Raw genomic sequence first — 461,373 nt, 5'->3', positions numbered from 1 at the left:
AGAAGCAGGTGTTCCAGTTATACAGGGCGGAATGGGAGTGGGTATCAGCCTTGGTAATCTCGCCGGAGCAGTTGCGAAAGAGGGCGGCATAGGAGTGATCTCTGCCGCCCAGATTGGTTTTCGGGAGCCGGATTTTGACACGGATACGGAGGCAGCCAACTTAAGGGCGATCGGGAAGGAGTACAGGAAGGCAAGGGAGATTGCGCCGAAGGGGATCATAGGATTCAACCTGATGGTGGCCATGCGGCATTACGAGGAATATGTCAGGGCGGCGATCGACGCGGGCGCGGACATTATTATATCCGGCGCAGGCCTTCCCATGGATCTTCCGAAGATTGCCGTGGATTCTGAGGTGAAGCTTGCGCCCATCGTATCTACGGAGAAATCAGCCAAGGTCATCTTGAGATACTGGGGCAAGAAATATAGTAGGATGCCGGACTTGCTGGTAATCGAGGGACCAAAGGCGGGAGGACATCTGGGATTTACCAGGGAGCAGCTTAAAGAATACCGGGCGGAGGAACACGGCGCGGACTGCAATGCGGTATACGATGCTGAAGTTAGGAAGATCCTGGATACGGTGAAACAGTATGAGGAACAATATCACTGTAAGATTCCTGCGGCGCTTGGCGGCGGTATCGAGAACCGGCAGCAGGCAGAGCATGCATTTGCCCTTGGCGCGGATGCCGTTCAGGTTGCGACCAGATTCGTGACGACCTGGGAATGCGACGCAGATATCCGTTACAAAGAGGCATATCTTATGGCGGGAGAAGAGGATATCGCTATCGTGAAGAGTCCGGTCGGGATGCCGGGACGGGCGATCATGAATCCATTTATGAAGAAGGTGATGGAGGGGGAGCAGATTCCCCACAGCCCATGCCACAGATGCCTGCATAGCTGCAGCCCGGCCGAGATCCCATACTGCATCACGGACGCGCTGATCCATGCGGCGAAGGGCGAGGTGGACGATGCCTTGTTATTCTGCGGGGCGTATGCATATAAAGCGGAACATCTGGAAACCGTAAAAGAAGTTATTGATTCTCTGATGGCAGAAAGAGTATAATAGAGGATGAGTAATACGGCAACGGAGTTAACGGATCAAAGGAGGTGAATGGGAATGGAACAGGCATATATGACGATCAACAATATCCTGGTGAATCTGATCAACGAGATCTGGGAGCTTGAGGAGAAAGCGATCATTACGGATGAATTCAGGGATCTGACGAACAATGATATGCATGTAATAGAGGCGGTCGGTACAGGTGACGGCAGGAATATGTCTTCCATTGCCAGGAAACTGAATATTACAGTCGGTTCTCTCACAACTGCCATGAACAGCCTTGTGAATAAGAAGTATGTAGAGCGCCGCAGAAGCGAGGAGGACCGAAGAGTGGTGTTTGTGAGGCTGACGGCGAAAGGCGTCAGGGCATACAGGCATCATGAGGATTACCACAGGCAGATGACCCAGGCCGTGCTCGATAAGCTGGATGAGGCAGAGGTACCGGTATTGCTTAAGATGTTGGATGCATTGACGGACTTTTTTGCCGGGTACAGTAAGAAGAAGGAGTCATGACTTATGGTGAAGGGTGTAATATTTGATATGGACGGGCTGATGTTCGATACAGAGAGGCTGTCGACCATTTTTTGGAGACAGACGGGAGAGGAGTTCGGAGTAGATGTTCCGGAGGAGTTCACGTACTGTTTCCGCGGGAGGAATCCGGCGGCTATCCGGGAAGCATTTCTTGAGAGATACGGCGCGGATTTCGATTATGAACGGTTCAGAGAGATAAGAACCCGGCTTCAGTATGACTATATCAGGGAGAAGGGAGTTCCTCTTAAGAAGGGACTGATCGAACTGCTGGAGTATCTGCAAAAGAAGGGGATCAGGGCGGCGGTGGCAACATCCACGGACCGGAAACTTGCCGATACCATGATTGAGAGGGCAGGGGTCAGAGGATATTTTGACGCATTTGCCTATGGAGATATGGTGGAAAGAAGCAAGCCGCATCCGGATGTGTTTCTTAGAGCTGCAAAAGAACTGGGGATTCTTGTCGAGGAATGCCTGGTGCTTGAGGACAGTATTGCCGGGGTGGAGGCAGGAAAGGCTGCAGGCGGCTATATCATCCATATCCCGGATCTTATCGTGGTGCCGGAGGAAGTGAAGGAAGGGATCACGGCGCAGTATGACAGTCTGGACGAAGTGATCGGTTGGTTAGAAGGAGGGGGATCTCATGTATGAGGAAGAGGCAAGGAAGCTTCAAGAGATCATTGACGACAGCAGTGATATCGTATTTTTTGGAGGAGCAGGGGTATCTACGGAGAGCAACATCCCGGATTTCAGGAGTGCGGACGGGTTATATCAGCAGGAATACCGTTATTCACCGGAGCAGATCGTAAGCCACAGTTTCTTCATGCAGAACCCGGAAGGCTTCTATGAATTCTACAAGGAGAAGATGATGTTCCTTGACGCAAGGCCGAACCCGGCGCATCAGAAGCTTGCAGAGCTTGAAGCCGCGGGGAAGTTATCTGCGGTGATCACCCAGAATATCGACGGGCTTCATCAAGCGGCCGGCAGCAGGAACGTGCTGGAGCTGCATGGAAGCATTCACCGCAATTACTGCCAGAAGTGCGGCAAGCTCTACGACGCGGCGTATGTGAAGAGCTCGGACGGGATTCCAAAGTGCGGCTGCGGCGGCCGCATCAAGCCGGACGTGGTGCTCTATGAAGAAGGGCTTGATTCTGATGTGATCCAGAACAGCATCCGGGCGATCAGCCGGGCGGATACCCTGATCATCGGGGGTACGTCGCTGGTGGTCTATCCGGCGGCGGGATTCATAGATTATTTCCGCGGGAAGCATCTGGCGGTGGTCAATAAGAGTGCGACGGCAAGGGAGGTCCGGGCGGAACTTACCATTGCGGCGCCGATCGGGGCGGTATTCGCACAGATCCATGTATGAGTATATTTTAAGGTACCTGACCCTGGGGTTGGGTACTTTTTGTCAAAATTTGTCGAATGGTTATATCTTGTGGAAGCGGCAGAATTGTGGTATTATTTGGTCAAATCAATATCTGTCCATCTATGTACAGTAATGTACTCTTCTGACAGTCTTTCGATTTCGTGATAAGTTTCATTATTATTATTTCAAGCTATATTAAAGTTTTCCTGATACAGCATTGCTGTATTGGTATGAATCTAATTCTGGTTTCTATTACCTCTGTATTGGCCTCAAAGCCGTTGGCGGCCGGCAAGGAGAGGTATCATCAGGTGTCTGCACACCGATTATCCCTTAGTTTTAGTGATCTATATGAAGCTGACGACAGGTAAAATGCCTGGTATTCGTAAGTCTTGCAGAAATCAAAAGTTCCTTACGGGCAGAAGTGATTGAAAACCATGTAAACGAAAGGAGCAATGAAAGGTATGAAAAAAACGAAGAGAGGTTTATCGAGTATTCTTGTACTTGTAATGTGTCTGTCTTTTGCGCTGCAGCGTACAGGGGCCGTATCTGCTTCGGAGGTAGCGGCGGACGGGAATGAGGCAGGGAAGGCGGGACATTCCGTGACATTAGAAGAGGCCGCAGGCGGGAAGCTTCGGTTTGGAGAAGAACAGGAGAGGACGAGAGCTTATAATGAAGGGGATCTTGTATCCTTCCAGGCGGAGCCGGAGGAAATGTTTGTATTGGAGAAGTTAATAGTTATGGATGCAGCGACGGAAGAAGAGATGCCCGGACCGGAGCGGACGGAGGAAGGAGTCTGTACCTTCCTTATGCCGGGGCGCGATGTGATCGTCAGGGGGACATTTGTCCGAAGGGAGGAATCGGATAAGAATGGAGCGGCAGATGAGACGGCCGGAGCAGAAGATACAGCAGAAGACGGCGCAGACATAGCGGAACCAGTGCAGATAAATGCTGCAAGGGCTTATGCGGCGGTAAGGGCAGGGGGCACCTCAAGCCAGCTTCGTGCCAAGATCGGGCGGATCCGGGTATATAACGACAACAGCGAACAGATCAAGACGTATAACGAGGGGATGCTGGGAGTAGACGGGAAAGCTGCCTTCTGTCTGAATCCGCTTACGAATTTTGCCGGCGGTAATGTCACTGCAGTGAATCTGCTGGAGTATGGGATCAAGCAGTCGGACATCACGGCGTGCGCGTTGTATATCAAATATGCTTACGAGCATAACGAGCTGACGGAGAACCAGAAGTACCTGGCGGCGCAATGTCTGGTCTGGCGGCACCTCAACGGTCCTTTCAGCTGGAACTGCGGCAATATCCATGTGGACGGCTCGGATTTTGACCTTGAGCTGCAGAACCAGGTATATGCGGATGCCATCAGCAAAGTTGCGGCGAATATGGGTAAATACGTGGGTGGGGGGACTGCTTATCTGAATGGTGCTTCTCAGCCTTTGGCACATTTTACACTCCGCGAGATTCCGGAACAGCCGGATATTCCGGATGTTCCAGAAGTGCCGGAAGAGCCGCCCAAAGGATTCGCAAGATTGGTGAAGGAATCGGCGAATACGGAGATTACGGAGAATAACTCCTGCTATTCCCTGGGCGGCGCCCAGTATGGCGTATATCAGAACAGAGCGTGTACACAGCTTGAGACGACACTGATCACGGATACCAGAGGGCGGTCCGATACCGTGGAGCTTGAGACGGGTACCTATTATGTGAAGGAGAAACAGGCGCCTAAGGGATATATTCTGGATACCCAGGTGCATACCGTGAAGCTCAGCGAAGGAAAGACGTCTGTCATCCGTGTGAGCGATGAGCCGGTTCATGATATGGCGGCCATCGAGTTGTACAAGATCGACCGGGGAACCAGGATGCCGGGAGCAGAAGGGGCGGCGTCCCTTGAAAATGCCAGATTCCGGGTGAATTTCTACCAGGGCTATTATGATAAGGAGCATCTTCCAGGTAAGCCGGCAAGAAGCTGGGTGCTGAAAGCAAGGACCGGAGAGCCGGCAGACCAGGCTGCAAGGAGCGGCAGACTCTTAGAAGAGACTGAGAAGGTATCGGGGGATGAATTCTACAAGGTCGGCAATACCATCACGCTGCCTCTTGGAACTATCAGTGTCGAGGAGGTACAGCCGCCGGCAGGTTACCTTCTGAACCCGTTATATTTGCAGGCGGGAAGCGGGGCAGAGAGAGGCGAGGGTATCTATGTCTCACAGATTCTGCAGAACGGAACACAGGCGTCGCTTAACGGCGGGAATGAGTACAAAGTAGCAGACGGTGTATTTCGGGGAGATTTTGAATTAACCAAGATCGACAAGAATACCCAGGAGCCTATGGAAGGAGTGCAGTTTCGGCTCACATCTAACACGACGGGAGAAGTACATGTATTTACCACGGATGCGAACGGTCATTATTCTTCTAACTCTGCGTATGCGCCGCACAGCCACAATACCAATGGAGGCGGAATCGGGGACGGAATATGGTTCGGACTGAATGCGGACGGACAGACAGCGGCGGTAGACGACACGGTAGGCGCGCTGCCCTATGATACTTATACTCTGGAAGAGTTAAAGTGTGCCGCGAATGAAGGGAAATATCTCTATAAGGGATCTATTTCCATCACGCGGGACAGCTATACGGTGAACCTTGGCAACATTGAGAATGCGGACATCCGTATCGGCACTTCTGCGAAGGATGAAACGACAGGCACCCATTATGCGAAGGCAGACAGTGATACGACCATCATAGATACGGTCGACTATATCGGACTTAGAAAAGGGGAAAGCTTCAGGATGGTCGGAACTCTGATGAACCGGACGACGGGGGATCAGGTAACAGGCGAGGACGGAAATCCGGTTATGGTGACGAAGGAATTTACGCCGAAGGATTCCAACGGTACAGTTGAGATGGAATTCTTCTTTGATGCGTCTGCGCTTCGGGGCATGGATGTGGTCGTATTTGAAGAACTGTACAAAGGCGGCGAGAAGCTGGCGGAGCATAAGGATATCAATGACGCTTCCCAGACCATTCATTTCCCGGATATTGCCACTCAGGCCGTTGACCGGGAGACGGACAGCAACCTCTCCAAAGCGGATGAAGAGATCGTTATCGTGGATACGGTGTCTTATGAGAATCTTCGGGTAGGACGTAAATATACCGTAACGGGAATCCTGATGGACAAAGAAACGAAAAAAGCGGCGTTAGACCAGAAGGGGAATAAGATCGAGGCTCAGACAGAATTCACAGCAGAGACGGCAAACGGTACGGTGGAAGTGATCTTCCGGTTTAACGGCAGGGGGATGGGCGGCAGAACGCTTGTCGCATTTGAAACGCTGGAGCGAGACCACCGGGAGTATGCGGTGCATAAGGATATCGGTGATGAAGCCCAGACTATCTATATCCCGAAGATCGGGACGGTGATCCATGATGATGATACGAAGCAGCATTTGTCTCGTGCAGACGCGGATGTAACACTGGTGGACGTGGTCAAATACGAGAATCTTGTGCCGGGAAGGGGCTATGTCTTAAAGGGGATGCTGATTGATACGAAGACGAAGAAGCCGGCATTGGATGCGGAAGGGAATGAGATCACGGCCCAGGCTTCTTTTACACCGGATCAGAAGAACGGCAGTGTGGAAATGGTATTTAAGTTCGACGGCTCTAAGCTTGCGGGAGAGACCCTGACGGCCTATGAAGAGCTGTTCTATAACGGCAAATCCGCGGCAGAGCACAAGGATGCTGAAGATGCAGACCAGACCGTTTATTTTCCGAAGATCGGGACAGAAGCATCCGATGAGAAGACTGACCTTCGGATGTCCTATGCGGATGAAGAGGTGACCATTAAGGATGTGGTACGTTATGAGAATCTGATCCCGGGGAAGAAGTATACCATGCAGGGTGCGCTGAAGGATAAAGTAAGCGGTCAGCCCTTGAAGGATGCCGACGGTAAGGAGATCACGGCGGAGACGGAATTTACGGCGAAGAAAGCGAACGGCGAAGCAGAAGTGATCTTCCGGTTTGACGGCCGTCTGCTTGCAGGGAAGGTTACGGTCGCTTTCGAGGAATTATTGATAGAGAAGAAAAGTATTGCCGTTCACGCAGACCTGAATGATGAGCCGCAGACTGTTAAGTTCCCGAAGCTTCGAACGACAGCCCTTGATAAGGAGACGGGGGTCAATCTGACGATGGCGGCAGAGGAGATTACCATAACAGATACCGTAGAATATCAGCATCTGGTGACCGATCATCAGTATCGGCTGGAAGGTGTGCTGATGGATCAGGAGACAGGAGAACCGGCCCTGGATGCCGATGGCAAAGAGATCCGCGCGAAGGCAACCTTCGTGCCGGAGGAATCTGACGGAACCGCAGAGATGACCTTCCGTTTCCCGGGAGAAGGACTTGACGGACATTCCTTCGTTGTGTTCGAGGAATTATATCTTAAGAAGTCGTGGTTTCAGAAGGTACTGATTGCGGTACATAAGGACATAGAGGACGAAGCTCAGACTATCCATATTCCGAAGATAGGAACGACGGTGCAGGATGACGAGACCAGGACGCATCAGGCCAAAGCAGACGGAGAGGTCAGACTTACAGACACCGTATCTTATACCAATGTTCTGGCGGGCTGTGAATATACCCTGAGCGGGATCCTGATGGATCGGGAGACCGGGGAGCCGATCAAGGATACCGACGGAAAGAAAGTGACTGGAGAGACGATCTTCACGGCAGAGGAACCGGATGGAGAGGCTGAGGTTGTATTTGAATTCGACGGAAGCGCTCTCGCGGGAAAGACGGCGGTGGTCTTCGAGACACTTACCTATGAGAAGAAACCGGTAGCAAAGCATGAGGATATCGAAGATGAGAAGCAGAGCATCTATTTCCCGTCCATCAGAACAACCGCGAAGGGCAAAGAAGGCGAAAAAGAAATCCTCCTGCAGGATGTGATCACCATTACGGACCAGGTAGAATATAAGAATCTGCTCACCCAAAAAGAATACAAGATCGTCGGAACCGTGATGGATAAGCACAGCGGATCTGCGCTGATCGCGGACGGCCGTCCGGTCACAGCTGAAGCCGTATTTACCGCCGAGAAACCGACAGGAAGTGTGAACGTGGACTTTACCTTCAAGAATCAGGGATTAGGAGAGCTGGAACTGGTAGTCTTCGAGAAGCTCTATATGACAGAGAATGACAAAGAAGCCGCCGTTCACGAAAACTTGGAAGATAAGGACCAGACAGTGAAGCTGACTAAGAAGCCGATTCCTCCGGCATCACCAAAAACCGGGGATTCCGCTATGCGGCAGGCAGGAATCTATCTGTCCGTGCTGCTGCTCAGCGGATGTTTCGCAATACACATGAGCAGACAGAGAGTATTCCGGAAGAGACGCAGAAAAATGCGGAAAAAGTAAAATGTTATACTGGACACAAAGCCGATCTTCAAGTACAATAGTGAATGTGTAAATAAAAACAGAGTTCACTCGGTATTAAGAAAACAAATTAAACAGGGCATGTATGCAGTCCTTTAAAGGGACTGCATACATATCAGAATACGCAGAAAGGATAAAGAGAAGATGAGTAACCTTACAGAGATCAGATGGCACGGCCGCGGCGGCCAGGGTGCCAAGACTGCCGCATTGCTCCTTGCAGACGTGGCATTTCAGACAGGCAAATACGTCCAGGGCTTCCCGGAGTACGGTCCAGAGCGTATGGGAGCGCCGATCACGGCTTATAACAGGATCAGCGATACACAGATCCGAGTACATTCCAATATCTATGATCCGCAGTATGTGGTAGTTGTAGATGAATCCTTATTAGAGGCGGTCGATGTGACCAGCGGGCTTAAGAAGGACGGGGCGATCCTCGTGAATACGCAGCGCGCGAAGGAAGAGATCATTCCTCATCTGAAAGGATACGAAGGAAAGGTCTATACCATTGACGCCCATAAGGTATCTATGGCGGCCATGGGCAGGTATTTCCCCAATACTCCGCTTCTTGCCGCGATCGTGAAGGTGGCGGGGATCATGGATGAGGAGACATTCTTAAGAGAGATGAAGGCGTCGTTTTCCCATAAGTTTGCCAGCAAGCCGGAAGTGATAGAAGGCAATATGGCAGCGCTTAAGATGGCGCTTGAGGAGGTGCGGTAATGGCAGCAGATATCACGAAATTAGGTGTAAAAGCAGCGTGGAAGGACCTGACAGAGGGTATGATCATCGCCGGGGCAGGTACGTCGAAGGAATTCAATACGGGTGAATGGTCTACGGATAAGCCGGTATTTATAGAAGAAAAGTGTAAACAATGCTTACTCTGCACGCCGGTCTGCCCGGACAGCTGTATTCCGGTGAAGGACGGCAAGAGAGGCGAATTCGATTATGATCACTGTAAGGGGTGCGGTATCTGTGTGAAATCATGCCCGTTCGGTGCAATTACGATGGAAGGGGTGTAAGTAAGATGGCAAAAAGAGACCGTTTATCAGGAAATGAAGCGATTGCGATCGCGTTAAGACAGATCAACCCGGATGTATTTCCGGCGTTCCCCATCACCCCGTCCACAGAGATCCCGCAGTATTTTGCGTCCTTTGTTGCAAATGGACAGGTAGATACGGAGTTTATTCCGGTGGAGAGCGAACACAGCTCCATGAGCGCGGCGATCGGGGCGTCCGCGGCAGGCGCGCGGAGCCTTACCGCGACGTCGTCCTGCGGGCTTGCGTATATGTGGGAAGAATTATACATAGCCGCGTCTAACCGTTTGCCGCTGGCGCTGGCGCTTGTGAACCGCGCCTTGTCAGGGCCAATCAACATCAACTGCGACCACTCCGACAGTATGGGCGCAAGGGACGCCGGATGGATCCAGATCTACGCGGAGAATAATCAGGAAGCTTATGATAATATGGTGCAGGCTTACCGTATCGCGGAGCATGAGAGCGTCAGGCTGCCGATCATGATCTGCCAGGACGGATTTATCACCAGCCATGCGGTAGAGAATATGGAATTGTTAGAAGACGAGGAGGTTAAGAAGTTCGTCGGCGAATATCAGCCGGAGAATTATCTGCTGAACCCCGAATGCCCCATGGCAGTGGGTCCGTATTCCATCACAGATTATTATATGGAAGCAAAACGCAGCCAGGCGGAAGGTATGAGGCACGTAGAAGAAGTCGTGTTAAATGTCGCGAAGGAATTTGCCGGGATCTCTGGCAGAGAGTACGGCCTGTTTGAAGCGTATCGCATGGAAGATGCCGAATACGCGGTGGTTATGATCGGATCGGCGGCAGGTACGACAAAAGACGCCATAGATAAGTTAAGAGAGCAGGGAGAGAAGGTGGGTCTCCTTAAGATCCGCCTCTACCGTCCGTTCCCGGCCGAAGCGATCGCCCAGGCTTTGAAAGGAGTCAAGGCAGTTGCGGTCATGGACCGGGCAGAGGGTTATACGAATCACGGAGGCCCTTTGGGCGCGGATGTGATGGCGGCGCTGTACCGGGCGAGATCACAGGCTCTTGCTGTGAATTATATCTATGGACTCGGCGGGCGAGATGTGCGCGTAGAGGACATGGAAGGTATATTTGCAACCCTGAAACAGATAGCAGCCGACGGCGATGCAGGCGAGACGTATCGTTATCTGGGAATCAGAGAATAAGGGGGGACAAAAGATGAGTTATAATTTCAAAGAGACTATGAGCAAACCGGAACGTCTGGCGCCGGGACACAGAATGTGCGCAGGCTGCGGCGGAACCATAGCGGTAAGGAATGTGCTGCGCGGACTCCATGAGGGAGATAAGGCAGTCATCGGCAACGCCACGGGATGTCTGGAGGTGTCTACCTTTACTTACCCATATACGGCATGGGAGGACAGCTACATCCACAATGCCTTTGAGAATGCGGGAGCAACCTTAAGCGGCGTGGAAGGTGCGTACAGGGCGCTTAAGAGAAAAGGGAAATTAGACGAGACCTATAAGTTCATCACATTCGGCGGCGACGGCGGAACCTATGATATCGGGTTCCAGTCATTGTCCGGTGCAATGGAGAGGAACACGGATATGGTATATGTCTGCTATGACAACGGCGCATATATGAACACGGGTATCCAACGGTCTTCCGCGACTCCCATGTATGCGGACACGACGACGACTCCGGTAGGGAGTGCGAGCAACGGGAAACCGCAGAACAGAAAGGACTTGGCGGCGATCATAGCGGCGCATGACGTTCCTTATGTGGCACAGACCACATTTATCGGCAACTTCAAGGACCTGCATGTGAAGTCTGAGAAGGCGATCTATACGCCGGGCGCGGCCTTTTTAAATATTATGGCTCCGTGCCCGAGAGGATGGAGATACAATACGCCGGATATCATGGAGATCTGCAAGTTGGGTGTGGAGACCTGCTATTGGCCGTTATTTGAAGTGGAGGAAGGCAAGTGGATCCTGAATTATGAGCCGAAGAAGAAGCTGCCGATCGAAGATTTCCTGAAGCCGCAGGGAAGATTCAAACATTTATTCAAGAAAGGGAACGAATATCTGATCGAAGAATTCCAGAAGGAAGTAGACCGAAGATGGGAAGAGCTGCAGTTCAGATGTTCCAGGGGATAGAGTAGAGTGAAGAGAGAAAAGTTTGGTTCGCGTCTGGGATTTATTCTGGTATCTGCCGGATGCGCGATAGGAATCGGGAATGTATGGAAGTTCCCTTATATGTGCGGAGAGTTTGGAGGAGCGGCGTTTATCCTCATCTATCTGATATTTCTTCTGATCCTGGGTATTCCGGTTATGATCTGTGAGTTTGCGGTAGGAAGAGGAAGCCGGCTAAGCGTTGCGGCAAGTTTTGAAAAGTTAGAACCGGAGGGGACTCGGTGGCATGTGATGAAGTGGATCGGTGTGATCGGATGTTATCTGCTTATGATGTTCTATACAACCGTCGGCGGCTGGATGATGTATTACTGTTACCGCAGTATCAAGGGAGAATTCGTCGGCGCATCGTCGGATACGGTGGCGGAAGGATTCACGGATATGTTAGGCAATGTTCCGGTTATGACATTCTGGACGGTGCTGATCTGTGTTGTAGGCTTTGCCGTCTGCTATTTTGGAATTCAGAAGGGGATCGAGCGTGTATCTAAGGTCATGATGTCCGCGCTTCTGCTGATCATGGTGGTGTTGGTGATCCATTCCATATTTCTGGAGGGAGCAGAAGACGGTATCCGCTTCTATTTGGTGCCGGATTTTGCCAGGATGAAGGAGATTGGAATCGGGAACGTGATCTTCGGGGCAATGAGCCAGGCATTCTTTACCTTGTCCATCGGAATCGGTGCGATGCTGATCTTCGGAAGCTATATCGGACAGGAAAGAAGCCTTTCAGGCGAGGCGGCCAGTATTACGCTGCTGGATACCTTTGTTGCGCTGATGGCCGGCTTCATTATCATTCCATCCTGCTTCGCGTTTGGCATTGAACCGGGGGCAGGACCGAGCCTGATCTTCATTACGATACCGAATATATTTGCTCAGATGCCGGGCGGCCGGATCTGGGGAGCGCTGTTCTTCCTGTTCCTGACCTTTGCTGCGTTTACGACCATCGTGGCGGTGTTTGAGAATATTATCTCGTTTGCGATCGATCTGCTTGGATGGTCCAGGAAGAAGAGTGTTCTGGTGAATGTGGTGATGCTTGTTATCTTAAGTATGCCTTGCGTGCTTGGGTTTAATGTTCTTGCCGGATTTGAACCGTTGGGAGCGGGGACGAATATCATGGATCTGGAGGATTTCATCGTGTCCAATAACCTGCTCCCCCTTGGAAGTCTGGGGTATGTGCTGTTCTGTATCAGGAAGAACGGATGGGGATGGGAGAATTTCCTCAGTGAAGTTAATGCCGGGGAGGGCGTTCATTTCCCGCGCGGGCTTAAGGGATATGTATCTTATGTGCTTCCGCTGATCATTATCGTTATCTATCTGAAAGGGTATTATGATATGTTTGCGGGACGCGGGACGGCGGTGCTTGTTGGATGGATGGCAGCGGCGGTGCTGTTCATGGGATTCGTGCTGTTCTGTGCGGCAGGAGCCGGGAAGAGTAAGGATAAGCAGAATACTTAAGAGAATATAGGGGCATGGGATGACGTCAGGTTCATTCCATGCCTCATATCTTTTTCAGGAATTGATGATCCTAAACCATGGCAGAATGATAAATTCGCTTGTAACAATGTATGAGGTCTTATATAATGGAGAAAAGATGCTTAGGGGTGAATCGGGATTATGGGATTATTTTTAAATAGTATTGCTCCATATGATAAATACAAGATGATTTCACAGGATCCATATTTTGTGGATAAGTCAGCGATGATAGAGGAATTGATTCCGGCTCTTGGACGAGAACAGCGTTTCTTCTGTATTGTCAGGCCGCGGCGTTTTGGAAAGACTGTGGCGGCGAATATGATCGGTGCTTTTTTCGGGAAGGCGAGAGACAGCAAGGATGTGTTTGAACATTTGGCAATTGCCGAATCGAAGAAATGTCTGGAGCATTTGAACAGGCATGAAGTAATCTATCTGGACTGCAGTGAGATTCCGAAAGAATGCCGTGATTACAGGAGCTATATTTCAAGAATCGAGGATGGGATTTATCAGGATCTTGTACAGGCTTATCCAGATCTCAAATTAGATCAGAGCAAGGCGGTATGGGATCTGCTGTCCCTTATATTCGAGGAAAAGGAGCAGAAGTTTCTCTTTGTGATTGATGAGTGGGATGCATTGTTCCATATGACATTTATAACAGAAGAGAATAAACGGGAATATCTTTTGTTTTTAAAATCATTGCTTAAGGGGAAGAGTTATGTTGAATTTGCCTATATGACAGGCGTCCTTCCGATTGCAAAATATTCAGAAGGTTCGGAGCTGAATATGTTTTTGGAGTATGATATGGCTACAAAGATTCGATTTGGAGAGTATTTTGGTTTCTTGAATTCGGAGGTTGATCATCTCTATGAGGTGTATAAGGCAGAGACCATAGACCGGCGTATCACCAGAGCGGAATTAGATGAGTGGTATGACGGTTATCATACAGCGGGGGGAGAACATCTGTATAATCCGCGTTCAGTGGTCAGTGCGCTGGCTAATAATCAATTGGCGAATTACTGGACCAGTTCGGGGACATATGATTCTGTGTTTTATTATGTCAGAAATAATGTAGAAGAGGTCAGAGATGATATTGCATTGATGGTAGCGGGAGAGCATGTAGAAGCAAGGATGCAGGAATATGCGGCAACCGCCAGGGAATTAGTTACGAAGGATCAGATTTATTCAGCGATGGTAATATATGGATTGCTTACCTATGAAGATGGGGAGGTATTTGTGCCTAATAAAGAACTGATGCTGAAATATGAAGAATTGTTGTTGAACAAAGAGTTTTTCTCTGGCAGTAGGAATTGGATATGACAGGAAGACAAAGAAGCATTCTTGTAAAGTGGAAATACTTAGATAATAATGATAGGAATGTTGTATCAGCAAAAAAGGAATAAGATTGGGAGGAACGAATGATGTTACTGTTATCAAAAGAAGATATTAGAAAAGTATTTACGATGAAGGATGCTATTGAGGCGGACAAGCGGGCTTTCCGATTATTGGCGGAGGGGAAATCACAGGAGATATCGGGAATGTGGTCAAGGGTGAATTAGCCGGGAGAGAGAACGATGATGAGATCATCGTGTTCAAGTCGGTAGGAGTTGCCGCGCAGGATTTGGTTACAGCGAAGGTGATCTATGACAGGGCAGTCGCGGCCGGAGCCGGGATGGAATGGAATTAAAGCTTTACACCCTAAATTCGTATTGATATAATGAAGGTATCGAAGAACAAGATAGGCAGGAGGTATATAACTATGAGATATGAGATTCTAGGCGAGACTCTTCCGGTAGTGATTTGTCAGCTTGAAGGCGGAGAGAAGATGATCACAGAGGGCGGCGGCATGTCATGGATGTCACCGAATATGCTGATGGAGACGACAACGAACGGCGGTCTTGGGAAAGCATTCGGAAGGATGTTCTCAGGAGAGAAGATGTTCCAGAACGTCTATACTGCGCAGGGCGGCAATGGTATGATCGCATTTGCATCCAGTTTCCCTGGATCGATCAAGGCGTATGAGATCGCTCCGGGGCAGGAGATGGTATTCCAGAAGAGTGCGTTCCTTGCAGGAGAGGCAGGAGTAGAGCTGTCCGTATTCTTCAATAAGAAGTTCAGCTCAGGCCTGTTCGGCGGAGAGGGCTTTATCATGCAGAAGATCAGCGGGCATGGAACCGTATTCGCGGAATTTGACGGGCATGTAGTGGAGTATGAGCTGCAGCCGGGACAGCAGATCGTGGTGGATACCGGACATCTTGCGGCGATGACAGCTACCTGTCAGATGGAAATCAAGAGTGTGCCTGGAGTGAAGAATATGCTGTTTGGCGGAGAAGGGCTGTTTAACACTGTGATCAGCGGACCGGGGAAGGTGTGGCTGCAGACGATGCCGATCAGTAATGTGGCGGGAATATTGAGGCCTTATATGCCGTCAGGTTCATAAGATTAGATAGAGACAGCCTTCAAAGGAGGTGCGAGCATATGTCAGTCAGGCTGCCGATCGGAATCGAGTGGTTCAGGGAGATCAGGGAAAAAGGAAGTTACTATGTGGATAAAACAGGAATGATCAAGGAACTCTTTGATGAGGATTTTAAGATCAGCCTTATTACCCGTCCCCGCCGTTTTGGAAAGACGCTGTTCATGGACACGCTGAGAGAATTTTTTGATATACGGAGGGACAGCAGGGAACTGTTCGAGGGATTGGAGATCTCGAAGTATCAAGAGCTATGTGATAAATGGATGAACCAATATCCGGTTCTGTTCCTGACGTTGAAGGATGTCGCAGGGGGAGATTTTCCCAGTGCTTATGAGATGCTGCAGTTCGTGATATCTTCGCTATGCAGAGACCATACTTATTTAATGGAAAGTGAGCAGGTGCTAAGAGGAGATAAAGAGATTTTTGAACGTTTGTCTTATCAAAAAGGAACGAGAGGAGATATACAAGGTGCACTGGTTACGCTGATGCGGATGATGGCGGCGCATTTTGGAAAACCGGTCATTCTTCTGATGGACGAGTATGACGTGCCTCTGGCCAAGGCCAGCGACCGAGGATATTACAGGGAGATGTTGGATGTGATCCGGGGATTTCTGGGAATGTCGTGGAAGAGTAATCCCTGTATGGAATTTGCTGTGGTTACGGGATGTCTGCGTATTGCGAAGGAGAGTATCTTTACCGGTGCGAATAACTTCGTATCTAACTCTGTATCGAACAGGCGGTTCGACCGTTATTTTGGATTTACAGAAGAAGAGGTTAAGGGATTGTTGGAAGCGACAGGATTGACAGAGCATCTTGCAAAGATGAAGCACTGGTATGACGGGTATCTGTTTGGGGAAATTGAAGTTTATTGTCCCTGGGATGTGGTGAATCATGTAAGTATGCTGAAACTTGATCCGCAGTCGAAACCGGCAAATTATTGGAAGGATACCAGTCATAATGAGATTATCCGAAGCTTCATTGACCTGCCGGGTATGGATGTAAGAGGCAAATTCGAGACACTTCTGGCAGGGGGCGTGATTCAGGAGAGAATCGTAGAAGATATGACTTATGACCTTGCGAATTCCTCTGAGGAGAATCTGTGGAGTATCCTGTATCTGACAGGATATTTGACTCGGGTAAGAGAGGGGAAGTACCCGGAAGGATTTCAGAGGGAGGAGGGAACAACTGTTCTTCGCATCCCGAATGAGGAGGTCAAGACCATATTTGAGGATACTATCGCGAAGTGGTTCCGGGATACGGTCACCGGGATGGATAGAAGAGAACTGCTGGAAGCATGGTGGAGCGGAGACGATCGGAAGCTGACAGAATTGGTGACGGATATCTTGTTTGATACGATCAGTTATTATGATTATAAGGAAGATTATTACCATGCGTTTACAGCGGGATTATTCGTAGGGGCGGGATATGCCGTGTCGTCTAATAAGGAACAGGGAACCGGACGCGCGGACATTGTGGTCAAAGACAGGAGTAACCGCCGGGCGCTGATCATAGAAGCCAAGCACTCTAAGAAAGAGAGCGATATGGAGCGGGATTGTCAGGAAGCAATAGAACAGATCAGCCGAAAGGGATATGTGCGGACAGATCTGAAGGGATATCGGACGATCCTGTGTTATGGAGCGGCATTTTTTGAGAAGGATTGCCTGGTCAGGAAATGTTGATCTGGCAGGGCGGCGATTAAGAGAGTCTACACTTCGCCCATATGCTCCCTCCGATACTTGCTGGGCGAGCATCCCATATACCGCTTAAAGATCTGCCCATAGTAGGCCGGGGTGGAGAACCCGGTCATGCTTGCGATCTTCGTGACGCTCTCTCCTTCCCTCAGAAGCGGCAGACTGTTCTGAACCCGCAGAAACAGGATGTACTCGAAGATGGTCATCTTCATATATTTCTTGAAGAACCTGCAGCATTCGCTCTTGCAGATATTCACATGCTCGGCGATCTCATCCAGCGTAAGCTCCTGGGCATAGTGCTCCTGAACGAAGGAGAGGATATCCTTCAGCCGTGCCAGATGCTTCTTGGGCCGGTATCCGCTGACGGGAAGGGAGATATAGTACAGGTAGAGCCTCTGCCAGATTCCGGCCAGGATAAGATGTACCTTGAGCTCGTAGTCCGGCGGCGGCGTCTTTGACATCTGGTAAATGTTCTGAATCTGTCCGATGATATCCTGATGCCAGGCAGTTTCGGTTTCAAGCATCAGAGAGTGCCAGGATTCATTGGAAGTGATAAAGTCAACATATTTCGTCTGGAGAAGGCTGTTCTCGTATCCATATATGAACCTGGGATGGAAGGTGACGGACAGATAATTGCAGTCTCTTCCGTCCTTCATATATCCAGAGTGAAGAGCGTTGCTGTTGCAGAACAATCCTTCGCCCTCTTTTAACAGATACTTCTTATCATTCACAAAATATTCGATCTGTCCAGACATGATCCAGGTCAGTTCGATCTCCGGGTGCCAGTGCCAGGGAAATGAATCCTGCTCGTAGGATTGTATTTTCTCAAGGCTTAAATGGACGGGGAATTCATAGTTACCGTGTTTCTTGATCTCTTTTTGGTCTTTTTCAATGTGAAGCTGCATAGCTGATCTCCATTTCCTCAATATACTGATAATATTATCGAATATTCTTATTGTATCCTCTGCTCAATCTCATTATAATTATAAATCAGATAAGGTAAATGCGCAAGAGAAGCGCCAGGAAGATTAAGAAAAATAAAGAATGCCGCAGGGAAGCTTAGCTGAACTGCCGCGGAAAGAATGGAGGACATAAGTATGAAGGAGAAATTAATTCAGCAATTTCAAGAACTGTACAAAGGCGAAGGGGAGATCCGTTCTTATTTTGCGCCGGGCCGTGTGAATCTGATCGGGGAACATACGGATTATAACGGCGGCCACGTATTCCCGTGTGCATTGACTCTTGGAACCTATGGAATCGTAAGGAGCAGATCAGACAGGAAGCTTCGGTTCTATTCTGCCAATTTTGAGAGGCTGGGAGTGATCGAGACAAGCCTGGATGAACTGGTTCCAGACCCGAAGGCGAACTGGACGAACTATCCGAAGGGCGTGATGTGGGCGTTTGAGAAGAGAGGATATAAGCTGACTCACGGTCTTGATATTCTGATCTACGGCAATATCCCGAATGGCTCAGGGCTGTCATCTTCCGCATCGCTGGAAGTTCTGACAGGTGTGATCCTGAAGGATACATATGGATTCGATGTATCTATGGTGGATATCGCGCTGATCGGCCAGGATTCGGAGAATAATTTCAACGGCTGCAACTGTGGAATCATGGATCAGTTTGCAAGCGCGATGGGCAAGAAGGATCATGCGATCTTCCTTGATACCAATACGCTGCATTATGAGTATGCTCCGGTCGTATTAGAGGATGCGAAGATCGTGATCACCAACAGTAAGGTGAAACACAGTCTCGTAGATTCTGCTTACAATGACAGGAGGAATGAATGCGAGACTGCGCTTAAGGAGCTTAAGACTGCGGTTAAGATCGAATCGCTGGGAGAATTGACAGAGGAAGAATACGAGGCGCATAAGGATGTCATTAAGGATGCCGTAAGGCAAAAACGCGCGAAGCATGCCGTATACGAGAACCAGAGAACGATCCGTGCAGTAGAGGCTTTGAAGAACCAGGATGTTGAACTGTTCGGGAAGCTGATGAACGCATCTCATGAATCCTTAAGGTATGATTATGAAGTTTCCTGCGAAGAGATCGATATTCTGGTTGATCTTGCACAGGCGATGCCGGGTGTGTTAGGCTCCCGTATCACCGGCGGCGGATTCGGCGGGTGCACGGTCAGCATCGTGAAGAATGACGCGGTAGATACATTTATCAGCGAGATCGGCAAGACCTATCAGGAGAAGGTCGGACATGAGGCTGAATTCTATGTAGTAGATATCGGCGACGGCGCCGGTGTTATATAAGAGGCTGTTTTTCGGATGGGGAAGGAGAATGAGAAGATGTTAAATGAGAATATCAAGAAATTAGTAGAATACGGTATTCAGACTGGTTTGATTCCTGAGACGGAGCGTGTCTATACGACAAACCTTCTGTTAGATATGTTCCGCGAAGATGATTATGAGGATGTTCCGGTCGATGCGGATGACATTGAATTGGAATCAGTTTTAAAAGAACTGCTTGACGAAGCGGTGAAGCGCGGCATCATCGAGGACAGTATCGGTTACAGAGACTTATTCGACACGAAGCTGATGAACTGCCTGGTTCCAAGACCGGCCCAGGTGCAGGAGACATTTGCGAAGAAATACGAGAATTCTCCGAAGGAAGCAACCGATTATTACTACAAGCTCAGTCAGGACAGCGACTATATCCGCCGTTACCGCGTGAAGAAGGATATGAAGTGGAAGGTGGATTCTCCTTACGGTGAGATTGATATTACGATCAATCTGTCTAAGCCGGAGAAGGATCCTAAGGCGATCGCGGCGGCGAAGAATGCGAAGGCAAGCAGTTATCCCAAGTGCCTGCTCTGTATGGAGAATGAAGGATACGCGGGACGTCTGAACCATCCGGCAAGGGAGAACCACAGGATCATCCCGATCACTATTAATGACAGCAATTGGGGATTCCAGTATTCTCCGTATGTATATTACAATGAGCACTGTATTGTATTCAACGGACAGCATGTTCCGATGAAGATCGAGAAGGCTGCATTTATCAAGTTATTCGACTTTATCAAGCTGTTCCCGCACTATTTCCTGGGATCCAACGCGGATCTTCCGATCGTTGGCGGATCTATCCTGAGCCATGACCATTTCCAGGGCGGCAACTATACATTTGCCATGGCAAAAGCGCCGATTGAAAAGTCCGTGACGATACCGGGGTATGAGGACGTGGAAGCGGGAATTGTCAAATGGCCTCTGTCTGTTCTCCGTATCAGGCATAAGGATGAGAAGCGCCTGATTGAACTGGCAGATCATGTTCTGGCTGCGTGGAGAGGATATACGGATGAAGCTGCATTTATCTATGCAGAGACAGACGGAGAACCGCACAATACGATCACGCCGATCGCAAGGAAGGTGGGAGACGTCTTCGAGCTGGATCTGACCTTGAGGAACAATATCACTACAGAGGAGCATCCGCTTGGAGTTTATCATCCGCATGCGCAGTATCATAACATCAAGAAGGAGAATATCGGACTGATCGAGGTTATGGGACTTGCTGTGCTGCCGTCCAGATTGAAAGATGAGATGGAGACTCTTGCGGATTATCTGGCAGAGGGCAAGGATATCCGAAGCAATGAGAAGCTTGTGAAGCACGCCCAGTGGGTGGAAGCATTCCTGCCGAAGTATGACAGCATCACCAGGGAGAATGTGATGGATGTACTGAAGGAAGAGATCGGCATCACATTCACGCATGTGCTGGAGGATGCGGGTGTGTATAAGTGTACGGAAGAAGGACGCGAAGCCTTTATGAGATTTATCCGTACATTATAAAATGGAACAACTATTTAGGGTTGCCGGGAAACATTTCCGACAGCCCTTTTTACATCAGATACGGAGCAGCCATCTCACAGACGAATACGACGGCGCAGCATAACGCGGCGATCCCCATCATATTAAGACCCTTCCAGGCGGCGGCAACGCCTGCGGTAAGGGCCAGAATGCCTGCAAGAGGAAGCGTGGGCGCAGTGATAATCGCGGGAAATGTCATTACCGACAGCGTCACATATGGAACGTAGTAGAGGAATGACCGTATAAAAGGATTCTTGATCTTTCTTCGTATGAGAGTCAGCGGGAGGACACGGATCAGGAAGGATACGGCTGCGGCCACAAGTATGTACAGGTAGATATTGTGCGTCATATTCTGCTGCCTCCTTCCTCTCTGTTATCAGTATCAAAGCCGCCGTCGTCCTTTGACGGGAATAAGGCGGCGGCAGCTCCAGCGATGATCACGGTGAGAAGGCTGATCTTCATACTGTCAGACATCCGGTCGAGCTGCGGGATCTTAGATACGGCGAAGCTTGCAAGAAAGCTTGCGATCACCACGCCTCCTACGATCTTATCCGTTCTGGATGCAGGGATGATGATGGCGATAAACATACCGTATAGCGCTACGCTTAAGGCGCTGACGATAGATGCGGGCAGGATGTTGCCTGCGACGATCCCCAAAGCGGTGCCGAGCGACCAGCCAGGGAGGGCGATCGCCATCGCACCGTAGTTGTAATAGGGGTTCAGTGCGCCGATCCTTCCGATGCTGATCCCGAAGATCTCGTCTGTGATTCCGAAGCCTACCAGCAATCGGTGTACGTTAGAGGTGCCCGGGTCAAACCGCTGGCTCAGCGCACAGCTCATCAGCATATAGCGAATATTGGTGATCAGAATGACAAATGCCATCTCGATATAAGGTGCATTTGCCATGATAACGGTAAATTCAGCATATTCTCCGGCGGATGCATGGTTTAACAGGCTGGATAAGAATCCCTGAACAGGATTCAGTCCGGCCTTTTTTGCTACGATTCCCAGAGAAAATGCTACGGCAAAGTAGCCAAGGGCAATCGGAATCCCGTCTCGGATTCCATTGATAAATGCGTTCTTATTTTTATTCATATATTACTCCATTTGATAATTTTATCGTATGCTTACAGTGAATGAAGATGATGTGAAGGATTCATGTGAAAATGTCTGTAAACATCTCCGTCCAGAGTCTTCCATGTGAAAAGCCCGTCCTCTAACATCATATAGCCGTGAGAGCTGTTCTCCTTTGGAATGGAGACGGAGCCTGGATTTAAGTAATATCTGCCGTCAAAATCTTCGGCTGCCGGGATGTGCGTATGTCCGTGAAGCAGGATATCGCCGGACTTAAGCATAGGAGGATTAGACGTATTGCAGTGATGTCCGTGTGTTGCGAAGATCATATGTCCCTGCTCGTACAGAATGCAGTAATCCGCAAGAATAGGGAACTTAAGTACCATCTGGTCAACCTCCGTATCACAGTTGCCGCGGACACAGAGAATCTCTTCTTTTATATTGTTGAGAAGTTCTATGGCTTCTTTGGGTGCATAGCCTTTGGGAAGATCGTTTCTCGGACCATGGTAGAGAAGATCTCCAAGGAGAAGCAGCTTGTCGGGCTGCTCTGCAGTATAGCGTTCCAGAAGCCTTTTCAGGTAAAAAGAACTTCCGTGTATATCAGATGCGATCATTATCCTCATAATAAAACCCTCTTTATATCTAAAATAATATACGGATATTAGTATAACTTGTCTGACGGATAGATTCAAGCGTTAGACGTTTTTTTGAGTTTTTTGTATAATTCTATTGACATTTTTCAATATGTATGGTTATATACTTATATAGTTAATTACTCGAGTAACTAACTATATAAGTAACCAGTACACCGAAAGATAATATTATCCGATGCACTGGAAGAAGGAGGAACGATATGAAACTTGACCTTGATCAGGAAAAGCCTATTTTTATCCAGATCGCCGAGGGCATTGAAGACGGGATATTAACAGGCGCTTTTCCCGAAGAAAGCCAGATTCCTTCGATTACAGAATTTTCTGTTAATTATAAGATCAATCCTGCCACGGCGCTTAAGGGTATTAATCTGCTGGTGGATGAAGAGATCGTATTTAAGAAGAGGGGGGTCGGCATGTTTGTAGCGAAGGGAGCCGTAAGCAAGCTTCAGAAGAAGAGACAGAATCAGTTCTATGACAATTATGTGAGCAGGCTGGTGGAGGAAGCGAAGAGACTGGGAATTACCAGCGATGAGATCATTGCTATGATAGAAAGGGGATTTGTACAATGAGCAGAATTGAAGTAAGAGATGTATCCAAAGAATTCAAGGATACGAAGGCCTTGTCCCATGTGAATCTTCTGATTGAAGAGAATACCATCTATGGGCTGTTGGGAAGGAACGGAGCCGGGAAGTCCACGCTTTTGAATATTATTAATAACCGTCTGTTCCCGGGCGGAGGTACGGTACTGATGGGGGATGAGACACTGACGGAGAATACTGCGCTGTTATCGAAGTGCTTTCTTGCAAATGAGACAAATCTGTACCCGGAAGGTATGAAGGTGAAGGACGCGTTCCGGTGGACCCGAGAGTTCTACCCGGATTTTGATGCGGATTATGCAGGGGAGCTTAGCAGGCTTTTTGAGCTTCCGGTGAAGAAGAAGATCAAGAGTTTGTCGACAGGGTATCAATCCATTTTCAGGAATATTACGGCTCTATCGGTGAATGTTCCGTTTGTATTCTTAGACGAGCCGGTTCTCGGGCTTGACGCCTGTCACCGCGAGCTGTTTTATAAGCTTTTGATTGAGAAATATGCCAGAGATCCGTTTACAGCCGTTGTATCGACACATCTGATCGAAGAAGCGGCCAACATTATAGAACAGGTTATCGTGATCGACAAGGGGCAGATCATTCGGAATGAACCGACGGAGAGTCTTCTTAACAGCGGTTACTGTATCAGCGGACCGGCCGGGACGGTGGATGCCTATATTAAGGCAAGGGAAGTGATCGGTACGGATATACTGGGAGGGCTGAAGAGCGCTTATGTCATAGGAGAACCGGAATATCCGCTTCCGTCAGGGCTTTCGGTATCTAAGATGGATCTGCAGAAGCTGTTTATTAAGCTGACAGATAATCTTCACAGCAGATAGAAAAGGAGTGGTATTATATGAAGAAGATATTAAGGTTTCAGTTAAAAGATTTGACTTACTCGTGTTTGGCATACGCATTGGTGATGCTGCTGCTCTATTGTGTTCCGCTTGTGATCAGCATTACATTCGGCGATATAGATGTTGGTATTAATGGAAATGGCTTGCCGGGCGCTGTTTTTTGTCTTGTATTTGGGATCGCTGTATATAAGGAGCATTTACTGATGGCGGTTCAGAATGGTATATCAAGAAAGTGTTATTTCCAGAGTGTTCTGTGTGTGTTGGTCATTGCAGGCTGTGCATGCGCATTGATCGATTTGCTTACCCTCTTCCTTGGTGTCCGGTTGGGAGCAGGCTTTTCAGGAAACAGCAATTTTAGAGCTATTGATGTTTGGAAAATGTGTTACCCAGGGTTTTATGACAGGGCAGGAAGCGTGTCAGGCGCGGCCGTAAGCTTTGTGCTGTCGGCGTTCGTTAATTTTCTTCTATTTGCTTCCGGGCTTGTGACCGCAGGAGTATACTGCCGGATGGCGAAGAAGTTCCGTACTTTTTATTGTGTGGGGCTTCCGCTCTTCATGTTTGGCGTGCTGCCTGTGATCGGGGCATATTTTCATAGAGAAGTATTCAAATTGGTGAATGGATTCATGAATATTATGGGATTCAGAAGCAATAATCCATTCCTGGGAGTTCTGACAATGACAGTGCTCATCCTGGCTATCCTGTTCATTTGTTACAGGCTTTTAAGGAGGACGGAGATCAGTTAAGACTTGATATCTTCATGGGCGGTCCGTATAATGAATGTCAGAAGCATATAGAGTAGTCATGGAGAAGAACAATGGTGGAATCTAAGATATTATTGATAGAGGATGACCAGGCGATCGTTGAGAACCTGTCGGCATTCTTGAAGGAAGAGGGATTCGAGGTCACGGCCGCGGACGGACAGACAAAAGCGATGGAGATTCTGGAGTCAGGACGGCCGGATCTGATCCTTCTGGATGTGACGCTGGCGGAGGGGAACGGATACAGCGCATGCACGGCGATCAAGATGAAGTATGATATCCCGGTAATATTTCTGACTGCACTGGGAGACGAATTCTCTGTAGTCACAGGACTTGATATGGGGGCGGACGACTATATCAGCAAGCCGTTCAGGCCCAGAGAGCTGGTCTCCCGGATGCGTTCCGTGTTAAGAAGGGCGGGAAGAAGCGGGGGCGCGGTGTATGTCGGCGATCTTAAGGTAGATACGGAGAAGGGCGCCGTGATGCGCGGGGGAGAGGAATTATTCCTCTCAGCCCTGGAGTACCGCCTGTTCCTTGTCTTCTTGAACCACCGCGGCAAGGTTCTGTCACGGGGGCATCTGTTAGAAGAGATATGGGACGTTGCGGGCGAGTATGTCAACGACAATACGCTGACCGTCTACATCAAAAGGCTTCGGGATAAGATCGAGCGTGATCCGCAGAATCCAGAGATCATCAAGACTGTCCGGGGGCTTGGATACCGGCTGGAAGCGTAACCGGATGGAAAGGAAGCTATGGGATTATGTGGAGATTTCGCAATAGGGATTTTACGATGCAGACCGTCATATCTGCTGCGGGAACGGCGCTGGCCGTATTGGCTGCGAGGCTGGTATGGGGGCGGGAGGCTGCGCTTGCGGCGTTATTGTGCAGTATATTCTGGTGTGTCTTCTATTTTATCTGGGCGAGCAGGCGGTATCGGGAAATACGGACGCTTGCGGGACAGATCGACGAACTCCTGCATGGGAGCGAGGTGCCGGAATTCAAGCATTTCCGGGAAGGAGATCTGGAGATCCTCCGGGACGAGATCAATAAGCTGACGATACGGCTGCGGGAACAGGCGGCGCTGTTACAGAAGGACAAATCTTCTCTTGCAGACGCGCTTGCGGACATTTCCCATCAGATACGGACGCCGCTTACGTCTCTTAACATTTTGCTGGAGCGTATGAAGAGCCGGGAGATCGACTCAGATACAGGGCGGTATCTGCTGCGGGAGTCAGGGAGGATGCTTTCGAAGATCGAATGGCTGGTAACGGCGCTTCTTAAGATGTCCAAGCTGGAAGCCGGGAGCATCGTGCTGCAAAAGGAGACCATCTGTATGGACAGGTTCTTAAGAGAGGCGATCCTGCCCTTCGAGATCGCCATGGAGGTGCATGACAAGAGATTGTATGTCACCGGAGCAGAAGGCAAGAGATTCACTGGAGACTATGCATGGACGCTGGAGGCAGTCCAGAATGTGATCAAGAACGGGTTAGAGTATACGCCGGACGGAGGAAGCCTGTCTATTGGCTGTGATGAGAATCCGCTCTATACGGAGATAGTGATCACGGACTCGGGACCGGGGATCCCCAAGGAAGACCTGCCTCATCTGTTCGAGCGGTTCTATCGGGGAGAGAATGCCGGAACAGACAGCTTCGGAATCGGGCTTGCGCTGGCTCAGATGATACTTGCGCGGGAGAATGCGGTGATCCAGGCACAGAATGCGGCAAAAGGCGGCGGGCAGTTTCGGATACGCTTTTATAAGACATAGGATGATCTGACTGCCTGAGATATTTCATAAAATATAATAAAATATTTTAACAAAAATCTGTCTTGACAAAGTTTGATAAATGCGGTAGGATTCTATTCAAACATATATCGCATATGTGAAAAGGCTTTGAAAAGAAAAAGTAGTGATCTATACACCCATACAGAAAGCCGCCGGCTGATGAGAGGCGCATGAAGGAATGGATCATGAATACATCTTGGAGCTGCACACCGAAAGCGTGCGCCGGGGATTAGAAGACGGAAGCAAGCGAGTAGGCTGTGACGTAGGGCATACGTTAACATGCAGGGCCGTGATCTGCGGCTTACTAAGACCGGTGATGCGAGTGACCGGTGAATCAAGGTGGTACCACGGGAATGATCCGTCCTTATCTTATGATAAGGGCGTTTTTTTTATTCCCGCGAGCAACGAGCCAAGCGGGCATGCTTGCATGCGCATTTGGCGACTGCCGCGGGGTCTTTGACTCCAATTCGGCTCGTTGTTACGTGAAAGTAAAAGAGAGGAGATACATGGATTATGGGAATTTATGAAGAATTACAGGCAAGAGGTCTGATCGCGCAGGTGACAGACGAGGAGGAGATCAGAGAGCTGATCAATAACGGCAAGGCAACCTTCTACATCGGATTTGATCCGACGGCAGACAGCCTTCATGTGGGGCACTTTATGGCATTGTGCCTGATGAAGCGTCTTCAGGAGGCGGGGAATAAACCGATCGCCCTGATCGGAGGCGGGACGGCGATGATCGGGGATCCTTCCGGCAGAACGGATATGCGCCAGATGATGACGGAGGAGACGATACAGCATAACTGCGACTGCTTCAAGAAGCAGATGAGCCGTTTTATTGATTTGTCAGAAGGAAAAGCGCTGATGGTCAACAATGCGGACTGGCTTAAGGATCTGAATTACATCGAGGTGCTGCGGGAGGTAGGCGCGCATTTCAGCGTGAACAGGATGCTGACGGCAGAGTGCTACAAGCAGAGAATGGAGAAGGGACTTAGCTTCCTTGAATTCAATTACATGATCATGCAGAGCTACGACTTCTATGCATTGTTCCAGAAATACGGCTGTAACCTGCAGTTTGGCGGCGACGATCAGTGGAGCAATATGTTAGGGGGAACAGAGCTGATCCGCCGTAAGCTTGGCAAGAACGCAAGCGCAATGACGATCACGCTGCTGCTGAATTCCGAAGGGAAGAAGATGGGGAAGACCCAGAAGGGCGCGGTATGGCTTGATCCGGAGAAGACGACTCCGTTCGAGTTCTATCAGTATTGGAGAAATGTTGCAGATGCAGACGTACTGAAATGTATCCGTATGCTGACATTCCTTCCGCTTGAGGAGATCGATAAGATGGATTCTTGGGAAGGGGCGCAGCTCAACACAGCCAAAGAGATCCTTGCATTCGAGTTGACCAAGATGGTTCACGGCGAGGAAGAGGCCAAGAAAGCGCTCGCTGCAGCGAAGGCGCTGTTCAGCCAGGGGGCGGCGGTGGATATGCCTTGCGTTGAACTGACGGCAGCGGACCTTACGGACGGTAAGATCGATATCCTGACGATGCTGGTGAAGGCGGGCTTAGTTCCAAGCAAATCCGAGGCGCGTCGTGCGGTCACCCAGGGAGGCGTATCGGCAGACGGGGAGAAGCTTACGGATATCTATACAGAATTCACAGGCGACAGGCTTGGCGGCGAAGGAATCGTGCTGAAGAAGGGAAAGAAGAATTTTAAGAAAATAGTCATGAAATAATAAAAGGGGCTGCCGAATGACGATATCATCGTTAAATCGGCGGCCCTATTGATAACCGTTACATTACTTTTAAGTATTGTACGCTGTAGGCAGGCAGTTCCAGACTTCCGTTCATGGTTACTTTCTCTTCGGTCAGCAGATCCAGCGCATTGCCGTTAAGATCCTGATGGCGCGCCGTGTAAGGAGAATCTGACGCGTTGATCGCGATCATGACGCATTCATCGTTAGAGCGGCGTTCAAATACCAACTGATGGTTCTGGATCACCACATTCCTGTATGAACCGTTGCAGATGGCGTCGCTCTTCTGACGGACGGTGATCAGAAGCCTGATATAGTCGGTAAGTTCATTAGGCTTGGGTTCCTCGAAGCACGGCCTTAAGGCGTAATCGTTGTCCGGCGCCTTCTCGCCGGTCTCACCCCATTCGCTTCCATAATATAAGCACGGGATACCGGGCATACCAAGCAAGAGACCATATGCCAGCGGGATGTGCTTCTTATTGGTCAGGATACTTGCAAGCCTGGTAACGTCATGGTTATCGACGAAGGTCATCAGATGCTTGCCCCGGTAAATGCACCACTGGTCCGCGCCAAACTGACGATGCAGGGAGTGGGCGATCTCAAACAGATTCATAGAATTAAAGCTGGAATAGATGCCCTTGTAGCATTCGTAGTTAGTGCAGCTATGCAGCATCTCATCATTGACGATCAGATTATAATCCCCGAACAAGACCTCGCCGATCAATACGAAATCACTCTTTAGCTCCTGTACATAGGAACGCAGTCTCTTCATGAAATGATGGTCAAGGCTGTAGGCGACATCCAGACGCAGTCCGTCGATGTCAAATGTATCTACCCAGAATTTCACACATTCCAGAAGGTAATCGGTGACAGCGGGATTATGAAGGTTCAGCTTGACCAGTTCAAAATGTCCCTCCCAGCCCTCGTACCAGAAGCCGTCGTTGTAGCTGTTGTTGCCGTCGAAGTTGATATGGAACCAGTCTTTGTAAGGGGAGTCATACTTCTTCTCCTGTACATCCTTAAACGCCCAGAATCCGCGTCCCACATGGTTGAATACACCGTCCAGCACGATCTTCACACCGTGCTTGTGGAGACTCTTGCAGACGTCGGCAAAGTCTTCGTTGGTACCGAGACGGCAGTCGATCTGCTTGAAATCCCGCGTGTCATAGCCGTGGTTGTCCGATTCGAAGATCGGGTTGAGCAGGATGGAATCGACGCCAAGATTCCCCAGATATTCTGACCAGTCTAATAATTTGCGGATTCTAGGGACGCATTCGCCGTCGTTGTGTACGGGCGCCCCGCAGAATCCGATCGGATATATTTGGTAAAATACTCCATTGTAAGCCCACATGATAATACCTCTCTTTCCACGCCGGGCCGTCCCCAGAGCGGCTCTGGAACAGTGCGGCGAACTTGATTGAAGTTGTGCAGTGAGTGCACTTCGGAATTATTATAGCAAAAACAGCGATAATATGCTATAGTCAATGAAACAAATTGTGAATGAGGTATTGGATTTATGGAAAGATATTTGTTGAGAAAAACGATGGATTATGAGTCAATGGTAGATCTGTTCGTTCGGTCCGGGCTTGAGATCAGTCCGGAAGATCCAAGGCCGGAAGGCTTGATCACTTGTTTTGAACTGGTAGATGTACAGGAGAATAAGAGGATCGGGGCATCCGGCTTATGTTGTGCTGCGAATGAATATATCCTTCGCTGTGTTGCCGTGGAGGAGGAGTTCCAGGGAATGGGATATGGACGGAAACTTGTGGAAGCGGTGACGGCGGAAGCCGGACGGCTTGGAGCAAAGCGGATTTGGCTTACGGCGAAGGTGCCGGAATTCTATAAGAAGTTCCAGTTTCAGGTGGCGCCAAGGGAGGAGGCCCCGTTCGTGAGCAAATGCGGAGAATGTCCGCAATATCACAATGGATGTGAGTCGGAGGTCATGGTATACTATTTCTGAAAAATGTGGTGAAAAAGTAGCCAAAAGTAGAAGAAAATGGTTGACACACACGGATGCGTATAATATAATTTAACAGTATGACAAAAAGAGAAATGATAAGGAACCAAAGCCCCGGAGCCTTGTTGTTTTCAATACAACCCTATACGGAGGGCCTGTAAGTATCAGGATTTCCGTATATAATTATCATGAATATGTTAATGACTCATTGCAGGAGGTAAACCGATGAAAACTTATATGGCGAATCCAGATAAGATTGAGAGAAAGTGGTATGTAGTTGATGCTGCGGGATGTACATTAGGCCGTTTGACATCAGAAGTAGCTAAGATCTTAAGAGGTAAGAATAAGCCGGAATTCACACCGCATGTTGATACCGGTGATTATGTGATTATTGTGAATGCCGAGAAGGTGAAAGTCACAGGCAAGAAGATGGAGCAGAAGATTTATTATCATCATTCAGACTATGTAGGCGGTATGAAAGAGACCACGTTGGCAGAGATGATGGACAAGAAGCCTGAGAAGGTAATTGAACTTGCTGTCAAGGGTATGCTTCCGAAGGGACCTTTGGGAAGATCCATGATCAAGAAATTGCACGTATATGCTGGACCAGAGCATCAGCAGCAGGCTCAGAAGCCAGTTGAACTGAAGTTTTAGGAAAGTCTGAAAGGAGGATATTAAGATGGCTAATGCAAGATTCTACGGAACAGGAAGAAGAAAAAAATCAATCGCAAGAGTATATTTAGTACCAGGAACAGGTAAAGTTACAATAAATAAAAGAGATATCGACGAGTATCTCGGTCTGGAGACATTGAAGGTTGTTGTTCGTCAGCCGTTGGTGGCGACTGAGACAGAAGGCAAGTTCGATGTGATCGTCAATGTAAAAGGCGGCGGATACACAGGACAGGCAGGAGCGATCCGTCACGGCATCGCAAGAGCGCTTCTTCAGGCAGACGAGGAGTACAGACCTGTGCTTAAGAAAGCAGGTTTCCTGACACGTGATCCACGTATGAAAGAACGTAAGAAGTACGGCCTCAAGGCGGCCCGCCGCGCTCCGCAGTTCAGCAAGCGTTAAGGAATTGTTTATATGCAATGTAAAACCCCAGAAAATTTGTTTTTCAGGGGTTTTATTATATTTTTATTGATTTTATATCATAATTGCATATAATAAAAACAGATAGGAGACTGTCTTTGGAGAGTTCCTGCCAGATAGTGGGAGATATTAAACTTATAGGGAGCAGCAATGCTCCCTCTTTTTTTACTTTATAGGGTGCGCCCAGCTAAGGGCTTGGAATTCGGTGGGTGAAAGTCCTACAAGTCTGCTTTCAATACAAAACAGACGCAGAGATGTTCTATGAATATTTAAAGCGCAGAATGATGCACTTTGGACTGGAAATGGAGGAGGAAAAGACGAGGCTGATAGAATTCGGCCGATTTGCAGAAAGGAACCGGAAAGAACGTGGAGACGGGAAACCGGAGACCTTTACATTCCTCGGATTCACGCATTACTGTTCGCATGGAAGAACGGGAAAGCTGCACGTCCGGTTCTGAGAGGGGTAAGCCCCGTAAGGGACTTACCTACTTACCAACTTGTTTGCTATGTTTGTTCCTGCCATTTTAATATTTGTACGAACTGGCATATCAGTAAAAAGATCATTGGAAATGATACAGTTTTGGGGAATGGCAGCATCAGTATGCAAATGTCAATTATGGCTTGTTGGGCGAGACTATAGAAGCAGTCAGTGGAGTTAGTTATTCTGAGTATATGAATAAAAAAATTTATCTGCCGCTACATATGGAACACACGGCGGCGACACTTGAACAAGGAAGTGAATGTTTTGAAGAAGATTCTAATTGTAGAGGACGATCAGCTTTTGAATCGGACATTGGCATATAATCTGACCTCTGATGGATATGAGGTCATTTCAGTTTTTAATTTTGACACCGCGGTAAGAAAATTGCGGGAGAGTGAATTTGATGTGGCACTGTTGGACATTAACCTGCCCGATGGCAGCGGACTGGATCTGTGTGAAGAAATCCGGAATCGCGGTCAGCATACCTATATCATCTTTATCACAGCCAATGATAAGGAGAGTGATATGCTCAAGGGTTATGAAGTTGGCGGAGCGGATTATGTGACCAAGCCATTTTCTGTGACGGTGCTTTGCAAAAAAGTGGCGGCGGTTTTTGCGAATCTGGAGCTGCGGACACCTCAGCATGATCTGTTTGATGATGGTTTCCTGAAAATCGACTTCTCCGAACAAAGTGCGTCCCTTGCTGGAGAATCCCTGGACTTTACACCGAAGGAATACCGCACCCTGTTTCTATTCGTAAAGAATCCCCGTATCATTCTGACCAAGCGGCAGATTTTAGAGAAGCTGTGGGACGTTGATGGAGATTTTGTGGACGATCATACTCTGACGACGCTCATCAGCCGTATCCGTAAAAAAATCGAGACAGACGAGCGGAAATATATTAAGACAGCTTACGGTATTGGCTATCAGTGGATCGGCGGTGAGTCTCGATGAAGCTGCAAAATTTATCCGTCAGGGCATTTTTGAGAAAAATTATAGCGGGGACTCTGCTCACTGCCGCTTTGCTGCTGTTGATTTTTTCCCTGGTGACGAAAGATGTGTGTGTTGTCATCTGCTGCATTATTTTGACAGTTGCGTTTTATATTTGGGGCATAGTTTTCCTGCACTACTTTCAAAAGAAACTTTCTCTGTTCACCGATGATTTGTGCCAGACATTGGATCACATGATGGATAGTACAGACCGGCCCCAGGTAGATTATGAAGCGGAAACGCTGCTGTCCCGGATCAGCCACCGTCTGGAACGGCTCTACAATGTGATGCAGAAAACCAGACATATGGCGGAGGGAGAAAAGGAAGAGCTGCAATCCCTGGTATCGGATATTTCCCACCAGACTAAAACCCCCATCGCAAATTTGAAGCTAATCAACGATACGATGCTGACACGGCCATTGACAGAAGAAAAGCGCAAGGAGCTTTTGCAGGCCACAGGCACGCAGATGGATAAATTGGATTTCCTCATTCAGGGAATGGTGAAAACCTCCCGTCTGGAAACGGGTGTCATTACGCTGGAGAAACTGGATGCTGTGATCGGGGATACGTTGGTGAGCGCCATCAATGGTGTTTTGGCACCGATGGAACAAAAAGAGATCAGCTTGTCGGTGGACTGCCCATCTGATCTGACAATATCCCATGACGGCCGATGGACTTCCGAAGCATTGTTTAACATTCTGGATAATGCGGTAAAGTACACCTCTGCCGGCGGCAGCATCCAGGTGAAGGTACAGGATTGGGAAATGTATTTGAGGATAGATGTGACGGATACAGGCAGAGGCATCCCGGAGCATTCTCAGGGCACGATCTTCAAACGCTTCTATCGGGATGAAGCGGTGCGTGATATAGATGGGGTCGGAATCGGCTTATACCTTGCCCGTGAGATCATTACCATGCAGGGGGGCTATATTACCGTCGAGTCTAAAGTTGGGAAAGGATCAACTTTTTCCGTGTTCCTGCCCATAAAATAATTCTGAGGCAGCCTGTTTTGGCAGGCTGCCTTTTTTGAAAAATTTTTAGAGGACAATGGATTTTAGGACAATTCTGCAACATTTGCCCTTTATCCTATACTCGACAAATCAAGAAAGGCAGGTAATTGTTATGAAAATTTTGCAGACAACTGATCTTAAAAAATACTACGGCACAGAGCCGAATATTACCCGCGCCCTGGATGGCGTGAGTTTCTCTGTGGAGGAGGGGGAATTTGTGGCGGTGGTCGGTACTTCCGGCTCCGGTAAGTCCACCCTGCTTCACATGATGGGCGGCCTGGATACCCCCACCTCCGGCAGCGTGATGGTGCGGGATAAGGAACCGGCGGAGATGAACGACGAGCAGCTTACCATATTCCGCCGCCGCAATATCGGCTTTATCTTTCAGAACTACAATCTGGTGCCGATCCTGAATGTGTATGAGAACATCGTCTTGCCCGTGGAACTGGACGGGGATACGGTGGATCAGAAATTCATGGCGGATGTGGTGTCCATGCTGGGACTGGAGGATAAGCTGAAGAATATGCCAAACAACCTCTCCGGCGGTCAGCAGCAGCGTGTGGCTATCGCCCGCGCTCTGGTGTCAAAGCCCGCTATCGTCCTGGCCGATGAACCCACCGGAAACCTGGACAGCAGGACCAGCGCCGATGTGCTGGGGCTTTTGCAGAGAACGAGCCGTGAATTTAACCAGACGCTGGTGATGATTACACATAACGATGCCATTGCCCAGCTTGCAGACCGTATTGTGCGGATCGAGGATGGTAAAATCGTTGGATAAAGAAGGAAAGGAGATAATCAAAATGACAGTACCATTTGAGAATGATACAGGAAATATTGTCAGGAAGCTGGCAAGAAAAAGCTTGAAAAGTGAGAAACGCCGGAATCTGATGGTGGTGATCGCCGTGGCGCTGGCAGCCTGCCTGATCTGTTTTTCAATCGTGATGGCTTTGTCTACCCGGCAGATAGAGAAAAATCATGTGGAGGATACCTATGAGGCGGTCTATACCAAGATTACCGAGGAAGATGTGTCCACCCTGAAGGAGCTTGATGACTTCTCAAGGGTAGGAGAGTATTATATGCTGGCTGTGGAACCTGCGGAGCAGGGGTACAACGCCTCTTACATTTATTGTGATGAGGAAACGATGTATATTGCCCGTGACCAGATGAAGCTGCTGGAGGGATGCCTGCCCCAGAAGGAGGATGAAGTGGCGGTGAGCCGTTATTTCCTTTCAAACTACGGTGCAGACGCCGGGATTGGCGAAAAGGTTGTACTAAGCAGCGAGTGTTTTCACGGAGAATATACGGTGACGGGCATTCTGGAAGGCTATAAGGAAAAAGAGGTAAATGGATCTTCCATCCTTCTTTCAAAAGAAGCCCTGAAAGGATGGAGCGGCTACGACCCTTCTGATTATCGCGTCTATGTGCATTTTAAGAATGAGCAGCAAATGGATGAAACCCAGCTGACTTCCCGCAGCCGGGAGATCGCCAAGGAATATCAGCTGGAAATGCCAATCATGAACCTCAGCTATATGAAGTTCTATAAAGAACCGGTGGATGTCAGTATGTTGGCGCTGGTTGCCGGAATTGCAGTTCTGGTCGTTCTCGGAGGGTATGTTGTGATACAAAGTATCTTCCGAATCTCTATCAATGACAAAATCCAAAGCTACGGACAACTGCGGACCATCGGCACAACGGCAAAGCAGATCCGCCGTATTGTAAAAAAGGAAGGCCGCTGCTTAGGATGGGCCGGCATTGGAATCGGTATTTTGATGGGATGTGCTGCTGGGTTTGCTCTGTTTTCCCGTGGGTTTAATCTGCCGTTTTATGCAGCTGCGATTGTTTTGACTGCACTGCTTGGCTGGTTTATGGTATCCATTGCGATCCGCAGACCGGTAAAGATTGCGGCAGGTATCTCTCCTATTGAAGCAGTCCGCTTTACTGGCAGTCAGAGCGGAAAGTCCCGCACGCATAAGAAGAATATGCGGCTAAATCCGCTCTCCATGGGAATTGCAAATTTCAGGCGTGACCGTAAAAAGACTGTCAGCATCGTGGCTTCCCTGAGTCTGGGCGGGGTGCTCCTTTTGGTGACGGCCTCTATTCTTTTGGTTCGTTCGCCGGATCGGATCGCAAGACAGTTTTTCACGGATGGGGATTATAAAATCTATATACATTCTGAAAAAACAGAATATGAGGTGATGTCGGAAGGAAATCCTTTGAGTGAAGCGCTTCGGCAGGAAGTGCTGGCCGTAGACGGCGTAACAGATGTGATAGAGAATCGTCAGGCGGTTCATGTGCGGTTTGAAAATGAGGAAAGTTCTTCCGGTGGAATGTGCGATCTGTTGAGTGACCGAAACAGGGATAAGATGAAAGCGGCGCTTGTGTCGGGGACTTTACCTCAAGATTCCCATAGTATTGCGCTTGATATGAAATATGCAGAAGACATGATCAGTGTAGATGTGGGATCGGTTATAGAACTTACCATAGGGGATCGGGTGATGCCTGTCACTGTTTCAGGTCTGATTACGAACGATAAGCTGCAAAATGGTCACGGCGCTCTGGCCTTGGACAGCACCTGCATGATCGCAGCAAAAGAGTTGTTTCAGGAAGCAATGCCTATGATCGATTGTTTTGATTATTCCTGGAGCATTGTCGGCGATCCTAAAAAGGCGGAGCAGATTGAAAACAGTCTGAGTGCAATCATTTCTCCCGATCCGGACCTTGAATTGGATACCATTGAGATACATAGGGATTATGAGGAAATGGAAAACCGGGTTATTTTTGGAGGGTTTCAGGCGCTATCGTGGCTGGTATTCCTCTTTGGCGTGGTCAACCTCATCAATACCACCCTCTCCAACCAGATGTCCAGACAGAGGGAAAACAGTGTCTTTCGCGCTGTTGGTCTGACCAGAAAACAGCTTTGCCAAATGACCATCTATGAGGGAATTTGCTATGCGTTTTCTGCTGCGCTGGCAACTCTGGCAGTCGGACTTCCGATTGCAGTGATAGCTGCCCGAAAATTAAGCGAACTGACTTTCCATGGAGCAATTATGCCATATTCCTTCCCTTTCCTGCAAATGGGGCTGTTCGTTCTGGCACTGTTTGGTCTGGAGGTTATTCTGTCCTTCTGGACAATGCGCAGACAGAAAAATCAATCTCTTGTGGAAAAAATGCGGGCGATGGAATAACCGTATAGGAAGATAGTACAAAAGTAAAAGAAATTTTCATAAATCCCCGCCTGTTCCGGCTTGTGCGGTTTTGTAAGGAATGGTCACAAGATCTCAAAGTGCTTCTGGCACAGGGCATTGCGTCCCATTTCCGCACTTGTATTCGCCGAGCAAATGAAATATAATAAGGTGGATTGTCGGAGGTGTGGATATGGATTATATAACGCTCGGAGAGGCAAGTGAAAAATGGGGTATTTCCACCCGTAGAAGCGAGAAGGTGATAAGCAATGAGGATTTTAGTCATAGAAGATGATCTGGCCTTAAGTGCCGGACTGTGTTTTGAATTGGATAGTAACGGCTATCTGACGGTGGCAGCATATAACTGCCGGAAAGCCAGACAGCTTTTGCAGGAGGACCAATTTGACCTTGCGATCATGGATGTGAATTTGCCGGATGGCAATGGTTTTGATCTCTGTAGAGAAGTGAAAGCGATCAAACCGGAACTCCCTGTGATTTTTTTGACAGCAAATGATTTAGAACAGGATGTACTGAACGGATTCAATCTGGGCGCAGAGGATTATATTACAAAGCCTTTCAATATGCAGATTTTTCTGCGGCGGGTAGAGGTAGCCGTCAGGAGAGGAAATAAAGTTACTGCGGCCTCTGCAGACCGCTGGACTGACGGATTTCTCTTGCTTGATTTTGGCGCACTGACTGCCGTGCGGAGCGGTGAAAAGCTGTCGATCACGCCTAACGAATATAAGCTGCTGAAAGCACTGACAGAGAATGCGGGTAACATCATTACCCGACAGCTTTTGCTGGAACGGTTGTGGGATTGTGACGGGAATTTCGTTGATGACCACACACTTACTGTGACGATGAACCGGCTTCGGGCGAAGATTGAGAATGACGATCATACCTATATCAAGACCATCCGGGGTATGGGGTATATCTGGACGGGAGGCAAACAATGAAGAAGCACGCAAAAGTTTTGAGGATTTTGATGGTTTTGGCAGCTGCGGTGCTTTTTTCTTTGCTGTGCTGGCTGTTGTGGGCATTTGTTCCCCGTTCCAGTGTTCGTTACAGCCTGTTGGCTGTGACAGGTGGTATTTTTGTATTAGCCGGCCTGTGGATATGGTTTCAGCAGAGACAGATCTTTCACTTTGCAGACGAAATATGTGATACACTGGATGCCTTGATTTCCGGGAGACAGCCGGAGGTGGAGCGGCCTTATGAGGATAGCATAACAGCCAAGGTACAGGGAAAGCTCCTGCAATACTATGACATCATGAACGAGGGCAAATTGCAGAGCCAGCGGGATAAACAGACCATTCAGGAGCTGGTCAGTGATATATCTCATCAAGTGAAAACTCCGATTGCTAATATTCAGATGTTTACCGGCATCCTCCGGCAGCATCAGCTGACGGAGGAAAAGCGGGCCGAGTTTCTGGAAACTATGGCGTCGCAGATCAATAAATTGGATTTTCTGATGCAGTCTTTAATTAAAATGTCTCGGCTGGAAACAGGAACCTTTGTCCTGCACATGGAAGAAGCGCCTCTTGATAAGACCATTGCTCAGGCGATCAGCAGCGTATGGGCGAAAGCGGATCAAAAAAATATCCAGTTGTCGGCGGACTGCGCGCCATCAGTTACTGTGCAGCATGACTCCAAGTGGACAGCGGAGGCCCTGGGCAATATCCTGGACAACGGGGTTAAATACACCCCGGAAGGCGGCAGCATTTCTGTATCTGTTCGCCCATGGCAATTCTATACGCGAATTGATATTTCTGATACTGGTATAGGCATCCATGAGGAGCATTATCACGATGTTTTTCAGCGTTTTTATCGGGCTCAGGAAACAGCTGCCGAAGAAGGCGTTGGCTTGGGGCTGTATCTTGCCAACGGGATCATTACGCGGCAAAAAGGCTATATCAGCGTAAAATCAAATTACGGAGAAGGAACCACCTTCTCTGTCTATTTGCTGAGTTGAGCAAATAGCTTATATGAAAAAGAGAGAGAGGAAGTTTGAAACTATGGAAAGCGTATCTGTACACCAATTAAAGAAATATTTTGGAAAGGGAGAGACGCAAGTCAAAGCCTTGGATGGCATCGACCTTTCCATTGAAAAAGGCAAGTTTACCGCCATTATTGGTGCATCCGGCTCCGGCAAAACCACTTTGTTGAACATGATTGGCGGGCTGGATATCCCTGATGAGGGGGAAGTGATCGTAGATGGTGTAAATCTGTCCGGCTTGAAGGAAAAAGAGCTGGCTGTGTTTCGCCGCAACAAAGTGGGTTTTGTGTATCAGAATTTTAATCTGGTTCCAACACTGACCATAAAAGAAAATATTCTGTTCCCCCTTAGTCTGGCTGGCAGTACGCCTGATCAGCGTTTTTTTGTAGATGTCGTGCAGCAGCTTCGGTTGGAGGAACGGCTGAATGCCTATCCCCATGAGCTTTCCGGCGGCGGGCAGCAGCGGGCAGCTATTGCCAGGGCGCTGATTGCAAAGCCAGCCATTATTCTTGCCGACGAACCTACCGGAAATTTGGATGTAAAAAGTGGGCAAAATGTGCTGGGACTTTTGAAAATGTCCGTTGAGACCTATCACCAGACGCTCATTATGATCACTCACAACCTTGAGATCGCACAGATGGCTGACCGTGTGCTTCGCATGGAAGATGGCCGCCTGAAGGCGTAAGGAGGTTGTCATGCTTGCAAATAATAATCTAAAAATATGTCACACACTTGCATGGCGGGATTTCAAATTTCATAAAGCAAAAAATTTACTGTTGGCTTTTGCTGTGGTTTTGATCACAGGACTGTATGCCTTCACTTTTCTTCTGGGAAGCTCAGTAGAAAATGCGTTTCTGCTCAATTATGAGTATCGATACGGTTCAACCAGTCACATCCTCTACCATGGATTGACTGCACATCAGGCGGATAAATTGGCGCAGCATCCCAATGTAAAAAGTACGGTCCGGATCAGCGCTTTGGGGCAGCTCTCTGATGAGATGATAGGTGTTCGCAGTGTTGAGCTGGCGGTAATCAATCAGGACTATGCCGAGAGCATCCTATCTGTTCCTACAACGGGGCGCTTGCCGGAGAAACCGGGAGAAATCGCTCTGGATGAATTTACTATGGACTCTCTGGGAGTTCTTCATGAGCTGGGCGCCCCGGTGTCTGTTCAATGGACAGATAGCAAGGGAGAACAGCACAATACTGACTTTACCCTCTGTGGATGGTGGGCAAGCCCCACAAACTTCACAGAAGCCTGTGCCTGGGTAACAGCGGAGTGTGCTGTCAGACTTCTGAGCGGATACCCGGATACGGTATCCGTTACGTTGGGGGTTGATCTCCATCAGCCAAAGGAATTGGAACAGCAGGCGCAGCAGATCATGACAGATCAGGGCGTAAATCAGGTTGCCTACACCACCAATCTGGCCTATAACGAAGCCAGGATGGAAATGGCAAGTAAACAGGCAACACCGTTTTACATTCCTGCATTGGTTGTGCTTTTGTGCGGTTTTTTGATGATTTACAGCATCATTCATGTGGCTATGGATCAGGATTCCCACTTTTTTGCGGGGCTGAAAACATTGGGCATGACACCGCGGCAGATCAGATGGGTCCTGTTGGAAAAGGCCGTGATGCTCTCTCTTTTTGGGCTGTTCCCCGGCTGGATGATGGGATTTGGTATCCACTATTTGGTTACACCTCGGATCGTGACTGGTATGGAGCAAAACCCGGCGATCTATTTCCTGTCCTGGGAGCCGTTCGCTCTGGCAGCGCTCAGCACCTTCGGAACAGTTTTTCTGGCGTACTTTCTGCCTGCTGCCCGGACAGGCGAAATGATGCCGACGCAGATGCTGCGGAATTTGGATGAACGGATGCCAAAAGGACAGGGGCGCAGCAGTACAGGGCAAGTCAGTATTTTTCGTCTGGCCCTTCGCTCCCTCTGGAGAAATAAAAGGCGTACAATTCTTTCATTGCTGTCTTTACTGTTCTCCCTTCTGCTGCTCTGTTCTACCTGGATTCGTTACACCAGCTACGACGAAGAACTGTACTTAAACGGGATGTCTCCGTGGGACTACACCATTGAAGACGGCTCTGCGGTTTCCGACGTACAGCGGTATAACCCCAATAACCGGGCTATCACGGAACAGATCGTCAGTGATCTGCGTGGACGCAGTGAGGTTTTGGAAGTAAGCATCCTGAAATCCAAGGAGGTGAAACTGACGGCTTCTGACGAGCTTCGCCAGAGGATCGTGGACTTTTACAACGAACCTTATGATGAAACCATGACCCGCAGAGAAAGTCAGGCGGCCTATCCTGATTGGTGTGCCGGTTTGGACCGCTTGGAACGGACGGGTAACTATTATGGTATAGTTATTGCGCTGGAGGACGCCTACCTGCGGTATGTGTTGGATAACTGTCCGGTTACCAGCGGTGATTTTGATGCAGAACAGTTTGCTGATGGACAGTATGTTGTGGCCGCAGGCGCTTATGCTGAGGGCGTGTCCTCGCCTGCCGCCGGAGAAACGGTGGAGCTTGGCGGAGAGCAGATTCCTGTGCTGGCTTCAGTTATGGAGGATACATCATTTTTAAGTGGAAGTAACAGTTCGGAATCCAGCTTTCATCTGGCTTATTTTGTACCAATGTCCTTATTTGAGCAGCTGTTCCCTGATGAGGGTATCCGTCAGCTGGCAGTCAACATTGACCATAATGGACAGGCGGAATTTGAACGCTATCTCAGCTCGTATAAGCAGGGACTGAATCGCGGGATCGGTGTTTGGATGCGCAGCGACTGTCAAGAAGCTTTTCAAAACGCCAGGCTGAATGAATGCCTGCCGCGGCTGATCGTCGGGATCGTATTGATGATCATTGGTCTGCTGAATTTTGCCAATATGTTGATTACAAAAACGATGGTCCGAAAAAAAGAATTTGCGGTCTATCAGAGCCTTGGTATGACAAGCAGACAGCTACAATGGCTTTTGCTGACAGAGGGCTTGCTTCATGCGGCTCTTTTGACAGTGGTTTTGCTGCCGGTAACCTTCCTGGTAACCTGGTTTGGGATGCCGGCAGTTTTTTCACAGCTTAACACTTGGTGTATGACCTATCACTATACGCTGGCTCCCCTATGGGCAGCCTTGCCGCTCATGCTGTTGCTGGCAATGGCAGTTCCTCTGATGTGCTGCAGCTTTATTGAGAAAGGAAGCATTACAGAGCGTTTGCGGATTGTTCCCTAGAAACAACATAGTAAGGCGGCTTCGCTTGCAAAGGCGGAGCCGCCTTTTTTTAAAAGGTACAAAACTGTACCTTTGCTGTACCTTTCCTGTGACATTGAACTGGTAAAATATAGTCAGAAAAGGGAAACGGATTCCCGGTCACAAGGAGGAGATACTTATGGAAGCAATTTTGAAGGTTACCGGCCTTAGAAAATATTACGGTAAGGGTGAAGCTTTGGTCAAGGCATTGGATGGTATAGATCTGGAGATCGAGCGTGGTAAGTTTACTGCGATCATTGGCACCTCTGGATCTGGAAAATCTACGCTGCTGAATATGCTGGGTGGACTGGATACTCCCAGCGAGGGCAGTATTCAAATTGGAAATATGGAACTGGCAAAGCTGAATAGCGAACAGGCTACCATTTTCCGGCGCAATCATATCGGCTTTATTTTTCAGAATTATAACCTGGTGCCGGTACTCAGTGTTTGGGAAAATATTGTTTTCCCTATCTCTCTGGATGGCCATAAGCCTGATGAGAAGTTTATCATGGAAATCGTTTGTTTGCTTGGTTTGGAGAAGAAACTGGATAGTCTGCCGAACAATCTTTCCGGCGGGCAGCAGCAGAGGGTGGCGATTGCCCGTGCGCTGGCTTCTAAGCCTGCGATTATATTGGCTGACGAACCCACCGGTAATCTGGATTCAAAAACCAGTGATGATGTAATTGGTTTGCTGAAATTGACCAGCAAAGAATTTAACCAGACAATTGTGATGATTACTCATAACCCGGACATTGCACAGATGGCGGATCGTATTGTCCGAATTGAGGACGGCCGCATCGTGTCTCAGAGAGGGAGGGATGCGCGATGAAAACAGTATTCAAACCAATTCAAACGCTGAATCAGCGTACTTTCAAGAAAAATAAAGGCCGGAATCTGGTGGCGGTCATTGCCATTTTAATGACTACGATCATGTTCACCACCTTGTTTACCTTGACACAGAGTATGAGCAAAAACATGGTGGAAATGACCTTCCGGCAGACTGGTTATGATGGTCAGGCATCTTTTAAGAGCATCACCGCAGAGCAGTTTTCTTTGATCGCTAATCACCCTGATGTTGCAGAAGCCGGAGAAAGCCTTATTCTTGGTCTCGCACAAAACAAAAAGCTGGGTGGCAAACAGGTTGAGATCCGTTGGAGCAGTGACATCAACGCCGAGCATTCCTTTGCTATGCCTACCACTGGAACAATGCCAACGGCAGCAGATGAGATTGCTCTGGACACCCTGATCCTTGATCGGCTGGGTATTCCACATCAACTGGGAGAGAATGTAACGCTGGAATGGCGCAAGGATCTCGCAAAGGATGAGGTGACCACTTCCACTTTTACCCTCTGTGGTTTCTGGGAGGGCAACGAATCTGTCTATGCAAGTATGGCTTGGGTAAGCCGGGAATTTGCGGATGAGATGATCGGTGACCATATTGCTGATGGGAAAACAAGTATTTTAGGCCTGCATACCGCGCAAGTGATCCTGCATAGTGACCGCAATATTGAGGCCGCCATGGAGAATATTTTGGCGGACACCGGGCTGACGGAGTTGGAATTTGGCGTAAATCTGGCATATTCACCGGAGATGAACGCTACCGCAGCGCAGGAAAGCCTTCCTATGTATTTGGGTATGGCGCTGGTGTTCCTCGCCGGCTATCTGATTATTTATAATATCTTTCAGATCAGCGTTACTGCCGACATTCAGTTCTATGGCAAGTTGAAAACACTGGGCACTACCACAAAGCAGATCAAGAAACTCATTTATGGTCAGGCAAACCGGCTGTGCGTGATCGGTATCCCGCTGGGCCTTCTTCTGGGCTGGCTGTTGGGCATGGTGCTGGTTCCTGTATTGATGGGGCAGTTGGAGGGCAATGCTGTGGTTTCCGCAAATCCCATGATTTTCCTTGGATCTGCCCTTTTTGCATGGCTGACGGTTACCATCTCCTGCCTGCGTCCGGCAAGGCTGGCTGGAAAGGTTTCTCCTATTGAAGCTCTGCGGATGAGTGATGCCGCCATCACAAGCAAGAAGAAAAGCAAACGCACCCGGAATGGCGCTTCCATTACTGGTATGGCCTGGGCGAATCTGGGGCGGAACAAAAAACGGACAGTAACGGTCATCTGCTCTCTGACCTTGGGACTGGTCCTGCTCAGCTGTTTCTACGCTAAGAATGCTGCTTTTGATATGGAGAAGTATCTATCTGAGCTGGCAATCAGTGACTTCCAGTTGGATGATGCCAGCAGTGAGAACTATATCGGAGGTTATGATCCCAGGGGAACCACACTGAACGCTGATTTGGTCACAGCGGTTGAGGAATTAGACGGATTGGAGTCCACTGGTCATCAATATTCTCATCAATTTGAACTAACACTGAATGATGAGACTGTGCAAAATATCGACGCCTTCTATACGCAGGAAATGTTGGATTATTGGGCAACTTACGATCCGTCTGGTCCGGCTCAGATAAAAAACGCCATGGAAACCCGTAAAGCAATCGGTGTACTGTACGGAATGGATGGTATCCCTCTGGATGCGGTCGCACAGGAACAGCATTTGTTCTCCGGCAGCTATGATGCAGAGAAATTTGCCAGCGGCAACTATGTGCTGGTCATCGGTCCTGCCTTAGACTTAGCAGACACAGATAGCTATGCTGCATTGCCTGTGCCTTCTGTTGGAAGCAATATTACGATTGAAAATCGCACCTATCAGGTGATGGCTGTTGTAGATCCGCTTCTGGCAGTGGATGAAGGCTCTTATGAAGGCGGTGTACAGGATCAGCTTTGTATGAGTTTTATTATTCCTACTGTGGCATTCCAGCAGCAGTGGCCGGAGAATACACTGCGGAGACTGTTCTTCAATGTGGCCGATGAGCATATTCCCGCAGCACAAGAGATGATCGATGCGTATACCAAAACCGTTGACACCAGCCTGCCTGTGACATCCCGCAAAACTATGGCGGAGCAGTATGAGGCAGAAACACGGGCGTCGGCAGTCATAGGAAATACCATCAGCGTTATCATAGCCCTGGTGGGTGTGCTTAACTTTATCAATTCTATGGTTACGGCTATTGTTTCCCGCAAAAAAGAGTTTGCCATGATCCAGTCTGTGGGCATGACCAAGCGCCAGCTGCGGAAGATGCTGATTTGTGAAGGACTGGATTATGCGGCTGTCACGCTGATTGTTTCTTATATTGTCAGCGCTCTAGTTGTTGGAATCGGTGTCCGTGCCATGACAGCCAATGAGTTCAGCACTTTCCATTTTACTCTGATGCCACTGATGATTTGTACTCCTATCCTCTTGGCTTTTGCGGTGCTTATCCCGTTTTTCTGTTTCAAGAATTTAGAAAAGCAGAGCATTGTTGAGCGATTGAGAACAGAATAAATAGAATGATCTGCCGGACGACGGCAAGCTCCCATTGGCTGCATTTTATAGACAAAGGGGCAGTAGCACTTAGGCTATTGCCCCTTGATTATCTAGCAAATGAAAATCAGTTGTTCTGTCTATTAGTAAAACTCTTTGCCCAAATAACTATAACGATTGCGGTTGCAACAAAAAACTCTGCAAAAATTATAGGTTTCCCCCACACTTCCCATTCTAAGGAGAAATAGAAGTAATGTCCTACAAAGAATGCCGCAAGGAATATTAAATAAATTGCAGCCGAATATAGAATGTTTTTGAAAATTTTTGTGCGTGTCTGTTCCCTGTTTAACAGTTGCTTTTGCCGCTGTTCCAACATATCTGTCTTAACTGATAATTCGTCTATTTCTGACGGTTTCAACAGATAATCCAGAGTAACATTAAATGCTTTGCTCAATTCAATAATCTTCTCCACTTCTGGTATAACTTGCCCGCTTTCCCATTTGGAGATAGACTGTCTGGAAACATTTAACTGCTCGGCTAATTGTTCCTGCGTCAAATCTCTGCCTTTACGCAACGTTATAAGTTTTTCTGAAAATTCCATGTGTGTTCCTCCTTTTGATTTTGTAACTCAATCATATCAAAAATCGCATTTGCACGCTATCAATCTCGCTTTACATTTACAAAACAAACTGTGGAATTGCGATACAGCGATAGGAGTATATCCCCCGTGATCTCTGCCGGTGCTCCGGGCTGTACGGGAGGGGCGGAAGTTGGGCTATATATCCATGCTTGACTATTATCTGAGAGTTGCGTGAAAACTATTGAACCGCTGTATACCGAACAGTACGTACAGTGGTGTTATTCCGAATTCGGAATAATTATTGTTTTACTTTAAGCAGTAGAGCCTCCTACCCGATATAAACTAAGCTTGGCTTTCTTATTAACATTTTCGGATATTTGGGTTATAATAATAAGCAAGTAGATGAAAGGAAACTCTTTCGGTTATTTTCCTGACGGCTTCCGGGGACGAAGCAAGTGTCGTTACCGGACTGAATATGGGTGCGGACGATTATATCACCAAGCCGTTCTGCCCGATCATTACCCGTCAGAGCGGAACGGTCAGCGCAGGGAATCATCCGCAGGGCGGCGCAATGTTTTATATACGTTTTCCCAAGTGACGGACTTATTACTTATTCGAAGAGCAAAAAGGAGATGACAGTATGGTGAAGAGGAGGCGTCCGATCAGAAATATCATATGCGTTCTGCTGATCGTGCTGCTGTACGCGGCGGCGGCATCCGTTATTGTAATCGGGGTAAAGGGTTACCGGATGTATGAGGATGCCATATCGCAGATGCCGATTCAGGAACGAGTCGAGTTGATTCGTGAGGGAGAAGACTTTACGCATTACTCGGAACTGACGGAATTCTATATTAAGGCGGTCGTCTCAGTGGAAGACCACCGTTTTATGAATCATTCCGGTCTCGATCCGATTGCGATCTGCCGTGCTGCATTGAGAGATATCATGGCGGGATCTTTCAAAGAAGGAGGCAGCACCATAACGCAGCAGCTTGCCAAGAACCTGCTGTTTACGCAGGAGAAGAAGATGGAACGGAAGGTAGCGGAGATCTTCGCGGTGTTTGATATTGAAGAGGAATACAGCAAGGAAGAGATCTTTGAGCTATATGTGAATACGTCTAATTTCGGCAGCGGTTACAACGGGGTTTATGCAGCTTCTAAGGGATATTTTGATAAATTGCCTTCTGAGCTTACGGATTATGAATCAGCCTTGTTAGCGGGGGTTCCCAATGCTCCTTCGCTGTATTCGCCGGATGTAAACCTTAAGCTTGCTTCGCAGCGTGTCGGAGAGGTGCTGCAGAGTATGGTCAGGGAGAGTGTTCTGACACAGGAAGAGGCGGAAGATATACAGGGGAATATTGAGATACAGAGAGCGGATGAGTAGGGATTTCATCCGCTCATATATTGTTCAAATGTTGTGATAAAATGTTGTATAGAAAAATGTTGACAACTATGGATTAGTTCACTATAATACCTCTGCCCAAGTTCAGAACAGAACGGATTAACCAAAAAGAAAATCGGGAGGGCCTTGCAATGATTATAGACAAGATCGAGGAAAATGGTATCGAGGTCATGTTCTCTTATTTCCCGGCCTGGGAAATGTTTTTCTCTATGCATGTGCTTGCACAGCCGGATCATCATATGGGCAGGAGAAAATGGAGTCGGGCGGTGGAGGAGAAGAACCCGCGGCTGACAGAAGAGATCAGGGATCTGCAGGATCTTACAGGCGGCTGGACGATTCTGATCGATATACCTGCCTGGGATACGTTTCGCCAGATGGAGATTCCAGAATTGCTTGTATGTCTGCGCAGGAAGAACATTTACGAATGGAACGAGATGATCCTGCCGTTTGGCAGGAAGATGGATATCAGGGAGAGAGACAGGATCCTTGACGCGGCAAGAGAATACTATCAGCTTGTTTTTGAGAGGGAGGAGATGCTCTTAAGGCCCTATATCAGGCGTATTCTTAAGGAAGAGAGAGAATATTGCGCCGGGAAGGGGCTCTGGAACTGGTGCCGCAGGATTCATCCAAGACTGGTCGTTAGAGAGGATTATTTGACGTATCTTAAGAACAGGGAGTATACCTTCAGGAAGAAAGAGATACAGAGGATCTATGCGTCGGTCAGCACCTTTGTTGTGCCGCATCTGTGGCTGTATAAAGAAGGACAGGCGCTTGATATTGTAAAAGGTATTCAGGTGGAACAGCCGGAAGATGGGATACCGGAAGATATGGTGAGGATTTTTAAGGCGCTGGCGAACCCGACCAGGCTTAAGGTTGTGAAATTATTGCTTAAGGACGTCCATACGATACAGGAATTGTCAGGTTATCTGTCCATCAGTGAGGCGGGAGTATTTAAGCATCTGAAAGCTCTTGACGACGCGGGATTGGTTAAGAAGAAGAGACGGGGCGCTTATGTGGAATATCATTTCCAGACAGAGATCATTGACTTTATACCGTATACATTCTATGAGATCATGGGGTAGGATTATGTGGAGAGTTATTATTTCAACGTACAGGAAGAACAGAATAGGAATTTTAAGAGCTGTACCGTGGTCATTTATGGTCTCAAGAATCGTTACAGGGGTGACTCAGATTGTATTTCCGTATTTTATGTATCACTATTATATACATGGGAATCTGAACAGTGAGTTTCACGAATATGCCAACGGAGCAGATTATATGACATATGTTGTGCTGGGTTCTGCGCTGAATGTACTGGCGGTGTCTACGCTTATGAATATCGGAAGGGCGCTGATTACGGAATTAAGAGAGGGAACGCTTGAAACACTTTTGATGACGCCGATGCCAAGGTATGCATATTTTTGCGGGTGTCTGCTGGAACAGACGGCAAGGGCCCTGCTGGAATTCGGTGCAGTGACGGCGGTTGGAGCATTGGTTGGAGCGGATTTGGGATATTTGTTCTCGGTTCGGGCGGCTGCCGTGATCTTATTGGCAGTTTTTAGCTTTTTCTGCATGGGAATCGCGCTGTCGTCGCTGATGCTGTATACCAGGGACACCTATCTGACGCAGAATACATTATTCATAACTATGAATCTGGTATGCGGTATCATGTATCCGATCCAATATCTTCCGGCAGGGCTTCAATATGCGGCACAGATATTCCCGCTGACACCGGCTGTCAGTCTGTTTCGGAATGTAATGATAGAGAATCAAAGCCTGTCGGGGAATCAGCTTCTGATTTGGCAGATAGTATTGCTGTCCGGGGTGTATCTGCTGATCGGTACGGTCTGGTATAAGAAGATGGAGCTTAAGCTGGTGGAAAGTATATTCGGGTAAAGGAGAGCGTGTGATGTACGGTGCAGTCAAGGGACGTCCAGAGGATCAGAATGCAAGAAAAATTATTGCTCAGCATTTGGTAAAAGATTATATTCTAAAAGAAAAAATAAAGGAAAAGAGCGGATTATTCGGCCGTAAGCAAAAAAGAGTCATACATGCGGTAAAAGACATATCGTTAGAAATCCCACAAGAGAAAATCATCGGAGTCCTGGGGATTAATGGAGCGGGAAAGACGACGACTATCCGTATGCTGGCGTCCATCATAGCCCCGACGTCGGGCAGTCTGACTATGAATGGAGTTGACGCTGTGAAAAATCATCTGTGGATAAAAGAAAGGATTAATGTAATCTCGGGCGGAGAGAGAAATCTCTATTGGCGATTGACTGCTAAGGAGAATCTCAGATATTTCGGAAGCCTGTACGGATTGAGCGGAGATGATCTGGATAAAAGGATTGCATACTTATTAAGAACAGTTGGATTAGAAGAGGCGGCAAACGTTCCTGTCGAGAGATATTCGAAGGGGATGAAGCAGCGCTTACAGATCGCGCGGGGACTTATCAATGATCCGATATACCTTTTTATGGATGAACCTACGCTCGGACTTGATATCGTGATAGCAAAGGAGATAAGAAATCTGGTATCTGATCTGGCACACAAAGAAGGAAGGGGAATTCTGCTGACGACTCACTATATCAGTGAGGCAGAGGAATTGTGTGATTATATCTATATATTAGATAAAGGCAGGATTATTGCGGAGGGAACGAAGGAGCAGCTTAAGGGGCTTTTGGCCTATGAACCGAAAGTCGTCACCAGCGTACAGGAGCCAAGTCTGGAGGAAGCCCTTATTGAGATCATCAACCGCTGCAATTCATAATCAGTCTGGTAAATGAGTACGCATACAGGAGGGGCGCATGAAGAAATTTTTAATCGTAATGAAGGCTGAGATCACGAAGCAGCAGCAACATGATTATCACTCGGCATATGTATATTTTTCACTTTTAATCTGGCCGATTCTTGGTTTTTTTGAGGTATACTATGCGTACAAGCCGTTTGAGCTTACAGACTATATGGGGATTGAGGATGGCAAGACTTTGCTGGCCTTCCTTGGAACCGGATTCATGGCATATACCTGCTTTTGGTCTATGGTTCAGAATGCCTGGTCCATGGCGAATCAGGAGCGGAGAGGGGGAACACTGGAGATCGCCTTCCTGACGCCGGCAAGCCGCCTTGCTATGAGCTATGGAAGAGCGCTGGGGGCGCTGATTCAGGAAGTGTGGATGTTCGTCTGTTTCTGCGGGTTCCTTTTGATGTATACTAAGACAATTCGGTGGGATAATCTGTTCCTGCTTCCGGCGGTGTTGCTGCTGCTCATTATTTCTTCAACTGTCTGGGGCGGGATGCTGAACGCGGTGTTTCTGTTCTCCAGAGATGCATCGATCGTGATGGATGTGTTCGATATGCCTATGACCTTATTTTCCGGGACGAGGGTGCCGGTGGACAGTTTCCCGTGCTGGGCGAAAATTGTATCCATGGTATTTCCGTTGACATACTGTATTAATATCATACGCTTTGCATTGCACATACAAAAAAGCAGCCGCGGGTGGCGGGCAGAAATTCTGGGACTGCTGATCTGCCTGGGCGTAATGACAGCGGTCACGGTGTTCCTGATCGGCAGGGCAGAGCGCCATAACAGGGAGACCGGGGAGCTGCAGTTTTATTAAATCAAAAATCAGAAGTATTAATGCTGAAAGACAGGGCTGCCTGGCTGAACTTGCTTACATACCGGAGGTCGAAACCAACGGCGCTGGTGCAGTAATTGTATCCAAGATTGAAGCATACCTGGATCATATCCAGCGCTTCCTGAAAAGGGGTGTTGTTGCGTTCGCCGTGTCAAACTAGTACAGCATTGCATTAATTTTCGAGTAATATGCACCTGCCTTTTGCGCCATCGCTTCGTTGTTGTCAGTCAACAATGCCACCGCATTGCCTCCTTCCTCCGCCTTGCGCTGACACAAAATTCAGTCACCTATTACTTCGAAATTAATGCAATGCTGTACTAGCAATAAAAGCAAGAAATTGTTGACAAATGTATATCCAAGTGCTAATATGAAATAAATTTCATGTGAAGTTTATTTCATGCAAAGGAAGCAAAATTTGAAAAGAGAAGTTCCTACACTACTATCGAATAATGTAAGAGAATACCGAATGGAGAAACAGCTTACCCAACAGCAACTTGCTGATTTAGTAAAAGTTTCTTCAAGAACTATCATTTCACTGGAAAAAGGGCAATATAATCCGTCTGTTTTGCTGGCACATGAGTTAGCTAAAATATTTGGATTGAAGATTGAAGAATTATTTAATTTTGAGGAGGATTGACATGAGAAAGAGTAAGAAAATTTTTGCGTGTTTATTTATTGGTATTGGTATTTTGCTCTTACCTTTTGGTCTTATAAAGGGATTTCCTGCTGCTTTTATTGTCTCTGCTGGCTGCGCACTAATAGCTTATGGCATTGTAGATTTTCTATTTGAACATTTTATCCATAAGATTGGACGTGCTAAAATCATGGATGAGGACGAAAGAAACGTGCTTATTAACGGCAAAGCATACACCCTTGTATCTGAATTTGCAAATACTGGTTTTATTGTCTTTGCTTTGTATTCCGCTATCTGCAAGGCAGATATGGTAGGTTGCATGATTGCTGTAGGTATCTTTTTATTAAGCCATATAGTTTATGCAGTGTGTTTTAAATATTTTGATTTCTATGCGGAGAAACACACGAAGCAGATGAAGCAAAGTTAGTATCTTTAAAATGGGTTTTTGATTTAGATAACTCTGTTAGTACCTTAAAGGATATGCCTTGCGGTTACTATGCAGAACGGAAAACCCAAGATGACGAGTGGATTATCAGAAAGCGATAACTTCCAGTTTCGCGGAAAGTCAAGTATAAAAAGAACTCGGAATTTCATGATTTTTATTCCCGCGAGCAACGAGCCAAGCGGGCATGCTTGCATGCACATTTGACTTGAAATTAAATAGGTAAGCGATGAATAATCTAACGTTTTTTCAAGTCCTGAAATCTGTGCGGTAATCTCTTTGACTAGTACAGCGAATATTAAGTAATTGGCAGTTTGACTTGCCTGTTTTCTTGATAGCGCTAATCCCCAAGCCTCGACGTAGCCACCGCTACGCCTGCGTTTGTGAAGCAGCGCTATCAGAAAAACATTCGCGTCAAACTATCCAAAACTTAATTTTCACTATACTAGCCAAAAAGATTATCCCACAGATTTTAGAATATGTAAAACCGGCAGGTTATTCATCGCTTACTTTTTTGATACGGGTATCCATACCTCATATTGTGCGTTCTGTGGGTCTGGATTTAAGTAAACTTCAATATCCGGGGCGTTGGCATACTCATATCCAGAGGTCGGAAGCCACTCGGTTATAATCCGCTGCTCCAATTCCTGTATGGACTGGTTTGTACCTGTTCCAGAAAAGATTGCCCAAGTAGACGCAGGCACGGTATATTCTTCAAACTCATCGCTTGCTTTTGTACTGGAAACGGCAATAAAATATTTCCATTGTTCTTGATCATTGCAGGCACTCACGCCAAAAAGTCCCATTGGCGGCGTATCCATCATTCCTGCCAATTTCTGTATTGTTCCATTTTCGGCGGCGTCCTGCCACATCTTAGGCACAACCATAAAGTTATTTTCGATTTCCTTGTCAAGCGGTGCGGATATGCCGATAATGCGGAAGGCTTCTTTTGTTTCAATTCTATAATTCATTTCTGTTGCTCCTTTTACAGCAATTCTAAACATAATGGGGGAAAAAGATTTCACGGATACTCCCGCGTCTTTCACGGACGATGGGGCTATCCCGTGAAAAGACTGGAACGCTCTGTTAAATGCAGTCGGAGAACGGTAGCCGTACTTCTCCGCTATATCAATAATCTTTGCATTCCCACCCTGCAAGTCCACCGCCGCTAACGACATTTTTCTTCTTCGGATATACTCTGCCAGAGTGATACCCGCCATATAGGTAAACATTCTCTGATAATGATATGTGGAGCAGCAGGCAATCCGCCCAAGCTGCTCATAGTCAATTTCATCTGTCAAATGTTCCTCAATATAATTCATACTTTGGTTTAATTTTTCAGCCCATTCCATGAGATACCTCCTTATCCGCACATATTGTGCTTTATGGACATAAATTCGCCTTTATTATTATAAGGCTTATTCTTTTATTTTTCCTCTCTATCCTTGCACAAAAAAGAGAGATGGTTATTCAATAATTGATATTTGCTTTTCGAGCTTGGCTACATAAATCATGGGTAGATAAAGTATAGATTTTTCCATCCTTGATAAAATATGTCCCACACTGACGAAACTCAAAATGTACTTTGCGGGCGATACATTGCTCCCGTATGGAAAGCACCCACGCATAGTCAAGTGGTCTGGCATTTCTGTCTGATTCGCCGCCGACTACGACTAATTCAACATTATCAAGATAGTCTGTAAGGTTTATTTCCTCAATCAACGGCTGGCAGATAATATTTTTATGTTTAACAGGTAATTTATTGAAAATGGAAAGCCTGTAATCAGCCCTGTCTTGATTTTCTACCGTACAACCAACCGTAATATTCTCGTATCCATCGTTCCAGTCCTCTGGGATGCAATCCATAAAACGTTCAATACGCTTTGTTAAAAAAAGAAAGTGCAGGTCTGAACGCTCCCGTATCATCTGCCAACATTCAGAACGCCATTCATCGGCGTCCTCAACCAGAAAATCCGTAGAAAAACAAAGATAAACGGTCTGCCCCGATTTAATTTTGTATGCTCCCGATTTATTTTTAGCGATAGGGGCGTAGAAATTATCCGTTTTTACAATTTTGTTTGTATCAATCCCACGCTTGAAATCGCCCTTATGAATGTAACAATACCTACACCCTTCACTATGTTTGTGGCAGCCACGCCACGGATTCCACATTGCCATGTTTATAACCTCACATTCCCGCTGACAGGACAGCGTATCCAGATTTGAATAGCCATAAAAATCTATCACCCTTTGTGTTTCAATTTTTCTTGTCGTATAGCGTATTGCCGTTCTTTTTCGACTTTGAGTATGGTCTCAGTGTTGACATCTTCTATCTCTTGGAGTTCCTGAACTGTAGCGGTGTGGTATAAGAGGATAGAGCCAAGGCTGCTTGAGAGCGTGTCTGGGTAGAAAGGGCGTAAACTTATTGAGATCTGCCAGAAGCTTTACATCCTTATTAGTGAGCTATTCTTTTATCTTGTCTATTTCTTGCAGATTAACACCTGCAGCTGTCAGAATAACTTTTAATTCTTTATAGCGGTAATCGTGAAAGTTTCACCTCACTTTTTAAGCAGCGTTTACTTGGTGATTTCATTATATCAATAGTTGATTTAGTGTAAAGCTTAAAAGATGATAATAGATTTTTTAATAGACTGCTTTAAAATACTCTTATCAAAACATCTCTTTAAGCCGGATTACCATCCTAATTCTGAACTTAAGTTAGGATTGATGAAAAAAGAGTAGACAAAGGACAGGGTAATTGCATCCCTGCATTCTACTCTGTCCTTTACAAATATCACAAATCTCCTCTTTTTCACTCTCCCTGAGTTCTTCCATAATCGCCGGATATTTCTTATCCAGCTCGTACAGGCTCAGCGTTATGATCAGCATACTTCCCAGATTCACGGATCCCATAGATCTCTTCCACACTATATGGCAGATTGGGCAAAGCCTTATAGCTAAGAGCGTCACCATTCAGGCTGGCATACCGGACGATCCGTATCTCCCCCTGTGCTTCTCTTGCGAGGGCCTGCCTGTAACCATCATCCGTCAGAAAGCTTCTGTGGTATCTGCTCTTCCTTGCCGGACTGTTTTTCTCTTCCAAAGAAGAAAATTCGATCATGTGGGCAGTCTGTTCATCATATCTTTTGCCGCACATGATCCCGTCGCCGTCTACATAATCGATCCCTTGGATCTCTCTGGCCGCTGCCAAAAGTTCAAATACGCTTACTTCCATCTCTGTCACCCCCAATCACTGAGTCTGCTAACAACATCCTATCCAATATATCCTGATTCAGATGCCGTTATACCTTTGATAGTATTTTTCGGTAAAATATGCAAAAACATAAGATATTTTTTCTGAATTTTTTATTAAAGTATTCTTCAGCGCTACACATGGTTATACATCAGCAGAATATCGAAAACCGGATAGAGAGTCATATACAAATATTGCTGATGAAATATCAATAGAAACATTGAAAGAAAATATCCGATTAGTTTTTGTAGGTTTTATGAGGATTTCACGTAACAGTTCAGACAGGTCTGCGCATTCACTGCGCTGACCGTACCACAGAGTAGAGCCTGAGAGCATCCGGCCCATCGCGAAGCGATTTTTAATGGCCGGATGCCTGTAACAGTGAAGGTATCTGAACTGTTACGATTTCACAGAGTTGTGTAAGAATGTTTCAAGAATCTGCTCTTGACATATGGTGAAATGTGGAATATACTAATACCAACCTAAATGGTAGGTATTGGAAAGTGAAAGGAGACACCATTATGCCTGATTACAGATTTGAAACTTTACAACTCCATGTAGGCCAGGAGAATCCTGACCCGGCAACTGACGCCCGCGCAGTGCCGATTTACGCGACTACTTCCTATGTATTCAAAGACTCGGCACATGCGGCGGCCCGTTTTGGCCTTGCCGATGCCGGCAATATCTACGGAAGACTGACAAACTCCACGCAGGATGTGCTGGAACAGCGTGTGGCGGCTCTGGAAGGCGGAGCGGCGGCTCTGGCTCTTGCCTCCGGAGCGGCGGCGATTACATATACGCTGGAAGCCCTGGGGCAGAGCGGCGGTCATTTTGTTGCACAGAAGACCATATACGGAGGCAGCTACAATCTGCTGGCGCACACGCTTCCGGTGTTCGGAATTACAGCCAGCTTCGTTAACATTCATGATCTTGATGAGGTGGAAGCAGCCATTCAGGATCACACAAGAGCGATTTACATAGAGACGCTTGGCAATCCGAACAGTGATATTCCGGATATTGACGCGCTTGCAGAGCTTGCGCATAAGCATGGCCTGCCTTTGGTCGTAGACAATACTTTTGGTACGCCTTATTTGATCCGTCCTATTGAGCATGGTGCAGATATCGTCGTACATTCGGCAACGAAGTTCCTTGGAGGCCACGGTACGACTCTTGGGGGTATCATCGTTGATTCGGGCAGGTTTGACTGGAGCGCTTCGGGAAGATATCCGGCGATTGCCGAACCCAATCCGAGCTATCACGGTGTATCCTTTGTGAAAGCGGCGGGGCCGGCGGCATTTGTGACCTATATCCGTGCGATTCTGCTCCGTGATACCGGCGCGGCGATTTCTCCCTTCGCGGCATTCCTGCTTCTGCAGGGGATAGAGACATTATCCCTGCGGTTGGAACGGCATGCGGCTAATACGGCGAAGGTTGTGGAATTTCTTGCGGCGCATCCGCAGGTCGAGAAGGTGAATCATCCCTCTCTTAAGGATCATCCGGATCATGAGCTGTATCAGAGATATTTCCCTGATGGAGGCGGCTCGATCTTTACATTTGAGATCGTGGGCGGCGTGGAGGAAGCTCACAAGTTTATTGACAGTCTGAAGATCTTCTCGCTGCTTGCTAATGTTGCCGATGTGAAGAGCCTGGTTATCCACCCGGCGACCACGACTCACAGTCAGCTTACGAAGGAAGAACTTGCGGATCAGGGGATTAAGCCGAATACGATCCGGCTGTCTGTCGGTACGGAGCACATAGATGATATCATAGCCGATCTGCAGGGCGGTTTCGATGCAGTAAAGTAATAAGGATTCGTTGAATAGGAGGGAATGTTATGTCCAATATATATACATCCGTCGATCAGCTGATCGGCAGAACGCCGCTTCTGGAACTGACTCGCATAGAAGAAGCCTATCATCTGAAGGCAAGAATTCTTGCGAAGCTTGAATACCTGAATCCGGCGGGCTCCGTCAAGGACCGTGTGGCGAAGATGATGATCGAGGAAGCGGAAAGAACAGGGAGATTAGGGCCGGGTTCGGTCATTATCGAACCGACCTCCGGCAATACGGGGATTGGCCTTGCCGCCGTTGCCGCCGCGCGGGGGTACAGGATCATCATTGTCATGCCTGAGACGATGTCCGTGGAACGGCGTCAGCTTATGAAAGCCTACGGCGCCGAACTGGTACTGACCGAAGGCTCGGGGGGGATGAAGGGCGCCATTGCTAAAGCGGAGGAACTGGCTGCTGAGATCCCAAGAAGCTTTCTTCCCGGGCAGTTCGTGAATCCTGCCAATCCAAAAGCGCACAGGACGGGCACAGGTCCGGAGATCTACGAGGATACGGACGGGGAAGTGGATATCTTTGTCGCGGGTGCGGGAACCGGCGGAACCATAACCGGCGTCGGCGAGTATCTCAAATCAAAGAAGCCTTCTGTCAGGATTGTTGCTGTAGAGCCGGCTTCCTCTGCCGTACTCTCCGGCGGGGAGGCGGGACCTCATAAGATTCAGGGGATTGGCGCGGGATTTGTTCCCGAAGTCCTGAATACGGCGGTCTATGACGAGATCATGCCGGTCTCCGATGAAGACGCATTTGCGGCAGGAAGGCTTGTCGGCAGGAGAGAAGGCGTGCTTGTAGGCATCTCTTCCGGCGCGGCGGTTTTCGCGGCAGTGGAGCAGGCGAAGCGTCCTGAGAATGAGGGGAAAACAATCGTTGTGCTTCTGCCTGATACAGGGGACAGATATCTGTCAACGCCTCTGTTCGCAGAGTAAGAGCAGCGGCAGTGCCTGTAGTTTGCAGGAATAGTCTTTTAGGAGAGGTGATCGGGATGATGATTTCAACGAAAGGCAGATATGCGCTTCGAGTGATGATCGATCTGGCAGAGAATTATGGAAAAGGTTATGCCCCCATGAAAGAGGTAGCAAAAAGGCAGGAGATTTCTTTGAAATATCTGGAGCGCATTCTTCCTGTACTGACGAAGAATAAGATGATTGAAGGACTTCAGGGGAAGGGCGGCGGTTACCGCCTGGCGGTCCGGCCGTCAGACATCCGTGTCGGGGACATCTTACGCCTTACGGAAGGGGATCTTGCGCCGGTGGCATGTCTTGGCTGTGAGGCAGATATCTGTGAGCGTGCCGAGGGCTGCAGGACATTACCGATGTGGACGGAGTTCTACAGGCTTACCAATGCCTATTTTGATGGAATTACATTGGCGGATCTGATGAAGCCTGTATGTTGATCCGAAAAAGTATCTTTATAAAGGGCTGCGTCGTATGGCAGCCCTTTTCCTGCGGCGATTTATTTCAAAAACAGATGTATCAATCGCTCATTCCATTTCTTATAAGGCTGATACCGCATCGGCAGATCCAGCCAGGTCTTTTTATCTACAATACTCTTATAATGTGTAAATGTGTCAAAACCATCCTTCCCGTGATAAGAACCCATACCGCTTGGGCCAAATCCGCCGAAGCCCATCTCGCTGGTAGCAAGGTGTATGATGGTATCGTTGATGCATCCCCCGCCGTAACCGCACTGGGAGGTCAATTTCCCTGCCGCCGCCTTGTCACTGGTAAAGATATAGAGGGCGAGCGGATGGGGCATGGAATTGATATTGCGGATCGCTTCATCTAGGGAATCATAGGTAAGGACCGGCATCACAGGCCCGAAGATCTCTTCCTGCATTACGGCGTCTCCGAAGGTAACCTTGTCCAGGACAGTCGGTTCAATCTGGAGGGCGCTTCGGTTCGCCTTGCCGCCCCAGACTACCTTATTCTCATCGATCAGGTTAAAGATCCGGTCGAAATGCTTCTGATTAATGATCTTGCCGTAATCGTTCCGCTCAAGAGGCTGCTTGCCGTACTGCTTCTGGATCTGTTTCTTGATCTCCTTTACCAGACGTTCCTTAACAGAACGGTCACAGTAGACATAATCCGGCGCGACGCAGGTCTGGCCGCAGTTCAGGTATTTGCCGAAGACGATCCGTCTGGCGGCAAGTTTTAGGTTGGCGGTCTTCTCAACGATGCAGGGGCTCTTCCCTCCTAACTCCAGAGTGACAGGGGTAAGATGTACGGAGGCATGTCTCATGACTTCCCTGCCGACAGCCTGGCTTCCGGTAAAGAAGATATAATCAAAATGCTCATTCAGCAGGCAGGTGTTCTCTGACCGTCCGCCGGTAACGACGGTGACAAAGCGCTCGTCAAAACAGTCGCAGATAATCCTTCTTACGATCTCACTGGTATAAGGAGAATATGCGCTGGGCTTAAGGACAGCCGTATTCCCGGCGGCAATCGCGTCGACAAGAGGATCGAGAGTCAGCAGGAACGGATAATTCCACGGGCTCATGATCAGTACGACGCCGTAAGGGGACGGCTTCTTATAGCTTCTGGAATGGAACTGGGCAAGAGGCGTCCTGACAGTCTTCTCCCTGGCAAAGGAATGGATGTGCTTCAGCATATAACTGATCTCACTGAGCACAAGCCCGGTCTCGCACATGTAGCTCTCGAAATTGCTCTTTCCAAGATCCTGCTTCAGCGCCTCGTTGATCTCCGGCTCATGCTTGATGATGCTGTCTTTTAGCTTCTTCAGCGCGCTGACCCTTGCATTGATATCAAGAGTAGCGCCTGAAAGGAAATATTTTCGTTGATTAGATACAATATTTTTGATTTCGTATTCGTTCATGAGGAATTGCTCCTTTTCCGGTATCCAACAATATATGAAAGAGTTATATAGTTACAGATTCATCAGAATCCATCAGAGTTACATAGAATTGTTCCAGATCTTCTGCATCCATAAGGACGGGTACCGGGTACAATGGATTGGCTTCCTTATCCGCATAGTGGGAGAGCTTCGGGATGTCTGCTTCCTGGATTTCCTTTACCGTATCCCCGATATCAAACCGTTTCTTCATAGCCTTAATGGCTTCGATGAATTCGCCTGCCGCCGCATCGTAAGGGGTATCCTTTGCGGAAATGCCCGCCGCTACGGCCAGATGGTGCAGTTTCTTATGGATACATGGTCCGTACGCTTCTAATACGAAGGGGAGCAGTATGGCGTTGGCAAGCCCATGTGGTACATTATACTCTCCGCCCAGGGAATGTGCAACCGCATGTATATAGCCTACATAGGATTTGGTAAATGCACATCCGGCATAGAAAGAGGCGTGCAGCATATTCCTCCGCGCGTCGATATCGCTGCCGTTCGTATATGCTTTGTCTATATTTTCAAAAATGAGCTTGACTGCCAGAAGCGCATCTTTTCTGGTGCCATAAGTGGTGGATTTTCCGATATATGCCTCTACCGCATGGGTCAGGGCGTCCATTCCGGTCGTAGCCGTGATGAACGGCGGGAGACTTAAGGTGACCTTGGGATCCAGCACTGCATATCTTGGGATCAGCGGGAAATCATTGATGGCATATTTGTGCCTGGTCTCGGCATCCGTGATTACTGCCGCAAGGGTAGTCTCGCTTCCGGTTCCGGCCGTGGTGGGAATGGCGATCAGAAGAGGAAGTTTCTTATGGATTTTAAGGATGCCCTTCATCTTGGCCAGGGATTGCTTCGGCTTCGCGATGCGGGCTCCGACTGCCTTGGCACAGTCCATACTGGAGCCGCCTCCGAAGCCGATGATGGCGTCGCAGCCGTTGGACAGATACATTTCCAGAGCTTCTGCCACGTTGGCCGTGGTGGGATTGGCAACCGTCTTGTCGTAGATACAGAAGGGGATACCGTCCTTGGTCAGGACGTTTTCCAGGCGTTTCGTGAGTCCAAGATTCCGGATGCCTGTATCGGTGATGATCAGTGCATGGCTGCACTTGCGTTTCTTAAGAATGTCGGGAATGGTCTTTACACTGCCTATGACTTCCGGTTTACGGTACGGGAGAAATGGGAGCGCTATTTTTAATCCCGTCTGGAAAGTACGGCAGTAGAGTTTTTTCGCTTTGTTCATGGCAGATCTTATCCTTTCTGACTAAATTTTGTGGCGGTCTATGCCCTGTTCCTGGGAATGTTCCAGTTCCTCGCAGAAATGTTCCAGGTTATCTGATATCAGGAATAATACACGGTAGAAAATATCTCGCTCCCCGGCAGTAATATCCTTCCCTCCCTCTAAGGTTGCACGAAGGATCAGACGGTTGACCTTCTTGGCCTGCTGCATCCCCGTATCGGTGAGAACGGCTTTGGAACGGTACTTCTTCTTCTCCTGAGGATGCGCATATTGGATGAAACCGCGGTTCTCCAGATCCGACAGGATTCGTGAGATGCCCGCCTTGTTCTCCTTGCACAGGTTACAGAGGTCGGCTGCAGTAAGCCCCTCTGAATGTGAATACAGGAAATACAGACACATAACATGTGTGCCCTTTAAGCCGAGAGAGCGCATTTCCAGCTTCTTGATCCTCTGGATATTCTTGTAGATCTGCGATACACCGGTTGTAAGCTGTTCAAATCTGTGGATCATATATAACTCACTTTCTTATATGAATGAAAATATACCTTATCGGACGAAGTCCGCCCGCCAGGGGCATGCATATTAAAGTTGAGAAATCAACTTCTTGGTCATATAGACTATACCAATAAGAAGTTGAGATGTCAACAATTTTATAAGGAAAACGAAAGGGTTTTCAGACAGCGTGATTTCTGGTGAAGTGTTAACATATGGAGTGAAAAAGTTGACAATTATGAGGCGCTTGATATATAGTAGTCATATCGATGTAAATGCTTTAAGTACAGCACACTGGAAGGAGTAAGGATATGGGATTAGCAGAGCAGTTGAAGCAGAAGATTTTAGAGGGATACCAGATGACAAAGGAGGAAGCTCTGGAGCTGTATGATGAGCCGTTAGTGGAAATATGCCGGGCGGCGGATGAGATCCGGCAGTTTTTCTGCGGAAACCGGTTTGACATCTGCACGATCGTCAATGGTAAGAGCGGAAAATGCTCGGAGAATTGTAAGTATTGTGCGCAGTCGGCGTATTATCATACTTCGGCAGAGGAATACCCGCTGTTAGATACGGAGGAGATCGTCCGGCAGGCAAGATACAATGCGGACTGTGGAGTGCTGAGGTATTCCATCGTGACTTCCGGGCGATGCCTGAATGATGACGAGATCCGGCAGATGTGTGAAGCGATCCGGGAGATCAAGGAGAAGGTTGATATAGAAGTGTGCGTATCCTTCGGGCTTCTGACAGAAGAACAGTTTCGCAGGATCAAAGAAGCGGGAGCGTCCCGGGTACATAATAATCTGGAGACATCCAGGCGCAATTTCCCCAATGTCTGTACGACCCATACATTTGACGATAAGGTCCGTGCGATCCGTGCGGCGATGGCGGCCGGTTTGGAGGTCTGCAGCGGCGGTATCATGGGGCTTGGAGAGTCTGCAGAGGATCGGATCGATATGGCGCTTACCTTGCGGGAGCTTGGAATAAAGAGCGTTCCGGTGAATATGCTGAATCCGATTCCGGGAACTCCCTATGAGAAGAATGAGAGGCTGGGAGTTAACGATATGAGAAGGATAGTGGCAGTCTGCCGTTATCTCCTTCCGGACGCGGCGATCCGGCTCGCGGGCGGCCGGGGGCTGATGGAGGATAAGGGGGAAGGGTGCTTCTGTTCCGGCGCCAATGCCGCCATATCCGGCGATATGCTGACAACCGCCGGATATACGGTAGAGACGGATCTTAAGATGATAGACAGGCTTGGATACAAGGTATATCTGTCATAAGATGGCGGAATTGTGAAGCAGCTCGTCTCGTTTCCTTATAATCTCATGAAAGTCTGCTTTCGTAAGTTCGAGCTTAGACGGATCCCGCAGGATTGCCGAAGGATGATATACGGCGGTCAGTGCGCAGTCCTTGCGGTGGGTCCATGTTCCGTGCTGCCGGGTGATCTTAAAATCCGGAGAAATGATACGCTGTGCGGCGACGCGGCCAAGACAGACGATGATCTTAGGCTTCAGCAGGAAGGTCTCGTATTTCAGATAGGGGAAGCAGGCTTCTTTTTCTTCATCCCTGGGATCACGGTTTCCCGGAGGATGGCATTTCAGAATATTGGTAATATAGATCTCTACTCTCGTCAGTGAACAGTCAGTCAACAGCTCATCCAGTATTTTCCCGGAACGTCCGACAAAGGGAAGCCCTTCAAGGTCTTCCTGACTGCCGGGAGCTTCCGCGATCAGCATGATATCGGCGTTATGGCTTCCCCGTCCCATGACGGGCAGATGCCGGGTCTGGCTTAACGGGCAGTGGGTACAGGCGTTGATATGCTGTTCGATTTCATCCCATGTATGCATATGTTTCTCCTTTGAGGCAGTCTTTTTCGCTCTTGTATTATATTATAACGATATAAAACAAAAAGTAAAGTATCCTGCCCATTCAAACTGCTGTTTACTGACGAGGGTCTGAATTACGATATAAGAATAATATTTAATGATTATCATTAAATATTATTGCGGTAAATTTGTAGGTGTGATAAAATATTGGCAAACGAAAGTGGAGATACGGCACAAAGAGGGTTACTGCGGGCGTCGTAGGTGTGAACGGTAAAGAAAAGGGAGGACAGGTATGGAGACATACAGGAGTTATGAAAAGAAGGGATTATCATATAGCCGTATATGCCGGTTATTTCTGGCTGGTGCGTTGCTGGTGTGGCTGATCAGGTTCGCGGTGGCGGCTGTAACAATCATATGGTTATGCGGTCAGCCGGAATCGGCAATTCAATTGACAGAGACAGAAAATGCGTACCGTTTTGATATGATTTTGGGATATGCTCAATGCGGATGGGAGCATCTTCCGGGTGGAGCAGAGATTGTAAGCAGCAAAAGATTCTGTATTGTCTTTGTGTTTTTTTCTTCGATAACGAGAGAATTGCCTGTATTACTGTTGTTAGGATATCTGAGGAGAATCTTGAATGTTATAAGGGACTCTCATTCGCCGTTTGTCAGCCAGACGGCGGAATATACCGGGAAGATCGGATGGCTCCTGGTTTTGACGGGAGTCTTTGGGAAATGGATCTTCCAGATGGGAATGGGGCTTCTGGTATATCATCAGCCGTATTTTGTTAATCCGCTGGAATTCTCCTGGATATTTGCAGGAGTGATCGTATTGCTGACGAGCGATATATTAAGATGGGGATGTGAGCTTCAGGAATTCTCGGATGAGACGTTGTAGCGGCGGCATCCGGTCATTGCGGCAGGCAGCCAAAAATAATGGGAGGTGTGACAATATATGGCGATCATATTAAGGCTTGACAGGGTGATGGCGGATCGCAAGATGTCCTTGAATGAGTTATCGGAGAAGGTGGGGATATCGAATGTAAACCTGTCCAATCTGAAGACCGGGAAGGTAAGGGCAGTTCGCTTCTCTACATTGAATGCGATCTGTGAAGTGCTGGATTGTCAGCCCGGGGATATCCTGGAGTATCGGCGTGAGGACGGGAAAGCCTTGTAAACAGGAGGATGCAACTGCTGGTTGACAAATTTCCAAGTGCCGTTTTCTTGTGTTTTTACGGGATGAGAGGTAAAGTGTCAGTATACAGCAGACTCTTAGAAAGCGGTTTTCCAACAGTCTGCAGGACAGGAATCAGAAAGGCAGGTATGGAGAATGAATCTGGCAGAAAAACTTACAATACAGAGAAAGAAATCAGGGATGTCCCAGGAGCAGCTTGCAGAGAGGCTTGGGATTACCCGCCAGTCGGTCAGTAAATGGGAAGCCGGGAGCAGCATTCCTGAGATATCGAAACTGGTCGCAATGTCGGAAATATTCCGGGTCAGTCTGGATTATCTTCTGAAGGATTATCTGGATGAGGAGAAGAATAGCGGAATAGCGGCGGGCGGCTGTCGGAACGAACCGTATGGAGAGAAGCGATCAGAGGCAAATCAGCAGATGGATGAGGATAATTCAAGACTCGAGAAGAAAGTGGACGACCTTGCAAGATATATCAAGGGATATCAGTATACCAGTAAGACGAAGATCGCGGGGATCCCGCTGGTATCCATCCGTTTTTCCAGACAATTGGGCAGAGACGGTATTGCCAAGGGAATTATTGCGATCGGGAATGTCGCGATCGGCGTGATCAGCCTGGGCGCCTGTTCGTTTGGTATTATCAGTTTTGGTTCGATCGCGGTAGGATTATTGGCGATCGGTGCGCTTGCTTTCGGGCTTGCCGCATGGGGAGCGGTGGCAATCGGAGTCGTTGCGTTCGGTGCGTCAGCGATGGGGATCTATAGCGCCGGCGCGTCAGCATGGGGGCAAGAGGTGGCAGTGGGTGTGTCCGCCATGGGCAAGACGGCGATCGGAGAGACAGTGAAGGGAACCCATTGTCTGACTATTGAACAAGGGGTGACTACAGGAGCACAGATCGAGCATTTCCTCGAAGATACGAATCCGAATCTGTGGAAACCACTCAGGGATATGTTGACGGCATTTGCGGCGCATTTATAAAAACTATTCCATCTGGAAAGGCATTGCGGTATAATGGAGTCATGAGTCATTGACAAATCGGTGGTTGTAGTGCAGAAGTCATTGGAAGAATGGAGTGTGACAAGATGAATAAGAACTCTTTTTCATTCGTTATTTATATGATTCATGCGTGTGCCAATGCATGGAATAAGAGACCGTCAGAAGTTTATCATATACTTCAAAGTAAGGGGTGCATTGATGGCTTTTTAGTGCCAAATTACGATGTTTTACACACGCAGGGCACAATGTATATAGTTGAAGATATACAAGAATATCTTAAGGTTAGGGGGAGTATGGTATTAGAGTATATCAAGGTGGCAAATGACAAAGCATTTAGGGTGGTGGATATGTATCATTCCGGAATATGGGATAAAGAACGTGCTATTAATGAAATCAGAGTTTATAAGACATATGATCAGATTGCATTTATTACACAAAGGGCGATAGACCAATTGCTGAGGATGGAATTCTTTTATGAGGTATAATTATGGATGGAAATAAATTGGAAAGTGTTTATAAGGAGAATCTTGAAGAGGGAATCATGTTGTATTTGACCGAAACTGAAGATATTTCTTATGAGGAATCAATGGAAATATATTATGGAAGCAAGTTGGCTGAGAAGATTCAAGAGCGGAGAGAAGGAATACAATATTTGGATTACAAGGTGCTTGCAGATATTTTAAAAGAAACGGAACAGGAGTTGTTCCGATAAAAATGCACCGAAAATAGGCGAGGAGGCAGAATTGTGGGAGAACAGTTGACACAGAGCGATGTACAGAAGATAAAGGAAGAGATTGAGTATAGGAAATTAGTGGTACGCAAAAGGGAATTGGAGGCGGTCAAGGAGGCCCGGGCGCAGGGAGACTTAAGCGAGAATTTCGAGTATAAGGCGGCAAAGCAGGATAAGAACCGCAATGAGAGCCGTATCCGGTATCTGGAGAAGATGCTTAAAAATGCACGGATCGTATCGGATATTTCTCGGGACGACGAGGTGGGAATCAATAATACGGTCGAAATTTATTATGAGGAGGATGATGAGACAGAGGTCTATCGGCTGGTGACGAGTGTACGCGGGAATTCCCTGCAGGGGCTTATCAGTATAGAATCACCGCTTGGGAAAGCAATCAGAGGACATAAAGTGGGAGACCGCGTCAAGGTGAAGACGAACGGTGAGGATGGATATTTTGTTGAAATCAGGAAGATCGATAAGACTACGGACGATTCTAATGATACGCTGCGGAAGTATTGATGGAGGGGTTGTCGTTACTGACTGGATGCGTTACAGTTGGCGGGCGGCCAGACTGTGAATTATAACGGTTTGTCAAAACGTGTCGAAAAGTTTCGATTGTATTCGACAGATATTTGTGATAATCTATTAGTGACAAAAAGAGATGCCCCTTCATAAGAGCGGGTGGATTTCATTGCACAGTGGAGGTGTAGCGATATGGAACATGTAGAATTATTATCGGCTATATCTGTGATGTTGGATGAAAAGCTTGAACCGGTTAAGAATGATACGGCCGGGATAAAAGCTGAAGTGAAAGAACTTAAAGAGGAAACGAGTGCTGTAAGAGACGAGGTAAGAGAGGTCAAAGAAGACGTGAAGGTCTTGAAGACTGAGATGAAAGAAGTCAAAGAAGATGTGAGCATCTTAAAGACCGAGATGAAAGAAGTCAAAGAAGATGTGAAGATCTTGAAGACTGATGTGAGCGTCTTAAAGACCGAGATGAAAGAAGTCAAAGAAGATGTGAGCATCTTAAAGACCGAGATGAAAGAAGTCAAAGAAGATGTGAAGATCTTGAAGACTGATGTGAGCGTCTTAAAGACCGAGATGAAAGAAGTCAAAGAAGATGTGAGCATCTTAAAGACTGAGATGAAAGAAGTCAAAGAAGACGTGAAGATCTTGAAGACTGATGTGAGCGTCTTAAAGACCGAGATGAAAGAGGTCAGAGAAGATGTGAGCATTCTGAAGACTGAGGTAAAAGAACTCAAAGACAATGTAGATGTTTTGAATATTGAGGTAAAAGATCTGAAAGACAATGTAACTGTCTTGAATACTGAGGTAAAGGATTTGAAAGATAATGTAATTGTCTTGAATACTGAGGTAAAAGATCTGAAAGACAATGTAACTGTCTTGAATACTGAGGTAAAGGATTTGAAAGATAATGTAATTGTCTTGAATACTGAGGTAAAAGATCTGAAAGACAATGTAACTGTCTTGAATACTGAGGTAAAAGATCTGAAAGACAATGTAATCGTCTTAAATACCGAGGTAAAGAATTTGAAAGATAATGTCAAGCTTACGAATATTCAAATGGAGAATGACATTTTACCGCGGATTCAGACGATTGAAAGTTGTTATTTGTCTACATATAAGAGATATCAGACAGGCGGTGATCGGATGGATGAGATGCGGATCGATATTGACGTTTTAAAGCTGGCGGTTGCGGATCATACCAAGCAGATACAACGTTTGCAGAAGCTACAGCAGTTAGCATAAGCTGGGAGGTGAAAAGATGAAGAGATTTTCTTGCTAATTACAGATGTAACTGCATAACAAGAGTTAACAGGATTCCCCTGTCTTTTTGTTGTGCCGATAGCAGGAAAGTCTTTTGATTCATCATCCGGGAATAGTGCAGGCAATATCTCTTTGATCTGGGGGACGATTGTGTGTATTTCATGAGGCTGTAAGGAGACTTTCTTGCAGTCTTTTTGTTTTAGGAGGTACACATATGTCAATGATAGATGTCGTGAATTTAAGTTTTTCTTATGAGGGTAATTATGAAGAGATCTTCCAGAATGTATCATTTCGGATCGATACGGATTGGAAATTAGGATTTGTAGGAAGGAACGGACGCGGCAAGACTACGTTTTTGAATCTTCTGCTGGGCAGATATAAATACCAGGGAAGTATATCATCCAATGTGGAATTCGCTTATTTTCCCTATGAAGTGACGGATGTGAGCAGGATGGTGTATGAGATTCTGGAAGAACTGAATCCGCAGACAGAAGAATGGGAGATCTTCCGGGAATTGAATCTTCTGGATGTAGATGCGGAAGTTTTATATCGGCCGTTCTCAACCTTGAGCTGCGGGGAACGGACAAAGGTGCTGCTTGCGATGCTGTTCCTCGGGGAGAATCGTTTCCTTCTGATCGATGAGCCGACGAATCATCTGGATACGGAGGCCAGGCAGCGGATTGCCGGGTATTTGTCCCGGAAGAAGGGATTTATACTGGTATCTCACGACCGGCATTTTCTGGATTCCTGTGTGGATCATATACTTTCCATTAATAAGATGGATATTGAAGTGCGGAAGGGGAATTTTAGTTCCTGGTACGCCGACAAAGAGGCACGGGACAGACTTGAGGAGGCGCAGAACCAGAAGCTTGAGACGGAGGTTAAGCGGCTTAGGAAGGCGGCAAGACAGTCCTCGGACTGGTCGGCGAAGGTGGAGAAGAGTAAGAAGGGGCAGAGAGTGGCGGGCTTACGGCCGGACAGAGGGCATATCGGCCGTCAGGCGGCCAAGATGATGAAGCGTGCGAAGGTGCTGGAGAGCCGGCAGCAGCATGCGATCAAGGAGAAGTCAAAGCTTCTGAAGAACGTTGAGACGATGGATGTCCTCCAGATCCATCCGCTGACATATCACACGGATAAACTGGCAGAGATTCAGGATATTACAGTCTGTTATGACGGCAGGCCGGTATGCTCCGGGATCAGCTTCGATATCCGCAGAGGAGAACGAGTCTGCCTCTCCGGGAAGAACGGATGCGGCAAATCCAGTATTCTGAAACTGTTGAACGGCGAAGATCTGGAATATAAAGGGAAGCTTTTGATAAGCGCCGGGCTTAAGATCTCGTATGTGTCCCAGGATACCTCTTATCTTCGGGGGGATCTGAGAGAGCTGTCCGAGGAGTATGGTCTGGATGAAAGTCTTTTTAAGGCGGTGCTCCGTAAGCTTGATCTGGAGAGGGGGCAGTTTGAGAAGGACGTAAGCCAGTACAGCGCCGGACAGAAGAAGAAGGTGTTGCTGGCGAAGAGTTTGTGCGAGCAGGCGCATCTGTATATATGGGATGAACCGTTGAACTACATTGATGTGCTGTCGAGAGTCCAGATCGAGGAGCTGCTGCTTAAGTATAAGCCTGCGGTTATTTTCGTGGAGCATGACAGGGCTTTTCGGGAGAATGTGGCGACGAAAGTAGTAGAGATGTAGGCGATATCATTTAAGATACACGAGGAGAGATAGTATGGAGCAGATGACGTTATTTGACGACAGAAAGCAGACGGCGCCCCTGGCAAGCCGTCTGCGTCCTGCAACGCTTAAGGATTTCGCGGGGCAGGAGCATTTGTTGGGAGAAGGGAAGATGCTTCGGCAGTTGATTGAGCGGGACCAGATATCCTCGATGATATTCTGGGGACCGCCGGGAGTGGGGAAGACGACTCTTGCCAGTATCATTGCCAGCCGGACGAAGGCGGATTTCATTAATTTCAGCGCAGTCACCAGCGGGATCAAGGAGATCAAGGAAGTGATGAACCAGGCGGAGAACAGCCGCAGGATGGGGATTCGGACGGTCTTGTTCGTGGATGAGATCCACCGGTTCAACAAGGCGCAGCAGGATGCGTTTCTGCCTTTTGTGGAGAAGGGCAGCATCGTGCTGATCGGTGCGACGACGGAGAACCCCTCCTTCGAGGTCAATGCGGCGCTTCTGTCCAGATGCCGGGTGTTCGTGCTGAAGGCGCTTGAAGAGGCAGACCTTGTCAAGGTTATCTGGCATGCATTGACAAGCCCGGCCGGGTTTGGCCCGCAGAATGTACAGATCACGGACAGGCAGGTGGCGGCGATCGCGGCATTTGCCAACGGGGATGCGAGGACTGCGCTCAATACTCTGGAGATGGCAGTGACGAACGGAGAGATCAGCGCTGATGGGCTGCTGGTAACGGATGAGGGCCTGGAACAGTGTATCAGCAGGAAATCCCTTCTCTACGATAAGAGCGGGGAGGAGCATTACAATCTGATCTCTGCGCTTCACAAATCCATGCGCAACAGTGACCCGGACGCGGCGATCTACTGGATGTGCAGGATGTTGGAGGGCGGCGAGAATCCGCTGTATATCGCCAGAAGGCTGATCCGGTTTGCCAGCGAAGATGTGGGTATGGCGGACAGCCATGCGCTGCAGGTAGCAGTGGCGGCGTACCAGGCGTGTCATTTCCTGGGGATGCCGGAATGCGACGTGCATCTGACCCATGCGGTCACCTATCTTGCCATGGCGCCGAAGTCCAACGCCCTCTACACCGCGTGTGAGATGTGCAAGCAGGATGTGAAGAATATGCGGGCGGAGCCGGTTCCGCTTAATCTACGCAACGCGCCTACGAAGCTTATGAAAGATCTGGAATATGGCAAAGGATATGAATATGCTCACGATACGGTGGAGAAACTGACTCATATGCAGTGCATGCCGGAATCCTTAAGCGGCCGGGTGTATTATCATCCTACCGTTCAGGGAGAGGAGAGAGCGGTTAAGGACAGGCTTGATGAGATAAAAGCATGGAAGTCGGACAGGAGATGATAGTTATGGAGGAAAAGAATTCTTTTGAGAAGATCTATGATGTGATCCGCCAGATTCCAAAAGGGCAGGTGGCTTCTTATGGACAGATCGCGGCGCTTGCGGGCAACCGCCGCTGGGCGAGAGTGGTCGGCTATGCGCTCCATGCGGTTCCGTGTAACAGTGATCTGCCGTGCCATCGTGTGGTGACCAAGGACGGCCGGATGTCCTGTGCGTTCGGAAGCGGAAGATGCAATCGGCAGACAGAGCTTCTGCGAGCAGAAGGGGTGGAATTCCAGGATGACAAGGTAGATATGAAGAGATATCAATGGAAGAAGATGATCATCTGAATTCTCCGGATGCACAGGTCAAAAAACGCAGCCCGCTGCGCCTGCGTTTTTTGACCTGCTCATTTGAAGCGGCATCCTGCGCAATCTGTATCAGTTATTTTGCTTCAATTCTTTAAGGTATCATAAGGATCGTTGTTGCCAGAGCGGTCAATTCGGAGTTCTCATTACCCGCGTCGAGCAGTGAGGAGGCATTGATGGAGACGGTTACCGTCGTTTCCTCGTCAAATGTAGGGGCAGCGGCGTATTTCTCCATAGCCGTTATAAGTCCGGCAGAGACCTCCTCGATGGAGTAATAGGTTCCGCCCTCGAACTCGTTGTAGGCATTAAGGAAGCTGGTGTTCGGTGAGGTCTTGATCTCAACCACATAGCTGTAGACGCCGTCTTCCTTCTTCGGAATGCCGACAGAATATTTGCACTGCTTCATCATGGACTCAAGAGCCGCCTGATATCTGGGAATGTAAGCCTGAGTCAGATCGGAAGGCGGGTCGAATACATCCTCCTTGTACCAGGCAAGCGATTCTTCTTCCGTGCGGTCTGTATGCAGCGCGAAACGGGCTACGTCGCCTTTGAAGGATGCGTCCAGGTAAGCTTTGACGAAGTCATAGCAGTCTAAGACATCGCAGACCATATTGTATGGCTCCATATATCCATGAAGTGTCTGGGCGAGGAAGGAGTTAAGGCTTTCCTCGGAGATAGCATAGGACTCTCCTTCTTTGGATACTTCAAGTGTAGAGATGATCTCCGCGTCGAAGGAGGGAGACACCTTTAATGCGTCGGTATCTGTCTCAAGGATGGAAGAGACGGCTTCGGTAAGGTCCGTACTCTCCAGAGAATCCATGAATTCAGAGTTGGCTTTCTCCAGAGTATTCTTAATATTGATCGGAGTGTAGGTAACTTGGACGGAGAGGGTTCCGTCTTTCATCTTGGATGGTTTGGCAACCTCGAACTGGATCGTCTTGAAGGAGTCCTTCATGAATTCCAGATAAGGCGTCTTTAGTTCTTCGGGGAACTGCAGAACGTAGGATTCATTGCTCTCTGTAATCCCTTCCTCTAAAAGTTCGGTAAATTTTTCAGAGCCGTTCTCCTTGATGGAAGTAATCTGTTCCCCGACATACTTGTCCGCATTCTCCTTGCTGCAGCCTGTCATCAGGGCAAGGGCGAACAGGCAGGGAATAAGAAATGTTCGTTTGCGCATGAAACATGTCCTCCTGTCTCTTTTTCTATTTCTTCATTGTAACATCCCAAAAACCTGTCTTCAATAGTAAATACTACTGGAAAAAGAGAAGCATTTTATATATAATAAACTAACAGGACAAAATTCAACAAAAAAGGAGAATTTTTATGGAAATGATATCAATTGAGAAGGAATTAAGGGAGAACTCGTATCCGGGACGCGGCATCATTATCGGGAAGAGCGCGGATGGAACGAAGGCGGTGACGGCGTATTTTATCATGGGGAGAAGTGTGAACAGCCGCAACCGCATTTTCGTGGAAGAAGGAGATGGAATCAGGACGCAGGCGTTTGATCCGGCGCTGCTTACCGATCCAAGCCTGGTGATCTATGCGCCGGTGCGGGTGCTGGGGAACAAGACCATCGTGACCAACGGCGACCAGACCGATACCATCTATGAGGGAATGGACAGCCAGATGACGTTCGAGCAGTCTTTGCGAAGCCGTGAGTTTGAGCCGGACGGCCCGAACTACACGCCCAGGATCTCAGGGATCATGCATATCGAGAATGGAAGCTATAATTACGCGATGTCCATCCTTAAGAGCAACAACGGCAGCCCGGACAGTTGTAACCGTTATACCTTCGCGTATGAGAATCCGGCGGCAGGGGAGGGACATTTCATCCATACTTACCGCTGCGACGGCAATCCGCTGCCGAGCTTTGAGGGAGAGCCGAAACTGATCGGGATCCCGGATGATATGGAAGCGTTTACCGATATGCTGTGGAGCAGCTTGAACGAGGAGAACAAGGTGTCTCTGTTCGTGCGGTACATTGACATTGCAACAGGAACTTACGAGACGAAGATCGTGAACAAGAATCAGTAAATGTAACAGGATACGAGGAGGAACGAACATGAAGGAATTAGAATTAAAATATGGCTGCAATCCCAATCAGAAGCCATCCAGGATCTATATGGCGGACGGCGGCGAACTTCCGATCCAGGTGTTGAACGGCAGGCCGGGATACATTAATTTCCTGGATGCATTTAACGGGTGGCAGTTGGTGAGTGAACTTAAGAAGGCGACCGGACTTCCGGCGGCGACGTCCTTCAAGCATGTGTCCCCGGCGGGGGCTGCAGTAGGGATGCCGCTTACAGAGACTCTTGCGAAGATCTACTGGGTGGATGATCTGGGAGAGCTGTCGCCGTTAGCGTCTGCCTATGCCCGGGCAAGAGGGGCGGACCGGATGTCTTCTTTCGGAGACTTTATCTCTCTGTCGGATGTCTGTGACGTGGATACGGCAAGGCTTATCAAGCGTGAAGTATCAGACGGTGTGATTGCGCCGGGATATGAGCCGGAGGCGCTTGACATCCTGAAGGCGAAGAAGAACGGCAATTATAATGTGATACAGATCGATCCGGAGTATGTACCGGAGCCGCTTGAGCACAAGGATGTGTTCGGGATCACGTTCGAACAGGGAAGGAATGAGTTGAAGATCGACGACGAGTTCTTTGCCAATGTGGTAACGGAGAATAAGGAGCTGACAGAGCAGGCGAAGATCGATCTTGCCATCTCCATGATCACCCTGAAATACACGCAGTCCAATTCCGTGTGCTTCGTGAAGGACGGACAGGCTATCGGTATCGGCGCGGGGCAGCAGTCCAGGATCCACTGCACCAGGCTTGCGGGCCAGAAGGCGGACAACTGGTGGTTAAGACAGTCTCCCCAGGTGATGAATCTTCCGTTCGTTGATTCGATCCGCCGCGCGGACAGGGATAACGCGATCGACCTGTACATCGGCGAGGATTATATGGATGTGCTTGCGGACGGAGCATGGCAGGCAATCTTCAAGGAGAAGCCGGAGGTATTCACAAGAGAAGCCAAGAGGGAATGGCTTGACAAGCTTGAGAATGTTGCGCTTGGGTCAGACGCGTTCTTCCCGTTCGGGGATAATATCGAGCGTGCACACAGAAGCGGAGTGAAGTATATCGCGCAGCCGGGCGGGTCTGTGAGAGACGACAATGTGATCGATACCTGCAATAAGTATGGTATGGCGATGGCATTTACCGGGCTCCGGCTGTTCCATCATTAGAAATAATAGTTGTATATTTGCTCAAAACCTTATATAATAGTAAAGATGTTTGCGATGATCGTGCAAAGAATGCGGTAAATATGGCAAATGAAGCGAATGAAATGAAGGAGCTGACAGTTATGGGTAAATATTTTGGAACAGATGGTTTCCGTGGTGAAGCGAATGAGGTACTGACGGTGGAACATGCATTCAAGGTAGGGCGGTTCCTGGGCTGGTACTACGGACAGGATCACAAGGCGAAGGTTGTGATCGGTAAGGATACAAGAAGAAGCAGTTATATGTTCGAGTATGCGCTGGCGGCAGGTATCACGGCGTCGGGTGCGAATGCATATCTTCTACACGTAACGACGACGCCGAGTGTTTCCTATGTGACAAGGACAGATAATTTTGACTGCGGGATCATGATTTCAGCAAGTCATAATCCTTACTATGACAACGGGATCAAGGTGATCAGCGGGAAGGGACATAAGCTGGAAGCCGAGGTCGAGGAGAAGATCGAGGCTTATATCGACGGAGAGATGGGCGAACTGCCGCTGGCGAAGAAGGAAGACATCGGACGTACCGTCGATTATGCGGCAGGAAGGAATCGGTATATCGGTTATCTGATCTCACTGGCTACCCGTTCCTTCGAGGATATCAGGGTAGGGCTTGACTGTTCCAACGGAAGCGCATTTGCCATCGCAAAGAGCGTGTATGACGCGCTGGGCGCCAAGACCTATGTGATCAACTGTGAACCGGATGGAACGAATATCAATACCAACTGCGGTTCCACGCATATCGAAGTGCTTCAGAATTACGTGAAGGAGAAGAAGCTTGACGTGGGCTTCGCGTATGACGGCGACGCGGACAGATGTATCGCGGTGGATGAACACGGCAACGTGGTAGACGGAGATCTGATCCTCTATATCTGCGGCAAATATATGAAGGAGAACGGACGCCTGAACGGAGATACCATCGTGACGACGATCATGTCCAACCTGGGGCTTTACAAGGCCTGTGACAAGGCGGGGCTTAAGTATGAGAAGACTGCCGTGGGCGATAAGTATGTATATGAGAATATGGTGCGCAATAATTTCTCCCTTGGCGGGGAGCAGTCCGGCCATATTATTTTCAGCAAGCACGCGACAACAGGAGACGGAATACTTACGTCTCTGATGGTGATGGAGGTCATGCTGGAGAAGAAGATGAGCCTGGCGAAGCTTGCAGAGCCGGTGAAGATCTACCCGCAGCTTCTTAAGAATGTCCGTGTGGCAGACAAGAAGACGGCGAGAGAGAATGCGGCGGTTACGAAGGCGGTAGACGCAGTTGCCGAGGCGCTTGGCGACGACGGACGCATCCTGGTAAGGGAGAGCGGTACGGAGCCTGTGATCCGCGTAATGGTGGAGGCAGCTACGGATGAACTGTGCGAGAAATACGTGAACCAGGTGATTGATGTGATCAAGAAAGAAGGCCTTATGGTCGGTTAGAGTTATAGAATGTTAAGAAAAAGGTCCCCAGGCGGGGGCCTTTTTGTATGGTAATATGTCTGCGGTTATACAGAGTGGAATCCCTTACCGATGATTTCGCTGGTATTCGAGATCAGCAGGAAGGCGTCGGGAGAATTCTCCTTAATATAGTTCCTGAGGCGTATCGCTTCTATACGGTTCAGTACCGTGAAGATGATATATTTGTCTTCACCACTGAATGCACCTTTGGCCAGAACGATGGTGGCGCTTCGGTGCAGGTCTTCCTTGATATAAGAGCATATAGGCTGCGGATTGCTGCATACAACGTTAAAGTATTTGGACAGATTCAGACTCTCGATGAATCCGTCGATCATGAAAGAGCGAAGCGCAAGACCAAGGAAGGAATACAATCCGGTCTCAATGTCGAATACGAAGCATCCGGCAAGTGTAATGAAGAAATCCGTGACCAGCAAGGCGTTGCCGATGTTGAAGCTGGTATATTTCTTCATGATCATGGCAACCACGTCGGTGCCGCCGCTTGATGCGCCGATATTGAACAGCACTGCGGAGCCGATGGAGGGCAGCGCAATGGCGAATGCCAGCTCAAGCATGGGCTGGTCTGTCAGGGGATGGCTCATAGGATAGATTCGTTCCAGCGCCGATAAGGTGACAGACAGAAGGATGCTGCTGTAAGCGGTCTTGGCGGCGAATTTCTTCCCCAGTACAAAGAAACCGATCACGAGCAGGATCATGTTGGCGACGAAGGAAAAATCACTGGCGGAGATGACGCCAGACTTGGCGACAAGGACGGCAAGGCCTGTGATCCCTCCAAAGGTAAAGTTGTTGGTAAACTTGAAGAAGTAGATACCGGCAGCCATAATAAGCGTACTGACCGTAAGGTAAGTAAAGTTTTTAAATTGTGATTTCATGACAATTTCCTCTGCAAAATGTAATATTTAAAAAAGTGTTCATCGACACCACACCGATTGTAACGCCGGAACAGAGAAAAGTCAATGATATTTTACATCTGTATTAGAATAGGAAAATCAGTACATAATACCTTCTATAAAGGAGGAAATGAGATGCATAAGTATTTACCGATTACGGATGTATACGCAAGAGAAATCTTAGATTCCCGCGGGAATCCTACCATAGAAGTAGAAGTGCTGGCAGGAGAGACTCATCTTGGAAGGGCAAGTGTTCCGTCGGGTGCGTCTACCGGCCAGTATGAAGCACTGGAATTGCGGGATAAGGAGGCGCGGTACGGCGGTCTTGGAGTGGAACTTGCGGTTGATCATGTGAATGCGAAGATCGCGCCGGCGATTATAGGGGTCAATGTGTTCGATCAGCCCATGATAGACCGGATCATGCAGAAGCTTGACGGAACGGGGAACAAATCGAATCTCGGAGCCAATGCCATGTTGGGCGTCTCCATGGCCGCCGCCCGTGCTGCCGCCCGCGCACTTCGTATTCCTCTGTACTCTTATCTCGGGGGAACGAATGCGAAGCGCCTGCCGGTGCCGATGATGAACATCATGAACGGAGGCAGACATGCGGACAACACCATAGATATCCAGGAATTTATGATCATGCCGGTGGGAGCGTGCTGCTTCAAAGAAGGTCTTCGGATGTGTGCGGAGATCTACCATGAGCTGAAGCGCCTGCTGAAGAAGCACGGATATAGCACAGCCGTAGGTGACGAAGGAGGATTTGCCCCGAATCTCTCGGATGCGAAGGAGGCGCTGCGCTTCATCATGGAGGCGGTGCAGGGCGCGGGCTACAGGCCGGGAAAGGATATCCGGGCTGCCTTGGATGTGGCTGCGACGGAATTGTACGATCATAAATCCAGGAAATATATTTTCGAGGGTGAGAGCAGGATGCATGGTCATCAGGTGGTACGCTCGGCGGAAGAATTGATCGATTATTATGAAGAACTGGCAGAGGAATTCCCGATTGCATCCATTGAGGATCCGCTGGATGAGGAGGACTGGGAAGGCTGGGAGATCCTGACAACACGGCTTGGAGTGAATCATCAACTGGTGGGAGACGATCTCTTTGTCACCAACGCAGAGAGGCTGAAAAAGGGAATTGAGAGGGGAGTAGCGAATGCGATCCTTATCAAAGTCAATCAGATCGGAACCCTGACGGAAGCATTTAACGCAATCGAGATGGCTAAGAATGCCGGGTATCGGACGATTGTATCCCATCGTTCCGGGGAGACGGCAGATCCCATAATTGCGGATATCGCGGTGGCATTCAATTCCGGTCAGATCAAGACCGGGGCGCCGTGCCGTTCCGAACGGGTAGAAAAGTATAACCAGCTTCTGAGGATCGAAGAGAAACTAGGGGATGTGGCGGAGTATGGCAATCCATTCTTATGATGGGGGATATCACATTTCTCAATTCGGGACGCAGTAAAATTGAAAAATACTGCGTCCCCCTTCTTGCTATTTTGGGTATCTTGTGCTAGAATGATAGAGGTTCAGTTGCAGGAGGTGTAGAAGGTGGAGATTTTAAAAATTGTTTTAATGATCATATTTGCAATAGACTGTATTGCACTTACAGCTATCGTTCTGATGCAGGAGGGTAAGTCTGCAGGACTTGGCACGATCAGCGGTATGGCAGACACTTACTGGGGACAGAACAAGGGCCGTTCCATGGAGGGTGCGCTTGTGAAGTCTACGAAGTTCCTTGCAGTCCTGTTTATTGTATTGGCAGCAGTGTTGAATTTGAAGGTGTTTGCATAAGATTAGGTATATTTTTGTGAGACGATGGGACACTCCTGTGTAGGAGTGTCTATTTGTATATAGGGGATTTGTGAGGAGAGGTATAGAAGATGGAGCAGGGTTTTGAGAAGCGAAGGAAGGTAGTCTATGATCTGATGTGTGACAGCCTGTATGTGCCTATGAAGTTTAAGGAGCTGGCGATGCTCCTGCAGGTTCCAAAGGAGCAGAGGGATGAGCTTAAGAAAGTGCTGGAGTCATTGGAGGCGGACGGTAAGATATATCTGTCGAAGAGAGGGAAATACTGCCGCGGCGAGGCGAAGCGCCTGACAGGCGTTTTCCGTGCCAATGTAAGAGGATTTGGGTTTGTCATCACTGAGGATGAGAACGCGGATGTATATATCAGAGAAGAAGATACGAACGGTGCGTTTGACGGAGATCAGGTGGAGTTCGTACTTACACGGGAAGCGAAGGGAAGAAGCCGTGAAGGCAAGATCGTGAGGATCATCGCCAGGGGAGTGACCCGGATAGTCGGCCTGTATCAGCGCAGAGATCCGCAGAATTATGGATTCGTGATACCGGATAATCAGAAGTTCGCCCGGGATGTTTTTATCCCCATTGAGAAGTCGAAGGGTGCGGTGGACGGCCACAAGGTTGTAGCGGAACTTACTTCTTACGGGGAGGAAGGTAAGAAGCCGGAAGGCAGGGTGACGGAGATTATCGGACATATCAATGATCCGGGCACGGATATCATGTCGATCGTCAAGGGTTATGGACTTCCGGTGGAATTCTCAGAGAAGATCCTGAATCAGGCGGAGCGGGCGGCCAAGGATGTCAGTGAGGCAGATATGGCCGGAAGGAAGGATCTGAGAGGCTGGCAGATGGTGACCATCGACGGGGAGGATGCCAAGGATCTGGATGATGCAGTCTCGGTGACCAGAGAAGGGGACAACTATATCCTGGGAGTTCACATTGCGGATGTGACCAATTATGTTCAGGAGAACAGCGCGATCGACCGGGAAGCCAGGGAGAGGGGGACGAGCGTCTACCTTGTGGACCGGGTTATCCCGATGTTACCCCATAAGCTGTCTAACGGGATTTGTTCTCTGAATGCCGGGACAGACCGTCTGGCGTTAAGCTGCATTATGACGGTGAATCCCAAAGGGGTCGTGATCGGGCATGAGATCGCGGAGACGGTGATACATGTAGATGAGAGGATGACTTATACCAGTGTGAAGAAGATCCTGGAAGATAGGGATCCGGAAGAGACGGCAAGATACCGGGAGTTGGTCCCTATGTTCGAACGAATGTATGAGCTGTCTCGGATCGTCCGCGGGCGCAGACAGCGGCGGGGCTCCATTGATTTTGATTTCCCGGAGTCGAAGCTTGTGCTCGATGAGGATGGGAGACCGCTGGAGATCAGGCCTTATGACCGCAATACTGCGACGAAGATTATTGAGGATTTCATGCTTCTGGCCAATGAGACGGTAGCGGAAGATTATTATTGGCAGGAGCTTCCGTTTGTATATCGTACCCATGAGGTGCCGGACGAGGAGAAGATACGGGCGCTTGCGACATTTATCAATAATTTCGGTTATTCCATGCATATCGGAGTCAATGAGATCCGGCCCAAGGAGATCCAGAAGCTTCTTGCCAGGGTGGAGAATACTCCGGAGGAAGCGCTGATCTGCCGTTTGGCGCTTCGCTCTATGAAGCAGGCGAGATATATGCCGGAGAATATCGGGCATTTCGGACTGGCGGCCAATTACTATACTCATTTTACCTCACCGATCCGAAGATATCCGGATCTTCAGATCCACAGGATCATCAAGGATAATTTAAGAGGGCGGATGGATGAGAAGAAGATCGCGCATTATCAGGGAATCCTTCAGGAGATAACGAAGCATTCCAGTGAGATGGAACGTAGAGCCGACGAAGCGGAACGAGAGACGGTCAAGCTTAAGAAGGCAGAATACATGCGGCAGCATATCGGGGAAGAATTTGACGGAGTGATCTCCGGTATGACCAAATGGGGCATGTATGTGGAGCTGCCGAATACGGTAGAAGGTCTGGTGCATGTGACGAATATGACGGATGATCATTACGATTACTATGAAGACAGATATGAGATGGCGGGGAGCCATACCCGCAGATCATACAAATTAGGTCAGCAGATACGCGTGAGGGTCCTTGGTGTGGACCGGCTGATGCGCACGATAGACTTTGAAGTGGTGGGAAATGCACCGGGGAGGGGGAAGACAGATGGCGAAGACGAATGGCAAGATGATCGCGAACAATAAGAAGGCGTATCATGATTATTTTATACTGGATACCTACGAAGCGGGGATCGCTCTTCACGGAACGGAAGTGAAATCCCTCAGAATGGGCAAATGCAGCATCAAAGAATCATTTATCCGGGTGGAGAACGGCGAGGTCTACATCTACGGCATGCATATCAGCCCGTATGAGAAGGGGAATATATTCAATAAGGATCCGTTAAGGATCCGCAAGCTCCTTCTTCACAAGTCGGAGATCAATAAATTGTTGGGCAAGACGAAGGAAAAGGGGGTGGCGGTCGTCCCCCTTAAGGTATATTTTAAAGGCAGTCTGGTGAAGATCGAGATCGGTCTTGCGAAGGGGAAGAAGCTGTATGACAAGCGTCAGGACATAGCGAAGAAGGACCAGCAGAGAGAGGCACAGAGAGACTTTAAGATACGGAATTTCAGTTGAGTTTTGTTAAGGAGGCAAAAGAAGATGGTACCGACGAAGAAAGATGATCTGAGGAAGCTGGTGACGCAGACGACGATAGAGACCTATGAAGAACTGACGCCGCAGCTCGTCAGGCTGATCGAGCAGACGAAGCAGGATCATTCGCTTAGCGAGGCGCAGAAGCAGGATGAGATATCCCTGCATATGCTTGGGTATGTGAAATCCTGTACCAATGAGATCATTGTCGAAGTGTTGGCGGAGATCCTGGGGCTTGACGACTGAGGAATAGATGAAAAAATGATTGCGTTAACGGCGGATTAGGAATACAATAGTATCAGAACATACAGTGAAAGGAAGAAGAGATATGGCATATTGTGTAAAATGTGGTGCAAAGGTGGACGACGGAACCATGTCATGCCCGCAGTGCGGCGCGCCGATACCGGAGCTTGCCGGGGGACGTTCGGACAGCCGGACAGCCGGGAGTACGGCTGATTACAGTCAGTCGGGCGGACAGGAATATACGTATGGGCAAGGATATACATATAACCAGAGCAATGGTTCAGGGACGGCAGGGTATGCACAGGAGCCGTATGGTTCATATGGATATGGTTCATATGGATATGGTTCGCAGGCGTATTTTGACCGGAGCGAAGTGAGCCGCAACAAAGCGATGGGCGTACTGTCTTACATCGGGATATTGGTGCTGATACCGCTGATCGCGGGAGATAAGCAGTCGCAGTATGTCAAACAGCATGTGAACCAGGGGTTGATACTATATATTCTATCCAAGATCATTGATTTTATAGAGGGCGACTGGTTCTGGGGAATACATTCGTTCTTCCATTTTGGTGGGAACCTATTCTCCTGGGCGTTTGATATCATAGACCTTGCCCTGCTGATCCTCCTGATCATGGGGATTGTAACGGCGTGCAGAGGTGAGAGAAGAGGGCTGCCGTTTATTGGTAAGATTAAGTTATTCAAATAAGAAGTTATTAAAGACAAGGCATCGTGCCTGCGGATCATCCGTAGGTACGATGCCTTTCTCATATGTCTTCTCGAAGCCCGACCGGCGCTGTGCCTGCCGCTTACTCGATTGTGATCAGTCTCGGCTGTTCTTCCTGCTTCTGGATCTCCTTAGGGAAAGTCAGGTGAAGAACACCGTCCTTGAACGCTGCTCTGATGTCATCCTGAGTCAGCGCGTCGCCCACATAGAAGCTTCTGTTGCAGGTGCCGGTGTAGCGTTCCTTGTGGATACAGTTGCCCTTGGCATCCTTCTCCTCCTTCGTCATATCCTTATGGGCGGAGATTGTGAGGTATCCGTCCTTAAGATCAGCCTTGATGTCTTCCTTGGTATATCCCGGAAGCTCCATCTCTACCATATAATTGCCGTCCTTCTCATGAATATCCGTCTTCATGATCTGGGCAGATGTATGATCGTAGGAACGGCTAAAGAACGGATCGTTGAACATATCATCGAATAAATTGTTGAAACTTCTGTTTGCTAATAACATAAATCATTCCTCCTTGAAAATCTTCTTATGGTTTATTATATCCCATAAGATATGAAAATTATTTATTGTTTTGTTTGCTATATATATTATATAACACATATTGTTAGCAGAGTCAATAGGTGAGTGCTAAAAAGTTGAAAAAAATAACAATGAGATCAGGAGGCAGGTGAATGATTCACATGCCTCCTGCGCGTGTCTAATTATTCAGTTCTTCGTCTTGTAGTTCCAGTAAGTGAAGATGTTTGAGCAGATCTTCCTGGGAGCGTGTAGACAGACGGTAATATCTTACCAGCAGATTTTGTGCGTCAATGGAATCTGCGCGGGATTCATCCAGAGATATGGAATCGGAATGCGTACCATCCAGAAGATAATCAACAGGTACATGAAAGAGGTTGGAGAATGCTACCAGCTTCTCATGGGAGGGCTGCCGGTTCTTCGTCTCATAACCGGCAATGGTAGAACGTGCAACATTGATGCGTTGTGCAACAAACTCCTGTGACATGTTATTTTTCTGACGCAGAGCTTTTAGTTTTTCGGCGAATGCCATGGTAAGAATTCCTCCTTTGTACATTATGGAATATTTTACCAATTGTGGCAGAAAAGAACATACAATGTGCCGTAAGTAAACTGAAAGTGCCGAAAAGCAACATATATGCGCCCAGAGGACGGCAGACAGATGCTTGCGATACCGCTGACAGCCTTTGACGGAAGAGACGGGAAGATTGTAATGGATTGACAGAACAAGCTTGAATTCCGATATTAAATCATATATACTAAAAAAATAAAACTAATTAAAGAAAGAGAAATATGGATGATGTCAGCAAAAGATAAGCAGAGATCGGCGATTAATTTCTTATTCACCCCGGAGGGATTTACTCCGGACATATCGTCGCTCGAATCAGAAAAGGACCAGCAGGAAGCTGTAAAGTGGATAGCAGAAGGCGGATATGCCGCCCTCTATCAGTTTGGACTGGGGGGAAGACCTGCAGAACCTACACCTTCGGAAAGTTTTTTGTATCAGGTGGCGGATACATTTTTTAAACAGCTTACGGATCTGCCGGAGCTTGAACTGGTGCGCCAGAAAGCGAAGGTAACGTTAGGGGAAGAGACGGCCGAGGAGCTTCTCTGGGCGGTTCCGTTTGTGATCGGCGCCGAGTATATCTCGAAGAAGTGGCTTAAGAATGCATTCAAGAAGCTCCAGGCGATCTTCGCCAGAGAGATTGCGGCTTATGACGGCACGGTGGAGATGTATCTGACGGAGAAGAACCAGGAACTTCGGGTGCCGGAGAGGGTATTCTTCCATCTGGTAGAGAACCCTAAGGATGATTGTCCGTTCGCGTTCCTGGCTACCTATGCGACGAAGGGAACGGACGGGAAGGTGAAGCATGTTCCTCTGAAATATGCGCTGACAGAGTTCAGCAGCGACAGGGGGAAGCTGCTTTCTCTGTTGGCGTGCCTGAACCGTGCGGCAGAGGTATCGGAGCTGATCGCCGGTTTTATGGACAGCGGCGAACTATTTCATCCGCTGAAGCTGACAGCGGATGAAGCATATACGATACTGAAGCAGGTAGAAGAGATCGAGAAGACCGGGATCCTGTGCCGGATTCCCAACTGGTGGAAGAAGAAAGCAGCGTCAGTGTCCATGGCTGTGAAGCTGGGCGACGAGAAGCCGTCCATGCTCGGTTTTGACGCGCTGGTATCCATGAAGCCGCAGTTGATGGTAGACGGCGTGGAACTGACGGAAGAAGATGTGCAGATTCTTCTTGCGCAGACGGAAGGGCTTGCCCTCCTGAAAGGCAAATGGATCGAGGTAGACCATGCCCGGTTAAAGCAGCTCCTGGAAGAGATGGAAGGGCAGACGAGAGAGGTCACCCTGATGGACGCATTGAAGATGGAGATGGGGACGAAGAGGAGTGAAGAGGCGCCGGATGTAGGGCCGCTGATCACCAATGGGAAATGGCTGTCATCTCTCCTTGCGAATCTGCGCAAGCCGGAGAAGATCCGTAAGACAGCGGTTCCGGGGACGGTACAGGCAACGCTGCGTCCGTATCAGAGGAACGGGTATGCATGGCTTAGCTATATGGATCAGCTTGGATTTGGCGCATGTCTGGCAGATGATATGGGACTTGGCAAGACCCTGCAGGTGTTGACTTATTTGGAGAGATTACGGAAGCAGGAGAGGAATGCCCGGGTGCTGTTGGTGGTACCGGCGTCTTTGCTTGGGAACTGGCAGAAGGAAGCAGAGAAATTCGTACCAGAGATGGATCTGTCCGTTCTCCATGGGGGAGGAGCTGCAACTCTTGGAAAGAAGGTTAAGGCAGAGCCGGTATTTTTGAATATCACAACCTATGGAATGGCGTCAAGGATCAAGGAACTGCGGGAGATTGAATGGTCCTGCATCATATTAGATGAAGCGCAGGCGATCAAGAATCCCGGTACGAAGCAGACCAAAGAGATTAAGCAGCTGAATGGGCGGATGAAGATTGCTATGACGGGTACGCCGATCGAGAATGATCTGACGAATCTCTGGTCATTATTTGATTTCCTGAATAAGGGGCTTATGGGTACGTCCATGGAGTTCAGGGAATTCTGCAGACGTCTTAAGGATAACCCGGAGGACTACGGGAAATTGAAGTCCATGGTAGCGCCGTTCATGCTGCGGAGACTTAAGACGGACAAGCGCATTATCAAGGATCTGCCAGAGAAGCTGGAGACCATTGATTATGCCGGATTATCGAAGAAACAGGTGGTATTGTACCGGGAAGTCGTGGATGATATGGAGAAGCGTGTCGAGGATGCCGATGGTATTGAGCGGTGCGGGATCGTGCTGTCAACTATCGTGAAGTTGAAGCAGATCTGCAATCATCCGGATCAGTATTTGGGACAGAGTACATTTTCAGAGGAAGACAGCGGCAAATTCGCGATGCTCCGTGAGATCTGTGAAACCATCTACGAGAAGAGGGAACGTGTACTGGTGTTTACCCAGTTCAGGGAGATCATCGATCAGTTGGCAGCGTTCTTGCGGGAGATATTCCATGCGGACGGATATGTGCTCCATGGCGGTACGCCGGTGGCAAGCCGGGGACAGATTGTGGAGGCATTCCAGGGTGAGGCGTATGTTCCGTTTATCGTATTATCTGTTAAGGCAGGAGGGACAGGACTGAATCTGACGAAGGCGAACCATGTGATCCATTTCGACCGCTGGTGGAATCCGGCGGTGGAGAACCAGGCAACGGACCGTGCATTCCGCATCGGGCAGAAGAAGAATGTGATGGTGCACAAGCTGGTATGCCAGAAGACCGTGGAAGAGAGGATCGACCGTATTATCGAATCGAAGAAGGAACTGGCGGCGAATGTGATCGGCTCCGGCGGTGAGAGCTGGATCACGGAACTTGGCAACGATGAGCTGATGTCCTTGCTGAGGCTGGGATAATATCTGTTAATTAAGGAGATGTGAGCATATGAGCAGTAAATATTGGACCGATATCCCGCAGTACAGTCAGCCGAACGCGTCAGAGCTGCGTCAGAAATCGGCGGCGAGCAGGAAGAAGGAGAAAGCAAAGGGCAAGATATTAGAGCCGGTCACCGCCAAAGGGAGAATGATTGTCAATGAGTGGTGGGGCAAGGCATGGTGCGATAACCTGGAGAGATATGCGGACTATGAGAGCCGCTTAGACCGCGGGAAGCGCTATATCCGTACCGGCGCGGTGATCGATCTTAAGATCCAGAAGGGGAAGATCCTTGCCAGGGTACAGGGAACGCGCAAGACACCCTATAAGGTAGAGATCAGGATCAGTCCGCTGTCGGAGGAGAAGTGTCAGGCGATCATCCAGAGATGCGGCAGGAAATTAGAGAATCTGGAAGCGCTTCTTGCAGGTGATTTTCCGGAAGAGATGAAAGAACTGTTCCAGAGTAAGGAGGGGCTGTTCCCGTCACCCAATGAGATCAGCTTTAGCTGCAGCTGCCCGGACTGGGCGCTGTTGTGTAAGCACGTGGCTGCGGCTCTCTATGGAGTAGGCGTGCGTCTGGACGAGAATCCGCTGTTGTTCTTTGAGCTCAGGGGAATCGAAGTGGGAAGGTTCATCGACGTGACTCTTGCGAACAGGGTGGAGGCAATGCTTGCCAATGCCGGGAATAAGACCGGAAGGATGTTGGATGAGGGAGAGATAGGCGGGTTGTTTGGAGTGATCTGAGATTGATATAGAATAAGGGGGACGCGGTACGATCCGATTGTACTGCGTCCCCCTTTATCTTAGGTTACTCTTACCGATAATCCTTCATATAATCACCGTGTGCCTCGATCAGTTCGTCGCACATGGCCTTAATATCCTTGATACTCAGCTCTGCGGCGGTATGCGGATCCATCATGGCCGCCTGGTAGATCTTCTTGCGGTCCTTGGTTACAGCGGCCTCGATCGTTAGAAGCTGTGCGCTGATGTTAGCGGAATTCATTGCTGCCAATTGTGTCGGAAGCTTGCCTACGGTTGTCGGATGTACGCCGGTTTTGTCAATGTAGCATGGTACCTCCACGCAGGCGTCCGCCGGAAGATTCGTGATATACCCGTTATTGATCACATTACCGCCGATCTTGTACGGCTGATCGGTTACGACAGCTTCCATGATGTAGGAGGCATATTCGCGGCTTCTCTCATGGGTGATCTTACCGTCATTCAGGATATCCTCTTTTTCTTTGTTCCATTTCTCGATCTGTTCGATACAGCGTCTTGGATATTCATCCAGAGGAATGTTGAATTCATCGATCAGCTCAGGATATCTGGATTTAATGTAGAATGGATTATATTCTGCATTGTGCTCGCTGGACTCTGTACAGTAATATCCAAGATCGCGGATATATTCCAGACGAACCATATCGTTGTGCTTCTCGCCGGAGGTATTCTTCTCCTCCGCGCGTCTTCGGATCTCAGGATACAGGTCGTTGCCGTCCTTATCCCGGATATCCAGGAGCCATCCCATATGGTTGATTCCGGCGATCAGCTCCGTTCTGCCCTCAAGCTTATCCTCCATTCCCAATTCTTCGAGAAGAGTCTTCGAGCAGATCTGTACGCTGTGGCAGAGACCGACCGTACGAACCTTCGTAAACCGCTGTAAATACCCGGTCAGCATCGCCATCGGGTTAGAATAATTCAAGAATAAAGCATTTGGACACACTTCCTCGATATCCCTTGCGAATTCCTCAAGAACAGGGATTGTGCGCAGGGCGCGCATGATTCCGCCGATTCCAAGAGTATCTGCGATAGTCTGTCTCAGGCCGTATTTCTTCGGAATCTCAAAATCAGCGATGGTACAAGGATCATAACCGCCTACCTGGATCGCGTTTACTACAAAATCCGCGTCCTTTAATGCAGCCTTGCGGTTCTCTACGCCCAGATAGGACTTGATACAGGCTCTATCCTGATTGACATTATGATTGATGGCGCTTAAGATAATCTGAGAATCTTCAAGACGCTGTGCATCAATATCATACAGTGCGATCTCGCTGCTGCATAACGCCGGGGAACACATACAATCCCCCAGTACGTTCCGTGCAAATACTGTGCTTCCTGCTCCCATAAATGTAATTTTAGCCATAATTCATTACCTCCTTAAGTATGGAAATTATCTAATTAGCCTTTTTGATGACAAATATCAGCGATGCAAAATCCATGCTCTTTCTCTTCAAAGTATCCCGGTCGATCGGGATTCCGGCATACATAAGCTCTGTCCCATATGCCTGATAGGTCTTTACCGGGTTCTTGTCCGATCTGATGCCATAAGCCGCTTCCAGTCTGGAATCCACAGGGGTGTCGGGCGTCGTATCGTAGCTGACCTCATACAGTGTATCCTCGCACAATCCCTGAAGCTTCAGGCGGCACCAGGAGCCATTCACTCTGTTCAGACATTGGTAATATCCGGCAATAGCAGTCTGCTTATCCTGAGAAACGACCATCCATGCGGTCTCATTCCCGGCAAACGGGCTTAACAGACGATAGAAATCACCGTCCATCTGGATCAGTTCGCGGTATTCCTTCATGAATCGGATCTGCTCCTTTACCTGCGCAATCTCGCGGTCTTCCAACAGGTTCAGGTCCAGCTCATAGCCAAAGGTTCCGAAGTAAGCCACATTGGCACGGGTAGCCAGAGAAGTATCTCTGTGAAGCTGATGATTCGGAACGGCAGAAACATGAGAGCCCATGCTGACGATCGGGTATACCATGGAAGTGCCGTACTGGATCTTCGTTCTCTCATTGGCGTCGGTATCATCGCTTGTCCAGGTCTGCGGAGCAAAATACAGCATACCCGGGTCAAACCTGGCTCCGCCGCTTGCACAGGATTCAAACAGGATGTCCGGGAACTCGGTTGTGAGACGCGTATACAGGTCATATACACCCAGCATATATCTGTGCATCACCATTCCCTGCTCAGAAGGAGCGGCGCCTCTGCTGTATGGTTCCGTCATATACCGGTTCATATCCCACTTGATATAGGAAATAGAAGATTCCCGGATCACCTTCGAGATCATCTCATGGATATAATCTACAACCTCTTTCCTCGAGAAATCAAGAACATGCTGGTGGCGCGCATGACTTTCAAATCTATCCGGAACGCCGATCAGCCAGTCAGGATGAGCACGGTAAAGATCGCTGTCCTTGTTCACCATCTCAAGCTCTACCCACAGACCGAACTTCAATCCCAGTTCTTCCACCTTCCGGGACAATCCAGAGATCCCGTCAGGTAATTTATCAAGGTTCACATACCAGTCGCCCAGACCCCTGTAATCATCGTTGCGCGCCCCAAACCATCCGTCGTCCAGAACGAACAGCTCTACGCCGACTTCCTTCGCTTTTCGGGCGATGTTCAGTATCTTTTCCTCGTTAAAGTCAAAATAAGTCGCCTCCCAGTTATTGAGAAGGATCGGGCGCGCCAGATCTCTCCATTTGCCGCGCATCAGACGTGTACGATAGAGTCTGTGATATACCTGGCTCATCTTATTAAGGCCCTGGTCGCTGTACACCATTACCACTTCCGGCGTCTGGAAAGATTCGCCCTGCTTTAATTCCCAGGCAAATCCTTCGGGATTGATACCCATGAGGATCCTTGTCATATCGAAGGTAGTTACCTCGGCCTGTGCAAGGAAATTGCCGCTGTATACGAAGCTGAATCCATACACTTCTCCCTGGAATTCTGTCGTATCAGGACGCTTGAGGGCAAGGAACGGATTGAACTCTGCGCCGCAGCAGGTTCCGTTAAGGCCCTGGACTCCCTGAATGCCCGTCTCCAGCTTCTTAGTCTTAACATAACGCTCTCTTGACCATGCCCCGGAAAGATGCATCAGTTCGTAGTCCATATCGATGAATTCTACGCTGGCGCTTAACGCGCGTTCCAGAACGATCTTCTCAGACCCCTTCTGTAAGAAACGGGCGCTTCTGGTAATTACCGGATGGTTCTCATAGATTGTATAAGAGAGTATAAGGTCCGTATTTGTAACCTGATCATGCAGAGTGATCTCCAGAGTAGAGGCTTCTTCGTCACTCTCAACGTAGGTTGCCGGAAGAGGTTCTAAGCTCTTCTTGCCTGCAAATACACTGTGTGCAGCGTAAACATAGTTCGAGATCCGGCTGCCGTTCTCCTGAAGAACGGTAAATGCAGGACTCCGATAGTCGCCTGTTCCGTATGAAGGGTATTCCTGTCTGGTATAATGCATGGACAGAAGACCTGGTTCCGGCACATTAATGGACATCTGGGAACGCATTCCCTCCTCGTGCATGTAAGAGAAGTCTTCCCGGTCCTTCAGTGCTTTCCCGTAATACAGATTCTCTAATTGACCGTTTTCCATGATTCTGATCAGGTAACTTACATCCTTATTAGTCAAATGAAATATGTTTGTCTTTTCGTGAAATACGATTGCCATCTTATGCCTCCTGATTTTAATGTTGAAAATCCCCTTGTTATCGCGTATAATAGTATTATATGTCTGTATGTGCAAATGTCAATACGCATATATGTAAATAAAAAGGGGGCTGTTATATGGAATTTGAAGTAGGTTTTACTAATTCCGTACGATACAAATGCCTGGAAGATCTTCAGAGACGCGCTGTAGATCTTTACCTGAGCTATTGTGGTATGGAAGATGTGGAATGCGGTCACCATTTTGGCCCACATGTCCGCACAGAATATGTGATTCATCTGGTTACCAAGGGCAAAGGTACATTCCGTTGTGAGGATAGTCACTACGAACTGAAAGAGAACATGGCATTTCTGATCTATCCCGGTATGGACACGGAATATGAAGCTGATCTTGAATGCCCATGGTCTTATGCCTGGGTCGGGTTTAACGGCGGAAAAGCACATACATGTGTGACCAACGCCGGATTCATGCCCGAGAAACCGGTCATACCTATCCGCAATATGGACGTGCTCCTGAGCTGTATCCAGCATATGCTGGAAGCCCATCAGCTTACATATGCCAATGAATTGAAGCGGAGCAGCGAACTGATGCGTTTCTTCAGCACATTGTTAGAGGATTATTCCGAAGAGAATCCGTCTCCCGGCCGAAGCGGCTACGACTATCCTTGTGCCGTATACGTCGAACAGGCAATTGATTATATGCAGAAGAATTACGACCAGAAGATCAAGGTTAACGATCTGGCGGATTATATCGGAATCAACCGCAGTTATCTCACCAATTCCTTTCGGAAGATCATGAACATGTCTCCGCAGAAGTTTCTGATCACTCTCAGGCTTGACAAAGCTATATCATTGCTCAGGGAGACGGCTCTTCCGATCCATACGATCTCTGCACAGGTCGGGTATGATGACCCGCTTGCTTTCTCGAAGATGTTCAAGCAGAATTACGGTATCAGTCCGACAAGCTTCCGGGAAGCGCCGGAGAAACTGATCAAGTATGAGAACAAGAACGAGTATATGAGATCTCTGTCTATTTAAAATTCAGGAGTAGTCTTTAAAAGGCTACCCCGTTATTTTGCGCTGGTATACGAAAAACGATCGAAACATGTTTTTCGTTATTTATTCATTTTATATCGTAGTTTTTATAATTTTCCGCCGCTTGTAGCGATACCTTCGATAAACTGTTTCTGGAAGATAACGTAGATCACGATCATCGGAATACATGCGATCAGTGATGCAGCCATCAGTTCCGGGAACTTGGATACATACTGTCCCTGCATCTTTGCCAGAGCAGAAGAGAGAACCAGCATATCTTTGTCTGTGTTAACGATCATTGGCCACATCAGGTCTTTGAATGCGAACACTGCGGTGAAGATACCAAGTGCTACCATACTGGACCTTGTCAGCGGAGCCATGATGTAGAGGAAGGTCTGGCCGATATTACAGCCATCCAGTCTCGCAGCTTCCTCCAGATCGTTCGGGAGTCCCATATAACCCTGACGAAGAAGGAAGGTACCAAAAGCGGTAACCATACCTGGGAATACCAGAGCGAAGATCGTATTCAGCATTCCGACTTTACTGATCATTAAGTACTGAGGAATGATGAAGATCTGTGCCGGTACCATCATCTGGAACAGAACCAGTGAGAAACAGGCGTCTCTTCCTTTGAAATGAAGACGTCCAAAAGCATAACCTGCCATTGTTGCTGTCAATACCGCACATACTACACGGAAGAAGATCAGAAGCAGCGTGTTCTTATACAGCATCAGGAAATTCATGTTCTGCATTACGGCAGTGAAGGAATCCTTTCTCCATACTGTAGGGAAGATTACAAACGGGTCAACCGATGTTGCTTCTGTTACTGACTTGAACGCGGTAAGGATCATCCAGATAAAAGGAATCAGCATCGTGATCGATACAAGGATCAATACAATATGTATAACGGCAGTAACGATTTTTCTATTTCTTTCCATACTATCCATTCTGATTGCCCTCCTTTAGTTGTAGAATACCCATTTCTTCTGGCTGATCATCTGGAATACCGTAACGATCATGGTGATGATAAGCAGGAGAACTACGATAGTTGAACCGTAACCCATGTTCTTGTTGATGAACGCGTACTTATAGAATAAGTAAACTAAGGACTGTGTCTTGTCCAGAGCCGGGTTTGATTTGTCCATTACCATGTACATCAGGTCGAATACCTGAAGGGCGCCGATTACACGTGTTACCAATACGAAGAAGATCGTAGGGGACAAGAGCGGAATCGTGATGTGGAAGAAGCTCTTGATACCGGTCGCGCCGTCGATGGATGCCGCCTCATAATAGTCTCCCGGAATCTCCTGAAGACCGGATAAGAACAGTACCATGTTGTATCCAAGAATGGACCATACACCGATTACTGCAACGGCGAAAACAGCGATCTTAGGATCGGATACCCATTTCACATGTACGTGGAATACGTTGTTGATCAGACCGAAATCTGAGTTGAATAACCATCTCCAAACCATGGCAACTGCCGCAGGAGCCGCAACCATAGGAAGGAAGATAATCGTTCTGTATACGGAACGTCCCTTCATCTTTCTGTTCAGCAGAACTGCCAGAACAAGGGCGATCGCGATGGAAAACGGAACTTCAACAACTGCATATTTCAATGTGTTGATCAGAGACTGCCATACTTCAGAGTCTCCGAAAACCTTAGAATAATTTTCAAAACCTACGAAAATATTTCCCTTTCCGAAATCACCGGTCTTAAAAAAGCTCTGATAGATTGTCTGGAAAATAGGGATGATATTCAATATGATCAAACCGATGACTGTTGGAAGTATAAACAGCCAACCCCAAAGAAACTCACTCTTTTCCCTGCCTGTTTTTGCAGGTTTTCCGCTATTAGTCATTTGACTCACTCCTTTTTTATACGGGCAGATGCGAAGATCTGCCCGCGGTGTCTGTGTCATAATATTTTAGAAAAGCTATCAATGACAGTTTTGGATGCTATTGCATCAATATCCCCCAATATATGTGACTATTCCTCTGCTAATTTCTCATTCATCTGGTCAGCCATCTCCTTGCAGGCGTCAGCCATACTCTTGTCGCCTGTGTAGACTTCCTTCAGAATCTCATTGTCTTCATTCTCCCATGTTACTGTAGACTTGGAGTATGGACGGATTACCATGTCGTCCATCATGTTCAGGTATGCTTCCAGATTGAAGTCTGCGGAATCAGCCCATGCATCAGATGTTCCTGTGTATGCGGACATCGTAACGCCAAGCTCTGCCTGCTTCTTCTGAGCTGCCTCTGAACCTAAGTACTCGATCAGCTTCCATGCGTTCTCGGTGTTGCTTCCGCTTGCAGATGCAGCCCATCCAAGACCGTTGTAGATGGAAACTCTTCTGTCTGTTGTAGCACTCTTAGGAAGCTCTACACAATCACAGTTCTCAGCAGTATATTCGTTGTCTCTGTAAGCTGCCAGCATCCAGGATCCCTGAAGAACCATTGCAACCTTGCCTGACTGGAAGAGTACGTCTTCACCGTTCTCAGACATTGTCTCCATAGAAGGCATAACTCCTGCTTTGATGAATTCTTCAACCTGCTCCATAGCTTCGATCGTCTTAGGATCATCCCATCCGGACTCTGTCTTGTCGTCGTTGATAACGAATCCGCCGTTATCATAGATCATGTTGTAGTAACCAGCCTGGTTGTTGTCGTTCCTGAGTGCAAGTCCGTACTGGCTTCCGTCATCCTTCGTCAGCTTCTTAGCTGCTTCGAACATGTCGTCCCAGGTCCAGTCTGCAGTCGGATATTCCATCTCTGCCTCGTCGAACATGGTCTTGTTGTACCACAGAGCGATCGTATCTACGTCCTTAGGTACTGCATAATACTTATCTTCGTGTGTGTAAAGTCCCCAGATATCTTCTGGATAATTCGCAGGATCGATAACATCGCTCTCAGCGATCTTATCTGTTAAGTCAAGAAGCATGTCGTTGGACATATATCTTTCACTTTCGTTGGAGTGCATCCAGAATACATCCGGAAGGGAACCGCCCTGTGCGCCTGCTTCCAACATCGTCCAATACTCGTCCCACTTAACAACAGTAAGTTTTGTCTTGATTCCGGTCTCTTCTGTAAAATCTGCAAGGATCTCATTGATACCAGGCTCCTGGTTCGTATCCCAAATAGATATAGAAAGCTCGCCGCCCTCAGAACTGCCAGAGTCTCCGTCTCCGCCTGAGCTGCCGGAGTCTCCGCTCCCGCCTCCGCACGCTGCTGTAGAAAGTACCATTGCTCCAGCCAAACATAATGCTGTTAACTTCTTTAACTTCATAATTTCTCCTCCTTTAAATTGGTTTCGTCAATTTGACATGTTTTTTACCAGCGCTGTCATGCTATTTATTATATATGTACATGGAATAATGTTAAATGGTATCATGTTTTGAATATATGGAAAAATGTTATTTATTTGTATGGTTTTGTTATTTTTTTAACCTTTTTTGGGGATAATATACGAATTTCGCACAAAAGAATCAATGAAAATATAAGAAAACATATTGCACTTTGTATGTTTCTTTCGACATTTTCTGTCTTTCATCCAACGTTATTCTATTTCGCCCGAACATTTTTCCATGTTTCGACAATATATTTATCTATTCGCAATACGCTCCATTTTCCTTTACAAGGCAGCGCTTTCAATGCTACAATAGCTTTCAGTGATATTTATACATAAGGAGGAGTAGCTTTATGAATTTGCTGAACCAAGATAATATTGTCCACGAATTTCTGAATAATGTCGGGGATATTGTGATTGCTAACATTCTGTTTATCTTCTGTTCCATCCCCTTAGTTACCATCGGTCCGTCCCTGACAGCCCTCTATCACTGTTCGTTAAGGTCTGTGAAGGGGAACAGTTACGGGACGGTCAAGACCTTTTTCCGTGCGTTCAAAGAGAATTTTGTCCAGTCGCTCGTGATCTGGCTTGGAATTGCGGCGGCAGGTTTTATCCTGATCACCAACATCCGTTTCCTGGGGACAGAGACAGGGCAGACGGGGCATATGCTTATGATATTATCAGAAGGGCTTCTGGTGCTCCTGGTGATCTTCGCGCTGTATGTGTTCCCTGTGATCGCGGCATTTACCAGCAGTACCGCGGGACAGATCAAGAATGCGGTGATCTTCGCGTTCATGCGCTTCCCATATACGATACTGATCGTGATCATCTCGGTATTTCCGATGTATATGACTTATCAGGATTATAAACTAATGCCGCTTTGGGCCTGCTGTTGGTTCTTCTTTGGATTCGGGCTTACGGCTTACCTGAATTCACTGATGCTGTACAGGCTGTTCAGGCCTTATCTTGAGAAGGAGGAAGACCGCAGCCAGGAAGAGGCTTGTATAACGGATGAGAAGGAGGAATAGATGCACTACACGAATATCCGCCGGGGAACGTTCATAGACCGCCCCAACCGGTTTATTGCGCATATTAATATAAAAGGAAGCGCTGAGACAGTCCATGTTAAGAATACGGGCCGCTGTGCGGAGCTGCTGGTGCCGGGCGCTGTGGTCTATGTCCAGGAATCAGACAAGCCGGACCGGAAGACGAAGTGGGATCTGATCGCGGTTAAGAAGGGCAGCCGTATGGTGAATATGGATTCTCAGATTCCCAATCATCTGGTGAAAGAGTGGTTAGAAGAGGGAAACCTTTTTAAAGACATAACCCGGATACGCCCGGAATACACTTATGGCAGTTCTCGTTTTGACCTGTATGTGGAAGCGGACGGCAAGAAGATATTCATTGAGGTAAAGGGCGTTACCCTTGAGGAGGACGGGGTGGTGCGATTTCCCGATGCGCCGAGCGACCGTGCGGTTAAGCACGTGGAGGAGCTTAAGTTGGCTGTGAAGGAAGGCTATGAGGCATATGTGTTTTTCGTGGTACAGATGAAAGACGTCCGGTATTTTACGCCGAACATGGACACGCATCCGGCATTTGGCGAGGCGCTTATGGATGCGGCGAGAGCTGGCGTCCACATTCTTTCGTATGACTGTGACGTGAGGAAGGATGATATTCATATTGCGGATGAGGTACCGGTTGTATTCGATCAATTCGATCAGCGGGCGGACAACGAGGCATGTGCGGATGAAGCTGTTAAGCGCTCTGATTCGGATCTTGCAGATGTTGTGGAACCTGTCATAGCCTGGTATCGGGAGCACAAAAGGGATCTTCCTTGGCGCAGAGAAGCTGACGCCTACCGGGTCTGGGTATCGGAGATCATGCTGCAGCAGACCAGGGTAGAGGCGGTGAAGCCGTATTATGAGCGTTTCCTAAGAGAACTGCCTACGGTAAAGAAACTGGCAGAGGCGCAGGAAGATATGCTGCTTAAACTATGGGAAGGCTTGGGATACTACAACCGCGTGCGGAATATGCAGAAGGCGGCGCAGCAGATTATGGCAGACTACAATGGGGAGTTTCCGAATACCTATGAGGAGATTCGCTTGCTGAAAGGAATCGGCAATTATACGGCGGGCGCGATCAGTGCGTTTGCCTACGGGATTCCCAAGCCTGCGGTGGACGGCAATGTATTACGAGTCATATCCAGGATCACAGGGAGCCGTGAGGATATCGGGAAGCAGAGCGTGCGTAAGAAGATAGAGGAATTGTTAGAGCCGGTGATTCCGCGGGATGCGGCCGGTGATTTCAATCAGGGATTGATCGAGCTTGGAGCCCTTGTCTGTGTACCCAATGGGGAGCCTAAGTGCGGCGAATGTCCGGCCGCTGGTTTTTGCGCGGCAAGGGAGCAGGGAGCGGCAGCAGAGATTCCGGTGAAGAGCAAGGGCAAGGCGAGGAGGATAGAGGATCGGACCGTATTCCTGTTCAGGGACGGGAGAAAGCTTGCGATCCGCAAGCGTCCTTCTAAGGGGCTGCTTGCAGGCCTGTACGAGTTCCCGGGCGTATCCGGGCATCTGTCTCTTAATGAAGCGGCGGTTTACAGTAAGAAGATCGGTCTGATGCCGGTCAGGATCAAAGCGTTGGGGGAGGCAAAGCACATTTTCAGCCATATCGAATGGCATATGGCAGGATATGAGATCCTTGTGGATGAATTGGAGAGAACGAACGAGAAGGGATTCCTCTTCATTTCCCCGGAGAAGCTAGAGAAGGAATATCCCATTCCGTCGGCATATGAATACTATACAAGATATGCAGGGATCAGAGAGTAGCTTGAAGACGAAAGTAAATAGGGATGCCGTGAAACAGTAATTGCTTCGCGGTATCCCTATTAATTATGTAACCATATGACAATGGTTACAGTCTTTCGTTGTTCTCTTTCATGAACTTGTATTCGGCAACAGATCTGTCAAAGCCTTCGATATGTGTATAGAACCACTTGATCACGTTCTCCTGGACCTTCTCTACGAAAGCATTGGACGGACCTTCTTCTTCTACCAACATCTCTTCAAGCTCTTTGATGGTGTTCTTGAAGGCTTCATGCTGAGCCTTGTGCTGTTCGTATCCCGGATAGTCGATATCCTTCTGAAGCTGCTCTTCTGCGGAGAAATGGAAATCCGTGTAATCTGCAAGATAGTCCATCATCTTGATCGCGGCGGTCTTCTCATTGCTCTGTTCGCAACTGTCTAATAATTTGTTGATACGGTCGATCAGCTCCTTGTGGTGAGAATCGATCATCTCGTTGCCTGTTACCAGGTTGTCACTAAATTCTGCATACATAGTCTGCATCCTCCTCTTATGATAAATATTTTAAATTGGCTGGTGTGAAAGCTTAGGCGCTTTCTTCGCCTGAGCGGCATATACAAATGGATAGATCACACATGCCAAAGCAAATGCTGCGATCACGTCTGTCACGGAATGCTGTTTCAGGAACATGGTGGACAGAATGATCAAGACCGCCAGCAGATAAGAAGCATACTGGATCTTCCTGTGTTTCTTCAAGGCGTCGCTGTGCCAGATGGCGATACAGACTCCGATGGAGTTGAATACGTGGATGCTCGGCAGCACGTTCGTCGGCGTATCGGTTCTGTAAATGTGTCTTACCAGGTCTACGAATACATTCTCCCGTTCAAATGTAACCGGGCGCAGATTCAGCCCGTTTGGGAAAACCGTGCACAAAAGCAGAAAGAATGTCATCCCGGCGATAAGGAACGCACATAAGCGGTAATAGCCTCTCTTGTCGGTGAAGAAAAAATATCCGGCCGCTGCGGCGACAAATACAAACCACAGCAGATAAGGTACGATGAAATATTCGACAAAGGGGATATAGTCGTCGATCGGGGAATGAATCAGAAAATAATGGACATCTGTCCGTCTTTCCAGATAAACAAACCATGGCATATAAATCAGGCCATACAATAATACCCATGCATGGCGGTAGTCTTTGATAAATTTCTTAACCCTCTCGATGGCTTTCATAATAATTACCCCTTCATAAGCCTGAAAATCAATATATAATACAGCATATTCACAGTTCAGCTTAAATTATAACATGAAAAAAAGGAATCAACAACAATGTTCACCGTTTGTTAATAATTTTCATGTTGTCTTTCGAATATCTGCATATCATAATGCTGTCTTCCTCTTTCTAGCATATCCGGAGTATTGAGTGTCCATACAGCGACCGGCACATGTAATATATGTTTGAGTATCCATACATTTACAATCGGAAGGTCATTTAAGCCATATGAGATAAAATCAGGCCTTCCCAGGAAATTTGAGAATAAATGCTTGACCATAAAACGGAGGATCCAGGCTTCCTTATGGTCTTCACGCGTCAGGTCAGACGAGAGCTGGCCTCTCAGAATATGCGGCGCATGGAGCCGGAACCACCGGATACCAATGGTATTAAAGGACTGAATCAGGAAAGGACCCTGATAATGGTCAAGCTGCGCCAGCGTTTCCCGGCAGATCTGTTCGGAGGAATCAGGGATCTTAAGCTCGATCAGCAGCGGAACCTTGCCGTTTACCAGAGATAATACGTCATGAAAAGAGGGAATTATCTCAGAGGTGCCGCTAAGACGGCAGGTCTTTAATTCCTCGAAGGTCATATCTTCTATTGTATCCGGCTGTCCGCAGATACGTTCCAGTGTATCGTCGTGGAAGACTGCGAGCTGTCCGTCCCTGGTCAGGTGCAGATCGATCTCTATACCATAGCCTTTTTCTATGGCGGCGCGGAATGCAGCCATTGAATTCTCCGGTATGCCCCGCTCGATACAATGATAGCCCCGGTGGGCGAACATAGTCTGCCGGTAGACGAACATCTCCTTTCTCCTGGAGAACCGGGGGAGGATTGCGAATACATATAATATAACGATGGTTATGAACAAGTTAAGTATAAGGATCATCTTGATGGACCTCTTTCTTTTGGAAGATAAGGGAGGCTGCGGCGGATGTCTACGGCATGGCGATGACGCGTAATTTCTCCTGTTCCAGGGACAGGGTGAGTTGTGTCTGCTTATAGATGGGTTCCCCGTCTGTGTGGACAGGAAGGGGAGCGGCGCTTATGAATTCCGCCTTTCTACAGGTGTAGGTATAGACTCCCTTAAAACGTGTATGCCATCCCTTGTAGGCAGTTGGCAGCAGGGTAAGGATCTTGAGCTTAGACAGGTTGGAGATAACGATGATGTCCAAGAGTCCGTCGCAGCAGTCTGCATCTGGACAGAACTTGAATCCGCCCCCTTCGTATTTGAAATTCATGGCAGTCGCGAAATATGCCCTGTCAAAGCTTATCCTGCGGCTGTCATCCAGGGTCACAGTGACCCGGCAGGGAGTAAGCGTAAGGAGCTGGCGGAGCGCGATCCCCACATAGGTAAGCTTTCCAAGGCGGAGCTTGTTGAGCAGAACTTTCACGTGCGAGATCATAGCCTCATGGCAGATACCGGCGTCGAAGCCCATCCCCGTGCTAACGGCAAAACGTCGTTTCTTAACACCGTTCTTATTGTTATATGTAAGAATACCAATATTGACAGACAGATAACGGGACGGCCGGAGGATGTTGTCAAGAGCCGTCAGCGGATCAGTGGGCATGCAAAGGCTGCGTGCGAAATCGTTGCTTGACCCTGTGGGAATGTAACCGAGCGTGGTCTTAGACAGGTCTGCGATGCCGTTGACCACTTCGTTGACCGTTCCGTCCCCGCCAAGTACGATAATGGTATGTGCCTGACCGTCGGAAGTGATCTCGCGGACGAGTTTAACAGCATGGCGCTGATATTTCGTGAAAAATACGCGGTATCGGATATTGCGTTCGTTTAAAACGGGTTCTACGGTGTTCCATATCCGCGATCCCATCCCGGAACGGGAATTGGGATTGACAATAAAAATATACATAGAGCCTCCTCATAGATAATATCTATAAATAGAAAAGTTATATTATAATTAGTGATTGGATTTATTTGCAGGTCAGAGTTATAATACAGTTACAAGATATTATTGTTAAATGGTTTCACTACCATATTCCCTTCTAGAAATCCTTTGAGTCCGCTTGCTCGAAGGATTTTTCGCATTAGCGCTCCTTGGAACCGCCGGCGGCTGTTCCAAGGAGCTTCCATTAAAAACACCCATCCAAATAGATCTCCAAAGAACGCCGCATATTTCCTTCAAAGTCAGCCTCGCCGTTCTTAAGGCACCATTCAAAGACATTACCGATCACGATCATGCGGATATCCGTTGTGATGTCCTCAAGGTCAGCAGACAAGGATACGATACCGGCATCAATTGCTTTCCTGAGATAATCAGCTACAGTAACGATGGGATAGGGGCGTTCTGTACGGGTCAGCGGATTCAGCGATTGGTTCTTGGGGGTATAATAGTTTGCCATGAATTCGACCCCAAGCTTCTGGCAATAATGTACATAATTCAGGTATACATAGATGATGGCCTGCTTCGCTTCCTTGGGATTCTTCGGCATGTCCAGAAGATCGGGATTGATGTTGGGCTGCTCTTCTATGTAGTAAGAGAGAAGATCGTCCTTGGTCTTAAAATGGTGATAAAAGCTCCCGTTAGAGACGCCGGCTTCTTCGCAGATATTCTTGATGGAGAGCTGCTCGTAGCCCTTTTTCTGCAGGATGCTCTTGGCGGCGCGGAAGATCTTCCCTTTTGTCTCCTGAGATTTTAATTGCTGCTTGGATAATTCCTGTGTTTCCTGATTCATTATGATAAAACTCCTTGAGTGATTTTGTCCAAAGACGATTATAGCATAGCGGCCTTTGATTTTCAATAAACAGAGTGAACTCGGTATTAAGTATTCCATTGCACAATCCATGGAATTCCGATATAATAAAAACCGGAATGTTTTTAGCATAGAAAGGAATATTTTATGGACATTAATCAGAAGATCACAGAAGAACTTGGTGTGAAGAAGTGGCAGGTGGATGCGGCGGTCAAGCTGATCGACGAGGGCAATACCATACCGTTTATCGCTCGATATAGAAAAGAAGCAACGGGAACCCTGGATGACGAGCAGCTTCGTAAGCTGCATGAGAGACTGACGTACCTGCGCAATCTGGAGGACAAGAAGGAGCAGGTACTGACCAGTATAGAGGAACAGGGGAAGCTTACGGAAGAGCTTAAGAAGCAGATTCTTGCGGCGGAGACGTTAGTTGTGGTAGAAGATCTGTACCGTCCATATCGGCCGAAGAGGAGGACCAGGGCGACCATTGCGAAGGAGAAGGGATTAGAACCATTAGCAGCGGTTATCATGCTGCAGAAGACGAAGCAGCCGGTAGAAGAACTGGCGGCAGAATATTTGAATCCGGAGAAAGAGGTCAATACAGTAGAAGATGCGATCGCAGGGGCGAAGGATATCATCGCAGAGAGCATATCCGACGAAGCGGATTACCGTAGCTGGATCAGGAAGATCACGGCGCAGAAAGGGCGCGTCATCTCGGCTGCGAAGGATGAGAAGGCAGAGTCCGTATACGAGATGTATTATGATTTTGAAGAACCGGTGAACCGTCTTGCGGGACACAGGGTTCTGGCGCTCAACCGAGGGGAGAAGGAGAAGTTCCTGACGGTCAAGATCGAGGCGCCGGAAGAAGATATCATCCGTTATCTGGAGAAGAAGACGCTCCATGGCGATAACCCGTATACGACACCGATATTGAAGGCTGTGGCGGAAGACAGCTACAAGCGTCTGATCGCGCCGGCAATCGAGAGGGAGATCCGCAATGACCTGACGGAGAAGGCGGAGGACGGAGCCATCGAGGTATTCAAGAAGAACCTGGAGCAGCTTCTGATGCAGCCTCCGATTGTGGGACAGACGGTCCTTGGATGGGACCCGGCGTTCCGTACAGGATGTAAGCTGGCGGTTGTCGATCCCACCGGCAAGGTGATCGGAACGACGGTCATCTACCCGACGGCGCCGACTACGCCGCAGAAGATTAAGGCTTCGAAGGATGTGCTTAAGAAGATTATCGCGAAGTATAATATCACGCTGATTTCCGTGGGGAATGGTACGGCATCCCGGGAGTCGGAGATGTTTATCGTAGAACTGCTTAAGGAGATTCCCCAGAAGGTGCAGTATGTGATCGTCAATGAAGCGGGCGCTTCCGTGTATTCAGCGAGCAAGCTGGCATCAGAGGAATTCCCGAAGTTTGATGTAGGACAGCGAAGTGCGACCTCTATCGCCAGGCGTCTCCAGGATCCGCTGGCAGAGCTTGTTAAGATCGACCCGAAGTCCATCGGAGTAGGACAGTATCAGCATGATATGAATCAGAAGAAATTAAGCGGGGCATTGTCAGGAGTCGTTGAGGACTGCGTGAACCGGGTCGGTGTGGACCTCAATACTGCGTCGGCGCCGCTGCTTTCCTATATATCCGGTATCTCAGGGACGATTGCGAAGAATATCGTGTCATACCGTGAAGAGAACGGTAGATTCGTGAGCCGCAAGCAGCTTCTCAAGGTCGCCAAGCTTGGCCCCAAGGCCTTCGAGCAGTGCGCTGGATTCATGCGGATCCAGGGCGGGGATAATCCGTTAGACGGGACGAGCGTGCATCCGGAGACCTATGAGGCGGCAGAGAAGCTTCTTAAGAAGCAGGGCTTCTCCGTGGAAGATCTAAGCGGCGGGAAACTTGTGGGATTGTCTCTTACGGTCAAGGATTATAAGAAGCTGGCAGAAGAGCTGGGAATCGGTGAGATTACTTTGAGGGATATCGTCAAAGAGCTGGAGAAGCCGGCAAGAGATCCGCGTGATGAGATGCCCAAGCCAATCCTGCGCACGGATGTGTTGGAGATGAAGGACCTGACAGAAGGCATGATCCTCAAAGGCACGGTGAGAAATGTGATTGACTTCGGGGTATTCGTGGATATCGGAGTTCATCAGGACGGACTGGTACATATCTCGGAGATCACAGACAAGAAATTCATCAAGCATCCGCTGGAGGTCGTGAGCGTAGGGGATATCGTCGATGTCAAAGTATTGAGCGTGGATATGAAGAAGAAGCGTATTGCGCTGACTATGAAAGGAATCTCATAAAAGTCAGGGAATATTGGTGGAGAGAGGTCGTAGGATAAGATGAAGAAGAACTGGAAGAAGAGTATGGAGACATTGGTCTGTGTTCTGCTTGGGAACGCCGTCCTGGCATTTACCGTTGCGGCGTTTCTCGTGCCGCAGGGGATCATCATGGGCGGCGCGACGGGGATCGGTCTTACGATCGGACATTTTATTGCATTAGACCTGTCAGCCATTATATTTTTGGTAAATATTGTTCTGTTCGTGTTGGGTACGATCGTATTGGGCAAAAAATTCGCATTGACGACATTGATCAGTACATTTGTGTATCCGGTCTTTCTGTCGGTCATGAGGAGTATCCCGGGGATCACGGAGCTTACGGATAACATCATGCTTGCAGCACTGTACGGCGGCGCTCTGCTGGGATTGGGGATCGGCCTGGTGGTGCGTGTAGGCGCGTCTACGGGCGGAACAGATATCCTTGCGCTGGTGCTGCACAAATGGTTCCATATATCTCTGGCAGTGTTCGTATATGTCGTAGATTTTACCGTACTGCTGTGCCAGGCTCTTTTCTCGAATTCAGAGCAGATCTTGTACGGTATCCTGGTGCTGATCGTGTCTACGATGGCGCTGAACCGGGTGATGCTGATGGGACAGGCACAGATCCAGCTATTTATCATTACCGAGAAATATGAAGAAGTGAAGGAGAAGGTGTTAAAGGAGATGGATGCGGGGGTTACCATGGTCCATATTGAGACCGGGTACGGCGCGAAGCAGCAGAAAGGCGTGCTGTGTGTGATACCGAACCGGAAGCTGTATTCTATCAACCAGATGGTTCAGATGATCGATCCCCAGGCATTTATTACGATCACGCAGATCAATGAGGTGCGGGGGAGAGGATTTACGATAGAGAGAGGGCAGTAGCGTTTAAAGCATAATAATAGACTCATGAGTAGGTAACTTATGAGTCTATTATTTTTTTACGAGGTATTTGGCTCAGATTATAGAGAATCCTTCCCATCCCACACGATAGATTTATATCTGCCCGGATCGGTATCTCCTTCTGTGGAGAATAATAATACCTTGGAATTTTCGTTAAGCTTCAACTGGTCGCGCAGTTCCTTATACTCTTCATTCTTCATCAGATTATAGAGCAGTCCCATGGTCACCGCGCCGGATTCGCCGGCAGTCACCGGAGTATCGCCCTTTATCGGAGCGGACAGAAGACGCATTCCCTTTGCTGTTACCCAGTCAGGGCAGGAGACGAAGGTATCTACGTGGTTGCGCAGGATATCCCAGGAAATGGTACTTGGTTCTCCGCATGCCAGACCATTCATCAGTGTCAGCATATCACCGTCCACAATATGCGGTTTACCGTCGCATGCAACCGCGCTCTTATAGAGGCATGCGGCAACGTCAGCTTCTACGATAACGACCGTAGGCTCGTTACCGGCATATCGGTTTGCAAAATATCCCTGTACGGCTCCGGCGAGAGATCCCACGCCTGCCTGGATGAAGATATGTGTCGGGCGGTCGCAGCCGTATTCGCCCAACTGTTCGTCTGCCTCATAAGCCATGGTCCCGTATCCCTGCATGATCCAGGTCGGAATCTCCTCATAGCCTTCCCAGGCAGTATCCTGGATGATCACTCCGTTTGGAGTTTCATCTGCTTCGGCGGCAGCCTTACGGACACAGTCGTCGTAGTTCAGATTCTCGATGGTTGCCTTGGCATTCTCATTCAATATGTGGTTCAAGCGGGTCTGGGTGGTTCCAATCGGCATGTAGATGACACATTTCTGGTTTAATTTGTTTGCAGCCCATGCAACCCCGCGGCCGTGATTGCCGTCGGTGGCAGTGAAGAAGGTTGCCTGTCCGAATTCCTCTCTGAGTTTCTCGGAGGTCAGAACGGAGTAAGGAACTTCGCTGACATCGCGGCCTAATTTCTGTGCGATATATTTGGCGATCGCGTAAGAGCCTCCTAATACCTTGAATGCATTCAGGTCGAAGCGGTAAGATTCGTCCTTGATGAATATGTTCCCAAGTCCCAGATGTTTAGCCATTTGATCCAGCTTCACAAGAGGTGTCTTGGTGTACTGCGGGAAGCTCTCGTGAAAAGCACGGACCTTTTTAGATTCCTCGGGAGACAGATATTTGAGGTTCTGATCCTCTGTTTTCGGAAGTGAATTTTTGATCCATTTGATTTGATTCATGTTGTTCTCCTTTCTTTTGTATCCTGCCGGGATAGAATATATACGATATTCAGTGTAAAAAATAAGAGCTTATCGGCCTTTTCAAAAAAGGTCGACAAACTCTCTTATGCTATTATTAATGTACACAAGAATCTTTTTTTTGTCAATAGTTATTTTCATTCCAAAGTATGGTGCAAAACAAGAAAGTTTTGAATAGAATTGATATTTAGATTAAAGTTGGGTATAATAGATTCAGAACTTGGGTGAAATGCATCGTATTTCTGAATGAATAGCGAGGAGGGTGAATATGGGAAATAATTCTGCATTTAAACCATATGGCAGTTATGGGAGATCTGGTGACTGTATTAAGAGGGACAGTTATCTGGAGCAGCTTATTAACCGGAGAGAGAATGGGCTAATTAAAGTTATTACGGGTATTCGTCGATGCGGTAAGAGTTTTCTGCTGTTTAACCTGTTCTACGATTACCTGTTGGGAGATGGGATTCCAAGAGACCATATCATAACTATTGCTCTGGATGATGATCTGAATATAACTTATCGTGACCCGGCGAAATTATCCGAATACATCCGCTCTCAGATTACAGGACAGGAAGGCATATTTTATATCTTTATCGACGAAGTGCAGTATGCGATTTCTCGAGAGGAGCTTAAGGATCCGGAAAGTATCCGTCTTTACAATGTTCTGAATGGATTGCTGCGGCTTCGCAATGTAGATATATATGTAACTGGAAGCAATTCTAAAATGCTATCCAAAGATGTGATGACTGCTTTTCGAGGCCGCGGCGATTCTGTTGAAGTCCACCCGCTTTCTTTCAAAGAGTATTTTGACTATGTAGGCGGAGACAGAGCTGAGGCTTATGAGGAATATGCTTTGTATGGCGGCATGCCTCTGGTGCTGTTCAGGAAGACAGAGGAAGATAAATTCAAATATCTGTTCTCCCTTTTCGAGGAAGTATATTTTAAAGACATCATTGAACGGTATCAGATTGGCCTTCCAGAAGTTTTGAGTGAGTTGACAGATGATCTGTGTTCATCTGTAGGATCTCTGACGAATGCCAGAAAAATTGCGAATACGTTACAGACGGTAAAAGGAATCAAAGTGGATAGCGGTACGATTGCCAGCTATCTGACATATCTGTCCGAGGCCTTTTTGTTCCGTCAGGCAAAACGGTATGATATAAAGGGGAAGAAGTATTTTTCTTATCCATCAAAGTATTATTGCAGTGATATAGGACTCAGGAATGTTCGGCTGAATATGAGACAGCAGGAGGAGACGCACATTATGGAGAATATCATGTACAATGAACTGATTGGCAGAGGATATTCGGTTGATGTAGGTGTTGTTGAGATTTTTGAGACGGATGCGGCAGGAAAAAGGAAGAAGGTTAGCTGTGAAATTGATTTTGTCATCAATAAAGGAGCCAAAAAATATTACATCCAATCTGCATTGACCACAAGTGACGCACAGAAGGAAAAGACGGAGCTTCGGCCGCTTTTGGGAGTCAAAGATTTCTTCCGAAAGATTATTGTCGTGAAGAGTGGGATGAAGCCGTGGATTGACGAAGATGGGATCCTTCATCTGGGACTCTATGAATTCCTGCTGAATCCTTCCGCGCTGGATTTGTAATGGGTTTTTTATTATTGGCAAAGCAAACGTAATATATTATAATATGATCGGTAGACTATATTTACTAAGAAAGGGAAGCATGATGGAAGACAACATTTTTTTGAAGAACAGAAAGGAACTTTCTCTTGCAGATTACATGAAGGCGCAGGAAAACGGCAGAGAGAATTTGGGGACGGAGCTTCCGGTTGCGGTATACAGGCTCTTGGAGTATTCTCTCCGCGAAGAATTGAGTGCGAGGTTTGGAAAGGAAGAGCAGATAGATATATTTCGGAGCGCCGGGTTCCGTGCCGGAACGTATTTTGCAGAAAAGTATCTGGATTCATCTCTGGAACTGTCAGAATTTACGTCACAGCTTCAGAAGCGTCTGGAAGAATTTAAGATGGGGGTCCTCCGGATTGAGAAGTTTGATGAAGAGACGGGTAAGATGGTACTTACGGTATCCGAGGATGCCGATTGTTCCGGACTGCCTCTTCTTGGGGAAACAGTATGCAACTATGACGAGGGCTTTTTGGCAGGAATTCTTACTTCGTATACAGGTAGAGTTTATAATGCGACGGAGGTGAATTGTTGGGCGACCGGAGACAGGGTATGCCGGTTCCGGGCGGATATAGAGGAATAAGGAGGATGTGGAATGGGAACAGATGCGAATAAGAATTGTGAGCTTTTGTTTGAATATTTGAGAGGGATATTATACGATTCGTGGATAGAACAGCTTGAAGTCGGTGAACTCAGCGAACCTTACCGGGATCTGGGACGCGGACTGCAGTACATGCAGAATGCAGTAAATGAGTTGGTCACATATTCTGCGGAACTTTCAAAAGGGAATCTGTCGGTAGAATTTCCGAAAGAATATAATTTCTTGTGTGAGAATCTTAAGAACCTGCATGCGAACCTGAATCATCTCACATGGCAGGCGCAGCAGGTCACGAAGGGAGATTATTCTCAGCACGTAGCTTTCCTGGGAGAATTCTCCGATGCGTTTAACGAGATGACGAGGCAGCTTAAGGATCGGGAGGAACAGCTTAAGGAAGCGGCGGAGAAGGCGGAGCGCCGGGCGGAGATGATCGAGGGTTACAACGAACTCCTGGTGGAGATGCTGAGCAAACGCAAGGAATGGCTGCTTGTTGTGGACAGAGATACCAGCGAGATCATATACTGCAATAAGAAAAAGCAGGTGGGAGTCATAGAAGATACCTTCTGTCAGACCTGCAAGAGGCGTCTTTCTTTCCAGTCGGAGCTTCTGAATTGGAGAAGCCATGAGCAGTATCAGGTGTGGGAGATGGAAGGTGAAGCGGATACATTTTACCGTGTGACGTCTTTCCAGATGGAGTGGAAGGAACGGTCTTCCTACGTGCATGTTGTGGTAGATATCACGGATGAGAAGCGCAACGCCCGTAATATGACCAGCAAGGCTTACCATGATCCGCTGACGGGGACAAAGAACCGTCTGTTCTTTGAAGAATATATGGGGATCGTTCTGCGTGACGAGTTGGAGGCGACGCTCTGCTATCTGCAGTTAGACGGGTTGGAATATGTGAATGAGACGTTCGGCCATGATGTGGGAGATGAATATATCCAGAAGTTCGTGGAGATCGTCAAGAAGAATTTCCGAGGCGGCGATACATTTACACGAATTGACGGAGATGAATTCTGCGTGATTCTTTCCGGTAATATGGCTGAGCTGATTAACCGTAAGCTTGCCGAGATCATGAGGGAATTCCAGGAGGAGGTCTACGCGAAATATCAGTGCAGCTTCAGCTATGGCGTCCTGGAGGTTAAGGGCAAGGAGAATAAGATGACGGTGGCAGATATCCTTGAGATGGCGGATGATGTGCTATATGAGTGCCGGAATAAGAATCGTGTCAAGTATCCTGCCATATTCTCTGAACATTAGGAGGGATTGCAGGAAGCGCAGATACAGCGGATGTGCCAATTGCCCGTCGGATATTTTCGGCAATATTTCCTGAGAAGTTATAAAGTAAAAGATAATATTATAAAAATTTTACAAAAATATATTGACAAATATAAAACAATGATATAATATATAGAAAAAGTTAATAAAGAACGAACTCACAGAGAAGTTTGCCGACCTTTCACAAAGGCCGGAAGCCTTCTCTTTTTTTCATCAATTTTTGACAAGAAAAGTCAGAGCTATAAAGTCAGGCACTCGAAGAAGAGTTTGGCAACCTTTCACAAAGGTTGCTGGGCTCTTTTTTTTTCAAAGAAAAAGCTAACAGAAAGATCTATTTGTTAAGAAAGGAGAAAGAAGATGTCTGCAACAGTGATCAAAGGTGCATTTTTAATGACCCAAGAAGGGCTTAAGAAGGACTATGGATTGAGAATGGAGGAGGGCAGGATCGTACAGATCGCCGAGAGTGGCAGGCTTCTGGTAAATGAAGCGGATGAATTGATAGATTTACCGGACCAGATCATCCTGCCGGGGTTCGTCAACGGACACAACCACATGTACGGCTTCCTCTCCCATGGGATCACGGCGGAAGCGATGGTAACAGAGTTTGAAAGCTTCCTGGATGATTTCTGGTGGCCTTATGTAGAGGACCGGCTGAACCACGAGTTAGTGGAAGCGACGTCCAGGTGGGCGTGTGCGGAAATGATCGACAGCGGCGTGACTTCATTTGTGGATATCCTGGAAGGACCCAATGCGATCCCGGGAGCGTTGGAGGTAGAGAAGAAGGTCGTGGAAGAAGCCGGGCTTCGGGGGCGCTTATCCTTTGAGGCATGTGAGAGAAAAAGCAAAGAAAACGGACAGGAAGGCTTGCGTGAGAATATAGAATTTGTGAAGAAGTATAACCGGGAGGGCGGACTGGTACAGGGAATCAACAGTATACATACTCTGTTTACCTGCTCCAAGGAATTTGTAAAGCAGGCGAAGGAATTATCGCAGGAGAACCACTGTATGATCCATATGCACTTAAGCGAGAGCGTATTCGAACCGGAGTGGTGCCGGAAAGAATACGGCAAGACGCCGGTTGAGATCTATGAGGAACTCGGATATCTGGATGAGAATGTTCTGGCCTCCCAGGTAGTGCAGGCAACAGACGCGGAGCTCGATATTCTGGCGAAGCATCAGGTAAAAGCAGTGTCCATGCCGCTGTCCAACTGCGAGGTCGGAGGAGGGTTCGCACCGGTAACGAAGATGCTTGACAGAGGAATGACGGTAGGGCTTGGTACGGACGGTTACGTTAATAACTTCTTCGAAGTCATGCGGGGCGCGTTCCTGATGCACAAGGCGAACCAGCAGGATCCCCAGGTGATGCCGGCGAAGACAGTGTACGAGATGGCGACGTCCATGGGTGCGCAGGCGATCGGCCTTACAGACGCGGGAGTATTGAAGGAAGGCAATCTTGCGGATGTGATCACCGTTAGTCTGGAACAGCCGACTCCGGTAAATGAGAAGAATGTGTACGACCAGTTGGTGTTATTTACCAATCCGCAGAATGTGAAGAATGTATTCGTCGGCGGAAGGCAGCTTAAGAAAGACGGTATGATGCTGACGGTCGACGCGGCTGCGGCAAAAGAAAAACTGAGGGAAGTGACCCGGCAATTTTGGCAGGTGAATGAAAGGAAATAGTCATGAATCAGGTGAAGGAAGAGAATTATAATGTGATCCGCAGATCCAAGCCAAGGATCGACGGTGTGGAAAAGGTATCAGGAAGAGCGCTCTATGCGGCTGATCTGTATATGGAAGGGATGCTCTATGCGGGAGTGTTAAGAAGCCCATATTCCAGTGCGAGGGTGACAAGGATCAATACAGATAAGGCGAAGGCGATAGAAGGCGTCGAGGCGGTGGTGACATTCGCCGATCTTCGCAAGACAAAGAGCTGGGCAGGGTACATGTACCTGACAGACCGTATCCGCTATGCCGGAGACTGTGTGGCAATGGTGGCGGCAAAGAGCAAATCGCTGGTAGAGGATGCTCTGGAAGCGATCGAAGTAGAATACGAGGAACTCCCGGGAGTGTATACCATCGACGACGCATTGGAAGAGGGAGCGCCGCTGGTGCACGAGGAGTATGAGAAGAACATCTTCAAGGATTCTCTGTTTCACATCCGCAAGGGTGATATAGAGAAAGGCTTTGAACAGGCGGACGTGATACTCGAGCGGGAATACAGGACCCAGTATATCGAGCATTCTTACATAGAGCCGGAAGCGGTGCTTGCATACATGGATCCCAACAGCGGGCTGATGACGGTGCAGGCGTCGGCGCAGAATCCGTTCTTTACCAGACGGTATGTGTCTGACATTCTTGGGATCCCGCTGAATAAGGTCCGTATGATACAGGCAATCTTAGGAGGGACCTTCGGAGGCAAGGAGGAAGGAATCGGTCTTGTGACGGCAAGGGCGGCATATCTCGCCTATCAGACGAAGAGACCGGTCAAGTTCGTATTTTCAAGAGAGGATTCGTTCCTGGAGAGCTCCAAGCGGCATCCGTTCCGTCTGCGCTATAAGATCGGAGCTACCAAAGAGGGCAGGATCGTGGCGTTTGAAGGAGAGCAGGTAGACAACTGCGGCGCATATAATAATCAGACACAGTTCATGAACTGGCGTGCCAATGTACATTCCTCAGGCCCTTACGAGATCGAGAATATCAAGACGGATACATACGGTGTATTTACGAATAACATCCACTCCGGCGCCATGAGAGGGTACAGCTCTCCGTCGCTGATCTTCGGACAGGAGCAGCTGATCGAAGAGCTTGCCGAGGAGCTTGGCATGGATGAAGTGGAGCTTAGAAGGATCAACTGCTTAAAGGACGGTTCCGTAACGGCTACGGGTATTCCGGTAGAGTATGTCATCCTCCAGGACGTGATGGACGATACGGTAGAGCGGACAGATTATATCAGGAAGCATGCGGAATATAAGCAGCAGCCGGATACCAGGTTCCGCAAGGGAATCGGACTTGCAATCTGCTACCGCGGCTGCGGGCTTGGTGCAGAGTCCCCGGATGCGTCGGGCTGTATGATGATCGTCAACGAGGACGGCAGCGTCAGCATCGCCTCCGGTCTTGCGGAGAACGGACAGGGGCTTAAGACGGCGTATGCTCAGATCGCAGCGGAGGCGCTGGGAGTTCATTACGAGGATATCCAGTTCCCGCAGCTTGATTCTTTCGCGATCGCGGACAGCGGTATGACGGTTGCGTCGAGAGGGACGGTCATGGGCGCTCAGTCTGTGCGGAAGGCAGGGGAGAAGCTTAAGAAGGTCATGATAAAGAATGCATTGGAGCTTCGGTCATTCTCTCTGGAAGGCACGGATCTTACCTATGAGCAGCTCACAGAGGAAGATATAGATCTGAAGGACGCGGTGTTCTTCCTGAAAGATCATCCCGAGATCACGGTTCCGTTCACGTCTGTGACGGGCGCATGTATCTGGACGGGCAAGCAGATGGCGGCTTATGAGTGGTTTATGCCGGAAGATCTGCCGCAGGATCACGAGACCGGGCAGGGTAAGGCGTTCCCGACCTTCGCATACGGATGTGTGATCGCAGAGGTCGAAGTGGATATGAGGACCGGATATGTGGATCTTAAGAAGGTGACGGCAAGCCATGATGTAGGCAGAGCCATCAATCCTGCGCTGATCAAGGGACAGATCTACGGCGGTATCGTGATGGGCCAGGGCTACGGAATCATGGAGGATGTTGCTCCGAAGAACGGCCGGGTGAAGAACCGGAACTTTGATTCCTATATCCTGCCTACATCAATGGATGCGCCCGAGATGGATGTACAGATCTTCGAGTCAGGCGATCCGGCAGGAACTTACGGGGCGAAGAGTATCGGAGAGCCGGCGACGGAAGCGGTTGCGGCAGCGATCGCCAACGCGGTTTACAATGCGACGGGCAGACGGATCCGGGAGAATCCCTGTGATCTGGAGACGGTACTGTTAGGGAAGAAGCTTAGATAGAAAGGAAAACGCATATGTTTAAATATGATTATTATAGAGCGGAAACGCCAGATGAGGTGTGTGAGGTGCTTGCCAGATATCAGGGAAAAGCGCGTATTGTAGCCGGCGGTACGGATATCATGGTACAGATTCGAGAGAAAGATAAGCGATGGAAAGAATTGGAATGTCTCCTGGATCTGTCTTTTCTCGAAGATGAGCTTCGGTATATCAGGGAAGAGGGAGATCAGATCCATATCGGGGCGCTTACGACCCATACGGACCTGGAGCGGTCAGAAGTGATAAAAAGATGGATCCCATTTCTCGGGAAAGCGGCGTCTACCGTAGGTTCTCCGCAGATTCGGAACCGCGGAACCATCGGAGGAAGTATCTGCAATGCGTCCCCGGCGGCGGATCCGCTGACGCCTCTGATCGCACTGGACGCTTGGACGGTGATCAGAGGAAGAGACGGGGAGCGTGTGGTCACGCTTAAGGATTTCTACACAGGACAGGGCAAGGTCGGCCTCAAAGAAGATGAGTTCGTGAAAGAATTTACCATCAGGAAGCTTCCTGAGGGTACGGTCACAGGATTCGCCAAGCTTGGAAGAAGGAAGGCTCTCGCGATATCCAGACTGAATGTTTCAGCGGCGTTAAGGCTTGACGAAGAGGGAAGGATAGACTTCGCACGGATCGCTCCGGGCTGTATATTCAGCACGCCGGACCGGGTAGAGACGGCAGAGAATATATTAATAGGAAGAAAACCGTCAGAAGAACTGTGGAGGGAAGCAGGGAAGGCGGTATCGGAAGAGATGATCAGGCGCACCGGAATCCGCTGGTCTACGGAATACAAGCAGCCGGCGGTGGAGGCCATCGTAGAGGACGCGCTTACAGAGTGTTGCGGCAGCCAATTTGCATAAGAAACTTGCATAAGAAACTGACCATATAATCGGAGGATCAAGATGAAGAAAATAGAAGTGAATTTCATCATAAATAAAAAACCGGTAACGGTAGAGGCATATCCGAACGAAAGGCTTCTGGATGTGCTCAGGGATACTCTTAAGCTTACAGGAACCAAGGAAGGCTGCGCCGTTGGAGAATGCGGGGCCTGTACGGTCATCCTGGACGGGAAGGCAGTAACTTCCTGTCTGGTGCCGATCGGTTCCGTGGAAGGAAGAGAAGTCATAACGATTGAAGGCGTGGGAGCAGACGGGAAGCTGGATCCGATCCAGGAAGCGATCCTTGAAAATCATGCGCTGCAATGCGGATTCTGCACACCGGGATTCGTGATGAGCGCCAAGGCGTTGTTAGACGAGAACCCGGATGCCACCAAAGAAGAGATCCGAAGGGCGATCTCAGGGAATCTGTGCCGGTGTACGGGCTATGAGCAGCTTACCGTTGCGATCTATGAGGCGGCGCAGCAGTTGAAGGAAGCACACAGAGAACAGATTTAAAATATAAGCAGATTACATGCAGAGAATAGAAAGGAGAAACGAGCATGTTTGAGAAAGAGAAAGTGACAGGGGCAGATATCGGAATAGAATTCTGCGGTTATAAGCTTCAGAGTCCATATATCCTGTCATCAGGACCGCTTACTTACGGAGCGGAGGGTATGATCAAGGGCTTCAAGGCAGGCTGCGGAGCGGTGGTTACGAAGACCATCCGCAAGTCAGCGGCGATCAATCCGGTCCATCACATGGGAACGGTAAATAATGACTCCCTGATCAACTGTGAGAAATGGGCGGACAGCGACAGGCAGCAGTGGTATGAGAAGGAGATCCCGGAGACGGTGAAGGCGGGAGCAATCGTGATCGCAAGCGTCGGCCATACGCTTGAAGAGGCGCAGGAGATCGTCGGCGAGGTAGAGAAGGCGGGAGCGCACATCATTGAGCTAGTATCCTATACGGAGGATACGCTGATCCCTATGCTGGATTACACGAAGGCGCATGTGAAGATCCCGGTGATCTGCAAGCTGAGCGGCAACTGGCCTGACCCGGTGGGAACGGCGAAGAAGTGCCTGGAGCACGGAGCAGACGGCTTATGTGCCATCGACTCCATCGGGCCGACGCTTAAGATCGACATCGAGAAGGCACGCCCGGAGATGATGAGCGCAGACGGCTACGGCTGGATGACGGGAGCGGCTATGAGGCCCATCTCCATGCGCATCAATGCCGAGATCGCCCGCAATCATCCAGAGCTTAAGAACCTGTACGCATCCGGCGGCGTGATGAGCGCGGACAATGCCATTGAATACATGATGGCGGGAGCCATGGGCGCGGGCATCTGTACGGTAGGAATCCTTAAGGGAGTCGAGTATGTGGAGAAGCTGTGCTATGACCTCTCGAAGAGACTGGCAGAGCTTGGCTATCACTCCATCGAAGAAGTGAACCGTGCGGCGCTTCCGAATTTCCCGAAGAAGGAGTATGTGAGCAAGTTAGATTTTGCATTTGAGCCATATAAAGAGGATGGGAAGAAGAAATGTATCTCCTGCGGCAAATGTGTGGCTGCATGCTGTTATGATGCCAGAACCTTATCCTTCCCTGAGATGCATGTGGATCTTGAGAAATGCCGTTTCTGCGGATTGTGTCTGGATGTCTGTCCGACAGGAGCGCTCACGGGGAAACGTGCCGCGCAGACAGAGGAAGATCTGGAGCTTGAGAGGAAATCAATCGAATTCTACAATTCATTTAACTAATGATACATAAAGTAAGGAGGAAATCAATATGCTTAGCAAGGAAAGAGAAGAGAAGCTGGTCGCATTTTGCCAAAAGATGATCCAGGCAAAGAGCTACAGCGGCCACGAAAACAAGGTGGTAGAGGAGATGAAGCAGTTCTGTGACCAGGAAGGCTTCACAGACGTACATGTGGATAAGTATGGGAACTGTATCTGCCATATCAAGGGCAAACAGCCCGGACCGAAGATCCTGTTCGACGGACACATGGACACCGTTCCGGTACCGGATGAGAGTGCATGGGAGCACGATCCGTTCGGGGCAGAGATCATAGACGGGAAGATGTACGGAAGAGGAACTTCTGATATGAAGGGAGCTCTGTCCTCCATGATGGCAGCGGCAATCTACTATGCGAAGGACTGTGATTATAATTTCCCCGGTGATATCTATGTGGCAGGCGTTGTACACGAGGAGTGCTTCGAGGGAGTTGCGGCAAGAGAGATCAGCGCTTATGTGAAGCCGGATTACGTGGTAATTGGAGAGGCTTCTCAGTTAAATATCAAGATCGGCCAGAGAGGCCGCGGGGAGCTTAAGGTTGAGACCTTCGGCGTGCCGGCGCATTCTGCCAACCCGGAGAAGGGCGTGAATGCCGTATACAAGATGTGCAAGGTGATCGAGGCGATCCAGGGGCTTAAGCCGACCAATCATCCGGTACTTGGAGACGGGATCTTAGAGCTTGTGGATATCAAGTCCTCACCGTATCCGGGGGCTTCCGTAGTGCCGGATTACTGCCGGGCAACCTATGACAGACGCCTTCTGGTAGGAGAGACGAAGGAGAGCGTGCTTGCACCGATCCAGGAGCTGCTGGATCAGATGATGAAGGAAGATTCCGCGCTAAAGGCGAAGGTGTCCTTCGTGGAGATGGAAGAAGAGTGCTATACCGGCAATAAGATCAGCAGCGAGAGATTCTTCCCGGGCTGGTTGTATGATGAGAACGAGCCGTTTGTGCAGGATGTGTATAAGGAGATGAAAGCGCTTGGGCTGAATCCGACGATCACGAATTATAACTTCTGTACGAACGGAAGCCACTATGCGGGCGAGGCAGGAATCAAGACGCTTGGTATCGGGCCTTCTAAGGAGAATCTTGCGCATACCATCAATGAATATATTGAGATTGAGCAGCTTGTGAAGGTGACAGAGAGCTATTACGGAGTGATGAAGGCGCTGCTTAAGTAGGTATATTTGGGCGTTCGGGTGGAAGAGGGTTGCAATGGGGACGGCCGTTCGGAGATGTCCGTCCTCACGCGGACTGGGCAACGCTTCGCTGAACTAACAGCTAACTTCGACTAAGGCATTCAGGAAAGCCTTCATGCCTAAGTCTCCGTAAGCCGTGGATTTCATCTGCGCTAAAGACGCCCTGGAATGTCCGCTTAGAGGACGGACATCTCCGAACGGCCTGTATATTACAAATGGATTCCAGCCGAACGGGCATAAATGTTTATATTATTGAAAAGGGGTGGTAGTTTGCAGCTTTTTGATTTGCATTGTGATTCGATCGTTAACTATAAGAAAGAACAATCTGATTTCTTGTGTGAGAAAACGCAGTTTTCGCTGAAGGAGCTTGATAAGTTTAGGAGGCTGTGTCAGACGATGGCGGTTTTCATTCCTGATGATGTCAGGGGTGAAGAGGCGGTTCAGTATTTCCGTGATCATAAGGAATATCTGGATATGCTTCTTAGGAAGCAGAGTGAGATGGCGGAGTTGGTATGTACGCCGGGGGATATTGAACGGATCACTGCGGAAGGCAGATGTGCGGTGATACTGGCGGTTGAGAGCGGCGCGGCTCTTGCGGGATCTCTTGATAATGTGGACTATCTTGCGGCAAACGGCGTTAAGATGATGACGCTTGTGTGGAACGGGCCGAATGAGCTTGGCAGCGGGCAGAAGACCGATCAGGGGCTTACTCCTTTTGGGCGGCAGGCTGTGAAGCGGATGGAAGAGGCGGGGATCATCGTAGATGTCTCCCACCTGAATGACAGAGGGTTCGGGGAACTGTGCGAAATCGCCGGGAAGCCGTTTATCGCGACCCACTCCAATCTTCGTTCCGTATGTTCTCATAAGAGGAATCTGACGGAGGAGCAGTTCAAGGAGATGATTAACCGCAAGGGACTGGTAGGCGTGAATCTGTATGAGCAGTTCTTGGCGGACGACCATAAGGGAGACTTAGACAGCATATACCGGCATGTAAGCCGGATGCTGGAGCTTGGCGGCGAAGATATTATCGCCTGCGGAAGTGATTTTGACGGTGCGGATATAGACGAGACACTGGATACCCCGGTCAAATTCGCCCGCTCTGCAGAGTATCTTCTCACAAGGGGAATCTCTGAGAGAATCATAGATAAGATGTTTTTTGAGAATGCATTGGATTTCTTTAAAAAGAACTTGAGGTAGCAAAATGCTGATTAAGAATGGGATCATTGTAACAGAAGACGGACGCTTTGAAGGCGGCTTGCGTATAAGAGACGGGAAGATCACGGCAGTCGGGACAGAATTAGAACCGGAAGGAGAAGAAGAAGTCCTGGATGCAGAAGGGGCCTATATCCTGCCGGGAGGCGTGGATGTGCATACGCATATTGATATGCCTGCCGGAGAATGTATGACGTCGGATGATTATCTGACCGGGACGCGGGCTGCTGTTATGGGAGGAACCACGACCGTTATGGACTTTCCGGAGTATGACGAGGGGGAGACTCTAATGGACGGCCTGAATTGCTGGCGTAAGAAATCAGAAGGACGGGCATACTGTGATTATGGGTTCCATATGACCGTGTCAGGATGGGACGAAGGCATGAAGGAGCAGCTTGTCCGCATGAAGGAGCAGGGTATTACTTCTTTCAAAGCCTATACGGCATATCAGGACGGTATCGGAGTGTATGACGAACAGCTCTTTGGGATTCTTCAGGAGATGAAGGAACTGGATACATTGCTGTGCGTGCACTGTGAGAACGGTGATGTGTTAAGGCGCCTGCAGCGGCAGTTAAGAGAAGAGAACGCATCCGATATCAGGAATCATCCCAAGTCCCGGCCGAATCTGACGGAGAAGGAAGCAGTATCGAGGGTGATCGACTTCGCAGCTATGGCGGACGTACCGGTCTATATCGTGCATGTCAGCACGAAGGAAGCGGCTGAGGTCATTAGGCAGGCCAAACAAAGAGGTCAGAGAGTTTATGCCGAGACCTGTCCGCAATATCTGCTCCTGGACGAGAGCCTATACGATCTGCCCGGATTCGAGAGCGCCAAATATGTGCTCTCACCGCCGCTTCGGACGAAAGCCGATCAGGAGGCGCTCTGGAAGGCGCTTGCGGATGGTACGATCGACGCAGTCTCCACGGATCATTGTTCCTTCCGGTTTCATGGGCAGAAGGACCTGGGGAAAGAGGATTTCACAAGGATTCCAAACGGAACCCCGGGAATAGAGACACGTATGGAACTGATGCTGGAATACGGAAGCAGGAGAGGGATACCTCTGGAGAAATTAGTAAGTCTTCTGTGTACAGAACCGGCAAGGCTCTTCGGTCTTCATCCTGTAAAAGGGACGATAAGGGCGGGAGGCGATGCGGATCTGGTCATCGTGAGGGGAGATGCACCTCACAGGATCAGTGCCGGAACGCTGTGTCAGGATGTAGATTATACGCCGTTTGAAGGATTTGAGGTTACTTATCAGATACAGGATGTATTTGTGAAGGGTATACAGGCTAAGAGAAAAGGAGAGTGGGTAATGGAGAAGCCGGAGGGAAGATTCTTATTCTGCCGGTAAGAGACGAAAAAGACGAAAAGAGAAGATATGAAGAGTTCGGCATGAGGGCATGGCCCCTTGTGAGGCGGTTGGCTTTCACTGACTTTAGTCAACCACTTAAGCATGTGTTCCGAACGGGAGGGAAGATGCATTCTCTACATGTACGCAGGATATTAATATTTGTATTGTGACATTAGAAGATATTAGAACCGGATGCCGTGCGGGTATCCTGCGGGGCACTACGAAGTCAGTCGTTGGAGACTGTCCGAAAGCAGTTTCGAGCAGTCTTAAGAACGGGAAGAAGCCCCCGTTCGGACAAAATGGAAGGGTAAAAATGAAAACGAATACTTCAGAAAGTACTTCAAGAAGCACCGCTATTTATGAATTGGATGGCAGACCGCCTATTACGCAGGCATTTCCGCTGGGATTGCAGCAATTGCTTGCGATGTTTGTGGGAAATATCGTTCCCATGCTACTGGTATCAGGGACAGCAGGACTTTCAACGGCCGAATCAACCCTGTTGTTGCAATGTTCACTTTTAGGTGCGGGTGTAGCAACCCTGATCCAGGCATTTCCGATCAAATTCGGGAAGGTTCAGATCGGTTCGGGTCTGCCGGTTATGATGGGATTAACGTATACGTTTCTTCCTATCTGTATTTCAGTATCGGTCAATTACGGGCTGGCAGCTCTGTTCGGAGCACAGTTGATCGGAGGATTGGTGTCGATCATCATAGGATTCGCGCTTCCGAAGGTGCGCAGGTTCTTCCCGCCGATCGTGACGGGTACGATCATCGTATCCATCGGTGTCTCCTGTTTCCCGACAGCGGCGTATAATCTGGCGGGAGGCCAGGGATCGCCGGATACGGGTCTGGCATATAACTGGATCATCGGCGGGATCGTTATCGTGGCGATCATGCTTTGCTCTGGATTCGGTAAAGGCCTTGTAAACGCGGCGGCGATCCTGATCGGTATGGTGGCAGGTTATCTGGTCTCTGTTGTGTGGGGGATCGTGGATTTTACTCCTGTGGCGGAGGCGGCATGGTTCTCTCTTCCGAAGCCGATGGCGTTCGGATTGGAATTCCATATGGATTTCGCTGTTGTATTCATACTGCTGTTCTTCATCAACGCGGTAGAGATGACGGGAGATTTTACAGTATCGGCGACAGGCGGACTGAACAGACAGCCTAAGAATTCCGAGCTGCAGGGAGGTATCATAGGGAATTCGGTTGCCTGCATCTTCTCATCTTTCTTCAATTGTTTTGCAACCGGAACCTACAGCCAGTGCTCAGGAATCGTGGCTCTGACCAAGGTGTGCAGCAGATTCGTCATGGGATGCGCGGCGGTGACCCTTGTGGTTGCGGCATTCTGCCCGAAGCTGTCGGCGCTGTTGTCTACCATACCAAACTGCGTGATCGGCGGAGCGACGATCGTGGTATTCTCTATGATCGCACTGTCCGGCATGAGCCTTGTATCAAGGAGCAGATTCACAAGCCGCAGCATGCTGCTGTGCGGAACATCACTGGCGCTTGGCCTTGGGATCTCCTTTGCAAAGGATACATTGGCAGGCGCGGGAGAATATGTGCAGATGTTCTTCGGTGAGTCCAGTATCATCCTGGTAGCCGGAACAGCGCTTATATTGAACATTCTGCTTCCGAAGGACGGAGTGGATAAAGTAGTAGAAGAGGAGATGCTTGCGGAGATCAGGCAGGCAGCAGATTAAGAAATAGATAATAAAAACGGAGGATATACGAATGATTGATCATTTACTGAAAAACGGAATTATTGTAACTGTAAATAAGGAAAGAGAGATCTTATATCATGGAGCGATCGCGATCCAGGGAAATAAGATCGTAGATATCGGAGACAGCGACGCGCTGGAGAAGAAATACACGGATGTGGCAGAGGTTACAGATCTTGACGGCAAGGTAGTGTTCCCGGGATTCATCAATACGCACAACCATCTGTTCCAGACACTCCTTAAGGGGCTTGGAGATGATATGGTATTGAAGGACTGGCTGGCAACTATGACCTTCCCGGCAGCGACAAATCTCACAAGAGAGGATTGTTATCTCGGCGCAATGCTTGGTTGTATGGAAGGGCTTCACAGCGGTATCACCACAATGGTAGATTACATGTATCCGCATAACCGTGCAGGACTGTGCGACGGTATCATCGATGCATACAAGGAACTTGGAATCCGCGGTATCCTGGGAAGAGGATGTATGGATTCAGCAGAGAACTTCGGCGTGCATCCGGGAATCATGCAGCAGAAGGATGTTGTGGAGGAGGATGTAAGAAGGTTGTTCGAGACCTACCACAATTCCGAGGACGGAAGGATCAAGATCTGGGTGGCTCCGGCCGCTATGTGGTCCAATTCCAGGGAAATGCTTGAGATGCTGTGGAAGGTGACGAATGAATACAAGTCCGGTTTCACAGTACATATCTCAGAGACAGAGTTCGACAGAGAGGCTACCAAGGCGCTCCATGGATTATACGACGCACCGCTCTTAGAGGAGCTTGGCATCGTAGGTCCGAACGTACTGATGGTACATTGCTGTTATCTGACCGACGAAGATATGGATATGGCGCAGAAATACGACATCAAGGTTTCTCACAACGTATGCTCCAATCAGTATTTGTCTTCCGGAGTAGCGCGGGTACCGGAGATGCTGGAGAGAGGCATCAATGTGAGCCTTGGCGTAGACGGCGCGGCGAGCAACAACGCTCAGGATATGGTAGAGCTGATGAAGTTCACAGCGCTGCAGCATAAGGTTGCGACGAAGAATCCGCTGGCGATCTCCGCAGAGAAGGTCCTGGAGCTTGCAACCATCGACGGAGCGCGTGCAGTAGGCCTTGAAAATGAGATCGGCTCTCTGGAGACAGGCAAGAAGGCAGACCTGGTGATCTTCGATCCGTTGGAATGCCCGAAGGCGATCCCGATGCACAATCCGGTATCTACGCTGGTATATTCTTCTTCGCTTAAGAACATTACAGGCGTGATGGTAGACGGACAGGTGATCGTAAAAGACGGAATCATCGTCCGCGTGAAGGATGAGAAGGAAGTATACCGTTCCGTACAGAGATGCGCGGAAGACCTGTGCGTGCGCGGCAATATCACGAACCGCAGAGAAGGACATAAGTGGAACAGCGTATATTAATATGATACATCTGTGCAGCGGTAATTTTGAGCAGCCCTTTTAGCCGCTGCACATTCAGAGAGGAATACTCCCGCAGTCTGAGTACGGAGACTGACAGGTGCATGGCAGCAAAGATCTGCGGGAGAAAAGAGGAGAAATAATATGGCAAATAATATAAATACAGATAATTCCTTATTTACATATGAAGGAAAGCCGTCTGTTGCGAGAATCATCCCAATCTCGCTTCAGCATGTTATGGCAATGTTCGTCGGTACGGTCACAGTGCCGATGGTGGTGGCAAATGCATGCGGAGTTTCAGATGCCGAGCGTCAGCTTCTTATTCAGTTCGCGCTCTTAATGGCGGGGATCAGTACCTTGATTCAATTGTATCCGATCAAGATGTTTGGTGCAAGAGTACCCACCGTATTCAGCGTAGGCTTCACGTTCGTGCCTACCCTTACAGCCATCGGTGCGCAGTACGGATTATCCGGTGTGTTCGGGGCACAGATCATAGCGGGGATCGTGACCTTGATCATGGGATTCGGAATCAAGTATATCAGGAAGTTCTTCCCGCCGTTTGTGACAGGGACGATCATCCTTGCGATCGGACTGTCCCTCTACCCGATCGCCATTAAGTATATGGCAGGCGGGGAAGGAAGCGAAGGCTTTGGTTCACTCCAGAACTGGATCATTGCAGGCGTAACGTTGATAACGGTTATTATCTGTAATATGTGCTGTACAGGATATGTTCAGCTTGCGGGAATCGTGATCGGTGTAGTGGTAGGATATGCGGTATCTCTGTTTATGGGAAATATTGATTTCAGCGGTATTGTGGACGCCGGCTGGCTTACCATTCCGGTACCGTTCCGGTTCGGGATCAGCTTCTCGCCGACAGCGGTAGTCGCAATTGTCCTTCTTACGGTGGTCAATGTCATGCAGACCGTAGGCGATATCACAGGAACGACTGTGGGAGGCTATGGCCGCGAGCCTAAGAGCGAGGAACTCTCAGGCGGTATCCTGGCATCCGGCGTGGTTACTCTGTTGGGGGCCTGCTTCGGAGGACTGCCGGTATCTACATACAGCCAGAATGTGGGAATCGTATCTATGACGAAGGTGGTAAACCGCAGAGTGATCGGAGCAGCAGCAGGATTCATGCTGATCCTTGGACTGGTTCCGAAGTTCAGCGCGCTGATGTCTACAATGCCAAAGGCAGTGATCGGAGGAGCGACGGTTATCGTATTCGGTATGATCACCATTACCGGAGTCCGTCTTATGAAGGAGGACCTGTCATTCCGGAACGGAACCATCGCCGGCTTGTCCCTTGCCCTTGGACTTGGGGCTTCTATGGCGCCGGCGGCGATAAGCGGATTCCCGGAGGGAATGCACATGTTCCTGACAGAGCCGATCCTGGTATCAGGACTTATGGCTCTTGTATTGAATCTTGTGGTTCCTAAGGATCCAGAGGATGAAGCGCAGGCAGATATGGAAGCACAGACTGAATAAATATTGAGAAGTTAAAGGATAGAAGCGATGAAAAATATAAAATTTGAAATAAATGGAGAATGGAAACAACTGGAAATCCAGGAATCATGGTCGCTGCTATATATTATTCGTGAGGTGCTGGGGCTTACAGGGACCAAATGCGGCTGCCAGGACAGTTGTCTGGACGGCGGCTGCGGCGCCTGTGTCGTGATCGTAGACGGCGAGGCGAAGCGTTCCTGCAGGATCAAGGGATGTACGCTTGAAGGAGCCAGGGTTTTGACGATCGAGGGTGTGGCGGACGGAGAGAGGCTGCACCCGATACAGCAGGCATTTATTGATGCGGGAGCCGTGCAGTGCGGCTTCTGCACCCCCGGAATGGTCATGAGGGCGAAGGCGCTCCTGGATAAGAATTTATCGCCGACCGAAGAAGAGGTACGCCAGGCGCTTTCCGGGCATATCTGCCGGTGCGGAGGTTTTCAGAAGATCGTGGACGCGATTATTTTAGCGGCGGAAAGAATGCGGGGTGAATCAGATGAAAGGTAATGAGTTCAGAGAGATCGGGAAGAGAGTTCCCATCCGTGACGCTGCATCGAAGGTTACCGGAAGGAAAATATATGTGGGTGATATGAAGCTTCCGGGCATGCTGTATGCGAAAGTCTTGTTCAGTCCCAAGGCACATGCGCGAATCAAGAGTATCGATACCAGCCGGGCAGAGAGTCTGCCGGGCGTACGTGCAGTTGCGACCTATAAGAATACGCCGCAGACCAGGTTCAACAGCGCGCTGCGGTTTATTGAGCATAAGATTCCGAATACGGAGAGAATCTTCGACGATACGGTTCGTTTTGTCGGGGACCGTGTGGCGGCGGTAGCGGCGGATACCCTGGAGATCGCCCAGGAAGCGGTGAAGCTGATCCAGGTGGAATACGAAGAGCTTCCGGTCATGATGACGGTGGAGGAGGCGATCAAGGAGGATGCATATCCGATCCACGAGGGCGGCAACATCGTAGGACAGGCACATGTAGAAACCGGGGATGTGGATAAGGCATTGGAGGAGTGCGACTATGTATTTGAGGATCGTTTTACCACACAGCCGATCCACCACGCGGCGGTCGAGCCTCATGTGGCGATCGCAGACTGGAGCTATGACGACAAGCTGACGATCTACAGCCCGTCCCAGAATACATTCGGATTCCGGGTGATCTTAAGCCAGATATTCAATCTCCCGTATAACCGGATCCGTATGTCGGCGCCTGCCATCGGAGGCGCATTCGGGGGCAAGCTTGAGATGACGGTGGAACCGGTGGCGGCAGTGCTCTCTAAGATGACGCGCCGTCCGGTAAAGCTTGAATATACCCGAAGGGAGTGTATCTTCGGAACCCGTGTACGCCACGGTTCTATTGCCTGCATTAAGACAGGATTCATGAAAGACGGCAGAATCCATGCGGTAGATATGAAGTTCTACAATGATACCGGCGCTTACGCCACCAGTGCGCTGAACGTATCCGGCGCAATGTCCCATAAGGTATTCAAGGCCTATAAGATTGAAAATATGCGTTTTCATGTGAATCCGGTGTATACCAATACGATTGTAGCGGGAGCGATGCGGGGATATGGTTCGCCTCAGGCGTATTTCGGCCTGGAGCGTCAGATCAACAAGATCGCGAACTTCCTTCATATGGATCCGGCATGGCTTCAGGAGATCAATATGGTAGATCCAGACAGTCTGGATCCCTGCTTCCATAAGCCGCACGGCAACCCGAGACCGAAGGATTGCTTAAGAAGAGCCAAAGAGCTTATCCATTATGAGGATATCTGTAAGGAACAGGAAGAATCCAGGGACGGACGCTATCGGATCGGCGTAGGGGTAGCGCTGGGTGTCCACGGCAATAACTGCTTCGGCGCGCACCGCGACGTCACGACACTGATGCTGAAGATGAACGAAGACGGAACCTGTATCCTGTACAGCGGTTCCCATGATATGGGAAATGATAACGTGGGGATGCAGAAACAGGTGGTGTCCGAAGTGCTGGGAATCCCGCTTGATAAGATCGATACGGTAGAGGCAGATACGGACGCCTGTCTGTGGCATCTGGGCGACTATGCCAGCCGCGGTACATACGTGGTCGGAATGGCTGCCAAGAAGGCAGCGGAATCCATGAAGAAGGAGCTTCAGAAGGAAGCTTCAGACCTTCTTGAGATAGACCCTGAGCAGGTAGAACTGTATGACGACAGGGCGTGGGACAGCACGCAGGAAGGAAGATCTGTATCCATCGCTGAGGTGATGCTTCACTGTCAGAGAGACAGTATGCGGGAACTGTGCTGCTCGGAGACTCATCCGGCGCCGAGAGGCCCAAGCTCTTACGGAGTCCATATCGCGAAGGTGCAGGTGGACACAGAGACGGGCAAGACCAAAGTCTTAGAATACTCTGCGGTACAGGATGTGGGAAGAGTGATCAATCCCCTGGCGTTGGAAGGACAGCTTGCAGGAGCGATCCATATGGGGCTTGGTTATGGTCTGTCAGAGAACATCACCTATGATGCAGAAGGGAATCCGCAGGAGACATGCTTTAAGCAGTATCATCTTTTGAACGCATGCGATATGCCGAAGCTCTATATGGACTTTGTTGCGGAAGGCGAAGGAGAGCCGGGAGGTCCGTACGGGGCCAAGAGCCTTGGCGAGTGTCCGGTAGTACCGTGCGCTCCGGCAGTTGTCAATGCCATCTGCAATGCGATCGGCGCTGAGATCGACTCTCTGCCGGCGGACCCGGAGGCAGTGTTGCATGCTCTGGGTAGGACAACCGACTGATTAGCGAAGTGCAGATTGAGAACCGGTTCTCCGAGTGGGAGACATTGACATATGAAGAAAATATACATATGAACAAAATGGAGGAATAACCATGGTTAAGATATTAGGAATATGCGGAAGTCCCAGAAGAAAATCTTCTTATACAGCCCTTAGTGCAGCGCTTAAGGAGGCGGAAGCCCAGGGTGATGTGCAGACAGAACTGGTGGAGCTTCGTGCCAGAAAGATGCAGCCCTGTGTTCACTGCAACAAATGTCTGCGTGACGAATCAGACCGCTGTACGGTATTTACAGATGACATGACAGAGTTATATGACAAATTCTACGAGGCGGACGGTATCATTATTGCCTCACCGGTATATGAGATGAGCGTTACCGCACAGTTATCCACATTCTTCAGCAGATTCCGCTCCGCATGGATGATCAGTGTGAAGGATCCGTATTTCTTTACGAAGAAGGTGGGAGCTGCTATCGCGGTAGGCGGAACCAGGAACGGAGGACAGGAATTCACACTCCAGACGATCGTTAATTTCTATAACACGCAGGGAATGACGATCTGCAACGGCGGTTCCGGTGTCTATTCCGGCGCGGCTCTGTGGAGCCCGGGGGACGGGTCTCAGACGATGGAAGATGAGATCGGTATGGAAAATGCGGGAAACCTTGGCAAGAAGATGGCGGTCATGACGAAGATCATGAAATATACGGATGTGATCTGATATAACGGAAATAAAAGCTTTACACCACATTTGCCGGTTGATATAATGAAAGCATCAAAGTAAACGGCACTTATAAAAAGGTGGTGAAGTTATGACTGAAAAAGAGATGATGAAAATATCAGTAGAAGAATTTGCAAGAGTCCAAAAATATATGCTTTTAATTGATAATAAGGATTCAGCAGTTTATAAAGAAATCCGGGGACGCTATATTGAGTTAAAAGTTATTCTGACGGCGTCAGGAATTAATCTTGCTGAACTTGATGTGATTAAAGAATAATGATTATAAGGTGCAAAGTCTCTATCTCAGTATGGGCTTTACACCTTTTCTTTTTGCCGTGAGAGCTGCTGTAAAAACTGAAAAATATAATTAAAATAATAAATATACATACAACAAAAGAAAAATTGACAAAATTACAAAAAATATATTGACAAATAAAGACAAGTGTGATATTTTATATTTAACAAATAACAAAACTGCATTACAAGACAGACGCGAGCTGTAAGTAATGAATTGTTATTTACCATCAGCACAAGTGTTGAGAGAAGATTCCTGAGAGAAGGCGCTGAATATCAGGAGTCGAAGAGTTTATGAAAAGGAGGTACGGACCGCCAAGAACTTAAACTTTTTCACAAAATACCAGTATCGGGCAGTGAATTGGTAGAGCATCAAGGAACTGGAACCGAAGAAGAAAGAGGTAAAAAAAGAATGATTGAAGGATCAGAGTAAAGGCGGATATCAATGAAGAGATTGGTATCCGTCTTTACATGTTGTTTATAGATAATTCATAGTTTTAACATAGCGTTCAAGAAGTTCGTCTGTGTCTGTAATTCCTTGTTCCAGTACGGCGCGGTAAACGTAACAGTTCAGATACCTTCACTGTTACAGGCATCCGGCCATTAAAAATCGCTTCGCGATGGGCCGTATGCTTTCAGGCTCTACTCTATGACACGGTCAGCGCAGTGAATGCGCAGACCTGTCTGAACTGTTACCGGTAAACATCCATACTGGAATATTGATAGAAGCCATACAGCCCGCGTTTTAAGAGCTCCTGTTTTATACCTATGATAAATCTGCCGATTGACATAGCATGGTTTTCGATATCAATGTCGAGATCATTCCATGCCATCATATCCATAGAATAACTGCCAATAATGTAAGGTGTGCCTATCTGGTATAGCTGTGCCATAGTCCCATCCCGTATAATATTTTACAAATAGACTTGTGATTTCTTTTTGCCTATCGGTAAATAATATGGTATAATTTTTTTGTTGCTCACCGACACCCGCAACAGGGAGGAGGTGTCAATGTTGGAATTTCTTACATCTTTTTTACTCGCCGTTCTGGGCGGTGTAGCTTGCCACTACATCATCAAATGGTTAGACGGTGACGACAAGGGCAACAGTTAGCCTAGTGGGTGCTTTGCCACTATAAAAGAAAAGAAGAATCCTTCGACTGTATTGCAGTACGGTCGAGGGATTCATTTCTTCGTCAACGTGGACTTCTTACATCTTTTTGCCTATAGGCATTATAGCATATGCAGAAATCTTTTTCAATATACTTTTGATGCTCTAAAAATTTATCATTATCTGGCATCAAACAAGATACATATTCTTATCTGATATCAATCAATATCGACAAAAACATAAGATATATTAAGCACTGATCGCATTCCCGGTATACAATTGATAATATTTCCCTTTCTCTTCGATCAACTGTTCATGCGTTCCCCTCTCAATGATCCGTCCCTGTTCCAGCACCATGATACAATCTGAATTGCGCACTGTCGACAGCCTATGGGCGATCACAAAGGTAGTCCTGCCATTCATCAGCTTATCCATACCGTCCTGTACGATCCGTTCGGTTCTGGTATCGATAGAGCTTGTCGCTTCATCCAGGATCAGCACCGGTGGATCAGCTACCGCGGCGCGGGCGATCGCAAGAAGCTGTCTCTGTCCCTGGCTTAGGTTTGCTCCGTCACCGGTCAGCATGGTGTCATACCCATTGGGAAGCCTTCGGATGAATCCGTCCGCATTGGCAAGCTTTGCCGCTGCGATCACTTCCTCGTCCGTCGCATCTAATTTGCCGAAACGGATATTTTCCATCACGGTTCCGGTGAACAGATGGGTATCCTGGAGTACGATACCAAGAGAACGGCGCAGGTCGGATTTTCTGATCTTGTTGATGTTGATGCCGTCGTAGCGGATCTTCCCGTCTTGAATATCGTAGAATCGGTTGATCAGGTTCGTGATCGTTGTCTTGCCGGCGCCGGTAGAGCCGACGAATGCGATCTTCTGTCCCGGTTCGGCGAAGAGTTTCACGTCATGGAGTACGATCTTGTCGTTGTTATAACCAAAATCTACTCCGTTGAATACCACATCACCCCGTACTTCTACATAGTCGATACTGCCGTCCGCCTGGTGGGTATGCTTCCAAGCCCATCTTCCGGTTCGCGTGTCGCTCTCTGTCAAATGTCCGTTCTCCTCAACAGCATTGACCAGCGTCACATATCCCTGATCCTGCTCTGCCTCCTCATCCAACATCTCAAAGACACGCTGCGCCCCGGCCATCGCCATCACCACCGCATTCAACTGCTGGCTTACCTGATTGATCGGCATGCTGAAGCTCTTATTGAAGGTCAGGAAGCTTGCAAGCCCGCCAAGGGTGAATCCGCCCACATGGTTCAGGGCAAGCGCTCCGCCTACGATCGCACAGACTACATAGCTGATATTGCCGAGCTGTGCGGTGATCGGCCCTAAGAGATTGGCATAGGTATTGGCGCGGTCTGCACTGACATACAGACGGTCGTTCAGTTCCTTGAAGGATTTCTTGTTCTCTTCTTCGTGGCAGAATACCTTCACCACCTTCTGGCCGTTCATCATCTCTTCGATATATCCATTGACTGCTCCTAAGTTCGCCTGCTGTTCTAAGAAGTATTTGCCGCTTCGTCCGGCGGCAGCCTTGGAGCTTAAGATCATAACGGCAACCATCAGAAGTGTTACTGCTGTCAGCGGTATATTTAAGATCAGCATACTGATGAACACGCTGACGATAGTGATGGCGCTGCTGACTACCTGCGGAATACTCTGGCTGATCATCTGGCGCAGGGTATCTATATCGTTGGTATAGACAGACATAATATCCCCATGGGCATGGGTGTCAAAATACTTGATGGGAAGCCGTTCCATATGCGCAAACAGATCATCCCGAAGGGATCTTAATGTCCCCTGAGTCACATTTACCATGATCCGGTTGTACGCATAAGTAGCGATGATCCCTACACCGTAGAATGCTGCGACCCTTGCGATCGCACGGGTCAGCGGTGTGAAATCCGGCGTATCCGTCAGAAGAAACGGTGTAATATAATCGTCGATCAGATTCTTCATAAACATAGTGCCCTGTACACTTGCGATCACGCTTATGAATATCAGCGCGATCACAGCTATGTAATGAAGCTTATAATACTGGAACACATAGCCCATCAGTCTTTTAAATATCTTCATGGGGTTTTTCACCTGAGGCTTTACTCCTCTCGGCCCCCTGTTCATTGGTCCCGGCATATCTATTCACCTGCCTTCTCATCAAAATCTCCGCCGCCGTTGGTCTGCGATTCATAGACCTCGCGGTAAATGGCATTTTCCGCAAGTAGCTCTTCATGGGTTCCGAAACCGTCCACACAGCCTTCTTCCATCACGATAATGCGGTCGGCATCCTTGACGCTTGTGATCCGCTGGGCAATAATAAGCTTTGTCGTGTCCGGGATCTCTTCGCAAAAGGCCTTGCGGATCTTTGCGTCCGTAGCCGTATCCACCGCGCTGGTACTGTCGTCTAAGATCAGGATCTTCGGCTTTTTAAGGAGCGCTCTTGCAATACAGAGCCGTTGTCTCTGGCCGCCGGATACATTGCTTCCGCCCTGTTCGATGTAGGTTTCATACCCGTTTGGAAGCTGCCGGATGAATTCATCCGCACACGCCTGGCGGCATGCTTCCCGGCACATTTCCTCCGTGGCATTTTCGTCGCCCCATCTGAGATTATCAAGAATAGAGCCGGAGAACAGTACATTGTTCTGAAGCACTACAGACACCTGATTTCGCAAAGCCTCCATGTCATATTCCTTTACATTGCGTCCTCCGACAAGAATCTCTCCGTCCGTCACATCGTAGAGACGGCTGATCAGGTTCACAAGACTGGTCTTGGCGCTTCCGGTCCCGCCGATGATTCCGATCACTTCCCCGGAGCAGATCTTAAGATTGATATCCTTAAGGACCGGCCGCTCACTGTCCTTGCGGTATGCAAAATCCACGTGGCGAAATTCGATACTTCCGTCTGTCACTTCATAGATCGGTTCGGACGGATTCTTAATATCACTGGTCTCGCCGAGTACCTCTGAGATACGCCTGATACTCGCCGTACTCATGGATATCATAACGAACACCATAGACAGCATCATCAGACTCATGAGGATGTTCATACAGTAGGCAAGCAGGCTCATCAGCTCTCCCGTGGTCAGCGAAGAGGATACGATCATCTTCGCTCCGATCCAACTGATCAGAAGGATACAGCTATAGACTGTGAACTGCATAAGCGGCGCGTTATATACCAGATTGCATTCTGCCTTCATGAATATCCGGTAAATGTTCTCGCTTGCCTTCTTGAACTTGCCGGTCTCCTGTTCTTCACGGACATATGCCTTGACTACGCGGATCGCAGAGACATTCTCCTGGACAGATGCGTTCAGGTCGTCGTATTTGGGAAATGCCTGCTGAAAATACTGAGTCGCATGGCGCATGATCAGCATCAGCAGAATTCCAAGGATCACTACGGCTGCAAGATAGATATTGGACAGCCGTGCGTTGATGCGGAACGCCATGATCATGGCGCACAGAAGGCTTGCCGGCGCCCGGGTAAACATGCGCAGGGTCATCTGGTAAGCATTCTGTACATTGGTCACATCCGTTGTGAGACGCGTTACCAGGCCTGCCGTGCTGTACTTATCGATGTTGGCAAATGAAAATGTCTGGATGTGGTTGAACATCGTCTCGCGAAGGTTCTTCGCCAGTCCGGCGGAAGCCTTCGCGCCGTATCGCCCTCCCGCGATTCCGGCAAGCAGCCCGATAGCAGCCGCCGCAACCATGATGCCGCCGACCTTGTAGATATGTCCAAGGTCCCCTGCGTTAACGCCGTCGTCTATGATCGAAGCCATCAGAAAAGGGATCGTCATCTCCATCAGTACCTCCAGTATCATGAACAGCGGCGTCGCAATCGAAGCTCTCTTATATTCTTTTACTTCACTCAATAAAGTTCGGATCATCAAATTCCTCCTTTCTGCCGTCAGAGCATATCTGTTTCGTAAGATTCCTCTTTAATTTCTCAATCACAGAGTAGAATACGTATAACTCCTCGTCTGTGATCCCGTCCACCAGCCTGGTATCAAGACTCTCGACCAGATCTTCAAGCATCTCCTGATTGCGGATTCCCTTTTCCGTCAATACCACTTTCTTAAGCCTGGCGTCGTGTTCTACGGATTCCCGGGCGATATATCCCTTTCGCTCCATCAACTGTATAATGTTCGTGACGGTAGACCTGCCAATGGAAAAATACTGCTCGATATCCTTCTGAAATACATCCTTGTCTTGATTGGTATACAGGTAACGGATGATCCATCCGTGCATCAGCGTGACCTCGTCGATTCCCGCCGCCCTTACATGGGCCTGCATATTCCTGCCCAGCATGTGGTCAAGTCTCCGTATCTCAAAACCTATCTTTTCTTCCCGCCTTTTCATATGGCCTCCTAATGTTCGAATGCGAATTGTTCTCTGTAAAACTGTTCGATACAAAACATATTTTAGCGGAATAAAATGGAAGTGTCAAGAGTGATTTGAAAAAAGGGGAACATGTATTTTTGCAAAGAGATAGCTATGGCTATTTTTAGTGCCTAAGAGAGAAAAGTCAAAATTGGTAGCTTTTAATTATTTTGAAATGTAGATTGTAAACAGTTGAAAATTTTTTTGAATTTTCATATAATAAAGAAAAATGTCGAAAAGGCCAGAGGAGGAGCATTGTGCAAAAATCAGATGAAAAGTACCAGGCGTATGTTCAGATTTTAGAGGAGGAGCTGGTTCCGGCCATGGGGTGTACGGAGCCGATCGCCCTGGCTTATGCGGCGGCGAAGGCCAGGGAAGTCTTAGGATGCATTCCGGATAAGGTGAGTATCGGGGCGAGCGGAAGCATCATTAAGAATGTCAAGAGCGTGATCGTTCCTAATACCAACCATCTGAAAGGGATACCGGCGGCAGCGGCGGCGGGGATCATTGCCGGGAAACCGGAGCGGGAGCTGGAAGTGATCGCAGAAGTTTCCCAGGAACAGACCAGACAGATGGTGGAATTCCTTGAGAAGGTACCGGTCAGTGTGGATCATATTGATAACAGTATCACATTTGACATTATCGTGATCGTATTCAAGGGAGACTCTTATGTGAAGGTGCGCATCGCCAACTATCATACGAATATCGTACTGATCGAAAAGGACGGCGAGAAGCTTATGTCGGTTCCTGTAGAGGGCGAGAGTGAGGAAGGGCTGACAGACAGGAGTCTCCTGGATATGGAGAGTATCTGGGATTTTGCCAATACCGTGGATATTCAGGATGTAAAGGAAGTGATCGACCGTCAGATCGAGTATAATACGGCCATTGCCAAGGAAGGTCTGCGCGGCGATTACGGTGCGAACATCGGAAGTGTGCTGCTGGATACTTATGGGACGGATGTAAGGACGAGGGCCAAGGCTATGGCGGCAGCGGGATCGGATGCCCGTATGAACGGCTGCGAGCTTCCGGTTATCATCAACGCGGGAAGCGGGAACCAGGGGATGACCTGTTCACTGCCGGTCCTGGAATATGCGAAGGAGAAGGAATGTGGGCAGGAGAAGGCATACCGTGCGCTGGTACTGTCGAATCTTGTAGCGATTCACCAGAAGACCGGGATCGGGAGGCTGTCTGCGTACTGCGGAGCCGTCAGCGCGGGAGCTGCGGCAGGAGCCGGAATTGCTTATCTGTGCGGAGGAGGTTATGAAGAGGCGGTACATACGGTGGTCAATGCACTGGCGATCGTATCCGGTATGGTGTGCGACGGGGCGAAGGCGTCCTGTGCAGCCAAGATCGCCGCGTCTGTAGATGCCGGGATCTTAGGGTACAATATGTACTTAAGAGGGCAGCAGTTCTACGCGGGAGACGGGATCGTGACAGACGGTGTGGAGGCTACGATTACGAATATCGGACGTCTCGGGAAGGAAGGCATGAGGGAGACCAATGAAGAGATCATTAAGATGATGATCGGAGAATAAGATTCCGGGCAGAATAAATATCATGTTGGAGGTTAGAGATGTATCATTTTGATGAAGGTATTGAGCGAAGAGGAACGAATTGTGTGAAATGGGATGTGCCGTTTGTAACATCGGATGTAACGCCGATGTGGATCGCCGATATGGATTTTGAAGTTGCCCCGGCAATCACGGAGAGCCTGCAGAGAATAGCCGGACAGGGAGCCTTCGGATATCAGTTTTTATCAGATCGGTATTATGAATCGATCATAAACTGGATGAAGAGGAGACACGGATTGGAGTTAAAGAAAGAGGAAATCTGCTATGTGCCTAATGTTGTGATGGGATTGTCCTTCGCGGTGCAGGCGGTCTCGGAAGCAGGTGACGAGATTATCATCATGACGCCGGTATACGGTCCGTTCTTTAAGGTCGTAAATGATAATGACCGCGTTCTGGTAGAAAGCCCGATGAAAAATGATGACGGTTATTATACCATGGACTTGGATGATTTTGAGAGCCGGATCACCGGGAAGACGAAGGCCGTGATCTTCTGCAATCCGCACAATCCGTCGGGACGTGTATGGAGAAGAGAAGAATTACAGGCATTTGCAGATATTTGCATAAAACATGATCTGTACATAATCTCAGACGATATCCACAGTGAATTGATCTCGGAAGGGTATGAGCATACATTTATCTCTTCCTTGTCAGAAGAGATTCGGAACAGGTGTATTGTCTGCACATCTCCGTCCAAGGCATTTAATCTGGCAAGTATCCATGTGGCCAACTGCTTTATTTTCAATGAAGCATTGAGGGAGAAGTATCAGGCGATCGCAGAGCGGTCCCATGCGGCCGAGAATAATGCGTTCGCAGAGGCGGCTCTTGTGGCGGCGTACAATGATTCCGAGGAATGGCTGACAGAGCTGAACTGCTATATTGACGGGAATCTGGAGTATTTTACAGACTATGTGAAACGCGAGATTCCTTCTCTGACTGTGTGCAAGCCGGAAGGGACCTATCTGGTGTGGGTGGATTTCCGTAAGACAGGGATGCCTTCGGAGAAGCTTCACGATTATCTGCTGAAGGAATGCCATATCGCGTCAAATGACGGGAACTTCTTCGGGAAGCTTGGAGACGGGTTCGCAAGGTTCAATCTGGCTTGTCCGAGGTCAACGGTTGTGAAAGCGCTGGAAGAGTTGAAAGCAAAATTTGCATAATCATAAAAAGAGCGGAAAAATTCAACATTTTCTGCTCTTTTTTTGCATTCCGTGCGGTAAATGTGATATGATTAAAGAAAACATAAGCTGTAATCAGGGTTGAATGAGCCTGATTTATGCGGCAACGCGCAAAAGAGCAGGAGGACTATGGAACAATATACATATTTTGATATCGTTAAGATCAGGGAATCTCTGCATTTTAAAATGGATGCAGTGAAAAGAGGAAAAGAGCTTCTGGCACAGAAGCAAGTTGTGCTTAAGAGCATAGATACCGGCTATATCAACGGTTATGAGGAGACGATGGGAGTTATAGAATGCGAAGTTAAGGACAGGGAGAAGGGGGCGGGTAAGAGATTCAAGGTTCACATTATTTTTTCCAGGGATCAGGCGATATCTGCAGAATGCAGCTGCAGCATGTTTGGAGGGAATTTTTACAGATATTATACGCAGATGGATAATTGCGAGCATGTGGCTGCAGCGCTGCAGATGTTGTCGGCATATTTAGAGCAGAACCGCCTTGGAGATGCGACGGACATATGGGGGAGTGAGATTCTCTTCTTATTCCAGAAGGATCACGCCAACCAGACGATCTCAGGGGCTATGGGGGATGATGAGAGTATTCGGCTTGTACCGCGTCTGGTTCAGAAAGACGGCAAGCTGATGGTTTCATTTAAGATCGGGCAGAAGAAGATGCTGCTCGTGAAAGATCTGTTTAAATTAGATGAAGATGTAAGAAATTCCGCGATGGGGAGCTATGGTACCAGCCTGGAGCTTAATCACCGGCTGGAGAATTTTACTGAGAAGGGGAGACAGTGGATTGCCTTTATAAGAAATCTTGTGCTGGAAGAAGGAGAGTTTGAAAATCGTCTGATGGAATCCGGGCCGTATTTCAGGAAGGTGGCAGCCAAGAAGAATGAAATGCATCTCTTTGGATGGCGCCTGGATCAATTCTATGAGATCGCGTCGGGGGAACCGGTAGCCTATGAGAATCGGGATGCGGACAGCCGGGAGCGCTGTGAACTGACCTGCCGGGAGAGGAATCCCAGGGTTTTTATGTCAATTAATAAGAATCTATTAGGTAAAAGCAAGACATTTCACGGAATCAATGTGGAGTGTGAATTTCCTGATATGTTTTACGGAGTGAAGACGGCTTATTATATTGAGGGAGACGGCTTATACAGGATGGAGGAAGGCTTCTTGCAGCGTATCCGGCCATTGACAGAGCAGTGTGACGGCGGAAGCCTGTCATTTCAGATCGGGAGAAATAACCTGGGTGAGTTCTATTATTCCGTACTGCCGCAGATTCGGGATATTGTAGATATCGCGGAAGAAAATGAGGAAGAGATCGAAGAGTATCTGCCGCCGGAAGCGGAATTCATATTCTATCTGGATGCAGAGGATCATAATATTGCCTGCAAACCGGGCGTGCGTTACGGAGATACAGAATTTCCGCTTATTAAACCTGAGAGCGAAGGGGTTAAGTGGAACGGGAATATCGTGCGGGAAGAACACAGGGAACGGGAGATCCTCTTCCTGGCAAGGCAGTGGTTCCCTCAGTTGGATAGGGAGAAGCAGGAGCTTCACTGCGGAAAAGATGAGGAATGCATGTACCAGGTGTTGGCGAAGGGGTTAGACGCATTGTTCGGCCTGGGGGAGGTTCAGTGTACCAAGCGTTTTTCAAACCTTAAGGTAACGAAGAAGATGAAAATGTCCGTGGGAGTATCGATCAAGAGCGGACTTCTGAATCTGGATATTGCGACGGAAGATCTTCCGGCGGAGGAACTCTTGGATATTCTTAACAGTTACCGCAGCAAGAAGAAGTATCACCGTTTGAAAAGCGGAGATTTTGTGGATCTTACAGACAATTCCTATGAGATGCTTGACGAGATGATGAATTCGCTCCATCTGTCGGTGAAAGATTTCCTCAAAGGGAATATTGAGCTTCCCATGTACCGGACCTTGTATCTTGATAAGATGCTGGAAGAAAATGAAAATGTCTACAGCGAGCGCGACAGCCATTTCCGCAATCTGGTCAGAGATTTTAAGACGGTAAATGATTCTGATTTTCAACTGCCTAAGGAGCTTGAAAGGGTGCTCCGAAACTATCAAAAGAACGGATACCGATGGCTGCGTACCCTGGAAGCCTTCAAGTTTGGAGGAATCCTGGCGGACGATATGGGGCTGGGGAAGACATTACAGGTGATCGCAGTGCTTCTTGCGGCAAAACAGGAAGGAAGAGAAGGGGTATCCTTGGTGGTAGCTCCGGCATCCCTGGTCTTCAACTGGGGCGAGGAGCTTCGCAGGTTTGCACCGGAGCTTAAGTTTGTCCTGGTTACAGGCACACAGGGAGAGCGCAGGAACAAATTAGAAGCTTACCGGGAGGCCGACGTGCTGGTAACGTCTTATGATCTGCTGAAACGTGATACAGAGTTATACGAGGGCAAAGAGTTCTTGTATCAGATCATAGATGAGGCGCAGTATATTAAGAACCATCAGACGGTGGCGGCGAAGGCGGTGAAGGTGATCAACAGCCAGATCAGATATGCATTGACAGGCACGCCTATCGAGAACAGGCTCAGTGAGATCTGGAGTATCTTTGATTATCTGATGCCGGGCTTTCTATACAAATACGAAGTGTTCAGGCGGGATTTTGAGGCTCCGATCATCAAGAATCAGGATGAAGCGGCGATGGAGAGGCTTAAGAAGATGACGTCCCCATTTATCCTGCGGCGTTTGAAACGGGACGTATTGAAGGACCTTCCAGATAAGATCGAGAAGATCCATTATGTCAAATTCGAGAAAAAGCAGCAGGAGTTATATGATGCGCAGGTCGTTCATATGCGCCAGCAGATCGCCGGGCAGGATAAAGCGGAATTCCAGAAGAATAAGATTCAGATCTTGGCGGAGCTGACAAGACTAAGACAGGTCTGCTGCGACCCGTCGCTGTGTTTTGAGAATTATAAAGGAGGATCCGCTAAGCTGGAAGCGTGTATTGAACTGGTTGAGCGGGCGGCAGAGGGCGGACATAAGATCCTGTTGTTCTCTCAGTTTGTCTCTATGCTGGAGATCATCAGGCAGGAGCTTGCAAAGAGAGAACTGTCATTCTACATGATCTCCGGGGAGACATCCAAGGAGAAGCGGCTGAAGCTGGTGAAGAAGTTCAATGAGGATGATACAAGAGTATTTCTGATATCCCTGAAGGCCGGAGGCGTGGGGTTGAACCTGACCGGGGCGGACGTCGTGATCCATTATGATCCATGGTGGAATCTTGCAGTACAGAATCAGGCAACCGATCGTGCACACCGGATCGGACAGGATAAGAAGGTCACGGTCTATCAGCTTATTGCTAAGGGATCGGTGGAGGAGAAGATCCGTAAGATCCAGGAATCGAAGAAGGAGCTGTTAGAAGAGATAGTCGGAGGCGCCGCGGGTCAGTTGGGCAATATGAGCAGAGAGGATTTCCTGGAGTTATTAGAGTGAAAAATCTCATTGCAAAGCGATTTTAAATGGATTATTGTATGCAGCAGGGAGGCTTGTCTGAACGGTTACAAAAGCGGTTACAAAAAAATACGAATAAAATACGAATAATAGCGAAAAACATGAAAAAAAGTGTTGCAAATTGATGTGAATTGTGGTAATATAAATCTCGGTCACCACAAGAGAAGTGTGTGGCCGAGGTTATGGCTCCATGGTCAAGCGGTTAAGACATCGCCCTTTCACGGCGGTAACACGGGTTCGATTCCCGTTGGAGTCATTGATGGATTACCGGGGAGGTATATTCATTATTGATGCCGATGTGGCTCAATTGGCAGAGCAGCTGATTTGTAATCAGCAGGTTATCGGTTCGAGTCCGATCATCGGCTTAGTCCTATAAGGGACTTATATTTTATGGACCTTTAGCTCAGTTGGTTAGAGCAATCGGCTCATAACCGATCGGTCCTGGGTTCGAGTCCCCGAAGGTCCATTTTATCTCACCTGGTAAGCTCGTGAAAAACCTCGCTAACGGCGGTGAGATGTATCGCACGTAAGCGTCTAAAGGACAGACGCTAAGTGCTCATAACGAGGCCCAGTGGCTCAGTTGGTTAGAGCGCCGCCCTGTCACGGCGGAGGTCGAGAGTTCGAGTCTCTTCTGGGTCGTTAACATTGTATACCGGTATAGGGGCAATGTTATACGCAATTTAATAAGCGGGATCTTAGCTCAGCTGGGAGAGCATCTGCCTTACAAGCAGAGGGTCATAGGTTCGAGCCCTATAGGTCCCATTTATGATGTGAGAACATCATAAGGAATGCCGCAGTGGCGGAACTGGCAGACGCACAGGACTTAAAATCCTGCGGGACTAATCTCCCGTACCGGTTCGATTCCGGTCTGCGGCATATTTAAACCGACGTATTTACGTCGGTTTTTCTATTCTATGTGATATTTCGTGCTGCATAGTTCAGAGAAAAGTTCATTTGCTTTCTGATTCATTTTCTTCATTGAATAATGCCCGAGTTCGTGGAAGCGTATCAGCTTTAGATTATTCTTTGTCAGGACGATCCTAAAATGCTGACTGACGTATCTTGGTTTTATTCGGTTTCTCATCTTAGCTCTAAGAATATACTCCAAACAATTTTTCCAGACCCCTTTGTCCTTATAACTTAATATCATATGGTAAATGCCATTACAGAGATGAAATGCTGGAATTACGTTATAGAAAAGAAGTGATGCTTCGCGAGGTTGAAAGGTGTTTCATTTCCCAACAATTGGGGCAGTGGGATGAGAGATAAAAGACACTATGAACGAAATCGGGGACAGAATAGGATAACCTTCTTGTTAAACTGCTGATTTTGTTGTAAAAATAAAGTAATCTAATTGTAAAATTTTTATAAAAGGAGATTGATGAGATGGGAACAAAAAAGATGAAGAAGACTGCGGCAGTTATCATTGCAACAGCAACCGTATGTGGAATGACGGCGGGATGTACGCCGAAAGAAGAAAAAATTGAAGTGAATGCCTCCACTTCTCCATACGAAGATATGGTGGATTATTTTGAGCAGGAAGGATTCATTTTGGAGGACTGCGAACCGGTTGATATCAATGAAACAACAGGATATCTCACAGACAATACAAATGGAGAGTTTACTGAGACGAAAGTGGCGGATAAAGCATATGATTATGATGGACTCTGGCTGTTCTGGTGGGATCAGGAAAACAAGACGGATTTATATGGCAACTATGAGTCTATGGCTGCTAACAAGGGAACGATAGTCCTTGCCGGAGGCGCCGCGGTTCTTGAGACGGAAGCGGCAAACGGAGCTTATGCGATTGCATTTTCAGAGGACTATGAAAAGAAACAGGACGCGGCCAAAGCGTTCGAAACGCTGGAAAACGAATAGCAGCTTCAATATAACTGTGAAAGTACAAAAGCAGATGCTCTGAAATTAAGAAAAGGCAGGGAAACAATATGGAACGGGTTTTTGGAAAAGACAGGGGCAGCATGGGAAGCTTTTTTCGCATGCTGCAGAAGGCAAGACTTCCTTATCTGTGGATTCTTGCATATATTGCCATTACAGCTCTTCTTACCAACGTAGGAATCAGCGTAACGGAATACACGGCCGAACTGTTTGCCGGAAATGTGAATTTTGGCACCGTGGTTCTTCCGTTTTTGGCTTTTACATTACTATCCCAGCTGATCAGTTCGGTCAGTAAGATTATGAGTAACTTGTGTGTTGCTCGAATTGACCGTAATATCAGGAAAATGATCTGGAGTAAGACCGTCAGGCTGCCGCTCCGATATTACGAAAAAAATAAGCCCAAAGAAATGATTTCCCGTATTACAACGGATATCACGGCTATCAGTCAGCTAATCATGCAAGTATTTGTTGCTATTCTCACTTCCGCGTACACGCTGGTCATTACGCTTGGAAAAATCGGCTCCTACGACCAGAAGCTGATGATTGCTCTGATCGCGGTACTTCCGCTGAATTTAGTCATTGCATTTGTTATGGGAAAGATGAAGTTCGGAGTGTTGGATCTGGTAAATCAAAAAAATGCAGAGCTGACACAGACGATTGCAGAAAAAACCAATAATCTTCTTCTCATCAAATCTTACGGAAAAGAAGAAAAGGAGCTTCAGACAGGGCAGGAGAAGATGAAAGGGTTCTATAAGAGTTCGATTCTGAATGCGTGGCTGGGATTCGCAACTCCGATGTATGCATTGGTGGGCGCTATGCAGTTTATTGTGATCGTGATGGTAGGCCGAAGCTTTTATTCATCCGGCGCGTTAACCCTCACCCAATGGATCGCCTATTATGGATTCGCGGTGAACATCGTTAATCAGCTCAGCGCGTACTGTGTATATTGGACAACCTTCAAGGGTTCCCAGGGAGCAACCAGAAGGGTAGCCCAGATTATGGAAGAAATGGAAGAAGATATAGAGAACGGCGAGCATGTGGAGCATCTTTGCGGCGATATTGAATTAAGAGAGGTTGATTTCTCTTATGAGGATAAACTCCTGTTCGACAAACTCAATCTGAAGATTCCGGCAGGACGCGTGACGGCGCTTATCGGACCGTCAGGGAGCGGAAAGACGACGCTTCTGAACCTGGTGGAGCGTATGTATCCGGTTTCGGGAGGTAAGATTTTATTTGGGGGCGAAGATACCGCGCGGTATTCGCTCAAGAGCTTCCGAAGCGAGATCTCATACGTAACGCAGGAAAGTACATTGTTTGCAGGAACGATCCGCGACAATATCCTGTTCGGAATTAAGAGAGAAGTCACGGATGAAGAACTGGAAAAAGTATGTACGGACGCGGAAATTATGGATTTTATCAGGGAACAGCCGGAGGGATTCCTGGCGGATGTAGGCGAGCAGGGAGAGAAGCTTTCCGGCGGACAGAAACAGCGGATTGCTTTTGCGAGGGCGCTTCTAAAACAATCGGATTATCTGTTTATGGATGAGGCGACCGCGGCTATGGACATCCGGGGAAAAGATCAGGTATGGAAGAGTGTGAAACGGCATATGGAAGGTAAAACCGTGCTTATGGTTGCCCACGACAGACAGACCGTACAGAAAGCAGATTATATCATAGTAATGCATAACGGAAAGATTATCTGTCAGGGAGAACCGGCGGAAGTATATGCCGAGAATACATATTACCGAGAATTAATAGGAAGTGAGGGACAGGGCAGATGAAAAACAACAAACATGTAATATCGTTTTTTCTGAGCTTTTACAGAAGGCTTTCAATTCCCTGGTGGCTCTACCTGATCGCATTCGGAAGCGGCGTGGTTTATGCCGAGGTCGGAATGAGAGTATCGGAGTATCTGGTCCGTGTGAACAAGGGGGAACTATATAATTCTGTTATTTTAGGTTATGTCTTTTTTACGATTTTTAATGCATTGCTGGGATTTTTGCGGCCGCTTGTGGAAGAGTATGCCAATCAAAAAGTGATCCTGCGGGTAAGGTTTTCGATGTGGAGGAAGATCCTGCATCTTCCGATGGATCAGTTCGGAAAGGAACAGCCGTCTTCGCTGGTGTCGGCCGTTACGAACGACGTAACTCAGGCGACTCTGGTGATCAGCGGAATATTCTCAGGAGCTGCGTCGCTGTTCGGATTTGTCCGCGCCTGTATGATCTTGTATCAATACAATTCGCCTCTCGCAGCATACCTTTTGCTCTGCATACCGGTTGCGGTGGCAATGTTTGTCATCGTCGGCAAGCTGCAGTTTACCATAATGAAAAAGCGCTATGCGGCGTTGAATGAAATGACCACCTTTTTCTCCGAACACCTGTCGGCCGGGAAATATGTAAAAGCGCAGGTAATGGAAGAGAAAGAGCTGGAAAGCGGATATGCGGCAATCGATTCACGGTATAAGGCAGATATATACTATGCTTTCATGGAGCAGATTCAGGTTCTGACCAATTCCCTCTACTCCCTTCTTACGACTGTCGTAATGGCAGTGGGCGGTTCCAGATTGATTAACGCCGGGAAAATGGAAGCGACAGGGATTAATATGTTCAGCACCTATATGACGCAGGTGAATCTCTATATGGCGGAGCTTTTGACGGTGTGGCAGAATGTGATGGGCTCGAAAGGCGCGCTTGTCCATGTCGGGGATATTCTTGATATGGAAGAGGAGCATACGGAAAAAGGCAATTCCTGGACAGAATCCGAGAACAGAGACATTGTGTTCAAAAACGTGAACTTTGGATATGGGAGCGAAAAAGAAATCCTTCATGACTTTTCCGTTTGCATTCCGGGAGGAAAGACGACGGCGGTGATCGGTGATAACGGTTCCGGAAAATCTACGGTCATGAAACTGATACAGGGATTCTACCAGCCTGATTCGGGAGAAATATGGGTTGGAGGAAACAAGATAAGCGAAACGAGTCCCCGGGAATGTCATAAAAAATTTGGCTATGTACTTCAGAACAATCCGCTGATGTCAGGTACGATCCGGGATAATATTCTGTATGGCACAGAAGGAGAGACACCGGAGGAAGAGATGAAAAAAGCGGCAGGAGAAGCCAGGGCGGATTCTTTTATAGATGCGCTTCCCAACGGATATGATACGACTCTTGGAGAGGCGGGGAATCGTTTGTCAAGCGGTCAGAAACAGAGGATAGCCATTGCCAGGGCATTGATTGCGAAGCCGGATTATCTGATACTCGACGAGGCGGGGGCGAGTCTGGACCATGACACATATATGAAGATCTATCATGGTATCAGGAAGAAGATGGAAGGCAATACTATTGTTTTCATCGCCCATGATATGCGCGAGATTGCAGAAGCAGACTATCTGGTCGTTATGCATCACGGACGTCTTGAAGCCTGCGGAACCCATGAAGAAGTATTTGCCGTAAGCAGGACTTATCAAGAATATCTGCAGTCCACTGAGGCGTCTTAAAAGAAAGAAGGAATGATTATGAAGAAATTTACGATTGTGTCTTCCCTGCTTTTCGTGTTACTGTTTTGTGGGATGGTGGGATATGTGGCGTCGTCCGAAGACTTTACGCCTCCAAAGGAGGAGGAAGAAGCGGCCGTGCCTGAAGAAGAAGACAGGGAAGCGCCTGTCTGGAATAAGACGGTGGATGAACTCGTCTCATTTCTGGAGGAGAAGGGGCTGATCCATGCAGACAGTAAAGTGACGCTCAGTGCGGAAGGTCTGTGTACGCTTGCGCTAAAGTATGACGGAGCCGAAATATACTGGTGGGATCTGGAGAATCTGGATCCGGAATCTGGCGAGTATCAGGCATATGAGAGTCTCAGGACGAAAGGCGAGATTGATTTATATGGAGCCGGTACGATTATTATGCCGAAGAAAAACGGTCCTTTTGCACTTTTATTAACCTATTATGAAGGCGATGTGCAGGCGTTAGAAAAAGCGTTTGGAGAATTTGGTCAGGAGAATTGATTGATGAAAATGAAGCTTGTTCTGGTAGAAAAAGATGAAACATTGTGTACAGAGCTGAAAGAATTACTGGCGTTTTATAATGTATTTGACATTGTGCATACCTTTGACGGAATCAATGAAGCCAATAAATATATCTGCCTGAACGAGGTGGACGCGGTATTTATCAATATCAAAACAGGGAATCCAAGATACAGCGGGGACGGCTCCTTTCTGGCATACAATCTGTCCCAGATAAAGCCGGACGTCTTGGTGGCGCTGTATTCGGAAGAAAAGTTAGAGGCGGGGCTGGTATTTGACTGCTGCTGCGATGAATACTTTCGGCTTCCGTTTGATAACCGTGTGCTTCAGCGGGTGGTTAAGCGGCTGCAGTATTTGTTTGAGCTGCTCCAATACAAACGGTTATCCGTGAACCGTTCTATGATGATCAAGACGAGAAACGGATATCAGCTTGTGGATATTGATAAGGTTCTCTTTATCGAACGGGCGGACCGCAAGAACAAGATGGTGATGGTGGACGGAAAGGAAATGCTCCTTTCCGGATATTCTATGAACGAATTGGAACAGATTCTGGAAGGTTATAATTTTTACCGGTGCTACCAGTCTTTTATCGTGAATCTTTCCAAAGTATCTTATGTCCGGGCGGATAACGAAGCGAAAAATTTTGCTCTGATTTTCGACGGATATGCGGGGGAAGTCATGGTGAGCCGCGAGAAATATACGGAAGTGCTCCAGCTTTTAAAAAGTAAATATGCGAAGCTTACGCTTTAGGAGGAGAAAGATGAAGTCAAAAGTTTTATCGTTTGCCGAGTATGATCAGGTGGATATCAGTATGTACAAGAAAGTATTCAAGCTTGACGAGAAGGCGTACAAGAAAGAAATAGATTTTATAAAGAACAAGAACAGCACATGGGAAGAAGCGGGGGAAGTTACGGACGGAGCGCTTATTGTATGCGACATGGAATCGGCAAATCCGTTTTTTAGCAGAGAGGACCTGAAAATCATGGTAGGACAGGGGTTCTTTCACAAGAAGCTGGAAGCGATGTGCGTCGGGCTGAAAAAAGGGCCGGCCGGCGTGTTGGACGTCGACGGGGAGAAAGTGACCGTAACGGTTCGTTCCATTCGGCAAAAAAAGATTCCTGTGATCACGGACGAGATGATAGAAGCTCTTGGAATTGAAGGGGTGAGCGATGTAGAACAATATGAGGATCATTTGATTCGGGAGCAGAAAAAAAAGATTGCGGAGAACGAGGGATACGAAGCCGTTCAGTATGTGATGGACAAAGTATTTGAGGCCAGTACGTTCGATCTTAAGAAGGCTGACTGGAAAGAAATGACAGATCATGAAATTAAGAGATTGAAGGCAATCGCCAGAGAACAGGGGTTGAATCTGGAAACCATGACGCCAGAGGACTTTGAAGGGAAGATGCCGTTCTCAAGCTATCATGAATTATTCTCAAGCGTGCAGAACGATTCATGGGACAGGCTCTGCGGCTATCTTCTGGGGCGGGAATACGCAGAAAAAGACGGCGTCGGATATACGATGGAGCAATACCGGGACGATATGGAAGAGTACGTGAAATTCTGGCATGAAACGAAAGAAAATGCAGAAAAGATCAATACTTATGAATATTCGGAAATTATGTTTTATGTAAATTATTATTACAATAAGGTAAAAGAATACGTGACAGAGAATTTTTTTAAGGAGGAAAAGTAGATGGCAATTCAATATGCGGATGATGAGAGTTTTAAGGAGCAGATTAAGGAAGGGTTTGTGATCGTGGATTTCTTTTCCGCAACATGCGTACCGTGTAAAGCCTTTTCCCGTATTTTGGAAGAGCTAGACGCGGAGCTTCCGTTTATCAATATCGTGAAAGTGAACACCACAGATTATCCGAAGCTTGGCAAAGAGAATCGTATTTTTGCGGTTCCAACCGTTCAATTCTACAAAGACGGTGAAAAGAAGTTTGAGAACGTAGGCGTGATGGAAGTTGAGGAAATAAAAGAGAAGATTACAGAATTCATGTATTAAGAGGGAACGGATATGGAAATCGGGGAAAAAATCTATGGATTTGAAGTTAAAGAAAAGAAGTATGTGCGGGAGGTCGAAGGAGATATTATTCAGATGGAGCACCTGTCAACCGGAGCGCAGGTCGTCGTCATAGACAATCAGGACGTTAAAAAGAGCTTTCTGGTTGGATTTCGGACCATACCAAAGGACAGCACGGGAGTTTTCCATATTCTGGAGCATTCTGTGCTGAACGGTTCCCGCAGATATCCGGATAAAACGATGTTCGTCAATCTGATGAAACATTCCATGGCAGAATTTGTCAATGCAATTACATATCCGGATCATACGGTATATCCCTTTTGTACAGAGAATGAGAAGGATTTTATGAATCTGACGGACGTTTACCTAAACGCGGTATTTTGTCCGAATGTTCTTACGGATAAAGAGATCTTCGAACAGGAGGGCTGGCATTTTCAGTACGAAGACGGAAAAGCTCCGGAGATTAACGGCGTTGTCTATAATGAGATGAAGGGAGTTTTCTCGTCCCTGGACAGTATATTAGAGGATGAAATGTCTAAGGCAATGTTTCCGGAAACGGCTTATCGTTTTGTTTCAGGAGGATTCCCGGATACGATTCCCGCGCTATCTTATGAGGAATTTCTGGAATATTACAGGACATTTTATAATGCTTCCAACTGCTGTATTGTTCTATATGGGAAAATGAATACGGAACAACTGTTTGAGTATATTGACAAAGTTTATCTGGGAAAAATGAAACGCTCAGAACCTGCGAAGCCGGTTATGCTGCAGAAACCCGTAAAGGGAATCCGAAATAAGCTGTATGATAAGGAGAAGTTCGGCGATCAGGGTGTGTTTGCGTCATGCACCTATAGTCTGGGTGATTTTGACAACCGGGAACGTATGAATGCAGTCTATATCCTTATGCAGGCGATTATGGGGGAAGACGAGGCGCCGATGAAGAAGGGGCTTATTCAGAGCCTGGGAATCCCGGAGATTCAGTATTTTATCATGGATGGTATCAGACAGCCCTATCTTGCCGTTAAAATAAAGAATACGGACAAAGAAACTGCCGGCCGGTTGAAAACGGTTATCACAGAACAGGCGGACAGACTTTGCAGAGAAGGAATCGGAGAAGAGCTATTGGTTTCGGCGATCAACCGTCTGGAATTTTGGATGAGGGAAAAAGGCGGGGGCCAGCCGGAGGGAATTGAATATGTACTGGATATTGCCGGCGGATGGGCGCAAGGGACCGGACCTTGCGAAATGATAGAATTTGAAGAAACATATAGGAAAATGAGAACCCTTGTAAAGGAAGGATACTTTGAATCACTTCTGAGGGAAATCCTCCTGGAAAATGATCATGAGGCAGAGGTTTCCCTGGAACCTCTTGAAAAGGCTGAAGAGAAGAGGCGGACAGAAGAAGAGACAGAAGACCTGCCGGGTCTGTCTGCGGATGATCTGCTTCCTAAGAAGGAGGAGCCGCTCACAAGGGCGGAGGAAGAATCCGGTATTACATATTTGAAACAAGAGATCCCTTCAAAAGGAGTGGCATATCAAAGCTGCTATTTTGATATCAGTGATCTGGAGCCGGAGAAAGTTCCTTATGCGAAGCTGTTTTCCGAACTTCTGGGAAGTCTTCCTACGAGAACGCACAGCCTGGAAGAATTAGTGATTGAGAAGAATATGTGGCTTGGAAATATAAGGGCTTATCTGGAAGCGTACACCAATACAGATGATATCCGGCATGTCAGGCTTAAATTTGTGATGGATATCAGCTGTCTGGAACAGAATCTTATGAGAGCGGTAAAACTGGGGGAAGAGCTGCTGTATGATACCATTCTGGAGCATCCGGAGATTATTCTGAAAAGGATCAGGCAGAGCCGGATGGAACTGGAAAGGGGATTTGTTACCAGTGGGAACAGCTATGCGTCCGGACGTGCGGCCGCACACTATATGCCGGAAGGAGCGGCAAGAGAACGCTATAACGGAATTCACTATTATCAGTTCTTAGGAAAGCTCCTGAAGAACTTTGACGCGGACCAGGGGCAGATGATCCGGGAACTTAAGGAAATTCAGGAGAAGCTTTGCCGTAAATCTAATCTGGTGATGAGTTTTACAGGCACAGAGAAAGCTTACGGCGATTTCCGCCAGTTGATCGCAGCTTCCGGGTTCTGCGGCAGTGCAAGGGAAAGGGAACCCGGATGGTATCAGGATAAATTGCTTCCCGGGAAATCAGAGGCATTTATCATTCCGTCGGAGGTATCCTATGTTGCGCTTGGAGGAATCGGGGAATATACCGGTGAGGATTATCTTCTTGGCAGAATGGTGAGCTTCGATTATCTGTGGGCAAAGATCCGCGCTGAAGGAGGGGCTTACGGCTGCCAGATGTCTGTACTCCCAAATCAAAGCTGGGCCATGAGCTCCTATCGAGATCCGAACGTAAAAAGGACGATAGAAGCCTTCCGCAGCGCTTCAAGTTGGCTGAAAGATCTTGAATTAGGAGAGCAGGAGCTTCTGAATTATAAGATTGGCGCAGTTGCCGGATATGACCGGACTCCCAAAACATATGTACAGGCAAAACGAATGGATTCCTGGTATCTGCGGCAGGAAGAACCGCAGGTCAGGGCAAAGGTCAGAGAAGGGTTGTTAAAGGCGTCGGAAGAAGACTTGAAAAACAGGCGTCAGGCGATGGAGAGCTTTGCAGGAGAGGGAACCGTCTGCGTTCTTGGAAACAGAGCGAAGATCGAAGAGGCGGCCGGCCAATTCGACAATGTAACGGTACTGATGGAGTAAATATACGGAGATGTGAGAATGAAAAGAGAGGATAATATTTATCAGATATATGTGCAGATTCTGAAAGAAGAACTGGTTACAGCCATGGGATGCACGGAACCCATCGCGATTTCTTATGCGGCCGCAAGAGCAAGGGCGGTATTAGGGGAATTGCCGGAAAAGATTGTAGTGAAGGCAAGCGGAAGCATTATTAAAAACGTAAAAAGCGTTGTTGTTCCCAATACCGGCGGTTTAAGAGGAATAGAGGCCGCAGCCGCGGCCGGCGTTGTCTGTGGAAATGAGAACAAAAAACTGGAAGTTCTTTCGGAGATAGAGTCGGAGGACATAGAGCGTATTAAAGGTTATTTGGGACAGGCAGATATCAAAGTTGAATATCAGGAGACAGGGCGTACATTTGATTTGTCCGTATGTGTTTATAAGGAACATTCCCAGGCAAGCGTCAGGATTACAGATTATCATACCAATATTGTTCAGATAGAAAAAAACTGGGAATTCATCCGTGACGATTTGAAAGATGAGAAAATAGAAAAAGCGAACAGGGACGTTCTTTCCATGGAGAATATATGGGAATTTGTCCGATGTGCAGATATTGAAGATGTGAAAGAAACCCTGGATAAACAGATAGAATGCAATATGAAGATTGCCAGAGAAGGTATACGCGGAAATTATGGGGCAAATATCGGAAGTATATTGCTTAAAATGGAAGGCGATGCTGTGCAGGTACGCGCAAAAGCGATGGCTGCAGCCGGTTCTGATGCAAGGATGAACGGCTGCGGACTGCCGGTCGTGATCAATTCAGGAAGCGGCAATCAAGGCATTACCTGTTCTGTTCCGATATTGGTTTATGGAGAAAGTCTGAATTGTGATATCGAGAAGATTTATCGGGCATTATTGTTGTCTAATCTTACGGCTATTTATATAAAAGCAGGAATCGGGACATTATCTGCATATTGCGGGGCGGTCAGCGCAGGCGCCGCCGCAGGAGCGGGAATCGCTTATCTGCATGGAGGCGGGTATGAGGAAATCAAGCATACGGTCGTGAATGCGCTTGCAATCGTATCCGGCATAGTCTGTGACGGCGCAAAAGCGTCTTGCGCAGCGAAAATCGCATCATCTGTAGAAGCAGGAATTGTCGGGTATTATATGTATCTGAATGAACAGGAATTCTGCGCGGGGGAAGGGATTGTGGCGGAAGGAATTGATCGGACGATTGAAAATATAGGAATACTCGGCAAGGAAGGAATGAAAGAAACGAATAAGAAGATTATAGAGATGATGATAAAATGAAAAAGAGCACCAGCGAAAAATTAATGAATTTATTGGGCGTTGCAGCCGGGAATGCAATATTGGCGCTTGCCGTGGTTGCTTTTATTGTTCCGGCAGGGATTCCTATGGGAGGAGCTACCGGCTTGGGAATTGCCGGGAATCATTTTTGGGGAATTCGGACTTCAATCATCGTCTTTAGCTTGAACAGTATATTGCTTATCATAGCATGGTTTATTCTGGGAAAAGGATTCGTTAAGAAAACTCTATTGAGTACATTTATCTATCCCTTATTTCTTGAACTGTTACAGAAAATTCCAGGAATCACAACTATGACAGACAATATACTGTTGTCTGCCATTTTTGGAGGACTTCTTGTAGGCGTTAGCATGGGGATTGTGGTAAGAGTCGGAGGATCGACGGGGGGAACGGATATTATTGCCCTGATAGCAAACAAAAAAACTTCCCTTTCAGTCGGCGTCACGGTGTATATGGTAGATTTTGTGGTTTTAGGCATACAGGCTTCTTTCTCTGATATGGAGCAAATACTTTATGGGATTATACTGACTCTTCTGGCAACGGTTGTGATTGATAAAGTTGTTCCGAATGGAAAGGTTTCTATGCAGGTGATGATTATTTCAAGAGAGTATAAAAAGATTCAGGGAAAAATATTGCAGGACATAGAAGCCGGAGTGACGCTTTTTCACATACAGACGGGATATAGCGGTGAAGAACAGAAAGGAGTTATGTGTGTGATTCCAAGACACAAACTATTTGCTTTGAAAGAGATGGTCTGTGAAACAGATCCGTTTGCGTTTCTTACCATTAATCAGATTAACGAGGTGAATGGTCAGGGATTTACCAGAGAACGTATTGCATATGAAGAACTCAAAAAGGAAAGAATATAAACTATTTATTGCGCCTGCCTTTTTCAAAAATATAATGTGGCCGCTTACGGTTTTGTATGGTGTTTTATACGGGAGGCGGCAGAATGGCTGCATATTGTTATCATCGGACGAGTACACGGGATCAACGATGAATGGTATCTGGCATGACTGCCCCGGATGAATCTTGACGGACTGATTGTGCGGATGTAAGAAAGGTGGCCAGGTATTTGTGAGCTGGACGCTCAGGGATGAAGGATGTTATGTACCGCTGCATTGGCATAAGGATATTGAATTGAACCTGATTTTGCTTGGAAATGCTGAATTCACTGTGAATGGAAAGAAGAACCGTGTAATGGCCGGAGAGTTGATGGTAATCAACAGTGGTGATATTCATATGGGGGCACCGCCGGCGGGAGTACCGGGATTTAAACCCAAAGTGGAGCTTATTACGATTGCTTCGGTTTGATCTGGGTTGTGATTCATAGATCAGAAAGGAACTCAGGGATAAGATTATTCAGATCGGGATATGCTTGAAACTGTGTTTGCTAAAAAAGGAATATGAAAATAAACCTCTGCATACATTGTAAAAACAATGAGTGCAGGGGTTTATAAATGAAGGATTATATCGAGGAAAGGGCAGTAGAGATTGCATATTATATCATTGAGAATAAGGCAACGGTGAGGCAGACGGCGAAAGCGTTTGGGGTTAGCAAGAGTACCATAGATATGGTTATAACAAAATAGAACGGTTGATATGGGGAATCAAATAGATATCATGAGCCAGCTCTGGGAATACGGAAGGTATTCTCAGAGCTGGCTTTGCTTATGAGCAATGGAAACGGATTGTGAAACAGCAAGAGATAGGGTATAATATGGAAAACAGCATTATAACGGAGGGATGATGAAGAAGAAACCATTACCGATAGGTGTTGATAACTTTGAAAAAGTAATAAAAGATGGTTATTGCTATATAGATAAGACTATGTTTATCAAAGAGTTGCTGGATTTAAAGGGAGAAGTAAATTTGTTTACTCGTCCAAGAAGATTTGGAAAGACACTGAATCTAAGTATGCTCCGTTATTTTTTGAGGATACAGGGGATGCGAAGAAAAATGAGGAGAATCAATCGCTCTTTCAAGGCTTAAAGATTATGGAACAAGGTGAAGAATATGTGGAACATATGGGAGAGTATCCGGTCATTAATCTGACGCTTAAATCAGCAAAGTAACCAACTTTTGAATCAGCATATGGTAAGATGAGGAATGCAATCGCAGACGAGTTCCAGAGACATCAGTATATATTGACGAGCGAGAAAATTAGTGGAGAGGATAAGAAACTGTTTGAGAAAATTGCCGACCGGAAGGCAGAATATGATGATTATTCCGGAGCGTTAGTATTTTTATGTAAATGTCTTTATCTGGCGACGGATAAAAAAACAGTTGTCTTGATAGATGAATATGATGTTCCGCTTGAGAACGCTTATTTTCGAGGATTCTATGAAGAAATGGTAAATTTTATCCGCTCATTGTTTGAGTCTGCGTTAAAGACAAACCAGCATTTTGGGTTTACGGAGGAAGAAGTTCACCGGATGATGTTTTATTATGAAGTGGAAAGCCGTTTTTCGACAATGAAAGAATGGTATGATGGATATTTATTTGGTGATATGGAAGTTTATAACCCGTGGAGCGTGATTAAGTTTTTATACGATCTATATTCAGATGTAGGAGCATTTCCACATCCGTATTGGATTAATACCAGTTCTAACGACATTATAAAAGAGTTGATAATCAGAGCTGACCGTGAAACAAAAGGGCAGATTGAAAGGCTCTTAGAAGGAGGAACTTTAGACATCCGGGTTCATGAAGAAGTTACCTATGAGGATATGTATAGTAACGGAGAGAACTTGTGGAATTTTCTCTATTTTACAGGGTATCTTACAAAAGAGAGTGAGTATTTTAAAGAATCTTCTATCTTTTTACGGGCGCGTATACCGAATATAGAAGTAAAAACGATTTATCAGAATACGATTCTGAATTGGCTGAAAGCTGTTATAAAGAAAGAAGATTTTCATGATCTGTATCTGGCAATGGAAGAGGGGGACGCCCAGAAGATGACGGATATATTAAATGGTCAGCTCTTTCATACCATTAGTTTTTATGATAGTGTGGAAAACTTGCCCACAGGGAAAGCGACCACTAAGAGTTCTAAAAGACAGAACTCAAGTGTCTGCTTTTATCATGATTTCCTGACAGGAATATTGAGCCAGAGTGAGAATTATCTGGTGAAATCGTATCGTGAATCGGGGAATGGGCGTTCTGATATTATGGTGAAAAGCCCGTCTCTTAGAGGGAGATCATTCGTTTTAGAATTGAAAGTATCTGGTTCGATCGCTGATTTGGAAAATGACGCAGAAAAGGCGCTGCAGCAAATATATGATAAAAGATATGTGGAAGAACTGCGTGCGGAAGGATATCGGATGATTGATTGTTATGGGATATCATTTTTCCGAAAGGATTGCGAGGTACGGTTTGGGAAAGGACAAGATTAGAACAAAATAGCAGACGAGCACTCTCGGAAACTCAATAGAGAATAAGCAGGAAAGGGTTGATTTTCAGAAATGAGAGGGATAAGGGATGGATGATTATGGGGCTTGAGCAGTCCAGAGAGCATAAAGAATAAAAATGTGCATGACTTTAAAACCTGTCGGAAAACAGGCCTGAAAGAATCCAGAAGCAGGAAACTTGGTTTATGCCGCTGCCTGCACCTGCTGTTTATAGCGGGCATCCAGATGGATGCAGATTCCAATCATGGTCGTCATGAAAGAATAATGCTCCTTTGTGTGTATGAACATACGGTGCAGTCCGTAATCATTGAGGATGCGGTTGTTGATACGTTCCGTGGCGGTGCGTTGATTATAAATCTTCTTATAAGCATCTGTGCCGCGGGGGACGTCGGTGTAAAGCCGGATATCCCATTCGGGCCGGGTCTTGACGACTCTCCCATATTTGGAATCGGTGCAGGAGTTTTTACATTTGGAACAGTGATCTTTCCCATAGGGGCAGCGCCACATGAGGTAACCGCTGGATTTGTCATAACCGTTAGGCTTCATGCGCAGTTTTTCCTGACATAAGGGCGTTCCATCTTTGTCAATGGTGATGGTATCAGGAATTGTTTTTGGCCGGCCGCATTTGTCGTTCAGGTCGATGAAGGCCCGTATTCCCCTGTTTTTAAGGATCCGGTAGGTGGGGTAATTGTCCATTGCAGAATCCAGGCACATATTCGAGGTGGAAACAGCCGGCATATGTTTTTCTAGTTCATGGAAAGCGACAAGGAAATTGACCGAATCATGACGCTTTGCACTGGTAAAACGCAGAAGCAGGGGGAGATCTGTCCTGAGTTCACTGTTATAGCAGGATAATTGGAACAAAGTGTAGCCGAAGTAATATTTTTCCAGGTCGCTGTCCCAGCCCCAGGAAGCATCGGGGTCGGGGAAATGCCGCAGGTTTTCCGGTGCGCCAACCCTGTGGTGCCCGCGTGGGCAGGCATGGGTATGCACGGCGGTGCCGTCTCCGGAAACCGTAAGGTGTTCCCTTGGTATGAGACCGGATTCCATGGAAGGCAGGACAGCCACGTGATAGAAGAAGTGCTGCAGCCGCCCTTCAAAGTTAAAAGGGATATCCATCCCGCTCATGAGCCGTTTTTCGATAGATTCTGTGATTTTGGGCTTTGCCTCCTGTGCTTTCTGTTTTTTACCTTTGGGCTTATCCGGCTTTTTGGTGTTCCAGGAAGCCGGAAGCAGTTTGTCCCGCGTATATAAGTCCGTTGTCGGTGCAGTCCAGAGCCTGTCCATGAAGTCAAAATAAGAACCGAGGGGCGGCAGGGAATCCGTAGTGCAGCCGATGAGAGCGGCAAGGAGGCGGTCATGTTTGAGCCTGTCGACCCAAAGGGTAAGGGATAGCTTGGCCAAACCTTCTGAAAATAGAAGAAAGAAAAGGATAAAAGACCTTAAGATTTGCGGCTGGTTCTTAGCGGGCCTGCCAGTGTTGGAGTAAAAGGGCAGAAGGAACTCCATGGCCTTATCGGTATCGAAAAGGCGGAGTTTCTGCCATGGTTTCCAAAGCTCCGTATGGAGCCGGACTCTTTCAGAGGAATCGAAATGGACTTTGGATTCGTTGAGAAAGTACTTGTAATCTTGCATGGACTGCCAGTACTTGATCATAAAGTGCACCTCCTAGTAGTTTAGTTTAATGCTGTGCGTGTGGCACAGACGCTTCTTAACTACAAGGGGCGCGTTTGGTGACTGGCGTATATGGTCACCAAACGCGCCGCACATTTTGACTTATATGTCAATACTTTTTTGAAAATTTAACAAAAATGTTTTCCGGGATATGGAGGAAAGCAAAAAAGAAGAACATGAAAAAAGAGCGGAAATTCGGGCTTAAAGAGTTTCCGAGACCGCTCTAGACGAGCACTCTCGGAAACTCAATAGAGAATAAGCAGGAAAGGGTTGATTTTCAGAAATGAGAGGGATAAGGGATGGATGATTATGGGGCTTGAGCAGTCCAGAGGGCATAAAGAATAAAAATGTGCATGACTTTAAAACCTGTCGGAAAACAGGCCTGAAAGAATCCAGAAGCAGGAAACTTGGTTTATGCCACTGCCTGCACCTGCTGTTTATAGCGGGCATCCAGATGGATGCAGATTCCAATCATGGTTGTCATGAAAGAATAATGCTCCTTTGTGTGTATGAACATACGGTGCAGTCCGTAATCATTGAGGATGCGGTTGTTGATACGTTCCGTGGCGGTGCGTTGATTATAAATCTTCTTATAAGCATCTGTGCCGCGGGGGACGTCGGTGTAAAGCCGGATATCCCATTCGGGCCGGGTTTTGACGACTCTCCCATATTTGGAATCGGTGCAGGAGTTTTTACATTTGGAACAGTGATCTTTCCCATAGGGGCAGCGCCACATGAGGTAACCGCTGGATTTGTCATAACCGTTAGGCTTCATGCGCAGTTTTTCCTGACATAAGGGCGTTCCATCTTTGTCAATGGTGATGGTATCAGGAATTGTTTTTGGCCGGCCGCATTTGTCGTTCAGGTCGATGAAGGCCCGTATTCCCCTGTTTTTAAGGATCCGGTAGGTGGGGTAATTGTCCATTGCAGAATCCAGGCACATATTCGAGGTGGAAACAGCCGGCATATGTTTTTCTAGTTCATGGAAAGCGACAAGGAAATTGACCGAATCATGACGCTTTGCACTGGTAAAACGCAGAAGCAGGGGGAGATCTGTCCTGAGTTCACTGTTATAGCAGGATAATTGGAACAAAGTGTAGCCGAAGTAATATTTTTCCAGGTCGCTGTCCCAGCCCCAGGAAGCATCGGGGTCGGGGAAATGCCGCAGGTTTTCCGGTGCGCCAACCCTGTGGTGCCCGCGTGGGCAGGCATGGGTATGCACGGCGGTGCCGTCTCCGGAAACCGTAAGGTGTTCCCTTGGTATGAGACCGGATTCCATGGAAGGCAGGACAGCCACGTGATAGAAGAAGCGCTGCAGCCGCCCTTCAAAGTTAAAAGGGATATCCTTCCCGCTCATGAGCCGTTTTTCGATAGATTCTGTGATTTTGGGCTTTGCCTCCTGTGCTTTCTGTTTTTTGCCTTTGGGCTTATCCGGCTTTTTGGTGTTCCAGGAAGCCGGAAGCAGTTTGTCCCGCGCATATAAGTCCGTTGGCGGTGCAGTCCAGAGCCTGTCCATGAAGTCAAAATAAGAACCGAGGGGCGGCAGGGAATCCGTAGTGCAGCCGATGAGAGCGGCAAGGAGGCGGTCATGTTTGAGCCTGTCGACCCAAAGGGTAAGGGATAGCTTGGCCAAACCTTCTGAAAATAGAAGAAAGAAAAGGATAAAAGACCTTAAGATTTGTGGCTGGTTCTTAGCGGGCCTGCCAGTGTTGGAGTAAAAGGGCAGAAGGAACTCCATGGCCTTATCGGTATCGAAAAGGCGGAGTTTCTGCCAAGGTTTCCAAAGCTCCGTATGGAGCCGGACTCTTTCAGAGGAATCGAAATGGACTTTGGATTCGTTGAGAAAGTACTTGTAATCTTGCATGGACTGCCAGTACTTGATCATAAAGTGCACCTCCTAGTAGTTTAGTTTAATGCTGTGCGTGTGGCACAGACGCTTCTTAACTACAAGGGGCGCGTTTGGTGACTGGCGTATATGGTCACCAAACGCGCCGCACATTTTGACTTATATGTCAATACTTTTTTGAAAATTTAACAAAAATGTTTTCCGGGATATGGAGGAAAGCAAAAAAGAAGAACATGAAAAAAGAGCGGAAATTCGGGCTTAAAGAGTTTCCGAGACTGCTCTAGACATAGTATGGAGGATAATAGAATGGCGGAGCAGGAAAACAGTAAAGATTTGATTAGCGTATTATGGAGCGGAGCAGATATATTACGTTCAAAAATGGATGCAAATGAATATAAAGACTATCTTTTAGGGATTGTTTTTTATAAGTATTTATCAGATTCTTTTTTAATAAAGGTCTATGATTTGATTTGTGATGAAAAACCAGAAACATTGAAAATTGCTTTGAATGTATATATTGATGCTTTAGAAGATGAAAGTGCAGAAGAATTGAAGGATGAAATAAAATCATCTTGCCATTATGTGATTGAGCCGGAATTAACTTACACAAATTTTGCGGAGGCAGCGCGGAATAATTCTTTTAACCGTGAGCAATTACAGAAGGCATTTAATAATATCGAACAAAGTGATCCATTGTTTGCGGATCTATTTACAGATATTGATTTGTATTCTAATCGCTTGGGAACGGGTGATCAAAAGCAAAGTGACACAATTGCCAGTCTGTTGAAAGAAATTGACAAAGCAGATTTATTGAATACAGATACAGATGTTTTAGGAAATGCTTATGAGTATTTGATTGGCCAATTTGCGTCTGAAACTGGAAAAAAAGCTGGGGAATTCTACACACCGCAGGCTGTTTCCAAAATATTGACCAGAATTGCTATTTCCGGACAGGAGAACAAAAAAGGTCTGTCCGTTTATGATCCGTGTATGGGTTCGGGTTCTCTTCTATTGAATGCTAAAAAATATGCAAAAGAGTCAATTTATATTAAATATTACGGACAAGAATTGATGACATCTACATATAATCTGGCACGCATGAACATGTTTTTGCATGGTATAGCACCGGAAAATCAAAGGCTGAGAAATGGTGATACTTTAGACAGTGACTGGCCAACGGAAGAAGAAACGGATTTTAATATGGTATTGATGAATCCGCCATATTCAGCAAAATGGAGTGCAGCCGCTGGTTTTCTGCAAGATGAACGCTTTAGTGATTATGGAGTTCTGGCGCCGAAGTCAAAAGCTGATTATGCTTTCCTGTTACATGGTCTGTATCATCTGAAAAATAATGGAACAATGTCAATTGTATTACCGCATGGTGTGTTATTCAGAGGAGCGGCAGAAGGAAAAATTCGAGAAAAATTATTACGTTCTGGAAATATTTATGCGATAATTGGATTGCCGGCAAATTTATTTTATAATACATCAATTCCAACTTGTATCGTTGTTTTAAAGAAACACAGAGATGGAAGAGATGTCCTGTTTATAGACGCTTCGAAAAAATTTGATAAGGGTAAAAAACAAAATACAATGACTGACGAGCATATAGATGCCATTGTAGATTTGTATCACAAACGAGAAACAATAGACAAGGAATCATATCTTGCCAGCTTTGAAGATATTGAGAAGAACGATTTCAACCTTAATATTCCAAGGTATGTGGATAATTTTGAAAAAGAAGAAGAGATTAATTTAAATGAACTTTTGACAGAAATGAAACAGACGGATGATGAGATAAAAAAGACACAGAATGAAGTGTTATCTTGCTTAAAGGATTTAACATCTTCTGATCAGGATATTATGTTGTCTATAAACTGTCTTGTGGAAATGATTGAGGGGTGATAAATATGGGAAAACCAAAAATTCGCTTTAAAGGATTTACTGAAGAGTGGGAACAGCGTAAGTTAGGAGATTATTCTGAATTGATTACTAAGGGAACAACTCCCTCCTGTTTTTGTGAGGATGGAGATGTAACTTTTGTAAAGATAGAAGCATTAAGAGAAAAAAGAGTTGTAAAAGAATTATGTTCTGCCATTTCTGAGGAAATTCACAAGAGAGAATTAGCTCGATCTATTCTTAAAGAAGATGATATTGTATTTGCAATTGCAGGAGCAACGGTGGGTAAATGTGCCGTAATTACTGGAAATATCTTGCCTGCAAACACTAACCAGGCATTGGCGATAATTAGATTGAAAACAAATATAAATAGAGATTTTGTTTATTTTTCATTAACATCCAAGCAAATGGAAATATATATAAATCAAAGCAAAAGTATTGGGGCACAACCTAATCTTAGCCTTGCACAGATGAATGCCTTTGAATTTTTATGTCCATGTCAAAAAGAGGAGCAACAGAAAATAGGCGATTATTTCTCGGCCTTAGATCATCTCATCACCCTTCACCAGCGTAAGTGTGATGAGACTAAAAAATTAAAAAAATATATGCTTCAAAAAATGTTTCCACAAAATGGGATGAAAGTTCCAGAAATTCGATTTGAAGGATTTACTGGCGATTGGGAACAGCGTAAGCTGGGGGAAACACTTTATAGTTTGCGGAATAATACCCTATCAAGAGCGGAGCTATCTTTGGAAAATGGTGTTGCGAAGAATGTTCATTACGGAGATATTTTGGTTAAATTTGGTGAAATTTTAGATGTGAAGAAGGAACTTCTCCCCATGATAGTAGACGAGTTGGTCTTGGCAAAGTACAGAGACTCATTTTTACAAAATGGAGATATCGTTATTGCAGACACCGCCGAGGACGAAACAGTCGGAAAATGCAGTGAAATAGCGGGGGTGAGTGATGAAAAAATTATCGCTGGGCTGCATACTATCCCCTGCCGACCGCTGTTTAACTTTGCCTCTGGATATCTCGGATACTATCTGAACTCGGATGATTATCACAGACAGCTTCTGCCACTTATGCAGGGTATAAAGGTGACTTCGATTTCAAAATCAGCCTTACAGGATACGAAAATTCAGTACCCTAAATCATTGGAGGAGCAGGAGCAAATCGGCACCTACTTACGTTGGCTCGGCCACCTCATCACCCTTCACCAACGTAAGCGTGATGAATTAGTGAAAATTAAGAAATATATGTTGCAAAATATGTTTGTTTAAATTATCAACAAGATTTTGAAGAAAAATTAGACTGGCAAAAGAATAAATTATACGCAGTGTGATGATATAAAAATGGTTTGGCTTACGATGTGTTTCAGTATACTTTAAATGGATGTGAATAGCAACAAAGAATAGAAAGCGGGAGGTTTTGAATGAGTGAACAGAAAAAAAAGATTGGTTTTACCGTTGCGTGTGTAAATGAATTTGCTCAACAGCATAATCTCAGTATACAAGAATCATTCCGTTATCTTTTTCAATTTAAAGGCATTGCTTTTATAAAAGAAAATTATGAAGTGGAACACACATTAGATTTTGGAACAATAGTGGAAGATTTGGGAATATTATGCCGTAAAAACGGAGGTGTGATATGAGATTATACCATGGAAGTAATGTTGTGATAGAAAGTATCAATTTAGCAATGTGCAGACCTTATAAAGATTTTGGAAAAGGCTTTTATTTAACAGATATAGAAGAACAAGCAAAACAGATGGCGAAAAGAGTGGCTAGAATTTATGGAGGTTCTCCAGTCGTAAATACGTTTGAAATACAAGATGACTTCAGAAAAATGTCAGATATCAAAATTAAGGATTTTGGAATACAAACAACAGAAGAATGGGCAAAATTTGTGATGAGTAATAGGAATAGAGCATTTACAGATGAAGTTAACACTCTGTGTAACAGAGATAATAAATACGATATTGTTATCGGTCCTGTCGCAGATGATAATATGGCATTACTATTTCGTCAGTATGAAAATGAAATTATTGATTTTGAGACATTACTGAGAGGAATGATATATAAGAAAACATCTTCACAATATTCTTTTCACACGGAAAAGGGGATTAGGCTTTTGCGAAAGGCGGATGATTAGTATGAGTAAACAAGACCAATTAATAGAATATATAGTTCAGGATATTGTTGATATGCTTGCCACAGATCAGAATATTGAATACGATGAAGCAATGAATAAATTTTATAATTCGGAAGTATTTGAAAAGTTGCAAGATAAGGAAACAGGTTTGTATTCGGAAAGTTCAGAATATATATATGATCTTTTCAAAGATGAGATGAATTTTGGGCATATTATTCAGGCAGAGATATAGTGTAAGGGGTTATAGCTCCTTATCAAAAGATGTTTGTTTAGAAATATTTATATCATCTGATGTATTTTCTGACAAAAGACTGTGAATTTATCATAAGCGGGAGGTCAGTAACATGACGATTGAAGAAATTGTCCATGGAGAGTCTAAAAATGTAGAATTTAAGGTAACGATTCCAAAAGATTCGGAAAAATATACAAAGTCTATTGTTGCATTTGCCAATACGCAAGGCGGCAAGCTGATTTTTGGTGTAGATGATGAGACGAGAAAAGTTGTCGGAATAGATGAAGACGAGCTTTTTAGAATGATGGATAGTATTTCTAATGCCGTATCGGATTCCTGTGTGCCGCAGATCGTTCCGAATATTGAGCCCCAGACGGTAGATGGGAAAACGGTAATTGTAGTGACTGTCACTCCGGGGGCGAATAGACCATATTATCTGGGGGCAAAAGGGAAAGACGCAGGCACATTTATCCGGGTTGCCGGAACATCCAGACCTGCTCATCCGGAGAAGATCAAAGAATTGGAGATGGAGGGTGCAAGGATTTGCTGGGATGAGTTGACTTGTGTAGGATATGAGGTTACAGAAGAAGCTGTGAAGAAGCTGTGCAGTGATATTGTAAAGTTCAGAGAAGAGGTGGGACTGCCTAAGCAGGATGTGGCAATTACTCAGCTTATTAGCTGGAAGCTTTTAAAAAGAGAAAATGATTCTCTGATGGCATCCAATGCTTTTGTGCTATTGACATCAGATTATTTTCCATTTTCCAAAACACAGTGTGCCGTATTTAAGGGAACAGAACGAACAGTATTTCTTGATAAGCGGGAATATTCAGGTCCGATTTATGAGCAGATTGTACAGGCAACAGATTTTGTACTGCGAAATATTCGTCTTGGTGTGACGATTGATGGATTGGTTAGGAAGGAGTCTTATGAACTTCCATTGGAGGCTATCCGCGAAATGATTATAAATGCCCATTGTCATCGTAATCTGATAGACGATTCCTGTGTTCAGGTAGCGATTTATGATGATAGATTGGAAGTGTCCTCGCCGGGAGGACTTTACAATGGTCTTACTTATGAAGAACTTATGAATGGACACTCCAAGATTCGTAATAAGACGATTGCCAATGTATTTAGCAAGATGGGATTTGTGGAATCCTGGGGAACCGGTGTAAAAAGGATTCTTAGTGCAGCCAAAAGTTATGGACTTTCCGTGCCGAGTTTCCAAGTATTTGATGATATGTTTCGAGTGAATCTTTTTCGAAGTGTTTCTCCGATGGAAGAACAAGAATACATCGGAGAAGCATCGGAGAAGCATCGGAGAAGCATCGGAGAAGCATCGGAGAAGTATCGGGTGAATATCAGAGAAACATCGGGGAAGCGCCGAAATAATTTAGAAAATAATTTGAACAGTACACAGACCCAGATACTTGAATTGTTGTCACGGAATGCACAGCTTTCGGCAAAGAAAATGGCAGAAACAATAGGTATTTCCAGTAGGAATGTTGAAGCTAATATTAAAAAGCTTAAAAAATGCGGCATTCTGATTCGGCATGGTTCTCCGAAGAGCGGATATTGGGAGATAAAGTGATTTGGGAGATGTGTAAATCCGACTATTTGTGGTAAAATCCGGCTATTCATAAAGCAAAATCAACTATTTAAAGCAAAAAGTTAGTTGTGACATTGGAGGAACGCTTGGGAACAGCGTAAGCTGGGGGAGATTGTTGAGAGGATAACTAGGAAAAATCAAGATTTAGTATCTACATTACCTCTAACAATTTCAGCACAATATGGGCTGATTGATCAAAATGAATTTTTTGATAAGCGAGTAGCCAGTAAAGATGTGAGTGGTTATTATCTAGTGAAAAAGGGTGAGTTTGCATACAACAAGAGCACATCGTCAGATGCGCCGTGGGGTGCAGTAAAGAGGCTTGACAGATACGAAAATGGCGTTTTATCAACACTTTATATCGTGTTTGCTATAAATGAAAATGCAGAGATTGATTCAGATTATTTGGTGACATACTATGATACAGATTTGTGGCACAGGGGTATTCGAGAGATTGCATCAGAGGGAGCGAGAAATCATGGATTACTCAATATAGCTCCGGCAGATTTTTTTGAAACAAGTTTATCAGTGCCACAAGATATTGAGGAGCAAAAAGCCATTGGAAAATACTTTACCGAACTAAATGCCCTCATCACCCTTCACCAGCGGAAGCTATTTTATGGAAAAAATACAGTATATCATATGAAATTTCACTAATTGAAACAAAGGAGGAAAATATTATGCCAGAATTAGAGGCGATAATAGAGCAAAAATTGATTGAGGAGTTGGTTTATGGAGATTCTCAATGGATATATAGAGAAGATTTGAAAACAGAAGAAGATTTATGGGGAAATTTCAGGTATATTTTGGAGCAAAATAATAAAGAACGTTTAAATGGAGAAAATTTATCTGATGCAGAATTTGAACAGGTAAAAAACCAGTTGCAGTTTTCATCATTTTATAAAGCGGGGGAATGGCTGGTTGGAGAAAATGGAAAGGTTCAGGTTCATGTACAGCGTGATACTGAGCGGCTGCATCTTGTAGTAATGAATCATGAACATATTGCCGGCGGCAGTAGTGTTTATGAAGTAATCAATCAATATAGCGCATTGAAGTCAGATGATGACAAAGCAATTCCGAGAAGGGATAGACGATTCGATGTGACATTGCTGATCAATGGTCTTCCGATGATTCATATAGAATTGAAAAATAAGCAGCACTCATATATGGATGGGTTCTGGCAGATTAAAAAATATATTGGAGAAGGTAAATTTACCGGAATTTTTTCATCGGTGCAGATGTTTGTAATCAGCAATGGTGTGGACACAAAATATTTTTCAGCCGCTGGTGATACAGAATTAAATTCCAAGTTCATTAGTGGATGGCTGGACCGTGAGAATAAACCAGTTTCGAATTATCTTGATTTTGCAAAGAGTGTACTCCGTATTCCAGAAGCACATGAGATGATTTCGAGATATACAGTATTAGACGAAGATGCAAAGCGTTTAATATTGCTGCGCCCATATCAGATTCATGCAATCGAGGCAATCAGAGAAGCATCTAAACAGGGAAAATCAGGATACGTATGGCATACGACAGGCTCTGGGAAAACATTGACATCTTATAAATCAACCAGAAATCTGCTGATGGATATTCCGTCCATTGACAAAGCGATTTTCCTGATAGACCGCAAAGATTTGGACACGCAGACGACCATGGCATTTCGGGCTTATGCAAATAATGATTTGATAGTTGTAGACGAAACGGATAATGTAAATGATTTAAAGAAAAAATTAAAATCTGATGACAGACAGGTGATCGTTACTACCATTCAGAAACTACATATTCTAATTACGAAGAAATTAAAAGAGGATACACCAGAATATCGAAAAATTAAGAATCTCAGAATTGCATTTGTTGTGGATGAGTGCCATCGTGCGGTTAGTCCGGGAACAAAAAGAGAGTTGGAGCGGTTTTTTAACCGGTCTTTATGGTATGGATTTACGGGTACACCAAGATTTGCAGAAAATCCATATCCGCAAAAGGGAGACCTGCCAAGAACGACAGACGATTTGTATGGGGAACGTCTGCACAAATATACGATTCAAAATGCAATTCATGATAAGGCAGTGCTGGGATTTCAGGTAGAGCATAATGGACCGAAAGATGTGGAAGATGAAACGGACAGCAGTGTATATGACAGCGAAACACATATGTTAAAAGTATTGGATATCATTTTGAATAAGTCTTATCACAAACTAGGTTTTCAAAATGGAAAAGGACAGACTTACGAGGGATTGCTTACCACAAGTTCGATTCAGAGAGCACAGCAGTATTACGAATTATTGACGAGGGTAAAAAATGGAGAAACATCTCTTACAATTGATGAGCGAATCAAGCAGGTCCTGCCGGATTTCCCGAAGTTTGCAATTACCTATTCTGTAACAGAAAATGAAGAAGGTTCTCTGGTTAATCAGGAGAAAATGCAAAACTCTTTGGATGACTATAATGGAATGTTTGGCATGACATATGAATTGTCTCAGATACAGGGATATAATGGAAACTTAAATAAGCGTCTTGCAAGAAAAGAGTCCAAATATAAAAGCAGAAATGAACAGTTGGATTTAGTGATCGTGGTAGATCGCTTACTGACAGGATTCGATGCTCCGTGTATGTCTGCGATTTTTATGGACAGACAGCCGATGGGCCCGCATGACCTGATCCAGGCATTTTCAAGAACAAATCGAATCTTTGATAAGAATAAAACATATGGACAGATCGTTACATTTCAGGCGCCGGTTCTTTTTAAGGAAGCGGTTGATAATGCAGTTAAATTATATTCTGCCGGAGGAACAAAAGAGGCGCTTATGGCAGAATGGAATGAAGTGGAACCCGCTTTCAGGAAAGCGCTTGCAGCGCTTCGTGTCTCTGCTGAAAAACCGGAAGTAATTCCAACCCTGTCTTTGAATGAGAAGAAAATATTTGCAAAAATGTTTCAGGAGTTTGACTCTTTGTTTGCACAGTTAAAGTCGTTTACTACATATGATGACAGCATGTTAAAAGAATATGGAGTTTCTGAAGAAGAATATGATGACTATGTAGGACATTATAAAAATGTTGTACAGGAAATCAAAGATGCAAAGGGAGAAGAACCTGATGGTCTGGATGGGAAAGATGGCGGAGATGATATAGAAATTGATCAAGACTACGAGCTGATGGCATACAGCACTACAAAGATTGATTATGAGTATATTATTAACCTGATTCAGAATATCGTTACATCTTATGATGAAATGGAAGAAGTTACGCCAAAAGAACGTCAGAAAAAAATTGATGAAGTGAAACAATATGTAGGGGATTTGCGAAAAGAGAATCCAAAAGTCGCAGATATTATGTCGAATCTGATTGCAGAAATTGAAATGGATGATACAAAATACAGGGGTCAGTCCATTCTTCATATTGTGGAGAATATGAAACAGGATTGTATCGAGCGTGTGATTTCTGATTTTTGTATTACCTGGTGTGCATCTAAGGATGATGTGATGTATGCGGCAACACACTATCAAAACGGAGAAATTCCAAACGAAAGCGCAATTAAAATGACTGTGGATTATACAAGCTATAAATCATCTCAGGAAAAAGCACTTCCAAAGTTTAAATATTATGCAAAAATGATGGCGGAGTTAAGAAAACTTCTGGATGAAGAAATAAAACCGCTTTTAATGGTTGTATAATTTGAAAGTTGCTTGAAGGACTGCTTTCAAGAGATCCGACCAGAAAGGCAATTATTAAGGGAAAAACACCAAAAACAAAGAAAATCAAATATCTAAATCAGTTCGAATTACATACATTGATTGCGGATCTTGACATTAAAGATACACCAAATTGGGATTGGTTCATTCTTTTGGTTGCAAAAACAGGGATGCGTTTCTCGGAGGCATTGGCAATTACTCCGGAAGATTTCGATTTTGCCAGGCAGACTTTGTCTATCAGTAAAACATGGGATTATAAAGGAGACGGGGGTTTTTTGCCGACAAAAAATAAATCATCGGTTAGGAAAATTCAAATTGACTGGCAGATTGTAGTAAAATTTTCAGTTTTGACCAGGGATCTTGCGCCGGATAGGCCCATTTTTGTTGGTGAATCAAAAATATACAATTCAACAGTAAATGATGTGCTTACCAGACATTGCAAAGCATGTGGAATTTCTGAAATTTCAATTCATGGTTTACGGCACACGTATGTCAAGCCCACGACAAAAAATTTATAACTTTTTTTGAAGTTTTTCGGGCAGCTTCATAGCTGCCCATAGCTGTTTCAAATGGGTGTTCACGGTTATACCTCCTTTTCGGATTCCTTAGTTTCTAAGAAATCCTGTGTTGCATATTCAATCTCAATCCGATCTCCTGGAAAGACGTAAACTTTGTTGATAAGCCGGTCAATCAGAGCTTTCGTCAGCATGTTGGCGTTTCCGACTTCCTGCACAATTTCCTGTTGTTTCAGCTTAATCTCATAATCACTTTTCCTATAAATTCACAGCTGATTAGGAAAAAAGAGTCGATAACACAAGGGGTCTTGTGTGCTATCGGCTCTGCGTCTGTGCGTCTGGCTCTTTGATAACAGTAACTTCTAAATGTTTGATATTTACAAGAAATTCCTTTTTGCATTTCGGGCAAAACAATGGAAAATTCTCTAAAACTGAATCTGTTCTGATTTTTGTACGGGTTTTACTCTGACATATTGGACACAGCACCCAATGTTCAAGCTGCATGGCATATCTCTTTTCCATAGGCAGTTACTTTGTAACAATGGGTTTTCCATCTTTATCAATTAAAGGACAGATACCAGCACCCGCACCAAACTTTGCAACAAGATAATTGACACCGGTTTCTTTATCTACCACCACATAAAACCCCTTTACACTTCCAGCGGTTTCGGTAATTTCAAATCTCTTATTTTCCATATAGATACCTCCTAACTATTCAAAAAAATCAAATTTCTTGCTTTGCAAAAATACGATAACTGATTTGATACATCACATAGCACCACGCTAATGCCAAAAGCGGAGAGCAACAGAGAAGAATAAACACAAGCTGATCGGTCAGCGTAACTCCTAATGTAGCAAGAAGCTGATATACTCCAAAACAAATCCCTGCCGGAATAAGGAAAGATACCAACAGCAGGACGCGGCCTCTTTCTGCTCCAAACTTGAATACAAGAGGAATTGACATACTACCAAAAATCAGAGCAATTACCCATGAAATCAAGGTCAAAAATAAAAGTTCTCCAATCCCTATAAGGTCAAGCGTGATTTTATTTGAGATAAGGCCGCCGATAGAACCAACAACCAGTCCAAAGAGGCTGCCAACAGCGCAGAAGATAGCCAGTACAATAAATTTTCCGCCCACCAATTCTTTCTTGGAAACTGGCATAATCATGGCATATCGTGTCCACTTAGAATTATCGTCAAAAGAGAAAGTTGTTACAATCATCATGCTACACAGAATGGCGCACACAAAGATATAACCTTCAACACCAGAAAACGGGATAAGGGCAATAGCAAAAACCAAAAGGATGAACAACATAGATTTGGCATTATGACCGATATTCAATAAATCTTTCAAAACAAGGCTTTTCATTTAGCTTGATCTCCTTTCACATACAGCAGCAGAATATCATCAATCGTTGCATCATCCACTACGGCATTTTTATATTTTCTTTTGGCCTTTTCCTTATCAGCTACCAGAACATTCCATTGGTAATCGTCTTTACGGTAGGCCAGAATTTCGTCTTTGTCCAACTGATCGAACAGAGCTGCCCCACAGCGAATAATACCGTAGTTATAACGGAGTTCATCTTTCGTTTTGCAGAAAAGGACTTTTCCTTGATGAATAAAAGTAATATAGTCTGCAACTTTTTCTAAATCCGTTGTGATATGCGAGGACATCAAAATAGAATGTGTTTCATCCTGCACAAAGTCGAGGAACACCTCAAGAATATCATCCCGCATTACAGGATCAAGTCCACTGGTGGCTTCATCTAAAATAAGCATCTTCGGTTTATGTGAGAGTGCGAAGGCAATGCACAGCTTCATTTTCATACCTTTGGATAAAGTTTTGATTTCTTTATCCAAAGGGAGCTGAAAGCGTTTCAGATATTCCTGATATAAATGTGCATCCCACTGTTTGTAGGCCGTTCTACCGATTTTTCCGACTTTGGCAGGGGTGAGAGTTTCATAGAAGTTAATTCCATCGAACACCACTCCAATATCCTCTTTGAGCTGTTTCGATCCCGATAACTCCTGCCCCCAAAAAGTGACAGTTCCCTCGTCCTTATGGATTAAATCAAGAATGGCATTGATAGTCGTACTTTTTCCAGCTCCATTTTCACCAATCAACCCCATAATTGCTCCTTTTGGAACCGAAAACGAAACATGATCTAATTTGAAGCCATCGTATTGTTTTGTTAGGTTATTAACCTGCAAAATAGAGTCCATAGTTAATCCTCCTCTTGATAAAACATCGTCAGTAATTCAACCAATTTTTCTAACGATATTCCACTTGTTCGGCCAATATCAGCCGCTTCCTGCAAATGTTCTTCAGCCAATCTCTGCTGTTCTTCTTGATAAAAGTCTTTGTTCTGTGCCGACACAAAACTGCCTCGACCAACTGTTGTTTCTATAAACCCGTCCCGCTGCAAATCTTCATACGCCTTTTGGACGGTAATGACACTCACATGAATGGATTTTGCCAGTGCCCGCATAGAGGGAATCGGGTCGCCAGTTTTCAGTTCACCACTCATAATCATGGCTTTTATCTGCGAAGTTATTTGCTCATAGATTGGCTTGCTGGTATTGCTACTTATTATAATTTCCACTACGCCCCTCCTTTGTTTTATAGTGTGCTTATTGAATAAGTACATTATACACAAGTTGGGTGGCGTTGTCAACAAAAGTATGTCAATAAATGAGGATAAACTACTGGCAAGCAATGCAATCTTCCGTAAGATTGCGTATTTTGGCAGGAATCCCTTTCCGGTATTCCTGCCAAAATGCTTGTTGGTGACATATCCCCAAACCCCTGAGATCATCACCTGCGGTAATGGCTGCGCGTTCCGTTAGAACGCTGAAAAACAAAAGAGAGCTGTTTTAAGTTGAACACCTTCGCCCAGCGTTCATACCCCGGACCTTTGCCGGAACGGATCGCCGCCTCAATATCCACCAGCAGCCCGACTTTGGAAACCGGCTTTTGTGGGGAGGTACGGCGGGGCTCCGCCGTCCGCGTGCCGGCGATCCGTTCTTTCAGCACCCCAGGCTCATGGAACTGCAGGTAAGCAAACAGGTCCGCCTCCCTCGCCGCCTGAATCTGCTCTTTGCTTACGCCGGGCATAGTGCCGGCACAGAATTTCTTTTCATCGTGCCCCGCCTCCTTTCTGTGATGAAAAAAGACGCCCGAAGGCGCCTAACAGCCGTATAGGTCGTGATTGACCTCGGCACGGTAATAACTGTCCATTGTTGCCGGGGCATTATACAGCGCTGCCAGCAGGTATGCCTTGATATTTCCGACTTTTGTGGTGTTCTTGTCAATACAGTCAAAGACATACTCCAGGTGGCCGGAATTGATCTTCAGGAAACGGCCCTTTACCACCTCCCTGGGAAAATCATCCCCGGCAATACGGATATATGGCCGCTTGGACAAAACAACTTCAAGCATAAACTCCATAGTCTCGTCTAAGCGTTCTTTCCCATAACGGGAAACCATACAGTCATACTCAATATTTTCTTTAATGATCTCGCGGTAGGCGTCTGTCAGCTCTATCCGATCCATCCTATCCGGGCGGCCTGCCGCCTCCGGCTCTGCCGGATAGATTGATTGATGGGTCCTTGATATATCCGTTTTTGATTTTTTAGTCCTTAGTGGATTAGTATTTAATTGTGTGGGATTTTCCTGTCCAGGTTCGGCCTGTTCAGGTTTTGCCTGTCCTGGATTTACCTGTCTTGGATTTTCCCGTTTAGGTGAATACTCCCGTTTTTCAGCATTTACAGGCTTTTCATGGATCGTATACTCAATGTCTCCGAGCTGTCCGTTCCCATAGCGGAGGCGCTGCCTGGTGAGATACCCGTGCCGCTCCAGCTCTTTCAGGGCGGTAGTGATCGAATCCACGCCATCCTTACAGATATGGGCGAGCCCCTTTGTGGTATAATCCCAATCTTCCGGCAGCGACAGCATGAGCGAGAGGAGCCCCTTTGCCTTTAAGGACAGTTCCGTATTGCGCAGGTGGTGGTTGCACATGATCGTGAAGTCCTTTGTTTTTTCTACCCGGAATACAGCCATAACAAAAACCTCCTTCCTTTTCCTCCGGGTTACAAGGCGCGGTCCCTGCGGTCATAGTGCAGATGGCCGCCCGGTGCAACCTTCGCATGGTTTTTCAGTCTGACCTCGCCCCGTTCCTGGCTGTCTAAAAATTTCTGGTAGCCGGCATCCGTAAGGAACAGGCGCATCTTGTCGCCTTTATCCCCGACAGGGGCATTACCTGAAAGCACGTCAAAGACAATCATGTGCTTTACTTCCGGGTCAAAGCGCTCCAGAGCCATGATGTCATGCCCCTTCAATTTCTCCGCGCCGGATTTCTGCCTGGCCTCTGCCAGTAGTTCCCCCATCGTCTTAGGTCCTGCCGGAATCCGGTAGTTTTTCCGAATATCCTGAATGAGCGCCAGACAGTCTTTTTCCGGCATGGCGTCCAGCTTTCGCATAAGCTCCTCCGCCGTTTTCCTCTTTACCGGGTCCGGTATATAGGGGAGGCACATGCGCAGCTCATAAGTGACATCTGATTTCCCATAGCTTTCCGTCTGGAAGATCAGGCGCTTTTCCATTTCGTTCAGTTCCATGTGAATCTCCTTTCTCCTGAAAATGGATATGAAAAAAGGGCGTCCACCTATAAAAGTGAAACGCCCACGGCAATCAGCGACCAGGCAATACACCGGACCGCTGGCGTTATTAAATTTTGTCGTTAATGAAACAGCCTCCTTTTTTCGATATTTTTCTCGTCAGATTTCAACTTGGAAAAGGAATTGAATAAATGACGGCAAACGCTCAAACCCCTTGAAAATAAAGGCTTTTTCCGTTTGTCGTTATTATACCGTAATGGCATACACATGCTTCATTGCTATTGTTTGCAGGAGTATCGATTGCAAGCGTGGCCAGAAGGCTTGGACATGCGAGTATGACAACCACGCAGAAAACATATTTGCATATTATCCAGGAACTTGAAAATAAAGATGTAGATCTGGTCATGAGAACATTGTCAGGATTATAGAAATTAAAGTGTAATAGAAATACTTACGTTGATTATGGTTTCATGAGGACAAGATTCACTTTTCATGCTGGTATCGGTGAGAGCTTACTGAACGATGTGCTTTTTAATATGTAATCGATGTTTGAGCTGGTTTAGTGAAAAAAGGAATTTGAAAAAGTACCTCTGCATACATTGTAAAAACAATGAGTGCAGGGGTTCATATATGAAGATTATATTGAGGAGCGGGCAGTAGAGATCGCATATTATATCATTGAAAATAAGGCGACATGCCCTGGATCCATCAAAGCTCCAGCTGCTTCAGCTCTTGCTTTGCTGCTTCGTACAAATAGACCTTGTTAGACAGGGTTTCTGACGGATCAAAGGTTTTGTTCATCTGCTTGATCCGCATAAGTATATTCCGTGGTTGTATCGTGCCTTTTTTATGGAGCCTTGCCTCGCTGGTGCCTGTGAAGGCTATATAATAATCGTCTCCGAAAAGCTCGGCTATACGCTTCATTACTCCGGGATAGAACATGGCAATCGCGCCGTTTATCTGCGCTGTCGTTGTCACAGTCGGAACTGCAAGCGGTGAAAGTGAAGTTATATCACTGTTCAACGCCATAAACGCACCTTTGTGATAAGGTGGATTTGCTAAGTCCGCCGGATTTAAGTATATACGCGGCGGCGCCATAATGTATGTATTGCTCATCGCATTCTCCCACACTTCTTCTTCATCTATCTCCCATGCCTGCATGGAGGATCTAGGTACCTTAACAGACAATACGTCATGCCTTTTGCCGTCATTTTCATCACTTGCAAGAATATAGAGAACCAGCACCATATCACCGATGCATTTGTAAATATGGTTTTTCAGTTCATATCGGTGGTCTTTGAAATTCAGAGGGCGGATGAAAAGCTTGTCTTTTAGCAGATCATACTCATTTTTTTCAATCAGATCTATGATACCCAGTTCCATGAATTTTCTGCTGGAGTCGATCGAAGAAAGAATCGGTTCCCACACAGCCGCCCAACTGCCTTTTTCATATTCCTGGTACAACTGCATGCAGTTAAATCTGCACATCTGTTCTCGCTTGTCCTTATACTGGTACAGGATGATATAATCGCCAATTAGTACATCTGACTCCTTTTTTTGATACTTGATGTTTGTTTCACGTATAATAGAAAGCTCTTTCGCATCAGTCGATGTGGATCCATCTTCGAAGAAGGCAATTTTGCCATAGCTCAGTTCCTGTTTCTTTTCCTCAAGCTTTTTTTGCAGTTCGTTGATAAATTCCTTATATTCCATTTTCATACCTCCGTTTATTATAAGTTGCTCAGTTAAAACAGTTCTACATCATGAAGCAGGAAGACGATCAGATTGCAGTGGAAAAATCCGTTATCGCCATAATAGTTGTGCGGAATATCCATACGGATCACGATTTTCTTAAAGAAGTCTCCTGTGAGTTTGAGAGACCGGAGTTCCGCATCTTTCTTTTCATTATAGATAATGTTCTTCATGATGTGACCGGGATCATATTGTCTGTAATTAAGACGTGCATTACGCAGCCCAAGATCTGTGTAGTAATATTTGTTCGGATAGTTAAAATAGGTTTTGCCCTTTACATCGTACCGTCTGGCACGTTCGATCAGAAAAGCGTCCAAAATATGTGTGAGATATGCCGAAACAAGTGGATTATTAATAGTGAAGTGCTATAATATCGTATGTCAAACAGTAAGACGGGTTTCCCGCAGCGGCAGATTCCGGTGATCACTTTTATTTCTTCATTCCACATATAGTGGATCAGGCGATTCAGGTAATAATCTCGCTTGATCATAATTCTCACCTCCAACTTTTGCCGTATGCGTCATAAGATTTAGATAAGTATAGCACAATGCGTTTGGGACTTCAATGGGATATCTCTAACTTATGCCGTGGGTGGCTTAACTTTATTTGGCGTATATTAGGTCATGTTAAGTATCTGAGGGTGGTTCTTTTGTCTTTATGATTTTGAGAATAATTGATGAGAGAAGAACTGATTGTGGAATAAAAAAAGATAGGGTATAATATGAAAAACAGAGTCAGATGGAGGTGGCATGATGAAAAAAGCATTGCCAGTTGGCGTGGAAAATTTTGAAGATCTGGTAAAATCGGAATATTACTATGTAGATAAAACAATGTTTATAAAAGAAATGCTGGATTTGAAGGGAAAGGTGAACTTATTCACCAGACCCAGGCGTTTCGGAAAAACACTGAATTTAAGTATGCTTCGGTACTTTTTTGAGGATACAGGAGACAAAGTAAAAAATGAGCAGAATAAAGAACTCTTCCAGGGGATGAAGATTATGGATGCCGGAGAAAAATATACAGGACAGATAGGAATGTACCCTGTAATAAATCTGACATTAAAATCAGCCAAACAGGAAGATTTTGAAAATGCTTATTATACGCTGCAGGTTGAAATAGCATCTGAGTTTGACAGACATAGAAGTGTGGTTGAAACAGGCAGAGAAAAACTTACTCAAAAAGAATATGAACAGTATATACGAATTGCAGACGAAGAAGCGGATGAAAAACAGGTCAGAGGTTCGTTAAAATTATTTAGCAGATGTATGTATAAAATTACAGGCAGGAATACGGTCATTCTAATTGACGAGTATGATGTGCCTTTGGAGAATGCTTATTTCCGGGGCTTTTATGATGAGATGGTGGATTTTATCCGGTCGTTATTTGAAGCTGCGTTAAAGACGAATGACTATCTGCAGTTTGCCGTTATTACCGGGTGTCTGAGGATTTCAAAGGAGAGCATATTTACCGGGCTGAATCATCTGAAAATTATATCTATACTTGACCAGAGATATAGTGAACATTTTGGTTTCACAGAAGCGGAAGTGCGGCAGATGATGGCTTACTATGGCGCAGAGAGTCGTTTCCCGACGATGAAAGAATGGTATGATGGATACGCATTTGGCGGCACAGAGGTCTATAATCCATGGAGTGTAATCAATTTTATGTATGATTTATATGCGGATGTCAATGCATTTCCCCATCCATATTGGATTAACACCAGTTCCAATGACATTATAAAGGATTTGATAGCTAGGGCAGACAGGGAAACGAAAGGACAGATAGAAACACTTTTAGTTGGCGGCATTTTAGATATTCAGGTTCATGAAGAAGTTACCTATGGGGATATGCACAGTAATGGGGAGAACTTATGGAATTTTCTTTATTTTACAGGGTATCTTACAAAAGAGAGTGAGTATTTTAAGGAATCCGCTATCTTTTTACGGGCGCGTATACCGAATATAGAAGTAAAGACAATTTATCAGAATACGATTTTGAACTGGATGAAAGCCGCTATAAAGAAAGAAGATTTTCAAGATTTGTACCGTGCAATGGAGGAGGGAAATGCCCAGAGGATGACGGATATATTAAATGGTCAGCTTTTCCGAACCATTAGTTTTTATGACAGTGCAGAAAACTTCTATCATGGTTTTCTGACAGGTATATTGAGCCAGAGCGAGAATTATCTGGTGCAATCTAACCGTGAAACCGGGAATGGGCGTTCAGACATAATGGTGAAAAGCCCGTCGCTGCGGGGAAGGTCGTTTATTGTGGAAGTGAAGGTTTCGGATTCTGTGGACGATTTGGAAAATGACGCAAAAAAGGCTCTGCAGCAAATATACGATAAAAGATATATGGAAGAACTGCGTACAGAAGGGTATCGTAAGATTGATTGTTATGGAATAGCGTTCTATCGGAAGGATAGTGAGGTTCGGTTTGGGAAGGGCAGAGACAAAATCTTATAAATGCTATGGGTAATCTGGAAAATGAGGTATAGCTCCGGTCAGGTAGTAAGATGAGACTATGAAGCAGTGAAAAAAGGAATATGAAAATAAACTTCTGCATACATTGTAAAAACAATGAGTGCAGGGGTTTATAAATGAAGGATTATATCGAGGAAAGGGCAGTAGAGATTGCATATTATATCATTGAGAATAAGGCAACGGTGAGGCAGACGGCGAAAGCGTTTGGAGTTAGCAAGAGTACCATACATATGGTTGTAACAAAATAGAACGGTTGATATGGAGAATCAAATAGATATCATAAGCCATCTCTGGGAATACGGAAGGTATTCTTAGAGGTGGCTTTGCTGCTGTTCAATGGAAATTAATTGTGAAACAGAGGGAGATAGGGTATAATATGTGAAACAGTATCGGAAGGAGGCAGAGCAATGAAAAAAGCGTTACCGATTGGGGTAGAAAACTTTAAGGATATCATGGAATCTGGTTATTACTATATAGATAAATCATTGTTTATAAAAGAATTATTGGATATGAAAGGAAAAGTGAACTTATTTATCCGTCCAAGGCGTTTTGGAAAGACGCTAAATCTTAGTATGCTTAGATACTTTTATGAGGATACGGGAGATATGAAGAAAAATGAAGAGCACAAATCACTTTTCCATGGCTTGAAGATTATGGAACAAGGTGAAACATATACGGAACATATGGGAAACTATCCGGTTATTAACCTGACACTGAAATCAGCGAAGCAGCCTAGTTTTGAATCCGCATATAGTAAGCTTAGGAAAGCAATCGCAGACGAATTCCAAAGACATCAATATATACTGGCGAACGGAAAAATAAATGAAGAAGATAAGAAGCTATATCAAAAGATTGCTGACCGGAAGGCGGAATATGATGATTATTCAGGGGCGTTGGAGTTTTTGAGTAAATGTCTTTATCAGGCGACGGAGAAAAAGACGGTTATCTTGATAGACGAGTATGACGTGCCGCTGGAAAGCTCTTATTTTCGAGGATTTTATGAGGAGATGGTAGATTTCATCCGGTCATTATTTGAATCTGCGTTAAAGACGAATGATTATCTGCAGTTTGCAGTTATTACAGGATGTCTGAGGATTTCAAAGGAGAGTATATTTACCGGGCTGAATCATCTGAAAATTGTATCTATACTTGACCAGAGATATAGCGAACATTTTGGTTTCACAGAAGCGGAAGTGCGGCAGATGATGGCTTACTATGGCGTAGAGAGTCGTTTCCCGACGATGAAAGAATGGTATGATGGGTATGCATTTGGCGACACAGAGGTTTATAATCCATGGAGTGTCATTAATTTTATGTATGATTTATATGCGGATGTCAATGCTTTCCCACACCCATATTGGATTAACACCAGTTCCAATGACATTATAAAGGATTTAATAGCCAGAGCAGACAGGGAAACGAAAAGACAGATTGAAACATTGTTAGACGGTGGGACTTTAGACATTCAGGTTCATGAAGAAGTTACCTATGGGGATATGCACAGTAATGGGGAGAATCTGTGGAATTTTCTTTATTTTACGGGATATCTGACGAAAGAGAGTGAATATTTTAAAGGAAAGTATATATTTTTAAAGGTTCGTATTCCCAATATAGAAGTAATGACTATCTATGAGAGCACAATTTTAAATTGGCTGAAAGATATGATAAAGAAAGAGGATTTTCATGATTTGTACCGTGCAATGGAGGATGGAAATGCCCAGAGGATGACGGATATATTAAATGGCCAACTTTTCCGGACGATTAGTTTTTATGACAGTGCAGAAAACTTCTATCATGGTTTTTTGACAGGAATCTTGAGCCAGAGTGAGAATTATCTGGTGAAATCGAATCGTGAATCAGGGAATGGGCGTTCCGACATAATGGTGAAAAGCCCATCGCTGCGGGGCAGGTCATTTATCGTGGAAGTGAAGGTTTCGGATTCGATAGATGATTTGGAAAATGACGCCCAAAAGGCGTTGCAGCAAATATATGATAAAAGATATATGGAAGAACTGCGTACAGAAGGGTATCGGAAGATTGATTGTTATGGGATATCATTTTTCCGTAAGGATTGCGAGGTTCGGTTTGGGGAAGGGCAGAAGTAAAGAGTTCTGAATTAGATGGAGGGATGATAATGAAGAAACCATTGCCAATCGGTGTTGATAATTTTGAAAAAATAATAAAAGAAGGTTACTGCTATATAGATAAGACTATGTTTATCAAGGAACTGCTGGATTTGAAAGGAGAAGTAAATCTGTTTCTTCGTCCAAGAAGATTTGGAAAGACATTGAATTTGAGTATGCTCCGATATTTTTTTGAAGATACTGGGCATGAAAAAAGAAATGAACAGAATAAAAGTCTGTTTCAGGGAATGAAGATTATAGAAGCAGGAGAAAATTATACAAGTCAGATGGGAATGTATCCTGTATTTGAACTGACATTGAAGTCAGCAAAGCAGGAAGACTATGATATGGCATATTATATGATTGAGAATGCGGTTATCATGGAATTTGAACGGCACAGAGACACGATAGAAAGGGGAAAAGAACGTCTGACATCCAGAGAATATGAATGGTATACTGCTATTGCAGATGGAAAGGCAGAGGAAAAAAATATAAGAAATTCGCTGCAGCTTTTCTGTCAATGTATGTATAAGATTACAGGAAAGAATACAGTTATTTTAATTGATGAGTATGATGTGCCTTTAGAAAATGCATATTTTAGAGGTTTTTATGAAAAGATGGTGGGATTTATCCGTTCATTGTTTGAGGCTGCGCTGAAAACGAATGATTATCTGCAGTTTGCAGTAATTACGGGGTGTCTGAGGATTTCAAAGGAGAGTATATTTACCGGATTGAATCATCTCAATATTATATCTGTACTTGACCAGAGATATAGTGAACATTTTGGTTTTACAGAAGCGGAAGTGCGGCAAATGATGGCTTACTATGGTGTAGAGAGCCGTTTCCCGGTTATGAAAGAATGGTATGACGGATACACATTTGGCGGCACGGCGGTCTATAACCCGTGGAGTGTCATTAATTTTCTGTATGATTTATATGCAGATGTCAATGCCTTCCCACACTCATATTGGATTAATACTAGTTCTAATGATATTATAAAGGATTTAATTGCCAGGGCAGACCGGGAAACAAAAGGGCAGATTGAAACACTTTTAGGCGGTGGAACTTTAGACGTTCAGGTTCATGAAGAAGTTACCTATGGGGATATGTACAGTAATGGGGAGAACCTGTGGAATTTTCTCTATTTTACAGGGTATCTGACGAAAGATAGTGAATACTTTAGAGGGAAGTATATATTTTTAAAGGTGCGTATCCCTAACACAGAAGTTATGACCATCTATGAAAATACGATTCTGAACTGGATGAAAGCCGCTATAAAGAAGGAGGATTTTCATGACTTGTACCGTGCAATGGAGGAGGGGGACGCCCAGAGGATGACGGATATATTAAACGGCCAGCTTTTCCGGACCATTAGTTTTTATGACAGCGCGGAAAACTTTTATCATGGTTTTCTGACAGGGATATTGAGCCAGAGTGAGAATTATCTGGTGAAATCGAATCGTGAATCGGGGAATGGGCGTTTAGACATAATGGTGAAAAGCCCGTCGCTGCGGGGCAGGTCGTTTATTGTGGAAGTGAAGGTTTCGGATTCTGTGGACGAGTTGGAAAATGACGCCCAAAAGGCGTTGCAGCAAATATATGATAAAAGATATATGGAAGAATTGCGTACAGAAGGGTATCGGAAGATTGATTGTTACGGAATAGCGTTCTATCGGAAGGATTGTGAGGTTCGGTTTGGGAAGGGCAGAGACAAAACCTACTAAATGCTATTGGTAATTTGGAAAATGAAGTATAGATTTGGTCAGGTAGTAAGATGAGGCTATGAAGCAGTGAAAAAAGGAATATGAAAATAGACCTCTGCATACATTGTAAAAACAATGAGTGCAGGGGTTTATAAATGAAGGATTATATTGAGGAAAGGGCAGTAGAGATTGCGTATTATATTATTGAAAATAAGGCGACGGTGAGGCAGACGGCGAAGGCGTTTGGAGTTAGTAAGAGTACTATACATATGGTAGTAACAAAATAGAACGGTTAATATGGAGAATCAAATAGATATCATGAGCCAGCTCTGGGAATACGGAAGGTATTCTTAGAGCTGGCTTTATTGCTGTTCAATGAAACGGATTGTGAAATGTAAAGGGATAGGTTATAATATGAAAAATAGTATCAGATGGGGGTGGCAGTGATGAAGAAGGCATTACCTGTTGGCGTTGAAAATTTTGAAGATATAGTAAAATCAGAATATTACTATGTAGATAAGACAATGTTTATAAAAGACTTACTGGACTTAAAGGGGAAAGTAAATTTGTTTACGCGTCCAAGAAGATTTGGAAAGACATTGAACCTAAGTATGCTTCGATATTTTTTTGAAGATACCGGGCATGAAAAAATAAATGAGAAGAATAAAAGTCTGTTTCAGGGAATGAAGATTATAGAAGCAGGAGAAAACTATACAAATCATATGGGTTTGTACCCTGTGCTTGAACTGACATTGAAGTCAGCAAAGCAGGAAGATTACGATACGGCTTATTACATGATACAAAATGCAGTCAGCATGGAATTTGAACGGCACAGAGGTATTGTAGAAAGCAAGAAAGAAATGCTTTCGTTCAAAGAATATAAACAGTATACCGCTATTGCGGAAGGAGAGGCAGAGGATAAAATTGTAAGAAATTCGCTGCAGCTTTTCTGCCAATGTATGTATAAGATTACAGGAAAGAATACAGTTATTTTAATTGATGAGTATGATGTGCCTTTAGAAAATGCATATTTTAGAGGTTTTTATGAAAAGATGGTTGGATTTATCCGTTCATTGTTTGAAGCGGCGTTAAAGACGAACCAGTATCTACAATTTGCGGTTATTACGGGGTGTCTGAGGATTTCAAAGGAGAGCATATTTACCGGATTGAATCATCTCAATATTATATCGGTGCTTGATAAAAAATACAGTGAGCATTTTGGCTTTACAGAGCAAGAAGTTCTTCAGATGATGTCTTACTATGAAGTGGAAAGTCGTTTTTCGACAATGAAAGAATGGTATGACGGGTATTTGTTTGGAGATACGGAAGTTTATAACCCTTGGAGTGTGATTAAATTTTTATATGATTTATATTCAGATGTAGAAGCATATCCGCACCCATATTGGATTAACACCAGTTCCAATGACATTATAAAGGATTTGATAGCCAGGGCAGACAGGGAAACGAAAGGACAGATAGAAACACTTTTAGTTGGCGGCATTTTAGATATTCAGGTTCATGAAGAAGTTACCTATGGGGATATGCATAGTAATGGTGAGAACTTATGGAATTTTCTTTATTTTACAGGGTATCTTACAAAAGAGAGTGAGTATTTTAAGGAATCTTCTATCTTTTTACGAGCGCGTATACCGAATATAGAAGTAAAAACAATTTATCAGAATACGATTCTGAATTGGACGAAAGCTGTTATAAAGAAAGAAGATTTTCATGATCTGTATCTGGCAATGGAAGAGGGGGATGCCCAGAAGATGGCGGATATATTAAATGGTCAGCTCTTTCGTACCATTAGTTTTTATGATAGTGCGGAAAATTTTTATCATGGATTTCTGACAGGAATATTAAGCCAGAGCGAGAATTATCTGGTGAAATCGAATCGTGAATCGGGGAATGGGCGTTCTGATATTATGGTGAAAAGCCCGTCTCTTAGAGGAAGATCATTCGTTTTAGAATTGAAAGTATCTGGTTCGATCGCTGATTTGGAAAATAATGCAGAAAAGGCGTTGCAGCAAATATATGATAAAAGATATATGGAAGAACTGCGTGCGGAAGGATATCGTAAGATTGATTGTTATGGGATATCATTTTTCCGAAAGGATTGCGAGGTGCGGTTTGGGAAAGGACAAGATTAGAACAAAATAGTAGACATAGTATGGAGGATAATAGAATGGCGGAGCAGGAAAACAGTAAAGATTTGATTAGCGTATTATGGAGCGGAGCAGATATATTACGTATAAAGACTATCTTTTAGGGATTGTTTTTTATAAGTATTTATCAGATTCTTTTTTAATAAAGGTCAATGATTTGATTTATGATGAAAAACCAGAAACATTAAAAATTGCTTTAAAACCGCTTTTAATGGTTGTATAATTTGAAAGTTGCTTTTTAATCTGTTATCGCTGTTTGGGCTGTTTTAGTGAAAAAAGGAATATGAAAATCAACCTCTGCATACATTGTAAAAACAATGAGTGCAGGGGTAAATAAATGAAGGATTATATCGAGGAAAGGGCAGTAGAGATTGCGTATTATATCATTGAAAATAAGGCGACGGTGAGACAGACTGCGAAGGCGTTTGGGGTAAGTAAGAGTATGATACATACGGTTGTAACAAAATAGAACGGTTAATATGGAGAATCAAATAGATATCATAAGCCATCTCTGGGGATACAGCAGTATTCAGGAGATGGCTTTGTTGCTGTTCAATGGAAACGGATTGTGAAACAGAGGGAGATAGGGTATAATGTGGAAAAGGGCATATGATGTTGGAGGGATGATGATGAAGAAACCATTGCCGGTGGGTGTAGATAACTTTGAGAAGATTGTAAAAGAGAATTATTACTATATAGATAAGACTATGCTTGTCAAGGAGTTATTGGATTTAAAAGGGGAGGTGAATCTGTTCACCAGACCCAGGCGTTTTGGAAAAACACTGAATTTAAGCATGCTCCGATATTTTTTTGAGGATACAGGAGACAAAGTAAAAAATGAGCAGAATAAAGAACTCTTCCAGGGGATGAAGATTATGGATGCCGGAGAAAAATATACAGGACAGATAGGAATGTACCCTGTAATAAATCTGACATTAAAATCGGCCAAACAGGAAGATTTTGAAAATGCTTATTATACGCTGCAGGTTGAAATAGCATCTGAGTTTGACAGACATAGAAGTGTGGTTGAAACAGGAAAAGATAAGCTTACTCAAAAGGAATATGAACAATATATACGAATTGCAGACGAAGAAGCGGATGAAAAACAGGTCAGAGGTTCGTTAAAATTATTTAGCAGATGTATGTATAAAATTACAGGCAGGAATACCGTCATTCTAATTGACGAGTATGATGTGCCTTTAGAAAATGCATATTTTAGAGGTTTTTATGAAAAGATGGTTGGATTTATCCGTTCATTGTTTGAAGCGGCGTTAAAGACGAACCAGTATCTACAATTTGCGGTTATTACGGGGTGTCTGAGGATTTCAAAGGAGAGCATATTTACCGGATTGAATCATCTCAATATTATATCGGTGCTTGATAAAAAATACAGTGAGCATTTTGGCTTTACAGAGCAAGAAGTTCTTCAGATGATGTCTTACTATGAAGTGGAAAGTCGTTTTTCGACAATGAAAGAATGGTATGACGGGTATTTGTTTGGAGATACGGAAGTTTATAACCCTTGGAGTGTGATTAAATTTTTATATGATTTATATTCAGATGTAGAAGCATATCCGCACCCATATTGGATTAACACCAGTTCCAATGACATTATAAAGGATTTGATAGCCAGGGCAGACAGGGAAACGAAAGGACAGATAGAAACACTTTTAGTTGGCGGCATTTTAGATATTCAGGTTCATGAAGAAGTTACCTATGGGGATATGCATAGTAATGGTGAGAACTTATGGAATTTTCTTTATTTTACAGGGTATCTTACAAAAGAGAGTGAGTATTTTAAGGAATCTTCTATCTTTTTACGAGCGCGTATACCGAATATAGAAGTAAAAACAATTTATCAGAATACGATTTTGAACTGGATGAAAGCCGCTATAAAGAAAGAGGATTTTCATGATCTGTATCTGGCAATGGAGGAGGGAAATGCCCAGAGGATGACAGATATATTAAATGGTCAGCTTTTCCGAACCATTAGTTTTTATGACAGTGCAGAAAACTTCTATCATGGTTTTCTGACAGGTATATTGAGCCAGAGCGAGAATTATCTGGTGCAATCTAACCGTGAAACCGGGAATGGGCGTTCAGACATAATGGTGAAAAGCCCGTCCCTGCGGGGGAGGTCATTTATTGTGGAAGTGAAGGTTTCGGATTCTGTGGACGATTTGGAAAATGACGCAAAAAAGGCGCTGCAGCAAATATACGATAAAAGATATATGGAAGAACTGCGTACAGAAGGGTATCGTAAGATTGATTGTTATGGGATATCATTTTTCCGTAAGGATTGCGAGGTTCGGTTTGGGGAAAGGTAAGATTTATCAAGTATTACCATATGATTTATACGGAGTAATATCAGTTTGTCTACGCATGAAGATGGGAATTGGATGTTTATATATGTTTATGAAGAATTCTCGATTTTCACAGAAGAAAGCAGAAAAGTTAGCAGATAAATATAATAAAAAGTGCAGTAGATAATTGATTGTGAAATGGATGGGTATTTTTTTGAGCAAAACTAAGTTGGAATAGTTTGATAACTTTTCCCGACGATGAAAACCATTGAGAAATAATATGCCGTTTTTATGCGGTTTAGAGTGTTTTTTAAGTGGAAAAAAGTGTACCATTGTACCAATTTTGTACCATTTAGAGACAAAAATATGAAGAAAAATGTAGAGTTATGTAAAAGGAATCCTCAGAAGCGGTATGTCTCTGAGGATTTTTGATTCAATTTGATTGGGTATATAAAGGTATGTCAGATTATTTTTATTGACTAATACCTTGTCATTAAATAAGTCCAGACTGTTCATAAATAAACTGCTCTACGGCAACCTTGCTTATTTTCCAGATTGAGCCAATCCGGAAACCTTTGATAGCCCCGGTATTCAAGAGTTCATATGCTCTGTTCCTTCCTATACCTAAATATTCCGCCAATTCATTAACGGTCATTAATGCCGGTTCTGCTTCATTATCTGTAGAGAAATATGGTTTTAAGATACCTGTCATTGTTAAAGTCTCCTTCTTGATTAGATATTTTATTATGATGTTCCAATGGACTATTTTTATAGCTTTGAATTGATGATGTGTAGAGTTGAGAGTTCATTATAGTCAGGGAAAGTTCGAGGTAGTTAGGGATAGTTTAAGAATGGGAATATTATTTTAATCAGAAATAAAAAAAAATAAAAGAGATAACAATTAAATAAAGGGTTACCACGGTAACGGACAATAACAGACAAAAATGTCTGACAGTCCGTTACCTGGTCAAAGATGTCAGATAACGAAGGAGGAAACAGAACAATGGCCAGAGGGACAGGAACAAAGGGCAAAAAAGTGACAGTCAGATTAACAGAAGATGAGTACGACAGACTTAACAGTGAAGCAAACAATAATCATATAAGTATCAGTGAGCATATCAGGAAAAAATTAGAAAATAAAATTCAAAATACAGAGCTATTAGTACAACTGTGCAATTATTCGACATCATTAAACAAGATTCTTAATAAATATGATATTGCACAAGAAGATAAAGATTTTTTGAATCAGGAGGCACGCTTGGTATGGCAGCATTTGAAATAGGGATTCCCAAAGGTGATTATAAAAATAAAGATGCGGTAAGTAGGGTAATTGACTATATCTGTAGGCTGGATAAGCCTGAACAGGTAGGAGGCATGGGAGTATTTCCGCTGTATGTGGAAGATATGGTAAACCAGTTTTTGGCCGTAAAGCGGATATACCATAAAGAAGAAGGAAAGCAGGTATTCCACATTTTTATATCCTTTGAAAAAAGCCTGGGCTTTACGGTTGATGAAGTAATGGAAATGGGGTATGAGATAGCAGCATATTGGGGATATGACAGGCAGGTCATGTTTGCCGTACATGATGATACGCAAAATATACATATCCATATGGCGATTAACACAGTTGCATATACGAATGGTGAATACAAGGCTTATTATCCTATCGAAGATATCACAGAGTATGTAAAGCCTATTGTAAAGAGGAAAATCTCAAGTAAATGGTTTGGGAAATAGCCGATACTAAAGAGAAGGTAGGGTAATGTGTGATTGTAATGATTGGGAATATCCCGGTTGGCGGGATATTCCTTGCTTTATGCGGCATATTGTAATTGTTATGGTTGGGGACTTTAATTGCATATTATTCTAATGATATCAATAAAAGGGCTGGACTGGGATGTCCAGTATTTTTGTGCTTATCGTAGTAACTTTATTATTCTATTTTAAATTTATTATCGGAGGTAGAAAAGATGGCGAAAAACCAAGAAAGGATGAATCGGGCACAAGATAGGGCGTTAGAGAGGCTGGATTATGTCATGGATTGCTATGAGGCGCCGGATTTTGTGGAAGTGACAGGCAGTATGGGTGGAGACGTGATTACATACAGAATCTTTGATGATGGCAGGATGTATGTGAAATAGGAGAATGATATTAGAAAAAAGTTAGGGCAGAGAATGTTCTGGCTTTTTGTCTATGTGCCGCCAGAAAAGATAGAGAGGGAGGAATTCAGATTATGAAAAAGCCTATGACAACGGAAGAATTATTCCGTAAGATTCTTGATATTTTAAAAGACAAGGGCAGGCTGCCGGAGATTCTGGATTACAGCCTTGCGGATGGGAACCCGGTTCCAATCACAACTTATGAATTTGAGTTGAGAAGCAATCTGAATTATGGAGGCAGTGAGGGGATTTATCTGAATTTATGGATTGAGTATTTTAACAAAGGGGAAAAATGCCAGCATGGTCTCGGTACATTTAAGACGTTATATGAGGATGAAAAAGCCATGCACAAGATGGCTGGGCTTCTGGCGGATTTTGTGGTGGAAGAACATGCTTACGTCAATGGGAATCTGGATGATTTCACATGGGAAGGGGCGGATGTTTATGTGTTAGATGATGAAGGCAAGAGGCTTCCCTGGGGATATTCCTGCGGCAGTATGGAGAGAGCCTTGAAAAGAAAAGACAAAATGCTGGAAAAGTATCATCAGGTAGTGGTAAGGGACAATGTGACACGGAAGGAGAAGCGGTTTCAAAAACCGAAGAAAAAGCCAAGGTGCAAGGATGAATGACAGATATCTATGGATTAGGGTGTCCGAATCGGACACAATTTTTTAGTAGGAAGGATAAAAATATTACAATTGGATTTCTATCAGAATGTTGATAGATGGATTTGGAACATAGGATATTGAATAATAGATATTTTAGGGGAATTGTGAGTACATTCCCTCTTGATGTTGTTTTAGAATCTTTGAGAGTTGATTCCAAATGCCTATGTCATAGTATCATGCACAAAATCAGTCAAAGTATTGGATTGTAATGGTATATGATTCGTCCATAAAGATATGAAAACCGATAATTGAAACCCCAAATAAAGTATGGTAGTATAAAGAGAAAGGAAAGGCAGGTGCAGGACAATGGAGAAGGAGAACCGGGAACACAAGGACAGTGTTTTTGTTGACCTCTTTTACCAGGATGAAACGGCAAAGAAGAATCTGCTGAGTTTATATAATGCGTTGCATGATACAAATTATGAGGATGAAACGATCATTCGGAAGGTAAAGATTGATGATGTCTTATATAAGAACTTCAAGAATGACATTTCTTGTGAGGTGAATGGGCAGGTGCTTGTTTTCGGAGAACATATGAGTACAATCAATAGAAACATGCCCTTGCGCTGCCTGATGTATGTGGGAAGGGCATATGAGCAGTTGGTAGACAGCAAGGCACGCTACAGGATGACATTGGTGAAGATACCGACCCCAGAGTTTTATGTATTTTACAATGGCGAGAAGGAACAGCCGTTAGAACGGGTATTATCTTTGTCAGACGCATTTATGAATCCGGCAAGAGAAAATTCCGTAGAATTAAAGGTCAAGGTCATTAACATCAATTCCGATAAAGCGCATGAGATTCTGGATAAATGTGGGATACTAAAGGAATATAGCCAGTTTATCAGTACCGTAAGAAAGTATTCGTATGAAGAAAGCGCCATTAAAAAGGCAATCAAGGAATGTATTGAACAGGGGATTCTGGCAGATTATTTAAAGAGGAAAGGAAGCGAGGTGGAAAATATGTTGATTGCGGAGTATAGCTATGAGGAAGATATACAGGTGAAGCAAGAAGAAGCAATGCAACAAGGAATGATTTTATCGGGAGAGATTTTCCAGAAAGTAAAAAAGAATCCAAAGTTTACCAATAGGCAGATTGCTGAGGAAGTCGGCTGTAGCGAGAAGGATGTTAGAAATGTGAAGAAGATATTTGGCATATAATTTTATATTTACTTTTAACGCTATCGGAGTAAGTCTGATAGCGTTTTTTAATGTGCAGATTTTCTAAAAGTAAAATTTAAGCAAAATAAATCAAGGATGGTGAGAAATGGTATGAAAACAATCAGTTTGCTAAATTTAAAGGGAGGGGTTGCGAAAAGCTTTACTTCAGTAAATATGGCTTATGAATTGTGGCGTAGGGGAAACCGGGTCTTATTGTGGGATAACGACAAGCAGGGGAACCTGAGCAAGGCATTTGAACAGTATGAGGCAGAACAGGCCGCACCTGCCGCAAGGATACTCAGTGGTGATTGGCAGAATCCGGAGGAAATGATACAGGCGACAGATTATGAAGGGATAGATATTATCACGTCGAATTTGTCATTGTTTGGCGCTGCCTGGAATCTGGTGCGAGATGGCGGGGGTGATATGACAGGGAGATACCGGAGCTTTGTAAAAGCCAGTATCAACAATCAGACAGAAGATTGCATTTGTGAAAGATATGATTACTGTATCATAGATAATCCTCCAGATATCGGGATCAATGTGGTCAATGCCCTTGGGATGACGGATGAGGTGATTGTTCCTGTGAAGATTGATGAAAACTCCTTAGAAGGGCTGGATATTGTAGCAGGTCAGATTGAGGACGCAAAGGCTCTGAATCCATCTTTGACATTAAAAGGTGTGCTGATAACGATTTACCAGAATACGGACGGGGAAGCGGCAGGGTTAGAATGGCTCAGGCAGGAATGGGATAATGCAGAAAGCAGGCATTACAGGCAGTATAAGGTTCTTGGCAGGATTCGGTATTCTGCAAAGGTGGCAGAAAATTCTTTTGTGAAGAAACCAATCTACGAGTACAGCCCATGCTGTGGTGCGGCGCAGGATTATAAGCATTTTGTAACCAGTTATACGGGGATAGGGAGATGATGGGGTATGGCGAAATTTGGGATTAACGATTTGATAGACATTATAAAAAAGGAGTCCGGTTCAGAGACAGTGAATGCGTACAAGGAGATATGGCTGAACCCCAGGGATGTGAAGCCTTCGGAGAGTAATTTTTATTCGCAGGAAAATATAGAAGAGCTTGCAGACAGCTTTCTTGCGGTGGGCCAGCAGCAGCCGACGGTCTTGGCGAGAGTGAATGGGGAGTTCCGTATCGTGAGTGGACACAGGCGGAACCTTGCGAATATCAAGAACCTTGAACGGGGCTATCAGGAGTATGGGAAGGTGAGATATCTGTACCGGGATATGACGCCGGCTATGTTGGAATTGTCCCTTCTGATGGGAAATGCGTACAACAGGGAACTCACCGGATGGGAGAAAAGCCAACAGGCGAAGCGGCTCAAGGAGGCTCTGATACGGGCGAAGAAGGAAGATGGCTTGAAGATACCCGGAAAGCTGCGGGATGTGGTGGCGGAACTGATGAATGAGAGCAGTACGAATATTGCGAGGATGGAATGTATCAGCAACCATGCGGCTTCGGAGATTGACGAGGAATTTAAGAAGGGAAATATAGGGATTTCTGCCGCATATGAGGCGGCAAAACTGCCGCTGGATGAACAGAGGGAGATTGCAAGGCAGGCGTCAGAAAAAGGCGGTATTCAGGCGAAGGAGGTAACGGAGAGGGTAATGAAGAAACAGAATGGAAAGGATAATCGAAAAGAGAAAGGATTTTCGGTGGTGGAAAAGCAGGAAATGAAATCTCTGCCGCAGGATGGGAAACAAATTCCAGAGGATGATTTGATAAGTAAAAGGGAGACAAAGGAAACGAAACAGGCTGTAGGAGGCGGAAACATAAGGCAGTTCAAGAAATTAAACCGCCATCAGGAGATACTGCGTGAGTGGGGCAGGGAAAGGGTAAGCCTGACAGTCATTCCGCAAACGGTGGCGGACGCAAAGCAAAAGGTGTCCGAATCGGACACCTCGAAAGAAGAATGGACGGATGTTGAATGGGCGGTGTTTCTTACAAGGGCGATTATGAATCAGGCGGATTGTGTAAGTGAGGAAGATTTGTATCTGCTTCACGATATTATGATACGCTGCCAGGGAGAAGAGTAATTTACGCATGGATGTATGCCGGATCGTGTGTGGATGTTATAAAAGAAGCATACTTAATGTGCGGTGTTTCGTTAGAATATCGGATAGAACTGGAAATTGTAAGAAGATTCATAGTATTGGTGTCTGATTCGGACACCTTATAATATTAGGAAGAAACAGATAGTGAGATTAAGAAATGGCAAAGCCGGGGCAGAAATGTCCCGGTTTTTGCTGTTTGGGAAGGGAGAAGGAAATACAGATGAAAAATATGCGTACATTGACAGAGAAACAGAAGATATTTGCAGAACAGCACCATATGCTGGTGGAACGGTTTCTATGGAAGAATCATTTGGAACGGGCTGAGTTTTACGACGTGGTAATCTTTGGATATCTGGAAGCAGTCCAGGAGTATCTGGAAAATCCGGAACTGTCCAAATACAAATTTTCATCCATTGCGTGGAGAAAGATGAAATATTGTATGATTAATGAATATATTTACCGGAACTGCCCGAAGCGAAATGCCCCTATGGGAACCTATCATGAAGATTATGACCATGTGTTTTCAAGAGAGCAGGTTTCAGAGCAGATGAATTGCGTTGCGAGGGATTTGGAACATCGGGTGCAGTTACAGCAGTTGATGTCCCATATGACGGCAAAGGAGAAGGAGGTTGTCTGCATGAGGGCGGCAGGATATACTTATCGGGAGATTGCAGAGCATTGCAACATTACCATGCGGGGAGTTTCTGCAAGGCTGATTCGGATGAGAAAAAGGTTTCGGGCATTGGCGTTGATTTAGATGGAATTGTGTGAGATAGGAGGAAACAAAAATGAGATATCAAGCAGATGAACTTCGCTATGAACAGGTTACAGTATTGGGGAGGGAGGCTATTTCACAGACCTGAGAGTTTCAAGGGATTCCGTACCGAAAGGGTTTTCCTGTTATGAGGTTAGGCATGACGATGAGGGCTGGGGAAATCCGGTAGAGATTGCTAAGGGAATCCTGGTTAATTTTTATGGAACCTTACTGGTCCAGGGGAATCTGGAACAAGTGGAGAAGGAGGGGTACTGTTTTCTTGAAGAAAATGACTGGAACTATAGCGGAGAAAGAAATTTTACGTTAGAAGAATATATGGAGGTCAGGGGGATTGGATAGTGGGAAAAGCAGAAGTGAAAAATTACGTGCCGTTTGTAAGGGTAAGGATGGTTCGGGAAAGAGAGCTTCCGTATGCGATGGAAGAAATTAACGGGCCGGAGAAAGTTGCGGCATTTACAAGGAAGTTTCTGGCAGAGGCAGACAGGGAGTATTTGCTGGTGCTGTCTATGGATAACGCAGGAAAGCTGACGGCAATCGAGGTGGTGTCCATTGGGACGGTGAATGCGGCGCTGGCAGAGCCGAGGGAAATCTTCAAACATGCGATTCTGGCAAATGCAGCGGGGATTGTGATGGTGCATAACCATACGTCGGGAAGATGTGTGCCAAGTAGTGAAGATATGGAGATATCGAAAAGGATAGAAAAGGCGGGAAAAATCCTTGGGATACCGTTGATGGACCATATCATTGTAGGGGACGGATATTTTAGTTTTCAGACAGAGGGATTGCTGGCAGAGGGAAAAGAGGTATGAGTCATATTGTGCCGGATGATTCCATATTATATCTTTTTGACGAAAAGTTACTATCTTTGTCGTTTTTCGTCGGATATGCCGTAATTACTTTATAATGTGTTTAGCAGAACATAAAAGAGCTTTTGGTACGAGGAGGAGATAGCGTGAAGGAACAGGAAGAATGGATAGGAAATTTAGAACATGATATGTATCAAGAAATCGTGAGGGTGACGCAATCCTTTCCGGTAAAAGAACAGCGGGCAATTCAAAAGGCATTGGCGGATATGATAGCCAAGGCGCAGGATAAGGCGTTTATGAGGGGATATGAGTATGCCATAGAAGTGTTGGAAAATGGGCGTGCGAAAAAATAACCGCTTATATCCCCTTGATATCATCAATAATCTGGCGAACATGGGCTAACTGTACATCGGTAAGGCCGGTCACTTCAATGTAACTCCGGCTGTCCAGTTCCAGCAGGTAGTCGGTACTTACGGAAAAGAACTGTGAAATCTTGACCAGCATTTCTATGGAAGGGAGAATATTATTATTCTCCCAGTTGGAAACCGTCTGTTTTGAGACGTTGAGCGAAACCGCAAGCTGGACTTGGTTGAGGCTTCGGGACTGCCGTAAATTTTTAATCATATCACCAAACATAAGAAAGCTCCTTTTTCATAGGCTACTCTAAAGGAAGTATATTTACAAAATACTAAAGTATTGATATAATGGACAATGCAAGATGTCAAAATATGTAAAAAATTGGCAGTCAAGTGGAAGGGGAGATGTGAAAAGGTGGGAAGGGTGTGAGAAACGGAAGGAAAAGAGAAGAGAAGTAGTGCAGGTATTAACTACAGGGAAAGAATGTATCATGATGGAAATGAAAAGGAGCAGATAGCGAATGAAAAGGAAATTAATAAAAGGAGTTCTAACTTTTACGCTGTTGTTAGCTATGTTGGCTACAATGGCGAATCCTGTTTCTGTCTATGCAGAAGAATTGACGACGGACGATAAAAAGACAGAAGTTGTCGAAAGTACAGATACTAATCAGGATTTAGATGAGGAAAAAGGGACACAAGAGTCAGAAGAAGCAACAGGAACAGCAGGTAATGAGCAGTATGATACGACGAAGCCTGTCATTGAAAAAGTTGAGTTTCCTCAGCAGGGAACAACTGTAAAGGCGGATGAAACCATTCGGCTTTATGTGTATGCATATGATACGGAGACAGAAGAAGGAGAATTGAAAGTATCTGCGAGCATCGTATCTGAAAGTTTTTTAGGTAATATTGTGCCCATGGAAAGTTCGTATGATGCAGAAAAAGGATGCTATGTATGTGAATATGCGCTACCAAATACGAGTGCACAAGAAATAAGAATATTTTCTATCGGCGTGACAGATAAAGCAGGCAATTATACAGATTATTCATGTTATGAGGAGGGGGATTATAAATATTGGGTTTCTGTAGAACAGCAAGAATCACAGGAAATTCATATAAAAAAGTTTGAGTTAAAGCAAAATGGACAAACGCTTGACGAAAATGGTGTACTAGAGATGACATTGGAAACGGAAGAGGAGATAGAAGGGTCTATATATGCAAGTTTCCAATGTAAAAATACTACATATACAAGCACCAGAGAGTTTTATTTCTCTTCGGTTAATCCGAATAATAAAAAAGGGTTCAAAAGCAACAATACTGTTGGATCTAATTACAGTGACGGAACATGGACTCTACAGGGTATTTATGTAAAGAAAGATTCGTTAGGGAAGAAAGAATCCCTTAATATAGATGATATAGGAGAGTGCAAGTATATCGTAAAAAAGACCGAATCTAATGTAACAAAGTCAAAACCTGTCATTACGTCAGTTTCGTTAGACAAAAACGGGGAAATGCTTTCTGCTGGAGATAAAGTAAATATTACAATAGGGGCTGTTAGCGACGAAGGTAAGTTGAATGAATATGGATATGTGAATTTCCAGGCTGTTTCACATATTGCAAATTCATCAAAAAAGGTAGATGTGCATTATGATGAGGAGAAAGGGGTTTATGAAGGCGTTCTTGAAGTTACAAAGGATACATATCCATGTGAATGGTATGTAGAAAGCATTTGGATTAAGGATACGGAAAATAACAGTGCAGATAGCTATGCATTTACCAGAGAAGCAGATTATCCGTATTATATTCAAGTGACGAATGGTAATACGTTTGTAAATCCAACCTATGATATTAACATTAGCTTTAGAGCATTAAATGAGAGTGGAGAGTGGGAAACTGTACAGGAGGTTCAAAAAAAAGTTGAACGTCGTCAGACATTGAAGGAGATTGGCATAACATTCCCAGAAATGAAATCAAAATATCCAGGATTTACGCAGATTGGATGGACAGAGTATAATGGCGATCCTATCACAGAAGATACACAGATTTTGGGAAATTCCAGTCACATGTCTATTCGGGCAAAATATGATAAAAGACTTGTTCCTGTATATTACCAATACCGCAAAGCAGATGGGAATGTGTCCTATCAGAAGCAGAAAATAGAAGTTACAGAAGATATGACATGTGGAGAAGTAAGAGAAATGGTTGAAGGTGTAGCTGCGCCGAAAGAATCATATAAAGGGATGGTGTTCCAAAAGTGGCAAATGCGCTGGCGCTGTAATTGTACGGATGAAAGTCTTTTCAATACAAATCATAATTCAGATTATGTTTTTATAGATGCTGTTTATGATAAGGCTTGTATGACAGTAGAATATACCTATGCTGATACCGAGGGTAATTGGAGCAGGAAAGCTGTGCCATTAGTTTTTGGAAAAGAAGAAAATGATGACACTATAATGAAAAGGGCACAAGAATATATCCCTGAAGATATTACAAAGGAATATAAGTTTGAACAATGGGAGAAAATTTCATTTGGCAGTATTGCTGATTACGCTGACCTCAATCTTCGTGCAAAATTTTCAGGCAAGATAGTATTGGAAGTAGAGTATAGAGATTGCTTTGACAAAAAAGGTAATGAATATCCACTAAGAGGTTTGTTTGTAGATGAAGGAACAACTGGCAAAGATGTGATTAAAACTCTCAACGAGAATAAATTACCAGAATTTTACCCAGGGTTAATTTTTAAAGAATGGGAAATTACAGGTATTAGGGATAATGCTATAGTGACCCAAGGGAAACATATTGATGTGAAAGCAATATATGAAAATTGCTTAGTGCGTTATATAATAGACCCAGCCATGAGTCTCCCCGCATGGGATGGGGATGAGTATTATGAATATGAAACCATTATCTGCCAAGTGGTGGAAAAAGGCGAGACAGTTACATGTAGGAAGTCCTTTGATGGTTATGAAAACGTGGTATGGACTGCCTCTGCTCCGCCGGGTGATACGTTTACGGTAGAAGAGTGTATGACGTTCTGTGGATATGGAACGAAGGCTTCCGAAGAACCAGATCAGCCGACACAGCCAAGCCAGCCGGAGAATCCGAGTCAGCCAGAGAATCCGAGCCAGCCAGAGAATCCAAGTCAGCCAGAGAATCCGAGCCAGCCGAGCAATCCGTCAATTTCGATGCCGGGAGTAACCATTTCGCAAGATACGATTGATGATACTATAAAGATTATTAAATCAATAGAATCCGGCGGTTCTGTCAGCATAGATATGGATGGTGCGACCGTGATTTCAAAAGAGATACTGGAAGCCGCTAAAGGAAGGGATGTAGATATCCAGTTAAATATGGGCGGATATACCTGGACGATTAACGGTAAGGATATTCAAGCAAATAGTTTGAAAGATATTAATCTTCAAGTAATAGTGGATACCAAGAATATCCCAAGCAAGACATTACAGGCACTTGCAGGAGACAACCCGGTCAGACAGCTTTCCTTAGCGCATGAGGGAGACTTTGGATTTAAGGCTTCATTGACTCTGAACATGGGGAATGAACATTCAGGACAGTTCGGCAATCTGTATTACCATGACAGCGACGGAAAGATGGTATTTATCAACGCCGGAAAGATTCAGCCGGATGGAAATGTAAGTCTGGAATTTTCCCATGCTTCCGATTACGTGATTGTGATGTCAGATAAAGAGATGTCCCAGTCAGATGTTCCGGCAGAGATTTCACCGACACAGAAGAAAGAGCAGAGCGTGAGTCCGAAACAGAGTCCAAAGACAGGAGATGGGGCAAATATCGCATATTGGATGGTACTTGGGATGATTGCGTTAGGTGTATGCGGATTATTTGGCAGGAAGAAATTTTATAGAGGATAATACGAATCTGTGAAGTATCAAATGAGTTTAGGTTTATGAAGAACGGCAGGGAGATTATCTTCCTGCCATTTCTTTCCTGGTATTTTAGAAATGTTTGTATTTGATGGGGAATCATAGTATAATAAATCCAGAAATGAAAAGCAAGCAAATTCGGAAGGAGTGCATTTGAAATGACCCAGATTAGGCAGGAGGCAGTAAAATTATTAGAACAGATTCCAGAAGATAAGGTTATTTTTATTATACAGATTATGCAGGGATTGAAAGGTCTTTATGCGGATGATGATATGGGACAGAGTGAGGACGCATTTTTACAGTTAGAGAAAATGCGAAAAAAAGTGCCGGATTTGGATTATGAGAACGAATTGGCGGAGTATCGGGAGGAGAGATATGGGAGTGCGAATCTTGGTTGATACGAATATTATTCTGGATTATTTGTTAGAACGTGAGCCGTATGGAGAGCAGGCAAGGACAATTATAAAATCATGCCAGCAAAGGATAATCGCCGGTTGTATTGCAGCTCATTCAGTCACAAATATTTTTTATATATTGCGGAAGGATTTCACCATAAAAGAACGCAGAGAGATTTTGTTGAATATTTGTAAAATATTTTATGTGGAAGGAATTGATAACCATAAATTACGAAATGCCCTTATAAATGATAATTTTGCAGATTTTGAGGATTGCCTGCAAATGGAATGTGCAAAGAATTTTCATGCAGATTATATTGTGAGTAGAAATTTGTCGGATTTTAAGAATAGCGATATCCCATGTATTGGGCCGGAGAAATTATGTAGAATGATAGAAAACGGTGAAAAAGATTGAAGGTATATTGAAAGGGTTACCAAATTGGACACCCTATTTCTGTTAGTGGTAGTTTTCAGAAGTATCAGTAAAAGTAGCAAGGTTCAGTTATATATTATTATCATGAAACCATTCAGAGAAGTGGCAGGAGGAAATCATCTTCCTGCCATTTGTTATGCCCAGACAGGAGGAATGGCATATCTGGGAGATTATCATTATAGTAAAGAACATTGGCAGGGGCAATCGTTAGGATGGTTCTGCGGTGTTGGGGAAAGGAGGCAGAAGGATGAAAGGCATTGAGATTGCATTATTTATTATTGGGTGCGGCGTCAAGCTGGCAGAGATTATAGCGGAAGAAGATTAATGAGAAGCACAGTCTGAAAGTTGCCGGAAACTGGCGACAGTCAAATTTAATGGGACTGGACTACTGCCAGAACCGGCAAGAGGTAGAAAAGAATACAAAAAACAAAGGTTGATTGAGAAAGGAGATTCCGATTATGGCGGCAAATATTGAGAGTATGTTTTATGTAAGGGAAACCCCATGGCATGGGTTAGGGACGAAGGTATTAGAAGCCCCTGCTTCCAAGGACGCATTGCAGTTGGCAGGACTTAACTGGCGTGTTATGCAGGAACCGATTTATACAGCTATGGAAGAACTGGTTGACGGCTACAAGGCGAATGTGCGGGATTCTGACCGCAAGGTGCTTGGCGTTGTCACAGACCGTTACCGGGTGATTCAGAATGACGAAGCCTTTGCGTTTACGGACGAATTATTAGGGGCGGGCGTGAAATACGAGACAGCCGGGAGCTTGCAGGGTGGCAGGAAAGTATGGCTGCTTGCCCATATGCCCCATGAGTACATCATATCCGGCGAGAGAATCAGCCCCTATCTTTTGTTTTCCAACACTCACGATGGCTCTGGTGCGATTAAGGTTGCGCTGACACCGATTCGGGTGGTGTGCCAGAACACTTTAAATCTGGCGTTGGCAAGAGCGAAACGTTCATGGTCTATGATCCACACCGGGGATATCAGGGAGAAAATGCAGGAGGCAAAGGATACCCTTTTCCTGGCAGAAAAATATATGGACGAACTGGGGAAAGAGTTTGAAGCGCTCCGCATGAGGAAGCTGACGGACAAGCAGGTCATGGAATATATTGAGATCTTACTGCCGATTGAGGATGGTTCCACGCCTCAGCAGGAGAAGAATATGAAGCGTTTACGGGAGGATATGAAAATCCGCTATTTTGATGCCCCGGATTTACAGGAGGTAGGGAAAAATGCCTACCGCTTTGTCAATGCGGTATCTGATTTTGCTACCCATGCGGAACCGCTGCGCAGGACGGCGAATTATAAGGAGAACCTGTTTTCCCGCACCGTAGATGGGAATCCGATGATTGACAAGGCGTACCAGATGGTAAGCGCGGCGTAACAGGATTGGGAGAAGCAGAGAAAGATATGTACAGGAAACAGTTGGAACAAGCCTTCTGCTTGAAACTTAGCGGGGAATTAGCAATCTTCCGGTATGAGATTCTTAAGAAGGAAAAGGAAGCCATCTATGAAGCGGCTTATCAGATTGACAGCATTATCAGCATTTATGAGCTGTTGGCAGAAATGAGCGGCAGGTTATCAGCCGAAACATTAGAGGCGGCGTTGATGATTCCGGATATCCTGACCTTCCTTTACGGGGAGTGGCTGAAGTATGAGGATTCCTACACCGCCGATATCCGATATTGCTTAGATAAGGAACTGGCAAAACTCAGGAGAGATTACAGGGATATGAAGGAGGAGAACATCGTATGAAGAAATTAGTATCCACATTGAATATGGAGAAAACGGAATGGTTAAAGTACCGGAAACAGGGGATTGGAGGTTCTGACGCAGGGGCGGTATGCGGGTTCAACCCCTACCGCACAGCCCTCCAGGTGTATCAGGATAAGACCACGGATGAAACCGAAGAAATCGACAATGAAGCAATGCGCCAAGGGCGGGAATTTGAGGATTATGTAGCAAGGAGATTCACAGAGGCAACGGGAAAGAAGGTACGCAGAGCCAACGCAATGTTTTACGATGAAGAAAATCCCTTTATGCTTGCGGATGTAGACCGGATGGTGGTTGGGGAGAACGCAGGGCTGGAATGTAAGACGGCAAGCCCGTATATGGAGGATAAATGGAAGGATGGCAGGATTCCGCTGTCTTACCAGATTCAGTGTTGTCACTATATGTCCGTTTGCAATGCTAAGGCTTGGTATATCGCTGTCCTGATATATGGAAGGGATTTTAAGTTTTACCGTTTGGAGAGGGATGAAAAAATGCTTGCCGATTTGGTAAAGATTGAGAAGGACTTCTGGGAGAACCATGTATTGAAGCGAGTATTACCCAGTCCTGATGGTTCTAAACTGGCAGACAGCGTGATTGCGGAATACTTCAAGAGATCCATAGATAAGACTATCCCGTTAAACGGCTTCAATGAGAAATTAGAACGCCGGCAGGAATTAGCGGAAATCATGGCAGAGATGGAGACGGAGAAGAAGCGGATCGAGCAGGAATTGAAGCTATATCTTGGGGAGGCGGAATTAGCGGAGAACGAGAAGTACCGGGTATCATGGAAGGCGGTAGACAGCCAGAGGATCGACGAGAAGCGTCTGAAAGCAGAGAAGCCGGAGGTCTATGCAGAGTACCAGAAAACGATTCATAGCCGGAGGCTTACGGTGAAGGCGGCATAATCAGCCAGATAGGAATGATTATACGTGGCGTAAAGAGGAGAAAGCTGTCAATATTTTGGAAACGAATATAGAGAATACCGAGAAAGGCAATATACAAGGAATAAAAAATAGGTTATAATCATATTACAGCGATAAACGGAACTATAAAGGCAGAGGTGAAAATCATGTTGGCAGTAAAGGGAACGATACAAGGCAATACTGTAGTTATCAAAGATGAAGATATAAAAAAATATGATGGAAAAGACGTGATTGTAACGATTCTTGATTTCCAGTTTGAACAGCAGAAGAAACAGGTTGACTTAAAGAAATACATGGGGAGGGGAGAAAAACTTTTCCAGTCAGACGCACAGGAAGCGATAAGGGAGTTACGGGATTATGACAGGTTATAGAAAAGTATTTTTAGATACAGCACCAATCATTTATTTCCTCGATAATGATGTGAATTTTGGAGAAAAAGCCAAAAGCATTCTGGAAGAAATATTAGGGAATGGAAAAGGGCTGGCAACCTCTGTCATTACTTGTATGGAATATCTTACCTTCCCATATAGGAATAACAACTATGAAAAGGCAGAGGCTTTTTTTGAATTTGTGTCGGATTGTGATATCCCGTTGTATTCCGTCAATATGGAAATTGCGAAAAAGGCTTCCATGATTAGGGCTGAGTATGGATATTTTAAAGCGATGGACGCATTACAGCTTGCAAGTGCATGTATCCAAGGGTGTGATATCTTCTTGACGAATGATAAGCAGTTAAAGCAGTTCAAAGAAATACGCTGCGTGACGGTGGAAGAATGGAGATTATAAAAATTTATTGCAGACTGTGCAGATGTGCAGGGGTTAGCCTGTGAAGATACTTATGTTAGAAGAATGTGGCAAGTAAACATTTTTTGAATACAGCATGTTAGGGAGAGGATGAAAATGCCTCTCCTTTTTGAATGTCAGAATACCATAGGGAAGATGCTGCAGTTGTGGAGGTAAGAAATGTCAGATATTAAGGAAGAATTAGCAAAGAGAGCGTCAAGTCTCAGAAAGAAGGAGTCTGGGAATGAGATGGGACAGAAAGAAGCAGTTGACAAGTTAGGCTGTGAGAAAGCCTTTGTCCGTTTACTAAGGGCGGATGAGATTGAATGTCGGGTATCAACCATCAATGAGAGGGGCTTGAGCCTTCTCTTATTTAAGGACGCCCGTGTAGACCAGAAGATTCTGGATGAGACGTTTACGCCCTTTGGATGGAAACGGACTCATCAGATCATAGACGGGAACCTATACTGCACCGTGGAAATCTGGGACAGTGAGAAATGCCAGTGGATCTCCAAGCAGGACGTAGGAACCACCAGTTATTCGGAGAAGGAGAAAGGGCAGGCTTCGGATTCCTTTAAACGTGCCTGCTTTAACTGGGGCGTGGGAAGGGAATTATATACTGCGCCGTTTATCTGGATTGGGGCGGGACATGCTACGATTCAGAAGAAAGACAACAAGTTTACAACGAGCGACCGATTTTCGGTGCAGTCTATTTCTTACAATGAGCAGAGGGAAATCAACGCCCTTGTGATTGTAAATGGAAAAGGCTTCAAAGTGTTTGAAATGAAGCCGAAACAGAAAAACAGGCAGGATACAGGAAACCAGCAGAATACCGGAGGTAAGCCAGATGAAGGACAAGAAGCGGAATACAAGGAGAAGCCCAGCCGGGAGACGGGAAGTTCGAAGAAATTCGGTCAGGAATTGGGGAGCCTGCAGAAAGCTGGTCAGAAGTCAGAGGAAAACAGGATTACGGATATGCAGAAAGCTATTTTAGAGCAGGAGTTAAAACGCACAGGAGTTCCGATTGAGAATGTATTAGCCAGATATAAGATCCATAAGCTGGAACAGATGACGCCGGAGATTTATACGAAGGCGTTAAGCGGGCTGAAAAAATCAAAAACCAAAGAAGCAGCATAACCTGACAGCAGAAATAGGGAGACAAGTATTCACAGAGGAAAGGAGTAAGCAATGCTGATCGGAGATATCTATAATAAAATATTTGCGGAAACAAAAGAGATGGAGAAGAACGATCATGAGATAAGCAGTGAACTGACGACCTTGTTCAAGGATGTGGATTTCCAAAAGGTTACATATGAGGAATTTACGAATCTGATGTGTCAGGCATGTGCCATCGGGGAGCGTCAGGGATTTGTATCAGGATTCCGCGTTTTTGCAAAAATTATGTGCGAAGCGTTAACTTAGGGACTACAGAAATGATTATGGATGATGGAGTGAAAAGAATGGAGAAAAAACAGATGGAGTATATGCAGTTTAAAGAGAGATTAAAAGAGGCTCTGCAGGAGCATTTCCTTGGAAGGGGAGAGGTATATTATGACAAAGGGAAAAAAACGAATGACACAGACAAAGAGGCGGTTATTGTGCGGCCGTTCAGGACAATGGTACAAGCGACGATTTATACGGAGGATATGTATGAAGGATATAAATATACGAGAGATTTTGAAAAATGCATGAAAGAAGTAATCCGGGCATGTGAGACGGTTCCATTCGTTGATGAGCGTTATATCCCGAAAACCTGGGAATCTGCAAAGGGCAGGCTTCATATGCGGGTAATCAATAAGAACTGGAATAAGGAAGGATTGAAGCGGATGCCTTATAGGGAATATTTGGACTTGGCAATCGTATTTTATGTTTTTATAAAAGAGGAAAGAGGACTGATGGCGACGCTGCCAGTCAGCAGGGAATGTATGAAATTGTGGGGCGTAGATGTAAAGACTTTGTGGGAAGCATCCAGGAAGAATCTGGAAGAAGAAATATTTCGGATAGAGACGATAGAGGCTGCCATAGAAAATACGCTGGCGGAAATGAAGGATGCTGAGATTGAAGAGATGTTCCATAATGATATGAAAGGGATGGAAATGGAAGGAATCGGGAAGATATATGTCGTTACAAATCCGTGCCGGAATTACGGGGCAAGGGCAATCCTGCGGAAGGATTTATTGCAGAGATTGGCGAAAGAGCAGGGCGGAGGTTTTTATATCCTGCCCTGTTCCGTTCATGAAATTTTAATACTAAAGGGAAATGATATGGTTACGGCAGAAAATTTAAAAAGTATGGTTTACGAGATCAATCATTGCTCTGGTACGATAGAGCCGGAAGAATGTCTGTCGGATTCAGTTTATTATTATAATAAGGATAAAGATAGAGTTGAGGTTGCAGCATAGCAGGATAGCAGCTAAAAAGAATAAGAGTAATAGGAAGGGAAAAGTTATGCAGAGAGTATTTGGATATGCCAGGGTCAGTTCAAAAGAACAGAATCTTGACCGTCAGATTGACCGTTTGAAGCAGTTTGTTTTACCGGAGAATATCTTGATGGACAAGGCAAGCGGAAGGGACTTGGAACGTTCGGCATATCAGGCGTTGAAAGGAACATTGGGATTACGTGCAGGAGATACGCTTATTATTACATCTTTAGACCGCCTGAGCAGAAGCAAGGCGGATATACGGAGAGAATTACAGTGGTTTCAAGATCATGGGATACGGTTAAAGGTTTTGGATTTGCCCACGTCACTGGTGGAAGTGCCGGAAGGGCAGGAGTGGATTGTGGAGATGATAAATCATATACTCATCGAAGTGCTTGCGTCTATGGCAGAACAGGAAAGGCTTTTGATTAAAAAGAGACAGCGTGAGGGAATCGAGGCGGCGCAGAAAAAGGGGAAACATCTTGGAAGACCAAGACTGCAGGTGCCGGAGGAGTTCCCGGAGGTCTATGCCAGATGGAGAGCGGGGCAGATTAGCGCGAAATCTGCCATGAAAATGCTTCGGATGGCAAAAACCAGTTTTTATCGGCTGGTGAACCAGTATGAAGAATGTGCTGTTCCAAAAGGTGTAGAATGACAGGGATATGTTCCAAAAATAGAAATGGACTTTTAGGGAGGTCAATCCGAGGCTGGGTTGACCAGTCCCTAAAGGTAGAGGTTTTGGGATGGATATTTTAGTTTTATACCCTTCTATTTTTCCAAAATTTATGATAATCTAAGATATAATTAGAATCAGTTGCATTAGAAATATAGACTCGGCATTATCGTAATGGAAGAAGCAATTCAATGTGAAAAGGATAGATTATAAGGGAGAGTGAATGAAGTGATAAGAGATGATAATCCATTCTATATATTGGCAAAAAGTTTGATGAAGAAGGATGTATTGCATATAAATGTAAAAATATGAATGAAGCAAGAAATATCCCGAATACATTGGAAGCCCTCAGAGAATTTATGAATCAGGCTGGAAATTTGAATCTGGTAGTATAGTCGGTTATATTGACAGAGGTTTAAGTAGTTAGATGAAGTATATTTTGGAAAAATACTCCAATAAAAAAAATTAGCGTGGATAAGCTTTAAAATAGCTGTTATAATTGATAGGTGATAGATGATTTTTTTAAAAGTGGAGTATTTGGTATTTACGAAAGAAGGCTAATGAAATGGAACGGTATTGTATTGTAGAGAAAGAATTGAGCGATAGTAAACCAAACTTCTGCCCATATATTAGAATATTTCCATTTAAGGCACTTGAGTATGCAGAGAATCATGTGTTATCTGATTCCGTAAAAAATGAAGAAACAGAGGATGACAAGTCTCCGGAAGATTTAAAATGTAGTGTGGGTATAAATTATGAACCCACAGAGCAAAGTTTATATAATGGTTTTGTAGAAGGTAAAGAATCAGAGAAAGAAATGTTATTTACATTTCCAGAATGTGAAGCTGAAATTCAGAAGTTGCTTTTTAATGTAGATAATAGAGAGTATGCAGAATTAGAGAGTGACATGTATTTTGATATTTTGGATCATAGTTTTTCATCAAAATTAGTAAACTTAGATATATATTTACATATTTATTATTCATTGCTATATAAACAGAATAAGGAGAGTTATATAGCGTTGACGGAAAAGGAGTGGACATCAGAGCAGAAAGTTGAAATACGTGAAAAAAGAAAAGAATGCAAAAAATATCTTAAAGGAAAACCAGACAAGGTTAAACCTTTTGTGATTAGAGAAAAGATAAATGAGAAAAAAATAGTGAAGGGAAAGCATATTATGATGTGACAGGAATACAAAATTTTGCTCCCAATGTTTCAAGATTATATTATTTATCCCGTGAAGTTCGGCAAATTTTTACAAAGGTAAAAAAAATTAATACTGAAAAATATAGTTACAACAAAATGAAATCACTTTTTGATTCAGATTATGTTTCGATTAATAGAATAGAAGAAATTTGGTTATGTGAATATTTATTTGGACTAAATCTTGCAATAATGTTTTATTCTTTTTTTGAACCAATTTTGAAAGATATATGTTTTGAGGATATCAAGAGGGAGTATTATGAAATAATAAAAAAAATCATTTTGGAAGTTATGAAAGTAAAGGGCATATATACTCGCTGTTTATTGATTCAGAAAATGAAAATGATATATGAGTTAAAATTTGCGAACAGTAAATTGGGGTGTGGAGAACGATTATATTATTTATACAGAGAAATATTGAATAAGAGAATGCCTGTATATGTGGAGACGATGGGATGGTTAAAGAAGAATGTGTTGGAGCAAGGAGATGATGAGAAAAGGAAGAAAATTTTTATAAAGGAGGTTGAAGAAAACTGTAAAGTATTGATAGCAGAGTATTTGTTTTGTTCGGAAGGATATTATTTATTGAAAGATTTACCCCAGAATATTGAAAATGATAATATCTATGAGTTAATTCAAAAGATTATTTTATGTGAAAGAGAAGAAGGGGTGCCGTCCTGTTAGGACGGCACTTTTCCTATGTTCAGACAAATAATATTTGATACGAAAGACTGAATAAATGATGTTATCTAACTCTTATAGGACGGGCTGTTTATTTGGGGCAGACTGGGGGAGGGGGAAAAAATAATTTGTCATATCAAAAGCTCCTCATTTTCGTCATTTTTTATCTGCGGTATAATACGTACATAAAATGAAGGAGGAAATAAGCATATGAAATCATGTTTTGACGGATTAGCGAATCAGAATGATATGGCAATGATTGCGCAGGGGATTCAAGAGGGAAACATGCTGGTGGCAAATTCATTACAAGCGTTGAATGTGCGTATTGACCAAGAAATTGGCAAGAATAGAAAGCGGCGTCGAAAAGTGTTGAATTCGTTTATCGTTGCTCAAAATGACCGGTTTGGAGTCGTAAAGAATTTTGATGATGGTACACAAGAGATTGTGGATTTGACATTGAATCTATTTCCGGATTTTGTTGTAAATAAAATTAAGTTTCGAGGTCTGGATGAAAAACCCAAGCACATCGGAATTTATTTTAAAACCGACGATTTCTGGATTATTGGAAGAAAGGGAAAGGTAAATGGTTCCGTCATCTTTGATGGAATGCTCAAAAATGGCGTAGTGTTCAACACCAAATTTAGGAGTGCCAGGGTTAAGGAATTATTGAATGATTTTTTTACGCCGTTAATTGCACAAAGCAAAAAAACGATGGAAATTCCTGCATTGGGGGGATGGTGGAACGGAAGGTTTTTGTCGGCGGAAAGATTTATGTTTCGAGAGGAAGAAGGGATTCCAGAACTGCCGGTACAGAAAAAAATTTATTGGAATATGCAAGCGAGGATTTTGACACCAGCTTATATTTTGCAAAAATTCGGCAAATTAAGGATTGGAGGTATCGTCTGCTATTCATGCTTTATCCGATTCATGGAATCTTGAGCAGTATAATGAAAAAGAATGGATGCACTCAAGAATATTATTTGTCTGTCGTCTTTTTAGATGATATCAAATCGAGGGATTTATGTGATTTTTTGCAAGTATTTGGGCGTAATAAGCTTAAAGCCTATGAACCAAGAGAGGAAGAAATCCTTACGGCGAAGGATGAAGTGTTGATTCTTGACGCACGTTCAGATGGAGTTCGTTCAGATTATATGCAAAAAAATCTTGAACGAAAATGCCGTAGCTTTGCTGAACGCATTGTGAAGCGGGAAATTATCACGGAAGATGGTTTTGAAGTTAGTGTTCCGGTAGTTGTTTTTTCCGGACAGTTATCACGGAGCCGCTATGCCGTTAATTTATTTTTGGACAAGAATTCGCTGAAATTATCTGCACTAGATCCTGAGGTGGATATCATTGGCGCTATGATTTATATTTTTGTGAAATATTGTGAGCGAAATCTTGAGCGTGTAAAAGAGATATTGGATATGGTTAAGCAGACTGGTGCGGAGTACACATGGCTTCAAGGTGCTTTCGAAGTTTTTGAGGATTTTTGGTCCTCATATGGCGTTGATTTGAAATCATCAGCAGATATCCCCAAAGAAATAGATTGGGAAAAGCTTTTACAGGAAATGTTGATATTGAACGACGATATTATTGACGATTTTGTGACAGTAATACGGCAGGGAATCTCAGATTTTCCGGTTAAAGAAAAACGTCGGGGGGAGAATTTTGAGGGGTTCATTGGCTACACGGATGAGGATATATGGATACCGACCAAGATATTTGACCAGATTCTAAACAGATATGGTTTGCAGAAGGAGAGGAATCGATTGCTTGCAGATTTACGCAGGAAAGAATTTTTGATTACAGACGATAACCGAAGTTATTCACGGCAAATTAAAAGTGGCGAGAAGCGTATGGAAGTGTTACAAATCAAACGCAAAATCTTCGAGCGACAAGGGATGGCAGATATCATTGACTTAGGAAAGGAGGAAAAAGGCGATGATTAAGGATAAGGAGGGGCATGAGGTTCATTTGATAGGGGAAGCGAATGGCCACAAATTGGTTTATGGTAATTCTGGTCAAGGGAAGACCTTCTTCCTTATGCGGGAGTTGGAAGGCTATTGTGAACAAGAGAAGAAAATCTTGATTCTGGATTATTCCGGAAGTTTTACGGAGAAAGAATTGGTGGAGAAGAAATTTTTATATCCCGCTAAGGTCAAACGCTTGAACTTAGCCGAGGAACTGTTTCAATGGACATTTTGCGCCGACAGCATAGAATTGTGCATAAAAAATGTCGCAGACGCTTTGGGGGAAGTTTTGAATTGCGGCAGTTATTATCAGAAAAAGTTACTGGAAGAAGCTGTTAGGCGTACTTTGGAATCTGAAAACGATATTTGTATTTCGCGTTTGCTGAGGATTATCGAGGAAATGCTTCTGGAAGAACAAATAAATGAAAACACTGGCAGAATAGCGGAGAATCTACAGCATTTGTTGACGAGATTGTTTCCCTATGAAGATATCGACAACTTTGTAATAAGAAATCAAGAGGCGCAAATAGATATGGATGAACCCCTTACTATCATTGATATTAGTTGTTATCCTGAAGGTCAGAGACGGTTTTTGACAAGATTAATAGTATCGCTGTTATGGAGAGAAGCATATCGCCCCAAAGCAAAAAGTCGGTATGAGATTCTGGTGCTTGATGAAATGCAGTTTTTATCTGTGAAAGAAGGCAGCACACTGAATTCCATGCTGCATGAAGGCAGGAAAAAAGGATTGTCCCTTGTTCTCAGCACACAATATATCAGCCATTATGGTGAGGATGAGAAAAGTGCGCTTCATCAGGCAGGTACGAAGATTATCTTCCGTCCGACTCCGGAGGACCGCAGATATTCGGCAAGGCTGATTGCTCCAATGAATCCTCGGATATGGGAAAGGGAGCTGGCGGGATTAAAAAAAGGAGAGGCGCTATTAAAGGGGCATTACCGCTTGGATAACCGAAACAGGGTTCTGGATACACCGCTCATAATTAAGGCATTTCCATAAAACAGTGCTAAAAAGCCATGAGATGGCATAGGTTAGAGAAACCAGTTGAAAGAGATAGCAAGGGAGGCGGAGACAATCAGTAAAAAAAATAAATTAAATTTTAGATTCCACAATCCAAACACCCCAGAGGCGACGGCAGATTACATAGTGCAGATTTTCGTTGCTGCTAACACGGGGAGAGTGGAGCAGGTTTTAAATCAAAGTGCCTCCAAGGGAGACAAGGAAAAAGAAGAAGGAGAAGGAGAGAACCGCTGCGTAAGCTAGCGGTTCTCTTGCTTGCATGGAAAAAGCAAAGGTATCAGAAAATAGCTTGTCTTTTTTTTCGCTACATTATATAATGGGGTCGTAACAGAACGCTATTATTTAATTGGAAAGGTCTGAGTTATGAATATTGCTGCTTATTGCCGTGTTTCTACAGATAAATCCGACCAGCTTAATAGCTTGGAAGCACAAAAGAAATTTTTCACTGAATATACGCAGAAAAATGGTCATGACCTTGTAAAACTATATGCAGATGAAGGAATTTCCGGTACAAAGATTAAAAACCGCAAAGAATTTCTCCAGCTTATGAGGGATGCAAAACAGGGATTGTTTGATATGGTGGTTGTAAAAGACATATCCCGTTTTGCGCGTAATACGGTAGACCTTTTACAGAGTATCAGGACTTTGAAAGCGTTGGGTATTGAAACCACGTTCCTGACGGCGAATATGACTGTCTTAGGACAATCGGAGTTCGTTCTGACAATCTTTGGCGCACTTGCACAGGAAGAAAGTGCGAATACTTCTAAACGTGTGAAGTTCGGAAAAAAGATGAATGCAGAGAAAGGGCGGGTACCGAATATTGTATACGGCTATGATAAGACAAACGGCGACTATTTTAATTTGGGAATTAATAAAGAAGAAGCAAAAATTATCCGTCAGATATTTACATGGTATATTGAGGAAGGATATGGAGCGGCTAAGATTGCGAATATGCTTAATGAAAGAGGCTGTAAGACGAAGCGGGGCTATAGCTTTAGCCAGAATGCAATCTGCCGCATCTTAACGAATGAACTGTATACCGGAAAGATTATTAATGGGAAAGAAGAAGTAACGGATTTCCTGACTGGCACAAGGGCAGAAAAAGACCAGTCTGAATGGCTGGTAACAGACCGTCCGGATTTGAGGATTATTGAGCCGGAGCAATTTGATCAAGCACAGGAAGTATTGGCGGGACGCCATGGAGCATTTAATATGAAGCGAGAGAGACAAAGCAATAAATATCTTTTTAGTACACTGATAAAATGTAAGGAGTGCGGATGGTCGTTCCGAAGGACAGTCCGTACTTATAAGAACACATATATCCGTTGGGTATGTTCCGGGCATAATGGAAAAGGGGCGGATAATTGTCCGAATGCAGTTACGGTTGATGAAGAAGAATTAATTCAGGCATTGGAAGAATATTTTGCAGAAATGCTGAAATCAAAAAAGAATGTCATTGCCCATGTGGTAAAAGAATTTGTTAAGATTTACAAAGCAAAAGACGAAAATGAGAATTATGAGAAGGAATTAAATGATAGCCTTGCGAGAATGAAAAAGACCCGGCAAAAATATATGGATATGTATACGGATGATTTGATCAGCAGAGAGGAACTGAATGAGAAGATTGGAGGGATGAAGGCAGAGATTGAGAAGTTGGAAAATAATCTGAAACTGGTCCAGTATAATCTGAACAAAGGCGACCAGTTAGAAGATGTGATAAGAATGACCTTCAAGCGTATAGAGGATATCGTGTCTGTCAGGGATATGACGAATGAGCAGTTGAAACAGATTATCCAAAAGATAGAAGTAGACAAAGAAGGAAATGTAGATATTTACCTGCGTTTGTTCGGGGATTTAGGATTGAATGAAACCGTTCTAATTTGCGACAACCATACATAAAGACGTAACAGAACGTCTCCTCCAAGTCAACCCGTCTCTTGCAGCAGAGGCAAGAAAGATATTAGATCTCAATAAGTCAGAGCGCCACATACGCGGTGGACTTGCTACCCGGGAGAAATATCTTCATCAACATGCATAATCGCACAAGAGGATGACTATCGATGAGAGCAGATAAGGCATGCAGGGAATGCAGCAGGAAGATAATAGGAGTGTACACAGAGCTTTATCAGGCGTCAGCGGAAAAGAAGGAAGAGATCATCGGACGGGCGGAAAGGTATCTGGACGAGACTCCAATGAATCTGTCTGCCCCGCGTATCGTGGCAGGGGTGTTGGATGTCTTGAAAGAAGAAACAGGGTTCACAGATCCATATGAGAAGATCAAGAAGGACTATGAACTGCTTCCGCTTGGTATGGAGAAGCAGATATACGAGAATATCCGAAGCTCGAAGGATTCGTTTATAGTTGCTTTTCAACCTCGATTCAGAGAAGACGGCGAATCTGCAGGGAGGTCTGGTTCTGAATGATGCAACTGGAGGGGATGCGAGACTGTTCGGCCTTGATCGGATTACTTCAATCGTACCGAATGGAACAAGCATCCCCAGAACAGAGTATGATCAGATATTGGAGGAAGCCAGAGCGTGTATAGATAGAGCGGTTTCAGGCAGGCAGGCAGACTGTCTGTCCCCGGCATTGACGAATGAACAGCGCTAATGGCAAAGCTTCCGCTTCCCAAACTTCACAGAGAATGTAGTTCCCCCGCCCTTCGTATCCTCCACATGAAGATCGAGGTTCTGTATCCCGGCAAGGGCGGCGGCGATCGACAGGCCAAGGCCGAAGTGTTCTTTCTTACTTCTGGAGCGGTCATTTCGGTAGAACCGGTCGAAGATCCTGGTCTTCTCTTCGTCAGGAATCCCCGGGCCGTGATCGATCACACGGACAATGAGGCAGCCGGAGGAGACTTCCGCCTGCAGGATGATCTGGCGTTTATTCTGCGTGCAGGCGCAAGCGTCCTCATTGGCATGACTCTCGTCCGTCAAAGCATAAGCGATGGCATTATCTAATAAAATAGTAAATATCTGTTGGCACAAATCAGGATCCGCAGATACCGGGGGAAGAGGAGCATCCGGCAGCAGAAGCGACAGTGTCCCACCCTTGGAGAATAAAATCGGCTCATACATTTCCAGCAGATTCAACAGCAGTTCATCAATCTCGAATTTCCGTTCCCTTACGGCCCACTCCTTCTGGTCTGTCATTACCAGCAGCAGGAGATTCTTGATCAGGGCGCTTCCGCGGTGGCATTCCTTCTGAATGACGGACAAGCCATGGCTGTATTCCAGAGGGTTAGAGATGGAGGCATCGGCAGTTGTCTGGATCACCGCGAAGGGGGAACGCAGCTCGTGGGAGACAGCGGCGACGAATTCTTGCTGCTTCTGATAAGTCTCTTCCAAAGGCTTAAGAGAGCGGCCGACGAACCATCGTCCGGACAGGAAGAGCAGCAGGATCCCGCCCAAGTTTATCAGCAGATAGACACAGCCTGTCTCCAGAAGTTTCTTCTGACTGTCGGAAATATCCTGAAGCAGAATTAGTTTCTTATATCCGGAGGTGGTCTGAAGAATCAGGACATTTCCAAGATAAGTGTCCCGTTCTTCTCCGTCGATCCGAAATACAGAGGATTGCAGCAGATTCGAGGAAATGGGGTGGGAATCGTCGTAAATGTTCTCTTTTCTCGCGGCGTCTTCCGCACGGGAGAAGAGAATGTCGCGTTTGGTACGGGATTTATAGGCTCCGGGGAAGAAAAAGGGAGTATCATTTTCTTCTATATAAATGAGGAGCCGGTTGTTCTTCTCCATTTGTACCAGGAAGGAATCAGCAAATCGGGAATCTGTCTGAAGCTGGGCCGTCAGCGTGAAGAGTAATTCCTGGAAGGCCGATTGATGCCGGTTCTCCTGGGAAGAGACATAGAATAAAAAGGCAGCGGACAGGACGATAGTCATGATCAGTCCGGTGCTCAGAGTATACAGAATGACGAATTTTCTTCGAAGTCTAGGAAACATGATTTCCCTCCAGCCGATATCCCATGCCGTGCACAGTCTGAATACATGCCCGGCTCTTCAGTGTCAACAGATGCTTTCTCAGGAAATAGATATAGGTATCCAGATTCCCATCTTCCACAGTTCCGTCAGGTCCCCAGACCCGGGAGTAGATCTGCTCTCTTGTCAGGGTCTTGTCCGGATTGCGCATGAAGAATTCCATAAGAAGAGCTTTTCTCTTAGAGAGAAGCTCTTCCTTATCCCGGCATGTTATAGTCCGGGTATCCGGGTCAAATCGGATATCCAGATAAGAAAGGCAGGTATGGTCTGAGAAATCCTTGGGACGCCGTGACAGCGCGCGGATACGCGCCAGCAGTTCTTCAATGGCGTAGGGCTTTACCAGATAATCGTCGGCGCCGCAGTCCAGTCCCTTGATGCGGTCGTCCAGGGAACCAAGGGCGGTGGTCAGGATCACAGGGGCGCTGATATGATTCTGGCGGATGGAGCGCAGGATGGACAGCCCGTCGATCTCCGGCAGCATACGATCCAGGAGAATCAGGTCATAAGCTCCGGACATAGCGTGATAGAGCGCTTCGCTTCCGGTGTGGCAGCAGTCTGCAGTGTGATTCCTTGAGAGAAGCTGTGATTTCAGGGCATCGCATAAATCCCGGTCGTCTTCAATGATCAAAATGTGCATCTTCTATATGAAACCTCCTTTCCCTCAAGAATTATAGCATGAAATCTCAAAATAATCTTTAAAAATTTATGATGATTTTCAAAGATTTTTTGAGATAAAATGTGTATAGTATCAGATAGTACGAAGAAAGGAGACGAATTTCAATGAAGAGATTCAACCATGTGAAACGTCTGGCTGCAATCCTCTTAGCGGCAGTGCTTACCATCGGAGTATTGTCAGGCTGCGGCAGGGGAGAGGCTGGCAAAGGCAAGGAGGATTCTGTAAAAGGGCGTTATATAGAGGAGGATGTAGAGCTTCCATTACAGGGAGAGGAGAAGATTTTAAACATATCGAAGTCAGAAGATGGGAATCTGATATTGTATTCACAAGCGGGAGGAGCGCAGGTATATCGGTATGAGTACAGGGACGGCGAATGGGTACAGACAGCGCTTGACTGGATCGCCCCGCTTTTTGAAGGGAAGAACATATACTTGCAGGAGATATGGGAATCCGGAGACGGAATCCAGGTAGCGTTAGGTATGGGGGAAGACATGGCTGCGTACATCGTGAGGAGCAAAGATGGACAGACAGGGGAAGAACTGGAGCTTCCGTATCTGAGGCAGGAGGGAGAGTATGGATATCCTGCGATTACCAATCTGCAGATCGACAGTGAGGGGAATTACTGGATGAATGATTTCTATCAGGCTAAAGTGATAGCAGTCGACCCGGATTCATTGGAGATCTTGCAGGAGTTTGGCACTGCCAGGGGATTCTCTAATGGACAGCGAATGGTCATCGGCACTTCGGAGGGAGATATGGCGGTGAATACGGAGGAAGGTGTCTTCACCGTCTATGGATCGGACCTGAAGGAGAAGGAGAGCTTCAAGATTAATCAGGAGGAACTGCCCTGGATATGTGATGACGGAGAAAACTGGTATCTGCTTGCAGAAAATGGGATTACACGTGTGAAACCAGGCAATGAGACCAGCGAGGTGATCGTGGACGGCAGCATGGGTGAGATGAGTTCATCATTGAATTATACGGCGGGATTTGTCGCAGGGCAGAAGGATGACTTTTATGCGCTCTATCGTCAGGAGAAAGCAGGTACCTTCAGCCTGGTTCACTATGCATATGATGCCGAAGCTCTGGCAGTGCCGGAGAATATCCTGAGAGTATTCGGGTTGTCGGAGAATACGACGATTCAAGATGCGATCCTTAGTTTCCAGAAATCACATCCTGACGTGAAGGTAGAATATACGGCTTCAGGAAAGGAAGACGGGATCACCATGGATGATATCCGCACGCTGAACACGGAGCTTCTCAGTGGAAACGGCGCAGATATACTCCTGCTTGACGGGCTGTCGGCAAAGACCTATATCGAGAAGGGGATTCTGTCTGACTTGTCCGGGATTGCCGAGGAGCTTCTGTCACAGGGATCCTACCTGGAGCCGATCATGAAAAATGTGGCGCAGCAAGAGGGCAAGGTCTATGCTATGCCGGTGAGATTCAGCGTGCCGATCATTTTCGGAGACGAGAATGCGAAAGAAGCAATCCTCTCCCTTGATAAGCTGACCGCATACGTGGATGCACATCCGGACGAGAGTATTCTGGGTATTGCGGAGAAGAGTTATATTAGAGATTTTCTGTTCCAGATGTACCAGGACGAGATTATCGGGCCGGATGGAAGAGTCGATCAGGAGAAGCTTGCGGCATTGCTTGAGACAGAGACGAAGCTCGCAGTCAGTTCGAAGTCGGAAGTATTTGAAGAGGCCAAGATGAATGAGGTGGGGATGGATACGATGACAAGGGTTTTCCGGCAGGGAATGTTCAGCGGAGCAGGAAGCGAGGCGATCCTGAACCATCCCAATAGTATTTCCACGGATCGGATCATTGGCATAACGAATATGATGATTCCGTATACGGTCATGCGGCAGTTGAATCTGTCGCCGGATACATTGAAAGAGTTCTATGTACCGACAGGGATCGTGGGGATCAATAAGAATACACAGCAGAAAGAACTGGCGGAAGAATTTGTCAAATATCTGTTCTCCCAGGAGATACAGGAGAAACAGTCAGACGACGGGCTGCCGGTACTGGAGACGGCGCTGGATAAGATAAAGGATGAGGTCAATACGGAACATGCGCAGAATTATACGATAATGTCAAGCTGGAATATCGACGGGGAAGAGCCGATCGAGATCGAAGCAGGATATCCTACACTGGAAGAAGTGGAAGATCTGATCGCGAAATGCCATACGCTTAGCAGGCCGGCCGTGCAGGACTATGTGATCTGGAATATCTATCAGACGGAGGCGGACGCCTGCATTGGAGGAAGTACAGATGCGAAGACGGCGGCGAAGAATATCGCACAGAAGGTGGACACCTATCTTGCTGAGTAAGAGAAGAACGCGGATGCGGGGATATATGTTCCTGCTTCCAAGTCTAATAGGAACGGGAGGATTCGTTCTGATTCCGTTCCTGGATGTAGTAAGGAGATCTTTTCTGCAGGCGGTGGGAAATGGCTTCGTAGGATTAGAGAATTACCGGACGGTGCTTGAGAACAAGGCATTTCGGCTTGCGGCGGGAAATACGGTCAGATTCATGTTCACCTGTCTTCCGCTTCTGATGATATTGTCTCTGTTCCTGGCAGTCCTGGTAAGGAGAGCAGTCAGGTTTCAGAGATGGATGAAGACAGGATTCCTGCTTCCAATGGCGATCCCGGCAGCATCCGTTGTGATATTTTTCAAACTGGTCTTTGACGAGAAGGGCTGGCTTGGGCGGCTGACAGGGGCATTGGGGATGGAAGCTGTGGACTGGCTGGCGTCGGACTGGGCGTTCCTGGTGTTGGTCGCCTGTTATATCTGGAAGAACCTTGGTTATGATATAATCCTCTGGCTTGCAGGGCTTGGGGCAATTCCCGGAGAGCAGTATGAGGCGGCAAGGGTACAGGGAGCAGGTGAATGGGCGTGTTTCTGGTATATCACACTGCCGCAGCTAAAAGAAACGGTATTTGTGACAGGGCTCTTGTCATTCGTCAATGCATTCCGGGTATTCCGGGAGGCGTATCTGTTGGCAGGGGATTACCCGCATGAGAGCATCTATATGCTGCAGCATTTGTTCAATAACTGGTTCGTGAATCTGGATATCCAGAAGATGACGGCTGCGGCGGTTATGCTGGTGATTGTTACGGGAGCGGCGATCGTGCCCTTAAGCATAAGAAAAGGAGAGATGGATGAGAAATCATAGCTTTCGCCAGTGGGTGATTAGGGGGATCCTGTTGGCAGTATTTAGCATTATGGTATTTCCGTTGCTCATGCTGTTTGCCAATTCACTGATGGGGAAGCAGGAGCTTCTGGAAACCTTCGGTGCGGTACTGGCGGATTCAGGAGAATATGCCGGGATGCGTATCTTCCCGGCATACCCTACACTGCGGGCTTACGTCAGGCTGCTGTTGGATTCGCCGGAATATTTCACGGCATTCTGGAATTCTATGATTCAGACGGTCGGTGTGGTATTCGGCCAGATTTTGGCGGCGGTGCCGGCAGCATGGGCGTTCGCACAATTTCATTTCCCGGGGAAACGTATACTTTGGCTTGTATATATGATCTTGATGATACTGCCCTTTCAGGTTACGATGGTCTCAGGGTATCTGGTTTTAAATGCGGCGGGGCTTATGGATACCCGCGCGGCAGTGATCTTGCCCGGAATCTTTTCTACGCTGCCGGTATTCATCCTGCGGAAAACATTTGCAGGAATCCCGGGAGAGATTCTGGAGGCTGCGAGGATCGACGGAGCAGGGGATCTGCGCATTTTCTTTGGAATCGGGATTCCCCTTGGAGTTCCGGGGATCTTCTCTGTTATGATCCTGAGCTTCCTGGAATACTGGAATGCAATCGAACAGCCAATGACATACCTGAAAACCAAGTCCTTATGGCCGCTGTCGTTGTATCTGCCGCAGATGGTAGGCTCAGAGGCAGCGGCGGCATTTGCGGCATCCATCGTAACATTGCTGCCTGCAGTCCTTCTGTTCTTCTGGGGGCAGGATTATCTGGAACAGGGGATTGTGGCATCCGGAAGACTGTAGTAAGGAGGTACTGAGTAATGAATCAGAATCGAAAATGGATACTTCGGATCTTCGGCGGGTTTCTGGCGGTCATGGCATTAGGAACGGTGATTTCCCGGGCCGCTGCGTCGGCGCTGGTAGCACAGGTGGAAACGGAGAAGGCAAAGCGGGGAAAATTATCTTATTCTTACGAGGGAGAGGGAACCGTGGTCCCGGTTCAGGAGGAACAGATCTTCCTCTGGCCGGAGCAGCAGGTGGAATGGACGGCGAAACAGGGCAGTACAGTCAAGGCGGGCGAATGTCTGGTGCAATTCCGTATGGAATACTTAAATCAATCGGTGGAGAAAAAACAGGCGGAGTTGACGCAGTTAGAGCTTCAGGCATCACAGCAGCAGATATCGGCAAGAGAGCAGGCAAGAGTGCCTGCGACCACGGGGGCAGGGCAGACCCTTGCACAGGCACAGCAGCAATTGGAGCTTGCGACACAGAAAGAGGCGGCGGCACAGGCGGCTTACGAGCAGTTTCTTCAGTCGGCAGCTGCAGAAGAGACGGATCCATGGATGGAGCAAAAGCAGGAATTGGAAGCGGCGGTTCAGGAGGCGCAGACCGGTGTGGAAGCGGCATCGCAGGCCCTTGCACAGGCGGAGAATGGATATGAGCTTGCCAGACAGGAGGATGCAGCCTGGGACATCAATGCGGCAAATGCGTCCAGGGCGGCGATGCTTGGGGCAGAGGCGGCAAGTGTCCAGATTGAAGCGGAGAGAAAAGAGCTTCAGAGACTTCAGTCGTATCAGGCAGCGGGAGGGAAGATCTGCGCAGAACGGGATTGTACGGTGCTGCAGGCAGGAGTGCAGGCGGGAGCGGTCACCAGCGGGAGCGAGGTATTCGTGACGGGCAGCGGCGGATTCAGACTGAAGGGCTGGGCGAAGCCAACGGATAGAGAGAAACTGAGAACAGGTCTGGAAACAGAGATTCAGCTTGGAGCCGGGAAGAAGAAAACCGTGAAGATCGAATCCATAGAAACGGATACGGGAGGCACCGGCACCGGCAGCGGAGCCGGAGAAAATGCAGGAGATCCGGCATCCCAATCTCAGATCTATTGGACCTCACCGCTGCCGGAGAATGTGAAGGTGCAAAATGGAGACAGCTTCACCTGGAGCATTGAGGCTCCGTCAGAGAAGGAATATGAACAGATCATTCCGCTTGAGGCGCTCAGAGAGGATATGAATGAGGCTTATTGTCTGGTTCTTGCAGAAGAAGAGCAGATGCTTGGCACCGTACAGGTTGCCAGGAGGGTTCCGGTTACAGTACTGGAGAAGGATGCCAGGAGTGCGGCGGTCACTTCGGCGTTGACGTCAGACGATCAAGTGATCGCGTCATCGGAGAAATATGTGTCGGAGGGCGATCGGGTGCGATTAAGAGAATAATGACAAAGGAGACAGGAATTGAGAAAAATGCTGGTGAAACGCCAAAAGGTCTGGATGATATGCTTTGCTTTTCTGTATCTTGGAATAAATATCTGGATTCTGTGCAGGCTGAGGCTGCTGGAAGAATATACCGATCTCATCGCTTTATCCTGTCCGGCGGGAAGTATCACCGAATCAGCATTTGATCAGTGGAGGGAACATGCGGACAGCGGGAGATATTCTGAGGCGGCTGTGTGGAGGAAGACGGAAGAGCTTGAGGTCGTGGCGGAGGATACCGGGCGCAGCCGGAAGATGTTCTGTTACAGGATCAAAGGACAGCCGGGCGCGGTGTTCGGAAGAGGACTTACGGAAGGAAGATATTTTATAGAAGGAGAGACAGGCATATGTCTGTTGGAACAGGGAACGGCACGGCAGTTATTCGGAGCGGATCAGGTGTCAGGATTGACGGTGCAGATAGATGGAAATGATTACCGTATTGCAGGTATTTTACAGGGAAATGAGCCGATCTGTATAATCCCGGCAGAAGAAGGAGAGACATTTGACGGGATAGCGGTACGAAAGAAAGATGCAGGTCAGTCTTCGAACAAGGCAGTCAGCTCCTTAGAGTCGGCGCTGGGATGTACCGGAGGACAAGAGATTGACGGGAAGCTCTTCTATGTAACGGCCTGGCTTCTATATGCAGGGCTTGCAGCGGCTGCACTGTTTCTTATGGGAAATGCAGCGGTGTCTCAGGCCGGGAGCCGCCTGGCAGACCGGATACCGCCTGAGCAAATGAAAACGGCGGCCAGAACTGTCATCATGATTCTGGCAATTGGAGTTCTGGTATCAGGAGTAATGACAGCAGATCCGGGCAGTGATTATCTCCCCACGTACTGGTCGGATTTTGAATTCTTTGCACGGCTGTTTCATGATAAAGAAGAGCAGATAAGAAGTCTGTCTATGCATCTGGAATTCGCTTCTTGGATAAGTATGATCAAGGCCTGGAGACAGGCGGCAGCGGCAGGATTGTTGGCGGGCAGCATGGCTTTGGCGCTGTTTTTATCTGCAAGATGGAGGCAGAATATACATTCGACCTATGAATTGGAAGATATGGAATAAATTTCTTGTTCAGATTGTATATTTCTATTTTTGGAAAATTATGATATTATCATTCCGAAAAGGAGAGGTTGTTATGAGCAAAATAATTGTAGTATTTCAGAGTCCAGATGACATCCTGGAGTTTGTCCAGAAGGTCGAAAAGTATCCGTACAACATGGATATGAAACGCGGCAAGTATGTGGTAGATGCGAAATCTCTGCTGGGGCTGATGAATCTTGGCTTCCATCGTGAGATCGAGCTTGAAGTCCACGAGGAAGAATGTGAAGATCTTCGGAAGGATATTGAAGAATTTATAGCTGCGTAAAATGATACTTGTATAATGAGACTCCTCGTCGTATAATAAATGCGGTGAGGAGTCTTTCGTATGAATAAAAGAATAAAAATAGACAGGAGCGGTTATTTATTTGATAACAAGGCTCTTGTAACACTGATCATTCCGCTCATCGTCGAGCAGCTTCTTGCAGTGCTGGTCGGTATGGCGGATTCTATTATGATCGCAAGCGTCGGCGAGGCGGCGGTATCCGGCGTGTCGTTGGTAGATCAGGTCATGGTCCTGCTCATCAATATCTTTGCGGCTCTTGCGACAGGGGGAGCGGTTGTAGCCGGACAATATCTAGGGCACAGGAGAAGGGAAGCTGCGTGCGAATCGGCAACACAGCTTGTCTGGTTTATCACGGTCTGTGCGGTCGTGATCACCGTGGTTGTCTACGCAGGGAAATCCGTGATCCTTCATGGGGTGTTCGGGAAGATTGAGCCGGATGTTATGCGTCATGCAGACATTTACCTGATGATCGTAACCATGGCGATCCCGTTCATGGCGTTGTATAATTCGGGGGCGGCTATATTCCGTGCAATGGGGAATTCCAAGATCTCTATGCAGGTATCTATTATTATGAATATCATCAATGTGGCCGGCAACGCGATCCTGATTTACGGTTTCCACAGAGGAACAGAAGGTGTGGCGATTCCAACACTGGTGTCAAGGATTGTAGCTGCGGTGATCATCATTGTACTTCTATGTGATGAGAAGCAGACCTTACATATCAGGCGTACCTGGCGGTATCGTGTGGACTGGTCTCATGTGAAGAAGATACTGAGCGTGGGTGTTCCAAACGGTCTGGAGAACAGCATGTTTCAGCTTGGGAAGATATTGGTGCTGAGTCTGGTATCTACCTTTGGTACGTACGCAATCGCGGCAAATGCGGTCAGCAATGCGATCGCATTGTTCCAGATCCTTCCGGGAATGGCAATCAATCTTGCGGTTACAACGGTGATTGCAAGGTGTGTTGGCGCCGGAGATTACGATCAGGTAAGATACTATAATAAGAGGCTTCTGATCATCACGCACATTGGTGTGGCAGTCATGGTGTTCGGTGTGTTTGCCATACTTCCGCTGATACTTAAGGCATATCATCTGTCGGATGTCACGGCGGAGGTGACACGCCAGATCATATATTTCCATGGGCTTAGTGCGATCGTGATATGGCCGGCGTCATTTACCCTTCCATCGACCTTCCGGGCTTCGGGAGACGCGAAAGCGTGTATGATCATATCCATGGTATCTATGTGGATATTCCGGATCGTATTCAGTTATATCCTTGGGAAATATCTGGGCCTGGGAGTGTTCGGTATCTGGGTGGCGATGGTTGTCGACTGGGCGTTTCGCGCGTTGTGTTTTATTATACGGTATTTCAGAGGCGGATGGAAGAAACAGGCGTTGGTATAACGTTGGAGGGACCATTGGAAGAAGCAGATATTGGTATGAGGGCAGAAAGGAAGGCTTATGAAGAGAGAATTAGTGATTGTATTGGATTTTGGCGGGCAGTATAACCAGCTCGTGGCAAGGCGCGTCCGTGAATGTAATGTATATTGTGAGATTTATTCATATAAGACGGATATCGAGAAGATTAAGGAAATGAATCCCAAGGGGATCATCCTGACCGGCGGACCGAACAGTTGTTATGCGCCGGACGCACCGATATACTCCAGAGAGTTGTTCGGGCTTGGGATACCGGTGTTGGGGCTCTGCTACGGCGCACAGCTCATGATGTTCGTGCTTGGCGGCAGTGTGGCTCGTGCAGAGGTCGGAGAGTACGGCAAGACAGTGGTATTGGTTGATAAGAGGGATTCTAAGATATTCGAGAATATTTCTGCTGAGACGGTCTGTTGGATGAGTCATGCTGATTCTATCGTAAAGGCGGCTCCTGGATTCGAGATTACCGCACATACGGTGGATTGCCCGGTGGCAGCGGCGGAGAATGCGGATGCCGGACTGTATGCGGTCCAATACCATCCGGAGGTGCTTCACACAGAAGAAGGTGCGAAGCTGTTGTCGAATTTCGTCCGGAATGTGTGCGGATGTGCCGGCGATTGGAGGATGGATTCTTTTGTAGAGGAATCCATTAGACAGATTAGAGAGAAAGTGGGAAACGGCAGAGTGTTGTGTGCGTTGTCCGGCGGAGTGGATTCTTCCGTGGCAGCAGTCTTACTCTCGAAAGCTGTCGGCGGCCAGCTCACCTGCGTGTTTGTAGATCACGGTCTTCTGCGCAAGGATGAAGGGGATGAAGTCGAGGCGGTATTCGGCCCCGACGGCTCATATGACCTTAATTTCATCCGGGTGAATGCTCAGCAGAGATTCTATGATAGGTTGGCGGGGGTGTCTGAGCCTGAGAAGAAGCGCAAGATTATCGGAGAAGAGTTTATCCGTGTATTCGAGGAAGAGGCGAAGAAGATCGGCGCCGTAGACTTTCTGGTACAGGGAACTATTTATCCGGATGTGGTGGAGAGCGGTCTTGGCGGGGAGTCTGCCGTGATCAAATCCCATCATAATGTGGGCGGTCTGCCGGATTATGTGGACTTTAAAGAGATTATTGAGCCGCTCCGGGATTTGTTTAAGGATGAAGTCAGAAGAGCCGGACTGGAACTTGGGATACCGGAGTATCTGGTATTCCGTCAGCCGTTCCCGGGACCGGGGCTTGGTGTAAGAATTGTCGGTGAGGTTACGGAGGAGAAGGTGCGGATTGTGCAGGACGCGGATGCGATTTATCGGGAGGAGATTGAGAATGCGGGGATTGCACAGGAGATTGGACAGTATTTTGCGGCGCTTACGAATATGCAGAGTGTTGGGGTGATGGGGGATGAACGGACCTATGATTATGCGGTGGCGCTTCGGGCTGTGAATACGATAGACTTTATGACGGCGGAAACGGCGGAGATACCATATGAGGTGCTTAAGAAGGTTATGGGGAGGATAATTAATGAGGTTAAGGGGGTTAATCGGGTGATGTATGATCTGACAAGTAAGCCACCGGGGACGATTGAGTTCGAATAGTCGGAGCTAAGCCGCAAAGCCCGTAAACACTAGGGTTTGGCGGCTTTTTCTCTTTCTCATTGCATTATGATTGCATTTTTCTATTCAACCTCTCTGTGATAGATTGCGGTGTGCTGATTGCTTGTGTAATCTGCAATGCTGTGTGAAGCGGGTGTGTATGTCAGCACGCCCGTTAATTTATTGGCAACTTCAAGATTGCTGTTAGGGTACAAATGCCCGTATGTTCCTAAAGTGGTCTGTATCTTCTCATGCCCTAGACGCTCTTTAATCAAAAGCGGGTTTTCTCCCATGCTGATTAAGAGGGAAGCGTGGGAATGTCGTAACGCATGGATTTTGATACGGTGTACGCCTGCAAGCCCGGCAAGTTTCTCTAAGGCTCTTGGAAGCGTGTGCTTACTGGTCGGAATACTGTTGTAGCTCAACACCAGATTGCAGCCTTTCAGTACCTTTTGCTGAACCTCACGCCACGCCTGCAACTCTCTTATGGTGTCCGTGTCGATATAGATTGTGCGGACGCTTGCCTGCGTCTTTGGCTCAACAAACTTGTAATCGTCCATTGATTTATAGTACAGGGTTTTTGTAATGCTTAAAAGCCCCGTTTCAAAATCAATGTCAGACCATTGCAGGGCGGCGGCTTCGCCTATCCTCATGCCCGTCATAAACAGCAGCCAAAAGGAAATGAAAAGGTAGTGTTCGTAATAATCGCCTTTGTAGAGCAGGGAAATCACTTTCTGAAATTCCTCCAACGTCCAGAAGTCAACCTTTGTCTTTTTGCTCTTGATGTTCCCTATCATGCGTGACGGGTTTTTCTTTGCAATCCCTAAAACGATAGCCCGGTCAAATGCGATAGAGAGCATACCCTGTACGATACGGATATAGTTAGGGCTGAACTCCTTTGCAAGTTCCAGTTGCCAGTTCTGCACGTTGATAGGCTCTATCTCGTCCGTTGCCATTTTGTAGAAGTATGCAAAATGTTTCTGAATGGTGGAACGGCGGTTTAAGTAGGTGCTTTCCTTTACCTGCGTTTTATACCACGGCAGGTAGGTTTCTTCAATGAACGTCTGAAAAGAAATCGTTTCTTTTTTGGCAGTCAGTTCTTCGGTGGAAGTGAGGACAAGTTTTGAATATTCCTCCCGTGCTTCCTTTTTTGTCTTAAAGCCGCTTCGGTATTTCTGGATTTGTTTACCTGTTATCGGATTGTAGCCTAAGTTTGCTCTAAAATAATAAGTTCCGTTATCTGCTTTCTTGATTGGGTCTTTCGCCATAATCTCACTCCTTACATAGATGTGCAAGAAGTACATTCAGCCTGCCCGTCTTGAAATCTGATACCCAACAATTCCTCCACGGCTTCCCTCGGTACACGGTCTAATTTCCGGGACTGGTAGTATGTATGCCCTTTGGAAATCATAAGTTTCTTCGCTTCCCTTATAATGTCAGCCGCAAAAGAAGTACCATAACCCAGAGCAATTAAATCTTTTTTGGTTACGGTTATCATAGCCCTCCTTTCCTAGACCAGATAATGAAACCTCAATATCTTGTCTACCATGATAACAGATTTTTGGCAAAAATGCTCGTTAAATTTTATTATTTTTCAAAAAAGTTGAGTAAAATGGGCGAAACGGACGGCTTGGCAGCTCCACGGGACTTGCACCCCTCTCATTCCTATGAGTAGCCGTGTCATACGGGTGTATCATTATGCCAATGTGCGGGTCATGGCGGCGGCAGTTTCCACTTTGCCGCCTGCGGTTCACTGATAGTATCGCTCGCCTCTTGCCGGGGGTCTTGGCGTATCAGTCCGCAGGCTCGCCGCACATTGAACGTGTCCGTTTGCCCTATGCTGCGCCTTGCGCTTTCTTTGTCAAAGTTCCGGGGGCTTGTCAGCCCGCAAAGACACACCATGCAGATGCGCTTTTGCGGAATGGCAAGAAGCGGCGGGCGGTCAGCCCGCCCGTGCTTTCATGCTTCCAGTGGGAAAGGGGGTTTCGGTTACGCTACTTTAAAGGTCGGGATTTTTGCTATCAGCTTGGTTTCCAGTCGGCGGCGTAATTCTTCGTCAATGTAGACAACGGGCTTTCCCTGCTCGTCATACATGGTTCTGGTTGACAGTGCGGAGATAAAGCCTGCAAAGTGTTCCAGTACCACGTTGATAGCGTCCACGTTGCCGGAAACAGCCGACACAATGACGGGATAGGGCAGCAAGCCGCCCGGCGTTTTTTTCCTGCTCTTATTCATCAGCAAAGCCCTCCATGATTTTTTTCAGTTTCCGCAGGGCGTTTTTCCTGCGGTGTGTTACCGTCCTGCGGATAAGGTTCAAATGCCCCGCTATCTCCTTGTCGGTCATATCCGCAAAATAAGATAACAGGATAATTTCAAGCCTGTCCTGCGGCAAGGCTTTCAGTGCTTCGGCTAACAGTTCATCAGCAACGGCAATCTCAAAGCCCATAATCTCAAAAAGGTATGTATCTTGGAAATATTTATCCCACATGGCGAACCGTTCTACGGTGTGCGGCGGCAGTTCGCAAAATAAAACTTCACGCTCCCCCTGTTGGTTCAGCTCCCTGTGGTAGTCGTTCTTTTCATTCTTCAATATCTGCTTGCAGAAATATTCAAATGTTTGCTGCTTGTGTTCGTCCTGTGAATGGGGCTTCATGTTTCCACCTCCCTCTTGCCCTTGCCAGAGCCGGGAAATTTTACCCCTCTATTACTAACTACGGGAAAAATGAAAATTTTGGCAATGTTTTTGAAAAAAACTTTAAAAAATTTTTTCAAGGCATAAAAAAGCCCGGCTGTGGTCTGTGTTCAGTCGGGTGTGCATTGGGTTCTTTTTTCGTTGGTGTTCTGCGTGTTCTCCCGCCGTGGCGGTCGGCGTATTGGGCGGGAAAAATCTTTCTGTGGCTTGTCCCTTTCCAGTAAAAAATGTTACAGTTGCAATATCACGTTTCTATCAGCTTTCTATCACGATTGCATTAAGGATTTCTGCAAAGAAAGACATTTTCCGCATAGAGGAAATGGAAAAACTGTTGTCATGGGGAAGCTGTCAGACGGCAGCGTGTAGCAGAAACAGGCGGCAGCCGCAAGGGTAAAATGTACGGGCAGAAAACGCCCGCCCTTGCACCCGCCGCCCGTTCCTGCTTATGGGTCAGTCAAGAGGGAAAGCCATAAAAAATCGGCTTCCCTCTTTTATTTTGATTATTTTCAAAAACTTTCCTAAAAGGTTGCCATTTTTTGATTTTTTCCCGTAGTAAGTTATAGGGGGAAGAATAGCAAGCATAGGGATTGAGTACCCAATCCCGTAAAATTCCCACTTGCCGCCCTGCGGGACTTGTGGGGATTTTGCTTGTTGGGAAGTGTCCCAAACCCTCTTGATTGTAGAGGGTTTTGCCCTCTGAAAAAACGGAAAGGAAGCGGAGCTATGGCAGAGAGAAAGCGGGCTATCCAGTTAAAATTTTATGTGACGGAACAGGAGCGCACATTGATTGAGGAAAAAATGAAGCTGCTGCAAACGGACAACTTGGGGGCGTACCTGCGGAAAATGGCGATTGACGGCTATATTATCCAGTTGGACTATACGGCGGTCAAGGAGCAGACGGCAGAAATACAGAAAGTCGGCGTAAACGTCAACCAGATAGCAAGGCGGGTCAACTCCACCGGGAACGCCTACAAAGAGGACTTAGAGGAAATCAAGGGGGCATTGGAAAAGATATGGCAGTTACAAAGATACACCCTATCAAAACTACGCTGAATAAGGCGATAGATTATATCTGCAATCCCGACAAGACGGACAATCAGATTTTGATTTCCTCCTATGGCTGCTCGTATCAGACGGCAGATATAGAGTTTGGCTTTACGCTGTCAAAAGCAAGGGACAAAGGGGACAATCTCGGACACCATTTGATACAGTCCTTTGCGCCGGGGGAAGTGGGCTATGAGGAAGCCCACCGCATAGGAAAGGAGCTTGCGGACAAGGTTCTTGGCGGCAGATATGAATATGTGTTGACTACCCACATAGACAAGGGGCATATCCATAACCACATCATATTTTGTGCGGTGGATTTCACGACACACCGCAAGTATATTTCCAACAAGAAAAGCTATTACCAGATACGGAATGAGAGTGACAGGCTGTGCAAGGAACACGGGCTGTCAGTCGTCACGCCGGGGCAGGACAAGGGAAAGAAGTATGCGGAATGGGACGCTGAACGCAGGGGGACAAGTTGGAAAGCAAAGCTGAAAGCCGTGATTGACGATACAATCCCCAAAGCAAAAGATTTTGATGATTTCCTGCGGCTCATGGAAGCGGCAGGCTATGAGATAAAGCGGGGGAAATTCGTTTCGTTCCGTGCGCCGGGGCAGGAACGCTTCACACGCTCTAAGACGCTTGGGGAAGCTTACACCGTGGAAGGCATAACGGAGAGGATTGCCGGGACATACCGGGCGAAGCCGAAAGCGTTAAGGCAGGAAAAAGCGGGCGTTTCCATGCTCATAGACATTCAGAACAGTATCAAGGCAGCGGAAAGCAAAGGCTATGAACAGTGGGCGAAGATACACAACTTGAAGCAGGCGGCAAAGACTTTGAATTTCCTTACGGAGCATGATATTTCAGAGTATGAGCAGTTGCAGGCGGTTCTTGATGAAGTGCATACGGAAAGCGAAAATACCGCCGCTACGCTGAAAGGCTTGGAAAAGAGATTGTCCGACATATCCCTTTTGATGAAAAACATATCCGCATACCAACAGACAAAGGCGGTCTATATGCAGTACAAAAAGGCAAAGGACAAAGAAAAGTTCCTGCGGGGCAATGAGAGCAGCATTATCATTCACGAAGCCGCCGCTAAGACGTTGCAGGCGGCGAAGAACGGCGGGAAGCTGCCCGATTTCAAAAAGCTGCATACGGAGTATAAGGAGCTAACGGAGAAAAAAGACAAGTTATATCAAGAGTACGGGAAGTTGAAAAAGAAAGTAAAGCAGTATGACACAATCAAGCATAATGTAGACAGTATTTTGCGGCAGGCGAAGCAGCCAGAACGGGAGAAACAGACAGAGAGGTAATGCGGACAGTTAGGGCAGGCGTGTAAGACGTTTTAAGGGCGTTTCCGGGGCGTTATGGAGCATAGCAGGGAAATACCCATTAACGCCCGGAAAAGGGCTTCTAAGCGTCCACAAGGGCAGAAAAAGACACCGGGGAATGACAGTCTTTCAATCATCATTCCCCGGCATTTACCCATTGAATTTATAGCCGACACCTAAAACGGTTTTAATATAGACCGGGTTCTTGCTGTCCGGCTCTATCTTTTTCCGCAGGTTGCAAATCACGTTGACAACGCTTGAATGGCAGCTATCGCTATCCATGTTCCAAACAGCTTCAAAAATCTGTGTCTGTGTAAGGACAATGCCGGGATTGGAAGCAAGGAATACAAGGGTGCTGTATTCAAGGCGGGTAAGGTTGACTTCTTTCCCGTCTTGAATTACTCTGTGTTGGCTTTGCCTTATTTCCAGTCCCGGAAAAAACATTCCCGAAACAGGAACAGGAATAGTCTGTACGGTTTCAAGTGAAATATGGTCAGCTATTGCCGATATGATTTTGTCAATCGCTTTTTCTTCCTGTTCATCTAGTGTCAGCACTAGTATTTTCCCATAGGATCACCTCGGTTTAATAAAATAATATGTATTTTTAAAAATCACTTTTTTGATGTAAGTTTAATAACAAAGATTAAAATAAATCGAAATTGTTAATATATTATTTTTGTAACTAATTTCCTCTATACCACCATCTATTTTGTTTAATAACTCTTTTACAATGTATAACCCTAAACCTGTATTTCCATTTGAACGTGATGTATCTACTGTATAAAATTTTTGAAAGAGCATATTAATATCAATATTATTTAATTCTGATGTAGTATTTTTCACTGTAAAAATACCATTTGCGTCTATCACAATTTCTACATAATCATTTGAATATCGTATTGCGTTTGTGATTAGATTTTCAATAATTCTTTTGCAGGCAACCGTGTTTCCAGTTATCCATACAGGGGCATTTTCTGTTTTAACAGTAGGTGTCAGTTTTTTCAGTTCACTATATTTATCAATTAGACAGTCAGTTACAATTCTATTTATATCCAATTTTTCAACTTCTAAAATATAATCCTCACTATCTATCAATGACAAATCATAAAATATTTGTAATAGTTCGGTTAAATAGTCTGCCTTTGCTTGAATGATAGAAAAATAGTGTTCTTGTTCTTCTTTATTTTCACAACTTTTTAAAAGTACTAAATATCCCTGTATTGATGTTAAAGGTGTTCTTAAATCATGGCTGATATTTGCAATAGATTGTTTTAACTGTTCTTTTTCCTGCAAAATCTGTAATTTTGCTCTCCGTTCCAAATAGTTTTTTTCGTTGATTATACCTGCTAATTTCTCTATATGCTTATTTGACAAGGAAATTCGTAGTTTTCTGTTTTCGCTAATCTGTTTTGTTATTTCACAAATTTGGCGTTTCCATGAAAAAAGAGAAAACATCAATATTATATTTAATAAAACCAATAATAAATAAATCATTAATATTCTCTCCTTCGGTAAATTTTAAAATATTTCCAATAAGTTAGCAGTTTCAGAATAATTATTTAAACTCCTGTTTTTTAATAAATATAACAGACAGGGGTAGCAAAAATAGTAAACCGAAAACAAAATATACAATTATTTCATTGACTAGTCCATATTCAAGTCGAAAAGTTCCCATATTCATCCAATAGTATAATGGATTGAGCCAGACTAAATATTTTAGTATTATGTGGCTGTGAAAATTCTGCCATATTCCAGTATAAATTACTGCACCACCTAAAGTGAATAAACACATGACCGTTGCGATGATACCAGTATTTTTCAAACAGATACATATATTAATGCAAAGTAAAATGAAGGAAATCATTACTAAAAAATTCAATCCGATATAACCTAAATATTGTGTCAGTTCAGTTATATTGGGGGTATATCCAATCTGTATGCAAGTAAAACATAGCGTAATAACATTGAATAGAAAATAGCAGATTGCATTATATAAAACTATAACAATAACTTTCGCAAAGTAAACTTTTACTCTGCTTATTCCATGAGCAATGGGCAGCTTAATTGTGCCAACAGAGTAATCATAACAGAAAAATTGTATGGTTAAAATGAGGGCAACAATCCAGAGAAACACATTGCAGGATAGACAGGATTGCATAATTTCGCAAAATTTAGGAGTATCAATGTTTTCAAATGTAAATGCAAAAAAACCAATAATGCCTTGTATGGCAGCATTTGTTTCTTCATCGCCCTCTGAAACAAATAGCTGTGTTCCCCCTGCGGACAGGCTAAAACTTCCGTATAAAATCAATCCTGCAAAAAGAAGAAGCGGGACTGCTATAAACAACTTGGAATATTTCAATTTGAGAAATTCAGACTTTAACTGGTTAAACATATTTTTTACCTCCTATTAGATTTTCAAAATACGTTTCTAATTCTTCTCCCTGTACAGATATTTCTTCAACTACAATCCCATTAGAAGAAAGTGCTTTTGAAATCGTATGTGTTTCGTCCAGTTTCTCATATACCCTTATAAAATTGTCTGGATATATAGAAAAGGTTTTGATTTTTAGTTGTTCTTCCAAGACAGTGACGGTTTTTTTTGTATCATCTGTTTTCAGCTTGATATGCCGCTTGCATTCCTCGCTTAACTCAGTTGCCGTAATTTGTTTGAGCAGTTTTCCATGATGTAAAAAACCATAGCAAGTTGCCAGTTGGTTTAACTCACTCAAAATATGGCTTGAAATTAAAATTGTCACATGATTTTCTTTTGCTAATTTTTTGAGCAATTCCCTAAGCTCAATAATTCCTGTTGGATCTAAGCCATTGACAGGTTCATCTAATATTAAAAATTCCGGCTCGCCCAATAGGGCAATAGCTAATGCTAATCGCTGTTTCATTCCCAAAGAAAAGTCATTTACTTTCTTCTTTTTTGTATTGTTGAGTCCCACAAGTTCTAATGTCTTGGAAATACATTTTTTTTCTGGTATTCCTCGCTGTACCCGCTGTATTTCTAAATTTTGCTTCGCAGTCATATCTTTGTACAATGCAGGCATTTCAACAGTGCAACCAATTTTGGCACGTTCATATCGTAGATTCTCTGTTTTTCCGAACAAAGAAACCACACCACTGCTTTGAAAAGCTAATCCTGTTAATATACGAATTAGGGTAGATTTTCCCGCCCCGTTTTCACCAATCAGTCCGTATATTTCGCCACGGTTGATAGAGAGGTTTACATTTTGCAATACATGGAAATTTTTGTAATTTTTACAAAGTTCTGTTGTCTGACATATAATTTCTGACATTTTATCAACTCCTTTCCATGTTAGTTTATATTACAAATCTAAAAAAAATCTAAAGGAATGAAAATTAATTCAATTTATATCCAATTCCCCACACTGTTTCTATATAATCTGTATCAGTAAACTTTTTTATTTTTTTACGGATATTACTAATATGCGTGTTAATTGTATCATTATCATAGGCATATTCTTCCTGCCAGATAGATTCATAAAGATTTTGCTTTGAAAAAATCTTTTGTGAGTGCTGTAACAAAAGTATTAAAATTGCTAATTCTGTTGATGTAAATTGCACAATAGTTCCTTTTATATATACAGTACAGTTTTCAATTTCAATCTCCTTGTATTTTAAATGAATATCTTCTTTTGAGGAAGCAGGTACACTTCTTTTTAAATTAGCCTCAATTCTTGCAAGTAACTCAAAGAGGTTAAAAGGTTTTGTCATATAGTCATCTGCACCTAAACGTAGCAACTCTATTTTGGATTGTACCATCGTTTTTGCAGACACAACAATGATAGGAATATCTGTGAATGTTCTTAATTGTTTTATTACATTATCGCCGCTTAAAATTGGAAGCATTAAGTCTAAAATGATAAGGTCTGGAAAAAAATTTTGGCATAAGTCTACTCCCTCTTTGCCATTAGTGGCAGAACATACTTCGTAACTGTGGTCTGACAGAAATTTTGTTATCATATTACAAATATCTGTATCATCTTCTATAATTACTATTTTTTTCAATTTTTGTATCCTCCAATAAAACATAATTTATTTAAAATTTGGTTACTTATTAGTACATTTTTGATTATACGGCATAATAGAAATGACCTCAAGTTACAAATATGGTATATCAAAAAATTTGTTTTCAAGATTGATTAGGAAAATATAAAAGTGCCGGGGAATAGCACTGTATAAGCTGCCATTCCCCGGCGTTCCATTATTCCATATCTTCAGCAGGCAAAAACACAAGCCCGGCAAATTCGTCCTCGGTCAGTTTCTTCAGCTTTTCCGCTGTGCGTCCTACAAGCTCCTGTATCTCCGTTTCCATGTAGGGAAGGGCGGCGGTCATTGCCGCCACCGTATCAGCCCTTGTTTTCCTCCTGTAACAGCAGATAAGGTTAGTTTCCTCAAAGTTGAATTGTCCCATGCTCCTATACCTCCAATCCCTTGTTTTTGCTTCTTGCCGCCTGCTTTTTCGGGGCGGCGTTTACGGTTTTTTTGTCCTGTGCAAGCTGCGCCCGCAAGGACGGCTTTTTCTCTTTCCCCTTGCCGGACAGTTTTTCGATATGTTCTTTAATGTTACCACAAGCGGAGTGTTCCCGGCTATCCTTTTCGTCCCGGAGAACGCTTTGCAGGGCGGCGGGGTCTTTGGGCTGTTCCTCAAAGGTTAGGAATTTCCCTAAGTCCGGGTCAGCGTCCCCGGTAATGCGCTTCCCGGCTTCCTGCGTCCGTTCCCCGTTCTCGTAAATCAGCTTGGTATCTCCGGCAGGTACGGAAGCGTCCTTGACGTGTTTGTAGTGCTTCTGGTAGTCCAGTTCGTAAAGGCTGCCTGTTACCCTGCCTTTTTCAATCCCGGTCAGCTCCACGGCATAGGCAAGTATTTTGTCCCGTGTCTGCTCGGCGTAGAAACAGAACGTGTTATGCTCCCGTGTGTCCTTGATGAATGTGTCACGCTCCCGCAAGCACCATGTTCCGGCAGGGCGGCATATCCATAAATATTTTTTGTCCTCCGGGTTCGGGCTTTTTGCCGCCTGCTTCAAAATCTTTATGTCTATGTCAAAATCAGACTGAAAGTGTTCCGTGTGGGTCTGCATGACTGCTTTGAGGGATTTTAATATATCCACGTTTTCAAATTTCTGCATGGTTCAGCTCCTTTCTAAATCCTGCTTTTTGGTCTTTTCCGCTGCTTTTTTCGGGGCGTTTTTCAACGCTTCCTTGTCCTGTGCAAGCTGCGCCCGGATAGAGGGTTTTTTCTCGGTCTTGGCGGCTGTGCGGGCTTCTTTCTGTATCTCCACGGGGCTTTTCCCGGATAAAGGTTTTATGCAGGATAGACGGTCAGCGGCATAGATAGCGTTGTCGTTGAGCTGCCTTTGCCACGCCCCGGCTTTGGGCGACCAACGGAAGCCGCTTTCCTTTAAGGTTTCACGGGTTTGTTCGTCCGGCTTTTCTTCAAAGAAGATTTGCAGGCGGTTGTTCTCCCGGTTCATTTCCACTGTGCCGCCGTCAAACTCCCACCCGGCGTAGGCGGTTTCCTGTTTTTTTGTCAGCTCCGCAATGCGCCCTTTTACCCGGCGTATCTCTGCGCTGTTGTTGGATAAAGCCCATGAGGGGTAGGGCTTATCCTGTATGTGCCACTGTGAGGACATTTCCGCTTTCATGGCTTCGATACGTTCAGCGGAGAGGGCAGGGCAGCCGTCAAGGGTCTTGTGCTTGCGGTAGTAGGCGTTTACCGCTTTCATGGTGTCCTGCGCCGATTGCAGCTTTTCCAGTTTGGCTTCCAATTTCTGTATTGCCTGCGGGTCGTCTGCGCTGATACCGCCCATGCCAGTGCTGCGTATCTTGTCAAGCAAGCCCTGTATCTCGTTCCAGTCCTCCATATTTCTGTCACGGGCGGCGTTCTGCTTTTCCTTTTTGCGTACCGGGAAATTAGAGCCGCCCGCAATGAGGATAGAGGGTACACGGGCTTCAATGGAAAAACTGCTGTTCATGTTCTCGGCAAGTTTCCGGGCGTAGGTGTCAACAAGGCTGTCAATCTTTTCATGGTACATGGGGTCTACCCGCTTTTTCTGGTGTTCCCCAATCTCCACGGCTTTATCTACCATTTGCCTGTATTCTGCGGTTGCGCTGCCGGGCTTGTAGTCGTAAAAGCTGTTTGCGTCATTGGCACGGCGGGCAGCCCCCTCATTGATTGTGTAATAAATGGTCTTGGCTTCCGGGGCTGCCTGCTCCGGCGTATCTGCTTGCAGGGAAAAAGGCTTCCCGTCAAAACAGAACTCTTTTTCCGGGGTAAATCCTGCCTGCGCCAAAAAGTCCGTTATGCGTGAAAATTCCTCGTAGTCCTCTTTTGTGTAAATGCCCTGTTTCAATGCTTCGTCCTGTGAATGTATGCAGCCCTCGCTTGTAAGGAATGTAAAGGCGGCTTGGCAGTCGGAAACGTAGAGTAGGGAATTGTCGGCGTTGTCATAATGCCCCTTGTTGTCGTAGTTTTCGCTTTTCCCGATATGGATTTTGTCGTCCATAGTAAAGAGGGCAACCATGCCGTCATAGCGGCTTTTTGAAGCGGCTGTGATACGGGCGGTGTCCGGCTCTGCGGGCTTTTGGGCTTCGTCCTGCTTTAGCGTTTCGGCGTACTGTTCAAGAGAAATCTGCTCCCCGGCGGTGGCTTCCAGTCCGTCAGCGGCGGGGGTGTTGTTGATGATACCGTCAATCATGTTTGCGTTCTGCTCGGTGGACTGTTCGGCGGCTTTCAAGTGGTTTTCGGGCTGTTCCGCTGCAATGGCAAACGCCCTTGTCCCGTTCCCCATAATCAGATATTTTTCGTTGTCTGATTGATGATGAAAGCCATATCCGGCTGCTTCCATTTGCTCCCGGCTCATGGCGGTTACAGAAAAGCTCCCCCTCGGCGTTGTGATTTTCTCGCCAGTCGTCAGCTCGTCCGGGGTAAGCTGTTTCTGTTCCCGTAAAAACTCTGGTACTTGCGTGAAACCGATACTGTCAACATAATGCGCCGTGTTCTCCCCGTTCTGATGAAACACCACTATATCCGACACGGAAAGGCTGTGTCCCTTAAAATCTTCGGGGCGGTCGATGTTGAAGCGGGTATAAATATCTTCAAGGGAAGTACCCGGCGTAAGCTCTGCGGTATAGACAAGGTTATAGTTCGTTGCTTCCACGGAAAGCCCCGCCGCTTGCAGGCGGTCATAAGGCTCAAAATGGTAGTTCTGCATACCCGCCCCGTCCTTTAGCTGATAAATGCCGAAAGCGTCCCCTTTCCCGTAGAGCAGGCGCATTTCTTTTTCCGGCGCACTTGCCGCCAGTTCCTCTTTCATGGTACGGTACTCCGTGAGGGCGTTCCAGTCCTCCTTGTGTACGCCGAAAATGCCGCCTTTCTCTGCATGGGTTTTTATATCCTCCGCATTGCCGGGTATGCTCTCGCTTCCGTCCGCATGGAGTAGGAAAATCTGCATATCCTCTTTTTCGTAAAGGTGCAGGGCGGCTTCTTCCTTTAGGGGCAGCATACCGTCCCATGAGTAGCCGTATTCCTGCATATCTTTTACACTGATAGACGGGTCGGGCAGTTCTGTATTGTATGGCTCGTAGCCATTGGCGGCGTATTCCTCCACGGTCATTCCTGCGGCTGCGGCTTCCTGTGCGATTTCCTCCTTGACGTGTTCCTTGTAGGCTTCAAGCTCCGTGTCAAAGTCTTTAAGCTGCGGGACGGGTGGCAGGCTGTAATCTCCGCTGTTTACCATTGCCCGGCATTTGGAAACATACTCTTTCATGGCGGTGTGGTAGGCGGTTTCGGTGGCGGTCATGCCGCTGTTTTCTTCCAGTGCCTTTGTTGCAGCCTGTTCCATTTTGGAGAGGTTATTGTGCAGTTTCAGATAGGGGACAAACTCATGCAAGAGCATTTCCCGCTGTGCCTTGTCTGCTTCCAGTGCTTCCGTGCCGCCGTATTTCAAAACGTGGTTATCCCATTGCTCGTTATTCTCATAATAGGCATGGTAGCTTTCGATATGGTCTATGAGTGTGCCGTCCCCGTCCCCTAAGTCCTGCCGCCCAACGTAATAGTCGGGCTGTCCGTCCATTACAAAGTCAATGCGGAACTTGGTTTTATAGTAGCCGTCCTCGGAAACGGTGGCTTCGTCAAGGCTTCCGATAAGGGCGTTTGCTTCGGAAAGGCTCATGGTTTCGCCGTCATGGAAGCGGCTGTGTTCGCTCCAAAGGATTGTTACAACCGGCTCTGCGTTGGGTTCGGGCGTGGGGAAAGTATCTTCGGTCTGCTCCGTCTGTGCGTCCTCTTTTGCGGGTTCTTCCGTGGCTGCCTTTTCCTCCTGCGGCGGCTCTGCCGTGGGTTCTGTTTTTTCCTCCTGCGGTGTGTCCTGCTCCGGCTGTGTTTGCTCCGGCGTGGGTTCTTCTGCCTGCGCTTCCTGTGCCTGCGTCTGCTCCTTATCCTTTGTCAGCTCTGCAAAGTTTTTATCTATGTCCTTAATCAGCTCGGAAGCGGTGTTTCGGATTGTTTCAAGGGACGCTTTCAGCTCGGCAAGTTCCCGCCCGCTGCTCCATTGTGCCACATAGGAAAAGGAATAGTCGGAAGTGTCAAGCCCGTAGTGTTGGCACACGGCGTAGGCAATGCTTTCCGCCTGTACCTCACGGGTGCGGCGGTCTGGTCGGTCTGCCTGTTCTTCTGCGGGTGCGTTAAGGTCTATGTCGTGCAGCTTGGCGTGTGCAATCTCATGTATCAGCGTTTTAAGGTTCTGCAACTCGCTCATGCCCTCGTTAATGGCAATGCGTTTTTCGGTCTGTGAGTAGTAGCCCTTTGCGCCGCTTTCTATCTTTTCAAAACCAACAGGGGCGGGGCTTGCCTGCTCGGTTGCTTTGAAGAAATCGGCGTACTGTGCCACGTCCCCGGTCAGCTCGTCAACGCCGATAGAGGGAAGCTCCTTTCCCTCGGTCTGGGACACGTCAAAGACGGAAACAACTTTAAACGCCGGGACGGTTACTTCCGTTTCCTCTTTGACGGGCTTCCCGTTCTTGTCGGTCACGGGTTTTTGGGTCTTGGGGTCGATTTTGTCAACTTCCTTTTTCACTTTGTACGGGGACGGGGCAATCACTTTGATACCCTTTGCGCCCCTTGATACCTGCCGCCCGAACAGGTTTTTCCATGAATTGTAGCCTGCTATCAAGGTTGCGTCCGGCTTCTGCATGGCGATTAAGAGGGTGTTGTTAAAGCTGTAATTATGGAACTTTGACATTACCTGCAAATACTCTTTGAAACGGTCGCTCTCAAATAAATCCTGTATGCCCTGTTCCAGTCTGTCCGTAATCTCTTTCATCTTCTCGGCGGGCTTCTGCGCCGTCAGTTCGATAGGGCGTGAGGGGTTGGCGGCGGCTATGTCGGGCGGTGCTACGTCCGCTTCCGGGGCGGCTTCCTTTTCGCCCTGCTCCGGGGCGGTGCGCCCCGCTTCGGGGTAACTCATAATGCGGTATCTGTCCGGCGTTTCCTGCCCGGTGTAAAGCTCTTTCCATTCCGTCCCGCTTCTTGCGATATAGCCGTAGTCGGTCAGCTTGCCGTCCTCATGGAGTGCGGCGTTAAAGCCGAAATCCTCCTTGTCAATCCCGGCTTTCCATTCCTCCGGCATTTGCACTTTGCCGCTGTCATTGAGGAAATAGTCGCCCAATTCCTTATAGCTGAAAATGCCCGGAATATAAGAATAAAAATCTGAATTGTAGGTGTGGTCTATCAGCTTGTCAAGGCTTTCCGGCTTGAAATCGCTGTGCATAACTGCGTCCAGTTTTTCAAGCTGCTCTGTTGTCATTTCTTCAAGCCTTGAAGCAAGGAAATTTATCTTGTCAAGGTCGCCGTCCCTTATCCAGTCAAAGGGTATCTCAATGCGCCTGTTCTCGTCCGTGGAATAGCCGTTCAAGAAAAAGTCCTGCGGGTTGCCCGCCGTGATGTTCAGTGCTTTCATGGCTTCGTGGAGTTCTTCTTTTGTGGCGGGCAGGGAGAGGAACACGCCCGCCGGGTTGCCCTTTTCAAACTCGGTGCGGTTCTGTATCAGCACGGAAAAATCGTCTTTCATTGGCATAGCTCCTTTCATTGTTTTTGTTTTTTTCAGAGGGTTTGGGACACTTCCCAACAAGCAAAATCCCCACAAGTCCGCAGGACGGAAAAGTGGGGGTTTTACGGGATTGGGTACTCAATCCCTATGCTTGCTATTCTTCTGTGAGTTACTTCTTGGGTTTTGGCTTCTTGGTCTTTTTCAGCTCAATCTTGTAATTAACGTACTTGCCGCCCGTGTCCGCAAGCAGCACGTCAGCGTCATAGGTCTTGCCCGTTTTTTCGGAATACAAGCCTTTCATGGCTGCCCTGCCTTTGCTAAGTAAAGCGGCGGCAACGGTGGCTGTCAGCTCCTTTTTCTTGCCCGTGAAAAATCGGTCATTCTTCCACATGGAAAATTGGCAGTCCCGGTTGTCGCAATAAAAATTTTTCTTCCCCTCATAGACGGGAGAGCCGCAGCGGGGACACTTGCCGATTTCCTTTTTTTCCGGGGCAAACAGCTTTTTCTTTTCCTCCGGGACGGCGGCATATTCTTTCACAAGCCCCGCCGCCATTGCTTCAATGCCACGCATGAAGCTGTCCGGGTCGGCGTTCCCTTTGGCAATCTCCGTCAATGCGTTTTCCCATTCGGCGGTCAGCTTCGGGCTTGTGAGGGTGTCGGGCAGGACGGCGACAAGGTTCTTGCCGCCTTTGGTGGGGATAAGCTGCTTTTTCTTCCGTTCCACAAAGCCCGCCTGCACAAGTTTTTCCAGTACCGCCGCACGGGTGGCGGGAGTGCCTAACCCTTTTCGCTCTGCGTCCTCGGAAATGTCCCTGCTTCCCGCCCGTTCCATAGCGGATAATAAAGTATCTTCCGTATAGGCTTTCGGGGGCGTTGTGTCATGCTCGGTCATGGCTGCCTTTACCGTGATTTCCTGTCCCTCGGTCAGCTCCGGCAGCGGGGTTTCTTTCGTGGCGTTCCCGTCCTCCGGCTTGGTTTTCAAGGTGGCACGGAAGCGGCGTTCCAGTTCCTTAAAGCCCTCGCATTTGACGGTCTTTCCCTTTGCCGTAAAGGTCACGCCGCCGCAGGAGAGGGAAGCGGTCACGGCTTCGTATCGGCGGGGCTGCGCCGTTGCGGATAACAGTTTCATGGAGAGTAAAAGCAGAATATTTCTTTCACTTTCGGGCAGGCTGCTCTTATCTGTTTTTACTGCTTCGGCGGTGGGAATGATTGCGTGGTGGTCGGTTACTTTTTTGCTGTTCAGTATGCGGGAGTAGTCCGGGGAGAGGCGGGCGTCTTTTGCAAAGTCCAGTGTGCCGAAAAGCCCGGACACGATAGTTTCAGCGGTGGGGAGCATATCGTTTGTGAGATATTGGCTGTCCGTCCGGGGGTAGGTGCATAGCTTCTTTTCATAAAGCGACTGGGTGTAGTCAAGGGTCTGTTTGGCGGTGTAGCCGTAAAGCCTGTTTACTTCCCGCTGCAAAGTTGTTAAGTCGTAAAGGCGGGGCGGGTTCTCGGTCTTTTCCTCCCGGACAAGCAAAGTGCAGACGGCGGCTTTCCCGTCACAATCTTTGCGGAGTTTTTCGGCTTCGTCTTTCTCTGTGTAGGGCGGGCTTGCCGCTTCAAAAGTGCCGTTCCCGATATGAACCACATAATATTTTTTCTTCTGGAAATTCTGGATTGCGCTGTCCCGTTCCACAAGCAGGGAGAGGGTCGGTGTCTGTACCCGCCCCACGTTCAAGGTGTGGTTGTAGAGGACGGAGAAAAGGCGGGTCGCATTGATACCGATTAGCCAGTCAGCCTTTGCCCGGCATAGTGCGGAATGATATAACGGGTCGTAGTCGTGTCCGTCCCGCAAATCGTCAAAGCCTTTCTTGATTGCGCTTTCCTCCATGCTGCTTATCCACAAGCGGTAGAACGGTTTTTTACACCCGGCTTTCTCATAGACAAAGCGGAAAATGAGTTCCCCCTCACGCCCTGCGTCCGTGGCGCATATAAGGGTTTCCACGTCTTTTCTGTGCATGAGGTTTTTTAAGGTTTCAAACTGTTCTTCCTTATCCGGGGATATGACGGTTTCCCACGTCTGGGGCAGGATTGGTAAATCTTCATAACGCCATTTTTTATAGTCCCCGTAATGGGTAGCGTCTGCCAGTCCCGCAAGGTGTCCCACACACCAACTAACAAGGTAGCCGCCGCCCTCCATGTAGCCGTCTTTTCTTTCGCCTGCGCCGATTACGGCGGCGATTGCCATTGCAACGCTTGGTTTTTCTGCGATTACAAGTTTATGCTGCATAAAAATTTCTCCTTTCAGCGTTCCGGCTCGGTGCATTTCTTTGCCTGCAACTTCTTGATACAGTACCCAATACAAGGGGATAGCCCCTTGTGATAAGGGCAGCCAGTACAAGCCGGGGAACGGGGGACGGGCGGCGTGTCGTCCCCGTGCCGCCCGTGTCCCGGTTTCTGTGTCATCATCTTTTCAAAAGGGCTGTCTGTGAACCACGTCATAAGCCGCCCTCCGTATCATCTTCAAGCTCTGTTTCGCCGTCCGTTTCGGTGTCGTCTGCGCCGTCCTCTGCGTCCTCCGTGCCGTCCCCGTAGCCGTCAAGGTCGGTGTCGTCCTCGTAGCCGCTTTCTTCGTCCTCGTCAAACTCAAAATCGGAAAAATCCGGGCTGCCCTTTGCGGTGTCCTTTGGCTTGATATACTTGAAATAATAGAACGCCCCGCCGCCTGCAAATAGCGTCAGCAGAAAGAGCAGGAGCAGGCTTTTTGTGCCTTTATTGTCCTTTGGCTGTTCCGGCTCGGCTTCGGCTTCCGGCTCGGTTTCTTTCTCTGTGCCAGTGCAGGAATTACGGTTGTTTAGGCACACGGGGCAGCCCTCGTTGACCGCCCCGGCTTCGCATTTCTCCTTGCAGGTGCAGGTCTGCGGCATGACGGTTGTTTCCTCTTTCTCCCCGTCCTCAATCAGTGCCATAAGGTCGGCTTCGTCCACCATGTTAAGGAAATGCACGGTGTTTTCCCCCTCGGCGGCTCGGTCTATGAGGATATAAAAATAATTGCCGTTCTTGGTGGTTACTGTGATGAGCTGCTTGTTCTCGCCCCAAATATCATCAACAAGGGTTGCGTTCCCCTCCGGGGTCAGCGGGTCGCTTGGGGTCGCTGTTTCCTCCGGCTCTGGTGCGGGCGTGGGTTCTTCCGTTTCGTATTCCTCCCCGCCGCCTGCGTAGGCGGTCATGGAAAAGCCGCCCGTAAGGATAAGGGCGGCGGCAAGTGCAAATAAGGTATGTAAGATTTTTTTACTCATTTTCGGTGTCCTCCTGTCTTGAAAAAAGGCTGCTGTTTGCGGCTGCTGTGGTAGTGGCTGCGGCGTTGTCCGGCTTGCCGTGTAAAAAGGTGGAAAGCTCTGCCGGGGTCATGCGTAACGCCCTTACCATTTGTACGATTTGCAGGTTTTCAACCTCGGTTTTCTGCGCTTCCAGTTCCCTAAGTTTTGCCTGCTGTTTGGAGATTGTGTCTTTTGTTTTCTCAATCTCCGCAATGATACGTTCCAGTTTCATCATAGAAAAATATCCCTCCTGTTTGCAGAATTATCAAACTTAATTGTCACTAAATATTTTTTTATGGAAGTCTGCCGTAGGAATAAAAATGCGACTGCCAGTAAGGGGTGTTGACGGAAGCGTAGGAGATAGGGTTGCCGCAATGTATCATCATGCCGTTTCCTGCATAAATCCCCACATGGCTAACCGCCGAACCGCTGTCATACGTCCCCGTGAAAAAGATAATGTCCCCCGGCTTGGCTTCGCCCGGTGCGATTGGCGTTGTGTAATTAAATATGCCCTGCGCCGTTGTCCTGCCGACACTCCCAACGCCGGATTGGTTGATTACCCAACACACAAAGCCCGAACAGTCAAAGGACGTTGACGGGGAGCTGCCGCCCCATACATAGGGATAGCCTAAGTATTTTTCCGCTTCCGCAATCATGGCGGCAAAGCGTTCATCAGAGAGGGCTTCCGGGGGTATTTCGTAGTCGGTGTATTCCCCGCTGCCCGGCGTTCCTGTTGCGTAGTCCTCCCCGAACACGTCCGGCTTGTTGCCTTTAGTTTCCATGTAAACGTCAAACATTTCTTTCTGCTCAGGGGTAAGGAGTTCCCCGGCAAGGGTTTCAATGTTCTTGTTTGTCAGCGTCACATGGAGAATGTAATAGTCATAGGGGATTTCCTCGGTGGTGGTTTCCCCGGTTTCCGGGTCGGTGGTGGTTTCCGTGCGGTAGCGTGTCTGTATTTCTTCCCGCAGGGTAAGGGTGTACTGTTTTTCAAACAATGCCTGTATCTCTGCCCTCGCTTCCTCCCTTGTGTAGTCGTAGAGCTTGGCGGTAAGGTAGGACGCAAGGGCAAAGGGGTTATGCCCGATTTCGTCTAAATGGTACTGGTATTCGTCATAGTCCGGGCAGTCCGTTTCTATGTCTGCGATTTCCTCACGCAAGCCCCTTTCCAGTTCCTTGTAGTCGGCTTCCACTTCCCGGATTGCTTCGTCCTCGGCGGTGTAGGAAGTGCCAACGATTGAGGAAACGCCGCCCTGTATGATTGCGGCGCAGGAAGATAGCCCGGTAAATATCATCACGATTAAGAGCAGGAACACGCCCACGGTCAGTATGCCTTTCCAGTGGCGGGCGATAAAGTCCGTTGTCTTTTTCGTGGCTTCCCCTGCCTTGCCTGCGGCTTTGCGGGCGTTCTTGGCTGCGCCTGCTGTTTTTCCTGCTGTTTTCCCGGCTTTCTGCGCCGCCCTTAAATCTTTTGCGTACTGCCGTTTTATCTGCTGTTTCTGGTGGAAACGGGAGAGGGGATTGCTTGCAAGCTCCGGGTTCTCCTTTAGCGTTTTATGGTACAGATAATTGGTGTCCGCTTTCTTTGACGCTGCTTCCGCTTTGGCGGCTTTTCGGTAGGGCTTTAGCTTGTGGCTTCGGTAGCCCTCTTTCAGCTTCCGGCTTGCGTAGCCGCCCGCCCTTTCCGCAAGTTTCTCCGATTTGTGCGCCCCCTCAACGCCGGAATTGTCTTTCTCAACCTCGCCCACTTTCCCATGCACATAATTCTTGATTTCCCGCACGGGGCGGTCAGCCGGGTTGTGGTGCAGCTTCCCGTTTGGCGGCTTGTCGGTCTTTTCAAAGTAAAGGCGGGTCTTTGCCCGCCCGGTGGCTTCGTCAAATTCCCTCGCCGCCTTAATGCGTTTCTGCTTGGGTATCTTTTCCCTTGCCGCTTCCAGTTTATCAGCGGCTTTTTCGGATTTCTTCACATACTTTGCAAGCTCCGGGTCGGTGCGTTCTTCCTCCTTGAATTGCAGGCGGGAAGCCTGCGGCTGTTCTGCCGTCTTTGCCGCCTGCTTTGCGTCTTTTTTTGCCTTTCTGCGGCGTTTCTTTGCCTTGTGACGTTGCCTTTCGGTGGCGGCACGGTTTAGGGCTTTCCCGGTCACATTTTCCGCTGTGTCGCCGGAAAAATCGTCTGTTTCCCGGTTGCTTTTGCGGGTCTGCTCCCCGGTTGCCTTATTGGTTTCCACAACGCCGTCACGGGTCATTTTCTGCGTGGTCTTTGCCTTTGCCTTAAATTCCTGCAAGCCCTGTTACCTCCTTTCTGCCTGCCCATATTTTTACGGTAGTCGTAATGGTGTCGCCCAGCAAACTAAAGTTCCTATCTCCCGCACAAAAACATCGAATTAAAATCTCATCTTCTTAATACTGTCTATCAGAGCGCGCTGTAGGAAACGGCGCATTTTCCTCTTGACCATTCCTGCCTGTTCCGATATAGTTTTTTTGGAACAAAAAAAAGAGAAAGAACACCAACCTCCTACAGTTTGTTCTTTCTCTCACACCAGCGTGCCTGCCATATACGGGATCATGTCCCACTCGTGAGGCTTTGGCACTACCGACATATACTATGATAAGAGAAAACTCCCTATTTTGCAAGCTGATCCGTATAAAAACTTCATCAAAAGCACTATTTGAGTCTTTCATGGTTGGATTCCGTCCCCAGCTGCAGACCTGTCCCTTCTGCGGGGCAGCAGGCAGCTGCAAGATCCATGCCTATTATGACCGTTCCCTGGTGGATTTCATAGATGGCGCCCCTGTCCGACACAGCCTCTGCATCCTTCGCCTCATCTGCACCTGCGGCCATACCCATGCCATCCTCCCGGATTTCATCATCCCCTATTCCGGCTACGGCCTGTTCTTCATCCTCCGTGTCCTGGCAGAGTATTTCCTGCACCTCTCTACTATAGAGGGCCTCTGCAGGCGTTTCTCCATCACCCTTTCCCAACTGCACCGTTTTCTGGAACTCTTCCTGGTGCAGAAGGAAGAATGGCTCGGGGCACTTTCCTCTATGGAAGTCTCTTCCCTCTCCTTCCTGAAGACACTGTTCTCCCAGCCCTCCTATTCTGATTTTGCTTCCGCCTTTGTCCGCCGTTTTGCAAAATCCTTCCTCCAGTCCCATAAAAATCCGGCGTCTTACTGCCAACAAGTGTTCGGTCCCTGAACTGCTTTTCCACGACCACACGACCAGGCATGGTCTCCCTGAGGGAACTCCTTTATAATGGCAGAAAACCATTTAAGGAGGATATTTTTATGGACAACAAACAAAAGAACCTTTCGGACGCTGCCGCCATGGCACAGTTCCGGCTTGCCCTCATCGCACCGGTCATCCATGGCCTTTATCCTGATGCGTCCAGAAATGCCTATTACCAACGCATCACCGAGAACCCGCTCACCCTGCCTGATGGTTCCGCCTTCCGCTACAGCCCCAAGACTATCAGCAAGTGGGTGTCTCTCTACCAGAACGGCGGCATCGATGCACTTATGCCCCGGGAACGCTCCGACAAGGGCGGCACACGGGTCCTGACGGATACAGCCATCGAGGAGATCTACCGGCTTAAGGAAGCTTTCCCAAGGCTTAACTCCACGCAGATCCACCGCCACCTTGTGGAAGAGGCGTTCATCCCTGCCTCTGTCAGCGTGTGTGCTGTCCAGCGTTTTGTAAAGAAACATGACCTGAAATCGGCACGTAACCCGAACATGCGGGACAGGAAGGCTTTTGAAGAGGACGCCTTTGGGAAAATGTGGCAGGCTGATACCTGTTACCTTCCATATATCACAGAAGACGGCCTGCGCAGGCGGGTCTACTGCATCCTGATCATCGATGACCATTCCCGGTTCCTGGTGGGCGGCGGGCTCTTCTATAACGACTCAGCTTATAACTTCCAGAAAGTGCTTAAGGATGCTGTGGCTGCACATGGAATCCCTTCTAAGCTCTATGTCGATAACGGTTCCAGCTACTCGAACGGGCAGCTTTCCCTCATCTGCGGCTCCATCGGAACGGTCCTTTTACATACAAAAATCCGGGATGGCGCATCCAAGGCTAAGATAGAACGCCAGTTCCGGACACTCAAGGAAACCTGGCTCTATACCCTGGATCTGGATTCCTTAAGCTCCCTGGCACAGTTCAATGGACTCCTTAAGGATTACATGCGCTCCTATAATACTTCCCTCCATTCCGGCATCGGCACTACACCCCTTTCCCGTTACCAGCAGACCCGCGCTTCCATACGGACACCTGCGTCCAGGGAATGGCTGGAGGAATGTTTCCTGAACCGCATTACAAGGAAAGTGAATAAGGATTCTACCGTCTCCATCGACAAGGTATCCTATGACGTCCCTATGCAGTTTATCTCATCAAAAGTGGAGATCCGCTTCCTCCCGGATGACATGTCCTCCGCCTTCATCCTTTACGAAGGGGTGCATTATCCCATCCGCCCTACGGATAAGAATGAGAACTGCAGGACGAAGCGCAACAATACACCTGGCATCGACTACTCAAAGTTAGGGGGTGGCTGTTGATGTTCCGTTCTTACTATGGATTGTCTTTCAATCCTTTTGACAAACAGATGGCCCGGGAAAAAGACCGTTTCCTTTCCAGGGACATCTCTGAGATGCTCTCCCGGCTGGATTACCTCAAGGATACCAGGGGCATTGGTCTGTTCACGGCACGCCCGGGCATGGGGAAGTCTTTTGGACTCCGCTGTTTTGCAAAGGGGCTCAACCCGAACCTTTACCATATGGAGTACATCTGTCTTTCCACCGTAAGCGTCATGGAGTTCTACCGCCAGCTCTGCTCTGTACTGGGAGTAGAGCCTAGAGGCGGCAAACCCGGGATGTTCCGGGCCATACAGGAGCAGATCCTCTACCTTTACCGGGAAAAGAAGCAGCCCCTTCTTCTGGCCGTTGACGAGGCCCAGTACCTCTCCACAGGCATCCTGGAGGACATTAAGATGCTCATGAACTACGGCTATGACTCCCTGAACTGCTTTACGCTCATCCTGTGCGGGGAACCGCACCTGAACAATACCCTGCGCAAGCCTGTCCACGAAGCCCTGCGCCAGAGGATCACCGTGCATTACAACTTTACCGGGCTCACAGATTCAGAAGTGGCGCAGTATGTACTCCACAAGATCTCCTGTGCGGGAGGCTCTGCCTCCATCATAGAGCAGGCCGCCCTTTCCGCTGTCCACAGCCATTCCCAGGGGAATCCGCGTCTGGTGGATAACCTGATGACAAATGCCCTTACCCTTGGCGCACAGATGGAGAAGAAAGCAATTGACACGGAAGTCATACTTGCCTCCGTCAGCAGCCAGAATCTTGGATAGGGGGTGTTGTTTTTGGAATACAGATGTTTTTTCAGGGATGGTTCCCGCATAGAAACCTGGACAGGGGAGATTATCCTGCTGCGATGGCGGCCTGGATGGTATGAAGCTGAGATGAATGGACGGGGGACATACTTCCACATCCTGGCCGGAGTGCATAAATACGGAAACTACCTGTGCATCCCGAACCATGATGTGGGATGTGAACTATCCGATTTTTCTGATATTTTCTGGAATGAGGGGCGGATCAGCAATCTAATGCGGAAGGTAGATGCCGTAACTGTTGCTGCCGGTTTGGCTTATCTGCCGACTCTGGCTGACAAACAATAAAAAATCCAAATACATCATGTGGCTATGGATCTCATAATGGGATTCATGGCCTTTCGATTTCGAAAGAAAAGCTATACCAACAGCGTGCTGCATTTTCGGCGGTATTATGCATTTGTAGACAGCACTGCGCAGTCAATGCGAAAAAGGTTGGAAAAATAATTTGCCGTTTATGTCTCCCTCAATTCGCCGTCCAACAGTAATGGAACGTTTACCAATCATGTTTTTGAACATAAAAAGACCACCATGAATGGTGGTCTTTATGTATCATTATTCATTTGTTGCATGAGCATTTAATTCACAAAAATCCATAATAGATAGATTAGTACCGTTTTTTTTGTTATATGTATCCAATTTGTTAGTTAATATATCGTTAAATTCGATATTAGATTCAACGAAAAACTGTAATTGTTGGATAAATTGCTGCGAAATGTTATAGAAGTAATCAGCAACAGGATCAATGAAAAATCGTTCTACTCTTGGCATTTTGATAAATTTATCCTCCAATATGCCTTTTTTAATTAGAAAATTTTCTGCTTTTTTATATCCTCCCCAAAAATTTTCTTCAAAAGTATTATTATTCCAATATGCGCTTACTTCATAAGAACTTATTTCTTTGGCATGAGCTAAAACATTTCTTAATTGAAATAAAACTTGTATAGATTCTAATAAAGGCTTAAATGAATCTTGTTGTTTAAATGATTTACCTAATAGTAAGTTAAATAATTTATCGTAGTTATCTATTCCCGTTCCTTGCGATATTCTCTGGTAAATATCAGCTTCAATTCGTGTAAAATATTTATTCATTGGTTTTCTAAGTTCAAATTCAGGTATGTTTACAGCATTATATACAAGTCTGAAATATCCCAAAGCACATTTGGCTGTTTTTTCCATATACCCCTCAACATAACATGCTGATGATAATATTATGTTTAGATTAAGGGCATTTTTAATGTGTGTATTTTCGGTATTACTGCGAGATGTCAAAGAAAATTCCACCAGCTCTTTATAGTATTCTAAAACTTGTTCTCTATAAAAAATATAAGTTGCCATTTTAAAATCCTCCTTTCTCCATATTATATCAAGAAATCGTACCTTTTTCTATTACAAGTTCCTCCGGGCGGGTCGTCATTATGCGGTAAAGCTCGGTGTCTGCCGGGAAGCGGTCTACAAAGGGGAGTATCACGTTGCCGTAGAAGATAAGCCCCTGCCCGGCTTCGGAGTGGGTCACATAGGAAAGCTGCTTATTGGAAATGCCTAACTGCTTCGCCAAAATCTGCCTGTCGCCGCCTGCTTGGTTCAGCATATAAATAAAATCGCTGTTTTCAAAAATGTTTTCGATTTCCCGGCTTGCAAGCAAATCTTTGACGTTCTGTGTTATGCCCGTGGGTATGCCGCCCCATTTTCTGAAACGCTTCCAGATTTCCACGCTGTAAGCCGCTGTCTGTTCCTCTTTCAGCAGCAAGTGAAATTCATCTGAATAGTACCATGTGTTAGCGTGGCGTTCCCGGTTCTCGGTCACACGCCCCCAAACTTGGTCTTGTATGATAAGCATACCTAACTTTTTGAGCTGCTTCCCCAACTCCTTAATGTCAAAGCAGACAAGGCGGTTATGTATGTCTATGTTGGTGCGGTGGTTGAACACGTTAAGGCTTCCATGCACATAGAGTTCAAGGGCTGCGGCTACCCGTGCGGCTTCCGCTTCCGGCTGCGCCTTTAGTGCGTTGTATAAATCTTCCAGTATCGGCATTTTCGCCGGGTCGGGGTCGGCAAGGTATTCCCGGTAAACCTCCCGCACGGCTCGGTCAATCACGGTCTTTTCGATAGGCTCTAAGCCGCTTTTGCCGCCTACGACAAGCTCGCAAAGGGAAAGGATAAAATCGCTTTTCAGCGATAAGGGGCTTTCGTCCTCGGAATAATTGAGGTTCAAGTCCATAGGGTTCACAAAATCCCGGCTTGTGGGAGAGATTTTCACTACCTGCCCGCCTAACCGGTTGACAAGGGGTGCGTACTCTGCTTCGGGGTCGCATATCAAGATACAGTCCTTTTTGTCCGCAACAAGGAATACGTTTGTGATTTCACGCTTTGCGGAAAAACTCTTGCCGCTGCCCGGTGTCCCTAAAATCAAGCCGTTAGGGTTTTTGAGCTTCTTCCTGTCCGCAAGTATCATGTTGTTAGAAAGTGCGTTCAAGCCGTAGTAGAGGGCTTCCCCGTTCTGAAAAAGCTCCTGCGTGGTAAACGGCACGAAAATAGCCGTGCTTGACGTGGTAAGCCCCCGCTGTATGGGGATTTCGTTCAGTCCCAAAGGCAGGGACGACACAAGCCCGGCTTCCTGCTGATAGTCAAGGCGCACAAGGGAGCAGTTCGCTTTCTGCGCCACGCCCGCCGTCTGGAATATCTGGTTGTCAAGCTGCTGCTTATTGTCCGCAAGGTTTACCACAAGCAGGGTAAGGAGAAACATTCGCTCGTTGCGGCTCTGCAAGTCCCGTAACAGGTCTTTTGCGTCCCCGCCGTAGGTGGCAAGGTCGGACGGTATTATATCCATGTCATACCCGCTGCGTACCGCCTTTTTCTGCTCGGCTATCTTCATAGCGTCTAAATCTGTTATCTTGCGTTTTATGGTCTTTATGGCTTCGCTCTGGTCGATACTGCGGATATGCAGGTTTACCAATAAATGCCCGTCTACGTTCAAAAGGTCGGCAAGCAGGCGGTCATTCAGTTCCGGCGCAAGTATCTGTAAGAACGATACCGCCCCGGTCTTGTCGCCCATGCTGAAAAGCCGCCCGTTCTTGAAAGCGAATGAGGGCGGCGCAATGAAATCTTTCGTGGAAAGCCCGGACGGTACAAGCTATTTCCAGTTGAATAAAAATTTTCTGTCCCCGTCCGGGTGGAAAATGCCGTGCAGCACTTCAAGCCGTTCTTTCCCGTCAAGGGGTCGGTTCGCCGCCCCTAAGATTTTGAGGTGGTTTAATATGTCCGTTTCCAGTCGGGAAAGCCGGGACTTTGCATTTTTAAGGCTGTCGGCTTCCAGTGTGAATGTGAGGTATTTGTGCTTCACAAGCCCGTTATTGCCCTTTGCAAGCTGTTCTTTCAGCATGGCGGCGTATTCCTCCCGCACATCATCGAAGCCGTCCTGCTGCGGCGGTATGGCGATACTCTTTGAGAAGTCCCCCTGCCCGGCTATGCGGTTCACAAAGGTAAGCTGCAAGCCTACGGAGCTGTCAAGGGAGTTGTAGAAGTCGCAAAGGGCTTCAAAGGTGGCTGTCTTGTCGTCCGGCTGTGCAAGCTGATAGTTGATGTCGGAAAACTCAACGCTCTTTGAGAAAAGATTGTCCTTTACCCGGCATATCCCGTCCGGGTACATCTGCAAGTAGGGGATTGTCTGCTGTGCGGTGCGCTTTTTCCCGTCCCCCTTTGCCTGCCGCATGAGGGCGGCTATCTGCTTTTTTTCTGCCCGTGTGAGCCGGATTTTCTCTTTTGCCTGCTGATTTTGCGGTCTGTCTTTGATAGCTTTTTTTCGCAATGGCTGTTACCTCCTTGTTAAGTTTCCGTTGCTTCGCTAAGACGGCGTAATAGTTTTCCGTCTGGTAGGGTCGTTCCTTTGGCGTGAGGAAAAACACTTTTATGATGTTGCCTAACACTTTTTCAAGGGGCTGTCCGTGCTTTTCGTACATGGCGAACAGGAAAAACGGGAGCATGGCAAGAACCATGAGAAAGGTCGCTGCTGTCTGCGGGACGCTGCCTTTTAGGAGAAAGAACAGGGGAACGCCCACGGCTGCCGCCATGCTGAAACACACAAGCTGCCGCTTGGTAAGGTTCAGCGCAACTTTGGTCTTGACTTTCGTAAGGTCTTTGGGTACTGTGACATACGCCATTTGTTACCTCCTTTCTGCCCGCATGGGGCGTTGTCTGAAATCTAATGTGCGTGGAAAATGCTCTTTGCAAGGCTTCCCGTCTTAAAGAGGGAAAAGCAGAGTATCACGGTGTAGGCGGCTATGCTGAAAATGGCACTGTGCAGGTTGGAAGCGATAACCATTTCATTCACAAGCACGGCATAAATCCCAACGCATACCATGATAAAAAAGCCCTGTACGCCCAATGCGAACAAGCCTTTGAGGTAGTTGTTCCCAATGCTTCCCCATTCCCTGTTAGTCATGGTGGCAAAGGGGATAGGGGCAACGGAGCAGGTCAAATATATCTCAATCATTCTTCCGTAAAGGATAACCGTAATCAGTACGGACATAATCTTCATGCACATACTAACAAGGGCGGTTTCCATTACAAGCAAAAGCAGTTCGGGGACTTCCATTGTTTCCATGTTGGCGGTCATGGCGGCAAGGGTGCTTTCCACGTCAATAGCGGTGTCGGAGCTTATCACGCCCGCCGCACTGTTGACTAAATGCTGCCCCACGTCAAAGACCGCCATAGTAATGTCAAAGACGTGGGTAACAAGGTAGACGGCTACCCACGCTTTGAACACATATTTGAAGAACATGAAAGTGTCAATGTCATGCAGGCTGTTCTTGTCCGTAACCATGCTGATTAGTTCCACGCATAGCACATAAGTAATGACAAGCCCCGCAATGGGGAGAATGACGGTCTGTGAAAGGTTCTGTATCATGGAAAACACGCCGCCATTCCACCCCTGCGGGGTCTGCCCTGCCTGCGCCGCTATCGTGCCGACTTTCTCGTTCACGTCCCCGAACATATTTGACAGGTTTCCGTTAATCGCCCCGATTAAAAGCTCCTTTAGCCATTCGTTAATGGCTTCAAATATGCTCTCCATAAGCGGCTACCTCCCCGGATTATCCGAACAGCCCGGAAAGCAGCGGGATTAAGGTTGTGCCGATAAGCGCAACGCCGCCGCCCGCCATAAGCTGCTTCATGCCTTGACTTTTCGCCCCCGGATTGTCGTTGCCGTAACCCTCTAAGAGATTGATAACGCCCCATACGCCCAGACCTGCGCCCAATGCGATAACAAGTGTCTGCAATACGTTTACTGCGCTGTTAAAAAATGCCATATAGCCCTCGCTTTCTGCCGCTTCCTGCGGCTTGGAAAAATAATTGTTTTGGTTTTTGGGTATGAAAAAAGCCGCCCTTTTCTTGGCGGCTGTCCCCACGCTGCGTAGGTGCTGCGGCGTGGCGGTATTCAGTTGTAAAGGGGTGGTGCGCCCCTCTGGTGGGCGCACGAACCATGTACCCGGTGTTTACGTTTTTGATGATATGTACCTCCGTTTTTATAAATAAATGAATGGGGGAGAGGGGGAGTTTCAGCAGCCGCCCGGCGTTGTGGGAATGTGTATAACTGCCTTGCTCATGGAGTTGTGGGAAACGCTGTTTGCAGGACGTGGGAAAGCTGCACTTTGCTTTTCCATGTGCTGTGAATGGCGTTTTCCATGACGGAATAGGCTGTTATGCACATTTCCATGACGCAAAGCCCTTTTCCCTGCGCCTTTTCCCCTGCCCCCATATCCTCCCGGCTGCTATGCAAAAGGGCGGCTTATCTGCCGTCACTGTTGCGGGATAAGCCCCCGGCGTGTGACATATTCCGTTGCATAAATGCGGTTCTCTGCGTCCCGTTCCTCCCAGTATTCCCGCAATGCGTTTTCTGCGGTTTCCGCAACATTCATCAGAAATCTTTCAATGTCATTTTCTTTTGTCTTTGTGTTACGTCTGCTCATGGTCTGTTTCCTCCTGCAAATCTGCCCCGTCAATCTCGTAGAGGTCAAAGGGTTCTTCCGGCTTGATAACTGCCGGGCGGCGTTTTAGATACTTCTCAATGTCAAATTCATTCTTCTTGTCAAAATCGGAGAGGAATTTATATCTTGGGTGCTTGGTTATATCGAACTTGTCACTGAAAAAGGGTCGTGCGCCCCTTACCTGCAAGATACATTTGCCGCCGTCCATGACGGCTATTTCATCTTGGCTCATAAGCTCCTTTCCCAATTTCTGATAGTTCAGCCCGTAGGTCTTTTCCTTTCCCCGGTTCTCGGAAGTGTTGTATAAATCTATGGTTTCCCGTCCCAAAAGCTCCGACATTTCCTTGAGCGTGGTTTTCTCCTTGCCGCCTAAGAAAAGGGTCGTGTCGCAATTCCCTGTGATTGTGTCGGCGTTGTCCTTGTAAATGGCTTTTAACTGGCTCTGCGCCTGCAAGATAAGGCAGGCGGATATTTCCCGGCTTCGTATGGTGGCAATCAGTTTTTCCAGTTTGGGTATCTGCCCGATATTCGCCACTTCATCAAGCAGGCAGCGGACGTGTACGGGAAGCCTGCCGCCGTACACATCATCTGCCTTGTCGCACAAGAGGTTGAAAAGCTGCGTATACATCATGGCGACAATGAAATTGAATGTGTCGTCCGTGTCGGAGATAATGACAAAGAGGGCGGTTTTCCTGTCCCCCAACGTGTCAAGCTCCAAATCGTCCGTTTCCATAAGCTCCCGCAGCTCCTTAATGTCAAAGGGGGAAAGCCTTGCGCCGCAGCTAATTAAAATCGACTTCGCTGTTTTGCCCGCCGCTAATTTATATTTGCGGTACTGCTTTACGGCAAAGTGTTCCGGGTCTTTTTCTTCCAGACGGTCAAACATCAAATCCACGGGGTTCTTAAAGTCCTCGTCGTCCTCCCTCGCTTCACTTGCGTTTATCATGTCAAGCAGGGTCGTAAAGTTCTTTTCTTCCTCCGGGGCTTCGTAGTAGATGTAGCCGATTAGTGCGGTGTAATAGAGCTTTTCCGCTTTCGTCCAGAAGTCCTCGGACGACTTTTCGCCCTCGCCTTTGGTGTTTACCATGATTGTGTTGACAAGTTTCAATATGTCTTTCTCGCTGTGCAGGTACGCAAAGGGGTTGTAGTGCATGGACTTCTTGAAATTGATAGTATTTAGCACTTTTATCTTATAGCCGCCCTTGTATAGCAGCTTCCCGCACTCTATGAGGATTGTGCCTTTTGGGTCAGTGACGCAATATGAACTGTGCATTTGCATTAAGTTCGGCTTGACGAAAAAGCGGGTCTTGCCGCTGCCCGAACCGCCTATCACAAGCACGTTTTTATTCCTTGCGTACTTGGGGCTTTTGGGGCGGCTGTTCATGGTAAGCCGTTCCGTCTGCGTCAGCAGGACGTTGTTGTAAAAGTCCGGGTCAATGTAGGGTTCAATGTCCTTTGCGTTCCCCCAACGTGCAGAGCCGTACTCAACGCCCTTGCGGTACTTCTTGGCGTTTTTGCCTTTCATGTAGACGGCAATCCGCAGGATAACCGCCCCGGCAACGCCGATTAGAAAATCCTGCCCGTTAAGGCTTGGCAATGGCTTTTCAAAAGCGGCTGCCACGCCCTCCATGATGTGTAACAGCTTCCCGGAGAGGTCAGCCCCCGGAGAGAGCCGGAACGCTTCGCCCGCTTTCATAAAGAGCCATACAAAGAGCAGGTACGGCACATTGAGGATAAGCAGCTTTTTGATGTTCGGTTTCATAATTCCCGCCCCCTGTCCTTGTTTTTTACTTTCTCCCTGTTCTGGTTTATCTGTTTTGCCTTTTCCTTAAAGGCGGCTAACGCCTTGCGGATAGACGGCTTTTTCTCCCGGTTTAGCTTCTTGGCGGCAAACTCCTTAAAGGCTTCCGTCATAACGTCCACGTCCCGCCCCTTGAAAAAGACAAGATACCGGGGCGGTTCTTCGCCCTTGACTTTCTTTAGGCTGTAATCAATCCCGTATTTCTTGGCAACAGGTTCAAACGCCTTAATATTAGCGTCCGTGATTTCCATACTGGAAACGCCTGTGTTCTGCTTCATAAGGTGCTTTAGGGTCTGCTTGCCCCTGTATTCCTTTGGTGCTTTGTGCTTCCTTGCGTCAAGCAGCTTTTTGACGGCTTTCTGCAAGACTTCGGCGGTCAGCTTCGCCGTCTTGATTGAGATAGCAACGGTCTTTTCGTTGATTTGTTCCTGCATGGGCGGTCAATCCCTCCTTTCTTGGGTTGGTGTGGTGCGGCATGGGAAAAGGGCAGCCGCCCTTTACCTGTGGAGCTTGCTCCTTACCTGCAATCCGTCCAGTACGTCCGTCTTGATACCGACTAAGTACCATTTCTGGTGCAGGTTCATTTCAATGCGGGTCGCCCGCCACTGTTCCCCGTCAAAGACTTCAAAGGTCTGCCCGCAATGCAAGCCCCCGTAATATTCATCAAGCCCGGAGCGAATGTCATAGCGTCCGCTTGCCTTGTCGTAAACAAGTGCGCCCTGTTTCATGCTCATAATGTGTCGTCCTCCTTGTCCTGTGATAAAAATACGCCGCCTGCCATATCGTGTGCGACAAGGGCGGTGTAATAGCTGTCAATGGTGTTTGGTGCGTTGAAAAGAACCGCAAGCAGGTACTTCTTGATGTTGCGTATCTTGGTAGTGTTCTGGTGCATACAGTCAATCACAAACTGGATATGGCTGCTGTTCAGTTTCATAAACTTAGACTTCACAAGCTCTGCCGGGTAGTCGTCCCCGGCAATCCGTACCACTTTGCGGCGGGTGCAGACGGTTTCAAGCATGAGTGCCACGATTTCATCAAGCATACCCCTGTCTATGTTTTTGTCCTGTATCAGATAGGCGTACTCGATATTGTCCTTTATGACTTCCTCATAAGCCCGTACTGCGTCCATGTTTGTATATCCGTTTCCTTTCCGTTCCGGCGCAGCCGTCCCCTCTGGTAAGGGAGTGGAAAGGATAGGAATGGAATGGGTATTTAATAAATCCGTATTTGATAATTCTTTACTTGATAGTTCTTTATTTAATTGCGTTGGATTTTCCTGCATAGGGTTTTCCAATGTTGGATTTTCCGATACAGGCTTATCCAGTGTTGGATTTTTCAATATAGGTTTAGGCGGCACTGGAAATTCATGTATCACATAATCAGCCGCCCCTAGCTGCCCTTTTTCGTTCCGCACTCTGGTACGGGTCACATAGCCCGCCCGTTCCAGTTCCCGCACGGCTTCCCGGATAGCGTCTATTCCCTCACGGTTGATTTGTGAAAGCCCTTTTAGGGTGTAGTCCCATTCTTCGGGCAGGGATAACATTTGTGAAAGAAGCCCCTTTGATTTTAGGGACAGGTCAGCATTGCGTAGGTGGTGGTTTGACATAACCGTGTAATTCTGGTTTTTCTCTACCCGGAATACTGCCACGTTATCAGCCCCTTTCGTCTGAATTTAAGGTAAAAAAATAGACGCTCATGTTTGAACGTCTATCTAAAAATGATATTGAGGTCTTAGGTATTTGGGGTTGTTATTTGAACAAATCTGAATGTACTCCATTGCATTTTTATTGCATTATTTTTCTTTTTTATAGTGGTTTATAGGTTCTAATCTTTTTTGAAAATGCCTTAAAATCAACGATTTTTGCTTATAACCGTTACTGTCGGTCTGGAGTTCGAATAAACAAAAATGCTTAGTAAACCCAGTGTTTATGCTGGTTTGCGGGCTTTGGAAAGGTCTTTTGATAACAAATTGATAACAGTCGTTTGAGTGCGATTATTCTTACTGTCAAGTGGTTTGTTGGTGGGGAATGATTGAGAAGTGGCTTGGATGGCTGGTATAAATCCATATTAGAAACGCCCTTAGCTGTGGGTAGAAACTCATGGCTAAGGGCGTTTTTTGTCGTGCTTGTCAATCGGTTTTTAGTTTGTCCTTGAACGCTTCGACTAATGTATCCTAAAATCCCGTTCAAATTATACACATGTTTAAGGTGTCAGCCCATATAACTCATATATGTCTTTTTGAAATGGCGTAAGTTCCGTTGTGTATTTTTTTCGTGTTCCATTTATACTGACACTACGGACAGTTTTCATTTCACTTATTACTTTTTGAAGATCATGATTTTTATACCATCCGGCTTCATTCATCACCTGCTTTAGACGAGTTGTGATCAGAAGTGCAATAAACTGTATGAAGATTCTGCCTTCCATAGCTGCCGCTGAATGGATACGCAAACGTTTCATATCAAGATCATTTTTGAGATCATCGAAACATTTCTCAACAGCATCCTTGCTCCGGTACACCTCAAGAGCTTTTGTCGTATCCTTAATGTGATTACTTACAAGCACGAACCAGCCGATATGGTTCCTTTTATGCTTGCTAATGGCTTCCTCATTGTAATCCACCCTGATGCCTCTTATAGGAGTTTTATGGATCAAGAAGAACTTATCATAATAAGAGGCATGCTCCTTTACATGCCTGCCGGCCATAAGTTCTTCATAACAGCAGTGCAGGGTATGGTCAAAATTCCGTTCGTCTGACGCCGCCTTGAAAATATCGTGGTAGATGTGGATATAGAACCGATGCCCTTTCCAATTGGAAGATTCCGTGACCGCATACAGTCCATCCCCAAAGACTGTACAGTAATTATGATGGGAACGGATGCTGTCTCTGTGGTGTTCCACTGCCTTGCAGGCAAAACCGACAGTAAAAGGTACTCCAATCAGGAACTTTTTATGGCTGGCATACATTGCGTCAAGGTTCGGTTCACTATAAAAGCCTTTGTCCATGACAAAATGGCATGTTGGGCTCTCCAGAACGGATATATTAGCTATGCTGTCTTCCAGAGCGTTCACATCTTTAATGCTGCCGGGAATGATCCTGTAATACAGCGGCATATGGGAAGTGACACCAGTGAGCATAAGGAGGTTGATCTGTGGCAGTTTTTCCCCGTCACGGTTGTATCCCCAGCGGATAAAGTCGATCAGTTCGCTATAGGAAGATACACTGGTGATATCCATTGCATAGACTGTCGCCCAGCAAACTAAAGTTCCTATCTCCCGCACAAAAACATCGAATTAAAATCTCATCTTCTTAATACTGTCTATCAGAGCGTGCTGTAGGAAACGGCGCATTTTCCTCTTGACCATTCCTGCCTGTTCCGATATAGTTTTTTTGGAACAAAAAAAAGAGAAAGAACACCAACCTCCTACAGTTTGTTCTTTCTCTCACACCAGCGTGCCTGCCATATACGGGATCATGTCCCACTCGTGAGGCTTTGGCACTACCGACATATACTATGATAAGAGAAAACTCCCTATTTTGCAAGCTGATCCATATAAAAACTTCATCAAAAGCACTATTTGAGTCTTTCATGGTTGGATTCCGTCCCCAGCTGCAGACCTGTCCCTTCTGTGGGGCAGCAGGCAGCTGCAAGATCCATGCCTATTATGACCGTTCCCTGGTGGATTTCATAGATGGCGCCCCTGTCCGACACAGCCTCTGCATCCTTCGCCTCATCTGCACCTGCGGCCATACCCATGCCATCCTCCCGGATTTCATCATCCCCTATTCCGGCTACGGCCTGTTCTTCATCCTCCGTGTCCTGGCAGAGTATTTCCTGCACCTCTCTACTATAGAGGGCCTCTGCAGGCGTTTCTCCATCACCCTTTCCCAACTGCACCGTTTTCTGGAACTCTTCCTGGTGCAGAAGGAAGAATGGCTCGGGGCACTTTCCTCTATGGAAGTCTCTTCCCTCTCCTTCCTGAAGACACTGTTCTCCCAGCCCTCCTATTCTGATTTTGCTTCCGCCTTTGTCCGCCGTTTTGCAAAATCCTTCCTCCAGTCCCATAAAAATCCGGCGTCTTACTGCCAACAAGTGTTCGGTCCCTGAACTGCTTTTCCACGACCACACGACCAGGCATGGTCTCCCTGAGGGAACTCCTTTATAATGGCAGAAAACCATTTAAGGAGGATATTTTTATGGACAACAAACAAAAGAACCTTTCGGACGCTGCCGCCATGGCACAGTTCCGGCTTGCCCTCATCGCACCGGTCATCCATGGCCTTTATCCTGATGCGTCCAGAAATGCCTATTACCAACGCATCACCGAGAACCCGCTCACCCTGCCTGATGGTTCCGCCTTCCGCTACAGCCCCAAGACTATCAGCAAGTGGGTGTCTCTCTACCAGAACGGCGGCATCGATGCACTTATGCCCCGGGAACGCTCCGACAAGGGCGGCACACGGGTCCTGACGGATACAGCCATCGAGGAGATCTACCGGCTTAAGGAAGCTTTCCCAAGGCTTAACTCCACGCAGATCCACCGCCACCTTGTGGAAGAGGCGTTCATCCCTGCCTCTGTCAGCGTGTGTGCTGTCCAGCGTTTTGTAAAGAAACATGACCTGAAATCGGCACGTAACCCGAACATGCGGGACAGGAAGGCTTTTGAAGAGGACGCCTTTGGGAAAATGTGGCAGGCTGATACCTGTTACCTTCCATATATCACAGAAGACGGCCTGCGCAGGCGGGTCTACTGCATCCTGATCATCGATGACCATTCCCGGTTCCTGGTGGGCGGCGGGCTCTTCTATAACGACTCAGCTTATAACTTCCAGAAAGTGCTTAAGGATGCTGTGGCTGCACATGGAATCCCTTCTAAGCTCTATGTCGATAACGGTTCCAGCTACTCGAACGGGCAGCTTTCCCTCATCTGCGGCTCCATCGGAACGGTCCTTTTACATACAAAAATCCGGGATGGCGCATCCAAGGCTAAGATAGAACGCCAGTTCCGGACACTCAAGGAAACCTGGCTCTATACCCTGGATCTGGATTCCTTAAGCTCCCTGGCACAGTTCAATGGACTCCTTAAGGATTACATGCGCTCCTATAATACTTCCCTCCATTCCGGCATCGGCACTACACCCCTTTCCCGTTACCAGCAGACCCGCGCTTCCATACGGACACCTGCGTCCAGGGAATGGCTGGAGGAATGTTTCCTGAACCGCATTACAAGGAAAGTGAATAAGGATTCTACCGTCTCCATCGACAAGGTATCCTATGACGTCCCTATGCAGTTTATCTCATCAAAAGTGGAGATCCGCTTCCTCCCGGATGACATGTCCTCCGCCTTCATCCTTTACGAAGGGGTGCATTATCCCATCCGCCCTACGGATAAGAATGAGAACTGCAGGACGAAGCGCAACAATACACCTGGCATCGACTACTCAAAGTTAGGGGGTGGCTGTTGATGTTCCGTTCTTACTATGGATTGTCTTTCAATCCTTTTGACAAACAGATGGCCCGGGAAAAAGACCGTTTCCTTTCCAGGGACATCTCTGAGATGCTCTCCCGGCTGGATTACCTCAAGGATACCAGGGGCATTGGTCTGTTCACGGCACGCCCGGGCATGGGGAAGTCTTTTGGACTCCGCTGTTTTGCAAAGGGGCTCAACCCGAACCTTTACCATATGGAGTACATCTGTCTTTCCACCGTAAGCGTCATGGAGTTCTACCGCCAGCTCTGCTCTGTACTGGGAGTAGAGCCTAGAGGCGGCAAACCCGGGATGTTCCGGGCCATACAGGAGCAGATCCTCTACCTTTACCGGGAAAAGAAGCAGCCCCTTCTTCTGGCCGTTGACGAGGCCCAGTACCTCTCCACAGGCATCCTGGAGGACATTAAGATGCTCATGAACTACGGCTATGACTCCCTGAACTGCTTTACGCTCATCCTGTGCGGGGAACCGCACCTGAACAATACCCTGCGCAAGCCTGTCCACGAAGCCCTGCGCCAGAGGATCACCGTGCATTACAACTTTACCGGGCTCACAGATTCAGAAGTGGCGCAGTATGTACTCCACAAGATCTCCTGTGCGGGAGGCTCTGCCTCCATCATAGAGCAGGCCGCCCTTTCCGCTGTCCACAGCCATTCCCAGGGGAATCCGCGTCTGGTGGATAACCTGATGACAAATGCCCTTACCCTTGGCGCACAGATGGAGAAGAAAGCAATTGACACGGAAGTCATACTTGCCTCCGTCAGCAGCCAGAATCTTGGATAGGGGGTGTTGTTTTTGGAATACAGATGTTTTTTCAGGGATGGTTCCCGCATAGAAACCTGGACAGGGGAGATTATCCTGCTGCGATGGCGGCCTGGATGGTATGAAGCTGAGATGAATGGACGGGGGACATACTTCCACATCCTGGCCGGAGTGCATAAATACGGAAACTACCTGTGCATCCCGAACCATGATGTGGGATGTGAACTATCCGATTTTTCTGATATTTTCTGGAATGAGGGGCGGATCAGCAATCTAATGCGGAAGGTAGATGCCGTAACTGTTGCTGCCGGTTTGGCTTATCTGCCGACTCTGGCTGACAAACAATAAAAAATCCAACTACATCATGTGGCTATGGATCTCATAATGGGATTCATGGCCTTTCGATTTCGAAAGAAAAGCTATACCAACAGCGTGCTGCATTTTCGGCGGTATTATGCATTTGTAGACAGCACTGCGCAGTCAATGCGAAAAAGGTTGGAAAAATAATTTGCCGTTTATGTCTCCCTCAATTCGCCGTCCAACAATAGACATCCTTCTGGCTGTTTACATCAATCCACCTGCTGAAAAAGTCCTGTTGCAGTGTGGGCGTAATCCTTACAAGGAGTTCGCTCACCCGCTGGCTTGCAAGCAGGGAACGGCACGGTGATGGATACATCCGCTGCCACTGGTCAACGTGGCGCAATGCCCCGCCTTCGCTGACAAGGTAATACGCACATGTCAGTATGCATCTCCAGTCATCCGGAAAGACTGTACTGAGCGGTTCCATCAGCCCTATGTCTGAAACAGCTTTATCCAAAAGGGACTGTATGCCGGTATTTTTCACAACACAGCGGCCAGCAGGTTCTTCCGTTTGAGCCCTTTTACGGGCAGCATCGCCTTTCCTGCGGTTGGGAACCACTTCACCTGTTACTGGATCCAGATGCCCAATGCTCTTGCGGATATGTTTGACTTTTTTAGTTTCCTTATCATAAATTGAAGTGTTGCTGTAAACATAGGTTTTACCATTTGGATTTTTGACGTAAACAAGTGATGACATGCCGTTGCTCCTTTAAATATGTGTATAATATTTTCACTTATATTATAAAACTTATACACATATTTGTAAAGAGGGAGCGCCTAAAAACCCCGTATTTTCAATGGATTCATACTATCATACAGTCAATCTGTGTATAATTTTTTCGGGAGATTAGGATGTATTGCTCAATTCATCAGAGGGAGATTTCGCCCAATGCTGCGTGGTGTCAAACTTCGGATAATTGTACCGCCACTGGTCGTAATCTTCCCTGCTGATTTCCTCTACAGAGAGTTTGTCCGCCTGCTCTTTCCAAGCGCAGAGCATTTTCAGCAGTTCGGCGGCATCCTTATTTTTGTCTTTGCTGACTTTTAAGCAGATTTCACCGTCTGATTCACTGACGGTAAGACCGTAAATGTCCTCAAGGGTAAATAAGGTGTGCATAAGCCCGATGTAGCTGTCAATGTCGGGTATGTCCAAAGCCTGCGGCGCAACGCCCAGAGCCTGTGCCAGTGCAGCCGTTAAGTCTGCCTTTGGCTTGCGTGAGCCAGTTTCGTACTGTGCCAGACGCACATCTGCCGATTTTTCGGGAAATCCGACAAGCATACCAAGATATTTCTGTGTCATGCCCCGCATGATACGGAAAAAATGTATTCTTTCGCCAATCGCCATAATGTTTCACTCCTTGTTCGTATGTTTATAAGGAGTATAGCATATATGTTTAGAACAAGTCAATAAAAATAAAACAAAAAAGTTTAATATTTTTTGCAAACCTATTGACAGTAGCAAAAATGTTTAGTATTATGAGTTAAGCAAAAATGCTTAGAAAGAGAAAGGAGAGGTTGTATGGACAACAAATTTATACGTGTGGACGAGGTGGCGCAAGAGCTTTCCGTATCGAAGCCTTACGCTTACAAGCTCATCAAGAAATTGAATGACGAGCTGAAGGAGCAGGGATTTATCACGATTGCAGGGAGAGTAAACCGCCAGTATTTTCAAGAAAGGCTCTATGGGGCAGGAAAGGGGATGGAGTAAATGCCAGTATTTAAGAATGAGGGCAACGGCACATGGTATGTGATGGCTCGGTATGTGAACTGGAAAGGGGAACGGAAACAGAAGTGTAAGCGTGGATTTGCCACAAAGCGTGAAGCGCAGGAGTGGGAGCGCAAGTTCCAGCTACAAAATTCTGCTGACCTTGACATGGACTTTGAAGCCTTTACGGAGCTTTATGCGAATGATGTCAAGAACCGACTGAAAGAAAACACTTGGCTGACAAAGGAGCATATCATTCGGACGAAGATTCTTCCTTACTTTGGTAAGATGAAGATTAGCGAGATTGGCACAAAGGAAATTATTGCATGGCAAAATGAACTGCTTGCCTACCGTGATGAAAAACGCAATCCCTATTCGCAAACGTATCTGAAAACAGTTCACAACCAGCTTTCAGCAATATTTAACCATGCAGTGCGCTATTATGACCTCCGCTCCAACCCTGCGGCAAAGGCGGGGAACATGGGGAGCGAGGAACACAAAGAAATGCTGTTCTGGACAAAAGAGGAATATAAGAGGTTTGCGGATGAAATGATGGACAAGCCAGTTTCCTTTTACGCCTTTGAAATGCTCTACTGGTGCGGGATCCGAGAGGGAGAATTATTAGCCTTGACCGCCGCTGATTTCAATTTTGATAAGGAAACGGTCACGATTAACAAATCTTACCAACGCCTGCATGGGGAGGACGTGATTACCTCTCCGAAAACGAAAAAGAGCAACCGCACAATCAAGATGCCAAAGTTTCTCTGCGAGGAAATGCAGGAGTATGTCGGTATGCTGTATGGCTTAAAGAAGAAAGACCGCATTTTCACGGTAACAAAGAGCTATCTCCATCACGAGATGGACAGGGGCGCAAAAGCCGCAGGGGTAAAGCGCATACGGATTCACGATTTGCGCCACAGCCACATCAGCTTATTGATTGACATGGGATTCTCGGCGGTGGCGATTGCTGACCGAGTAGGGCATGAGAGCATTGAAATCACTTACCGTTATGCACATTTATTTCCGTCAAAGCAGGCGGAAATGGCGGACAGGCTTGATGATTTGGGAAAGGGGGATTTTTGATATGTCGGCAAAGAATTTAGACAACTGCAACCGTTGGAGGAACAAGACCGTCGCCTTTCGGGTATCTCCCGAAGAAAATGAGCAGATTGACAAAGTGGTGCGGCTTTCGGGGCTTACCAAGCAGGACTATATCACAAGGCGGCTTTTGTGCCAAGACGTGGTGGTGCAGGGCAATCCGAGGGTATATAAGGCACTCCGCAATGAACTTGCCGCCGTCCTTGCAGAATTACAGAGGATTGAAGCGGGCGGGGGCGTAAATGAAGAACTGCTTGACACAATCGAACTGATTGCTGTTATTCTCGGCGGTCTGAAAGGAGAAAGTGAAGATGGCGAATAAAAAAGAAACGGCTGCCCCGAATGTATCTGTTGGCGCAGATACGGAACAACCGCCTAATGTAAACAATAACAGTATAACCAATTACCCGCCGAAAAACAATAGCGAAGCTCTTGAAACTGTATCTATGGCTGAATTGTATGATTCTGTATATCCGAGCAAGCCGCCTTTGATTGACGGTCTGCTCTACCCTGGCACTTATCTTTTCGCAGGCGCGCCAAAAGTCGGCAAGAGCTTTCTTATAGCGCAGATTGCGTACCATACCAGTATGGGAGTGCCGCTGTGGGAATATCCCGTCCGAAAAGGAACGGTCTTGTACCTTGCCCTTGAAGATGATTACCGCCGCCTGCAGGAAAGGCTGTACCGTATGTTTGGCACGGACGGGGCAGACAATTTATTCTTTTCTGTTTCGGCGGGGAATCTTGGCAATGGTTTGGATGAACAGTTGCAGGAATTTATGAAACAGCATACAGACACAAGACTGATTATCATTGACACCCTCCAAAAGGTGCGTGAAGTCGGCGGGGACAATTACAGTTACGCAAATGACTATGAGGTTATTACAAGGCTGAAACAGTTTGCAGACAGCTATGGCATCTGTATCTTGATTGTCCATCATACCAGAAAGCAGGGTTCTGATGATAAGTTCGATATGATTTCGGGAACTACTGGCTTGCTCGGTGCGGCTGACGGTGCGTTCCTGCTGCAGAAAGAAAAACGCATCGGCAACGCCGCCACGCTTGAAGTGTCGGGCAGAGACCAGCAAGAGCAGAAACTCTATCTTCTCCGCAATCCCGAAACATTGTTATGGGATTTTCAAAAGGCAGAAACAGAACCTTGGAAAGAGCCGCCAGAGCCTTTACTTGAGGAAATAGATAAAAGAATTACTGTCGATTGCTCCTTGTGGAAGGGGACGGCGACGGAGCTTGCGGCTTGGCTGGAAACAGGGTTACAGCCGAATAGCCTTGCACGGAAACTGAATGTCCTGTCGGGACGTTTACTCAACGAATACGGCATCTTCTATAAACGTGAACGGTGTCACGAGGGGCGTATGATAAAGCTGTACCGTGGGGAGCGTGACGATATGTGACGGTGTGACGGTATTTTTAGGAGTGGGGTGCGGTACGGAAATAACCGTCACATCGACGCAAACCGTCACGGATAAAGTTTTTGCGGGGTGCAGGGGGCTTTTTACAAAAAGCCGCCCTGTCTCGTCTGCCGACTCGGTCGGTTCGCAGCTTGTGTGCCACTGGCACACGCTCACCCCTCGGAGAGCGCAAAACCTGCTTGCAGGTTGCATTTTTGTTGGCGAAGCCGACAAAAGTGCTTTTGCGTTACTTTCGGGAAAGTAACAAAGCCTACCAGCCGAAAAGAAAGGGTGTGATTTTATAAGACGGACGATTAGCGCAATGGTGGGGAAAGGCTCGGTCAACCATAACAGCCGTAAATTCAAGGCTGAAAATGTGGATGCTGAACGCTCCCACCTCAATGTAGATTACTGTAATGAGAATATCAAGAAAGTATATCATAAGCTATTTGATGAAGCATTACAGAGATATAACGAGAAACAGACAAGGGCAGACCGCCGCATTGCCGATTATTACGAGAAGATACGGAACTCAAAGCAGGAAAAGCCGTTCCATGAGCTGATTTTGCAGATTGGGGATAAGGAAAATATGGGCGCAGGAAGTGAAAACGGACAGCTTGCAAGGCAGATTTTAGATGAATATTATCATGGATTCCAAGAGCGAAACCCTAATCTTTATGTATTTTCCGCTCATATCCATATGGATGAAGCAACGCCGCATTTACACATTGACTTTGTTCCGTTCACGACTGGCAGTAAGCGTGGGCTTGATACAAGGGTATCTTTGAAACAGGCGTTGGCGGCGCAGGGATTCAAAGGCGGTTCCCGTGGCGATACGGAGTGGAGCCAGTGGGTACAGTCCGAAAAAGAGAGCCTTGCCGCTGTGATGGGGCGGCATGGCATTGAATGGGAGCATAAAGGGACACATGAGAAACATTTGTCTGTCCTTGATTATAAAAAGCAGGAGCGGGAAAAAGAGGTCGTCCAGCTTGAGGGGCAGATTTCGGAGAAAAAAGAGGAATTCCAAGTATTGTCGGACAGGGTGGCGAATTACGACAAAGGAATGGAAAACCTAAAAACTCTGGAACAGGCGCTTGACACTTCTCCAGAGTACCAGTTGGCAGAGCCGCAGGGATTCATGTCTGCGAAGTCATATAGAAACAAAGTGGCAGAGCCTTTGGTGCAAAAGCTGAAATCACTTGTTAGAACGGCTCTTATAAGGTGCTTTGAAGCGTGGGACGGCTACTATCGGCTGAATGCCACAAATAGCAATCTCCACCGTGAAAATGAAGGGTTAAGGAAAACCAATGAGAAACTGGCAGGGGAAAATGAAAACCTCCGTGCGGAAAACAAAGATTATAAGCTGCTCCGTAAGACATTTGGGAGTAAGCAGATAGACAGCCTTTTAGAGCAGGCAAAAGCAGCACAAAAATCAAAACAGCGTGAAAAACGCTTTAAAAACAGCAAAGAAGAAAGGTAGGAAACACTATGGAAAATAGGATTTATGACGAAAATAACGGTCTCTGGTATGCAAGGCAAGACGACTATTACCTCCCAGAGCTTGCATTACCTCCCGAAGAAGAAAAGCTGATTGGTATTTGGGGACAGCGGCATTTACGGTATCTTAAAGAGCATAAACAGTTCGTTTATCTCAATCTGCTGACAAGCGGCAGGCTGAATGAATACCTTGCAAGCATAGATGAACAGGCAGAGGATATGTTTTTTCGGCTGGTAAAGGAGTATGCCGGCAAGCATGGAGTAACGGAGCAATTAAAGGCAGAAAACCAGCTTTTATGGGTTCAAAAAATGAATAATATTCGGGTTTGTGTGAGGGAAGTTGTGGAGAGCGAGTTTATCTATTCGTAGTGATAAGCGGCACTCCTGCAATATGTGGGAGTGCCGTTCAATTAAGCAAAAATAGTTCGGGGAATTGAAAAATCTTACAAATTCGTGTATACTTAAAATAATTAGAATGAGAAATTAGAATTTGCGAGGAAAAAGTAATGATACTAAAATATAGAAACGCAACTCCAAATGATATTGAAGAAATATACAGTATAATTCGCACTGCTATAGATGCTATGGAGCGAGATAATATTTTTCAATGGGATGATTTGTATCCTACTAAAGAAGATTTTCAGGAAGATGTTGATAAAAGTCAACTCTATGTTGGTTCAGTGAATGGTCAAATAGCGGTTGTATATACCTTAAACCAAAAATGTGATAAAGAATATGAAAACGGCAAGTGGAAATATAAAGATAAGCCATTTTATATCGTACATAGACTTTGTGTGAATCCGACTTTTCAGAATAGAGGAATTGCTAAATCTACGCTATTATATATTGAAAAGCAATTAACGGAAATGGGTATTCATGTTATTCGATTAGATGTATTCTCTAATAATCCATTTGCATTAAGGCTATATAATTCTTTAGGTTATTCGGAAGTTGGCTATGTTGACTGGCGAAAAGGAAAATTCTTTTTGATGGAAAAGTGTTTTTAGCTACAAGTTACGTTTTTTCATACTGGGAAACCGGGAATTATGGAGGAAAAGAAAATAGTATTTAAGTTAGATGGCGTTGTACCTTGGGGCAGAAATATGGAAGAATACAAATTGATGTTCCGTTTAGATGATAATGATATGTCAAAAAAAATTGCAGGGTTTGGCGATGGTCCAGCCTGTTTTAATTATGAGATGACTGAAAGAAATGGAAGTGTTATTTCGTTTGATTTGATATATCAGTTTTCGAAAGAAGATATAGAAAAACGTATTGGGGAAGTCCGAACTACAATAATGCAGCAAATGCGGGAAAATATGGATAACTATGTGTGGAAGAACATTAAAAGTTTAGAAGAACTTGAAAGTACCCGTATGTCTGCTATGAGAAAATTTTTGTCTGATTATGAGAAGGGAAAAGCAGAGAGACGTTATGTATTCCATGAACTGCCTGATAAATTACCCTATGGAGCAGATTACTTTGATATTGGGTTGAGTTCTCACTTCCTGCTAATGTATACATCATTAGGATATAATTTTCATATAGCATCAATGACAGAAATGCTTAGAGTATGCAAAGAAATTAGAATTTTCCCGATTGTAGATTTGGATGCAAATAAGACAGACTTAATTAAAAACGTAATAGATTACTTCCAAAGGGATTATAATGTGGAAATTGTTAAGACAGAATATGAGTTCCAAAAGGGAGATAATAAATTATTGATTATAAGAAATAGAGATGTGATTTAGGAATAATGAGGTTTTAAAAAGATATGGATTATAAAATTCGGGAAATTAGAAAAAATGAATATCCAATATTATCTGATTTTTTGTATGAAGCAATTTTTATTCCAGAGGGCATGGATAAGCCGCTAAAATCTATTATCAAACAGCCAGAGTTACAAGCATATATTAAAGATTTTGGAAAAGCAGACGATTGGTGCTTGGTTGTGGAAACAAAAGAGCAGATTGTGGGTGCAGTATGGGTGCGTATTATGAACGATTACGGGCATATTGATGACAAAACGCCCTCATTTGCCATATCACTGTATGAGGAATACAGAAATTTGGGTATTGGTACAGCACTTATGGGAGCTATGTTGCAACTTCTAAAAGTGAAAGGATATAAGCAGACATCTCTATCTGTGCAGAAAGCGAATTATGCAGTCAAAATGTATAGAAAAGCAGGATTTGAAGTGGTTGACGAGAACAAAGAAGAATACATAATGATTTGCAAATTATGATAAAGTAGTGGTTTTTGACTATTGCATTTCTTAACAAAATCGCTTATAATCTAAGCCATAGCATATAGCTATTATCCGCAGTTACAGAGTTGGTGTTATCAACACCGATAACAAAATGATAACATTAGCTCATATAGGCAGGATAATATGGACATATCAAATAATCAAAAGATTTACATACTCGACAGAGAATAAATCCTAAGCAAAATTAGTTAGGAAAAGTCGAGTTCGAGTAGCGGATAAAATCCCGGAAATGCTGATAAAATGGGCGTTTCCGGGATTGCTTTTTACTTGTTGGCTCTAAAATGGCTCTAATTATTTGATGAATACTGGATTTCGGGCGGGTATCGTGATACCTGCAAACAAATTTAAAGAACTAATTGCCATTCATATATCTTCGTGTTACAATACATCTACGGAAAGTACCCATGACAGGGTGGTAGCCTCCCGAGTTTATGAAAACCGGCGTGCCGGAATACATAGGAAGGGAGGTGGCGCCGATGACAGCTTTTGAAATCATTTCGATTTTCATTGGAATATTAGCATTGCTGATGTCCTTTGGTAGCTTAATTGTTGCGTTGCTTGCCTTTCTCGATAAGAGAAACAACAAGCGAAAATAAAAATGCCTACCCTGTCTGATCCACAGGATAGGCGGTGTCCGTAAGGACAATCATTAACCTAAACTCGGAGCATCCACTTTGGAGTGGGTGCTTTCCCTTTGTATTGTTATAATACCATTGAATGTGAAATGTTTCAAGGGATTTCTGCTAAAATCTGTAGATATTGTTCAGTAAATTTTGATTTCCCCCTCATAATTATCGGCTCTTTCCAATAGAGGACCGGTTGCACCCATTGTAAAAGCTATATCACTGCTTCGGATAGACAATAGTTCCATTCCAATCTTTAGATTAAGGAAGTCCAATATTTGCTGATTAAGCTGAATGATACCATTCTCGGAGATCCGCTGTTCTCATCCGTAAGATATACCCACATCCAATTCTGCGTCGTACCTTTCTGCCCCGGTTCGTCTATGACCTGGATCCGTGTCTCATCGCTATGGACATACCTACTGCAAAGGAATTCCTCCTTCATCAGGTCATAGACCGGCTGGAGATACCGCCCGGCACACAGGATGATCCAGTTTGCCATCGTTTTGGTTGACAGATTCAGATCATACCGCGCGAATTCCCGCTCCTGGCGTGCAAGCGGCATCCCATTTACATATTTGGCATTCATGATACCTGCAACCAGGGATGGTGTGGCGACACTCCCTTTCATAAGTGCCTGGGCCTTCTCTGGCCGCTGCATTTTTCCGCATTTTGGACAGCTGTAAATATATGTGACCTCTTCTACGACTTCGAAACGGGCCGGTATAAATTTCAGATATTTTACTTTCTCTGTCGTCACTACTTTGTATTTCGTCCCGCATTCCGGGCAGAACCGTTCTTGCCCTTCCAGCTTATGTTCGATCACCTCTGTCGTCTCAAAAGAAGAAAGATCTTCTTCCTTTTTTCCAGCAGGTTTTTTGCGTTTGTAAGATTTCGGATGGATCTCTTCCATTTCCGGTTCCGCTGCATTCGGATCCGCTTCCTGCTCTGCTTCATTGAACAGATCCATCTGCGTATATCCATCCGCGTACTTTTCACTGGAGGCACCAAACTGTTTCCGCTGGGCAAGCGCCAGCCTGTCAGAAAGCAGCGCATTCATGAACTCCAGCTCCTTCATTCCCGCGAGCAACGAGCCAAGCGGGCATGCTTGCATGCACATTTGGCGACTGCAGCGGGGTCTTTGACTTTTTCCGTCAGGAGCTGGATCTTAGTTTCCTGCTTTTGCTGATGCGCCTGCATGGTTGTAAGCAATGTGATCATATTTTCTTTACTCATTTCCTGTAATTGTTTCTTAGAAAAAAGTGGTTCCATAGTCCGGTGCTCCTGATTGTTTTAAGCTAAGAAAAGAATACCATAAAACCGTGCTGTTTTCGAGGGGAAATGCGTCAGAAAAACAGAGGAAAATTGCTGAAAATCCTAAGATTTTCAGCTTTTTGCGAATTGACAGACTCCGTTTTTGGCTAGATGACAATCTTGGGATGGTGCTCCTTAAAAGCTCCCTTGGGCTCCAGGGATAATCCGTCACACAGCCAGTGTATTTCTTTTAACGTAACTTTTTTCAACTCATCTGGCAACATTTTGGCAACAGAAAATCAGCAAGCCATAATAAATGATGTAATTGATGTAAAAACAGGTGTGTATTTGCATAAATATTAAACAAATACAGTTAATAGCAGGGCTTTGCGGAAAAAACAGGTACATTTTACAGGTGGGATATATCAGAAAACTGCCGCATAGACGAAGATGGAAAATACTGTGTGGACAAAAGCGGAGTATTCTTTCTTTTCTGTGGAAGGACTGCTGGAAAACTGATTGCGTTTCGGCTGCCATATGGGTATAATATGAATAAGGAAAGGAAGATGCATATGCAGAAAAAGACACCGGATTATGACAATGTATTTAAGACGATGAAGATGAAACACAAAAGATTGTTCGTCTCCGTCATCAATGATGTGTTCGGTAGGAATTACCCCAAAGATGTAAAAGTGGAGATTTTACCCTCGGAGGGTTATTTGACGGAAAACGAAACGGTGGACGGCAGCAAGGAAATAGAGGAACAGGTTTCAGATTTCCTAATCAGAATAGGTAGCGAAATTTATCTTCTGGAATGCCAAAGCTATGATGACGGCTCTATGGCGATCAGGATTGCGGAGTATGCTTTTATCGTAGCCAGACAGTTTGCAACATGGGATATTGGTCATGCAACAATTCCAATGCCGAGATTTTCAGTTATTTATGTCAAGAGGACGGACAGGACGCCGAAAACAACAACGATTACCTTTACCTTTCCAGACGGGCAGACAGTGGACTATCAAACAGACAATGTAATCTTAGAGGATTTTACAAAAGAAAAGATTGTTGAAAAGCGGTTGTTTCCTTACATCCCATTTTACATTGCGAGATATGAGAAAGAAATTGCATCAGAAGGTGACATTGAAAAAGTGGTAGAGGAGCTGACATATTTCAGGGATGAAATGGTGAGTCTGCATCAGGCGGGGGAATTATCAGATGATGAACTGATAGACCTGAAAGGATTTGTAAACACTATCATTACACATATCACGAATGGCAATAAAAATGAAGAAAGGCTGGTGAATATTATGGGTGGAACCATTATTGAAACGGAATCTGATAAGATTAAGATAAGGACGATTATTGAAATGGGGCAGGAAGTTGGTCTTGATGATTCAGAAATTTTGAAAAAGCTGCAAGAAAAAATCATTGGGCTGCCTTTAAAGCGGGCACAGGCGTATTTGGAACAGTATGGAAAGCAGCTTGTATAAGTTAATGAATTTGATGTAACAATAAAAAGTTTTTAAGCAGAGGGAAGTATTTCCGTAAAAGATGGAGATACTTCCCTTTTTGCGTGGAAAATTTTATCTAAAAGGAGAATTTCAATGTTGAAAAAACCAATGACAACGAAAGAACTGTTTGACAAGATTAAGGGTATCCTGAAAGAAAAAGGCAAGTTGCCGGATATTTTAGATTATGGATTGGGAGCCTACCGCCCGGTTCCGATTAAAACCTATGAATTGACCTGAAAAGTAATCTTGCCTATGGAGGCAGCGAGGGGATTCATCTGGATCTGTGGATAGAATATTTTGAGGATGATAAAAAGCGTACAAGCAGTATCGGCACATTTAAAACGCTTCACGAAAACGAGGAAGCTATGCACATTATGGCTGCTTTGCTGGCAGATTTCATCCTTGAAGAAAGAGCTTATGTCAATGCAAATCTTGATGATTTTACTTGGGAGGGTGCAGACGTTTATCCGCTTGATGAATCGGGGAACAGGCTGAAATGGGGGTATTCCTGCAGCAATATGTAAGCGATGAATAATCTAGTACATCATTGCATTAATTCTTGAGTAATAAGCGCTTGCTATCCATGCCATCTGCACGCCTACGAACCTAGATGTAGCCCGCTACACCGTCGGTTCGTAGACGCACAGCTGACACGAATATCAAGCACTATTACTTCAAGATTAATGCAATGATGTACTAGCGTTTTTACAAGTCTCGAAATCTGTGCGATAATCTCTTTAACTGGAGAAGCATTTCCCCATTTCCCGGTTTTTGCATCAGGGCATGTTGACTATCAAATCATTCGATTGCTCTATGCACGCTTACTCCAAATAGATTAGGAAGAGGTGAGCTTTCATGGCTCAGAAATGTATCAAACGTACAGATCAGGAATGCTATTCTTTGAAATTCAGTATATAGAAAAGTCTTGGCACTTGTGTTAAGATAGTGATATTAAATCAAGAGTAATGGAGACTGTTTCTATGAAGATACGGATAGGCTGATGCCTGCCCGGTTATTCCGATTGTGGAGCATTTGGCAGAGAAATATGGAATACGTCAAGGTGATTGGAACCGGTGCAGATGCCGCGGATTTTGCACTGGTTGGCCTATGTCAGAAGGGAGATCTGGCGGTGACGCAGGATTATAGGGTGGCTGCCATGACTTTGGGAAAAGGTGCATATGGAATCCATCAGAGCGGAAAATGGTACACGGATGGGAATATCGACCGCATGCTGATGGAACGGAAGATGAAAAGACACAAGGAATTTGATGATTGATTAAATGGAAGGAATTCTTTGCAGACGGCTGTTGAAAACGGTATCCGGACGATTGCATTTCCGTCCATTTCCACAGGCATTTACAGCTATCCCGTAGACCAGGCGGCAGCGATAGCTGTAAAGACGGTGAAAGAGTTCTGTATCCGGCATCCGGATGATATGGATATTGTACGTTTCGTACTGTTTGACGCGGATACGCACCGTGCCTATGACCACGTAATTTACGAAGCCAAAGCCTCCACAGCAAACTGACGAGGCTTTGGTCTACACTCCGTTCCGGTCGTTGCTGAACAAGTGCCGCTGGCACTTAGCAACTCTCGCGGCAGTCGCCAAATGTGCATACAAGCATGCCCGCTTGGCTCGTTGCCCGCGGAAGTAAATCAGGAATAAGGCCTTTTCTATATGGATGACAGCCTAAACTAAAGGAGAACACTATGGAACACCTGCGATGCGTAGTTGAAAGGATTACTTATACGAATACAGAAAATGGTTACACCGTATTAAAGGTGGCGGCTAAGAATTATAACGACCTGGTCACTGTTGTCGGAATCATGCCAGATACACATGTTGGCTCCGTTCTTTCTCTGGAGGGGTTCTGGAAGATGGATGCCAAATACGGCAGGCAGTTTTCCGTAGAGAAGTTTGAAGAGACTCTCCCAGCGACGGTCTATGGAATTGAGAAATACTTAGGTTCCGGATTAATTAAAGGCGTCGGACCGAAGTTTGCAAAGCGGATCGTCCAGAAGTTCGGAAAGGATACGCTGGATGTGATTGAGGATACGCCGGATGAACTCATTACGGTGGAAGGGATAGGGAAGATCCGCGTAGAACGGATTAAGAAGAGCTGGCAGGAGCAGAAGGAGATCAAGAATATCATGCTCTTTCTGCAGAGCCATGAGGTGAATACTACCCATGCCACAAAGATTTTTAAAACCTACGGAAGCGACAGTATCAGCGTGGTACAGGAGAATCCTTACCGCCTGGCAGACGACATCTGGGGAATCGGATTTAAGACTGCGGATATGATCGCCGAAAAACTGGGGATTGAAAAGGGACGCTTTATCCGGTTGCGGAGCGGACTGTTCTATACATTAAACAAGCTGGCAGAAGACGGGCACTGTTATGGGGACAGGGAACAGCTGATTAAAAAGGCGGTGGAACTTTTGGAAGTGGATCCCCCGGAGCTTACGATCACACTGGATGAAATGCTCCGCACCGAGGATGTGATCAGGGATGAAGAAGCCATTTATCTGCCGCCCTTTTTCTTTTCTGAGACCGGGTGTGCCAAGAGGCTGGTCAAACTGTTGATTTCCGAACGCAGGATGAAAATGGATGTGCAGGCAGTTATATCCGAGGTTCGCAGGCAATCGGATATTACATATGATGAGATCCAGCTGGAAGCGATCCGTACAGCGGTTTCATCAAAAGTAATGGTTCTGACCGGCGGTCCGGGAACCGGGAAGACGACGACAACTATGGGGATTATTTCCGCCTACCGGATGGCCGGATGCAGGATCATTCTGGCGGCGCCTACCGGAAGAGCGGCGAAACGGATGTCTGAAACAACCGGGATGGAAGCGAAAACGATTCACCGGCTGTTGGAATATAAACCTCCGGAAGGATATCAGAAGAATGAAGAAAATCCTCTGGAGGGTGATGTCCTGATACTGGACGAGTGTTCTATGATTGATGTGATGCTTATGTACAATCTCCTTAAAGCGCTTCCGGAACATATGACATTGATTATGGTGGGCGATACGGACCAGCTTCCAAGCGTGGGGGCGGGAAATGTCCTGAAGGATATCATCGCCTCGGACCGGATTCCGGTTGTACGGCTGGCCAGGATATTCAGGCAGGCGCAGGGAAGCAGGATCATCATGAATGCCCATCGGATCAACAGGGGTGAACCCATTGATATGCGCGGCGGAAAGGATTCGGATTTCTTTTTTGCCGGGAGAGAGACCAATGAGGAAGTGGTGGATACGCTGATTAAGTTCTGTACGGAGAATCTGCCACGCTATTATCATGTGGACGCCTTTCGGGATATCCAGGTGCTTACGCCGATGCAGAGGGGGATCTGCGGGGCGGCTAATTTAAACCAGGTGCTGCAGGAAACCATGAATCCGTCCAAAATCTTCCTCCGCAGGGGCGGCACGCAGTACCGGCTCCATGATAAGGTCATGCAGATCCGTAACAATTACGATAAAGAAGTTTTTAACGGCGATATCGGAACCATTTGTAAAGTTGACATGGAGGAACGGGAGCTGACGGTAGATTATGAAGGCCGGGAGGTTCTCTATGATGTCAGCGAGCTGGATGAACTGGTACTGGCCTATGCGACCACGATCCATAAGGCGCAGGGAAGCGAGTATCCGATTGTGGTGATGCCTTTTACCATGAGCCATTTTGTGATGCTGCAGAGAAATCTGCTGTACACAGGGGTCACTAGGGCAAAGAAGATCCTGGTGCTGATCGGGGAGAAAAAGGCGGTCAGCTACGCCATAAAAAATGAGACTACCGCCGCAAGAAATACGAAGCTTGCCAAACGTCTGATGGATGGAAGCACAGAGTCAAAGACTGCAGAGGCAGATATTTTGAGGCGGCAGTTAAATGGTGAAAATGAAAGTCAGCTGGAAAAGAAACCAAAGACGATGATCTATAAGAACCATGTGCAGCCAATGAGAATTGCGGAGGAACCAGCCGGTTATGGGGGCGATCTATTCGAACGGCTGGCATGTTCCAGGTTTCGGAGCAGTTTTTCCTTAAATGCCAATGACAGGGCATATATTGCTGACAAGGGAATGGATACCATACGTCGCCATGCACACGATTTCGTAGAAAAGCGGCTGGCTCCTTCTGAACCGCAGAATGATGGAAAGCAGACGCCGATGAGAGGACATCCGGTGTTTGTTGCCCAGCATGCGACAGCTACCTGTTGCAGAGGATGTCTGGAGAAATGGCACAATATCCCTAAAGGCAGGGAATTGACCGCACAGGAGCAGGATTATGTAGTAGATGTTATTTTACAGTGGATAGACAGGCAGAGGGCGCAATAAAAATATTTGTCGATCTGATGCCCTCAGTAAGAGTATAATGTCAATATATACTGCATCTATTTTATGGCGTAAACGAGATGTTTATCGGTATAAACGGAATGAGGCAACACCTTGCGGCTGTCAAAAAATTGTTAACATGCTCCATCAATGTAAATTGGACGCAGCAACATATGGTCAGCTTCAAGGCGATAATAATCCAAGCGTTGTTATTTCCCTCTATACTTTTGGCCGGAAGTTCGGTCAGGCAGTCAGTTCTGTTGTCGCTTCCGGACTGCTTGCTTTGTTTCATTATACTGGAGGGCAGGAACCAACTCCGGCTGTATTGAAGCTCTTTTATGCAGAGAGCGTCCTTTTCCCTGCCGTAGTTGCATTGGCAGTGCTTTTTGTGTCCTTCATCCTTTCCCGCATGGAAAAAGAGTTAGTGAATAAACTCACTGTAGCGAATACAGCACGCGCTTAAGCCTACATTTCGGTAGCCTATATTTGGGGGCACAGTGAAAAACAGGTGGAAATGCAAAATAGTTTACAAGTTACACAAGCTATCCCCTATTGTGGCAGAGGATAGCTTTTTCCTGCCTATTTACGGTTGTTGTGATTATCTATGTAAGTCGTTCATAACCTGTCCAGATATTTTAAAAATTCTTTTGTGGCTGCAGAAATTCTCTTTTTGTCCAACATGGCAAGACCAATTTTCCGATATGTTGGTATTTCCAGTCTTTTAATCTCGATATGGTAAGGAATCCTTTGGAGAACAAGATTTGGAAGAATACTGATACCAAGCCCCGCTTCAACCATGGACATAATGGCATAATCATCCCATGTTGTAAATCTTATATCTGGTTCCAGATGATTATTTCTGAAAATGTCGGAGACAACAATATTCTTATCCTTTTCTATAAAGCCCTGGCGCAGCTTAAGATTCCCTATGAGCGGGTAGAGACAGATGAAGCAGTTACTATGGATGACTGCGTATTGATTGACCAGAAACTAAATATGAAGATGGTAAAAACTTTATTTTTATGCAACCGTAAGAAAACGATTTTCTATCTATTTATTACTGCAGGGAGAAAGGTCTTTGACACTAAGTATTTCAGCAGTGCACTGGGGATTTCCAGAGTATCATTTGCTCCTGCAGAAATGATGGAGGAGATGCTGGGGAATAAGATTGGTGCGGCAACGGTATTTGGAACATTGCTGGATCAGGATAGGGATGTGCAGGTAATTATAGATAAAGAGGCGGCAGATGAAGAATTCTATGGATGCAGTGATGGAACAACAACCTGTTACATGAAAATTAGGACTGAGGATATCATTGAGAGATTTCTGTCGTTTGCAAAACATAAGCCGGTAATTGTTGATATATAATGATATTATTTATAAATAGGGTGCAAAAGGTATATTGTGAAAAAGCCATGCAGAATTTAGAGATCTGGCTTCATACCGGAAGTCTGACAATAAAAATACATCCTTTTTTGGCCTGGCTCTGTACAGAGACTTCTCCTCTGTGTAATTCTAATATTTTCTTTACAAGGGGCAGGCCAAGTCCGTTGCCTTCTATATTGTGTGATGTGTCGCCTTGATAGAATTTATCAAAGATAAATTTTATCGTCTTATCATCTATGCCTTCCCCCTGATCCTTTACAGTGAAAACTGCGTTTCCGATATTTAAACGCAGAGTTATAGTGATGCGTCCCTCGGCAGGGGAGAACTTGACTGCGTTGTCCAGCAGATTCATCCAGACTTGTTTCAGGAGCGGTTCGTTAGCCGTGATCATGACTTCTTCCATATCAATGTCAAAATTAATCTGTTTTTTCGACCATTTACTCTCCAGAAGCAGGATGGATTCCCGGATCTGTTCGCTTAAGGAATAGACGGTCTTGTCGGTCAGAAGGGTAAGGCTTTCCACCTTTGAGAGATTTAACACAGTTGCGGACAGATCGGAGAGCCGCCGGGATTCCTCTATGATAATGTCCAGATATTCCCGGCTCTGGCAACCGTCCGGCACCTGGCTTCGAAGCAGCCTTGCGAAGCCAAGGATAGAGACGATCGGCGTCTTAAATTCATGGGAAAAATTATTAATAAAATCAGAGCGGAACATCTCTGTTCCGGCCAGCTCAGCCGTCATCTGGTTAAAACATTCTGAAAGCTCCTGGAATTCCCTCGGATGCTCCAGATGGATCTTCACGTCATAATTCCCAACAGAAACTTCATGTATTGCCTGAATCAGCGTATGAAGAGGGCGCAGGGGAAGGCGGCTCATAAAAAGGGAAATGGCTGTGCCGATAATAATGCTGATGATTCCGCTCTGGAACAGGAAAGGTATTATGGACTGCTCTGGTCTGGCCGTGATCCATCCATGTTTTATGGCAAAGATTATAATAGCGTTGCTGGCAAACATGGTCAGAACCAGTAAGATAAAAACGAAACCTGTCGTTAATAAAGTGATCTTGATACGGACGCCCGCACGTTTTTTCATACCAATTCCTCCTCTACCTGCGCTTTATATCCAAGCCCCCTGATCGTGACGATCGAGAAATCAGTACAGGCTTCAAAGCGTTTTCTAAGACGGTTAATGTGGACGCTGACCGTAGCGTCCGTGGAATCGGAGGCAGGGCCCCAGATATCCTCCATAAGCTGTATTCGGGTAAATATTTTATTCGGATAGGACAGAAGCTTGTATAAGAGCTGAAATTCTTTCTGGGGAAGCAGTTGACAGATCTCTTTGTTTTTAACCGTCAGCGTATCATAATCTAAAATGGTTGAACCGACCGTAAGTCTGCGGTCGGAGATAATCTTAGCCCTTCTGAGCAAAGCTCTGATTCGTAGAAGCATAACGTCTTCGTCTACAGGCTTGGTCATATAGTCGTCGGTTCCTGACAGGAATCCCTTCTTTATATCTTCTGGAAGCTGCTTTGCAGAGAGCATCAGGATAGGGATATCATTGTTACAGTCCCGCAGAAGTTCTGTAAAAGCGCAGCCGTCCATATCCGGCATCATGATATCCAGTACAATCAGGTCAATCCTAGTATTCTCCATAATATCCAACGCTTGTTGGGCGCAGTCCGCACTGGAAATGGAATATCCGGCATCTGATAAAACAGCCCCCAGATAACGGCGTATATTCTTATCATCATCTACGATTAAGATCTGCAGCATAGAAATTCTCCTTCATTTTCTATTCGGGACATCACCGATTGTCCAGTAGAGAAATTGTAGCATAGAAAGTTAAACTGGAATTAAAAAATCAGGTTATTTCACATATTTTTCACATTTTGAAGCGGGGAGTTTAGATATAGTTTAACATGTGTTTTTAAAATGAAGACCGGAAAAAGGTATTTAATTGGAGATTGAAAGGAGAATTATAGATGGGAAATGATCAAATTGCAAGTCCTTCGCTGGATATCAGGAAGACAAAATTTACAATGCTGAAAGATCAGCAATGTTCCCTTAATATGCAGATCCGTCTGGCAATGCAGCTCCATGATATGCAGACGCAGGCGGATCTGGAGAAGAATGGGAAAGGAGAATTTGCTATGCGTATTTTAATTGCAGAGGATGAAGTACAGCTTGCCGAGGGACTGAAATATTTACTGGATACTATGATGCTGGGGGTTAACGGCATAAAGGTATTGGAGACGATCCGATCAGAGAGATCAGGCATTCCGGTCATGATGCTTACCGCGAAGGCTGAGATTGAAGAACGGGTGGCGGGCTTGGGGGCAGGAGCGGACGAGTGCCTGCCGAAGCCTTTTTCTACGAGAGAATTCATTGAAAGGGTGCGGGCCCTTGTCCGCAGAAATGACAATTATACGGACCGCATACTTTCCTTTGGAAATATACGTCTTGACTGAAAACCGAAATTATTTATGCAGGAGGGTTGCTATGATAACAGTTGAGCATCTGACGAAGTGCTACGGCGATTTTACGGCGGTGAGCGATCTGTCTTTTGAAATTGACGAGGGGCATGTATACGGATTTCTGGGGCCTAACGGAGCCGGGAAATCTACCACGATGAATATTATGACGGGCTGCCTGTCGGCGACGGAAGGCTGTGTACGGATCAACGGGCATGATATCTTTGAGGAGCCGGAGCAGGCGAAAAGAGCGATCGGATATCTGCCGGAACAGCCGCCGCTCTATATGAATGAAACGCCTGCGGAATATCTGAGATTTGTAGGCGAGGCGAAAGGTCTTAAGGGCCGGGAGCTTCAAAGACAGATTGAAGAGGTATTGAGGCAGGCTAAGATCGGGCATGTGAAGGACAGACTGATTTCTGCCTTGTCAAAAGGATACCGGCAGAGAGTGGGGATCGCGCAGGCGTTGCTTGGGAACCCTGAGGTGATTATACTTGATGAGCCTACAGTTGGGCTTGATCCGATTCAGATCATAGAGATCCGTGACCTGATCAGGCAGCTTGGAGAAAATCATACGGTGATATTAAGCTCCCATATCTTATCGGAGGTTCAGGCGATCTGCAAGAAGGTCCTGATTATCTCGCAGGGGAAGCTGGTTGCCTTTGACAGGCCGGAGAATTTGGAGAAGCTTCTGCTGGCATCGAACGGTATTTCCTTTATGGCGGAAGCTTCGGAGGAAGAGATCGGCAAAGTGCTCGGCGGTATCAGCCATATAGCGGAATGGGAGATTCAGGTACAGGAAGACGGAGGAACTAAGGTATTTGCAAGGACGGAGTCTGAGAATGTAAAAGATATCTGCAGAGAGCTCTTTTTTGCTTTTGCGGACAGGAAAAAGGCTATTTTAGAGATATCTTCCAGAAAGGCAAATTTAGAAGACGTATTTATTGAATTGACTGAAGGGGAAAGCGGGGTGACTGAAGAATGATCGCAGTACTTAAGCATGAACTGTCCGGGTATTTCCATTCGCTGACAGCGTATATTTTCTCGGCGTTTCTGTTGGCATTCGTGGGAATCGGGGCATTGATCTATAATATACAGTCGGCGGTAGCCAATTTTGAGTATGTATTAGGCTATGTATGCCTTGGCTTCGCGGTTATCATACCCATATTAACGATGCGTGTGATCGCGGAAGAGCGGAAACAGAAAACGGACCAGCTTCTATACTCGCTCCCCATACGGACGTCGCAGATCGTGATGGGGAAATACTTCGCGCTTCTTACCGTCTATCTGGTTCCGTTGTGCATAGTCGCCGTCTATCCGCTTATATTTGCGCAGTTCGGCGAGGTGTATCTGCCCACGTCCTATGGTTCGCTGTTTGCGTTTTTTATGATGGGAGCGGCAATGATCGCTGCGGGGACGTTTATTTCTTCTCTGACGGAGAATCAGGGATTTGCTGCCGGAATTGCCGTCCCTGTTATCCTGCTTAACTATTACAGTGTTACGCTGGCGGAATATGTATCGGCGACTGCATCCGGTTCTGCAGCCGCGCTTATTGTGACCGCGGTCTTGCTTGGATTTGTCATCCGTCATCTGACGAAGAACCAGAATCTTGCGTATGGGATCAGTATTTTGATCATGCTTGCCGTTGTGATCATATATTTCGCGGACAGTTCCAGGTTTGAAGGGCTGGTGCCGGATATCATGACAAAATTATCTCTGTTCGAGAGGTTCTATACATTTGTAAACGGTGTATTTGACCTGACGGCGATCATCTATTACATAACTGTGATCATATTCTTTTTATTCCTTTCCGTACAGTCCCTTGAAAAAAGGAGGTACAACTAATGAAGCAAAAATATAATCAGATTGCGCTTAAGGGCGGTTCGTATTCTCTGGCAATGACAGGAATCGTATTGGCTATCCTTGTGGTCGTGAATATATTTGCATCCATACTTCCGGCTGCAATGACGCAGTATGACATCAGCTCTGCGAAGCTCTATTCAATTACAAGCAATACGAAGGCCGTCGTAAATGCACTCAAAAAGGATGTGACGATCTACTGGATCGTTCAGGCTGACAAGGAAGATGATGTGATTGAGAATCTTCTGGAAAAATATGAAAGCCTGTCAGAGCATATTAAGATCGTGAAAAAGAATCCGGATGTGTATCCGACCTTTGCAGACCAGTATACTTCCGAGGAAGTGCCGAACAACAGCCTGATCGTGGAATGCGGCGAACGCAGCCGTTATATCAGTTACAGTGACATTTATCTGACAGAGGAAAATATGTCTTCATATTCTTATGATACATCCTTTGACGGAGAAGGTGCGATCACCTCGGCCATCGACTATGCGGTGAGCGAAGAACTGCCGAAGCTCTATATACTGGAAGGTCATGGAGAAGCGGAGCTGTCTTTGGTGTTCAGCGAGCAGATAGAAAGGGAGAATATAGAAACGGCTGCATTTTCACTTCTGAATGAAGACTCCGTACCGGAAGAGGCGGACTGTGTTCTGATCTATGGGCCTGCCAGTGATATTTCCGCGGAAGAAAAAGATATATTATCGGAGTATGTGAAGGGCGGCGGTAAGCTTATGGTTCTGGCGGGGCCGTCAAAAGAAGGACAGCTTGAGAATCTTGGCAGTCTTCTGGAGGACTATAACGTGGAAGCGGCGGATGGGGTCGTGGTAGAGTCCGACCGTGAGCACTATGCATTCCAGGCGCCGTATATTCTGCTTCCTGATATTTGTGAAAGCGAGATTACCAGGCCGTTGATCGATGAGAATTATTACGCCGTCATGCCGATCGCACAGGGGTTAAAGGTGTCGGATACTTCCGGCGCGGTGACAGAGCTTCTGACGGCGTCGGAGACGTCATACAGCAAGAAGGCGGGTTATGACATTTCTACCTATGAAAAGGAAGAGGGAGATATTGATGGCCCCTTTGCGTTGGCTGTATCTGTAGACTGCGGAAATGAAGGACAGATCGTATGGTTTGCATCCTCGAATCTGTTTGACGATACCTACAATTCCTATTCATCGGGGGCTAATCTGGATCTGGGAATGAATGCCCTGTCATCTCTTATGGGAGAACGGGAGGCGGTATCGGTCCGCAGCAAATCGTTAAGTTATAATTATCTTACCATCAGCGAATCGACAGCCTCATTGCTCAAAGTGCTCATGATCGGAGGATTCCCTCTGGCATTTCTCGGAACAGGGATTTGTATAATGATAAGCAGAAGGAGGCGGCAGAATGAACAGGACTAAAAGATTATACGTGCTTCTTGGAGTATTGATGATTTGCTGTGTGCTGACACTGGGAGTCAGTAAATACGAAGAACGCAAGGAGAAGATCAGAAACAGCGATGAGATCATCATGGAACTTAAGAGCGAAGACGTAACCTCTGTTTCGTGGGAATGCGGATCGGGAACATTTGCTTTCCATAAGGATGAGACATGGCTGTATGATGATGACGAGAATTTTCCGGTAAATGAGGAGAAGATCGGCGGGCTGTTGGAGAATTTTGAGTCTCTCGGCGTCTCGTTTATCATTGAAGATGCCGAAAACTTAAGCCAGTATGGTCTTGATGATCCTCTGTGCAAGATCAAGATCGCTGCGGGAGAGGAGAACTATGAGATATCTCTGGGCAATTACAGCGAAATGGATGAGGAACGGTATGTATCTGTGGGAGACGGCAATGTGTACCTGGTACAGGAGGATCCGCTGAATGCATTTGATATTGAGCTTAGCGAGATGATACAGCATGATGAGATACCAAAGTTTGATTCTGTTACAGAGATAGAGTTTGCTGGCAGCGAGAATTATAAAGCCGTATATAAAGAAGACAATAAGATTACTTATAGTGAGGAAGACGTATTTTTTGCGGAGGAAGACGGAGAAGAAATTCCGCTTGATACGGAAAATGTTGACAGATATATGGAGGTTATCAGCGAACTGAATCTGACCGATTATGTGTCCTATAATGTAACGGATGATGAACTTAAAGCTTACGGACTGGATAAACCGGATCTGGATGTGTCCTTTAAATACCGCGTGTCGGATGATGAGGGCGGGGAAGAGCAAGAAGGGACGGCCACGCTTCATATTTCCCGCGGCCCAAAAGAGAAAGAGGAAGATACAGACCAGGAAGAAGAGATAACTGCATATGCCCGGATCGGTGAATCGAAGATCATATATAAGATCAGTGGATTGGATTATGAAGACCTGATGGAAGCATCCTGCAGCGATCTGCGTCACCAGGAGGTGATATGGGCGGATTTCGATGATATCATTAAGGCGGAGATAACCCTGGAAGACAAAGAGTACGAGCTGACAGTAAAAGAAGAGGGGAAGGAGAACGTCTGGTATTATCAGGAGAAAGAAATCAACACGGATGAACTGCGGGACGCCCTTAATTCTTTATCCGCGGCTGAATTTACAGAGAAGGAGCCGGCAGGGAAGGAGGAGATCAGTCTGACCCTGCAGATCGATAATGAGAATCAGCCGGAAGTTCGGATCGAACTGTACCGGTATGATGGGAATAACTGTCTTGCGGTCGTTGACGGGAATCCGCTGTCGCTGGTGAACAGAAGCTATGCCGTCGATCTTATCGAAGCTGTCAACGCGATTGTGCTGAATTAATATTATAGGTATAACGATCGGCGTTGTTGGAAATGAGAGGGGCATTTTTTGTTGACAAATACTGATCCTTTCGTGATAATGATATCAGACAGGAAATGTCCCCGGTACAGCCGGAAGTCTTTGGTTTGCTTAGGTAAGGCGGCAGCCGTAAGGAGCGCAGTATGTTAAAGATATATATTTGTGAAGATATAGAAGTGCAAAGAAATAAAATACAGCAGGTTATCGAAAATATAGTTCTTATGGAAGAACTTGATATGGAACTTTGGTGTGTTTCTGAAGATCCGCATGTGATCCTCGAAAAAGTGAAGGAAACAGAAGATGTTGGAATATATTTTCTGGATATTGCCCTGGGTGCGGATATGACAGGATTGACCCTGGCGCAGGAAATCAGGAAATATGATCCAAGAGGATTTATTGTTTTTGTTACAACCCACTCGGAGATGAGTTACATGACGTTCATATACAAATTAGAGGCGTTGGACTTCATCTTGAAGGATGTACCGGAGGATCTTGAGAAAAGAATATACGAGTGTATTCTTGAGGCGAATCAACGATTCGCGTCCGCTAATAATAAAGTGCATGCGAATTTTTCTGTGAAAATAAATGAGAAGGTATTTACGGTAGATTATGACGATATTCTCTTTTTTGAGACGTCTCCGAATGTACACAAGATTATACTTCATTGCAGAAACCGTCAGATGGAATTTTTAGGGAAGATCAAAGAGATCGAAAGACAGGTGGACGGGCGTTTTTACCGCTGTCATCGCTCGTTTTTGGTGAACAAAGATAATATCAAGGAGATTGATTTTCAGAACCGGGTCATTCATATGGTCAATGGAGATGAATGCCTGATCTCTTCCCGCATGATGAGAGGATTAAAATAATACGCGGGGATGGATACAGGCATGCTTTCCTGAAGTGCATGTGTAAAAGCCTCAGCGCAGTCTATTGCCAGTCTTTGGCGCCTTCCCATAAGAACACGTGGCCTTTGACAAGGCGGTTATTGCAGTCAAGCGCTGCTATAGCAGCCATCTCTTCTTGTGTCAGAAAATGTGTGAAGAAGCTGAAAAAATAATGACAGAGCGATTTGGAAAAGATATGGTAATCGCGCTGGCGACAGCGGAAAAGGGAGTTCCTTATGTACGGTATGTAAATGCCTGTTATGAGAATGGAGCGTTTTATGTTATTACCTATGCGCTTTCAAATAAAATAAAACATTTAGAAAACAATCCTGTGATTGCAATAGCTGGTGAGTGGTTTACCGCACATGGCAGGGGGATAAATTTAGGTTATTTTGGAAAGGAAGAAAACCATAGGATTGCAAAGAGATTGAAAGAAGTGTTCTCTGAATGGATTGATAACGGGCATACTGATTTTGGGGATGAGAACACGGTTATTTTATGTGTGGAATTGACAGATGGGCTGCTGATTTCACATGGGACAAGGTACGAGTTTTAGGCTTTCAATTTCCGGAGGGATTTTATATATGAAATTTCAAAGAACAGATGGCAAAAATAAAGATTTTATAGAAAACTGCAGGCTTCTTGATATGGAGCTGGACAGACGTGTCGGGAAAAAGATAGAAAGAGACAAATACAAAAAATATAACCAGTTGGATGAAATTAAGGAAGCAATCGTTGTGTATGAAGGGAACCGGGTAATTGGCGGTGGGGCTATCAGAAGATATGATGATGAAACGATAGAATTGAAGCGGGTGTTTGTACATACGGAATATCAGGGACAGGGCATAGGCAGTAGGCTTGTTTCCCTGTTGATGGAATGGGCCGTAGAACTGGGATATAAGAAAATGGTTCTGGAAACCGGGGAGTTATTGGCTGAATCCTGTGCCGTATATAAAAAGCTGGGTTTTCAGGTGATTCCGAATTATGGCCCGTATGAGGATATGCCGGAATCATTGTGTATGGCAAAGGATTTGAAAAGCTGGAGGCAGGCAGATGCAGGATAAAGATTTTGGTATGCGGCTAAAGCGGGCGGAATGTCCGGTGAAGGTGGCGGAGATTGTGGAGAAGACAATAAGGGCCGTCTATCCCCATTATTATCCTTCTGGGGCAGTACAGTTTTTTCTGGACCTGCATAACGAACGGAGGATAAGGGAAGCACTTGCCAGGGAAGATATTTATTTTGCGGAGGTGCAGGGGGAAATTGTGGGAACCGGGAGCATCCGGGGGAATGAGATCTGCAGGCTGTTTATCTTACCGGAACACCAGGCAAAGGGTTATGGAAACAGGCTGATGGATTTCCTGGAAGATATGGTTTTCAGAAAATATCAGGCAGTACATATTGATGCGTCTTTTCCGGCGGAAAATATGTATTTGAAACGGGGATACTGGATAAAAACCTATGAGAAAATTGAGACAGGGGGCGGGGATTATCTCTGTTACCATACAATGGAAAAGGCGGCAGATGGAAAGGGATAAAGATTTTCAGGAGGGAACAGATGGATAAATGGTTTACGGTTGACAGGATAGACGAGGATACTTATATCATCAGCGAATACCGGCATTGGGAGGAAACACATTGTTATCTGCTGAATGGTTCCGGGCGGAGCCTGCTGATCGATACGGGGCTTGGGATCTGTAATATTTATGACGAGGTGGTGAAGCTGACAGACCAGCCAGTTACGGCTGTTGCCACGCATATCCATTGGGATCATATCGGAGGGCATAAATATTTTCCAGATTTCTATGCCCATGAGGAGGAACTGGGGTGGCTGTCGGGCGGATTTCCTTTGCCTATGGAAACGGTCAGGGGCATGGTAGTTGATCGTTGTGAACTGCCGGAAGGTTATGATGTGGGCTGCTATGAGATGTTCCAGGGGAGGCCGTCCATGATTCTGCACGGCGGGGAAGAGATCGACATTGGCGGGAGGATGATAAAGGTGTTTCATACGCCGGGACATTCACCGGGGCATATGTGCTTTTGGGAACCGGAGCGAGGATATCTTTTTACAGGGGATCTGATCTACAAGGATACCTTGTTTGCGTATTATCCATCTACAGATCCGGGAGCTTATCTTTCCTCACTGGAAAAGATGGCGCTTCTTCCTGTGGAAAGGGTGTTTCCGGCGCACCATTCCCTGGATATCCAGCCGGAGATCATCGGTCGTATGAGGGATGCTTTCCAGGGATTGAAGGAGAGCGGGAAACTGCGTCATGGGAGCGGAACTTTTGATTACGGAGACTGGGCGGTCTGGCTATGATGGGGGTGTTTATGAGGGATGAAGGCAGGATGGAGACAGAAGATATTATTCTAGGAAAGGCAAAATATGAGGATTGGAGATCGATATACCGGAATGTGTGGTCAAGGCCGGAAACAGCAGAATATATGGTATGGAAAGTGACGGCTGATGAGGATGGGGCCAGGGAGAGGATACAGAGGACGATCGCGTGGCAGGAAACCCATGATGCGTGGCTGGTCTATGAGAGGGGCAGCGGGCAGGCCATTGGTTTTGCCGGAGTGGAGGAAACAGAGCCTCATATTTTTCATGAGACTGGTATTGCCCTGGGGCCAGAGTATGTGGGAAGGGGATATGGGAAACAGATATTGCGTTTATTGATGGAATACTGTATTTCTTTAGACGGGCAGGAATTTTATTATTCTACACGGGCAGGGAATCTTGCTTCGAGGGCACTGGCCTTATCCTGTGGATTGACTTATCAGTATTCGGAGCGGAGGACAGACCAGCGCAGTGGGAAAACTTATGAATTGGAGATTTATAAAAAGAATCTGGAAAGTATAGGGGTGGGATATGAAGTCGGATGAGATATTGAAGTATTGCCTGGAGAATCTGGAGGGCAGCGTCCTTGTGGAGAGTTGGGGAGAAAAGGGGATTTTTTATAATCCCGGACGTGTGCTGAAAAGGGGCGTGTACATATTGACGGTCAAGGAGAAGGACGGGGATAATGATAAAGGCTCAAGGCTTAACAGGCCGGGGGTTTACCGGGTGAACCTGGGTGTCCGTAAGGATACGTTTGTGAAGCTGTTCGGGGCTGTGCCAAAACGTCCGGGGGCAGGCGGGGTTGTGGAAATGGATTATGATTTTTCTGCGGCTGACTGTTTTTTGCCACATCCGGTCTATGCGTGGATGGGGTGGATGTGTGTGCTGAACCCATCGGAAGAGACTTTTGAAGATTTAAAGCCATACATCCGGGAATCCTATGAATACGCAAAAGAGAAATTTGCCAAAAGAAAATGAAATGTGTGGGGAAACAAAAAGGGAGGAGCTGGGGTTTCACTTCCCACATCGATTCCGATAATCAAAGTTTTTTCAGTTATGGATGCAATTTTTGCGTTTTGTGTGTTACAATTCATTTTCAATGTCATTTACTTAACTTCTAATAATAATGTGATCTGTTGTTTTCGACCAGATTTTCTATCAACTTAAGAAAAAGAGGGGGGATTTCTATTCCCAAATGCAGATGGAATGCTGTAAAATGGGGAGTACTCCCGATTTTGTGGTGCAATGTATGGATTTATGGCAATAGAAAGACATAACAACAAGACGAATTTATGAAATTAAAAAAATCATTTTCATTCGTCTCATTTTGAGGTATATTTAGTATGTTTAGCTCTGTTTTTGTTAGTTTCGATAACAGAAGCTGATTGGAAGTTTGAACCTTGCTTGGCGTGCGAAGGTTCGCCCGGGCCTGACCGGTAGGATATTCTGAGCGATCAGGCCCTCCACGTCTAATGTTGTTGTCCCATCATGTATTCTCAAAAAGTCCCGGCATGTTTTGATTGCTTCCGAATAGTTAACCTGATATACATGTTTCGTCTTTTTTTCAGGGAGCTCTACTGCCATAGCTATTTCCGAGCAAAAATTATACAGGATTGCCCTTGCCCATACTTCCTGTACAATGTATTCATATTTTTTGGAATGAAATGCTTTGAGACACAATGGGTATTTCAGGTCACGGAAAGAAGTTTCCTCATTCCATCTTAGGTGGTACAAGTCCTTGAAATCATCGATATCGAAATCAAGATCCGGAAGATTTGTGATCAGATTTTCGTAACAGCCCTCCGATAATTCAATCCTGATGATGCGCAGGGACAGTCTGTATTCGGGATGGTCCTGTGTAATATAATCCATAGGGACATCCTGGCACACAAACCGGTATTGTTCTTCCAGTTCAGGATGAAGCCGTTTTTTCTTAGAATGTGATCTGGATAAAATACGGTCCACATGATAATCAAGCTGCCTGACGCCATTTAAAGGAACCCCCAGAATTTTTTCCGTCTTGGCATCGGTACAGCGTATGAGAAAGAACTGCCCATTTTCAATTACATGTGCAAAAGCGTTATAAGAGGCATAGCCTCTGTCACACAAATAAATGACAGGGGTATCTGCTTCGGAACGGTCAACCATCTGGCAGAATGCGCTGTATTCATTGCGTTTCCGGGAAGGCTGGATGAAGAGATCCGTAAACTTTTTGTCCAGAACAGAAAAGAAAGCATTGATATGGATTTGGTTAAATCCTCTGGTGGACTTTCCATTTGGTTCAAAGAAAGTATCCGGATCATCCGGATTCCTGAAAATATCGGCCGCAGAACCATCACAAGCGACTAAGGAATATTTGCCTTTAAACAACTTCTTTTTACACTTTTGAGTAAAAGAAACGAGAAGGCTTCTAAAGGCATCATTTTTAATCTTTTTGCGTTGTTTATAAAAGGCAGCTTTTGAAGGAGCATCCGTAGAACGTCCAAAAAAGCGGTAAAGTTCTTCCTTAATACAGTCAGCTTCCATAGTCAGGAGCATAAGGAGAAGATGTTTGAATCCCAGTTTTCGATTACGCGAAAAGTCTTTACCGGGATGAAGAGCATAATTTTGGGGATTGGCAGCAAGCTCATGGATGGAAGCGAGCAGCATTGCTTTGACAACATCAGCGTATTTCATAAAAGTACCTCCTTAATCAGGTGAAAGTAAATAATGAATAAACAGTTCCTGATTAATTGGCCTTTTTCTGAGTAATCAGAAAAAGGCCGCACATTTTGAGGTACTTGTCAAGTAATAATTAAAAAATTTGGGTTACTGGTAGAAAAAAAGAATTCGGACATAATATCCGAATTCTCGTTAAGTAAATGACATTGATTCATTTTAGATACCTCTCTGTTTAATAAGATTTTTACAAACCTCCAAAGTCAGTAATCTTATTTTACTCTGAGGTATTTTTTTCTCAACCCTCTTTCTTGGAATTCCCAATATTTGAATTATACAGGAAGCTCCTTTGTATGATTAAAATATAATTTGAATACCTCTCCTTTCTGCAAGCTGTACTATAACTTTGCATTATTTTAGAAATAAAGTCAAGAATTTATTCCCGCGAGTAACGAGCCAAGCGGGCATGCTTGCATGCACATTTGGCGACTGCTGCGAGGATGCGAGAGATTAAGAAGGATTGCGCAGGCCGCGTATGCGGAAGGGAGGATGCCTTAATCTTGCGATCAGCAGAGGAGTACCGGGAGACTTCCCGGATTCGGGAGCATCTGGAGAGGAGAAGGGGATGGGAAAAGGGTGATGGGATCTTTGAGTGAGAGAGAAGGTGAAGACGATGGGTGAGGACAGGCTGGAAGCGGTCTGGAAATTCGGGGACGTTTATGAAAAGATTTTGGGTGAAACGCAGTGAGGATATGATATAATTAGGATGTATGCTTAGCTTTGCTGATGTGGATTAGAGATATGAATGAAATAATGATATGGGGAGGGTAAAGAAACATGAGAAAAATCAGTTTATTTATTGCGATGAGCCTTGACGGATATATTGCAGATAGCACGGGAAGCGTGGATTGGCTGCAGGGGCAGGGAGATGGGGAGGATATTGATACCTATTCGGAGTTTATAAGAGATGTTGATACTATTTTGATGGGATGGAATACTTATCATCAAATCGTTACCGAGCTTTCCCCGGATGAGTGGATATACCGTGATTTTATATCTTATGTTATTACACATAACGAGCGTACTTCCTCTGAAAAAATTCGTTTCGTTAACAGGGATCCTGTCGATTTGTTGAAATCTTTAAAAAAGGAAAATGGCAGGAACATTTGGATATGCGGAGGGGCTAACCTTGTTCGGCAGCTAGTAAATCAGGATTTTATTGACTGCTATCACATTACAGTTGTTCCTACGCTTTTAGGTTCCGGTGTTCGGCTCTTTGAAAATGCAAAACAAGAGATTAAGCTGAAATTACTTAATATACGTTCATATAACGGAATGACAGAGTTAAATTATGTGCGGAGATAATAAATAGTAGGGAGAAGAATATATGATCGTATTGATAACGGGCGCCTCGCACACGGGTAAAACGGCCCTTGCTCAAAAATTGCTTGAAAAATATAAATACCCATATCTATCAATAGACCATTTGAAAATGGGTTTGATCCGAAGCGGTTATACGAAGCTTACACCCGAAGACGATAACGAACTTACAGGGTATTTGTGGCCTATTATTCGTGAAATGATTAAAACCGCCGTAGAAAATAAGCAGAATCTCATAATTGAAGGGTGCTATATTCCTTTTGAATGGTCAAAGGGATTTGAAAAGGAATACCTTGAACATATAAAGTATTACTGCCTTGTAATGAGCAGAGATTATATAAAAAAACATTTTACAAGCATAAAAAGATATGCAAGCGTTATAGAAAAGCGTCTGGATGATGAAGGATGTACAATGGAAAGTGTTTTAGAAGATAATGCATTGTTTTTAGAACTTGCTCAGAAGTATGGCGTAAATTATGTGCTGATTGATGATAAGTACGAAATAGATATTGATTTGGAGAAGCCGTGATCAGTTCAATAATTAAATCGGCGAAGGCCGTTACATAAAATATGTATAGAAAGCGGAGGGTTAAATGATTACAGGTGAATTAAAAAATAAAATTGATAGTTTAAATTGAGCAGATTACATATCTGATGTTTATTCATGATTTGGATGATTCGGACAATACAAGAGCAAAAGAAAGTGCAATGCTTGGGCTTCCATATCAGAGTATTTTTTCAGACGAAGTGAAGATTGGAGAAAGAGCGATTGATGGTTCACAGCTTAAATGGTCTGTCTTTCATGATTTTCCTGCCGATAGAATGTATTCTGCAATACAGGAGTGGGTATTTCCATTTATAAAAACATTACACAGTGATAAGAATAGCGCTTATTCAAAATATATGGATGATGCAATTTTCAAATTACCCACACCGCTTGTTCTATCAAAGGTAGTAGATTCATTAGATGAAATATATAAGATGATGAATGAAATTCAGACTGCGGATGTACGAGGAGACGTGTATGAGTACCTTTTGTCAAAGATTGCACAATCCGGGCGTAATGGTCAGTTTAGAACCCCGAGGCACATTATTCATATGATGGTGGAAATGATGGAACCTTCCAGTGATGAGGTGATCTGTGATCCGGCTTGCGGAACGTCGGGATTCTTGGTTGCGGCAGGAGAATACTTGAAAGAAAAGAAGAAAGAAGAAATTTTCTTTGATAATCAGAAGAAAGATCATTATATGAATCACATGTTTCATGGATATGATATGGATAGAACTATGCTCCGTATTGGGGCAATGAACATGATGACTCATGGAATTGACAATCCATTTATTGAATATAGAGATAGCTTGTCTGATCAGAATCCAGATAAGGATAAGTATTCATTAGTACTTGCAAATCCGCCATTTAAGGGAAGTCTTGATGCGGAGTCCGTATCAGGGGATTTCGTATGCTAAAGATAGGCGGAAGATGTGCCTGTATCGTTCCCGACGGTGTATTGTTTGGCTCATCAAAGGCACATAAAGACATCAGAAGAGAACTTGTTGAGAATCAAAGATTAGAGGCGGTTATCTCCATGCCTTCCGGTGTGTTTAAACCATATGCAGGAGTATCAACAGCTATTCTTGTATTCACAAAAACGGAATATGGCGGAACGGATCGTGTGTGGTTTTATGATATGACGGCAGATGGTTTTAGCTTAGACGATAAGAGAACTCCGAGTGCAGAAAATGATATTTCGGATATTATTGAACGATTTAAGAATTTAGATAAAGAAGCAGAAAGAAAACGTACAGATAAATCCTTTATGGTGCCTAAGCAGGATATTGTTGACAATGGATATGATCTCAGCATTAATAAATACAAAGAGGTTGAATATGTAGCTGTTGAATATCCTCCGACGTCTGAAATTATGGCTGAAATTCGTGAAATTGAGATGGAGATTGGTAAGGAAATGGATGAGTTGGAAAAGTTGTTGAATTTGTAAGGAAGGGTATACAAAGTTGATAAATTCGGATTTGTGGGGATGATTAAATGAAAGTGTTATTGGGAGATGTTTGTGAACGTGGTTCGTCGAACTTAAAACAGTCAGATGTTATTAGTTGTATAGGTGATTATCCTATTTATGGAGCAGCAGGCTATATAGGAAATGTTGATTTTTATCAACAAGATAAAGAGTATATTGCTGTTGTTAAAGATGGAGCAGGAATTGGGCGTGTTATGTTACTTCCAGAAAATTCTTCGGTCATAGGCACAATGCAATACTTGTTACCTAAAGAAAATGTGTTGCCCAAATATTTGTATTATGTTGTTCGGCATATGCATTTGGAAAAATATTATACAGGAGCAACGATTCCGCACATTTATTTTAAAGATTATAAAAATGAAGAATTTAATCTTTCATCTATGGAAGAGCAAAAAAGGATTGTTGCGATTCTTCAATTGATTGAGAATATAATTGATGCAAGAAAGCAACAGTTAATCAAATTAGAAGACTTAATCAAAGCCCGATTTGTCGAGATGTTTGGAGATATATTATGTAATGACAAAGGATGGCCTATATATGCATTAGATGCCATAAGTTCATCAAGACTTGGAAAAATGCTTGATGCAAAACGGAATACTGAAAAAAATTCATTTCCGTATTTGGCAAATTTTAATGTTCAGTGGTTTGAATTTGATTTATCTGCACTACATGAAATGGATTTCACTGACGCTGAACGTGAAGAATTTTCTTTAAAAGACGGTGATTTGCTAATTACAGAGGGCGGTGAAGTTGGCAGATGCGCGAGGCGTTGCTAAAGGTTTATAACTCATTTATCAGCAGTAAAATTGATGATTATAACAGCAGTATGTATTATGAAAATCCATCGTATTTGTTAGAATGTTATTTGGAAAATAAGTGATATAATAGATTGAAGGTACGACCTCAGAAAAGAGAGTGCATTAATGCAGATAGATTGTAAGGATTATTTGTGGGGAGGTGTTCTATGATAACTAATTTTGACTACTTAAAACATGAATCAAAATTTTCTAGCTTTGCAGATGTTGCTATATCGGCGGAGAAGATTATTCTTATGGATCCGGAGGCTAGTATTATCAATAGCCGCCGAGCGATGGAGTTTGCAATTAAATGGATGTATTCTGTGGATGCTGAACTTGAAAAACCGTATCAAGATAATCTGCAAAGTCTTATGAATGCAGAGGAATACAGGCAGATTGTGGGACTGGATTTGTGGAAACGCATGGATTATATAAGGAGAAGTGGGAACAATGCAACTCACAATAATAAGAAACTGGGAAGAGACGAGGCAATGCTTTGTCTTGAGAATCTGTTTATATATCTGGACTTCATTTCGTATTGCTATTCGGATCAGTATGAAGAACATTCATTTGATAAAACAATAATTACTTCTCGAATTGAGAAAGCGAAGGAATCGAAAGAGGCGGCTAATGCTGCAAAAGCAGAATTAGCAAGAGAACAGGAGAAGTCTGCAAAACAAGAGCTTGATTTACAGAAATTGATTGCAGAAAATGCTTCATTGAAGGAGGAATTGTCTGCCCGCAGGCAGGAACAACAGCAGACTTATGTTCCCAAGCCGCTTGATTTATCTGAATATAAAACCAGAAAACTATATATCGATTCTATGCTTATGGACGCGGGTTGGATGGAAGGGAAGGACTGGATGAATGAAGTAGAACTTCCTGGAATGCCCAATAAATCAGAATTTGCAGATGAAATATTTGAACTTTCCTTATTTTTCAAGGCTTTTAGAACCTCATATAGTGAAATGATATCTATTTTCCCTTGTTTTTGCCCTTATGGGCAGTTTACAAGGGAAAGTTTTTTCTGAATGTATCTAATCGTTGCCTGTCACCTTATCCAAGAGCCTTGCGGAAGTCCGCTTTGCCTCCCTTGTGGCATGGGCATACACATTCATTGTGGTACTTACGTCAGAGTGTCCCAAGAGTTCCTGCACGTCTTTTGGCGCTGCACCGTTTGACAGCAGATTGCTTGTGTAAGTATGCCGGAGCTGGTGGAAGTGAAAGCCCTCAAACCCGTCCAGTTTCTTTGCAAGCGTCCTGCATACGATACTCAATGTACTCGGCGTTTCAAGGCAGCCGTCCGGTCTTAAACATACAAATGAGATTTCGTTGTAATAAAACTTTCCCAATTTACCGGACTATAGAATAGCCCCGCAAACTCACCCAAAACTATATAATACATTCAAAAACTAGTTGATTAAAAGCAATAATCCCTAAAAATGGCCATTTTTAACCGCGCTACACCTGTTAATCCATTTAGATTTTTGTAAAATTGTGTATAAAACTCTATTATATATAGTCCCAATGTGTTATAACAGGACTATATAAAGGAGTGATTTTTATGCCCGTACCTGCTGATATCAGAGCAGTTCCAAGACCGGTTAATACCATAGTGGATGACAACGGCCGGGATGGCCCCAAACGTTATGCTGTCAGGCAACGTTCCTCTTCTAAATATGTTCCCGGTGGCAATCCCCAGCCGCGAAACGGCAAGGTGGTCGGTCACATCATTGATCATAAATATGTTCCAATCCACGAGTCGAAAGCAGGAACTTCTGCAGAACCGGATATGCTGTCCTATGGCGCTTCCGCACTTGTTAAGTCTGTCACGAAAGACCTTGTGTCAGATCTCCTTGCTGTGTACGATCCATCGGATGCTTATGCAATGATGTCTATTGCGACCCTTAAAGTGATCAAGCCGGCTGTTACCGCAAACCGGATGGCAACACATTACCATAGGACATTCGTCTGCAAAGATTATCCCGGAGCAGCAATGTCCCCGAATTCTATTGGAAACCTTCTGCAAAGGATTGGGATGGAGGGTTCCAGGCGCAAACAGTTCTACCAGTTACGTATTCAATCGACTTCCGCCGACCATCATGTGGCGATTGATGGCACGCTGAAACAGGATAACAGCAAGGTCAATGATCTTTCTGCCTATTCCCGTAAGGCAAGAGTAAGGGGCTGCAGTGAAGTATCTGTCTTATACGCTTATGACATCGAGCGGATGGAACCGGTTTGTGCCGAAGTATTTCCGGGAAACAGTATTGATGCCAGTTCCTATCCGGCGTTTATCCGTGATAATGACATTCGCAAAGGGATCATTGTTGCTGACAAAGGATTCCCTCCAAGCAAAATCAAAGCAGAATTGCAGGAGCGTCCGGATCTTCATTTCCTTACGCCGATCAAACGGAATGATGCCCGCATATCGGATAATGATATGCTTTCCTTCGAAGGAGTACTGACTGGCATTGCCGCTCATATAGTTTATAAGAAGAAACAGATCAAGGGCGGCCGATACCTATATGCATTCAAGGATACGAAAAAAGCATCAGCTGAAGAAGCAGCCTATCTTGCGAACGCTCAGAAGAAAAATACCTTTCTCCCAGAGAAATACGCAAAGAAACAAGCTGTTTTTGGTGTAATCGTTCTTGAATCCGACCAGGACTTAGATGCGAAAACGGCATACTTTTGTTATGAGGACCGCTGGCTTCTGGAACTGGTATTTAATCGGTATAAAAGCGATGAATGCCTGGATCATACCGATGTACAGAATGATTATTCCGTCATCGGCGGTGAGTTTGTCAACTTCCTGTCTACAGTTGCCACCTGCCGTATCATACGAAAGGCGCGGACGGCAGGATTATTTGACCATATGTCCTATGGAGAACTGATGGATGACCTATCATCAGCCTGGCGTAGAACAGATGCCCCGGAAGAACCGGCAACAGATGATGGATACTGGGTTCACACACTGCAGATTGTATTTGAGGAACTTGAGACCTTGGGTCTGTCAAAACCGATACCAAAGCCAGCACCCAAGAAACGTGGCCGTAAACCCAAGCTCAAAGATCAGTATGAGCAGAAGCCAAAGCGCCCACGTGGCCGCCCTAGAAAGAATTCATCCCAGTCTGTCAGTACTCTATAGTCCGGCAGATTGGGAAAGTATTATTGTAATCTGCCGGAATATCCTGCGTATTTTCCAAACGATAATACTCATAGTATACCCTGTTTTTGTCCTGCACTTCCTTGTAGTAATTGCGGTGGTACAGTTCCCCATACTGCATTTGGTTTTTAAGCTGTTCTTTCCTTGCTTTTTTCAGTATAGTGGTAAGCGTGTCCCCAAAATCAACCGTCCGCACTTTCTTACGTTTTGTCGGTCCGATAATCGTTTTGTGCTTTGCACCGTCATAGCGGACACTCCGTTTTACCGTTAAATACTGTTCCTCAAGGTTAATGTCCTGCCAGGTCAGCCCGCATACTTCGCCAATCCTAAGACCTGCATAGTAAGCTATCTGTATCGGCAGAACCGCAGGGGGATTTTTCTTTTCAAGATAAGCGATAAGTTTCTCATAGTCATCATGGGAAATTGGCTGTGTGCCTGACTGTCCCATATCTTCCTCTGAAAACAAATCCACTTCCTCTGCCTTTCGTTTCAGTTTGATGTACTGCATTGGATTGAACGTAATCAGTTGCTTCGGGAATACCGCAAAACGGAACGACTGCTGTAAAACTGCCGAGAACGAGTGGATATAGTCTTTGCTCAATCCCTTCTTCACTTTTCCATCGGGATAAGTCCCTCCGAAAGTAAGCAGGTCAAGGAATGTCTGCAAATGTTCCGCCGTTACGGTTCTTAACTTGCGGTCAGCAACAGGGTGTTTCTTAATGCACCGTATCGCACCGAGATAATTTTCCACCGTACCATTGCTAAGAGTGCCGACCGTTAATTCCTCCTCCGCCCAAATATCGAGCAGTTCCCCAAGCGTGATGTTGTCAGCCTTTGCAATGAATTTCTTTTCCTCGTAATCCTCCATTGCCAGCCTTAACAGCTTTTCCGTCTCGCTCTTGCTTTCCGTTCCCGTAAACTCTTTCTGTACCAAATTGCCGCTTGCGTCCTCCACATAGAAGCGGTAGTACCATTTCTTTCCTTTTTTTCTTACAGAACCTTTTGCCATAATCCGTTCTCCTTTCGATAACGAGCAATCGGAACTGATGAAATGCTTTCTGCGTGTAAGTATATCATAACTCCGATTGTTCCGCTATACCGATTCGGATTCTTCCCCCGATACCATAGAAAGAAGATTTGCAAGCCTTGTCGTGGCTGTTTCGGGATTTTTGGAATAGAGTCTCACAATGTCGCCCATATCATTAAACATATTTACGGTGTGGGTAATTTCCCGAAGGAACATAATCTCGTTATATTCCTTATTCGATTTAAACCCCATTGTTTGTGCGAGCGCGGCATTTTCCGCATTGTCCTTGAAATTCTTACAGGCAAACTGAAACGAATCCACGAACAATTCATATTCCCTTAACATCAGCAGCAGTAAATCCTTTGTAAAGTCTGACTCTGCCTGTTCCATGTCAAAAGGTAACTTTGAGAGAATGGAGGACATCACATCACGAATGTATAATTCCCTTTTATCCGTAATGTCCGTTTCATACTCCTCTGTTTCCCCTTTCAGCCACTCCACTGACACATGAAGTGTTTCTGACAGACCTTCCAAGACCAGCTTCTTTGTGTTGTCGATTGTCCCTGCCTCATAACGCACGATTGTGGAAGTGGCTACTCCCATCTTCTCTGCGACATAAGGCTGGTTTAATCCCAACTCAACCCTCCGCTGTTTTGCCCTGCTACCGATCAGCTTGCGCAATTCTTTGTCTTTCATGTTGATACGCCTCCTTTGTCGGTATGTTCATACTATACCACACAAAAAGTAATAATGCAATATGCAATATAAAAATAATTTTTGCATTATCATAATGCTTGACAAGGAAATATAAAAGCGGTATAGTATCAGTATACGCAAAATTGCGTAATGCAATTCAAAAGGAGGGAAGTTGATGACAGAAACGAAGATTGCAATGACAATCGAGGAAGCGTCTGAGTATACGGGAATCGGCAGGAACACCATGAGAAACCTTGTGGAATGGGGAAAACTGCCAGTCTTAAAAGTCGGGCGAAAGATACTTATCAAAAGCGATATTCTTGAAAAGTTCATGGAAGTGAACGAGGGAAAGAACCTGCGGGATAAGGGCGATGTAAAAGCGGTAACACGAAAATCAGCAGTATAAAAGGCGGCTTCTTACGAAACCGCCTCAGGTATGTATCAGACCGAAGCCATGATATACCTACACGCAAATAGATTATATCATGTGCTTCCTTTTGGTACAAGCGGAAATTTGGGGGAATGGCAAAAACAAGTTGAAAAAATAAGTTCATTTTGGAAAACCAACTTAAAAAATCAACTGATTTTGGTATGTTCAGTTGAAAAAGTCAACTGATGTTTCGGGAGGTATTTTCAATGTGATGTAAGATGGCTGCAAAAAGTCAACTGATATTTCTGATTGCACTTTCTACTATCATGGTTGTACTTTTTACTATCATAAGCGACAGCACTTTTTGCTATCATAGTGACATCATTTTGGGCATGATGATAGTATTTTTTTGCTATCATAGAGGCTGATTTTACCGGCATAATCCGAACAGTTTCAAGGGAGATTCTCTTCTCTTAAAGCCCTCGGCGTTTGAGAGCGAAATACACCCATTGCACAAACTGCGTTTATGCAATGGGGATTTCGCCCTTGCAGGGGGCAAATTCACGCTAGCGTGAATTACAAATGCTGACGCATTTGTGATTACCGCTATAAGGCGGATATGTTCGCAAATGTGCCGCCTATGCTGCCGCTCACAATCTGTCATGCCGACACTGCTGCTATCCCCGTTGCCATTTGCAGGAGGGAGGACAAAGCACAATACAGAGACATTCATTTATCCGCATGAGCAAGCTGCCCGATGTCAGGGGCAGGATCACTTATATATCCAGCCATGCAAAGCAGGAAAACCTGTATGCGGTCTATGAAACGACAGACCGACGCTACTGGACGGAGCTTGCAAAATGCAATCAGCAGGAATTTCTAAAAAGCGGCACAGAGGGAAAATGTATAGAGGCGAGGGAATTTATCATTGCCCTGCCCGAATCATTTCCAAACCTTTATGAGCCGGATAAGCTGTTACAGATTTTCACAGACCGTTTTAAAGAAAAGTATGGCGTGGAGTGTGTATCAGCACTGCACCATAACAAGCGAAAGACGAATTATCATATCCACCTTATTTTTTCGGAACGGGAACTGTTATCCGAACCCATAGAAAAAACTGCTACACGCAATATGTTCTATGACGAAAACAGGAAACACGTCCGCACGAAAAAAGAGATACTTGACGAAAACGGAGACGTCCGCAAAGGCTGTAAGATTGTGAAAAAAGGCGAAGTCTGTGAGCGCATTCTCTTTACCGCCAAAAATAAACTGTTCAAGCATAAGGATTTTGTTGACGGGGTAAAGCATTTCTATACTGACCTTATCAATCTTCTTGTAAAAGATGACAAAGAAAAACTCCATGTATTTGACAGCAGCGGATTATATCTTACCACCAAAAAAATAGGGAAGAATAACCCGAAAGCGGAACAGATACAGACCGATAACGAAATGCGTATGCGCTGGAATTGTGAAGTAGACAGGGCGATTGTCAGCGGTGTTTCTGAAATGGAGATACAACAGATAAAGAAAAAATATATCACTGACCGCATCAGAGAATCCGTTGATATATTTGGCAGCCAGCCGGAACGTCTGGAAAGTATTATTATGACTGCTGTTATGGTACTGGCGTTGCTGATTTCTAAAGTATTGGATAAGGCGAGGGAATTGTCTGCAAAGCTTTTTGAGAAAGAATCGTTACAGCTGATTGCCAAACCAAGCGAGGAAAGAACAACACAAATAATACCGCAAACGGATAAAACACCAAAGCAGGAAAAAATCACCCATAAAGAATCGACTGACGATTTATCAATACAACAACGAGTGTTGAAGTCCAAAACACAGACAGCACAGCCGGAAACACCACAGATACCGCTCAAGCCTGTTATGTCCGCTGAAGCTGCAGAATATCCAAGACTGCTAAAGATTTATAAGGAACTAAACCGCCAAAACGGGATTATTTTTAACGCAGAGAGGGAACGCAATGAGTTGGAACTGGAGCGTGACAGCCTAAAAGGACTCGCAAAACTGACAAAGAAAGGGGAACTGCAAAGCAGGATTGACCGCAAAAACGAGGAAATAGACCTTCTGAAAGTCGGTTTGTCGGGGATAGTCAAACGATATGGATTCCAAACGGTGCATGATTTCTACAAAGTTTTTGCAGTTTCTAAAACAGCTAATGCCGATTATCGGGTCAAAGCGGATCAATGGGAAGAACAATACGGGGAAAAAGCACAAAATCAGGAAGAAAGCATATCCAAACGGTTACAGAATTATCAAAGGGAAAATGCAGACACACAAACAAAACAGATTTCAAAAAGTAGAAACAGAGGGGCAATATGACATGCCCCTCTAAAATTTTATTAAGACATTTTTGGCTTGTAAAAACTTTACATCAATTTTACAATGCCGCGATATTGGATTTGATTTTTGTCCTGTATGGTATAGCTGTAAACTTCAAGAAAAACAAAAAGCAAAGGAGATTCAAAAAATGAAAACATCAAAAAAATACTTGGCATTTGCCCTTATGAGTGTTCTAATGCTGTCTGCATTAACGGGGTGCAGTAATAAGAACGAGGGCGATTCAGCCAAATTTGACACAGCAAGAGAGATCAATGTACTTACCCGCGAAGATGGCTCGGGGACACGCGGCGCGTTCATAGAGCTGTTTGGAATCGAGCAGAAAAATGAAGCGGGAGAAAAAATCGACTATACAGCAGACACCGCCGCCGTTACAAATTCTACGTCTGTTATGATGACAACGGTTGCCGGGGATTTATACTCTATCGGATATATTTCTCTTGGCTCCATGAATGATACTGTAAAGGCGATTCAGATCGACGGCTGCGAAGCAACGATTGAAAATATCAAAAATGGTACATATAAGATTGCGCGTCCCTTTAACATTGCGACAAAGGACGGTTTAAGTGACACAGCGCAGGATTTTATCGACTTCATTATGAGTGCGGACGGTCAAGCAGTGATTGAAGAAAATGGATATATTTCTGTATCTGACGCGGGAAGTTACAGCGGGGAAATGGATTCGGGCAAAATTATTGTAGCGGGTTCCAGCTCTGTCACCCCGGTTATGGAAAAACTCAAAGAAGCCTATCTTGAGAGAAATCCGGGCGTTACGATTGAGATACAGCAAAGTGATTCTTCTACTGGTATGTCTGACACAATAGACGGAACCTGCGATATAGGCATGGCTTCCCGTGAGCTGAAAGATTCCGAAATGGAAAAAGGACTGACCGCTACCGTAATTGCAATGGACGGTATTACAGTGATTGTTAATAATGACTGTCCCATAAATAACCTTACAAGTGAACAGGTAAAAGATATTTTTATGGGTAATGCGGTTCGTTGGAGTGAAATATCACAGTAGGATTTTAAGGGGCTGCGGTAAGAAAGCCGCCGCCCCTTTTCAATAAGGAGCATGATTATGAAGAATATAAAAGAAAAAGTGATGAAACTGCTTTTTTTCTTGACAGCCCTTGTTTCCATAGCAGCGGTAATTCTAATCTGCATATTCCTGTTTGCAAGCGGTATCCCTGCAATAAAAGAAATAGGCGTTTTCAAATTTTTGCTGGGTACAAGCTGGAAACCCGCAAATAATCTCTATGGGATTCTCCCTATGATCGTCGGCTCTTTCTATGTAACTGCCGGAGCATTGATTATTGGCGTACCGATTGGAATATTGACAGCGGTATTCATGGCAAGATTTGCTCCGAGAAGTATCTATGCGCCTTTGAAAGCTGCTGTTAATCTAATGGCGGGGATTCCGTCGGTTGTGTACGGTTTTTTTGGATTGGTAGTCTTAGTGCCTTTTATTCGGGAAGCCTTTGGCGGGCGCGGTATGAGTGTACTTACTGCTTCTGTCCTGCTGGGGCTGATGATTTTACCTACCATTATCAGCGTTTCGGAAACTTCAATCCGGGCTGTCCCGGAAAGTTACTATGAGGGAGGGCTTGCTCTTGGAGCTTCCCATGAAAGAAGTGTATTTTTTACGGTTCTTCCCGCAGCAAAGAGCGGTATTTTTGCAGGGGTTGTATTAGGGTTTGGGCGGGCAGTCGGTGAAACAATGGCGGTTATGATGGTTGCCGGAAATCAAGCGGTTATCCCGGACAGTATGCTTTCCGGCGTTCGGACACTGACCACAAACATTGTATTGGAAATGGGATATTCTACGGATTTACACCGTGAAGCGTTAATTGGTACGGCTGTTGTCCTGTTTGTTTTCATTCTCATTATCAATCTGTCCCTCTCCCTGTTCAAAAGGAGGGTGAAATAAATGGTTGGAAAATTGAAACGGAAATGGTGCGCATACAGACGCGACCCTAAATCTTTTGTTCTCTTTCTTTCTGTATGCCTTGCAGCATTGATTACAATGCTTGCGCTTATTTTTATTATTGCATACATATTGATAAAAGGGATTCCAAATTTAACGCTGGATTTATTTGACAGCAAATATACAACAGAAAATGTGTCCCTGCTTCCAGCACTTATCAATACACTGTTCATTATGCTGCTTTCCCTGCTGTTTGCGGTTCCCGTAGGAATTGGTGCTGCAATTTATCTGACAGAATACGCAAGACGGGGAAATAAGCTGGTTCATATCGTAGGTATTACCGCTGAAACATTGTCCGGGATTCCGTCAATCGTTTATGGGCTGTTCGGTTCCCTTTTCTTCGTGAAATATCTTGGGCTGGGGTTGTCTTTGCTGTCCGGGGCTTTGACATTAAGCATTATGATTTTGCCGCTTATTATGCGGACAACAGAAGAAGCCTTGCGAAGCGTTCCCGACAGTTACCGCGAGGGCAGCTTCGGGCTTGGAGCCGGAAAGCTACGAACCGTATTCTCTATTGTCCTGCCCTGCGCCGTTCCGGGTATCTTGTCCGGCGTTATTCTTGGAATCGGGCGTATCGTCGGGGAATCGGCGGCACTGATCTTTACTTCCGGAACCGTTGCAGAAATAGCAACAAGTATTTTTTCGTCGGCAAGAACTTTATCCGTCCATATGTATTCTATTTCGGGTGAGGGACTGTATATCAAGCAGACTTACGCAACTGCGGTTGTATTATTGGTTGTTGTCATTCTGATAAATGCACTTTCTGGGTTTGTGGCAAAAAAGATAGGAGGTAAAAACACAGATGGATAAAATCGTGGTTGAGGATTTGGATTTATTCTACGGAAACTTTCAAGCCTTGAAAAAAATAAATGTGGCGTTTAAGGAACACGAAATTACCGCGCTGATCGGACCGTCGGGCTGCGGTAAATCGACATTATTAAAAACATTGAACCGAATGAATGACTTGGTGGAGGGCTGTCACATCAAAGGGACTATCCGTTTAGACGGTGAAGATATTTATGGAAATATGGATATTAACCTACTGCGTAAACGTGTGGGAATGGTATTTCAAAAACCGAATCCGTTCCCTATGAGCATTTATGACAATGTTGCCTTTGGAGCAAGGACGCATGGTATCCGTTCTAAAGCTGCGCTGGACGAAATTGTAGAGCGTTCCTTAAAAGGGGCGGCAATTTGGGACGAGGTAAAAGACAGGCTGAAAAAATCTGCGCTTGGTATGTCGGGCGGTCAACAGCAGCGTCTTTGCATTGCCCGCGCTTTGGCAGTGGAGCCGGAAGTTTTGTTGATGGACGAACCGACCAGCGCACTTGACCCTATTTCTACGGCAAAGGTAGAGGAACTTGCCGCAGAATTAAAAAAGGACTATACCATTGTCATTGTGACACATAATATGCAGCAAGCACTCCGAATTTCCGACAGGACAGCGTTTTTCCTGCTCGGGGAAATGGTGGAGTTTGGAGAAACAGAAAAATTATTCTCCATGCCGCAGGACAAGCGGACAGAGGATTATATTACGGGGAGGTTTGGATAATGCGCCTAAAATTTGATGAACAGTTAGATTTATTAAATAAAGAGTTGATTACAATGGGGGCTTTTTGTGAAAATGCGATTGCTATGTCCGCAAAAGCTCTGACAGAGGGGAATCCCGCGCTTGCAAAGGCTGTTCCCGATCTCTCTGTTCAGATAGACCACAAGGAGCGCGAAATTGAAACTATGTGTCTAAAGCTACTCTTACAGCAGCAGCCCGTGGCAAAAGATTTGAGGGTTGTATCGTCCGCGCTGAAAATGGTGACAGATATGGCAAGAATCGGAGATCAATCCGCAGACATAGCGGAAATTATCACATTAGCCAATATCCACGCCACCGACGACACACAAGTTATCCATGATATGTCGGTTGCTGTCATTAAAATGGTAACGGACAGTATTGACGCTTTTGTGAAAAAGGATATGCAGATGGCGAAAGCCGTGATAGATTATGATGATGTGGTGGATTCCTTTTTCGATAAGGTGAAGAAAATGCTGATTGAACTTTTCAGCAAGCCCGAAACAGACGGTGAGTATGCCATAGACCTGTTAATGATTGCAAAATATTTTGAACGTATCGGAGATCATGCGGTCAATATTGCAAAATGGGTTCTGTTCTCAATCACAGGGAACAAAGAGGGGTGAACATACCGCCATTGATGAAATATAGGTAATATGGTATGATTGAGTTCGGAATATTGCCACAGGAAAGAAAGGAGCAGATTTACATGATTTATTGTGTTGAGGACGACAGCTCTATCCGTGATCTGATGATATACACATTAAATTCTGCCGGATTTGAAGCAAAAGGTTTTGACGGCGCGGACACCCTTTTTGACGCTTTGCAGACAGAAAAACCCCAGCTTATTATGCTTGATATAATGCTTCCCGGCGAAGATGGCATTTCCATATTGAAAAAGCTGCGTATGCAGGGGACGACAGAGGATATTCCTGTTATTATGGAGACAGCCAAAGGAACCGAATACGACAAAGTAACCGGGCTTGATTTGGGAGCTGATGATTACCTTGCAAAGCCGTTTGGCATGATGGAAATGATTTCCCGTGTGAAAGCGGTATTGCGCCGTACAAGTCCGAAAGAAGAAACTAAAAAGCTAAAATTTGGTAATTTAGAATTGAATTTGGAAACATATATTGTACTTGTAAACAACGAACGGGTTCAGTTGACACTGAAAGAACATAAGCTGCTCCATACTTTTATGGAAAACCCCGGACGGGTGTTTACACGCGATCAGCTTCTTGAAATGATATGGGGCATTGACTACATAGGAGAAACCCGAACCGTAGATGTTCACATTGGAACACTCCGAACAAAATTAGGCGAATGTGGGAGCTATATTGAAACGGTACGGGGAGTTGGGTATCGAATGGAGGGGGAAGTATGACGAAACGAATTTTTCGTTCAATCTGCCTTGTCGCATTGACTGTTTTTCTTGCGTCTGTTGTCCTGTTCATGGGTGTTCTGTATGAATACTTTTCAAATGTTGAACAGACACAGCTAAAAATGCAGACAATCCTTGCCGCACAGGGCGTTACAAATGAGGGCATTGATTATTTCCATGATTTGAAAGTGAAAAATTATCGTATATCATGGATTGATACAGAGGGAAATGTTATTTTTGATAGTGCGTCTGATACTGCGGAAATGGAAAATCATTTAGAGCGGGAAGAAGTGCGGGAAGCCCTTTCTTCGGGCTATGGTGAAAGTAAACGGTATTCTGCTACTTTGATGGAGCGTTCGTTTTATTCCGCGCAGAAACTTGATGATGGCACTGTATTACGGCTTTCCATATCTCAAAATTCTATTTTGACGCTCCTTTTAGGTATGACACAGCCGATTTGCATTATATTTGTGATCGCGCTGATTCTTTCCATTGTTTTAGCTATTCAAGTTTCAAAAAAAATAGTAAAGCCATTAAATGAAATTGATCTTGATAATCCGTTGTCAAATGAGGGCTATGATGAGCTTTCCCCTTTTTTACGGCGTATTGACAGCCAGCAAAGACAGCTACGGGGGCAGAAAGCCGAGCTTCTCCAAAAAGAGAATGAATTAAATACGATTATCGGCAGCATGAATGAGGGCATGATTCTCCTAAATCAAAAAGGGAAAATTATCAGTATAAACCCTGCGGCAAGAAAACTGTTGGACGCTGGCACAGACTGTATCGGTTCTGATATGCTGTCCTTATGCCGTAATCTTGAATTGCAGGAAATCCTTACGAAAGCCTTGCACGGAGAACGGGGCGAAAACATTATCCGGCTACATGGAGAAAGCTATCAAATTGACGCTGACCCGATCACTTCTGAAAACATTGTGAAAGGAGCCGCGCTTTTCTTTTTCAATGTGACAGAAAAAGAAAAAGCGGAACAGATACGGCGCGAATTTACCGCTAATGTGTCCCATGAATTAAAAACCCCGCTTCACTCCATTTCCGGGTATGCGGAGCTTTTGAAAAACGATATGGTAAAGGAGAATGATAAAATACCCTTTGCCGGAAAGATTTATGATGAAGCCGGACGAATGATACGGCTTGTGGAGGACATTATCAGTCTTTCGCACCTTGACGAAGGTGCGGACGATATGCAGAGAGAAAATATCGACCTATACACATTGGCAGAAAAGGCGGTACAGAGCTTAGAGCCAGAGGCAGATACCGTATGTGTTGCATTGGAGCTTTCCGGCGTTCCGGCTCCCCTTAACGGTATACCCCAGCTTTTATACAGTGTGATTTATAATCTTTGTGACAATGCGATTAAGTATAATCACGAAAACGGAAAAGTAATGGTGAACATACAGAATGAAAACGGCATGGTAGTTTTATCAGTGGAGGATACAGGGATAGGAATTGCCCCCGAACATCAAGAGCGGATTTTTGAGCGTTTCTATCGTGTTGATAAGAGCCATTCTAAGGCAGTAGGGGGAACCGGGCTTGGGCTTTCTATTGTGAAACACGCTGCTAAAATCCATAATGCCAAAGTTGATGTAAAAAGCCATGCTGGAAAAGGCACGACGGTTATTGTAACATTTCCCCAATAAAAAATTTGAACTGTTTTTACTATCTTTTGTCATAAGAATGTATTAGAAAAAGCTGAACCGATAACATGCATAATCAGCAGTTATCGGTTCGGTTAATCCGCTTCAAATTGTTAATTAAACAGCTACACTATACAAATATTGAGCATATCAAAACAATTATTATAGACATTACCATAATTCCAATGAATCCTCCGCATCCATCCACATTTGCATATTCCCTTCAAGATACAGTCTTGCGTATTCAAGCGGCTCATCTATTGCCAGAGCATTTAAGGCACATTTAGAGCAGGGAGTAGTTTTCAATCCTTCTTCCGCTTTATTACAGTCTATCCGCAAGAAATAACCTGCATAAGTGTATACGTCAATGCTGTTATGGAGGATATTGTATGTTGCACAAATCATATTCATATTTAATCTGTCCTCTTTTCATTGATTTTTTGAATGCATTTCAATCAGTTTACCAATTCCCGTATATTTTGTGTTATAATGTTTTATGTGATTTTGTTTCCCTTATTTTTTCCCTTATCAGGGTTCGTAATGCCCTGTGGGAAGATATAATACAAGGGAAACAATAAGGGAAAGCTCATCTGCGATAAACTTAGTATTTTCAAGGGTTAGCCGAGATTTTAATAACAAAATATAACAGCTAATATTTCCCTTAAAAAACATCAAATCACAATCAGGAGTTGGTTTTGCTGATTATGTCCTTTATGATGATATGCATCGTCCATTGGCGGTTATTGAAGCTAAGAGAACCTGTGTGGATGTTTCGAAGGGAAGACAGCAGGCGAAGCTTTATGCGGATTTACTGGAACAAAAATATAAAAGAAGACCAGTCATTTTCCTTACAAATGGATTTGAAACACATATTATTGACGGGCAATATCCTGAGAGAAAATGTTCGGTTATTTATTCAAAAAGAGACTTGGAGAAATGGTTCAATTTATTGACTATGAGGACAAGTCTTAAGCATGTTGCTGTGGATAAGAACATTGCCGGACGATATTATCAGGAATCTGCTGTAAAAGCGGTATGTGATAGTTTAGATGAGAAGAACCGCAGGAAAGCCCTGCTTGTTATGGTAACCGGCTCTGGAAAGACAAGAACGGTGATCGCATTGTGCGATTGCTTGTTGAAAGCCGGCTGGATAAAGAATATTCTGTTTCTTGCCGATCGGAATTCACTTGTCACACAGGCGAAAAGAAGTTTTGTGAATATGCTGCCGAATTTATCGTGTACAAATCTTGTTGAAGAAAAGGATCACTATAATGCACACTGTGTTTTCTCGACTTATCAGACGATGATGAATTGTATTGATACGGTAAGCGATAGTGAAGGAAAACTATTTACATGCGGACATTTTGACCTTGTGATATGCGACGAGGCGCATAGATCTATTTATAACAAGTACAAAGATATTTTTTCCTATTTTGATGCGCCGTTGATTGGTCTTACCGCTACGCCGAAGGATGAAATCGACAAGAATACATATGAGATCTTTGAATTAGAGAACGGTGTTCCCACATTTGGATATGATTTGGCGCAGGCTGTGAAAGACGGATATCTTGTTGACTATGTTTCTGTTGAATCGAAGCTTAAGTTTATAGAGCAGGGAATTGTGTATGATGAATTATCAGAAGAAGATAAGAGGGCATATGAGGAAACTTTTGAGGATGAACATGGGGACTTGCCCGATTCTATAGGTTCGTCTGCTCTTAACACGTGGATATTCAATGAGGACACGATAAAACAAGTTTTAAATATATTGATGACCGAGGGCATTAAGATTGATTATGGACAGAAGCTTGGTAAGACAATTATTTTTGCAAAGAATCATGATCATGCTGAGAAGATACTGGAAGTTTACAACAAAGAGTATCCTCGTCTCCCGGATTATGCGAAAGTAATAGATAATTATATGACTTACGCGCAGAGCGCCATTGATGAGTTTTCTGATCCAAAGAAGATGCCTCAGATTGCAATTTCTGTAGACATGTTAGATACGGGTATTGATGTGCCGGAAGTTTTGAACTTAGTATTTTTTAAAAAGGTGATGAGTAAAGCAAAATTCTGGCAGATGATTGGACGGGGTACAAGGCTTTGTTCTGGTTTGCTTGACGGCGAAGATAAGCAGAGATTTTATATTTTTGATTTCTACGGAAACTTTGAATTTTTCCGAATGAATAAAGGAAAGGCTGCAGCTAACAGGATTGCACTTCAAGGGGCTATTTTTAATTTGAAATTGAATTACAAGGCGAAGGCAGAATATTATATCAAGCAACATCAGGATAATATTGCAATTGCCAAATTAAAGACAAATCAACCTCTGACGCCGGCAGATGTTGCGGCGTTAGAAGAAGTTCTATGATGTGAAGTAGGCACGAAGCAGGATTATGAACAGGAATTTGGCACTAAACCGCTTGGTGAGTTTGTCCGTGAGATTGTGGGATTGGACATGAATGCTGCCAAGGAAGCATTCTCGGAGTATCTGACAAATACAAGTCTTGACAGCAGACAGATTTATTTTGTGAATCAGATCGTGGAATATATTGTTCATAATGGAATGATGAAAGATTTTACTGTTCTCCAGGAACCGCCATTTACGGATCGGGGAAGTGTGGTTGAGATATTCACTGATTTGAACGTGTGGATGGGAATTCGGAAGGTTATAGATACAATAAATGCCAATGCGGCAGCGTAGAAGGAAATATGAACTTAACGAATGTATGTGCTCGAAGATGATTACATGGTTTGATCAAAAAAGAGGTAGTGATAGAACATGGCATATAAAAAGCAATTAAGTGGGGAGAGCTAAATAAATTATTTCTAAAAATACTTCAATAGAATCTGAATTTCTTGATTCGGGAAGACTCAAATTAATGTAATTAGCAGCAAAGTTATACTTTTTCGTTATGTCAGCGTATAATGGAGTTAGTGTACTGATATTCGTGAAATCGAGAGGAAGACTGGTAAGGAAATAGATGAGTTGGAAAAGTTGTTGAATTTGTAAAGAAGGGTATACAAAGTTGATAAATTCAGAGTTGTAGTATAGAGGAGATAATGATAATGAATGGAAAAAAAGTGCGTGTAGGTGTGAGTTTACTGGTTGGTAACATAGATAACATGGTCCGGTTTTATAGAGATATACTGGGCTTTCAAACTCAATGGAATGGCGGTTCGTTTGCAGATTTTGAAACGGCAAGCGGTGACTTTTGAGATTGCCCTCTAGCTGCCTAGTTTCTCTGATGTGGATCCGGAATATGAACGCCTGTTGAAGTTGAATGTGCAATTTCCGACAGGAGAGCCCATCACTTACCCTTTCGGGGTTCGTAATTTTTATGTATCAGATCCAGAGGGAAATCTGCCGGTGAGCTACATATAAGATAAATCAGTTTTTCAGCGTTAATGTAAATGCCTATGATTTGATTACAGCTTACTGTGCGGATGATTCTTATTTTGATTACGCAGAGACATTCCTTAACGATGGTATTTCTGTAGAACAGCTTGCTTTATTGACATTGTGGATTCAAAAATAAAGGAGTATTTTTCTGAAACCAATTTAAAACGTATTCGCACAGCATACGGAGTCACTCAGGCAGAGTTATCGGAACGTTCCGGTGTCAGCCTTCGTTCGATTCAAATGTATGAACAGCGAAACAAAAACATCAACAAAGCAAGTGTAGATAAAGTATATAGCCTTGCTAAGGTTTTAGGCTGCACAATGGAAGATTTGATTGAGCATGTTGTACTATAATGAAGCCATCCCGCACCAGAGAGCAGAAAATATCGGGAAAGTTTTAGTATTCAGTTGTACAATATAATCACAGCGGAACGGGAAGGAGAATACTGCTCATGAACAGTTGGAATGACGGTATACGCAATGCAATTTGTTACATTGAAGATCATCTGACCGAGGATATTGATGTAAATGAAATCGCAAGCAAAGCATTTGTGTCAAGCTTTTACTTTCAAAAAATATTTCATGTATTATGTGGATTTACAGTTGGGGAGTACATTAAAAATCGCCGTCTGACACTGGCTGCTCAGGAACTTTGTTCAACCGATATCAGGGTACTTGATGCTGCACTGAAGTATGGGTACAGTTCGCCTGACAGCTTTGCAAAAGCATTCACTAAGTTTCATGGGGTAACGCCTTCACAGGCAAGAGAAAAGAACCGCAGTCTGAATTCTGTTGCTCCGCTGAAAATAAAACTTACATTGGAGGGTGGTACTATGTTAGAGTACAAAATTGCGGAAAAAGAACAGTTCACGGTTATGGGAGTTTCCCGTAAATTCAATTCAGAGACTTCATATCAAAAAATACCTGAGTTTTGGCAGGAGCATATGAAAAGCGAGAATGGGAAGATCATATGCGGAAGGTATGGAATCTGCATGGACAGTGAGGGGCAGAACTTTGAGTATCTGATAGCTGATAATTACAGTCCAGAAAGCGAAGTTCCTGAGGGATTAGAAATAAGAGTAATTCCAGCCGGGACATGGGCAGTATTTCCTTGTCATGGAACATTGCCGAAATCTTTACAGGATGTGAACACAAGAATATGGAGCGAGTGGCTGCCATCCTGTAAGACATACAGGCTTGCAGGTAATTATAATATTGAGATGTATACGAAAGATATGAATTACAGCGAAATCTGGATACCTATAGAAAAGAATTGATAAATTGAGTGTTGATTCCCCTTAGAAATTAAAGGCAAATAGTAATATGGCCGGGAACTTCCTCTGCTTTGATCGGCGCAGAGGAAGCTCCCCTTTCCCCTGCGCAGCTGTCATCTACCCCTTTGTGGGCTTGACGGTTATCTGTTTTATAGATTATACCGTAATATCTAAAGATGGCCTCGGGCTTAATGAAAATTCGCTGTTGCCTTTTACAATGCGATTTTCTACATCTTCGCGGGTAATGTTGCGCACAATGCTTGTATCAAATGGCTGCCCAAGCTGCCAGTTTGGGTCTGCTTCTCTTACAGCTTCGAAAAATGCTTTTGTATACATTCGCTCATATTGCCCAAGCGTCCATGTACCGCTTAACCGATCGGATTTTTCAACGCTTAACTGATAGCGCGTAAAAACTTCAGTACGTTTTGTTGTATCGCCATTGGCGATTCCTTTTTCTAGTATGAAATGGCGCTTTGTCTCATCAAACATGTCTTGCCGGGCAGTTTCGGAAACATCTATTATTTTGTGGAATTCGGACGGATCTTTACCTGTAATGTCCATTCCCGCTACACCATAAGGATTTACGAAATCACCGTCCTCATCAAAAAGTCCCATATAATTACGAATAAATGTTTCTTCGTCTGCTTCAAGTGGATTTTTAAATTTAAAATCAAGATCATCATCCTTTAGTCCAAGCATCTGCTTAAGCATTTTCAGGTCTTGCAGATCTTTTTCAGCCTTAACTTTCGCAGCAGATTTAGGTGCTTCTCCGTTGGGATTCCCTTCGTCATACATTGCTTTGGCACGTTTGTATCGCACGCTGTTTGTATTAATTGCACCTGTGTAAGGCTTATAACCTACAACCATTGACATAACGCAATCCTCCTTAAATATAAATTCTTTTTGTCTATGCACTTTATTATTACATCGGCAATTTAGCAGAATATTTTAAGAAAATTTTGGGAAATTGATCCATTTCTATCTCATCCAACGACAGGCATATATTTGTCGAGATATTCCTCTATTGTTTTCATGTTGTAAAAAAGCATAATATATTTATATCTTGAAAACAAGAAAGATTGATATTTACACCGATTTTATGTATTTCTTTAGTGGAAATCTGGTTGACTTTGCGCTATACTTTTGTATGTAAAATCAAAAGTTATGGAGGTAAATATGAAAAAGGGATTTGTATTTTTTGTTGCAGCAATAATGGCTTTCGGATTGGCTGCTTGTGGTAAAGATACGAAAGATACGAAAAATGTCGCTATTGACTATGGCAAATCTGACATCTACTCAAAGTCAGATATGGATGCGGCAATAGAACTTATTGAAAAAGAGTTTTCCACTTGGGAAGGATGTGAACTACATAGTATCAGCTATACGGCAGATGAATGTAATAGTGAAAAAAATATAGAATGGATGAACAACCTTGGAGATGAAAACATTGAATTTACTCAGTGTATAGAGTTTGTCAGTGATTTTCATTCGCCAAAAGACGGTGGTGATGCATGGGACGCAGATTCAGAATATACGAATTGGGAGTGGTGGCTTGCCCGTGCTGACAGCGGGGAGTGGAATCTAATGACCTGGGGCTACTGATGCTGTATTTCAAGATTGTTGGGAAACGTGGACCTGATACCCGCCGTTAGGGAGTAGTTAATGACAATAATAGAAAATAATCTGTTCATAAATGGATACTCCTTGGTTTTTTATATCTATTATGCGTATCCAGCTATGAAATGCCGATTACTTTATTCTTCGGGGGAAAATTCGTTTAGTATCTCAGTATCATTATCCAACTGGCCGTTTCGATCAAGTTTTGATGTAAATAATGGATGATTTTTTATGGGTTGTCTTGTATAATGAAAAGAAAGTCCTCTGTCAATTGAAGAATGGAGATATTATAAGAGATGAAGAGAATGATACGAGAATTATTTGTAATGACAATTGCTACTTTGATTATTGCGGCAGCAGTATTTTTCTTCCTGATCCCAAGTCACGCGGCGGTCAGTTCGGTGTCGGGTTTGGCGATCGTATTGTCGAATTTTATACCGTTGACCGTATCAGCGATCACGATGATCTTGAATGTAGTCTTGCTGATAGCCGGTTTCTTACTTTGCGGGCATGAATTTGGATTCAAGACAGTATACACATCCATTCTGCTTCCTGTGTTTATCGGTATTTTTGAGATTCTGTTACCGAATAATGGATCACTGTCCGGGGATGCTGTGCTTGATGTGGCCTGCTATATCTTTACGGTGAGTATCGGTCTTAGTATTCTGTTTAACATGAATGCTTCCTCTGGGGGATTGGATATCGTGGCAAAGATCTTGAACAGATATCTGCATATAGATCTTGGTAAGGCGATGAGTTTAAGCGGTATGCTGGTGGCGCTTAGTTCAGCGTTGGTGTATGATTCGAAGACGGTGGTGCTGAGTGTTCTGGGAACATATCTGAATGGTATGGTGCTGGATCATTTTATATTCGGGCAGAATATTAAGAGAAGAGTCTGTATTATTTCTAAGGATAAGGAGAAGCAGATCCGTGATTGGATATTGTATACCTTGAAGAGCGGGGCGACGATCTATCAGGCAGAGGGGGCATATGGCGGAACAACCCAGACGGAGATCATCACAATCGTTGATAAGAATGAATACCAGAAATTGATGCAGTATGTGATCAAGGAGGATCCGTCGGCATTCATTACGGTCTATAATGTAAGTGATATGCGTTATATTCCTAAGAATAGCAGAAGTTAAAACGAAGGCATTAGCGGAGGGACACGGAATGGGAAGAGGAATATTAGAGCATGCTTACAAGGAAATATTTCCTTTCTGGGATAGAATACCGGAAGCAGACAGAGAATATATCTGCCAGAATTCTTACATGGTTACATATCCCAAAGGGAAGAATATTCATGACGGCAGTGAATGTTCCGGTGTGATCATTGTCCGGTCAGGAAGCATCAGACTTTACATGATGTCGGATGAGGGGAAGGAGATCACGCTTTACCGGCTGCACAGCGGGGATATGTGTATGTTGTCTGCTTCTTGTGTATTAGAGGCGATTACTTTTGAAGTGTTCCTGGATGTTGAAGAGGACAGTGAATGTTATGTGATCAGCGGGCCTGCGTTTGCGGCGGTTGCGAAGCGCAATCCGGATATTAAGATATTTGCCCTGGAGACTGCTGTCGGGCGGTTCTCGGATGTGATGTGGGTGATGCAGCAGATCCTTTTTATGAGTATGGATAAAAGGCTTGCTATTTTCCTTTCTGATGAATCCTCAAGGACGGGTTCAGATACGATCAGGTTGACTCACGGGCAGATCGCCCTCTATATGGGATCTGCCCGTGAAGTCGTGTCAAGAATGCTGAAATATTTCGCCAATGAAGGGATTGTAGAGGTTTCCCGGGGCGGTATCAGGATTCTTGATAAGAAGCGTCTGCGTAAATTGACGTTCTGATGAGGAAACCACGACGCCGTTAAAAATTTATGGCGGCATGCTGAATGAGATGTAAGGGAGAAAAATGGGTGATGAATGTAATGCCGATTTCAGATTTGATTGTTAAGGTTGAGACGATATGTAAGGCAAATGGAGTGAAGAGACTGGATTTGTTTGGTTCCTTTGCAACAGGAACAGCGACACCGACGAGTGATATTGATTTCGTTGTTTACGGGTGCAAGGATATATTTCATTTGGAGAAAGATATATTGCAGATTGATACACTCCGAAAGATAGATATCTTTGATTATGATAGTATTAACAATGAATTTTTGTTGGAGGATATAAAAAAATATGGAAAACAGATATATTAATCGGTACAATACATTTTGTAAAAGTCTAAAAAATTTGGAGAAAAGTCTGAATGCTGATCCGAAAGCGGATTTTGTATTGGAAGGAACCGTTTTAAACTATAACCTTACTTTTGATATATCCTGGAAAGTGATGAAGGATATATTGATAAAAAAACTGGAGATTCTTGGTTTCGCAATTGGATCACCGCGTGAGACATTGCAGCAGGCTTTTACGAATGGTATTATTGATAATGATCAGTGGATGCAGATGCTTCGGGTAAGAAATCAGTTGGCGCATGATTATGACGGAACTTTTGCTGCGGAGAAGTTTCAGGATATTATTCAAGTATATTATCCGTTATTTGTAAGATTGAAGGGCAATGTAGAGAAATATTATTCCTGATACTTCGCATTTCATGATTCCGATCATTTTTATGATAATATTGATTAAGTTAATAAAAAGTGCTATCATCATATATAAAAATGAGGAGGATCGAAACGGATGAAGATTTATATTTCTGTAGACATGGAGGGGATGGCAGGCATATGCAGTACGAGACAGGAGACGGATGATAATGTACGTTTTCGCAAAGCCTATGAACAACAAGTAGAATGGGTGATCGAGGGAATTCAGCAAAGTGGGCGCAATGGGGAGATTGAAGAGATCACCATCTCAGATTCACATGGATATGGAAGGAATCTAAGCTATGATCTCACTGAGATGGATGAGAGGATCACGCTTATCAGCGGTTCGCCGCGTCCGCATTATATGATGTGCGGATTGGATGAGAGTTATGACATTGTATTTTTGGTAGGGTATCATTGCGGGATTGGGGATCCGGCCGGGAATATGGAGCATACGGTGAATGGGTATACTTATTATAATGTAACGATCAATGATGTTTACATGAATGAGAGTACATTGAGTGCGGCATATGCGGGATATTATCATGTGCCGGTGGGACTTGTGATCGGAGATACCGGTTTGAAAAAGCAGTTGCATGGAGATAAGATGCTGCCGCACGTGGAGTATGTGACGACAAAAGAATCAATCAGCAGAATGGCGGCAAAATATAAAGCTAAGTCGTTGGTAAGAAGAGAAACGATCGAGGGAGTTAAGAAGGTACTGGAGAAGGATATCTCAAAGATACCGGTATATTGTATTCAAGGACCCTATCGTCTGGAAGTTGATTTTACATATCGGCCGATGGCAGATGCTTCGGCAGGAATGCCGGGTGTAACACAGCAGGGCAGGAATGTAGTGATGGAATTGGATAATTATGTAGAAGTTTATGATGCGCTCTTTTCTATAGGAACGATTGCGATGGCGCAGTATCCGTTTGACAAGTGCTAAAAATGTATTTAAATAGTTGGAAAATAAAACAGGCAGAGGTTAGCTGCCTGTTTTATTAGTTGTTCTATGTAATACTCCTCTTTTGGCCATGATCTGGCGTCCGCAGTTAATGTATGAAGGCATTACCCGGAAAAAGATATCCAGCTCTTCTTTGGAATGCAGCGCAGAAAGACTGTCTATCAGAGTCGAATAGTATTTCCTGTCGAATTCCTGGTGTAAACGGTCACATTCCAATCCTAACTCTGTAGGAATCAAATATAGATTTTTCAGATTCCCATCTTCCTTTTCCTTTTTAATCAATCCCTTTACATGAAGGTTTGAGACGATCTTCGAGGCGGCACAAAGTGTGAATCCCCAGTAATCTGCAATATCTGAGACAATAAGACCAGGATGTTCGATAATATATTGAAGTGTGTGTGCTTCGGTAAAATTCATTACGTGTCCATTTCCGTAGTCGTGCTGTCCTTTATTCCATGGAGAGCATGTAATAGTGTAATCATCTAACATACGGTATGCTTTGATGTAATCAGTATAATCTTCAGGATTGTTCATGTTTTCTCCTATTTAGACGTTACAAATGAGATGATATATATTGTACTATAAAGAATATAAAGTATCAATAAGCCTATATAGAAAATTCTTATATAAGTTCAGATATATATAAAAAAACTATTAACTTAATTAACAATAAAATGTTGATTAAGTTAATAAAATAGAGTATCCTATTTAAAAGATATATGTACGAGGAGGAAATGAAAGTAATGAAACGAAAAATTGCAGCAGTAATCTGTATGCTGGCAATGACGGGCAGTATGCTTGCCGGATGCGGGGGGAACAGTACAGACGAGAGCAAAGGTACAGATGGAGTTATAGGAACAGAGACGGCTGGGGAGACAACTTATAAAGATACGATCGTGTATTCACTCGATGCAACACCGACCGGTAATTTTGTACCGGTGCTGTCTGAGAGTGATTATAATACATCAGTAATGGATGTTGTTCATGCATCATTATTGATTCCAGATGCAGAGGGGAATCTGGAGGATTATCTGGCAGAGAGTCATGAAGTATCAGAGGATGGTACGGTGATTACATTCCATCTGCATGACAATGCCTATTTTAGTGACGGGGAGAAGGTTACGGCAGATGATGTTGCGTTTACGTTTACATATATGAGCGATCCGACGGATGAGAGATGGACAGACCAGACCACGATGATCAAGGGCGCGGATGAGTATCGGGAAGGGAAAGCAGATTCGATTGAAGGTGTCAAGGTCATTGATGAGAACACGATCGAATTCACATTAACAAAGTATTTCCCTAAAGCATTATCTTTTATCGGAGAGACAGGGATTGCTCCGGAACATATCTGGAAAGATGTTCCTTATGCGGAAATAGAGAACACGAGAGAACTTTTGGGTGAGAATACGGTAGGATGCGGTCCATATCATGTGATTGAACTTGTAGAAGATCAATATGTGAAGCTGGAAGCAAGTGATAATTTCTTCTTGGGCGATGTGGCAACCAAGTATTTCATTTTCCGTGTTACGAATGCAGATTCCATTACAACGGAGCTTAAGACGGGCAATGTTGATATTGCAGCAGTTACCAATCTTCTGCAGGCAGAATTAGATCAGATTGATAATGAGGGTTTTGATATCAAATATTTCCCATATGATCTCGTTCAGGCGATTGTCTTCAGTGCATCAGAGGATGGCGGGACACCGGAAGCTGTAAAACAGGCAATCCGCTATGGAATGGATGTGAAGGGATTCATTGAGAATTATATGGAAGGAAGAGCGGATCCGGCTCCGATTCTGATCAGTTCAGGAAGTTGGGCATTCCCAAAGGATGTAGAATATCCGGATGCAGATATCGATGCAGCGAAAAAAGCATTGGAAGACGGCGGATATAAGGATGTGAATGATGATGGATTCGTGGAGGATCCGGATGGGAATCCATATACATTCCGGTTGGTCTATCCGACGGGTCTTACATGTAGAGAACAGTTTGCGGTAGTATTACAGGAAGAAGCGAAAGAATTCGGACTTAATATTGAACTGACGGGTACAGATTTCCCAAGTTTGATGAAGATCATGAAGGATCCGGCTGCTTATGAGGCGTATTTGATGGGAAATGGTGTTGACAGTGTTGATCCGGATTTGTATGCGTTTGGATATATCGATTCATTTGCGGAGTCACAGGAAGCCTATGATCTGATTGCCGAAGCAGCGGAAGAGCTTGATCAGGACAAACGGTGTGAGTTATATAAGGAGGCGGCAGAATATTTGGTGACAGCTCCGACAACGCGCATGTCTCTGTTTTGTCAGGAGAAAGCATATGCATACAGAGATACAATAGAAAATTATGGAGCAGGATCCTTTAACAATTTCTACCATATTCATGAGTGGAAGATGGCAGAATAGATAATCGGATATTTGGGAAGGTGATGTGGGAATAAAGCATCACCTTCTTTTTCCATATCAGCTTTCATGACAAAGGAGAACGGACAAAACATATGAGACGTTATATATGTAAGAGATTAGGCGTATACGCTGCGATCTTTGTAGGGGTTACGATATTGATATTTGGGATGATGATGGCGATGCCGGGCGATCCGTTTTCCGGTCTGATGCTGGATCCCAGCATTCCGCCGGAGTATATTGAACAGCAGCAGGAGAAGCTGGGCCTTAATGATCCGGTACCGATCCAGTATATTAAGTGGGTATCCCGGATCTTAAGGGGAGATATGGGATTCACCTCGGACGGCAGACCGGCGGCGCCTCAAGTATGGGCAGCGATGAAGAATACATTTCTGATCACGATCCCTTCTTTTTTATTCAGTACATTGATCGCGGTACTGTTTGGAATTTATTCAGCGATCCATGTGAATCGTTTTTTTGATAAGGCTGTAACACTTTTGACTTTTTTAGAAGTATCGATTCCCACGTTTTTTCTTGCTCTGACCTGTGTGAAATTCTTTGGGTATGATCTTCAGCTGCTTCCGGTTTCGGGACTGCATTCCCTGACCGGCAATCTGACAGGATGGGCATGTATCCAAGATTCTATTCTGCATATGATACTTCCGGTCTCTATTCTGACGCTGACTCAGACATCCAGTATGCTGCGTTACACAAGATCGTCCTTGCTGGAAGTCATAGGCCAGGATTATGTGCGGACGGCAAGGGCAAAAGGGCTTACCAGGAAACAGGCAATACTGCGGCACGGGGTTAAGAATGCGCTTCTTCCGATGATCACGATATTCTGCATGAGGCTTCCGGTGATTGTATCTGGTGCGTTGTTTACAGAGACCGTATTCGTGTGGCCGGGAATCGGGATGCTGAATTACAACTCTATTATGGGAAGAGAATATTCCATTATTATTGCCATCGCAGCTATGCTGGCTATTATTATTCTGATGACGAACCTGCTGGCAGATATCTTATATATGGTTGCTGACCCGCGGATTCGTTTGGGAGGTGTAAAACAGTCATGAAAAAGTTATGGATGCGTTTGTGCCAAATGCACGGCCGCAAAGAGCTATCAGCGGAGCATCTGTCATTTGGCCAATTGACTATAAAGAGATTTTGCAGGGATAGATGGGCGGTGTTTGGGTGTATTGTCATTCTGGCAGTCCTATGTATTGTCTTGGCGGCGCCTGTTATCTGTGAGTATAAGCCGGAAACGATTGATAAAAGTATGATCCGCAAGGCGCCCGGAGAAGGGCATATCCTGGGAACTGACGATTATGGCAGGGATGTGTTCAGCAGGCTGGTATACGGTGGGCGTGTTTCGATGGCGGTTGCGGTCTGTGCAACGGCGTTGCAGTTGTTTTTCGGAATTGTACTGGGGTCTTTTGCAGGGTATTTTGGGAAATGGGTTGATTCATTTATTATGCGTGTCGCGGATGTATTCATGTGTTTTCCATTTTATATTATAGCGGTATGTCTGGCAGCGATTTTAGGTCCCGGGCTTCGCAATACGATCATTATACTTGGGTTTCTTGGATGGCCAAGCCTGTGCCGGATGGTGCGTGCAGAGATTCTGTCTATTAAGGAAAATGATTTTATTATGGCGGCAAAGTCACTTGGGCTTAGTTCTGGTGAGATTATGTTTCGGCATATTCTGCCGAATGTCATCTCGCCGATCATCGTCTCGGCAACACTGTCTGTGGCAGGGGCGATTATGTCAGAGGCATCCTTAAGCTTCCTGAATCTGGGAGTGAAGATTCCGCAGCCAAGCTGGGGCAATATGCTCTCGTCAGCTCAGAGTATGAATACTCTTATCAACGAATGGTGGAGATGGGTTCCGCCGGGACTTTGTATCATTATCGTGATCCTATCTATCAATTATATAGGCGAAGGCCTTCGCAAAGCAATGACTCCAAAGGCAGGTGAATAGAAGATGGGAAAGATATTAGAAGTAAATCATTTGACCGTAGAATTTCAGACGGTGCAGGGGATTGCATCTGCCGTAAGAGACTTGAGTTTTGATATAAATGAAGGGGAGATCATCGGTATCGTAGGGGAATCCGGGAGCGGGAAGAGTGTTACGTCTCTTGCGGTCATGGGGCTTCTAGATGAGAATACTGCGCGTATTCCCAATGGGGAGATTCTGTTCCGGGGGAAAGATCTGCTGAAATTATCAGAGAAAGAACTTTGTAAGCTTCGTGGTGCAGAGATTACGATGGTATTTCAGGAGCCGGCTATGGCGCTGAATCCTGTTATGAGAGTAGAGAAGCAGCTTCAAGAGGTATATCGGATACATGCGCGTTCCCGAGCTAAGAACTGCCGTGGAGAGCTTACTGCGCTGTTAGAGGAGCTTCGAGTTCCGGATGCCGGACAGGTTTTGAAAAAATATCCATTTGAATTGAGCGGCGGAATGAAACAGCGGATCATGATCGCGATGGCAATGCTCAGTAAACCGCAGCTTATGATTGCAGACGAACCGACAACGGCTCTAGATGTTACAACACAGGCGGAAATTCTGGAGCTTATAAAGATGATGCAGAAGGAGACGGGATGTGCGGTAATTCTGATCACCCATGATCTTGGTGTTATCGCGGAGATGGCAGACAGAGTTCTGGTCATGTATCGCGGACAGTTGGTGGAACAAAGAGAGATCGGAGAATTCTACCGCGGGGCGCGTCATCCTTATTCCAAAGACCTTTTAAGATCCAGGCCGGAGGGATTTGACAGAAGATTCTGGTCGATCCCCGGAACGATTCCAAATGCGTATACACCTCTTACGGGATGCGGATATTGCGGCAGATGCCGCCAGGCGGAAGAAAGATGTCAGGACACCCCGCCGCAACTTACTATTTTCCCGGACGGGAGTCAGGTACGGTGTCACAAATGTCGGGGAGGGATGGAAAATGAGCAATGAAAATCCGCTAATTGAGATAAATCATCTGAAAAAATATTATTCAGTTTCTAATGGGATTTTTACCAATAAGAAAGCTTCTCTGAAAGCAGTCGATGACGTCAGCCTCACTGTCTGGAAGAAACACAGCTTAGGGATCGTAGGGGAATCCGGATGCGGGAAATCGACGATGGGGAAGACGATACTGCGGTTGATCGAACCAAGTGGCGGCAGTGTCGTATTCGGCGGGAAAGAGTTATTTCATGTAGAAGAGAAACGATTTATGGATCAGAAACAGCTTCGTTCTCTTAGGAAGGAGATGGCAATGGTGTTTCAGGATCCATACGGTTCCCTAAATCCGCACATGACAATAGGAGATGCCGTTAAGGCGGGGGTGCTGCGGCATAAGATCGTGCCCAGGGAAGAGGTTGTGGAGTATTGCATTGAGATGCTTTGTGCCTGTGGTTTGGAAAAAGAAGCATATGCTTCTTATCCCAACGAGTTCAGCGGCGGGCAGAGACAGAGAGCAGTTATTGCGAGGGCATTGGCGCTAAGACCAAGGTTTGTAGTTTGTGATGAACCGACTGCGGCGCTGGACGTGTCGATTCAGTCCCAGGTGTTGAACATGATGTTGGACATGCAGGAACAGATGGAGTTTACCTATCTTTTTATTTCACATAATCTGCAGGTGACAAGGGCGTTCTGCGATGAAATAGCGGTTATGTATCTTGGGAAGATTGTTGAGAAAGGAAAAGCGGACGAGGTATATTATCACAGTATCCATCCATATACAAAGGCATTGATCGCATCGCTTCCGGTCAGTGAGCCAGGCCGGAAAAAGGGAGAACGTAAGATTATAAACAGTATTCCGAGTATGATGGACGTACCGCAAGGGTGTCGTTTTCATACAAGATGTCCCTATGCAGATGAGAAATGCAGGACAGAGGAGCCAGAGCTTAGGCAGATCGAGGACGGTCATGCTGCGGCATGCCATAGGGCATAGCATAGAGAGAATAGGAGAGAAGAATAGGAGAGAAGAATATGAACCAGGATATTTCAAGAGATGATTTAAAGCAATGGGAAGATAATTTCAGATCAGGGAAGTCAAATACGTTCTTGCAGAATTCTCTGGTACGGCATGATTTAAAAGAAGTATATGCGGACAGGCATTTGATGCAGGCAGCTCAGATGTGTTTTCCGGAGGAACCCAAGATTGGAGATGTGATGGCACAGAAGCAGTCTGGGCGGTGTTGGATATTTGCCGCACTTAATGTCCTGAGAAGCCGTGTGATTGATCATAAGGGAATGGATTCCAGTTTCCGTTTTTCGGTTCCGTATCTGTATTTTTATGACAAATTGGAACGGGCTAATTTTTTCCTGGAGAGGATTCTGCGGGACAGAGGAATGGATAAGGAAGGGAAGATAGATCGTTCATTATTCTATTATCCGGTCGGTGAAGGCGGGCAGTGGTATATGGTAAAGGATCTGGTTGAGAAATATGGTCTTGTGCCGGAAATAAGTATGCCGGAGACATACCATAGTGAGAATACACAGCAGTTTTGCTCTGTGATTAATAAAATTGTCCGCAACGGTGCCGTTCAGCTGATTCATATGATGGATGAAGAAAAAGCCGAAAAAGAACTGAACGAAAAGAAAGCAGAGATCATGTATTCTGTTTATAAATTATTGTGCAGCTGTCTTGGAACCCCGCCCTCTGAATTTACCTATGAATATAAGGATGCAAAGGGAGAATATCATGTATTAAGAATGACACCCAGGCAATTTGCCGACGAATTCTGCGAGTGTCGGCTGGGTGATTATGTTTATGTGGTTGATACACCCGGGAAAAACAGACCATACCATACCGCAGCCTACGGCTGCAATCAAACCAAAAAGCAAAAAGAATCATCCTATTCGTAGATGCACGTGCTATAATGCACATATACGGTATCTTGTACCAAATCCATCGGGAACTAAATTCCCCTGCAAGCATTCATACGAAAGGATGATCCTATGAACACTATATTAGAACAATTCCAGAAAAAAATCAATGGTACTTTTGCGTTTTTTGACCGCATGATTATAAAAGGTTACCTTTTCCCCTTCTTTTCCGTATCGGGTAGAATGTATTTTTTGTCACAGATGAACCTCCTTCTCAAAGACTTTTCTGCCTATGCAAACCAAATGACCAATGACCTTGTCTCTTATGTTGAGAAAATGGCCGCCAAAGAAGGCCGGCCTTTGGTCTACCTCTCTTCCTCACAAATATCAAAAGAGGAAAACGCTCGAAAAATCCTTCTCGAAAATCCTGTTGAGCAAGGACTGATCTGTATCTTATCTGTTGTGGAAGGATGCCAGACGCTCCAACCAGTAAAGAACTCCTCCGGGCTCCTGGAACTGCGCAGCGTTACCCGCAAATGTAAATACTATTACTTCTATTACCTCGATAAAGAGTTTGGATTCATGCATGTAAAACTCCAAACATGGTTCCCATTTCTGATCCAGGTGTACATCAACGGCAGGGAGATGATGAAGCATGTGTTTGATAAAAACGGGATCACCTACCGTATGTATGATAATTCTTTTTCAGAAATCAGTGACATTCCAAAAGCACAGGAACTGGCAGATCAATTTGACTCAAAAAAACTCTGCCGCCAGCTCGATTTCTTTGCGCATAAAGTAAACCCTTATCTTGATATGCTGGAAACCATCTTCCATCAGGGTTACCACTGGTCTGTTGACCAATGCGAGTTCGCAACCGATGTGATGTTTGAGAGCCGTGAAGCTCTGGAGGATCTTTATCCCTCCCTGGTTGGGCACGCATTCTATGACTTCAAATGCACAGATGTATTTTCCTTTCTGGGACGTAAACTAAATGCAAAGTTTCTGGGAGAAGCAGTCTCCGATTACCGAAAACGCCCAGTAGGCTGGAGGATTAAATTCAAGCTGAAGTCCAACAGTATCAAGATGTATGATAAATTTAACTGCCTGCGGATAGAAATGACGATCAATGACCCAAAGGAATTTAAGGTTTATAAGGAGGTCCATCATAAGGACGGAACGGCTTCCAGGCAGTGGGTTCCCATGGGGAAATCCATTGCTAACCTCTATCGGTACGCAGAGATTTCAAAAACCGCAAACAAACGGTTTTTAGATTCCATGTGCCATGTGATTCCTCAAAAAAGCGTGGAAGAGGAAATCAATCATGTCTGCCAGAAAAAGAAAGTAAAGGGAAAAACTTACAGTGGATATAATGTATGGTCCCCTGAAACCTTCCATCTTTTCGAAACGATTTGTGATGGCAGCTATCTGATCCGTGGATTTACCAACCGCGATATCCGACAAAGTCTCTATAAAAAAGGGGCTGAATCTGCAAAAAGTCGTGGGAAAATGAGCCGGGAGTTTTCAAAACTCAGGGGCCATGGATTGATCCGGAAAATCCCACACTCCAGAAGATATCTGGTCAGCGATAAAGGGAGGCGGGTTATGGGAGCCCTGATTGAAACCAAACGGAAAATCTATCCGGAACTAGCAGCACAATAAACATCCAGCCTGTTAATACTTTTTCTCAAGTCTGCCAAATCGTCAGGCTCAATGTTTATGCCCAAAATCAAAATACATCGTTCTATTTTTATGTTTTGAGAAAGCAATAACATAGAATGTTCACGTTGAAAGATTGCGGAAGTGTGTGGGGGAAAAGAGGAACTTATTATAATCTGCCGATGGAGGAGATCAAACCGCTGCTTCGTGCCCAACTGGCTGCAGGAGAAACAATCTGGTTTGGCTGTGATTGTGCAAATGACATGGATCGTGCTTCAGGCATTATGATGGACAGGCTATATGATTATCAAGGACTTTTTGAAGTAGACTATGAGTTGTCGAAGGAGGAGATGCTGGATTATTGTGAGAGCGGATCGAATCATGATATGGTAATCGCGGCTGTAAAAGAGACAGAGCCGGGACATTATGTATGGAAGGTCGAGAATAGCTGGGGCACCGAGGTCGGCATGCAGGGACGATATTTGATGGATGACAGTTACCTTGAGCGATATGCTTTCCAGTTCGTCATTCATAAAAAATATCTGAACGAAAAACAGCTTAGTGAACTTGAACAGGACCCGGTCGCTTTGCCGGCAAACGATCCGATGGGAATCTGATGAAAAATAAGGTCAGGCTCTGCGAATCCAGAGCCTTGACCTTATTATCATATAAATGCATCGCAGTATCTATTTACGCCGCAGATCATAGGTAAGACATTCCTTAAGGAGCAAGCCCCTTGCACTCGTACAATGAGATACAACCGACTCTTTTGAATGTATACGGTCAAAGGGCAGTATCTATTCTGTCACGCAGCCGACTCCGGCGATAGAAATAATAGATTATGAGCAAGACCGCAGTGGCTATCCATGACATAGGATAGCTTACAAGTATTGTGGACAGTTCATGGTGTCTTGGAACCACCAGAAGGATCCAGGGAAGGCGCACGAAGCATACGCCGCCCAGCGTAATCAGGGTGGGAAACAACACGTCCCCGATACCGCGCAGAGCGCCGGAGAGTATCTCAATAAATACGAAGACGATATAGCTGGGCGTGATATAGCGCAGCATATAGACTCCGATCTTAACGACATTGATATCTGTCGTAAAGATGTGATACAGAGGGCGGCAGAAGACCATGAGGAAGACCAGAAGTGTTCCGCATATGCCGAGAGACATAGCGAGACAGATTCGGACACTTCTGAATATACGGTCGTACCGCCTTGCGCCGTAATTCTGGCCGGAAAATGTTGTGATCGCGATGCCGAATGCCCCGCATACGGTCCAGAATATAGCGTCCAGCTTGCCGTATGCCGCCCATGCTGCGGCAGGGTCCGTGCCGAAGCCGTTCACGGCCGCCTGTATGATGATATTGGTAATCCCGTACATGCAGGATTGAAGCCCGCTTGGGAAACCGATGCGAAGCTCTGCCCTCAGCATAGCCGGCGCGATGCGGATGGAGGCAGGTATCAGTTTCAGCAGATCATAGCTTCGCATCAGCGCCCGTATGACCAGAATCGCGCTGACGGACTGTGAGATGACGGTTGCGACCGCAACGCCTGCAATGCCCAGATGGAAGACCAGTACCATTATGATATCCAGCACGATATTCAGAAGGCAGCAGACGATCAGATAGTATAGGGGACGTCTGGAGTCCCCTATGGCGCGCATGACTCCGGATCCCATGTTGAAGATAAGGACTGATATCATGCCAAGGAAATAGATCCTCAGATACAGGATGGAATCCGTCAGTACGTCTGCCGGGGTCTTCATAGCGGTAAGAAGCCAGGGAGTCAGGAACCATCCGAGAACTGCGATCACTATGCTTGCGATGATGGAAAATGCATAGGCCGTGTGAAGGCTCTCATGAAGGCGTCTTGTGTTCCTCGCACCATAATGCTGTGAGATGATCACTGTGGCTCCGGCAGAAAGCCCGGTAAAGAATCCAATAATAAGGTTGGACAATACGGCTGCCGAGCCGCCGACGCTTGCGAGAGCCTGTTTTCCTACGAATCGGCCCACGATGACGGCGTCTACCGTGTTATAAAGCTGCTGAAACAAAGTACCGATCATGATCGGGAAGAAGAAGATTAATAGCTGGCGCCAGATCACGCCCTCGGTAATCTGGTTCTGAGTTACGTTCTCTTTGGTCATGACATACCTATTCCTTTCTTGTTTTTGCCGTACTAAAAAGGACGATGATTCCCATCGAATCATCATCCCTTCGTAGAACCGCGTGTTATAGCTTAGAAGAAGATATTCCCGCCCACATTGATTCCGGATACTCCGGTGGACGCGGAGCGGAACTGATAGCAGTTAAGGACCGCAGAATGTCTTGCTCCGCCCAAAGCAGCCTGTGCGACGGAATAAGCGGTGGAAGAAGGCCCTCTTGACAGAACCTTCTCGAGGCTTCCGTTCCATGTAGGGGAGAACTGTCCGGATTGATAGACAACTCCGCTTATGGTATTGGGATAGCTGGGGCTTGCAACCCTGTTCATGATGACGGTCGCAACTGCAAGCATAGGATCGTATCCTCCGGCTTCACATTCCAGGATCGCAGCAAACAGTGCCGTATCGCTTACCGTAGCGGGAGTAGAGCCTACATTCGTCGTACCGGAGGGCGTTATGGTCGGGTTATCGTTCGCCGGCGGGGTATTAGGCTGGGCAGCCTGTCCGTTATTAGCCTGCTGATTGTTCGCAGTCTGTCCGTTCGGCGGTGTCACAGGACCTGACACTTCATTGTTCTGAGCATTCCTCAGAGCTTCTTCCGCGGCACGCGCACGTTCCAACTGTGCGGAATAATCCTCCAACCGGCTGGAAGTGGAAGTGATCTTTGAATTCAAGGCCTCCCTCTTCGTGGTAAGGTCGCTGTGCATCGCGGTCAGTTCGTTCTGCTTGTCCTCGAGCTCTTTTTGCTTTTCTTCTACGCTGACGCGGACGTTGCTTAATTCTTCCAGCATTGCCCGGTCATATGTACTTATGGTTGTAACATATTCAGCTTTGTTAAGGAAATCAGCCATGTTCTCCGACGAGAATAGAATCTGGAGCAGGGAGAGATTCCCTCCCTCATACATGAACTTGATCCTGTCTTTCATGGCGTCATATTGCGCCGCTTCATTCAACTGCGCTGCCGCCAGGTCGAGCTTGGCCTTTTCTACTTCGGCGGATAATTCTTCAATCTGGGCCGAAGCGGCATCTAAATCAGCACTCAAAGATGACAACTGGCTATTCAGGTCATTCAAGTCATTCCTCAGGCCGGAAGTGGTGATCTCCAGTTCCTTCGCTGAGGGTGCACAATAAGCCGGAATAGTCACAGAAGCAATTGTTACGGCAGAGACGGCAACAGCCAGAATTGACCGTAATATACGTTTCTTTTCTTGGGTTATCATATAAGTATCCTTTCTATCATTATCGTGTGCTCAATATATTATACAACAAATTGCTTTATAAAGCAAACTTTGTTATTATAGATTTAAAATAAAGATTGCGAGGAACGGCCGAATATGAGAAAATATGAAGAAAACCGGTATATTCTGGAGGAAATAAAGGATCAGATCTACCCATGGGTGAAGGGGGAGCTTGCGGATACCAAGGCGTTGAACGGAAAATATATTTCAGAAAAAGATACCCCTGTTGTGTCATTTATCAGTGGTCTTCGGATTATATTTGTTATAAAGTGGGGCGAGGATGTGTATGAGGTGCTGAAGGATAACATGCTCCCGCCGGATTGTGATGTGGAGGCGCTGTACTATACGGCCTGCGAGAATCTGGTCAGAGACGTGGAATTCGTGATTGCCAATACCTGGTATGGAGGATTTGCGATCCTGGCGGACGGATGGCACGAGGCAAGCTCGCTCTGTTTCAAGCATATCTGGCAGGTATGTGTGGATAAGCTGAAGGACGATCTGGTGATCATGGCGCCGACCAGGGAGACGGTCTTATTTGCCCCGGCATCGAATGAGAAGGCTGTTGCGAAGCTTAAAGAGCATGGGGAACAGACCTTTGAGCAGACGAAGGACCGGATCAGCACAAGGCTTATGTTATTTACAAAAGACAGAAAGGAACTGACAGAATATGAAGATTAAGGTGAGGCTGATCGGAGTAGATCTGGACGGGACATTGCTGACGGAGCAGAAGAAGCTGACGCCATATACAAGGAGCGTCCTTCGGCGGGCAGTAGAAGCGGGTATTATTGTTTTGCCTGCAACAGGCAGGCCGTTTAGCGGCTTGCCGAAGGAATTGGCAGATTTCCCGGGAATCCGGTATGCGGTTACAGCTAATGGCGGAAGGATCGTGGAGGTGAAGACGGGCAGAGCGCTCTATGAGTCCCTTGTGCCGTTTGAGACGGCGGGAATGGTTCTTGATGTGTTCGAGCGCTATGATACCCTGCGGGAGATCTATTATAACGGGATCGGTTATGCCCAGGAGGACGAACTCCGGTCGGTCGGCCGTTATATCAGTTCACCGCAGATGGCAGATTATATTACGGCAACCCGCATCCCTGTGCCGGATGTCAGGGCGAAGTTCGAGGCCGAGCGTCGAAGCCTGGATAAGGTACAGGGATTGTTTGCAACGGTTGCGGACCGGGATGCGGCGCGGGAAGAATTAAAAGCGGTTGCAGGGATTGAGGTTACCGGCGCCCTGGATAAGAATATAGAAGTGAATGCAGAAGGCGTCGACAAGGGCAAGGCGCTCATATGGCTTGGTAAGCATCTGGGAATCAGGAAGGAAGAGATCATGGCATTCGGCGACAGCTCGAACGATCTGAAGATGATGAAAGGAGTCGGGATCGGGGTTGCCATGGCGAATGCACGGGAAGATGTAAAAGAGGCGGCAGACTATATCACTGCTTCCAATGATGAGGATGGAGTAGCGCATTTTATTGAAGAATGTGTATTATAATGAAGGAAGGAGAAAGAGATGTTAGACGTATTGAAGGTAATTATACTGGGAATTGTGGAGGGAATCACAGAGTGGCTCCCAGTCAGCAGCACGGGGCATTTGATCCTCGTAGGGGATATACTGAAGCCGGGGCTCAGCGACGAGTTCATGGAGATGTTCAATGTGGTGATCCAGTTGGGGGCGATCATGGCGGTGGTTGTGCTGTATTTCCATAAGCTGAATCCGTTCTCCCCAACGAAGACGAAGAAACAGAAGATGCTGACCTGGCAGATGTGGGTCAAGGTAGTGATCGCCTCGGTGCCGGCGGCGCTCATTGGACTTCCATTCAACGATATCCTGGATGAATTGTTCTATAAGCCGCTGCCTGTGGCGGTGATGCTGATCGTCTACGGGGTGCTCTTTATAATAGTAGAGAACCGGAATGCGGGTAGCAGGCCGTCGGTCAAGAGAATCTCGGAACTGACCGTTCCGATGCTTCTGATCATCGGGGCCTTCCAGATGCTTGCGCTGATCCCCGGCACCTCCAGATCGGGAGCGACCATTGTAGGCGCGCTTTTGATCGGTATATCAAGAGAAGTAGCGGCAGAATTCACCTTCTTTCTTGCAATCCCGGCGATGTGCGGGGCAAGCCTTATTAAGCTTGTGAAGTTCGGGTTTCATTTTACCGGCAAGGAGTTCGGGCTTCTGATGCTTGGATGCGCGGTATCCTTTGCGCTGTCTATCGCTGCGATCCGTTTCCTGATGGGATATATCAAGAAGAATGACTTTAAGGTATTCGGGTATTACCGCATCATTCTGGGAGGAATTATAGTCATTACTGCGGTAGCTCAGATGCTTCTTGCATAAAGAATAAGAACGTGGTAGAATATCTACTAGCTTGTATTTTTATGCAAAATAATTAATAAATTCAATATGGAGGTTATGGAAAATGAAATTTAAAAAGTTAATAAGTGTACTGCTGACCGCGGCTTGTGTGTTCGCACTTGCCGCATGCGGATCCAAGGATGATTCAGGAAGCAGCTCAGACAGCTCTTCTGACGAAGGGAATGGCAGTGATTCAGCGGCGGTGACGGCGAAAGTCATTGACATCGACCTGACTGATGAAGAGTATGCATTCGGTGTGGACAAGACCCAGCCGGAGCTTTTGGACCAGGTGAATGCATTTGTAGGCAAGATCAAGGAAGACGGTACATTAGAGGCGATCTGTGACAAATATTTCGGCGACGGCGAGCCGGAGGCAGTTGAGTCTGCTGAGCTTGATGATTCCAAGGATCAGCTTGTGGTAGCCACCAATGCCGCGTTTGAGCCGTTTGAGTATACGAAGGGTGAGAGCTATTACGGGATCGATATGGAGATCGCATCCCTGCTTGCCAAGGAGCTTAACAAGGAACTGGTGATCCAGAACATGGATTTTGACGCGGTATGTCTGTCCGTCAGCCAGCAGAAATGTGATGTCGCGATGGCGGGCCTTACCATCAACGAGGAGAGAGAAGAATATGTAACATTTACAGATGCTTACTATGAGGCGTCACAGAGGCTGATCGTTCCAAGCAGCGATACGTCATATGACGACTGTGCAGATGCGGATGCAGTGGCGGCTGCTCTTGGAGAGTTAAGCGATGCAGATTCTATCGGCGTACAGGCGGGAACCACAGGCCAGTATTATGTAGAAGGCGATGCAGACTGGGGATTTGACGGTCTTCCGGCCAAATGTGTTACCTGAATCCGTGAACTTCGTTTAAAGTAATACTTTGGCATGCTTCTAAAATTCAATATCTTGATATATATCGGCCAAGATATGGTGCTCACCGAATAGGTGGATAATTATTGCCTTTTTTCCGCTGTCGGTGTATAATGATATCATCATCTTATACACACGGAGGCCAACTAAAATGAGCATGAAAGAACATGTTATGTTTGCATATAACACCATAAAGTATACATTCAGCAATTCCAGGATTACACCCTATGGCGGTCTGCTGATTCCAGGACAGATGTTAAAAGCTGTTGATTTTGACACGAAAATTGACAAATATTCTTCGCCATCCAAGGAATATAAGAACAGTGATGTACTAAAGGCCATGCTTATCGGTATACTCTGTGGGAACGCTGACTTCGAATCCATCCATGAAACCGATGATGACCCTGAGTTTTTCTGCAATGCTTTCCATATGCGCCATATCCCATCGGAGCCAACCATGCGGCAGCGTATGGACGAAATCGGCGCCAGTATGCAGGGTGCGCTGCGTCAGATCAATGTGGATCTGTTCAAAAAGTTTGGCGTGGAACCGTCTGCATTGGAAAATGGCTATATACCAATCGACATCGACGTGAGCCCTTTCCTTGATGAGAAATGCAATAAGGAAGGCATTTCGAGAACTTATAAAAAGAAGGATGGCTATGCGCCTATCTTCGCCTACATTGGGACAGAAGGATACCTTATTGCATGCGAACTACGGGAGGGAAAACAGCACTGCCAGAAAGGGACACCAAACTTTCTGGTCGAAGTATTAAAACTTGCCCGTCAGATTACGGACAAACCACTCTTGATTCGTCTCGACTCCGGAAACGATTCTGCGGATAATATCGGCATTTTCATGGAAGAGTGTTTCCGGGGGGACAGGGTGCATTTCATCATTAAGCGCAACATCCGCAAGGAGAATCCGCAGGAGTGGCTGGACAAAGTAGGCGGTGTATGCACAAATGTAAAGTCTTCACGGGAAGGGAAAAAGGAATACATTGGGCAGACATTCCGGGACGTATCTTATAATGTACCTGATGCCAGTTCAAAATCCGGCCATAGCAGGAAGACCGTTGGAATCCGAACCATTTACGATATAACAGAGCGTGCCTGTGACCATGATGGGCAGTACTATATCAGCCCTAAAATTGACTGTGATATGTACTCCGTCAATGTAGATTTTTCGGACGAAGACATCATAGAGCTTTACCATAAACATGGAGAAATGGAACAGTACCACAGTGAAATCAAGACGGACTTATGTGCAGAGCAGTTTCCATCTGGAAAGTTCGAAACAAACGAACTTGTCCTGGAACTGATCCAGCTGGCCTACAATCTCCTGCGGATGATTGGACAGGCATCACTTAGGATCAGCGATATCCCCATGAAAAGACCCGTAAACCGCCGGAGGCTACGCACGGTAGTTGAACGGATCATCATGACCCCCGGGGTTGTGACAAAGCATGCAAGGCAGGTGAGACTTGATCTGGGGCGGAGTAATCCCTGGAGGAACGCAGCTTCACAAATAAGCAGGATATTCCAAGCTGCAAAATAAACGAAAGATATCCTACATTTTCCTTGCCATTGGAATGGTTCGATGAGCCTTAGTTAAGGTATGGCAATTTTAGAGAAATTTTACCTAAGTGGCTGGATAGTAGTTTGATTCAAAGTGTATGATTATCGAAAACAATATTTTATTGGCATGAAATTGGTACAAAGAGTGCCTCATATTTCTTATTTACCGATTTCATTTTATTTTTAGGTTAGGTTCACGGATTCAGGTGTTACTTATAAGAGCGGGTCTCTTGCCGTACAGGATATGCTCAATGGCAATATCAAATACGTGATCATTGACGCGGCGCCGGCGGCAGCTATCACAGAAGCGATCAACGAGATGCAGTAGAAGGAAAGCTATGGGTAATTTTGAGCAGAAAGTAAATAAATTTATAGAGATATTCCTGGAACAGGGCGGCTATGTCAAGGTGATAGAAGGCTTAAGGAATACGCTTACGATCGCCGTGGCAGGTCTGATCATCGGTATTCTGATCGGAACCGTTATCGCCACAGTGCGCGTGCTTCCCAAGTACAAGGTCCTGCCGCGTGTGATGAATGGGATATGCAGCTTCTATGTTGCGCTGTTTAGGGGAACGCCGATGGTGGTTCAGCTGCTGGTATTCTATTATGTATTGTTGCCGATCATCGGATGGAGGATTACCGGAGTTCAGGTTGCCATGTTAGTATTCGGGCTGAACAGCGGAGCATACATATCTGAGATTATGCGAAGCGGGATCCAGTCTGTGGATTCCGGACAGATGGAGGCTGGGCGTGCGGTAGGGCTTAGTTTCGGCGTAAGTATGGTTAAGATCGTGATTCCGCAGGCTGTCAAGAACATCCTTCCGACTCTGGGCAACGAGTTCATCTCGCTGATCAAGGAGACTTCGGTTGTAAGCTTCGTGGGAGCGGCGGACTTGTATGTGGCGTTTAACTATATCGGAAGCAACAGCTATGAGTTCATGGTTCCTTATCTGGTGATGGCGCTGATCTACATCGTTCTCGTGCTGTTGATCTCACTGCTTGTGAAACTGATGGAAAGGAGCCTGAAGAAGAGTGATAGACGTAATTAATCTCAGGAAGAGCTTCGGAGATACGGAGGTCTTAAAAGGAATTGACATAACCATCAACAAAGGCGACATCGTAGCAGTGATCGGTCCGTCCGGATCGGGGAAGAGTACCTTCCTCAGGTGTCTGAACTGTATGGAGGATCCAAGCGGGGGGAATATCATATTCAACGGCGTCGATATCGCGGATATGAGTGTGGATATCAATGTGCACCGCCGTCATATGGGAATGGTGTTCCAGCATTTTAACCTCTTCAACAATAAGACGGTGCTGCAGAATATCATGATGGCGCCGGTATATCTAAGGTGTCAGGATCTTAAGAAGGCGAAGAGGAAGAACAGCAGGACCCGGTTTGGGAATCTGTTTCGCGGCGGCAATGCCAAAGAACTGCTTCCGGTTACCCAGACCAACGAGCAGATCAAGAGTGAGGTAAGGGAACAGGCGATGGAGCTTCTGAGAAGGATCGGCCTGGAAGATAAGGCGGATGTCTATCCGTCTACCCTGTCCGGCGGGCAGAAGCAGAGGATTGCGATCGTACGGTCCCTTGCTATGGATCCGGACGTGATACTCTTCGATGAGCCGACTTCGGCGCTGGACCCGGAGATGGTAGGCGAGGTGTTGGAGCTGATGAAGCAGCTTGCCGGAGACGGAATGACGATGGTGGTCGTAACCCATGAGATGGGATTCGCCAGAGAGGTGGCGAACCGGGTTGTGTTCATGGATGAAGGGCAGATCAAGGAGGAAGGAGATCCGGAGGAGTTCTTCGGGAATCCCAGGGAGCCAAGACTTAGAGAGTTCTTGTCGAAGATCCTTTGATAATGAATATAGCTTGAATACAGAAGGGTATCTCTGATAATGGGATGCCCTTTTTGATATCTATAATATCTATAAATATCATAGAAATTATCAATTAGGCTATGCGTTGTGTTTGTGGTACGATTAAGAAAACAGGTATAGGAGAGATTATATCTGCTTGAGATTGGAAGAAATGCGAAAGAGAGGAAACAAAAGATGAAGATAGAAGAATTAATGGAACGGATCCGCCTGCCCGGGGAAGCAAGAGAGCCGGTGCAAAAGGAGCGGATCGCCGAGGAGGAATACGAGGTCTGGAAGGATAAGTTTTACCAGGATATCCGGCAGTTTATCGGAGAATGGAAGAAAATGGACGGCAAGTATGTGTGGGCGCTGGAATTCTATCTGAAGCTGGCAATGGATACCTACGAGGAATATCAGGAGAGGGGATACACGGACCAGGTGTTTGATGAGACCTTCTATGACATTACGATCTGGTGCCGGGAATGTTATCGGAAGCATGGCGTCTATGGCCTGGATGAGTTATGGTGGCTCGGACAGTCGGTGAAGCTTAAGCTGTTCCGGCTTGGGCGGCTGCAGTTTGAACCGATCCTTGTTAAGAAGGATATGAAGGGCAGGGAACAGACCATCCAGGCGGGGACGAAGGCGCTGAACGTACACATTCCTGAGGGAGAACCTTTGAAAATGGAAGCGTGCCGGGAGTCATTTGGGCGTGCAGAGGAATTCTTTGGGCGGGAGTATCAGGTGTACGTCTGTGATTCCTGGCTGCTGTCGCCCCATCTTGAGGAGGTGCTTCCCAATACCAGTAATATCATCCGCTTCCAGAAGCTTTTTGAAGTGACGGATGTAGGGTACCAATACCCACAGGCAGAACAGAGGATATTCGGAGAGATACTGGAGGATAAGCGGCAGTACCCGGAGAATACGACGCTTCAGAAGCGTGCCAAAGAATACGTTCTCTCAGGGAGGGATCTGGGGATCGGAGTGGGATTCTTTACAGCTTCGGCTGCTATAGAATATAGATAAATCCTATAAATAGAAATATATATAATCTCTTTCTATGATTATAACCCGGCAAATTCCCAGAATCCATTTATAGGTTTGGAGAATTACAGACGTCTGATCCATGATGAAGTATTCTGGCTGGCTGTTAAGAATACTATTGTCTATTGTCTGGCGGCAGTGACGGCGAATATTGTGATTACGCTGTTTTTGGCAGAGCTCATCTCTGTACTTCCGTCGAAGTGGATGAAGACTATGTTTCGGACGATCCTTTTTATTCCCTGTATCGCGCCTATGGTAGGGACCTCTACGGTGTGGAAATATGGTATATTAGGTACGGACGGAGGATTATTGAACAAGATCGCCGGGATATTCGGGATTGCGCCGAAGAATTGGTTCCTGACTACATGGCAAATGCTGCTGCTGATCATCATATTTACTTTGTGGGCGGATATCGGGTACAATGTGGTGCTCTTTACGGCAGGGCTTGAAGGAGTTCCCAGGGAATTTGACGAGGCGGCGGCGATTGACGGAGCGGGGCCGGTGAAGAGATTCCTGTGGATCAAGCTGCCTCTGATCGGGCGGACATTCGCATTTGTGGCAATCATGACGATGGCGAATTATTTCCAGATGTTTGCGTAGTTCAGAGTATTCGCGGCTAATGGGGGAAGGAATAATACAGCGATGGTTTTGACGAACTATGTGTTTAAGATGAGTTTTGACAGCTTCGATATGGGTTATGCGTCTGCGGTTGCGGCGGCATTGTTCGTGCTTGTATTCATGGTTGCGATGGTTCAAAATAAGCTTATGCGTTCAGATTGGAGTTATGAATGATGAAGAAGAGGTCGAAATATAAGAAATATCACTATGTAATTATCGCCTTTCTGGCGGTTTTATCGGCGATCATGATGTATCCCATGGTATGGATGTTCCTGACATCTTTTAAGAGCAATGCAGAGATCCGTACTTACCGGACCAAAGTCCTGCCGGTCGAGTGGACGCTCGAAAGGTACCGAAGTGCGTTCGAGAGGGCGCCGGTGGCAGGCTGGTTTGCGAACAGTATGTTTATTACCATCTGTGTGACAGCGGCGGTGATCCTGACGAGTACGCTGATCGGCTATGTATTTGCCAAGTACGAATTCCGGGGGAAGAAGCTTCTGTTCGTGCTTCTTCTGGCAACGATGATGGTTCCGCCTCAGGTCACGATGATTCCCAGGTATCTGATGATTCAGAAGATGCATCTTTTTAATACGCGGTGGGCGCTGATCGTGCCGGGGCTTGTCAGTGCATTTTCCATCTATCTGGCGAGGCAGTTTATCGGTGATATTCCAGACAGTCTGTGTGAGGCGGCTAAGATCGACGGAGCGGGACCGATTCGGATCTACTGGCATGTGATCCTTCCAAATATTAAGCCGGCTATCGGTTCCATCGGCATATTTACGGCTATGATGCACTGGAATGACTATCTGAATCCATTGCTGATGCTGAATGATATGGAGAAGATGACACTGCCTCTCGGCCTTGTGATCTTCGACAGCCAGAGAACTTCGGATCTGTCTGCGACGATGGCGGCGGCGTCTATGATCATGATTCCGATGATCGTGATCTTCCTGGTCTTCCAGAAGCAGTTCATCAAGGGAATGACAATGAGCGGGATCAAGTGATGGGTTGCGCCTTGCAGACTGAAAATTTATCCTGCGCTAGAGTGTATCGGTAATTACGCAATGCTGTACTAGTACACCGAATAATAAGTAACCAGCCATATAACTTGCTTGATTTTCCATCTGCGTCGTTGTTGTCAATCGGCGTAGCGCCCACTACGCCTCATTCCTCCGCCTTGCATATGAAAAATCATTCTGCGTTATATGGCTAGTACATCATTGCATTAATCTTGAAGTAATAGTGCTTGATATTCGTGTCAGCTGTGCGTCTACGAACCGACGGTGTAGCGGGCTACATCTAGGTTCGAAGGCGTGCAGATGGCATGGGTAGCAAGTGCTTATTACTCAAGAATTAATACAATGATGTACTAGGAACTTATTTTTCGGTGTACTAGAAGGATAAGAGAAAAATGAGAAAGGTAGTGCAATATGTTTGAACAAAAAGAGATTAAGTATGAGATGAAGCTTTTAAGTTCCCTGGCGAAGGTATTCCAGGATGAAACGCCGGTCTATCAGCCGGAGTGCTTAAAACTCAGCGCTCTGTGGGGGGAGACGGTGTCTTTCCAGGCGGCATATACCGGGGACTTCTTCATGCGCGAGCGTCTGGATGTCAGGGTAGTATCGCCGATCGAAAGCCGGGTCCGGGTTAGGACAGTCGAGCAGGTGCCGGTGGGGCGTGCGACGAACCGTATCGTGGATGATAATTATCTGAAGACCACCTCCGGCCTGTATCCGGATCTTCTGCGGGAGTTGAAGGACGGGAAAGCGATCGTGTGTTCCAACCAGTGGCGGAGTCTCTGGATCGATGTGGATGTGACGGATGAGATCGAGGCCGGGGATTATGAGATCGAGATCCAGTTGGTGAAGGAGGGCGGGCCGGTATGCTCTGCGGTGATGAAGCTTACGGTGATCGGTGCAGCATTGCCGAAGCTTTCGATCATGCATACGGAGTGGATGCATGCGGACTGTCTGGCGGATTATTACCAGGTGGAGGTATTTTCTGAAGAGCACTGGAATCTTCTTGAGAATTATTTCCATGAATATGTGGAGAGAGGCTGTAATATGATGCTGACCCCGCTCTTTACCTCACCGCTTGATACGGCGGTGGGTCTGGAACGGACGACGACACAGTTGATCGATGTGGAAGTGAAGGACGGAGCGTACAGCTTTGGGTTCGACAAGCTGAAACGCTGGGTCGACCTGTGCAGATCCTGCGGTATCGAGTATTTTGAGATGTCGCATCTGTTCTCCCAGTGGGGGGCGAAGTATGCGCCGAAGGTGGTGGCGACGGTAGACGGCAGGGAAGAGAAGATCTTCGGGTGGCACACGCCTGCGGTGGGAGAGTACACGAAGTTCCTTCACAGCTTCCTGCCGCAGCTTACCGGGAAGCTGCGTGAGTGGGGGATCGCAGAGGTGACCTACTTCCATATCTCTGACGAGCCAAGGGAGGAGCACCTGGAGAGCTTCAGAGCGGCGAAAGAATCGTTAGGGGATCTGTTAGAAGGCTTCCATACCTTTGATGCGCTCTCAAGCTATGAGTTCTACCGGCACGGACTGATCGACAAGCCGATCCCGGGAAATAATGAGATCGAAGAGTTCCTTGCGCATGGACTCACGGATATGTGGACTTATTATTGTACAGGGCAATTCTATGAGGTGAGCAACCGGTTCATGTCTATGCCGTCGGCGCGGAACCGTATCTATGGGGTACAGCTGTTCAAATATGATATCGCGGGGATCCTGCACTGGGGGTATAATTTCTACAACAGCCAGTTCTCGATCGAGCATATCAATCCTTACGAGGTGACGGACGCGGACAATGCATTCCCGTCCGGCGACCCGTTCCTGGTGTATCCGGGAGCGGACGGGCATCCGGAAGAGTCGATCCGTATGATGGTACACTATGAGGCGCTTACGGATCTGAGGGCGCTTAGGCTGCTGGAATCACTGACGGACAAGGAGTATGTGATGGAGTTAGTTGAGGGAGAGCTTGCCGAGCCGTTGACATTTAAGCGATATCCGAAGTCGGATATGTACCTGATCACGCTCAGGAACCGGGTGAACCGGGAGATCGCACGGAGGATGAGCGGGACGGATGAAAGTTGAAACGCCTGATCGCCGCATTGCGGGGGTAGGAATGATATGATGAAGGAGAAGGATATGTCTGAGACGAAGATTGTGAAAACTACATGCTCCACTTGCGGGCCGTGCTGTGAAGTGGATGCGTATGTGAAGGACGGAAAGCTCATTTCCGTAGAAGGATCGCGCAATACGCCCATGCAGTCCGGCGGACTGTGTGCCAAGGGAGTTGCAGCGACACAGTATGTATATAATAAAGAACGGATCTTATATCCGATGAAACGAGCCGGCAGGAAAGGTGAAGGGAAGTTTGAGCGGATCTCGTGGGATGAGGCTTATGCGATGATTGCCGAAGAGCTTCTTAGGATCCGAGGCGAGTATGGGGCGAGATCGACAGTGTTCTATGCAGGTTATGCCAAATGGTACCGTCCTGCTCTTTTGCGGCTTGCCAATGCTTATGGATCGCCGAATTTCTGTACGGAGTCCAGTACCTGTTTCCAGGCGGCCGCCCTTGCCTGGCGTTCGGTATACGGGAACAGGATCTGCGGGCCGGATCTTAAGAACGCGAAGACACTGATGCTCTGGAGTTCTAACCTGTATCATAGCAACACACCTATGAGTAAGGCGTTTCAGGGGTTTAAGAAGCGAGGCGGCAAGGTTATAGATGTGGATCCGCGCCGTTCGGTGACGGCCCATGACGCGGACATTCATCTGCAGTTGATCCCGGGAACGGACGGCGCTCTGGCGCTGTCCATGGCGCAGGTGATCATAGAGGAGGATCTGTACGACAAGGAATTCGTGGAGCAATATGTCTATGGATTTGAGGAGTACCGGGAGTATGTACAGCAATTCACACCCGAGAAGGCAGAGAGGATCACGGGTGTTCCAAAAGAACTGATCCGGGAAGCGGCGCGGACCTATGCCGGAAACGGTCCGGCAGGCCTGATGTTCTCTGCTTCGCCTGTGGTACACCACATCAACGGAGTACAGAATTACCGCGCGGTCTTCTCATTGATCGCCCTCACCGGCAATTATGATGTGGAGGGCGGCAACCGGACGCAGCCGGGACCATTTTCCACGGCAAATGAATTCGGACAGATCAGGCGTTTTGACGGGGAGGAAGCCATCGGTCAGAAGGAATTCCCGGTATGGTTCGACCTGTCCTGCGATGAGGCGCAGTGCACCCTGCTTGCGGATTACATATCCAACGAGAAGCCGTATCCCATCAAGGCATTATTTGCCATGGGACTGAACCATCGTATGTGGCCGCAGCCGGAATATCTTAAGAAGTCGCTTGAAAAGTTGGAATTCTATGTCAATGCAGAGCTGTTCATGTCAGAATCATCCAGGGCGGCAGACCTGATCCTCCCGGCATGTACGTCCTATGAGAGGGAGCAGGTACACGCCGGAATGGGCGGCAGGTTCTTCTTCTCGAATCAGGCGATCGAGCCGGTAGGAGAGAGCCGCAATGACATCGAGATCATTATGGAAGTGTTCCGCAGAATGAAGCTTAAGGATCCAGCGATCTGCGATGAAGTATTAGGAGACGGATATCAGGCTTATATGGAGCATATCTTAAGACCGTCCGGGCTTACGCTTGAGGAATTAAAGAGCCGTCCGGAAGGGATGATGGGTAAGAACCTGTTCCCGCCGGCGGTGAAGACCTATGAGAATGAAAAGTTCCATACGCCGTCCGGCAAGGTAGAGTTTAAATCTCTTGTGTTGGAGCGTTATAAGGACAGCCATGGGTATGAAGGGCTGCCGGTGTATCATGATTTCCGTGAGAATGGGGCGGTAGACAGACAGAAGTTTCCGCTGATCCTGAATACCGGGAGCCGGAAGCCGCAGTTATTCCATTCCAGGCTGTATCGGATGTCGTGGCTTAATAATATAGAAGCCGTGCCTATGGTGGAGATCCACCCGGAGGATGGCAGGGTCTTTGGTGTGGGTGACGGAGACTTCGTCCAGGTGACTTCGCCGTCTGGCAGGATTACGGGAACGGCTGTATACAATGTCCAGGGGAATCCTGGAGTTGTGTATATCTATCATGGTAATTCCAAGGGAGATGCCAATGAGCTGATCGGAAAGGATTATGTAGATCCGATCTCCGGATTCCCGGGATTCAAAGGATATTTCTGCAGGGTGGAGAAGACAGAAGATAAGGGGTGTATAATAGGATGAAATTAAGGTTTGACGAAGATAAATGCATAGGATGCTATGCATGTTATACGGCATGTATTGCGGCGCATCATTCTCCGGAAGAGGAGGATGCGAACAGCCACAGAGTCATACGGACGGTGAAGGAAGAGGATTTTCAGAAGAATATCTGCGTAGGATGCGTGCATTGCGGGCTGTGCATGAAACAGTGCCCCAAAGGCGCCATTTACCGAGAGGAAGAGTATGGCCTGATCCTGGCAGACTGGGAGAAGTGTACCGGGTGCAGAACATGTGCGTCTGTCTGTCCGAAGGGTGTGATTCATTATGATGCGGACGGGAAGATGGAGAAATGCGATGGCTGTATCGATCGTCTGCGTGAAGGCAGAGAGCCGGCATGCGTGCGGGTGTGCTGTGTGGGGGCGGTGTACTAGTACATCATTGCATTAATTCTTGAGTAATAAGCACTTGCTATCCATGCCATCTGCATGCCTTCGAACCTAGATGTAGCCCGCTACACCGTCGGTTCGTAGACGCACAGCTGACACGAATATCAAGCACTATTACTTCAAGATTAACGCAATGATGTACTAGATAGATTGCCTTACGGCTTAAGTAAGAATTATTTATCGAAGTTCCTGAGAAAATAGGCTCTTGACTTTTGGTGAATATGGAATTATCCTGTATATGTAACAGGGGCGCTTGAATGGCTGAGATGTATGTATAGCATACAGACCCTCAAAACTTGATCCGGGTAATGCCGGCGTAAGGAAAGGAGAATTTCATAATGTCACAGACCAATTCTATCACAGGCAGGAGTGCGTCTTCTGCCGTCAAAAGGCTTGTTTTTTCTGCCATGGGAATCGCACTGGCAATAGTTACCTCTTACATAAAAGTGTGGGAGATGCCGATGGGCGGTTCGGTCACGTTGTTATCCATGTTATTTATTTGTTTGATCGGGTACTGGTTCGGAGCGGGGTACGGGATTCTTGCCGGAGCTGCATATGGGATCCTGCAATTTATTATTGATCCATATATGGTGTCTGTTCTGCAGGTATTATTCGATTATCCCTTAGCATTTGGAGCACTTGGGCTGTCAGGTTTTTTTCATAACCGGAGGTACGGCCTGCAGATGGGATATGTTGCTGGCGTGTTGGGAAGATTCGTTTTCTCTACGTTATCCGGAGTGGTCTTTTTTGCGGCGTACGCACCGGAAGGGATGAATCCGTGGGTATATTCTGCCTTATATCAGGGAAGCTATCTTGGAGCGGAAGGAATCGTTACGTTGGTGATCATCTCGATTCCGCCGGTAGCGAAGGCGCTGGAAACAGTGAAGAGACAGGCGGCGGTCTGATCGTATCATTTTCGGATTTTTTCGGATTTTGAATGTGGAACGCCAACGGCGTTGAGAGGACAATATGCAGTTAATTTATCTGGCGGCTGGAAACAGCCGCCGTTTCGGTGGAAATAAACTATTATATGAATTGGACGGAAAGCCGCTCTATCGGCATCTTCTGGATCGGCTGATCCGGATATGCAGGCGCCATGAGTCCTGGGAGATTCTGGTGGTAACACAGTATGATGAGATCTATGATGTGGTTGGAAGGATGGGAGCGTCCGGGATGCCAGTGCATCCGGTGTTCTCGCCGGACAGCAGGAAAGGAGCGTCTTATTCTGTCCGTGCAGGCATTGAGGCGGCGTCCGGGGAGACGGAAGGGTATGCTTTCTTTGTGGGGGATCAGCCTTTTTTGACGGAGAGGAGTGCGGAAAGATTCCTGGAAGAGATGCAAAGAAAGCAGGCTGAGCTTGGAAGTGTCAGGTGCAAAGATCTGGTTGGGAATCCAACATGGTTCTCACGGGAGTACCGCAGAGAGCTTCTTGCCCTTGAAGGGGACAGAGGGGGCAGAAAGCTCCTTAAGAAATACTCGGATAGGGTAGTATATTACGAGATTGAGAATGCAGGGGAACTTGAGGATATGGATGAGTTGCCGGTGTAGCTATCCGATCAAAACCTTTTTTCCTTAAAGTATACTTGTATCTTATTTATCATATAATCCTTTACAGCTTTTCTTATGGCAGGCGATTCCAAACTTGTGAATTACCTGCATCCCTTCCTGGTGCAAAGCAGAAACATACCCGCTATCCTCAATCTGCGTCATTGCCTTCTTACATGCAGTATCAAACGAACCGCCCGCTGCATACTTCACTTCCATGATACATCCAATCTTTTCAGAAGGAACCTTAATCATAATGTCTGTATATCCAATACCGGAAGGTAAGTATTTGCTGTAAAATTAGACATAAGGAATCTCCTTCTTTTTTGTTTAGTAAGATCTTTGTCTGGTAGCTTAATTTTACATCAAAAAGGGAATGAGATTCCTTATATTTTAGGTATTTTTGAAAATTTTTTATAATAAGGCTGAAGAAATTAGGGTTAAAATGTCTTGACAAAAGCAGTCTTAGTCCATATAATAAAGTAACATACCAACAAAGGAAGACAGTCTGCAGCCAGTGTTACAGCATAAACTCAGGGCTTGTACTGGTTTCGACGGGGGTCTGGAAGTTGGAGAAGCCATCCGTAGCGGGACACTACGTTAAAAGTTCCAATTAAATATAAACGCAGACAATAGAGAATTAGCGTACGCTGCTTAATTTAAGCGGCAGTCGGCCTTAAGTCATCCGCTGCTTAAGTCACCGGCTTCAACGAGGCGGAGCACTTCGTTTCCGAAGCTTTGAGGGAATGGAAGAACTTATGAAGCTACTGAAACCAAAAGCCTGTCATTAGGCGTCTGGCGGAGGGAATGATAAAGTAATGACTGTGATGGGAGATGCTCTGGTGGATGGGCTTTCGGACGCGGGTTCAACTCCCGCCAGGTCCACTTGTAAAACGCCGTGTTTACGGCGTTTTTTCTATTCGTGTTGTATTTTGTGTTGCATACTTTCAAAATGAGAATTAATTTGATCCGTAAATTTCTTCTGCTCATCGGATATTATATTTCTATACACTGCCTTCAGAACCTTATCACTTTTCCAACCACCCCTTTCCATAATATATTGATCCGGAATGCCGATAGCGTGCATGATGGATGCCGAGTAGTGTCTCAGATCGTGGAAGCGAAAATGTGGGAGTCCGGCATCTTTTAGTATTTTGCCAAAGTTTTTTGAGATGTCTTCAGGATACATATTTACAAGACGCCCTTCGATGCCTTCAAATTTCTTTATTACAAAGTCCGGATACACAATCTCACGATAACTGGAGGTTGTCTTTGGCGTTTTAATGACAAATCCCCCGTTATTGGATCGTACCATTGATTTGTTTATTATAATTGTGTTGCCGGAGATATCTTTGTCAGTCAGCGCGCAAATTTCCCCACGACGCAGGGTACCGAAAGCAGACAGAAGAACCGCCTTTTCCAATTCAGTACCTTTAATGTGTTTCAAGAGCGTTGTAATATCGTTATCTGAGGGAGTGTAAATATCTCTTTGTTTTGCCTGTGGCAATTTGGTTCTTAAGCGTAGGGATGGCTCATATACGGATAGGACAGACACGAGAAGGCCGTGCGCATTACTTACCGTTTTGGGAGAATGATTCAGTGTGTATTCATTCGCCCACTTCTGTACCATTTCTTGATTGATCCGTTTTGTTTTAATATCTAGTAGGGAAGGATATGCATTGCGGAGCAACGTTTCATATCCACGGATTGAAGTGGGAGATAGGATATTCCTCTTGGAATCTATGTATTTTTCTAAGGCCTCCTTGAAAGTTAGATCACTACGTTCGATTCTATCTTTATTAAGCGCAAATTCAGCGGCCATCGCTTCAGCTTTCTTTTTACCACTTTTTGAGGGATCATCACTGGTAAAGGATTCATAAATTCGCTTTTTCTTAATAGTTCCGTCTGTTTTTTTCTCATATTCATAATGGCTGAATACCTGGCATCTCCAAGATCCGGAAGGTAATTTCTTTGCTGTTGGCATAATAGTCCTCCTAAAAAAGGGTATAAAAAATAACCCTCGTAAATTGTGGAGGATTATGGTATAATCTACTTGCTGAAGGTAGATGATATACCGTAATCCTCTGGTTTGCGAGTTACATCTATGTGAAACCGTCTCTGTTGGTGCAGGGGCGGTTTTTCTATAATAAGTCAGAGATCGTGATAGTTAGGCCGTCAAAAAGATAAACCGGGATTTCATCTTCGAAGAGATATACATCCGATTCTTCTATACCTTCAAAAACATATGTCTGTACAACCTTTTTCATCGGGTTTACTATCCAGTATTCCCGGACGCCCGCAGTACGGTATTTGAATAATTTGATAGTATAGTCATTCTTAGGATTAGCGGGAGAAACAATCTCTATGATCCAGTCTGGGGCACCTTCACATCCGCGGTCTGACAACTTGTTTTTATCACAGATAACGGAGATATCCGGTTCTACCCATACCCTATCATTTGCCGCAAGATTTACAGCAAACGGGGCAGGGTAAACTTCGCAAGAACCAGATTTATTCTTTATGTGGTTATGGATTACGGATGTCAGTTCCATGATAAGTTTTTGGTGTATCCGGTTCGGCGGAGCCATAGCATACAGCTTCCCGTCGATCAGCTCCGCGCGCTGTCCTTCCGGGAGGTTCCAGTAGTCTTCTGATGTGTAAGTGCGTTCCTGTGGTATTGGCATGTTGTCACGTCCTTTCTTAAGGTTGATTATTACTAATAATTATGCTAATATTAATCTTAGAAATTATACCAATCGTCTTATTGCGGAGACAATGGAGGAAGTATTCCAACGAACCATTTCAGTTGCATTAGAAGTGACATATTGAGGGGCATTTGTTTGTCCCCAGGGATATATACCAATAATAGGTTTTCCCATGCGGACAGATTCGTCAATTTCATATTGCATCCAATTACTATAAGCTCCATACATCCCCGATAAAACCAAAGTGATTTGAGCGGGCCGTATTTTTGCAGTGATTTTGTCTGCAATTTCAATACTTGTGTAAGGTGTTCCAGGTGGAAAAAGTGGTTTTTCCTTTGGCGCAGAGTAATCATAATAAGAAAAAAGAGGGGCTGCATTAAGTAATTGAATTAAACCACTGTAGGTACTATCATATTTCCATGCATGGCTAATAAATAAGCGATAATCTTTCAAATATGGCATAATATTTCCTTTCTCTCATAGGAGGTTAAAATGAATAAGGTTAAAAAGTTTCGTAAAAAACCAGTAGTAATAGAGGCATATCAGACAGACAAGGTAATGGTGATTCACACCCTGGAAGGCGATATGACTGCACAAATCGGAGATTGGATCATCACCGGATTAAGGGGTGAACAGTATCCTTGTAAGCCCGATATCTTTGAAAAAAGCTATGAATTGGTGGAGGATTGATTTTCTGATTTATGACTTTCCTCATTTGCAACATTTATAGCTTTCCACTGATTATTTTCGGATGAGATAATATCTTCAATATTTTGTACAAAAATATTTTCAACAGTTTCTTCGGAATCATTGTATGGATGGGTATGTGTTAAATACAAGTGTTTATGATATTTAAGTAGTTCACATGTAGTTCTATACTGAATCCAGTTTTCATGATATTTATTTAGTTTTGTTATGGATTCTATAATTGCTATAGCGACACCAAGAAGCCCGATTACAAAAGGGATAATTGTACATTTTGTAACATAACCAGATAGTAACGGTATTAGTGAGGCCATGACAATCTCAGCTGTTTGAAAGTTTTTGTAATTCTTTTGTGCACGCTGAGATTTTTCACTATACCATTTTATCTGCCCGTCCACCCTGTTTTCTATATATTCTCTGATTTCCAAATAATTTATCTACCTCTCTTTCTCTTTATTACATTTGAGAAACCTATATAAACGCCGAAGCGGTTATATCATTTTTATCACCGCGAGATTGGGGATAAAGTAAATTATATAGTTGTCAGTACTTTTCATTTCTCCATATATATCCCGATAGCATTCTATACATTCCAACAGATATTCTTCTGTTACATTTAAAAATTCTGCAATTTTATGCTGATCTTGGCATCCAGCTTCGTATGCCCTAACAATACCAATCAGACCGATCATGCGATTGTATCCGTTCAGCCTTGCCTGGCGTTCCTGCTTCCGGTTCCATGGGTCGGACATATCAATGATATCGCCAACCGTAGTTTCATAATGACCGAGTTCCTCTGCCAAGACACAGGCTTTTTCTGTAGTAGTCATGTCTTTGCGGACGGCAATTCGATTCCCCATTATTCGTCCATTATTTCTTGCTAAACTCTTTTCTTTTACCAAAAGTCCATTTTTATTAGCAGTATCTAACAGTTCGTCGTATGTCAATGAAATCACTCCCATTCACTATCATCGTTCATAATTGCATCGTCATGAGCCTGATCTTCATCGGTAGGTTCAATGTCCGTACGGGCATGTGCGGCGTTTACTCTGAGATAATCTTCTTCATTTTTCTTTGTGTACTGTGGAATATATGTAAGTTCCTCGACACGCTTTGTTGCTTCATGTTTTCCTATGTCATTGAGAGTTTCATAGTATTGAAGGATTTTGGGAATCTTCTGTGACGGGAGTTCCATATCGTCAGATTTTCCAACAATCCATGCTGGATTAACATTTAATGCTATTGCAATTGCATCAACTACCGGAATTTTTATAGCAGAAATCTTTCCGGCTTCATAACGTTGTATCGTGGATTTTGTAACTCCTACTTTTTTAGCGATATCTTCCAACGTAGCGTCTTTTAAGTCACGAGCATATTTTATTCTACTTCCTATTTCTGCATTTGTCATATTCAATCACCTCTCTATGAGTAGCATTATAATACATAATATTGCACAATGCAATAGAAAAGGAAAAATAATTAAAAAAAAGTTGCATAGAGCTATTGACATATTAGTTGCACAGTGCTACTATTGAGAAGACGAAAGGAGGAAATTAATTTGATTAACACAAACAAAATCAAAGGTAGAATGGCAGAATTGCAGATAACCCAGAAAGACGTTGCTAATTCATTAGGACTTGCACAACCCACTGTTAATCAGAAAATAAACAATATTCGTCCTATGGATTTGAATGAGGCCGAAAAGCTTTCAGATTTATTACATATTAAACCTGAGGATTTTGCTGTTTATTTTTTTTATAGGGGAAGTTGCGTAGTGCAAAACATCGAGAAGGATGTGGTGTGAGGAAGTGATAGCATATACAGTATCGATATTATTTCTGGCATTAAGTGCATTTCTATTAGCAATTAGCCAGATGATGATTATCAAGAGACAAAAGGAATTATACAAACAATTGCAGAGATTACAGCGGCGATTGCAGCAACTAGAGTGATGAAAAAATTAATCCAATAGCGTCTTTTATTGATTTTTGACTCTTTTTCAGAATCTTCCTGCATTTTACGGAGGGCGTCGTGAGTTTCAAAAATACAGTTTTCAAGCTGTCCTTTGTATTCCTGCTCAGTAATGATTTTGGATGCGGTTCGGTCGTGCATTTCATCAACGGTGTCATTGATTCTATCCGCGATTTGTGAGCAGTCAAGATCGTTAAGATTCATAGCTTTCTTCCTTTCATTATTTGATAGGAAAATTATACCAGATATTGGAAATGAGGACAAGAAGAGAGGGATGTGGTGTGCGGAATGGCATTGAAGAGTAAACCATTTGAATCTTTGCATATCGACGTAAAAAAGGGTGAGTATATAGCATTTTGTGATGATATTACAGTTGAACTGATAACATCGCAATGGGATAAATAACGGAAGTAGAAATGAAGAAGAAAATTTTAGCAGTATTGCTGTCGGTACCATTAGTGTTTATGCTGTCTGGATGCAGCGAAGCTTCTAAGGTTTCTCATAATCTTTCATTAGAAGCAGATAACTTTAATGATGTCCGCCAAGTTACAGTAATTAATTGTCTACAAGGAGATGTACTTTTCCAGATGACAGGAAAGATGTCCATTACGGCAGATACATCTGATAATCAACTGGAAGTTGTTGTGGAAGATGAAAAAGGAGAGTATAAAAAGCATTTTATTGGTCTTAGTGACGACGTAACTTATGTTGTTGAGGATATTACCGCTGGAGATGTCAGTAAGTATAAATGTACTTTGAATTTCAATCCTGAAATGTGGATTCCTGTGGAAACAGATGTAATTGATTAGTAAAACATTTGCCAATGAGAGGAGGTGAGATAGATGCCCAAGATCACATTAAGTACTCAAAAATTAGATGATAATTTCCGTAAGATCATGAAGCATATAATGATTGATACCCCGCGGGACAAGTTATGCAAGGTGCTTGGCGTCAGCGAAAGCTGTTTGTACAAGCACATAAGACAGCCAGAGCTTGTTAAGCTTGGAGAACTTCGGGCTTTGAGGAAAACTGGGAGAATCACAGATGAGCAGATCTTAGCAATGGTAAGAGAAGAGCGATAGAAGCAAGTGAAAGCAGGAGTAGAGATATGAAGCTGAAGAATTTCAAGAGAAGGAGGAAATTATGCCCAATCTTGCAGAGGAGGGCGAAAGACCTCATCCGGATTGGGATGCTCTGGGCAGTATGGATGTCCTTAAGTATCTTGTTTGGGATGTCTCCGGCCCGGCATGCGGGATGGGTACTGGCAGGCGTAGTCACTGTAACGATAGGCTATGTGCTCGGGCGTACTGTCAGATATCTGGAGAAGCGGGGCATGTTTTTTCGCAGGATAACAAAAAAGAGCGCTTGTAAAAGGCGGCAACCTTAAGCGCTCCAATGAGTAACTACCGCTATTATAGCGGATAAAATGGAGGTTGTAAATGATAAAAGTAAAAGATTTTGGAATGTCCTTCGAGATTGATGGAATCCCAGAACAGATAGCTATGGAGCTTACAGTTGCCGCAAGGGCAGTAAGAGAGTCTTTTTGTGAGAGCCTGGGGGAAGAGCAGGGGAATGAGTATTATGAATTCATCCTCGACACTGCAAAGAAAACAGATTCGGAGGTGAATGAGGCAGTTGAATGTTTAATGAGGGAAAATCCAGAGCTTGTGGAGGAAATTGAACATTCGCCAGTGGCGCAATGGTTAAGGAATTGTTTAGGTGAAGCATAGAAGATGATGAAGGAGGAGAACAGAAAATGGAAGATGCAAAGATTTTGCAGATGCAGCAGGAAATAGAGCAGCTAAAGGAAATGAATCAGTTGTTACGGGATAAGAATCAACGGTTAGAAGAATCTGTGAAGTTTGATGAGCAACACATGGATATGGCTGTAAAGCTGAAAGCGGTCGAATATATCATCAAGACGGAAAGCTATTCGGTTAAGACAGATGCTCTTGCGTCTGTTTTGGGGATTCCGATGCCGAAGGAGGATGACGATTGATGTACGGATATATCTGTCCTGACTGCGGTGACCATCTGGATCCCGGTGAGCGGTGTGGATGCAGGGATGAAGAAAAAGAGTGTAAGGGTATCAAAGAAGAAGCGCCCAGGCATTGTGATCGGTGTGGATGTGACTTGTATATGGATAGCCGTCTTGTAACCATGGAGGGTGAAGTCATATGCAAGGACTGTCTGAATGCCGAGATGGGAGGGCATCATGACATCTGAGGAACGGGAATATTTTTCATCCAGGAAGAGCCTTCGTGAGAGGCTGAAAGATAATTATAGAGAATACGAGGAGGAATTGATACATGAACAATACAGTAGCAGTAATCACACAGGAAAGTGCGAAGATATCCTGTAACTTCGATCAGGTGGAGCAGGCGATCAAGGGAACGCTTGCAGAGTTTGAGGGTGTTGTTTTTACTGAAGACAGTAAGACATATGCAAAGAAGCAGGTAGCAAGCCTTCGGAAACAGAAAAAGGAGTTTCAAGAGAATCTTCGAGATGCAAAGAATGAGTATATGGCGCCATGGAACGAGTTTGAGACACAGGCTAAAAACCTGATTGCTTTGTATGATAAGCCGATTAACTCTATCAATGGCCAGGTGCAGGCATTTGAAGAGAAGCGTGTAAGGGAGAAGAAAGCAGAGATTGAAGCCGCGTACAATGAACTGGTACCGGATGACCTGCAGGACTACATACCTCTTGAATGCATCTATGGCGCGAAATGGGACAACGCCACGACGAATATGAAGACAGTCAGGAAAGAGATTTCTGAGGCTGTAACCAAGACGCAGAGCGAGATTTCTGTCATTTCTTCTATGGGATCTGATAAGGTACAGGAAGCGCTTGACTTGTATATGGCGAATCGTAATCTTGCCGCTGCTGTGAAATATATCAGTGACTATGAAGCAAGAAAGAAGGAGATCCTAGCGCAGCAGGAAATGCGAGAGGCTGAGAGGGCGGAAGCGCTGCGAAGAGAAGAGATTGAAAAGATCCGAAGGGAAGAAAGAGCCCGTATTGCAGAGGAAGAGCGGATCAGGAATGAAGCAAAAAGAGAGGCCGTAGAGGAGATCAAGACAGTGGATGAAGCTGCTGCAGCATCGCTTACTGAGAAACATTCTATGAAGGTTTTATATGTGGTTGTTGGAACGATGGAAGAACTTCAGGAGGTCGAAATGGCATTCAATAGTTGGGGACTCTATTATGAAAGGAAAGATGTTTGATGGCGGTACATGAGAAGCTTTTGAAGATCCAGTCATCCATAAGTGTACCGAAGAACCAGCACAATAAGTTTGGTAATTATGATTACCGGAGCTGTGAGGATATCTTATCTGCATTGAAACCGATTTTACAGACGCATAAATGTACAGTGACAGTCAATGACGATCTGATATTTATTGGTAACCGGTATTATATCAAAGCTACCGCAACACTGGTTGATTGTGAGAGCGGTGAATCTGTCTCGAACCAATCTTTTGCAAGGGAAGAGGACTCCAAGAAAGGTATGGACTCCTCACAGATCACAGGGACCGCCTCCTCTTATGCCCGGAAGTATGCGTTGAATGGGCTGCTTCTTCTGGATGATGTGAAGGACGCGGATACCAATGAGAATCAGCAGCAGAGTCAGAATGCAAAGGCTGATAAGAATCAACAGCGGAGTCGAAATGCAGGCGCAAATAAGAATCAACAGCAGAGCCAGAATGCAGCGGGTTCAAACAGGGATCCCCAAAGCAGCACTCAGAAGAAATTGATTGATAAAAAGACATTGGAGGCTCTAAGAAAACGTTTCAAGGACAATGGGGTTGATGAAGCGAAGGTATGCAACGCGTACAAGGTTTCAGATTTATCCCAATTGTCGGTGTCACAGCATGAAAATATCACTCAGCATTTTGAACAGGTAAAGGAGAAGTGTGCAGCCTAATGAAGTTTACCGGGAAACTGAAACAGCCGATCATTGATTTTATGACGCACCGCCTGACGATTCTGTTTGAGCCGAATGAAGATTTCGGACAGGCGTATGAAGAGTTGAAGGACTGCGATAAGCTGAGTCTGGAGATTAAGCCGTATAAGCGCAAGAGAAGCCTGGATGCCAATGCGTATTACTGGGTGCTTCTGACGAAGCTGGCGAAGATCTTAAGGATCTCCAATGCGGAACTTCACAACGTTCTTCTATCTAAGTATGGATTTATGGATATCGTTGATGGAAGGACAATTAAGGTTGTTCTTCCTGATACAGATGAAGCGAATAAGAAGGTTATGGAATCTCAGGTGTATCATTTACGGCCTACATCGGATGCAAGGATGGGAAATGATGGGATGATGTACAGGACCTATGTCATGATCCGTGGAAGCAGTACCTATGATACGGCGGAAATGTCCCGGTTGATTGATGGACTTGTGAGCGATTGCAGGGATGTGGGGATGGCGGATGCAGAAATCGCATCGCCGGAAGAACGAAGGATTCTGAAGGAGAAGTATGGGATAGATTTTTAAGCAGTTAAGTGGAAATTTTGGTTGGTCAGAGCGTAGGGAAGAATGCTTTTATCAATAGTATGGAAGAAAGGAAGGATAGGATATGAGACACGTGAATCTTGAAACACTGGCAAATGGCGCGTTCAGTGCACAAGTAAACCGGGCATTTAAGGAAGTGACGGAGAACATCCAGGATCCCAATACGGATGCCCTGGCAAAGCGGAAAGTTACGGTGACGATTACGTTTAAGCCAAACAAAGACAGGAATTTTGCTCCAATAGACATTCAGACTAAGACAGCCTTAGCGCCGGCTGCTGGAACGGATACTGCCCTTAGTATGGGAAAGGACCTCCGTACTGGAGAGGTGGATGTTGCAGAGGTTACGACGGGTCAGATTCCTGGGCAGATGTCTATAGAGGATGCACAGGCAGCACAGGTATCTGCAGATGGCCGGCCGTTTGATGCGGATACGGGCGAGATCCTGGAGCCTGCAGGAGAGAAGCCTTCAGGAGAGAGAATTGTTGATATGAGAAGAAAAGCATAGCATAGGAGGAGAAGAAAGATGATGGAAGGATTAAGGGAAGCATTACAGTACGTTGTAGGATTGAAGGTTGATGGGATGGATCCCAAGATCGTAGAGATCGATGGGAAGACATATTGTGATAAGGATCTGAGACGCTACCATTCTTTTGATATGGCGGATGAGATCAGGGCGAATACATTGACGGCAGTCGTGGACTATATCAAAGGGAAGTCAGAGGAACTGAGGGAGACCATGCTCCTGCATGTGGTGAGCCCGACGGAGGTGAGATTGTATTCTGGCCTGATCGACGAAAGGGACCGGGAATATCTGTTGAAGTCTTCTGCAATTGTGAATGAATTCCAGTTTGATCATTACTATGACCAGGAAAGATTCTTGATCGAGCTGCAGTCGAATTTTATTCCAACGGAAGATCTGGAGAGCATTATGAAGGTTGCCGGGACTATCCAGGCAGGGACTACGACAAATTATAAGGATGACGGGATCAGCCAGAAGACGACGATTAAGAGCGGTATCGCGAATAATACGGATGTGATCGTTCCGAACCCTGTAAGGCTCAGACCATACAGGACATTTGGAGAGATCGAGCAACCTGAGAGCGCTTATGTATTCCGGATCAAGGACAGTGAGAGGGGCCCGGCGTTTAAATTGGTGGAAGCGGATGGCGGACTTTGGAAGAATGCGGCCATGAAGCGGATCAAGGGATATCTGGAATCTGGGCTTGCTGAAGAACTGGAGAAATATCATATTACAGTGATCGCATAATTATAGGCATTCTCCCTTTTGGGGATTGTATCACGAGGAAACTATTAAATTAGGATTCATCCGCACAAATGTAACTGTACAATATGTAGCGTTTGTCGGCTTGCTGGCAGAGTGCGGACTGCCAGCGGAAAGGAGATACCGTGGAATATTTGCTGACGATCCCCGGTACGCTCAACAATCTGAACGACTATATCTTAGCAGATCGTACGAACCGCCACAAAGGCGCGAAGATGAAAGCAAACAACGGAGATATCGTTGCCATAGCAATCAAGCAGTGCATGAGGGGTGTGAGGATTGAGAAACCGGTATTCATGGAATATCTGTGGGTGGAGCCGAATAAGCGCCGGGATAAGGACAATATAAGCTCTTTTGGGCGTAAAGTGATCCAGGATGCGCTTGTGCAGTGCGGCGTGCTGAAGGATGACGGATGGAAGTATGTTGTCGGGTTTTCTGACAAGTTTGATGTGGATAAAAAGAATCCACGGATTGAAGTTTTGATAAGAGAGGCGGACGGATAGTATGGCACGTCCTAAACAGGACGGATTGCTCTATTTTTCATTTGATACGGATTTCTTTTATGCGGATAAGCGGATCAAACGGCTTCATTCCAGATATGGAAATGACGGAATAATATTTTACATCTATCTGCTGACAGAGATCTATCGTAACGGATATTACATAAGGTGGGATGCTGAGAGTATGGATGATGCCATGGATGATCTGCATCTTACGGAAGGGTTTATTGAACAGGTAATGACATTCTTGGTTAGCCGGTCACTACTCGTAAAGAGAACACTTACTAATCCGGACACTATCATTACCATACAAAAAGAAGGGGATAACAGACCACAATGCGAGTTAGCCGATGGCGGCAACGGACAGGAGAGGGCAGAGGTTATCACCTCACCGGGAATACAGAAACGTTATCAGGAGGCAGTTAAAGGACGTAAAAGGCAGTTTGAAGTGAATGCTGAAATCTGGCTTTTAGATGAAGAGGAAACTGCATCTTGTATTAAAGTCGCGAATAACAAGAGTTTTTCCAAGAAAAACCCGGATAATTCCGAGAAAAATATGAGTAAATCCAAGAAAAACACCGCAAAGGAAAGTAAAGTAAATAAAAGTAAAGGAAAGGAAATTCCGCGGATAACGCGCTTTGATGATTTTTGGTCTGTCTTTCCCAATAAGCAGAGACGATATCTGGCAGAGATGGCTTACAGTGAGTTGGTTCTGTCTGGAAGTGTTACGGAAGATCAATTGATCTTATCTGCGACGAATTATGCAGAGTATATCAAAGATTCCGGTGACAAGATGTTCCTGCCGAACAATTTCCTGGAAAAATGTGTGTTTGAGGACTATTTGGAAGTGAAACATCCAGAAGCGCCGAAGGCAGAAGAGACGGATCCGAATCCAGATCCAGAAGAGGAGCTGATCGGTGAAGACGAAGAATGGTGGAAGTACGGTCCTAATGGCTGGGAGGAATAGGCATGTATGAGTTCAAAGAACAGGATGCGTATGATTTTGCAAGACATATTCATGCGCAGACAAGGGAACACAATGGAGAGCTGTTCTTCCGGCTATGCCCTTATTGTAATCCGAAGCCTTCCAGAGGTGATCTCAACACCTTCTCAATCAATCTGAAGACTGGCCAGTTTAAATGTTTTCGTTCAACCTGCGGAGTATCTGGAAACATGCTGACGCTTTCCAGGGATTTTGATTTTTCTCTTGGAAATGAGGTGGATGAGTATTACCGTCCAAGGCGGCAGTTCCGAAAGATGAAGACGCCGAAAGAGCCGATCAGGCCGAAGCCGGAGGCAGTAAAGTACCTGACTGAAAGAGGGATTTCGGAGGAGGTCATAAAGAGATATCAGATCACTGTGCAGACGGAGCACCCGAACATTCTGGTTTTCCCGTTTTTAGATGCTGCCGGGCGGATGCAGTTTGTGAAGTACCGGAAGACGGATTTTGACCGGGAGAAGGATAAGAACAAAGAATGGTGTGAGGCGAACTGTAAGCCGATCCTGTTTGGAATGGCACAGTGCAATGACAAATTTGACAGGCTGATTATCACAGAAGGACAGATCGACAGTCTTTCAGTAGCAGCGGCCGGGATTGAGAATGCCGTGTCGGTGCCGACAGGAGCCAGGGGATTTACCTGGGTTCCGTATTGCTGGGACTGGATTAACCGGTTTGAGGAAGTGATTGTTTTTGGAGACCATGAGAAAGACAGGATCACGCTGCTTGACGAATTGTCGAAGCGTTTGAGATGTACCGTGAAGCATGTGCGGGAAGAAGATTACAAGGAATGCAAGGACGCTAATGAGATCCTGCAGAAATATGGGACAGATCAGGTCAGGAAATGTGTGGAGAATGCGGTAATAGTTCCGATTAAGAGTGTGATCGACCTGGCGGAGGTGGAGAATGTTGATATATTTAAGCTTCCGAAGCTTCAGACAGGGATCCGGCAGTTAGACCGGCTGCTCTATGGTGGAATTCCCTTCGGTGGAGTAGCGCTGATATCGGGGAAACCTGGTGAAGGGAAGTCTACGCTTGCAAGCCAGATCCTGGTAAATGCGATTTATCAGGGACACAAAGGTTTCGCCTACAGCGGAGAGCTGCCGAATTACCTTTTCCGGTCATGGATTGATTTCCAGCTTGCCGGAGGGGACCATATCACGGAATATCGAAATAAGTGGGGGGATAGGAATTACAAAGTATCGGATACAAACCGACAGCTTATTGCGGACTGGTACCGCGGGAAATGTTTCCTGTATGATAACCGGATCGTGGAGGGTGATGAAAAAGAGAGCCTTCTGGCTATTACGGAAAATGTGATCCTGCAGTATGGCGTGGATGTGATTCTTTTGGACAACCTCATGACGGCGTTGGATCTGGAGCAGGGGACCGCTTTTGATAAATATGACAGGCAAAGTCTTTTTGTAAAGAAGCTGTCTAGGATAGCGCTGAAATATAATGTGCTGATCCTTCTGGTGGCGCATAAGAGGAAAAATAATTTTACTGCGAATGAGAACGATGAGATCAGTGGAAGCGGGGATATCTCGAATCTTGCGACGATCACGATTGCTTATGAAAAGGGGAAGGACCTGCATCCGGGACAGAGGTTGCTGAAGGTATCGAAGAACCGTTTGTTTGGAAAGACGGAGACGAAAGGCTTTGTGTTGGATTACGATGAAAAGTCTAAGCGGATCTATGGTGATGGTGATGAGCTGGGAGTTGATTATGGATGGGATAAGAATAACGATAGTTGGGTTGAATGGGAGTTCGAGACGCCATTTACATAGTACCCGGGCATCGCGGGCAGAAGGTTCGTTGGGGAGGTTGGTGTGCAGGATAAAATTAAACGGGTGAAAGATATGTATAATGCATGTGCGAAGAATTTCAGCCAGTATCTTACGGATCACAATATGGATGAATATAATAACCGGTCAATGAAGATCGAGTCAGAATATGGAAATAGGGCGGACATTGTTGATCTTCTCTTGTGGTTCGCTCCGCAGGTGCAGACGATACATGATTTATGGGAGAAGGAAAAAGGTGAGGATTAGACGTAATGATAGAAAAAGTGAGGATTGATTATGGAAGGTTATGCGCTGAGATCGCGAGGAATGGAAAGACGAAGGAGGGGTTCAGCCTGGAACTTGGAAGGAGCAGGTCTTATATCAGCAATCTGGCCAAGACGCGGGAGCAGCCGAAAAGCGTGGAGCAGGTGATGTGTATCCTTCTGGGATTGGAACCGGGAAGCCTTATAGAAGCGGATTCTACCATATCGCCGGCAGAGGTCAAGGTAATCGAAAATATTTTTCATAAGCTTGGTGCGATCGAAGAGCTGTTGGATATGCTGGCGGGGAGTACCGAGAAATTACTTGCGAAGGCGAATGCAAACACGGTACAGATAGAGAAGATAAAGGACTGTCTAAAGGATCTGGGGAGATCGGATCACGAGAAAGCCTGTGAATTTTTGAAAAGTATGCTTGCCGGAGGCCGTATGAATTCTGAAGAGGTGATCCTAAAGAGTGAAGCGAATGGGATTAAGCGTGCGGATCTGATGAAGGCGAAGAGGGATCTGCAGGTAGATCAATCAACGACAGGATATGGGAAGAATCAGAAAACCTGGTGGTTTATTCCGAGCTGAGTGAATCGATGGGAGCGGAGGAAATGCTATCGGTATGGATGCGGGTATTAATAAATGAGTGATATTAGAACAGGACGCAGCGTATTTGACCCTTACTACTCACGGATCCAGGAGCTTTTATTTTCTGGTATGTCTATAAAAGCAACGTATGATTATGTGGAGAAGTATTTCAGGGTGTACAGCAGCTACAAAGTGTTTTGGGGATATGTGAAACGGCGGAAGCTAGATTGGTTTATGCCGGGGAAGGTGTGAAGAAGGTGGATGATTGAATCGTGTTTTGAAATATCCGGGGAGTAAATGGAGGATTGCAGATAAGCTTGTGGAACTGATACCGGATCATCATACCTACTTGGAACCGTATTTCGGCAGCGGGGCAATGTTCTTCAGAAAAGCCCCGTCAGACATAGAGACGGTCAATGATCTGGACTGGGATGTGGTGAATCTCTTCCAGTGCATTCAAACGGATCCGGAGAAGCTGGCGCGGCTGGTGATGACAACGCCGTACAGCCGGCAGATGTATGATGATGCGTTTAAGAGTGATCCGATTATGGAAGTGTTGTCGGAAGGAAATAGATTTCTCAAGGCTTGTCAGTTCCTTGTCCGGTGCTGGCAGGGGCATGGATTTCGATCGAATGGCTATAAGGTCGGTTGGAAGAATGACGTGCAGGGACGGGAGCGGATGTATGCGCTGTGGAACTGGTACCGTCTGCCGGAATGGGTGATCGAGATCGCGGAGCGGCTGCGAAGGGTGCAGATCGAATGTTCCCCGGCGTTGGAGCTGATCGTAAGATATGATTATGAAAATGTGTTTATGTATCTGGATCCGCCGTATCTTCTGGGGACCAGATGCGGGAAACAGAAGCAGTATAAGCATGAAATGTCGGACGATGAACATGAGGAGATGCTTCAGAAAGCGCTCATCAGCAAAGCGAAGATCATGATCTCGGGATATGCATCAGAGATGTATGACGATATGCTTGCTGGATGGAGAAGGAAAGAATTCAGGTCTCATGCGGAGATGGGGAGTAGGCGGACGGAAGTTGTTTGGATGAATTATGAATCTGGCCAGATAGAGTTGAGGTTGGATTGACTGAAAGTTAATGGCGAGGAGTGAAATTAAATATGTATTATGATGATTATTATGACGAGGACTATGAGCCTACGTCGGAAGAAATGGAGGAACAGGACGGCATGAATAATACGGAAGTAAAGATGGAGAGAGAAAATCTGAAAATAGAGTTCAACACGGAAAATTTTGCGGCTGGAATAATGCGGGCTGTAGCGTTAGAGGTCAAGGAGAATCTCTATGGTGAAATTGTGAGTGAGATCAAAAGCGAGGTTCTGGAGGATATTAAGAAGAAGATTCAGTGTGCAACCGGCGATATCATTAAGGACATTGTGCAGGATTTCATGGTTAATGAGAAAATCTGTATTGGTGGCTCCAATGTCTGGGATGATGAACCGAAAGAAGAGCTTACATTGCTCCAGTATGCGAAGCGCTGCGTAAAGGATTGTATCGAAAATAACAGGTTCCGGATTATCAAGAGCTTTGAGAAGGACAGGTACAATAAGGGACGATACAGAGCAGAAACGAAGGAATATACGTTTGAAGAGTATCTTCTGCAGCATCTTGGCATTGATGATGAAGTAAAAAGCTATCTGGATAAGCAGGTGGATGAAGTTCGCCAACAAGTAAATCGTGATGTGAAGACGGCGTTTGACGAAAGTACGAAGACGATGCTGTCCAATACAGTATTGCAAGTTCTTATGGCGAATGATACTTATAAAAAGATTGAAGGTAATATTTCCTGCATAGCGGACAGGCCACAAGGGTAAGGAGAAAATATGGCAAATGTATGTTGTACAAGTAATGTTTCTTTTTCTGTTAATGAAGATGAAAAAGAGGTATTACAGAGGGCACATGACATCATAGAAGAAATTAGGCATGATTGGTTTGTTAAAGACGATGATGCATGGGATAATGAAGATTATTGGGGAATTGATAATGCTGTCAAAATATTAGAAACACTATTTGAGTGTAAAAAAATGTGAACGTTAAATTGGTAAGCGTATGGGCGATGGAATATATGCCGATGGCGGAATATGTAGACGCAAAATATACATGCCTGAATCCCGGAGCAGTTAAGACATGTAAGATTTGGAAAAGCGGTGGCAACCTGGGCAGTAATGTCATTTATCGACGTCGGATCAACAGACGGCAAACCCTGCATATAAAGGTTGGAATACCTCATGTGTGGTGAAAATCCACACTCGGCATAAAAATAGTATAAACAGTCTGGAGTTGTAGAGACGGCTTTAGAAGAGTAAGACATAGAAAGGAGCCAGCCTCCGGCCGGGGTGACGTGTACACGGGCTTCTTTGGAAAAATGAAAGAAACTTATAAAAGTAAAGTTTATACGGAAAGACCTGATTATGCAGATTTTGATGCACCGGCAAAATTCCAGGCAATTGAAAGTATTATTGCTAAACGTCTGCGGGAACATCCGAAGGCAATATGTTCATATTCCGGTGGATCTGACAGCGATATCTTAATTGATCTCATTGAAAGAGTCAGGATGATATTTAGCCTTCCGTCTGTCGAATATGCGTTTTTCAACACAGGTTTGGAGATGAGGGCTACAAAGAACCATGTAAAAGAGATAGCAAAGAAATACGGGGTAAAAATTGAAGCACATCGGCCAAAGACAGGTATTGTGACAGCATCCAGAAAATACGGGATACCATTTGTTTCAAAGATTATGTCTGCAGGATTAGAGGAGTGGCAGAAGAAAGGGATTCCGTTATCCATTTCAAAGGAGTATGAAGAGGCGAAGGACAAAGCGGCAAAGAGGCAGGAGTTAAAAGAGCGATATCCGAAGTGTGAAAGCGTGATCAATTTCTTATGCTGCTGTAATTCCGAAGGAGAGCCAAGACCCAATATTCAACTCGTGATCAACAGTTCTAAGTACATGCGTGATTTTATTGATGAGTATCCGCCGGATTTTCAGATCAGCGCGAAATGCTGTGATTATTGCAAAAAGCAGGTTGCGCACGATGTACAAAAAGACTTTGATATGATCATTACTGGAGAACGCAGAGATGAGGGAGGCATGAGGTCTGTGCCGCGTAAGGATAACACAGCGCTATGCTTCACAGAAACCAGTGAAGGACAATACCGTTTGCGCCCGCTGTATTATGTATCGGACGCAGACAAGGCTTGGTATAAAGAATACTACGGGATCAGGTATTCTGACGCATATGAAGTATACGGACTTACAAGGACTGGGTGCTGTGGTTGCCCGATATCATATAAGGCGGTAGGGGATCTGGAAATGATACGTCCGCATGAACCGAACCTTGTAAAAGCTGCATGGAACATATTTGGAAAAAGCTATGAATATCGTGCGAAATATAACAGGTATAAGGCTGATCGTTTTATGGCTGAGCGAGAAAGAAAGAGGAATGTAGATGGACAGATGTCTTTTGCGGATTTCCCGGAGGTGTTACCATAAAAGAAGATTTGCATAGAGAAAGGAGAACGGTATGAAAGCAGAGAAAATGATTGTTGAAATTGAGAGGACAGGAAACCAGCGGCAGGGAAGCAGATTGAGCGCTTATCGGGATAAGTTAAGAGAAGCGTGCAAAGATGCTGCACCCGAAGAGGGAAAGACAGGTGATATAGATGAGCAAGGGAGAGAATAAGGAGTACAGTGACCGGGTGATCAATGAAGTTTTGGAGCGTTGGGACAGGGATGTGTGCAAAACGACGAATCAGGAAGGAGACAGGGAAGATGAGGTTGATTAATGCAGAGAAGCTGATAGAAGATATGCGAAAAAATATGGGGATCCTTGAAGAGGTGGAAGAAGTGATCAATGCGCAGCCGACAGCCTATGATCTGGACAAGGTAATAGAAGAGCTGGACAAATTTGCCCACAGTGATATCTGCCACCGAAACCACTGCAGATATATTAATGCAGATGATATCGACTGTGAGAATTGCGGCGCTCTTTGCGCACTGGAGATCGTAAAGCGGGGAGTGACAGCGTGAGGAAGCAGCATAAGGACCGTCATACTCTCAGCCTGGAACACAGGAACCGTCTGGCAGAGATGGCAGCAACAAAGCCGGATGCCAAGGCGGCGAAGGCTTTCATCAGAAAAGCATACGAGTGCTGTGACGTGTTGGGATACATGGCTAAAAAGTACGACATAAAAGGGGAGATCGGGATTGGACAGGAAAGCATCGGATCAGATAAAGGCATTCCTTGATTTTGCGGAGGAATGCCGGGAGCTTAACGCTATGGCGCGTAGCGGAGTAGCGGAAGAGGACAAACGGCATCAGGATCTTATTCATGCGATTGAATTTGAGGAAAACCCGGATAGGATCGCGCAGATCGGTATGAGGATCCACCAGAACAGGGTGGAGCGCCGGGTGTACAAGGATCTGTTTGAGGTTACGGATCCGGTCGTGCAGTTTACCCAGGATTCCCAGAATAAGAAAGCCTTAGACCAGATGCGGCAGCTTCTCGGGAAGGTGCGCAAGGTGGAAAAGTATCATGAAAACCGGGTGTACATCCCGAGGATTAAGGAGGGGAACAGCCATGGACAAGAAGATTCTGTATGATTACATAGATGCCTGCAGGCTGATCAAGGAGACGGAAGCGGATATCTGCTGGTTGAAAAAGAAACGGAAGACCGTGATCCAGACCAATGTGAAGGGCAGCAACCCGCGGTTCCCCTATCAAGAGCAGCATTTCAAAGTCCAGGGCACGGCTTTTACTTATCAGGATGACGGGAATCTCCGCCTGGAAGAGATGCTTCTGGAACAGCGTAGGGAGAATGCGGAGAAGATCAAGAGACAGGTGGAGGAATGGATGCTGACGATCCCGATCAGGATGCAGAGGATCATCAGATATAAGATCTTTGAAGAGATGACGTGGGAGCAGACGGCGGCGAAGATCGGGCGGAAAGCTACGGGTGATAGTGTCAGGATGGAATTTGAGCGTTTTATGAGGGATTTATAAAGTTTGTTCGTTTTGTTCACATTGTTCGGTTTTAAAATGTTATAGTATATGCTGAGATCAGTGGATGAGTGCTATCTGATTCCTCCCACACATAGAAAGGGCGCTTTGCTTCGGCGGGGCGTTCTTTTTCGTGCATTAAACCGGGATCCATAGCTCAGCAGGCAGAGCATCCGGCTCATAACCGGAAAGTTACTGGTTCGACCCCAGCAGGATCCATTCATAACTACAGAGAATTGAGAGGTGGTGGTATGCCAAGAGCCAGAAGCCCGAAGCGGGACGAGGCATATAAGATATGGCTTGACTCGGGCGGAAAGAAGAAGTTAAAAGACATCGCTTCTGATCTCGGAGTATCAGAGACCCAGATCAGGAAGTGGAAGAATTTAGATCAATGGAATGGTAACGTTACTAATCAGTCGAAAGGTAACGTTACCAAACGGAAAAGGGGCGGACAGCCGGGTAATCACAATGCCACAGGTCCGCCTGGGAATAAGAATGCAGAAAAATACGGTTTCTTCTCGAAGTATCTTCCAGAAGAGACCGTTTCTATTATCCAGGAGATGCCGACAGATCCGTTGGATATCCTATGGCATGAGATACAGATCGCTTATGCCGCTATTATCCGGGCGCAGCAGATCATGTATGTCAAGGATAAAAGCGATAAGACCATTGAGAAGGTGGAGAAAAAGGATGGCAATGTAATTGGGGAGAAGTGGGAAGTACAGCAGGCCTGGGATAAGCATGCGAACTTCCTGAAAGCTCAGGCAAGGGCAATGTCGGACCTGCGCGGGAGTATCCGGCAGTATGATGAACTGCTGCACAAGCGTTGGGATCTTGCCACAGATGAACAGAAGGCGCGGATCGAGCAGATGAAAGCCAACACAGATCGTCTTAAGAGGGACTCTTCTGAGGCTGAGGAGGATGGAGTTGAGATCATTAATGACGCAGCGGAAAAAGAAGCAGGTGAGAATATCGGAGATCATCATCCCGAAGTACCTGGGGATCTTTAACAATAAATCATATAAGCATATCATTCTGACTTCCGGCCGTGCTGGTACGAAGTCCAGTTATGCGGCAATCCGGGCGGATTATCAGATTGTGTCGGATGCCCATGGATCTGTGGTGGTTCTCAGGAAGCATCATAACAAGCTTCGGAAGACGGTGTATAAGGAGATGCTTAGAGGGATCAACCGGCTTAAGATCCCGAAGAATAGATTCAACATTACGAAATCACCGATGGAGATCACATATAAGAAGTATGGAACCACAATCTATTTTTCAGGTTCGGATGGCATTGACGATACCAAAGGTATCATTGACGAGGATAAGCCAATCAAGCTGGTTATCCTGGATGAGCTGACAGAATTTTTCGATGATGGTGAGGGAGAGGATGAGCTGACCAATATCGAGGCTACCTTCGTCCGCGGGAATAGCAGCGGGTTTCAAATGATCTATCTGTACAACCCGCCGAAGAATCCGAATGCACCGATTAACCAGTGGTGTAAGAAGATGGAAAAGCGTTCTGACTGCATCCATATCCATACGGATTACCGAGATGTGCCGGTGGGATGGCTTGGACGGGATCTGATCGACACTGCTGAAGAAATGATGCAGGCGGATCCGAAGATGTATCGTTGGGTGTGGCTTGGGGAAAGTACCGGTATTGATGACGCGGTCTACTACATGTTCAGCCAGAGCCATATCAGGGAACCGGAAGAGGGGCAGCGATTTTCGATTATCGGGATCGGCGGTGATTATGGACAGCAGAATGCGACCACGTTTCAGGCTGCGGGGCTGGATATGGCGAATAGGCGGTTGAAGGGACTGGCGGAGTATTATCACAGCGGACGGGAATCGGGACATCAGAAGAGCCCGTCGGAGTATGCGGGGGATTTTGTTGATTTTGCAATGGGATTGGGAGAAAAGTACGGAGGGGGAAATGTCCGTTTCTATTTGTTCCTGGATCCTTCGGCGCAGGGGCTCCAGGAAGAGATCAAGCGTGCCTGCAGGGGTGCGAATGTCCCTGTGGTCATCCGTAATGCGGAAAATGATGTGAAACTGGGGATCAGCCGTGTTCAAAAGCTGCTGACGTTCCATCTGCTGGATGTATCAGCCGGGCAGAACAGAGCCATAAATGAGTTCCAGACGTATGAGTATGACAAGGACTCCATAGAGAAGGGGAAGGAAGAGCCGGTCAAGATTGGGGATCATTGTATGGATGCAATCCGTTATCTGGTGATGGGAATGTGGACGAAGGTGAAGCATTGGCTGCCGGTATCTGAAAGAGAGGATTGAGGATGGATATATTTGCTTATTTTAAGGAGAAGGGGATTGACACGGTTGATCGGACGTTTTACAGGCAGATCGAGGTGTGGCGTAGTTGGTACAATTCCAATGTGCGGAAGTTCCATAAGTATAAGGTATACAGAGGGAATGGCACTTCTGTCAATTGTACCCGTTATGCGCTTGGGATGGCGAAAAAGGTGTGTGAAGATATGGCTGATCTGCTGCTGAATGAACGTGTCACGATTACGATCGCAGATGAAACTACGGATGCATTTGTGAAAGAAGTTCTTGCCGATAACACCTGGGAAGAGCTGGGAAATGAGTATCAGGAATGGAAATCTGCGCTTGGAACGGTTGCTTATGTGGTGTATGTCAAGGATGCGGTGGTGGATGAAGCCGGGAATATGAAGGGTGGGAACGTCGGGATCAACTATGTGGAAGCTGCCAATATTTATCCGACTTCCTGGAAGAATAAGATTGTTACGGAATGTATCTTTACATTCCCGACAACCTGTAAGCGGAAGAAGTATATCCAGTTCCAGTATCATAAGCTGGAGGATGTACCAGGGGAGAACCGGAAGCAGTATGTGATCGAGAATTGTGTGGTGGAGAATACGACCGGAGCAGGGAAGGAGCTGACGCCGGAGCAGTGGGAGGAGATTCCTGCATTCAGCGGACTGGCAGCCCGGATTGAAACAGGTTCTGCCCAGCCTCTTTTTGTGATCGACCGTCTGAATCTGGTCAATAACGCGGATGAGGACACCACGAATCCCATGGGTGTTTCCTTGTTTGCGAATGCGGTTGATACGGTCAGGAAACTGGATCTGGAGTACGACAGCTATGCGAATGAGTTCTCGCTGGGGCGTAAGCGTATCTTTGTAGCGCCGGAGCTGCTTACTGCGCAGAATGGAGAGGCGGTCTTTGATCCGGATGATACAGTGTTCTATGAATTGCCGGAGGATTATTTTAAGGATACGAAGGAAGCGATGCACGAGGTTAATATGGATCTTAGGATTGAGGAGCACAGCAGAGCCATTAATGATGATCTGAACTGGCTGTCTTTGAAATGCGGCTTTGGAACGGACCGTTATAAGTTTGAGGACGGCGGGGTGAAGACGGCTACGGAGGTGATCAGTGAGAATTCGGATATGTACCGGTCATTGGTGAAGCATGAGCTTGTGCTTGACCGGGTTCTGACTCAGTTGATCCAGACGATCATCCGTGCCGGTGTCAGTATTGGGATTCCAGGATTGCAGGAAAATGCAACGGTCACGATTGCCTTTGATGATTCGATTATTGAGGATAAAACAACGGAGCGGCAGAGCGACCGGCAGGATGTGTCTATGGGGGTGATGCCCTTGTGGGAGTACCGGGCAAAATGGTATGGAGAGACACCGGAAGAGGCGCAGAGGAATCTTCCGGAACAAGCTAATGTGATAGTGGAGTAGAGAGGTGTGGATTATGAAAAAGAAGAAAGTTCCCTGGCATTTTGATCTCATACCTGTTGGTAAAGAAGAGTCAGATAGAATAAGAGAACAGATAAAGAATGGAATTCCTTCTAATATGTTTGTTATAAGGGAAAATAAAATCTACTGCGGAGGTGATTGAATCATGATGCAGGGCGGACTGGAGGGAATACCGATCCCGTTAGAGAGAACGATGTCTGAGCTGGAGATGCGTATCATGGCTGACATTGTCCGTTCGATTCGGGTTAACGGGTTTTCTACGGCGAAGGCTGACTGGCAGATGCAGCGTATGATTCAGCTTGGCGAGTCTGAGGAGAATATTAAGCAATGGATCCGGGAGGCGCTTGAAGCTACGGATGAGGAGATTGACCATATTTTCTCGGATACGGTGTATGAGCAGTATTATGGGTATCAGAGGGCTTATGGGGAAGTTGGAAGGAAGCAGATCCCGTTCGCGGAGAATCTGGAGCTTCAGGTTCTTCTGGAATCGGTGAAGGTGCAGACGAAGGCGGAATTCAGGAATCTCACGAATTCGTTAGGGTTCGTGATACGCAATCCGGGTACGGGGAAGATCTGTTATCATCCGTTGATGCAGTTTTACCGGGAGACGCTGGATGGTGCGGTGATGGACATCGTGTCTGGTGCGGTGAGTTATGATGTTGCAATCGGCCGTGCGATCAATGCCATGACAAACAGCGGGCTTCGGACGGTGTATTATGATTCGGGGCATAGTAACCGGGTGGAGGTCGCGGCAAGGAGGGCTGTTATGACTGGATTCCGGCAGGTTCAGGGGAAGATCAATGAGCAGGCGGCGAGGAATCTGGGAACGGATGTCTATGAGGTTACGTATCATGTGGGTGCAAGGCCGGAGCATCAGGTATGGCAGGGGAAGGTGTATACTTATGAGCAGTTGCAGAGTGTATGTGGTCTTGGTTCGGTAACGGGGCTTCATGGGGCGAACTGTTATCATGATTATCATCCGTTTATACCGGGGGTATCTGTCAGGAACTATACCGATGAAGAGCTTGATGAAATGATGGAAGAGGAGAATACGCCTAAGGAGTACCAGGGGAAGGAGTATACGGCATATCAGGCGTTGCAGAAGCAACGCCTGATGGAGAGGGGGATGCGTAAGACCCGGCAGGATATCAAACTGCTTTTGGAAGGGGATGCGGATGAGGATAGTATAATTCTTAAGAAGGCGCGGTATCAGGGGGAGATGCAGAAGTACAAGGCATTCTCCAAAGCGATGAAGCTTCCGGAACAGATGCCCAGGGTGTACCAAGACGGGCTGGGGCAGGTATCGGCAGGCGGTATACATATGAAACTCAGCGATACCACGGATAAGTGGGCAAAAGCAGCAAGAGAAGAAATTCTTAAATCTGAAAAAAGTATCAGAAATAGAAAGCATGAAACAATGGAAGTATATAGTGCATCCGGAAAATATATTATGACAAAACGAGGAGATTCAAATAGTGTTAGGATGTCAATTCTTGATTACAAGAAGTTAAAAGATGCAGTTGTGACACATAATCATCCGTCTGGAGGATCATTTTCAAGTGATGATATAAAGTTCCTTAAGACTATGCCTATATCTGAATTGAGAGTTTCTACGGATGAAGGTACTTACTTTATTAGAAAACCTAAAAATTGGCCAAAGGAGATTAATACTAGAAAGAAAATAGAAGAAGTTATATCAGATATAAAAAACGAATTGAAACCTAAATACCAAAAGATGTATAATAGAGGAGAAATTAATAGAAGGCAACGTCATCAGATGCTTATTAACGAGGTGAATCAAGTGTTTGCAGAAAGGTATGGTTTGGAGTATGGACGAGAAACTTATGGATAGAATCTTGAAGGAAAGAAAAGTAAAATTTGATGAAATACCGGAAGGGTTTGATATTGAAAGTTTGCCGGAAGATATTGAGATTATTTTTGAAGAACATTTTCCGGAATTAGAAGACAGTTTTTGGGAAGATGAGGATTAAGTACCGCGCGTTCTACGGAGTGCGTGGTATTTTTATACCCATTTTTAGGAGGTGAGACAGTTGATTGATGTTGCGGTAAACTTGAATGGGATCCATGTATCAGGTCATGCGGATATCGCGCCGAGAGGGTTTGATATTGTATGTGCCGCGGTTTCTGCCCTGACACTGACTTTGATCCGGGGACTTAGGGAGATTGCCCTTGTGGAGATCACGGAGGAGGTAGGGCAGGGGAATATCTGTATTGAGTGGCAGAAGATGAATGATACAGGCAAGGCGTTGGTTGATACGTGGTTTCTGGGTATCTGTGGAGTGGCTGCGGAATACCGGGGTATTAATTTTATAAGTAATGAGTGATGCATCCTATAGCGGAGTGCTTTTTTCACGCCTGACGGGGCGGTAAATACGGGATTATCACAGGAAAGTGAGGAGAGAAGATGAGAAGATATTATTTTGATCTGCAGATCTTCGCGGACGGCGGCGGAGATGGTGCCGGCAGCGGCGGTACAGGTGCGGGAACGGCCGGGAATGGAACAGGCAACGGCAGCCAGGGGAATGCCGGGGGAGCGCCTGGAAGGGCGACGTATAGTTATGAGCAGGCGGAGCAGATCGCGGAGGCGAGGGCGGACCGGGCAACGAAGGCGGCTCTTGCGGATTATTTCAAGCGACAGGGCATGAGTGAAGAGGAGGTCACGGCAGCGATCGCGGATTACAGGACGAAGAAGGCTGCCAGCCAGCCGAATGTGTCAGCCGTGGAGAAGGAGCGGGATGACGCGCTTGCGCAGGTGGAGGAGATGAAGAATACGAATTACCTGCGGGATAAGGGTGTGAAGTCTGATGATCTGGACTATGTTTTGTTTAAAGTCGGCAAGCAGGTGGATGACAAGACGGATTTTAAGAAGGCGGCAGACGCGTTCTTGAAAGAGAACCCGCGTTTTACGGGGCAGGGTTATAAGGTGGTTTCCACGGGGAAACCGGACGGCGGATCTGGCACAAGCCAGACGACACATGATTCAATCAATGCTTCCATCCGGTCGGCGTTTGGAAGGTAAGGGAAGGAGAATGAGATATGAACAGGAACAGAAAGATTTTTGATTTGCAGTTATTTGCCGGTGAAGGTTCTTCTATCACTAGGTCGGATGCGGAAGCGCTGATCCCGGTGCAGGAGAGCCATGAGATCGTCCAGGGCGTGGTAGAGCAGTCGGCCGCACTGCAGCGCGGCAAAAGGCTTGCGAATATGACGGCTGCGCAGTACAAGATGCCGGTGCTTGATTTGCTGCCGGTGGCGTATTTTGTGAATGGCGAAGGCGGTTCGGCGAAGAAGAAGATGACGAACATGGCATGGGATAAGAAAGTGATCTACGCGGAAGAGATTGCTGTCATTGTGCCGATTTCTGAGGCGGTCCTGGATGATGCGGACTATGATATCTGGGGCGAGGTAAGGCCGAGGCTGGTGGAGGCGTTCGGGCAGAAGATTGACGGCGCTATTTTATTTGATGTTGATAAGCCGCAGACTTGGCGCGACGGTGTTGTGACTACGGCCACGAAGGCGGGCGCGGTTACGACGCTTGGATCGGATCTGTATGATTCTATTTTGGGTGAGAATGGTGTGATCGCAAAGGTTGAGGAGAGCGGCTATTTTGTCAACGGGCATATGGCGGACATTACGATGCGGGCGAAGCTCAGGGGATTGAAGGATTCTACCGGGCAGCCGGTGTTTAAGTCTGATATGCAGACCGGGACGGCTTATTCCTTGGATGGTTCTCCGATGAACTTCCCGCGTAACGGTGCGTTTGACCGGAGCAAGGCGCTGATGATCTCCGGTGATTTCTCTCAGTTGGCTTATAGTATCCGGCAGGATATTACTTTTAAGCTGTTTGACCAGGGTATTATCCAGGATCCGGCAACGGGGGATATCATGTACAACCTGATGCAGAATGATATGGTTGCCCTTCGTGCCGTGATGCGTCTTGGCTGGGAGATCCCGAATCCGATTAATGCGATGGCGAAGGATAAGGCGAAGCGCTGTCCGTTTGCCATCATGAAGAATAGTGCATCTGCAGGGGCGTAAAATGGGGTGAGACAGGATGTTGGTTTATGTGGATTTGGAATTCTATAAGAACCAGTATCTTCTTGGCCGTGCACCGAAGATCCCGGATGCGGATTTCCCTTATTGGGCGATGCTTGCATCCGGGGAGATCCGGCAGCGGACGTTTCAGCGGGTGGAGGCCTTAGAAGTGATTCCCGAGGAAGTGAGGATGTGCTGCTGTGAGCTGGCAGAGAAGCTGTATTCGGTGGATGCCGCAAAGGATGAGAATGGGATGATCCTGCAGAGCTACGGCAATGACGGGGAGACGGGTACTTATAAGACGGATGAATTGTCGGAAGCGGGGATCCGCCGCAGTGTAGCGGGGATTGTCCGGAAGTGGCTTGTGAATACTGGGCTGATGTATTGCGGGGTGAGGAGATGAATCCGAATTATAACCAGACGGTCACGGTCTATAACTGTCTCAGGGCAGCTGATCATCCTGATGGGAAAAAGGATGTCTGGCAGAGGACGGTGATTCATAACTGTTTCTACAAGAACGTGATCGGGCGCTTGGAGTATGCGGAGAAGGAGCCGAGGATGGACAGTGTTTATACGGTCCGGATCCCTGTCTCTGGGAAATATAAACCTTACCATGAATGGATTCGGCTTCCGGATAAGGAGCGTAGGGAGTATTTCACTTGCAGGCAGAAGGATATCGTGGTCAAGGGGGAATGCGGGGATGAGATCACGGGTGTTTCTCCGGATACGGCGTCTCAGGTATTGGCCAGGTATAAGCCGGATGCGTTCGTGGTTACTGCGTTTTCTGACAATACGTCGCATCGGATGGCGAAGCATTACCGGTTAGGAGGTTAGACGGATGGACGTTGATTTCAGATGGAACAAGCCGATCCCGCAGATCGCGAAGGAAGCTCTGGGCGGCGACCGGACATTGTTGTTCATGGCGAATGAGGCGAAACGGTTGATGGATCCTTATGTCCCACAGCTTAACAGGGGGCTGGCGGAGGAGGTGGAAACTTATGTGGAAGGTGACCATGGTGTTGTGCACTATATTTCTACTTATGCGAATTATCAGCATAAAGGGATCCTGATGGTGTCCAGGATCACGGGGAGTGCATGGGCGCGGATGGGCGAGAGTAAGGTCACGACGGGCAGGAAGTTAAAGTATAACAAGTCCCGGCATCCGTTGGCCACGTCTGAATGGGATAAGGCGATGAAGGCGGCAAGGATGGGGGATCTTACGGGCGCGGTGCAGCGGTTTGTGAATGGAGGGGGAGCATGACAAAGCATGAGATCATGAAGGCGTATGTGGAAGAGAAGGTTTCGGAGCTTATGGGTTCGTTGACTTCTTTTAATTTTGCTAATGATTCTCCGGATTCGGTGTCGTTTTTGACGAATTATTCCGGTAAGACCGTGAAGAAGTTCCTGCGTGCTGCGGATAAGGAGTATGCATTTTCTATTGTGCTCACCTGGCATTATTCTACGGAGACGGATGACCTGAATATGCAGGCTATGAATCTTGCGCAGAATTTTATGGACTGGATCGAGGAGCAGAACCGAAAGAGGAATTTTCCGGATTTTGGGAGGAGATGCCAGGTTAAGAAGATTGAAAACTTACAGAACATGCCGAACCTTGCAACGGTGGATTGGGAGAATATGACTGCCCAGTATGTGATCCCGTGCAGGGTTCTTTATTTTGAGAAGGAGTGAAAGATTATGAAGGTTAGTGAATTGATGAAGGGTTATACTATCAATCCGGATTATGAAGGATGGGTAACGAATGATGATTATGTGTTTGCGATCGATGTTGCGCCTGGCGGGGATGCGGTTACGCCGGACGGGGATTTTGAGGTTGTGGAGATGGGGATCGCGGGTCTTGACTCTCAGATGAATCCGGTCACGCAGGATAAGCAGTATATCCGTTCCGGGCAGAATACGATGAAGACGGGGACACAGCGGTCTTTTGCGGTTACCGGCGACAGGTATGTGGGGGATCCGGCGCAGGATTACTGTCTGTCTCACAAGATGAAGTATGGCACTGGGAATAGTGTTGTGACGAACTATGTTTATTTCAATATCCTGAATGGAAAGGGCGAGAAGGGGAAGGTTTCTATTATCGTGAATTCGGATGGTTCCGGGAATGCGGGGGAATCTTCTGCGGTAGATATTGAGTTTAAGAAGATTGGGTCTAACCCGACGGAGTATACCTATGCGGCGAGTGGTGTACAGCCAACGAATAATATGCAGGATGACGCGGGGATGGAGTAGGAGTGCGGCAGATTGAAGCAAGGAGGATGAGTGACTATGAGATTAATAGAGATTGAGGTCTTGGGGGTGAAGCTTCAGGCGGGGCTTCTGAATCCAAAGGTTGCAAGGAAGTATGAAGAGGGCCTGGAGAAGGTCCTTAGGACGGTTGAGGATGCGCAAAGCTGTGGCAATGGGGCAGAGGGCATTGAGATGATGTGCGGCGCTGTGGTTGATTTTGTTGATGAGGTCTTTGGTGCGGGGAGTGCTGAGATGGTGCTGGGGGAGGAAACAGATCTTCTGACTTGCCTGGATGCGTGGGAGGAGCTGACGGAATTGTATGAGAAGCAGGTGCATCCGATCTTGGAGGAGCGTAACAGGATTGCCATGGAGAAGGCTTGGAAGAAGATGGTGGTATAGGGTGAAGGAGGATTTTATTACCGGGAAGCTTCCTGAGACTGTGACGATTGACGGGGCTGCATATCCGATCCGGAGTGATTTCCGGGTCGGGATGCAGTTTGACCGGATCTGGGGGAGTGGGATGGATGAGAGGGATAAGGTCATTCAGTTGCTTGGGATGTATTATCCGAGGATTCCGGCGAATGTCCCGGAGGCGGTCAGCCGGATGTTATGGTTCTACCGGTGCGGGGAACCAGAAAAGAGGGAAGAGGATGGAAACGGCGGGAGGCAAAGATACCAGCGCAGGACTTCTAAGGAGCCTGCGTATTCTTTTGCCCAGGATGCGCCGTATATCTATGCTGCTTTTAAGGAGCAGTATGGGATTGACCTGACGGATGCAAGGATGCATTGGTGGAAGTTCATGGCTTTGTTTGAGTCTTTGAATGAGGATACGAAGATGAGCAGGATCATGTATTACCGAAAGGTGAGCACGGCGGGTCTGCCAAGGGAGAAGCGGGCGTTCCTGAATGAGATGAAGAAGCTCTACCGGATCACGGATGCTTCGGCTGCCGGGCATAAGTTGTCTCTGGAAGCCCGTAACAGGAAATGGAGAGCGTATGTGTGCGGAAGACAGAAGGAAGTTCATTCTGCAATGCAGTGCTAGGGTGGTGAGATAATGGCGAAAGACGGTACGATCAAGATCAATACGGAATTGGACAGCTCAAAGGCTCAGAGCGCCATGGCGAAGTTCTCCGGTACGGCGAAGAGTGCGCTGAAAGGGATCACGGTTGCAGCGGGGGCTGCCGGTACGGCGATCACGGCGATGGCAGGCTATGCGGTCAAGGTGGGTTCTGATTTTGAAGCGGGGATGTCGAAGGTGTCGGCGATCTCGGGCGCAGCGGGGGCGGACTTTGAGAAGCTGTCGGATAAGGCGAAGGAGATGGGGGCGAAGACGAAGTTCAGCGCCACGGAAGCCGCCAGTGCGTTTGAGTATATGGCGATGGCCGGCTGGAAGACGGAGGATATGCTTTCTGGCATTGAGGGCGTTATGGATCTGGCTGCGGCGTCTGGCGAGAGTTTGGCGGTCACTTCGGATATCGTGACGGATGCGTTGACGGCATTTGGGATGTCGGCAAAGGAGTCGGGGCATTTTGCGGATGTTCTGGCTGCGGCTTCTTCGAATGCCAATACGAATGTAAGCATGATGGGGGAGACGTTTAAGTATGTGGCTCCTGTGGCGGGCGCGCTTGGTTTTTCGGCGGAGGATACGGCGGTAGCGATCGGGCTGATGGCGAATTCCGGGATCAAGGCCGGGCAGGCAGGGACGTCTCTTCGGTCTATTATGACGAGGCTTGCCAAGCCAACGGATGAAGTGGCAATTGCGATGGATGAGCTAGGGATTTCGATCACGAACAGTGACGGCTCCATGAAATCTTTAAATGAGATCATGGGGGATCTGCGCAGTGGTTTTGCGGGCTTGAGTGAAGCGGAAAAAACGAATATGGCGGCTACGATCGGCGGGCAGGAGGCGATGTCTGGGCTGCTTGCCATTGTGAATGCATCGGACGGGGATTTTCGTAAACTGCAGACGTCAATCTATAGTTGTGACGGTGCGGCGAAGGGTATGGCGGAAACCATGCAGAATAATCTGAAGGGGAGTCTTACGATCCTTGGATCTGCGGCGGAAGGTTTTGGGATCAAGGTCTATGAGAAGATGCAGGTTCCGCTTAGGAAGGCTGTCGACGCCGGAACGGAAGGTGTCAACCGGCTGTCAAAAGCGTTTGATTCGGGTGGTTTGAAGGGTGTGGTATCGGAAGCGGGGAAGGTGTTCCATGAATTCGCGGATGAGATAGAGGGGAGCAGTAAGTCAGCAGGTAAGATTGTCCCTCCGCTCAGGAATATCGCAAACGTAGGATTGAGTCTTGGAAAGACAGTGATCCCTCCGGCTGCTAAGGCTTTTAAACTTCTGGCGGAAAACTTGGATAAGGCAGTTCCGCTGCTTGTAACTGGTGTCACAGCGGTCAAGGCTTATACTGTCGCAACATCGGCAGCGAGCGTAGTTAAAAAATTGTCAACCGCATATACGGCCAGTGCCATGGCATTAGATTTGTTTATTGCGGCTAACGGGACGTCCGCAGTTGCTACAGCAGCATCTACGGGAGCGGTCACTCTGAAACAGATTGCAGTGGGAGTATTGAGTAAGCAGTTGGGCATTGCAACGGCGGCACATGCAGCATTTAACGCCATAATAGCCACCAATCCAATTGGGCTGGCGGTGACAGCGGTCGCGGCGCTTACTGCGGGGTTGGTGGCGTATACAGTTATCTCTGATGATGCAAAGAGAAAATCGTATGAGTTGTCTGACAGTGAGAAAAAGCTTTTGGATACCTGTAATGAGCTGACGGATTCTTTGAACAGCCAGAGGACGGCGAGGGAGAAGTCGGTACAGGCGATTGATATGGAGTATGACGGTTATCGGTCCTTGCTATCGGAGTTACAGTCCATCACGGATGAAAACGGCAGGGTTAAGGCTGGTTATGAGGAGCGGGCGAGGGTGATCACCGGGGAGTTGTCGGATGCTTTGGGAACGGAGATCGCACTGACGGACGGTGTGATCCAGAATTATCAGGAGACGGTAGCTGCCCTGGATGAGGTGATCGCAAAGAAGAAGGCGGAGGCATTGTGTTCGGCTCTTCAGGAGGAAATGGCAGTTGCGTATAAGAACAGCCAGGAGGCGTTGCTTGCTTATAAGGATGCAGTGGCAGTTGCAAAGGAGAAAGAGGATGCCCTTGCAGAAGCGCAGCGCAATCTGAATGAGGTAACGGACCAATACGGTAATGATACCAGTCCGAAGGCTATGGCGGCTATGATAGAGGCAAAGAATGCGGTAAAAGAAGCGCAGACTGCGTTTGATGAAGCATCAGAATCCGTGGACGGTGCAAGAACATCTTTGAATGAACTGTCTGCTGAGGTCAATAATTATGATGCTCTTGTGGAAGCGATGCAGAGTGGAACTGTGGAAGAGATTGAATCTGCAATGAATTCTCTGGTAAGCGGGTATCAGGAGTATACGAAGGAAATGCTGGCTTCTTCTCAGACAGCGCGAGATGAAATGATAGCCCAGGCACAAGAGACAACCAGCGCCCTGTCTGTATTGGTGGAAGAGGGCGGTCAGATGTACCAGGCTTTTGGAGATGATGCTGCAGATGCGGCTGCTAAAGCGGTATCTGAGTTTCAGAAGTTGCCTGGGGGAATTAAAACTGCGGTCAAAGAGATTGGCACGGATGGCGCTGCGGCTATGGTGGCCGCTCTTGCGCAGGCTGATTTTGATGGGAAATTGAGTGAGGAATCGATTGCTTCCTATGAGGCATTTTTGTCAGGGCTTGCCAATCTTCCGGAAGGAACGCGGCAGGCTCTTTCGGATGCGGTCGAAGGCGCTATGATAGGAATGGATGGTTTTGACCGGATATCGAAGAAGGCAGAGGAAGAGGGGATCTCTTTTCTGGATGCTCTTAGGGCGGCGTTGGATGAGCATTCGCCGTCTAAGGCTACGGAAGAGATCTTCCGTCTGGCGATGGAGGGCGCGGCGCTTGGAGTGGATGCCGGGAAGGAAGGCGTGTTGTCGAGGGCCGGAGAGTTTATCGCGGCTTTCCTGGGTGTATTTACGGAATCTGATCTGGGTACAACGCTGCAGAATCTGGGGTCTCGGTTTATGTCTTTCTTTGGGATCGGCCTGTCTTCTCAGCAAGGTGCGTCAAGAAATGCCGGCAAGGTAAATGCGGATGCCGCGAATGCCGGGGCGGGGTCTGTGAATCCGAACGCTACGGGATCGCGGTTTGGTATGATGCTGGGGACCGGAGTGGCGGGAATGGCAGGTGCATTGTTCCAGAAGGGGAAAGGGATCGCTGACCGGGCGAAGTCTGGGGCGGGTACGGTGAACCCGACGGACACGGGCGGGAGATTTGGCTCTCAGTATGCTTCGGGTGTGGGCAGTAAGGCCGGTGAAGCGAATGCAAAAGGACGTGCATTGGCCAGTAATGCGGATTCTGGCGCAGGATCGAAAACGGGTTATCATTCTGGTTCTAACTTTGGAGCTGGTTTTGTCAGTGGGATCGGTGCGTGGCTTGGGCGTGCTGCTTCGGCGGCAGCCAATCTTGCGATGTCGGCGTACAATGCGCTGCGCGGCGCCCTGGCGGAGCGGTCTCCATCCAGGAAGGCGAAGAAGTCTGGTAAGAATTTTGACCTTGGGTTTGGGATCGGTATTGAGGAGAATGCAAAGGCTGCAGTTGATTCTGCCAAGGAAATGGCGGAAGGTGCGTTGGATGCCATTGATGTAGATGCGCTTTCTGAGAAGATGAGGAGTATGGATGTGCCGGATCTGATCGCGCGGATGGATCTGGCTGTGGAGGATAGGCAGTCCAAGGTAGTGGATAAAGTAGTTGGTGCTGTTATTGCGAAGGAGAAGAGCGGACTTGTGGATGAGGGTCGCGGCGGTAAGCTGGAGATTGATTATAAGCGTCTTGGACGGGAGCTTTCGAAGCGTCCGGTCATTGTGTCTGTGGAAATGGATAAAAGGGAGTTTATTCGGGTTACGGCTGCGGAGATGGAGCGGCAGATCGAGGAGAATATTTTCCTGAAGGAGATGCTGAAGGGGAAGAGGTGACGGTGTATATGGGGTTGTCGGTTAAATTTAACGGGTATGAGTTGAATCAATATATTGATGTGTTGATCGGGTTCACTCCGTTCTCTGGTGCTGAATGGTCTCCGGAGCTTCTGGGGGATGCCGGATTAAAGCGGGGTGCAGATTTCTCTTATACGACTTATAAGCAGAAGCAGATCCCGATGCCTTATACGGTGCTGGAGGATCTGGGGGAGAAGCATGATGAGCTTGCCCGTATCCTGAATGTTGACGAGCCGAAGGAGCTGGTGTTTGGAAATGCCCCGGACAGGGTGTTCTATGCGGTTCCGATGGGGGATCTTGATTTTGATGATTATGAATGTCTGGGGGAAGGTGTGATCACCTGGCTGGTCCCGGACGGCCTGGCTCATTCTACGGTGGAAAAGACGTTCCCGGCTTCGCTTAATGCAGACGGGATCCTGGAAGCTACGATTGTGAACCGGGGCACGGAGTCTGTCCCGGTGAGCTATGAGATCGTTCATAAGCATGAGAACGGGTATCTGGGTATTGTGTCGCAGTATGGCGTGATGCAGTATGGATGTGTGGAGGAGACGGACTGGGAGAATTATAAGCAGAATGAGAAGCTTGTGAGGCTGTCGGATCTGTCTGCCCTGCCGGATGATCCTGGAACGAACTATATGCATCCGAATCATGTGATGGGCGGTTCCCTGGTGACGGAGACTATCGGCGGGAAACCCTGCCTGCGGCTTCGGTCGACGGGGGCGGTCAGTGCGGGGAAGTGGATCGGGGCCATGAAGACGCTGACGGTCCCGGCGGACTCGGAGGGGCATGCGGGGGCAAAGAACTTCTATTGTTATCTGAATCATTGGTTTGAGACGGGCCTGATGGGGCAGACGGCGGAGCAGTCCATTGCGTTCCTGACGGGGGATAATAAGGTGATCTGCGGGTACAGCCTGTTTAAGTCGGATATGACGGGGAATACAGCGTGTCTGGAGTTCTGGCTGAATGGGAAGATCGTGCGGTCAATCTCGTTTGCTCCTTCTAGTTCGGACAATGCAAACCCGTTCAATAACGGTAGGGGGCACAATGACATCCGTAAGGAAGGGGATAAGGTGACCTTCTATTGGTTCGGGAATTATCCGAGTTACCGGTCTTCTGCCATCCGGAACATGGAGTGTAAGAAGATCCAGGTTGCGTTTACCCAGTTTGATTCCCGGGGGCTTGGGAATAAGTATGTGACCCGGAATTATCTGCGGTCTCTGGAGTTCCAGAAGATGGGCGTGGAGAAGTGGAGGGATGTGCCGAACCGTTACCAGGAGGGGGATGTGGTGAGTATCGACGGGGAGGCGGCGCGGGTCTATGTGAATGGGATGGCGAATACGGGGGATGAGATGATAGGGACCAAGTATTTTCATGTGCCGCCTGGGGAGACGAAGGTGCAGTTTTATTATTCGAGTTTCTGTAACCCGGCTCCGGTGGTGACGGCGAGGATTAAGGAGGCGTTTTTGTAATGGAGAATGTAAGGATCGCGGTGTTGAGCGCGTATGATAAGGTGTGTGCGTTTCTGGATAACGGGGCGCCGTCTGCGCTGCATTATTATGGGGATGAGCTGCATTCCTATAGGGAGGGTTCTGCCTGTACTTATGGGTTTAAGGCTTCGGCCAGGCATGGGGATGCCCAGTATCTTGTAGAGGGGAATAAGCTGGCGTTCCGGTATGGGGGCAGGGATTATTATTTTAATATCATGAAGGTGGTGAAGACGGAGTATGTGGTGGAGGTTGTTGCGTATTCTATGATGTTTGAGCTGCTGAATGAGGATGCGGGGGAATATAAGTCGCCGAAGGCTATGAGTTTTCAGGAGTATCTGGATGTGTTTGATCCGGAGCATACGTTGGAACTTGGGGTGAATGAGGTGGAGGATAAGACGGTCAGCCATGAGTGGACGGGATCGTCGACGATCCTTGCGAGGATCTTTTCTCTTGCGAATGTGTTTGGCGCGGAGGCGGAGTTTGTGCCGGTGCTTGCGGATGATTACTCTTTGGAACGGCTTGTGATGAATGTGTACCGGGAGCATGACGGGGAGAATCAGGGGATCGGTAAGGACAGGCGGGATATGACGCTCCGGTATGGGGTGAATGTGAAGGGGATCCGGAAGTCTTCGGACATCACGGGGCTGTATACGGCGATCCTGCCGGTGGGGACGGATAATCTGATGATCTCGGCGCTTGATAAGACGGAGCTTGACGCGGACGGAAGGGTGGAATACCGGTCTGCGCCTGGGGATGGGTGTATCCGTGCGGTGCAGGCGATGGAGCGTTTTCCGTCGAATCTTAAGACGGATGACCGGTATATATTGAAGCGGTGGTCTTATGATACGGCCAATGTGAATGTGCTGTATGGGCAGGCTCTTGCTGAGCTTAAGAAGGTGTGTGTGCCGCAGGTGAGTTATGAGGTGGACGGCTTTTTTGATACGGAGATGGGGGACACGGTGGTGGTGACGGATGAGGAGTTTGTACCGGCGCTGTATCTGGAGGCGCGGGTGACGGAGCAGGTCAGGAGTCTTACGGATCCGGCGCAGAATAAGACGACGTTTGATAATTTCCATGAGTTGAAGTCTCAGGTGGATACATCGCTTCTGGATAAGATGAATCAGCTGATCCGGGAGTATAAGGTCTATGCCTGTATGATCTCTACGGATAACGGTGTGGTGTTCCGGAATGGGGAGGGGTCTACGACGCTTACGGCGAATGTGAGGGATGCCGGGGCGGATGTGGCGGATATGTTTACGATCGTGTGGATGAAGGACGGTGTGGAGCTTGCGGTCGGGAAGAGTATTGTGGTGAATGCGGGAGATGTTTCTGGGAAGGCGGTCTATGGGTTTGAAGCCAGGGATGCCGGCGGGGGTGTCCGGGGATCGTATGAGGTTACGGTGAGTAATGTAGTGGATGGTGCTGCCGGGGAGAAGGGCGATCCGGGTGATAAAGGAGATAAGGGAGACAAAGGGGATAAGGGGGACCAGGGAGCTACCGGTGCGACAGGTCCGCAGGGGCCAACGGGTGCAACGGGTCCGCAGGGTCCGGTTGGTCCGACAGGGCCTAAAGGTCCGGCCGGACCCAATGGAGCGGATGGTCAGATGTTGTATGCGACCTGCGGCACGGCTGCAGGTACGGCTGCGAAGGCGGCGACGCTGAAAGCGGGGACACTGGTGCTGAAAGCGGGCGCTACGGTTTCGGTGCAGTTTACTTATGCGAATACGGCGGCGTCTCCGACGCTGAATATCAACGGTACGGGGGCGAAGGCGGTCTATACGCAGGGTGTGAGGTATGCGTATTGGGCTGCGGGTGCTACGGTGGTGTTTACTTATGACGGGGCGAACTGGAGGGTTGCTTCGGAGCCGGTGTATGCCAGTACGGCTACGATTGGCAATCCGGCTGGTAAGAATGTGTATATTGATGGTGATGGGGTAAATATTAGAAATATATCTGAGATATTGACTTCGTTTAAAGCGAATCTGATTAATCTGGGCAGATCAATAAAAAGTGCCGGCGCTGGGGCGACTGCATCTATTAGTTTATTTGGCGGTGCAGGAATCATAAAGACGACAATAGGCAGTACGAGGGATACTATGGAGTTACGTGCAGGAGAGCTTTTATTGCAAGGGTATGATTCTAATATTCTATTAGGTAATATAGTGAATATGATTGCATCGGATTTGGTTCTTTCGGCGGGAGGCAGAAATGTCAGTCTGGCGAAGCTTAACAGTGGTTTTGTCTCAAAAACTTTCTCTAACGTATCACTTGCTTCTGGAAGTTACCGATATGAGACTGTGACTACGGTTAGTCAGAGCGGAGTTTATCTGATCTGCTGCAGCTCGGTTACGCAATCGACGTCTACGAAGGGTACTGCAAAAGTTGGCGTCCGGATCAATGGCTCGGCTTCCCATACGGTTGGGGCAAGCCCGATCAGGGGAGATTACCCGGAGATTTATGGGGTGAAGATTCTTTCTCTAAGTGCGGGAAGTTCAGTGCAGTATTGGAATTACCAGAACGGAGGGTACGGGGAGACGATATCTTCCAGGGCGATCCAGATGATTATGCTGTGTCAAGCGTAGAACGGAGGGCGAGATGATAGAAATCAGGGCGAGACCGTAGAGCGGTCTTATTTTGTTTGTGAAAACGATATAGTGAGGTGTTATGTTATGCAGGATACGATTGTGGTTGCTATCCTGTCCCTGATCGGGACGCTGGCGGGGAGCTTCGGCGGTACGCAGTTGATCAAGTACAGGATAGAGCAGTTGGAAAAGAAGGTTGAGAAGCATAATTCGGTGGTGGAAAGGACCTTTCTTTTGGAAGAGAAGATGAAGGTGGCGAACCATCGGATTGAGGATCTGGAAGGGAAGGTGGAATAATATGGATCTTACATACTTATTTGAATATGTGAACCTGTTGACCTTGGGAATCTGCCTGTGCGTAGGCTACGCCCTTAAGACGGCGTTTGTCTGGTTCCCGAACAAGTATATCCCGTTGGCGGCGTTAACGATGGGACTCATTGTCAATGTCCTGATCAATTTGGAGACCGGGATCAATGCAATGGTCGTACTTGGCGGTATGATCTCTGGTCTGGCCAGTACGGGATTGTATGAGATGCTGCGGAATCTGTTGGATAAGGATGGGAGTTTACCGGGAAAGAAATGATGTTGAGGACGTGTAACGGCGTCCTCTTTTTGCGCCGGCGCAAGAGCCCGGCAGGAAGGAGTAGAATATGAACATTCAGAAACCAAGTTTACAATTTAGAAATTCGTTGTCAGTAAGGAAGAGTACCAGATGTATTGTCCTGCATCATGCGGATGCGGAGAAATTCAGTGTATATCAATGTCATGCATGCCACTTAAATAATGGGTGGGCCGGTATCGGATACCATTATTACATTACAAAGGATGGTACGATCTGGGAAGGCCGGCCGGATAACACTGTCGGGGCTCATGCATCTGGCGGAAATTCGGATTCTATAGGAATCTGTTTTGAGGGTGATTATGATGTGGAGCGGACGATGCCGGATGCCCAGAAGAAAGCAGGTAAGGAACTGGTCGCGCATCTGAAAGCCAAGTACGGCATATCGACCGTAAAGAAACACAAGGACGTCACGCCGACCACCTGTCCCGGCAGTTTTTTCCCATTTGATGAGATCGCTGGTGTTAAAGCGAACGGCGTAATACATGTGACGGCGGTCAGCGATAAAGTACCAGTCCAGGCTCCTGGATCTATCGCAGAGCTTCAGGCGGAATGCAATCGCCAGGGATTTAGTGCACAGAAGGTCGATAATATTGCAGGGCCGATCACGCTGGCAGGATGCCCGATGATCAAGAAGGGAGCTTCTGGAAATATCACCAGATGGCTGCAGCGCAAATTGAACTCTCTTGGTTTTGACTGCGGGAATGTTGACGGTGATTTTGGAGTTAAGACTAAGGCGGCAGTTATGGCATACCAGAAGGCAAAAGGTCTTGTTGCAGACGGCATTGTGGGTCCGAAGACGTGGAGTAAACTGCTCGGGTTGTCATAGAAAGAGAGAAGCGGCTGTTATGCCAGTCCGGGAGAGCATAACGGTCGTTTCTTCTGTTCAGAACCCCACTTACATAGTATAGGAGATGTCCTGTGGAGATGCTAAGAATATTGAACATCAAATTTCGATATCGACAATTTGAAGTATTTATAGTAAAATATCCGTGTTGCATTTCGTGTTGCATAGTTCTGTTTTTGGATGCAAAAATGTGTGTGAAGTTGTGATTTATTGTACATAGAAACAATGAAAAAGCCTGGATTTAAGCCGTTTTCGAATATTCATTGAAAATACGCCGTTTCCGTAAAATTATGTTTATCTGGTTCAACTCCCGCCAGGTCCACTTATAAAACGCCGTGTTTACGGCGTTTTTTCTATTACGGCGCATTTATAAATCTAAGTCGGTTGTCACAATTCCGAATGATTCAAGTTTTGCTTTCAATATCTTTAGTTGATAATCAATTTCTTTTTCGGCATCATCTGAGTTTTTTATGCGCTGTAAACTGGTATAACTATCAATTAAGTGATTGATCATCTCTTTATCACTTGGCATATGCTCACCTGCTTTCTGGAAATGAAGTTGATGTTTATGTGATGTCTTTATTATATCAACTGGTAATTTAGATGTAAAGAACGGACCCACATATTTTTTATCGTTAAAGCATACATTAAGAAAAGGTTAGTGGACAAGAGGGTACAAGTCAATTGAAAGGATATATTAAAAAGAAATTGTATAAAAGACAAAGTTATATGGGATATCATGCCAGATATGAGAAATATTTCTTCTATGGAATGCTGATCCTTATCTGTCTTCTGATCATAGGCGGGCTTCTGGCGGCGCTTACACACCGGGAAGAAGGGCTGATCGGAAGGATGCGCCGGGAGGAGGAGCAGAAGAACGCAGATGAGGGGGAGAAAGCCCCCGAGGAGGAAAAAGCTCCTGAGATCGTGATCAATAATCCGAACATCCGAGTATTGATCATGACGAATGGGTATGCTAATATTGTCCATCCGTCTGTGGAAATGTCATCGGCCAGTGGATTCTGTATTACATTCGGCGATCAGACCCAAGAAGCAGGGCCGGAGCAGCCATTGACATTCGCTCCGGATGACCCCAGATTCCAGAGCGGGCAGATCAGGGTCAGCGCCAAGGACGGAGGAGAGATCGCCCTTAACAGCATCCAGAGAGGCTGCGGGACGCCTTCTTATGCCGGAGTGATAGAGCTTCGGACAACTGCCGAAGGGATCGCAGTCATCAATGAACTTCCGGTGGAAACGTATCTGTGCAGGGTAGTTCCAAGCGAGATGCCCTATACCTATGAGCTTGAGGCGCTGAAAGCGCAGGCGGTATGCGCCAGAAGCTATGCCTATCAGCAGATGCAGAGCTTCGCTTACCCGGAGTACGAGGCGCATGTGAACGACAGTACGGATTATCAGGTGTACGGCAATTCTCTGCCCCAGGAGGCGACTAATCAGGCAGTGGCGGAGACGGGAGGGCAGGTGGTCCGCTACCAGGACCGGCTTGTTACGACCTATTATTATTCGACCTCCTGCGGCAAGACGGCAGGCGTGGAGGCTTGGGGCACGGCTCCCAATGCGGAGAATCAATATCTGCAGTCTGTGGAAGTCAAGGACGAACAGGGGGACTACGAAGCGGGACTGCCCTGGTATCGGTGGGAGGCGAAGATACCGGCAGGAACATTGTCCGCCCTGATCAGCCAGAATACAGGAACGAATGTGGGAACACTGCAGAGCGTCGAGGTTACAAAATCAGGAGCCGGGGGCGTGGCGCTTCAGATCTGTGCGACGGGAGATGCCGGTTCGGTGACGGTAGATACGGAGAATAAGATCCGAAGGGCTCTTGGCGGCAGCGGTTATGAGATTGTCAATCAGGCTGGGACAGCGGCGGCGAGTACGGCGCTGCTCCCAAGCGCATTTTTTACGATCCGGAGAGAGGGGGATGTATTTATCATATCCGGCGGCGGGTTCGGGCACGGTATCGGAATGAGTCAAAACGGAGCCAATGAGATGGCGAAAAAGGGGAAGAATTACATAGACATACTGACCATGTTTTTCCGAGAGGTATCGGTAGGCGGATAAGTTAAGATAGACAAATCTGGAAAAATCGGGTAAAATAAAGGGCAAATATGTGGGAGAATGTTATGAAGAGAATAAAGGATATCTATCAGAAGATTATGAACATTACTGCAGATATCGCTGCAGACCATGTAGGAGCCTATGCCGCACAGTCGGCGTATTTTTTCATGCTGTGTCTGATTCCGATCATTTTGCTTCTGATCACCATGGTGCAGTATACGCCAGTGACGAAGGCAGATGTGATGACAGCCGTGATCCAGGTGTTTCCGGCGTCGGTAGAGAATCTGATCACGTCCATTGTGAACCAGGTCTATAATCAATCCATGGGGATCATTCCGGTTACTATCATCGTTGCCATGTGGTCTGCGGGAAAAGGTGTTCTTGCGATGGCGTCGGGGCTGAACTGCATCTATAGCTGCAGGGAGACCCGCAATTACATTGTCCTTCGGATCAGATCGACGGTCTATACGCTGTTGTTTATTGTGGTGATCATCCTTCTGCTAGTGCTGTCTGTATTCGGTAATACGCTGAACCTGTTTATAGCAAGGCATATACCTTTTCTTAAGAGAATAGCGGACTGGCTGATCGAGACGAGGGCGGTCATCACGCCGACGGTGCTGGTAATATTTTCCCTGATGCTTTATAAATTCCTCCCCAACAGGAGAGGGCGGTTTCGGGATCAGCTTCCGGGCGCTATGTTTGCCGCTGTGGGATGGATGGTCATATCCTGGGTATTTTCTATTTATCTGGACGTATTCAAGGGATTTTCGAGTATGTACGGCAGCCTGACGACCATAGTTCTGATCATGCTGTGGATGTATTTCTGCATGTACTGTATCTTGCTTGGCGGAGAGATGAATGTGCTCATGGAGGGAAAGATATTTGAAAAGAAATAAATAAGCGCGGAATAATGTCTTGACATCATCCGCACTTATGCTATAATTTTAGAGAATATAGTAAGTAAAAGCTATGACCGTGTAGTAGAGATCCATTTTCCGACAGAGAGGGAAGATCGATGGGCTGGAAGTTTTCCCGGGTTCAGATGGTGATTGAATTTCCCACGCGAGCTGCATTTTTGAAATCCTAACATGTTGTTATATTAGTAATTGTTACATTAGTGATAGTAGGAGATGCCGTTAGGAGCTGCGCAGATATGTCGGCCGGTTCCAGGATGCACGTTACGCATGATTGAGTGCCCGCAGATTGAGGATTATGAAGGATCCGAAGCGGGAATCAGGGTGGTACCACGGGTAATTGCTCGTCCCTTTTTCGGGGATGAGTTTTTTTATGTCAAAAATCTTGTAAAAGAGCAGGAAAGGAAGAGAAGCGATGAAAGAAAAGCTGCAGAGCATCAAGGATGAAGCGTTAAAAGCAATTGAAGCCGCTGATATGCCGGAGAAGTTAAATGACGTGCGTGTAAAATTCCTTGGCAAGAAGGGAGAACTTACCGCAGTATTAAAAGGAATGAAGGATGTTGCGCCCGAAGACCGGCCCAAGGTCGGTCAGTTGGTCAATGAGACGAGGACGGCGATCGAGAACATCTTAGAAGAGAGCAAAGCGAAGATGGAGCGGATTATCCGCGAGGAGAAGATGAAGCAGGAAGTGATTGATGTCACTCTCCCGTCTAAGAAGAACATGGTCGGACACCGTCATCCTAATACGATCGCCTTAGAGGAAGTCGAGAGGATATTTATCGGGATGGGTTATGAAGTGGTAGAAGGCCCTGAGGTTGAGTATGATCTGTATAACTTCGAGAAACTGAATATTCCGGACGGGCATCCGGCGAAGGATGAGCAGGATACCTTCTACATTAATAAAGAGATCGTCCTGCGTACCCAGACCTCTCCGGTGCAGGCGCGTGTGATGGAGCAGGGAAAGCTTCCGATCCGAATGATCGCGCCGGGACGTGTATTCCGTTCCGACGAAGTGGATGCGACCCATTCACCGTCCTTCCATCAGATTGAAGGGCTGGTAATCGACAAGAATATTTCCTTTGCAGACCTGAAAGGAACATTGGAAGTATTTGCCAAGGAGCTGTTCGGACCGGAGACGAAGACGAAGTTTAGGCCCCATCATTTCCCATTTACCGAACCGAGCGCGGAGGTGGATGTAACATGTTTCAAATGCGGAGGGAAAGGCTGCCGTTTCTGCAAAGGCTCAGGCTGGATCGAGATTCTTGGATGCGGTATGGTGCATCCGCATGTATTGGAGATGTGCGGGATCGACCCCAATGAATATACGGGATTTGCGTTTGGCGTTGGATTGGAGCGTATCGCACTGTTGAAGTATGAGATTGATGATATGAGATTGTTGTATGAGAATGATATCAGATTTTTGAAACAGTTTTAGAGAGGAGTTAAGGGATGAATACATCATTATCATGGATAAAAGCGTATGTTCCGGAGCTTGATGTCACCGCGCAGGAATACACAGACGCAATGACATTATCCGGAACGAAGGTAGAAGGATATGAGGTTTTGGATGCGGATCTTGACAAGATCGTGATCGGTCAGATCGATAAGATCGAGAAGCATCCGGACGCAGACAAATTGATCGTCTGCCAGGTGAATGTTGGAAGTGAGTCCGTACAGATCGTGACAGGAGCCAATAATGTGCATGAAGGCGACAAGGTTCCGGTGGTGCTTGACGGCGGACGCGTGGCAGGAGGGCACGAACCGGGAAGCCGTGTGGCCGGCGGAATCAAGATCAAGAAGGGTAAGCTTCGCGGGATCGAGAGCCGGGGTATGATGTGCTCGATAGAGGAATTGGGTTCTAACAGGGATATGTATCCGGAGGCGCCGGAGGAAGGAATCTATATCTTCCCTGCGGACGCAGAGGTGGGAACCAGCGCGGTAGAGGCATTGGGATTGAATGATGTGGTATTCGAGTACGAGATCACATCGAACCGTGTCGACTGCTTCAGTGTGGTTGGAATCGCAAGAGAGGCTGCCGCGACCTTCCGGAAGGAATTCCGTCCGCCGGTTGTGACGGAGACCGGCAATGACGAGGACGTCAATAATTATATCAAGGTAACGGTGCAAGACAATGACCTGTGCCCAAGGTATTGTGCCAGGGTAGTTAAGAATATTAAGATCGGCCCGTCCCCGAAATGGATGCAGAGACGCCTGGCATCAGTGGGTATCCGCCCGATCAACAATCTGGTGGATATCACGAACTATGTGATGGAAGAGTATGGGCAGCCGATGCATGCCTACGACCTGGATACGATAGCGGAGCGTGAGATCATCGTGCGCACGGCGGCGAAGGGAGAGAAGTTCACAACCCTCGACGGTCAGGAGCGCGAGATGGATGAATCTGTACTGATGATCTGTGACGGCAGGAAATCCATCGGTATCGCTGGAATCATGGGCGGTGAAAATTCCATGATCACGGATGATGTAAGTACCATGCTCTTTGAGGCGGCTTGCTTTGACGGAACCAATATCCGCAGATCCAGCAAGAAGATCGGGCTTCGTACAGATGCTTCCGGGAAGTTTGAGAAAGGTCTGGATCCAAACAATGCTCAGGCTGCGATCGATCGTGCCTGCCAGTTGGTAGAGGAATTGGGAGCCGGTGAAGTAGTAGGCGGTATGGCAGATGTGTACGGCAAGAAGAAGGAGCCGGTAAGAGTTCCGTTTGACGCAGATGAGATCAACAGCCTTCTTGGAACCAATATTTCCAAAGAAGAGATGTTAGGATATTTTGAGATGATCGGCCTTTCCTACGACGAGGCGGCCAATGAGGTGATCGCGCCGACTTTCCGTCATGATCTGTTCCGTATTGCCGATCTGGCGGAAGAGGTGGCAAGATTCTATGGCTATGACAATATCCCGACTACGCTTCCAAGGGGCGAGGCCACAACTGGCAAATTATCCTTCAAGCTCCGTGTGGAGGAGGTTGCCCGTGATATTGCGGAATTCTGCGGATTCAGCCAGGGCATGACTTATTCCTTCGAGAGCCCGAAGGTGTTCGATAAGCTTAAGCTTCCCGAGGATTCACCGCTTCGAAGGACCGTGGAGATCATGAATCCGTTAGGTGAGGATTACAGTATAATGCGTACCACATCCCTGAATGGTATGCTGACTTCACTGGCAACTAATTATAATAGAAGAAATAAGAACGTAAGGCTGTATGAGCTGGGAAATATTTATCTTCCAGGGACGCTGCCGCTTACCGAGCTTCCAGAGGAGAGGATGCAGTTCACGCTTGGAATGTATGGAGAAGGAGATTTCTTCAGCATGAAAGGTGTGATAGAAGAATTCTTTGAGAAGATCGGAATGCATAAGAAAGAAACTTACGATCCAAATGCCGGGAAACCATATCTTCATCCGGGCCGTCAGGCGAATATCATCTATGATGGAACGGTTGTCGGATACTTAGGAGAGGTGCACCCGGACGTTGCAGATATCTATGGGATCGGGACTAAGGCCTATGTGGCAGTGCTTGATATGCCTGAGATCACAGAGAGAGCGTCATTTGACAGGAAATACACTGGAATCGCAAGATTCCCGGCAGTAACACGCGATATCAGTATGGTGATGCCCAAAGAGATTCTGGCGGGCCAGGTAGAAGAGGTGATTGAGAAGAAGGGCGGCGCATATCTGGAGAGTTATGCACTATTTGACATCTATGAAGGCTCTCAGATCAAGGACGGATATAAGTCTGTGGCGTATTCTATCGTGTTCCGCGCGAAGGATAAGACACTTGAGGATGCCGAGGTAACAGAGGCCATGGGCCGGATATTGAAGGCATTAGAGGGCATGGGTATTGAACTGCGTAAATAGGTCTATAAGAAATGGAGATAGGTCATGAATAAAAAACAGATAGGCGGGCTGATCATAGCTGCCGTGTTATTTATTGCCGTAGGAGTGTCCAGTGTACTGACGAATACATTTTCGGAAAGGATGCTGGCAGACAGTATGGAGCAGATCCTGACAGACAGTGTTGGGTTCGACCCTCCGAGTGATGATTATATCGCGGTCGTAAGGGTGGAAGGAACGATTCAGGAACAGACGGCGGCGGGAATGTTCGATGTGCCGGTGGGATATCAGCACATTACGACGCTGGATTATATTGATAATCTCATGGGCGACGGTAATAACCGGGGAATCCTGCTGTATGTGGATTCTCCCGGCGGAACAGTGTATGAATCAGAAGAATTGTATCTGAAGCTTAAGGAATATAAGGAGCAGACCGGCCGTCCGGTCTGGGATTATATGGCGCATTATGCGGCGTCCGGCGGATATTTGATCTCCATGGCGGCAGATAAGATCTATGCAAATCCGAATACCACGACCGGTTCCATCGGCGTTATCATGTCGGGATTTGATATGACCGGCTTGTATGAGAAGCTGGGTATTCGTTATGTCAGCATCACCAGCGGAGATTTCAAAGACAGTTCTAAGATGACGGATGAGCAGATTGCGGTCTATCAGGAACAGGTGGATGAGTATTATAACAAATTTGTCGGAATCGTGGCAGAAGGACGCGGTATGGCCGAGGAAGATGTGAAGACTCTTGCGGATGGGCGTGTCTACACAGCGAATCAGGCTTTGGAAAATGGATTGGTGGACGAGATCAGCCTGTACGAGGATATGACGGCGGCTATGAGCAGCGAGCTTGGGGCTTATGAATTCTATGAGCCGGAAAGTGAGATTTCCTTTTTCTCATCTTTGTTTGCGAAGGTGGAGAGCGTGATTCCAAAGTCAGAGGCTCAGATCTTGACAGAGACCGCGGCAGATATGGAAAGCGGGGTGCCGATGTACTATGCAGAACAATTTCGTTAACCGCGGCAGGCAGGAGATCGAATATGCAGGCTTCTGGGTGCGTCTTGCGGCATACTGTATCGACAGCGCGATTGTCTGGGCAGGTCTGTTGTTTGTAAAGCTTGCAATGGGGATATTCTCCGTATCGGGCGTCGGTATACTTGAAGCGCATCTGCTTTTCCGGTATTCCGCAAGGGATATCATCTTGTATGTGTTTGAGGTGTTGTATTTTATCCTGCTTACCTATGGAACAGGGACGACTCCGGGGAAGAGGCTTCTGAATCTCCGTGTGGTCAATGCGGATCTAAGTCCCGGGCTGTCCCTGGTCGATGTAGTGTACCGGGAGACGGTGGGAAGATTCTTATGTGGCCTGTCTGTCGGGATCGGATATATCATGGCGGGCGTTGACCGTGAGAAAAGAGGGCTTCATGATATGATCTGTGATACGAGGGTCGTCTATGCGAAGAAGATCAAGGTGGTGCCGAAGTATGAGCCGCCAAGATATGTGCCGCCGGTTCCGGGGCCGGGACCAGGACCGGTACCGATGCCTCCGTACGGCAGACCGCCGCAGGGCGGAGCGCCGGGGCCGGAGGGAAGGTATGCAGTCCCGCCGCAGGGCGGAGCTCTGGACTCGGACGGAAGGTATGCAGGTCCCCCGCAGGCAGGCCCTCAGGAGAAGGCCGGAATGCAGGATCAGAGCGGCGTCTGGGAGGACAAATCAGAATTGAAAGATTAGAGAAGGGATTCATATAATGAGACGACAGGATTTTTATTATGAATTGCCGGAAGAACTGATCGCACAGGATCCGTTAGAGGATCGTTCCAGCTCCAGACTTCTTGTACTTGACAAGGAGTCTGGAGTTGTTTCACATCATGTGTTCAGGGAGATTACCGGGTATCTGACGGAAGGCGACTGTCTGGTCATCAATGATACGAAGGTTCTGCCGGCAAGACTGATTGGGGCCAAAGAAGGAACCAATGCGAAGATAGAGATACTTTTGCTGAAACGCAGAGAGAATAGTATATGGGAGACATTAGTAAAACCGGGGAAAAAGGCGAAGATCGGAACGAAGATCCATTTCGGGGACGGCATTCTCACAGGAGAAGTTGTTGACGTTGTAGAAGAGGGGAATCGTCTGATTCAATTTACGTATGAGGGAATTTTTGAGGAAATATTGGATCAGCTTGGCCAGATGCCGCTGCCGCCGTATATTACACATCAATTGGAGGACAAGAACCGTTATCAGACCGTCTATGCGGCGCATACAGGTTCGGCGGCGGCGCCGACGGCGGGGCTTCATTTTACACCGGAATTACTTAAGAATATTGAAGAGCGGGGAGTAGATATTGCGAAGGTGACGCTCCATGTGGGGCTTGGGACGTTTCGGCCGGTCAAGGTAGATGAGATCACGGATCATCATATGCACTCGGAATTCTATCAGATAGATGAAGAGGCAGCAGTTAAGATCAACCGTGCGAAAGAGAATGGGAAACGGGTGATCTGTGTCGGGACGACGAGCTGCCGGACGGTTGAATCTGCGGCGGATGAGAAGGGGAGACTTCGGGCATGCAGCGGGTGGACGGAGATCTTCATCTATCCAGGATATCGGTTCAAGGTATTAGATTGCCTGATTACTAATTTTCATCTGCCGGAATCGACGCTGATCATGCTGGTATCCGCGCTGGCAGGCCGTGAGAATGTACTGGCGGCTTACGAGGAAGCGGTGAAGGAACGGTATCGGTTCTTCTCGTTTGGGGATGCGATGCTTGTGATTTAATACCGTTAAAAGAAAGGAAAAGAATTAAAAAGTATTGTCAACGGGAATCAAGTAGTGTATAATTTAACGGATTAGCAAATAAACGATTATTTTTGAGAGAAGTGATCGCTATTGGATGACACAAGAATGAGAATTATTTCGGCAGCGATGAAGGCCGTGCGGCAGTACGGCTTGGAAGGTGTGCGGATTCAGAACATAAGTAAGTTGGCAGGAGTGTCTCCAGGGGCGTTGTATCGCTACTTCGACAGTAAAGAACAGTTGATGATGGAATGCTTCACCTATGTAGACAAGCAGGCGGCCGGGATTTTTGACTGCATGAAGTTTGATCCCCGGAATATGCTTACAGATCCGATGGAAGCAGTGAGGAGCCTGTGGGTGCCATATTTTCGTTTTTGGCTGGCAAGACCGGATGAGACGGTCTTTTATCATCGGTTCCGGGACAGCGCTTTTTTTCCGGCATACGATAAGAGCCGGGATGCCAGTTATTTTGATAGATTCGTTGGAATGGTACAGGTATTTTGGGAGGCATTTCCTAATTTGAGACAGATTAACCAGGATTTACTGTGGCTTCATGTGCTTACCAGTACGGTGATGTATGCCAAGTATGTGGTGGAAGGAGTGCTTCCGGATAATCAGGAGACTGAGGACACGATCTTCCGATTTTTGACAGAGGGGCTGAGCGGCTACCTGATTTCCGACAAGGATAAGAACAGGAAATTACAGTCCCGGAATACAGAGTAACATTGTTTTGGCCCTTTGCCATTATGGCGGAGGGCTTTTTGATGTATTTATACATTGATTATTGAAGTGTTTCTGGTTAAAATATAAGGAAATGGGAGGGGATAAGATGAAGTACATAAGTAAGAAATGGGCGCTTTTGCTGGTTTGGCTCTGCTGCCTGTATTGTACGGCGTGCGCAGGATTTTTGCCTGTCACAGATCTGCAGGACGTATCGGATCGGCAGGAGACGGTATCGCTTGCAGAGATACCGGAGTATGCAGGGGAGCCTTATGTTATAATCAACGGGAATGAGCCGGATTTTACAGAGGAGGAATGGTCTGAAGACTCGTTTGAGATGTACAGCGAACAGGATTCTCTTGGAAGATGCGGTACGGCGTACGCCTGTGTGGGGAGAGACCTGATGCCAACAGAAGAACGCGGGAGCATCGGACAGGTGAAGCCGACAGGATGGCATACCATCAAATATGACAGCGTGGACGGGAAATATCTGTACAACCGCTGCCATCTGATCGGCTACCAGTTATCCGGAGAAAATGACAATGAACAGAACCTGATTACCGGTACCCGGTATATGAATGTGGAGGGTATGCTTCCCTTCGAGAACATGGTGGCGGACTATGTGGAGGAGACCGGCAATCATGTGCTGTACCGGGTGACACCGATCTTCGAAGGGGAGAATCTGTTGGCAAGCGGTGTGCAGATGGAAGCATTCTCTGTAGAGGATGAAGGAGAAGGGATCTTGTTTCATGTATTCGTCTACAATGCCCAACCGGGGATCTCTATTGATTATGCGACGGGGGAGAGCGCCTTATCTGGGGAGGAAAAGGTGCCTGCGAAGGCGCAGGCGGGCGAGATACGCGGCAATTCCAGGTCTAAGATCTACCACTGCCCGGGGCAGGCGGCTTATGAGGAGATGGCGGGTTCTAAGAACCTGGTGATATTTGAGACGGAACAGGAGGCAGAAGCAGCAGGCTACCGCAAGGCGAAGCGGTAAGCGGGATCAGGTTATCAGGCAGCAGAAGCGGCCGCCGCGTCTATTTTGCTTTCAATAGTATTGCTGCCTTGAAGAGCTGATTCTGATATTCGAATTTTGATACTCCATTATATTGTTCAATAATATTAAGGACTGAGGAGATTCCGATCCCCTTACGTCCTTTTTTCTTTGAAGAAATGAAGACATTCCCGGATCTCAGGATCTCTCCCTCATAGCTGTTTTCGATAATAATGGTCAGTAGGAAATTAGTGGTTGCTGATATTTTTACATTGATAAATCGGTCTTGTGACTTCATCCGTGTGCAGGCTTCGACGGCATTTTCCAGAAGGTTGGAGATGACGGCGCACAAGTCTATTTCGGGGAGGAGCGGTTCTTTTGGGAGCGATATGGAGACGTTGAAGGCAGAGTCCCGATCCTCTGCAAGCTCCTTATAATACCCGATCAGGGAGTTCAGGGCGAGGTTATCGCAGAATATATCTGCCGGAGAAGCTAGGGAGGAGAGATATTCTTTTACATAATCATTCAATCCCTGAATATCTTCTGCCTTAATATAGCTGCTGATCACCAGAAGGTGGTGGCGCATATCGTGGCGCTGTCTGCCGGTCTGTTCAATCTGGCGCTGGAGAGTCTCTGCCTGCTTGTGCTGAGAGTCAGAGACAGTCTCGGAGATATGCAGCTTCTCAGAAAGATTCGCATTTTCACTGATGACAATGACCATCCGCATGATCAGGACATAGGTGGCGAAGGTAAGGATCACCCAGAGCGGCGGGATGAAGTAGAAGAATCTGTCCGGCACAGACCCCGGGGCAGAGATATTCTGAGAAAATAGAAGATTATAGAGGAGGTTGTTGCAGATCGGGATGATCCATACCTGATTCCATATGGAAAAGGAGGCAGTATAGTCCAGGGCAGGGCGTAAGAATTTCCGGAAAAAACGGTAAATGAGAGGGAATGTGATAACCGTCAGAGCAATCCTGATTACGAACGAATCAAAGGTGTTGAAGGAGGGAAGGTGGCCGTTCAGCAGGAAAAAGGTATACATGGAAAGGAGTGTGACATGTTCAGCATAGCATTTTGCGACAGCAACGATAAAGATACCATGACCGAAACGGTAGTCGGCAGCCATGTCGAAGATGACCGCGCCAAGGATAATGGTGGACAGACCGATGACAAGGTATTTAAGCGGAAGCGAGGCGTAGCTTGCATATGTGCCGGAGCCGTAAAAGGTAACCACAAGGTACGAAAGGATAGCTCCGGCTAAATGCAGAAACACAGGGGTGTGCAGGCGGTTTCTGAATGTGAGGAGCAAGAGGGCGAAGCAGGGAAAGATAAAGCAAAGTGTATTGATGATATGTGCGGCTGTCATAATATCATACCTCCATTTACATAATCAAAAATATAGTTGGCATATGCCTGGATGATCTCTCTTTTCTTGGATTTGGATATGGGCAGGTGCTCACCGTTTTTCAGGATAAAATCATCGCCCTCCCAGGTGTCTATATAGTCCATATTGACCATACAGTTTCGGTAACACCACAGAAATTGCCTGTATGGGGTGAGCATCGGGGAAAAGTCGCCGAAGAACATGTAAGAACGGACGACCTTTGAGGGGGTGTGTACCTGAATATAATGGTTGTGATAGTCCACATACATGATATCAGTGACCAGGATCCGCGTCATTAGGTATCCTTCTTTCAACTCTATATAATGGGCGAATTTTTGTATGGTATTTTCAAAACGATTCAGGGCGTCTTCGAGCCGTGCGTAAGTGTACGGTTTCAGAAGGTAATCCAGGGCATGGAGCTGGAACGCTTTGACGGCGTGTTCTTTGCTGGAGGTTGAGAAGATGATCTGGCACTTGGGATTGATTCTCTTAAGCCTCTTCGCAATCAACATACCATTTGAATTCTGCATGAAAATATCGAGAAAAACAAGGTCGCAGCGCTCCTTGTCCAGTGTGTTCTCGAAATCTTTTTCGTGAATGAATTGTCTGATCGATACATGGATCTTGTGTTCATTGCAGTAGCGGCAGATATATTCAGATAAAAGCGCAAGGTCCTGCGGGCAGTCGTCAATAAGTGCGATAGTCATAACATCCTCCGTAATAGCATAATCAAGGCAAAACCTTTTGCCAGAGCGTATCTGAGCCAGATTCGCTCTGGCGCATTCATATTAACATATTGTAGGGTTTATTAGAACTAAAAAAATGGTAAAGTTTTATTTAATACGGTAAAAGATTTGTTTTATGTAGCAATAGGATGTATAAAGATGTGAGCGATACTAAAGTAAAGGGGGGAACAAACGAATGAGAAAGATGTTAAAAAAATTATTGATACTGTAGATCATACTTGGTATTTTATGTGCTGTTGTCGGGATTGCCGCTCTGATAGTGGGAAACCTTATGGACAGCCTTGCAGAGCTTCTGGAGATGATTTCTGTCTTCGTGTTCAGGAGCAGGAGACGAGCAGATAATTGCCATGATCTGAATAATAGCCAGGGTGACCGGCGCAAAATGCGGTAATAGGAGGATTTGGGAGTGAGAGCATTGAAGAAATTAATGATTAAGATGTTTTTATGTATGGCGCTTCTTAGTATGTTCATCACAGGGTGTGAGAAGAAGGCAGGAGATGAGAAGGAAGCAGAAAAACCGGAAGTAAAAACCGGCGAAGTGGAAGGCGTTCTGTTGGAATTCACCGGAGGTGAGATTGCACTGGAGAACGCCAAAGGAAAATATATTTTTGATGTGTCGCAGGCATTGATCAAGACAACGAATATGCGTTCCGGCGATGAATTGATCGTTTCTTACGAGGGAGAGCTTACGGGAACGGACACCTCCGGGGTAAAAGTGACGGCTGTGCAGGACTTGGGCAATAATAATGCGGATAAAGAAGAAAAAGAAGCGGTAGGGACACTGGTAGAGGCCTCGATGAATACGATCACGATCAAGCAGAATGACGGAACGCTGCTGACATTCCTCTCCAATAATTGTGAGCATGATATAAGGAATGGGCTTCGTGAAGGGAACTGGATCGTAGTTACATATGTCGGTGAGATCAAAGGGGATAATACGCAAAATGTTGCTGTGGTGAAGATAACGGATCATGATGAGAATAAAATCGAGCAGACACAAAAGAGTATGAATATCAAGGCGGTTGACGAGACTGTATATGCAACGGCGGGCGTTCATATCCGTGCTTCGTATTCTACTGTATCTGAGACAGTAGGTTCGTTGGCCAAAGGCGGATCCATCAGGCGTACCGGGATCTGTGACAATGGATGGTCGCGTGTTATTTATAACAACCATGACGCGTACATTTATGGAGATTATCTGACAACGGCCGCGCCTGCACCGGAAGCAAAGCCCGCGAAGACAGACGGTTCGGCACCGGCGACTTTGCAGCAGGGAACACAGCCGGCGCCGGCGAGGACACCGGGCAGCTATCAGCCGAAACAGCAGCAGACGGCAAGCGGTACAGTGGTCGATGCAACCATGAATACGCTGACCGTGGATGTAGGCGGGCAGGTCTATACGGTCAATATTATGGATGCCGCACATGAGTATGCGAACGGGATACAGACGGGAAATATTGTGACGATCACATATGAGGGTAATCTGGCGGACCCGAATGTGATGGTGTTCAAAGTACAGGATCAGGATCCGAATACAGCGGCAGAAAATTCGCTCTATACAGGGGCGATTCAGGACGCAACTATGAATACGGTCACGATATTGACGGATGACGGCGCGGTGCTTACATTTGACAAAAGCAATGCCAATGAGCAGGCGGAAGATATTCAGATTGGAATGAAGGTGGATATTACTGTTGATATGACGGCATCTGCACCGCAGGAGAATATATTGGTCGCTAAAGAAATCAAGCTGCACGCCTGAGATATGAAGAGCCTGCCTCTGGCAATGATTTTCCAAAATATAATGAGGGTAGGGGTATTTGAAAAATATACATGAAAACATATGAGAAAAAATACAAGAGACAAAAGCAATATGTAACAGGTATTGATGGATTAAGAGCAATTGCAGTTCTGATGGTATTTGCTTACCATCTCAGGCTGCCGTTTGCCAGAGGCGGGCTTCTGGGCGTTACTGTATTTTTTGTTATATCGGGATTCCTGATCACGCGGATCCTTGTATCGGAACTGGAGAGTACCGGTACGATTGATATGAAGAAGTTCTGGATCAGGCGGATCAGGAGGCTGCTTCCGGCAGTTTTGGCGATGGAGGCGGTGTTGATATTCGTAAGCGCTGTATTTAACAGGGTGTTGTTTACGAAGGCGTGTGAAGATCTGCTGTCCGTGATTTTCTGTTATAATAACTGGCGGCAGATATTCAACCAGATTTCTTATTTTGAGAACGCAGGCGTGCCGTCGCCTCTGACACATTGCTGGTCTTTGGCGATTGAAACGCAGTTTTATATGATATATCCGCTGCTGCTTATATTCATTAAGAAATATAAGAACTGGAAGAAGGCGGCTTCCCGGGTAACGGCGCTTCTGGCGGTCGTTTCCATGGGAGTTATGTGGATCCTGTTCGATCCTTCCAAGGATCCCAGCAGGGTATATTACGGAACGGATACGAGGTTTTTTTCGTTGTTGTTTGGGGCATTTTTGGTATTTAAGACAACGGGCGGCAGGGTGAGGAAGGTGATATCCCCGGTAACGAGCCGTGTAATAGGGGGAGTGGCATTTGCGGGGCTTATCTGTATGATGGCCAGGGTTGACGGATACAGCAGTTTCCTGTACAGAGGCGGTCAGGGAATTGCTTCTGCCTGTACCGTTTTGGTGATCTTTTCGCTTCTGAATGGAGACAGTATCTTAAACAGGCTGCTGAGTATACGGTTCTTGAAATGGATCGGGGACCGTTCTTATGGAATCTATCTATGGCATTATCCGGTTATCATCCTGTTGAGCAAGGGCCAACAAACTTCCTGGTGGGTTAACATCGTTGAGTTCTTGCTGGTTATTATCATATCAGATCTGTCATACCGTTATATAGAAATGCCCATACGCAGCGGGGCTATAGGAAGAAGCATCGCTGTCATCAGAAAAAGGCCCGGAACGAGGCAGGAACGAAAGAGACAGCTTAAAACGATCAGAAGGAGTATCAGGGCGGGAGCGCTGACACTTGCCGCAGCATTGGGTGTGTTGCTGTGCGTTGCGTTCGTGCCGCGGGAAAATACACTGGCCAATGCCGGGGATATGGAGAAGAAGGCTGAAAAAGCGCAGAAGATCGCGAACCAGAAAGCAATGCGGCTCAATGAGACGATCGGACAGGATGCCTGGCAGGACAGCCGCAAGAAGCTTCAGTCGAATGAAGAAATGCTGAGCAGCCTGAATCTCTTGCTGATCGGTGATTCTATCGCATTGGGGGCGATAGATCAGTTCTATGCAGAGTTCCCGGCAAGTATCAGTGATACGGCCGTCAGCAGGCAGACAACGGCAGGCGTCGGAGTCTACAATTCCTACGTCAGTGAAAAAGGATGGAACGGAGACGGTGTGATCTTCGCCCTTGGTGCAAACGGACTGCTTCATGATTCTCTTGAGAAGATGAAGGGGCTGATCGGGGAGGATAAGCCGTTATTCGTGATCACAGTCAGGGCGCCTTATGTAAACTGGGAAGGAACGAACAACCAGAAGATCTATGAGTTCACGGAGGATGTAGACAATGCTTATCTGATCGACTGGTATACGATCAGCGAGGGGCATGGAGAGTTCTTCGTGGAGGACGGGACACATTTGTCATCGGAAGGAATCCGGGCTTATGTGGAAGGAATCAAAGAGGCAGTTCTTAAGGTATACAGTGAACAGATTTGACCCTTTGCCGTTATGGCGGAGGGTTTTTTCAGGTTTTTCAGTGTATTTTTACGTTGATTATTGCGGTGTTTGTGGTTAAAATAGATAAGAAATGGGGAATAGCGAAAAGGAGATTGGTATGATAGAATACTATGAACAACTGACCCAGGAGGAGCAGGAGGCAGTTACGGAAGTGATCCGGACACTGTACCGCCAGACTTATCTGTTGGAGCGCAAATACGACCGCCGCACCGGGCGGATGCAGTATATGAAGGAATACCGTGTGTGCAGCAAGCATCTGGAGTTCCTTAAGGAATATTTCACTGTTGCGGGGATGACCTTACAGGAGAATGTACATATGGGTGTGATTTACATTCAGGGCGGACCTAACTGGGGCGAGAAGCTTCCGAGACTTGCGACTGTCTATCTTCTTGTGCTGAAGCTCATTTACGACGAACAGATGGCATCGGTGTCGTCAAGCAGCCATATCGTGACGACTATGGGGGCGGTTAACGGCAAAGCCGGTGAATTCCGGGTTCTAAAGAGCCTGCCGTCTGTCACGGAGATGCGGCGTACCATCGCCCTTCTGAAGAAATACCAGATCATAGAGCCGCTTGAGGTGTTGGAGGAGATGAACGAGGAGACGAGGATGATTATCTATCCGTGTATCCAGGCGGTACTGATGGGGGAAGGGATCAAGGAACTGTTGGCAGAATTCGGGGAGGAGGACAATCTTGGAGACGAGACAGCCATTCAAAGCACTATCGAGGATATGTCTGAATAACTGGCATTACATAGATAAGAAGGTACTGACCTTAAGCGAAGGGATCAATTTTTTCACCGGACATTCAGGGAGCGGGAAGTCTACTGTGATCGATGCGCTCCAGATCGTGCTGTACGCAAGCACGGACGGAAGAGGGTTCTTCAATAAAGCGGCGGCGGACGATTCGGACCGTTCGCTGATCGAGTACCTGAGAGGCATGGTGAATATCAGCGAGAACAATGAGGCGCAATATCTGAGGAATCAGAATTTCTCAAGTACGATTGTATTGGAGCTTACGCAGACGAATACGGGGGAGAAGCAGTGCGTGGGCGTAGTGTTTGATGTGGAGACGGCGTCGAACGAGATTGGCAGGCTGTTTTTCTGGCATGCGGGTGAGTTCCTTGAGGGAAATTACCGGATCGGGAAGCGAACCATGACGACGCTGGAACTTAGGGAATATATGCAGAGGACATTTCCGGCGGAGAGATTCTACTGCGGACCAAGTAATGAGCGGTTTCGGCGGCAGCTCTATGACATCTACCTCGGCGGGCTGGATATGGAGAAGTTTCCGAGGCTTTTTAAGCGGGCGATTCCGTTTCGCATGAATATCAAGCTTGAGGAATTTGTGAAGGAATACATCTGTATGGAGCAGGACATCCATATTGAAGATCTGCAGGAGAGTGTGATGCAGTATGGAAGGATGCGGGGAAAGATCGAGGAGACCTTAGAAGAGATTCGAAGATTGGAACAGATCGGGGAATGCTACCGGGATTATGACGGGAAACGGGAGACGGCGAAGCTGTGCGCTTATCAGATTGAACGTCTGGAGATGTTAAGGCTTGAATCTCAGGTGCAGGAATGCCGGGATAAGATCGAGGACCGTAAGGAAGAGATCGCTTCCGGCAAGCAGAGGCAGACAAGGCTTGAAGAAGAGCAGAGCGGGCTTATGAAGGAATATGAAGAGATCATTCTTCAGATCGCGGACAGTGGATATTCCGGGATGGAGGCGGAGCTTGGGGCTGTAAGCGAGACTCTTACACGCCTTGAGGACAGCCGGACCCGATGGCAGCAGACGGCAGAGCGCCTCAGGGAATGGAAGGAGAAGGATATCACACCGAACCAGGTAATCTGGGATATCGATCAGTTTGCCAAGGAGATGATATCAGAGGAGGAACTTCAGAGGCTAAAGGACAGCCTTGGAGATATTCAGGAGGAATTAGAAGGCCAGCGGCAGGAGGCAGACGCGAAGCTTCGCCAGATCAAGAAGGAGGAACGAGAGGCGAGAGAGGAATTGAAGGCCTTGAAGCAGGGGAAGAAAGCTTATCCGCGGGAGCTTGAGGAGGCGAAGTTCGAGCTTAGGGGACGTCTGCATGAGCGCTGCGGCAAGTTCATCAACGTACAGATATTGGCGGATCTTCTGGATCTTAAGGACGAACGCTGGCAGAATGCGGTGGAAGGATATATGGGGAATAATAAGCTGCTCCTGATCGTGGAGCCGGCTTATGCGAAGACTGCCATGGACATTTACCAGGAGATGGATAAGAAGAAGTTCTTCCGTGCGTCGGTGCTGGATACGGAGAGGGTGATGCAGGAAGCGCATCCGGTCCGCAAGGGCGCTCTGGCGGAAGAGGTCAGGGCGAAGGAGCCGTATGTGCAGGCGTATATTGATTTCTTCCTGGGAAATGTAATGAAATGTGAGACGGTAGAGGAGTTAAGGGACTGCAGGATCGGTATTACACCGGACTGTGTATTGTATCATAGCTTCCGCCTGCAGCATATTAAGCCGGAGAACTATACCAGATGTGCGTATATCGGTGAGGTCAGTATGCGTCAGCGGATCCTACGGTTGGAGGAGCAATGTCAGAGCCTGCAGGAAGAGCGTCTCCCCTGCCAGGAGGAGTTAGAGGCGATCCGCCGGATGATGCAGATGGAGCTGTTAAACCAACCGGCAGAGGACTATCTTGGATGGCTTACGGATATACGGGAGATATCCGGGAAGAAGCGCAGGAAAAATCAGCTTGAAGAGAAGATGAGCAAGCTTAAAAGTGAGTCAGTAGATGCCTGGGAAGCACAGAAAAAGGAGCTGCAGAACCGTCAGGATGAGAAGAAGGCTCAGATCGCCAGGGTTCAGGAGACGATCTGGAATGATCAGAAGGAGATTGAGAAGCTGCGGGAAGATCTGTTGGAGGCAGAATCCGGGATCGCGGAGCAGAGACGGAAGCTTGCGAGGGAGTTCAGCAGAGCGGAGACAGAGTCAAAAGACGGCGGCGGGGAGCAGAGCGAGGACGGGATCGCGGCTGCCGAAAGAGTCGGCGTCATAGAGACGTCAGTCAGATATGAAGAAGAATTTCAGCGGTATCTGTCGGGTAGGAAGTCAGTGAATTATGATTATCTCAAGCGCCAGCGATTGTCTGACCTTTATCCCCTGCGGGAAGCGGAAGAGGTGAGTTATCAGAAGCTTGTGGAGGAGAGGAGCAGCTATGTTAGAAGCTATCCGAACCGGACATTTTCTACGGCAATTAAGGAGAATACCTGTTATGATGAACTGTTAGAATCTCTTTCCTGCGACGACTTGGAAGCGTTCCGGGAGTCGGCAAAGGAGCAGGCGCGCTCTGCGGTGGAGCATTTCAAGGACGACTTTATCTTCAAGATCCGAAGCGCGATCCGGGAGGCCTATCAGCGGAAGGATGAATTGAATCGGATTATCAGCGGGCTGGATTTCGGGAAGGATAAGTATCAGTTTGTCATCACGAAGAATAAGGGAGCCGATGGGAGATTCTATAAGATGTTCATGGACGATGCGCTGCAGATCCATCCGTCCCAGTTGACGGATTCCATGGAGAATCAGCTCAATATGTTTACCATAGAGCATGAGGATCAGTATGCAGAGTTGATGAATGAACTGATCAATATATTCATTCCACCGGAGAATGCGACGCAGGAGGAACTGAACGAGGCGAAGAAGAATATGGACAAATATGCGGATTACCGGACATACCTGTCCTTCGATATGCAGCAGATCGTCCATGGAAGGAAGGATATGGCAATCGGTCTTGGCAGGATGATCAAGAAGAATTCCGGCGGTGAGGGGCAGAATCCGCTGTATGTGGCGCTGCTTGCAAGCTTCGCCCAGGTATATAAGATCAATACCCCGGCGAAGCTTAGGCGCAATCCGACTATACGCCTGGTCATACTGGATGAAGCATTCTCCAAGATGGATGCGGAGAAGGTGGCAAGCTGTATCTCCTTGATCCGGGGGCTTGGATTTCAGGCAGTTATCAGCGCCACCAACGATAAGATCCAGAATTATCTGGAGAATGTGGATAAGACCTTCGTGTACGCGAACCCGGATAAGCGGCATATCTCAATACAGGAGTTCGAGAAGAAGGATTTTGGGGAATTAATATTAGTTTGACAGGGGTAACAGTATATCCGCCCCGAATCCCCCATTCGTATTCTGGTATATCCTTACGCTGCCTCCGTGGGATGCAGCGATCTGGCGGACAATCAGAAGCCCTAAGCCGTGTCGTTGCCGGATATTACTGTCGCACATCATATAATGAGGCGTGCCGTTTAGCTTCTCAAGCTGTTCCGGCGATATGCCAAGTCCGTCATCCTCTACCCGGATGATGCAGCGCCCGCCGTCTGCCTGTACGGAGAGATATATGGTACATCCGTCGGCATTGTGGTTGATGCAGTTCTGGATCAGGTTGGATACGGCGCGCTTCAGAAGATCCCGGTCCGCGTCGATCAGGCAGGCAGTAAGCTTCGGATCGGTCTGCCATTCGATGGGATACTTCCCGTCGATATCCATATTGATATAATCTACGGCAGTCTGTCTTACTATGGCGACTGCATTTTCTTTGGTTCTATGGAGCGGCTGCATGTCATATTCAAGCTTTGAGGCGAGATTCAGATCGCCTATGAGGCTGCGTATCCGTTCGCACTGTCTTACAATGACGGCTGCCTGCTTGTGTTCGTCTTCCGTGAGACGGGGATTGCAGGAAAGTTGTCCGGCGTATCCCATCGCCATGGACAAAGGCGTGCGGATATCGTGAGAGATGCCGGCGATCCAGTTTGCCCGTGCAGTCTCTTTTTTCTTAAGCTGATAATTCTGCGACCGGAGAAGCTCGGCAGTCTGGTTGATGCTTGCGGCAAGTTCGGACAGTAATCCCCTTTCTTTCACATAGACAGGCTCTTTGGCGGGTAATGCCTGTATTCCTTCTACAATCGGCTTTACTGACCGGAGAAGCTTCATGTTGGCAGTAAAGTAGATCAGAAATATGAATATGGCGTTCACAAGCAGTGTGTTCAGCATATATCGGGGCAGGTTCTCGATAAAATGATAGTCCCAGTTTGGATACATATGTTTCCAGTAGCGGTTCTTAGGATAGCCAAGGACAACCAGCCCGTCTGCGGCCCCTCCGGTAAAGGTGGGATAATCCATGAGATATCCGCGGGTAAGAGAAGCGATCTCTGCCAGTGAATAGCTAAGGGGGATCTCGGCGGGCAGATCATTCGTGTGCCAGACAACCTGATGAGTGGTGTTATCGATCAGGATGCCCCAGGCATGTTCTCGTGCCAGTTCTGCTGAGACTTCTTCCGGCAGAATGTATTCGCTGCCCTTGCCCGTCTTCTGTAATGCCGCGCCGGTTTCCAGAGCAGTGGTCCAGGGCGACGCCCCGGGAGTCTGCCTGGAAGCCAGGATGAAGAGCACAAGGATATTCAGGGCGAAGAGCAGGATTGTGCCAAGTAATAAGATGATAAGGAAACGCCGGATTAATTTGGGAACGCTTTTCATGCTGTTTTCCTCCGTCGGATTATTATTGTACGATCAATTTATAGCCTAAACCCTTTACCGTGATCAGAGATTCCGGTTTGGACGGATTCTCTTCGATCTTCTCCCGGATCCGGCGGATATGCGCCATCAGGGAATTCTCATATCCGTAGGGGTTATCGCCCCAGGCGGCTTCGCACAGAGCATCTATGGTCACGATGCGCCCGGCGTTGCGGCAGAGAGTAAGAAGGATCGCATGCTCCTTGGCTGTCAGGGGGATGGGTTCCTTAGGCTCAGTTTCTCTCAGCGCTTCGGCGCGCTCGAAATCAATCTTGCAATATTTCAAGGATACCACCGGAGCTTCGCTTTTGTAGGTCCTGCGAAGGATCGCCGTGATGCGGAAGATCAGCTCTTTTGGGAGAAAGGGTTTGACCATGTAATCGTCTGCACCAAGTCCAAAGCCTTTGAATTTGTCTTCCTCTTCACCGCGGGCGGTCAGGAACAGGACCGGATAGTCTCCGTCTTTTCGAAGTACTTCCATCAGGGAGAATCCGTCGCCGTCGGGAAGCATCACGTCAAGGATTGCCAGTTCTGGGCGGAATGTACCGGCAGCGGTCAGGGCCTCCCGGACACTTCCGGCGGTTCTTACTTGTGTGAAGCCTTCGTTTTGCAGGATGGAGGCGACCATATCCTGCAGACCGGGTTCATCGTCTACGAGCAGTATTCGTTTATTCTTCAGATATTCTAAGTTCATGAATCATTTTCCTTTCTGCGGTACGGTATATGGATTGTTACTGTTACTATCATATCACAGATAGAGTGTTTTTTAATGTATTTGTGGCAAATGTAAGGTAGATGTAAGGTTAAGAGAATGTGGATGTAAGGATGTTCGTTTAGAATATAAGCATACCAACAGCAAAGGAGTAATGAAGGATGAATATTATCGAGACAAAGAATCTGACCAAATCATATGCAGGCTTCACGGCAGTTTCCGGTGTGAACCTCCACATTCCAAAGGGAATGGTCTATGGCTTCCTTGGCCCCAACGGCGCAGGCAAATCCACAACGATGAAGATGTTCTTAGGGCTGACAAAGCCTACGGACGGAGATTTTGTGATAGACGGGAAACGATATCCGGCGGATCGGATTCCGATCCTCAAGGAGGTTGGTTCCTTCATAGAGGCGCCTGCGTTCTATGGGAATCTTACCGGTGAAGAGAATCTGGATATTGTCAGGAGGATCTTAGGACTTCCGAAATCTGCGGTGGATGATGCGCTGAGATTAACAGGGCTTTCACAGTGGAGGAAGCGTCAGGCAAGAAAATATTCTCTTGGTATGAAGCAGAGGCTTGGACTTGCAAGCGCCCTGATCGGACGGCCGCCCATCCTGATCCTCGACGAACCGACCAATGGGCTGGATCCGGTGGGAATCCATGAGATCCGCTCCCTGATCCGTTCCCTTCCGGAGAAACTGGGCTGTACGGTTCTGGTATCTTCGCATTTGTTGTCGGAGATAGAGTTGATGGCTGACCAGGTGGGAATTCTGAATCATGGACGGCTCTTATTCGAAGGAACGCTTGAGGAATTGAAGCGGGGAGCGCAGGAGCGGGGATATCCGACGGATAACCTGGAAGAGACCTTTCTCGCGATGATCGAGGAGGATAACCTTCGAAGAGGCAGCAGGGCGTATACCGCATGACGGAAGGAGGGATGAAACATGGGTATAGCATTAGAGTATAAGAAAATAAAAAGGACAGGAATCATACCGGGATGCCTTGCAGGCGGGTTCCTGGCGGCTCTTATCCCGGTCCTGGAGCTTGCGGTACGGTCCGAACAATATACCGGGCTTATGCAGCCGCCGCTTCGGACGATCTTCCAGGCAGACTGGCAGATGATGTCGATGCTGAATATGCTGATCGTCATCACGGCAGCATGCATGATGTACCACACGGAGTATGCGGATAATGCAATCCAGCGGATCATAACATTGCCCATGAGGGAAGAGACAGTATATTTCCTGAAAGCCCTCCTGCTATCCGGGATGTGCCTGGGTTTCTTGGCAATGGAGATGCTATCTGTAAGTGTGTGTATTCTTCACTGGTTTGGCGGAGAGGGCGGGGCGTTCTCGGCGTACTATGGCGCGTCTTTTCCCGAAGCATATCTGGAATTGATCCAAGATCTGCTTTGGAATCTTGGGTATTGCTTCTGTATGCTGCTCCCGGTAGTATTCCTGTCTCTTCTGATCGCGTCTGCATGTAAGAACATGTGGATTTCCCTTGGGGTTGACGTGGTCTGCGTATTTATGGCGACCATGATCCCGGTAAAATACTTTGCATTGGCAATTTTCCCGTTCGCACTGCCGTTTCAGATATCAGAAGGGGCAGGAACGGGGCAGACAGCAGGTTTTCTGGCAGCCGGGATCATAGAGGTGCTTGTGATCGGGGCGGCGGAAATCCTGTTCTTGAGAGTAAGGAGGTCGTTGGCATGAATTTCTTATCGTTACTTGCAGTGGAATGGAAGAAGCTGCGTCGTTCCAGGATTCTGCTGATCCTGGGGACCGCAACGGTGATGTTATGGATCCCGTCGGTTTTGAATGCGGATCTGAACTTCGGAATGCAGGCAGAAGGAATCTCGCCGGAGCATAATTTCCTGATACAGGGATTTATGGGGATGGCATGGTTCATGTTTCCGGCAAGCATGGTAGTGGGCACGGTATTGCTTGCGCAGACAGAGCGGACGAACCATGGAATCTTGAGGATGCTTGCCCTTCCTATAAGCGCGGGGAAGCTGTGCCTGGCAAAATACATGATCTTGCTGGGGCTTGCGGCGATCCAGGTCTTGATGATGACGGGAATGTATTATATAAGCGCTGCAATTGCGTCACAGATGCAGGATTATGAATTCTTACTGCCGCCGTTGTTCGTACTTGCGCAGGCGGGAAAGCTGTATGTCTCGTCATTGCCGATGATCGCGTTCTTCTGGATGCTGTCTGTATGCATTCAGACGCCCATCTTCTCGGTGGGGATCGGGCTTGCATCTATCGTGCCGTCGGTCCTGATGATCAACACGAAGGCGTGGTTCCTGTATCCGATGGATTATCCGTTCTATGTCATTACGGCCGAATATGGGGAGCTGGCTTTGAATCTGTCTGAGACGGAGATAGAGTTGCTTCCCTGGATTCCGGCGGCGGTCGTATTTACAGGGATCTGTCTGGCGGTTTCCTGTATGTGCTTTGGGAAAAACGAGAGAAAGTAGAAGGAAGGAGATTGAGAAAATGAAACAGAGTATGAGAGGTGTATTAACTGCTATTTCAAGTGTAATGATGTTCTTGCCGTGGACGATATTCATTGTGAGGGAGAATGCATGGGCGCTGGAATCCCCGGCGGCAGAGATTGTGATTGGAAGTTATGCGGCATATATGATATTTGCGGGTGTATTTACATTTGGCGTCTACATGAAGGGAAGGGTGCAGAATTCTCTTATGAAGATCTGCCTGGTGGTCAATGAGCTCTATGCCGTTGCGGGAGTGATGGCGCTGGTGATGATGACGGTCGGGAAGGTTATGTAACGGATGTAACGGTCTTTTGTAAATAGCATTTGACGGAAAATATATTTACTGCTAGAATAATTAAAAAGTGTGTGGTCAAGGTGATTGGTATGCAAAAAAAGTTTAATGTAAACGGAGTCTGTTATCCGGACCGGCATTATATGGTAGATCTGAATGGACGGCTTAAGAAGATCAGGCGGCTGGTAGATAACGGAGATTATTTTGTGATCAACCGTGCCAGACAGTATGGGAAAACGACAATACTGCGGGCATTAAAAGATTTTCTTCAGCAGGATTATATCGTCATTCTCATGAGTTTTCAGAAAATGAGTTCTGCCAAATTCAAAGATGAAGCTTCATTTGCACGGGCATTTGCGCGTGATTTTATCAAGAAGGCAGCTGCAGATACAGAGAATGGGAGGATGGATGAGGCTTCTATCCTGGAATTAGAGGAGCGGTGCCGGGATGATTTTGATCTGGTAGAGCTATTCGAGATGCTCAGCAGTATATGTGCATCGGCATCTGAGCGGATCGTCCTGATGATCGATGAGGTGGATCAGGTTTCCAATCACCAGGTGTTTCTGGATTTCCTGGGGCAGATGCGGGAGTACTATATGAACAGGGAAGAGACGATGACTTTCCATTCGGTTATTCTGGCCGGAGTTTATGATATCAAGAATCTCCGACTGAAGATCAGACCAGATGAGGTTCACCGATATAATAGCCCATGGAATATTACGGCTGATTTTGATGTGGATATGAGCTTCTCGCCAGAGGATATCGTAACGATGCTGCGGACATATGAGGCAGATCATCATACGGGTATGAATATCGGGAGAATGGCAGAAGAACTCTATGGCTACACAGGAGGCTATCCATACCTGGTAAGCTGTCTTTGCCGGAAAATAGATGAAAAGTGTATGGGTTGGGATACGGCAGACCTTCGGATGGCAGTCCGGGATCTGCTCAAAGAACGAAACACACTGTTTGAGGATGTGATCAAAAATATCAGGAGTAATCAGGAGTTTTCCAATCTGGCAGAACAGCTTCTGCTCAACGGGGCGAATGTGGTTTTCGAGCGCAGTAATCCGATTATTGACTTGGGGGAAATGTTCGGGATATTGGCAGAGAAGGACGGAAAGGCAGCTATTTCTAATGTGATATTTGAGACACTGATCTTGAATTATTTTACATCTGTGCGTGCGACCAAAGCATTGATCAATTCAGAATATATTGAGAAATCACGGTATATACGTGAGGGCAGACTGGATATGGAAAAGGTGATCAGAAAGTTTGCCGTTTTCCTGAAATCAGAATATCGCCGGGAGGACGGAGCGTTCATCGAGCAGCAGGGAAGGCTTTTGTTTCTTGGATTCTTACGTCCGATTATCAATGGAACAGGACATTATGCGGTGGAACCGCAGACCAGGAAAAATGCAAGGATGGATATTCAGATTTTCTATGGAAACGAGGAATTTATCGTAGAGTTAAAGTGTTGGAGAGGAGAGGCCTATGAACGGAAAGGGTATGACCAGCTTGCTGAGTATCTGGAAGCAAGAGGTCAGCAGCAGGGATATCTGATCAGTTTCAGCAGAAATAAAAAGAAGCCGAAGGAAGATCAGTGGATCAGGCACAAAGGGCATGATATTTTTGAAGTGATCGTGGAGTGTTGATTTAACGCTGTAATATTATAAAGGGAGGGATCAGTATTGATGCGGTATTTTAATACTGAGGGGGGTGTGCAGGCCGGATGAGCATTACATGGTACGGCTGGATGACAGACTGGATAAGATAAAAGACTGTATGTAGACCGCAGGAAATATTTTGTTATCAATAGGGGCAGGCAGTATGGTAAGACGACGACGCTCAGGGCATTAAAAGAATATTTGAAAGACGAGTATTTTGTTGTGTCTATGGACTTTCAGGGAATCGGTACAGAAGAGTTTACGTGAGTTATTTGTCCGTTTGAGCCAGATATGTGCAGCGGCGGACAGACCGATCGTATTATTGATTGATGAAGTAGACAGTGCATCGAATAATCGGGTTTTGTGCGGCCCAATATTACGGCGATCTCCATGGGAATCAGATGCTTCTTGGGGAATGTATCAGGCGTATCTCTTTTACGGAGATGTTATAGTTGGACAGAACATGGTTCGGGCAATGATCTGTGAAATTAGGAGCTGTAGAAAGATAACTACGCAAGCTGCATCAGTTATTTTCTACAGCTCCTTACTATCGTATCTCGTATGTCAATATATAGTCGTCCATCACGAATCCATTCCCGATATCTGCTACCTGTTCATCAGTGATCACGAATCCCAGGTGGTCATAGACTTTAAGTGTGTGTGCATTGTATTTATTGCAGGTGAGCCAGATCTTCTTAAGTCCGCGCTCTTCGCATAACCGAATCAGGAAATTCAGAGCTTCTGTCGCGAGATGCTGTCCGCGGCAGTCCTTTTTAATATAGAGCTTGCTTAAGAACAGGGCGTCTTCCTCCTGGTGGATACCGATGTACCCGGCGAAGGTGTGGGAGATGTGGATCTGATAGTATTCATAGCCGTCCTGCTTGATCTGTGATCTGAGAGCCGGATAGGACTGGAATTTGTCTACCATATAGTTGACTTGTGCTTCCCCGATGATGGGGGTAAAATGCTGATGCCAGATCTCATCGGCAAGAGCAGCGATCTCGTGGATTTCTGCATCTGTTTTTGCAGGCAGTATGTTTACAGTATTCATATGATGCCTCCGTCTTTAGAATAGTTTAATAATTATAGATTTCTCTTATAGCATTATACGTGATATAATAGCTTCGTACAAGAAGAAAATTTAATTGGATCTGATTGTAGAGAAAGAAGGTGTATTTTTGAAGAAATTTAATAATTACGATCTGCACTTTCGTTTTGAGACGAAAGAAGGCGTTCACTTTGAGAATGCACAATATATCCATCCATTGAAGCAGAAGCTTGTGCAGAGTTATGTCGGCTGTTTTGACCAGGATTATAATGTAAAAGCTGCGATTATATTCGGAAGCAGTGTGGAATTTGGCTGTCATAGCTTTAGCGATTTAGATATCTGTATCGAACGATATGATTATGAAAGAGGATTCCGAAACTATCCGGAAGAATATGTGGAAGAAACAGATCTTGTATATTATGACGCGATTGGACCGCGTCTGAAGAGTGAGATTGAGAAGAAGGGAATCGTTGTGTTTGACAGGGAGGGGCTTTATGTGTGATATTCGTTTGTTTAGATCTGCTTATACAGAGTTTGAACTTGCCAGAGAGATTTTTCAAATTCCCCGGAATGATGAAGCGTTCCTGAATGGGATTGCATATCATTTGCAACAGTCAGTGGAGAAGCTTTTAAAGGCATTTCTTGAATGTAAGGGAGTGACTGTGCCTAATACCCACGATATATACAAATTAGTCCGAATGTCCCGGCAGAATGGTTCGAATATTGTTCTGACTTCCTGGCTTGAAGACCGGGCAGATACGCTGACACGCTGGGAGACGGACACACGGTATAATATGGATTATTCCGTTGAGGCTCAAAAGGTGCAGGAGGGGCTTGAGGAGATTCGGAATCTTTTTGAGATGAATGGAATCAAAGAAGAACTTTGCACGGAACTTAAGGATGAAGGCGTCAAAAGGAGACTTTGTTCTTTTTTTCCGAAGGATTTCAGTCCGGCAGATGATTTTGAATGGAATTGTTATTATCAGATCTACAGAAAGCAGTTGGAAAAAGAATAAAATGATCTACGATACGGAGGAACTATATGGACGGATTTGTCACACTTAAGGACGTTAAGAAGAGATACCGCATGGGCGAAGTGGAGATCATGGCGGCTGACGGGATCGATTTCCGGATCAGCAAGGGTGAGTTCGCAGTTGTAGTAGGCCCAAGCGGCGCGGGCAAGACGACGGTTCTTAATATCCTTGGCGGTATGGATACGGCGTCAGAGGGGAAGGTGATCGTGGACGGACAGGACATCACGTCTTATTCCCAGAAGCAGCTTACCGCCTACCGGAGAGATGATATCGGCTTCGTATTCCAGTTCTATAACCTGATCCCCAACCTGACCGCGCTTGAGAACGTGGAGCTGGCGCTTCAGATCTGCAAGGATCCCATGGATGCAAGGGAAGTGATGGAAGAGGTGGGCTTAGGGGCGCGTCTTGATAACTTCCCGGCGCAGCTATCCGGCGGGGAACAGCAGCGGGTATCCATAGCCAGGGCGCTGGCGAAGAATCCGAAGATTTTGTTATGCGACGAGCCGACGGGGGCGCTTGACTACAACACGGGTAAGGCGATCCTGAGGCTCCTGCAGGATACCTGCAGGGTCAAGGGCATGACGGTCATCCTGATCACGCATAACTCGGCGATAGCGCCCATGGCGGACCGCGTGATCAAGATCAAGAACGGGCGGGTGGCAGAAGTGGCAAGGAATCCGTATCCGGTGCCGGTTGAGACGATAGAGTGGTAGGATTGGCAGATGAAGAGGACGAAGAAAGCTACTAGGAAAGATTTCTATATGGAGATTAGGAAGAGTCGGGGGAGATTCCTGTCGATTCTTTTTATCGTGACGCTGGGAGTGGCATTTTTCTCCGGCATCCGTGCATCTGAGCCGGATATGAGGCTGACCGGAGACGCGTATTTTGATGAGGCTGAGTTAATGGATATCAAGGCGATCTGTACTTATGGAGTCACAGAGGATGACGTAGAGGCCATGGAAGCGGAAGAAGGAGTGGCGTGTGCAGAAGGGGCGTACAGCGCGGATTTTCTCTACAGCACAAAGGATGCACAGCAGGTGCTCCATGTGATGTCGCTGCAGGAGAAGATGAACCAGATCACGGTAAGTAAGGGCAGAATGCCGGAGAGTGCGGGAGAGTGTCTTGCGGATGATAATTCTTCGTTTGCAGTCGGGGATCAAATCAGGCTTGAGTCTGGAACGGAGGATGAAGTGACGGATACCCTCAAGACGGATACCCTTGAGGTCGTAGGGCTTGGCAACAGTCCTTGTTATCTGTCCTACGGGAGAGGAAGCTCGACGGTAGGCGACGGAAGTATTCGGGCGTTTCTGATAGTGCCGGAGGATACCTTCGATATGGAGGTCTACTCGGAGGTCTACATGCAGGTGACAGGCGCGAAGGAACTGCTGGCATTTACCGATGCGTATGATGGCCGGGTCGAAGAAGTGCTTAAGCGGATCGAGGCGCTGGCGGACGACCGGGCGGTAGTTCGTAAGGACAGCCTTAAGGACGAGGCGAACGAGAAGCTTGAAGAAGCCAGAGAGGAGTTAGAAGACGGCAGAAAAGAAGCTAAGAAGAAGCTTGATAATGCGGCAAAAGAGATCGCAGACGCGGAGAAGAAGCTTGCGGACGCGAGAAAACAGATCGAAGACGGAAGGGCGCAGATCGCAGATGCGAAGATGACCTTAAGTTCTAAGCAAAAGGAGTTGGATGCGGCGCGGGTCCAGTATCAGGACGGGGTAGCGCAGCTGAATGACGGGAAAGCGGCGTATGAGGAAGGGCTTTTGCAGTATGAGGAGGCAAGAGCTGAGGCAGATGTGCAGCTTCAGACCGGCCGGCAGCTTTTGGACGGGCTGCAGGCACAGATCAATGCGGACGAGGAGCGTTATTATGCCCTGCTTGCGCAGATTGAAGACCTGCGGGAACAGGCGGACGTATCAGAGGACAGCTTGGATGATACCGGAGAATCTGCGGGAGAGCCGGATACGGGACCAGACCAGCAGATCGCCGCGCTTGAAGCGCAGGCGCAGGCTGTTGCGGCAAGGCTTGAGGGAGAGCGGCAGGCATACACGTTAGGTCAGGCCGGGATAGAAGTGGTGCACCGGGAGATGGATAGCGTCCAGGCGGAGCTTACGGCGGCAAAGAGCCAGATCGACGCGGCAGAGGCGGAGCTTGCGGCGGCGCCGGCGAAGCTTTCCTCTGGACAGGCGCAGATCAACAGCGGTTGGAATGAGTTAAGGTCGCAGGAGCAGAAGCTCGTGGACGGTGAGGCAGAGATCGTTTCGAATGAGGCGAAGCTTGTGGATGCGAAGAAGGAATACGAGGAAGGCAAGGCCGAAGCCGAGGCCGAGATCGCTGACGGCGAGAAGAAGATAGCCGAAGCCGAGGCTGATATCGAGGATATCGAGTTGCCCAAATGGTATGTCTATGACCGGAGCACGCTCATCGAGTACAGCGGATTCGGGGAGAATGCCCAGAGGCTGGGAGCCATCGGCCGGGTTTTCCCGGTATTATTCTTCCTTGTGGCAGCGCTGATCAGCCTGACAAGCATGACGCGTATGGTAGAGGAACAGAGGACATCCATCGGCACGATGAAAGCTCTGGGATACAGTAAGGGTGCGATTGCTTCCAAATATATCGAATATGCGCTTCTTGCCACGGCGGGCGGAAGCGTGATCGGGGTCTTGATCGGAGAGAAGATCCTCCCGTATATTATCGTGTATGCCTATGGAATCCTGTATCAGCATTTGCCCAAGATCCTGGTACCCTATGATTGGGGATATGCGGCTATGGCGTCCGGCGCGGCAGTATTCTGTACGCTGTTCGCCACCGTCATGGCATGTTATAAGGAATTGGAGGCCCAGCCTGCCGTACTGATGAGGCCGCCGGCGCCCAAGAATGGCCGCAGAGTATTCCTGGAGAGGATCGGCGTCGTCTGGAGACATCTGAATTTTACCTGGAAATCTACTATTCGGAATCTGATGCGTTATAAGAAACGTTTCTTCATGACCATATTTGGGATCGGCGGCTGTATGGCGCTGATGCTGGTCGGATTCGGCTTGAAGGATTCCTGTTATGAGATTGCCAAGCTTCAGTTCGCCGAGATTCAATTCTACGACGGAAGCATCTATCTGGAAGAAGATATTACAGAAGAGCAGCAGGACGAGTTAGAAGCGGCGCTTAAGAGTGAAGAGCAGATCAGCCGGTATATGAAGGCGAACATGCAGAATATCACCTTGGTCAACGGCAAGAAGGAGTGCGCGGCTTACGAATGTGTATTTGGTTCGGTTGAGGATATCCCGTGGTTCGTGGATTTCCATGACAGGAGATCTAAGGAGCGGTATGAGCTTACGGACGACGGGGGCATCATTAGTGAGAAGACGGCGAAGCTTCTGGATGTAAAGCAGGGCGATACGATAGAGATCAAGGATGAGGAGAAGGGGAACAAGCAGGTGAAGGTCACACAGATCTGTGAGAACTACATGGGGCATTACATCTATTTTACTCCTGCCTGTTATGAGGAGGTATACGGAGAAGAACCAGAATACAACAGCATTCTGTTCGAGGTGGAAGATTCGGATGTGAATGCGGATTTGGAGAAGATCGGAAGGAATCTGCTGAAACAGGATGGGGCGCTTAGCGTAAGCTATACGCATGATATCGAGAAGCAGCTTGACGATATGCTTCGCAGTTTGAATCTGGTCATTGTGGTCCTGATCATCTCGGCAGGTATGCTTGCGTTCGTGGTGCTCTATAACCTGAATACGGTGAATATCGCGGAACGTAAAAGAGAGCTGGCGACACTTAAGGTGCTGGGCTTCTATAATATGGAAGTGGCGGAATATGTGTACCGGGAGAATATTCTCCTGACATTTTTGGGGGCGGTTGTAGGAGCCGTACTTGGAAGATTCCTACATTTGTTCATTATCGAGACAGTGGAAGTGGATTCAGCTATGTTTGGAAGGAATATCAATATGCCGAGTTACATATACAGCTTGATTCTTACGGTGACATTTTCTATGCTGATCAATGGAGTGATGTATTTTAAACTTAAGAAGATAGATATGGTAGAGTCGCTTAAGAGTATTGAGTAGACGGTCAGGAAGACTTGATTTTATTTCTGTCATGTTTTAAAATAGGTATTAAAATAAGTTAGGTAATCTTAGAGTGTAAAATAGGAGGCGGCAATATGCAGAAACGTATTTTAGTGGTGGATGATGACTCAATGAATCTGGTAAGGACGAAGATGATCTTAGGGAAGCAGTATGACGTGGTTCTTGCGGAGTCGGGCGAGGCAGCGCTTAATAAGCTTAAGACTGAGAATATAGATCTTGTACTTCTCGATATTGAGATGCCAGATATGAATGGTATAGAGACCTTTGAGCGGATGAAAGAGCTGCCGGTCAAGGTTCCGGTGATCTTCCTGACTGCATCGGGCTATGAGGATGACGTGATGAGCGCGATCAGGCTTGGAGCGGTGAATTACCTGAAGAAGCCTTTTTATCCGGAGGAGCTGATGAAACGGGTAGCAAAGGAGTTTGAGAAATAATGGGAACGGATGGACAGACAGGCAGACATTTGCTTCTGGCCGGCATCATCACTGCGTTCAGTGTGATATTGATAATGATCACGATGGTGATGTCGTGGGAGCTATGGATGGTTCCGCTGTTTATGATGAGCAATTTGAGTGTGTGGTTTCTACATATTGCAAGGCTTGGCTCAGGAGGGTTTTATGAGAACCTGTGCGCCGGACTGCTGATGACAGAGTTCTTCTTTTTCGGAGTGCATGAAAGCAGCCTTTTTGATATGCCGGGGGTGGCATGTATCATGGTCCTTGCTTTATTTATGCTGGATAAAAAGTGGATGCTGTATATGATAGAGACTCTTTATGGATTTGCGGTGCTGTATCATTTCCTGATTCTGCATACGATCTCTCATAATATGGAGATTTGGGAGATAATCCGTCTGGGGCTTGGTATTGTAGTGACAACAGGCGCGGTATTGCTCGCAAAGTTCTGGATCAACAGACGGAGGGAGCAGCGGAAGTACTACGACATTGCTTTTGCCAAGATGGAGACGGCCGGACGGCAGAACGCCGATTTTCTCTCGAATGTCTCCCATGAGCTCCGAACTCCGATCAACATGGTGATCGGACTCAGCGAGGTTACGCTGGGGAAGGATATTTCCCCGGAGATTCGGACAGATATGCAGTCCATACAGTTGGCAGGTAAGCGTCTCTCCAACCAGATTAACGATATGCTTGACTATACGGAGATCGTGGAAGGTACGCTGACTCCGGTGAAGGAAAAATATATGATCACTTCGGTGCTGAATGATGTGATCACCATGACGGGGATGCAGAGCGGAAGGCACCAGTTTGAGTTGGTGTTTGATATCAATCCGAAGGTGCCGGCGGTTCTGGTGGGAGATGCCGAGAAGATCTCCCATGTACTTAAGATCCTGGTGGAGAATGCGATCAAGTTCACTGAACAAGGCGGTATCAACGTCTGTATTGACTATCGGCAGGAGAGCTATGGAATCAATCTGATCATAGACATTTATGATACAGGAATCGGCATGACAGAATCCCAGCTTACGCAGATGTATGATGCATTTTACCAGGCAGATACAGGAAGCAGCCGTTTCGCAGGAGGATTAGGGCTAGGTCTTCCCATTGCGAGAGGGATTCTGAATGCGATGGGAGGCTTTGTCCATTTTGACAGTGAACGGCAGCACGGACTGCATGCTCATATAGCTGTCCCGCAGGGAGTGGCGGACGTGTCTCCGTGCATCGTGCTTCCCAATGCGGATCAGTTCTGTATTGGCTGCTATTTCAGACCGGAAAAATATTCCTGCGATGATGTCAAAGGCTATTATGATAGATTGATTCTGCATATGGTGGAGGGGCTTGGTGTCGAGGGATATCAGGTTCATAATTTTGAAGGACTGAAAAAATTGCAGCGCAGCTATAAGCTGACTCATGTATTTATTGCACAGGCCGAATATGAAGAGTATCAGGATTATTATGAGAAGCTGGCGGATACGCTTCGGGTGGTCGTGATCTCGGAACGGGGATATACCTTAAGCAGGGGAAGCAGGCTGTCAGTGATCCACAAGCCGTTTTCGGCGCTGTCGGTTGTGAACCTGTTAAGCGGAGCCGGAAGAGGGGATGGATTCGAAGATGCGCAGGCTGTGGGCAGAATGCCGTTTACTTGTGAGGGAGTCCGGGCGCTGGCTGTGGATGATGAGGAGATGAATCTGGTGGTTGCCAAAGGTGTCTTAGGCAGTTATGAGATGGAGGTAGATATCTGCCAGAGTGGAAGAGAAGCAATCGAACGCTGCAGCAGGATTCCTTATGAAGTCGTCTTTCTGGATCATATGATGCCGGGCTTTGACGGTGTAGAGACATTGAAACAGCTTCGTGAGATCAATAACGGAATGTATCAGGATGTGCCAGTGATCGCATTGACTGCCAATACCGTCAGCGGCGCGCGGGAGATGTTCCGAAATGAGGGATTTACAGAATTTATCCCCAAGCCGATCGAACGTTCCGTTCTGGAACGGGTGTTGCGCCGGGTGCTGCCTGAGGAATGTATACAATATAAGACCGAGAATAGTTTTAAGGATACGTCCGCCGAAGAAATAAGCCAGGATATCAAGGCTGATTCTTTGGAAGACATCTCTGCAGATGAAGAGACAGAACAGGCAGGCGATGCGGCGGATACTGCTGCAGAGGAAGCGGAGACACTGGTATCCTCCCTTCCGAAAGAGCAGCTTGTGCAGGCTGGAGTCAATGTGAAGATGGGACTTGGCTACTGTTGTGGAGAGGAAGAATTCTATCTGGAGATGCTGCGGATGTTCTGCGCTCAGAGTGAAGAGAAGAGAGAAGAGCTGATTGCACTGTATGAATCCGAGAACTGGGCGGATTATGCGGTCAAAGCTCACGCGTTGAAGAGTACGTCTCTGACGATTGGGGCAGAGACGCTGTCTGCGCATGCGAAGACATTGGAACTTGCAGGCAAAAGCGGGGATATAGAATATATTCGGGAGAATCACTCCATATTGCTGCGTATGTATGAAGAAGTCTGCGGGAATATCCATGACTACATAACACTATGATATCAGGAGGAAGCATTGCGTGATAAAAAAATGGTTTGAAATCATCTTCGACCACAGGGTCAGTCTGCAGGAACGTATGTTTCGTATTGTCACAGGCATTTCTATGTTGGCGTTGATGTTCATACTGCTCATGGGCAGGAGTGTTGTGAATCTGTTAATACTGGCGGTAAGCCTTGTGGTCATGTCGCTGATTGTGAAGATGAGTATCCGTAAGGACCGCATCCATACAGGAGCAACGGCCATATCGGTGCTGCTGCTTCTTCTGTTCCCAGTCAGCTTCTTTTCGGCGGGCGGATTCTTCAGCGGGATGCCGGAATGGTTCGTACTGTGTTTTATCTATATCTGCATAACTCTGGAAGGAAGGCGAATGATCACATTTTTCATTCTGTGCTTGTCAGAGATACTGGGTTGCTATTATACGGCTTTTAATTTCCCGGAGTTTGTTGCCAGGAATACACAGGAGAGGTCCTTTTTTGATTCCTCGTTGTCTGTTATACTGGTGGGAATGCTGACAAGCGTGCTGCTGATGTTTCTGAACAGGCTCTATGTGAAAGAGAATGAGCTTGCTTTACAGCAGAAGAAAGAGATCGAAGAGCTAAATGAGGCGGAGAATCATTTCTTCTCCAGCATGAGTCATGAGATCCGTACGCCGATCAATACGATCATCGGATTGAACGAGATTATCCTGCGCGGAGATATTTCGGAAGATGTTGCGGAAAACGCAAGAAATATCCAGGGTGCAAGCAAGATGCTGCTCACATTGATCAATGATATACTGGATCTGTCCAAGATCAAATCAGGGAAGATGGAGATTGTGAATGTTTCCTATGAGACAGGGAAGCTCTTCTCGGAGATCGTCAATATGATATGGATAAAGGCGAAGGAGAAAGGACTGGAATTCAAGCTCCATGTGGATCCGTCGATTCCCAGCATGCTCTGCGGAGATGAGGTGCGGATTAAGCAGGTCCTGATCAATCTGCTCAACAATGCCGTAAAATATACCAGCGAGGGTTCCGTTACGCTTTCTATTCGGTGTGAGCGTCTGACGCTCAACCGGGTGCGTGTCTGGTATTCTGTGGAGGATACTGGGCAGGGAGTCAAGAAGGAGAATATTCCTTATATCTTCAATGCATTCCGCAGGGTGGATGAGGAGAAGAACCGCCATATTGAAGGAACGGGGCTGGGACTTAGTATCGTCCAGCAGCTAGTGGAACTGATGGGCGGCGAGATCAGCGTCAACAGCGTATATACCAAGGGGTCGACATTTATCATCATGCTGGAGCAGGATATTATAGATGATAAGGAGCTGGGAACATTTACCCTTACTTCCCGGTCCCATGCCCATGAGGGGGAACGTTACAGACAGAGCTTCGAGGCGCCGGATGCACATATTCTTGTGGTAGATGACAACGATATGAACCTGGAGGTTGTGCGTAAGCTGCTTGCGGCGACAAAGATCCATATAGATACGGCTTCAAGCGGCGCCGAATGCCTGAAGCTGACACAGAATCAGTATTATGACGGTATTCTGATGGACCATATGATGCCCGAGATGGACGGAATAGAATGTTTCCATGCGCTGCGTACACAGCCGGGAGGGCTGTGTCAGACTGTGCCGGTAATCGCCCTGACAGCCAATGCGGGAAGCGATAATCAGCTTCTCTACCGCAAGGAAGGCTTCAGCGGGTACCTGGCCAAGCCGGTCAGCGGTGCACTGCTTGAGGCAGGCGTCTTAAGCATCCTTCCTAAGGAACTGGTACACTTGAACGAAGAGACGAAACAGGTAGATATTGAGAAGGATGTTCTGATCTTTGAGCATGCCAAAAGGCTTTCTGTAATGGTTACGACAGATAGTGTATGTGATCTTCCTGAATCGTTCAAGAAGAAATACCGGATCTCTGTGTGCCCTTACTATGTGCGAACAGACGAGGGACGTTTTCTGGATGAGATAGAGATTAAGGCGGATGAATTGCTGATGCATATGTCGAAAGGGCATAACGGCAGTTCGGAGCCTCCGGAGGTGGAAGACTATGAGAGATTCTTTGCGGAGAAGCTGACGGAAGCGCAGAATATCATCCATATCACTATGGCAAGTCATGTCAGCGAAGGGTATCGGAATGCGGTGGAAGCTGCGAAGTCTTTCGAGAATGTTACAGTGTTGGATTGCGGGCATCTTTCCAGCAGTATGGGACTTGCAGTATTATGTGCAGTTTCCATGGCGGAGAATCATGCATCAAAGAATGAGATCGTGGACGCGGTAAGGAGACTCAGATATTATATTTCTTCTGATTTCATCATCGACAGCACGCATATGATGTGCCGGTCGGGGCGGATCTCCAAGCGGATACAGGTTCTCTGCGACGCGCTGCTTCTGCATCCGGTTATTGTGCTCAGGAAGAGCAAGATGTCCGTCGGCAGTATGGAGATGGGGAATTTTGAACATGTGGCGAAACGCTATATCAGGAAGGTACTCCGGGATACAAGGAATATCGACAGGCGTATTTTATTTATCACATATGCCGGAATGGATGAGAAAAGGCTCGACTATATCCAATATCTGGTACGGCAGTACTGTCCGTTTGAAAGGGTGTATCTGCAAAAAGCTTCCTCTGCGATTGCAAGCAATTGCGGTCCAGGTTCCTTTGGTCTGCTGTTCATGAGCAATGTCATTTACTTAACGAGAATTCGGATATTATGTCCGAATTCTTTTTTTCTACCAGTAACCCAAATTTTTTAATTATTACTTGACAAGTACCTCAAAATGTGCGGCCTTTTTCTGATTACTCAGAAAAAGGCCAATTAATCAGGAACTGTTTATTCATTATTTACTTTCACCTGATTAAGGAGGTACTTTTATGAAATACGCTGATGTTGTCAAAGCAATGCTGCTCGCTTCCATCCATGAGCTTGCTGCCAATCCCCAAAATTATGCTCTTCATCCCGGTAAAGACTTTTCGCGTAATCGAAAACTGGGATTCAAACATCTTCTCCTTATGCTCCTGACTATGGAAGCTGACTGTATTAAGGAAGAACTTTACCGCTTTTTTGGACGTTCTACGGATGCTCCTTCAAAAGCTGCCTTTTATAAACAACGCAAAAAGATTAAAAATGATGCCTTTAGAAGCCTTCTCGTTTCTTTTACTCAAAAGTGTAAAAAGAAGTTGTTTAAAGGCAAATATTCCTTAGTCGCTTGTGATGGTTCTGCGGCCGATATTTTCAGGAATCCGGATGATCCGGATACTTTCTTTGAACCAAATGGAAAGTCCACCAGAGGATTTAACCAAATCCATATCAATGCTTTCTTTTCTGTTCTGGACAAAAAGTTTACGGATCTCTTCATCCAGCCTTCCCGGAAACGCAATGAATACAGCGCATTCTGCCAGATGGTTGACCGTTCCGAAGCAGATACCCCTGTCATTTATTTGTGTGACAGAGGCTATGCCTCTTATAACGCTTTTGCACATGTAATTGAAAATGGGCAGTTCTTTCTCATACGCTGTACCGATGCCAAGACGGAAAAAATTCTGGGGGTTCCTTTAAATGGCGTCAGGCAGCTTGATTATCATGTGGACCGTATTTTATCCAGATCACATTCTAAGAAAAAACGGCTTCATCCTGAACTGGAAGAACAATACCGGTTTGTGTGCCAGGATGTCCCTATGGATTATATTACACAGGACCATCCCGAATACAGACTGTCCCTGCGCATCATCAGGATTGAATTATCGGAGGGCTGTTACGAAAATCTGATCACAAATCTTCCGGATCTTGATTTCGATATCGATGATTTCAAGGACTTGTACCACCTAAGATGGAATGAGGAAACTTCTTTCCGTGACCTGAAATACCCATTGTGTCTCAAAGCATTTCATTCCAAAAAATATGAATACATTGTACAGGAAGTATGGGCAAGGGCAATCCTGTATAATTTTTGCTCGGAAATAGCTATGGCAGTAGAGCTCCCTGAAAAAAAGACGAAACATGTATATCAGGTTAACTATTCGGAAGCAATCAAAACATGCCGGGACTTTTTGAGAATACATGATGGGACAACAACATTAGACGTGGAGGGCCTGATCGCTCAGAATATCCTACCGGTCAGGCCCGGGCGAACCTTCGCACGCCAAGCAAGGTTCAAACTTCCAATCAGCTTCTGTTATCGAAACTAACAAAAACAGAGCTAAACATACTAAATATACCTCAAAATGAGACGAATGAAAATGATTTTTTTAATTTCATAAATTCGTCTTGTTGTTATGTCTTTCTATTGCCATAAATCCATACATTGCACCACAAAATCGGGAGTACTCCCCATTTTACAGCATTCCATCTGCATTTGGGAATAGAAATCCCCCCTCTTTTTCTTAAGTTGATAGAAAATCTGGTCGAAAACAACAGATCACATTATTATTAGAAGTTAAGTAAATGACATTGGTTCATGAGAAAAAATGATATCATATAGCATGTATTTAATATAAATTTTATATTTTTAAGAAATTTGTTAGCACTCACTAAAAAAGAGTGCTAATTTTCTATTGACTTTTAAAACCTGCCGTATTATCATATCTGTTAGGTTATTGAAGAATATTTATAAAATGAGGTAGGAGTGATAAAGATGGCAGCAAAAAAAGGTAATTTATCAATCAGCAGTGAGAATATATTCCCGATCATCAAGAAGTGGGTATATTCCGACCATGATATTTTCGCACGTGAAATGGTATCTAACGGATGCGATGCGATCACGAAGTTAAAGAAACTGGATATGATGGGAGAATATCAGTTGCCGGATGATTACAAACCGTCTATCAAGATAGAAGTGAATCCGGAAGAGAAGACGTTGAAGTTCACCGACAACGGACTTGGTATGACGGCCGAAGAGGTGGAAGAGTATATCACGCAGATCGCATTCTCCGGTGCGACAGAGTTTCTTGAGAAATACAAAGACAAGACGACAGAAGACGACATGATCGGTCATTTCGGACTTGGTTTCTATTCTGCGTTCATGGTGGCAGATGAGGTCCATATCGATACGCTTTCTTATAGAGAAGGAGCGAAGCCGGTACACTGGGTAAGCGACGGCGGCACCGAGTATGAGATGGATGAAGGCAATAAGGAAGGCGTGGGAACAGAGATCACCCTGTTCCTGAACGACGACAGTTTGGAGTTCTCTAACGAATACCGCGTTAGAGAGGTCATTGAGAAATACTGTTCATTCATGCCGGTAGAGATTTTCCTCTCCAAGGCGAATGCAGAGCAGGAGTATGAGACCATCGACGAGGCAGACTTGAAGGATGATGATGTGGTTGTCGAGCATATCCATGAGGAAGCCAAGATGGAGGAGAAGGAGAATGAAGACGGCGAAAAAGAGATGGTTGAGGTAGAACCTGCCAAAGAGAAGGTGAAGATCAATAAGCGTCCGGTCTCCTTAAGTGATATCCATCCGCTGTGGACCAAGCACCCCAACGACTGTTCTGACGAGGATTATCAGGAGTTCTACCGCAAGGTATTCTTAGATTACAAGGAGCCGTTGTTCTGGATCCATCTGAACATGGATTATCCGTTTAATTTGAAGGGAATTTTATATTTCCCGAGAATCAATACGGAGTATGATTCGATCGAAGGAACCATTAAGCTATACAACAACCAGGTATTTATCGCCGATAATATCAAGGAAGTCATTCCGGAATTCCTGATGGTGTTAAAGGGTGTGATCGATTGTCCGGACTTGCCGCTGAATGTATCGAGAAGTGCGCTGCAGAATGACGGATTCGTCAATAAGATCGCCGATTACATTTCCAAGAAGGTGGCTGACAAGCTTTCCGGAATGTGCAAGACGAAGAGAGAGGATTACGAAAAATACTGGGATGATATCAGCCCATTTATCAAGTTTGGCTGCTTGAAGGATGAGAAGTTCTGTGACAAGATGAAGGATGCGATCCTGTTCAAGAATATTGACAGCAAGTATCTGACGCTTAAGGACTGCATTGAGGAGAACGGCGGCGAGGTCGTTGAGCCGAACGATAAGAAGGATGAAGCCGAAGGCAGCGGTGATGAGAATACAGATGAGAACAAAGTAGAAGAGATCAAGACGACCATCTACTATGTGACGGATGAGATCCAGCAGAGCCAGTATATCAACATGTTCAGGAATCAGGGACAGGATGCGGTGATCTTAAGCCACAATATTGATTCTCCGTTTATCACACAGTTAGAACAGAAGAATCCGACCATCCGTTTCCAGAGGATTGATGCGGATGTGACGGAGAATGTGAAGGAAGAGGTTGCAGAAGAGGATAAAGAAGCCTTCAAGGCGACGGCTGACAGCCTGATCGGGATCTTCCGCAAAGAGCTTGGCAATGACAAGTTAGATGTGAAAATAGAGAAGCTCAAAGACGAGAAGGTGGCGTCCATGATCACTCTGTCCGAGCAGAGCCGCCGTATGCAAGAGATGATGAAGATGTACGGCATGGGTAATATGGGCGGCATGGATATGGGAGGCGACTGTACCTTGATTCTGAATGCGAACCATCCTCTGGTAAAGTTTGTAGTTGACAACAAGGAACATGAGAATGTATCCATTATCTGCAAGCAGTTGTACGATCTGGCGATGCTGGCGCATAAGCCGCTGAACCCGGAGGAGATGACGGCGTTCGTTCAGAGAAGTAATGAAGTTATGATGCTCCTGACAAAATAAATAATGCAAAATGAAATGGCGGGGAACGCGAACCGGAGTGAATCCAGGGTGTTGTGCTCCCCGCTTCTATATGCTTGTTTTTAAGGGTATATTGGTCCAGGTACCGTCTGTTGCTATGTAGTAATAATCATCCCCGGTGGAAGGATTCATGTTCTTACCGTGAAGCTGGCGGTAGGCGCGCGGGCTGATCCCGTAATATTTCTCGAAGGTGCTTCCGAAATGCTGACGGCTGTTGTAACCGGATTGGAACGCCACATCCGTGATGGAGAGCGAGCTGTTGACCAGGAGGAAGACGGAATGCTCCAACCGTTTGCGGTTAATGTAATCTGTGATAGTACAGTCCATATACTTGGTGAACAAGGACTGCAGGTATGATTTGTTGATACCGGCGTGTTCTGCAAGCGCGGGGATCCGTATCTCCTCTGTCAAGTGAGAGGCGATGTAATCACGGGCTTTTTTCAGGTAGAGCATACCGGTATTCTTGCTGTGGTCCAGCACACATTTGGAGAGCTCCAGCATCATTCGGAAGAACAGTAGCCGGATCAGGCATTTCTGGTCGGGACTGTAGTGATCCGACAGATCCTGCACATCATTCTTGAAAGGGGTGTTAGTTCTCAATTGATTGATCAGGTCTTTCAGAGAATATCCCAGATGGCCTGTATCATTTCCGGCGAAATATTCTCCGGGGCGGCTAATGAACCTTGAAAAGGAAGGACTCTCGTCGGCTAATCCGGTTAAGCAGATGTCTGTCTCTGAACGAAGGCAAGAGAATTCCAGGTTCAGGATCGAACAGGGCCGGCCCTTAGGGATGGACAATTGGTGCAGGACATCGGCATTCAGGAAGATGAACTGCCGCTCCCTCAGACAGAATTCCTGTCCGTCTGCATAGATCAGGCAGCTTCCCTTCGTTACATACATGATCTCGCAGCGGTGATGGCTGTGTGGGTACATACTGTACTCGGGCAGGTTCAGTGCGTAGAAAGCGGTGACGGTGATATATGGATTGCGGATGTCAAATAAGCTCATGGCAGACCCTCCTTTATCTGATCTCTTATCAGTATAACATACCGCAGCCTACGGCTGCAATCAAACCAAAAAGCAAAAAGAATCATCCTATTCGTAGATGCACGTGCTATAATGCACATATACGGTATCTTGTACCAAATCCATCGGGAACTAAATTCCCCTGCAAGCATTCATACGAAAGGATGATCCTATGAACACTATATTAGAACAATTCCAGAAAAAAATCAATGGTACTTTTGCGTTTTTTGACCGCATGATTATAAAAGGTTACCTTTTCCCCTTCTTTTCCGTATCGGGTAGAATGTATTTTTTGTCACAGATGAACCTCCTTCTCAAAGACTTTTCTGCCTATGCAAACCAAATGACCAATGACCTTGTCTCTTATGTTGAGAAAATGGCCGCCAAAGAAGGCCGGCCTTTGGTCTACCTCTCTTCCTCACAAATATCAAAAGAGGAAAACGCTCGAAAAATCCTTCTCGAAAATCCTGTTGAGCAAGGACTGATCTGTATCTTATCTGTTGTGGAAGGATGCCAGACGCTCCAACCAGTAAAGAACTCCTCCGGGCTCCTGGAACTGCGCAGCGTTACCCGCAAATGTAAATACTATTACTTCTATTACCTCGATAAAGAGTTTGGATTCATGCATGTAAAACTCCAAACATGGTTCCCATTTCTGATCCAGGTGTACATCAACGGCAGGGAGATGATGAAGCATGTGTTTGATAAAAACGGGATCACCTACCGTATGTATGATAATTCTTTTTCAGAAATCAGTGACATTCCAAAAGCACAGGAACTGGCAGATCAATTTGACTCAAAAAAACTCTGCCGCCAGCTCGATTTCTTTGCGCATAAAGTAAACCCTTATCTTGATATGCTGGAAACCATCTTCCATCAGGGTTACCACTGGTCTGTTGACCAATGCGAGTTCGCAACCGATGTGATGTTTGAGAGCCGTGAAGCTCTGGAGGATCTTTATCCCTCCCTGGTTGGGCACGCATTCTATGACTTCAAATGCACAGATGTATTTTCCTTTCTGGGACGTAAACTAAATGCAAAGTTTCTGGGAGAAGCAGTCTCCGATTACCGAAAACGCCCAGTAGGCTGGAGGATTAAATTCAAGCTGAAGTCCAACAGTATCAAGATGTATGATAAATTTAACTGCCTGCGGATAGAAATGACGATCAATGACCCAAAGGAATTTAAGGTTTATAAGGAGGTCCATCATAAGGACGGAACGGCTTCCAGGCAGTGGGTTCCCATGGGGAAATCCATTGCTAACCTCTATCGGTACGCAGAGATTTCAAAAACCGCAAACAAACGGTTTTTAGATTCCATGTGCCATGTGATTCCTCAAAAAAGCGTGGAAGAGGAAATCAATCATGTCTGCCAGAAAAAGAAAGTAAAGGGAAAAACTTACAGTGGATATAATGTATGGTCCCCTGAAACCTTCCATCTTTTCGAAACGATTTGTGATGGCAGCTATCTGATCCGTGGATTTACCAACCGCGATATCCGACAAAGTCTCTATAAAAAAGGGGCTGAATCTGCAAAAAGTCGTGGGAAAATGAGCCGGGAGTTTTCAAAACTCAGGGGCCATGGATTGATCCGGAAAATCCCACACTCCAGAAGATATCTGGTCAGCGATAAAGGGAGGCGGGTTATGGGAGCCCTGATTGAAACCAAACGGAAAATCTATCCGGAACTAGCAGCACAATAAACATCCAGCCTGTTAATACTTTTTCTCAAGTCTGCCAAATCGTCAGGCTCAATGTTTATGCCCAAAATCAAAATACATCGTTCTATTTTTATGTTTTGAGAAAGCAATAACATATTCGGCGCCTGCATAGCTTACAATTTACCTTGTAAGCTTTCTGTAATTATGTTATAGTATGCCTATAACATAGAAATAGAGTGAATGCTTGATAAATAGGCACTCACTCTATTTTTTGATACTCTTTTGATACTATAATTTGACAGTTTCCAATTTTTCAATAATTTCTTTCTCATGAGACTTGAAAAGATGTGAATATGTATTCATGGTCATTTTCACGTCTTCGTGTCCCAGGCGTTCGGCGATCATCAGAGGATTCGCGCCCAGATCAATCAGCATGCTTGCGTGGGAGTGCCGTTACGGTATAATAACGACAAACGGAAAAAGCCTTGATTTTCAAGGGGTTTGAGCGTTTGCCGTCATTTATTCAATTCCTTTTCCAAGTTGAAATCTGACGAGAAAAATATCGAAAAAAGGAGGCTGTTTCATTAACGACAAAATTTAATAGCGCCAGCGGTCCGGTGTATTGCCTGGCCGCTGATTGCCGTGGGCGTTTCACTTTTATAGGTGGGCGTCCTTTTTTTGTACTCATTTTCAGGAGAAAGGAGATTCACATGGAACTGAACGAAATGGAAAAGCGCCTGATATTCCAGACGGAGGGCTATGGGAAATCAGATGTCACATATGAGCTGCGCATGTGCCTCCCCTATATACCGGACCCGGTAAGGAGGAAAACGGCGGCGGAGCTTGTGCGAAAGCTGGATGCCATGCCGGAAAAAGACTGCCTGGCTCTTATTCAGGATATTCGGAAAAACTACCGGATTCCGGCAGGGCCTAAGACGATGGGGGAACTACTGGCGGAGGCCAGGCAGAAATCCGGTGCGGAGAAATTGAAGGGGCATGACATCATGGCCCTGGAACGCTTCGACCCGGAAGTAAAGCACATGATCGTCTTTGACGTGCTTTCAGGTAATGCCCCTGTCGGGGATAAAGGAGATAAGATGCGCCTGTTCCTTACGGATGCCGGCTACCAGAAATTCATAGACAGCCAGGAACGGGGCGAAGTCAAATTGAAAAACCATGCGAAGGTTGCGCCGGGCGGCCATCTGCACTATGACCGCAAGGACCGCGCCTTGTAGCCCGGAGGGAAAGGAAGGAGGTTTTTGTTATGGCTGTATTCCGGGTAGAAAAAACAAAGGACTTCACGATCATGTGCAACCACCACCTGCGCAATACGGAACTGTCCTTAAAGGCAAAGGGGCTTCTCTCGCTCATGCTGTCGCTTCCGGAAGATTGGGACTATACCACAAAGGGGCTCGCCCATATCTGCAAGGACGGCGTGGATTCAATCACTACCGCCCTGAAAGAGCTGGAGCGGCACGGGTACCTCACCAGGCAGCGCCTCCGCTATGAGAACGGGCAGCTCGGAGACATCGAGTATACGATCCATGAAAAGCCTGTAAATGCTGAAAAACAGGGGGATTCACCTAAACGGGAAAATCCAAGACAGGCAAATCCAGGACAGGCAAAACCTGAACAGGGGGAACCTGGACAGGGAAATCCCGCACAATTAAATACTAATCCATTAAAAACTAAAAAATCAAAAACGGATATATCAAGGACCCATCCATCAATCTATCCGTCAGGGCCGGAGGCGGCAGGCCGTTCGGATGGGATGGATCGGATAGAGCTGGCAGACGCTTACCGTGAAATCCTGAAAGAAAATATTGAGTATGGCTGTATGGTTTCCCGGTATGGGAAAGAACGCTTAGACGAGACGGTGGAGCTTATGCTTGAAGTGGTTTTATCCAAACGTCCATATATCCGTATCGCCGGGGATGATTTTCCCAGGGAGGTGGTAAAGGGCCGCTTCCTGAAAATCAATTCCGGCCACCTGGAGTATGTCTTTGACTGCATTGACAGGAACACCACGAAAGTCGGGAACATCAAGGCATACCTGCTGGCGGCGCTCTATAATGCCCCGGCAACAATGGACAGCTATTACCGCGCCGAGGTCAACCATGACCTGTACGGCTGTTAGGCGCCTTATGGCGTCTTTTTTCATCACAGAAAGGAGGCGGGGCACGATGAAAAGAATCCCTGTGCCGGTGTCATGCCCGGCGTAACAAAGGAGCAGATTCAGGCGGCGCGTGAGGCGGACCTGTTTGCCTACCTGCAGTTCCATGAGCCTGGGGTGCTGAAACGGGACGGCCCGAATTACCGCCACAAGGAGCATGACAGCCTGGTCTATGTGACCGGGAAAAGGTACTGGTACTGGAACAGCCGGGGCCGGAGTATCAACGCCCTGGATTACCTGATCCAGATACGGGGCTACGGGCTGGTGGATGCGGTCCATACGCTGGTCGGCGGGGAAATCCAGCAGACGCCGGCCTATCGGAGCATGGCAGCGGCAGGGCGTGTGCATAAGGAACCGGAGAAGAAAGCATTTTCCCTCCCCTGGGCCAGACGGTGCGCCACTTCTGCCGTTTCTTATTTGCAGCGGCGCGGGATCAGCCCGGATGTGATCAGCCGGTGTTTCCGGGACGGGCTGTTCTATGAGGCGCGGCATCATGGCGAGCCGGTCTGTGTGTTTGTGGGAAAGGATGAAGCCGGCAAAGCAAAGTTTGCCTGTATGCGGAGCATTGCCGGCAGCCTTAGGAAAGATGTCTACGGCAGCGACAAGGAATACAGCTTCTGCTATCCACCCAGGAATCCGGACAGCCGGCATGTGGCGGTATTTGAGGCGCCCATTGACGCCCTCTCCCATGCCACGCTGCAGGAATTAAAAGGCTGGAAATGGGACGGCTACCGTCTGTCTTTGGGCGGCACTTCCCATGTGGCGCTGACCGCATTTCTGAAACGACACCCGGAAATCCGGCGCGTCAGCCTCTACATGGACAACGACCTCGGCGGCCTTAAAAATGCCAGGAGGATCAAGGCAATGCTCCATGAAGATCAGCGGTTCCGGCATATCCGTGTGGGCGTCAACCCACCCCGTACAGGAAAGGACTACAACGAAATGCTGCTCCACGTTATAGGGCAGATGAAAGACCAACAACGGCAATGCCGCCAAAAACAGGCGGCTATTTCAATTTGACAGGAGGATTTCAGAAATGACGAACACAGAGAACACGGCTTTACAGATGATTGCCGAAGCTGCCCGGTGCCCGGACTACGGCCCCGATATGGTTAAGGCCCTGATGAAAAAGCTGGATATGAACGAGAAAGGCTTTGCGCTTCTGATGAATGTCGCCCCTTCCACGGTCCGGCTCTGGACCAGCGGCGCCGCTCAGCCAAGCGGAACGGCCAGGCGGCTCATGCAGATTTACGAGACCGGTCCGGAGATTGTCGGCAAGATTGCCGGGGAGCCCTCCGCAGACAGGAGGGATTCATAGATGGCAGATATGGAACTTCTGGCAGCGGAACCAGTTGCGCTGCAGGCAGCCCAGGACGTGCTTGCAGACGAAAATGAGCAGGTGAAGGCGCTGATCGTCCTGCTGATGGGGAATGACCCCGCGGGCGGCAGGGAGCTTGAAGAACTGGCCGGCCAGGTGGCGTCCATGGAGCGGAGGCTTGATGCTGCACTGGAGGAACTGGGGGAGATGCGCCAGAAGATACAGGAGGTGCAGGACCGCTCCCTGAAAGCCTTGCTGCAGAAGAACAGTAAGGCTCTGGAGGGGAATGTGGACGCCATGCGCCAGCGCATCCTGGAGCTGAAAGGGCAGGTCGTGGAAGGATGCAAGAATATCCTTAAGGATTTCGCCGACCGCGGCGCCGTGGCCCTGAACGGCGTCTCCCGGTTCCTGCGCCTTGGGCCAGCGCTGGAGGCGGTGCAGGCAGCGGCGGAAAGGATCGTGCAGTCCAGTGACCGTGCGGTCTCCAGGATCGATGCGTTCAGCACGGAATTCCATGAGGCAGGCCGGCACCTGAAGAACATGGGGCGCTCCATCCAGGGGAAACCCGCACAGGCGGAGGCGAAGGAAAACGGCAGGGTCGCAGATGCCTTCAAGGGGGCTTTCAGGATAGAGCGCGCTTTTGCGTCTGCCATCGGCGAGAATGTAGGGCTTTCCCTGAATGCCCTTGCAAGGCTGGAACAGCGGGCACAGCGCCGGCCCTCCGTCCTGGAGGCCATGCGGGAGCAGGCGGCGAAGGCAGCGCCGGCAAAGCACCAGCCGGAGGCGTCCCATGACAGGGGCAGCCGGTGATAAAAACAGAACGAAGGGAGGAAATGAACTTGAAACAGGAACCACTTCCGCAGATTCACTTAGTCCGCGATACGGATTTAGGCGTATTTGCCTATGAGCTCCATATCCTGGCCGGGGATTTCCTGCGGGACAGCGAATATAACCTGCGCACGCTTGCCACGAATACCGGGGCGGATTCCATTGCCGTCATGGGGAAGAATCACATGTGGCTTTCGGACGCGCTGCTTGCCTACTGCCCTTCGGCGGAGCTTTACCGGACAGCTGCCATGACGGAATATCCCGGCGCAAGGGCCTTCCTGTTCCACACGGAGCGCAAAGAGGACGGACGGCTGTACGGGGATGTCCTGATGATGGGCCTTGACACGCTGTGGCAGGATATAGAAAGGAATACCCTCTACCCTTACGGCGTCAGCATGGAATACCGGGACGGCACGAAGGCGGAGGCAGCTATTGAAAAATGGGAGTCAATGGAGCTGTGCGAAAAGGACGCCCTGAAAACCTGGCGCTACCTCTATGCGCCGGAGCAGGTGACGGAATGGCAGTACCGCTATTCTAACCGGTTCAGCCAGTGGAAGGAGCAGGCATTTTCCTATATGCCCCAGGATTTGGAGGAACGGCTGAATGTGGAGTATATGGAGGAGGCGCAGAACCCGGACACAGATATGTACCGCATACCCCTGGGGACAGCGAAGCAGATGCTCCTTGACGGCGGTCCGGTCTACCGCCTTTTTCCCGGAGGGCCGGAAAAGCTACTGCCGATTGCGGCGGTCACGGGGCTCTGGTATGAGAATTACCGGGAGTTTGCCGTTACCCCGGAGGATTTGGGTGCGCTTGACCGGCTGGTCCGCAGGGAGACGGACCGGATCATGGGAATACGCCCGCAGCATGATAAATTACAGGAACGCCGCCCTTCCCCGGAGCGGTGATTTTTTATGACAGACTGGAGGTGATAATGATTGGCGGATAACATGCAGCATGAAGATTTCGGGGAAAAGATCGGCGGCGCAAAAAAAGATCTATGGAAGGACCGGGGGCTCTATGTGAATGACCTGGATGCCATGAATGAGCGCGAGGCCGAGAAATTCGTAAAAAAGGATAATATCTGGAAGAAACCGGACTATGGGGCCATGCTGGAGGACGGGGTTCCCCTCGGCGTGGTCTATTTCATCAAAAAGGCGCGGGACGGGTTAAATGCCTCCCCGCAGTATTACCGCAAGGACGACACGCCGGAGAAGCGCCTTGCAAGACAGAAAGAATATATCCAGACGGTACGGGAGCTGCAGAGCGTGGTCTCGGAAGTCCGCACCGTGGAGGATGCCATGAAAGCCTATGACCGTTTCTTTGTGAAAAACGGGTATCTGGAACAGGTGCAGGGCTGGGGCGGCGGCATCCATTACCAGGCGACGGAGAAGGGCCGGGAGAACCCGGCCATTACAAACAAGCTGTCCAATGCCCTGATGGTCCACTCTGCCGCGCATTTTGAGCGGAACTTCACACAGAAAGCGCAGAAGGAACAGTTTGGCGTTTCCAAAGACCAGAAGGTGCCGAAGGGCTATGCGATCCATTTCAACGACGGGAAGAATACTTATTCCAAAAATAATGACTGGAAACCTGACACCTATTATGTGACGAAGGGCTATTCCATCTTGCAGACAAACTTTGAATCGCGGGAGGCCGCCCTGAAATGGGTGCAGGCGTTGGCAAAAGGGCGCAGCAAAAGCGGAAAGACGCGGTTTGTGCCTCCCCAGCTCTCCCATGTGCGGCGCACCGGGCCGGATTACAGAAACGGCATGGAGATCACCGGGCAGCACTACCTTGACGCCTTCGGGTTCCGCGGCGGTGAATTTGGGAACTGGATGAACCAGAATGACCGGCAGGCTTCCCTCAACATGGGATTTGAGGCGCTGAAGGATCTGGCGTCGGCCTTGCAGATCAGTGATAAAGATATTGCCTATCAGGGAACGCTTGCCATTGCTTTCGGCGCCAGGGGCAGCGGCAACGCGGCGGCCCATTATGAACCGCTGCGGAAGGTCATCAACCTTACGAAGATGCACGGGGCCGGCTCTTTAGCCCATGAATGGTGGCACGGGTTTGACGATTACCTGGGTACGAAGATGGGCGCGAATGGGATGCTCTCGGAACAGCCCCGCCTCTATGCGCCGTTCCAGAAGCTGATTGATACCATGAAATATAAGCCGGAGACGCCGGAGCAGGCTGCGGCCCGCACCGAAGCGCAGACAGAACGAACCCGGAAAAATGCGGCAGGATGGCTGGATTCGGCGGTGCTCGGTTCCCTGAAACGGCATGGCAATGAGGAACAGATGAAAACCTACGCGGTTCTTAAAGAGTCGTTTCTATCCGGCGAGGCCGGTTCCGTGGAGCAGATCAGCGCTTTCAAGAAGTCTGTCACCGGGCGGGTGATCCCCAAAAGTGAGCGGGAACGGCTGGAAATATTCGAGCACATGCTGTCCGGGATGCAGGCACAGGAGGCGCCGCAGATCGGGCGGGTGGAAACCGATTTTTACCGGAATTCCGTGCGCATGGGTAAGGAGTGCGAAAAGGACGGCGGCTATTGGGACAGCAACACGGAGATGACCGCCAGGGCCTTTGCCTGTTACATCAAGGATAAGCTGCCTTACAGCTCTGATTATCTGGCGGGACATGCGGATTGTGCCGTTACTTTCGCGACAGATAAAAGCGGGGAAATGGCAGTCCTGAAAGCCTTCCCGGAGGGTGCGGAACGGAAAGCCATCAATGCGGTATTTGACGAGATCGTGGCAGACCTGAAACGGGAGCAGATACTGACCCATTCGGACGAAACGCTGCCCCTTCCGGCGCAGCCGCTGGCGGAGAATGAACAGATTTCCATATTTACGTCGGACCGGCCTTCGGTCATGGCGCAGCTTGCAGCGGTGAAACCGGCAGAAAAAACCACCCCGGCACAGGCGGCACCGAAAAAGAGCCATGCGCCGGAGATATAGGAGGTGTTGGACATATTAGAAGAAAATAAAGACTATAAGGTCTACCGTTTTGATTATCTGACGGAAGGCAGCAATCTTAAATTTGAGCATAGCGTATATTGTGAGGATGTGGATATTTCTTCTTTCATTGCGCAGGGTGAGGAAAAAATACAGGCCATGCGCCAGGACAGCATGGATGGAGAAAAGAAAGCCTTTGATATTGTACTTGCGGCAACGAAGCAATGGGAGCAGCAGGCAGCGGTCACACAGAAACTAAATCGGGCGCTGGAATACCTTCATACGCAGGAAGTAAAGCATACCGCAAATGAATGGCGCAAAACCGACAACTGGAAGAACGACGAGGAAATCAGCAACCGCGTCTACCGTATGACCGGCGGTATTTGGGAAGATACCAAATATGACCGGGAGACCAAACAGAGCGTGCCGGTTGCCTGGTATGTGACCTGGGATGTCTATGTGAACTCCCCAAAGGAGGGCTATGGCGAAAAGATTGCCGGGCAGAATCAGAAACGCTACACAGATAAAGCCGCTGCGGAAAAGTACCTGGAAGGACGGAAAAAAGCCTATTCCCATTTATTCACGGAAATTTCCCCGCAGATACCCAAACAGTATGAACACCATTTTACCGTGTATGGAGCTCTCCTGCCGGGGTACACAGTGGAGGGCCAGGAGCCGGTAAAAACAGACCATACCGCCGCCGATGTTTCGGAGGGCGGCATTTCTATGCCTGAAAAGCCGGAAAAACCTTCTGTGCTGGGAAAGCTGTCTGCGGCGAAGGAACGGGAAAAGGCTGCGGCAGAACCGAAGGCGCCAATTAAAAAGAAGGAGGATATGCAGATTTGAAAGTGTTGATGATAGAGCCGGGGAAAGCGCCTTATGAGGCCGAGCTGGACGGGAGCCTTGAATCCATGCAGGAGGCAGTCGGGGGAGGCATAGAGGGCTACTACCCTTATGCGGAGCCTGTCGCGATTGTCTGCAATGATGAAGGAAAAATAAACGGGCTGCCCCTGAACCGGGCGATCTACAACCAGGACGGCGAGATGATTGAGATCATGGCAGGCACCTTTTTCATAGCCGGTCTCGGTGAGGAAAGTTTTGCCGACCTTCCCGATTATTTCATGGAGCAGTATAAGGAACAGTTCAGATACCCGGAAAAATTTGTCCGGCTGGCGGGTGAGATCGTTGCGGTGAAGCAGCCCCTCCCGCCAGAGGAAAAACAGCAGCCGGCACCTGCCATGGAGGAACCGGGCGGGGATGATATAAGGCTTGACGAATCCACGGACCTGGCTTTCGACCTGGATGAATTTTTCAGGCAGAACAGCGGGGCCTATGCAGACCTGTACCCGGATTTCCATGCAGAAAAGGAGCGCATGGCGGACGAGCTGCTTTCAGGAGATACCGGGAAAATCCGCATGAGGCTGGCGGCATTTGAACATGAGGAACACATGGAGGGAGAAACGGCGCCGCTTCTGGAGCGTATTTCTTCCTATGAAAAAGAGTATGGGATCAGCGCTTATTCCATTTACCAGCTTGACTTATCGGACAATACAGACAACCTCCGTTTTATGTCCCTGGACTGGCTGGAAAGCAAGGGGCTCTCCGTGAGCCGGGACAATTACCGGATGGTCTATGCCATGCAGCGGGAACCGGGCGAAACGCTGGAGGATATTTACAGGCGCTTCAATATCGACCACCCGGAAGATTTCAAGGGCCATTCCCTTTCCGTTTCTGATGTGGTAGTCCTGCATGGGAATGGCGCAGACACCGCTTATTATGTGGACAGTATCGGCTTTCAGGAGCTGCCGGGCTTCTTCGGCGCAGGGGCGCCGGAGGCGAAGCGGGATGTTTCCGTGCGGGAACAGCTTGACAATGCAAGGAAACAGGCGGCGCAGGCAGAGCCGAAAGCGCCGGATAAAAAGCCCAGGGAACCGGAAAGGAGTTGATGGCTTATGCTGATGGCAGTTGACGGTCCATATGCGCTGATGGTGCAGCCGGACGACATTTTAATCTCTCCCCGTGAGGTAGACGAACATTTTGGGACGATGGCCTGTTTCCATTCCCGCTATGCGCTGGGCGACAGCCACAATTACATGGATAAAGACGATTTCCTGCGGGAGATGTATTTAGATACCGTGGGGCATGATGAAGCGGGTCTGAAACGCTATGAACACATGGTAAACATTGTGAGCAGCCGGTTCCGGCACGGGCCAAAGACGGAGGAACGGGCGGTTGATGACGCCATGCTGAAGGTGATCTCCGAAAAATACATTACGCTGCCCCTCTATCTGATGGACCACAGCGGCCTTGCCATGCAGACCACAAGTTTCAATGACCCCTGGGACAGCGGGCAGGTCGGATGGATTTATGTTGCCAAAGAGGATGCGCTAAAGGAGTTTGGCGGGGAAAAAATGACCGGCGCCGTCCGGAAAAAGGCGGAGGACCTGATGCGCAGCGAAGTGGCCGCTTATGATTCCTACCTGCGGGGCGAGTGCTACGGCTTTGAGCTTTACAAAAACGGCGAGCTGTCGGATAGCTGCTGGGGATTCATGGGCGGCCTGGAGGATGTCTGTAAGGATATGGCTGCATATCTCCCGGAGGGCTGCAGGGATATGGTGGCGCATTTAGAGGAACAGGACCACCCGGCGACTATCATTAAGACGCTCCTGAAACATGCGAAAATCCAGGCAGACCAGGCGGCAAAAGCCTTTGAGCACGCACCCCGCCAGCAGGTGATCGGGGACGCCCGGTAAGGCAGTTGTTTCCCATTTATAATTACAGATTTTATCAGGAAGGAGGATGCTTATGCAGGAAGATTTGGAACAGCGGACCGTATCAGTTTCCATCCAGGCAGCGAAGCTGTCCGGGCGGGTGCTGCGCTCTGCCATTGCCGCCGTGCTCCAGAAGATGGAGCAGGAACGCACGACCCCGAAAGTCGGCAGGAACAGCATGAAACGGCTGACCTGTAAGGACCCAGGAGCCAACACTATTGAAGTGTCCGGCAGAATCCGCTCCTTTGAGCGGTACGCCAGGAAACACCAGGTCCGCTACCATATTGAAAAAGAGCTGGGGACTGACCCGCCTAAATGGACGGTCTATTTCAAAGCGAACCAGGCGGACGCGCTGACGGCAGCTTTTAAGGAATATACCCAGAAAGACCTTGCCCGGAGCGCCAGGCCGTCGCTGCTCTCCCAGCTCCATAAATTCAAGGAGCTGGCGCAGGCTCTTGGCCGTGACCGGGTGAAGAACAAGGAACACGGAGGGCCGGAACGATGAAGATAGACACGGATGCCTTAAAAAAGCAGGTGATCCTCCACCTGCCCTATCTTTTGTTCCTTCTGGTATTTGCGAAGCTGGGCGAGGCGGTGCGCCTTGCCCCCGGAACGGACGCCTCACAGAAATTGTTAGGATTGTCCGAAGGTTTCTCGCTGGCATTTCAAAGCATGTGGCCGGGTGCGGCACTGGACTGGCTGGCGGGATTATGCGGGGCGGCTATCGTGCGGCTGGCGGTATATGTGAAGGGAAAAAATGCAAAAAAGTACCGCAAAGATGTGGAGTACGGCTCTGCACGGTGGGGGAACAAAACAGACATTGCCCCTTTTATGGACCCGAAACCGGAAAACAACATTATCCTGACGCAGACCGAGGGGCTTATGATGTCCGGCAGGCCGAAGAATCCGGCCCATGCCCGCAATAAAAATGTGCTGGTAGTCGGCGGTTCCGGTTCCGGCAAGACGAGATTTTTTATAAAACCCAACCTCATGCAGCTCCATAGTTCGTATGTCGTCACCGATCCGAAAGGTACGGTCCTGATCGAAGTGGGAAAGCTGCTAAGCCGCGGCATGCCGAAACTGGACAAGGATGGAAAACCGGTCAAGGGAAAGAATGGAAAAACTGTGTATGAGCCTTATAAGATTAAGGTATTCAATACGATCAATTTTTCAAAAAGTATGCACTACAACCCTTTTGCCTACATTCACAATGAGAAAGACATTCTGAAACTGGTAACGGTGCTGATTGCCAATACCAAAGGGGAAGGAAAATCCGGCGACGATTTTTGGGTCAAGGCCGAGACCCTGCTGTATACGGCGCTGATCGGCTATATCTATTATGAGGCCCCGACAAACGAGCAGAATTTTTCCACTCTGGTAGAAATGATAAACGCTATGGAGGTCCGGGAAGATGACGAAAGTTTCAAAAATGCCGTTGACCTTCTCTTTGACGCGCTGGAGCAGAAAGACCCGGACCACTTCGCCCTCCGCCAGTATAAGAAATATAAATTAGCGGCGGGCAAGACCGCCAAAAGCATACTTATTAGCTGCGGCGCCAGACTGGCGCCATTCGATATTAAGGAGGTCCGGGAGATCACCATGTATGACGAGCTGGAGCTTGACCTGGTCGGGGACAGGAAAACAGCGCTGTTCTTTATCATCAGTGATACGGATGCGACGTTCAATTTCCTTGTCAGCATGGCCTATACGCAGCTGTTCAATCTGCTGTGCGAGCGTGCCGATGACAAGTATGGCGGCAGGCTGCCGGTACATGTGCGGTGCCTGATCGACGAGGCCGCCAATATCGGGCAGATTCCGAACCTGGAAAAGCTGATGGCGACGATCCGTTCCAGGGAGATTTCAGCCTGCCTGGTATTGCAGGCGCAGAGCCAGCTAAAGGCGCTCTATAAGGACAACATGGACACCATCATCGGGAATTGTGACGCTTCCCTTTTCCTGGGAGGCAAGGAGGAAACCACGCTGAAAAGCTGGAATTCCCTGCTGGGAAAAGAGACCATCGACATGTATAACACCAGCGTCACCAAAGGCAGCCAGGAATCCCACGGACAGAATTTTCAGAAATTGGGAAAGGATTTGATGTCGGTGGACGAGCTGGCCGTGATGGACGGCGGGAAATGCCTCCTGCAGATTAGGGGCGTCCGGCCCTTCCTCTCCCGCAAGTACGATATTACGAAACACCCGAACTATAAATACCTGTCGGATTATGCCCCTAAAAATGCGTTTGACATTGAAAGATTCCTCTCAACCAGGTTGCCCGTCAGCCCTGGGGAGCTGTACCGCAATTATGAGGTCACGGCGGAGGATTTGGAGGCGCCGGCTGTATGATGATGTAGCTGCCTGTTAAAGTCTCTGGCTTTGGCGGGCTTTTTCTTTTCACCGGAAGGAGGTTCTATTGAGGATTCGCGCCCCTCCCTGACAACTGTATACCTTTCCAGGATGATCCTGGACTATGCCGCCCCTGTGCTTTATGCAGATTTTCTTAAAGCACAGGGGCGTTTTTTCGTTTCCGGCCAGATACGGCCATACCACAAAACCAATATATTTCAAATTAAAGGAGGACTTCTTTATGGCTTTTTTTGCAAGTGCGATTGATACCCTGAAAATTCTGGTGATTGCTCTGGGTGCCGGCCTCGGCGCATGGGGTGTCATCAACCTTCTGGAGGGTTATGGCAATGACAATCCCGGAGCCAAGTCGCAGGGGTAAGCTACGCCCTCCACGGACAAGTAATTGCCGTGCAGCGTATGGTGGAAGTCCATACGGCAACAGGCTGAATTGCTGGGAACCCCTAAAGCCGTGCGTACCAAAACATGGGGATGAAACATGCCCGGATGTGACGGTGGCGAAAGCGGAAAAAAACGCACGGATGGCGCAGGGTGCGAACCTAAACGCCGGGACAATGGGCGATCAGCAGCCAAGCCCCGAACAGGGGAAGGTTCAACGACTATCCTTTGCAGGAGTAGGGCCGAGCGGCCCGAAGCAGCCTGCCCCGCTCCATGCGGGTGAAGATATAGTCTGCGCCCATGTGAAAGCATGGGGTGTCCGCTTCTTTTGAAGTGGGGCCGCACCGGGGCAGCGACCCGGTGTGAACAAAAACGGATGAAACAGCTTATGGCTGGCGGAGGTATTGCGCTGGTGGGTGCCACGCTGATCCCGCTGCTCTCCGGCCTGTTCGGTTAATAGCCGATGGGCAGTCTGTTTGAATGGATAACAGACTGGATTAAAGAGGGCTTGATTGAAGCGATCACAGGACAATACACCGGTATCTTTGAGTCCGTCAACAGCCAGGTCTCGGATGTGGCCTCACAGGTAGGCCAGACACCGCAGGGATGGAATGGCGGCGTGTTCAGCATGATCCAGAATCTTTCTGAAACCGTCGTCATTCCCATTGCGGGAATCATCCTGACTTTTGTTCTTGTCTATGAACTGATCCAGATGATCCTGGAAAAGAACAACATGCACGATTTTGATACGTTCAACATCTTCAAGTGGATTTTCAAAACCTTTGTTGCCACATACCTGCTCACCAACTGTTTTACCATCGTCATGGCGGTGTTTGACGTCGCCCAGCATGTGGTGAATCAAAGTTCCGGCGTGATAAACGGGAGCATGGATGTTACCGCCGCGCTGGCCGACCTGGAAACGCAGCTTGAAGCAATGGGGATGTGGGAACTGATCGGCCTGTGGCTGGAGACCAACATTATCAACCTGTGCATGTGGGTGTTGTCCATCGTGATCTTTGTCATTGTGTATGGCCGCATGATTGAAATATATCTCACGGTCAGCCTGGCACCCATACCGTTTTCCACAATGGCAAACCGTGAATGGGGGCAGATGGGGACGAATTACCTGCGTTCCCTGTTTGCTTTAGGTTTCCAGGGGTTTTTGATTATGGTCTGCGTCGCGATCTATGCGGCGCTGGTCCAGTCAATCCCTTCTTCCGGCGACATCCACGGCGCGATCTGGGGCACGGCAGGCTATACGGTCCTGCTGGCCTTTGCCCTGTTTAAGACAGGCTCGCTATCCAAAAGTATTTTTAACTCGCATTAGTGTGTAACCGACCTATTTTAACAAGAAGGAGGATTTTTCTATATGAGTAAGACCAACCATGAAACCATGCAGCCGGAGGCCCAGGCGGGCGAGGGCTTGAAGCTGGATGTAACGGTACGCCCGATTGCCCCGATGGGGAACCTTCTGGCTTTCGCCAATGTGACGATTGGGGACTGTTTCAAGATCGACGGCTTCCGTATCTGCTCCGGCGAGAACGGCCTGTACGTCAATATGCCCTCCACCCAGGATAAGCAGGGAAAATGGAGGGATGTCTGCTGGCCGGTGACGGCGGATTTCCGCAGGCAGCTTAATGACGCCCTGATCGGAGGGTACGGCCAGGCGATTGAAAACCTGCAGGCCACCCTTGAAGCGACAAAGGGAGCGGCGGAGAAGCCTTCCCTGGCCGGCGCCCTGAAAGAAAATGCCGGCAAGGTCAAGACGCCCCCGGCAAAATCCGCCCCGGCCAAGAATGAGCAGGCCCGGTAATGGCGGAGGCCGGAAAATATGGCATCGTGTACGCGGACCCGCCCTGGCGCTATGATATGAAACGCGGAAATGGGGTGGCCGAAAAGCACTACCCCACCATGAGCATGGAAGAAATATGCGCGCTGCCGGTTGCAGACCTTGCGGCCAAAGACAGTGCGCTTTTCCTATGGGCCACCTTCCCACAGCTTAATGAGGCGTTCCGGGTGATCGAAGCATGGGGGTTCAAATATAAGACGCTGGCCTTCCTCTGGCTCAAACAGAACCGGAAAGCAGATTCCTGGTTTTACGGGATGGGGTTCTGGACCCGCTCTAATGCGGAGGTATGCCTTCTGGCGACACGCGGGCGCCCGAAACGCCAGTGCGCGGGAATCCACCAGTTTGTAATCTCCCATATTGAGCAGCACAGCAAGAAGCCGGACGAGGTACGGGATAAGATTGTGAAGCTCATGGGCGACCAGCCCAGGATAGAGCTTTTTGCAAGGCAGCAGACCCCCGGCTGGGATGTGTGGGGCAATGAGGTGGAATCCACGGTCACGATGCAGGAACAAAACCAGTGAGATACAGCATGAATGGAGGTGAATTTACATGCCTTATGTACCCGTACCCAAAGACTTAACGAAAGTCAAGACCAAGCTGGCGTTCAACCTGACGAAGCGCCAGCTTATCTGTTTCAGCCTGGCCGCATTGGTCGGGCTGCCGGTATACTTCCTTACCCGCGGCGCTGTCGGTAACTCGGCGGCGGTGCTAATGATGATCGGGCTTATGATGCCCTTTTTCTTTTTCGCCATGTATGAGCGGGATGGGCAGTCGGCGGAGAAACTTCTGAAAAACAGGCTCCGCTATAAGCTCTGGCCGAAGAAACGGCCATACCGGACGGAAAATTTGTATAAATCCATGTCAGAGAAGGAGGTTATGAGGATTGCCAAAAACCAGACAGCAGGAGGCCCAGGAAAAGCGCCTGCAAAGAAACATCAGGCAGGCAAAAAAGGCCAGGGCAGACGCAAAAACAGGCGGGCGTAATGCTTCCCGCATAAAGCCGTCCAGGAAAGGCGGCTTTTTCAGTGGGCTTAAATCGGACGCCCCGCAGACGGTCCAGCAGAGCATTCCCTATAAGGAAATGTACCGGGATGGGATCTGCCGGCTGACGGATAAGCTCTACACCAAGACGGTGCAGTTTTTTGACATTAACTACCAGCTCGCACAGGCGGATGACAAGGCGCAGATTTTTGAGGGCTACTGTGATTTCCTCAATTATTTTGACGCTTCGATCCATGTGCAGCTTACCTTCATCAACCAGCGTGCAAATATGCAGGATTTCGCCCGCAGTATCGACATCCCCATCCGCGGCGACGAATATGACGGAATCCGCAGGGAGTATGGGGATATGTTAAAGGGCCAGCTCCAAAAAGGCAACAACGGCCTTACCAAGCGGAAATATATCACTTTCGGCATTGAGGCCGACGACCTTCGCACCGCGAAGATGCGCCTGGAGCGGATCGAGGCCGATGTGCTGGCGAATTTCAAAGCCCTGGGAGCGCATGCAAAGCCACTTAATGGGCTGGAACGCCTGGAGGTTCTTCACAGCCAGCTCCACCCGGACGGGCAGGAAAAGTTTCATTTTGTCTGGGCGGACCTGCCGAAAACCGGGCTTTCCACAAAGGATTTTATTTCGCCCTCCGGCCTGTCGTTCTCAAATGACGGAAAGACTTTCCGGGTAGCCGACCATTCCGGGGCGGTGTCTTTTTTGCAGATTTTAGCGCCGGAGCTGACGGACCGACTGCTGGCGGAGCTCCTTGACCTGGACGACGCCGTGACGGTGAACCTGCATATCCAGTCCATCGACCAGGCCCAGGCGATCAAGAACATCAAGCGCAAAATGTCCGATTTGCAGAAAATGACCATTGAGGAACAGAAGAAAGCGGTCCGCGCCGGGTATGACATGGACATCATACCTACCGACCTTGCCACCTATGGCGAAGAAGCAAAAAATCTCTTACAGGATTTGCAGAGCCGGAATGAGCGGATGTTTTTAGTCACGGTACTGGTGGAGAACATCGCGCCGAAACGCCAGAAGCTGCTGAACGATATTCTGTCTGCCTCCGGCATTGCGCAGAAATATAACTGTGCCCTGAAACGTCTGGACTTCCAGCAGGAGCAGGGCCTTATGTCCTCCCTTGCATTAGGGCTGAACCAGGTTGAGATTGAGCGGGGGCTTACGACCAGCAGCACCGCCATTTTCGTGCCGTTCACGACCTGCGAGCTGTTCCAGGAGGGCGAGGCGCTTTATTATGGCCTGAACGCTTTAAGCAACAACCTGATCATGGCGAACCGCAAGAACTTAAAGAACCCCAACGGCCTGTTCTTAGGCACGCCGGGCAGCGGCAAGTCTTTCTCGGCAAAGCGTGAGATCGTCAATGTGTTCCTTTTAACGGAGGATGACATCATCATTGCAGACCCGGAAAATGAGTACGGGCCTTTAGTACAGCAGTTCGGCGCCCAGGGGCAGGTCATTGATATTTCCCCGACTTCCACCAACTACATCAACCCGATGGACATTAACCTGGACTATTCGGACGATGAAAACCCCATTACGCTGAAAAGCGATTTTATCCTGTCGCTGTGTGACCTTATTATCGGCGGCAAGGAAGGGCTTTCCCCGATTGAGAGGACCATTATTGACCGCTGCACGAGGCTGGTGTACCGGGATTACCTGCAGGACCCCCGCCCGGAGAATATGCCGATCCTGGGAGACCTGTATGAGCTGCTTTTGAAGCAGGCTGAACCGGAGGCACAGAATATCGCTACGGCTTTGGAAATCTATGTCAATGGTTCCCTGAATGTGTTCAATCACCGTTCCAACATTGACATGAACAACCACCGGGTACTCTGCTTCCAGTTAAAGTCTCTGGGGAAAGCACTGAAAGAGATCGGCCTTCTCATTATGCAGGATGCCGTGTGGAACCGTGTCACGGCCAACCGTTCCAAGCATAAGACGACCTGGTTCTATATTGATGAATTCCATCTCCTTTTGAAAGGACAGACCGGAAGTTTCAGCGTGGAAATCTGGAAACGGTTCAGGAAATGGGGCGGCATACCGAGCGGCCTGACGCAGAACGTGAAGGACCTGCTGGCCTCCCGTGAGATCGAGAATATCTTTGAGAACTCGGATTTTATCTACATGCTGAACCAGGCCCAGGGGGACCGGCAGATTCTGGCGAAGCAGCTGGGGATTTCCCCGCACCAGCTTTCCTATGTGACCCATTCCGGCCCCGGCGAGGGGCTTCTGTTCTTCGGGAATGTGATTATCCCCTTTGTCGATCATTTTCCGAAGGATACCCTGCTGTACAGCGTACTTACAACACGGCCTGATGAAGTGGCGGGGACGAAGGCATGAGGAAACAAAAATACCCTGAAAGCGATTGGAGGTGAGGGCAATGGCGCGTGACAGGAATTTTCAGAGGAAACAGAAAGATGCCCGGATGCCGGCGCGGGATTCCCACGGGGAGGACCGCATGGCGGCCCGGCAGGGAGAGCCGGATTATGACCTGCGCCGGGCAAGGGACGCCCCTTCTTCCGGCACTTCAAGGAACCGCAGGCAGGCGGCGCCGGTGCAGACGGAAACTTATGGATCAGATATATTTGCCGGTTGCGAAAACAGTGATACGGCAGCACAGGATTCCCCTACCCAGGTTTTTCCCGGACAGGAACCAACTGGATCAGAACCATATGTGCCAGAAACCAGGCGGGGCAGCCAAGGACAGGGCAATGCTGCTTACAGGGATTCCAGGCAGGAGGATTTCAGCCAGGGGAGCCCAGGGAGGCGCAATGCCGCTTACCAGAATTTCAAGCAGGAAGAACCCAGACAAGCAGATTTCAGCCAGGAGAGCCCAGGGAGGCGCAATGTCGCTTACCAGAATTTCAGGCAGGAAGAACCCAGGCGGGCGGATTCCAGCCAGGAGAGCCCAGGGAGGCGCAATGCCGCTTACCAGAATTTCAGGCAGGAAGAACCCAGGCAGGCGGATTCCGGCCAGGAAAATCCCGGACAGACAGCTTTTGCAGAACACGGTCCGAAAGGTACGGATTCCCGGTATGGGAAACTATTTCAGGAAGGAGCCGGGGCACAGAAAGGGGAAGAAAAATCCGGCCAGGCAGGACACTGGAACCGGACACGGCAGCATGGTAATAAATACCAACAGCGCTTTCAGGAGGCGGCAAAAGCCGGGGAACCTCAGGAGAAACCGCCGGAGGCAGCCGAAGGAGAACCAAAACGGCCTTCCAAGCTGGAATTTACCGCTGACGAACTCCCACCGGAAACAGCGGATAAGAAGCTCACGAAAGCCCGACGGAAGGCAGAACGGACAGCGGAAAAACTGGAACAGGCGGAAAACCGCCTTCCTGCCCGCCGTAAGTTGCGGATGGAAACATCTTCTGATCCCGATACGGGCAAGGCCAAAAAGCGCCTGAAATTTGAAAAGGAGGTGAAATCCCAGCGGGCCCATGTCAAGGGTCCCGTTCCGATGCGCCCGGTAAAGGCCGGCGCAAATATGGCGGTGGGTTACGCCCATAAAAAGATTTACCAGGCAGAGAATGAAAATGTCGGCATTAAAGCGGCCCACCGCACCGAGCTTGTAAGCGAATCGGGGCTGCGTATGGCATATCACAGGCATAAGACGGCGCCGTACCGCAGGGTGGCAAAATTACAGCAGAGATCAGCCAGGGCCAATGCCCGGCTTGCCTACCGGCAGACCCTGCATGACAGCCCGGAACTGAAGAAAAACCTTCTTGCCCGGATGTGGCAGAAACAAAAGATAAAACGCCAGTATGCCAAAGCAGCCAGAGAAGCGAAAAAAGCGGGAAAGCGTGCAAAGAACACCGCCGTTACCACGGAAAAGATCGCTGCCGGCGTGGTCCATGCCGTCAGGCGCCACCCGGTCATATGCGGGATCGTGCTCCTGCTCCTTTTGGTATTTTTCCTGATCGCGTCCCTGATTTCTTCCTTTTCCAACCTGGGGGCCGGAGGGCTGGGCAGCCTTGCAGCCTCTACCTATCTGGCGGACGATGCGGACATCAACAATGCGGAGCTTGCTTATACCGAGTGGGAAACGGACCTGCAGATGCAGATTAACCGTGTGGAATCGGACCGGCCCGGCTATGACGAGTACCGCTATAATATCGGCCCCATTGAGCATGATCCCTATGTCTTAATGGGGTACCTCACTTCTGCCTATCAGAATTTTACCTATGCGCAGATCGAGGGTGTCCTCCGGGAGCTGTTTAACGGGCAGTATTCCCTGTCTTTTTCAGAAGAAACGGAAACCCGCTACCGGACAGAAACCAGCGTTGACCCGGAGACCGGCGAGGAAACAGAGGAAGAAGTGCCTTATGAGTGGCACATCCTGAATGTAACGCTTACTTCTACGCCGCTTGAAAACCTGGTTGTTTCACGCATGAACCCAGACCAGAAGGAAATCTGCGAGATTCTGTTGCAGACCAAAGGCAACCGGCAGTATGTGAAAAATGTATTTGGCACGAACTGGCTGCCCTATGTCACCAGCTACTACGGCTACCGGGTACACCCGATCAGCGGGGGAAAGAACTACCATACCGGCGTTGACATCGGGATGCCCCAGGGCACGGAGATTTTAGCCGGGCATGACGGCACGGTCACGCTGGCCGGTGAAGCCGGCGGATACGGCCTGTGCGTTGCCATTGAGGGCGAGGCTTATGAGGGGCGCTCCCTTACCACCAAATACGGCCACTGTTCACAGATTTTTGTATCTGCCGGACAGGAGGTAAAGGCCGGGGATGTGATCGCGAAGGTCGGCAGCACCGGAAATTCCACCGGGCCGCACCTGCACCTGGAGGTGCTGGTTGACGGCCAGTATATGAACCCGTTGTATTTTGCCGATACCGGCGATACCAGCGAGCGGCATTTACCGGAGGCAGGCGCAGGCGGCGGAGGGAACTATTTTGACTATGACGTCCCGCCGGAGGCCCTTGCAGATGAAAAATTTGCCGCCATGCTCGCGGAGGCCGAAAAGTATTTAGGCTATCCGTATGTATGGGGAGGCGCAAGCCCTTCCACTTCCTTTGACTGTTCCGGCTATGTTTCCTGGGTAGTCAACCATTGCGGCGTGGGCTGGAACTTCGGACGGCTTACCGCAGACGGGCTTTTAGGCGTGTGCACGCCTGTATCAAGCGCGGATGCAAGGCCCGGCGACCTGATATTCTTCCAGGGCACCTACAATACCAGCGGCGCAAGCCATGTGGGAATCTATGTGGGCAACGGGATGATGATCCACTGCGGGGACCCGATCTCCTACGCAAATATCAACACAAGCTACTGGCAGCAGCATTTTTATACATTCGGGCGTCTGCCCTGACAGATTGGTGTCCAGTGACAATTAAGTTTGATAATTTTGCAATAAAGATTGATAATTTACAACTTTGTTTGATAAAAACGGCTTCACAAAGGAATTAACAATTATGATTGATAAAACTCAAAGAAAATGACAATTAAAGTTGATAAAAACGGAGATTTCGTGGCACTTAAAGGAGCATGGTTCTTATTTTGCTTCTTTATTTTTCTGCAACATGGCTTCGTGATATTAAGTTTTGGAGTAAATTATCAAACTTAATTGTAATTATGGAGCTTATTATTATCAAACTGTTTTGCAAAAAGACAGATTGGAGGTAATAAATTGAACCCTAAGATTGAGAAACTGGAGAAAGAGATCGACAAGACAAAAACAAAGATTGCGGAGATGCAGGCCAAGCTCCGCGACCTGGAAAAGCAGAAAACGGAGCTGGAGAATACCGATTATGTGGCGATTGCCCGCAGCTTCCATCTGACACCCCAGCAGCTGGCCGAATTTCTGAAATCGCAGCAGTCCGCCCCGTCCGGGGATGGCCCGCTGCAGAAACAGGAGGATAAGAATGAGGACTAAAAAAATCTCTCTGCTACTGGCGCTTATGCTTGTCATAAGCGCCATATCTTTGCCCCTGACGGCTTATGCAGCCGGGGACAAAGATACCACGCCGCCCGAACTTACGGCTTCCCTGGACGGCGACACGCTGAAAATAGAAAGCAGCGACGATAATTCCGGCGTGGAGGCGGTCTTTGTGGACGGGAACCGTATCAATTCCCTAACCAATGGGGCGGCTTCCGTCACCTTAAAGGATTATGCCGGCACGGAAAAGCAGGTAAGCGTGTACGCCCAGGACTATGCCGGGAACCGCTCAAAGACCGTGAAGTTTGAGAATCCCTATTATGAGGAACCGGCGCCCACGGAAAAACCTGCGGCTGCAACACAGCAGAACCAGGGCGGCACGGCGGCAAAACCTGTGCAGGCCCAGGCTGCTTCCCCTGGCAGCACAAACAGCAATGCCGGGAACAGCAATTCCGGGAACGGTTCTAATACAGGTACGAATACGGGCGCCAATGGCGGCGGTAATACAGCCTCCGGCACAAACGGCGGCAGCCCCGATTCCCAGGAGGAAACGGAATCCGCTTCCGCTATCCCGGACGGCGCGTTTACCCCGGAGGGCACCGGCACGGTGTTAGATACGGCCACCGGGGAAGATGGGGATAAACAGTTTTACACCATCACCTCCGAGGACGGGAATGTGTTCTATCTGATTATTGACGGAAAGCGGGACGGCAACAACGTCTACTTCCTGAACGGCGTTACCGAGGCTGACCTGATGGCGCTGGCGGAAAAGAGCGAGGACACCATGAGTGCGATCCCGGCAGAGGATGTCTGCACCTGTACGGAGAAATGCGCAGCCGGGGAAGTTGATACCGCCTGCCCGGTCTGCAAGAATGACCTGAAAGGCTGTGCCGGGAAGGAAAAACCTGCGGAAACGGAGGAACCCGCGCAGGCCGAGCAGCCAAAAAAAGACAAGGGCAGCGCCGGCACGATCATTTTTATTATCATTGCCCTGCTTGCAGCAGGAGGCGTTGGCTATTATGTGAAGATCGTCCGTCCGAAACAACAGGCAGAGGATGACGAAGATTTCGAGGATGACGGGTACGGCGAAGGCTTTGACCCGGATGAGGCTTACGGCGAGACGGAATTTCTCTCCGAGGACGATTTTGACGACAGGGACAGCGAATAAAGCTGTCCTTTACTATTTTAAGAAAGCGAGGATATTACATGGAGAAAACAACAATCCATCACCGTAGCGGCCTAAAGCGGCTGCTGGCATTTCTTCTCTGCGCAGTATGCGTCTTTGGGCTGATCCCTACTCAGGCGTTTGCGTTTTCGCCGGGACAGAAAGCAAGCTCCTGGCTGGGCGATCAATATGTGGGGTCTGACGGGCAGCATTATTATGCGCCGGCGCCTTACACCTACCTTGTCTACAATTCTGACGGGACGATGGATGTGCGCAGCAGTCCCGGGGGCAACGCTTACCGGCATTATATGCTGACAGCTTCGGACGGGAGCAGCCAGCAGGTCTATTGTGTGGAGAGCGGCATTGCCTATAACACTTCT

The 461,373-nt window shown here is 46.7% G+C and carries 454 protein-coding genes, 7 tRNA genes, 1 other RNA gene, 20 pseudogenes, 1 riboswitch and 1 other annotated feature (2 of these 484 cut by a window edge); of the genes and pseudogenes, 374 read left to right on the top strand and 108 right to left on the bottom strand.

The genetic code is table 11. The features are described from left to right. From VSQ62_RS24340 to VSQ62_RS24270, 15 genes are all read left to right on the top strand, one after another. Window positions 1–1,060 carry the 3' portion of an NAD(P)H-dependent flavin oxidoreductase gene (locus VSQ62_RS24340; protein WP_334637332.1) on the top strand. The gene continues 32 nt to the left of window position 1, outside the view, so 1,060 of the gene's 1,092 nt are visible here — the last part of the coding sequence; its start codon lies off the left edge, out of view; its stop codon occupies window positions 1,058–1,060. Window positions 1,061–1,114: 54 nt separating this feature from the next. Beyond that, window positions 1,115–1,570 carry a MarR family winged helix-turn-helix transcriptional regulator gene (locus VSQ62_RS24335; RefSeq protein ID WP_334637331.1) on the top strand — a complete coding sequence of 152 codons (456 nt, stop codon included), beginning with the start codon at window positions 1,115–1,117 and terminating at the stop codon, window positions 1,568–1,570. Window positions 1,571–1,573: 3 nt separating this feature from the next. Next, window positions 1,574–2,236, top strand: a complete 663-nt coding sequence (locus VSQ62_RS24330; RefSeq protein ID WP_334637329.1) for an HAD family hydrolase — start codon at window positions 1,574–1,576, stop codon at window positions 2,234–2,236. Then, window positions 2,229–2,954: an NAD-dependent protein deacylase gene (locus tag VSQ62_RS24325; RefSeq protein WP_334637328.1), complete on the top strand. Its 726-nt coding sequence runs from the start codon at window positions 2,229–2,231 to the stop codon at window positions 2,952–2,954. The genes VSQ62_RS24330 and VSQ62_RS24325 overlap by 8 nt, the downstream gene beginning before the upstream one ends. A gap of 461 nt (window positions 2,955–3,415) precedes the next feature. Continuing rightward, window positions 3,416–8,362 carry a VaFE repeat-containing surface-anchored protein gene (locus VSQ62_RS24320; protein ID WP_334637327.1) on the top strand — a complete coding sequence of 1,649 codons (4,947 nt, stop codon included), beginning with the start codon at window positions 3,416–3,418 and terminating at the stop codon, window positions 8,360–8,362. Window positions 8,363–8,524: 162 nt separating this feature from the next. Continuing rightward, on the top strand, window positions 8,525–9,097 hold the full coding sequence (locus tag VSQ62_RS24315) for a 2-oxoacid:acceptor oxidoreductase subunit gamma family protein (protein WP_334637326.1): 573 nt from the start codon (window positions 8,525–8,527) through the stop codon (window positions 9,095–9,097). Continuing rightward, window positions 9,097–9,396: a 4Fe-4S binding protein gene (locus VSQ62_RS24310; protein WP_334637325.1), complete on the top strand. Its 300-nt coding sequence runs from the start codon at window positions 9,097–9,099 to the stop codon at window positions 9,394–9,396. Before VSQ62_RS24315 ends, VSQ62_RS24310 begins: the two co-directional genes overlap by 1 nt. 5 nt (window positions 9,397–9,401) lie before the next feature. Beyond that, window positions 9,402–10,583, top strand: coding sequence for a pyruvate ferredoxin oxidoreductase (gene porA / locus VSQ62_RS24305; protein WP_334637323.1), 1,182 nt, complete (start codon window positions 9,402–9,404; stop codon window positions 10,581–10,583). A 13-nt stretch (window positions 10,584–10,596) separates the two neighbouring features. Next, the gene (locus VSQ62_RS24300; RefSeq protein ID WP_334637321.1) at window positions 10,597–11,532 is read left to right on the top strand and encodes a thiamine pyrophosphate-dependent enzyme; all 936 of its coding nucleotides are present in this window, start codon (window positions 10,597–10,599) and stop codon (window positions 11,530–11,532) included. Between the two features lie 6 nt (window positions 11,533–11,538). Beyond that, the gene (locus VSQ62_RS24295; RefSeq protein ID WP_334637320.1) at window positions 11,539–13,017 is read left to right on the top strand and encodes a sodium-dependent transporter; all 1,479 of its coding nucleotides are present in this window, start codon (window positions 11,539–11,541) and stop codon (window positions 13,015–13,017) included. 159 nt (window positions 13,018–13,176) lie between these two features. Then, complete coding sequence (locus tag VSQ62_RS24290) at window positions 13,177–14,352, top strand: AAA family ATPase (protein ID WP_334637319.1); 1,176 nt, start codon at window positions 13,177–13,179, stop codon at window positions 14,350–14,352. Between the two features lie 98 nt (window positions 14,353–14,450). After that, window positions 14,451–14,591 (top strand): hypothetical protein, encoded by a 141-nt coding sequence (locus tag VSQ62_RS24285; RefSeq protein ID WP_334637318.1) that lies wholly within the window; start codon window positions 14,451–14,453, stop codon window positions 14,589–14,591. Further along, window positions 14,573–14,719, top strand: a complete 147-nt coding sequence (locus VSQ62_RS24280; protein WP_334637317.1) for a hypothetical protein — start codon at window positions 14,573–14,575, stop codon at window positions 14,717–14,719. The genes VSQ62_RS24285 and VSQ62_RS24280 overlap by 19 nt, the downstream gene beginning before the upstream one ends. Window positions 14,720–14,791: 72 nt before the next feature. Beyond that, window positions 14,792–15,472, top strand: a complete 681-nt coding sequence (locus VSQ62_RS24275) for a TIGR00266 family protein (RefSeq protein WP_334637316.1) — start codon at window positions 14,792–14,794, stop codon at window positions 15,470–15,472. Between the two features lie 38 nt (window positions 15,473–15,510). After that, window positions 15,511–17,184, top strand: coding sequence for an AAA family ATPase (locus VSQ62_RS24270; protein WP_334637314.1), 1,674 nt, complete (start codon window positions 15,511–15,513; stop codon window positions 17,182–17,184). Between the two features lie 26 nt (window positions 17,185–17,210). On the opposite strand, the gene VSQ62_RS24265 is transcribed toward VSQ62_RS24270, so the two are convergent. Beyond that, window positions 17,211–18,101, bottom strand: a complete 891-nt coding sequence (locus VSQ62_RS24265; protein ID WP_334637313.1) for an AraC family transcriptional regulator — start codon at window positions 18,099–18,101, stop codon at window positions 17,211–17,213. Window positions 18,102–18,293: 192 nt separating this feature from the next. On the opposite strand from VSQ62_RS24265, the gene VSQ62_RS24260 reads away from it, so the two are divergent. Beyond that, the gene (locus tag VSQ62_RS24260) at window positions 18,294–19,457 is read left to right on the top strand and encodes a galactokinase (protein ID WP_334637312.1); all 1,164 of its coding nucleotides are present in this window, start codon (window positions 18,294–18,296) and stop codon (window positions 19,455–19,457) included. A 36-nt stretch (window positions 19,458–19,493) separates the two neighbouring features. Then, window positions 19,494–20,984 carry a UDP-glucose--hexose-1-phosphate uridylyltransferase gene (gene galT / locus VSQ62_RS24255; protein ID WP_334637768.1) on the top strand — a complete coding sequence of 497 codons (1,491 nt, stop codon included), beginning with the start codon at window positions 19,494–19,496 and terminating at the stop codon, window positions 20,982–20,984. Between the two features lie 49 nt (window positions 20,985–21,033). Here the strand turns inward: galT and VSQ62_RS24250 are convergent, their stop codons facing one another. The 3 genes from VSQ62_RS24250 to yfcE are packed head-to-tail and all read right to left on the bottom strand — an operon-like array spanning window position 21,034 to window position 22,699. After that, window positions 21,034–21,351 carry an AzlD domain-containing protein gene (locus tag VSQ62_RS24250; protein ID WP_334637310.1) on the bottom strand — a complete coding sequence of 106 codons (318 nt, stop codon included), beginning with the start codon at window positions 21,349–21,351 and terminating at the stop codon, window positions 21,034–21,036. After that, complete coding sequence (locus VSQ62_RS24245; RefSeq protein ID WP_334637309.1) at window positions 21,348–22,097, bottom strand: AzlC family ABC transporter permease; 750 nt, start codon at window positions 22,095–22,097, stop codon at window positions 21,348–21,350. Before VSQ62_RS24245 ends, VSQ62_RS24250 begins: the two co-directional genes overlap by 4 nt. Before the next feature lie 32 nt (window positions 22,098–22,129). After that, window positions 22,130–22,699 carry a phosphodiesterase gene (gene yfcE / locus VSQ62_RS24240; protein ID WP_334637307.1) on the bottom strand — a complete coding sequence of 190 codons (570 nt, stop codon included), beginning with the start codon at window positions 22,697–22,699 and terminating at the stop codon, window positions 22,130–22,132. A gap of 230 nt (window positions 22,700–22,929) precedes the next feature. On the opposite strand from yfcE, the gene VSQ62_RS24235 reads away from it, so the two are divergent. The 6 genes from VSQ62_RS24235 (at window position 22,930) to tyrS (ending at window position 28,451) form a co-directional block, all read left to right on the top strand. Next, on the top strand, window positions 22,930–23,298 hold the full coding sequence (locus VSQ62_RS24235) for a GntR family transcriptional regulator (protein ID WP_334637306.1): 369 nt from the start codon (window positions 22,930–22,932) through the stop codon (window positions 23,296–23,298). Then, complete coding sequence (locus VSQ62_RS24230; protein WP_334637304.1) at window positions 23,295–24,155, top strand: ATP-binding cassette domain-containing protein; 861 nt, start codon at window positions 23,295–23,297, stop codon at window positions 24,153–24,155. The genes VSQ62_RS24235 and VSQ62_RS24230 overlap by 4 nt, the downstream gene beginning before the upstream one ends. Before the next feature lie 17 nt (window positions 24,156–24,172). Beyond that, the gene (locus tag VSQ62_RS24225; RefSeq protein ID WP_334637303.1) at window positions 24,173–24,916 is read left to right on the top strand and encodes a hypothetical protein; all 744 of its coding nucleotides are present in this window, start codon (window positions 24,173–24,175) and stop codon (window positions 24,914–24,916) included. A gap of 71 nt (window positions 24,917–24,987) precedes the next feature. After that, window positions 24,988–25,665 carry a response regulator transcription factor gene (locus VSQ62_RS24220; protein ID WP_334637301.1) on the top strand — a complete coding sequence of 226 codons (678 nt, stop codon included), beginning with the start codon at window positions 24,988–24,990 and terminating at the stop codon, window positions 25,663–25,665. 26 nt (window positions 25,666–25,691) lie between these two features. Then, on the top strand, window positions 25,692–26,696 hold the full coding sequence (locus VSQ62_RS24215; RefSeq protein WP_334637300.1) for a sensor histidine kinase: 1,005 nt from the start codon (window positions 25,692–25,694) through the stop codon (window positions 26,694–26,696). 117 nt (window positions 26,697–26,813) lie between these two features. Further along, window positions 26,814–27,083: a binding site (T-box leader), on the top strand. A 144-nt stretch (window positions 27,084–27,227) separates the two neighbouring features. Continuing rightward, complete coding sequence (gene tyrS / locus VSQ62_RS24210; protein WP_334637299.1) at window positions 27,228–28,451, top strand: tyrosine--tRNA ligase; 1,224 nt, start codon at window positions 27,228–27,230, stop codon at window positions 28,449–28,451. A 58-nt stretch (window positions 28,452–28,509) separates the two neighbouring features. Here the strand turns inward: tyrS and VSQ62_RS24205 are convergent, their stop codons facing one another. Continuing rightward, complete coding sequence (locus tag VSQ62_RS24205) at window positions 28,510–29,820, bottom strand: alpha-amylase family glycosyl hydrolase (RefSeq protein WP_334637298.1); 1,311 nt, start codon at window positions 29,818–29,820, stop codon at window positions 28,510–28,512. Window positions 29,821–29,985: 165 nt separating this feature from the next. Here VSQ62_RS24205 and VSQ62_RS24200 point away from each other — a divergent pair, with 165 nt between their 5' ends. The 15 genes from VSQ62_RS24200 to VSQ62_RS24130 all read left to right on the top strand — a co-directional run bounded on the left by VSQ62_RS24200 (window position 29,986) and on the right by VSQ62_RS24130 (window position 45,810). Continuing rightward, complete coding sequence (locus tag VSQ62_RS24200; protein WP_334637297.1) at window positions 29,986–30,429, top strand: GNAT family N-acetyltransferase; 444 nt, start codon at window positions 29,986–29,988, stop codon at window positions 30,427–30,429. A gap of 222 nt (window positions 30,430–30,651) precedes the next feature. Beyond that, on the top strand, window positions 30,652–31,080 hold the full coding sequence (gene rplM / locus VSQ62_RS24195; protein ID WP_334637295.1) for a 50S ribosomal protein L13: 429 nt from the start codon (window positions 30,652–30,654) through the stop codon (window positions 31,078–31,080). A 25-nt stretch (window positions 31,081–31,105) separates the two neighbouring features. Continuing rightward, window positions 31,106–31,498 (top strand): 30S ribosomal protein S9, encoded by a 393-nt coding sequence (gene rpsI, locus VSQ62_RS24190; RefSeq protein ID WP_286153473.1) that lies wholly within the window; start codon window positions 31,106–31,108, stop codon window positions 31,496–31,498. A gap of 227 nt (window positions 31,499–31,725) precedes the next feature. Next, window positions 31,726–31,974, top strand: coding sequence for a hypothetical protein (locus VSQ62_RS24185; RefSeq protein ID WP_502957787.1), 249 nt, complete (start codon window positions 31,726–31,728; stop codon window positions 31,972–31,974). Between the two features lie 163 nt (window positions 31,975–32,137). After that, the gene (locus tag VSQ62_RS24180) at window positions 32,138–32,320 is read left to right on the top strand and encodes a hypothetical protein (protein WP_334637294.1); all 183 of its coding nucleotides are present in this window, start codon (window positions 32,138–32,140) and stop codon (window positions 32,318–32,320) included. Next, window positions 32,262–32,951 (top strand): response regulator transcription factor, encoded by a 690-nt coding sequence (locus tag VSQ62_RS24175; protein ID WP_334637292.1) that lies wholly within the window; start codon window positions 32,262–32,264, stop codon window positions 32,949–32,951. The genes VSQ62_RS24180 and VSQ62_RS24175 overlap by 59 nt, the downstream gene beginning before the upstream one ends. After that, window positions 32,948–33,979: a sensor histidine kinase gene (locus VSQ62_RS24170; protein ID WP_334637290.1), complete on the top strand. Its 1,032-nt coding sequence runs from the start codon at window positions 32,948–32,950 to the stop codon at window positions 33,977–33,979. The genes VSQ62_RS24175 and VSQ62_RS24170 overlap by 4 nt, the downstream gene beginning before the upstream one ends. 130 nt (window positions 33,980–34,109) lie before the next feature. Next, entirely contained in the window at window positions 34,110–34,775 is a 666-nt protein-coding gene (locus VSQ62_RS24165) for an ABC transporter ATP-binding protein (RefSeq protein ID WP_334637289.1), read from the top strand. Between the two features lie 22 nt (window positions 34,776–34,797). Then, complete coding sequence (locus VSQ62_RS24160) at window positions 34,798–37,182, top strand: ABC transporter permease (RefSeq protein WP_334637288.1); 2,385 nt, start codon at window positions 34,798–34,800, stop codon at window positions 37,180–37,182. Window positions 37,183–37,448: 266 nt separating this feature from the next. After that, complete coding sequence (locus VSQ62_RS24155) at window positions 37,449–38,135, top strand: response regulator transcription factor (protein WP_334637285.1); 687 nt, start codon at window positions 37,449–37,451, stop codon at window positions 38,133–38,135. Beyond that, entirely contained in the window at window positions 38,132–39,151 is a 1,020-nt protein-coding gene (locus VSQ62_RS24150) for a sensor histidine kinase (RefSeq protein ID WP_334637284.1), read from the top strand. Before VSQ62_RS24155 ends, VSQ62_RS24150 begins: the two co-directional genes overlap by 4 nt. 43 nt (window positions 39,152–39,194) lie before the next feature. After that, window positions 39,195–39,860 carry an ABC transporter ATP-binding protein gene (locus VSQ62_RS24145; protein ID WP_300902392.1) on the top strand — a complete coding sequence of 222 codons (666 nt, stop codon included), beginning with the start codon at window positions 39,195–39,197 and terminating at the stop codon, window positions 39,858–39,860. A gap of 10 nt (window positions 39,861–39,870) precedes the next feature. Continuing rightward, window positions 39,871–42,408: an ABC transporter permease gene (locus VSQ62_RS24140; protein WP_334637282.1), complete on the top strand. Its 2,538-nt coding sequence runs from the start codon at window positions 39,871–39,873 to the stop codon at window positions 42,406–42,408. Window positions 42,409–42,565: 157 nt separating this feature from the next. Then, window positions 42,566–43,255, top strand: coding sequence for an ABC transporter ATP-binding protein (locus tag VSQ62_RS24135; protein ID WP_334637281.1), 690 nt, complete (start codon window positions 42,566–42,568; stop codon window positions 43,253–43,255). Further along, window positions 43,252–45,810 carry an FtsX-like permease family protein gene (locus tag VSQ62_RS24130; RefSeq protein ID WP_334637280.1) on the top strand — a complete coding sequence of 853 codons (2,559 nt, stop codon included), beginning with the start codon at window positions 43,252–43,254 and terminating at the stop codon, window positions 45,808–45,810. The genes VSQ62_RS24135 and VSQ62_RS24130 overlap by 4 nt, the downstream gene beginning before the upstream one ends. 106 nt (window positions 45,811–45,916) lie before the next feature. On the opposite strand, the gene VSQ62_RS24125 is transcribed toward VSQ62_RS24130, so the two are convergent. Further along, a complete protein-coding gene (locus VSQ62_RS24125; protein WP_334637279.1) occupies window positions 45,917–46,390 on the bottom strand; it encodes a helix-turn-helix domain-containing protein in 474 nt (157 codons plus the stop codon). Window positions 46,391–46,778: 388 nt separating this feature from the next. Here VSQ62_RS24125 and VSQ62_RS24120 point away from each other — a divergent pair. The 6 genes and pseudogenes from VSQ62_RS24120 to VSQ62_RS24095 all read left to right on the top strand — a co-directional run. Further along, window positions 46,779–46,883: pseudogene (locus VSQ62_RS24120) on the top strand (DNA-binding response regulator); the annotation flags it as partial. 126 nt (window positions 46,884–47,009) lie between these two features. Continuing rightward, window positions 47,010–47,750, top strand: a complete 741-nt coding sequence (locus tag VSQ62_RS24115) for a transglycosylase domain-containing protein (RefSeq protein WP_334637277.1) — start codon at window positions 47,010–47,012, stop codon at window positions 47,748–47,750. A gap of 149 nt (window positions 47,751–47,899) precedes the next feature. Next, window positions 47,900–48,850 (top strand): ArsR/SmtB family transcription factor, encoded by a 951-nt coding sequence (locus tag VSQ62_RS24110; RefSeq protein ID WP_334637276.1) that lies wholly within the window; start codon window positions 47,900–47,902, stop codon window positions 48,848–48,850. 4 nt (window positions 48,851–48,854) lie between these two features. After that, window positions 48,855–49,664, top strand: coding sequence for an ABC transporter permease (locus VSQ62_RS24105; RefSeq protein ID WP_334637274.1), 810 nt, complete (start codon window positions 48,855–48,857; stop codon window positions 49,662–49,664). Window positions 49,665–49,677: 13 nt separating this feature from the next. Continuing rightward, complete coding sequence (locus VSQ62_RS24100) at window positions 49,678–50,538, top strand: ABC transporter ATP-binding protein (RefSeq protein WP_334637273.1); 861 nt, start codon at window positions 49,678–49,680, stop codon at window positions 50,536–50,538. A 37-nt stretch (window positions 50,539–50,575) separates the two neighbouring features. Then, window positions 50,576–51,385 (top strand): ABC transporter permease, encoded by an 810-nt coding sequence (locus VSQ62_RS24095; RefSeq protein WP_334637271.1) that lies wholly within the window; start codon window positions 50,576–50,578, stop codon window positions 51,383–51,385. Window position 51,386: 1 nt separating this feature from the next. On the opposite strand, the gene VSQ62_RS24090 is transcribed toward VSQ62_RS24095, so the two are convergent. Continuing rightward, window positions 51,387–51,512, bottom strand: coding sequence for a hypothetical protein (locus VSQ62_RS24090; protein ID WP_334637269.1), 126 nt, complete (start codon window positions 51,510–51,512; stop codon window positions 51,387–51,389). A gap of 288 nt (window positions 51,513–51,800) precedes the next feature. On the opposite strand from VSQ62_RS24090, the gene VSQ62_RS24085 reads away from it, so the two are divergent. Further along, window positions 51,801–52,040, top strand: a complete 240-nt coding sequence (locus tag VSQ62_RS24085) for a helix-turn-helix transcriptional regulator (RefSeq protein WP_334637266.1) — start codon at window positions 51,801–51,803, stop codon at window positions 52,038–52,040. A 1-nt stretch (window position 52,041) separates the two neighbouring features. Then, the gene (locus VSQ62_RS24080; protein WP_334637265.1) at window positions 52,042–52,464 is read left to right on the top strand and encodes a hypothetical protein; all 423 of its coding nucleotides are present in this window, start codon (window positions 52,042–52,044) and stop codon (window positions 52,462–52,464) included. 521 nt (window positions 52,465–52,985) lie between these two features. Here VSQ62_RS24080 and VSQ62_RS24075 read toward each other — a convergent pair. The 3 genes from VSQ62_RS24075 to VSQ62_RS24065 form a co-directional block, all read right to left on the bottom strand. Further along, the gene (locus tag VSQ62_RS24075) at window positions 52,986–53,831 is read right to left on the bottom strand and encodes an AraC family transcriptional regulator (protein ID WP_334637264.1); all 846 of its coding nucleotides are present in this window, start codon (window positions 53,829–53,831) and stop codon (window positions 52,986–52,988) included. Window positions 53,832–53,949: 118 nt separating this feature from the next. After that, window positions 53,950–54,657, bottom strand: coding sequence for a DUF5131 family protein (locus VSQ62_RS24070; protein WP_334637263.1), 708 nt, complete (start codon window positions 54,655–54,657; stop codon window positions 53,950–53,952). A gap of 673 nt (window positions 54,658–55,330) precedes the next feature. Then, on the bottom strand, window positions 55,331–55,714 hold the full coding sequence (locus VSQ62_RS24065) for a DUF5720 family protein (RefSeq protein WP_334637262.1): 384 nt from the start codon (window positions 55,712–55,714) through the stop codon (window positions 55,331–55,333). 539 nt (window positions 55,715–56,253) lie between these two features. Between VSQ62_RS24065 and VSQ62_RS24060 the strand changes: the two genes are divergently transcribed. From VSQ62_RS24060 to VSQ62_RS24050, 3 genes are read left to right on the top strand one after another with little or no spacing between them, the layout of a single operon-like run. After that, the gene (locus tag VSQ62_RS24060; protein WP_334637261.1) at window positions 56,254–57,537 is read left to right on the top strand and encodes an O-acetylhomoserine aminocarboxypropyltransferase/cysteine synthase family protein; all 1,284 of its coding nucleotides are present in this window, start codon (window positions 56,254–56,256) and stop codon (window positions 57,535–57,537) included. Window positions 57,538–57,566: 29 nt separating this feature from the next. After that, a complete protein-coding gene (gene cysK / locus VSQ62_RS24055) occupies window positions 57,567–58,499 on the top strand; it encodes a cysteine synthase A (RefSeq protein WP_334637260.1) in 933 nt (310 codons plus the stop codon). A gap of 56 nt (window positions 58,500–58,555) precedes the next feature. Beyond that, a complete protein-coding gene (locus tag VSQ62_RS24050; protein WP_334637259.1) occupies window positions 58,556–58,966 on the top strand; it encodes an RrF2 family transcriptional regulator in 411 nt (136 codons plus the stop codon). A 59-nt stretch (window positions 58,967–59,025) separates the two neighbouring features. Here the strand turns inward: VSQ62_RS24050 and VSQ62_RS24045 are convergent, their stop codons facing one another. The 3 genes from VSQ62_RS24045 to VSQ62_RS24035 are packed head-to-tail and all read right to left on the bottom strand — an operon-like array spanning window position 59,026 to window position 62,176. Then, window positions 59,026–60,405 (bottom strand): aldehyde dehydrogenase, encoded by a 1,380-nt coding sequence (locus VSQ62_RS24045; protein WP_334637258.1) that lies wholly within the window; start codon window positions 60,403–60,405, stop codon window positions 59,026–59,028. A gap of 43 nt (window positions 60,406–60,448) precedes the next feature. Next, window positions 60,449–61,669: an iron-containing alcohol dehydrogenase gene (locus VSQ62_RS24040; RefSeq protein ID WP_334637257.1), complete on the bottom strand. Its 1,221-nt coding sequence runs from the start codon at window positions 61,667–61,669 to the stop codon at window positions 60,449–60,451. Window positions 61,670–61,690: 21 nt separating this feature from the next. Next, window positions 61,691–62,176, bottom strand: a complete 486-nt coding sequence (locus VSQ62_RS24035) for a MarR family winged helix-turn-helix transcriptional regulator (RefSeq protein WP_334637256.1) — start codon at window positions 62,174–62,176, stop codon at window positions 61,691–61,693. A 293-nt stretch (window positions 62,177–62,469) separates the two neighbouring features. Here VSQ62_RS24035 and bioB point away from each other — a divergent pair, with 293 nt between their 5' ends. Beyond that, window positions 62,470–63,435: a biotin synthase BioB gene (bioB, locus tag VSQ62_RS24030; protein ID WP_334637255.1), complete on the top strand. Its 966-nt coding sequence runs from the start codon at window positions 62,470–62,472 to the stop codon at window positions 63,433–63,435. Here the strand turns inward: bioB and VSQ62_RS24025 are convergent. Further along, window positions 63,430–64,002 carry a uracil-DNA glycosylase gene (locus VSQ62_RS24025; RefSeq protein WP_334637254.1) on the bottom strand — a complete coding sequence of 191 codons (573 nt, stop codon included), beginning with the start codon at window positions 64,000–64,002 and terminating at the stop codon, window positions 63,430–63,432. The two genes, bioB and VSQ62_RS24025, sit on opposite strands and share 6 nt — an antisense overlap. Before the next feature lie 271 nt (window positions 64,003–64,273). Between VSQ62_RS24025 and VSQ62_RS24020 the strand changes: the two genes are divergently transcribed. The 11 genes from VSQ62_RS24020 to VSQ62_RS23970 all read left to right on the top strand — a co-directional run bounded on the left by VSQ62_RS24020 (window position 64,274) and on the right by VSQ62_RS23970 (window position 72,176). Continuing rightward, window positions 64,274–64,879 carry a hypothetical protein gene (locus tag VSQ62_RS24020; RefSeq protein WP_334637253.1) on the top strand — a complete coding sequence of 202 codons (606 nt, stop codon included), beginning with the start codon at window positions 64,274–64,276 and terminating at the stop codon, window positions 64,877–64,879. Window positions 64,880–64,936: 57 nt separating this feature from the next. Further along, window positions 64,937–65,158, top strand: a complete 222-nt coding sequence (locus tag VSQ62_RS24015; RefSeq protein WP_334637251.1) for a helix-turn-helix domain-containing protein — start codon at window positions 64,937–64,939, stop codon at window positions 65,156–65,158. Between the two features lie 153 nt (window positions 65,159–65,311). Beyond that, entirely contained in the window at window positions 65,312–66,151 is an 840-nt protein-coding gene (locus VSQ62_RS24010; protein WP_334637249.1) for a helix-turn-helix domain-containing protein, read from the top strand. Between the two features lie 104 nt (window positions 66,152–66,255). Continuing rightward, entirely contained in the window at window positions 66,256–66,654 is a 399-nt protein-coding gene (locus tag VSQ62_RS24005; RefSeq protein ID WP_334637248.1) for a DUF3791 domain-containing protein, read from the top strand. Window positions 66,655–66,656: 2 nt separating this feature from the next. Then, window positions 66,657–66,881 (top strand): hypothetical protein, encoded by a 225-nt coding sequence (locus VSQ62_RS24000; protein WP_334637247.1) that lies wholly within the window; start codon window positions 66,657–66,659, stop codon window positions 66,879–66,881. Between the two features lie 33 nt (window positions 66,882–66,914). After that, the gene (greA, locus tag VSQ62_RS23995; protein ID WP_334637246.1) at window positions 66,915–67,418 is read left to right on the top strand and encodes a transcription elongation factor GreA; all 504 of its coding nucleotides are present in this window, start codon (window positions 66,915–66,917) and stop codon (window positions 67,416–67,418) included. Between the two features lie 195 nt (window positions 67,419–67,613). Beyond that, a complete protein-coding gene (locus VSQ62_RS23990) occupies window positions 67,614–68,669 on the top strand; it encodes a hypothetical protein (RefSeq protein ID WP_334637245.1) in 1,056 nt (351 codons plus the stop codon). 232 nt (window positions 68,670–68,901) lie between these two features. Next, window positions 68,902–70,380 (top strand): ribosomal protection-like ABC-F family protein, encoded by a 1,479-nt coding sequence (gene abc-f, locus VSQ62_RS23985; RefSeq protein ID WP_334637244.1) that lies wholly within the window; start codon window positions 68,902–68,904, stop codon window positions 70,378–70,380. Window positions 70,381–70,414: 34 nt separating this feature from the next. Then, on the top strand, window positions 70,415–71,734 hold the full coding sequence (locus VSQ62_RS23980) for a replication-associated recombination protein A (protein ID WP_334637242.1): 1,320 nt from the start codon (window positions 70,415–70,417) through the stop codon (window positions 71,732–71,734). Between the two features lie 5 nt (window positions 71,735–71,739). Continuing rightward, complete coding sequence (locus VSQ62_RS23975) at window positions 71,740–72,060, top strand: MGMT family protein (RefSeq protein WP_334637241.1); 321 nt, start codon at window positions 71,740–71,742, stop codon at window positions 72,058–72,060. Continuing rightward, a complete protein-coding gene (locus tag VSQ62_RS23970; protein WP_334637240.1) occupies window positions 72,039–72,176 on the top strand; it encodes a hypothetical protein in 138 nt (45 codons plus the stop codon). Before VSQ62_RS23975 ends, VSQ62_RS23970 begins: the two co-directional genes overlap by 22 nt. On the opposite strand, the gene VSQ62_RS23965 is transcribed toward VSQ62_RS23970, so the two are convergent. Further along, a complete protein-coding gene (locus VSQ62_RS23965; protein ID WP_334637237.1) occupies window positions 72,173–73,255 on the bottom strand; it encodes a hypothetical protein in 1,083 nt (360 codons plus the stop codon). The genes VSQ62_RS23970 and VSQ62_RS23965 overlap by 4 nt on opposite strands. A 146-nt stretch (window positions 73,256–73,401) precedes the next feature. Between VSQ62_RS23965 and VSQ62_RS23960 the strand changes: the two genes are divergently transcribed. From VSQ62_RS23960 to glmM, 3 genes are all read left to right on the top strand, one after another. After that, window positions 73,402–74,115 carry an IMP cyclohydrolase gene (locus VSQ62_RS23960; RefSeq protein WP_334637236.1) on the top strand — a complete coding sequence of 238 codons (714 nt, stop codon included), beginning with the start codon at window positions 73,402–73,404 and terminating at the stop codon, window positions 74,113–74,115. A gap of 28 nt (window positions 74,116–74,143) precedes the next feature. Next, window positions 74,144–75,322, top strand: a complete 1,179-nt coding sequence (locus VSQ62_RS23955) for a phosphoribosylaminoimidazolecarboxamide formyltransferase (RefSeq protein WP_334637233.1) — start codon at window positions 74,144–74,146, stop codon at window positions 75,320–75,322. A 119-nt stretch (window positions 75,323–75,441) separates the two neighbouring features. Then, window positions 75,442–76,788: a phosphoglucosamine mutase gene (glmM, locus tag VSQ62_RS23950; RefSeq protein WP_334637767.1), complete on the top strand. Its 1,347-nt coding sequence runs from the start codon at window positions 75,442–75,444 to the stop codon at window positions 76,786–76,788. A gap of 65 nt (window positions 76,789–76,853) precedes the next feature. Here glmM and VSQ62_RS23945 read toward each other — a convergent pair whose 3' ends face one another. Beyond that, entirely contained in the window at window positions 76,854–77,696 is an 843-nt protein-coding gene (locus tag VSQ62_RS23945) for a YitT family protein (protein WP_334637231.1), read from the bottom strand. Between the two features lie 153 nt (window positions 77,697–77,849). Here VSQ62_RS23945 and eno point away from each other — a divergent pair, with 153 nt between their 5' ends. The 6 genes from eno to VSQ62_RS23915 all read left to right on the top strand — a co-directional run bounded on the left by eno (window position 77,850) and on the right by VSQ62_RS23915 (window position 83,184). Further along, window positions 77,850–79,148, top strand: coding sequence for a phosphopyruvate hydratase (gene eno / locus VSQ62_RS23940; protein WP_334637230.1), 1,299 nt, complete (start codon window positions 77,850–77,852; stop codon window positions 79,146–79,148). A 123-nt stretch (window positions 79,149–79,271) separates the two neighbouring features. Then, on the top strand, window positions 79,272–79,514 hold the full coding sequence (gene secG / locus VSQ62_RS23935; RefSeq protein WP_334637229.1) for a preprotein translocase subunit SecG: 243 nt from the start codon (window positions 79,272–79,274) through the stop codon (window positions 79,512–79,514). An 89-nt stretch (window positions 79,515–79,603) separates the two neighbouring features. Further along, complete coding sequence (gene rnr, locus VSQ62_RS23930; protein WP_334637228.1) at window positions 79,604–81,790, top strand: ribonuclease R; 2,187 nt, start codon at window positions 79,604–79,606, stop codon at window positions 81,788–81,790. Then, window positions 81,753–82,220, top strand: coding sequence for an SsrA-binding protein SmpB (gene smpB, locus VSQ62_RS23925; protein WP_334637227.1), 468 nt, complete (start codon window positions 81,753–81,755; stop codon window positions 82,218–82,220). Before rnr ends, smpB begins: the two co-directional genes overlap by 38 nt. 24 nt (window positions 82,221–82,244) lie before the next feature. Then, a complete protein-coding gene (locus VSQ62_RS23920; RefSeq protein WP_334637226.1) occupies window positions 82,245–82,481 on the top strand; it encodes a hypothetical protein in 237 nt (78 codons plus the stop codon). An 82-nt stretch (window positions 82,482–82,563) separates the two neighbouring features. Next, window positions 82,564–83,184: a zinc-ribbon domain-containing protein gene (locus tag VSQ62_RS23915; protein WP_334637225.1), complete on the top strand. Its 621-nt coding sequence runs from the start codon at window positions 82,564–82,566 to the stop codon at window positions 83,182–83,184. Window positions 83,185–83,284: 100 nt separating this feature from the next. Here VSQ62_RS23915 and VSQ62_RS23910 read toward each other — a convergent pair whose 3' ends face one another. Beyond that, the gene (locus VSQ62_RS23910; RefSeq protein WP_334637223.1) at window positions 83,285–83,710 is read right to left on the bottom strand and encodes an Hsp20/alpha crystallin family protein; all 426 of its coding nucleotides are present in this window, start codon (window positions 83,708–83,710) and stop codon (window positions 83,285–83,287) included. A 196-nt stretch (window positions 83,711–83,906) separates the two neighbouring features. Then, window positions 83,907–84,257 carry a helix-turn-helix domain-containing protein gene (locus tag VSQ62_RS23905; protein WP_334637222.1) on the bottom strand — a complete coding sequence of 117 codons (351 nt, stop codon included), beginning with the start codon at window positions 84,255–84,257 and terminating at the stop codon, window positions 83,907–83,909. Between the two features lie 264 nt (window positions 84,258–84,521). Here VSQ62_RS23905 and VSQ62_RS23900 point away from each other — a divergent pair, with 264 nt between their 5' ends. Continuing rightward, the gene (locus tag VSQ62_RS23900; RefSeq protein WP_334637221.1) at window positions 84,522–87,143 is read left to right on the top strand and encodes a DEAD/DEAH box helicase; all 2,622 of its coding nucleotides are present in this window, start codon (window positions 84,522–84,524) and stop codon (window positions 87,141–87,143) included. A gap of 28 nt (window positions 87,144–87,171) precedes the next feature. After that, window positions 87,172–87,903, top strand: coding sequence for an SWIM zinc finger family protein (locus VSQ62_RS23895; RefSeq protein WP_334637220.1), 732 nt, complete (start codon window positions 87,172–87,174; stop codon window positions 87,901–87,903). 70 nt (window positions 87,904–87,973) lie between these two features. Here the strand turns inward: VSQ62_RS23895 and VSQ62_RS23890 are convergent, their stop codons facing one another. Both VSQ62_RS23890 and VSQ62_RS23885 read right to left on the bottom strand, forming a co-directional pair. Next, complete coding sequence (locus VSQ62_RS23890; RefSeq protein ID WP_334637219.1) at window positions 87,974–89,299, bottom strand: alpha-glucosidase/alpha-galactosidase; 1,326 nt, start codon at window positions 89,297–89,299, stop codon at window positions 87,974–87,976. Window positions 89,300–89,330: 31 nt separating this feature from the next. Then, window positions 89,331–91,619 carry an alpha-galactosidase gene (locus VSQ62_RS23885; protein ID WP_334637218.1) on the bottom strand — a complete coding sequence of 763 codons (2,289 nt, stop codon included), beginning with the start codon at window positions 91,617–91,619 and terminating at the stop codon, window positions 89,331–89,333. 116 nt (window positions 91,620–91,735) lie between these two features. Here VSQ62_RS23885 and VSQ62_RS23880 point away from each other — a divergent pair, with 116 nt between their 5' ends. After that, window positions 91,736–92,653, top strand: a complete 918-nt coding sequence (locus VSQ62_RS23880) for an AraC family transcriptional regulator (protein WP_334637217.1) — start codon at window positions 91,736–91,738, stop codon at window positions 92,651–92,653. A gap of 104 nt (window positions 92,654–92,757) precedes the next feature. Here VSQ62_RS23880 and VSQ62_RS23875 read toward each other — a convergent pair whose 3' ends face one another. The 3 genes from VSQ62_RS23875 to VSQ62_RS23865 form a co-directional block, all read right to left on the bottom strand. Beyond that, window positions 92,758–93,597 carry a carbohydrate ABC transporter permease gene (locus VSQ62_RS23875; RefSeq protein ID WP_334637216.1) on the bottom strand — a complete coding sequence of 280 codons (840 nt, stop codon included), beginning with the start codon at window positions 93,595–93,597 and terminating at the stop codon, window positions 92,758–92,760. Between the two features lie 15 nt (window positions 93,598–93,612). Next, on the bottom strand, window positions 93,613–94,512 hold the full coding sequence (locus VSQ62_RS23870; RefSeq protein ID WP_334637215.1) for a carbohydrate ABC transporter permease: 900 nt from the start codon (window positions 94,510–94,512) through the stop codon (window positions 93,613–93,615). 128 nt (window positions 94,513–94,640) lie between these two features. Continuing rightward, entirely contained in the window at window positions 94,641–95,939 is a 1,299-nt protein-coding gene (locus VSQ62_RS23865) for an ABC transporter substrate-binding protein (protein WP_334637214.1), read from the bottom strand. Window positions 95,940–96,352: 413 nt separating this feature from the next. Here VSQ62_RS23865 and VSQ62_RS23860 point away from each other — a divergent pair, with 413 nt between their 5' ends. Beyond that, complete coding sequence (locus VSQ62_RS23860; protein WP_334637213.1) at window positions 96,353–97,027, top strand: YesL family protein; 675 nt, start codon at window positions 96,353–96,355, stop codon at window positions 97,025–97,027. Next, window positions 97,028–98,824: an A/G-specific adenine glycosylase gene (gene mutY / locus VSQ62_RS23855; RefSeq protein ID WP_334637212.1), complete on the top strand. Its 1,797-nt coding sequence runs from the start codon at window positions 97,028–97,030 to the stop codon at window positions 98,822–98,824. It abuts the gene before it with no gap. An 85-nt stretch (window positions 98,825–98,909) separates the two neighbouring features. Here mutY and VSQ62_RS23850 read toward each other — a convergent pair whose 3' ends face one another. The 5 genes from VSQ62_RS23850 to VSQ62_RS23830 all read right to left on the bottom strand — a co-directional run bounded on the left by VSQ62_RS23850 (window position 98,910) and on the right by VSQ62_RS23830 (window position 102,765). Then, window positions 98,910–99,332 carry a bacteriohemerythrin gene (locus tag VSQ62_RS23850; protein WP_334637211.1) on the bottom strand — a complete coding sequence of 141 codons (423 nt, stop codon included), beginning with the start codon at window positions 99,330–99,332 and terminating at the stop codon, window positions 98,910–98,912. Window positions 99,333–99,362: 30 nt separating this feature from the next. Then, window positions 99,363–100,031: a phosphatase PAP2 family protein gene (locus tag VSQ62_RS23845; protein WP_334637209.1), complete on the bottom strand. Its 669-nt coding sequence runs from the start codon at window positions 100,029–100,031 to the stop codon at window positions 99,363–99,365. A gap of 110 nt (window positions 100,032–100,141) precedes the next feature. Further along, window positions 100,142–100,960: a glycerophosphodiester phosphodiesterase gene (locus tag VSQ62_RS23840; protein WP_334637208.1), complete on the bottom strand. Its 819-nt coding sequence runs from the start codon at window positions 100,958–100,960 to the stop codon at window positions 100,142–100,144. 49 nt (window positions 100,961–101,009) lie between these two features. Next, window positions 101,010–101,942, bottom strand: a complete 933-nt coding sequence (locus tag VSQ62_RS23835; protein WP_334637207.1) for a diacylglycerol/lipid kinase family protein — start codon at window positions 101,940–101,942, stop codon at window positions 101,010–101,012. Between the two features lie 220 nt (window positions 101,943–102,162). Then, window positions 102,163–102,765 carry a TetR/AcrR family transcriptional regulator gene (locus VSQ62_RS23830; protein ID WP_334637206.1) on the bottom strand — a complete coding sequence of 201 codons (603 nt, stop codon included), beginning with the start codon at window positions 102,763–102,765 and terminating at the stop codon, window positions 102,163–102,165. 165 nt (window positions 102,766–102,930) lie between these two features. On the opposite strand from VSQ62_RS23830, the gene VSQ62_RS23825 reads away from it, so the two are divergent. Together VSQ62_RS23825 and VSQ62_RS23820 are read left to right on the top strand one after the other, a co-directional pair. Beyond that, the gene (locus tag VSQ62_RS23825; protein WP_334637205.1) at window positions 102,931–105,087 is read left to right on the top strand and encodes a Tex family protein; all 2,157 of its coding nucleotides are present in this window, start codon (window positions 102,931–102,933) and stop codon (window positions 105,085–105,087) included. A 39-nt stretch (window positions 105,088–105,126) separates the two neighbouring features. Next, a complete protein-coding gene (locus VSQ62_RS23820; RefSeq protein WP_334637203.1) occupies window positions 105,127–105,987 on the top strand; it encodes a YitT family protein in 861 nt (286 codons plus the stop codon). Between the two features lie 77 nt (window positions 105,988–106,064). On the opposite strand, the gene dpaL is transcribed toward VSQ62_RS23820, so the two are convergent. Then, complete coding sequence (gene dpaL, locus VSQ62_RS23815; protein ID WP_334637202.1) at window positions 106,065–107,273, bottom strand: diaminopropionate ammonia-lyase; 1,209 nt, start codon at window positions 107,271–107,273, stop codon at window positions 106,065–106,067. 286 nt (window positions 107,274–107,559) lie between these two features. On the opposite strand from dpaL, the gene VSQ62_RS23810 reads away from it, so the two are divergent. The 18 genes from VSQ62_RS23810 (at window position 107,560) to VSQ62_RS23725 (ending at window position 129,674) form a co-directional block, all read left to right on the top strand. Next, window positions 107,560–108,900, top strand: coding sequence for an ATP-binding protein (locus VSQ62_RS23810; RefSeq protein ID WP_334637200.1), 1,341 nt, complete (start codon window positions 107,560–107,562; stop codon window positions 108,898–108,900). Window positions 108,901–109,000: 100 nt separating this feature from the next. Then, the gene (locus VSQ62_RS23805; RefSeq protein ID WP_334637198.1) at window positions 109,001–109,519 is read left to right on the top strand and encodes a V4R domain-containing protein; all 519 of its coding nucleotides are present in this window, start codon (window positions 109,001–109,003) and stop codon (window positions 109,517–109,519) included. A gap of 12 nt (window positions 109,520–109,531) precedes the next feature. Then, window positions 109,532–110,794, top strand: a complete 1,263-nt coding sequence (locus tag VSQ62_RS23800; protein WP_334637197.1) for a sensor domain-containing diguanylate cyclase — start codon at window positions 109,532–109,534, stop codon at window positions 110,792–110,794. A gap of 375 nt (window positions 110,795–111,169) precedes the next feature. Continuing rightward, window positions 111,170–112,492 carry an amidohydrolase family protein gene (locus tag VSQ62_RS23795; protein ID WP_334637196.1) on the top strand — a complete coding sequence of 441 codons (1,323 nt, stop codon included), beginning with the start codon at window positions 111,170–111,172 and terminating at the stop codon, window positions 112,490–112,492. A 2-nt stretch (window positions 112,493–112,494) separates the two neighbouring features. Further along, window positions 112,495–114,819: a xanthine dehydrogenase family protein molybdopterin-binding subunit gene (locus VSQ62_RS23790; RefSeq protein ID WP_334637195.1), complete on the top strand. Its 2,325-nt coding sequence runs from the start codon at window positions 112,495–112,497 to the stop codon at window positions 114,817–114,819. 14 nt (window positions 114,820–114,833) lie between these two features. Next, complete coding sequence (locus VSQ62_RS23785) at window positions 114,834–115,712, top strand: FAD binding domain-containing protein (RefSeq protein ID WP_334637194.1); 879 nt, start codon at window positions 114,834–114,836, stop codon at window positions 115,710–115,712. A 42-nt stretch (window positions 115,713–115,754) separates the two neighbouring features. After that, a complete protein-coding gene (locus VSQ62_RS23780; RefSeq protein ID WP_334637192.1) occupies window positions 115,755–116,246 on the top strand; it encodes a (2Fe-2S)-binding protein in 492 nt (163 codons plus the stop codon). A gap of 44 nt (window positions 116,247–116,290) precedes the next feature. Beyond that, window positions 116,291–117,487, top strand: coding sequence for a 4Fe-4S binding protein (locus tag VSQ62_RS23775; RefSeq protein ID WP_334637191.1), 1,197 nt, complete (start codon window positions 116,291–116,293; stop codon window positions 117,485–117,487). A 28-nt stretch (window positions 117,488–117,515) separates the two neighbouring features. Next, window positions 117,516–118,700, top strand: coding sequence for a YgeY family selenium metabolism-linked hydrolase (locus tag VSQ62_RS23770; protein ID WP_502957783.1), 1,185 nt, complete (start codon window positions 117,516–117,518; stop codon window positions 118,698–118,700). Window positions 118,701–118,988: 288 nt separating this feature from the next. After that, a complete protein-coding gene (locus tag VSQ62_RS23765; protein ID WP_334637190.1) occupies window positions 118,989–119,915 on the top strand; it encodes a dipeptidase in 927 nt (308 codons plus the stop codon). Window positions 119,916–119,919: 4 nt separating this feature from the next. Continuing rightward, window positions 119,920–121,281 (top strand): dihydropyrimidinase, encoded by a 1,362-nt coding sequence (gene hydA, locus VSQ62_RS23760; protein WP_334637188.1) that lies wholly within the window; start codon window positions 119,920–119,922, stop codon window positions 121,279–121,281. A gap of 313 nt (window positions 121,282–121,594) precedes the next feature. Further along, window positions 121,595–122,980, top strand: coding sequence for a uracil-xanthine permease family protein (locus tag VSQ62_RS23755; protein WP_334637764.1), 1,386 nt, complete (start codon window positions 121,595–121,597; stop codon window positions 122,978–122,980). Window positions 122,981–123,011: 31 nt separating this feature from the next. Further along, window positions 123,012–124,418: an amidohydrolase family protein gene (locus VSQ62_RS23750; protein WP_334637186.1), complete on the top strand. Its 1,407-nt coding sequence runs from the start codon at window positions 123,012–123,014 to the stop codon at window positions 124,416–124,418. A 141-nt stretch (window positions 124,419–124,559) separates the two neighbouring features. Next, complete coding sequence (locus tag VSQ62_RS23745) at window positions 124,560–125,900, top strand: uracil-xanthine permease family protein (protein WP_334637184.1); 1,341 nt, start codon at window positions 124,560–124,562, stop codon at window positions 125,898–125,900. Window positions 125,901–125,927: 27 nt separating this feature from the next. Further along, window positions 125,928–126,422, top strand: coding sequence for a (2Fe-2S)-binding protein (locus VSQ62_RS23740; RefSeq protein WP_334637183.1), 495 nt, complete (start codon window positions 125,928–125,930; stop codon window positions 126,420–126,422). After that, window positions 126,412–128,685, top strand: coding sequence for a xanthine dehydrogenase family protein molybdopterin-binding subunit (locus VSQ62_RS23735; RefSeq protein ID WP_334637182.1), 2,274 nt, complete (start codon window positions 126,412–126,414; stop codon window positions 128,683–128,685). The genes VSQ62_RS23740 and VSQ62_RS23735 overlap by 11 nt, the downstream gene beginning before the upstream one ends. 91 nt (window positions 128,686–128,776) lie before the next feature. Then, window positions 128,777–129,397 (top strand): flavodoxin family protein, encoded by a 621-nt coding sequence (locus VSQ62_RS23730; protein ID WP_334637181.1) that lies wholly within the window; start codon window positions 128,777–128,779, stop codon window positions 129,395–129,397. Between the two features lie 91 nt (window positions 129,398–129,488). Next, complete coding sequence (locus VSQ62_RS23725; protein ID WP_334637180.1) at window positions 129,489–129,674, top strand: hypothetical protein; 186 nt, start codon at window positions 129,489–129,491, stop codon at window positions 129,672–129,674. Window positions 129,675–130,383: 709 nt separating this feature from the next. On the opposite strand, the gene VSQ62_RS23720 is transcribed toward VSQ62_RS23725, so the two are convergent. The 4 genes from VSQ62_RS23720 to VSQ62_RS23705 form a co-directional block, all read right to left on the bottom strand. Further along, window positions 130,384–130,584: a hypothetical protein gene (locus VSQ62_RS23720; protein ID WP_334637179.1), complete on the bottom strand. Its 201-nt coding sequence runs from the start codon at window positions 130,582–130,584 to the stop codon at window positions 130,384–130,386. Window positions 130,585–131,050: 466 nt separating this feature from the next. Continuing rightward, entirely contained in the window at window positions 131,051–132,955 is a 1,905-nt protein-coding gene (locus VSQ62_RS23715; RefSeq protein WP_334637178.1) for an ABC transporter ATP-binding protein, read from the bottom strand. 2 nt (window positions 132,956–132,957) lie between these two features. Continuing rightward, window positions 132,958–134,706 carry an ABC transporter ATP-binding protein gene (locus VSQ62_RS23710; RefSeq protein ID WP_334637177.1) on the bottom strand — a complete coding sequence of 583 codons (1,749 nt, stop codon included), beginning with the start codon at window positions 134,704–134,706 and terminating at the stop codon, window positions 132,958–132,960. Then, window positions 134,684–135,178, bottom strand: a complete 495-nt coding sequence (locus tag VSQ62_RS23705; RefSeq protein WP_334637176.1) for a MarR family winged helix-turn-helix transcriptional regulator — start codon at window positions 135,176–135,178, stop codon at window positions 134,684–134,686. The genes VSQ62_RS23710 and VSQ62_RS23705 overlap by 23 nt, the downstream gene beginning before the upstream one ends. Before the next feature lie 278 nt (window positions 135,179–135,456). Between VSQ62_RS23705 and VSQ62_RS23700 the strand changes: the two genes are divergently transcribed. The 23 genes and pseudogenes from VSQ62_RS23700 (at window position 135,457) to VSQ62_RS23590 (ending at window position 156,843) form a co-directional block, all read left to right on the top strand. Then, the gene (locus VSQ62_RS23700; protein ID WP_334637174.1) at window positions 135,457–136,734 is read left to right on the top strand and encodes an L-cysteine desulfidase family protein; all 1,278 of its coding nucleotides are present in this window, start codon (window positions 135,457–135,459) and stop codon (window positions 136,732–136,734) included. Window positions 136,735–136,772: 38 nt separating this feature from the next. Continuing rightward, window positions 136,773–137,927 carry a MalY/PatB family protein gene (locus VSQ62_RS23695; RefSeq protein WP_334637173.1) on the top strand — a complete coding sequence of 385 codons (1,155 nt, stop codon included), beginning with the start codon at window positions 136,773–136,775 and terminating at the stop codon, window positions 137,925–137,927. A gap of 147 nt (window positions 137,928–138,074) precedes the next feature. After that, complete coding sequence (locus VSQ62_RS23690; protein ID WP_334637172.1) at window positions 138,075–141,407, top strand: SNF2-related protein; 3,333 nt, start codon at window positions 138,075–138,077, stop codon at window positions 141,405–141,407. Between the two features lie 202 nt (window positions 141,408–141,609). Beyond that, window positions 141,610–141,681 (top strand) — tRNA-Glu (locus tag VSQ62_RS23685). Window positions 141,682–141,717: 36 nt separating this feature from the next. After that, window positions 141,718–141,790 (top strand) — tRNA-Thr (locus VSQ62_RS23680). A gap of 27 nt (window positions 141,791–141,817) precedes the next feature. Beyond that, window positions 141,818–141,891, top strand: a tRNA-Ile gene (locus tag VSQ62_RS23675). A 99-nt stretch (window positions 141,892–141,990) separates the two neighbouring features. After that, window positions 141,991–142,064, top strand: a tRNA-Asp gene (locus VSQ62_RS23670). A 50-nt stretch (window positions 142,065–142,114) separates the two neighbouring features. Further along, window positions 142,115–142,187, top strand: a tRNA-Val gene (locus VSQ62_RS23665). A 28-nt stretch (window positions 142,188–142,215) separates the two neighbouring features. Then, a tRNA-Leu gene (locus tag VSQ62_RS23660) sits at window positions 142,216–142,301 on the top strand. Window positions 142,302–142,811: 510 nt separating this feature from the next. Then, complete coding sequence (locus VSQ62_RS23655) at window positions 142,812–143,303, top strand: hypothetical protein (protein WP_159750218.1); 492 nt, start codon at window positions 142,812–142,814, stop codon at window positions 143,301–143,303. A 68-nt stretch (window positions 143,304–143,371) separates the two neighbouring features. After that, window positions 143,372–145,102, top strand: a complete 1,731-nt coding sequence (locus tag VSQ62_RS23650) for an ABC transporter ATP-binding protein (protein WP_334637171.1) — start codon at window positions 143,372–143,374, stop codon at window positions 145,100–145,102. Beyond that, window positions 145,099–146,817, top strand: coding sequence for an ABC transporter ATP-binding protein (locus tag VSQ62_RS23645; RefSeq protein ID WP_302168262.1), 1,719 nt, complete (start codon window positions 145,099–145,101; stop codon window positions 146,815–146,817). Before VSQ62_RS23650 ends, VSQ62_RS23645 begins: the two co-directional genes overlap by 4 nt. A gap of 18 nt (window positions 146,818–146,835) precedes the next feature. Further along, a complete protein-coding gene (locus VSQ62_RS23640) occupies window positions 146,836–147,324 on the top strand; it encodes a YecH family metal-binding protein (protein ID WP_016219425.1) in 489 nt (162 codons plus the stop codon). A 3-nt stretch (window positions 147,325–147,327) separates the two neighbouring features. Next, a complete protein-coding gene (locus VSQ62_RS23635; protein WP_016219426.1) occupies window positions 147,328–148,092 on the top strand; it encodes a LytR/AlgR family response regulator transcription factor in 765 nt (254 codons plus the stop codon). A gap of 10 nt (window positions 148,093–148,102) precedes the next feature. Continuing rightward, complete coding sequence (locus tag VSQ62_RS23630; RefSeq protein WP_016219427.1) at window positions 148,103–149,038, top strand: trigger factor; 936 nt, start codon at window positions 148,103–148,105, stop codon at window positions 149,036–149,038. Further along, window positions 149,039–149,353 carry a thioredoxin family protein gene (locus tag VSQ62_RS23625; RefSeq protein WP_016219428.1) on the top strand — a complete coding sequence of 105 codons (315 nt, stop codon included), beginning with the start codon at window positions 149,039–149,041 and terminating at the stop codon, window positions 149,351–149,353. It abuts the gene before it with no gap. A 12-nt stretch (window positions 149,354–149,365) separates the two neighbouring features. Continuing rightward, a complete protein-coding gene (locus tag VSQ62_RS23620) occupies window positions 149,366–152,146 on the top strand; it encodes an insulinase family protein (RefSeq protein ID WP_334637170.1) in 2,781 nt (926 codons plus the stop codon). Window positions 152,147–152,164: 18 nt separating this feature from the next. Then, window positions 152,165–153,433 carry an L-cysteine desulfidase family protein gene (locus VSQ62_RS23615; protein ID WP_334637169.1) on the top strand — a complete coding sequence of 423 codons (1,269 nt, stop codon included), beginning with the start codon at window positions 152,165–152,167 and terminating at the stop codon, window positions 153,431–153,433. Continuing rightward, complete coding sequence (locus tag VSQ62_RS23610) at window positions 153,430–154,317, top strand: YitT family protein (RefSeq protein WP_016219431.1); 888 nt, start codon at window positions 153,430–153,432, stop codon at window positions 154,315–154,317. The genes VSQ62_RS23615 and VSQ62_RS23610 overlap by 4 nt, the downstream gene beginning before the upstream one ends. A gap of 208 nt (window positions 154,318–154,525) precedes the next feature. Next, window positions 154,526–154,762, top strand: coding sequence for a cupin domain-containing protein (locus tag VSQ62_RS23605; RefSeq protein WP_334637168.1), 237 nt, complete (start codon window positions 154,526–154,528; stop codon window positions 154,760–154,762). A gap of 146 nt (window positions 154,763–154,908) precedes the next feature. Continuing rightward, a pseudogene (locus VSQ62_RS23600) lies at window positions 154,909–155,037 on the top strand (sporulation transcriptional regulator SpoIIID); the annotation flags it as partial. Between the two features lie 157 nt (window positions 155,038–155,194). Continuing rightward, complete coding sequence (locus tag VSQ62_RS23595; RefSeq protein ID WP_334637166.1) at window positions 155,195–155,440, top strand: AAA family ATPase; 246 nt, start codon at window positions 155,195–155,197, stop codon at window positions 155,438–155,440. Between the two features lie 110 nt (window positions 155,441–155,550). Continuing rightward, window positions 155,551–156,843 (top strand): PD-(D/E)XK nuclease domain-containing protein, encoded by a 1,293-nt coding sequence (locus VSQ62_RS23590; RefSeq protein WP_334637165.1) that lies wholly within the window; start codon window positions 155,551–155,553, stop codon window positions 156,841–156,843. A gap of 198 nt (window positions 156,844–157,041) precedes the next feature. On the opposite strand, the gene VSQ62_RS23585 is transcribed toward VSQ62_RS23590, so the two are convergent. Together VSQ62_RS23585 and VSQ62_RS23580 are read right to left on the bottom strand one after the other, a co-directional pair. Then, the gene (locus VSQ62_RS23585; RefSeq protein ID WP_334637164.1) at window positions 157,042–158,514 is read right to left on the bottom strand and encodes a transposase; all 1,473 of its coding nucleotides are present in this window, start codon (window positions 158,512–158,514) and stop codon (window positions 157,042–157,044) included. 430 nt (window positions 158,515–158,944) lie between these two features. Further along, the gene (locus VSQ62_RS23580; protein WP_334637163.1) at window positions 158,945–160,417 is read right to left on the bottom strand and encodes a transposase; all 1,473 of its coding nucleotides are present in this window, start codon (window positions 160,415–160,417) and stop codon (window positions 158,945–158,947) included. 267 nt (window positions 160,418–160,684) lie between these two features. Here VSQ62_RS23580 and VSQ62_RS23575 point away from each other — a divergent pair, with 267 nt between their 5' ends. The 9 genes from VSQ62_RS23575 to VSQ62_RS23535 all read left to right on the top strand — a co-directional run bounded on the left by VSQ62_RS23575 (window position 160,685) and on the right by VSQ62_RS23535 (window position 170,479). Next, complete coding sequence (locus tag VSQ62_RS23575; RefSeq protein WP_334637162.1) at window positions 160,685–162,283, top strand: type I restriction-modification system subunit M; 1,599 nt, start codon at window positions 160,685–160,687, stop codon at window positions 162,281–162,283. A 5-nt stretch (window positions 162,284–162,288) separates the two neighbouring features. Beyond that, on the top strand, window positions 162,289–163,560 hold the full coding sequence (locus VSQ62_RS23570) for a restriction endonuclease subunit S (RefSeq protein ID WP_334637161.1): 1,272 nt from the start codon (window positions 162,289–162,291) through the stop codon (window positions 163,558–163,560). A 152-nt stretch (window positions 163,561–163,712) separates the two neighbouring features. Beyond that, a complete protein-coding gene (locus VSQ62_RS23565; protein ID WP_334637160.1) occupies window positions 163,713–163,931 on the top strand; it encodes a DUF3791 domain-containing protein in 219 nt (72 codons plus the stop codon). After that, window positions 163,928–164,431 carry a DUF3990 domain-containing protein gene (locus tag VSQ62_RS23560; protein WP_334637159.1) on the top strand — a complete coding sequence of 168 codons (504 nt, stop codon included), beginning with the start codon at window positions 163,928–163,930 and terminating at the stop codon, window positions 164,429–164,431. Before VSQ62_RS23565 ends, VSQ62_RS23560 begins: the two co-directional genes overlap by 4 nt. Before the next feature lies 1 nt (window position 164,432). Continuing rightward, entirely contained in the window at window positions 164,433–164,663 is a 231-nt protein-coding gene (locus VSQ62_RS23555) for a hypothetical protein (RefSeq protein ID WP_334637158.1), read from the top strand. Window positions 164,664–164,775: 112 nt separating this feature from the next. Further along, a complete protein-coding gene (locus VSQ62_RS23550) occupies window positions 164,776–166,251 on the top strand; it encodes an ATP-binding protein (RefSeq protein ID WP_334637157.1) in 1,476 nt (491 codons plus the stop codon). A gap of 252 nt (window positions 166,252–166,503) precedes the next feature. Continuing rightward, entirely contained in the window at window positions 166,504–166,926 is a 423-nt protein-coding gene (locus VSQ62_RS23545) for a restriction endonuclease subunit S domain-containing protein (protein ID WP_334637156.1), read from the top strand. A gap of 23 nt (window positions 166,927–166,949) precedes the next feature. Further along, the gene (locus VSQ62_RS23540) at window positions 166,950–169,943 is read left to right on the top strand and encodes a type I restriction endonuclease subunit R (RefSeq protein ID WP_334637155.1); all 2,994 of its coding nucleotides are present in this window, start codon (window positions 166,950–166,952) and stop codon (window positions 169,941–169,943) included. An 8-nt stretch (window positions 169,944–169,951) separates the two neighbouring features. Further along, window positions 169,952–170,479, top strand: a complete 528-nt coding sequence (locus VSQ62_RS23535; RefSeq protein ID WP_502957780.1) for a site-specific integrase — start codon at window positions 169,952–169,954, stop codon at window positions 170,477–170,479. 312 nt (window positions 170,480–170,791) lie between these two features. On the opposite strand, the gene VSQ62_RS23530 is transcribed toward VSQ62_RS23535, so the two are convergent. From VSQ62_RS23530 to VSQ62_RS23495, 8 genes are all read right to left on the bottom strand, one after another. Continuing rightward, window positions 170,792–170,980 carry a cysteine-rich KTR domain-containing protein gene (locus VSQ62_RS23530; RefSeq protein WP_172509772.1) on the bottom strand — a complete coding sequence of 63 codons (189 nt, stop codon included), beginning with the start codon at window positions 170,978–170,980 and terminating at the stop codon, window positions 170,792–170,794. A gap of 24 nt (window positions 170,981–171,004) precedes the next feature. Continuing rightward, window positions 171,005–171,172, bottom strand: a complete 168-nt coding sequence (locus VSQ62_RS23525; protein WP_172509773.1) for a DUF6440 family protein — start codon at window positions 171,170–171,172, stop codon at window positions 171,005–171,007. 28 nt (window positions 171,173–171,200) lie between these two features. Then, window positions 171,201–171,848, bottom strand: coding sequence for an ABC-2 transporter permease (locus tag VSQ62_RS23520; RefSeq protein ID WP_288156309.1), 648 nt, complete (start codon window positions 171,846–171,848; stop codon window positions 171,201–171,203). Beyond that, window positions 171,845–172,705 carry an ABC transporter ATP-binding protein gene (locus tag VSQ62_RS23515; protein WP_120432885.1) on the bottom strand — a complete coding sequence of 287 codons (861 nt, stop codon included), beginning with the start codon at window positions 172,703–172,705 and terminating at the stop codon, window positions 171,845–171,847. The genes VSQ62_RS23520 and VSQ62_RS23515 overlap by 4 nt, the downstream gene beginning before the upstream one ends. Before the next feature lie 2 nt (window positions 172,706–172,707). Further along, entirely contained in the window at window positions 172,708–173,085 is a 378-nt protein-coding gene (locus VSQ62_RS23510) for a GntR family transcriptional regulator (RefSeq protein ID WP_120433088.1), read from the bottom strand. A gap of 212 nt (window positions 173,086–173,297) precedes the next feature. Continuing rightward, on the bottom strand, window positions 173,298–173,597 hold the full coding sequence (locus VSQ62_RS32720) for a hypothetical protein (protein WP_497852741.1): 300 nt from the start codon (window positions 173,595–173,597) through the stop codon (window positions 173,298–173,300). Window positions 173,598–173,669: 72 nt separating this feature from the next. Next, window positions 173,670–174,542: a DUF6017 domain-containing protein gene (locus VSQ62_RS23500; RefSeq protein ID WP_334637154.1), complete on the bottom strand. Its 873-nt coding sequence runs from the start codon at window positions 174,540–174,542 to the stop codon at window positions 173,670–173,672. A gap of 29 nt (window positions 174,543–174,571) precedes the next feature. Further along, window positions 174,572–175,096, bottom strand: coding sequence for a DUF5720 family protein (locus tag VSQ62_RS23495; protein ID WP_334637153.1), 525 nt, complete (start codon window positions 175,094–175,096; stop codon window positions 174,572–174,574). A 260-nt stretch (window positions 175,097–175,356) separates the two neighbouring features. Between VSQ62_RS23495 and VSQ62_RS23490 the strand changes: the two are divergent. After that, a pseudogene (locus VSQ62_RS23490) lies at window positions 175,357–175,524 on the top strand (site-specific integrase); the annotation flags it as partial. 280 nt (window positions 175,525–175,804) lie between these two features. Here VSQ62_RS23490 and VSQ62_RS23485 read toward each other — a convergent pair. Both VSQ62_RS23485 and VSQ62_RS23480 read right to left on the bottom strand, forming a co-directional pair. Continuing rightward, a complete protein-coding gene (locus tag VSQ62_RS23485) occupies window positions 175,805–176,809 on the bottom strand; it encodes a DUF5688 family protein (RefSeq protein ID WP_334637152.1) in 1,005 nt (334 codons plus the stop codon). A gap of 32 nt (window positions 176,810–176,841) precedes the next feature. Continuing rightward, a complete protein-coding gene (locus VSQ62_RS23480; RefSeq protein WP_300695856.1) occupies window positions 176,842–177,165 on the bottom strand; it encodes a hypothetical protein in 324 nt (107 codons plus the stop codon). A gap of 435 nt (window positions 177,166–177,600) precedes the next feature. On the opposite strand from VSQ62_RS23480, the gene VSQ62_RS23475 reads away from it, so the two are divergent. From VSQ62_RS23475 to VSQ62_RS23440, 8 genes and pseudogenes are all read left to right on the top strand, one after another. Continuing rightward, window positions 177,601–179,313 (top strand): AAA family ATPase, encoded by a 1,713-nt coding sequence (locus VSQ62_RS23475; protein ID WP_334637763.1) that lies wholly within the window; start codon window positions 177,601–177,603, stop codon window positions 179,311–179,313. Window positions 179,314–179,447: 134 nt separating this feature from the next. Beyond that, window positions 179,448–179,576 (top strand): annotated as a pseudogene (locus VSQ62_RS23470) (sporulation transcriptional regulator SpoIIID); the annotation flags it as partial. 162 nt (window positions 179,577–179,738) lie between these two features. After that, on the top strand, window positions 179,739–181,436 hold the full coding sequence (locus VSQ62_RS23465; RefSeq protein WP_334637151.1) for an AAA family ATPase: 1,698 nt from the start codon (window positions 179,739–179,741) through the stop codon (window positions 181,434–181,436). 29 nt (window positions 181,437–181,465) lie between these two features. Further along, complete coding sequence (locus VSQ62_RS23460; RefSeq protein WP_334637150.1) at window positions 181,466–183,178, top strand: AAA family ATPase; 1,713 nt, start codon at window positions 181,466–181,468, stop codon at window positions 183,176–183,178. A gap of 134 nt (window positions 183,179–183,312) precedes the next feature. Next, a pseudogene (locus tag VSQ62_RS23455) lies at window positions 183,313–183,441 on the top strand (sporulation transcriptional regulator SpoIIID); the annotation flags it as partial. 162 nt (window positions 183,442–183,603) lie between these two features. Next, entirely contained in the window at window positions 183,604–185,307 is a 1,704-nt protein-coding gene (locus tag VSQ62_RS23450) for an AAA family ATPase (protein WP_334637149.1), read from the top strand. A 352-nt stretch (window positions 185,308–185,659) separates the two neighbouring features. Further along, a pseudogene (locus VSQ62_RS23445) lies at window positions 185,660–185,788 on the top strand (sporulation transcriptional regulator SpoIIID); the annotation flags it as partial. Between the two features lie 163 nt (window positions 185,789–185,951). Further along, entirely contained in the window at window positions 185,952–187,649 is a 1,698-nt protein-coding gene (locus tag VSQ62_RS23440) for an AAA family ATPase (RefSeq protein ID WP_334637762.1), read from the top strand. Window positions 187,650–188,118: 469 nt separating this feature from the next. Here the strand turns inward: VSQ62_RS23440 and VSQ62_RS23435 are convergent, their stop codons facing one another. Then, on the bottom strand, window positions 188,119–188,337 hold the full coding sequence (locus tag VSQ62_RS23435; protein ID WP_334637148.1) for a helix-turn-helix domain-containing protein: 219 nt from the start codon (window positions 188,335–188,337) through the stop codon (window positions 188,119–188,121). 291 nt (window positions 188,338–188,628) lie between these two features. On the opposite strand from VSQ62_RS23435, the gene VSQ62_RS23430 reads away from it, so the two are divergent. The 11 genes from VSQ62_RS23430 (at window position 188,629) to VSQ62_RS23380 (ending at window position 195,623) form a co-directional block, all read left to right on the top strand. Continuing rightward, window positions 188,629–188,907, top strand: a complete 279-nt coding sequence (locus VSQ62_RS23430; RefSeq protein ID WP_334637147.1) for a plasmid mobilization protein — start codon at window positions 188,629–188,631, stop codon at window positions 188,905–188,907. Next, window positions 188,889–189,362 (top strand): relaxase/mobilization nuclease domain-containing protein, encoded by a 474-nt coding sequence (locus VSQ62_RS23425; RefSeq protein WP_334637146.1) that lies wholly within the window; start codon window positions 188,889–188,891, stop codon window positions 189,360–189,362. The genes VSQ62_RS23430 and VSQ62_RS23425 overlap by 19 nt, the downstream gene beginning before the upstream one ends. A 233-nt stretch (window positions 189,363–189,595) precedes the next feature. After that, window positions 189,596–189,766: a hypothetical protein gene (locus tag VSQ62_RS23420; RefSeq protein WP_334637145.1), complete on the top strand. Its 171-nt coding sequence runs from the start codon at window positions 189,596–189,598 to the stop codon at window positions 189,764–189,766. 92 nt (window positions 189,767–189,858) lie between these two features. Beyond that, window positions 189,859–190,413: a hypothetical protein gene (locus VSQ62_RS23415; RefSeq protein ID WP_334637144.1), complete on the top strand. Its 555-nt coding sequence runs from the start codon at window positions 189,859–189,861 to the stop codon at window positions 190,411–190,413. A gap of 345 nt (window positions 190,414–190,758) precedes the next feature. Beyond that, window positions 190,759–191,613: a hypothetical protein gene (locus tag VSQ62_RS23410; protein WP_334637143.1), complete on the top strand. Its 855-nt coding sequence runs from the start codon at window positions 190,759–190,761 to the stop codon at window positions 191,611–191,613. A gap of 111 nt (window positions 191,614–191,724) precedes the next feature. Further along, window positions 191,725–192,540, top strand: a complete 816-nt coding sequence (locus VSQ62_RS23405) for a ParA family protein (RefSeq protein ID WP_334637142.1) — start codon at window positions 191,725–191,727, stop codon at window positions 192,538–192,540. Between the two features lie 6 nt (window positions 192,541–192,546). Further along, window positions 192,547–193,671: a ParB/RepB/Spo0J family partition protein gene (locus VSQ62_RS23400; RefSeq protein ID WP_334637141.1), complete on the top strand. Its 1,125-nt coding sequence runs from the start codon at window positions 192,547–192,549 to the stop codon at window positions 193,669–193,671. A gap of 238 nt (window positions 193,672–193,909) precedes the next feature. Continuing rightward, window positions 193,910–194,446, top strand: coding sequence for a sigma-70 family RNA polymerase sigma factor (locus VSQ62_RS23395; RefSeq protein ID WP_334637138.1), 537 nt, complete (start codon window positions 193,910–193,912; stop codon window positions 194,444–194,446). Window positions 194,447–194,521: 75 nt separating this feature from the next. Then, window positions 194,522–194,803 carry an LPD28 domain-containing protein gene (locus VSQ62_RS23390; protein WP_334637760.1) on the top strand — a complete coding sequence of 94 codons (282 nt, stop codon included), beginning with the start codon at window positions 194,522–194,524 and terminating at the stop codon, window positions 194,801–194,803. After that, complete coding sequence (locus VSQ62_RS23385) at window positions 194,803–195,273, top strand: JAB domain-containing protein (RefSeq protein WP_334637137.1); 471 nt, start codon at window positions 194,803–194,805, stop codon at window positions 195,271–195,273. Before VSQ62_RS23390 ends, VSQ62_RS23385 begins: the two co-directional genes overlap by 1 nt. Window positions 195,274–195,416: 143 nt before the next feature. Further along, window positions 195,417–195,623 (top strand): hypothetical protein, encoded by a 207-nt coding sequence (locus VSQ62_RS23380; RefSeq protein WP_334637135.1) that lies wholly within the window; start codon window positions 195,417–195,419, stop codon window positions 195,621–195,623. A 4-nt stretch (window positions 195,624–195,627) separates the two neighbouring features. On the opposite strand, the gene VSQ62_RS23375 is transcribed toward VSQ62_RS23380, so the two are convergent. Continuing rightward, a complete protein-coding gene (locus VSQ62_RS23375; protein ID WP_334637134.1) occupies window positions 195,628–195,906 on the bottom strand; it encodes a helix-turn-helix domain-containing protein in 279 nt (92 codons plus the stop codon). Window positions 195,907–196,147: 241 nt separating this feature from the next. Between VSQ62_RS23375 and VSQ62_RS23370 the strand changes: the two genes are divergently transcribed. From VSQ62_RS23370 to VSQ62_RS23260, 23 genes and pseudogenes are all read left to right on the top strand, one after another. Beyond that, window positions 196,148–199,510 carry a hypothetical protein gene (locus VSQ62_RS23370; protein WP_334637133.1) on the top strand — a complete coding sequence of 1,121 codons (3,363 nt, stop codon included), beginning with the start codon at window positions 196,148–196,150 and terminating at the stop codon, window positions 199,508–199,510. Between the two features lie 170 nt (window positions 199,511–199,680). Further along, a complete protein-coding gene (locus VSQ62_RS23365) occupies window positions 199,681–199,920 on the top strand; it encodes a UDP-N-acetylenolpyruvoylglucosamine reductase (RefSeq protein ID WP_334637131.1) in 240 nt (79 codons plus the stop codon). Further along, window positions 199,898–200,332, top strand: coding sequence for a type II toxin-antitoxin system VapC family toxin (locus VSQ62_RS23360; protein ID WP_334637130.1), 435 nt, complete (start codon window positions 199,898–199,900; stop codon window positions 200,330–200,332). The genes VSQ62_RS23365 and VSQ62_RS23360 overlap by 23 nt, the downstream gene beginning before the upstream one ends. A 476-nt stretch (window positions 200,333–200,808) precedes the next feature. Continuing rightward, window positions 200,809–201,741: a DUF932 domain-containing protein gene (locus VSQ62_RS23355; RefSeq protein ID WP_334637129.1), complete on the top strand. Its 933-nt coding sequence runs from the start codon at window positions 200,809–200,811 to the stop codon at window positions 201,739–201,741. Between the two features lie 26 nt (window positions 201,742–201,767). Next, entirely contained in the window at window positions 201,768–202,112 is a 345-nt protein-coding gene (locus tag VSQ62_RS23350) for a DUF3848 domain-containing protein (RefSeq protein ID WP_334637128.1), read from the top strand. Next, complete coding sequence (locus VSQ62_RS23345; RefSeq protein WP_334637126.1) at window positions 202,109–203,035, top strand: YqaJ viral recombinase family nuclease; 927 nt, start codon at window positions 202,109–202,111, stop codon at window positions 203,033–203,035. Before VSQ62_RS23350 ends, VSQ62_RS23345 begins: the two co-directional genes overlap by 4 nt. 164 nt (window positions 203,036–203,199) lie before the next feature. Beyond that, complete coding sequence (locus VSQ62_RS23340) at window positions 203,200–203,424, top strand: hypothetical protein (protein WP_288175533.1); 225 nt, start codon at window positions 203,200–203,202, stop codon at window positions 203,422–203,424. Further along, window positions 203,411–203,839 (top strand): type II toxin-antitoxin system VapC family toxin, encoded by a 429-nt coding sequence (locus VSQ62_RS23335; protein ID WP_334637124.1) that lies wholly within the window; start codon window positions 203,411–203,413, stop codon window positions 203,837–203,839. Before VSQ62_RS23340 ends, VSQ62_RS23335 begins: the two co-directional genes overlap by 14 nt. Window positions 203,840–204,016: 177 nt before the next feature. Continuing rightward, complete coding sequence (locus tag VSQ62_RS23330) at window positions 204,017–204,973, top strand: hypothetical protein (protein WP_334637123.1); 957 nt, start codon at window positions 204,017–204,019, stop codon at window positions 204,971–204,973. A gap of 51 nt (window positions 204,974–205,024) precedes the next feature. Continuing rightward, window positions 205,025–205,258, top strand: a complete 234-nt coding sequence (locus VSQ62_RS23325) for a hypothetical protein (protein WP_334637122.1) — start codon at window positions 205,025–205,027, stop codon at window positions 205,256–205,258. A 38-nt stretch (window positions 205,259–205,296) separates the two neighbouring features. Next, on the top strand, window positions 205,297–206,238 hold the full coding sequence (locus VSQ62_RS23320; protein ID WP_334637121.1) for a DUF5688 family protein: 942 nt from the start codon (window positions 205,297–205,299) through the stop codon (window positions 206,236–206,238). A gap of 46 nt (window positions 206,239–206,284) precedes the next feature. Beyond that, window positions 206,285–206,911 carry a recombinase family protein gene (locus VSQ62_RS23315; protein WP_334637120.1) on the top strand — a complete coding sequence of 209 codons (627 nt, stop codon included), beginning with the start codon at window positions 206,285–206,287 and terminating at the stop codon, window positions 206,909–206,911. Between the two features lie 266 nt (window positions 206,912–207,177). Continuing rightward, the gene (locus VSQ62_RS23310; protein ID WP_334637758.1) at window positions 207,178–207,324 is read left to right on the top strand and encodes a DUF6718 family protein; all 147 of its coding nucleotides are present in this window, start codon (window positions 207,178–207,180) and stop codon (window positions 207,322–207,324) included. Between the two features lie 170 nt (window positions 207,325–207,494). Next, window positions 207,495–208,115, top strand: a complete 621-nt coding sequence (locus VSQ62_RS23305) for a hypothetical protein (protein ID WP_334637119.1) — start codon at window positions 207,495–207,497, stop codon at window positions 208,113–208,115. After that, window positions 208,112–208,816 carry a hypothetical protein gene (locus tag VSQ62_RS23300; RefSeq protein ID WP_334637117.1) on the top strand — a complete coding sequence of 235 codons (705 nt, stop codon included), beginning with the start codon at window positions 208,112–208,114 and terminating at the stop codon, window positions 208,814–208,816. Before VSQ62_RS23305 ends, VSQ62_RS23300 begins: the two co-directional genes overlap by 4 nt. Before the next feature lie 207 nt (window positions 208,817–209,023). Next, window positions 209,024–209,752 (top strand): hypothetical protein, encoded by a 729-nt coding sequence (locus VSQ62_RS23295; protein ID WP_334637116.1) that lies wholly within the window; start codon window positions 209,024–209,026, stop codon window positions 209,750–209,752. An 8-nt stretch (window positions 209,753–209,760) separates the two neighbouring features. After that, entirely contained in the window at window positions 209,761–210,762 is a 1,002-nt protein-coding gene (locus tag VSQ62_RS23290) for a hypothetical protein (protein WP_334637114.1), read from the top strand. Beyond that, a complete protein-coding gene (locus VSQ62_RS23285; protein WP_334637113.1) occupies window positions 210,755–211,801 on the top strand; it encodes an ATP-binding protein in 1,047 nt (348 codons plus the stop codon). The genes VSQ62_RS23290 and VSQ62_RS23285 overlap by 8 nt, the downstream gene beginning before the upstream one ends. Window positions 211,802–211,846: 45 nt before the next feature. After that, window positions 211,847–212,065: a hypothetical protein gene (locus VSQ62_RS23280; RefSeq protein ID WP_334637112.1), complete on the top strand. Its 219-nt coding sequence runs from the start codon at window positions 211,847–211,849 to the stop codon at window positions 212,063–212,065. Window positions 212,066–212,185: 120 nt separating this feature from the next. Continuing rightward, complete coding sequence (locus tag VSQ62_RS23275; protein WP_334637111.1) at window positions 212,186–213,721, top strand: recombinase family protein; 1,536 nt, start codon at window positions 212,186–212,188, stop codon at window positions 213,719–213,721. Continuing rightward, window positions 213,708–213,860: pseudogene (locus tag VSQ62_RS23270) on the top strand (sporulation transcriptional regulator SpoIIID); the annotation flags it as partial. The gene VSQ62_RS23275 and the pseudogene VSQ62_RS23270, both read left to right, overlap by 14 nt. 22 nt (window positions 213,861–213,882) lie before the next feature. Further along, entirely contained in the window at window positions 213,883–214,245 is a 363-nt protein-coding gene (locus VSQ62_RS23265; protein WP_334637110.1) for an ARMT1-like domain-containing protein, read from the top strand. Next, entirely contained in the window at window positions 214,184–214,432 is a 249-nt protein-coding gene (locus tag VSQ62_RS23260; protein ID WP_334637109.1) for a hypothetical protein, read from the top strand. Before VSQ62_RS23265 ends, VSQ62_RS23260 begins: the two co-directional genes overlap by 62 nt. On the opposite strand, the gene VSQ62_RS23255 is transcribed toward VSQ62_RS23260, so the two are convergent. Then, a complete protein-coding gene (locus tag VSQ62_RS23255) occupies window positions 214,429–215,775 on the bottom strand; it encodes a sensor histidine kinase (protein WP_334637108.1) in 1,347 nt (448 codons plus the stop codon). The two genes, VSQ62_RS23260 and VSQ62_RS23255, sit on opposite strands and share 4 nt — an antisense overlap. Next, window positions 215,765–216,448 carry a response regulator transcription factor gene (locus VSQ62_RS23250; RefSeq protein ID WP_334637107.1) on the bottom strand — a complete coding sequence of 228 codons (684 nt, stop codon included), beginning with the start codon at window positions 216,446–216,448 and terminating at the stop codon, window positions 215,765–215,767. The genes VSQ62_RS23255 and VSQ62_RS23250 overlap by 11 nt, the downstream gene beginning before the upstream one ends. 143 nt (window positions 216,449–216,591) lie before the next feature. Between VSQ62_RS23250 and VSQ62_RS23245 the strand changes: the two genes are divergently transcribed. The 8 genes from VSQ62_RS23245 (at window position 216,592) to guaA (ending at window position 226,346) form a co-directional block, all read left to right on the top strand. Next, entirely contained in the window at window positions 216,592–218,826 is a 2,235-nt protein-coding gene (locus VSQ62_RS23245) for an extracellular solute-binding protein (protein ID WP_334637106.1), read from the top strand. Further along, complete coding sequence (locus VSQ62_RS23240; protein WP_334637104.1) at window positions 218,816–219,673, top strand: carbohydrate ABC transporter permease; 858 nt, start codon at window positions 218,816–218,818, stop codon at window positions 219,671–219,673. Before VSQ62_RS23245 ends, VSQ62_RS23240 begins: the two co-directional genes overlap by 11 nt. Then, window positions 219,660–220,511, top strand: a complete 852-nt coding sequence (locus VSQ62_RS23235; RefSeq protein ID WP_334637103.1) for a carbohydrate ABC transporter permease — start codon at window positions 219,660–219,662, stop codon at window positions 220,509–220,511. The genes VSQ62_RS23240 and VSQ62_RS23235 overlap by 14 nt, the downstream gene beginning before the upstream one ends. Window positions 220,512–220,528: 17 nt before the next feature. Next, window positions 220,529–221,917 (top strand): efflux RND transporter periplasmic adaptor subunit, encoded by a 1,389-nt coding sequence (locus tag VSQ62_RS23230; RefSeq protein WP_334637102.1) that lies wholly within the window; start codon window positions 220,529–220,531, stop codon window positions 221,915–221,917. A gap of 27 nt (window positions 221,918–221,944) precedes the next feature. Next, window positions 221,945–223,015: an ABC transporter permease gene (locus VSQ62_RS23225; protein WP_334637756.1), complete on the top strand. Its 1,071-nt coding sequence runs from the start codon at window positions 221,945–221,947 to the stop codon at window positions 223,013–223,015. Between the two features lie 73 nt (window positions 223,016–223,088). Then, window positions 223,089–223,319, top strand: coding sequence for an HPr family phosphocarrier protein (locus VSQ62_RS23220; RefSeq protein ID WP_334637100.1), 231 nt, complete (start codon window positions 223,089–223,091; stop codon window positions 223,317–223,319). A gap of 60 nt (window positions 223,320–223,379) precedes the next feature. Then, a complete protein-coding gene (locus tag VSQ62_RS23215; RefSeq protein WP_334637098.1) occupies window positions 223,380–224,741 on the top strand; it encodes an MATE family efflux transporter in 1,362 nt (453 codons plus the stop codon). Window positions 224,742–224,798: 57 nt separating this feature from the next. Continuing rightward, window positions 224,799–226,346 carry a glutamine-hydrolyzing GMP synthase gene (guaA, locus tag VSQ62_RS23210; RefSeq protein ID WP_334637096.1) on the top strand — a complete coding sequence of 516 codons (1,548 nt, stop codon included), beginning with the start codon at window positions 224,799–224,801 and terminating at the stop codon, window positions 226,344–226,346. A gap of 80 nt (window positions 226,347–226,426) precedes the next feature. On the opposite strand, the gene VSQ62_RS23205 is transcribed toward guaA, so the two are convergent. From VSQ62_RS23205 to VSQ62_RS23190, 4 genes are all read right to left on the bottom strand, one after another. Then, window positions 226,427–227,611 (bottom strand): site-specific integrase, encoded by a 1,185-nt coding sequence (locus VSQ62_RS23205; protein WP_120389643.1) that lies wholly within the window; start codon window positions 227,609–227,611, stop codon window positions 226,427–226,429. Between the two features lie 11 nt (window positions 227,612–227,622). Continuing rightward, window positions 227,623–227,841: a DUF3173 domain-containing protein gene (locus VSQ62_RS23200; protein ID WP_120389644.1), complete on the bottom strand. Its 219-nt coding sequence runs from the start codon at window positions 227,839–227,841 to the stop codon at window positions 227,623–227,625. Between the two features lie 491 nt (window positions 227,842–228,332). Beyond that, on the bottom strand, window positions 228,333–228,578 hold the full coding sequence (locus tag VSQ62_RS23195; protein ID WP_016283863.1) for a helix-turn-helix domain-containing protein: 246 nt from the start codon (window positions 228,576–228,578) through the stop codon (window positions 228,333–228,335). Continuing rightward, the gene (locus VSQ62_RS23190) at window positions 228,571–228,996 is read right to left on the bottom strand and encodes a sigma factor-like helix-turn-helix DNA-binding protein (RefSeq protein ID WP_334637095.1); all 426 of its coding nucleotides are present in this window, start codon (window positions 228,994–228,996) and stop codon (window positions 228,571–228,573) included. Before VSQ62_RS23190 ends, VSQ62_RS23195 begins: the two co-directional genes overlap by 8 nt. A gap of 762 nt (window positions 228,997–229,758) precedes the next feature. Between VSQ62_RS23190 and VSQ62_RS23185 the strand changes: the two genes are divergently transcribed. Both VSQ62_RS23185 and VSQ62_RS23180 read left to right on the top strand, forming a co-directional pair. After that, on the top strand, window positions 229,759–230,088 hold the full coding sequence (locus VSQ62_RS23185; RefSeq protein WP_334637093.1) for a plasmid mobilization protein: 330 nt from the start codon (window positions 229,759–229,761) through the stop codon (window positions 230,086–230,088). Next, window positions 230,049–231,395, top strand: a complete 1,347-nt coding sequence (locus tag VSQ62_RS23180; protein WP_334637092.1) for a relaxase/mobilization nuclease domain-containing protein — start codon at window positions 230,049–230,051, stop codon at window positions 231,393–231,395. The genes VSQ62_RS23185 and VSQ62_RS23180 overlap by 40 nt, the downstream gene beginning before the upstream one ends. 168 nt (window positions 231,396–231,563) lie before the next feature. Here the strand turns inward: VSQ62_RS23180 and VSQ62_RS23175 are convergent, their stop codons facing one another. The 13 genes from VSQ62_RS23175 to VSQ62_RS23115 all read right to left on the bottom strand — a co-directional run bounded on the left by VSQ62_RS23175 (window position 231,564) and on the right by VSQ62_RS23115 (window position 247,076). Continuing rightward, complete coding sequence (locus VSQ62_RS23175) at window positions 231,564–231,968, bottom strand: winged helix-turn-helix domain-containing protein (protein ID WP_016304279.1); 405 nt, start codon at window positions 231,966–231,968, stop codon at window positions 231,564–231,566. A 75-nt stretch (window positions 231,969–232,043) separates the two neighbouring features. Beyond that, window positions 232,044–232,907, bottom strand: coding sequence for a sensor histidine kinase (locus VSQ62_RS23170; RefSeq protein WP_334637091.1), 864 nt, complete (start codon window positions 232,905–232,907; stop codon window positions 232,044–232,046). Between the two features lie 61 nt (window positions 232,908–232,968). After that, window positions 232,969–233,808, bottom strand: coding sequence for an ABC transporter permease (locus VSQ62_RS23165; protein WP_334637090.1), 840 nt, complete (start codon window positions 233,806–233,808; stop codon window positions 232,969–232,971). After that, window positions 233,801–234,718 (bottom strand): ATP-binding cassette domain-containing protein, encoded by a 918-nt coding sequence (locus VSQ62_RS23160; RefSeq protein WP_016304282.1) that lies wholly within the window; start codon window positions 234,716–234,718, stop codon window positions 233,801–233,803. Before VSQ62_RS23160 ends, VSQ62_RS23165 begins: the two co-directional genes overlap by 8 nt. A gap of 64 nt (window positions 234,719–234,782) precedes the next feature. Then, window positions 234,783–235,451, bottom strand: a complete 669-nt coding sequence (locus VSQ62_RS23155; protein ID WP_334637089.1) for a response regulator transcription factor — start codon at window positions 235,449–235,451, stop codon at window positions 234,783–234,785. 196 nt (window positions 235,452–235,647) lie between these two features. Continuing rightward, on the bottom strand, window positions 235,648–235,857 hold the full coding sequence (locus VSQ62_RS23150) for a transposon-transfer assisting family protein (protein WP_334637088.1): 210 nt from the start codon (window positions 235,855–235,857) through the stop codon (window positions 235,648–235,650). Between the two features lie 4 nt (window positions 235,858–235,861). After that, entirely contained in the window at window positions 235,862–236,572 is a 711-nt protein-coding gene (locus VSQ62_RS23145) for a hypothetical protein (protein ID WP_334637087.1), read from the bottom strand. 3 nt (window positions 236,573–236,575) lie between these two features. Next, window positions 236,576–241,513, bottom strand: a complete 4,938-nt coding sequence (locus tag VSQ62_RS23140; protein WP_334637086.1) for a YodL domain-containing protein — start codon at window positions 241,511–241,513, stop codon at window positions 236,576–236,578. Window positions 241,514–241,661: 148 nt separating this feature from the next. Next, on the bottom strand, window positions 241,662–243,764 hold the full coding sequence (locus tag VSQ62_RS23135; RefSeq protein ID WP_334637084.1) for a DNA topoisomerase 3: 2,103 nt from the start codon (window positions 243,762–243,764) through the stop codon (window positions 241,662–241,664). Window positions 243,765–243,778: 14 nt separating this feature from the next. Continuing rightward, the gene (locus tag VSQ62_RS23130; protein WP_334637083.1) at window positions 243,779–243,976 is read right to left on the bottom strand and encodes a hypothetical protein; all 198 of its coding nucleotides are present in this window, start codon (window positions 243,974–243,976) and stop codon (window positions 243,779–243,781) included. After that, window positions 243,973–244,773, bottom strand: a complete 801-nt coding sequence (locus VSQ62_RS23125) for a DUF4366 domain-containing protein (RefSeq protein WP_334637082.1) — start codon at window positions 244,771–244,773, stop codon at window positions 243,973–243,975. The genes VSQ62_RS23130 and VSQ62_RS23125 overlap by 4 nt, the downstream gene beginning before the upstream one ends. Further along, on the bottom strand, window positions 244,766–245,029 hold the full coding sequence (locus tag VSQ62_RS23120) for a DUF4315 family protein (RefSeq protein WP_334637081.1): 264 nt from the start codon (window positions 245,027–245,029) through the stop codon (window positions 244,766–244,768). Before VSQ62_RS23120 ends, VSQ62_RS23125 begins: the two co-directional genes overlap by 8 nt. Before the next feature lie 58 nt (window positions 245,030–245,087). Further along, a complete protein-coding gene (locus VSQ62_RS23115; protein ID WP_334637080.1) occupies window positions 245,088–247,076 on the bottom strand; it encodes a C40 family peptidase in 1,989 nt (662 codons plus the stop codon). 320 nt (window positions 247,077–247,396) lie between these two features. Between VSQ62_RS23115 and VSQ62_RS32535 the strand changes: the two genes are divergently transcribed. The 4 genes from VSQ62_RS32535 (at window position 247,397) to VSQ62_RS23095 (ending at window position 250,481) form a co-directional block, all read left to right on the top strand. Beyond that, complete coding sequence (locus tag VSQ62_RS32535; RefSeq protein ID WP_350339908.1) at window positions 247,397–247,990, top strand: DUF6431 domain-containing protein; 594 nt, start codon at window positions 247,397–247,399, stop codon at window positions 247,988–247,990. Between the two features lie 89 nt (window positions 247,991–248,079). Further along, window positions 248,080–249,348, top strand: coding sequence for a DDE-type integrase/transposase/recombinase (locus VSQ62_RS23105; protein ID WP_300870027.1), 1,269 nt, complete (start codon window positions 248,080–248,082; stop codon window positions 249,346–249,348). Then, window positions 249,348–250,154, top strand: a complete 807-nt coding sequence (locus VSQ62_RS23100) for an ExeA family protein (RefSeq protein WP_120397164.1) — start codon at window positions 249,348–249,350, stop codon at window positions 250,152–250,154. Before VSQ62_RS23105 ends, VSQ62_RS23100 begins: the two co-directional genes overlap by 1 nt. A 12-nt stretch (window positions 250,155–250,166) precedes the next feature. After that, entirely contained in the window at window positions 250,167–250,481 is a 315-nt protein-coding gene (locus tag VSQ62_RS23095) for a DUF6618 family protein (RefSeq protein WP_016217795.1), read from the top strand. Window positions 250,482–250,748: 267 nt separating this feature from the next. On the opposite strand, the gene VSQ62_RS23090 is transcribed toward VSQ62_RS23095, so the two are convergent. The 11 genes and pseudogenes from VSQ62_RS23090 to VSQ62_RS23040 all read right to left on the bottom strand — a co-directional run bounded on the left by VSQ62_RS23090 (window position 250,749) and on the right by VSQ62_RS23040 (window position 261,215). Continuing rightward, the gene (locus VSQ62_RS23090) at window positions 250,749–251,531 is read right to left on the bottom strand and encodes a hypothetical protein (RefSeq protein ID WP_334637079.1); all 783 of its coding nucleotides are present in this window, start codon (window positions 251,529–251,531) and stop codon (window positions 250,749–250,751) included. Between the two features lie 28 nt (window positions 251,532–251,559). Beyond that, window positions 251,560–253,905, bottom strand: a pseudogene (locus VSQ62_RS23085) (VirB4-like conjugal transfer ATPase, CD1110 family). A 43-nt stretch (window positions 253,906–253,948) separates the two neighbouring features. Further along, window positions 253,949–254,353: pseudogene (locus VSQ62_RS23080) on the bottom strand (PrgI family protein); the annotation flags it as partial. A 41-nt stretch (window positions 254,354–254,394) separates the two neighbouring features. Next, window positions 254,395–255,264: a VirB6/TrbL-like conjugal transfer protein, CD1112 family gene (locus tag VSQ62_RS23075; protein ID WP_016286614.1), complete on the bottom strand. Its 870-nt coding sequence runs from the start codon at window positions 255,262–255,264 to the stop codon at window positions 254,395–254,397. 19 nt (window positions 255,265–255,283) lie between these two features. Continuing rightward, on the bottom strand, window positions 255,284–255,499 hold the full coding sequence (locus tag VSQ62_RS23070) for a Maff2 family mobile element protein (RefSeq protein WP_034222622.1): 216 nt from the start codon (window positions 255,497–255,499) through the stop codon (window positions 255,284–255,286). Window positions 255,500–255,988: 489 nt separating this feature from the next. Continuing rightward, the gene (locus VSQ62_RS23065; protein WP_300826707.1) at window positions 255,989–256,159 is read right to left on the bottom strand and encodes a hypothetical protein; all 171 of its coding nucleotides are present in this window, start codon (window positions 256,157–256,159) and stop codon (window positions 255,989–255,991) included. Further along, complete coding sequence (locus VSQ62_RS23060) at window positions 256,146–257,939, bottom strand: VirD4-like conjugal transfer protein, CD1115 family (protein WP_334637078.1); 1,794 nt, start codon at window positions 257,937–257,939, stop codon at window positions 256,146–256,148. The genes VSQ62_RS23065 and VSQ62_RS23060 overlap by 14 nt, the downstream gene beginning before the upstream one ends. Further along, on the bottom strand, window positions 257,936–258,412 hold the full coding sequence (locus VSQ62_RS23055; RefSeq protein WP_334637076.1) for a PcfB family protein: 477 nt from the start codon (window positions 258,410–258,412) through the stop codon (window positions 257,936–257,938). Before VSQ62_RS23055 ends, VSQ62_RS23060 begins: the two co-directional genes overlap by 4 nt. A gap of 63 nt (window positions 258,413–258,475) precedes the next feature. Continuing rightward, window positions 258,476–258,706 carry a DUF5348 domain-containing protein gene (locus tag VSQ62_RS23050; protein WP_334637755.1) on the bottom strand — a complete coding sequence of 77 codons (231 nt, stop codon included), beginning with the start codon at window positions 258,704–258,706 and terminating at the stop codon, window positions 258,476–258,478. 2 nt (window positions 258,707–258,708) lie between these two features. Continuing rightward, the gene (locus VSQ62_RS23045; RefSeq protein WP_334637074.1) at window positions 258,709–259,626 is read right to left on the bottom strand and encodes a DUF6017 domain-containing protein; all 918 of its coding nucleotides are present in this window, start codon (window positions 259,624–259,626) and stop codon (window positions 258,709–258,711) included. A 554-nt stretch (window positions 259,627–260,180) separates the two neighbouring features. Further along, a complete protein-coding gene (locus tag VSQ62_RS23040; RefSeq protein WP_334637073.1) occupies window positions 260,181–261,215 on the bottom strand; it encodes an IS1634 family transposase in 1,035 nt (344 codons plus the stop codon). Between the two features lie 278 nt (window positions 261,216–261,493). Between VSQ62_RS23040 and VSQ62_RS32530 the strand changes: the two genes are divergently transcribed. From VSQ62_RS32530 to VSQ62_RS23020, 4 genes are all read left to right on the top strand, one after another. Next, a complete protein-coding gene (locus VSQ62_RS32530) occupies window positions 261,494–262,087 on the top strand; it encodes a DUF6431 domain-containing protein (protein ID WP_350339911.1) in 594 nt (197 codons plus the stop codon). 89 nt (window positions 262,088–262,176) lie between these two features. Next, window positions 262,177–263,445, top strand: a complete 1,269-nt coding sequence (locus VSQ62_RS23030) for a DDE-type integrase/transposase/recombinase (RefSeq protein WP_300870027.1) — start codon at window positions 262,177–262,179, stop codon at window positions 263,443–263,445. Next, window positions 263,445–264,251: an ExeA family protein gene (locus VSQ62_RS23025; protein ID WP_120397164.1), complete on the top strand. Its 807-nt coding sequence runs from the start codon at window positions 263,445–263,447 to the stop codon at window positions 264,249–264,251. The genes VSQ62_RS23030 and VSQ62_RS23025 overlap by 1 nt, the downstream gene beginning before the upstream one ends. Window positions 264,252–264,263: 12 nt before the next feature. Continuing rightward, window positions 264,264–264,578 carry a DUF6618 family protein gene (locus VSQ62_RS23020; RefSeq protein WP_016217795.1) on the top strand — a complete coding sequence of 105 codons (315 nt, stop codon included), beginning with the start codon at window positions 264,264–264,266 and terminating at the stop codon, window positions 264,576–264,578. 178 nt (window positions 264,579–264,756) lie between these two features. Here the strand turns inward: VSQ62_RS23020 and VSQ62_RS23015 are convergent, their stop codons facing one another. Beyond that, a complete protein-coding gene (locus VSQ62_RS23015) occupies window positions 264,757–265,287 on the bottom strand; it encodes a hypothetical protein (RefSeq protein WP_334637072.1) in 531 nt (176 codons plus the stop codon). 150 nt (window positions 265,288–265,437) lie between these two features. Continuing rightward, entirely contained in the window at window positions 265,438–265,935 is a 498-nt protein-coding gene (locus tag VSQ62_RS23010) for a helix-turn-helix domain-containing protein (protein ID WP_334637071.1), read from the bottom strand. 174 nt (window positions 265,936–266,109) lie between these two features. On the opposite strand from VSQ62_RS23010, the gene VSQ62_RS23005 reads away from it, so the two are divergent. The 10 genes from VSQ62_RS23005 (at window position 266,110) to VSQ62_RS22960 (ending at window position 273,161) form a co-directional block, all read left to right on the top strand. Next, window positions 266,110–266,298, top strand: a complete 189-nt coding sequence (locus VSQ62_RS23005) for a helix-turn-helix transcriptional regulator (protein WP_120393860.1) — start codon at window positions 266,110–266,112, stop codon at window positions 266,296–266,298. Continuing rightward, window positions 266,299–267,378, top strand: a complete 1,080-nt coding sequence (locus VSQ62_RS23000; RefSeq protein ID WP_334637070.1) for a site-specific integrase — start codon at window positions 266,299–266,301, stop codon at window positions 267,376–267,378. It abuts the gene before it with no gap. Between the two features lies 1 nt (window position 267,379). Continuing rightward, the gene (locus VSQ62_RS22995) at window positions 267,380–267,715 is read left to right on the top strand and encodes a plasmid mobilization protein (protein WP_334637069.1); all 336 of its coding nucleotides are present in this window, start codon (window positions 267,380–267,382) and stop codon (window positions 267,713–267,715) included. Then, a complete protein-coding gene (locus VSQ62_RS22990; protein ID WP_334637068.1) occupies window positions 267,705–268,802 on the top strand; it encodes an AAA family ATPase in 1,098 nt (365 codons plus the stop codon). The genes VSQ62_RS22995 and VSQ62_RS22990 overlap by 11 nt, the downstream gene beginning before the upstream one ends. Window positions 268,803–269,121: 319 nt before the next feature. Continuing rightward, the gene (locus VSQ62_RS22985; RefSeq protein WP_120409993.1) at window positions 269,122–270,279 is read left to right on the top strand and encodes a plasmid recombination protein; all 1,158 of its coding nucleotides are present in this window, start codon (window positions 269,122–269,124) and stop codon (window positions 270,277–270,279) included. Between the two features lie 8 nt (window positions 270,280–270,287). Next, on the top strand, window positions 270,288–270,665 hold the full coding sequence (locus VSQ62_RS22980) for a TnpV protein (protein WP_120409994.1): 378 nt from the start codon (window positions 270,288–270,290) through the stop codon (window positions 270,663–270,665). 137 nt (window positions 270,666–270,802) lie between these two features. After that, window positions 270,803–271,303, top strand: coding sequence for a GNAT family N-acetyltransferase (locus VSQ62_RS22975; RefSeq protein WP_334637067.1), 501 nt, complete (start codon window positions 270,803–270,805; stop codon window positions 271,301–271,303). A 39-nt stretch (window positions 271,304–271,342) separates the two neighbouring features. Further along, window positions 271,343–272,047 (top strand): hypothetical protein, encoded by a 705-nt coding sequence (locus tag VSQ62_RS22970; RefSeq protein WP_334637065.1) that lies wholly within the window; start codon window positions 271,343–271,345, stop codon window positions 272,045–272,047. 23 nt (window positions 272,048–272,070) lie between these two features. After that, window positions 272,071–272,541 carry a GNAT family N-acetyltransferase gene (locus VSQ62_RS22965; RefSeq protein WP_120393853.1) on the top strand — a complete coding sequence of 157 codons (471 nt, stop codon included), beginning with the start codon at window positions 272,071–272,073 and terminating at the stop codon, window positions 272,539–272,541. Window positions 272,542–273,041: 500 nt separating this feature from the next. Beyond that, window positions 273,042–273,161, top strand: a complete 120-nt coding sequence (locus VSQ62_RS22960) for a putative holin-like toxin (RefSeq protein WP_022742284.1) — start codon at window positions 273,042–273,044, stop codon at window positions 273,159–273,161. Window positions 273,162–273,480: 319 nt separating this feature from the next. Here the strand turns inward: VSQ62_RS22960 and VSQ62_RS22955 are convergent. After that, window positions 273,481–274,460 (bottom strand): annotated as a pseudogene (locus tag VSQ62_RS22955) (transposase); the annotation flags it as partial. Window positions 274,461–275,014: 554 nt separating this feature from the next. Here VSQ62_RS22955 and VSQ62_RS22950 point away from each other — a divergent pair. From VSQ62_RS22950 to VSQ62_RS22920, 7 genes and pseudogenes are all read left to right on the top strand, one after another. Next, window positions 275,015–275,932: a hypothetical protein gene (locus tag VSQ62_RS22950; RefSeq protein WP_334637064.1), complete on the top strand. Its 918-nt coding sequence runs from the start codon at window positions 275,015–275,017 to the stop codon at window positions 275,930–275,932. A 114-nt stretch (window positions 275,933–276,046) separates the two neighbouring features. Continuing rightward, complete coding sequence (locus VSQ62_RS22945; RefSeq protein WP_334637063.1) at window positions 276,047–276,190, top strand: hypothetical protein; 144 nt, start codon at window positions 276,047–276,049, stop codon at window positions 276,188–276,190. A 137-nt stretch (window positions 276,191–276,327) separates the two neighbouring features. Then, window positions 276,328–276,477 carry a hypothetical protein gene (locus VSQ62_RS22940; protein ID WP_334637061.1) on the top strand — a complete coding sequence of 50 codons (150 nt, stop codon included), beginning with the start codon at window positions 276,328–276,330 and terminating at the stop codon, window positions 276,475–276,477. Window positions 276,478–276,967: 490 nt separating this feature from the next. Then, window positions 276,968–277,208: pseudogene (locus VSQ62_RS22935) on the top strand (DUF188 domain-containing protein); the annotation flags it as partial. Between the two features lie 39 nt (window positions 277,209–277,247). After that, a complete protein-coding gene (locus VSQ62_RS22930) occupies window positions 277,248–277,481 on the top strand; it encodes a macro domain-containing protein (RefSeq protein WP_297183975.1) in 234 nt (77 codons plus the stop codon). Between the two features lie 182 nt (window positions 277,482–277,663). Then, complete coding sequence (gene recD2 / locus VSQ62_RS22925) at window positions 277,664–280,285, top strand: SF1B family DNA helicase RecD2 (protein ID WP_334637060.1); 2,622 nt, start codon at window positions 277,664–277,666, stop codon at window positions 280,283–280,285. Between the two features lie 37 nt (window positions 280,286–280,322). Beyond that, window positions 280,323–280,745: an MFS transporter gene (locus tag VSQ62_RS22920; protein WP_334637059.1), complete on the top strand. Its 423-nt coding sequence runs from the start codon at window positions 280,323–280,325 to the stop codon at window positions 280,743–280,745. A gap of 152 nt (window positions 280,746–280,897) precedes the next feature. On the opposite strand, the gene VSQ62_RS22915 is transcribed toward VSQ62_RS22920, so the two are convergent. Next, window positions 280,898–281,119, bottom strand: coding sequence for a LysR family transcriptional regulator substrate-binding protein (locus tag VSQ62_RS22915; RefSeq protein WP_334637753.1), 222 nt, complete (start codon window positions 281,117–281,119; stop codon window positions 280,898–280,900). Between the two features lie 12 nt (window positions 281,120–281,131). Between VSQ62_RS22915 and VSQ62_RS22910 the strand changes: the two genes are divergently transcribed. Continuing rightward, the gene (locus VSQ62_RS22910; RefSeq protein ID WP_334637057.1) at window positions 281,132–281,650 is read left to right on the top strand and encodes a prolyl-tRNA synthetase associated domain-containing protein; all 519 of its coding nucleotides are present in this window, start codon (window positions 281,132–281,134) and stop codon (window positions 281,648–281,650) included. A 70-nt stretch (window positions 281,651–281,720) separates the two neighbouring features. On the opposite strand, the gene VSQ62_RS22905 is transcribed toward VSQ62_RS22910, so the two are convergent. Next, the gene (locus VSQ62_RS22905; RefSeq protein WP_334637055.1) at window positions 281,721–282,761 is read right to left on the bottom strand and encodes a HAMP domain-containing sensor histidine kinase; all 1,041 of its coding nucleotides are present in this window, start codon (window positions 282,759–282,761) and stop codon (window positions 281,721–281,723) included. Next, window positions 282,758–283,441 (bottom strand): response regulator transcription factor, encoded by a 684-nt coding sequence (locus VSQ62_RS22900; RefSeq protein ID WP_334637054.1) that lies wholly within the window; start codon window positions 283,439–283,441, stop codon window positions 282,758–282,760. Before VSQ62_RS22900 ends, VSQ62_RS22905 begins: the two co-directional genes overlap by 4 nt. 209 nt (window positions 283,442–283,650) lie before the next feature. On the opposite strand from VSQ62_RS22900, the gene VSQ62_RS22895 reads away from it, so the two are divergent. The 12 genes from VSQ62_RS22895 (at window position 283,651) to VSQ62_RS22840 (ending at window position 292,993) form a co-directional block, all read left to right on the top strand. Beyond that, complete coding sequence (locus tag VSQ62_RS22895; RefSeq protein ID WP_334637053.1) at window positions 283,651–284,136, top strand: response regulator transcription factor; 486 nt, start codon at window positions 283,651–283,653, stop codon at window positions 284,134–284,136. A 31-nt stretch (window positions 284,137–284,167) separates the two neighbouring features. After that, the gene (locus VSQ62_RS22890) at window positions 284,168–285,124 is read left to right on the top strand and encodes an ABC transporter ATP-binding protein (protein WP_334637052.1); all 957 of its coding nucleotides are present in this window, start codon (window positions 284,168–284,170) and stop codon (window positions 285,122–285,124) included. After that, window positions 285,121–285,984 carry an ABC transporter permease gene (locus VSQ62_RS22885; RefSeq protein ID WP_334637051.1) on the top strand — a complete coding sequence of 288 codons (864 nt, stop codon included), beginning with the start codon at window positions 285,121–285,123 and terminating at the stop codon, window positions 285,982–285,984. Before VSQ62_RS22890 ends, VSQ62_RS22885 begins: the two co-directional genes overlap by 4 nt. Continuing rightward, complete coding sequence (locus tag VSQ62_RS22880; protein ID WP_334637050.1) at window positions 285,984–287,402, top strand: GldG family protein; 1,419 nt, start codon at window positions 285,984–285,986, stop codon at window positions 287,400–287,402. Before VSQ62_RS22885 ends, VSQ62_RS22880 begins: the two co-directional genes overlap by 1 nt. Next, window positions 287,389–288,777: a DUF4340 domain-containing protein gene (locus VSQ62_RS22875; protein ID WP_334637048.1), complete on the top strand. Its 1,389-nt coding sequence runs from the start codon at window positions 287,389–287,391 to the stop codon at window positions 288,775–288,777. Before VSQ62_RS22880 ends, VSQ62_RS22875 begins: the two co-directional genes overlap by 14 nt. 161 nt (window positions 288,778–288,938) lie before the next feature. Further along, window positions 288,939–289,661 (top strand): LytR/AlgR family response regulator transcription factor, encoded by a 723-nt coding sequence (locus VSQ62_RS22870; protein WP_334637047.1) that lies wholly within the window; start codon window positions 288,939–288,941, stop codon window positions 289,659–289,661. Between the two features lie 190 nt (window positions 289,662–289,851). Continuing rightward, window positions 289,852–290,235 (top strand): pyridoxamine 5'-phosphate oxidase family protein, encoded by a 384-nt coding sequence (locus VSQ62_RS22865; protein WP_334637046.1) that lies wholly within the window; start codon window positions 289,852–289,854, stop codon window positions 290,233–290,235. A 28-nt stretch (window positions 290,236–290,263) separates the two neighbouring features. Further along, the gene (locus VSQ62_RS22860; RefSeq protein ID WP_334637044.1) at window positions 290,264–290,743 is read left to right on the top strand and encodes a GNAT family N-acetyltransferase; all 480 of its coding nucleotides are present in this window, start codon (window positions 290,264–290,266) and stop codon (window positions 290,741–290,743) included. Further along, entirely contained in the window at window positions 290,733–291,215 is a 483-nt protein-coding gene (locus VSQ62_RS22855; RefSeq protein ID WP_334637043.1) for a GNAT family N-acetyltransferase, read from the top strand. Before VSQ62_RS22860 ends, VSQ62_RS22855 begins: the two co-directional genes overlap by 11 nt. 20 nt (window positions 291,216–291,235) lie before the next feature. Beyond that, the gene (locus VSQ62_RS22850) at window positions 291,236–291,997 is read left to right on the top strand and encodes an MBL fold metallo-hydrolase (RefSeq protein WP_334637041.1); all 762 of its coding nucleotides are present in this window, start codon (window positions 291,236–291,238) and stop codon (window positions 291,995–291,997) included. Further along, window positions 291,994–292,560: a GNAT family N-acetyltransferase gene (locus VSQ62_RS22845; RefSeq protein WP_334637040.1), complete on the top strand. Its 567-nt coding sequence runs from the start codon at window positions 291,994–291,996 to the stop codon at window positions 292,558–292,560. Before VSQ62_RS22850 ends, VSQ62_RS22845 begins: the two co-directional genes overlap by 4 nt. Then, the gene (locus VSQ62_RS22840) at window positions 292,547–292,993 is read left to right on the top strand and encodes a DUF6194 family protein (protein WP_334637039.1); all 447 of its coding nucleotides are present in this window, start codon (window positions 292,547–292,549) and stop codon (window positions 292,991–292,993) included. Before VSQ62_RS22845 ends, VSQ62_RS22840 begins: the two co-directional genes overlap by 14 nt. Before the next feature lie 384 nt (window positions 292,994–293,377). Here VSQ62_RS22840 and VSQ62_RS22835 read toward each other — a convergent pair whose 3' ends face one another. Continuing rightward, window positions 293,378–294,691: an IS4 family transposase gene (locus VSQ62_RS22835; RefSeq protein ID WP_334635976.1), complete on the bottom strand. Its 1,314-nt coding sequence runs from the start codon at window positions 294,689–294,691 to the stop codon at window positions 293,378–293,380. A gap of 819 nt (window positions 294,692–295,510) precedes the next feature. Here VSQ62_RS22835 and VSQ62_RS22830 point away from each other — a divergent pair. The 5 genes and pseudogenes from VSQ62_RS22830 to VSQ62_RS22810 form a co-directional block, all read left to right on the top strand. Then, window positions 295,511–296,038 carry a dihydrofolate reductase family protein gene (locus VSQ62_RS22830; protein ID WP_334637038.1) on the top strand — a complete coding sequence of 176 codons (528 nt, stop codon included), beginning with the start codon at window positions 295,511–295,513 and terminating at the stop codon, window positions 296,036–296,038. Window positions 296,039–296,060: 22 nt separating this feature from the next. Next, window positions 296,061–296,582 carry an adenylate kinase gene (locus VSQ62_RS22825; protein ID WP_334637037.1) on the top strand — a complete coding sequence of 174 codons (522 nt, stop codon included), beginning with the start codon at window positions 296,061–296,063 and terminating at the stop codon, window positions 296,580–296,582. 64 nt (window positions 296,583–296,646) lie between these two features. Then, window positions 296,647–298,050: pseudogene (locus VSQ62_RS22820) on the top strand (class I SAM-dependent DNA methyltransferase). Between the two features lie 47 nt (window positions 298,051–298,097). Continuing rightward, window positions 298,098–298,865, top strand: a complete 768-nt coding sequence (locus tag VSQ62_RS22815) for a restriction endonuclease subunit S (protein ID WP_334637036.1) — start codon at window positions 298,098–298,100, stop codon at window positions 298,863–298,865. A 188-nt stretch (window positions 298,866–299,053) separates the two neighbouring features. After that, window positions 299,054–299,806, top strand: a pseudogene (locus tag VSQ62_RS22810) (DUF4145 domain-containing protein); the annotation flags it as partial. Window positions 299,807–299,923: 117 nt separating this feature from the next. Here the strand turns inward: VSQ62_RS22810 and VSQ62_RS22805 are convergent. Continuing rightward, window positions 299,924–300,223, bottom strand: a pseudogene (locus VSQ62_RS22805) (tyrosine-type recombinase/integrase); the annotation flags it as partial. 227 nt (window positions 300,224–300,450) lie between these two features. On the opposite strand from VSQ62_RS22805, the gene VSQ62_RS22800 reads away from it, so the two are divergent. Then, a complete protein-coding gene (locus VSQ62_RS22800; protein ID WP_334637034.1) occupies window positions 300,451–302,037 on the top strand; it encodes a transposase in 1,587 nt (528 codons plus the stop codon). 4 nt (window positions 302,038–302,041) lie between these two features. Here VSQ62_RS22800 and VSQ62_RS22795 read toward each other — a convergent pair. Next, window positions 302,042–303,064, bottom strand: a pseudogene (locus VSQ62_RS22795) (tyrosine-type recombinase/integrase); the annotation flags it as partial. 84 nt (window positions 303,065–303,148) lie between these two features. Beyond that, window positions 303,149–303,778, bottom strand: coding sequence for a helix-turn-helix domain-containing protein (locus VSQ62_RS22790; RefSeq protein WP_334637033.1), 630 nt, complete (start codon window positions 303,776–303,778; stop codon window positions 303,149–303,151). 175 nt (window positions 303,779–303,953) lie between these two features. Here VSQ62_RS22790 and VSQ62_RS22785 point away from each other — a divergent pair, with 175 nt between their 5' ends. The 9 genes from VSQ62_RS22785 (at window position 303,954) to VSQ62_RS22745 (ending at window position 313,096) form a co-directional block, all read left to right on the top strand. Continuing rightward, window positions 303,954–304,184, top strand: coding sequence for a helix-turn-helix domain-containing protein (locus VSQ62_RS22785; protein WP_334637032.1), 231 nt, complete (start codon window positions 303,954–303,956; stop codon window positions 304,182–304,184). 705 nt (window positions 304,185–304,889) lie between these two features. Next, complete coding sequence (locus tag VSQ62_RS22780) at window positions 304,890–306,488, top strand: MobA/MobL family protein (protein ID WP_334637031.1); 1,599 nt, start codon at window positions 304,890–304,892, stop codon at window positions 306,486–306,488. A 148-nt stretch (window positions 306,489–306,636) separates the two neighbouring features. Beyond that, window positions 306,637–307,530, top strand: coding sequence for a substrate-binding domain-containing protein (locus VSQ62_RS22775; protein ID WP_016221933.1), 894 nt, complete (start codon window positions 306,637–306,639; stop codon window positions 307,528–307,530). 57 nt (window positions 307,531–307,587) lie between these two features. Further along, the gene (pstC, locus tag VSQ62_RS22770; RefSeq protein ID WP_334637030.1) at window positions 307,588–308,436 is read left to right on the top strand and encodes a phosphate ABC transporter permease subunit PstC; all 849 of its coding nucleotides are present in this window, start codon (window positions 307,588–307,590) and stop codon (window positions 308,434–308,436) included. Continuing rightward, on the top strand, window positions 308,437–309,303 hold the full coding sequence (gene pstA, locus VSQ62_RS22765) for a phosphate ABC transporter permease PstA (protein ID WP_016221935.1): 867 nt from the start codon (window positions 308,437–308,439) through the stop codon (window positions 309,301–309,303). It begins immediately after the preceding gene. After that, complete coding sequence (gene pstB, locus VSQ62_RS22760) at window positions 309,296–310,045, top strand: phosphate ABC transporter ATP-binding protein PstB (protein ID WP_004071609.1); 750 nt, start codon at window positions 309,296–309,298, stop codon at window positions 310,043–310,045. The genes pstA and pstB overlap by 8 nt, the downstream gene beginning before the upstream one ends. Continuing rightward, window positions 310,045–310,686, top strand: coding sequence for a phosphate signaling complex protein PhoU (gene phoU, locus VSQ62_RS22755; RefSeq protein ID WP_004071611.1), 642 nt, complete (start codon window positions 310,045–310,047; stop codon window positions 310,684–310,686). The genes pstB and phoU overlap by 1 nt, the downstream gene beginning before the upstream one ends. 83 nt (window positions 310,687–310,769) lie before the next feature. Then, on the top strand, window positions 310,770–311,444 hold the full coding sequence (locus tag VSQ62_RS22750) for a winged helix-turn-helix domain-containing protein (RefSeq protein ID WP_334637029.1): 675 nt from the start codon (window positions 310,770–310,772) through the stop codon (window positions 311,442–311,444). Beyond that, window positions 311,441–313,096, top strand: coding sequence for a sensor histidine kinase (locus tag VSQ62_RS22745; protein WP_334637027.1), 1,656 nt, complete (start codon window positions 311,441–311,443; stop codon window positions 313,094–313,096). Before VSQ62_RS22750 ends, VSQ62_RS22745 begins: the two co-directional genes overlap by 4 nt. Window positions 313,097–313,264: 168 nt before the next feature. Here the strand turns inward: VSQ62_RS22745 and VSQ62_RS22740 are convergent, their stop codons facing one another. Then, window positions 313,265–313,504, bottom strand: coding sequence for a DUF6061 family protein (locus VSQ62_RS22740; protein ID WP_334637025.1), 240 nt, complete (start codon window positions 313,502–313,504; stop codon window positions 313,265–313,267). Between the two features lie 250 nt (window positions 313,505–313,754). Here VSQ62_RS22740 and VSQ62_RS22735 point away from each other — a divergent pair. The 4 genes and pseudogenes from VSQ62_RS22735 to VSQ62_RS22720 all read left to right on the top strand — a co-directional run. After that, window positions 313,755–315,797, top strand: a pseudogene (locus VSQ62_RS22735) (type I restriction endonuclease subunit R); the annotation flags it as partial. 365 nt (window positions 315,798–316,162) lie between these two features. Next, window positions 316,163–316,312: a VOC family protein gene (locus VSQ62_RS22730; RefSeq protein WP_334637024.1), complete on the top strand. Its 150-nt coding sequence runs from the start codon at window positions 316,163–316,165 to the stop codon at window positions 316,310–316,312. A 304-nt stretch (window positions 316,313–316,616) separates the two neighbouring features. Continuing rightward, window positions 316,617–316,850, top strand: coding sequence for a helix-turn-helix domain-containing protein (locus VSQ62_RS22725; RefSeq protein WP_334637022.1), 234 nt, complete (start codon window positions 316,617–316,619; stop codon window positions 316,848–316,850). Window positions 316,851–316,948: 98 nt separating this feature from the next. Then, entirely contained in the window at window positions 316,949–317,773 is an 825-nt protein-coding gene (locus VSQ62_RS22720) for an AraC family transcriptional regulator (protein WP_334637021.1), read from the top strand. Window positions 317,774–317,926: 153 nt separating this feature from the next. On the opposite strand, the gene VSQ62_RS22715 is transcribed toward VSQ62_RS22720, so the two are convergent. Beyond that, the gene (locus VSQ62_RS22715) at window positions 317,927–318,643 is read right to left on the bottom strand and encodes a DUF3879 family protein (RefSeq protein ID WP_334637020.1); all 717 of its coding nucleotides are present in this window, start codon (window positions 318,641–318,643) and stop codon (window positions 317,927–317,929) included. Between the two features lie 303 nt (window positions 318,644–318,946). On the opposite strand from VSQ62_RS22715, the gene VSQ62_RS22710 reads away from it, so the two are divergent. The 6 genes from VSQ62_RS22710 to VSQ62_RS22685 all read left to right on the top strand — a co-directional run bounded on the left by VSQ62_RS22710 (window position 318,947) and on the right by VSQ62_RS22685 (window position 322,921). Continuing rightward, window positions 318,947–319,372, top strand: coding sequence for a hypothetical protein (locus VSQ62_RS22710; RefSeq protein ID WP_334637019.1), 426 nt, complete (start codon window positions 318,947–318,949; stop codon window positions 319,370–319,372). 320 nt (window positions 319,373–319,692) lie between these two features. Next, a complete protein-coding gene (locus tag VSQ62_RS22705) occupies window positions 319,693–320,532 on the top strand; it encodes a YitT family protein (protein ID WP_502957779.1) in 840 nt (279 codons plus the stop codon). Window positions 320,533–320,560: 28 nt separating this feature from the next. Further along, the gene (locus tag VSQ62_RS22700; protein WP_334637017.1) at window positions 320,561–321,235 is read left to right on the top strand and encodes a Crp/Fnr family transcriptional regulator; all 675 of its coding nucleotides are present in this window, start codon (window positions 320,561–320,563) and stop codon (window positions 321,233–321,235) included. Between the two features lie 71 nt (window positions 321,236–321,306). Next, on the top strand, window positions 321,307–321,588 hold the full coding sequence (locus VSQ62_RS22695; RefSeq protein WP_334637751.1) for a nucleotidyltransferase family protein: 282 nt from the start codon (window positions 321,307–321,309) through the stop codon (window positions 321,586–321,588). After that, complete coding sequence (locus VSQ62_RS22690; RefSeq protein WP_334637015.1) at window positions 321,569–321,970, top strand: HI0074 family nucleotidyltransferase substrate-binding subunit; 402 nt, start codon at window positions 321,569–321,571, stop codon at window positions 321,968–321,970. The genes VSQ62_RS22695 and VSQ62_RS22690 overlap by 20 nt, the downstream gene beginning before the upstream one ends. A 99-nt stretch (window positions 321,971–322,069) precedes the next feature. Then, the gene (locus VSQ62_RS22685) at window positions 322,070–322,921 is read left to right on the top strand and encodes a M55 family metallopeptidase (RefSeq protein WP_334637014.1); all 852 of its coding nucleotides are present in this window, start codon (window positions 322,070–322,072) and stop codon (window positions 322,919–322,921) included. Window positions 322,922–322,960: 39 nt separating this feature from the next. On the opposite strand, the gene VSQ62_RS22680 is transcribed toward VSQ62_RS22685, so the two are convergent. Beyond that, window positions 322,961–323,473 (bottom strand): MarR family transcriptional regulator, encoded by a 513-nt coding sequence (locus VSQ62_RS22680; RefSeq protein ID WP_334637013.1) that lies wholly within the window; start codon window positions 323,471–323,473, stop codon window positions 322,961–322,963. A gap of 209 nt (window positions 323,474–323,682) precedes the next feature. Here VSQ62_RS22680 and VSQ62_RS22675 point away from each other — a divergent pair, with 209 nt between their 5' ends. The 8 genes from VSQ62_RS22675 to VSQ62_RS22640 all read left to right on the top strand — a co-directional run bounded on the left by VSQ62_RS22675 (window position 323,683) and on the right by VSQ62_RS22640 (window position 332,439). Then, entirely contained in the window at window positions 323,683–325,347 is a 1,665-nt protein-coding gene (locus tag VSQ62_RS22675; RefSeq protein WP_334637011.1) for an ABC transporter substrate-binding protein, read from the top strand. 92 nt (window positions 325,348–325,439) lie between these two features. After that, window positions 325,440–326,417 (top strand): ABC transporter permease, encoded by a 978-nt coding sequence (locus VSQ62_RS22670; protein ID WP_334637010.1) that lies wholly within the window; start codon window positions 325,440–325,442, stop codon window positions 326,415–326,417. Next, the gene (opp4C, locus tag VSQ62_RS22665; protein ID WP_334637009.1) at window positions 326,414–327,322 is read left to right on the top strand and encodes an oligopeptide ABC transporter permease; all 909 of its coding nucleotides are present in this window, start codon (window positions 326,414–326,416) and stop codon (window positions 327,320–327,322) included. Before VSQ62_RS22670 ends, opp4C begins: the two co-directional genes overlap by 4 nt. A gap of 3 nt (window positions 327,323–327,325) precedes the next feature. Further along, on the top strand, window positions 327,326–328,306 hold the full coding sequence (locus tag VSQ62_RS22660; RefSeq protein WP_334637008.1) for an ABC transporter ATP-binding protein: 981 nt from the start codon (window positions 327,326–327,328) through the stop codon (window positions 328,304–328,306). Then, the gene (locus VSQ62_RS22655; RefSeq protein ID WP_334637007.1) at window positions 328,296–329,285 is read left to right on the top strand and encodes an ABC transporter ATP-binding protein; all 990 of its coding nucleotides are present in this window, start codon (window positions 328,296–328,298) and stop codon (window positions 329,283–329,285) included. The genes VSQ62_RS22660 and VSQ62_RS22655 overlap by 11 nt, the downstream gene beginning before the upstream one ends. Window positions 329,286–329,323: 38 nt before the next feature. Next, window positions 329,324–330,202, top strand: coding sequence for a C1 family peptidase (locus tag VSQ62_RS22650; protein ID WP_334637006.1), 879 nt, complete (start codon window positions 329,324–329,326; stop codon window positions 330,200–330,202). Window positions 330,203–330,295: 93 nt separating this feature from the next. Further along, window positions 330,296–331,825: a hypothetical protein gene (locus tag VSQ62_RS22645; RefSeq protein ID WP_334636885.1), complete on the top strand. Its 1,530-nt coding sequence runs from the start codon at window positions 330,296–330,298 to the stop codon at window positions 331,823–331,825. A 116-nt stretch (window positions 331,826–331,941) separates the two neighbouring features. Continuing rightward, window positions 331,942–332,439, top strand: coding sequence for a C1 family peptidase (locus tag VSQ62_RS22640; protein ID WP_334637004.1), 498 nt, complete (start codon window positions 331,942–331,944; stop codon window positions 332,437–332,439). Between the two features lie 166 nt (window positions 332,440–332,605). Here VSQ62_RS22640 and VSQ62_RS22635 read toward each other — a convergent pair whose 3' ends face one another. Both VSQ62_RS22635 and VSQ62_RS22630 read right to left on the bottom strand, forming a co-directional pair. After that, complete coding sequence (locus tag VSQ62_RS22635) at window positions 332,606–333,973, bottom strand: MATE family efflux transporter (RefSeq protein WP_334637002.1); 1,368 nt, start codon at window positions 333,971–333,973, stop codon at window positions 332,606–332,608. A 92-nt stretch (window positions 333,974–334,065) separates the two neighbouring features. Continuing rightward, window positions 334,066–335,208, bottom strand: coding sequence for a coiled-coil domain-containing protein (locus VSQ62_RS22630; RefSeq protein WP_334637001.1), 1,143 nt, complete (start codon window positions 335,206–335,208; stop codon window positions 334,066–334,068). Between the two features lie 114 nt (window positions 335,209–335,322). Here VSQ62_RS22630 and VSQ62_RS22625 point away from each other — a divergent pair, with 114 nt between their 5' ends. The 17 genes and pseudogenes from VSQ62_RS22625 to VSQ62_RS22545 all read left to right on the top strand — a co-directional run bounded on the left by VSQ62_RS22625 (window position 335,323) and on the right by VSQ62_RS22545 (window position 350,787). Further along, the gene (locus VSQ62_RS22625; RefSeq protein ID WP_334637000.1) at window positions 335,323–335,904 is read left to right on the top strand and encodes a hypothetical protein; all 582 of its coding nucleotides are present in this window, start codon (window positions 335,323–335,325) and stop codon (window positions 335,902–335,904) included. Further along, on the top strand, window positions 335,894–336,721 hold the full coding sequence (locus VSQ62_RS22620; RefSeq protein WP_334636999.1) for a Cof-type HAD-IIB family hydrolase: 828 nt from the start codon (window positions 335,894–335,896) through the stop codon (window positions 336,719–336,721). Before VSQ62_RS22625 ends, VSQ62_RS22620 begins: the two co-directional genes overlap by 11 nt. A gap of 18 nt (window positions 336,722–336,739) precedes the next feature. After that, window positions 336,740–337,567 (top strand): undecaprenyl-diphosphate phosphatase, encoded by an 828-nt coding sequence (locus tag VSQ62_RS22615; protein WP_334636998.1) that lies wholly within the window; start codon window positions 336,740–336,742, stop codon window positions 337,565–337,567. Between the two features lie 82 nt (window positions 337,568–337,649). Further along, window positions 337,650–338,444: a transporter substrate-binding domain-containing protein gene (locus VSQ62_RS22610; RefSeq protein WP_334636997.1), complete on the top strand. Its 795-nt coding sequence runs from the start codon at window positions 337,650–337,652 to the stop codon at window positions 338,442–338,444. Window positions 338,445–338,634: 190 nt separating this feature from the next. Next, window positions 338,635–340,017 (top strand): IS1380 family transposase, encoded by a 1,383-nt coding sequence (locus VSQ62_RS22605; protein ID WP_120397169.1) that lies wholly within the window; start codon window positions 338,635–338,637, stop codon window positions 340,015–340,017. A gap of 228 nt (window positions 340,018–340,245) precedes the next feature. Continuing rightward, window positions 340,246–340,365: pseudogene (locus VSQ62_RS22600) on the top strand (amino acid ABC transporter substrate-binding protein); the annotation flags it as partial. A 10-nt stretch (window positions 340,366–340,375) separates the two neighbouring features. Continuing rightward, window positions 340,376–341,086 (top strand): amino acid ABC transporter permease, encoded by a 711-nt coding sequence (locus tag VSQ62_RS22595; protein WP_334636996.1) that lies wholly within the window; start codon window positions 340,376–340,378, stop codon window positions 341,084–341,086. Beyond that, complete coding sequence (locus tag VSQ62_RS22590; RefSeq protein WP_334636995.1) at window positions 341,070–341,897, top strand: amino acid ABC transporter ATP-binding protein; 828 nt, start codon at window positions 341,070–341,072, stop codon at window positions 341,895–341,897. The genes VSQ62_RS22595 and VSQ62_RS22590 overlap by 17 nt, the downstream gene beginning before the upstream one ends. Before the next feature lie 195 nt (window positions 341,898–342,092). Continuing rightward, window positions 342,093–342,920 carry an acyltransferase domain-containing protein gene (locus VSQ62_RS22585; RefSeq protein ID WP_334636994.1) on the top strand — a complete coding sequence of 276 codons (828 nt, stop codon included), beginning with the start codon at window positions 342,093–342,095 and terminating at the stop codon, window positions 342,918–342,920. Window positions 342,921–342,995: 75 nt separating this feature from the next. Next, window positions 342,996–343,538, top strand: a complete 543-nt coding sequence (locus tag VSQ62_RS22580) for a carbohydrate ABC transporter permease (RefSeq protein WP_334636992.1) — start codon at window positions 342,996–342,998, stop codon at window positions 343,536–343,538. 42 nt (window positions 343,539–343,580) lie between these two features. Further along, window positions 343,581–343,730 (top strand): hypothetical protein, encoded by a 150-nt coding sequence (locus tag VSQ62_RS22575; protein WP_334636991.1) that lies wholly within the window; start codon window positions 343,581–343,583, stop codon window positions 343,728–343,730. Next, the gene (locus tag VSQ62_RS22570; RefSeq protein ID WP_334636990.1) at window positions 343,727–344,560 is read left to right on the top strand and encodes a carbohydrate ABC transporter permease; all 834 of its coding nucleotides are present in this window, start codon (window positions 343,727–343,729) and stop codon (window positions 344,558–344,560) included. The genes VSQ62_RS22575 and VSQ62_RS22570 overlap by 4 nt, the downstream gene beginning before the upstream one ends. 426 nt (window positions 344,561–344,986) lie before the next feature. Further along, entirely contained in the window at window positions 344,987–346,663 is a 1,677-nt protein-coding gene (locus VSQ62_RS22565; RefSeq protein ID WP_334636989.1) for a DUF4091 domain-containing protein, read from the top strand. A 36-nt stretch (window positions 346,664–346,699) separates the two neighbouring features. Next, complete coding sequence (locus tag VSQ62_RS22560; protein WP_334636988.1) at window positions 346,700–348,817, top strand: molybdopterin-containing oxidoreductase family protein; 2,118 nt, start codon at window positions 346,700–346,702, stop codon at window positions 348,815–348,817. Beyond that, on the top strand, window positions 348,814–349,224 hold the full coding sequence (locus VSQ62_RS22555; protein ID WP_334636987.1) for a 4Fe-4S dicluster domain-containing protein: 411 nt from the start codon (window positions 348,814–348,816) through the stop codon (window positions 349,222–349,224). The genes VSQ62_RS22560 and VSQ62_RS22555 overlap by 4 nt, the downstream gene beginning before the upstream one ends. Before the next feature lie 250 nt (window positions 349,225–349,474). Continuing rightward, a riboswitch (TPP riboswitch) is annotated at window positions 349,475–349,579 on the top strand. After that, the gene (locus VSQ62_RS22550; protein WP_334636985.1) at window positions 349,578–350,144 is read left to right on the top strand and encodes an energy-coupled thiamine transporter ThiT; all 567 of its coding nucleotides are present in this window, start codon (window positions 349,578–349,580) and stop codon (window positions 350,142–350,144) included. (Overlaps the previous riboswitch by 2 nt.) A gap of 64 nt (window positions 350,145–350,208) precedes the next feature. After that, a complete protein-coding gene (locus VSQ62_RS22545) occupies window positions 350,209–350,787 on the top strand; it encodes a nucleotidyltransferase family protein (protein ID WP_334636984.1) in 579 nt (192 codons plus the stop codon). 42 nt (window positions 350,788–350,829) lie between these two features. On the opposite strand, the gene VSQ62_RS22540 is transcribed toward VSQ62_RS22545, so the two are convergent. Further along, on the bottom strand, window positions 350,830–351,057 hold the full coding sequence (locus VSQ62_RS22540; protein ID WP_334637750.1) for a PD-(D/E)XK nuclease domain-containing protein: 228 nt from the start codon (window positions 351,055–351,057) through the stop codon (window positions 350,830–350,832). A gap of 263 nt (window positions 351,058–351,320) precedes the next feature. Here VSQ62_RS22540 and ssrA point away from each other — a divergent pair. After that, window positions 351,321–351,672, top strand: a transfer-messenger RNA (tmRNA) gene (gene ssrA / locus VSQ62_RS22535). 28 nt (window positions 351,673–351,700) lie between these two features. On the opposite strand, the gene VSQ62_RS22530 is transcribed toward ssrA, so the two are convergent. From VSQ62_RS22530 to VSQ62_RS22520, 3 genes are all read right to left on the bottom strand, one after another. Beyond that, a complete protein-coding gene (locus VSQ62_RS22530) occupies window positions 351,701–352,768 on the bottom strand; it encodes a site-specific integrase (RefSeq protein WP_334636983.1) in 1,068 nt (355 codons plus the stop codon). 157 nt (window positions 352,769–352,925) lie between these two features. Continuing rightward, on the bottom strand, window positions 352,926–353,468 hold the full coding sequence (locus VSQ62_RS22525) for a Uma2 family endonuclease (protein ID WP_334636982.1): 543 nt from the start codon (window positions 353,466–353,468) through the stop codon (window positions 352,926–352,928). Between the two features lie 63 nt (window positions 353,469–353,531). After that, window positions 353,532–353,951, bottom strand: coding sequence for a TIR domain-containing protein (locus VSQ62_RS22520; RefSeq protein ID WP_334636981.1), 420 nt, complete (start codon window positions 353,949–353,951; stop codon window positions 353,532–353,534). A 30-nt stretch (window positions 353,952–353,981) separates the two neighbouring features. Here VSQ62_RS22520 and VSQ62_RS22515 point away from each other — a divergent pair, with 30 nt between their 5' ends. Then, window positions 353,982–354,179 (top strand): hypothetical protein, encoded by a 198-nt coding sequence (locus tag VSQ62_RS22515; protein WP_334636980.1) that lies wholly within the window; start codon window positions 353,982–353,984, stop codon window positions 354,177–354,179. Here the strand turns inward: VSQ62_RS22515 and VSQ62_RS22510 are convergent. The 3 genes from VSQ62_RS22510 to VSQ62_RS22500 form a co-directional block, all read right to left on the bottom strand. Next, a complete protein-coding gene (locus tag VSQ62_RS22510; RefSeq protein WP_334636979.1) occupies window positions 354,158–354,622 on the bottom strand; it encodes a DUF4231 domain-containing protein in 465 nt (154 codons plus the stop codon). The genes VSQ62_RS22515 and VSQ62_RS22510 overlap by 22 nt on opposite strands. Before the next feature lie 63 nt (window positions 354,623–354,685). Then, window positions 354,686–355,141, bottom strand: coding sequence for an ImmA/IrrE family metallo-endopeptidase (locus VSQ62_RS22505; protein ID WP_502957778.1), 456 nt, complete (start codon window positions 355,139–355,141; stop codon window positions 354,686–354,688). Window positions 355,142–355,146: 5 nt separating this feature from the next. Beyond that, the gene (locus tag VSQ62_RS22500; RefSeq protein WP_334636978.1) at window positions 355,147–355,602 is read right to left on the bottom strand and encodes a helix-turn-helix domain-containing protein; all 456 of its coding nucleotides are present in this window, start codon (window positions 355,600–355,602) and stop codon (window positions 355,147–355,149) included. A 150-nt stretch (window positions 355,603–355,752) separates the two neighbouring features. Between VSQ62_RS22500 and VSQ62_RS22495 the strand changes: the two genes are divergently transcribed. Continuing rightward, window positions 355,753–355,998 (top strand): helix-turn-helix domain-containing protein, encoded by a 246-nt coding sequence (locus VSQ62_RS22495; protein WP_334636977.1) that lies wholly within the window; start codon window positions 355,753–355,755, stop codon window positions 355,996–355,998. An 80-nt stretch (window positions 355,999–356,078) separates the two neighbouring features. Here the strand turns inward: VSQ62_RS22495 and VSQ62_RS22490 are convergent, their stop codons facing one another. Then, the gene (locus VSQ62_RS22490; RefSeq protein ID WP_334636976.1) at window positions 356,079–356,369 is read right to left on the bottom strand and encodes a hypothetical protein; all 291 of its coding nucleotides are present in this window, start codon (window positions 356,367–356,369) and stop codon (window positions 356,079–356,081) included. 212 nt (window positions 356,370–356,581) lie between these two features. Here VSQ62_RS22490 and VSQ62_RS22485 point away from each other — a divergent pair, with 212 nt between their 5' ends. From VSQ62_RS22485 to VSQ62_RS22240, 50 genes are all read left to right on the top strand, one after another. Then, on the top strand, window positions 356,582–356,974 hold the full coding sequence (locus VSQ62_RS22485) for a beta-sandwich lipoprotein (RefSeq protein WP_334636975.1): 393 nt from the start codon (window positions 356,582–356,584) through the stop codon (window positions 356,972–356,974). Window positions 356,975–357,007: 33 nt separating this feature from the next. Continuing rightward, window positions 357,008–357,247, top strand: a complete 240-nt coding sequence (locus VSQ62_RS22480) for a hypothetical protein (RefSeq protein WP_334632945.1) — start codon at window positions 357,008–357,010, stop codon at window positions 357,245–357,247. Window positions 357,248–357,273: 26 nt separating this feature from the next. Beyond that, window positions 357,274–357,552, top strand: a complete 279-nt coding sequence (locus VSQ62_RS22475; protein ID WP_334636974.1) for a hypothetical protein — start codon at window positions 357,274–357,276, stop codon at window positions 357,550–357,552. A gap of 52 nt (window positions 357,553–357,604) precedes the next feature. Further along, the gene (locus VSQ62_RS22470; RefSeq protein ID WP_334636973.1) at window positions 357,605–357,895 is read left to right on the top strand and encodes a hypothetical protein; all 291 of its coding nucleotides are present in this window, start codon (window positions 357,605–357,607) and stop codon (window positions 357,893–357,895) included. Between the two features lie 26 nt (window positions 357,896–357,921). Further along, the gene (locus VSQ62_RS22465) at window positions 357,922–358,164 is read left to right on the top strand and encodes a hypothetical protein (protein WP_334636972.1); all 243 of its coding nucleotides are present in this window, start codon (window positions 357,922–357,924) and stop codon (window positions 358,162–358,164) included. After that, a complete protein-coding gene (locus VSQ62_RS22460) occupies window positions 358,164–358,391 on the top strand; it encodes a hypothetical protein (RefSeq protein WP_334636971.1) in 228 nt (75 codons plus the stop codon). The genes VSQ62_RS22465 and VSQ62_RS22460 overlap by 1 nt, the downstream gene beginning before the upstream one ends. A gap of 83 nt (window positions 358,392–358,474) precedes the next feature. Then, on the top strand, window positions 358,475–359,392 hold the full coding sequence (locus VSQ62_RS22455; RefSeq protein WP_334636970.1) for a DUF1351 domain-containing protein: 918 nt from the start codon (window positions 358,475–358,477) through the stop codon (window positions 359,390–359,392). Next, complete coding sequence (locus tag VSQ62_RS22450) at window positions 359,392–360,090, top strand: ERF family protein (protein ID WP_334636969.1); 699 nt, start codon at window positions 359,392–359,394, stop codon at window positions 360,088–360,090. Before VSQ62_RS22455 ends, VSQ62_RS22450 begins: the two co-directional genes overlap by 1 nt. Next, complete coding sequence (locus VSQ62_RS22445) at window positions 360,090–360,662, top strand: NinB/YbcN family protein (protein ID WP_334636968.1); 573 nt, start codon at window positions 360,090–360,092, stop codon at window positions 360,660–360,662. Before VSQ62_RS22450 ends, VSQ62_RS22445 begins: the two co-directional genes overlap by 1 nt. 82 nt (window positions 360,663–360,744) lie before the next feature. Next, window positions 360,745–361,185 carry a hypothetical protein gene (locus tag VSQ62_RS22440; protein ID WP_334636967.1) on the top strand — a complete coding sequence of 147 codons (441 nt, stop codon included), beginning with the start codon at window positions 360,745–360,747 and terminating at the stop codon, window positions 361,183–361,185. An 18-nt stretch (window positions 361,186–361,203) separates the two neighbouring features. Continuing rightward, window positions 361,204–361,947, top strand: coding sequence for a hypothetical protein (locus VSQ62_RS22435; RefSeq protein ID WP_334636966.1), 744 nt, complete (start codon window positions 361,204–361,206; stop codon window positions 361,945–361,947). A 140-nt stretch (window positions 361,948–362,087) separates the two neighbouring features. After that, window positions 362,088–362,465, top strand: coding sequence for a RusA family crossover junction endodeoxyribonuclease (locus tag VSQ62_RS22430; RefSeq protein ID WP_334636965.1), 378 nt, complete (start codon window positions 362,088–362,090; stop codon window positions 362,463–362,465). Window position 362,466: 1 nt separating this feature from the next. Further along, complete coding sequence (locus VSQ62_RS22425) at window positions 362,467–363,429, top strand: DUF4373 domain-containing protein (protein ID WP_334636964.1); 963 nt, start codon at window positions 362,467–362,469, stop codon at window positions 363,427–363,429. A 2-nt stretch (window positions 363,430–363,431) separates the two neighbouring features. Further along, window positions 363,432–365,246 (top strand): AAA family ATPase, encoded by a 1,815-nt coding sequence (locus VSQ62_RS22420; protein ID WP_334636963.1) that lies wholly within the window; start codon window positions 363,432–363,434, stop codon window positions 365,244–365,246. A 42-nt stretch (window positions 365,247–365,288) separates the two neighbouring features. Then, complete coding sequence (locus tag VSQ62_RS22415; protein WP_334636962.1) at window positions 365,289–365,510, top strand: hypothetical protein; 222 nt, start codon at window positions 365,289–365,291, stop codon at window positions 365,508–365,510. A gap of 5 nt (window positions 365,511–365,515) precedes the next feature. After that, entirely contained in the window at window positions 365,516–366,097 is a 582-nt protein-coding gene (locus VSQ62_RS22410) for a hypothetical protein (protein WP_334636961.1), read from the top strand. A 54-nt stretch (window positions 366,098–366,151) separates the two neighbouring features. Beyond that, window positions 366,152–366,349 carry a hypothetical protein gene (locus tag VSQ62_RS22405; protein WP_334636960.1) on the top strand — a complete coding sequence of 66 codons (198 nt, stop codon included), beginning with the start codon at window positions 366,152–366,154 and terminating at the stop codon, window positions 366,347–366,349. Window positions 366,350–366,362: 13 nt separating this feature from the next. Then, window positions 366,363–367,187 (top strand): DNA adenine methylase, encoded by an 825-nt coding sequence (locus VSQ62_RS22400; RefSeq protein ID WP_334636958.1) that lies wholly within the window; start codon window positions 366,363–366,365, stop codon window positions 367,185–367,187. 32 nt (window positions 367,188–367,219) lie between these two features. Beyond that, window positions 367,220–367,933 (top strand): hypothetical protein, encoded by a 714-nt coding sequence (locus VSQ62_RS22395; RefSeq protein WP_334636956.1) that lies wholly within the window; start codon window positions 367,220–367,222, stop codon window positions 367,931–367,933. Between the two features lie 9 nt (window positions 367,934–367,942). Continuing rightward, entirely contained in the window at window positions 367,943–368,149 is a 207-nt protein-coding gene (locus VSQ62_RS22390) for a hypothetical protein (protein ID WP_334636955.1), read from the top strand. Between the two features lie 335 nt (window positions 368,150–368,484). Beyond that, window positions 368,485–369,609, top strand: a complete 1,125-nt coding sequence (locus VSQ62_RS22385; protein ID WP_334636954.1) for a phosphoadenosine phosphosulfate reductase domain-containing protein — start codon at window positions 368,485–368,487, stop codon at window positions 369,607–369,609. A 31-nt stretch (window positions 369,610–369,640) separates the two neighbouring features. Next, window positions 369,641–369,799: a hypothetical protein gene (locus VSQ62_RS22380; RefSeq protein ID WP_334636953.1), complete on the top strand. Its 159-nt coding sequence runs from the start codon at window positions 369,641–369,643 to the stop codon at window positions 369,797–369,799. Further along, entirely contained in the window at window positions 369,780–369,902 is a 123-nt protein-coding gene (locus VSQ62_RS22375) for a hypothetical protein (protein ID WP_334636952.1), read from the top strand. Before VSQ62_RS22380 ends, VSQ62_RS22375 begins: the two co-directional genes overlap by 20 nt. Beyond that, window positions 369,889–370,146, top strand: coding sequence for a hypothetical protein (locus tag VSQ62_RS22370; protein WP_334636951.1), 258 nt, complete (start codon window positions 369,889–369,891; stop codon window positions 370,144–370,146). Before VSQ62_RS22375 ends, VSQ62_RS22370 begins: the two co-directional genes overlap by 14 nt. Next, window positions 370,143–370,364, top strand: a complete 222-nt coding sequence (locus VSQ62_RS22365; RefSeq protein WP_334636949.1) for a hypothetical protein — start codon at window positions 370,143–370,145, stop codon at window positions 370,362–370,364. Before VSQ62_RS22370 ends, VSQ62_RS22365 begins: the two co-directional genes overlap by 4 nt. After that, on the top strand, window positions 370,324–370,719 hold the full coding sequence (locus VSQ62_RS22360) for a hypothetical protein (protein ID WP_334636948.1): 396 nt from the start codon (window positions 370,324–370,326) through the stop codon (window positions 370,717–370,719). The genes VSQ62_RS22365 and VSQ62_RS22360 overlap by 41 nt, the downstream gene beginning before the upstream one ends. After that, complete coding sequence (locus VSQ62_RS22355) at window positions 370,697–371,119, top strand: RNA polymerase subunit sigma-70 (RefSeq protein WP_334636946.1); 423 nt, start codon at window positions 370,697–370,699, stop codon at window positions 371,117–371,119. Before VSQ62_RS22360 ends, VSQ62_RS22355 begins: the two co-directional genes overlap by 23 nt. 143 nt (window positions 371,120–371,262) lie before the next feature. After that, window positions 371,263–371,335, top strand: a tRNA-Met gene (locus tag VSQ62_RS22350). A 32-nt stretch (window positions 371,336–371,367) separates the two neighbouring features. Further along, the gene (terS, locus tag VSQ62_RS22345) at window positions 371,368–372,126 is read left to right on the top strand and encodes a phage terminase small subunit (RefSeq protein WP_334636945.1); all 759 of its coding nucleotides are present in this window, start codon (window positions 371,368–371,370) and stop codon (window positions 372,124–372,126) included. Beyond that, on the top strand, window positions 372,044–373,411 hold the full coding sequence (locus VSQ62_RS22340) for a PBSX family phage terminase large subunit (RefSeq protein ID WP_334636943.1): 1,368 nt from the start codon (window positions 372,044–372,046) through the stop codon (window positions 373,409–373,411). The genes terS and VSQ62_RS22340 overlap by 83 nt, the downstream gene beginning before the upstream one ends. Before the next feature lie 2 nt (window positions 373,412–373,413). Continuing rightward, a complete protein-coding gene (locus VSQ62_RS22335; protein ID WP_334636942.1) occupies window positions 373,414–374,850 on the top strand; it encodes a phage portal protein in 1,437 nt (478 codons plus the stop codon). Window positions 374,851–374,863: 13 nt separating this feature from the next. Continuing rightward, on the top strand, window positions 374,864–375,010 hold the full coding sequence (locus tag VSQ62_RS22330; protein WP_334636941.1) for a hypothetical protein: 147 nt from the start codon (window positions 374,864–374,866) through the stop codon (window positions 375,008–375,010). 3 nt (window positions 375,011–375,013) lie between these two features. Continuing rightward, window positions 375,014–376,720, top strand: a complete 1,707-nt coding sequence (locus tag VSQ62_RS22325) for a phage minor capsid protein (protein ID WP_334636940.1) — start codon at window positions 375,014–375,016, stop codon at window positions 376,718–376,720. Beyond that, entirely contained in the window at window positions 376,713–376,859 is a 147-nt protein-coding gene (locus tag VSQ62_RS22320) for a hypothetical protein (protein WP_334636939.1), read from the top strand. Before VSQ62_RS22325 ends, VSQ62_RS22320 begins: the two co-directional genes overlap by 8 nt. 60 nt (window positions 376,860–376,919) lie before the next feature. Further along, window positions 376,920–377,213, top strand: coding sequence for a ribosomal-processing cysteine protease Prp (locus VSQ62_RS22315; RefSeq protein ID WP_334636938.1), 294 nt, complete (start codon window positions 376,920–376,922; stop codon window positions 377,211–377,213). An 80-nt stretch (window positions 377,214–377,293) separates the two neighbouring features. Then, window positions 377,294–377,908 carry a hypothetical protein gene (locus VSQ62_RS22310; RefSeq protein ID WP_334636936.1) on the top strand — a complete coding sequence of 205 codons (615 nt, stop codon included), beginning with the start codon at window positions 377,294–377,296 and terminating at the stop codon, window positions 377,906–377,908. A gap of 17 nt (window positions 377,909–377,925) precedes the next feature. Further along, complete coding sequence (locus tag VSQ62_RS22305) at window positions 377,926–378,927, top strand: phage major capsid protein (protein WP_334636935.1); 1,002 nt, start codon at window positions 377,926–377,928, stop codon at window positions 378,925–378,927. Between the two features lie 28 nt (window positions 378,928–378,955). Further along, on the top strand, window positions 378,956–379,327 hold the full coding sequence (locus tag VSQ62_RS22300) for a head-tail connector protein (protein WP_334636934.1): 372 nt from the start codon (window positions 378,956–378,958) through the stop codon (window positions 379,325–379,327). Continuing rightward, window positions 379,324–379,758 (top strand): DUF6751 family protein, encoded by a 435-nt coding sequence (locus VSQ62_RS22295; protein ID WP_334636933.1) that lies wholly within the window; start codon window positions 379,324–379,326, stop codon window positions 379,756–379,758. The genes VSQ62_RS22300 and VSQ62_RS22295 overlap by 4 nt, the downstream gene beginning before the upstream one ends. Window positions 379,759–379,762: 4 nt before the next feature. Continuing rightward, window positions 379,763–380,185 (top strand): minor capsid protein, encoded by a 423-nt coding sequence (locus VSQ62_RS22290; RefSeq protein ID WP_334636932.1) that lies wholly within the window; start codon window positions 379,763–379,765, stop codon window positions 380,183–380,185. Beyond that, complete coding sequence (locus VSQ62_RS22285) at window positions 380,182–380,613, top strand: hypothetical protein (protein WP_334636931.1); 432 nt, start codon at window positions 380,182–380,184, stop codon at window positions 380,611–380,613. Before VSQ62_RS22290 ends, VSQ62_RS22285 begins: the two co-directional genes overlap by 4 nt. Before the next feature lie 6 nt (window positions 380,614–380,619). Beyond that, window positions 380,620–381,171 carry a phage tail tube protein gene (locus VSQ62_RS22280; protein ID WP_334636930.1) on the top strand — a complete coding sequence of 184 codons (552 nt, stop codon included), beginning with the start codon at window positions 380,620–380,622 and terminating at the stop codon, window positions 381,169–381,171. A 36-nt stretch (window positions 381,172–381,207) separates the two neighbouring features. Beyond that, window positions 381,208–381,567 carry a DUF6673 family protein gene (locus VSQ62_RS22275; RefSeq protein WP_334636929.1) on the top strand — a complete coding sequence of 120 codons (360 nt, stop codon included), beginning with the start codon at window positions 381,208–381,210 and terminating at the stop codon, window positions 381,565–381,567. Beyond that, window positions 381,530–382,210: a bacteriophage Gp15 family protein gene (locus VSQ62_RS22270; protein WP_334636928.1), complete on the top strand. Its 681-nt coding sequence runs from the start codon at window positions 381,530–381,532 to the stop codon at window positions 382,208–382,210. Before VSQ62_RS22275 ends, VSQ62_RS22270 begins: the two co-directional genes overlap by 38 nt. Window positions 382,211–382,222: 12 nt before the next feature. Continuing rightward, window positions 382,223–386,209: a phage tail tape measure protein gene (locus VSQ62_RS22265; RefSeq protein WP_334636927.1), complete on the top strand. Its 3,987-nt coding sequence runs from the start codon at window positions 382,223–382,225 to the stop codon at window positions 386,207–386,209. An 8-nt stretch (window positions 386,210–386,217) separates the two neighbouring features. Next, window positions 386,218–387,696 carry a distal tail protein Dit gene (locus VSQ62_RS22260; RefSeq protein ID WP_334636926.1) on the top strand — a complete coding sequence of 493 codons (1,479 nt, stop codon included), beginning with the start codon at window positions 386,218–386,220 and terminating at the stop codon, window positions 387,694–387,696. After that, complete coding sequence (locus VSQ62_RS22255; protein WP_334636925.1) at window positions 387,696–390,296, top strand: phage tail spike protein; 2,601 nt, start codon at window positions 387,696–387,698, stop codon at window positions 390,294–390,296. The genes VSQ62_RS22260 and VSQ62_RS22255 overlap by 1 nt, the downstream gene beginning before the upstream one ends. Window positions 390,297–390,383: 87 nt before the next feature. After that, entirely contained in the window at window positions 390,384–390,593 is a 210-nt protein-coding gene (locus VSQ62_RS22250; protein ID WP_334636473.1) for a hypothetical protein, read from the top strand. Window position 390,594: 1 nt separating this feature from the next. Next, on the top strand, window positions 390,595–390,879 hold the full coding sequence (locus VSQ62_RS22245; protein WP_334636472.1) for a phage holin family protein: 285 nt from the start codon (window positions 390,595–390,597) through the stop codon (window positions 390,877–390,879). 67 nt (window positions 390,880–390,946) lie between these two features. Next, complete coding sequence (locus VSQ62_RS22240) at window positions 390,947–391,744, top strand: peptidoglycan recognition protein family protein (protein ID WP_334636924.1); 798 nt, start codon at window positions 390,947–390,949, stop codon at window positions 391,742–391,744. 385 nt (window positions 391,745–392,129) lie between these two features. On the opposite strand, the gene VSQ62_RS22235 is transcribed toward VSQ62_RS22240, so the two are convergent. Then, the gene (locus VSQ62_RS22235) at window positions 392,130–392,294 is read right to left on the bottom strand and encodes a hypothetical protein (protein ID WP_334636923.1); all 165 of its coding nucleotides are present in this window, start codon (window positions 392,292–392,294) and stop codon (window positions 392,130–392,132) included. 197 nt (window positions 392,295–392,491) lie between these two features. Between VSQ62_RS22235 and VSQ62_RS22230 the strand changes: the two genes are divergently transcribed. The 9 genes from VSQ62_RS22230 to VSQ62_RS22190 all read left to right on the top strand — a co-directional run bounded on the left by VSQ62_RS22230 (window position 392,492) and on the right by VSQ62_RS22190 (window position 403,116). Next, window positions 392,492–393,841 carry a SpoIID/LytB domain-containing protein gene (locus VSQ62_RS22230; protein WP_334637748.1) on the top strand — a complete coding sequence of 450 codons (1,350 nt, stop codon included), beginning with the start codon at window positions 392,492–392,494 and terminating at the stop codon, window positions 393,839–393,841. Between the two features lie 62 nt (window positions 393,842–393,903). Further along, window positions 393,904–394,734, top strand: a complete 831-nt coding sequence (locus VSQ62_RS22225) for a YihY/virulence factor BrkB family protein (RefSeq protein ID WP_334636922.1) — start codon at window positions 393,904–393,906, stop codon at window positions 394,732–394,734. Between the two features lie 433 nt (window positions 394,735–395,167). Further along, entirely contained in the window at window positions 395,168–396,187 is a 1,020-nt protein-coding gene (gene pheS, locus VSQ62_RS22220; protein ID WP_334636921.1) for a phenylalanine--tRNA ligase subunit alpha, read from the top strand. Window positions 396,188–396,201: 14 nt separating this feature from the next. Continuing rightward, the gene (gene pheT, locus VSQ62_RS22215) at window positions 396,202–398,622 is read left to right on the top strand and encodes a phenylalanine--tRNA ligase subunit beta (protein WP_334636920.1); all 2,421 of its coding nucleotides are present in this window, start codon (window positions 396,202–396,204) and stop codon (window positions 398,620–398,622) included. Between the two features lie 24 nt (window positions 398,623–398,646). Then, window positions 398,647–399,624 carry a signal peptide peptidase SppA gene (gene sppA, locus VSQ62_RS22210; protein ID WP_334636918.1) on the top strand — a complete coding sequence of 326 codons (978 nt, stop codon included), beginning with the start codon at window positions 398,647–398,649 and terminating at the stop codon, window positions 399,622–399,624. After that, on the top strand, window positions 399,605–400,339 hold the full coding sequence (locus tag VSQ62_RS22205) for an RDD family protein (RefSeq protein WP_334636916.1): 735 nt from the start codon (window positions 399,605–399,607) through the stop codon (window positions 400,337–400,339). Before sppA ends, VSQ62_RS22205 begins: the two co-directional genes overlap by 20 nt. 16 nt (window positions 400,340–400,355) lie before the next feature. Beyond that, window positions 400,356–401,381 carry a tRNA preQ1(34) S-adenosylmethionine ribosyltransferase-isomerase QueA gene (gene queA / locus VSQ62_RS22200; RefSeq protein WP_334636915.1) on the top strand — a complete coding sequence of 342 codons (1,026 nt, stop codon included), beginning with the start codon at window positions 400,356–400,358 and terminating at the stop codon, window positions 401,379–401,381. 126 nt (window positions 401,382–401,507) lie between these two features. Further along, window positions 401,508–402,122: a TetR/AcrR family transcriptional regulator gene (locus tag VSQ62_RS22195; RefSeq protein ID WP_334636914.1), complete on the top strand. Its 615-nt coding sequence runs from the start codon at window positions 401,508–401,510 to the stop codon at window positions 402,120–402,122. A 106-nt stretch (window positions 402,123–402,228) separates the two neighbouring features. Then, the gene (locus VSQ62_RS22190; RefSeq protein WP_334636913.1) at window positions 402,229–403,116 is read left to right on the top strand and encodes a DNA/RNA non-specific endonuclease; all 888 of its coding nucleotides are present in this window, start codon (window positions 402,229–402,231) and stop codon (window positions 403,114–403,116) included. Between the two features lie 40 nt (window positions 403,117–403,156). Here the strand turns inward: VSQ62_RS22190 and VSQ62_RS22185 are convergent, their stop codons facing one another. Together VSQ62_RS22185 and VSQ62_RS22180 are read right to left on the bottom strand one after the other, a co-directional pair. Continuing rightward, window positions 403,157–404,482 carry a sensor histidine kinase gene (locus tag VSQ62_RS22185; RefSeq protein ID WP_334636912.1) on the bottom strand — a complete coding sequence of 442 codons (1,326 nt, stop codon included), beginning with the start codon at window positions 404,480–404,482 and terminating at the stop codon, window positions 403,157–403,159. Next, complete coding sequence (locus VSQ62_RS22180; RefSeq protein ID WP_334636911.1) at window positions 404,479–405,207, bottom strand: LytR/AlgR family response regulator transcription factor; 729 nt, start codon at window positions 405,205–405,207, stop codon at window positions 404,479–404,481. Before VSQ62_RS22180 ends, VSQ62_RS22185 begins: the two co-directional genes overlap by 4 nt. Window positions 405,208–405,652: 445 nt before the next feature. Between VSQ62_RS22180 and VSQ62_RS22175 the strand changes: the two genes are divergently transcribed. The 4 genes from VSQ62_RS22175 (at window position 405,653) to VSQ62_RS22160 (ending at window position 413,102) form a co-directional block, all read left to right on the top strand. After that, complete coding sequence (locus VSQ62_RS22175; protein WP_334636910.1) at window positions 405,653–407,008, top strand: hypothetical protein; 1,356 nt, start codon at window positions 405,653–405,655, stop codon at window positions 407,006–407,008. A gap of 71 nt (window positions 407,009–407,079) precedes the next feature. Beyond that, window positions 407,080–408,945, top strand: a complete 1,866-nt coding sequence (locus VSQ62_RS22170; RefSeq protein WP_334636909.1) for an acyltransferase family protein — start codon at window positions 407,080–407,082, stop codon at window positions 408,943–408,945. A 118-nt stretch (window positions 408,946–409,063) separates the two neighbouring features. After that, window positions 409,064–409,708, top strand: coding sequence for a DUF4194 domain-containing protein (locus tag VSQ62_RS22165; RefSeq protein ID WP_334636907.1), 645 nt, complete (start codon window positions 409,064–409,066; stop codon window positions 409,706–409,708). After that, the gene (locus VSQ62_RS22160) at window positions 409,659–413,102 is read left to right on the top strand and encodes an ATP-binding protein (protein ID WP_334636906.1); all 3,444 of its coding nucleotides are present in this window, start codon (window positions 409,659–409,661) and stop codon (window positions 413,100–413,102) included. Before VSQ62_RS22165 ends, VSQ62_RS22160 begins: the two co-directional genes overlap by 50 nt. On the opposite strand, the gene VSQ62_RS22155 is transcribed toward VSQ62_RS22160, so the two are convergent. Together VSQ62_RS22155 and VSQ62_RS22150 are read right to left on the bottom strand one after the other, a co-directional pair. Beyond that, window positions 413,094–414,488, bottom strand: coding sequence for a sensor histidine kinase (locus VSQ62_RS22155; RefSeq protein ID WP_334636905.1), 1,395 nt, complete (start codon window positions 414,486–414,488; stop codon window positions 413,094–413,096). The two genes, VSQ62_RS22160 and VSQ62_RS22155, sit on opposite strands and share 9 nt — an antisense overlap. 22 nt (window positions 414,489–414,510) lie before the next feature. Then, window positions 414,511–415,218, bottom strand: a complete 708-nt coding sequence (locus VSQ62_RS22150) for a response regulator transcription factor (protein ID WP_334636904.1) — start codon at window positions 415,216–415,218, stop codon at window positions 414,511–414,513. Window positions 415,219–415,397: 179 nt separating this feature from the next. On the opposite strand from VSQ62_RS22150, the gene VSQ62_RS22145 reads away from it, so the two are divergent. The 6 genes and pseudogenes from VSQ62_RS22145 to VSQ62_RS22120 form a co-directional block, all read left to right on the top strand. Then, on the top strand, window positions 415,398–416,162 hold the full coding sequence (locus VSQ62_RS22145; RefSeq protein WP_334636903.1) for an ABC transporter ATP-binding protein: 765 nt from the start codon (window positions 415,398–415,400) through the stop codon (window positions 416,160–416,162). 18 nt (window positions 416,163–416,180) lie between these two features. Next, on the top strand, window positions 416,181–416,951 hold the full coding sequence (locus VSQ62_RS22140) for an ABC transporter permease (RefSeq protein ID WP_334636902.1): 771 nt from the start codon (window positions 416,181–416,183) through the stop codon (window positions 416,949–416,951). Continuing rightward, on the top strand, window positions 416,948–417,718 hold the full coding sequence (locus VSQ62_RS22135; protein ID WP_334636901.1) for an ABC transporter permease: 771 nt from the start codon (window positions 416,948–416,950) through the stop codon (window positions 417,716–417,718). Before VSQ62_RS22140 ends, VSQ62_RS22135 begins: the two co-directional genes overlap by 4 nt. 19 nt (window positions 417,719–417,737) lie before the next feature. Then, window positions 417,738–418,031, top strand: coding sequence for a hypothetical protein (locus VSQ62_RS22130; protein ID WP_334636899.1), 294 nt, complete (start codon window positions 417,738–417,740; stop codon window positions 418,029–418,031). Window positions 418,032–418,120: 89 nt separating this feature from the next. Continuing rightward, a complete protein-coding gene (locus tag VSQ62_RS22125) occupies window positions 418,121–419,683 on the top strand; it encodes an AAA-like domain-containing protein (RefSeq protein WP_334636898.1) in 1,563 nt (520 codons plus the stop codon). Between the two features lie 39 nt (window positions 419,684–419,722). Continuing rightward, a pseudogene (locus VSQ62_RS22120) lies at window positions 419,723–420,056 on the top strand (AAA family ATPase); the annotation flags it as partial. A 186-nt stretch (window positions 420,057–420,242) separates the two neighbouring features. On the opposite strand, the gene VSQ62_RS22115 reads toward VSQ62_RS22120, so the two are convergent. Then, window positions 420,243–420,746: a GNAT family N-acetyltransferase gene (locus VSQ62_RS22115; protein WP_334636897.1), complete on the bottom strand. Its 504-nt coding sequence runs from the start codon at window positions 420,744–420,746 to the stop codon at window positions 420,243–420,245. A 127-nt stretch (window positions 420,747–420,873) separates the two neighbouring features. Between VSQ62_RS22115 and VSQ62_RS22110 the strand changes: the two genes are divergently transcribed. The 9 genes from VSQ62_RS22110 to htpG all read left to right on the top strand — a co-directional run bounded on the left by VSQ62_RS22110 (window position 420,874) and on the right by htpG (window position 435,569). Further along, the gene (locus VSQ62_RS22110; protein WP_334636896.1) at window positions 420,874–421,245 is read left to right on the top strand and encodes a nucleotidyltransferase family protein; all 372 of its coding nucleotides are present in this window, start codon (window positions 420,874–420,876) and stop codon (window positions 421,243–421,245) included. After that, window positions 421,238–421,759, top strand: a complete 522-nt coding sequence (locus VSQ62_RS22105; protein WP_334636895.1) for a HEPN domain-containing protein — start codon at window positions 421,238–421,240, stop codon at window positions 421,757–421,759. The genes VSQ62_RS22110 and VSQ62_RS22105 overlap by 8 nt, the downstream gene beginning before the upstream one ends. A gap of 26 nt (window positions 421,760–421,785) precedes the next feature. Then, window positions 421,786–422,490: an ABC transporter ATP-binding protein gene (locus VSQ62_RS22100; protein ID WP_334636894.1), complete on the top strand. Its 705-nt coding sequence runs from the start codon at window positions 421,786–421,788 to the stop codon at window positions 422,488–422,490. A 48-nt stretch (window positions 422,491–422,538) separates the two neighbouring features. Continuing rightward, a complete protein-coding gene (locus VSQ62_RS22095) occupies window positions 422,539–425,850 on the top strand; it encodes an FtsX-like permease family protein (protein ID WP_334636893.1) in 3,312 nt (1,103 codons plus the stop codon). A 95-nt stretch (window positions 425,851–425,945) separates the two neighbouring features. Beyond that, on the top strand, window positions 425,946–426,305 hold the full coding sequence (locus VSQ62_RS22090) for a response regulator (protein WP_334636892.1): 360 nt from the start codon (window positions 425,946–425,948) through the stop codon (window positions 426,303–426,305). Next, a complete protein-coding gene (locus VSQ62_RS22085; RefSeq protein ID WP_334636891.1) occupies window positions 426,305–428,875 on the top strand; it encodes a hybrid sensor histidine kinase/response regulator in 2,571 nt (856 codons plus the stop codon). The genes VSQ62_RS22090 and VSQ62_RS22085 overlap by 1 nt, the downstream gene beginning before the upstream one ends. A gap of 19 nt (window positions 428,876–428,894) precedes the next feature. Further along, window positions 428,895–431,612, top strand: coding sequence for a DegV family protein (locus VSQ62_RS22080; RefSeq protein WP_334636890.1), 2,718 nt, complete (start codon window positions 428,895–428,897; stop codon window positions 431,610–431,612). Window positions 431,613–431,730: 118 nt separating this feature from the next. Beyond that, window positions 431,731–433,044, top strand: a complete 1,314-nt coding sequence (locus VSQ62_RS22075) for an IS4 family transposase (protein WP_334635976.1) — start codon at window positions 431,731–431,733, stop codon at window positions 433,042–433,044. 446 nt (window positions 433,045–433,490) lie between these two features. After that, on the top strand, window positions 433,491–435,569 hold the full coding sequence (gene htpG, locus VSQ62_RS22070) for a molecular chaperone HtpG (protein WP_334636889.1): 2,079 nt from the start codon (window positions 433,491–433,493) through the stop codon (window positions 435,567–435,569). Between the two features lie 66 nt (window positions 435,570–435,635). On the opposite strand, the gene VSQ62_RS22065 is transcribed toward htpG, so the two are convergent. Continuing rightward, window positions 435,636–436,595 (bottom strand): helix-turn-helix domain-containing protein, encoded by a 960-nt coding sequence (locus VSQ62_RS22065; RefSeq protein ID WP_334636887.1) that lies wholly within the window; start codon window positions 436,593–436,595, stop codon window positions 435,636–435,638. 190 nt (window positions 436,596–436,785) lie between these two features. On the opposite strand from VSQ62_RS22065, the gene VSQ62_RS22060 reads away from it, so the two are divergent. Next, window positions 436,786–438,315: a hypothetical protein gene (locus VSQ62_RS22060; protein WP_334636885.1), complete on the top strand. Its 1,530-nt coding sequence runs from the start codon at window positions 436,786–436,788 to the stop codon at window positions 438,313–438,315. A gap of 246 nt (window positions 438,316–438,561) precedes the next feature. Here the strand turns inward: VSQ62_RS22060 and VSQ62_RS22055 are convergent. After that, window positions 438,562–438,714: pseudogene (locus tag VSQ62_RS22055) on the bottom strand (site-specific integrase); the annotation flags it as partial. A gap of 269 nt (window positions 438,715–438,983) precedes the next feature. Here VSQ62_RS22055 and VSQ62_RS22050 point away from each other — a divergent pair. The 24 genes and pseudogenes from VSQ62_RS22050 to srtB all read left to right on the top strand — a co-directional run. Then, a complete protein-coding gene (locus tag VSQ62_RS22050) occupies window positions 438,984–439,508 on the top strand; it encodes a DUF5720 family protein (protein ID WP_004056100.1) in 525 nt (174 codons plus the stop codon). A gap of 29 nt (window positions 439,509–439,537) precedes the next feature. Further along, window positions 439,538–440,410 (top strand): DUF6017 domain-containing protein, encoded by an 873-nt coding sequence (locus VSQ62_RS22045; RefSeq protein WP_016220416.1) that lies wholly within the window; start codon window positions 439,538–439,540, stop codon window positions 440,408–440,410. Window positions 440,411–440,482: 72 nt separating this feature from the next. Then, entirely contained in the window at window positions 440,483–441,466 is a 984-nt protein-coding gene (locus VSQ62_RS22040; RefSeq protein ID WP_160275320.1) for a toprim domain-containing protein, read from the top strand. Between the two features lie 16 nt (window positions 441,467–441,482). Beyond that, on the top strand, window positions 441,483–441,764 hold the full coding sequence (locus VSQ62_RS22035; protein ID WP_160275319.1) for a helix-turn-helix domain-containing protein: 282 nt from the start codon (window positions 441,483–441,485) through the stop codon (window positions 441,762–441,764). Further along, the gene (locus VSQ62_RS22030) at window positions 441,765–442,574 is read left to right on the top strand and encodes a DUF6674 family protein (protein ID WP_160275318.1); all 810 of its coding nucleotides are present in this window, start codon (window positions 441,765–441,767) and stop codon (window positions 442,572–442,574) included. A 23-nt stretch (window positions 442,575–442,597) separates the two neighbouring features. Then, window positions 442,598–443,500 carry a hypothetical protein gene (locus VSQ62_RS22025; RefSeq protein ID WP_334636884.1) on the top strand — a complete coding sequence of 301 codons (903 nt, stop codon included), beginning with the start codon at window positions 442,598–442,600 and terminating at the stop codon, window positions 443,498–443,500. Between the two features lie 30 nt (window positions 443,501–443,530). Continuing rightward, complete coding sequence (locus VSQ62_RS22020; protein WP_160275316.1) at window positions 443,531–445,555, top strand: LPD1 domain-containing protein; 2,025 nt, start codon at window positions 443,531–443,533, stop codon at window positions 445,553–445,555. Between the two features lie 3 nt (window positions 445,556–445,558). Next, complete coding sequence (locus VSQ62_RS22015; protein WP_160275315.1) at window positions 445,559–446,398, top strand: hypothetical protein; 840 nt, start codon at window positions 445,559–445,561, stop codon at window positions 446,396–446,398. Window positions 446,399–446,400: 2 nt separating this feature from the next. Continuing rightward, the gene (locus VSQ62_RS22010) at window positions 446,401–447,498 is read left to right on the top strand and encodes a DUF3846 domain-containing protein (protein WP_277820658.1); all 1,098 of its coding nucleotides are present in this window, start codon (window positions 446,401–446,403) and stop codon (window positions 447,496–447,498) included. A 6-nt stretch (window positions 447,499–447,504) separates the two neighbouring features. Beyond that, a complete protein-coding gene (locus tag VSQ62_RS22005; protein ID WP_160275313.1) occupies window positions 447,505–448,305 on the top strand; it encodes a hypothetical protein in 801 nt (266 codons plus the stop codon). Between the two features lie 52 nt (window positions 448,306–448,357). Continuing rightward, the gene (locus tag VSQ62_RS22000) at window positions 448,358–448,828 is read left to right on the top strand and encodes a PcfB family protein (protein ID WP_004056082.1); all 471 of its coding nucleotides are present in this window, start codon (window positions 448,358–448,360) and stop codon (window positions 448,826–448,828) included. Continuing rightward, complete coding sequence (locus tag VSQ62_RS21995; RefSeq protein WP_334636883.1) at window positions 448,825–450,669, top strand: VirD4-like conjugal transfer protein, CD1115 family; 1,845 nt, start codon at window positions 448,825–448,827, stop codon at window positions 450,667–450,669. Before VSQ62_RS22000 ends, VSQ62_RS21995 begins: the two co-directional genes overlap by 4 nt. A gap of 241 nt (window positions 450,670–450,910) precedes the next feature. After that, window positions 450,911–451,045: pseudogene (locus VSQ62_RS21990) on the top strand (Maff2 family mobile element protein); the annotation flags it as partial. Further along, complete coding sequence (locus VSQ62_RS21985) at window positions 451,017–451,397, top strand: hypothetical protein (RefSeq protein ID WP_004056076.1); 381 nt, start codon at window positions 451,017–451,019, stop codon at window positions 451,395–451,397. The pseudogene VSQ62_RS21990 and the gene VSQ62_RS21985, both read left to right, overlap by 29 nt. Beyond that, the gene (locus VSQ62_RS32715) at window positions 451,376–451,522 is read left to right on the top strand and encodes a Maff2 family mobile element protein (protein ID WP_168356750.1); all 147 of its coding nucleotides are present in this window, start codon (window positions 451,376–451,378) and stop codon (window positions 451,520–451,522) included. The genes VSQ62_RS21985 and VSQ62_RS32715 overlap by 22 nt, the downstream gene beginning before the upstream one ends. A 6-nt stretch (window positions 451,523–451,528) precedes the next feature. Beyond that, window positions 451,529–452,392: a VirB6/TrbL-like conjugal transfer protein, CD1112 family gene (locus tag VSQ62_RS21975; protein ID WP_004056074.1), complete on the top strand. Its 864-nt coding sequence runs from the start codon at window positions 451,529–451,531 to the stop codon at window positions 452,390–452,392. Window positions 452,393–452,434: 42 nt separating this feature from the next. Continuing rightward, complete coding sequence (locus VSQ62_RS21970) at window positions 452,435–452,878, top strand: SpoVG family protein (RefSeq protein ID WP_004083308.1); 444 nt, start codon at window positions 452,435–452,437, stop codon at window positions 452,876–452,878. Beyond that, window positions 452,878–453,435 (top strand): MT-A70 family methyltransferase, encoded by a 558-nt coding sequence (locus tag VSQ62_RS21965; protein WP_004083309.1) that lies wholly within the window; start codon window positions 452,878–452,880, stop codon window positions 453,433–453,435. Before VSQ62_RS21970 ends, VSQ62_RS21965 begins: the two co-directional genes overlap by 1 nt. Window positions 453,436–453,463: 28 nt before the next feature. Further along, window positions 453,464–453,898 carry a PrgI family protein gene (locus VSQ62_RS21960; RefSeq protein WP_160275310.1) on the top strand — a complete coding sequence of 145 codons (435 nt, stop codon included), beginning with the start codon at window positions 453,464–453,466 and terminating at the stop codon, window positions 453,896–453,898. 10 nt (window positions 453,899–453,908) lie between these two features. Further along, entirely contained in the window at window positions 453,909–456,272 is a 2,364-nt protein-coding gene (locus tag VSQ62_RS21955; protein WP_350339935.1) for a VirB4-like conjugal transfer ATPase, CD1110 family, read from the top strand. 40 nt (window positions 456,273–456,312) lie between these two features. Beyond that, entirely contained in the window at window positions 456,313–459,261 is a 2,949-nt protein-coding gene (locus tag VSQ62_RS21950; protein ID WP_132226451.1) for a CD1108 family mobile element protein, read from the top strand. Window positions 459,262–459,579: 318 nt separating this feature from the next. After that, complete coding sequence (locus VSQ62_RS21945) at window positions 459,580–459,825, top strand: DUF4315 family protein (RefSeq protein ID WP_004056054.1); 246 nt, start codon at window positions 459,580–459,582, stop codon at window positions 459,823–459,825. Further along, window positions 459,815–460,996, top strand: coding sequence for a DUF4366 domain-containing protein (locus tag VSQ62_RS21940; protein WP_135975253.1), 1,182 nt, complete (start codon window positions 459,815–459,817; stop codon window positions 460,994–460,996). The genes VSQ62_RS21945 and VSQ62_RS21940 overlap by 11 nt, the downstream gene beginning before the upstream one ends. Before the next feature lie 38 nt (window positions 460,997–461,034). Next, window positions 461,035–461,373, top strand: the 5' portion of a protein-coding gene (gene srtB / locus VSQ62_RS21935) for a class B sortase (protein ID WP_334636881.1). 4,584 nt of this gene lie beyond the right edge of the window; 339 of the gene's 4,923 nt are visible here — the first part of the coding sequence; the start codon lies at window positions 461,035–461,037; the stop codon falls past the right edge of the window.

This window comes from Sporofaciens sp. JLR.KK001 (assembly GCF_036941055.1).
GTDB lineage: Bacteria > Bacillota > Clostridia > Lachnospirales > Lachnospiraceae > Sporofaciens.
Note: the sequence above shows the minus strand (reverse complement) of the source record. Positions and strands in the feature narration are given on the sequence as shown.

What these genes read in the sequence shown, in the direction of transcription:
- VSQ62_RS23905 (WP_334637222.1), bottom strand. Translation starts at nt 84,257, where the DNA reads ATGGCATTCGCCGAAAAACTAAAAGCTCTGCGTCAGAAAAATAACATG.
- VSQ62_RS22890 (WP_334637052.1), top strand. Translation starts at nt 284,168, where the DNA reads ATGATAACAGTTGAGCATCTGACGAAGTGCTACGGCGATTTTACGGCG.
- VSQ62_RS24080 (WP_334637265.1), top strand. Translation starts at nt 52,042, where the DNA reads ATGAGAAAGAGTAAGAAAATTTTTGCGTGTTTATTTATTGGTATTGGT.
- VSQ62_RS23710 (WP_334637177.1), bottom strand. Translation starts at nt 134,706, where the DNA reads ATGATCCGAACTTTATTGAGTGAAGTAAAAGAATATAAGAGAGCTTCG.
- VSQ62_RS32715 (WP_168356750.1), top strand. Translation starts at nt 451,376, where the DNA reads ATGGGGTGTCCGCTTCTTTTGAAGTGGGGCCGCACCGGGGCAGCGACC.
- VSQ62_RS22840 (WP_334637039.1), top strand. Translation starts at nt 292,547, where the DNA reads ATGAAGTCGGATGAGATATTGAAGTATTGCCTGGAGAATCTGGAGGGC.
- VSQ62_RS22620 (WP_334636999.1), top strand. Translation starts at nt 335,894, where the DNA reads ATGAAGATTAAGGTGAGGCTGATCGGAGTAGATCTGGACGGGACATTG.
- VSQ62_RS23785 (WP_334637194.1), top strand. Translation starts at nt 114,834, where the DNA reads ATGTTTAAATATGATTATTATAGAGCGGAAACGCCAGATGAGGTGTGT.
- VSQ62_RS24130 (WP_334637280.1), top strand. Translation starts at nt 43,252, where the DNA reads ATGAAAACAGTATTCAAACCAATTCAAACGCTGAATCAGCGTACTTTC.
- VSQ62_RS23285 (WP_334637113.1), top strand. Translation starts at nt 210,755, where the DNA reads ATGATTAAGGATAAGGAGGGGCATGAGGTTCATTTGATAGGGGAAGCG.
- VSQ62_RS23720 (WP_334637179.1), bottom strand. Translation starts at nt 130,584, where the DNA reads ATGGCACAGCTATACCAGATAGGCACACCTTACATTATTGGCAGTTAT.
- VSQ62_RS22910 (WP_334637057.1), top strand. Translation starts at nt 281,132, where the DNA reads ATGATTATTTCTGAAAATGTCGGAGACAACAATATTCTTATCCTTTTC.
- rnr (WP_334637228.1), top strand. Translation starts at nt 79,604, where the DNA reads ATGGAGCAGGGTTTTGAGAAGCGAAGGAAGGTAGTCTATGATCTGATG.
- VSQ62_RS24025 (WP_334637254.1), bottom strand. Translation starts at nt 64,002, where the DNA reads ATGCATACATGGGATGAAATCGAACAGCATATCAACGCCTGTACCCAC.
- VSQ62_RS23900 (WP_334637221.1), top strand. Translation starts at nt 84,522, where the DNA reads ATGATGTCAGCAAAAGATAAGCAGAGATCGGCGATTAATTTCTTATTC.
- VSQ62_RS22980 (WP_120409994.1), top strand. Translation starts at nt 270,288, where the DNA reads ATGGAAAATAGGATTTATGACGAAAATAACGGTCTCTGGTATGCAAGG.
- VSQ62_RS22230 (WP_334637748.1), top strand. Translation starts at nt 392,492, where the DNA reads ATGGGATATCATGCCAGATATGAGAAATATTTCTTCTATGGAATGCTG.
- VSQ62_RS22225 (WP_334636922.1), top strand. Translation starts at nt 393,904, where the DNA reads ATGAAGAGAATAAAGGATATCTATCAGAAGATTATGAACATTACTGCA.
- VSQ62_RS22500 (WP_334636978.1), bottom strand. Translation starts at nt 355,602, where the DNA reads ATGACAAATGCAGAAATAGGAAGTAGAATAAAATATGCTCGTGACTTA.
- VSQ62_RS23575 (WP_334637162.1), top strand. Translation starts at nt 160,685, where the DNA reads ATGGCGGAGCAGGAAAACAGTAAAGATTTGATTAGCGTATTATGGAGC.
- VSQ62_RS23330 (WP_334637123.1), top strand. Translation starts at nt 204,017, where the DNA reads ATGTCAGATATTAAGGAAGAATTAGCAAAGAGAGCGTCAAGTCTCAGA.
- VSQ62_RS23530 (WP_172509772.1), bottom strand. Translation starts at nt 170,980, where the DNA reads ATGCAGCTTGAACATTGGGTGCTGTGTCCAATATGTCAGAGTAAAACC.
- VSQ62_RS23725 (WP_334637180.1), top strand. Translation starts at nt 129,489, where the DNA reads ATGACTGAAAAAGAGATGATGAAAATATCAGTAGAAGAATTTGCAAGA.
- VSQ62_RS22650 (WP_334637006.1), top strand. Translation starts at nt 329,324, where the DNA reads ATGAACCAGGATATTTCAAGAGATGATTTAAAGCAATGGGAAGATAAT.
- VSQ62_RS24235 (WP_334637306.1), top strand. Translation starts at nt 22,930, where the DNA reads ATGAAACTTGACCTTGATCAGGAAAAGCCTATTTTTATCCAGATCGCC.
- terS (WP_334636945.1), top strand. Translation starts at nt 371,368, where the DNA reads ATGCCAAGAGCCAGAAGCCCGAAGCGGGACGAGGCATATAAGATATGG.
- VSQ62_RS22545 (WP_334636984.1), top strand. Translation starts at nt 350,209, where the DNA reads ATGCAGTTAATTTATCTGGCGGCTGGAAACAGCCGCCGTTTCGGTGGA.
- recD2 (WP_334637060.1), top strand. Translation starts at nt 277,664, where the DNA reads ATGGAACACCTGCGATGCGTAGTTGAAAGGATTACTTATACGAATACA.
- VSQ62_RS23560 (WP_334637159.1), top strand. Translation starts at nt 163,928, where the DNA reads ATGAGATTATACCATGGAAGTAATGTTGTGATAGAAAGTATCAATTTA.
- VSQ62_RS22180 (WP_334636911.1), bottom strand. Translation starts at nt 405,207, where the DNA reads ATGACTATCGCACTTATTGACGACTGCCCGCAGGACCTTGCGCTTTTA.
- VSQ62_RS23960 (WP_334637236.1), top strand. Translation starts at nt 73,402, where the DNA reads ATGGAAATGATATCAATTGAGAAGGAATTAAGGGAGAACTCGTATCCG.
- VSQ62_RS22715 (WP_334637020.1), bottom strand. Translation starts at nt 318,643, where the DNA reads ATGTCAATGGTTGTAGGTTATAAGCCTTACACAGGTGCAATTAATACA.
- VSQ62_RS22065 (WP_334636887.1), bottom strand. Translation starts at nt 436,595, where the DNA reads ATGAGCTTATTTGACATCCGCAATCCATATATCACCGTCACCGCTTTC.
- VSQ62_RS22855 (WP_334637043.1), top strand. Translation starts at nt 290,733, where the DNA reads ATGCAGGATAAAGATTTTGGTATGCGGCTAAAGCGGGCGGAATGTCCG.
- VSQ62_RS24015 (WP_334637251.1), top strand. Translation starts at nt 64,937, where the DNA reads ATGGCGATCATATTAAGGCTTGACAGGGTGATGGCGGATCGCAAGATG.
- mutY (WP_334637212.1), top strand. Translation starts at nt 97,028, where the DNA reads ATGCACTACACGAATATCCGCCGGGGAACGTTCATAGACCGCCCCAAC.
- VSQ62_RS23040 (WP_334637073.1), bottom strand. Translation starts at nt 261,215, where the DNA reads ATGGATATCACCAGTGTATCTTCCTATAGCGAACTGATCGACTTTATC.
- VSQ62_RS22670 (WP_334637010.1), top strand. Translation starts at nt 325,440, where the DNA reads ATGAGACGTTATATATGTAAGAGATTAGGCGTATACGCTGCGATCTTT.
- VSQ62_RS22045 (WP_016220416.1), top strand. Translation starts at nt 439,538, where the DNA reads ATGGCTGTATTCCGGGTAGAAAAAACAAAGGACTTCACGATCATGTGC.
- cysK (WP_334637260.1), top strand. Translation starts at nt 57,567, where the DNA reads ATGTCCAATATATATACATCCGTCGATCAGCTGATCGGCAGAACGCCG.
- VSQ62_RS23005 (WP_120393860.1), top strand. Translation starts at nt 266,110, where the DNA reads ATGGACAACAAATTTATACGTGTGGACGAGGTGGCGCAAGAGCTTTCC.
- VSQ62_RS24060 (WP_334637261.1), top strand. Translation starts at nt 56,254, where the DNA reads ATGCCTGATTACAGATTTGAAACTTTACAACTCCATGTAGGCCAGGAG.
- VSQ62_RS22660 (WP_334637008.1), top strand. Translation starts at nt 327,326, where the DNA reads ATGGGAAAGATATTAGAAGTAAATCATTTGACCGTAGAATTTCAGACG.
- VSQ62_RS23070 (WP_034222622.1), bottom strand. Translation starts at nt 255,499, where the DNA reads ATGGCATTTTTTAACAGCGCAGTAAACGTATTGCAGACACTTGTTATC.
- VSQ62_RS22205 (WP_334636916.1), top strand. Translation starts at nt 399,605, where the DNA reads ATGCAGAACAATTTCGTTAACCGCGGCAGGCAGGAGATCGAATATGCA.
- VSQ62_RS22860 (WP_334637044.1), top strand. Translation starts at nt 290,264, where the DNA reads ATGAAATTTCAAAGAACAGATGGCAAAAATAAAGATTTTATAGAAAAC.
- VSQ62_RS23355 (WP_334637129.1), top strand. Translation starts at nt 200,809, where the DNA reads ATGGCGGCAAATATTGAGAGTATGTTTTATGTAAGGGAAACCCCATGG.
- VSQ62_RS23325 (WP_334637122.1), top strand. Translation starts at nt 205,025, where the DNA reads ATGCTGATCGGAGATATCTATAATAAAATATTTGCGGAAACAAAAGAG.
- smpB (WP_334637227.1), top strand. Translation starts at nt 81,753, where the DNA reads ATGGCGAAGACGAATGGCAAGATGATCGCGAACAATAAGAAGGCGTAT.
- VSQ62_RS22675 (WP_334637011.1), top strand. Translation starts at nt 323,683, where the DNA reads ATGAAACGAAAAATTGCAGCAGTAATCTGTATGCTGGCAATGACGGGC.
- VSQ62_RS23840 (WP_334637208.1), bottom strand. Translation starts at nt 100,960, where the DNA reads ATGATCCTTATACTTAACTTGTTCATAACCATCGTTATATTATATGTA.
- VSQ62_RS23790 (WP_334637195.1), top strand. Translation starts at nt 112,495, where the DNA reads ATGAATCAGGTGAAGGAAGAGAATTATAATGTGATCCGCAGATCCAAG.
- VSQ62_RS22585 (WP_334636994.1), top strand. Translation starts at nt 342,093, where the DNA reads ATGAAGATAGAAGAATTAATGGAACGGATCCGCCTGCCCGGGGAAGCA.
- VSQ62_RS24300 (WP_334637321.1), top strand. Translation starts at nt 10,597, where the DNA reads ATGAGTTATAATTTCAAAGAGACTATGAGCAAACCGGAACGTCTGGCG.
- VSQ62_RS23915 (WP_334637225.1), top strand. Translation starts at nt 82,564, where the DNA reads ATGGCATATTGTGTAAAATGTGGTGCAAAGGTGGACGACGGAACCATG.
- VSQ62_RS22025 (WP_334636884.1), top strand. Translation starts at nt 442,598, where the DNA reads ATGAACTTGAAACAGGAACCACTTCCGCAGATTCACTTAGTCCGCGAT.
- VSQ62_RS23590 (WP_334637165.1), top strand. Translation starts at nt 155,551, where the DNA reads ATGAGGAATGCAATCGCAGACGAGTTCCAGAGACATCAGTATATATTG.
- VSQ62_RS23435 (WP_334637148.1), bottom strand. Translation starts at nt 188,337, where the DNA reads ATGACAGGTATCTTAAAACCATATTTCTCTACAGATAATGAAGCAGAA.
- VSQ62_RS22845 (WP_334637040.1), top strand. Translation starts at nt 291,994, where the DNA reads ATGATGGGGGTGTTTATGAGGGATGAAGGCAGGATGGAGACAGAAGAT.
- yfcE (WP_334637307.1), bottom strand. Translation starts at nt 22,699, where the DNA reads ATGAGGATAATGATCGCATCTGATATACACGGAAGTTCTTTTTACCTG.
- VSQ62_RS22705 (WP_502957779.1), top strand. Translation starts at nt 319,693, where the DNA reads ATGATACGAGAATTATTTGTAATGACAATTGCTACTTTGATTATTGCG.
- VSQ62_RS24270 (WP_334637314.1), top strand. Translation starts at nt 15,511, where the DNA reads ATGTCAGTCAGGCTGCCGATCGGAATCGAGTGGTTCAGGGAGATCAGG.
- VSQ62_RS21995 (WP_334636883.1), top strand. Translation starts at nt 448,825, where the DNA reads ATGAAGATAGACACGGATGCCTTAAAAAAGCAGGTGATCCTCCACCTG.
- VSQ62_RS24230 (WP_334637304.1), top strand. Translation starts at nt 23,295, where the DNA reads ATGAGCAGAATTGAAGTAAGAGATGTATCCAAAGAATTCAAGGATACG.
- VSQ62_RS22680 (WP_334637013.1), bottom strand. Translation starts at nt 323,473, where the DNA reads ATGAACAATCCTGAAGATTATACTGATTACATCAAAGCATACCGTATG.
- rplM (WP_334637295.1), top strand. Translation starts at nt 30,652, where the DNA reads ATGAAAACTTATATGGCGAATCCAGATAAGATTGAGAGAAAGTGGTAT.
- VSQ62_RS22325 (WP_334636940.1), top strand. Translation starts at nt 375,014, where the DNA reads ATGATGCAGGGCGGACTGGAGGGAATACCGATCCCGTTAGAGAGAACG.
- VSQ62_RS24045 (WP_334637258.1), bottom strand. Translation starts at nt 60,405, where the DNA reads ATGAACGAATACGAAATCAAAAATATTGTATCTAATCAACGAAAATAT.
- VSQ62_RS22320 (WP_334636939.1), top strand. Translation starts at nt 376,713, where the DNA reads ATGGATAGAATCTTGAAGGAAAGAAAAGTAAAATTTGATGAAATACCG.
- VSQ62_RS23865 (WP_334637214.1), bottom strand. Translation starts at nt 95,939, where the DNA reads ATGAAGTTAAAGAAGTTAACAGCATTATGTTTGGCTGGAGCAATGGTA.
- VSQ62_RS23410 (WP_334637143.1), top strand. Translation starts at nt 190,759, where the DNA reads ATGGAGAAGGAGAACCGGGAACACAAGGACAGTGTTTTTGTTGACCTC.
- VSQ62_RS23425 (WP_334637146.1), top strand. Translation starts at nt 188,889, where the DNA reads ATGGCAGCATTTGAAATAGGGATTCCCAAAGGTGATTATAAAAATAAA.
- VSQ62_RS23965 (WP_334637237.1), bottom strand. Translation starts at nt 73,255, where the DNA reads ATGCGCAAACGAACATTTCTTATTCCCTGCCTGTTCGCCCTTGCCCTG.
- VSQ62_RS24000 (WP_334637247.1), top strand. Translation starts at nt 66,657, where the DNA reads ATGGATGGAAATAAATTGGAAAGTGTTTATAAGGAGAATCTTGAAGAG.
- VSQ62_RS24085 (WP_334637266.1), top strand. Translation starts at nt 51,801, where the DNA reads ATGCAAAGGAAGCAAAATTTGAAAAGAGAAGTTCCTACACTACTATCG.
- VSQ62_RS24335 (WP_334637331.1), top strand. Translation starts at nt 1,115, where the DNA reads ATGGAACAGGCATATATGACGATCAACAATATCCTGGTGAATCTGATC.
- VSQ62_RS23825 (WP_334637205.1), top strand. Translation starts at nt 102,931, where the DNA reads ATGGACATTAATCAGAAGATCACAGAAGAACTTGGTGTGAAGAAGTGG.
- VSQ62_RS24100 (WP_334637273.1), top strand. Translation starts at nt 49,678, where the DNA reads ATGTACGGTGCAGTCAAGGGACGTCCAGAGGATCAGAATGCAAGAAAA.
- VSQ62_RS23495 (WP_334637153.1), bottom strand. Translation starts at nt 175,096, where the DNA reads ATGGAACTGAACGAAATGGAAAAGCGCCTGATCTTCCAGACGGAAAGC.
- VSQ62_RS23500 (WP_334637154.1), bottom strand. Translation starts at nt 174,542, where the DNA reads ATGGCTGTATTCCGGGTAGAAAAAACAAAGGACTTCACGATCATGTGC.
- VSQ62_RS23120 (WP_334637081.1), bottom strand. Translation starts at nt 245,029, where the DNA reads ATGATGAAACTGGAACGTATCATTGCGGAGATTGAGAAAACAAAAGAC.
- VSQ62_RS22780 (WP_334637031.1), top strand. Translation starts at nt 304,890, where the DNA reads ATGAGCAAGCTGCCCGATGTCAGGGGCAGGATCACTTATATATCCAGC.
- VSQ62_RS32535 (WP_350339908.1), top strand. Translation starts at nt 247,397, where the DNA reads ATGATAAGAGAAAACTCCCTATTTTGCAAGCTGATCCGTATAAAAACT.
- VSQ62_RS22370 (WP_334636951.1), top strand. Translation starts at nt 369,889, where the DNA reads ATGAGGTTGATTAATGCAGAGAAGCTGATAGAAGATATGCGAAAAAAT.
- VSQ62_RS23200 (WP_120389644.1), bottom strand. Translation starts at nt 227,841, where the DNA reads ATGATAACCGTAACCAAAAAAGATTTAATTGCTCTGGGTTATGGTACT.
- VSQ62_RS24155 (WP_334637285.1), top strand. Translation starts at nt 37,449, where the DNA reads ATGAGGATTTTAGTCATAGAAGATGATCTGGCCTTAAGTGCCGGACTG.
- VSQ62_RS22835 (WP_334635976.1), bottom strand. Translation starts at nt 294,691, where the DNA reads ATGAAATACGCTGATGTTGTCAAAGCAATGCTGCTCGCTTCCATCCAT.
- VSQ62_RS23090 (WP_334637079.1), bottom strand. Translation starts at nt 251,531, where the DNA reads ATGGCAACTTATATTTTTTATAGAGAACAAGTTTTAGAATACTATAAA.
- VSQ62_RS22640 (WP_334637004.1), top strand. Translation starts at nt 331,942, where the DNA reads ATGTTCACGTTGAAAGATTGCGGAAGTGTGTGGGGGAAAAGAGGAACT.
- VSQ62_RS22005 (WP_160275313.1), top strand. Translation starts at nt 447,505, where the DNA reads ATGCTGATGGCAGTTGACGGTCCATATGCGCTGATGGTGCAGCCGGAC.
- htpG (WP_334636889.1), top strand. Translation starts at nt 433,491, where the DNA reads ATGGCAGCAAAAAAAGGTAATTTATCAATCAGCAGTGAGAATATATTC.
- VSQ62_RS22105 (WP_334636895.1), top strand. Translation starts at nt 421,238, where the DNA reads ATGTGTGATATTCGTTTGTTTAGATCTGCTTATACAGAGTTTGAACTT.
- VSQ62_RS22290 (WP_334636932.1), top strand. Translation starts at nt 379,763, where the DNA reads ATGGACGTTGATTTCAGATGGAACAAGCCGATCCCGCAGATCGCGAAG.
- VSQ62_RS24145 (WP_300902392.1), top strand. Translation starts at nt 39,195, where the DNA reads ATGGAAAGCGTATCTGTACACCAATTAAAGAAATATTTTGGAAAGGGA.
- VSQ62_RS23000 (WP_334637070.1), top strand. Translation starts at nt 266,299, where the DNA reads ATGCCAGTATTTAAGAATGAGGGCAACGGCACATGGTATGTGATGGCT.
- VSQ62_RS22305 (WP_334636935.1), top strand. Translation starts at nt 377,926, where the DNA reads ATGAACAGGAACAGAAAGATTTTTGATTTGCAGTTATTTGCCGGTGAA.
- VSQ62_RS22485 (WP_334636975.1), top strand. Translation starts at nt 356,582, where the DNA reads ATGAAGAAGAAAATTTTAGCAGTATTGCTGTCGGTACCATTAGTGTTT.
- dpaL (WP_334637202.1), bottom strand. Translation starts at nt 107,273, where the DNA reads ATGAATCAAATCAAATGGATCAAAAATTCACTTCCGAAAACAGAGGAT.
- VSQ62_RS24160 (WP_334637288.1), top strand. Translation starts at nt 34,798, where the DNA reads ATGACAGTACCATTTGAGAATGATACAGGAAATATTGTCAGGAAGCTG.
- VSQ62_RS24225 (WP_334637303.1), top strand. Translation starts at nt 24,173, where the DNA reads ATGAAGAAGATATTAAGGTTTCAGTTAAAAGATTTGACTTACTCGTGT.
- VSQ62_RS22695 (WP_334637751.1), top strand. Translation starts at nt 321,307, where the DNA reads ATGAATGTAATGCCGATTTCAGATTTGATTGTTAAGGTTGAGACGATA.
- VSQ62_RS23830 (WP_334637206.1), bottom strand. Translation starts at nt 102,765, where the DNA reads ATGAATCAGGAAACACAGGAATTATCCAAGCAGCAATTAAAATCTCAG.
- VSQ62_RS22085 (WP_334636891.1), top strand. Translation starts at nt 426,305, where the DNA reads ATGGGAACGGATGGACAGACAGGCAGACATTTGCTTCTGGCCGGCATC.
- VSQ62_RS22245 (WP_334636472.1), top strand. Translation starts at nt 390,595, where the DNA reads ATGGATCTTACATACTTATTTGAATATGTGAACCTGTTGACCTTGGGA.
- VSQ62_RS24220 (WP_334637301.1), top strand. Translation starts at nt 24,988, where the DNA reads ATGGTGGAATCTAAGATATTATTGATAGAGGATGACCAGGCGATCGTT.
- VSQ62_RS22280 (WP_334636930.1), top strand. Translation starts at nt 380,620, where the DNA reads ATGAAGGTTAGTGAATTGATGAAGGGTTATACTATCAATCCGGATTAT.
- VSQ62_RS32720 (WP_497852741.1), bottom strand. Translation starts at nt 173,597, where the DNA reads ATGCCCGGCGTAAGCAAAGAGCAGATTCAGGCGGCGAGGGAGGCGGAC.
- VSQ62_RS23405 (WP_334637142.1), top strand. Translation starts at nt 191,725, where the DNA reads ATGAAAACAATCAGTTTGCTAAATTTAAAGGGAGGGGTTGCGAAAAGC.
- VSQ62_RS22425 (WP_334636964.1), top strand. Translation starts at nt 362,467, where the DNA reads ATGGCACGTCCTAAACAGGACGGATTGCTCTATTTTTCATTTGATACG.
- VSQ62_RS23255 (WP_334637108.1), bottom strand. Translation starts at nt 215,775, where the DNA reads ATGTTTCCTAGACTTCGAAGAAAATTCGTCATTCTGTATACTCTGAGC.
- queA (WP_334636915.1), top strand. Translation starts at nt 400,356, where the DNA reads ATGAGACGACAGGATTTTTATTATGAATTGCCGGAAGAACTGATCGCA.
- VSQ62_RS22990 (WP_334637068.1), top strand. Translation starts at nt 267,705, where the DNA reads ATGGCGAATAAAAAAGAAACGGCTGCCCCGAATGTATCTGTTGGCGCA.
- VSQ62_RS24170 (WP_334637290.1), top strand. Translation starts at nt 32,948, where the DNA reads ATGAAGCTGCAAAATTTATCCGTCAGGGCATTTTTGAGAAAAATTATA.
- VSQ62_RS23235 (WP_334637103.1), top strand. Translation starts at nt 219,660, where the DNA reads ATGAGAAATCATAGCTTTCGCCAGTGGGTGATTAGGGGGATCCTGTTG.
- VSQ62_RS22375 (WP_334636952.1), top strand. Translation starts at nt 369,780, where the DNA reads ATGAGCAAGGGAGAGAATAAGGAGTACAGTGACCGGGTGATCAATGAA.
- VSQ62_RS22310 (WP_334636936.1), top strand. Translation starts at nt 377,294, where the DNA reads ATGAGAAGATATTATTTTGATCTGCAGATCTTCGCGGACGGCGGCGGA.
- VSQ62_RS23165 (WP_334637090.1), bottom strand. Translation starts at nt 233,808, where the DNA reads ATGTTTAACCAGTTAAAGTCTGAATTTCTCAAATTGAAATATTCCAAG.
- VSQ62_RS23595 (WP_334637166.1), top strand. Translation starts at nt 155,195, where the DNA reads ATGATGAAGAAGAAACCATTACCGATAGGTGTTGATAACTTTGAAAAA.
- VSQ62_RS23755 (WP_334637764.1), top strand. Translation starts at nt 121,595, where the DNA reads ATGAAAACGAATACTTCAGAAAGTACTTCAAGAAGCACCGCTATTTAT.
- hydA (WP_334637188.1), top strand. Translation starts at nt 119,920, where the DNA reads ATGCTGATTAAGAATGGGATCATTGTAACAGAAGACGGACGCTTTGAA.
- VSQ62_RS23420 (WP_334637145.1), top strand. Translation starts at nt 189,596, where the DNA reads ATGGCGAAAAACCAAGAAAGGATGAATCGGGCACAAGATAGGGCGTTA.
- VSQ62_RS24125 (WP_334637279.1), bottom strand. Translation starts at nt 46,390, where the DNA reads ATGGAATTTTCAGAAAAACTTATAACGTTGCGTAAAGGCAGAGATTTG.
- VSQ62_RS22060 (WP_334636885.1), top strand. Translation starts at nt 436,786, where the DNA reads ATGAACACTATATTAGAACAATTCCAGAAAAAAATCAATGGTACTTTT.
- VSQ62_RS22435 (WP_334636966.1), top strand. Translation starts at nt 361,204, where the DNA reads ATGATGGAAGGATTAAGGGAAGCATTACAGTACGTTGTAGGATTGAAG.
- VSQ62_RS23315 (WP_334637120.1), top strand. Translation starts at nt 206,285, where the DNA reads ATGCAGAGAGTATTTGGATATGCCAGGGTCAGTTCAAAAGAACAGAAT.
- VSQ62_RS24110 (WP_334637276.1), top strand. Translation starts at nt 47,900, where the DNA reads ATGATTATAGACAAGATCGAGGAAAATGGTATCGAGGTCATGTTCTCT.
- VSQ62_RS23345 (WP_334637126.1), top strand. Translation starts at nt 202,109, where the DNA reads ATGAAGAAATTAGTATCCACATTGAATATGGAGAAAACGGAATGGTTA.
- VSQ62_RS23715 (WP_334637178.1), bottom strand. Translation starts at nt 132,955, where the DNA reads ATGCCGGGACCAATGAACAGGGGGCCGAGAGGAGTAAAGCCTCAGGTG.
- VSQ62_RS23730 (WP_334637181.1), top strand. Translation starts at nt 128,777, where the DNA reads ATGGTTAAGATATTAGGAATATGCGGAAGTCCCAGAAGAAAATCTTCT.
- VSQ62_RS23140 (WP_334637086.1), bottom strand. Translation starts at nt 241,513, where the DNA reads ATGAAAGACGATTTTTCCGTGCTGATACAGAACCGCACCGAGTTTGAA.
- VSQ62_RS23265 (WP_334637110.1), top strand. Translation starts at nt 213,883, where the DNA reads ATGAGAGCAGATAAGGCATGCAGGGAATGCAGCAGGAAGATAATAGGA.
- VSQ62_RS23190 (WP_334637095.1), bottom strand. Translation starts at nt 228,996, where the DNA reads ATGAAGCCCCATTCACAGGACGAACACAAGCAGCAAACATTTGAATAT.
- VSQ62_RS23795 (WP_334637196.1), top strand. Translation starts at nt 111,170, where the DNA reads ATGTCTGCAACAGTGATCAAAGGTGCATTTTTAATGACCCAAGAAGGG.
- VSQ62_RS22940 (WP_334637061.1), top strand. Translation starts at nt 276,328, where the DNA reads ATGGCTGCTTTGCTGGCAGATTTCATCCTTGAAGAAAGAGCTTATGTC.
- VSQ62_RS22390 (WP_334636955.1), top strand. Translation starts at nt 367,943, where the DNA reads ATGGCAAATGTATGTTGTACAAGTAATGTTTCTTTTTCTGTTAATGAA.
- VSQ62_RS22850 (WP_334637041.1), top strand. Translation starts at nt 291,236, where the DNA reads ATGGATAAATGGTTTACGGTTGACAGGATAGACGAGGATACTTATATC.
- VSQ62_RS23650 (WP_334637171.1), top strand. Translation starts at nt 143,372, where the DNA reads ATGGAACGGGTTTTTGGAAAAGACAGGGGCAGCATGGGAAGCTTTTTT.
- VSQ62_RS23290 (WP_334637114.1), top strand. Translation starts at nt 209,761, where the DNA reads ATGAAAAAGAATGGATGCACTCAAGAATATTATTTGTCTGTCGTCTTT.
- VSQ62_RS24050 (WP_334637259.1), top strand. Translation starts at nt 58,556, where the DNA reads ATGATGATTTCAACGAAAGGCAGATATGCGCTTCGAGTGATGATCGAT.
- VSQ62_RS24250 (WP_334637310.1), bottom strand. Translation starts at nt 21,351, where the DNA reads ATGACGCACAATATCTACCTGTACATACTTGTGGCCGCAGCCGTATCC.
- VSQ62_RS22800 (WP_334637034.1), top strand. Translation starts at nt 300,451, where the DNA reads ATGCCCGTACCTGCTGATATCAGAGCAGTTCCAAGACCGGTTAATACC.
- VSQ62_RS22335 (WP_334636942.1), top strand. Translation starts at nt 373,414, where the DNA reads ATGGATATATTTGCTTATTTTAAGGAGAAGGGGATTGACACGGTTGAT.
- VSQ62_RS23780 (WP_334637192.1), top strand. Translation starts at nt 115,755, where the DNA reads ATGAAGAAAATAGAAGTGAATTTCATCATAAATAAAAAACCGGTAACG.
- VSQ62_RS24285 (WP_334637318.1), top strand. Translation starts at nt 14,451, where the DNA reads ATGATGTTACTGTTATCAAAAGAAGATATTAGAAAAGTATTTACGATG.
- VSQ62_RS23705 (WP_334637176.1), bottom strand. Translation starts at nt 135,178, where the DNA reads ATGAAAAGGCGGGAAGAAAAGATAGGTTTTGAGATACGGAGACTTGAC.
- VSQ62_RS23620 (WP_334637170.1), top strand. Translation starts at nt 149,366, where the DNA reads ATGGAAATCGGGGAAAAAATCTATGGATTTGAAGTTAAAGAAAAGAAG.
- VSQ62_RS24325 (WP_334637328.1), top strand. Translation starts at nt 2,229, where the DNA reads ATGTATGAGGAAGAGGCAAGGAAGCTTCAAGAGATCATTGACGACAGC.
- VSQ62_RS23955 (WP_334637233.1), top strand. Translation starts at nt 74,144, where the DNA reads ATGAAGGAATTAGAATTAAAATATGGCTGCAATCCCAATCAGAAGCCA.
- VSQ62_RS21950 (WP_132226451.1), top strand. Translation starts at nt 456,313, where the DNA reads ATGGCGCGTGACAGGAATTTTCAGAGGAAACAGAAAGATGCCCGGATG.
- VSQ62_RS23570 (WP_334637161.1), top strand. Translation starts at nt 162,289, where the DNA reads ATGGGAAAACCAAAAATTCGCTTTAAAGGATTTACTGAAGAGTGGGAA.
- VSQ62_RS23975 (WP_334637241.1), top strand. Translation starts at nt 71,740, where the DNA reads ATGGAGGAAAAGAATTCTTTTGAGAAGATCTATGATGTGATCCGCCAG.
- phoU (WP_004071611.1), top strand. Translation starts at nt 310,045, where the DNA reads ATGCGCCTAAAATTTGATGAACAGTTAGATTTATTAAATAAAGAGTTG.
- VSQ62_RS22460 (WP_334636971.1), top strand. Translation starts at nt 358,164, where the DNA reads ATGTACGGATATATCTGTCCTGACTGCGGTGACCATCTGGATCCCGGT.
- VSQ62_RS24330 (WP_334637329.1), top strand. Translation starts at nt 1,574, where the DNA reads ATGGTGAAGGGTGTAATATTTGATATGGACGGGCTGATGTTCGATACA.
- VSQ62_RS22035 (WP_160275319.1), top strand. Translation starts at nt 441,483, where the DNA reads ATGACGAACACAGAGAACACGGCTTTACAGATGATTGCCGAAGCTGCC.
- VSQ62_RS22295 (WP_334636933.1), top strand. Translation starts at nt 379,324, where the DNA reads ATGAATCCGAATTATAACCAGACGGTCACGGTCTATAACTGTCTCAGG.
- VSQ62_RS24135 (WP_334637281.1), top strand. Translation starts at nt 42,566, where the DNA reads ATGGAAGCAATTTTGAAGGTTACCGGCCTTAGAAAATATTACGGTAAG.
- VSQ62_RS23910 (WP_334637223.1), bottom strand. Translation starts at nt 83,710, where the DNA reads ATGTTATTAGCAAACAGAAGTTTCAACAATTTATTCGATGATATGTTC.
- VSQ62_RS23880 (WP_334637217.1), top strand. Translation starts at nt 91,736, where the DNA reads ATGGAATTTGAAGTAGGTTTTACTAATTCCGTACGATACAAATGCCTG.
- VSQ62_RS21970 (WP_004083308.1), top strand. Translation starts at nt 452,435, where the DNA reads ATGAGTAAGACCAACCATGAAACCATGCAGCCGGAGGCCCAGGCGGGC.
- VSQ62_RS24140 (WP_334637282.1), top strand. Translation starts at nt 39,871, where the DNA reads ATGCTTGCAAATAATAATCTAAAAATATGTCACACACTTGCATGGCGG.
- VSQ62_RS22900 (WP_334637054.1), bottom strand. Translation starts at nt 283,441, where the DNA reads ATGCTGCAGATCTTAATCGTAGATGATGATAAGAATATACGCCGTTAT.
- VSQ62_RS23750 (WP_334637186.1), top strand. Translation starts at nt 123,012, where the DNA reads ATGATTGATCATTTACTGAAAAACGGAATTATTGTAACTGTAAATAAG.
- VSQ62_RS22275 (WP_334636929.1), top strand. Translation starts at nt 381,208, where the DNA reads ATGAGATTAATAGAGATTGAGGTCTTGGGGGTGAAGCTTCAGGCGGGG.
- VSQ62_RS23820 (WP_334637203.1), top strand. Translation starts at nt 105,127, where the DNA reads ATGAAGAAGAACTGGAAGAAGAGTATGGAGACATTGGTCTGTGTTCTG.
- VSQ62_RS23370 (WP_334637133.1), top strand. Translation starts at nt 196,148, where the DNA reads ATGAAAAGGAAATTAATAAAAGGAGTTCTAACTTTTACGCTGTTGTTA.
- VSQ62_RS22155 (WP_334636905.1), bottom strand. Translation starts at nt 414,488, where the DNA reads ATGAAAAGCGTTCCCAAATTAATCCGGCGTTTCCTTATCATCTTATTA.
- VSQ62_RS23890 (WP_334637219.1), bottom strand. Translation starts at nt 89,299, where the DNA reads ATGGCTAAAATTACATTTATGGGAGCAGGAAGCACAGTATTTGCACGG.
- VSQ62_RS23835 (WP_334637207.1), bottom strand. Translation starts at nt 101,942, where the DNA reads ATGTATATTTTTATTGTCAATCCCAATTCCCGTTCCGGGATGGGATCG.
- VSQ62_RS23105 (WP_300870027.1), top strand. Translation starts at nt 248,080, where the DNA reads ATGGACAACAAACAAAAGAACCTTTCGGACGCTGCCGCCATGGCACAG.
- VSQ62_RS22185 (WP_334636912.1), bottom strand. Translation starts at nt 404,482, where the DNA reads ATGACAGCCGCACATATCATCAATACACTTTGCTTTATCTTTCCCTGC.
- VSQ62_RS23135 (WP_334637084.1), bottom strand. Translation starts at nt 243,764, where the DNA reads ATGCAGCATAAACTTGTAATCGCAGAAAAACCAAGCGTTGCAATGGCA.
- VSQ62_RS23250 (WP_334637107.1), bottom strand. Translation starts at nt 216,448, where the DNA reads ATGCACATTTTGATCATTGAAGACGACCGGGATTTATGCGATGCCCTG.
- VSQ62_RS23630 (WP_016219427.1), top strand. Translation starts at nt 148,103, where the DNA reads ATGAAGTCAAAAGTTTTATCGTTTGCCGAGTATGATCAGGTGGATATC.
- pheS (WP_334636921.1), top strand. Translation starts at nt 395,168, where the DNA reads ATGAAAGAAAAGCTGCAGAGCATCAAGGATGAAGCGTTAAAAGCAATT.
- VSQ62_RS23245 (WP_334637106.1), top strand. Translation starts at nt 216,592, where the DNA reads ATGAAGAGATTCAACCATGTGAAACGTCTGGCTGCAATCCTCTTAGCG.
- VSQ62_RS23475 (WP_334637763.1), top strand. Translation starts at nt 177,601, where the DNA reads ATGAAAAAAGCATTGCCAGTTGGCGTGGAAAATTTTGAAGATCTGGTA.
- VSQ62_RS22815 (WP_334637036.1), top strand. Translation starts at nt 298,098, where the DNA reads ATGAAAGTGTTATTGGGAGATGTTTGTGAACGTGGTTCGTCGAACTTA.
- VSQ62_RS24070 (WP_334637263.1), bottom strand. Translation starts at nt 54,657, where the DNA reads ATGGCAATGTGGAATCCGTGGCGTGGCTGCCACAAACATAGTGAAGGG.
- VSQ62_RS22115 (WP_334636897.1), bottom strand. Translation starts at nt 420,746, where the DNA reads ATGAATACTGTAAACATACTGCCTGCAAAAACAGATGCAGAAATCCAC.
- VSQ62_RS23980 (WP_334637242.1), top strand. Translation starts at nt 70,415, where the DNA reads ATGGAGCAGATGACGTTATTTGACGACAGAAAGCAGACGGCGCCCCTG.
- VSQ62_RS23465 (WP_334637151.1), top strand. Translation starts at nt 179,739, where the DNA reads ATGAAAAAAGCGTTACCGATTGGGGTAGAAAACTTTAAGGATATCATG.
- VSQ62_RS23850 (WP_334637211.1), bottom strand. Translation starts at nt 99,332, where the DNA reads ATGTATGCAGAATTTAGTGACAACCTGGTAACAGGCAACGAGATGATC.
- VSQ62_RS23740 (WP_334637183.1), top strand. Translation starts at nt 125,928, where the DNA reads ATGAAAAATATAAAATTTGAAATAAATGGAGAATGGAAACAACTGGAA.
- VSQ62_RS22970 (WP_334637065.1), top strand. Translation starts at nt 271,343, where the DNA reads ATGGAGGAAAAGAAAATAGTATTTAAGTTAGATGGCGTTGTACCTTGG.
- VSQ62_RS22135 (WP_334636901.1), top strand. Translation starts at nt 416,948, where the DNA reads ATGAATTTCTTATCGTTACTTGCAGTGGAATGGAAGAAGCTGCGTCGT.
- VSQ62_RS22165 (WP_334636907.1), top strand. Translation starts at nt 409,064, where the DNA reads ATGATAGAATACTATGAACAACTGACCCAGGAGGAGCAGGAGGCAGTT.
- VSQ62_RS22140 (WP_334636902.1), top strand. Translation starts at nt 416,181, where the DNA reads ATGGGTATAGCATTAGAGTATAAGAAAATAAAAAGGACAGGAATCATA.
- VSQ62_RS23180 (WP_334637092.1), top strand. Translation starts at nt 230,049, where the DNA reads ATGGCAGTTACAAAGATACACCCTATCAAAACTACGCTGAATAAGGCG.
- VSQ62_RS22595 (WP_334636996.1), top strand. Translation starts at nt 340,376, where the DNA reads ATGGGTAATTTTGAGCAGAAAGTAAATAAATTTATAGAGATATTCCTG.
- VSQ62_RS24275 (WP_334637316.1), top strand. Translation starts at nt 14,792, where the DNA reads ATGAGATATGAGATTCTAGGCGAGACTCTTCCGGTAGTGATTTGTCAG.
- VSQ62_RS23550 (WP_334637157.1), top strand. Translation starts at nt 164,776, where the DNA reads ATGACGATTGAAGAAATTGTCCATGGAGAGTCTAAAAATGTAGAATTT.
- VSQ62_RS22750 (WP_334637029.1), top strand. Translation starts at nt 310,770, where the DNA reads ATGATTTATTGTGTTGAGGACGACAGCTCTATCCGTGATCTGATGATA.
- VSQ62_RS23845 (WP_334637209.1), bottom strand. Translation starts at nt 100,031, where the DNA reads ATGAAAGCCATCGAGAGGGTTAAGAAATTTATCAAAGACTACCGCCAT.
- VSQ62_RS22395 (WP_334636956.1), top strand. Translation starts at nt 367,220, where the DNA reads ATGTATTATGATGATTATTATGACGAGGACTATGAGCCTACGTCGGAA.
- VSQ62_RS32530 (WP_350339911.1), top strand. Translation starts at nt 261,494, where the DNA reads ATGATAAGAGAAAACTCCCTATTTTGCAAGCTGATCCATATAAAAACT.
- VSQ62_RS22730 (WP_334637024.1), top strand. Translation starts at nt 316,163, where the DNA reads ATGAATGGAAAAAAAGTGCGTGTAGGTGTGAGTTTACTGGTTGGTAAC.
- VSQ62_RS23690 (WP_334637172.1), top strand. Translation starts at nt 138,075, where the DNA reads ATGGAACAATATACATATTTTGATATCGTTAAGATCAGGGAATCTCTG.
- VSQ62_RS23365 (WP_334637131.1), top strand. Translation starts at nt 199,681, where the DNA reads ATGACCCAGATTAGGCAGGAGGCAGTAAAATTATTAGAACAGATTCCA.
- VSQ62_RS21985 (WP_004056076.1), top strand. Translation starts at nt 451,017, where the DNA reads ATGACAATCCCGGAGCCAAGTCGCAGGGGTAAGCTACGCCCTCCACGG.
- VSQ62_RS22710 (WP_334637019.1), top strand. Translation starts at nt 318,947, where the DNA reads ATGAAAAAGGGATTTGTATTTTTTGTTGCAGCAATAATGGCTTTCGGA.
- VSQ62_RS23025 (WP_120397164.1), top strand. Translation starts at nt 263,445, where the DNA reads ATGTTCCGTTCTTACTATGGATTGTCTTTCAATCCTTTTGACAAACAG.
- VSQ62_RS23585 (WP_334637164.1), bottom strand. Translation starts at nt 158,514, where the DNA reads ATGATCAAGTACTGGCAGTCCATGCAAGATTACAAGTACTTTCTCAAC.
- VSQ62_RS22830 (WP_334637038.1), top strand. Translation starts at nt 295,511, where the DNA reads ATGAGAAAAATCAGTTTATTTATTGCGATGAGCCTTGACGGATATATT.
- VSQ62_RS22865 (WP_334637046.1), top strand. Translation starts at nt 289,852, where the DNA reads ATGACAGAGCGATTTGGAAAAGATATGGTAATCGCGCTGGCGACAGCG.
- VSQ62_RS23320 (WP_334637121.1), top strand. Translation starts at nt 205,297, where the DNA reads ATGGAGAAAAAACAGATGGAGTATATGCAGTTTAAAGAGAGATTAAAA.
- VSQ62_RS22655 (WP_334637007.1), top strand. Translation starts at nt 328,296, where the DNA reads ATGAGCAATGAAAATCCGCTAATTGAGATAAATCATCTGAAAAAATAT.
- VSQ62_RS22040 (WP_160275320.1), top strand. Translation starts at nt 440,483, where the DNA reads ATGCCCGGCGTAACAAAGGAGCAGATTCAGGCGGCGCGTGAGGCGGAC.
- VSQ62_RS24065 (WP_334637262.1), bottom strand. Translation starts at nt 55,714, where the DNA reads ATGGAAGTAAGCGTATTTGAACTTTTGGCAGCGGCCAGAGAGATCCAA.
- VSQ62_RS23635 (WP_016219426.1), top strand. Translation starts at nt 147,328, where the DNA reads ATGAAAATGAAGCTTGTTCTGGTAGAAAAAGATGAAACATTGTGTACA.
- VSQ62_RS22355 (WP_334636946.1), top strand. Translation starts at nt 370,697, where the DNA reads ATGGACAAGAAGATTCTGTATGATTACATAGATGCCTGCAGGCTGATC.
- VSQ62_RS23745 (WP_334637184.1), top strand. Translation starts at nt 124,560, where the DNA reads ATGGCAAATAATATAAATACAGATAATTCCTTATTTACATATGAAGGA.
- VSQ62_RS23150 (WP_334637088.1), bottom strand. Translation starts at nt 235,857, where the DNA reads ATGGGACAATTCAACTTTGAGGAAACTAACCTTATCTGCTGTTACAGG.
- VSQ62_RS22520 (WP_334636981.1), bottom strand. Translation starts at nt 353,951, where the DNA reads ATGCCATATTTGAAAGATTATCGCTTATTTATTAGCCATGCATGGAAA.
- VSQ62_RS22635 (WP_334637002.1), bottom strand. Translation starts at nt 333,973, where the DNA reads ATGACCAAAGAGAACGTAACTCAGAACCAGATTACCGAGGGCGTGATC.
- VSQ62_RS22570 (WP_334636990.1), top strand. Translation starts at nt 343,727, where the DNA reads ATGATGAAGAAGAGGTCGAAATATAAGAAATATCACTATGTAATTATC.
- pheT (WP_334636920.1), top strand. Translation starts at nt 396,202, where the DNA reads ATGAATACATCATTATCATGGATAAAAGCGTATGTTCCGGAGCTTGAT.
- VSQ62_RS23010 (WP_334637071.1), bottom strand. Translation starts at nt 265,935, where the DNA reads ATGGCGATTGGCGAAAGAATACATTTTTTCCGTATCATGCGGGGCATG.
- VSQ62_RS23305 (WP_334637119.1), top strand. Translation starts at nt 207,495, where the DNA reads ATGGAACGGTATTGTATTGTAGAGAAAGAATTGAGCGATAGTAAACCA.
- VSQ62_RS22475 (WP_334636974.1), top strand. Translation starts at nt 357,274, where the DNA reads ATGAAGCTGAAGAATTTCAAGAGAAGGAGGAAATTATGCCCAATCTTG.
- VSQ62_RS22690 (WP_334637015.1), top strand. Translation starts at nt 321,569, where the DNA reads ATGGAAAACAGATATATTAATCGGTACAATACATTTTGTAAAAGTCTA.
- VSQ62_RS22170 (WP_334636909.1), top strand. Translation starts at nt 407,080, where the DNA reads ATGAAAACATATGAGAAAAAATACAAGAGACAAAAGCAATATGTAACA.
- VSQ62_RS22490 (WP_334636976.1), bottom strand. Translation starts at nt 356,369, where the DNA reads ATGAATCTTAACGATCTTGACTGCTCACAAATCGCGGATAGAATCAAT.
- VSQ62_RS23205 (WP_120389643.1), bottom strand. Translation starts at nt 227,611, where the DNA reads ATGGCGAAAGACCCAATCAAGAAAGCAGATAACGGAACTTATTATTTT.
- VSQ62_RS22960 (WP_022742284.1), top strand. Translation starts at nt 273,042, where the DNA reads ATGACAGCTTTTGAAATCATTTCGATTTTCATTGGAATATTAGCATTG.
- VSQ62_RS23645 (WP_302168262.1), top strand. Translation starts at nt 145,099, where the DNA reads ATGAAAAACAACAAACATGTAATATCGTTTTTTCTGAGCTTTTACAGA.
- tyrS (WP_334637299.1), top strand. Translation starts at nt 27,228, where the DNA reads ATGGGAATTTATGAAGAATTACAGGCAAGAGGTCTGATCGCGCAGGTG.
- VSQ62_RS22000 (WP_004056082.1), top strand. Translation starts at nt 448,358, where the DNA reads ATGCAGGAAGATTTGGAACAGCGGACCGTATCAGTTTCCATCCAGGCA.
- VSQ62_RS23885 (WP_334637218.1), bottom strand. Translation starts at nt 91,619, where the DNA reads ATGGCAATCGTATTTCACGAAAAGACAAACATATTTCATTTGACTAAT.
- VSQ62_RS23610 (WP_016219431.1), top strand. Translation starts at nt 153,430, where the DNA reads ATGAAAAAGAGCACCAGCGAAAAATTAATGAATTTATTGGGCGTTGCA.
- VSQ62_RS23295 (WP_334637116.1), top strand. Translation starts at nt 209,024, where the DNA reads ATGAAATCATGTTTTGACGGATTAGCGAATCAGAATGATATGGCAATG.
- VSQ62_RS22740 (WP_334637025.1), bottom strand. Translation starts at nt 313,504, where the DNA reads ATGAATATGATTTGTGCAACATACAATATCCTCCATAACAGCATTGAC.
- VSQ62_RS23015 (WP_334637072.1), bottom strand. Translation starts at nt 265,287, where the DNA reads ATGTCATCACTTGTTTACGTCAAAAATCCAAATGGTAAAACCTATGTT.
- VSQ62_RS24095 (WP_334637271.1), top strand. Translation starts at nt 50,576, where the DNA reads ATGAAGAAATTTTTAATCGTAATGAAGGCTGAGATCACGAAGCAGCAG.
- VSQ62_RS23395 (WP_334637138.1), top strand. Translation starts at nt 193,910, where the DNA reads ATGAAAAATATGCGTACATTGACAGAGAAACAGAAGATATTTGCAGAA.
- VSQ62_RS22450 (WP_334636969.1), top strand. Translation starts at nt 359,392, where the DNA reads ATGGCGGTACATGAGAAGCTTTTGAAGATCCAGTCATCCATAAGTGTA.
- VSQ62_RS22125 (WP_334636898.1), top strand. Translation starts at nt 418,121, where the DNA reads ATGCAAAAAAAGTTTAATGTAAACGGAGTCTGTTATCCGGACCGGCAT.
- VSQ62_RS24090 (WP_334637269.1), bottom strand. Translation starts at nt 51,512, where the DNA reads ATGATCCAGGTATGCTTCAATCTTGGATACAATTACTGCACCAGCGCC.
- VSQ62_RS22265 (WP_334636927.1), top strand. Translation starts at nt 382,223, where the DNA reads ATGGCGAAAGACGGTACGATCAAGATCAATACGGAATTGGACAGCTCA.
- VSQ62_RS23060 (WP_334637078.1), bottom strand. Translation starts at nt 257,939, where the DNA reads ATGAAACCGAACATCAAAAAGCTGCTTATCCTCAATGTGCCGTACCTG.
- VSQ62_RS21975 (WP_004056074.1), top strand. Translation starts at nt 451,529, where the DNA reads ATGGGCAGTCTGTTTGAATGGATAACAGACTGGATTAAAGAGGGCTTG.
- VSQ62_RS22090 (WP_334636892.1), top strand. Translation starts at nt 425,946, where the DNA reads ATGCAGAAACGTATTTTAGTGGTGGATGATGACTCAATGAATCTGGTA.
- VSQ62_RS23065 (WP_300826707.1), bottom strand. Translation starts at nt 256,159, where the DNA reads ATGAGCAGACGTAACACAAAGACAAAAGAAAATGACATTGAAAGATTT.
- VSQ62_RS23485 (WP_334637152.1), bottom strand. Translation starts at nt 176,809, where the DNA reads ATGGAATATAAGGAATTTATCAACGAACTGCAAAAAAAGCTTGAGGAA.
- VSQ62_RS24310 (WP_334637325.1), top strand. Translation starts at nt 9,097, where the DNA reads ATGGCAGCAGATATCACGAAATTAGGTGTAAAAGCAGCGTGGAAGGAC.
- VSQ62_RS22575 (WP_334636991.1), top strand. Translation starts at nt 343,581, where the DNA reads ATGGTTTTGACGAACTATGTGTTTAAGATGAGTTTTGACAGCTTCGAT.
- VSQ62_RS22330 (WP_334636941.1), top strand. Translation starts at nt 374,864, where the DNA reads ATGAAAAAGAAGAAAGTTCCCTGGCATTTTGATCTCATACCTGTTGGT.
- VSQ62_RS23220 (WP_334637100.1), top strand. Translation starts at nt 223,089, where the DNA reads ATGAGCAAAATAATTGTAGTATTTCAGAGTCCAGATGACATCCTGGAG.
- VSQ62_RS23145 (WP_334637087.1), bottom strand. Translation starts at nt 236,572, where the DNA reads ATGCAGAAATTTGAAAACGTGGATATATTAAAATCCCTCAAAGCAGTC.
- VSQ62_RS23350 (WP_334637128.1), top strand. Translation starts at nt 201,768, where the DNA reads ATGTACAGGAAACAGTTGGAACAAGCCTTCTGCTTGAAACTTAGCGGG.
- VSQ62_RS22145 (WP_334636903.1), top strand. Translation starts at nt 415,398, where the DNA reads ATGAATATTATCGAGACAAAGAATCTGACCAAATCATATGCAGGCTTC.
- VSQ62_RS22565 (WP_334636989.1), top strand. Translation starts at nt 344,987, where the DNA reads ATGTTTGAACAAAAAGAGATTAAGTATGAGATGAAGCTTTTAAGTTCC.
- VSQ62_RS23275 (WP_334637111.1), top strand. Translation starts at nt 212,186, where the DNA reads ATGAATATTGCTGCTTATTGCCGTGTTTCTACAGATAAATCCGACCAG.
- VSQ62_RS22785 (WP_334637032.1), top strand. Translation starts at nt 303,954, where the DNA reads ATGACAGAAACGAAGATTGCAATGACAATCGAGGAAGCGTCTGAGTAT.
- VSQ62_RS24010 (WP_334637249.1), top strand. Translation starts at nt 65,312, where the DNA reads ATGAATCTGGCAGAAAAACTTACAATACAGAGAAAGAAATCAGGGATG.
- sppA (WP_334636918.1), top strand. Translation starts at nt 398,647, where the DNA reads ATGAATAAAAAACAGATAGGCGGGCTGATCATAGCTGCCGTGTTATTT.
- VSQ62_RS22875 (WP_334637048.1), top strand. Translation starts at nt 287,389, where the DNA reads ATGAACAGGACTAAAAGATTATACGTGCTTCTTGGAGTATTGATGATT.
- VSQ62_RS24320 (WP_334637327.1), top strand. Translation starts at nt 3,416, where the DNA reads ATGAAAAAAACGAAGAGAGGTTTATCGAGTATTCTTGTACTTGTAATG.
- VSQ62_RS23565 (WP_334637160.1), top strand. Translation starts at nt 163,713, where the DNA reads ATGAGTGAACAGAAAAAAAAGATTGGTTTTACCGTTGCGTGTGTAAAT.
- VSQ62_RS22720 (WP_334637021.1), top strand. Translation starts at nt 316,949, where the DNA reads ATGAACAGTTGGAATGACGGTATACGCAATGCAATTTGTTACATTGAA.
- VSQ62_RS22445 (WP_334636968.1), top strand. Translation starts at nt 360,090, where the DNA reads ATGAAGTTTACCGGGAAACTGAAACAGCCGATCATTGATTTTATGACG.
- pstB (WP_004071609.1), top strand. Translation starts at nt 309,296, where the DNA reads ATGGATAAAATCGTGGTTGAGGATTTGGATTTATTCTACGGAAACTTT.
- VSQ62_RS24105 (WP_334637274.1), top strand. Translation starts at nt 48,855, where the DNA reads ATGTGGAGAGTTATTATTTCAACGTACAGGAAGAACAGAATAGGAATT.
- VSQ62_RS23215 (WP_334637098.1), top strand. Translation starts at nt 223,380, where the DNA reads ATGAATAAAAGAATAAAAATAGACAGGAGCGGTTATTTATTTGATAAC.
- VSQ62_RS22880 (WP_334637050.1), top strand. Translation starts at nt 285,984, where the DNA reads ATGAAGCAAAAATATAATCAGATTGCGCTTAAGGGCGGTTCGTATTCT.
- VSQ62_RS21965 (WP_004083309.1), top strand. Translation starts at nt 452,878, where the DNA reads ATGGCGGAGGCCGGAAAATATGGCATCGTGTACGCGGACCCGCCCTGG.
- VSQ62_RS23460 (WP_334637150.1), top strand. Translation starts at nt 181,466, where the DNA reads ATGAAGAAACCATTGCCAATCGGTGTTGATAATTTTGAAAAAATAATA.
- opp4C (WP_334637009.1), top strand. Translation starts at nt 326,414, where the DNA reads ATGAAAAAGTTATGGATGCGTTTGTGCCAAATGCACGGCCGCAAAGAG.
- VSQ62_RS23945 (WP_334637231.1), bottom strand. Translation starts at nt 77,696, where the DNA reads ATGAAATCACAATTTAAAAACTTTACTTACCTTACGGTCAGTACGCTT.
- VSQ62_RS23130 (WP_334637083.1), bottom strand. Translation starts at nt 243,976, where the DNA reads ATGACGTGGTTCACAGACAGCCCTTTTGAAAAGATGATGACACAGAAA.
- VSQ62_RS22525 (WP_334636982.1), bottom strand. Translation starts at nt 353,468, where the DNA reads ATGCCAATACCACAGGAACGCACTTACACATCAGAAGACTACTGGAAC.
- VSQ62_RS23895 (WP_334637220.1), top strand. Translation starts at nt 87,172, where the DNA reads ATGAGCAGTAAATATTGGACCGATATCCCGCAGTACAGTCAGCCGAAC.
- VSQ62_RS23655 (WP_159750218.1), top strand. Translation starts at nt 142,812, where the DNA reads ATGGGAACAAAAAAGATGAAGAAGACTGCGGCAGTTATCATTGCAACA.
- VSQ62_RS22905 (WP_334637055.1), bottom strand. Translation starts at nt 282,761, where the DNA reads ATGAAAAAACGTGCGGGCGTCCGTATCAAGATCACTTTATTAACGACA.
- VSQ62_RS22920 (WP_334637059.1), top strand. Translation starts at nt 280,323, where the DNA reads ATGTCAATATATACTGCATCTATTTTATGGCGTAAACGAGATGTTTAT.
- VSQ62_RS23225 (WP_334637756.1), top strand. Translation starts at nt 221,945, where the DNA reads ATGCTGGTGAAACGCCAAAAGGTCTGGATGATATGCTTTGCTTTTCTG.
- VSQ62_RS24245 (WP_334637309.1), bottom strand. Translation starts at nt 22,097, where the DNA reads ATGAATAAAAATAAGAACGCATTTATCAATGGAATCCGAGACGGGATT.
- VSQ62_RS22190 (WP_334636913.1), top strand. Translation starts at nt 402,229, where the DNA reads ATGAAGTACATAAGTAAGAAATGGGCGCTTTTGCTGGTTTGGCTCTGC.
- VSQ62_RS22870 (WP_334637047.1), top strand. Translation starts at nt 288,939, where the DNA reads ATGTTAAAGATATATATTTGTGAAGATATAGAAGTGCAAAGAAATAAA.
- VSQ62_RS24215 (WP_334637300.1), top strand. Translation starts at nt 25,692, where the DNA reads ATGTGGAGATTTCGCAATAGGGATTTTACGATGCAGACCGTCATATCT.
- porA (WP_334637323.1), top strand. Translation starts at nt 9,402, where the DNA reads ATGGCAAAAAGAGACCGTTTATCAGGAAATGAAGCGATTGCGATCGCG.
- VSQ62_RS22605 (WP_120397169.1), top strand. Translation starts at nt 338,635, where the DNA reads ATGTTTGCATATAACACCATAAAGTATACATTCAGCAATTCCAGGATT.
- VSQ62_RS23615 (WP_334637169.1), top strand. Translation starts at nt 152,165, where the DNA reads ATGAAAAGAGAGGATAATATTTATCAGATATATGTGCAGATTCTGAAA.
- VSQ62_RS24150 (WP_334637284.1), top strand. Translation starts at nt 38,132, where the DNA reads ATGAAGAAGCACGCAAAAGTTTTGAGGATTTTGATGGTTTTGGCAGCT.
- VSQ62_RS22745 (WP_334637027.1), top strand. Translation starts at nt 311,441, where the DNA reads ATGACGAAACGAATTTTTCGTTCAATCTGCCTTGTCGCATTGACTGTT.
- VSQ62_RS23540 (WP_334637155.1), top strand. Translation starts at nt 166,950, where the DNA reads ATGCCAGAATTAGAGGCGATAATAGAGCAAAAATTGATTGAGGAGTTG.
- VSQ62_RS23555 (WP_334637158.1), top strand. Translation starts at nt 164,433, where the DNA reads ATGAGTAAACAAGACCAATTAATAGAATATATAGTTCAGGATATTGTT.
- VSQ62_RS23230 (WP_334637102.1), top strand. Translation starts at nt 220,529, where the DNA reads ATGAATCAGAATCGAAAATGGATACTTCGGATCTTCGGCGGGTTTCTG.
- VSQ62_RS23195 (WP_016283863.1), bottom strand. Translation starts at nt 228,578, where the DNA reads ATGAATAAGAGCAGGAAAAAAACGCCGGGCGGCTTGCTGCCCTATCCC.
- VSQ62_RS24290 (WP_334637319.1), top strand. Translation starts at nt 13,177, where the DNA reads ATGGGATTATTTTTAAATAGTATTGCTCCATATGATAAATACAAGATG.
- VSQ62_RS22050 (WP_004056100.1), top strand. Translation starts at nt 438,984, where the DNA reads ATGGAACTGAACGAAATGGAAAAGCGCCTGATATTCCAGACGGAGGGC.
- VSQ62_RS22410 (WP_334636961.1), top strand. Translation starts at nt 365,516, where the DNA reads ATGATAGAAAAAGTGAGGATTGATTATGGAAGGTTATGCGCTGAGATC.
- pstC (WP_334637030.1), top strand. Translation starts at nt 307,588, where the DNA reads ATGAAGAATATAAAAGAAAAAGTGATGAAACTGCTTTTTTTCTTGACA.
- VSQ62_RS23860 (WP_334637213.1), top strand. Translation starts at nt 96,353, where the DNA reads ATGAATTTGCTGAACCAAGATAATATTGTCCACGAATTTCTGAATAAT.
- VSQ62_RS22945 (WP_334637063.1), top strand. Translation starts at nt 276,047, where the DNA reads ATGTTGAAAAAACCAATGACAACGAAAGAACTGTTTGACAAGATTAAG.
- VSQ62_RS23440 (WP_334637762.1), top strand. Translation starts at nt 185,952, where the DNA reads ATGAAGAAACCATTGCCGGTGGGTGTAGATAACTTTGAGAAGATTGTA.
- VSQ62_RS23775 (WP_334637191.1), top strand. Translation starts at nt 116,291, where the DNA reads ATGTTTGAGAAAGAGAAAGTGACAGGGGCAGATATCGGAATAGAATTC.
- VSQ62_RS22560 (WP_334636988.1), top strand. Translation starts at nt 346,700, where the DNA reads ATGATGAAGGAGAAGGATATGTCTGAGACGAAGATTGTGAAAACTACA.
- glmM (WP_334637767.1), top strand. Translation starts at nt 75,442, where the DNA reads ATGGGTAAATATTTTGGAACAGATGGTTTCCGTGGTGAAGCGAATGAG.
- rpsI (WP_286153473.1), top strand. Translation starts at nt 31,106, where the DNA reads ATGGCTAATGCAAGATTCTACGGAACAGGAAGAAGAAAAAAATCAATC.
- VSQ62_RS22555 (WP_334636987.1), top strand. Translation starts at nt 348,814, where the DNA reads ATGAAATTAAGGTTTGACGAAGATAAATGCATAGGATGCTATGCATGT.
- VSQ62_RS22095 (WP_334636893.1), top strand. Translation starts at nt 422,539, where the DNA reads ATGGAGATTAGGAAGAGTCGGGGGAGATTCCTGTCGATTCTTTTTATC.
- VSQ62_RS23160 (WP_016304282.1), bottom strand. Translation starts at nt 234,718, where the DNA reads ATGTCAGAAATTATATGTCAGACAACAGAACTTTGTAAAAATTACAAA.
- VSQ62_RS24315 (WP_334637326.1), top strand. Translation starts at nt 8,525, where the DNA reads ATGAGTAACCTTACAGAGATCAGATGGCACGGCCGCGGCGGCCAGGGT.
- VSQ62_RS24260 (WP_334637312.1), top strand. Translation starts at nt 18,294, where the DNA reads ATGAAGGAGAAATTAATTCAGCAATTTCAAGAACTGTACAAAGGCGAA.
- VSQ62_RS22465 (WP_334636972.1), top strand. Translation starts at nt 357,922, where the DNA reads ATGGAAGATGCAAAGATTTTGCAGATGCAGCAGGAAATAGAGCAGCTA.
- VSQ62_RS22480 (WP_334632945.1), top strand. Translation starts at nt 357,008, where the DNA reads ATGCCCAAGATCACATTAAGTACTCAAAAATTAGATGATAATTTCCGT.
- VSQ62_RS23875 (WP_334637216.1), bottom strand. Translation starts at nt 93,597, where the DNA reads ATGGATAGTATGGAAAGAAATAGAAAAATCGTTACTGCCGTTATACAT.
- VSQ62_RS23810 (WP_334637200.1), top strand. Translation starts at nt 107,560, where the DNA reads ATGGGAAATAATTCTGCATTTAAACCATATGGCAGTTATGGGAGATCT.
- VSQ62_RS22885 (WP_334637051.1), top strand. Translation starts at nt 285,121, where the DNA reads ATGATCGCAGTACTTAAGCATGAACTGTCCGGGTATTTCCATTCGCTG.
- abc-f (WP_334637244.1), top strand. Translation starts at nt 68,902, where the DNA reads ATGTCAATGATAGATGTCGTGAATTTAAGTTTTTCTTATGAGGGTAAT.
- VSQ62_RS23400 (WP_334637141.1), top strand. Translation starts at nt 192,547, where the DNA reads ATGGCGAAATTTGGGATTAACGATTTGATAGACATTATAAAAAAGGAG.
- VSQ62_RS21960 (WP_160275310.1), top strand. Translation starts at nt 453,464, where the DNA reads ATGCCTTATGTACCCGTACCCAAAGACTTAACGAAAGTCAAGACCAAG.
- VSQ62_RS24035 (WP_334637256.1), bottom strand. Translation starts at nt 62,176, where the DNA reads ATGATCCACAGATTTGAACAGCTTACAACCGGTGTATCGCAGATCTAC.
- VSQ62_RS21940 (WP_135975253.1), top strand. Translation starts at nt 459,815, where the DNA reads ATGAGGACTAAAAAAATCTCTCTGCTACTGGCGCTTATGCTTGTCATA.
- VSQ62_RS22630 (WP_334637001.1), bottom strand. Translation starts at nt 335,208, where the DNA reads ATGATAACCCAAGAAAAGAAACGTATATTACGGTCAATTCTGGCTGTT.
- VSQ62_RS23990 (WP_334637245.1), top strand. Translation starts at nt 67,614, where the DNA reads ATGGAACATGTAGAATTATTATCGGCTATATCTGTGATGTTGGATGAA.
- VSQ62_RS22250 (WP_334636473.1), top strand. Translation starts at nt 390,384, where the DNA reads ATGCAGGATACGATTGTGGTTGCTATCCTGTCCCTGATCGGGACGCTG.
- VSQ62_RS22100 (WP_334636894.1), top strand. Translation starts at nt 421,786, where the DNA reads ATGGACGGATTTGTCACACTTAAGGACGTTAAGAAGAGATACCGCATG.
- VSQ62_RS22615 (WP_334636998.1), top strand. Translation starts at nt 336,740, where the DNA reads ATGTTAGACGTATTGAAGGTAATTATACTGGGAATTGTGGAGGGAATC.
- VSQ62_RS22255 (WP_334636925.1), top strand. Translation starts at nt 387,696, where the DNA reads ATGGAGAATGTAAGGATCGCGGTGTTGAGCGCGTATGATAAGGTGTGT.
- VSQ62_RS23450 (WP_334637149.1), top strand. Translation starts at nt 183,604, where the DNA reads ATGAAGAAGGCATTACCTGTTGGCGTTGAAAATTTTGAAGATATAGTA.
- VSQ62_RS22150 (WP_334636904.1), bottom strand. Translation starts at nt 415,218, where the DNA reads ATGAACTTAGAATATCTGAAGAATAAACGAATACTGCTCGTAGACGAT.
- VSQ62_RS22235 (WP_334636923.1), bottom strand. Translation starts at nt 392,294, where the DNA reads ATGCCAAGTGATAAAGAGATGATCAATCACTTAATTGATAGTTATACC.
- VSQ62_RS22405 (WP_334636960.1), top strand. Translation starts at nt 366,152, where the DNA reads ATGAGTGATATTAGAACAGGACGCAGCGTATTTGACCCTTACTACTCA.
- VSQ62_RS23580 (WP_334637163.1), bottom strand. Translation starts at nt 160,417, where the DNA reads ATGATCAAGTACTGGCAGTCCATGCAAGATTACAAGTACTTTCTCAAC.
- VSQ62_RS22625 (WP_334637000.1), top strand. Translation starts at nt 335,323, where the DNA reads ATGAGAAAATATGAAGAAAACCGGTATATTCTGGAGGAAATAAAGGAT.
- VSQ62_RS23970 (WP_334637240.1), top strand. Translation starts at nt 72,039, where the DNA reads ATGGAAGAAGATGATCATCTGAATTCTCCGGATGCACAGGTCAAAAAA.
- eno (WP_334637230.1), top strand. Translation starts at nt 77,850, where the DNA reads ATGCATAAGTATTTACCGATTACGGATGTATACGCAAGAGAAATCTTA.
- VSQ62_RS23625 (WP_016219428.1), top strand. Translation starts at nt 149,039, where the DNA reads ATGGCAATTCAATATGCGGATGATGAGAGTTTTAAGGAGCAGATTAAG.
- VSQ62_RS24040 (WP_334637257.1), bottom strand. Translation starts at nt 61,669, where the DNA reads ATGAACAAAGCGAAAAAACTCTACTGCCGTACTTTCCAGACGGGATTA.
- VSQ62_RS23520 (WP_288156309.1), bottom strand. Translation starts at nt 171,848, where the DNA reads ATGAAAAGCCTTGTTTTGAAAGATTTATTGAATATCGGTCATAATGCC.
- VSQ62_RS22470 (WP_334636973.1), top strand. Translation starts at nt 357,605, where the DNA reads ATGATAAAAGTAAAAGATTTTGGAATGTCCTTCGAGATTGATGGAATC.
- VSQ62_RS22530 (WP_334636983.1), bottom strand. Translation starts at nt 352,768, where the DNA reads ATGCCAACAGCAAAGAAATTACCTTCCGGATCTTGGAGATGCCAGGTA.
- VSQ62_RS22385 (WP_334636954.1), top strand. Translation starts at nt 368,485, where the DNA reads ATGAAAGAAACTTATAAAAGTAAAGTTTATACGGAAAGACCTGATTAT.
- VSQ62_RS22285 (WP_334636931.1), top strand. Translation starts at nt 380,182, where the DNA reads ATGACAAAGCATGAGATCATGAAGGCGTATGTGGAAGAGAAGGTTTCG.
- VSQ62_RS22550 (WP_334636985.1), top strand. Translation starts at nt 349,578, where the DNA reads ATGTCACAGACCAATTCTATCACAGGCAGGAGTGCGTCTTCTGCCGTC.
- VSQ62_RS22455 (WP_334636970.1), top strand. Translation starts at nt 358,475, where the DNA reads ATGAACAATACAGTAGCAGTAATCACACAGGAAAGTGCGAAGATATCC.
- VSQ62_RS23335 (WP_334637124.1), top strand. Translation starts at nt 203,411, where the DNA reads ATGACAGGTTATAGAAAAGTATTTTTAGATACAGCACCAATCATTTAT.
- VSQ62_RS22260 (WP_334636926.1), top strand. Translation starts at nt 386,218, where the DNA reads ATGGGGTTGTCGGTTAAATTTAACGGGTATGAGTTGAATCAATATATT.
- VSQ62_RS23030 (WP_300870027.1), top strand. Translation starts at nt 262,177, where the DNA reads ATGGACAACAAACAAAAGAACCTTTCGGACGCTGCCGCCATGGCACAG.
- VSQ62_RS22995 (WP_334637069.1), top strand. Translation starts at nt 267,380, where the DNA reads ATGTCGGCAAAGAATTTAGACAACTGCAACCGTTGGAGGAACAAGACC.
- VSQ62_RS22950 (WP_334637064.1), top strand. Translation starts at nt 275,015, where the DNA reads ATGCAGAAAAAGACACCGGATTATGACAATGTATTTAAGACGATGAAG.
- VSQ62_RS22645 (WP_334636885.1), top strand. Translation starts at nt 330,296, where the DNA reads ATGAACACTATATTAGAACAATTCCAGAAAAAAATCAATGGTACTTTT.
- VSQ62_RS23055 (WP_334637076.1), bottom strand. Translation starts at nt 258,412, where the DNA reads ATGCAGGAACAAATCAACGAAAAGACCGTTGCTATCTCAATCAAGACG.
- VSQ62_RS23360 (WP_334637130.1), top strand. Translation starts at nt 199,898, where the DNA reads ATGGGAGTGCGAATCTTGGTTGATACGAATATTATTCTGGATTATTTG.
- VSQ62_RS24265 (WP_334637313.1), bottom strand. Translation starts at nt 18,101, where the DNA reads ATGCAGCTTCACATTGAAAAAGACCAAAAAGAGATCAAGAAACACGGT.
- VSQ62_RS24200 (WP_334637297.1), top strand. Translation starts at nt 29,986, where the DNA reads ATGGAAAGATATTTGTTGAGAAAAACGATGGATTATGAGTCAATGGTA.
- VSQ62_RS23375 (WP_334637134.1), bottom strand. Translation starts at nt 195,906, where the DNA reads ATGTTTGGTGATATGATTAAAAATTTACGGCAGTCCCGAAGCCTCAAC.
- VSQ62_RS22075 (WP_334635976.1), top strand. Translation starts at nt 431,731, where the DNA reads ATGAAATACGCTGATGTTGTCAAAGCAATGCTGCTCGCTTCCATCCAT.
- VSQ62_RS22420 (WP_334636963.1), top strand. Translation starts at nt 363,432, where the DNA reads ATGTATGAGTTCAAAGAACAGGATGCGTATGATTTTGCAAGACATATT.
- galT (WP_334637768.1), top strand. Translation starts at nt 19,494, where the DNA reads ATGTTAAATGAGAATATCAAGAAATTAGTAGAATACGGTATTCAGACT.
- VSQ62_RS23170 (WP_334637091.1), bottom strand. Translation starts at nt 232,907, where the DNA reads ATGATTTATTTATTATTGGTTTTATTAAATATAATATTGATGTTTTCT.
- VSQ62_RS22130 (WP_334636899.1), top strand. Translation starts at nt 417,738, where the DNA reads ATGAAACAGAGTATGAGAGGTGTATTAACTGCTATTTCAAGTGTAATG.
- VSQ62_RS23430 (WP_334637147.1), top strand. Translation starts at nt 188,629, where the DNA reads ATGGCCAGAGGGACAGGAACAAAGGGCAAAAAAGTGACAGTCAGATTA.
- VSQ62_RS22440 (WP_334636967.1), top strand. Translation starts at nt 360,745, where the DNA reads ATGAGACACGTGAATCTTGAAACACTGGCAAATGGCGCGTTCAGTGCA.
- VSQ62_RS24165 (WP_334637289.1), top strand. Translation starts at nt 34,110, where the DNA reads ATGAAAATTTTGCAGACAACTGATCTTAAAAAATACTACGGCACAGAG.
- VSQ62_RS23075 (WP_016286614.1), bottom strand. Translation starts at nt 255,264, where the DNA reads ATGGAGAGCATATTTGAAGCCATTAACGAATGGCTAAAGGAGCTTTTA.
- VSQ62_RS23770 (WP_502957783.1), top strand. Translation starts at nt 117,516, where the DNA reads ATGCTTAGCAAGGAAAGAGAAGAGAAGCTGGTCGCATTTTGCCAAAAG.
- VSQ62_RS23920 (WP_334637226.1), top strand. Translation starts at nt 82,245, where the DNA reads ATGGTACCGACGAAGAAAGATGATCTGAGGAAGCTGGTGACGCAGACG.
- VSQ62_RS23695 (WP_334637173.1), top strand. Translation starts at nt 136,773, where the DNA reads ATGTATCATTTTGATGAAGGTATTGAGCGAAGAGGAACGAATTGTGTG.
- VSQ62_RS23525 (WP_172509773.1), bottom strand. Translation starts at nt 171,172, where the DNA reads ATGGAAAATAAGAGATTTGAAATTACCGAAACCGCTGGAAGTGTAAAG.
- VSQ62_RS23185 (WP_334637093.1), top strand. Translation starts at nt 229,759, where the DNA reads ATGGCAGAGAGAAAGCGGGCTATCCAGTTAAAATTTTATGTGACGGAA.
- VSQ62_RS22775 (WP_016221933.1), top strand. Translation starts at nt 306,637, where the DNA reads ATGAAAACATCAAAAAAATACTTGGCATTTGCCCTTATGAGTGTTCTA.
- VSQ62_RS24115 (WP_334637277.1), top strand. Translation starts at nt 47,010, where the DNA reads ATGGTGAAGAGGAGGCGTCCGATCAGAAATATCATATGCGTTCTGCTG.
- VSQ62_RS22610 (WP_334636997.1), top strand. Translation starts at nt 337,650, where the DNA reads ATGAAATTTAAAAAGTTAATAAGTGTACTGCTGACCGCGGCTTGTGTG.
- VSQ62_RS23870 (WP_334637215.1), bottom strand. Translation starts at nt 94,512, where the DNA reads ATGACTAATAGCGGAAAACCTGCAAAAACAGGCAGGGAAAAGAGTGAG.
- VSQ62_RS23415 (WP_334637144.1), top strand. Translation starts at nt 189,859, where the DNA reads ATGAAAAAGCCTATGACAACGGAAGAATTATTCCGTAAGATTCTTGAT.
- VSQ62_RS24020 (WP_334637253.1), top strand. Translation starts at nt 64,274, where the DNA reads ATGGAGACATACAGGAGTTATGAAAAGAAGGGATTATCATATAGCCGT.
- VSQ62_RS23100 (WP_120397164.1), top strand. Translation starts at nt 249,348, where the DNA reads ATGTTCCGTTCTTACTATGGATTGTCTTTCAATCCTTTTGACAAACAG.
- VSQ62_RS22030 (WP_160275318.1), top strand. Translation starts at nt 441,765, where the DNA reads ATGGCAGATATGGAACTTCTGGCAGCGGAACCAGTTGCGCTGCAGGCA.
- VSQ62_RS24205 (WP_334637298.1), bottom strand. Translation starts at nt 29,820, where the DNA reads ATGTGGGCTTACAATGGAGTATTTTACCAAATATATCCGATCGGATTC.
- VSQ62_RS22700 (WP_334637017.1), top strand. Translation starts at nt 320,561, where the DNA reads ATGGGAAGAGGAATATTAGAGCATGCTTACAAGGAAATATTTCCTTTC.
- VSQ62_RS22380 (WP_334636953.1), top strand. Translation starts at nt 369,641, where the DNA reads ATGAAAGCAGAGAAAATGATTGTTGAAATTGAGAGGACAGGAAACCAG.
- VSQ62_RS22515 (WP_334636980.1), top strand. Translation starts at nt 353,982, where the DNA reads ATGAATAAGGTTAAAAAGTTTCGTAAAAAACCAGTAGTAATAGAGGCA.
- VSQ62_RS24075 (WP_334637264.1), bottom strand. Translation starts at nt 53,831, where the DNA reads ATGGAATGGGCTGAAAAATTAAACCAAAGTATGAATTATATTGAGGAA.
- bioB (WP_334637255.1), top strand. Translation starts at nt 62,470, where the DNA reads ATGGGATTAGCAGAGCAGTTGAAGCAGAAGATTTTAGAGGGATACCAG.
- pstA (WP_016221935.1), top strand. Translation starts at nt 308,437, where the DNA reads ATGGTTGGAAAATTGAAACGGAAATGGTGCGCATACAGACGCGACCCT.
- VSQ62_RS23340 (WP_288175533.1), top strand. Translation starts at nt 203,200, where the DNA reads ATGTTGGCAGTAAAGGGAACGATACAAGGCAATACTGTAGTTATCAAA.
- VSQ62_RS22790 (WP_334637033.1), bottom strand. Translation starts at nt 303,778, where the DNA reads ATGAAAGACAAAGAATTGCGCAAGCTGATCGGTAGCAGGGCAAAACAG.
- VSQ62_RS23640 (WP_016219425.1), top strand. Translation starts at nt 146,836, where the DNA reads ATGAAGAAATTTACGATTGTGTCTTCCCTGCTTTTCGTGTTACTGTTT.
- VSQ62_RS22975 (WP_334637067.1), top strand. Translation starts at nt 270,803, where the DNA reads ATGATACTAAAATATAGAAACGCAACTCCAAATGATATTGAAGAAATA.
- VSQ62_RS22825 (WP_334637037.1), top strand. Translation starts at nt 296,061, where the DNA reads ATGATCGTATTGATAACGGGCGCCTCGCACACGGGTAAAACGGCCCTT.
- VSQ62_RS23125 (WP_334637082.1), bottom strand. Translation starts at nt 244,773, where the DNA reads ATGAGTAAAAAAATCTTACATACCTTATTTGCACTTGCCGCCGCCCTT.
- VSQ62_RS23515 (WP_120432885.1), bottom strand. Translation starts at nt 172,705, where the DNA reads ATGGACTCTATTTTGCAGGTTAATAACCTAACAAAACAATACGATGGC.
- VSQ62_RS22240 (WP_334636924.1), top strand. Translation starts at nt 390,947, where the DNA reads ATGAACATTCAGAAACCAAGTTTACAATTTAGAAATTCGTTGTCAGTA.
- VSQ62_RS23800 (WP_334637197.1), top strand. Translation starts at nt 109,532, where the DNA reads ATGGGAACAGATGCGAATAAGAATTGTGAGCTTTTGTTTGAATATTTG.
- VSQ62_RS22985 (WP_120409993.1), top strand. Translation starts at nt 269,122, where the DNA reads ATGGTGGGGAAAGGCTCGGTCAACCATAACAGCCGTAAATTCAAGGCT.
- VSQ62_RS22965 (WP_120393853.1), top strand. Translation starts at nt 272,071, where the DNA reads ATGGATTATAAAATTCGGGAAATTAGAAAAAATGAATATCCAATATTA.
- VSQ62_RS22895 (WP_334637053.1), top strand. Translation starts at nt 283,651, where the DNA reads ATGGGAAATGATCAAATTGCAAGTCCTTCGCTGGATATCAGGAAGACA.
- guaA (WP_334637096.1), top strand. Translation starts at nt 224,799, where the DNA reads ATGAAGAGAGAATTAGTGATTGTATTGGATTTTGGCGGGCAGTATAAC.
- VSQ62_RS24005 (WP_334637248.1), top strand. Translation starts at nt 66,256, where the DNA reads ATGAATAAGAACTCTTTTTCATTCGTTATTTATATGATTCATGCGTGT.
- VSQ62_RS22685 (WP_334637014.1), top strand. Translation starts at nt 322,070, where the DNA reads ATGAAGATTTATATTTCTGTAGACATGGAGGGGATGGCAGGCATATGC.
- VSQ62_RS23735 (WP_334637182.1), top strand. Translation starts at nt 126,412, where the DNA reads ATGAAAGGTAATGAGTTCAGAGAGATCGGGAAGAGAGTTCCCATCCGT.
- VSQ62_RS23050 (WP_334637755.1), bottom strand. Translation starts at nt 258,706, where the DNA reads ATGAAACAGGGCGCACTTGTTTACGACAAGGCAAGCGGACGCTATGAC.
- VSQ62_RS22195 (WP_334636914.1), top strand. Translation starts at nt 401,508, where the DNA reads ATGAGAATTATTTCGGCAGCGATGAAGGCCGTGCGGCAGTACGGCTTG.